Raw genomic sequence first — 355,000 nt, forward strand, 5'->3', positions numbered from 1 at the left:
TTTATGCTGTGGATAACTTTTTCCAGAGCTTGTAGAATGAGGAAGATTAATTACGATATATTTTACTGCCTATGTCTTCCCAGAGCTTGTCTGGAAGCTGCTTAAGTTTTTTCAAGGAACAGCTGCCCTTACAACAATATAACTCATGGATCAAACCGTTGATTTTCGAGATCGACGGAGAAAAACTCGTTCTGACAGCACCCAACAGCTTTACCCTTCGCATAGTTCAGGAGCGTTTTTTGCCTGAAATATCTAAGCGTGCACTGCCTTTTTTTTCGTCCCCACCAAAAATTGAGTTTAGGGTAGAAAAGCGAGGTTCCAAAGTTTCAATGGATCACACAAAAGACTCCACTTCCACTAAACCACCCTTACCAGCAGCCAAAACAGCCAAGAATCAAAACAAGCTCAATTCAGCTTTGGTATTTGACACATTCGTCACTGGCAAGGCAAATCAATTAGCCCATGCAGCAGCAATTCAAGTCGCCGAAACACCTGGAGTTGCCTACAACCCATTGTTTATCTATGGTGGTGTTGGTTTAGGAAAAACTCACCTTTTGCAGGCTATTGGTAATTTGGTCAGTAAGAAAAATCCGCAAGCCAGAATTTGCTATATACACGCAACCAACTATATATCCGGCGTAGTTCGAGCATTCCAGACAAAAAATTTTGATGAATTCAAACAATTCTATAATTCATTGGATTTATTATTGATTGATGACATTCAATTCATTGCAGACAAACCTGGTACACAACAAGAATTTTTCTACACGCTAAACTCTTTGATTGATACAAACAAACAAGTAGTTATAACCTGTGACACGTTTCCAAAAGAGATTACCGGAATTGAACCGAGACTCACCTCAAGATTTACTTGCGGACTGACTGTCGCTATTGAGCCACCAGGCTTGGAAATGAGGGTAGCAATCTTATTGCAAAAATCCGCAACAAACGGATCCCCTATTTCGGAAGACGTAGCATTCTTCATTGCAAAACACGTTCGCTCAAATATCCGTGAACTGGAGGGTGCTCTTAACCGCATTGAGGCTTATGCCCGATTCCACAAACGTATCATATCAATTGAATTAGCAAAGGAAGCGCTCAAGGATCTTCTGGCCGCACAAAATAAACAAGTATCTTTAGAAAATATCCAAAAGACTGTTGCTGATTTTTATCGTATTAAGATAGTCGATCTACTTTCAAAAAAACGTACTCGAATCATTGCCAGGCCACGACAAATAGCGATGTGCCTTGCCCGAGAACTTACACAATTGAGTTTGCCAGAAATCGGAAACGCGTTTGGAGGCAGAGATCATTCAACTGTGCTACATGCTTGCAAGACTATAGAATCTTTACGAAATTCTGATTCAGCATTGAATGCGGACTTTAATTTACTAAATCAAACATTACGTGGATAAGCATGAATTACCTGTGGGCAGTTTGTAGATGACATAACAAATACGGTGGAAGGAAATAGTTATACACAAACAATACAAGTGATTATTGAAAGTTTTGAGTATAGAAAATATTTATTAACTAATTAAAAAATAATAAGAAATTAAAATATCCACAAATTTCTTGCCTATTATTAAGATTGTTAAGAATTTAAAGAAAGAAACATATGTTTATCAAACAAATCGACAGAAACGAACTGCTTAAACCATTACAAGCTGTAGTTGGAATAGTTGAGCGCAAGCAACCATTGCCTATCCTTTCCAATGTACTAATTAAAAAAACAAAAGATAGTGTTAGATTCATCACTACAGATTTGGAAATACAAATTGAAGCACAACTGAGGGCAACATTCGACGCCACTGAAAGCTCAATTACCATCTCAGCCAAAAAACTTCAGGAGATTCTTCGCGCTATTCCAGATAACAGCATGGTTACACTTGATAACCAGGATAATAAATTACTGGTTAAAGCAAACAAAAGTCGTTTTAGTTTGCAAACGTTGCCCGCACAAGATTTCCCAATACTGTCGGAGCAATTGATTGGCGCATCAAAAATAGAGATCGAGCAAGGTGTATTACGCCGCCTGTTGAGTTCTGTGCAATATGCCATGGCCCAACAAGATATCCGTTATTATCTGAATGGAGTATTGCTGGTCATAGATGAAACAACGATTAAGCTTATTGCGACAGATGGTCATCGCTTGGCATTCATTAGTGAAGAACTGAAAGAAAAGCACCAAAAACAGGAAGTGATTCTTTCTCGTAAAACAGTAAATGAGCTTTTGAAGCTTCTGGCAGATTCTGAAGATAAAGTGCAACTGGAACTGGCAGAAAAGCAGGTTCGGATTTCCTTTGCGGATGTAATATTAACTTCCAAGGTTATTGATGGAAAATTCCCAGACTATAACCGCGTTATTCCAGCTCATACCAATCATTTGACCTTAGATCGCCTGACCATTCTGCAAGCATTACAACGAGCAGCTATTTTATCTAACGAAAAATTTCGAGGTGTGCGCTTGTTGTTAACAGAAAAAAACCTGCGCGTTATCAGCAGCAATAGCGAGCAAGAGGAAGCACAAGAAGATATCGAGAATGATTACTCCGGTGCGCCTTTGGATATTGGTTTTAATGTGAATTACCTTCTGGACGGAATTAATAACATAAACACCCAAACCGTCACCCTTTCTTTTGGGGATCAGAACAGTAGTCTGTTAATTACCATACCAGAGAAAAGCGATTATAAGTATGTAGTTATGCCGATGCGCATCTAACTTGTTCCACGTGAAACAGAAAGCAAAACAGACTCATGAGTGATAACTACGACGAATCAAGCATCCAGCAACTCGAAGGGCTGGAGGCAGTACGCAAGCGTCCGGGTATGTATATCGGCGATACCTCGGATGGTACCGGCCTGCATCATATGGTGTTCGAGGTGGTGGATAACGCCATCGACGAGGCTCTGGCTGGACATTGCGACGACATCAAAGTCATCATTCATGGCGATAATTCAATCTCTGTGTCCGACAATGGACGCGGGATTCCCATCGGTATCAAGTTTGACGATAAGCACGAACCTAAGCGCTCCGCCGCCGAGATCGTACTGACCGTGCTGCATGCGGGCGGCAAGTTCAACCAGAACAGCTACAAGGTATCCGGTGGCCTGCATGGTGTTGGTGTAAGTTGCGTCAACGGTCTATCCGAATGGTTAAAACTGACCACCTACCGCGACGGCAAAAAGTTTGGTTTGGAGTTTGTGCGTGGCGCAGTCAAGGATCGCCATGTAGAAGTTCAAAATGGCGTTGATGTATCCCCAGTGCGCGAACTGGGTGAAAGCAACAAGCGCGGTACCGAAGTCCACTTCCTGGCTGACAAGGAAATCTTCGGCCTAGTCGAGTTCCACTACGAGATCTTGGCTAAGCGCCTGCGCGAACTTTCCTTCCTCAATAACGGCGTCAAGATCGAGCTGATCGACCAGCGCACCGGCAAGAGCGAAAATTTCGCTTATTCCGGCGGTGTACGCGGCTTTGTCGAGTACATGAACAAGAGCAAAACGGTGCTGCATCCCAAGTGCTTCGAAGCGACTGGCGAAAAGGACAATATCACCGTCGACGTCGCCATGCAGTGGAACGACAGTTATTCCGAAGTGGTGCAGTGCTTTACCAACAACATCCCGCAGCGGGACGGCGGTACCCACATGACCGGCCTGCGTATGGCGATGACCCGCGTCATCAACAAATACATCGAAGATAACGAGCTGGCCAAGAAGGCCAAGGTAGATACCACCGGAGACGATATGCGCGAAGGGCTGACCTGCGTGCTGTCGGTCAAGGTGCCCGATCCCAAGTTCTCCTCCCAGACTAAGGACAAGCTGGTTTCCAGCGAAGTGCAGCCTGCGGTGAACGAAGTGGTTACCCAGAAGCTGACCGACTTTCTGCTGGAGAACCCGGTCGATGCCAAGATTATTTGCGGCAAGATCATCGAGGCCGCTCGAGCTCGCGACGCAGCCCGCAAGGCACGTGAACTGACCCGCCGCAAGGGTGTGCTGGACGGCATCGGCTTGCCCGGCAAACTGGCGGACTGCCAGGAAAAAGACCCTGCCCTATCCGAACTGTACCTGGTAGAGGGTGACTCCGCCGGCGGCTCCGCCAAGCAAGGCCGTGATCGCAAGTTCCAGGCTATCCTGCCGCTCAAGGGCAAGATCCTGAACGTCGAGCGTGCCCGCTTCGAAAAGCTGATCTCCTCGCAGGAGATCGCTACCCTCATCACCGTGCTGGGCACCGGCATCGGCAAGGAGGAATACAACGCCGACAAGCTGCGCTACCACCGCATCATCATCATGACCGACGCGGACGTCGACGGCGCGCACATCCGCACCCTGCTGCTCACCTTCTTCTATCGCCAGATGCCGGAACTGGTCGAACGCGGCCACGTCTACATTGCCCAGCCGCCGCTGTACAAGATCAAGCAAGGCCGCGACGAACGTTATTTGAAGGACGAGCATGAGCTGAAAACCTACATGCTTGGCTCCGCACTGAACAACGCCGCGTTCTTCCCCGCACTGGATGCCACACCGATCCAGGGCGAAGCACTGGGCGAAATTGCCAAGCAATATTTCCTGGCCGAAGCTGTCATCGACCGCCTCACCCACTTCATCGCGCCGGAAGCCAGCCACGCCCTGCTCGTCCTGCCCGCCCTGTCGCTGGAAGATGCAGAACAAGCCAAGAAGAGCGCCAAATTGCTGGAAGAAGCCTGCGGTAGTGTTATCCGGGCTCAAGTCGAAACGGACATCAATGGCGAACTGCGCCTGCGCCTGGAAAAGCTTTACCACGGCAACTACTCCGTCAGCTACCTGGATCGCGAATTCCTGCACAGCGGCGACTACGTGCAGATCCGCCAGACTGCCGACGCTCTGGACGGCTTGATCTCTCCCACCGCCTACGCCATGCGCGGCGAACAGAAACGCGGCGTCGGCAGCTTCAAGCAAGCCATCGAATGGCTGCTGGAAGAAGCCAAGAAGGGCGTTTCCATCCAGCGTTACAAAGGCCTGGGCGAGATGAACCCCGAGCAACTATGGGAAACCACCATGGACGTGAAGAACCGCATCCTGCTCAAGGTACGCATCGAGGACGCCGTTGGGGCGGACGAGATATTCACGACGCTGATGGGTGACGTAGTGGAGCCGCGCCGGGCATTCATCGAGAAGAATGCGCTAGGGGTGAAGAATCTTGATGTCTAATTATGTAGGGTTGCTGTTTATCACACTAGCCGAAATAAAAAACCCGAATAGGAAAATGGAAGAACGAGGAGAGTTGATGTTTGACCAATATCCTTCTGTAAAGCTGGGTGAAGGGACAATGACAATTAAAACAGGGAAAGATAAAAAGAAACAGTTTGGAAGGTTCAAAGAAGCAGAAGTGAATTGCAACTGAGCAGCTATAAACAATCAGCACGGTAGGATGGAGTACCTTGGTTCGGGGAAGAGAAAAGAAACCCATCACAGAACCCAAAGGTGTCAGCATCGCAATTTGTTCTGCATAGAGCAGCAGGCCAGTAAATACGGCCATCTACAGCCACCCATCCTGAAGTTTGCCATTCGACGCGCAATACAGGGCTAACATCGCTGGAAGGCAATACCTACGGACTTTCCAGCACAGATCGCGCAAAACGCCGCCATACGCGATTATTTTGGTACGGTAAGCCTGGGACAGAAAATCCCAAGCTTATTTCTTAGTGGTCTTCTTTGCGGCAGGTTTGGCAGCGACTTTCCTGACGGTTGTTTTTGCCGTAGCGGTTTTGACCGTTGCCTTCTTCACCGTCGTCTTGGGTTTCGCAGCCGCCTTCTCTTTGGTGGTCTTCGGTTTGGCTGCAGCCTTTTTCGCGGCAGGTTTCCTGGTTGTCTTCGCCTTGCCTGTTCCGCCCTTCGCCGCCTTGGCCGCAATCATTTCCAGCGCTTCTTCCAGCGTCACCGCTTCGGGTGTCACGTCCTTGGGCAACGTCGCATTGATCTTGCCGTGGCGCACGTAGGGGCCGTAGCGACCGCTGCAGACCTCGATGGGCGCCTTGTCGTCAGGGTGTTCACCCAGTGTGCGCAGCACGGTGGCGCCGCCGCTCCGGGCCTGCGCCAGCAGTTCCACGGAGCGATCCAGGCCGATGTCGAAGATGCTGTCGGTGCGCGGGATGGATTTGAATTTGCCATCATGGCCGATGTACGGACCGAAGCGGCCGATGTTGACGATGACCTTTTTGCCCGTCTCGGGGTGAGCGCCGACTTCTCTTGGTAGCGAGAGCAGCTTTAGCGCGCTGGGCAGATCGGCCTGCTCCAGCGGCAACTCCTTGGGCCAGGAAACGCGCTTGGGTTTGGTCTTTTCGCCTTCGATCATTTCGCCGAGTTGCACGTATGGACCATATGGGCCGCGCAGCAGCAATACCAGCTGGTTGGTATCCGGGTGCTGGCCGAGCTCCTTGCGTGACTCGCCGGCATCTTCTTCGCCGCCGAGACTACGCGTGTAGTCGCACTCTGGGTAGCCAGTACAGCCGATAAAGCTGCCGCGCTTGCCCAATCGCTTGGATAAAGGTTTGCCACATTTGGGGCAAGTCTCTTCCAGAATCTCGGTGCCGGGGCGATCGACATCCTTCTTCTCGCTGATGAGCTTGTTAAAGCCTTTCCAGAACTCGTTTAACACGGGTATCCAGTCGCGTTTGCCTTCGGAGATGTCGTCCAGCTCGTCCTCCAGATTCGCGGTGAAGCCGTAGTCCACGTAACGCGTAAAGTGCTCGTTGAGGAACTTGATGACCACGCGACCGACATCGGTTGGCATGAAACGTTTCTTGTCGAGCGTGGCGTACTCGCGCGCCTGCAGCGTAGAGATGATGGTGGCGTAAGTGGAAGGACGACCAATGCCGTACTCTTCCAAGGCTTTCACCAGGCTGGCTTCGGAAAAACGTGGCGGCGGCTGGGTGAAGTGTTGTTCGCCGTAGAGTTTGTCCACGGGCAGCACGTCGCCCTCAACCAGCGGCGGCAATTTGGCGCTGTCTTCTTCTTCGGCATCATCCACGTCTTCCATGTAAACGCCGATGAAACCGGGAAACACCAAAGTCTGACCGGAAGCGCGGAACAGCGTATCGTCGCTGCTCAGGCGGATGTCGACACTGACCGTATCGAAGCGAGCGGGCGACATTTGGCTAGCAAGCGTGCGTTTCCAGATCATTTCGTAAAGACGCATCTGGTCGATATTCAAATGATCACGCAGACTGTCGGGAGTGCGCAGGATAGAGGTCGGACGAATAGCCTCGTGCGCTTCCTGCGCGTTTTTCGATTTGCTCTTGTAGACAGGCTGCTTGACTGGCAGGTAGTCGCCGGCAAAGTTGTCCTTTATGTACTCACGCATTTCGGCGACAGCTTCATTTGCCAGGTTAACCGAGTCGGTACGCATATAGGTTATCAAACCGATGGTCTGGCCGCCGATATCCACGCCTTCATACAACGATTGCGCGGTACGCATGGTGCGGTCAGAAGTCATGCCAAGCTTGCGTACGGCTTCCTGTTGCAGTGTAGATGTAGTGAACGGTGCGGCCGGGCTGCGCTGTTTGCCCTTCTTCTCCACGCGCACCACTTTAGGAGGCAGTTTGGCGTCCACCAGCTTTGCATGAATGGCATCGTATTCAGCTTGGCTGCCGATGGTGAGTTGCTCCATCCTTTTGCCTTGGAACTGGTACAACTTGGCCTTGAAAGGGATGCTGTTTTTCTGGCTGTCCAGATGTACCGACCAGTATTCCTGGCTCTTGAATTTCTCGATCTCCAGTTCGCGCTCGACGATCAGGCGGAGTGCGGGGCTCTGCACGCGACCGGCGGATAGTCCGGGCCGTATCTTGCGCCACAGCAGCGGCGAAAGATTGAAGCCGACCAGATAGTCCAGTGCGCGCCGTGCTTGCTGTGCGTTCACCAACGGGATGGATATTTCGCGCGGATGCGCAACCGCTTCTCTCACGGCGGACTGGGTGATCTCATAGAATACTACGCGCTGCATCGTTTTGCCCTTGAGCGCCCGTTTGCCTTTCAGCAGTTCCGAGATGTGCCAGGCGATTGCTTCACCTTCCCGGTCTGGGTCAGGAGCGAGGAAAATATGGTCTGCTTCCGCTGCAGCCTTGGCGATGGCATCGACATGTTTGGCGTTGCGGGCGATGGTTTCATACTTCATCGCGAAATTGTCGTCAGGGTCGACGGCTCCAGTCTTGGGAATCAGGTCGCGCACGTGGCCATAAGAAGCAAGGACTTCAAAGTCTTTGCCAAGGTATTTTTTCAGGGTCTTGGCTTTGGCCGGAGACTCGACAATAAGAAGATTGGTGGCCATTAGTTTCAGTGTGCGTGTGCTGCATCGACAGGGGTAAGCAAATCCTCAATGATCATCGGATCGAGGTCTTCATGCTGACTCCACAAAACCATCAGCACAATAAGTTTGACTTTATCCAGCGAAAGGTTCTTGCGATCCAGGGCAAGCACTCGGTCGATTATCATCTCGCGTTCGATCGGTGTGATGATCTTGTTATGTTCCCAGAATGCAAGGAAACGCAAACCATCCGGGCTGATGCGCTGCTCTTCGAAATCAGTGTAAAGACGAATACCGCTGCGATTGATGTTCTCGGGATAGGCATCCCGAGTCAGTTGCTGCAAGCCTGACAGCCAAGCCAACGCCTGATTTATGTCGTCTTCTTCAAAACCAGCGGCACTCAGCTTTACAGTGAGTTTGTCATGGTCGGGATAACTACCAATATCAAAGTAACTTTCAAACAGGAAAAGCAGGATGTCGAACATGTATAGAGTAATGGTTATGCAATGCGTTGATATAACCCGCCGGGCAGAGAAGCAATGTGTCCGTCGAGTTCCAGTTGTAACAGGATGGCGGATAGCTCGGCTATCGTCAAGCCACTGAGTTGCATAAGGGCGTCAACGTCAAGCGGTTCAAAGCCCAGATGCATGAAAAGGGGATGTTCTGGTGCGTTATTTGAAATATCAGTCGAACGATAACCCAATTCTTCAAGTACGTCCTGAGCGCACTCTACCAGTTTTGCGCCTTGCTTGATGAGTGCGTGGCAGCCTTTAGATTGTGGTGAATGTATAGAGCCGGGGATGGCAAACACATCCCTTCCCTGCTCCAGAGCCATGCGGGCACTAATCAATGAGCCGCTTTGCATAGAGGCCTCAACAACCAGGCAACCAAGGCTCAAGCCGCTGATAATGCGATTGCGGCGCGGAAAGTTGGCAGCGATTGGAGGTGTGCCCAAGGGAAACTCGGAAATGATTGTTCCGTGGTGAGCCAGAGTATGTGCCAAATCTCGATTGGCAGCGGGATAAACCTTATCCAATCCGGTGCCGACAACAGCAATACTGGAAGCAGATCCCTTAAGCCCACCATAATGAGCGGCAGCGTCGATACCATGCGCCAATCCACTGACGATACATAGTCCGGAATTTGAAGCTGAACACGCGAATGCTTCGGCGTTGCGTAATCCCTGAGCAGTGGCATTACGGCTGCCAACCACTGCTAACGATCGGGTGTTCAATAAATCAAGCCGACCTTTGACATACAGCAGCAAAGGTGGGTCTGAGATGTTAAGCAAATGCTGGGGATAGTCTGAATCTGCAATAGTCAGAATACGATTAAGAGGATCATTAAGCCAAGATGCAACAGGAACAAGAACAGCGGGGTCAACGGCTTCCGCTATTGCACGTGCCACTGATGGTTTTACGTGCTCAGAAAGGGAGGAGACGGAAGCATTCAGGATGGAATCGGGTGAGCCGAAGATTTGCAGCAAATGGCGCAAACCTTCATTGCCCAAGCCAGGAGTCTGACTCAGGTAAATCCACGACGCGAGTGAAGCGTCGAGCGGCATTGCTTATTCAGGAGTGCTTGCGCGATCCAACAACTGCACGGGCAAACGAGTCTGCATAACAAGCGCATACGAAACCTTGTCGAAGACCCGAAACACGAACAACAGTCCATAGCGTACGTCTGGCAGCACGAGGTTAGGCTTGAATAAACTATGGCTAGGCAAAACTTCGCCTTTTTGATAAAGAGCCAAAACATTCCCGCTTTCCAGACCGTCACGGCTACCTTTATTGAGTGTCACTACGGCATTTTGCCCGGCCTGAACAACACCGCCATAAATGGAGATCACTTTGGCATTAATTTCCTTGTCAGGAGCATGAGGCAGGAAATTGCTGTTGAAACTTGTAGTAGCTTGGGCAAATCTATCGCCCTTGTTGATTTCACGAACAGCATTGGTGATTCTCAATGTGGTGAGTTTGCCAAACTTTTCGACATAGGCGTCGCCCAGATAAAACACTTCATGGCCCAGAATCTCACCTGTATCAGGATCCTTGAAAGTCTGATCTGGACGATAAATCTGCCAGCGCTCGCCCTTGTCGCTGGGCATGTTTTGCGCATATGCAATATCGTTGACTCCCAAAAGTTGCCGTTGTTCATAGGTTCCCGCCAGCACAGGAGCATTATCAAGTTCATCATCCTCAACGACCAAAGGGCGGACAAGGAAGGGACCGATGTCCTTAAGTGAAATCATCGGAATCGCCTGATCAGAGCCTTTGAATACACGTACCTTGGGAGAAAGCCTGACGACATTGGAGTCTGGAGATCCTCCTCCCTCGATGACGGGAGGAACGGCGGCAGTACCACCCGCTTCAGTTGGAGCCTCATTGACCTTCAAGGTATGCGTAGTTTTATCCAGATAAACCACATCACCCGGGTATATCCAGTGCGGATCCTTGATCGTGTCTTTGTTAAATCCCCAAATCTGTGGCCATTTCCAGGGGTCCTGAAAGAATTTGGAAGAAATGTCCCACAAGGTGTCGCCTTTGACAACGACATAACGGTCAGGAGCATTCTCCTGCAATTTAAGCTCGTCAGCGTAAACTGCGATCGGCAACAGGAGACAAATCAGCGATATAATCTTGCGCATGGAAAAACTCCAGCAAAGTAAGGGAAAGCGGTGTGATGTTTGCACAGCGGTTTAAATTCTGCATCTAGTCTCTTCAGTTGGCAAGCATTTATGGCAATTCTACCCATCATTCAATATCCTGACGAACGTTTGCACAAAGTCGCCAAGAAGGTCGAGCAGATCAATGAGGCGACCCGCAAGCTGGTACGCGACATGGCTGAAACCATGTATGCGGCACCAGGCATAGGCCTTGCGGCCACTCAGGTAGACAAACACATTCGGCTGATCGTGATCGACGTATCCGAAACGCATGACGATCTCAAGGTATTCATCAATCCGGAATTGGTGGATAGCATGGGAGACAAAGAGAATGAAGAAGGATGCCTGTCCGTTCCCGGAATCTATGAAAAGGTCACACGCGCCGAATTTGTTACCGTAAATGCCTTGGATGAGCATGGCAAGCCGTTCACACTAAATGCGGAAGGACTGCTGGCGGTGTGCATACAACATGAAATGGATCATCTTCAGGGGCGGGTGTTCGTTGAAAAGTTGTCTCACCTGAAACAAACACGCATTCGCGCCAAGTTGAAAAAGCAACGGCGAGAAACGCTATGAGCCTGATTCCGTGAAGATCATTTTTGCAGGGACTCCCCAGTTTGCGGCAACGGCTTTGGCCGCGTTGCTGCAGGAAAACCAGATCGTCGCAGTACTCACTCAGCCGGACCGGCCGTCAGGACGCGGGATGCATCTCGCAGCCAGTCCCGTGAAGCAGCTCGCATTACAACATGGATTGCCGGTTTTGCAGCCCGCGTCCCTGAAAGTGGAAGAAGTACAACGGACTATTGCGCAGTATGAAGCGGATCTGATGGTGGTAGCAGCGTATGGGCTGATTTTGCCCAAAGCTGTGTTGCAAACGCCGCGATATGGCTGCCTGAATATCCATGCATCGCTGCTTCCACGTTGGCGTGGTGCCGCGCCAATTCAACGCGCAATCCTGGCGGGAGATTCCGAGACTGGCATCACCATCATGCAAATGGATGAAGGCCTGGATACAGGCGATATGTTGCTGAAGAAAAGATGCAGTATTGCGGCCAGTGATACAGCGCAAACCCTGCATGACAAACTGGCTGAGTTGGGTGCCCAGTCCATCGTTGAGGCCGTCAGAGAGCTGCAGACCGGGAAGCTGATACCGGAAAAACAGGAGGAGTCGGCAGCTACCTACGCGGCCAAATTGACCAAGGGCGAAGCACGATTGGATTGGAATCAGGACGCAGTGCAACTTGAGCGAGCTGTACGCGGATACTTTCCATCTCCGACGGCATTTACTACATTCGGTGAAATACCGATCAAGATATTGCGCGCACGAACAGGTGAAGACGATAAAGCCGAACCCGGTACGATCATTGCTGTCGATAAAAGCCGCATTCTAGTCGCATGCAGCAATGGTACGCTTGCCTTGGAGCTGCTGCAGAAACCGGGCGGCAAAGCATTGACGGCAGCCCAATTCGTACAAAGTCTCCCCATCAAAGTCGGCGACCGCCTTGGCGCGAACTGACCATGCAACATATACAGATAGAAGCAGCGAAAGCAGTTCACAAGGTTGTTCACGGTGGTCGCAACCTCACACAGGTATTAAGCGAGACACTGCGAAAAGAAAGCAAACTAACAGCGCAAGAAAAAGGTGCATTGCAAGACCTTTGCTATGGCACATTGCGCTATTACTCACGATTGGCATACATGCTGGATAGCCTTTTGCAGCGCCCCGTGCGGGAGCCTCTGCTGGGCAGTCTGTTAATGGTTGCGATCTATCAGCTGGAGCATACCAAGGCAGGAAAGCATGTCATTGTCGATCAGGCGGTTCATGCCGCTAAAAACACCAACCCCGCTGCAAGCGGCTTGGTCAATGCGGTGTTACGCAACTACTTGCGCAGGCAGTCCGTCTTGAGGGAGGCTGCCAATCAGAAGGAAGAAAGCCATTACGCTTATAGACAATGGTGGATCAATGCACTTAAAGCCCAATACGGGGAGCAGGCAGCAGAGATAATGCAAGCCGGAAACCGGCATCCACCTATGACTTTGCGCGTCAATGCAAGACATACCACAGCACCAGGCTACCAGACGGTACTGGCAGCGCAGGATATCGCTGCACAAATAGTCGAACCAGATGCATTGATCCTTGAGTGTCCGGTGCCAGTGGAAAAGCTTCCCAAATTCAACGAAGGCTGGGTCTCGGTTCAGGATGCCGGAGCTCAATACGCGGCACATTTCCTGGATGTACATGACGGGATGCGGGTTTTGGATGCGTGCGCGGCTCCAGGCGGTAAAACTGCCCACTTGCTGGAATTGGCGGATATCGAACTGTTGGCGGTCGATAAGGACGAATTGCGGCTGGGGCGAGTCAGAGAAAACCTGCAACGTTTGAAGCTGGATGCCCAGGTTGTCTGTGGTGATGCGGCAAGTCCAGAAGATTGGTGGGATGGCAAAGCATTCGAACGGATATTGGCTGACGTACCCTGCTCTGCCTCGGGAGTGGTGCGCCGCCATCCTGATATCAAATGGTTGCGCAGGCAGGAAGATATAGCGAATTTTGCAGTACAGCAGGCTCAGGTATTGGAATCCCTGTGGTCGTTGCTGGCAAGTGATGGTAAATTGCTTTATGCGACCTGCTCGGTATTTGCGCGCGAGAACCAACAGGTGGTTGCAGAATTCCTTGCGCGGCACGACGATGCGTCAAAAATCGAGTTATCGGCAACGGGCATGATAGATGGACAGTTGCTGCCGGACAGAGAGCATGACGGGTTCTTTTATGCGCTGTTGCACAAACAAGCTTGAATGGTTCCACAGAACGGTCTTGGTGATCGGCCTGTGTCTTTGCTCGTCCATCGTTTGTGCGGAAGGAATTGTCATCAGTAAGGCAGAAGCACGCCTGACGGATGAGGGATATCAACTTTCCGCAGATTTCGACATTCAGTTGTCGCCAACAGTAGAGACGGCCCTCAAACATGGTGTCACTCTGTATTTCGTCAGCGAACTTGCCATCAACCGCTCTCGCTGGTACTGGATGGATACGGATGTCGCTCGTGACGAACAGTCAGCCAAACTGTCGTTCAATGCGCTTACCCAGCAATATCGGATCACACGCGGCTCCCTATTCCAAAGCTTCAATGACTTGAAAGATGCATTGACCGTACTGGGGCATCAGGTTGCGCCACCCGTACCGGTTGCCTTGCTTGACAAAAACGGCGGTGGATATTTCTCGAGATTGCTGAAAAAAGGGAGCGAGTGCTGCTCGGCCTTTGCCCAGATGGAGCTGGATGTGACGCAGCTACCCAAACCATTGCAAGTAAATGCCCTGACCAACGAAGACTGGAACCTGAAATCTGAACCATACCGGTGGGTCATCCAGCCAGGTGCAGTAGACAAAGAGACCCAGCCATGAAGTATCTGGTCATCATCAGCGGAATCGTTGGGGCAGCACTACTTTATCTGTTGTCCAGTGCAAGCGCCAATACCGATCTGTTCTCGCACAATTACTACGTGTTGCTGGTAATGACGGGAGTGCTCGCCCTTGCTTTGGCAGGGTTGGTTGCGTCGCAGATATGGCAGTTGCGTACCAAACTGAAAAAAAAGGTGTATGGCGCGAAACTGACTTTGCGCTTGGTAACGATCTTCTCAGTGATTGCGATCCTTCCGGGATTTCTGGTCTACGCTGTATCGGTGCAGTTCCTCAGCAAGAGCATCGAATCCTGGTTCGATGTGCGGGTGGAAAAAGCGCTGGAAGGAGGCCTGAACCTGGGACGTAGTTCTTTGGAAAACGGGCTGACAGAACTGGGCAAGAAAGGACATCTGGTGGCAATACTCCTTTCGGAGCAGGAGCCGCAGCGACACAGCAAAACCCTGGCGCGGTTAATCGAAGAAGGAGGGGCGCAAGAAGCTGCCGTGTTCGGGAACAAGGGGCAGCTGCTGGCTTTTGCAAGTAGCGGCAACCAGCAGGATACAGAGAAACCAACCAATGAGATGCTGCATCAGGCTTGGGAGAAAGATGGCTATAGCATGGTTGAGGTCTTGCCGGATGATCAACTTGCATTGCGCGTTCTGATTCCCATGAAATCCACGTTGTGGAAAGAGGGACAAAGGACGCTGCAATTCATGCAGCTTGTACCGAAGCAAATCGCTGCTGACGCAGAAACTGTGCAAGACGTGTACCGCGATTACCAGGAATTGTCCCTGTCCCGCCTTGGGCTGAAGCGGCTGTACGGCATCACACTAACATTGTCATTGTTGATTGTGCTATTGAGCGTCAGCTCGGCAGCCTTCTATCTGAGCGAACAGTTAAGTGCACCACTGGCGGCTCTGGCGTCAGGAACGCTTGCTGTGTCGCAGGGGGATTTCAGCGGCAATTATCCGGTACAGAGCCGCGACGAACTGGGCGCCCTGACGGGGCTGTTCAACCAGATGACCAGATATCTGGCTGATGCAAAAAGAACGGGAGAACAGCAGCAACTCCAGGTTGAAAACGCCAAGGTCTATTTGGAAAGCGTGCTGGCTCACTTGTCTTCCGGCGTAATGGTGGTAGACGAACAACATCGCCTGCGCTCCTCCAATCCCAGCGCAAATCAGATTCTTGGAGTGCCGCTGCAAATGGTGGAAGGCAAGACCTTGTCGGAGATCGCAGCAGAGCATGCATTGTTGAGGTCGTTCATAGAAGCGGTAACCCAGGGTTTTGAAGAATCGACCCAATATGAGTGGAGGCAGCAGATCGAGCGCATGAGCAAAAGCGGCGACCAGATTCTGCTGCTGCGCGGTACGCGACTTTCCACGATGCAGGAGGACAGCAGTTATGTGGTGGTTTTCGATGACATCACGCATTTGCTGCAAGCCGAGCGTCAGGCTGCTTGGGGCGAAGTGGCGCGCCGGCTAGCGCATGAGATAAAAAATCCGCTCACGCCGATTCAGCTTTCGGCGGAACGCTTGCAGCACAAACTGCTTGGCAAGCTGGATGAGCACGACTCGCAGCTGCTGCAACGTGCGACCCAAACCATCGTCAGCCAGGTTGCGGCGATGAAGAACATGGTCACCGAGTTTGCCAACTATGCGCGCGCCCCAGCTGCGCGCATGGTCGCACTCGACATACATCAGTTGCTGAATGAAGTGATGGGATTGTACGAAGCCAACAGTAGCCCGATTACTTTGCAACTTAACGCACATCGGACCTGGTTGAATGGCGATGCGACACGCTTGCGGCAGGTAATTCACAACTTGCTACAGAATGCGCACGATGCTTTGCAACAAACGGAACACCCCATGATCGTCCTGTCCACAGAGAACACGACTAACGGCACTCTCAAACTCATAGTGCGCGATAACGGCAGCGGCATCCCCGAGCACATGTTGGGCAGATTGTTCGAGCCGTACATGACGACGAAACAGAAGGGTACCGGACTGGGTTTGGCCATTGTGAAAAAGATCGTGGAAGAGCATGGCGGGAAGATAACGATTGAAAGCCAGCCGTTGGCTGGTACACGTATAAGCGTTGAATTACCCTTGGCTGTAACAGAAACGGAGATGTTGTAATGGCTACAAAAGACATTCTGGTGGTAGATGATGAAGTGGGTATCCGCGAACTGCTGTCGGAAATACTGTTCGACGAAGGCTACCGCATACATCTGGCAGAAAACGCATCCCAGGCACGAACATTCCGGGAAAACCATACCCCGGATCTGGTATTGCTGGATATCTGGATGCCGGATACGGATGGTCTGTCGCTGCTCAAGGAGTGGGTTGCGCAAGAAAGGTTGACCATGCCGGTGATCATGATGTCCGGGCACGGGACGATCGAGACGGCAATGGAGGCTATGCGTATAGGCGCTTCGGATTTTCTGGAGAAGCCCATTGCTTTGCAAAAGCTCTTGGCCACTGTAGCCAAAGCGATCCAGCAAGGAGTGCCGACGACCGTCGGGTCGTTTCAACAAGAAACACTTTCTGAGAAGCCGGAGCGAGAAAAGACCGATCAGATTCCTTTACCGTTAGATTTGCCACTGCGGGAAGCGCGCGAGCATTTTGATAATCTATATTTCAATTATCAGATGAAAAAAGAGAACGGTAATATTTCGCGGATAGCCGAGAAAGCCGGTATAGAACGTACTCATCTTTATCGAAAACTCAAACAACTGGGGATAAAACCCCTTAAAAAAGGCTCTGGAGAGACCCAATAGAATAAAAAGCCTGATTTGTCGAGCCGGCCGTTGTTGCCCAACGACGAGCCGTTAAGGCATAATCAGCGCCTTTCGTTGTAAAAATATATCAGTTATCCATAAGGGATGTTTTTAGGAGGCAGGAAAATGGCTGCGGCACGTAATGTAACCCCCCCAAAATTTAACGACACCACAGGTGCGATTCGCATGCTGGCAGTCGATGCGGTACAAAAGGCCAACTCCGGACACCCCGGTGCCCCGATGGGTATGGCAGAGATCGCCGAGGTGCTATGGAACCATCACCTTCGTCACAACCCGGCGAACCCGAAATGGGCAGACCGCGACCGTTTTGTACAGTCCAATGGCCATGGCTCGATGTTGATCTACGCGTTGTTACATCTGACCGGTTATGACCTGCCAATGGAAGAGCTGAAGCGTTTCCGCCAGATGCATTCCAAGACCCCCGGTCACCCCGAATATGGCTATACCGTCGGCGTCGAAACCACTACTGGACCACTGGGCCAGGGCATCACCAACGCCGTGGGTATGGCGATGGCCGAAAAACTGCTGGCCAACGAATTCAATAAGCCCGGGCACGAAATCGTTAACCACCACACTTATGTATTCATGGGCGACGGATGCATGATGGAAGGCATCTCGCATGAGGCCTGTGCTTTGGCTGGCACATGGGGCTTGGGCAAGCTGATTGCTTTCTGGGATGACAATAACATCTCTATCGACGGACATACCGACGGCTGGTTCACCGATGACACGCCAAAACGTTTCGAGGCATACGGCTGGCATGTCATTGCCGACGTCCAGGGGCATGTTCCGGAAGAGATCAATGCTGCGATCATTGCGGCCAAGGCCGTTACCGACAAGCCTACGCTGATTTGTTGCAAGACCATCATCGGCGCCGGTTCTCCCAACAAGGAAGGCACTCACGACGTACATGGAGCGGCGTTGGGCGATGCGGAAGTGACTGCTACTCGCGAACATATCGGCTGGAAATATCCTCCGTTCGAAATTCCTGCGCACGTTTATGATGCCTGGGATGCGCGCACCAAAGGCGAAGGGCTGGAGAAGCTGTGGAATAACAAGTTTGCAGAATACAAGAAAGCCTTCCCGAAAGAAGCTGCAGAATTCGAGCGTCGCATGAAAGGCGAACTGCCGGCAAACTGGGCAGACTTTGCTGCCAAGGCCATTGCCCAGGTTAACGAAAAAGCTGAGACCATTGCGACACGCAAGGCCTCGCAAAATTCGATCAATGCCCTGGTTCCTGCCCTGCCCGAGTTTTTGGGCGGATCCGCTGACCTGACCGGTTCCAACCTGACCAACTGGACCGGCGCACACCACGTTTCAGGCAAGAAACCCGGTAACTACATCAGCTACGGCGTACGCGAGTTTGGCATGTCCCACATCATGAACGGTATGGCCTTGCATGGTGGCTTGCTGCCTTTCGGCGGCACCTTCCTGATGTTTTCGGAATATGCCCGCAATGCTTTGCGCATGTCGGCATTGATGAAACAGCGCGTGATCTATGTGTACACCCACGACTCTATCGGTCTGGGCGAGGACGGCCCGACACACCAGCCAGTGGAACAAACCACCACCCTGCGCTATATCCCCAACATGGATACTTGGCGTCCGTGCGATACCGTCGAATCCATGGTGTCATGGGTATGCGCGGTCGAGCGCAAGACCGGGCCTTCCTCGCTGATCTTCAGCCGCCAGAATCTGGCTTTCCAGAAACGCGATGCGAAGCAGATCGAAAACATCCGCAAGGGCGCTTATGTGCTGTCCGAAGCCGCAGGCGGCAAGCCGCAGGCGGTCATCATCGCTACCGGTTCTGAAGTCGATCTGGCCATGAAGGCACAAGCGGCACTGGCGGCTGAAGGCGTCAACGTTCGTGTGGTATCGATGCCCTCGACCAACGTATTCGACCGTCAGGACCAGGCCTACAAGGACAGCGTATTGCCGAAGGGCATCAAGCGCGTGGCCGTAGAAGCAGGCGTAACCGGACTTTGGTATAAATATGTCGGTCTTGAAGGCGCAGTGGTTGGCATGGATTGCTTCGGCGAATCCGCACCGGCACCGGAGTTGTTCAAGCATTTTGGTTTCACCGTTGAGAACGTGGTTGCAACTGTGAAGAAGGTTATTGGCTAAGCGCTAAGAAGCAACCGGATTTGGCTGGGTCATAGGGAATGACTCCAGTAATTGCTGAATCCGGGAAAGACTGTCACGCGCACAAATGATTTTTAATAAGTGATAGGGAGATATTTATGACAATCAAAGTTGGTATCAATGGATTCGGGCGTATCGGTCGCATGGTGTTCCGTGCGGCAACGAAGGACTTCCCGGAAATCGAGGTCGTCGCCATCAACGATTTGCTGGAGCCGGATTATCTGGCCTACATGCTGAAGCACGATTCAGTACATGGTCGTTTCCAGGGTGATGTGTCTGTCAGCGGCAACAATCTGGTTGTCAACGGCAAGACCATCCGTTTGACCGCCGAAAAGGATCCTACCAATCTGAAGTGGAACGAAGTTGGTGCCGACATCGTGATCGAATGTACCGGCTTCTTCCTGGATGATGCGAGCTGCCAGAAACATATCGCTGCAGGCGCCAAGAAGGTGGTGATGTCTGCTCCTTGCAAGGATACAACCCCGATGTTCGTGTACGGTGTGAACCACGACACCTACAAGGGCGAGAAGATCGTTTCCGCTGCGTCTTGTACTACCAATGCATTGGCGCCGGTTGCCAAAGTGTTGAACGACACCTTCGGTATCAAGCGCGGCCTGATGACCACGGTGCATGCCGCAACTGCGACACAAAAGACTGTTGACGGCCCGTCCAACAAAGACTGGCGCGGTGGCCGCGGCATCCTGGAAAACATCATTCCCTCCTCCACTGGCGCAGCCAAGGCCGTGGGCGTGGTGATTCCCGCATTGAACAAGAAGCTGACCGGCATGGCATTCCGCGTGCCCACCTCCGATGTGTCCGTAGTTGATCTGACGGTCGAACTGAACAAGGAAGCGACCTACGACGACATCTGCAAGGCAATGAAGGCTGCTTCGGAGAGCGGTCCGCTGAAGGGCGTGCTGGGCTATACCAACGATAAGGTGGTTTCTACCGACTTCCGCGGTTGCGTCAATCCGTCGATATTCGATGCTGATGCCGGCATTGCGCTGGATCCGACCTTTGTCAAGGTTGTGGCATGGTACGACAACGAATACGGCTATACCTGCAACCTGATGCGCCTGGTTGGCCACATCGCCAAGTAATCTGCTCCGATGAAGGGCTGGCTGGTGCCAGCCCTTTTCGCTTTAGTCTGCAACAAAGGAAAAAACATGTCCGTTATCAAAATGACCGATCTGGCACTGAAAGGTAAACGTGTCCTGATCCGCTCCGATCTCAATGTGCCCGTCAAGGACGGCAAAGTGACTTCCGATGCGCGTATCACCGCTTCGATGGCAACGATCAACCATGCGCTGAAAGCCGGCGCAAAAGTGATGGTGACTTCCCACCTGGGCCGTCCTGAAGAAGGCGTCTTCTCGGAAGAGAATTCGCTCAAGCCTGTGGCCGACACCATCGCCAACAAGCTGGGAAAACCCGTACGCCTGATTCGTGACTGGATCGACGGCGGCTTCAACGTCGCCGAAGGCGAACTGGTGCTGCTGGAGAATTGCCGCTTTAACAAGGGCGAGAAGAAGAACAACGACGAACTGTCGGAGAAATACGCCGCTCTCTGCGACGTGTTCGTGATGGACGCATTCGGTACCGCGCACCGCGCCGAAGCTTCGACGCACGGCGTGGCGAAATTCGCTCCTGTGGCTGCGGCAGGCATCCTGTTGACCGAAGAACTGGAAGCCCTGAGCAAGGCGCTGCTGAGTCCCGCACGCCCTATGGTCGCCATCGTCGGCGGCTCCAAAGTCTCCACCAAACTGACCGTGCTGGAATCGCTGTCCGAGAAGTGCGAACAACTGGTGGTTGGTGGCGGTATCGCCAACACTTTCCTCAAGGCCGTTGGCAACAACGTCGGCAAATCCTTGTGCGAAGATGACCTGGTTCCGACCGCGCAGGCGCTGATCGAAAAAATGAAACAACGTGGCGCCAACATTCCCATCGCTGTGGACGTGGTGGTCGGCAAGAAATTTGATGCCAACGAACCCGCAGTTTTGAAAAATGCAGGCGATGTAGCCGACGACGACATGATCTTCGATATCGGTCCAAAATCAGCACAGGAACTGGCAGATATCATCATGAAGGCAGGCACGGTTGTCTGGAACGGCCCGGTCGGCGTGTTCGAATTCGACCAGTTCGGCGAAGGTACCAAGACCATCGCCAAGGCAATTGCCGAAACCAGTGCCTTTACCCTGGCTGGCGGCGGCGACACTATTGCGGCGATACAGAAGTACGACATCTATGACAAGGTGTCTTACATCTCCACTGCAGGCGGTGCGTTCCTGGAATTCCTCGAAGGCAAGACTTTGCCTGCAGTGGAGATTCTGGAGCAGCGTGCCAGACAATAACCAACTAGGAATTACATGCTGCGCAGAACAAAAATAGTAGCAACACTGGGGCCCGCATCCAGCGACCAAAAGGTACTGGAAAACATGATACGTGCGGGAGTGGATGTAGTACGAATGAACTTCTCGCACGGTACGGCCCAGGACCATATGGGGCGCGCCGAGAAGGTGCGCGCTGCAGCGAAGGCTGCAGGGCGTACCATCGGTATCCTGGCAGATCTGCAAGGCCCGAAGATCCGCGTGCGCAAATTCGAAAACGACAAGATCGTCTTGAACAAGGGCGACGCCTTCATTCTCGATGCTTCGCTCGATGGCTTGGGCAATCAGCAGCGTGTCGGGCTGGACTATAAAGAACTGCCCAATGATGTGGATATTGGCACGGTATTGCTGCTCAACGACGGCATGCTCGAATTCCACGTCACGGGAGTCAAGGGTCCGGAGGTGCATTGCGTGGTCGTGCGAGGCGGCGTTTTATCCAATAACAAGGGTATCAACCGCAAGGGCGGCGGACTTACTGCACCTGCACTGACAGACAAAGACAAGGAAGACATCAAGACTGCAGCGTTGATCAAGGCGGATTTCCTCGCTGTGTCTTTCCCACGCTCGGCCGACGATATGAAGCTGGCGCGTCAGCTGATGCATGATGCCGGCGGCAAGAGCCTGCTGGTGGCAAAGATCGAGCGAGCAGAAGCCATCCCCGTTTTGGGCGAGATCATCGAAGCTTCCGATGCCATCATGGTGGCGCGCGGCGACCTGTCGGTTGAGGTCGGCGATGCTGCCGTGCCGGGACTGCAGAAGAAGATGATCAAGATGGCACGCGCCAGGAACAAGCTGGTCATCACCGCTACCCAAATGATGGAATCCATGATTACCAATCCGATACCTACTCGTGCGGAAGTGTCGGATGTTGCGAATGCAGTACTGGATGGGACAGATGCTGTGATGCTGTCGGCGGAAACTGCGGTGGGCGACTATCCGGTGGAGACCATCGAGGCAATGGCGAGAATCTGTATCAACGCCGAAGTCGAAACGGAAGATGGCGCGTCGGATCGCCGTCTGGATCACAGCAAATTCTCGCGTATCGACCAGTCTATCGCCATGTCTGCCTTGTATGCTGCCTCGCATTTCAAGGTGAAGGCGATCGTTGCATTGACACAATCCGGCTCGACCGCATTGTGGATGTCGCGCATCAACGGGGATACGCCGATCTATGCGATGACGCCGGTGGAAGCAACCTTGAGCAAAGTCACCCTGTTCAGCGGCGTACATCCCATCGCATTCAGGATAGAATCCAAGGACTATTCCGTGACGTTGCATCAAGCGGAAGATGAATTGGTACGCTTGGGCATGGTGAAAGATGGTGACCTGATGGTAATGACTGTCGGCGAAGCGATAGGCAAGGCCGGACATACCAATACCATGAAGATCGTGCGCGTGGGCGACCACCGCAAGAGCTAAGCAGACTCAAGAACTGCGAACGTTTTCGAAATTATTATTAGGAGAATAAAATGGCACTCGTATCCTTACGTCAACTACTCGACCATGCGGCAGAGAACAGCTATGGCCTGCCCGCTTTCAACGTCAATAACCTGGAGCAAGTCAAAGCGATCATGGAAGCGGCTGACGAATGCAACAGCCCCGTGATCATGCAAGGCTCTGCCGGCGCACGAAAGTATGCGGGTGAACCGTTCCTGCGCCATCTGATCGAAGCGGCCGTGGAAATGTTTCCGCACATCCCTGTCGTCATGCACCAGGACCATGGCGCATCTCCGGCAATCTGCATCAACGCCATCAAGTCCGGTTTCTCCAGCGTAATGATGGACGGCTCGTTGATGACCGACGGCAAGACACCTGCGACCTTCGAGTACAACGTCAACGTTACCCGCAGCGTCGTTGAGATGTCGCATGCAGTTGGCGTTTCCGTTGAAGGCGAACTGGGCTGCCTGGGTTCTCTCGAATCCGGCCACGGCGAAAAGGAAGACGGTCACGGCGCGGAGGGCGTGCTGAGCCACGACCAATTGTTGACCGATCCGAACGAAGCTGCAGAATTCGTGAAACTGACCCAGGTGGACGCCTTGGCGATCGCCATCGGTACATCGCATGGTGCTTACAAGTTCACCAAGCCGCCCACAGGCGACACTCTGGCGATCAGCCGCATCAAGGAGATCCATGCCCGCATTCCCAACACCCACCTTGTGATGCACGGCTCTTCCAGCGTGCCGCAGGAGTGGCTGGAGATCATCAACCAGTTCGGTGGCGCGATGCCGCAGACCTACGGCGTTCCGGTCGAAGAGATCGTCGAAGGCATCCGGCACGGCGTACGCAAGGTGAACATCGACACCGACCTGCGCATGGCGTCCACCGGCGCGACTCGCCGTTATCTCGCGCAGAATCCCAAGGATTTCGATCCTCGCAAGTTCCTGGCCGAAACCACCAAGGCTATGAAGGCGATCTGCAAGGCACGCTATGAGGCCTTCGGTTCTGCCGGACAGGCCGGCAAGATCAAGCCGATCTCGCTGGACGCGATGGCAACCCGTTATTCCAAGGGTGAACTGAACGCGATCGTCAAATAATCCGCAGCAAGTGAAACTTTCAAAAGGCGGCCCTTGGGCCGCTTTTTGTTTGGCTGATGGCAGGCAATATTGCGCTTTGGGCAAACCAGGGCTGATCGATCAACGTGACAACCCACAAATTATTGACATTCGCTTGACCACTTCTTAACATTTTCTTGATGTTCTGGTACATTTGCAGTGCGGACTAGTTGTATGGACACAACGTGCCGTGCAATTTGAAGAAGAGCGGCCACTTAGCTATAGGTGGGAAGTTAGAGGGGAATATCCTTCACAATTAAATTAATGATTAGGGGAAACAATGAAATCGATTATCGTCAGCATGACAGCAGCAGCAGGTTTGATGGTTGCAGGTAGCACAATGGCAGCCGACATGCCGGAACTGGCCAAGAAAAACAACTGCATTGCCTGTCACGCAATGGACAAGAAGCTGGTCGGACCAGCATTCATGGACGTATCCAAGAAGTACAAGGGTGCTACCACCTACACATTCAAGGGCAAAGAATATCCACTGGTTGAAGGCCTGGTGATGAAGGTATCCCAAGGTGGTTCGGGAAATTGGGGTTCGATGGCCATGACTCCAAACGATCCTGCTGGCAAGAAACAAGACCAGATCAAGGAGTTGGTTGAGTTTGTAGTGGGTCTCGCCAAGTAAGTTAGTATCAGATTTAAAAAAGCCGGCAAACGCCGGCTTTTTTTCTTTATAGAGATTGCTTCGTTTTGTTGCGTTTGCTGGCAGCCCAACCCAGCAAGGACAGCAACGCCAAGCCTCCGCCAATAAGGAGGATGCCAGCCACTTCGCTGATTCTGAAATCCTCGCCCAAAGCCAGGCGGGAGGAAACGATCGCCACCACGGGAGTGCCAAGGACAGAGAGGCTGGCTTCCCAGGCAGGCACACGGTCAAGCAGGGTTATCCACAATAACCAGCACATTGCCGTGCTGATGATGGCCATGAAGGCAAGAATGCCGACATAAGCCAACGACCAGTCTGTGGCTTGCTCAGGGATAATCAACGCCAACAGCACCAGTGGCACGGCACCCAGTATCATTTGCCAGGCGGTAAGGGAGAACAGATCGACCTGCTGCGTGGAGCGAAGACGTTTGACGAGGATAGTACCGACAGCCCAGCACAGCGCGGCCAATAGCCCAAGCAGTTTGCTGAACAGGCTGCTGTGCATATTCCATGGCTCAATGATCAGCAGTAGCCCTGCCAATGTACTTATCGCTGCCAACCACTGAGTACCCCGGATGCGCTCACCCAGGATTGGCCAGGCCAATAGCAGCGTCCAGATCGGCATAGTGAAGATCAATACGGCGGTCTTGCCAGGGCCACCCTCCACCAGGGCCCAGGTCTGAAACAACATGAAACCGGTTACTTGCGCCAAACCAATAGCCAGCGTTTGCCTGGGAGCAACCAATTCAAGAGGCCGCCCAATGAATTTGATAGCGATGAACAGGGCCAGTGCGCCACCTACGCAACGCTCAGCCGCGAAAGCGAACGGAGGCGCGTAAGCCAATGCTTGCTTGGCTACTACCCACGTATATCCCCAGGTAACGGAAAGCACGAACAGACCCAAAGGGATCAACCAGCGTTCACGGGGAAAAGAGTAGGGCATTGACTGACAAAACAAGGAACACGATCGCGCATTCTACTCCACGTAGCGAAACCAATCGGGGCTGCGATCAGCGTAGAACAAAATGAAGCAAATTAAGAAACAGAAGAAATATATTGACGACTTGCAGAGTGTTTAAGGAGCCATTGGGGAGGCATTGTCCTGCGACATCATATTTTCAGATTCTTCCAGCAGGAAGCGTTTGAACTCCAGTGCCGAAGTGGAAAGCCTCTTGTTCTTGCGATGGACGATGTACCAGTGTCGTACGATGGGGAAGCGTTCGACATCAAGCACAACAAGACGTCTGGTTTCCAATTCCAGCTCGATACCGTGACGCGAGATAATCCCAATTCCCATGCCTGCCTGCACCGATTGCTTGATGGCTTCATTGGTGTCCATCTCCATATGTGCAGGCAGGGCAAGCTTGTGACTTGCAAAAAATCGCTCAACAACACCGCGCGTCCCAGAACCCTGTTCACGCAACAGAAAAACCTCATTTGCCAATTGTCTGGGTTTGATGTTGTGGGCTTGCGCAAGCGGATGGGCCGGTGCAGCAATCACTACCAATGGATTCAACATGAAAGCCTCGGCTCGCATGTCGGTGCCATCGGGAGGCTGGCCCATAATGGCAAGATCGGCAATGTTTTCAGAAAGCTGCCTGATAACGGCATCGCGGTTGGCAACCGAAAGGCCGACCTGGATCTTGGGGTGCGACTGAATGAACTTGGCCAGCAGTTGCGGCATGAAATAATTGGCCGTGCTGACCACTGAAATATTGAGGGTCCCCCGCTCAACCCCTTTCATCTCATCGAAAACGGACTCCATTTCCCCCATGATTTGCAATATGGAACGTGCATAGTGCAACAGTTCACGGCCTGCCTCAGTCAAGAACAGTTTTTTGCCTACTTGCTCGAACAGCGGAAGTCCGATGGCAGTTTCGGTTTGCTTGATCTGCATTGAAACAGCCGGTTGTGTAAGAAAAAGCTCAGCCGCAGCCCGAGAATGATTGAGATGACGGGCGACACTTTCAAAAACCTGCAATTGGCGAAGAGAAATTGGCAGCATGAGCTATATATACCATAAATTTTACTTATGATTCACATAAACATAATTGACTGTTATTTATGGTAGTCGAGGGTATAGTTCGCTTCGCTGCAATTTAAGACCGAATTCAAATCAAACAGGAGAAACAGATGGATCAGTCCAATCGTTATTCAAACCTTGATCTCAAGGAAGCAGACCTGATCAAGGGTGGCAAACATATTCTGGTTGCCTACAAGATGAAGCCCAAGGATGGGCATGGATACCTGGAAGCGGCAGCACACTTTGCAGCCGAGTCCTCTACCGGTACCAACGTGGAAGTTTCCACCACCGACGACTTCACCAAGGGAGTGGATGCGCTGGTGTACTACATCGACGAAGCCACCGAAGATATGCGCATCGCCTATCCGCTGGAACTGTTCGACCGCAACGTCACCGATGGTCGCTTCATGCTGGTTTCTTTCCTGACGCTGGCGATCGGTAACAACCAGGGCATGGGCGATATCGAACATGCCAAGATGGTCGACTTCTATATGCCGGAGCGCGCGATCCAGATGTTCGACGGCCCTGCTACCGACATTTCCAACCTGTGGCGTATCCTGGGTCGTCCGATCAAGGACGGCGGCTACATCTCCGGCACCATCATCAAGCCAAAGCTGGGTCTGCGTCCCGAGCCGTTCGCCAAGGCTGCCTACCAGTTCTGGCTGGGTGGCGACTTCATCAAGAACGATGAACCGCAGGGCAACCAGACATTCTGCCCGCTCAAGAAGGTGCTGCCGCTGGTGTACGACGCACTCAAGCGCGCCCAGGACGAAACCGGCCAGGCCAAGCTGTTCTCCATGAACATCACGGCTGACGACCACTATGAAATGTGTGCTCGCGCAGACTATGCGCTGGAAGTGTTCGGTCCGGATGCGGACAAGCTGGCTTTCCTGGTCGACGGCTATGTCGGCGGTCCCGGCATGGTGACCACCGCACGCCGCCAGTACCCCGGCCAATACCTGCACTATCACCGCGCAGGTCACGGCGCCGTGACATCGCCATCGGCAAAGCGCGGTTACACCGCGTTCGTGCTGGCCAAGATGAGCCGTCTGCAGGGTGCTTCCGGCATCCACGTCGGCACCATGGGCTACGGCAAGATGGAAGGCGAAGGCGACGACCGCAACATCGCCTACATGATCGAGCGCGATGAATGCCAAGGTCCGGTCTACTTCCAGAAGTGGTACGGCATGAAGCCGACCACCCCGATCATTTCCGGCGGCATGAACGCGCTGCGCCTGCCGGGCTTCTTCCAGAACCTGGGCCACGGCAACGTGATCAACACGGCTGGTGGCGGATCTTACGGCCACATCGACAGTCCCGCAGCAGGTGCGATCTCCCTGCGCCAGGCTTACGAGTGCTGGAAATCGGGCGCCGATCCGATCCAGTATGCGAAGCAGCACAAGGAATTCGCCCGTGCGTTCGAATCCTTCCCCAAGGATGCGGACAAGCTGTATCCGGGCTGGCGCGAAAAGCTGGGCGTACACAAGTAAGCTTGGCAGTAATGCAGTAAAAATGCGCCCCCACACGATGGGGGCGTTTTTTTCCAGAACCCGGTCCCGTTCGCACTGCACGGGACAGGCCCGAACGAAGGAGTCGCAATGGACAACAAGGAACAGTACAAGGTCCGCAAGGAACCGTTCTACCAGGCACAGCGCAACGAAGTCGCGCTGTATGAAGCGGCCTATGCTGCGCGCCTGCCGGTGATGGTGAAAGGCCCGACCGGTTGCGGCAAGTCGCGTTTCATCGAATACATGGCGTGGAAACTGAACAAGCCGCTGATCACGGTAGCTTGCAACGAGGACATGACTGCAAGCGATCTGGTGGGGAGATACCTGCTCGATGCCGGCGGCACGCGCTGGCTGGACGGCCCGCTGACCACCGCAGCGCGCATCGGCGCGATCTGCTACCTGGACGAGGTGGTCGAGGCACGCCAGGACACCACGGTGGTGATCCATCCGCTGACAGATCACCGCCGCACCCTGCCGCTCGACAAGAAAGGCGAGCTGATCAAGGCGCATCCCGATTTCCAGCTCGTGATCTCGTACAACCCGGGCTACCAGAGCCTGATGAAGGACCTGAAGCAATCCACCAAGCAGCGCTTCACCGCCTTCGAGTTCGATTATCCGGAGGCGAGTGTCGAGGCCGGCATATTGAGCAAGGAAGCGGATATCGACCCGGGCTTGGCCGGGCAACTGGTGAAGATCGGCCAGGCAGCGCGCAACCTCAAGGGGCACGGTCTGGACGAAGGCATCTCCACGCGCCTGCTGGTGTATGCGGCTACCCTGATCAAGGGCGGCGTCGAGCCAAGGGACGCCTGCCGCATGGCACTGGTGCGCCCGATCACCGACGACGCGGACATCCGCGACACGCTGGACCACGCCATCGACACGACCTTTGCATGATGCCATGAGCGTGCAAGCGACCGACATACCGGAAGAGTTGCAGCCCTACTGGAAGGAGCTTGCCTGCGGATTTCCGCGGGTGGCCGAAGTGTTTGCAGACCACATGCAGGCAGCGCTGGCGACACTTTCCGATGCGGGCGTGGAGGCCTATATCGAACAGGCGCGTTTTCTCGGCAGAATGGGACGCGGTGCCGAACCGATCCTGATCTTTCTGGAGGAATGGCCCGACATCGCCGCCATCGTTGGGGAAGAAGCGTTGCCCGACATCATCGCGTTCGTCCGCAAGATGTGGAAATCGCCGAACGGCACGGCCATCGTGCCGTTCCTGCAATCGTTGCCCGCGACCGCGCGGCGTTTGCAAACGCGCGAACTGCTGGCCGAATACCTGGCCATCGCGCTCGACCTGATGGAGCGCACCACCGGATCGGTACACGGCATCCACCAGACCTTTCCCAGCCCCGGCCTGCCGGAGATGTTCAAGCAGGTCCCGGCATTGCTGACGCAGCTGTCGCTGGCCGGCCTCAGGAACTGGGCAGACTACGGTATCCGCTATTACGACGACCATCCGGAACGGCAGAAAGACTATTTCAGCCTGCAATCGGCCGACAGCCGTGCAGTGCTGCAACGCGAGCGGCACGGCACGCTGCTGGTGGACAACGAACGCAAATTGAGCCTGTACCTGCGCGGGTTGTGGCAGGACGACGACATGCTGATCCCCTATTCCAGCATGTACGACGAGCTGCGCAAACCGGTTCCCTACTATGACAAACTGGGTATCCGCCTGCCCGATGTGTACGACGATGCGCAGGGTGTCAGCGGACTCGATCGGTATCGGGCCACGCTCGCCCACATCGCCGGACACCGGCGCTGGACCACCGCCATCATTGCGGACAACCTGAGTCCGTTCCAGCGCATGGCGGCGGAGTTCCTCGAAGACAGCCGGGTGGAATGCCTGGCGATGCGCGAATATCCGGGCTTGCGCCGCCTCTTCAAGGCCTTGCATCCGGTGCCGCAGGAGCAGGCGTGCGATGCGGAAAAGGAATCGACCGTGCGCCACCGCCTGGCGATGCTGTCGCGGGCCATCCTCGATCCGCAACACGAATACCGGAATGCCGCCACCATCGAATTCGTGCTGCGTTTCCATGCCTTGCTGGAAAACGGTGCGGCATCCACCCAGGAGATGGCCGACCTCGGTGTTGCCTTCATCGCGAAGACGCGCCTGAACAGCGATAACTTCGCCAACACGTACTTCAAGGACACGGTGATCGATTACCGCGACGATAACCGCCAGATGTGGAAATTCATTGAGGAAGGCGACGAGGAAGAGGCCTTTGACGAGCCGCGCAAGGTCGAGCCGGGCGAGGAATTGAAGGGCCTGCCGCCGCGCCACTACCACGAATGGGACTATCACAATCAGAGCTATCGCCCCGACTGGGTCAGCGTATACGAGGGACTGCATCCGCAAGGCAACGCTGCAGACATCGATCGCCTGCTCGAAAAGCATGCGGGGCTGGCCAAGCGCCTGAAGAAGATGCTCGACCTGCTGAAGCCCCAGGACAAGGTGCGCATCCGCTATCAGGAAGAAGGCAGCGAGCTCGACCTGGATGTCGCGATCCGCTCGCTCATCGATTACAAGAGCGGGGCGCAACCCGATCCGCGCATCAACATGAGTCACCGCAACGACGGGCGCAACATCGCGGTGATGCTGTTGCTCGACCTGTCGGAATCGCTGAACGAGAAAGCGGCCGGCAGCGACCAGACGATCCTGGAATTGAGCCAGGAAGCAGTGTCGCTGCTGGGCTGGGCGGTGGAAAAACTGGGCGACCCGTTCGCCATCGCGGGCTTCCATTCCAATACGCGGCACGATGTGCGCTTCCTGCACATCAAGGGCTATAGCGAAAAATGGGACGACCAGGTGAAGGGTCGCCTGGCCGCGATGGAGGCAAGCTATTCCACGCGCATGGGCGCCGCGATGCGGCATGCCGCGCATTATCTCGAAAAGCAGCAAGCGGACAAGAAGCTGATGCTGATCCTCACCGATGGGCAACCGTCGGATGTGGACAGCAAGGATGGCGAGTTGCTGATCGCCGATACCCGACAGGCTGTGAAGGAATTGGACCAGCAGGGAATTTACAGCTATTGCATCAATCTTGATCCAAAAGCCGATGAATATGTGGCGGATATATTCGGCAAGCAGTACACCATCATCGACAAGGTGGCACAGCTGCCGGAAAAATTGCCGGAGCTGTTCATTTCCTTGACCAAATAGCCGTAGAGCGCGCTGCGCAAAACCTGTAAAATCCGTTAGTTGAAAAATTTAATCAGAGGAGAGCAGTAATGAGCAAGAGTTTGATCCAGTTCATCATCGAAGAGCAGCGCCATATTCCCAATGCCAGCGGCGATTTCACCGGCCTGCTGAGCGACGTCATTTCCGCCTGCAAGCAGATCGCCCACGACGTGAACAAGGGTGCATTGATCGGTGTGCTGGGCAGCGCGGGCAGCGAGAACGTGCAAGGCGAGACCCAGAAGAAACTGGACATCATCACCAACGAAGTGTTCATCAAGGCCAACGAATGGAGCGGGCACCTGGCAGCGATGGCATCGGAAGAGATGGACGACATCTACCCGATCCCTGCCCAATACCCGCGCGGCAAGTACCTGATCACATTCGACCCGCTGGACGGCTCTTCCAACATCGACGTCAACATCTCCGTCGGCACCATCTTCTCTATCCTGCGCTGCCCGGAAGGCGTGACCAACCCGACCGCTGCAGATTTCATGCAGCCCGGTACCAAGCAAGTCTGCGCCGGCTACGCACTGTACGGCCCGAACACCATGATGGTGATCACCACCGGCCACGGCGTGAACGGCTTCACGCTGGACCGCGACGTCGGCGATTTCTTCCTGACCCATCCGAACATGACCATTCCGGAAGATACGGCGGAATTCGCCATCAACATGTCCAACCAGCGGTACTGGGAAAAGCCTGTGCAGCGCTATGTCGAAGAGTGCGTGAAGGGCAAGGACGGCGGTCGCGAGAAGAACTTCAACATGCGCTGGGTCGCTTCCATGGTGGCAGAAGTGCACCGCATCCTGACCCGCGGCGGCATCTTCATGTATCCGTTCGACACCAAGGATCCGACCAAACCCGGCAAGCTGCGCCTGATGTACGAAGCCAACCCCATGTCATTCATCGTCGAGCAGGCTGGCGGCGCAAGCTCCACAGGCCGCGAGCGCATCATGGAAGTGAAACCCACCGGCCTGCACCAACGCGTGCCGGTCATCCTCGGTTCGAAGAACGAAGTCGAACGCGTGGTGGGTTACCACAAAGGTGCATAAGTCATGACCAGGCCGCTCGTTTCCATCGTGATGGGCAGTTCGAATGACTGGGAGATCATGCAGCAGGCCGCACGTGCCCTGCAGGATTTCGGGGTGACATTCGATGCGCGCGTCATCTCTGCGCATCGTTCGCCCGACCTGTTGTTCGATTACATCAAGGACATGAGCGCGCAGGGTGTGCAATTCTTTATTGCCGGCGCGGGCGGTGCGGCACATCTGGCGGGCGTGATCGCCGGCAAGACCGCATTGCCCGTGCTGGGCGTGCCCATCCCATCCAAGTATCTGAAGGGCATGGACTCGTTGCTGTCCATCGTGCAGATGCCCAAGGGAATCCCGGTCGCCACCTTCGCCATCGGCGAAGCGGGCGCGGCGAATGCGGGTCTGTTTGCCGTCTCCATGCTGGCACTCAACGACAAAGCGTTGGCGCAAAAACTGGCCGACTACCGCAAGAAGCAAGCCGAACAGATCGCTGCAACGACACTGCCGACACTGAGTTGATATGAGCGCACTACACGAATCGAATCTGACCAGCCTGAAATTCCTGCACCGTGGCAAGGTGCGCGATCTGTATGAGGTCGATGCCGACCACTTGCTGATCGTGCAAACCGATCGCTTGTCCGCGTTCGATGTGATCCTGCCTACGCCGATCCCCGGCAAGGGAGAGGTGCTTACGGCGGTATCGAATTTCTGGTTCAAGAAACTTGGTCATATCATACCCAATCACCTGTCCGGCATCGACCCTGAGTCAGTGGTAAAGACCGAAGCGGAAAAGGCACAAGTGCGCGGCCGCGCTTTTGTCACTAAAAAACTCAAGCCATTGCCGATCGAGGCCATCGTGCGCGGCTATCTGGTGGGCTCGGGCTGGAAGGACTACAAAAAGACCGGTGCCGTATGCGGCATCCAGCTGCCGACTGGGCTGCAGGAAGCGCAAAAGTTGCCGCAACCACTGTTCACACCATCTACCAAGGCTGCGGTCGGCGAACATGACGAGAACATCTCGTTCGAAGAAGCCAGGAAATTGCTCGGCGCAGACATGGCCGAACAGGTGAAGAACGCCACCCTGGCGCTCTATATCGAGGCTGCGGATTACGCCTTGACCAAAGGCATCATCATTGCCGACACCAAATTCGAATTCGGTACCGATGCCGCAGGCAAGCTGTATCTGATCGACGAAGCGCTGACACCCGATTCTTCGCGCTTCTGGCCGGCCGACCAATACAAGGTCGGCAGCAATCCACCCAGCTTCGACAAGCAGTTCGTGCGTGACTGGCTGGAATCTTCCGGCTGGAACAAACAGCCGCCCGCACCGCAGGTCCCTGCGGACGTGTTGCATAAGACCGCGGAGAAATACCGCGAAGCACAACGCCTGCTGACGGGTACATGAATACGATCCCGAGCAAGCTGATCGAGGGCTTCCGCCGTTTCAGGGAGCGGCATTTCGAGCGCAACGACAGCCTTTACCAGCAACTGGTCGCGAAAGGCCAGACGCCGAAAACGCTGGTGGTGGCATGTTGCGATTCGCGCGTGGATCCTGCCCTGGTGCTGGATTGCGAACCTGGTGACCTGTTCGTCATCCGCAACGTCGCGAACCTCGTCCCGCCTGTCGAAAGCCGCGCCGGGCATCACGGTACCACGGCGGCCATCGAATACGGCGTGCGCACCCTGGGTGTCGGCCACATCATCGTGTTTGGGCATGCACACTGCGGCGGCATCAATGCCCTGGTGAAGAACGGCGGAGTAAGCAATCCAGACTCGTTCATCGACGACTGGATGTGCCTGGTGGAAAGCGCCCGCAGCGGCGTGATGGCAGAGATGCCCAACGCCACGCTGGAAGAACAAACGCGTGCCTGCGAACAGCGCGCCATCCTGGTCTCGCTGCATAACCTGATGACCTTTTCCTGGGTTAGGGAACGAGTCGAAGCTGGTCAACTCATCCTGCATGGGTGGTACTTCGATATCGAACACGGGCAGTTGCTGCGTTACGATGCAGCCACCCGCGGCTTTATAGCCCTGTGATCACTTGGCGTTCGGATCGACAGCGGGCAAACCCTTCAGTTCGCGGAAATGACGTTTGTCAGCATCGTAACGCGCCTTGACGGCCTCTCTTTCCTTTTGATTGTCCTCGAGACTCTTTTGCAGGTCGGCAACGCGAGCTTCGGCTGCAGTGATGTCATCTGTCAGGGACTGCGGGATCTTCCAGCCCTTCTTGGTTCGATTGTCGCTTTCCTGATGCAGGCTGGTCAGGGAATCCTGGGCAGACTTGATTAATACGGTGTAGCTGTTGATGCGGGCATCGATCTGCAGCAGGTTGCGGTCTCTTGCAAGATCGATCTCTTTATCGGTGGTGTAGCTGTTCAACAATGCTTCGTCATGGCGGCGCGCATCCATCGCGGCTTTATCTTCGGGTGTTTCTTTTTTTGTCGAATTCATTTTGTCCGAGTCGAAAGTCTCCTTGCGATCGGTCAGCCGGCCATGGTCGAGTTGTTTGGTATCCCGATTGGCATACTCAGGAGGGATGGTCTCGCCGTAATGGGTGACCCCCTGGGAATCCACCCACTTGTAGAGCTTGGCCTCGGCATTGAGGCAAAAAACCGCGCAAAATGCGGCACTGGCAAGCAGTAATCTGGATTTGATCATTCTTTGACTCCGTAACAGTCGCGATAGGATTGCACTGCGTGCAGATTCTGCACCAATTCCGCCTGTCCCTGCAAATAACCAAGCAAGTCATCGAGCGAAGCGATGGAAATGACCGGCAGGCCATAATCGCGCCTGACTTCCTGTACCGCGGACAAATCACCCAAACCACGCTCCATGCGATCCAGCGCGATGACGACACCGCAGGGTACGGCACCCGCAGCGCGGATAAGTTCGATGGATTCGCGCACGGAAGTGCCGGCCGAGATCACATCGTCGATGATCAGCACCCTGCCCTGGAGTTTGGCACCGACGGTGTTGCCGCCCTCGCCGTGGTCCTTCGCTTCCTTGCGGTTGAAACAGTAAGGTACGTTGCGGCCTGCTTCGGCCAGGGCGATGGATGTGCCGGCAACCAGTGGAATGCCCTTGTAGGCTGGGCCGAACAGCATGTCGAACTCGACGTTGGAAGCAAGGATGGCTTGGGCATAGAACTGGCAAAGTTCCCGTAACGCAGCGCCATCCTGGAATAGCCCTGAATTGAAGAAATAGGGCGACAGGCGCCCGGCTTTGGTCTGGAACTCGCCAAAACGCAATACCTTCTGGGCGACGGCGAAACGGATGAAACCCTGGCGAAAAGCGTGCATGAAAAGCATGGCAAACAGAATGAAGAGTGCCGCCATTATAATGCCCAGACTTATTCATAGAGAGAATTCATGCGCATCATCACCTTAAACCTCAATGGCATCCGGTCGGCATACAACAAAGGGCTGCTGGAATGGTTCTCCAGGCAGGATGCCGACATCCTGTGTGTGCAGGAGCTCAAGGCTCAAGCAGCCGACATGACAGCGGATATGCTCTCACCACTGGGTTATCACGGTTATTTCCACTATGCCGAAAAAAAGGGCTACAGCGGTGTCGGCATCTACAGCAAACGCAAACCTGACAGCGTGATCGTGGGTCTGGACATTCCCGAGTTCGATGCCGAAGGGCGCTATATCGAAGCGCAGTTCGGCAATCTGAGCGTGGTGTCCCTATACCTGCCTTCCGGATCCAGCGGAGAGGAGCGGCAGGCGGTCAAGTTCAAGTTCATGGAAGCCTTCATGCCTCACCTCCGACAGATGATGGAGAATTCAAAAGTCCCAGTTGTCGGTGAGTCGCGGCTGCTCCCGCAAACGGCTGGCTCCACCAGTAACGTGTCGCAGCCGCACATGGTCCAATTGCAGCGTAGTGGTCGCGACGTCATCGTCTGCGGCGACTGGAATATCGCCCATACCGAAAAAGACCTGAGGAACTGGCGCGGCAACAAGAAGAACTCCGGCTTCCTGCCGGAGGAACGCGCGTGGCTCACCGAACTGTTGGGCGAGGTCGGCTTCGTCGACGTGTTCCGCAAATTGCATCCGGAACTGGAGGCCTACACCTGGTGGTCGAATCGCGGCCAGGCGTGGGCCAAGGACGTCGGCTGGCGCATCGACTACCAGATCGCCACCCCCGGTATGGCCGCAAAGGCAGTATCGACGGGCATCTACAAGGAGCAGCGCTTTTCAGACCATGCCCCGCTGATGGTGGATTACAAAGATTAACAAGGAAAAAATTAGCCCGTCATTCCGGCGCAGGCCGGAATCCAGCGATTATATTTAACATGCCTTTGGTGTTTGTATCTGCTGCGCAGGGATTTCTTGTTTGACTGGATTCCGGCCTGCGCCGGAATGACGAGAAAAGAGATATGAAAAAGCTCAACGAACCGTTAATCCTGCTACTGACCGGCATCCTGCTTCTTGCCATCACCGCCATCCATCCGCACGACTACACCACCTGGTGGATGGAGACTGCTCCCATCTTCATCGCGGTACCCATCCTCGTCGCCACTTATAAGAACTACAGACTCACCCCGCTGGTCTATCACCTGTTGTTCATGCATGCACTCATCCTCATGGTCGGCGGTCACTACACCTATGCTGAGGTTCCGCTGGGCTACTGGATGGAACACTGGTTCGGTTTCATGCGCAACGACTACGACAAGATCGGCCACTTCGCGCAGGGCTTCGTACCAGCCCTGCTGTTCCGCGAACTGTTGCTGCGCAGCTCGCCGCTGCAACGCGGAAAACTGCTGTTCACGCTGGTGACCGCCAGTTGCCTTGCAGTCAGCGCCAGCTATGAGCTTATCGAATGGGCGGCGGCAGTGACGATGGGGCAAGGTGCGGATGCTTTCCTCGGCACACAGGGCGATCCGTGGGATACGCAGACGGATATGTTGATGGCGTTGATCGGGGCGGTGGTGGCGCAGATGGCGTTGGGGAGGTTGCAAGATAAGCAGCTTGAACGTCGTTCGTGATGAATTACCAGTCCGTTCGTGCTGAGCCTGTCGAAGCATGAATGTTCCGCAAACCAACACCGTCGGGGGTAGCCCGACAGCTAGTCACTTTCTTTTGCTTCGCCAAAAGAAAGTAACCCAAGAAAAGGCGACCCCAATTCGCCACCTCTTCGAGGTTCCCTGCGTTGCTCGACTGGTCAGGCGGCTGCGGAACTCGCGCTTCGCGCTCAAACAGTCCTCGCCGACTACCCCTGTCCAGTTTGCGCTACTCGGTGGCGAATGAGGGGAAAGAAAAGCAAAAAGAAGGGTGAGCACTTTGTGCCCACCTTAACGTGCAGCTAAGGGGCGCGCCGAAGGCGCGTCCCAGCGACCGGAGGGAGCGAACTTGAGCGCAGGGTTAGAACTTTTTGCATTACAACATGTAAGCATCGATTATCTCCTCACCATCAACCATGCAACGCTCTGCACTGAATTCAGTGCCACACACCTTGCATATGAGTTGCTCAGGGATAGGTGCTAGATTCCTGATGCCGCCTTCACGCTCAACCGCAGAAGAAAGCAATTGGTCTAGAGTTTTGCCCAAATAGTGAATCTGACCAAGATCAACCCTATAAATACTCTGTGTGCTCTGCCCTAAGTAAGTTGCAAAGTCACCACCGGGGCCACTCTCAAACATGCGGAATTCTGTTGGCAACCCACACTTAGTGCAATTCGCATGGCAAATCGAAATTGGCAGGCGATTGGGTTTCATAAGTTCTAACGTATAGCTAAGGGGCGCGCCGAAGGCGCGTCCCAGCGACCGGAGGGAGCGAACTTGAGCGTAAGGTTAGCCGACAGTAATGTAGTTTGCATCAAGTTCTTTCCACTCAACAAATGATGGGAACACTTGCCCTGCGGCAAATGCAAAGAATATCTCAGTGATTTGTCTGATAAGGAACCACTCGTTCTGGGCCAGTGCAATTTGGTTGCCAGTGAAACTGATGATTGTGCCGTCTGGGAATGGCACCACCGGTGAGTTTTGCTTTGCGCGAAAATGTTTGCCTTGAAGATTCTGGTACTCGAGCATGAAGAGCCCTGGCCCGCCACCAACTTGAACATATGACCCGTCCGAAGCCGTAATTGACGCAAAGGACGATTTGGTGAGCGACAGAGCGCGACTGATTTGCTTTTCAGTTGGAGAGTGAATTGGTTTACAACCTGATCGTTCGAGCTGCATGGCAAATGGCGGCTAACGTAAAGTAGACACCGACAAAGGTGTATATCCTGTAAAACTGTGGTGTATAAGCTGGCGCATTTTCGGTAATTCTCTGTATTGATTAAGCGTAAATTATTTAACACACCTAATGTAATAAACAGATACACCGCAAAATCACTGATGGGTATTGCGGAAATCAGTCCTGCGCAGTCTGATGCAATTGATTCCACGGCGCAACCTTAAGCAACAGCAACATCCCCGGCACCGCCAGCAGCGCACACAGAAAGAAGAAATTCGTCCACCCCATCGTCTCCACCAGCCACCCCGTTGCCGCATTGGCGAAGGTGCGCGGCATCGCCATCAGGCTGGTGAACAGGGCGAACTGCGTGGCGGTGTAAGCCGGGTGGGTGGTGTGCGCCATGAAGGCGACGTAAGCCACCGTGCCCAGCCCGACACCCAAGGCTTCGATGCCGATGACCAGCGCCAACTGGGCGCGCTCGATCGCGGTGATCTCGGTGTGATGACCGACCGAGGCCAGCCACGCAAAGCCGAAGATGGAGACGATCTGCACCACGCCGAACAGCCACAGCGCGCGGTTGATGCCGATCTTGATCATCCACAAACCGCCGAGCAGGCCGCCGATGATGGAGGGCCACAGCCCGGCATTCTTGGCGATGAGGCCGATGTCGGACTTGGAGAAACCCATGTCGAGATAGAACGGCGTCGCCAGCGCGGTGCACATGCTGTCGCCGAGCTTATAGAACAGCAGGAAGGCGAGGATGAGCAGCGCGCTCTTCCATCCCTGGCGCGTGATGAACTCGTGGAATGGCTCGACCACCGCTTCGCGCAAGGTCCGGGGTGGGGAGGCGCGATGCGGCTCGTTCACCATCAGGGTCATCGCCATGCCGGGCAGCATGAACAGTGCGGTGATGATGAACACCCAGTTCCAGGCCATGTGGTCAGCGAGGATGAGCGACAGCGAGCCGGGCACCAACCCGGCGATGCGATAGGCGTTGACGTGGATCGCATTGCCCAGCCCCAGCTCGGCATCGCTCAGCAGTTCGCGCCGGTAGGCATCGACCGCGATGTCCTGTGTGGCGGAAAGGAAGGCGAGCAAGGTACAGAACACGACGATGGAGGTCATCTCGGTCTGTGGTGAAAATCCGCCGAGCATGGCGATCACCAGCAACAGACCGACTTGCGACAGCAGCATCCAGCCACGCCTGCGGCCCAGCACCGGCAACACATAGCGATCCAGCAACGGCGACCAGACGAATTTCCAGGTGTAGGGAAACTGGATCAGCGCAAACAGGCCGATGGTCTTGAGATCGACCTGCTCGCTGCGCAGCCAGGCGGGAACGAGATTGAACAGCAGGAACAGCGGCAGGCCGGAAGCGAAACCCGTGAATACGCAAATGAGCATGCGCTTGGTGAAGAGCTGCTCCCAGACGGTCATGGATCAGGCGTCGCGCCGGAACCGATAGACTGCCGTGCTGCCCAGCAGGTTCGGTAACACATGCACATCGTTGCCGTTCACCATCACATGCCGGCCGAGGATGCGTATCTGCTGATGTGCGCAAAGTATCTCGAAATCGTCCAGTGTGCACAGGTGCACGTTCGGCGTGTCGTACCATTGATAAGGCAGCTCGTCCGACACCGGCATGTTGCCCGTCAGTACCTGCAGACGGTTCTTCCAGTAACCGAAGTTGGGAAAGCTGACGATGCCCTCGCGCCCGACGCGCACGATCTGGTTCATCAGGGCTTCGGTGTGGCGTGTCGCCTGCAGGGTCTGCGACAGGATGACGAAGTCGAAAGACCCGTCTTCAAAATCGGCGATGCCGGATTCCAGATCGCTCTGGATCACGTTCACATCGTTGGCGATACAGGCAGCGATGTTCGCGTCGCTGATCTCTACACCATAGCCGCGTACCTGCTTGGTTTCACGCAGATAACGCAAAAGGCTGCCGTCGCCGCAACCGAGGTCGAGCACGGAAGAGCCTTGCGGTATCCACGCCGCGATGGCGGCAAAGTCGGGACGCGACTGGATGATGGAATTGCTCATGCCGCACTTTCCCAGGCGACGTTATCGAGATAATTGCGCATGACCGCGAAATACTGCTCGTCCTGCATCAGGAAGGAATCGTGGCCGTGCTGCGAAGTGATCTCCGCGTAACTCACATCGCGCTTGTTGTGCAGCAGCGCATGCACGATCTCGCGCGAACGCTCCGGCGAGAAGCGCCAGTCGGTCGTGAAAGACACGACAAGGAATTTGGCCTTGGCAGCTGCGAAGGCATGATTCAGGTCACCGTCGAGTTCGCGCGCCGGGTCGAAATAATCCAGCGCCTTGGTCATCAGCAGGTAAGTGTTCGCGTCGAAATACGCGGCGAACTTGTCGCCCTGGTAGCGCAGGTAGGATTCGATCTGGAATTCGATGTCGTAGCTGAAATTTAATTTACCCGTGCGCAATTCGCGCCCGAACTTGTCCGCCATGGCATCGTCGGAAAGATAGGTGATGTGCCCAAGCATGCGCGCCAGGCGCAGGCCGCGTGTAGGCACCACGCCATGCTGGTAGAAATCGCCGTTATGGAAATCCGGGTCGGTGAGGATCGCATTGCGCGCCACGTCGTTGAATGCGATGTTCTGCGCCGTAAGATGCGGTGCGGTGGCGATGGCCAGCACATGTCGCACGCGATCCGGATAGGCCAGTGCCCATTGCATGGCCTGCATGCCACCCAGGCTGCCGCCGACCACTGCGGCGAACCGGTAGACGCCGAGATGGTCGGCGAGACGGGCCTGCGACTCCACCCAGTCTTCCACCGTGACCACCGGGAAACTCGCACCATATGGCTTGCCGGTCTGCGGATCGATACTGGAAGGACCGGTCGAGCCATGGCAGCCGCCAAGGTTGTTCAACCCGACGACAAAGAATTTGTTGGTGTCTATCGGTTTGCCGGGTCCCACCATGTTGTCCCACCAGCCGAGGCTCTTTTCATCGCCGGCGTAGTAGCCAGCGACATGGTGATTGCCGGACAAGGCGTGACAGATCAGGATGGCGTTGCTGCGCTCTGCGTTCAGCGTGCCATAGGTCTCATATACCAGTTCATAACGCGGCAATACTGCTCCGCTCCTGAAGGAGAGAGGTTTGTCAAAAACCGCGCGTTGCGCTGTAACGATGCCAACCGAGATGCTCAAGAAGACTCCAAAAGAAAAACCCGCACAGCTTGGGCTAGAGCGGGTCCTCTCGCTTTAGCTGGAATGTTTTACGTGCCCCGCAAGCTGATTCAAATCGGCACGAATCGAAGTGTCTGTGTTTTGGTGGGGCGTGTCAACCCTCGCGGCAATGCGGTGTTCGGGATGAAGGCTGCGCCAAATAAAACCTGTGACACCGATTGCGCGCTATTTTTTCAACCAGCGGGCCGCATCCAGCGCAAAGTAAGTGAGTATCCCGTCCGCCCCTGCGCGCTTGAATGCCAGCAGTGCTTCCAGTACGCAGGCTTCCTCGTTCAGCCAGCCGTTCTGTGCGGCGGCCTTGAGCATGGCGTATTCGCCGCTCACCTGATAGACGAAGGTCGGTGCCTTGAATTCGTCTTTCACGCGACGCACGATGTCGAGGTAAGGCATGCCGGGTTTCACCATCACCATATCGGCGCCTTCCTGCAGGTCGAGGCCGACTTCCCATAGTGCCTCGTCTGAATTGGCGGGATCCATCTGGTAGGTGTACTTGTTGCCCTTGCCCAGATTGCCGCTGGAGCCGACGGCATCGCGGAACGGGCCATAGAAGCTGGAAGCGTATTTGGCCGAGTAGGCCATGATGCGGGTATAGATGCGATCATGTTCATCCAGTGCTGCTCGCACTGCCCCGATGCGTCCATCCATCATGTCGGACGGAGCAACGATATCCGCTCCGGCAGCCGCATGGGTCTGTGCCTGTTTGCTCAGTACAGCCACCGTTGCGTCGTTGAGCACGTAGCCGCTGTCATCGATCAATCCATCCTGCCCATGGGTGGTGTAGGGATCGAGTGCGACATCGGTCATCACGCCCAATTCGGGAAAGTTCTTTTTCAGGGCGGCAACTACACGCGGCACAAGGCCGTCCGGGTTGTAGGCTTCGCAGGCATCAAGGCTTTTCAAGGGCGTGTCGATCACCGGGAAGATCGCCATGACCGGGATACCCAGTTTTACGCACTGTTCGGCATCCTTGAGCAGCAGATCCAGGGTCTTGCGTTGCACTCCCGGCATGGACTTCACGTCCTCGACCTTATTGTTGCCTTCCAGCACGAACACAGGATAGATGAAGTCGGACGGAGTGAGTATGTGCTCTCGCATCAGGTCGCGTGAAAATGCGTCGCGGCGCATACGGCGCATTCTGGATTGGGGGTATTGACCGAGTGTTTGCATGGATATTCCTAAAATTTTACATATCGCTGGAACTATTTTCGCATAGTCCCGTCTGAATCAGTGAGCGGCGTAAGTTGCTTCCCGTTTCTCCTCCCTGAGCGGGTGTCTTTACCCTGTAAAGACCTTCTGCCCCTGACCTCCCCCTTTGGTTCAGGGGCATTTTTTTACCCATAAAATCCAAATGGCGTCGCCATACGGCGTTGCCCTCGGAAAACCTTGCTTGCATACTTAATGTATGCGGCGCGGCGGTTTTCCTGCGGGCGCCTTGTCTGGCTTAGCCATTTGAATTTTCTGTATCAGCTGAGAACCAACCCGCGATCATCGCTTCCGCTTCATCCATGCCCGCCTTCTTCAAGCTGGAAAACAACTGCGCAGTGCACTGCGGGAAATGCTCTGCCAGGAATTCCTTCACATCGCGCAGGGTTTGCGTGGATTGCTGGCGGCTCAGCTTGTCGGATTTGGTCAGCAGGATGTGGATAGGTTTCCCGGTCGGAGCGAACCAGCCCAGCATGCCTTGATCGCGTTCGGTCAGGGGATGCCGCGCATCCATGATGACGACCAGACCGCACAACTCTTCGCGCGTTTGCAGGTACTCGCTGAGCAGGTGCTCCCAGTGTGCCTGCACATCGGGCGGCACTTTGGCGTAGCCATAGCCGGGCAGGTCGACCAGATAGTTGTTGTTACCTAGTGAAAAATAATTCAGGTGTTGCGTGCGTCCCGGTGTCTTGCTGGTGAAAGCCAGTCGCGTGTGGTTAGCCAGCGTGTTGATGGCACTCGACTTGCCCGCGTTGGAGCGGCCGACGAATGCGACTTCCTTGCCACCGTGCAGCGGCAAGTCTTTCATGTGATTGACGGTGGTGTAGAACGCCGCTTGCGAGAACAGTCCCATCACTTCCAGGCCGCGAAGATCTTGTCGGCAGCGGCAATGGTTGCCGCGATGTCGGCTTCCGTATGCGCCGCAGAGACGAAGCCCGCCTCGAACGCGGACGGCGCCAGATAAACACCTTCGGCCAACATGGCGTGGAAGAAGCGGTTGAATGCGGCCTTGTCGCTCGCCATCACCTCGGCATAAGAGGTCGGAACGTTGGCGCTGAAATACAGGCCGAACATGCTGCCGATGGATTGCGCGCTAAACGGTATGCCGTGTTTCTTTGCACTTGCGCTGATGCCTTCGGTCATCTGCTTGGCGAGTTGCGTGAGGCGTTCGTAGAAACCGGGCGCCTGCACCAGCTTCAGTGTGGTCAGGCCCGCGGCCACTGCCACCGGATTGCCGGACAGTGTACCGGCCTGATACACGGCGCCCAGCGGGGCGAGGCATTGCATGATGTCGCGGCGACCGCCGAATGCAGCGGCAGGCAGACCGCCGCCCATCACCTTGCCCAGCGTGATCAGATCCGGCTTGATGCCGTAATGGCCGTGCGCACCCTGCAGACCGACACGGAAACCGGACATCACCTCGTCCAGGATCAGCACCGTGCCGTGCTTGGTGCAAAGCCTGCGCATCGCATCGAGGAACTCGCGCTTCGGCAGGATCAGGTTCATGTTGCCGGCAACCGGCTCGACGATCACGGCAGCGATCTCATCGCCGTATTCGGCAAAGGCCTTTTCCAGACCCACTGCATCGTTGTAATCCAGTACCGTCGTTAGCGCTGCGATCTCGGCGGGTACGCCGGAAGAGCTCGGCTGTCCGAACGTCAGCGCGCCGGAACCGGCCTTGACCAGCAGGCCGTCGGAATGGCCGTGGTAGCAGCCTTCGAATTTGATGATGCGCGAACGCCCCGTGAAGCCGCGCGCCAGACGGATCGCGGTCATCGTCGCCTCGGTGCCGGAGCTGACCAGGCGCACCATTTCCAGGGATGGCAAGATCTTGCATAGCGTCTCGGCAATCTCGAGTTCGGCGGCAGTCGGTGCGCCGAAGCCAAGACCCTCTGCGGCAGCGGCCTGCACCGCTTTCACCACTTCGGGATGGCAGTGGCCGACGATCATCGGGCCCCACGAATTCACGTAATCGATATAACGCTTGTCGTCCGCATCCCATACATAGGCACCCTTGCCGCGCTTGAAGAACAGCGGCGTGCCGCCCACCGACTTGAACGCGCGCACCGGCGAATTCACGCCGCCGGGGATGATTTGCTGGGATTGTTCGAACAGTTCCTGATTATGCGATGTCATTGCCTATGTCCTGCTGAAAAGAGTTGAAAATCCATGTGCGCTGGCTTCGATGTCCGGTGCATTCCACAACGCGGAAATCACCGCCACCGCATCGGCCCCCGCTTCGATCAAGGTGGCCGCGTTCTGCTGCGTGATACCGCCAATGGCCACGATAGGAACATTGAGTTCCTTGCGCGCCGACCGCAGCAACGCTACGTCTGCTTGCACCGCCTCGGGTTTCACGCTGGACGAGAAAAATGCGCCGAACGCCACATAATCCGCGCCCAGCCGCACCGCTTCATGCGCCAGCGGGAAGCGATTATAGCAAGACACGCCCACAATCCTTGAGTCGCCCAGCAGCGCCCGTGCTGCAACCACGCTGCCGTCCTCGCCGCCCAGATGCACGCCGTCGGCATCCACCTGGGCCGCCAATCCAGCGTCGTCGTTGACGATGAAAATGGCACCGAATTCGCGTGTCAACTGGCGTAACGCATGCGCCTGAGCCAGTTTCAGCGCAGTATCGGCAGCCTTGTTGCGGTACTGCAGCACATGTGCGCCGCCGCGCAAGGCCAGTCGCACGCTCCGCAACAACTCGTCTGTATCCAGAATATCCGGCGTGATGGCGTACAAGCCGGTGATGTGTTGATGCTGCTTCAAACTGCTCTCCGAATAACACCCGTCACTGAGCGTGTGTTGTCGGGGCTTTAGCCCCATACAACCACGGCCTACCCCTTGCGGGCGCAATCCTGCTATTAGTGCCGGGTTTCGCTTTCTTCATCCGCTTCTTCGTCGCGCGCCCAGAACAGGCGGTCCGGAATATGTTGTCCCATGCCCGGGCGGAAGCCGTATTTCAAGGCCTCCCAGGTGTATTCCTGTGCTTCGCGCACCGCATCTTCCATGGACAATCCGTTTGCCAATAGCGCAGCGATGGCGGAGGCCAGGGTGCAGCCGGAACCGTGATAGATGCCGGGCAGGCGCGGCCAACTGTCGCTACGCAGCAAGCCGCGCTCGCCGTACAGATTGTTGACCACCTTGGGGGTGTGTTCATGCGTGCCGGTGATCAACACATATTCGCAGCCCAGTCTCAGGATGCGCTTGGCGCATTCCGACAGCTCGGGGTCGTCGCCTTCATTTTCTTCGTCCACGATCAGCCGGCGCGCTTCCATGCTGTTCGGTGTCAGGATGGTGGTCTGCGGCAACAACAGTTCGCGCATCGCGTCCAGCATGTCTTCGTTGGCCAGTTCGTCGCCGCGACCTGAGGCCAGCACTGGATCGAACACAAGCGGGATATCCGGGTAATCGGAGATCACTTCGGCGATGACAGCGATGTTCTCAATGCTTCCCAGCAAACCGATCTTGAATGCCGCAACCGGCATGTCCTCCAGCACCGCGCGCGCCTGATCGGCCACCCAGTCCGAATCCACCGGCTGAACATCGTCCACACCGCTGGTGTCCTGCACGGTGATGGCGGTGACCACGGACAGCGGATGGCAACCCATGCTGGCGATGGTCAGGATGTCGGCTTGCATGCCCGCTCCGCAACTGGGATCGGTGGCGGCGAAGGTGAGGACGATGGGTGGGATGTCGGACATGATAGGGCGCCGCTCGGCTTTGGTCTTGTGAGGTGTGATTCTAACCGAAACCAGGCTTATGCGTGCCCACTCAAGTGGTTGGCGATGAGGGCGAATTCCGGTACGCCAAGGTTTTCGGCGCGCAGTTGAGGGTCGATACCAAGTTGCAGTAAATCGGCTTCCGGCAGATAGTTCTTGAGCGTGTTGCGCAGGGTCTTGCGCCGTTGCCCGAACGCGGCCGACACCACTTTGGCGAACAATGCTTCATCTTTCACACAGATCTCGCCGGCAGGAATCGGAATCATGCGCACGATGGCCGAATCAACTTTGGGTGCTGGGCGGAACGATTGCGGCGGTACATCTATCAGCTTTTCCATATGGAAGCGGTATTGCAACATCACCGACAGTCGACCGTATTCCGGCGTGGAGGGAGCTGCCACCATGCGTTCGACCACTTCGTTCTGCAGCATGAAATGCATATCGGTGATGCGTGCCGCATAGTCGGCGAAGTGAAACAGCAGCGGGGAAGAGATGTTGTACGGCAAGTTGCCGACGATGCGCAGCGGCGCGGCCAGCGTCGCGAAATCGAACTTCAAGGCATCGCCTTCGTGGATCACGATCTTGTCCTGCGGATAGTCGGTCTTCAGGCGCGCGATGATGTCGCGGTCGATCTCCACTACATGCAGGATGTTCAAATGTTTCAGCAACGGGCGCGTCAACGCGCCCAGGCCGGGCCCGATCTCCACCATGTTGTCATCGGCCTCTGGGCGGATGGCACGGACGATGTCGGCGATGATGTTCTGATCGACGAGGAAATTTTGCCCAAAACGCTTTTTGGCTTCATGACCCATTTCAATGATCCAAAAAGGCATTAGCCTTATGTCCGTTCATTGCGCACCATTTCCATTGCGACCTTGATCGCTTCCAGCAGGCTGCCGACCTCGGCCTTGCCGGTCCCTGCCAGTTCCAGCGCCGTGCCGTGGTCGACCGAAGTGCGGATGATGGGCAGGCCCAGTGTGATGTTCACCCCTCCGCCGAAGCTGGCGTGTTTCAACACCGGTAGCCCCTGGTCGTGGTACATCGTCAGCACGGCATCGCAGTCGCGCAAACGATGTGCCGCGAACAGGGTGTCGGCAGGCAACGGGGGGCTCACGTTGAAACCCTCGGCACGCAGTTTATCAAGCACGGGAATCATCACGTCGATCTCTTCGCGCCCGAGATGGCCGCTTTCTCCGGCATGAGGGTTCAACCCTGCCACCAGGATGCGCGGCCTTGCGATACCGAAACGGCGCTGCAGGTCGCGCTGCATGATGCGCAACACGTTTTCCAGCAGCGGCGCAGTGATGGCGTCCGCCACTTCGCGCAACGGCAGGTGGGTCGTCGCCAAGGCCACGCGCATCACAAATTCATTTTCGGAGGAGGCTGCCAAGGCTGTGTCTGTGATGCGTTGCGCGGGCTCCCGCACCGAATGCTGCGCATCACCGTGTCGCCCGCGCATCCCTCTTCCGACCAGCATCATCACCACAAGAGGCGTATGTGTCTGCTCGGCGAGGAATTCGGTGTGTCCGGTGAAAGGAATGCCGGCATCGTTGATGATGCCCTTGTGCACGGGCGCAGTGACCATGCCGGAGAACTCACCCGACAGACAGCCCTGCACTGCACGCCGCAGTGTCTCCAGCACGTAAGGGCTGTTCGCGGAATCGAGTTTCCCGGCCTGCGCCGGACGATGTAAGGGGACATGCAGCACGCTCAGCTTGCCATTTTCAAGCGGCCTGTCAGCTGCGTAGTCATGCAGCCGAACGCCGGTGCCGAGCAGTGCGGCGCGATGCAGCAAGAGCGACTTGTCGGCGATCACCACCAGCGGCTGGTCATGTCCGGCCAGCTGCAGGCAAAGATCGGGGCCTATCCCTGCAGGTTCGCCAGCGGTTATAACGAGCGGTGCTAACACGGTCATTCCCCCATCCTAACCCTCCCCCAGAGGGAGAGGGGACGACCGTATCGCTTCGCGATGCTCATTTATTATCGTGATATTCGACGAATGCGCGGTCGCGCAATTGGCGCAACCAATCCTGGAAAGCCTCGTCCGATTTGACAGTGCGGATGGCATTGCGCGCGCGCTGGCGCTTCTGCTCGACACTGACATCGGTATTGCGGCGTTCCAGCACCTGGATCAGATGCCAGCCGAAGCCGGTCTGCACCAGGCCGCTGACTTGTCCCACCTTCAATGCATTCATTGCGCTTTCGAACTCAGGCACCGTCTCACCCGGGGAGAGCCACCCCAGATCGCCACCCTGGGGAGCGCTGCCGTCTTCGGAATATAGCCGCGCCTGTTCCGCAAAACTGGCACCCTTGTCGATGCGCTGCTTGATCTCCTGCAAGCGGCTCTTAGCTTCGCTGTCGGTAACCAGTTCGCTGGTCTTGATCAGGATATGGCGCGCATGGGTCTGGGTGATGACAACGGGCGCATCGTTGCTGCGGCGATCGAGCAGCTTGATGATGTGGAAGCCGCTCGGGCTGCGCAACACGTCACTGAGGTCGCCCGGTTTCATCTTTTGCAGCGCTTCGGCAAACAGTGGCGGCAAACGGTCGGCCGGACGCCAGCCCAACTCGCCACCCTTGAGCGCATCCTGGGCATCCGAGTAACCTGCAGCAACCTGTGCGAACGGCGCGCCTGCGCGCAATTTGGCCAGAGCCTGTTCGGCGCGATCGCGATAGCTCTGGATCTTGTCCGCAGTTGCCTGTTCCGGCACGACCACGAGGATGTGGGAGAGTTGCAACTCTTCGCCCTTGCCTTCCTGATGGGCCTGATTGTTCAGGTAGTTGTCGATGTCGTTCTCGCTGATGACCAGCTTGCTGTCCACTTCGCGTTCGCGCAAGCGAACTGCGATGATCTCGTTGCGTATCTCTTCGCGAAACTCGTTGTAGTCCGTTCCGTCCCGCGTCAACTTGGCCCGGAAAGCCGCAACATCCGGGAATTTGTTCTGCTGCGCGATGCGCAATATGGTCTTGTCCAGTTGCCCGTCGTCGATGCGCAAGCCGCTCTCCTTGGCATACTGGGCCAGCAACATTTCGGTGATCATGCGCTCGAGTACCTGCCTTTCCAGGATGCTTTTCTCAGGGAGCGCGGTCTTCTGGCGCTGCAGCATCTTCGTCACGCTGGCGACCCGGTTTTCCAGTTCGCGGTGGGTGATGACATCGTCGTTCACGATGACATCGATGCGGTCGAGTGAGGTGGCCTGCTTTTGTGATTCTGCTGCGGAGGCAACGGTTGCAAACACAATCAGGAAAAGGGCGAATATCTTTTTGCTTGGCATTTTCTCTTTCGGTTATCGGTCTAAATCAGCGCTGGCCTTGTGCAGGTTGCTCGGCGGGCAAACTGTTCATTTTTGTGTAACCGGGCACGCTGAGACGCAGGGCATCCAGCGGGTCTGAACCGATACGAACCAGATCGTTCAATTCCAGTTGCAGGAACATGCCGGTTGAACGCACGTTCGTGGCGGTGGTGATGCTTTGTGCCACGAACCGCATCGTCCAGCATGCCTGATTATACTCAACCCCCGCCAGCGACTCCACCGCGCGTTTGTCCTGCAGCGAATAACTCAGACGGGCTACGCCCTGCCAGCGGCCAAACAAGGGCCATTGAGAGGAGACGTCCGCCTGATGCAGGGTGTTGCGCGTGAAGCGGTAACCGAGATTCAATAGCTTGCCCGCTTCGGGCTTGTAGCGTGCAGTCACGTTATAGGCCTCGGTGTGTGTCTGATTGGGGTTGTACTGGACCAGGCTGTCCAGATTCCAGGCATTGCTCAGTTTACCGCCCAGGCCCAGCAGGATGTCTGAGCGGTTGGTATTGTCAGCCGGGGTGACCAGGTTCACCTGGGGGGCCTTGAAACTGAAGCGTTCCCCCAGCATCACCCGCAAACGTTCGGTGCCGCCTTCGTTGTCGATCATGCGCGAAGTCAAAGCCAGCGTCGCCATGTTGGCGTCGCCTATCCGGTCGCTGCCAAAGAAGCGGTTCTCGGAGAATATCTGGCCGAAGTTGAACGGAGCCTGTGCCGAATCGAACACAGGCAGCATGCTCTGGTCCTTATAAGGGATATACACGTAGTAAAGCCGGGGCTCCAGCGTTTGCACATAATCGCCGCCAAGGAAAGACGTCAAATCACGCTCAAAAGCCATGCCGCTGTCCACGCTGAAGATCGGCAGGGTTCGCGTGGCATCGGGAATGGCAGTCGTGTTGTTCGCTCCCATTCGATACTGGGTGTAATGCATGCCCAGCTTGGGCGTCAGGTAATAGCCGAGATCGTTCAGCAGCGGATAGCTCACCGAGGGGTTCAGCACCAGGCGCTGGCCGTTGACCAGGGTGTCATGGCGAAAATCGACATATTCGCTGGTGAAATTGACATTCGCGTCCGCCATGGTCTGCTGACCAGTCAGAAGAACCTGGGGTTGGCGCCGGTACGGGACCACCACGGGCGAGAGTGGATCCTGCAAGGTCTGGAAACGCTGGACTTTTGCCAGGGCCGTCCACGATCCTGCGCCATAAGAGAGGGTGCCATCCCGCAACAGATTGAGCTGCGAAGTGCCGCTCACCGTGGTAGCCAGATCGCGGAAATAGGCATCATCCGACACTCGATTGAGATTCAGGGCAAGCCCGAAACCGGCGCCCAGGTTCTGGGCGTGTTGCAACGCCAGATACGAGCGGGAAGTGTTGCTCACACGATCGCCCGATAGTATTTCATAGCGCGCTACCCCGGTGTAACTTGGTTCCAGATAGCGGAACTCGTTGTTGAATTGCGTTCCGCGTTTTGAAATCACTCGCGGCGAGATCGTCGCGTCGAAATTAGGAGAGATGTTCCAGTAGTATGGCAGGGTGAATTCAGAACCGCCTGTATTGGTGCTGCCGAAAGTGGGCCCAAGAAAACCGGAACGCCGGTCATCGTTCAGCGGGAAGTCCATCCACGGTGTATAGAGTATCGGCACGCCTTTGAAATCGATACGCGCATTATGTGCCACACCGACTTGCGTGGCACGATCGAGATCCAGGCGGCTTACCCGCAACAGCCAATCGTCATTTCCTGCCGGACAGGTGGTGTAGGTCGCATCGTCGAAGGTGTAATTCTTCTTGCCTTCGATGTGCAGGGTTTCTGCCGCGCCGCGCGAATGGTTTTCGCTGAAAGTGAATTGCGGCTGAACCATCTCGCCGACATCGGTATCCAGATTCAGTTTCAACACCGGCCCGGTGACTACGAACCCGGTCTGTTCGATGCGTACCGCCCCTTCGGCCAACACATCCTTGCTTTCCTGTCCGTAGACCAGGTGTGCGGCGTTGATCACCTGGCCGTTCTGGCGTAGTTCAACGTTGCCGCTTGCTTCGAGCTGCTCGCCCTTCTTGGCTTCGACGTGTTGCGCATTGATAAAGGCGGCGGTTCCTTCGGAAGCTCCCGTATGTCTTTTGATGGCAGGGTCCAGCTTCAACGGCAACCCTGCGTCTTCGGCATGGCTGAACAGCGGAAACGTTCCAAGCAGAAGGATCAAAACGGAGGGGAAGCGAAAAGGCATGGTGCGGGGGCGAATAAATTAAGGTGCTAAAATCGCACAAAACCATCATTAAGGCAATCAAATGCAACGTCAAAAACAGCTTACCGACTGGCTTTCCAGCTTGTATCCGAACGAAACCTTCACGATTGCCCCCGCTTCTGCCGACGCGAGTTTCCGCCGCTACTTTCGCGCCACCTTTGCCGATGGAAGCACTAAAGTCATCATGGACGCACCCCCGCAGCACGAAGACTGTCGGCCATTCCTGCATGTGGGGAAGCTGTTCGAAGAGGCGGGCACGCATGTGCCGCATGTCCACGCGCAGGATCTGGCGCAGGGTTTCCTTTTGCTGTCCGACCTTGGCAACACCACCTACCTGCAGGCTTTGGCGGCAGATGACGCTACCCGGCTCTATGGCGCCGCAACCGATGCTCTCATCAAGATCCAGCTAGCCTCGAAAGAGAAAGAACTTCCGCCCTATGACGAAGCGCTGCTGCGCCGTGAGTTGAACCTGTTCCCCGAGTGGTATGTCGCCAGACATCTGGGCGTGACGCTCAGCGACAAACAGCAAGCCAAACTGGAAGAAGTGTTCAAGCGCATCCTTGCCAACAACCTCGCCCAGCCTTGCGTCTACGTGCATCGCGACTATCATTCGCGCAACCTGATGTATATCGAATCCCCTCTCCCCAACCCTCTCCCGCAAGCGGGCGAAGGAGCGAACGAGAAAGGCAATTTTCAATCTTCGCCGGGAATATTGGATTTCCAGGACGCTGTCTACGGCCCGATCACCTACGATCTTGCCTCGCTGTTCAAGGATGCCTATATCCACTGGGAAGAGGAGCAGATCATGGACTGGCTCATCCGTTACTGGGAAAAAGCACGCAAAGCCGGATTGCCGGTACGCGAAGATTTCGGCGAGTTCTACCGCGACTACGAAATGATGGGCGTGCAGCGGCATATCAAAGTGCTGGGTATCTTTGCGCGGCTGTACCACCGCGACGGCAAGGACGGCTACCTGAAAGACATGCCGCTGGTGATGGACTATCTGCGCCGTGCCTGCGAGCGCTACATCGACCTCAAGCCGTTGCTGGTCCTGCTGATGGAACTTGAGATGCACGCGCAGCAAACGGGGGCATCCATTTGAGCATGCGGTGCACGCTCCCTCTCCCCAACCACACCCGCGAGAGGTACGCCGGTGGGTACCCCGTTGCTGCGCAGCGACCCCTCCGCAGTCTCCCACCGGCGGGCGAGGGGGCAATCGTGAAAGCCAATTTTAGATGCGTGCGATGATCCTGGCTGCCGGGCGCGGCGAGCGCATGCGCCCGCTCACCGACCGTATCCCCAAGCCCCTGCTGCAGGCAGGCGGCAAGCCGCTCATCGTGTGGCATATCGAACGGCTGGTGCGCGCAGGCATCACCGATCTGGTCATCAACCACGCCCACCTCGGTGCGCAGATCGAACAGGCATTGGGCGACGGCAACCGGTTCGGCGCCACGATCCGGTATTCTGATGAAGGCACCGCGCTGGAAACCGCTGGCGGCATTGCATACGCTTTGCCGTTGTTGGGCGACGAGCCCTTCGCCGTGGTCAATGGCGATATCTATTGCGATTACGATTTCACGCATCTGCCAGCCCGTGTTGCAGCGCTCGTCAACAGCGGCGACATGGCGCATCTGGTGCTGGTGGATAACCCCGAACACAATCTCAAGGGCGATTTTCTGCTGCATGACGATCGCGTGATCAGCTCGGCACTCAGTCCGCAGCATTCGGCACTGACTTTCAGCGGCATCGGCCTGTACCAGCCTGCACTCTTTGCCCATATTGCGCGCGGCACCAAGGCACCGCTCGCTCCGCTGCTGCGCGAGCAGATCGCATTGGGCAAGGTCAGCGGTGAATACCATGACGGCATGTGGGTCGATGTCGGCACGCCGCAGCGGCTGGAAGAACTCGACAAGCTGCTACGCGCAACGCAGAATATCCGGCATGTTTGATTCCGCCATCTACGCCGAACGCCGAAAACGCCTGCAAACCCAGATGCAATGCGGCATCGCTATCATTCCGACCGCGCCGGAGGTAGCGCGCAACGCGGATGCGCATTACGACTACCGTCATGACAGCCATTTCTATTACCTGACCGGCTTCACCGAGCCGGAGGCAGTGCTGGTGCTCGTTGCGGGCGAACAGATGCAAACCATCCTGTTTTGCCGCGAAAAGAATGCCGAGCGCGAGGTCTGGGACGGATTCCGTTACGGCCCCGATGCCGCGAGCGAGAAGTTCGGCCTCGACGCCGCTTACCCCATCTCGCAACTGGATGAAAAGCTGGCCGAACTGATGGGCAACCAGCCGTTGCTGTTCTATCCGCTGGGTGCGGATGCAATCTGGGATGCGCGCATCATCAAGTTGCGCGAAGCGGTGAAAGCAAAGGCGCGTACCGGCATACGTGCGCCGGGCGAGATTCGCGACGTGCGCGAACCGATCAACGAGATGCGCTTGTTCAAGGATGCCCACGAGCAGGACGTCATGCGCCGCGCCGCAAGGATCTCCGGCGACGCGCACCGCCGCGCCATGCGTTTCACCCGTCCCGGCAGTTTCGAATACGAGGTGGAAGCCGAGCTGCTGCACGAGTTCTGCCGCCACGGCGCCCGCCATCCGGCCTATACCAGCATCGTCGCCGGTGGCGCCAATGCCTGCACACTGCACTATGTCGGCAACAACGCGAGGCTCAACGATGGCGACCTGCTGCTCATTGACGCAGGCTGCGAGCTGGAGGGCTACGCAGCAGACATCACGCGCACTTTCCCGGTGAACGGCAAGTTCAGCGCCGCGCAGAAAGACGTATACGAGGTCGTGCTCGCAGCGCAGGCTGCCGCCATAGCTGCGGCCAAACCGGATATGCCGTGGAATTCGCCGCATGAAGCTGCGCTGCGCATATTGTCGCAGGGGTTCATCGATCTCAAGCTCTGCCAAGGCAGTGTAGAATCGGTGCTGGAGAGCGAAAGCTACAAGCAGTTCTACATGCACCGCACCGGCCACTGGCTGGGCATGGATGTGCACGATGTCGGCGAGTACAAGATCGGCGAGCGATGGCGTCCGCTGCAGCCCGGCATGGTGCTGACGGTCGAGCCCGGCTGCTATATCCGTCCCAGCGAAAGCGTGCCGCGCGCCTTGTGGAACATCGGCATCCGCATCGAGGACGATGTGTTGATCACTGCCAGGGGCAACGAAGTGATCACGCAGGATACGCCGAAGACGATCAACGAGATCGAGGAGACCATGCGCCATGAATAAGACCAGATGCGACGTCGCCATCATCGGCGGCGGCCCCGTCGGTGCGGCCCTGGCGATCGCTCTGCAGGGCAACGACCTGAATGTGGTGTTGCTCGAAGCGCGCGAATCGGAGATCAACACCACCGACCCGCGCGCACTGGCATTGTCATACGGGACTCGGCTCCTGCTGCAGCGCCTCGGCGCGTGGGACAAGATACGGAACGTCAGCGGCATCAAGACCATCGAAGTCACGCAGAAACATTCCCAAGGTCATACCGTCATGCGAGCAGAAGAGATGGGTGTGCCGGAAATGGGCTACGTGCTGCCTTACACCACCCTGCATGCCGCGCTGCAGCAGGCCTTGCACCAGACCGACATCACCTGCCTGTATGGTGCGGCGGTCAGCTACTTGCGCAGCTCGAATGAAGAGGCCACCCTTATCTATCAGTACCGGGGCGAAACGCACACGCTGAATGCGCGCCTTGCAGTCGTCGCCGAAGGCGGAAAATTGCTGGAAGCCTCGCATCCGCCGCAAGTGCAGGATTATGGCCAAAGCGGCATCATCGCCCATGTCACCAGCTCGCAACCCGCCACCGGCAAGGCCTATGAACATTTCACCGTCCAGGGACCGATGGCGTTGCTGCCGTACCTGGATGGCTACGAACTGGTCCTGACCGCCTCGCATGAAATGGCGCAGGAGATGCTGGCATGGGACGACGCGACTTTCCTGCGGAACCTGCAGGGACACTTCGGCGACCGCGTCGGCACCTTCACCGGCATCGGCAAGCGCAGCTGCTACCCGTTGCGTCTGCGGCGTGCGCCCGACATCACGTTCCCGCATACCGTGCTCATCGGCAATGCCGCACAGACCCTGCATCCGGTGGCCGGACAGGGTTTCAACATGGGCATCCGCGATGCCTGGGAACTGGCCCAGGCGATCCTCGACAGCGCACCTGACAACATCGGTTCGGCAGCGATGTGTGCGGCATACCGCAAGTCGCGCCGCATCGACCGCAATGCCGGCATTCGCTTCACCGACGGACTGGTGCGCCTTTTCTCGAACGACCTGCCGTTGCTCGGTCATTTGCGCTCTGCCGCGCTCACATTGCTTGACTGCATCCCGCCGGCGAAGAAGTTCGTGGCGAAGCGCATGATGTTCGGTGCGAACGGCTGATGACCCCGATCCAGAAGAACGCTGCGATCCTGTTTGCCGACATCAGCGGCAGTACCGCGCTGTATGACAAATTGGGCAACAAACTTGCGCTGCAACTGGTCACGCGCACGCTCGAGATACTCACCATGGAAGTGACGGCCCGCCAGGGTACGCTGATCAAGACCATAGGCGATGCGATCCTGTGCACTTTCCCCAATGCGGCAGATGCCGTGAATGCGGCATGTGCCATGCATTCGACGATCGAAGGACAGAGTCCCGGCGGTGAACTGCCCATCCATGTCCGGATCGGGTTGCATTACGGCGACATCATCTACGAGGGCGGCGATACATATGGGGACGCCGTGAATATCGCAGCTCGTGTCACGGCCCTGACCCGTGCCCGGCAGATCATGACCACGCGCGCCGTGGTGGACCGGCTTCCCGAAAAGATGCAAAAGCATGCGCGCTCGGTGATGCGTACCGGATTTCGCGGCAAGGAAGAGACTTTCGATGTGTACCAGATCGTCTGGGATCCGGAAGATACGATGAACACCCGCGTCGGCATGTCGGCATACCGCAAACCGGCCGAACCCAGGCATGAACTGATGCTGCAATACCACCAGAAACTCATTACCCTGAACGAGGACACGAAACAGGCTGTGCTGGGTCGTGGCCAGGGTTGCGACCTGATGATCAGGAATATCCTCGCTTCACGCCAGCATGCCACCATCGAATACAACTTCGGCAAGTTCCTGCTCATGGACCACAGCGTGAACGGCACCTATATCCGCTTCGGCGACGATCAAATCATCCAGCTCAATCATCAGCAGATCTTTTTGCACGGTGCGGGAACGATCAGTCTGGGACAATCCTTCTCGGAATCCCCGACAGACGTGATCGAATATATCCTGCAGTGATATCCCAAGATGGCCGGGGTTGGTGCTGCGCCCTTCCTCCGCTAGAATGCGTCCCCCGTCTTTACGGCGACGGGTATAAAAATTAGTCGCAATTACACGCTGGAAAAATCAATGAGTTTTATTTCTGCTATACGCTCGGTTTTCGGCATGAGTGAGGAAGTCCGTGAGGAAGTTCGCCGCGAGATCAATTTTTTTGAGGCCGTCGAAGCGCATGTGGCGTGGAAGCAACGTCTGGTGAGCTACCTGCAAGGGGCATCGCAGGAAAAGTTGGAGCCGCATGTTATTTGCGCCGACAACCGCTGCACCTTGGGAAAATGGATACACGGGTCGGGCAAGGCGCGCTTCAGCGAGATACCGCTGTTCCGGCAATTGACCGACGAGCACGCAAAATTCCACTACCACGCCGCGCAAGTCGTTGAAGCGCACCAAGCCGCAAACCCCGCACTGGCGGAAAAACTGCTTAGCGAGGATTTCGCCAGACAGTCCAAGAAAACCGTCGACTGCCTGACCAGGTTGCATGCGCAAGTATCAGGCAAAGAATAAGGCAGTATCCGTTTGGCCGAACAGCCCATGCGGAATTTACTGCAGCCGCTTCAGCAGCTTCTCGTGTATCCCGCCAAAGCCGCCGTTGCTCATCACCAGGATCTGGTCGCCTGACTTTGCTGCGGCCACGATAGATTCGATCAGGTCGTTCAGTTCGTCCTTCACTACCGCCTTGTCGCCCAGCGGCGCCAGCGCGCCGCGCGCATCCCAGCCCAGATTCCCGGCATAGCAGAAGGTCAGATCGGCATCTTTCAGGCTGCCGGGCAATGCGTCCTTCATGACCCCCAGCTTCATGGTGTTGGAACGCGGTTCCAGCACGGCGAGGATGCGCGCCCTGCCTACTTTTCTGCGTAAGCCGGCAACTGTCGTGTCGATGGCCGTCGGGTGGTGGGCGAAGTCGTCGTATACGGTGATGCCGTTGACCGTGCCGCGCACTTCCATGCGGCGCTTCACGTTCTTGAATTCCGATAATGCCGCCAAACCTTGTGCGACGGGCACGCCGGCGTGGCGGGCGGCAGCCAGCGCGGCCAGCGCGTTCAAGCGGTTGTGCTCGCCCAGCAAATCCCACTGCAGCTTGCCCTGTATCTTGCCGTTGAGCGATACCTGCTCGTTGGCGTCTATGTTCCATCCGTCATCCGAGCCGAACTTCTCCACCGGCGTCCAGCAGCCGCGCTGGATCACGCGCGCTAAAGAATCCTCGCGTCCGTTGCACACTACCAGCCCGTTGCCCGGCACCGTGCGCACCAGATGGTGGAACTGCGTTTCGATGGCCACCAGGTCGGGGAAGATGTCGGCATGGTCGAATTCGAGGTTGTTGAGGATCGCAGTGCGCGGATGGTAGTGCACGAACTTCGAGCGTTTGTCGAAGAAGGCGGTGTCGTATTCATCCGCCTCGATGACGAAGAATCCACCATGACCCCCTCGCCCACTGGGAGAGGGTTGGGGTGAGGGCAAGCGTGCCGAGATGCCGAAGTTCTGCGGCACGCCGCCGATCAGGAAGCCGGGGTTCAGCCCTGCATACTCCAGTATCCACGCCAGCATGGAAGTGGTGGTGGTCTTGCCGTGCGTGCCCGCCACACCCAGCACCCATTTGTCGCGCAACAGCGTATCCGCCAGCCATTGCGGGCCGGAGGCATAGGGCAGGTTGCGGTTGAGGATCTCCTCCATCAACGGGTTGCCGCGCGACACCACGTTGCCGATGACGAACACGTCCGGCTTGAGGTCGAGCTGTTCCGTGCCCCAGCCCTCGATCAGTTCGATGCCCTGCGCTTCCAGTTGCGTGCTCATCGGCGGGTAGACATTGGCATCGCAGCCGGTGACGCGGTAGCCCGATTGCTTGGCGATGGCGGCGATGCCGCCCATGAAGGTGCCGCAGATTCCCAAGATGTGGATGTGTTCTGGTTTGCTCATCGTCAATTCCAATAAGCCCTCTCCCCTTACCCTCTCCCGCGCGCGGGAGAGGGTAAGGGGAGAGGGAAGGTTCAAGTCCTGAAAATAAAATACACCGCGCCCATCAGGCACAGCCCTGCATACAGGTAATCCACCTTCAACGGCTGGTTCATGTAGATCACTGCGAACGGCACAAAGATCGTCAGCGTGATCACTTCCTGCAATATCTTCAACTGGCCGAGGCTGAGCTGGGTGTAGCCGATGCGGTTCGCTGGAACCTGGATCAGGTACTCGAACAGCGCGATGCCCCAGCTCACCAACGCCGCCACATACCATGGCGACGAGGCGAAATTCTTCAGGTGGCCGTACCAAGCGAAGGTCATGAACAGATTGGATACCGCGAGCATCAGCGCGGTGACCAGCAGCGGGTTGGAGATCAGGTTCATATCCTAGTGCGAGGAAGATTTCTTCTTGCTTACCTTTGCCAAACGCAAGAAATTCGCCAACTCTTCCACCCAACGCAGCCGTTGTTCCGGCGTGAGTGCCTTGAACGCGCGCAGCCGTTCGTCGCTCACATGGTAAGTGCGGTCGCCAGGGTTGAATGGCTGCTTCATGCGGACTTGATCCTTTGCAGATGCTCAACATCGGAAATATCTATCGGGCGTCCGACAGCACTTTTCAGCGCGATCAGGTCGTCGATTGAAGCAACCTTGATCACCGTCCCGGCAACATCGAACTCTACTGCACGCACCGTCATGCCTGCGAAATCGACTGGGGGAAACAACAGTACATCGATGGTCACTCCTGCCAGTTCCGGCGTGCGCAACGCGAAAGCTTCAAGGTGACGTTGCGCCTGCCAATCGCGCAGCAATTCGATATTGCTCAACGATTCCAGCGGAACTGGAAGCACCGGGGTGAGCTTCAATTCTTTTGCTGTCTCGATCAACGCCGCCAGATTGGCTGGATTCATCGCCACCGTGATGTCCACATCCATGGTGGCACGCTCCACGCCGTGCAGAGAAACCGCCAACCCGCCTATCAGCAGGTAATTCACTTTATGGCGATCCAGCGCAGCGAAGAGTTCGAGGTAAAACATAGCGGCGAATGGTAAAGGGATTTGGCCTATTGCACCAGCTACATGGCGTGCCCGACCTTTTGCACGCTTATCCCCCAGGAGATGCCGATGGCGTGAACTGTCTTTTCGATCTCCCCGGCCAGGGTCTGCCCGTTACCGGGATCGCTCGGGTGCAACGGCTGATCGACAGGCCTGGTTTCAAAGTGCAGTACGCCATCGCGCATGCCGATCTCCAGCAGGTAAGAAGGCTGCTTGCGTGTGGCGACATGCTTGTCGCGAACTTCGAAACATAACGACAAGTCATCGTGGCCGGCCTCATGCGGCGAAACCTGTTTGGCGATGGCTTCGATGAACGGCTGGGCAAGATTAAGGCCCGGCGCCAGCACCATGCGATATTGGCCCTTGCGCTCGATCACCAGCATCTTCTCGGATGGCAACAGCTTGCCTTTGCCGAAGATGATCAGGATGGCGATCAGCAAGATCCAGATCATCGCCTCGGTGGAGGCGAAGACGACCGGCAAGATGAATTCCATTATCCTGTGCATCATGCTGCTCCGGGCGCGGTCGACGGATCCTTAGTGGACGCCCAGCAACTCGACATCGAACACCAGCGCTGCATTCGGCGGGATCACACCGCCCGCGCCGCGTGCGCCGTAGCCGAGCTGCGGCGGGATGATCAGTGTGCGTTGCCCGCCCACCTTCATGCCCTCCACGCCCTGGTCCCAGCCTTTGATGACCTGACCTGCGCCGAGTGAAAATTCAAAAGGTTCGTTGCGGTCGCGTGAGCTGTCGAACTTCTTGCCTTTATGGTCAGGTGCAGCCTCGTCGTATAGCCAGCCGGTGTACTGCACAGTCACATTGTGGCCGGCAGTGGCCGGAGCACCATTGCCGGTCTTGACGTCGATGACGGTCATTTTCACGTTGCTCTGCTCCGTGGCTGGTGACGGTTGCGATGCCTGCTCGGAGCAGGCCGAGATGCCGAAAGCGGCCGACAACAACAGGGCGTACGATAATCTGGAAATCGGGTTCATATATGCCTCAAAGAAAATGGATCTGGCGGGAGCAGTTCTACTGCACGCCCAGCAGTTCAACCTCGAATACCAGCGTCGCATTCGGCGGGATCACGCCGCCCGCACCCTGCCTGCCGTAGCCCATTTCCGGCGGGATCACCAGCGTGCGCTGACCGCCCACCTTCATGCCCTGCACGCCTTCGTCCCAGCCCGTGATGACGTGGCCCATGCCGAGCGGGAAGTCGAACGGCTCGTCGCGGTCGCGCGAGCTGTCGAACTTGGTGCCCTTGTTCTCCGGCGCATTCTTGTCGAACAGCCAGCCAGTGTAATGCACCGTCACATGCTGCCCGGCCTGCGCCTCTGCGCCTTCGCCGACCCTGGTGTCCACCATGTCGGTCTTGATCACCTTGAGCAGCTTTACGTCAAACACCAGCGTCGCATTCGGCGGAATCACGCCGCCCGCGCCGCGCGGGCCGTAGCCCATCTCCGGCGGGATCACCAGCGTGCGCTCGCCGCCCTCCTTCATGCCCTGCACGCCCTGGTCCCAGCCCTTGATGACGCGTCCGCCGCCGAGAGGGAAGTCGAACGGCTCGTTGCGGTCGAGCGAGCTGTCGAACTTCTTGCCCTTGTTGTCGGGCGCGTTCGCGTCGAAGAGCCAGCCGGTGTAATGCACGATGACGGTCTGTCCGGCTTGCGCTTCAGAGCCTTCGCCCAGTTTGGTGTCGGTTTTGATGAGGGTGGTCACTTTGTTTTCCTTTTAACGGGTCGAGTTTGTTTCTTGGCGGGTTTTGAAACACTTGCTTTTTTCTTGTTAGAGGCTTTTCCAAATTTTTCCATTTTGGAATTTAAAAGGTCATTGGGAAATACACGAACCAGCAGTGCCTCAAGATCATCAATCATTCCATCTGCAACTTCATAGGCGCTAAAGTATGCCGCCAAATCATGCAATTTCAGATTCTTGTCGTGAGGTTGCTTGTTCTTTTCGACAGCGGGATTGAAAGTCGTGTCATTCACAGGGTGTCGCACAAGAGTAATAACTTGGGCGCTACGAGTTCGATTAAATGCGTTATGCAACTCTTTCCAGAGGTTTTGTTTTTTTGTTTGTCCTGCATATAACGCCTTGCCTCGTGTGTCATAGAAAATGTAAAGGCCTTTTGAATTTTCAAGGACCTTTTTTAAGCCATTTTCGTGTTGCCTCGCTTCTTTTCCTGTTTCAAAGATCTCCATCTTGCCTGCATTCCCAACCTCCACTGTGCTAATGGGAAAAAACTCAACAATGGGCTTAATAGCCAAATGGTGAGCCTCTTTTTTTGAAGCCGCTTTTGCCTTAACTATTGCGTTAGTAATTTGCAGCGGAGAAAGCGTTTTCTGACTCCTCCACGCCACAAGGGCAGGTTGGGTCATACCCAAATATGCAGCCAGTTTTTGGTCTGTTGAAATACCAACCTTGTTTTTTATTGCATCAAGTAATTCGGATGCCTTCATGAGTACTCCGTTTTTATCCAGAACCTAGTAGCTCAGTACCGGCGCCAGCCACTTCTCCGCCTCTTCCACCGTCCAGCTCTTGCGCTTGGCATAATCCGCAACCTGATCCTTGTCCACCTTGCCGGTGGCAAAATACTGCGCCTGCGGGTGCGAGAAATAGAAGCCGCTCACGGCTGCGGTGGGCAGCATCGCAAAGCTCTCGGTGATGGTGATGCCGGCGTTCTGCGGCGCCTGCAGCAATTCGAACAAGGGGCCTTTCTCGGTGTGCTCGGGGCACGCGGGATAGCCGGGTGCGGGGCGGATGCCGCGGTATTTCTCGGCGATGATGTCTTCGTTGCCCAGTTGTTCGTCCGCGGCATAGCCCCAGAATTCGCGGCGCACGCGCAGGTGCAGGTGCTCTGCAAACGCCTCTGCAAGGCGATCTGCGAGGGATTTCAGCATGATCGCATTATAGTCGTCGTTCTGCTTCTCGAACTCGGCCACGCGCGCATCGATGCCGATGCCGGTGGTGACGGCGAAGGCGCCGATATAATCCTTGACCTTGCTCTCTTTCGGCGCGATGTAATCGGCCAGACAGTAATTCGGGATGTCGTCCGGCTTCTTCGTCTGCTGGCGCAGGTTGTGCCAGGTCATCGCGATCTTGTTGCGCTTGTCGTCGGTGTAGATTTCGATGTCGTCGCTGTTCACGGTGTTGGCTGGGAACAGGCCGAACACGGCATTCGCGGTGAGCCATTTTTCCTTGACGATCTTCTTCAGCATTGCCTGAGCGTCGGCGAACAGTTTGCGCGCTTCGCTACCCACCACTTCGTCCTGCAGGATCTTGGGGTAGCGCCCTGCCAGTTCCCAAGCCTGGAAGAACGGAGTCCAATCGATGAAGTCGACGAGGATGTCGAGCGGGTAATTTTCGAGCTTCTGCACGCCAAGCAATTTGGGCTTGGGCGGCGTGTACTTCTTCCAGTCGGTCTTCACGCCATGCGCGCGTGCCTCGGCCAGCGTGACATAACTGGCCTTGCCCTTCTTGCCTTCGTGCTGCTCGCGCGCCGCAGCATAGTCGGCCTTGATCTCCGCCACATAGTCGTCGCGTAGCGTACTGCTCAGCAGGTTGCTGCACACGCCGACGGCGCGCGAGGCGTCGTTGACGTACACCGTGGTGCCGCTCGGGTAGTTGGGTTCGATCTTCACCGCGGTATGCACGCGCGAGGTGGTCGCACCGCCGATCAGCAGCGGAATCCTGAAGCCCTGGCGTTCCATCTCCTTCGCCACATGCGCCATCTCTTCCAGCGAGGGCGTGATCAAGCCGGAGAGGCCGATCACGTCGGCGTTGTGTTCGCGCGCAGTGTCGAGGATCTGCTGGCACGGCACCATCACGCCCATGTTCACCACCTCGAAGTTGTTGCACTGCAGCACCACGGTGACGATGTTCTTGCCAATGTCGTGCACGTCGCCCTTCACCGTCGCCATCACGATTTTGCCCTTGGTGCTGGTGTCGCCCGAGCGCAGCTTCTCTGCCTCAATGAATGGGATCAGGTGCGCCACGGCCTGCTTCATCACGCGCGCCGATTTCACCACTTGCGGCAGGAACATCTTGCCCGCGCCGAACAGGTCGCCGACCACGTTCATGCCGGTCATCAGCGGGCCTTCGATGACCTCGACCGGGAACCTGGCCTGCAGGCGCGCTTCTTCGGTGTCTTCGACGATAAAGGTGGTGATGCCGCGCACCAGCGCATGGGTCAGGCGTTCCTGCACCGTGCCTTTGCGCCATTCCAGGTCTTCTACCTGTTCCTTGCTGCCGCCCTTGACGGAATCAGCCAGCTTGACCAGCTTCTCGCCCGCGTCGGGATGGCGGTTGAGTACCACGTTTTCCACCGCATCGCGCAGTTCTCTCGGGATCTCCTCGTACACACCGAGCTGACCGGCGTTGACGATGCCCATGTTCATGCCGGCCTTGATGGCGTGGTACAGGAACACGGTGTGGATGGCCTCGCGCACGGGGTCGTTGCCGCGGAAGCTGAACGACACGTTGGATACGCCGCCTGAGATCTTGGCGAACGGCAGGTTCTTTCTGATCCAGGCAGTCGCCTCGATGAAGTCCACCGCGTAGTTGTTGTGTTCCTCTATGCCCGTCGCCACCGCGAAGATGTTCGGGTCGAAGATGATGTCCTCGGGCGGGAAGCCGACTTTGTCCACCAGGATATCGTAGCTGCGTTTGCAGATCTCGGTCTTGCGTTTATAGGTGTCGGCCTGGCCCTGCTCGTCGAAGGCCATCACCACCGCAGCCGCGCCGTAGCGGCGCACCAGCGTGGCGTGCCTGATGAAGTTCTCCTCGCCCTCTTTCAGCGAGATGGAGTTGACGATGGACTTGCCCTGCACGCACTTCAGCCCCGCTTCGATGATGCTCCATTTGGAGGAGTCGATCATCAGCGGCACTTTGGAGATGTCCGGCTCGGAAGCGATCAGGTTGAGGAATTTCACCATGGTGGCTTCACCGTCCAGCATGGCTTCGTCCATGTTGATGTCGATCACCTGCGCGCCGGTTTCCACCTGCTGCTTGGCGACTTCCAGTGCTTCGTCGTAGTTACCCTCGAGGATCAGGCGTTTGAACTTGGCCGAGCCGGTGACGTTGGCGCGCTCGCCGACGTTGACGAACAGCGAGTCGTCGCCGATGTTGAATGGCTCCAGCCCGGACAGGCGGCATTTGTGTTCGATGTCCGGCAGTTTGCGCGGCGGCACATCCCGCAGCGCCTCGGCGATGGCCTTGATGTGCGCGGGCGAGGTGCCGCAGCAGCCGCCCGCGATATTGAGAAAACCGCTGGTGGCGAATTCCTTTACCAGCCTGGCGGTCGTCTCCGGCACTTCGTCGTAGCCGGTCTCGGACAACGGATTGGGCAGGCCGGCATTGGGATGGGCGCTCACATAGCAGCCGGCCACACGCGCCAGTTCTTCCACATAGGGGCGCATCAGTTCGGCGCCCAGCGCACAGTTGAGGCCGATGGAAAGGGGCCTGGCATGCGCGAGCGAGTTGTAGAACGCTTCGGTGGTCTGGCCCGACAGCGTGCGCCCCGAAGCATCGGTGATCGTGCCGGAGATCAAGATGGGAACCCGCACGCCGTGCTGTTCGAAATGGCGTTCGATGGCGAACAGCGCTGCCTTGGCGTTCAGCGTGTCGAAGATGGTCTCGACCATCAGCATGTCCGCGCCGCCGTCGAGCAAGCCGCGCACGGCCTCGGCGTAGCTTTCCACCAGCTGGTCGAACGTGATGTTGCGCGCACCGGGATCGTTCACGTCCGGCGAGATGGAGGCGGTTTTCCCGGTTGGCCCCAGCACGCCGGCGACGAAGCGCGGTTTGTCCGCAGTGGAGAATTCGTCGCACAGTCCGCGCGCCAGCTTTGCACCGGCGACGTTCAGTTCGTACGCCAGCCGTTCAAGCTCGTAGTCCTCCATCGACACCGAGGTGGAATTGAAGGTGCAGGTCTCGAGGATGTCCGCCCCGGCTTCCAGATACTCACGATGGATACCGCCGATGATGTGCGGCTGGGTAAGCAGCAACAGGTCGTTGCAGCCCTTCAGGTCCACCGGGTGGTCGGCGAAGGTCCTGCGTTCGCCCTGGTAGTTGCCGAACAGCTCGGTGCCGCGATAGTGCGCCTCGGTCAGCTTGTAGCGCTGGATCATGGTGCCCATAGCCCCGTCCAGGATCAGGATGCGTCGTTGCAGGAGCTGTTCAATGGGGTGTGTTGCTTGGCTCATGGTGCGTAAGTCGATAAAAGGTCGCGGATTTTAGCATGTCGGCAATCCCCGCTTGATGCAGCCCGAATTAATCAATACTATTCGTGCGGTTATTGTATGTCCCGGAAATCAGCCGCATGAAGCAATGTACGACATGCAATCAGGTCAGGAGGATCAATGGCTAAGTTCATATGGACGTCGCAGCTCAATGTCGGTATCGAAGTGATCGATCAGCAACACCGCAGGATCGTGGAATACATCAATCAGTTGGACGATGCCCGCTCCAACGGTCATTCGAGGGAAGAGATCGGCTACTTGATCAACGATCTGGTGGATTACACGATCTCGCATTTCGGCTTCGAGGAAAGTTTGCAGGAAGAGGCGAACTATCCTTTTGCCAAGTCGCATAAGAAGGTACACGACCTGTTCACTCAGCGCGTGTCCGATTTTCAGGCCAGATACGACAAAGGCGAAGATGTTTCCAAAGGACTGAATAGCCTGCTGGTCACCTGGTTGTTCAATCACATCAAGCGCGACGATGCCGATTATGTCGAGGCGGTGAAGGCATACCTGCAGCACCAGAAGGATTTTGTAGAAAACAAAAAAGGGTTGTTCGCACGCCTGTTCGGTTGACGAGCAGAATGCTTAAAAACTCATGCGCCTGAATTGCACCGCCTCGGCGATGTGCCCGATCTGGATGCTTTCGCTGCCTGCCAGGTCGGCGATCGTACGTGCCACCTTGAGCACCCGATGATAGGCGCGTGCTGAAAGGTTCAAACGGGCGATGGACTGGCGCAGCAACGCCTCGCCTTGTGCATCTGGTGCACACCACGTCTCGATCTCGGTGACGGAGAGTTGCGCGTTGGGCTTCCCTTGCCGTGCAAGTTGCCGCTGGCGTGCCGTTTCCGCCCTTGCCTGTATCGCCATACTGTTTTCGCCATCGGCCTGTCTGAGTAGATCTTCCTGCGGCACGGCAGGCACTTCGATCTGGATATCGATGCGGTCCAGCAGCGGCCCGGATATCTTGCCGCGATAGCGCGACACCTGATCCGGCGTGCAACGGCACTTGCCGTTGTAGTGGCCAAGATAACCGCACGGGCACGGGTTCATGGCTGCGACGAGCTGGAACTGTGCCTTGAAATCGGCACGGCGTGCTGCGCGCGAGATGGTGATGCGTCCGCTTTCCAATGGTTCGCGCAATACTTCCAGCACGCCGCGGTCGAACTCCGGCAACTCGTCCAGGAACAGCACGCCGTGCATGGCGACGGAGATCTCGCCCGGGCGCGGATTGCTGCCGCCCCCGACTAATGCTACAGCGGAGGCCGTATGGTGCGGCGCGCGGTAAGGCCGCCGCTTCCAGTTCTCCACTTCGAACATGCCGCCCAGCGATTGCATGGCCGCGCTCTCCAGTGCTTCCTGTTGCGTCATCTGCGGCAGGATGCCGGGGAAACGCGCTGCCAGCATGCTCTTGCCCGTGCCGGGCGGGCCGGACATCAACACGCTATGTCCGCCTGCGGCGGCGATCTCCAGCGCGCGTTTGCACTGCGCTTGGCCTTTCACCTCGCGCATGTCCGGATAATGCGGAAGGACGGCTTGCGTATCGGGGATATATCGTTCCAGCGCCTCGCGCCCGGCCAGATGCGCGGCGACTTGCAGCAGCGATTGCGCGGGATAGACTGCGGCATCTTCCACCAGCGCGGCTTCCGCTGCGTTCACGGCAGGCAGGATGAAAGCGCGGCCCGAGTCCGAGGCGCGGTAGGTCATCGCCAGCGCACCGCGTATCGCGCGCAACTCGCCGGTCAGCGCCAGTTCGCCGGCATATTCGTACTCGGCCAGCTTGTCGGAAGGTATCTGCCCCGATGCAGCGAGTATGCCCAGCGCGATGGGCAGGTCGAAACGTCCGCTCTCTTTCGGCAGGTCGGCCGGGGCGAGATTGACGGTGATGCGGCGGCTGGGGAATTCGAACTGGCAGTTTTGCAAAGCGGCGCGCACGCGGTCTTTGCTCTCTTTCACCTCGGCTTCGGGCAGGCCGACGATGGTGAAGTTGGGCAGGCCGTTGGCGAGATGAACCTCGACGGTGACCAGCGCGGCATCCATGCCCGCAAGGCCGCGACTGTAGAGTACAGCCAGCCCCATGGCGGGTTATTTTGTCGTTTCCAGGGCGGCGATGCGTGCTTCCAGTTTCTCCAGGCGCTGTGCCAGTACGTCGTATTCTTCGCGCGTGACCAGATCGAGCCTGGAGAAGCCTTGCGCCAGCAAGGCGCGGGCATTCTTTTCGAAATCCCTGGCCGGGCTGTTGGCAACGGCCTCGTTCAATTTGGACGACATCTCTTCAAAGAATTTGGTGTTCAGCATGATGAATGACCCTGTGATGGATAGGGCGCTAGTGTAGCAAATTACGGGTGCACCGCCCGGGTGCGCCGCACCGTTTTTGTGCATGAACTTGGTGCGCCTGAGCTTCCTGAATAATTGCCATCATGGCGCAAACCGAGTATCGGCGCGGTTTTCGGTAATTGGCACAGTTTCTGCTGTAACAAATGCGTGGATACTGTCATCCCACTTAATCACTTAACGAAAGGAAACACCATGCTTAAGAAAAAACTGCTTGTCGCTGCTCTGGCCTCTTCTTTCGCGTTGCCGGTATTGGCAGCGGATGCTCCGTACACTGTCGCCAGCAACATCGGCATCGTAACTGACTATATCTTCCGCGGCATCACGCAAAACGTGGCCAAGCCTGCAGTGCAAGGCGGGATCGATCTTACGCTGAGCAATGGATTCTATGCAGGTGTATGGGGTTCCAACGTGGGCTGGATCACCGGTAGCGGTGCTACAGGCAATGCCAGCCTGGAAATGGATACCTACGGCGGATACAGAGGCGCGTTCGCAACTGACTATTCCTACGATGTGGGCCTGATCCGTTACAACTACCTGGGCGACTACACACCACCTGCAGGTTATGCAAAAGCCGATACCGCTGAGGCATATGGTTCCATCGGCTACAAATGGATCTCGGCCAAGTATTCCTACGCTTTGGGCGATTTCCTGACCGTTCCCAATGCAAAAGGCACCAGCTACATCGAAGTGAACGCGAACTACGCGGTTGGCGACAGCGGCTTCACCTTGCTGGCTCATTATGGCAAGCAAAAGTACAAAGGTTCTTCTGCTGACGCACTGGTCGCTGCTGGATTTGATCCTTCCTACTCCGATTACAAAGTGGGCGTGACCAAGGATTTCAGCGGATATGTATTGGGTGTGGCTTACACCAACACCAACGCCAAGTCCGGCGGCTACTACACCTACACCAGCGGAAATGGCGTGACGAAGGACTGGGGCAAGAGCGCTGTTGCAGTGTCATTGACTCACTCGTTCTAAATAAACAATGAGAGGCGGAATCTCGCCTCTCAATCCCAAGGAGAAGTGAATATGAAAATCGTCACTGCAATCATCAAGCCGTTCAAGCTCGACGAAGTGCGTGAAGCACTGTCCGCCATCGGCGTGCAGGGCATCACCGTCACCGAGGTCAAGGGCTTCGGGCGGCAAAAGGGCCATACCGAGCTGTATCGCGGTGCGGAATATGTCGTGGACTTTTTGCCCAAGATCAAGCTGGAAGCAGCGATCAAGGCCGATCAGCTGGACAGCGTGATCGAGGCCATCGAGAAGTCTGCACAGACCGGCAAGATCGGCGACGGCAAGATCTTCGTGCAGGACCTGGAACAAGTGATCCGCATCCGTACCGGCGAGACCGGTCCGGAAGCACTATAAGGAGCGATGAGATGAAAAAACTATTTGCGCTTTTCGCCTTGCTGGCCATGCTGTGCGGCCTGACAGGCGCGGCCTATGCTGACGAGGCTGCTCCGGCATCCGCGGCCGCTACAACAGCAGCTCCAGCAGCTGCCCCTGCTGCCGATGCCCCTGCCGCTGCGCCGAAATGCGGCGACAAAGGCTTCGATTGCAACAAAGGCGACGTCGCGTGGATGATGACTTCCACCGCATTCGTGCTGCTGATGACAGTTCCCGGCTTGGCATTGTTCTACGCCGGTATGGTGCGCAGGAAGAACTCGCTGTCGACAGTCATGCAAAGCTTCGCGATCTTCTGCGTCGTTGCGGTGCTCTGGGTGATTTACGGTTACAGCGGCGCATTTACTGCCGGACACGAGGGCAGTGCGCTGGCACCGTTCATCGGCTCGCTCGACAAGCTGTTCATGTCTGGTGACGATCCGACGACTGCCGTTGCAGCCACATTCAGCAAGGGACAGTACATACCTGACTTTGTATTTTGCATGTTCCAGCTGACCTTTGCTGCCATCACTGTTGCACTGATCACTGGCGGATTCGCAGAACGCTTCAAGTTCTCGTCGATGATCATCTTCTGCATCCTGTGGTTCACCTTCTCCTACCTGCCGATTGCTCACATGGTGTGGTACTGGGATGGTCCCGATGCGTATACTGACGCCAAGGCGGCCGAAGTCGCCACCAGCCATGCCGGCTTCCTGTTCCAGAAAGGTGCGATCGACTTCGCTGGCGGCACTGTGGTACACATCAATGCCGGTATCGCAGCGCTGGTTGCGGCTCTGATGCTTGGCCCACGCAAAGGCTACGGTAAGGTTCCAATGGCACCTCACAGCCTGATGATGACCGCAATCGGTACTGGCATGCTGTGGATGGGATGGTTCGGTTTCAACGCAGGTTCTGCGCTGGAAGCTAGCGGCTCGGCTGGTTTGGCGTTCTTCAATACCTTGTTCGGAACTGCTGTCGCGGGTGTCACCTGGACACTGGTCGAGTGGATCGTCAAAGGCAAGCCAAGCCTGCTGGGTATCTGTTCCGGTATCGTTGCTGGCCTGGTAGCCATCACTCCTGCAGCAGGTTTCGTAGGCGTGGGCGGTGCGATGATCATCTGTGCAGCCGCAGCTGTGATCTGCTTCTTCGCTGTAACGGTACTCAAGGCAAAACTGAAGTATGACGATGCACTTGATGCATTCGGCGTGCACTGCGTCGGCGGTATCATCGGTGCCCTCGGTACCGGCATCTTCGTGAATCCTGCTCTCGGCGGTACTGGCGTTTGGGACTATGTAGCCAACAAGGTCGGTGATTTCGACGCTACGGCACAGTTCGTTTCGCAAATGTGGGCTGTCGGTACTTCGCTGGTCTGGTCCGCTTTCGTTGCCTTCGTGATCCTGCTGATCCTGAAGCATACGATCGGTATCCGTGCAAGTGACGAAGCTCAGGAAGAGGGTCTGGATCTGGCCGATCATGGCGAGAATGCATACAACCTCTAAGCAACACTCAAGTTAAGCATATAAAAAGGGCATCTTCGGATGCCCTTTTCAATGGAACGATCAATACAAACAGGGAACCATCATGCCGGGCGAAATGGAAATAATGTTTTCTTTGGCGGGACGCATGCACGTGTTGTTGCGGCGAGAGATCAATCGCATCATCGATGTCGAGTGGATGTGCATCGATGCAGGATATGCAAAGGAGGTGATAAAACTGGCACGCAGTGCCGAAGCCGATGAATTGCACAAACTGGCTGACCGGATCGAGGCGGTGCATCCGCTATTGCCGCGCATCGAGTTTCCCGAGGAGCACGTGCCTGTGATGGTCGAATCGAAATATCTGAAAACCCTGCGCTAATTCTTCAGACAGGAATCGCTGAGCAGTTTTCCAAAAGTATCCATATGCAGGGGCTTGCTGAAATGGTAGCCCTGCATCTCATCGCAGCCGATGCCGAGCAGGAACGCCTTTTGGTAGGCTGTTTCCACTCCTTCGGCGATGACTTTCATGTTCAGGCTATGCCCTAGCGCAACGATCGCTTTGAGGATGGCGATATTGCTGGGTTCCGCTTCCAGGTTGCTGACGAACACCTGGTCAATCTTGAGACGATCGACAGGGAAGTCCTTGAGGTAGGCCATACTGGAATAGCCGGTACCGAAGTCATCGATCGCAAGACCTACTCCCAGGTTCTTCAACTCTTGCAGAGTCTTGATGAAGCTGCCCGTGTCATGCACCAGGCTGCTTTCGGTGATCTCAAGTTCCAGACAGGCCGGGTTCAGTCCGCTGTTCAGCAAGGCGGAACGGACCATGCTCACCAGATCCGATTGACGGAACTGGCGCGGCGATACGTTGACTGCGATCGGCAGTTCACGGCCATAAAGACGGTTCAACTTGACGGCCTGGCGGCAGGCTTCGTGCAGCACCCATAGCCCGATGTCTTCGATCAGCCCGGTCTCTTCCGCGATCGGGATGAAGCTCGCAGGAGAGATCATGCTTTCCCCCGCAGGTTGCCAGCGGATAAGAGCTTCCGCACCGCAGATAGCTCCACTGACAAGGGCGAGCTTGGGCTGATAATGCAGCAGGAACTCCTCGTTCTCCAGTGCCAGTCGCAGGCGATATTCCAGGTCCAGTCGTTCCATCAGGCGCTGATTCAGTTCGTCCGTATAGAACTGGAAATTGTTTCGACCGGATTGTTTCGATTTGTACATGGCTGAATCGGCGTACTTGAGCAGGGTCGTGGTATCCCGTGCATCGTCGGGATAGATGCTGATGCCGATGCTGCAGGAGACGACGAAATCCCTGTCCTCGATCGTGCATGGACCGGCTACGGACGAGAGTACCCGCTGCATGGATTCGGAAATATCTTCGATCTTGTGCAAGCCGGTCAGCAACAGCACAAACTCGTCGCCGCCCAGACGCACGACGGTATCGGATTCGCGTACGCAAGAAGCAAGGCGTGCTGCCATGATCTTCAACAACTCGTCACCGGCGTGGTGTCCCATGCTGTCGTTGATCAGCTTGAATTGATCCAGATCGACGAAAGCGACTGCCAGCTTGCTGGTGTAACGGTCTGCGATGCCGATGTATTGCTGCAGGCGGTCCGCCAGCAATGTCCGGTTGGGCAATCCGGTCAAGGCATCATGCGTGGCCTGGTATTCGATCTGCTGCTCGTAGTTCTTGCGCTCGGTGATATCTTCAACCGTGCCTTCGTAAAAAAGCAGTTTGCCATCGCGGTCTTTGACTTCGTGTGCGTTCTCCGAGATCCAGATGATCTCGCCGCCTTTGCGGTATACCTGAGCCTCGAAATTGCTTACCTGGCCATGCACGTTCATCAGCGTGATGAACTCCTGCCGCTTGTCCGGGTCGACATACAGCTGCTGCTGTATATCTGAGATGCTACACACCAGGTCAACTGCCGACTCATAGCCGTATATCCTGGCCAGTGCCGGATTGAAGTTGAGATAGTGTCCGTCCGGGGTAGTCTGGTAAATCCCTTCCAGGGCATTCTCGAATATCGAGCGGTAACGCTCCTCGGCATCGCGGGCGGCGACTTCGCTCAGCTTGCGCTGGGTGACGTCCTGCATGAAGCCTTCGATCGCCTCGACTTCGCCATTGTCGTCATACAGGGGACAGCCGCGTTCGGATACCCATCTGGTGCGGCCGTCTGCATGGATGATGCGGTACTCGACTGCAAAACGTTTGCCATTGGAGATCGCATCTCCGATCGCCTTGTTCACCGGTTCGCGGTCTTCCGGAATGGTGATCGCCTCCAGGCAGATCTCCGAGGACACGAATGCCTGGGCGTCGTATCCGGTCAATTGTTTGCAACCATCCCCAACGAACACCATCGTCCAGTCGGCATCGTAGAGACAGCAATACACCATGCCATCCAGATTGTTCAGCAGCGCCTTGAGCATACGCTCGCTGTTTTCGAGCTTGGCCTGCAGGCTGGGATTGATATACATGCGACTGGCGGCGATCTGCAAAAGCCCAGGTTGCCCGATCAAGGTGTGGAACCGCCGGCATATTGGCGTCCATGCATCTGGGAGACCTGGAACTGACCTGAAAGCTGCTGCAAGCGCAGCGAAGTCTGCCTTGCCCGGGCAACACTGAAATTGAGTTCGTCGAGTGCGCCACGCATCGACTCGGTGACTTTGGCTATGCCCTGCACATCCTTGCCATAACGGTGGGCGCTATCGGCGATGCCTTGTATCAGGCTGAACATGCGCTCCAGTATCTCCTGCATGCCGGTGTTATCGGATGCGGCGGCTTCGGCCAGACGCAAACCCTCCTCCATTCCGGCAGAACCGCTTTCCATTATCTGCACTGCCTCGCGCGCCTGATTCTGGACGGTACCGATCATCATTCTGATCTCCTGTGTGGCGGCAGCCGTACGTTCGGCAAGTTTGCGCACCTCGTCGGCAACGACCGAGAAGCCCCGGCCAGCCTCCCCGGCACGCGCTGCTTCGATCGCGGCATTCAGGGCCAGCAGATTGGTCTGGTCGGCGATGGCAGTGATCACCATGACGATCTTGCCGATCTCCTCGGTGCTGGCGCTGAGCCGCTTGATGGTTTGCGAGGACTGATCTATCGAACCGCGTATGCCTTGGGTTCGAAGTTGTACCAGCTTGAATTGCTGCTGCGAATTGTCTACGGCAAGCTGCATGGCAGCGCGTATCTCTGACGTAGTGTGCGTAGCAGTATCTATGTCGGCCATTTGCCGCTGCAGCGACAGCAGGATCTCCTGTATCGCAGCCAATACCTGGTGGACTGCCACGGTCGCTTCCTGATTGCGATCCATCATGTTTTGATGGTTCTCGTCGATCTCTCCGGTGGCGTGTATGACGCGGCTTACAGTGCCGTCGAGCGTGTCGATGAAACTGTTCACCCACTGCGACATGATCGCTGGCTCATCCACGGTTGCATGACTGCGTTCCATGCGTTGGGACAGGTTGCCGCCTCCTTCCGCCAGTACCCGGATCATGCGCGCCATGAGCCGCAGGCGCTCAGTCATCGGCTTGAGGCCGATCCGATAAAACAGCAGCGCACCCATTCCCGACAGAGCCAGGTTGAGCAATGCAGTCCAGGAAGCATCGAGCCGCAGCAGCTCGCTGGTGCCGAAGGTGATCAGCCAGGTCATGGACAGCAGCGCAAGGCTGGTGCGCATCATCAGAAAATTGACCGACCTGAAGCGGTTCGCCTCTTCAAGATCCGCTTCGCACATCATGCCCCAGGTATCGGGGGAGCCTGGCATCTGGAAAGTCACCCCCTTGCCTATGACCGGGATGTGGCGGTAATCGGAGTATCCTGGATAAGTCACGAAGAGGTTCTCGCCGTGCGCAATGGTCTCGCGCACGCCCGGATGCAGCCGCATCGTTGCGGGATCGTTGAATACCAGCTCGAGTTCGGTATGGCTCCTGATCTTTACGATGCCGAATTCCGTGTGTATGCCTTGCTTGAGGTTATCCCCGAGGCTGAATGTACTGTCCTCGAAGCGCGACCGGGAAAGTGCCGTTCCGGGCTGAATACCAGGGTCTGCAACCGATTTCACCATGAACAGGTAATTGTCCCCGGAGTCCACGAATATGTGGCCAGCCTCGCGCTGGATCAGATCGCCCAGCACATCGTTCGGCACGCGGCCGCACAGATAGCCGGCGACCTTGCCATCCAGATCGAGCGGCAGATAGAACATCACCGTCACGGCATCGTGGAATTTGGAACAGGAGGGCCCGACCGCCTGCGTCACCGGATCGATATAGGGGCCATATAGGAAGCGCTTATTTGGCGCGGTCTGCAATGCGGGCGGAATCTTGCCAGATGCACCCGAACGCGAGACAAGGCTGGAGGAGATCACTCGGCCATCTGTGCCCGCGATGAATATCTCCGAAAAGTCCGGCGCCCTCTCCAGCAGGCTTTGCATCAGGGCCGCGGTAGGGGCGGGCAATTCGCGACGCACTTCATCCGCCATTCCTTCAAGCAACGCCCATTGGTGATTCGCCCAGTTGATCAGGGTCTGGACGCGAGTGCTCGCGATGCTTTCAAAGGTCTGCTCCAGGATCGGGTAGCGGCGACGGTTGATGAAAGTCGCCCAGCGCATCGCAAATTTTCCCGTGGGCCCAAACCAGGGCAGCCAACGCTTCTCTTGCGGAGACAGATTCATCAATTCACTTTTCAACATGGGGTCAATTCCTGAATGGGGGACACGAATACAGGAGCAAGCTTTGGGCCACATCGGCTATCGCGGCGCACTGCGCATTGACAGGAGGGCGCAGTGATTTCTGCCCAAGAAGTGTGCACATCATCGCAATGGCGCACCAAAAACCATGCATATACTTCATCGCGCCGGGAGCGCGCGGTGTGAACAAGGTCGCACGGAACGATCGATGTGTCGAGGACATGGGAGGCGCGGCAAATGCCGGCCGGAAAAGAACAGGGCATCCGAAGATGCCCTGGTGTCAAATCAGAAAAACGCGATCAGCGGGAATAGGTCGTCGTCATCTTGGCCAGACCGATCCTGTTGCCCAGGATGTTGTACCCGATCAGTGCAGCACTGGCGTCTTCAGGCACGTTGATCTTTTCCACCTTCAGCGCATAGACGGTGAAGATGTAATGATGCGGTCTGTCGCCTGCCGGAGGACAGGCACCGCCGAAATTGCGCTCGCCGTAATCGTTGCGCCCCTGCTTTGCGCCGGCAGGCAATGAGGACTGGCTCATGATTCCGCCGGGCAAGCTGGTCGTGGTTGCAGGAATGTTGTACACGATCCAGTGCCACCAGCCGCTTCCGGTGGGTGCATTCGGATCGTAGACCGTGATGGCGAAACTGCGCGTGCCGGCCGGGGCGTCCTTCCATTCCAGCGCCGGTGAAAGATTGTCACCGGCGCAGCCGAATCCTTTGTATTCCTGCGCCTTGGTCATCGGATGGCCATTCTTCACGTCCGGATCAGGGCTGGTCAATTCGAACGCCGTTGCGTTGCCCGCAAGCAATGCGGCAACTGCAAACCACAGTACTCTTTTCATGTATCTCCTCCTTCTGTATGACGGTTAAAAATCCGGTTGAATCAGCGGAACACGATGGTCTTGTTGCCGCACACCAGCACGCGGTCTTCCACATGGTAGCGCAAGCCGCGTGACAATACGGTCTTCTCGATGTCGCGGCCGTAGCGCACCAGATCGTCCACCGTGTCGCCGTGGTCGATGCGCACCGTATCCTGTTCGATGATCGGCCCGGCATCCAGCTCTTCGGTTACATAGTGGCAGGTGGCACCGATGAGTTTGACGCCACGCAGATAGGCCTGGTGATACGGCTTGGCGCCGACGAAGGAAGGCAGGAAACTGTGATGGATGTTGATCACCCGTCCCGGGAAACGCCGACAAAGCGCAGGCGGCAGGATCTGCATGAAGCGGGCGAGCACCATGCAATCACCGCGATATTGCTCAAACCGGGCGGCGATCAGTTCGAAGGCGGCCGCCTTGTCCTGCATGTCGATATGGACAAACGGAATGCCGTGCCATTCGACGAAACTGCGCAGATCCTCGTGATTGGAGATCACACAGGGAATGTCCACTTGCAATTCCCCGCTGCGCCAGCGGTGCAGCAGGTCGTTCAGGCAATGATCCTGTTTGCTCACCAGTATGACCAGACGCTTCTTCTGTGCAGAATCGGCTAATTGCCAATCCATGCCGAACTCCTGCGCCAGCGGGGCAAAGCGATGGCGAAACTCGTTCGCATCGAACGGCAAGGAATCGGCCCGTATCTCCTGACGCATGAAGAAGCGGCTTGCTTCCTGCTCGGTGTGATAACTCGCCTCGACTATGAATCCGCCATGTTGTGCGATGAAGCCGCTCACTGCCGCGATGATGCCTGCGCGGTCGGGGCAGGAAATGGTCAGGGTGTAGCGATGAGTGCTGCTCATGCGGATGATCCTCAAATACAGTCAGCAGATTCTAACGGATAATGTCGCAAGACTTGTGACATGTGTTCTGCACCTGGGGAATTATTGTTGGACTGGGCAGTCGATAACATTCGGTAACCGGCTCATGCCACTGTCCGATCGTCCCGGCATGCCGATGACCATGAGATCCGCAAGACACCAACCAAAGGAAGAGGCCAATATGTTTACGCTCCCCACCATGTGGAACCTGATTATCTCCACAGCAGTATTTTTCATCGCCGCCTGGTATATCCATCGTTATCTGGATGAGAATGGGGTTCCCAAGGGTATGACCAGAGGCATACTGGTATTCACCCTTGCCTCGCTGGTGTCATGGGCCGCAGGAGAGGCGGTGGACTGGACTCAGGAAAAGATCGAAGGTCCGCAACAGACGGCCAAGACTACGGACGATCTGCAGCAGCTGATGAAAACCATCGGTCAGGTACAACAATGAAATGTTGTTGCAGGCATCGTTATAGACAGGATGTTTGAATGGTTGACGATGTGCCTGGCAAGCTGCAACCGTCATCATGTGGAGCCAAGCGTTGGTCGAAACCAGTCCTGATCGAAAACCTCACCACAGCCCTTCGGGCAGATGACGCAGGGCTCTTGCAGGACTGGCAGTTAGAGCAGGATGGTTTAATTCTTGCCAGTCAGCAGCACTGTCAATGCCAGAATAAAGAATGGCGAAAATACAAACATGAGTACCAATCCACTTTCCATAGTTCGACTCCCCTTTGGTTGTTGATGTTTTACTTGCGATGAAAGTAAAGTAATTTCATCGGGAATTATCTTACCTTGCGCAAAATTTTTTTGGAACCCAAAAAAGCTCTCAATCCCCAGTATCTGTAAGGTTTATGAGGGATTTTGCATCACGGATTTTTGACAATCGGAGATCCGATCCATGCAAGATAGGGTTGTGGATTTGACCCGGTGGAGTCGGAATGAGTGGATGGGCGATATTCAATCCAGGTGCGAACCACAGAATCGACCGATTCAGGCGCGCCTGTCAGCTTTTGCGATGGAGATTCCTGCCGGCCTTTGCAGGCGACTCTTGCAACTTGACTTGATCAAGGCGAACGAAAGTGAAACCCGCTTTGAGCAAATAGGCCAGTCCGACAGAAAGCCCTTTGGCCGAGTCGGATGCCGGTTTGTTCATGTGGGCGATGATGACGTCGCCAGCTTTTACCCGCGCAAGACGTTTTTCTATGGTGCGTTGTTTCGAAGTCGCACCATCATCGGCATTCACGGAAAAGCCGGCGATCTTGTAACCCAGCTTGTCTATCTCCGAAATTGCCTGGGCATCGTACTCGGCAGTGGCGCTCCTGTACCAATGCGGCGCGATCCCGGTTGCCTTTTCAACAGCCTTCCCGCCTTCGATGACTTCGCGTCGGAGATGGACGACATCGGGTTCGCCGGGAATTCCGTAGACGCTCTTGCCGGCACCGATAACCGCCGGGATATGTTTTTCTCCATGATTTTCGACGTCGAACAGATCCAGATGTGCCTTGATCACGGAAAGGCCGAGCGGATTCCTGTTCAGCCATTTTTTGGTGGCGAAGATCGTTGCCGGGATGCGGTTCTTGATCAGGAAATCGATCATGTTGCTGTCGAACTTGCCGGAACATGCGTCCAGAGTCAGGGCGATCTTTTTGCCGGGCTCCGCCTGCAGTGCCAGCTGATCATGGATCTCTACGGGGCGCAGCTCAACCCCTCCCGAATGAGGTGCAAAAGCGAGCGCCAAAATGGCTATGGGCAACAGTTTCATCATGAGTTGTGTATCCGCAGAAATCGTTCCTGAACCGATGCCTTGTTGAAGACAGACGACCTGAAGTGGCCGGCTTATTTCTTGCATCATCGGCGGGTTGGTCTCTGACCAGTATTTAGATAGTATGCCGGTTCGTTCGGATTCCGACCAGTAGACCAACTACATGACAGAAAGTTTGCATGAGAATAGCTATCCTGATTCTGGCCGCACTGGCTTCCCGCTATGCATTTGGCGCAGACATCGACACTCAGCCCATACCCGATCTGCCACTCAGCAATTCCCCATCGGGTCCTGCGATCGCCAAGGCCGAACCAGCTGGCAAGTGGCGTTTTTCCCTGGGCGGTGGGGCAAGCTATGCCCCAAGCTATGAAGGTGCAGCGAAAGACCGTCTGCGCTTCGTGCCGCTTCTGGAGGCCAGCTATAACGACGGTCATTTCTTTATCAGCGCGTTGCGGGGCGTCGGCTACAATTTTTCCGAAGAGAAAGACATGCAATACGGTGTGCGCCTGGCATTGAGCCATCGTCGCAAACAAAGCGCAGATCCGCACCTGAATGGCATGGGCGATATTGGATTTACGCCCGAAGCCGGTCTGTTCCTGAACCGGCGTTTCGCTCCCTGGTACGTTTCCAGCGGCATAACGACAGGCAATCATGGCTCCCATGCCGAACTGGGAGGTGGCATCGCCTTCCCATTGTCTGCCTCCGACCGGGTTCGTTTCGGCATCAACCTCAACTGGGGCGATGCCAGGTATAGCCAGACCTACTTCGGCGTGACCGCGGCCCAGGCAGCGGCTTCCAACAATGTGCTCACTGCCTACAACGCCAGTTCTGGCATCAAGGATTACGCCCTGACAGCCAACTGGCTGCATAACTACGACAAGGCATGGTTCAGCAATGCCGGCCTGTCATACAAATGGCTGTCCGGTTCAGCGCGACTGAGTCCGCTGACACAGCGCAGCGCTGCAGGCAGCATGAATTTCCTGGTGGGATACCGTTTTTGAGTGGGTCAAACATAGTGCTTTTGTTCCATTTGTGGAACAGCCTATCCCGGATTGCCACCTTTATCTTTTCAGGTGAGCTGCCTAACATGCAGACACTTTCTTTTCACCGAGTCACGAATTGAAAATTGGGGCAGCGCCACTCCGCTGCACACGAAGACAGTGCTCTGACGCCTGGAAGTAGCGTTGGAGACTGTGCCGCAACAGAGGAATAACCATGACTGAAAACAAAGCCCGCATTGCCCAGAAATCACCGTACGCCGTCGACGTCGAGGCCGGCAAGAGCTATTGGTATTGCACCTGCGGCAAGAGCGCCGGACAACCATTCTGCGATGGCAGCCACAAGGGGTCCGAGTTTGCGCCCAGGGAGTTCAAGGCAGAGAAATCTGAAACTGTCTATTTCTGCGGCTGCAAACACAGCGGCAACGGAATGACCTGCGACGGTAGCCACCAGAAGCTGTAATCGCAAATGGGGGCAGCGACTATCGCTGCCCCAGCAGCAGCAAGAAGATTCCTCAAGCACAGTAACCCGGGTGAAACGCGAATAGTATTCGCCCAGCTTTAGTGCATTCACGCACGAAACGGGTGCACCACAACACTGATGTCCTGTGCAAGCAAACCCCGCATCCAGCACACAACACTGATTCAATACATTGGCACGATTGCTGCTAAAATCTGACCGAGGGTGCCGGTCTGACAGATCGGCCACTTACAGATGAACTAGGGTTCCGGCAGTCGATCAATACAACTGCGTCTGGTCCAAGAGTTCTCGGTCTTGTTGCATTTAACAAGACTCCACGGAGGGATAAAAGCCCGGGAGGTTGTGCCAATTCGATTGGTACCCTTCCGGGCTATTTCATTTAAGGAGTCGCGTTATGTCGCCAGAAAATTCATTTGCCAGGTTTGCCGAGGCAAGCAATACCCAACATGTTATTTATCGTGTGCGAAACGGAAAAGGTGATCTGACCGGATTCGAAGATCGCCGCTGCACCCCACACGGACGTCCGGGATCCATCGGGCTGCAGGGACATTCGCAACTGAAAACAAGACAGTAAGGAAGAAGACAATGACCGAACCGATATCCAAACAGCACTTGTTGTGGGAAGAGACGATCCCCGGTGGGGCACACTGGTCCTTCCAGATGAAACGCGGTACCGCATTGCGCATCACGGACATAGCAGGCGGGGCCAACCTGGCAACGTTGCTCTACAACCAGGAAGAGAAGCTGGAACGCTACAACATGGCCGATACGCTGAAGGCGCAGCATACCGCGCACCTGAGCAAAGGTTTCGTCTGTTATTCCGACATGGGGCGCGTGCTGGCCTCGATCATCGACGACAGCTGCGGCTGGCACGACACGATCTGCGGCATGGGCAATGCGGCACTGGTGGAAAGGAAGTACGGCAATGCCGATTACCAGCAGTACCGCAACGACATGCACCGCAATGCGCGCGACAGCATGCTGATCGAATTGGGCAAGTGGGGATTGGGCAAGCGCGACATCGTTCCCAACATCAATTTCTTCAGCAAGGTGAATGCCGACGAAACCGGCGCGCTGCATTATCAGGCTGAACATTCCAGGGCAGGCGACTTCATCGAGCTGCGTTTCGAGATGAATGTGCTTGTTGTCGTATCGGCTAGCCAGCATCCGCTCGATCCCAATCCCGAATACGCCCCCAGGCCGGTATTGCTGCAGGCATGGCGCTGCGGTGCGCCAGACGAGAACGATTACTGCCGCAACTTCCGCCCGGAGAATGCGCGCGGCTTCTACAACACCGAACTGTTGTTCCGCTGAACGCAGGAGAGAACGATGAGCATCATTGAAAGCAATCTGCAATCCCAACAAGCGAGCTACGATCTCGTACTGCCTGCCGGCGAATCCTGGCTGCATGAGGTCAAGCGCGGTCAGGTGTTCCGCATCCTCGACCTGGAAGGCAATCAGGCCGTCGATACGCTGTTCTATAACGCGCACGATCCGGAAGAACGCTACAGCGCGGTGGACACGATCCGCGAGCAGAACAATCTGTACCTGACTGCCGGCACACGCCTGCTGTCGACCGAAGGCAACGTGCTGATGACCATCGTTGCCGATACCTGCGGCCGACATGACACGCTGGGGGGTGCCTGTGCGGCAGAGAGCAACTCGGTGCGCTATGCCATCGACAAGAAATTCATGCACAGCTGCCGCGACAGTTTCCTGCATGCGCTCGGTCATTGTGATTGCGGCATGGACAAACGCGACCTTACCGCCAATGTGAACTTTTTCATGAACGTGCCGGTGACGCCAGAGGGCGAGCTGACCTTCGCCGACGGCATCTCTGCGTCCGGCAAGTATGTGGAGATGCGCGCCGAGATGGATGTGATGGTGCTGATCTCGAACTGTCCCCAGCTGAACAACCCGTGCAACGCCTACAACCCGACGCCGGTGCAGCTGCTGATCTGGGATGCAGTCGCTTAATAGAACCGCGCATCCGGACGGCCGGATGCCTGACCAACACGCAGGACGACCTGCAACACAGGTGAAGAACCATGTTCGATAAAGTCTTGATAGCCAATCGCGGTGCGATCGCCTGCCGCATCATCCGCACCCTGAACAAGATGGGTGTCCGTTCCGTGGCGGTTTACTCCGAGGCAGATGCGCGCTCGTTGCATGTGCAGTTGGCGGATGAAGCCGTGTGCATCGGTGCTGCCGCAGCGGCAGACAGCTATCTGCGCGGCGAGCGTATCCTCGAAGTTGCCCGCAGTACGGGTGCCCAGGCCATCCATCCCGGGTATGGCTTTCTATCCGAGAACGCTGCGTTTGCCGAGCAGTGCGCAGAGGCGGGTGTGGTATTCATCGGCCCCACGCCGGATCAAATGCGCCGTTTCGGTCTCAAGCACACCGCGCGTGAAATAGCCGAAAAGAATGGTGTGCCCTTGCTACCCGGCAGCGGACTGCTGGTTGATGCCGGTCATGCGCACGCCGAGGCCTCACGCATCGGCTATCCGGTGATGATCAAGAGTACCGCAGGTGGCGGCGGCATCGGCATGCGTCTGTGCTGGAGCGCGGACGAACTGAACGAGGCGTTCCAGTCGGTAGAACGTCTCGCGCGCGCCAACTTCAAGGATGCCGGCATCTATCTGGAGAAATACGTCGAGCAGGCGCGCCACATCGAGGTGCAATTGTTCGGCGACGGCAAGGGTACCGTGATCGCACTGGGTGAGCGCGACTGCTCGGTGCAGCGCCGCAACCAGAAAGTGATCGAAGAGACGCCCGCACCCAACATCACACCCGAGGTCAGACAGCATCTGCTGGAGACTGCCGTGCGCCTGGGCAAGGCCGTGGGTTACCAATCCGCAGGCACGGTGGAGTTCGTGTTCGATGCACTCAGCGGCGAATTCTATTTCCTCGAAGTGAACACGCGGCTGCAAGTCGAACACGGGGTCACCGAAGAAGTCACCGGTGTCGATCTGGTCGAATGGATGGTGCTGCAGGCCGCGGGTGAATTACATGCGCTGGATACCGTGCAGGTCAAACCCAAGGGCGCATCGATCCAGGTGCGCCTGTACGCGGAAGACCCCAACAAGAACTTCCAGCCATCCAGCGGCGTGCTGACTGGCGTCGAATTCTCTGCCGACGCGCGCAACGAGACTTGGGTGGAGCGTGGCAGCGACATCCCGCCCTACTACGATCCGATGATCGCCAAGATCATCGTCAAGGCGATGAATCGGGAAGCGGCACTGGAAAAGATGCGCGATGCGTTGGCCGACACGCGAGTGGATGGAATCGAGACCAATCTGGAATACCTGCGCCAGATCGTGTTTGACCGCGTATTTGCCGAAGGCCGCCAGACGACGCGCTACCTGAACGGTTTCCATTACCGGCCGAACACCATCGACGTGCTGGAACCCGGCGTGCAAAGCACCATACAGGATTATCCCGGCCGCCTCGGTTACTGGAATATCGGCGTGCCTCCATCGGGGCCGATGGATGCATTGGCGTTCCGGCTGGGCAACCAGCTGCTGGGCAATGCCGAAGATGCGGCAGGACTGGAACTGACCGTTTCCGGCCCGACGCTGAAATTCAATCGCGACACGGCCATCGCACTGACCGGCGCCGCGATGAAGGCCGAACTGGATGGCAAGCCGCTGAAGTTCTGGCGCAGTCATGAGGTCAAGGCTGGCAGCGTGTTGCGCCTCGGCGCAGTGCAGGGCGGCGGATGCCGTACTTATCTTGCCGTCGCGGGCGGCTTCGATGTGCCGGATTACCTCGGCAGCAAATCCACCTTCACGCTGGGTCTGTTCGGCGGTCACGGCGGGCGCACGTTGCGTACCGGCGACGTGCTGCACCTTGGGGTCGAATCCGCACCCCGCGCGCACCGTGCATTGCCGTCAAACCTGATCCCTGCGTACAGCAAGGAATGGGAGATCGGCGTGTTGTATGGTCCGCACGGCGCGCCGGATTTCTTCACGCCATCCGACATCCAGACTTTTTTTTCCACCGAATGGGAAGTGCATTACAACTCCAGCCGCACCGGTGTCCGCCTGATCGGCCCCAAGCCGGAATGGGCGCGGCAGGATGGCGGCGAGGCCGGGCTGCATCCCTCCAACATCCATGACAATGCCTATGCGATCGGTGCGGTGGACTTCACCGGCGACATGCCGGTCATCCTCGGCCCGGATGGCCCCAGCCTCGGCGGGTTCGTGTGTCCGGTGACTATCGCCCATGGCGAATTGTGGAAGATGGGCCAGTTGCGGCCGGGCGACACGGTGCATTTTCGCTGGATGTCGCTGGAGCAGGCGAATCATCTGGAGCAATTGCAAGACCGGACCATCTCCGCTTTGAGTTTGCCGCAGACGCAACCCGCATTTCCCGCTGCCAGAACGATGGGCAGTCCCGTTGTCCACAGCATTCCTGCCAAAGGTGAACAGGTACAGGTCGTGTATCGCCAGTCGGGCGACCGCAACCTGCTGATCGAATATGGCCCGCTGGTGCTCGACATCAATTTGCGTTTCCGCGTGCATGCGCTGATGCAGTGGGTACAGCAGGCGATGCACGAGGGCAAGCTGAAAGGCATCCTCGACCTGACCCCCGGCATCCGTTCGTTGCAGATCCATTTCGACAGCCGCGTGTTGTCGCGCGAGGACCTGGTGAAGCAACTCATCAAGGCGGAAAAGAAACTGCCGCCTATCGCAGACATGGAGGTGCCGACACGCATCGTGCATCTGCCGCTGTCGTGGGACGACCCTTCTACAAAACTGGCGATCGAAAAATACATGCAATCGGTGCGTAAGGATGCGCCCTGGTGTCCGAGCAATATTGAATTCATCCGCCGCATCAACGGCATTGCCGACATCGAGCAGGTGAAGCGCATCGTGTTCGACGCGAGCTATCTGGTGCTGGGTCTGGGCGATGTCTACCTCGGTGCACCGGTGGCGACACCGCTCGATCCGCGCCACCGCCTGGTCACTACCAAATACAACCCGGCGCGCACCTGGACGCCGGAGAACGCGGTCGGCATCGGCGGTGCCTATATGTGCGTGTACGGCATGGAAGGTCCCGGCGGCTACCAGTTCGTCGGACGCACGGTGCAAATGTGGAACCGCTACAAGCAGACGCAAGATTTCGAGCAGGGCAAGCCATGGTTGCTGCGCTTTTTCGACCAGATACGCTTCTATCCCGTGTCGGAACAGGAGCTGCTCAAGATGCGCGAGGACTTCGTGGCCGGACGCTTCCAGCTCAAGATCGAGGAAACCACCTTCAGCCTGAAGGAATACAACCTGTACCTGGAAACCAACGACAAAGAGATCAGCGCATTCCGCAACACGCAGCGTGCTGCATTTGCTGCAGAACGCGAGATGTGGAAAGCCAACGGCCAAGCGGAGTACGCCACGGACAACATGGTGGCGGAAGCCGGAACCGACAGTGAACTTGACCTGCCGCCCGGCAGCCGCGCCGTCGCCGCCCATGTGGCCGGCAATGTATGGGCGATTCCGGCCGAGGTCGGCAGCAAGGTCAAGGCGGGCGATACGCTGGTGGTCATCGAATCGATGAAGATGGAGATCGCCGTGGTCGCGCCGTGTGACGGCGAAATCATCCAGTTGAACTGTCGCATCGGCGGCCAGGTCTCGGCCGGACAGGACCTGCTGGTCATTCAAGGCGAGGTGAGTTGAGATGAACCCAAATTATCCATTAGCCCGTCATTCCGGCGAAGGCCGGAATCCAGCGATCAAGACGAGCTGCGAAGCAGACAAAACCCATGATGCTGTCCCACTTACGGGGGATTTGTTAATCACCTGGATTCCGGCCTTCGCCTGAATGACGGCTTTATTTCTAATGGACAATCCGCGATGAAACCTGATCTGAACATTGCAACCTTGCGCAGCCGTTATCTGGCAGGCGAAATTCATCCGCGCGACGTGATGCGGGACATCGTCTCCCTCATTGGCGACGATCCGCATCACGTCTGGATCTATCGCCTGCCGCTGGAAGAGATAGAAAAATATGTTTCGGCCCTGCTGGACAAAAATCCGCTGGAGCTGCCGCTCTATGGCATTCCGTTCGCCATCAAGGACAACATCGATCTGGCCGGCGCGCCGACCACGGCGGGCTGTCCCGAGTACGCCTATCATCCGCAACACCATGCCACTGTGGTGCGCGAGCTGATCAATGCCGGCGCCATCCCGATCGGCAAGACCAATCTCGACCAGTTCGCCACCGGTCTGAACGGCACACGTTCACCGTATGGCGCATGCCGCAATGCCTTCGATCCCGAGTACATCTCCGGCGGTTCCAGCTCCGGCTCGGCAGTGGCGGTCGCGCTGGGATATGCCAGTTTCAGTCTGGGTACCGACACGGCCGGTTCCGGTCGCGTGCCGGCCGCGTTCAACAATCTGGTCGGGGTCAAGCCCACGCGCGGCTGGCTTTCCACGCGCGGCGTGGTGCCGGCCTGTCGCTCGCTGGACTGCGTTTCCATCTTTGCGCTGAACACGGCGGATGCCGCCACCGTACTGTCGGTCGCGACCGCACTGGACGAACTGGACGCCTATTCGCGTCAGGCGCTCACGCATGGACTCGATTTCGGGCGCACGGCAACCTTCCGCTTTGGTGTACCGCGTGAGGATCAATTGCAGTTCTTCGGCAATCAGGATGCGGCGGAATTGTTCCGGAAAAGTTGTGCCGCATTGGAGGCGATCGGCGGGCAGAAAGTGGAGATCAATTTCCTGCCGTTCCTGAAAGCGGCCCGTTTGCTGTACGAAGGCCCGTGGGTCGCAGAACGTTACGCGGCCATTCGCGAAATCTTCGATGCACATTCCGATGCGATCAACCCCGTGGTGCGCGAGATCATCGCCGGGGCAAAGAAATTTTCTGCCACCGACACGTTTGAAGGCATGTACAAACTGGAAGCGCTGCGCGGAGAAGCGGCATTGGTGTGGGGCAAGATCGATTGCCTGGTGACACCCACCGCCGGCACAATTTATCGCATCGCCGAGATGGAAGCCGACCCGATCAAGCTGAATGCGAACCTGGGCTATTACACCAACTTCATGAACCTGCTGGATTGCGCGGCGGTCGCCGTGCCCGCCGGTTTCCAGCAGGACGGCCTGCCGTTCGGCATCACGCTGGCCGCACCCGCGCATCAGGATGTGCCGCTGCTGCATCTGGCCGCGCGCTTCTGCAACGATGACCTGGCTGACGTGCAGGTGCCTGAAGCGCAAGGCGGTCGTGTGCGTGTCGCGGTATGCGGTGCGCACCTCGCAGGCTTGCCGCTCAATCACCAGCTCACCAGTCGCGGTGCGCATCTGGTCGCACGCACGCACAGCAGCCCGGATTACAAATTCTATGCCCTGCCCGGCGGCCCGCCGTACCGGCCCGGCATGGTGCGCGTGGCGCAGGGAGGCAGCGCCATCGAGATGGAAGTTTGGGAAATGGCCGCGCGCGAGTTCGGCTCGTTCGTCGCCGGCATACCCGCACCGCTCGGCATTGGCACGCTGACGCTGGCGGATGGTTCATCCGTGCTGGGTTTTGTGTGCGAACAATATGCGGTGCAAGACGCGGAAGACATCTCCCGCTTTGGCGGCTGGCGCGCCTACCTGAAACAAAAAGCCTGAGCACCATGGAACTGCAACTATTCAAGACGCTGTGGGGACACAGCGGTTCGATGGATGAGGCCGCCGATCAGGCCGTCGCAGCAGGCTTTGCCGGACTTGAAGGCAATGCCGATATACCGCAGGCGCGGCGCGATGAATTGCAATCCGCATTGCAGACACGAGGCCTGCGTTACATACAGGAGATCGTGACGGCAGGCGGCTATGTACCGCGACGTGATGTCTCGGTGGAAGAGCATGTCGCCGATGTCGAGCGTCAGCTGCAGCTTGGACAGTCACTGGCACCGCAATGGGTGACCATCATCGGCGGTTGCGATGCGTGGTCGCTGGAACAAAGTGTGCGGTTTTTCAGCGAGGCACAGGAAGTCGCTGCACGCATGAACATCGCATGCAGCTTCGAGACCCACCGCAGCCGTTCCCTGTTCAATCCGTGGACTACGCTGACCATTCTGCAACGAATGCCGGAATTGAAACTCACTTGCGATTTCAGTCACTGGGTGGTGGTGATGGAACGCCAACTGGATGCCGACTGGGATGTGGTAACTGAAGTTGCGCGCCATGCCCATCATATTCATGCCCGTGTCGGTTATGACCAGGGGCCGCAAGTGCCCCATCCGGCCGCACCGGAATACGCCGGTGCACTGGCATCGCACCAGCGCTATTGGGAAGCGATCTGGTCGGCGCAACGCGACAAGGGGAATTTCGTTACCACCATGACTCCCGAGTTCGGTCCGGATGGCTATTTGCATTGCGCACCCTTCACACAACAACCCGTTGCCGATCTGTGGGAAATCAATGCATGGATGGGGCAGACCGAGCGCGAACATTTCCAGGCATGGTGCAATCACGCCCAATCATCCCCAACAAAATGTTCGGGCTAAGCTTGCAGCCGCAGCAGAAGGCGGTCTCGGCCTTGCTGGTGGGCTCGATCTTCTGGGGGCTGTTCTGGTGGCCGCTCAAATCGCTGGGCCTGGTCGGCATCCACGGCAGCATCGTGCAGGTTTACGCATTCGGTCTATCGGTGCTGTTGATGCTGCCGTTCGTGTGGCGCAATCTCGCGCAATTGCGCGGACAGATCGGTTTGATCCTGATCATTGCCGCACTCGGCGGATGGGCGACGGCGGCGTTGGCTACTTCGCTGGCGGCAGGCAGCGTGGTGCGCGTCATGTTGCTGTTTTACCTGGCACCGGTATGGACGATTCTTGCGGCAAGAATATTTCTGGGCGAAGCCTTTACCCGCCTGCGGTTCCTGGCGCTGGGAATCGCGCTGGCAGGATTGGCCGCGACACTGGGAGGCCCGGAAATATTTACCACACCGCTGTCGGCAATCGACCTGTTGGCGCTGTCGTCCGGGCTGGCCTTTGCCTGCAACAATGTCGCTGTGCGGTTTGGCCATGGCTTACCCGACACGGTGCGCGCAATCGCCATCAATGCCGGTTGCGCCGTGCTTTCGCTCGGCTTCCTGTATTGGGATGAGGCCCCCATGCTGACATTGACGGCGAAACAAGTCGGCATATTGTCCGCATTCAGTTTGCTGTGGGTGGTGCCCGGTACCCTTGCGACTTTTTACGGTGTCGCGCGTCTGGATGCCGGAAAGGCAGCCATCCTACTGTTGGCCGAACTGGTGGTGGCAGTGTTCTCCGCCGTATTGATCGGGGGAGAACACCTTTCGGCGCAAGAAATCGTTGGCGGAATTCTCATACTCTCGGCAGCGGTGATCGAAGCACGATCCGAAACCGCGGCAGTTAAATGACCTCCGGCACAGCACTCACCCTGAACGAGGGAGGGAATAATGCTGCGGAATCCCGACGTTGGTTTATATGTACTAACCCGGACTTCATCTGACACATGTGGTCTGATGTTCGGCCAAAGCGGTCATCGAGAGCCAAGGTGAATTACTTCCGCTTTCGATATATTGTGGATCTTCAAATTTCCCCCAAACTACAGTGAACAAGAGCTTGCACCCCGCACATCATTCGCTAATAGCGAAATATATCTTGACATCGGCGAATATTATTTGCTAGTATGCGCACGTGGTAAAGAGATAATCTCGTTGCAGTATTGATCCGGCTCATTGGATTGTGGGGCGAAAGCCCTAACATTATCGCGGCTCCCATGCCCACGTAGTCCATCACGTAGCATGCCGACGCGAGAGACCACTGGCGAGCAGTGGTCTCTTATGTAAAGTAAGGGGAACAACCCGCCGTTTGCTCATCTTTAGTTACAGGCGAGAGTCGTCGCAATAGTGTGACGACGTAACTGAAGGAGACAAAACATGCGTCTGAAACCCACCAAACGGCGGGGGTTAGTAGCTAGGTTTGTATCCGTGCTTCTGCGGCCACAGACTATACGGATTGCCGTATTGGTTCTGCGTCTTGTGGCTTTGATAGCACGGATTATTGACCGGGTTATCTAACCCCCTTCTTTTCTTATTTCATAGAGGTAAAAAATGCTTAATCGTGCGCTTAAGCTACTGAGGACTTTCCATCAATTGTCACAAGTTGAATTGGCAAGGCGTTTAGAAATATCAAATTCCTACCTGAGCGAACTTGAGACTGGAGCCAAGACACCAAGCGTGGAGATATTAGAGCAGTATTCAGTTGTTTTTAAACTCCCAGCATCTTCGATATTGCTGTTTTCAGAACAGCTTGAGAGTACATCACTTGGTAATAAGTTAAAGATCAAAGCAGCGGATAAGGTATTAAAGTTGCTGGAGTGGGTGGCTGAAAAAGAGGCCATCGTGAATGACTAAAAGAATTCAGTACTCTGTTAATCAGTCCCCGTTTTATCGGTTGAACTCAAAACGAAAGTTAGCAGAGTTGCTTGGATTTGAAATGGCAGATTTCGCCAAACTTGTTGATGACTCAAATTATCATCTCTTTCTAAATAAACAGGGAAGAGAAATCCAGCATCCAATAAAAGAACTTGATCCTGTCCATAGTCGAATTGCAAAGCTCTTAGCAAGACTAGATCTCCCTGGCTACCTCCACTCACGCAAGGGGCGTTCCTATGTTTCAAATGCAGCCGCACACAAGTCTGATGTGCCTTTAATCAAAACAGATATTTCGAAGTTCTATCCCAGCACATCCTTCAGTTCCGTATTCAATTTATTTCGCGAAAGTTTCGATTGCTCTCCTGATGTGGCGTGGCACCTCGCGCGCCTCTGTTGCTATAAGGGCATACACCTTCCGACTGGTAGTTATTTGAGCGGGATAATCGCCTTTCTTGCACACAGATCTATGTTTGACGAAATCTTCGAACTCTCTCGTCGTGCAGGTTGCACCATGACCTGTTACGTTGATGACATTGTTTTGTCAGGGAGCAAGGCAACGAAGAAATTGCTTTATGAGGTCCGAGGAATCATTGCTCGACATGGGTTGGCAGCAAAGTGTGAAAAGTCAAAAACATTTCCTGCGAATAAGCCCAAAATCGTGACCGGGGTAGTGATTCGTACCGATGGCCTTGCTGTCCCCAATAATCGTCTGAAAGATGCCCGACGGGTTCGTGATCTGATCATGAAAACAAGTGACTTGAGAGAAAGGGATCGGCTGCGTTTGTCCCTTAAGGGAAAGTTGCAGGCAGCAAAACAAATTCACGCCTTTTGTCTGGCCAAGGAAGAATAGGCGGTAATTTAGGTTGGTTGGCTAGCAGCGGTTATTTCACCGGACTGTCGCGAAATTGCGCCAAGCATTCGTCAAATTAAAGCGGAGTTGTGGACATGGAATTTGACGTAAACGACATGCGACAGATTATGGTCGACGCTTTCCAACTTCGCCGCACCGATGATAAATTTACGTTCTACTACGACGAGACTAACAACATCCGCAAATTCTATTTAACGGACGATGGTACGAACGTTTCGGAACATAATAATTTTGTCTTGGGCGGCATCGTCCTGTCGGAGGGGCAACCCCTTCCTGATATTTATACTCTTCGCTCCAAACTGGGGATGCAGAGCAGCGCTCCCGAAATCAAGTTCGCTCATGTCGCCAAGGGAAACTTCGAACAAGTTCTGACCTCCAAAAGGTTGGAAATCTTCCTGTTTTGGATCCTAGAACATGGTATTTCGATCCATTATTCCAGCGTCAACATCATCTACTGGGCCATCATCGACATAATCGATTCCATCTTGGCCGATGACATGTTCGAGCACTACCGGCCACACCACCAGCTCATGAAAAATGAACTGTATAGGCTGGTCAACCTCGACAAGCCGACGTTCTTGGCATTGATGAAGCAGCATCGCTACCCAGACATCCGGCGTGGCGAGACGGCCAATTTCATTGCCGATGTCGACACGTACCTCGATGCCCATAGTCCTAAGGATGACAACCTTCCGTCGCTCATGCTTAAGGCCTTGATTGAAAAATCAGCATCTTTACCTGAACTCGCTTTCTTGGTCGACGAAGAGGCGGATATGCTCATCGAAAGCTTCCAAGGCTTCTACACGCGCCCAATCATGCTTTTCAAAAACGCCCTCCACATCTTTGACCGCGAAATCCAAATTGAAAGAAGTTTGAACGGTGCCAAGTTCAGGGATGGTTCACAACACGTCAATTTTTCATTTTCTGATTCAAAAAGCGAGCCAGGCATCCAAATCGCCGACGTGGTGACTGGATTCCTTGGGAAATATCAAAGCTTCGTGGAGGAGCATTCGCTGCAGGAGCTCATGAAGCGGAAAAACTCATGGAATGAAATTCAAACTGCCAATTTTAACTTGCTGCGCCGATTGATCGACCTTTCGGACGAGGTCAGCAATGCATTCATTCATCGCACGACGGCGATGGATACCGAATGGAAGGATGAAGCATTCATGCATGATCGTCCGCCGATGCCTCATTTACTGCGTTGATATTGCTTAGACCGTTTCAAACTATAGCGCCAAATAGCCAGACGACTAGATTGGTGCGCTCCGCAACCATCAATGGTCTGCTTTGCTGCACATCACAATCTTTTCGCGCCGCAGCATTAGAAGTCCGCTCAGGCCGAGAAGTAGACCTAGCCAGCAATTCGGCTATATCAGCTAAATCTTCTCACGTTGGAATCCGTCAGCTTAGCTGACCAAAGCAGATATCAACGTTTGAGATCAAGTCGCGCGTCGCGCCTGCAGCGAATGGTTAGACGCCCCTCACAATGCATTGCCGACCATTACATACCTATTTAGCAGGCTATCCCGCATGACCGCTAGCTCATCAAGTGCCTCTATCTTTGAGTGACCCGTTTCGTAGTTTCTAGGATCAAGATAGAGGAACGACTTCTTTTCATGCGGCATCTCAACCTCAATGTGCAAAGGAGTCCTATGCCGGTGGGCCACCTGATTCCTGTAAAGGATAGCCCGGTAAATATAAGCCGACTCTGTATAAGGATCTGTCGGGAATGGATCCCTTCTCGGATCAACGACCATTTCACGAACCATCGAATATATTGAATCATCGGCCCCGAGTGATTTGAAGACTTGGCCGATTGAAACCTTTTCTGGATCGTGCTTCAGGCCACGCTTCTCATTAATAAGCAACGCAAGAACTTCTCTAGCACCTACCAGATGAAAGAAAAATTCTTGCATTAGTTGTAGTCGCAGTCCGATCCGGTCTCTTGCCAAGTTGGCGCCCATCACTCCTTTTAAGTCCTCCAAGCGCCACGATGCGAACCTTACCCGTAGACCAACTTCATCAAATGTTATTGGGACTTCTGCCACGCTTGAACTCCAGGGCGTCAAACAGTTATTAGACGGACACGCCGGTGCCTGTCCGTATATGCATATTAGTACGGGCGGGCGGAAATGTCTGCTACTGGGCGTGAAGCGGTCCTTTCAGAACGTGTTGCTAGATGTCTCTAATGGCCGATCAGCAGTCAACGACTGACTGATCATCAGTACCAAAGGTGCCGGAGTCGATTTCTTTTAAGCTCCATCAAAAACAATTTCACTCCGGTAGCGGTCATATGTTAGGCGGCGATAAAACCCGGCAAATGAGAAGCCTTTATGTCGAAGGTTGCCGTCGATCGACATCCCAGACGTCGGTTTTTTGCGCAGATCAGGCAATCAGCAAAGCCGGCAGTTGTATCTTTCCACATGAAAAGAGCCTCCTCAATGGCCGGCTCATCTTCAAATTGAATATCGGTTGCATTCAGTAAGCCGGAAATAGCTTCGATGATCTGGCTTTTAGGTACGGCATATCGGCTACGTAACACCCATTCAGTTTCCATGAGAACCATTTGGTTTACGAAAACGCTGCGACCAGCTGCAACTTCCCGCCTGATCAGCTTGCGAGCCTTTTCGAACTGGGCTTCGTCGTCCCGAACCAAAAAGCGAACGAGGACGTTAGTGTCAATTCCAAGCATTAGCGTGACAATTGCTCTACAGGAACAGGCTTCCGCCCCTTCTTGTGCAGCATGCCAGCCAGATCGGCAGCGCTCTTGCTTTTCACTCGCATGACGACGGTAGAATCAGGCATCAACGTGAAGGTCATTCGGTCTCCAGCCTTCATGTGAAGGCTATCCCGGATTTCCTTTGGAATTGTCGTTTGCCCCTTGCTGGTAAGTGTTGCATCGGTTGTCATCTCAAGCTCCTTGTAATCCTTACATATCGCATTCTAGTAAGGATGATATAAAAACGCAATGTGCGGATCGGCAGGACTTGGGGGACGTCGAAGCGTATTGGGCACAGCTTTAGCTTGGTGAACTGACACAGGCGCTCAGAGATGCCTACCCAAACGTCCATGAGAACGGTACAAGTTTGAAATGCACTGCTTTTGGTGCGTCCGGCGTTCCATGTTGGTGCAATTGTGCGGCGCGCAGTTGCAACCGCCAATCAAGATATTCCCTGCAAACTCCATTTAAACAAGGCTAAAGCATCGAGGCGGAGCTTTGGCATTGTTGTTGCTCTATATTCCATGAATATTACGAATATTCACTTTAGTAATACCTTCGACCAATATGGAGACGACCATGAATGTAAATAAACTCGGTAAGACAATGAAGCACTGGATGGCGGGTGTGCTGGTATCGATTGCGGCCATTTGTTCCATTCCTGCGCACGCAGCCCAGCCGCTGACCATAGGTTATAGCGACTGGCCAGGTTGGGTGGCATGGCAAGTGGCAATCGAAAAAGGCTGGCTCAAGGAAGCGGGCGTCGACGCGAAATTTCAATGGTTCGACTATTCGGCATCCATGGATGCATTTGCTGCCGGCAAGATTGATTCGGTATTGATGACCAACGGCGATACGCTGGTAACGGGCTCGGGTGGCGGCAAGGGCATCATGATGCTGATCACCGACTATTCCAATGGCAACGACATGATCGTGGCCAAGCCCGGCATCAAATCGCTGACCGATCTGAAAGGCAAAAAAGTGTCCGTGGAACCGGGCCTGGTTGAGCATCTGCTGTTGCTGAATGGCCTGAAGAAACTCGGCATGAAAGAGTCCGATGTCACACTGGTAAATGCCAAGACGAATGAAATGCCGCAAATGCTGGCCTCTGCCGACATCTCGGCCGTGGGTGCCTGGCAACCTGTCTCCGGTCAGGCGATGGCTGCAATGCCTGGCTCCAAGCCAATTTACACCTCGGCCGACGAACCCGGCCTGATCTATGACGTACTGGCAGTCAACCCCGCCAGCCTGAAGTCGCGTCGTGCCGATTGGGCAAAAGTGGTCAAGGTATGGGGTCGTGTCGTCAAATACATCAACGATCCAAAGACTCAGCCCGACGCAGTCAAGATCATGTCTGCTCGTGTGGGTCTGACACCGGAAGCTTATCTGCCATTGCTCAAGGGTACCAAGCTGCTGAATCTGAGCGAAGGCAAGAAGGCCATGGTCAAGGGCACCGGTTTCAATTCCCTGTACGGTTCGTCGGAGATTGCAAACAAATTCAATGTGGCCAACGACGTCTACAAGACTTCGCAAGACGTGGATAGCTACATCGACCCATCTTTTTATCACGCTAAATAATCGGGGATCACAGTGATGTTCGGCACAAGAATGAGTGATGTTTCGCAATTGCTGACCAGACATATTTGGGCGCGCAAACACGCGTTGCAAGTTGTCGGCTCGTTCTTGCTGCCGCTATTGCTCTGGTGCGCGGTAAGTTATCTGCCCTTCATCTGGCATCCCAAGATGCTCATCGAAGAGCCGGGCGGTGTCGATTATTTCCGTGCAGGCATGCTGGTGGACAAAAGTGTCTTCAAGGATGAACTCGCCAATATGCAAACGCAGAAACTTGCGTTGCCGCAGGGAAAGCCGGCCAACCCGATCTATCTGCCTGCGCCACATGAAGTGGCCAAGGCTTTTTACACGGCATTTACCAAAGAGCCTGAACAGAAGGACATGCCCTGGTTGCATGAAAGTTTGTGGCACAGCATCCAGATCATTTTCTGGGGTTTTGTGATCTCTTCAATAATTGGTGTACCGCTGGGCATACTGTCCGGCACCTATTCCACAATGGCTCGATTGAACGAGCCATTCATCGAATTCTTTCGCTACCTGCCCGCGCCTGCTTTCGGCGCCCTGGCAGTTGCGGTACTCGGCATTTACGATGCGCCGAAGATATCCATCATCGTGATCGGCACCTTGTTCCAGCAGATCCTGATCGTGGCAAACACCACGCGCAAGCTGGATCCCACCATCGTCGAGGCTGCATTGACCCTGGGAACAAACCGCCTGCGGATGCTGACCCGCGTGGTGGTGCCGGGGATTCTGCCCGATCTCTATCGTGACCAGCGCATCTTGCTGGGTTGGGCATGGACATACCTGATCGTGGCAGAGCTGATCGGTACCAGTTCCGGCATCACCTGGTTCATTACGCAACAAGCCCGCTACCAGCATTTCGACAACGTGTACGCCGCCATCATGATGATCGGCATCATCGGTTTTGGAACGGACATCCTGCTGGGAAAACTGGGACGTCGATTGTTCCCGTGGGACAGAAGCCAGAAGAAAGAATGAGCCATGAAAAATAGAACATATCTGGAACAATCCGATGCTGTGCGCGCACGCTTCGACACGATCAAGCAGCGCAATGTCATTCTCGAAGCGCGTCATCTGGGCAAGACCTTCGCTTCTGCACAAGGCGAGGTGGAAGCGCTGCGCGATATCAATTTCAAGATACACCGGCGCGAGATTATTTGCGTGGTCGGGCCTTCTGGCTGCGGAAAATCGACCCTGGCCAGGACGCTGGCCGGACTGGAGAAGCAGAGTTCCGGCGAAATGCTGATAGACGGCAAGCCGGTAAACGGCCCGGGTCAGGATCGCGGCATGGTGTTCCAGGGTTACTCGCTGTTTCCATGGCTGACGGTGAAAAAGAATGTGATGTTCGGCCCGGAAATGAATGGAGCCGGCCGCGACGATGCCGAGCGCGACGCGATGCTATGGATCGACCTGGTGGGCCTGAGCAGATTTGCCAACGCATATCCCCATCAGCTCTCAGGCGGCATGCGCCAGCGCGTGGCGATCGCACGTGCGTTGGTGAACCAGCCGCGCATATTGCTGATGGACGAGCCCTTCGGCGCACTGGATGCGCAGACACGTATCAAGATGCAGACCCACTTGCTGGACATCTGGCGCAACGTGGATATCACCATCGTGTTCATCACGCACGATCTGGACGAAGCCATTTTCCTGGCCGACCGCATCCTGGTATTGAAGGCACATCCAGGCGAGGTGCAGGAGATGATCGAAGTGCCGGTCCCGCGTCCCCGCTCCACGGCCCAATTCGGAGGAGCAGAGTTTCGCGCCACCAAGCAGCGTCTGGAAGAGCTGATCCATCCGCCTGTACAGCCGGAAGAGAATGAAGACGAGAGCGCGATCAAGCCGCACCTGATCCGCTTCACGCATGTGACCGACAACGTGGAGTAAGGAATATGCGCTGGTCAGAACTAACCTGGTCCGAAATTCCTGCGGCACTGGCTGCAGTGAACCATGCAGCCATCCTGCCGGTGGGCGCCACCGAGCAGCACGGTCCGCATCTGGGTTGCGGCGTCGACTTCGTGATCGCCGAGGAGCTGTGTCTGGCTGTCTCCGAAAAAACCCGGGTGCCGGTGCTGCCCACGCTGCCCTACGGCAGTTCACTGGGTCACAGCAAGCGCTGGCCCGGCACCATTTCATTGCAACCCATCACGCTGATCGAGGTGGTCAAACAGATTGGCGACTGGGCGTATCACAGCGGCGTACGCCGATTGTTCATCGTGAATGCACATGTCACCAACGTCGCGCCGCTGCGCTGCGCACTGGAGATGCTGCGCGCCGAACACGACGACATGATGGTGGCATCCATCGGCAGCGCCACGCTCAGCGACCGGGTGCGCAAGTTTCATTTTGCCGATGCAGCCGACTGGCATGCCAACGATGCCGAGACTTCGCTGATGCTGGCGATTGCACCTGCCTTGGTGCGCCCCGAGCTGTGTGCCGAGGCAGATGATATGGACCGCACCGGGGGCTGCATTTTTCCGCACCCGGTCAACCGCACCAGCCTGAACGGCGTCACCGGCAAACCGAGCCAGGCCAGTGCCGACAAAGGACGCAGCGGTTTCGACTGGATGGTGGAGGACCTGAGCGCGCTGATTGCGAAGGGCCTCACCGAAAAGCCGCCGCTGGATTTTGAATACAACTCACATTACGACGATGCCGCCTGAGCGGTGCGTCACTGACTTCAACACCAACCAACACAAAGGAATTGCAATGAGCACCAACGAGAAGGTCACCAAACTGCAGAAGGAATTATCCGACAAGGGCGTCAAGTACTGCATCGGTGCATATGTCGATATTCATGGCGTGCCCAAGGCCAAGGTGGTGCCCATAGATCATCTCGGTCACATGGCCAAAGGTTCGGAGCGCTACACCGGCTATGCGCTGGACGGTCTCGGCCAGGCGCCCAACGACGACGAGCTGACCTCGGTACCGGATCTCGACAGCGTGATCCAGCTGCCGTGGGAACCGAAGATCGCCTGGATGGCGGCAGACAATCATTTCCAGGGCAAGCCTTACCCGCTCAACACGCGCGTGGCGCTGAAGAACCAGATGGCCAAGGCGGCCGAGCTGGGTTACGGCATGAACCTCGGCATCGAGTGCGAGATCTTTCTGCTCAAGCAGGATGCAGAGGGCAAGCTGTCGGTGCCGGATGCAGAAGATAAACTGACCAAGCCTTGCTACGACGTGCGCGGTTTCACCAACAGCTTCAGCTGGCTGGACAAGATGGCTAGCGCCATCAACGGGCTGGGCTGGGACTTGTATTCGTTCGACCATGAAGACGCCAACGGCCAGTTCGAATTCGATTTCAACTATGCCGATGCGCTCACCACCTGCGACCGGCTGATCTTCTTCCGCTACATGGCCAAGCACTACGCAAAGGAGGAGGGCCTGCTCGCCACCATGATGCCCAAGCCCTTCGCCGACAAAACGGGGAACGCGGCGCACTTCAACATGTCGCTCTACGACCTGAAGAGCGGCAAGAACCTGTTCGCCTGCGACCCCAAGGATGACCCGCGCGGGATCGGTTTGACTCCGCTGGGCTACATGTTCATCGGCGGCATACTCAAGCACGGGCGCGCACTGTGTGCGGTGTTCGCCCCGACGGTCAACAGTTACAAGCGCCTGGTGCGCAGGGGTGCCATGAGTTATTTCACCTGGGCGCCGGTGTTCAATTCCTACGGCTCCAACAACCGCACCAATTCGGTCCGGGTTCCTTCCGGCGGTGGCCGTTGCGAATCGCGCAATGCCGACGGCGCTGTGAACCCTTATCTGGCTGCGGCGCTGGTGCTGGCCGCCGGACTGGAAGGAATACGCGAAGGACTCGACCCCGGCAATCCAAACGAAGATAATCTGTACGACATCTCGGAAAGCGAACGCAGCAAGCGCGGCATCGAATTCCTGCCGCAGACGCTGCAGGAAGCCGTGGCAGCCTTCGCAGCAGACCCGCTGGTCGAGCAGGCGCTGGGCAAAGAGTTGAAGGAAGAGTTCATCCGCTACAAGACGGAAGAGTGGCAGGCCTATCACCTCACCGTGAGCAAATGGGAAGTGGAGCGTTACAGCTATATGTTCTGAAAGAGGGGCGATGAAAGCCAGCAGCCAGAAAAAGATTTCCACATTGGTCAGCCGCGTCAGCATCTCGTTGCCGCCGCCGCTGTTGAACGAGCTCGACAGCATGGTGGAAAGCCGGGGCTATGAGAGCCGTTCGCAAGCGATAGGCGAGATGGTGAATTACCAGCTCAGCGAGCACAAACGCACGCTCGGCAACGAGGTGATGGTGGGAACGATCACTTTGCTCTATGACCGCCTGACCCGCGACTTGCAGAAGAAGCTTGCCGATATGCAGTACAAGCATATCAATGAGGTGATCAGTTCGCTGCACGTCCATCTTACCGAGGACCAGATGATGGAAGTCATTCTGGTGCAGGGGCCTGCCGCAGAACTGCAGGCGGTCGCGAATGAAATGATCACGCTTCGGGGGATCATCACCGGACGTTTGCAATTGCTGGCAGCAGTCATTCCGCCTGTGCATCCCTTGTCTGCCAACGAGAACAGGGTATCTTCGCCGCGCAACGCGCGAAAAGCCAAAGGTTGATGAGAGAGAAAGAGGTGGTGTGCAGGCCGTTGAATCTGCTGGCCTGCGCTACAGGAACTCGCCGGGAAGTTGCTCTGCGACAACATCTTTCTGCCACAGCATCGACATGATGCGCGAAGCTTGTTCGGGATCGCCGCTGGTAAAGAAACGTTCCGAAGCTTCGCCGACGATTCGAGGCGGCAATTCGGCCTTGACGCGATGTTGCAAATGGCGCGCGACAGCGGCACCGGTGTCGATCAACGTGATGTTGTCGCCCACTATTTCGCGAATCAGCGGTGCCAGAAACGGGTAGTGGGTGCAACCCAGGATCAGGGTGTCCGCCCCTTTTCTGAGCAGCGGCGCCGTATAACGTTCGACCAGCTCGCGCGTGCGGGCACTGTGCAGTTCGCCGCGTTCGACCTGCTCGACCAGGCCGGGACATCCTTGGGTCTCTATCTTTACTTTCCAGCCGCCGTATTTTTCCAGCAGTGCCGCGAAGCGCGCGCTTTCCAGCGTGCCGACGGTTGCCAACACCCCGACCACACGGCTTTGCGTCACAGCGATGGCGGGCTTCACGGCGGGCTCCATGGCCAGGATAGGCATCTTGTTGAATTTGACGCGCAAGGTGTGCGCGGCGGCGGCGGTGGCGGTGTTGCAGGCGATCACGATGGCCTCCGCGCCCTGGCTGATCAGAAAACGCGTGATCGCCAGCGCGCGTGCCTCGATGAAAGCGGGCGACTTGTCGCCGTAGGGTACGTGGCCGGAATCGGCGACGTAGATCAGGCGCTCGTGCGGCAGCGTGTGGCGGATGTGCTGCAGGACGGACAATCCGCCCACGCCAGAATCGAACACGCCGATCGCCCCCGCAGGTTGCATGATTGATTATTCCGCCATCTGGTCGCGCAGGAATTCTTCGTACGTGCCGTGGTAGTCGTTCACGCCCTTGGCCGAGATCTCGATGATGCGCGTCGCCAATGACGACACGAACTCGCGGTCATGGCTGACGAACACCAGCGTGCCCTTGTACAGGTCGAGAGCGGTGTTGAGCGACTCGATGGCTTCCATGTCCATGTGGTTGGTCGGTTCGTCCATCAGCAGTACATTCGGCTTGGCCAGCATGAGCTTGCCGAACAGCATGCGGCCCTTTTCGCCGCCGGACAGCACTTTCACCTTCTTTTTCACGTCGTCGCCGGAGAACAGCAAGCGGCCCAGCGTGCCGCGCACCACCTGGTCGTCGTCGGAAGGCCCGCGCCAATCGGTCATCCAGGACATCATGTCTTTGTCTTCGGCGAAATCGGCGGCGTGATCCTGCGCGTAGTAGCCGAGCTTGGCCTTCTCCGCCCACTTGATGGTGCCGGTGTCGGGCTGCAGATCGCCCGCCAGACAACGCAGCAAGGTCGTTTTACCGATACCGTTGGGGCCGATGATGGCGACCTTCTCGCCCGCGTCGATGCGGAAGTTGACGTTGGAGAACAGCATGCGGTCGAAACCCTTGGCCATCTTCTGCACTTCCACCGCAACGCGGTGCAGCTTCTCGCGCTCGTCGTATTCGAAGCGGATGAACGGATACTGGCGGCTGGAAGGCTTGATGTCCTCGATCTTGATCTTGTCGATCTGGCGCGCGCGCGAGGTGGCCTGCTTGGCCTTGGAGGCGTTGGCCGAGAAGCGCGCCACGAAAGCCTTCAGTTCGGCGACCTTTTCCTTGGCTTTGGCGTTGTCGGCGGACTGCTGTTCGCGCGCCTGCGTGGAAGCCAGCATGTAATCGTTGTAGTTGCCCGGATACACGGTGATCTTGCCGTAGTCGAGGTCGGCCATGTGCGTGCACACGCTGTTCAAGAAATGGCGGTCGTGCGAGATGATGACCATCGTCGAGTTGCGCGCGTTGAGGATATCCTCCAGCCAGCGGATGGTGTTGATGTCCAGGTTGTTGGTCGGCTCGTCCAGCAGCAGGATGTCCGGATTGGAGAACAGCGCCTGCGCCAGCAGCACGCGCAGTTTGAAACCCGGAGCCACGGCACTCATCGGCCCCTGATGCAGTTCGATGGCGATGCCGACGCCAAGCAGCAATTCGCCCGCGCGGGCTTCGGCAGTGTACCCGTCGTATTCGGCGAAGGTCGCTTCCAGGTCGGCGGCGCGCATGTAGTCTTCTTCCGAAGCATCGGGGTTGGCGTAGATCGCGTCGCGTTCCGACATCGCTTCCCACATCTCGGCATGGCCCATCATCACCACATCCAGCACGCGCCTGTCTTCATAAGCGAACTGATCCTGGCGCAATTTGCCCAGGCGCTCGCTCCTGTCCAGCATCACCTCGCCCGAGGTCTGCTCCAGATCGCCGCCGAGGATCTTCATGAAAGTGGACTTGCCGCAGCCGTTGGCGCCGATGAGGCCGTAGCGGTTGCCGTCGCCGAACTTGACGGAGACGTTCTCGAACAACGGCTTGGCGCCGAACTGCATGGTGATATTTGCTGTGGATAACATGACACTGCCTTATTTTCGAAGGCGCGCATTCTACCACTGACGGCGGGGAAGCTGACCTTTGGGTTTATGCCGGGATAAAGTGCGCACGCATCACCAAGCAAAGAATTTGAATCCAATACCTACCATGCGTTCGAAGAGGGAGATATGCCTTCAAGCCGGTTTCGCCTTGCTCGACTCAAACGTTGAAGTTAAAGGCACAGGCTTGAAATGCTCCTTGGTTTAAACTGTTGCCTCCCTGAAATCGAATACCAGCAATCGCATGAATGAAAATATCCCCGGCATCACCCCGCTGATCAAACACGCTGACAATGGCCCTTCAGCGGCAGAGCAAGCCGACCTGAAGCGCCATCTCGCCGAAAAGCTCCAGCAACTGAGCGCACTGGCAGACACAACTTCGTTGCAGCGCGCACGGCTGCAAATGGACATCGCCGAGCTGCTGAATGCGCTGGGGCGCAAGCAGGAGGCGTGGGACATCGCGCGCGAGGCATTCTGGATCTCCATGCAGATGGAATCCTGGCAGGACGCGGTGGAGGCGTGCGATGTGCTGTTCCAGGCCGGGCAGGAAGATTCGATGGCGGCGCTGGGCATGGGGATCTGGCTGGCGGTGACTTTCCCGGTCGATCCGCAAGTGACGGTGGCGATGCTGATCCATCTGGTGGAGGAGACGCCCGACGCTGCGGAAGCGGGACCGCTGGCGGCAATCGCGGCGCGTTATGTGGTTGACCTGCGCGCCGACGATGACCGGCACGAAAGCCAGTGTTTCCTCGTCGATAATCTCATCTCCATGGTGGCCAAGCGCCACAGCAACGTGCAGGACCAGGCCGCGATGGATAAATGGCTGGACAGGCTGGCATTACGCGATCCGCAGGTGTTCCTGCCGCGCCTGTCGCGTGAGGTGGATGCGATTGTGGGCGGCAAATGGTGGTTCGACCGCGACCAGTTGCGCAGCAGGCTGCCCGATTGACGGCGCACGCAGGCAACGCTTGATATAACGCCATGTCCGCACCCGTCCTCATTCTCCCCGGCATCGGCAATTCGGGCCCGCTGCACTGGCAATCCCTGTGGGAACGGGTGCACCCCGAATTCGTGCGCGTGCAACAGCGCGACTGGGACAGGCCGGTTTGCGAGGAGTGGGTGGCAACGCTGGAAGCCGCCGTGAAGCAGGCCGGACCTCAGGCCATCCTGGTGGCCCACAGCCTCGGCTGTCTGACCGTCGCGCATTGGGCGTCGGGGCCGCACTCACCTGCGGCGGCAGCTTTGCTGGTGGCCGTGCCTGACCCGAACGGGCCGAACTGCCCCAAAGGCATAACGGGTTATTCGCTTACGCCAACTCAGCTGTTGCCCTTCCCTAGCACCGTGGTGATCAGCGCCGATGATCCGTACGGTTCCGCGGAGCATGCAGAGCGTCTGGCGCGAGCCTGGGGAAGCCGTGTCGTTCACATCGGCGAGTGCGGTCACATCAATGCGGACAGCGGTCTGGGCGAGTGGCGGGAAGGCTACGATCTGCTCGAGCAGCTTCGCGCCTGAGTGCGCTTTTCACCCCGGAGCCCCCTTCCGTATCACATGCATGCTGGCCTGCAAGCCAGTAAATACGGGCATCTTCAGGCGATGTCCCGGTTCGGATTGTGCATTCGCGGTCGCCCTGAATCCATCGCTGTCGCATGCCCGCGCATGAGGCCGTGCCAATCGGCTAGAATGCCGATATCGTTTTTCGCCGGCACAACATGGTTCCTCGTTTAACTACCGCCCTCAAGGGCCCGCTGCTCGATCTGGAGCAGCGCATCCTCACCGCGCAGCCAACCATAGAACATTGGTTCCGCACGCAATGGCAGGAGCACACGCCGCCGTTCTATTCCTCCGTGGACCTGCGCAACAGCGGCTTCAAGCTGGCCCCCGTGGATACCAATCTGTTCCCCGGCGGTTTCAACAACCTCAATCCGGAATTCATTCCGCTGTGCGTGCATGCCGTGCAAAGCGCGGTAGAAAAGATCTGCCCGGAAGCGCGCGGTTTGCTGCTGGTTCCGGAGAACCACACGCGCAACCAGTTCTATCTGCAGAACCTGGAACAGCTCGCGCGCATCCTGCGCCAGGCCGGGCTGAATGTGCGCATCGGCTCGCTGTTGCCGGAGATCACGCAGCCCACGACGCTGGAGCTGGCTAACGGCGGCTCGATCACGCTGGAGCCGCTGGTGCGCAAGGGCAACCGCCTCGGTGTGGCGGATTTCGATCCCTGCGTGGTGTTGCTCAACAACGACCTGTCTTCCGGCGCGCCGGACATCCTCAAGGATCTGGAGCAGACCGTGCTGCCGCCGTTGCTGGCCGGCTGGTACAACCGGCGCAAGTCCGGGCATTTCGCGGCTTACCGTGAGGTGAGCAGGCAATTCGCCGAACTGCTCGGCATCGACCCGTGGATGATCGACCCGTATTTTGCGGTGTGCAACCAGGTCAATTTCCATGAAAAGGTCGGCGAAGAATGTCTCTCGTCGCAAGTGGATCTTGTCTTGACGCAGATCCGTGCGAAATACGCCGAATACGGTGTGAAGCAGGACCCGTTCGTGATCGTCAAAGCCGATGCGGGAACCTACGGCATGGGCATCATGACGGTGAAGGACGCAAGCGAGGTGCGCGATCTCAACCGCAAGCAGCGTAACAAGATGGCCGTGGTCAAGGAAGGGTTGCAGGTCTCGGACGTACTGGTGCAGGAGGGTGTCTATTCTTTCGAAGACCTGAACGAGGCGGTGGCCGAGCCGGTGGTGTACATGATCGATCGCTATGTGGTCGGCGGTTTCTACCGCGTGCACACGGATCGCGGCGTGGACGAGAATCTCAACGCGCCCGGCATGCGCTTCTCGCCGCTGGCGTTCGATTCCTGCTGCGCCTTCCCCAATCCCGATTGTGCGCCGGATGACACGCCCAACCGCTTCTATGCCTACGGCGTGGTGGGCAGGCTTGCGATGCTGGCGGCGTCGGTGGAACTCGAAGAGATGCATCAGTGAGGTTTTCGTACCTCTTTCTTCTTCTGGCCTTTGCGTTGCTGTTGAGCGCTTGCGGCAAGGAGCCGCTCTACGAAGAGCAGGCCTATGTCTTCGGCACCCAGGTCGATGTGAGCATCTACGGCGAGGATGAGGCCAAGGCGCGCAAGTCGGTTGTTCTGGTGATGCATGAGTTCCAGCGTTTGCACGACATGCTGCACGCCTGGAAACCGTCCGAACTGAGCGAGCTGAATACCGCCATCGCGCAGGGCAAAAGCAGGCAGGTCTCACCCGAGCTTGCCGCGATGTTGCAGGATGCCGCACGAGTCTCTGCCCAATCCGGAGGGTTGTTCGATCCGGCCATCGGCGGACTCATACAGGCCTGGGGTTTTCAGGCGGACGATTTCAAGGCGGTGTTGCCCGACGAGAAAAAGGTGGCGGCGCTGGTGAAAGCGAATCCGCAGATGAGCGATCTGGTTTTCGACGCCTTGAATGTGAGGAGCAGCAACAGGGCGGTGAAGATCGACCTGGGCGGTTATGCCAAAGGTTATGCGCTGGATCGCGCAGCCGACATTCTGAAGCAGCAGGGCATCCACAACGCGCTCATCAACATAGGCGGCAATATCCTGGCTCTGGGCACGCATGGGTCGCGCGCCTGGCGGGTGGGCATCCAGCATCCCCGCAAGCCAGGTCCGATCGCGACGCTGGAGCTTCACGATGGCGAGGCCATCGGCACTTCAGGCGACTATCAGCGCTACTTCGAGCTTGGCGGCAAACGTTATTGTCATCTGATCGATCCGCGCACCGGATACCCGGTACAGGGGGTGGAAGCGGTCACCATCCTGACCCACGGTGAGCATGCTGGCTTGCTATCCGATGCCTCATCCAAACCGCTTTTCATTTCCGGTGCGCATGGCTGGACAGCCGCTGCTAAGACGATGCACCTGGATGAGGCTCTGCTGATCGATGCGGAGGGGGTGGTGCACCTTACCGCTTCGATGCAGAAACGGCTAGAATTCACCGACAACAAGACGATACGCGAGGTCGAGTGATGGATGCCGATGACCGGTTGCAGAAGAACATCCGCCGCACTGCGGGATCGCATGCGCTCAGGCGGATCGCGGCCATCGTGGATGAGGAGAACAGAAGCGATGCGGCGACCGCGAATCTGCTGCGCGGGCTGTTGCGTTACGGCTGGGTGGTTTTGCTGATCATCATCGTTCTGGCAGCATATTTAACAGGAGTGTATTGATTGGCCGGTATCTTATTGGTGACCCACAACGGTTTGGGCGATAGCCTGCTCGATTGCGTGCGGCATGTTCTGGGCGATGTACCGCCACATGTAAAAAGTCTTTCGGTGCTGGCGAGCGACGACCCGCAACAAAAGGAGGCCGAAGGCAGTGCGCTCATTTCGCAATTGAATGGCGGCGACGGGGTGCTGGTGTTGTCGGACATCTACGGTGCCACACCGAGCAACATCGCGCGGCGCCTTTGCCTGCAGCCCAATGTGCGTGGCGTGGCGGGCGTGAATCTGCCGATGCTGTTGCGCGTGGCCTGCTGCAAAGGCAAGACACTGGAGGACATGGTGCAGCGCGCGATCGAGGGAGGGCGCGAGTGCATCGTTGACATGAATTCGGATATGGAAGGTTTCAATGCAACAGCAGGATGTTCAGATCATTAACAAACTCGGGCTGCATGCGCGTGCATCAGCCAAACTGACGCAGCTTGCCTCGCAATATCCGTGTGAGGTATGGCTGTCCCGTAACGGACGGCGCGTGAATGCGAAGAGCATCATGGGGGTGATGATGCTGGCGGCCGCCAAGGGTACGCAAATCAATGTCGAGACCAGCGGCGAACAGGAACAGCTGGCGATGAATGCCATCGTTGCATTGATCAATGACTATTTTGGAGAAGGTGAATGAGTTTCACGCTGCACGGTCTCCCGGTTTCCAGCGGCATCGCCATCGGCCATGCGCACCTGGTATCGCACACTTCGCTGGAAGTCGCACACTATGTGTTGCCCAAACATCTGGTGGATGAAGAAGTCGCTCGTCTGGATGCTGCGCTGGACGCGACGCGCACGGAACTGACCGACCTGCGCAGCTATCGTCCGCAACAGGCAGCTGCGGAGTTCGATGCGTTCCTCGATCTTCATCTGATGATCCTCGGCGATGTGCATATCAGCCAGGCCGCACGCGAAATGGTATTGCGCGAGCATTGCAATGCGGAGTGGGCACTGAAGTCCCAGATGGATGAACTGGTCACGCAGTTCGAGGCCTTCGAGGATGTCTATCTGCGTGAACGCAAGACCGATGTGGTGCAGGTGGTCGAGCGCGTACTCAAGGCCCTGAACGGCGAATCCGGGCATGTCCCGCCCAGTACCAAGCATGATGTGGAGATGATCCTTGTCGCGCACGATGTCAGTCCGGCTGATCTCATCCAGCTCAAACCGCACCAGTTTTCCGGCATCCTCACCGATCTGGGTGGCGCGACCTCGCACACGTCCATCGTCGCGCGTAGCCTGAACACGCCTTGCGTGGTCGGCCTGCATCACGCGCGTGAGCTGATCAAGGATCACGATATGCTCATCGTCGACGGCGAACAGGGCGTGGTGATCGTCGATCCCGACAAGCATCTGCTCGCCGATTACAAGCTGCGCAAAAGCCAATGGGAGCTGGAAAGACAGAAGCTGAAACGGCTGAAGACCGCCCATGCGGACACGCTGGACGGTACCCATATCGAGCTGCACGCCAACATAGAGATGCCGCACGACCTGGCCGATGTGAAGGAGAACGGTGCCACCGGCATAGGGTTGTTCCGCAGCGAATTCCTGTTCCTGAATCGCGACAATCTGCCCGACGAGGAAGAGCAGTTCAGCGCATACCGCGAAGTGATAGAAGGCATGGAAGGCCTGCCGGTCACCATCCGCACATTCGATCTCGGGGCGGATAAACAGATCAAGGGCGCAGTGCGCGTCGCGAGCAATCCGGCGCTTGGTTTGCGTGCGATCCGGCTGTGCCTGGCCGAACCGCAATTGTTCCGCACCCAGTTGCGGGCACTGTTGCGCGCTTCAGCTTACGGCAATCTGAAGATACTCGTGCCGATGCTGTCCGGTATCGCCGAGATCAACCAGACCCTGCAATTCATCGAGGGTGCAAAACACAGTCTGGCGAACGAAGGCATTGCCTACGATCCCAATGTACAGGTCGGCGGCATGATCGAGATCCCCGCGGCAGCATTGGCGCTCAACGCCTTCATAAAGAAACTGGATTTCCTCTCCATTGGCACGAACGACCTGATCCAGTACACGCTGGCCATCGACCGCACCGACGATGAGGTAGCACACCTTTACGACCCGCTGCACCCCGCCGTGCTGCAATTGCTGGCGCAAGTGATCGGCGGGGCGAACAAGGCCGGAGTCCCGATCTCGGTTTGCGGTGAGATGGCTGGCGAACTGGCTTACACACGCTTGCTGCTTGGCCTGGGTCTGCGTCAATTCTCCATGCATCCGGCGCAGTTGCTGGGTACCAAGCAGCGTGTGCTGACCACCAGTTTGCCGGAGATGGCGCCGCTGGTTCAAAAGATCCTGCGAGCCGACGACCCGCTGAAGATACGCGACTTGCTGGATCGGCTGAACGCAGCCTGATCACTGGATCGATTCGTGCGGGAAGTGCGCCATATGAAGCCGGTATGAATGCCGGCCGATCGATATTTTAATCAGCCAGCAAGGCTTCGACTGCCGCGATATCGGCATGTGTTTCCGGATGGCGGCTGCCGCTGTGTAGGGAGTTTTCTGGCAAAACGATGATGTGTGTCTGGGTGCCGTACTCGCCGGACAGCGTGTAGCTGGGAACGCTTTTCTCGTGTCCGCCTATCCGGGCGATCCATTCGCCATCTTCAAATTCGATGTTGTGCTTGAGCAGGAACAGCAGGACGGCCTTTTCGTCGTCGCTGAACAACATCAGGTTGATGTCCGAATGCGCACCCGCAGTGCCGCTCAGCACCGAGCCGGTAAGGTAAGGATGGAACGACGCCAACAATCGCATGGTGTCGAGAGCCTCGGTGCGCAATTGATACAGGATATCCGGGTGGCTCTCCGGCTGGAAAAGCGTGCGATAACTGTGCAGGGCGTCGTCAACCTCCTGATTGCTGGGCAGGTGCTGAGTGTCCGAAGCGCCGAGCTGACGTGCTGCTTTGCGTTTAGCGAAGGCGTGGTCGGTGATGCCGTCTTCAGCCATCAGTTTGGCGGCTTGCTGCGCGAGTTGTTCGCGCATCAGGTCGCGGCGCTGCGGGTGCGGTTTGCTCATCGGTCTGTCAGAAGAGTTGGTCGTTCGTTTCTGCCGGTTTGGCTCCTTCCGGCGGGGCCTCACCTTGCTCTGCCGGGAGGTTCTCTTCGTAGAAATATTCGGTGCGCGAGCCATTCGGGTCGCGCAGGCCCTTATCGTTGATGCGCGCGGTCACGATATGGTCTGGAACGGTGTATTCGATCTCGGGCACATCTTTCAGCATCTTGCCCATGTAGCTCATCCAGATAGGCAATGCAGCGCCGCCCCCGGTCTCTTTTTCACCAAGGCTTTGCGGATTGTCATAACCGATCCAGGTGATTGCGACGAGAGTCGGATGGAAGCCGGCGAACCAGGCATCCATCGAGTCGCTGGTGGTGCCGGTCTTGCCGGCCAGATCCTGTCTTCCCAGTTCCATGGCGCGCATGGCAGTGCCGTGTTTCACCACATCCTGCATCATGTTGACCATGGTGAATGCATTGCGTACATCGATAACCCGTTCTGCGCCCTCGCCAGCAACGACCGGGGCCGCCTGTGCCACGACCTTACCCTGTCCATCCTCGATGCGCTGGATGAAATAGGGCAAGACGCGGTAACCGCCGTTCGCAAAGACCGAATATCCACCCAGCAATTGCATGGGTGTGACCGATCCTGCACCCAGCGCCATGGTCAGGAATGGTTTGATCTTGTCCTTGTCGAATCCGAACTTGGTCACATAGTCTTGTGCATATCCGACACCGATCGCCTGCAGGATGCGGATGGATACGAGGTTCTTGGAACGGATCAACCCCTGGCGCATGCTCATCGGGCCATCGAATCCGCCTTCATAGTTCTTCGGCTGCCATAGTTCTTCGCCTGTTTGCGACAGATCGATGACCAGAGGCGCGTCGTTGATGATGGATGCAGGTGTGAAGCCTTTTTCCAATGCGGCAGAATAAATGAAGGGTTTGAAACTGGATCCGGGTTGCCGCCACGCCTGAGTGACATGGTTGAATTGATTGTTGTAGAAGTCGAACCCGCCGACCAGGGCATAGATGGCGCCGTCGCGCGGATTGGCCGAAACGAAAGCAGACTCAATCTGGGGCAATTGAGTGATCTCCCAGAAATCATTCTCGTTCTTGTACACGCGAATGAGCGAGCCGACACGGATGCGGTGGTTCAAAGCCAGCTTGGTGCCCAAAGTCTGCTGTGCAAAACGCAATCCTTCCCCGCGAATTTCCACAACCTGTCCGCCTTTGCAATGTACGCGGATGCCTTTGGGATTGATCGATAGCACTACGGCGGGAATGATGTCGTCACTGTCCGGGACATCTTCCAGGGCTTCGTCCAGCAGCTCGTCGGTGTTGTTCTTTTTCAGATCGACATAACCTTCCGGCCCGCGATAACCGTGACGATGGTCGTAATCCATCACACCTTTGCGTACCGCTGCATAAGCGGCCGCCTGATCTTTTACGCGGATGGTGGTGTAAACACTGAACCCTTGGGTATAGGCATCTTCCTGATAGCGGTCATACATTTCCTGGCGCACCATTTCAGCCACATAGCCCGCATGCACCGCAAACTCTTGCCGGTGATTCGACTGCTTGGTCACGATGGGTTCGTTTTCAGCTTGCTCGAACTGCTGGTTGGTGATGTAGCCAAGGTCGTGCATGCGCCGCAGGACATACATCTGGCGAACTTTTGCACGTTCCGGGTTTACCACCGGATTGAATGTGGCGGGAGCTTTGGGGAGCCCTGCCAGCATCGCCATCTCCGCCAGGCTGAGCTGGTTGAGCGACTTGGCGAAATATATTTGCGCCGCCGAAGCGAAACCGTAGGAGCGTTGCCCCAGATAAATGTGATTGACGTAAAGCTGAAGAATTTCGTCCTTGGTCAGGTTGTGCTCGATCTTGAACGAAAGCAGCATTTCATTGAATTTACGCGAAAGAGTCTTTTCCTTGGACAGGAAAAAATTTCGTGCCACCTGCATGGTGATTGTGCTGGCGCCTTGTCTGACCCCGCCCGAGGTGAAGTTGGAATATGCGGCGCGCAAAACGCCGATGTAGTCCACCCCGCCGTGTTCATAGAAGCGGTCATCCTCAGCCGCGAGGATGGCCTTCTTCATCATTTCTGGCACATCCTCGATCTTGACCAGTTCGCGGCGTTCTTCGCCGAATTCACCGATCAGCGTACCTTCAGCGCTGAATACTCTCAGCGGCATTTTGGGCCGATAGTCGGTCAGTGTTTCCAGGGAGGGCAATGTCGGGTATGTGACTATCGACGCAAAGACGAGCAGCAAAATCGGCAACAGCGGCAGGACTAGTACGACAAGGGCAGGGTAAAACCACCAGCGAGAGGTCATGAGCAAGTGTTCGAGATTTAAATATCGTGAGATTATAACTTCTTGGATATGAAAAACGAGCTTGTAAAAAAAACTTTACACCCGCGAGAGTTATTGCTAGGATTTAAACCACTTTAGTACGGAAAAGCGCTAACCAGTCTATGATCAAAGGAAATTTTGATATCCCATTAGACTTTCTGAGTACCTCAACGCCGCCCTTGATAGGGGTGGATATCAGTTCGTCCTCAGTCAAGATGGTGGAGCTTAGTCAGGCTCCCAAAAAGGGTGGCTATATTGTCGAGCGCTATGCCATCGAGCCGCTTCCAGTCGATGCGGTAAGCGACGGCAACATCAATAATCTGGATGCTGTATCGGATACGGTAAAACGGGCCTGGAAACGCCTGGGGTCGCGAATCAAGAATGTCAGCTTGGCGCTGCCCGCGGCTGCGGTGATCAGCAAGAAGATATTGCTCCCCGCCGGTTTGCGTGAAGACGATCTGGAATACCAGGTCGAGAGCGAGGCGAATCAATATATCCCATTCGCGCTGGAAGAGGTGAATCTGGATTTTCAGGTGATTGGGCCGGCACCAAACAATCCTGATGAAGTGGAAGTTTTGCTTGCGGCATCGCGCAAGGCCAATGTCGAAGACCGGGTTGCCGCAGCACAATCTGCCGGGTTAAAGGCCATTGTAGTGGATGTTGAGGCATATGCCTCAGAGGCTGCATTCGACATGATAAGGACCCAACTTCCCGGTGGGGCGGCAGACCAGTGTGTTGCGCTGGTAGATGTGGGCGCTTACGTTATGAATGTGAATGTACTGCGCAACGGGCAATCGGTATATACACGCGATCAACAGGTAGGCGGCGCCCAGCTCACGCAACAGATACAAAGTGTATTCGGCTTGTCGGCTGAAGAAGCGGAGTCGGCCAAGCGCAGCGGCGGGCTGCCGGAAAATTACGAAAGCGACGTGTTGTCGCCATTCCGTGAAAATATCGCCATGGAAGTATCGCGTGCGCTTCAATTCTTTTTCACATCGACGCAATACAACGAGGTCAACTATGTCGTGCTAGCCGGCGGTTGCGCTGCGCTTCCGGGTCTGGACGAGGCGGTGGCTACGCGTACGCAAGTAAGCACGCTGGTGGCGAATCCGTTTGAATTGATGACGTTGTCCAGTCGTGTCAAGCCGCGTCAGCTGCAAATGGATGCACCTGCGCTGATGATTGCATGTGGATTGGCTATGCGGAGGTTCGATCCATCATGATACGTGTAAACCTTCTGCCGCACCGTGCAGAGAAACGAAAAGCCCGCCAATTACAATTCATTATATTGAGTGTCATTTCGCTGGTTCTTGGGGCGGTGATCGTCGGACTCGTGCATGCTGCCATCAGCACGGAGATCGCCTATCAGGAACGCCGCAATACTTTTTTGAAGCAAGAAATATCCCTGCTCGACAAGCAGATCCAGGAGATCAGAAAGCTGCGCGAGCAAACCCAGGCATTGCTGGCCCGGAAGACTGTGGTTGAAAATCTGCAAAGCACCCGTTCAGATGTGGTTCACTTGCTCGATCAGATGCTGCGAATCCTGCCGGATGGCGTATATCTGAAAAGCCTCAAGCAAACAGGATACAGGATCAGCCTGGTTGGATATGCGCAGTCGAGCGCTCGAGTCTCTACGCTGATGCGGTCGATCGAGGACTCGCCGTGGCTCGATTCGCCCACGTTGATAGAAGTGCATGCAACGACCGTTGGAGGCACGCGCCTGAGCGAGTTTTCCCTCAACTTTAACCTGACCAAGCAAGCGGCTCCGGCTGCGGGCGGGAAAGGTTAAGGAGGAAACATGAATATCATCGAAGAACTCAAGAACATCGATCCCAAAACACCGGGAAGCTGGCCGTGGCTGATCAAGATATTGGCTTTCGTCGCAATGTTTGTCGTTATAGTTGCTGCAGGTGCGGTATTCGACTGGCAGGATGAATGGGCGAACCTGCAGTCTTCCAGACAAGAAGAGCAAAAACTGCGGGACACTTTCCTTGCGAAAAAGCGCGAAGCAATCAACCTTGATATCATCAAGAAGCAATTGATCGATACCCAGCAATCTTTCGGGGCTTTGCTTAAACAACTGCCGAGCAAATCCGAAATGGATGCATTGCTGACTGATATCAATCAGGCTGGTTTGGGGCGCGGGCTGCAATTTGATTTATTCAGGCCGGGACCGGAAGTGGCGACCGGGGTGTTTACCGAGCAACCGATCACGATCAAGGTGACCGGCAACTACGATGACTTGGGAAAGTTTGCCAGCGACATCTCGCAGTTGCCACGTATTGTCACGTTGAATGACATCAGCGTGAATCCAACGTCTGGCGGCGTACTGTCATTGGATGCTACGGCAAAGACTTATCGTTATCTGGACGAAGATGAGTTGGCAGCACAAAAACGCACCGCCAAGGCTGGAGCCAGAAAATGAAGATCTCGCGATTTATATATACTTTTCTGATTTCCGTGACGCTGGCTGGTTGCGGCGGGGAAGAATTTCAGGATCTGCGCGATTTCGTGAAGAACGCCGGGGCGGATATGCGCGGTAAGGTTGCGCCACCGCCAGACATAAAGCCGTATGAGCCTTTTACCTATGATAACGACACGAATTTGCCGGACCCATTCAAGCCGCGCAAGCAGAATGCAAGAAGTTCGGGTCATGGCGGACTGAATCAACCCAATTTGAATCGCCCCAAGGAAGAGTTGGAAGACTTCCCGTTGGAGAGTCTCAAAATGGTTGGCTATCTATCCCAGAAGGGGGTAGGCCAAGCGGTGATACGGTCTGCGGAAGGCAAGATCTATCGCGTAAAAGTAGGGAATTACATCGGGTTAAACTTCGGGCAGGTCACTTCGGTGACAGAAACAGAAGTGAAAATCAAAGAGATGGTGCAAGACAGTGTTGGCGACTGGTCGGAACGTGAAAGCAGTCTGGAACTGGTTGAGTGATTAGGAGTATAAATTTATGAAACAATTTCGTAATCCGGTTCTTGGGGCCATTCGTTTGATGGCGGCAACTCTTTTCTTGGGCGTATCCGTTGCACATGCACAGGACGCAACGAGTGCCGATTCCTTGAATAGTATCCAGTCCATCGCCGCAAACAACGAACCTGGCGGCAAGGTGGTAATTACCGTGGCATTGAAAAGCGCACCGGCAGGTCAGCCTGCAGCGTTCGCAATCAACACGCCTCCGCGCATCGTATTCGATTTTCCCAATACAGAAAACGGAATGGGGAAATCGACGCAGGAGTTCGGCGAAGGGGACTTGCGCAGCGCCAACATAGTTCAAGCAGGAAACCGCACGCGTTTGGTGGTAAACCTGGCCCAGATGCTGGGTTATGAATCGCGAGTGGACGGTAATAACCTCCTGATCACCTTGCAACGTAAAGAGGCCGGCAATGTGGCTGCGCCAGCTCATTTTGCAGAGATGAAGTCTGGCGTGCAGCAGAAACACAGTTTGCGGGATATCGACTTCCATCGGGGAAAAAACGGTGAAGGACGCGTGCAGATAGACCTGTCGGATACGGATATTGGCATCGATATCAAACAACAAGGCAGATTGCTTTTGGTTGATTTCCTGCATACAAGTCTGCCGCGCAATCTGCAACGCAAGCTGGATGTGACGGACTTCGGCACGCCAGTACAGCTGGTAGATGCATACGCTCAGGGGGAGAATGTGCACCTGTCGATCGAACCCAAAGGCGACTGGGAATACTCAGCCTATCAAGCTGATAATAAATTCATCATAGATGTTAAAACGGTAGTAGAAGACCCGAACAAGCTGGTGAAGGGCAATCAGCCGGGCTATGCGGGAGAAAAACTCACGCTGAATTTCCAGAATATCTCGACACGCGAGGCGTTGAGCGTGATAGCCGACTTCACTGGATTGAACATGGTGATCAGCGATACCGTTTCCGGTAATCTGACATTGCGATTGAAGGATGTTCCATGGGATCAGGCGCTTGACATCATCCTGCAGAGCAAGGGGCTGGATATGCGGAAGAACGGCAATGTGATCCAGGTTGCGCCGCGTGAAGAAATCGCCAGCAAGGAGAAGCTCGATTTTGCATCACGACAGGAAATCGGCGATCTGGAGCCGCTGCGCACGGAAAGTTTCCAGCTAAGCTATGCCAAAGCGCTTGATATAGCTAATCTGTTAAAGAATAAGGATACCGGCTTGCTTTCGAAGCGTGGCTCTTCGGTATCCGATCTGCGTACCAACACTCTGTTCGTGCAGGATACTCCGACGCGACTTGAGGAGGTGCGGACTTTCGTTAAGCAACTTGATGTTCCTGTGCGGCAGGTGATGATAGAGGCGCGTTTCGTTGAGGCGGGAGAGACTTTCAACCAGACATTGGGCGGTCGATTGAGTTACACCGGTCCCGGTTCTACCGTTGCAGGTGGAGGATTTGCAGGGCCAGCAGGAAACAGGGCGGCCTTGTCTACGACTTCGCTTTTGCCCGGAGCCGGTTCGGTAACTGGCGGTATGACGCTGAATCTGTTTAATGCGGCGGCTACCAAGGTGCTGACTTTGGAGCTGAATGCGTCGGAACTTGATGGTACGACAAAAAATATTGCCAGCCCTCGTGTGGTCACGGGCGACAAGACACCGGCAACTATTGAATCCGGCGTCGAGGTGCCTTATTTGCAGGCGACCAGCAGCGGGGCGACCAGCGTTGCCTTCAAGAAGGCGGTGTTGGGGCTGACAGTTACACCGCAGATCACGCCGGACGATCACGTCGGCATGAAACTCAGTGTCAGCCAGGACACGGTTGGAAACATTTATTCCGGGGTGCCCAGCATCAATACCAAAAAGGTCGACACCCAGGTGCTGGTTGACAACGGTGGTACGGTAGTAATTGGTGGTGTCTATACTCAAGATGCAACGGACTCGAAAGAACAAATCCCGCTGCTTGGTGATATTCCGATACTCGGCTGGCTGTTCAAAACAGACACGATTGTAAAAGCCAAGAAGGAACTGCTGGTGTTCATCACGCCCAAGATAGTCAAAGAATCCATGGGGATGAACTAAAAGCTGAATGTTCACAGGGAAAAGCCCGGCGTTGCCGGGCTTTTCTTTTTGGCGAAAGCGCCAAACCGAGTTTTCGATACAATCACGAGTATGAATAGTACAACCGACAAGCGAACCTGCAACATCATCCTGGTCGGAATGATGGGTGCGGGCAAAACCACAGTAGGAAAGTTGCTTGCCAAGCAACTTGGCAAGACCTTCATCGACAGCGACGAAGAGATCCAGCGACGAACCGGCGTGACTATCCCGCATATATTCGATGTCGAGGGAGAGGCCGGATTTCGTGTTCGGGAGAGCGGCGTCATCCAGGAATTGCTCAAGCAGGACGACATCGTATTGGCAACAGGCGGCGGAGCGATACTCAGTGCTCAGAATCGCCCCCTAATGAAGCAGAATGGTGTGGTGGTGTACCTGAAAAGCAGCGTGCATGATTTATGGCAGCGCACACGCCATGACCATAATCGACCGTTGCTGCAAACGAGCAATCCCCGCGCCAAGCTGCAAGAACTGCATGATCAGCGCGATCCCCTGTACACCGAGACCGCGGATATAATCATCCACACAGGAAAGCAAAGTGTGCAGATACTGCTGGAACGCCTACAGCATAAACTTGAAGAACTGAAACAAATGACCGGAAGTGAAAAGATGATACAGACTCTGCACGTGGGATTGGCAGAGCGCAGCTATCCAATCCATATAGGAAGCAGCTTGCTCAGCCGCGCAGATTTACTGATGGCGCATATCCCGCAAAAGCGCGCTGTCGTTATAAGCAATACCACTGTTGCACCTTTGTATATGCAGCAACTGGTAGAGAGCCTTAAGTCCATCGGCGTGCAATCGCAAACCATTATCCTTCCGGATGGGGAGCAATACAAAAACGGCGAATCCCTGAATACGATCTACGATGCACTCCTGTCGGCACACAGCGAGCGCAGCACACCGCTGATCGCGCTGGGAGGAGGGGTCATCGGGGATATCACCGGATATGCCGCAGCGACCTACCTGCGTGGCGTTCCATTCATCCAGATACCCACTACCGTGTTGTCACAGGTGGATTCCTCTGTGGGCGGAAAAACCGGCATCAATCACCCGCTCGGCAAGAACATGATCGGAGCATTCTATCAACCGCTGGTGGTGCTGGCAGATACCTTCACGCTCGATACTCTTCCAGACAAGGAGCTGCGTGCGGGGATCGCCGAAGTCATCAAATACGGACTGATCCGCGATTTGCCCTTCCTCGAATGGCTGGAAGCCAATATCGAAAAGCTTCTGGCTCGCGATACGGCGGCACTGCAATATGCAATAAGCCGCAGTTGCCAGAACAAGGCCGAGGTAGTTGGTGCCGATGAACGCGAAAGCGGCGAACGTGCCCTGCTGAATCTGGGGCACACCTTCGGCCACGCCATTGAGAATGGGATGGGGTACGGAGTCTGGCTGCATGGCGAGGCTGTGGCCGCCGGCACGATCATGGCTGCCGACTTGTCCCATCGCATGGGATGGTTGGGGGCGGACGAGGTGGCGCGGGTGCGCAAACTATTTGAGCGCACAGGGCTGCCCGTAGCTGGACCAAAGCTTGGTGCGGAGAAATATCAGCAGCTGATGGGGCTGGATAAAAAAGTATCCAATGGCAAGATACGATTCGTATTGCTGAAATCACTAGGAAACGCCGTGATTACCGGCGACGTGCCGCAAACGCTATTGGCCCAGACGATCGAGGCTTGCAGTGCCTGAACTGCAGCTCGCCTCCTACGCAGTCGGCGTCAGCGCACACGGCAGAAAGATCGCCGAACCGGCTCCGCCCGGGCGCAGCGAGTTCCAGCGGGACCGGGATCGCATCATCCACTCCGGCGCGTTCCGCCGCCTTGAGTACAAGACGCAGGTCTTTGTGAACCATGAAGGCGACCTGTTCCGTACCCGCCTCACTCACAGCATCGAGGTCGCGCAGATCGCCCGTTCCATCGCGCGGCGCATGGCGCTGAATGAAGACCTGGTTGAAGCAATATCGCTGGCGCATGACCTGGGCCACACTCCCTTCGGTCATGCGGGGCAGGAAGCCTTGAATGTCTGCATGAAGGACCACGGCGGCTTCGAACACAATTTGCAATCCTTGCGCGTCGTGGATGTGCTGGAAGAACGCTATGCGGCCTTCGACGGCCTGAATCTGTGCTTCGAGACGCGCGAAGGGATCCTGAAGCACTGCTCCATGCAACATGCCGCCCAATTGGGCGAAGTGGGCAAAAGATTCATAAACGACAAACGTCCATCGCTGGAAGCGCAGGTAGCCAACCTGGCCGATGAGATCGCATATAACAACCATGATGTGGATGACGGCCTGCGCTCAGGCCTGCTGACACTGGACCAGCTGGCGTCGGTACGCTTGTTCGCCCAGCACCTGAACGAGGTGCGCATAGCCTATCCGGCTCTGGCCGAACGCCGTGTGGTACACGAAACAGTCCGTCGCATGATCAATGCCCTGGTCACCGACCTGATCACGCAGACCGAACTCAATATCCGTGCGCACGCCCCCTTGGTAATTGACGATGTGCGCAGTGCGCCGCCGATAGCGGCATTCAGCCCCGAGATGCACGAACTCAACCGCGAACTCAAGGCCTTCCTGCGCACCCATTTATACCGGCATTACCGCGTCATGCGCATGACTGCCAAGGCGCGCCGCATCATCGAAGATCTCTTCGGCATTTTTATGGAAGACCCCAGATTATTGCCGCCGCAATTCAATCCGCAAACAGATTCCGAGCGTCCCCGGGCAGTAGCGGATTACATAGCCGGAATGACCGATCGTTACGCGATACGGGAGCACCGCCGCATCTTTGCCATAGAAGAAATCTAACAGTCGGTTGCCCAATACCCCCGGATTAAGGTAGCATTCCCGCCCTTTCGCAAAAATTTTTGGAAGGCGGCTAATGCCGCCGATTTGTCGGATGATCGAGTTGAGGAGCAAGGTGAATAATTCTTCGTTGCCAGCGCAACAGGGTCTTTACGATCCGCGCAATGAGCATGATGCATGTGGTGTCGGTTTCGTTGCACATATCAAGGGTCTGGCAAGTCACGAGCGTGTCAGCCAGGGACTGCAAATTCTGGAAAACCTGACGCACCGCGGAGCGGTTGGCGCAGACCCGTTAGCGGGTGATGGTGCCGGTATACTGGTGCAGATTCCCGATGCATTCCTGCGCAAAGTGCTTGTAAAAGAAAAGATCGAATTGCCTTCTGCAGGGGATTACGGTGTCGGCATGCTGTTCCTGCCGCGCGAGGCGAAGGCCCGTGCCGCCTGCGAAAAGATCATTGCCGACAAGATCAAGGCGGAAGGTCAGACCCTGCTGGGCTGGCGCGATGTGCCGGTCGATAACAGCGGTCTTGGCGAGAGCGTAAAGGCAGTCGAACCTGCGGTGCGCCAGGTATTCATCGCTCGCGGCAAGAAGACCTCCGACCAGGACGCATTCGAGCGCAAACTGTTCGTCATTCGCAAGACTGCCGAACACGCTGTATCCAATCTGCCCAAAGGACAAGGCAAGGGATTTTATGTTCCCTCCATGTCGTCACGTACCCTGGTTTACAAGGGTATGTTGCTGGCCGACCAGGTCGGCAAGTATTTCCTCGACCTGCAGGATAATGAGTTGGTCAGCGCGTTTGCGCTGGTGCACCAGCGCTTCTCCACCAACACCTTCCCCACTTGGGATCTGGCGCATCCATTTCGCATGATCGCGCACAACGGCGAGATCAATACCCTGCGCGGCAACGTCAACTGGATGGCGGCGCGCCATGCCGCGATGTCGTCCAGATTCCTCGGCAAGGACCTCGACAAACTGTGGCCGCTGATCGTCGAAGGCCAGTCCGATTCCGCCTGCTTCGACAACGCGCTGGAACTGCTGGTGGCAGGCGGTTACTCGCTGCCGCACGCCATGATGCTGCTGATTCCCGAAGCCTGGGCCGGCAATCCGCTGATGGATGAAGAACGCCGCGCATTCTACGAATACCATGCCGCGCTGATGGAGCCGTGGGACGGCCCCGCTGCGGTGGCGTTCACCGATGGACGCCAGATCGGCGCGACGCTGGACCGCAACGGCCTGCGCCCTGCGCGCTACCTGATCACCGACGATGACGTGGTATTGATGGCGTCCGAAATGGGCGTGCTGGATATACCGCAGCACAAGATCGTAAAAAAATGGCGCTTGCAGCCTGGCAAGATGTTCCTGATCGACATGCAGGCCGGACGCATCGTGGACGACGGCGAGCTGAAACAGCAGATCTCCACGGCGAAACCATATCGCAAATGGATCGAGCAATCGCGCTTCATCCTCGACGACTTGCCCAAGGTCAAGGAGCAGGGCGAATCGCAGCTCAGCCTGCTGGATGCGCAACAAGCCTTCGGTTACACGCAGGAAGACCTCAAGTTCATCATGCTGCCGATGGCGAGCGCAGGCGAGGAAGCGACCGGTTCCATGGGCAACGATGCCGCATTGCCGGTGCTGTCGAGCAAGAGCAAGGTGTTCTACAACTACTTCAAGCAATTGTTCGCGCAAGTGACCAATCCGCCGATCGATCCGATCCGCGAAGAGATCGTGATGTCTCTCACCTCGTTCATCGGCTCCAAGCCCAATTTGCTCGGTGTCGACGAAACCACGCCTGCACCTCGTCTCGAGGTGCACCAGCCCGTGCTGTCACACGAAGACGCGGCCAAGTTGCACAATATCGAAAAGCTGACCAAGGGCAAATACAAATCCAGGACGCTGGATATCAGCTACCCGGTGAAGAACGGTGCGGCGGGCTGCGAAGCCGCCATCAAGGCCTTGTGCAAAGAGGCAGACAAGGCAGTGGCTGGCGGCTTCAACGTGCTGATCCTGTCCGACCGCGCAGTCTCCGACAAGCGCGTGGCGATCCCGGCATTGCTGGCAACTGCGGCGGTGCACCACCACCTGGTTCAAGCCGGCCTGCGCACCAGCACCGGTCTGGTGGTAGAGACCGGTTCGGTGCGCGAAGTGCACCATTTTGCACTGCTCGCCGGCTATGGCGCCGAGGCGGTATATCCGTGGCTCGCCTACGACAGTCTCGCGGCACTTGAGCTGCCACCCGGCCTGGCAGTGAAGGATGCGCAGAAACGCTTCGTCAAGGCGATCAACAAAGGCTTGCTCAAAGTGATGTCCAAGATGGGCATCTCCACTTACCAATCGTATTGCGGTTCGCAGATCTTCGAGGCCATCGGCCTGAACAGCGACTTCATCGGAAAATATTTCCCCGGCACTGCAACGCAGATCGAGGGTATCGGCTTGAAGGAAGTGGCCGAAGAAGCGATACGCATGCACGCTGCCGCATTCGGCAATGACCCGGTGCTCGTGAACATGCTGGATGCAGGCGGCGAATATGCCTGGCGCACACGCGGTGAAGAGCACACCTGGACACCCGATTCCATCGCCAAGCTGCAGCACTCGACGCGTTCCAACAATTACGCGACCTACAAGGAATACGCCAAGCTGATCAACGACCAGACCCAGCGCCAGATGACGCTGCGCGGCCTGTTCGAGATCAAGCCGCTCGGCAAAGCCGTGCCGCTGGAAGAAGTCGAGCCGGCAAAAGAGATCGTCAAGCGCTTTGTCACCGGCGCGATGTCGCTCGGCTCCATCTCCACCGAAGCGCATACCACGCTGGCGATCGCGATGAACCGCATCGGCGGCAAATCCAATACCGGCGAAGGCGGCGAAGACGCCAATCGCTTCAAGGTGCTGCACGGCGGCGAGAGGCTGTCCGATATCATCGGCAAGCATCGCATCGAAGCCGACCACACCATGAAACCGGGAGACTCGCTGCGTTCGCGCATCAAGCAGGTCGCCTCCGGCCGTTTCGGTGTCACAGCCGAATACCTGGCCAGCGCCGATCAGATCCAGATCAAGATGGCGCAGGGCGCGAAGCCCGGCGAAGGCGGCCAGTTGCCGGGCGGCAAAGTGTCCGAATACATCGGCAAGCTGCGTCACTCGGTTCCCGGCGTCGGCCTGATCTCGCCACCGCCGCACCACGACATCTATTCCATCGAGGACCTGGCGCAGCTGATCCATGACCTGAAGAACTCCAACCCGGCTGCGTCGATCTCGGTGAAGCTGGTATCGGAAGTCGGCGTGGGTACCGTGGCCGCGGGCGTGTCCAAGGCCAAGGCTGACCACATCGTGATCTCCGGTTTCGACGGCGGCACCGGCGCTTCGCCGCTGTCATCGATCAAGCATGCCGGTACACCGTGGGAACTGGGGCTGGCTGAAGCGCAGCAGACCCTGGTGCTCAATCAGCTGCGCGGCCGCATCGGCCTGCAAGTGGACGGTCAGCTGAAGACCGGACGCGATGTGCTGATCGGCGCGCTGCTCGGCGCGGACGAATTCGGCTTCTCCACCGCACCGCTGGTGGTCGAAGGTTGCATCATGATGCGCAAGTGCCACCTCAACACCTGCCCGGTCGGTGTAGCCACGCAGGATCCGGCGCTGCGCAAGAAATTCACCGGCCAGCCCGAACACGTGGTGAACTACTTCTTCTTCGTTGCCGAAGAAGTGCGCGAACTGATGGCACAGATGGGTATCCGCAAGTTCGACGACCTGATCGGACGCAGCGACCTGCTCGACATGCGCAAAGGCATCACACACTGGAAGGCCAAGGGTCTGGATTTCTCCAAAGTGTTCCATCAGCCGGACATGCCGAAGAGCGTGGCGCGCCGCCATGCCGAAGAACAGGATCACGGCCTGGCACAGGCACTGGACAACGACCTCATTGCGGAAGCCAAGGAAGCCCTGGACGCGATGCGCGTGGTGACCATTGAAACCACCATCCGCAACGTCAACCGCACTGTCGGCACCATGCTGTCGCACGAAGTGGCCAAGCGCCATGGTAATGCAGGGCTGCCCGACGACACCATCCGGGTGAAGTTCCTAGGCACTGCCGGACAAAGTTTCGGCGCTTTCCTGGCGCACGGCATCACCTTCCAGCTGGAAGGCGAAGGCAACGACTACGTGGGCAAAGGCTTGTGCGGCGGGCGCATCATCGTCAAGCCGTCCGACGACAGCAAGCTGGTGGCGGAAGACAACATCGTCGTCGGCAACACCGTGTTGTACGGTGCGACTGCGGGTGAAGTGTTCTTCCGCGGCGTGGCAGGCGAACGTTTTGCCGTGCGCAACTCGGGCGCCATCGCCGTGGTGGAAGGCGTGGGCGACCACGGCTGCGAATACATGACCGGCGGCATGGTGGTGGTGCTGGGACAGACCGGCCGCAACTTCGCGGCGGGCATGTCCGGCGGCGTCGCCTACGTGCTCGACGAGGACGGCACCTTCCCACAGCGCTGCAACATGTCGATGGTGCAGCTCGAAGCCGTACCGGAAGAAGTTGCCGCCAGCGAGACCGGCGAAGTGGAGGCGCATGGCCGTGTGCATTTCAATCACCTGAACAAGGCAGATGAAGCGGCCCTGCGCGGCAAGATCGAGAAGCACCTGCGCTTCACCGGCAGCGCGCGTGCCAGACAGATACTGGATAACTGGGCGACTTACCTGCCCAAATTCGTGAAGGTCATGCCGACCGAATACCGTCGTGCGTTGCTCGAGATCGCGGCGCAGCAGCAAAAGGAGGCCGCATAATGGGCAAGCCAACCGGCTTCATGGAGTTTCAGCGCGTCAACGAAGGCTATGAACCTGTCGAACTGCGTGTCAAAGACTACCGCGAATTTGTAGCGCACCTGAGCGATAGCGGTGCCAAGCAGCAGGGTGCGCGCTGCATGGATTGCGGCATCCCGTTCTGCAACAGCGGCTGTCCGGTCAACAACATCATCCCCGACTGGAACGACCTGGTGTATCGCGGTAACTGGAAACAGGCGCTGGATGTGTTGCATTCCACCAACAACTTCCCCGAAGTGACCGGGCGCATCTGCCCCGCTCCATGCGAAGCGGCGTGCACGCTGAACATCAACAACGATGCAGTCGGCATCAAGTCCATCGAGCACGCCATCATCGACAAGGGCGGCGAGAACGGCTGGGTGGTGCCGCAACCTGCGAAGAAGAAGACCGGCAAGAAGGTCGCCGTGGTCGGTTCCGGCCCTGCAGGTCTGGCTGCCGCACAGCAGCTGGCGCGTGTCGGGCACAGCGTCACCGTGTTCGAGAAGAACAGCCGCATTGGCGGTCTGTTGCGCTATGGCATCCCCGACTTCAAGCTGGACAAACGCCTGATCGACTGGCGCATGGCACAGCTCGCCGCCGAGGGCGTGAAGTTCCAGACCAACACCTTCGTCGGCAAGGATGCGTCGGGCAAGGGCATCGTCAACGACGCGAAGAAAACGATCAGCCCGAAAGAATTGCAGAAGCAGTTCGACGCGGTGATCCTCGCAGGTGGTGCAGAGCAGCCGCGCGACCTGCCGGCTCCGGGGCGCAATCTGCAGGGCGTGCATTACGCGCTGGAATTCCTCATACCGCAAAACAAGCAAGTGGCGGGCGAAGGCAACAATCCGATCAACGTGCATGGCAAGCATGTCGTCGTCATCGGCGGCGGCGATACCGGCTCCGACTGCGTGGGCACCTCGAATCGCCACGGCGCAGCATCCATCACGCAGATCGAAGTGATGCCGCGCGCGCCGGATCAGGAGAACGGCCCCCTGACTTGGCCCTATTGGCCGCTCAAACTGCGCACCTCCAGTTCGCATGAAGAGGGCTGCGAACGCGACTGGGCGATCTCCACCAAGGAATTCATCGGCGAGAACGGCGTGCTCAAGGCGATCAAGGCCGTGCGCGTCGAGTTCAAGGACGGCAAGATGGTCGAGATCGCGGGCAGCGAATTCGAGCTCAAGGCCGACTTCGTGTTCCTCGCCATGGGCTTCACCAATCCGCTGGCGCAGGTGCTGGATGCCTTCGGCGTGGAGAAGGATGCACGCGGCAATGCCAAGGCAACGACCGATGGTCCCGGCTGCTACCAGACCAGCGTGAAGAAGGTGTTCGCCGCGGGCGACATGCGCCGCGGCCAGTCGCTGGTGGTGTGGGCCATCCGCGAAGGCCGCCAGGCAGCGCGTGCAGTAGATGAATACCTGATGGGCAGCAGCGTCCTGCCCCGATAAGAAAAGAGCAAAATGAACTTCAAAGTAAAGAACGACACCTTCCTACGCGCCCTGCTGCGTGAGCCGACCGAATACACGCCGTTGTGGATGATGCGCCAGGCTGGCCGTTACTTGCCGGAATACTGCGCCACGCGCAAACGTGCCGGCAGTTTCCTCAACCTGTGCAAGAGCCCGGACATGGCGACGGAAGTCACCCTGCAGCCGCTGGATCGTTTCCCGCTGGATGCCGCGATCCTGTTCTCCGATATCCTGACCGTGCCGGACGCGATGGGCCTGGGCCTGTATTTCTCCGAAGGCGAAGGTCCCAAGTTCGAGCGTCCGCTGACCACCGAAGCGGCGATCAAGGCGTTGCGCGTGCCGGACATCGGCAAGGACCTGAAATATGTGACCGATGCCGTGTCGCAGATCCGCAAGGCACTGGACGGTCGCGTGCCGCTGATCGGCTTCACCGGCAGCCCGTGGACCCTGTCCTGCTACATGGTCGAAGGCGGCAGCAGCGACGACTATGCCAAGGTGAAGACCTTGATGTACAAGGAGCCGAAGCTGATGCACCACATCCTCAGCGTGACTGCGGATGCCGTGACGGAGTATCTCAATGCGCAGATCGAAGCCGGCGCTCAGGCCGTGATGATCTTCGACTCCTGGGGCGGTGCACTGTCGCATGCGGCCTATCATGAATTCTCGCTGCCCTACATGCAGCGCATCGTGCAGGGCCTGAAGCGCGAGCACGACGGCGTCAAGATCCCCAGCATCGTGTTCACCAAGGGCGGCGGCCTGTGGATCGAGAGCATCGCCGACATCGGTTGCGATGCGGTCGGTCTGGACTGGACCATGGACATCGGCGTGGCGAGGCAGAAGGTCGGCCACAAGGTCGCGCTGCAAGGCAACCTCGATCCGACCATCCTGTTTGCGACACCGGAAGTCATCCACAACGAAGTGGAAAAGATCCTCAGCAGCTATGGTTATGGCAGCGGCCATGTGTTCAACCTCGGGCATGGGATCTCGCAATTCACCAACCCCGACAACGCGGCTGCGCTGGTGCAGGCAGTGCATGAGTTGAGCAAAAAATATCATTAAGAATCAAGCGCGGTTCAAAATCTTATAAACAGCGCTTGCTCGGCAACAGGCCACGGATGGCATCACCCGTGGCCTTTTTCTGTTCTGAATATAACCTGTTGTTTATTAATGGCCTATAGACCTGAGCAGAATTTGGGCTACAGCAGAAAACCGTATATACGATTAGCAGTTAGCGCATCTATCGGGTAATTGCCCACACAGTTATCCACAGGATATGTGCATAAGAAAAAATCCCCATTCGGCTCAAGCCGATTAGCTAAACTTCGCAGAAATCACCAGAGAAATTATCCATAACATGCCCATCATTCGCGTCGCGCTGGACGTGCCCTTGTCAACACTTTTCGACTACGTCGTGAGTGAAGAAATGCGGCTCGAGATCGGGCAGCGTGTGGTCGTGCCGTTCAGGCGCAAACAGGCGCTCGGGGTGGCGATGGAATGGGTGCAAGAAACGGCATTGGCGGTGGATCGCATCAAGCCCGTCACGCAAGTGCTGGACGATGTGCCGCCGCTGCCGCAAGAGCTGCTGGCCCTATTGCGCTTCTGCAGCGACTACTACCATTACCCGCTGGGCATGACCGTGCTGGCTGCGTTGCCTACGCGGCTGCGCGCCGTGGAGCCCATCACCGTGAAACAAGCGCTGGATTACACGCTGAGTGCCGCAGGCCGTGCACTGGACATCGCAACCCTGCCAAAGCGCCGCGTGGTGCAGCAGCGCATCCTGCAGGCGCTGCGGCTCGCGCCCCTGAGTGGTGCACAGATGCGCACCCTGTCGCCCTCGGCACCCGCCGCCTTGAAGTCGCTGCTTGAGGCAGGCTGGGTCGAATGTGTGGCTCGCAAAGCAGGCCCTCTCTCTAACTCTCTCCCGCAAGCGGGAGAAAGGACAAATGAGAAAGGCAATCTTCTTCTTGGGGCGCATGCACTCACTGACGAGCAACAACAGGCCGTGGATGCCGTCACACAACAAAAGGGCTACGGCTGCTTCCTGCTGCACGGCATCACAGGCAGCGGCAAGACCGAGATCTATGTGCACCTCATGCACGAGATGCTGCAACGAAGTGGGCAGATACTTCTGCTGGTGCCCGAGATCAACCTCACCCCGCAACTGGAGAACTATTTCCGCAGCCGCTTTCCCGACGTCGACCTGGTCAGCCTGCACAGCGGCCTGGCCGACGGCGAGCGCGCGCAGAACTGGCTCAAGGCGCAGTCAGGCGATGCGCGCATCGTGCTGGGCACGCGCCTCTCAGTTTTTGCGCCGTTGCCGAAGCTGAGCCTGATTCTGGTGGATGAGGAACACGACCCGTCCTTCAAGCAACAGGACGGCCTGCGTTATTCGGCGCGTGACGTGGCGATCTTCCGCGCCAACCAGCGCGGCGTGCCCATCGTGCTCGGCTCCGCCACGCCCTCGCTGGAGAGCTGGTTCAACGCGCAAAGCGGGCGCTACAAATTATTGAAGCTCACGCAGCGTGCCGTGCAACCGGCCACCCTGCCCGTCGTGCGCTGCATGGACATCACCAAACTGCCGCTGCAGGACGGACTGAGCGAGCCCCTGCTCACCGCGATCGAGACACGCCTGCAGCGCAAGGAACAAAGCCTCATCTTCATCAACCGCCGCGGCTATGCGCCGGTGCTGATGTGCACTTCCTGCGGCTGGTTGTCCGAATGCAAGCACTGTGCGGGCAAGCTGGTGCTGCATCAGAAAGACCGCAGCCTGCGCTGCCACCATTGCGGCGCACAGCAGCGCGTACCTAATGCCTGCCCCACCTGCGGCGATGCCGACCTCAAGCCGGTCGGTATCGGCACGCAGCGCCTGGAAGAAACGTTGCAGACCCGCTTTCCCAATGCGCGCATCCTGCGCGTGGACCGCGACAGCACGCGCAACAAGGGCGCATGGAGCGCGATGCGCAAACAGATCCACGACGGCGAGGCCGACATCCTCATCGGCACGCAGATGCTGGCCAAAGGCCACGACTTTCCCAACCTCACCCTGGTCGGCGTCATCAGCCCCGACGGCGCGCTCTACAGCGCCGACTTTCGCGCCTCGGAAAAACTCTTCGCCCAGCTCACGCAAGTCGGCGGCCGCGCCGGGCGCGCCGACAAGGCCGGCGAAGTCATCATGCAGACCGCCTTCCCCAACCATCCGCTGTTCCAGGCCCTGCGCGCGCACAACTACGAGATCTGGGCGCAGACCCTGCTTGCTGAGCGCCAGATGGCGGGTTTCCCGCCGTTCGTCTATCAGGCGCTGCTGAGCGCGGAAGGCAAACAGGAAAGCGACGCCTACAATTTCCTGAAGCAGGCGCGCAGTGCGGCAATGGAATTGCACATGCCCGTCGAAGTCTACGGCGTCGTCCCCGCCGCCATGCCCAAACGCGCCAACCACCACCGCGCGCAACTGCTGGTGCAGAGCGACAAGCGCAAAGCGCTGGGGGAATTCTTGCGGGCGTGGAAGCCGATACTGGATGCGCTGCCGGCGGGCAAGTTGCGCTGGGTGCTGGATGTTGATCCGATGGAGTTTTAAGGGATAAGAAGTGCCGAGCCCCGCTTTGGAAAAGTGAAACGCCATGTTATGGTTTGCACAACACAACAGACTAGGGAGATGAGTATGCGACATCTGGATCTATGGCAGGTCGATCAAGACTATCCGGCATATTTGCCACCTACTTTATGTTGGGGATATTGATATGTATTCCGAAATCACCGCCGCCATCCAGAGCACCAAGACCGCAATTGAACTCGTCAAGGCTGCCCATGGGCTTTCCAACTATAGCGAACTCCTCACCGCGGTCACTGCTGTTCAGATAAAGCTCACCGACGCCATCGCTTCTGAGTTGGCGAGCCAAGAGAAGCAGGCGGCGCTCGCCGAACGGGTGCGCGAACTTGAAAAGCAAATAGCAGAAATCGAGGACTGGAAGAGCCAAATTCAACGCTATGCGCTATTTCAGTTCCCAACCGGAGCTCTCGCCTACGCGCTGAAGCCAGGAATGGAGAACAGCGAGCCGATGCACTATCTTTGTACGGCCTGCGTGGATAAGAAAAAGAAAACCACATTGCAACCTAAAGGTCGCCTTCTTCATTGCCCTGAGTGCGATTCCAACATCGCCATGCGAGATGCGCAGCCAATAAATGTTAATCGCAGCGGTGGGTCGTGGATGTCGCGGTGAACCCAATCCCTCCTTCTTGAATTAAAGCGAGCATAGGACGCAATAACCAACGGGCATTGCGCCGCATTTATACTTCCGCGGGTAATTAAAGGGGCCGTGGTCGAATTACCTTTTCAAACCAAGTTTGTTGGTTGTTACCGAATAACTTTAAAAGGTACCGGAGTCGAATTGTTTTGAGAGCGAATCGTGTCTATCACCGGACGCGAACATACCTATCCCGCAAAGCCCGTCGTTAGGCGTCCTGCAGGCAACATGGCTGAAGTAGACCGTCTTTTCTTGGCTTACAAGCCGCATGCCTGAACATGCCTGTTCTGCGCGGCTTCACGGGCAGATGGCAAAAGTATCTCCACAGCCACGCTGTCGTCCTGCAGGGCTACAATGCCATCCTGACAGGAGCCTGGACACCATGACGATAGAACCGCAACTACTGGAATCCTTCACCGCGATCGTGGGCAGCGACGGCGTGCTGACTGGCGCAGATGCCGTGCCGTACGGCAAGGATTGGCGCGGCCGTTATGCCAACGAGGCGCTGGCGGTGGTGTTCCCTGCTGATACGCAGCAAGTCAGCGCGGTGGTGAAGTTGTGTGCGGGCAACAAGATTTCCATCGTGCCGCAGGGCGGCAACACCAGTCTGTGCGGCGGCTCGGTGCCGCTGGCGGGGCCGCTGCCGCAGGTCATCATCAACCTGTCGCGCATGAACCGCATCCGCAACGTGGATGCCACCAACTACACCATGACCGTCGAAGCGGGCTGCAAACTGGCGTCGCTGTACGATGCGCCAGAACAGGCGGATCGCCTGTTCCCGCTCGGCCTGACCGCCATCGCGCCGCATTGCGAGATCGGCGGCAACCTGTCCACCAACGCGGGCGGCATCAACGTGCTGCGCTACGGCACGGCGCGCAACCTGGTGCTCGGGCTGGAAGTGGTGCTGCCGGACGGGCGCATCTGGAACGGCCTGCGCAGCCTGCGCAAGGACAATACCGGCTACGACCTGAAGCAGCTGTTCATTGGCGCCGAAGGCACGTTGGGCATCATCACCGCCGCCGTGCTGAAACTTTTTCCGCGCCCGAAGTCGGTGGCGACGGCTTGCATTGCGGTGCGCGACCCGGCGGTGGCGGTGGAGTTGCTGGCGCACCTGCGCGCCAACTGCGGCGACACGATCGACGCCTTCGAATTCATCTCGCGCTCCTGCCTCGACCTGGTTTTCAAACATATTCCAGACTCTAGTGAGCCGTTCGCCACCCGGCACGAATGGATCGTCATCACGCGCCTGGCTGACGTGCTGCCCGCGCCGCTGGATGCGGCCTTGCGCTATGCGCTCAATTCGTTCGGCGATGGTATCGTCGAATTCGAGGTCACCACCAACAAGGACGATGCCGAGCGCTGGTGGAAGCTGCGCAAGAACATCGCCGAGGCGCAGAAGCGGGAAGGCCTCAGCATCAAGCACGATATCTCGGTGCCGATCAGTCGCGTGGCGGAATTCATCGAACAGGCGAGCGACTCATTGCGCAAGGCCTACCCCGGCGTGCGCATCGTCGCTTTCGGCCACATGGGCGACGGCAACATCCATTACAACGCTTCCATGCCGGATGCGGCACAGAACAAGGCGTTCATCGAACAACAGGAGACCGGAGTGCACCACCTCGTGTATGAGATCGCAGCGAAGCTCGAAGGCAGCATCGCCGCCGAGCACGGCCTGGGCCAGCTCAAGCGCGAGGAGGTCACTCACTACAAGAGCGAGCTGGAGCTGGAATTGATGCGCAGCATCAAGAACACCCTGGATCCGCACGGGCTGATGAATCCGGGGAAAGTGATATAGAACACCAGGTCACATCAAGGTATCGCAATTCAACTCAAGGAGATGTGCAATGGCAAACCAACCCGAGATCACCAACATGGCATTGTTCTGCGACTTCGAGAACGTGGCGCTGGGTGTGCGCGATGCCAAGTACGCGCAGTTCGACATCAAGAAAGTGCTGGAACGCCTGCTGCTCAAGGGCAGCATCGTGGTGAAGAAGGCCTATTGCGACTGGGACCGCTACAAGGAATTCAAGGCCACCATGCACGAGGCCGCCTTCGAGCTGATCGAGATCCCGCATGTGAGGCAAAGCGGCAAGAACTCCGCCGACATCCGCATGGTCGTCGATGCGCTCGACCTCTGCTACACCAAGGCCCATGTCGATACCTTCGTCATCATCAGCGGAGATTCGGATTTTTCGCCGCTGGTGTCCAAGCTGCGCGAGAACAACAAATACGTGATCGGCATCGGCGTGAAGGATTCCACTTCCGATTTGTTGAGCGCCAATTGCGACGAGTTCATCTTCTACGACGACCTCGTGCGGGTGCAGGAAGCGAAGAAGAAGCAGGCCGCAAAGAAGACGCCGCCGAAGGCGAAAGCAGAAGCCGCAAAACCGGCTGAGGCGAAAGGCGAAGAAGACAAGAAGCAGGAAGCGATGGATTTTCTGGTTGAGACGGTCGAGGGCCTGATCTCCGAACGCGGTTCGGACGAGAAGCTCTGGGGCTCCATGGTCAAGACCACCATGCAGCGGCGCCGGCCGGGTTTCAATGAGTCGTTCTACGGTTACCGCTCGTTCCGCGAGCTGATGGAAGATGCGCAAAAGCACAAGCTGGTGATGCTGGTGAAGGACGAGAAATCGGGGCAGTACACGATCCGGTTGCCGGCGGCAGATTGAAGAGTCGCCAGTGCCGGGCCGACAGGAGTCATTGACCCCGAAGATCTGTGCCAGAATGATGCCAAGTCACAGATCGGCGATTTATTGAATTTCGTAATCCCGATTGATTCGGAATAACGTATTAGCAAAGGGGTAGAGAAATGCCAGATCCAGATATTGCTGAAATCGACGACTCAGCGATCTATAAGGCAGTGCTCCTGAGTTCGGAGCGCATCACGCCGGAGTCTTCGCGCGAAGAGATCAGGCAACTGGTCTTTCGTACCGACGACCTGGACTTCGACGGCAAGGTGGGTAGTTGTGTGCGTGTCCTTGCGCCCGGCCAGTATGGCAATCGCTATCACAAACGGTTCTACCTGATCGCCGACCACGATCACCAGTCTCCCGATGCGGCCGAGTTCGCGTTGTGCGTGCGGCGCTGCTTCTATACCGACGAGGTAAATGGCGAAGAATATGAGGGTATCGCCTCCAACTACCTGTGCGATCTGAAGCCGGGAAGTAGCATCGAGTTTTCCGGTCCGGTCGGCTACCCGTTCGTCATCCCTGCAAACCAGAGTGCGAGCCTGCTGATGATCGGCATGGGCACGGGCATCGCACCGTTCAGGGGATTGATACGCATGCTCTATGAGCAGCATGGGGGCTGGAAAGGCAAGGTACGTCTGTTTCACGGCGCACGCACAGGCCTGGAGATGCCGTACTTGAACGATGCGAACAACGATCTGGGCAACTATTTCGACCAGCCGACGTTCAAGGCTTTTCAGGCTGTCAGCCCGCGCCCGATGTTCGATGCTCCGGTGGCCCTGGACAATGCGCTCGAACAGAATGCGGCAGAGGTTTGGGAGATCATCAACAGTCCGGACAGCCGCATCTATGTGGCGGGCCAGTCGCAGATGCACACCCTGATAGACAAGGCGATGACCAGCATCGCCGGATCGTCGGATGCCTGGCTATCGAAACGAAACGAGCTGGTCGCTGCTGGCCGCTGGCAGGAAGTGCTCTATTAGCCAGCGCAGACTAGATGACTGGCGGAGCCGGGTCAACCACCGGCAACCGCAGTAGCTTCCGGATAGCGACAAGCACCAGCAACACCACCGCCAGGCTGGAAACAAATCCCGCCAGCACGTCAGCCGGGAAATGCGCCCCCAGGTTCACCCTGGAGATTCCGACCCATGCCACGAAACACACCCCTGCTACTCGCCACTTGCGCTTCAGCACCGGCCACAGGCTGGCGGTCACCAGCATGGCAAAAGACGAGTGTCCGCTGGGCAGACTGTGGTGATATTCCGGAATGCCGATGACATTCACCGTTCCCGGCAACAACGCCAGCGGTGGTCGTGAGAAATCGAGCATGGGTTTTATATATCCCAGTAACAGCCCGTCCAGCAAATAGGCGATGGTGAACACCGCGACTACCGACATCCAGCGCGTTGCTTGCAATTGATAGTGCCGATGATCCTGGTCGGGCCTGTTGACCGCGACCAGCGCAAACAACGTCAGCAATGCAAGGTAGGGGATGAACAGGTTATGGTCTCCCAGCGCGGTGCCGAGCAACATGACTTTATCCAGCCATTCGAACCTGATGTCGTTGATCGCGTGGAACAGCCAGACGTTGGCACCGCCCCAGTCGTAAAAGATCTCCTTCATTTCGATCCCGGCTTAAGCGGCAAGCGCCAGGCCCCACATCACCAGGCCGCCTGCGGCCGATACGCCCGCCAAAGCAAACAGCCATTTCTTGCGCGTCAAAACCGTGATGGATGCCAGCGAGATGGCGATCTGGATCAGCGTCATGGCTTGCGCCAATTTATGATGCGGATGCATCAGATGATCGCTTTCCTCGTTGGCTTTTTCCGATTCTGCCTCCAGTGCTTCGGCCTTGGCCTTGATCTCTTTCTTGTCGTTCTCGTATTTCTCGATCTGGGTCTTGTAATAGTCACGCTTGCTCGCCGGCGCCAGATCGGAAGCGAGTTCCATCAAGTGCCCCTTGTTGCTTTTGGCCTGATAGAAGCTCCATTGGTCGGAGGCCTGGGTCTTTTTCAGTACGGCCTCGTTCTTGAACAACATGGCCTGATTCTGGGTATCGCCGCCCTGATAGCTGACGATCGCGCCAACCGAGGCCAGGATCGCGGTAAAGATCGCGACCTGGCCGCTGAGCTTGTCGCCGCTATGCGCGCCGTGCTCCACCGCATGGTCGTGGGCACCGTGAACATGAAATCCTTCTGACATGGTATTTCCTTGAAAGTGGGTATGAAAACAGGCGCGCATTCTATACCCGGAAACATGGATGTGTAGCGAGGGTAAACCGCGATGACAGCCATGGTATTCAACCGATCGAGCGATGCTGCAGGAGTCGTACAGCAGTAGAATGAATCCTGCATTTTTGCAGGCCCCCGACAGGCTGCCGCAATACATGTAACTTGAATCGGCGTTCACCGGATCTTCACAGGAGTCACAGCCATGCGATATCGATTACTTGGTAACACCGGCCTCTATGTTTCCGAGTTGTGTCTGGGAACCATGACTTTCGGGGCAAAGGGTTTTTGGGAAGTGATGGGCGGCCTGCAGCAGGCCGATGTCGACCAACTGGTGAGTGCCTCCTTCGACCACGGCGTCAATTTTTTCGATACCGCCAATGTCTATTCGCTGGGTGAATCGGAGAAACTGCTTGGCCAGTCGATCAGGAATCTGGGGCTGCGGCGGGACGAGATCGTGGTTGCCACAAAATCCACGGGCATCATGAATGAGCTTCCCAACGGCCGCGGGCAATCGCGTTTCCATCTCTTCAACGAAGTCGATGCGAGTCTGAAGCGCCTGCAGCTGGACCATATCGATCTTTACCAGCTTCACGGATTCGACCCGCTCACCCCGTTCGAAGAGTCGTTGTCCGCGCTCAACGATCTGGTGCGATCGGGGAAGGTCCGCTACATCGGCCTGTGCAATATGGCGGCATGGCAGATCATGAAGGCGTTGGGGGTATCCAGGCTCAATGGCTGGAGCGAGTTTGCGAGTGTGCAGGCTTATTACTCGATCGCCGGGCGGGATCTTGAACGCGAGATATTCCCTCTGTTGCAGGACCAGAGACTGGGCCTGATGGTCTGGAGTCCGCTTGCGGGCGGGTTCCTGTCCGGAAAATTCAAACGCGGCAAAACGGCGCCTGCAGGCTCGCGCCGTACGGATTTCGATTTCCCGCCATTGGACAAAGAGAAAGCATTCGATTGCGTAGCGGCGATGGAGCCTGTCGCCAAGGCGCATGGCGTATCTGTCGCCCAGGTTGCCCTGGCATGGATACTGAGCAAACAACAGGTGTCGAGCATCATCATCGGCGCTCGCCGCATGGAGCAACTGAAAGACAATCTCGCATCCACGAAACTGGTGCTCACCGAAGAGGAGCTGAAGTCACTCGATGAGGCAAGCAAGCTGACCCAGGAATATCCAGGGTGGATGCTTGCGTTCCAGGGACAATACCGCGCGAAGCCGCCGGTGAAGGAATGATATAGGGTGAATGCATTTCACCGGCAATGCAGCCAGCAGCTGATGCAGGGTCGAACGGCGGTTTCCAAATGCTATAATCCGCGCCTCTTTTGAAGGTGCTGAGCAATGTCCGCTGTCCTGAATTTCAAATCCCATTTATCCGAATTGTTCGCGCAGGCCCTGCGCGAAGTCGCGCCCGACCATAGCGGAGCGACCGTGCTGATCGAACGCCCCAAGCAGGCATCGCATGGCGATTACGCCTGCAACCTGGCGATGCAACTGGCCAAGCCGCTGCGCAAATCGCCGCGCGACATCGCCAATGCGCTGATCGCGGCGCTGCCTAAATCCGACGTGATCGAAAAGGTGGAGATCGCGGGTGCAGGCTTCATCAATGTATTCATCACCACTGCCGCGAAGCAGGACGTAGTGCACGGCGTGCTGCAGGCAGGTGCGGGCTACGGCCATGTGCATGTCGGCGGCGGACGCAAGGTCGGCGTGGAGTTTGTCTCCGCCAATCCGACCGGGCCGCTGCATGTAGGCCATGGTCGCGGGGCTGCGGTGGGCGATTGCCTGTGCAACGTGCTGCATGCGGCCGGCTGGAATGTGACGCGCGAGTTCTACTACAACGATGCGGGCGTGCAGATCGACAACCTGACTCTCTCGGTGCAGTTGCGCTGCAAGGGCATCACTCCGGACGATCCGTCCTGGCCTGAATCGGGTTATCGCGGCGATTACATCGTCGATGTGGCCAAGTCCTACATGGCGAAGGAAACGGTCGAGGCCGACGATCAGCACATCACCGGCAAGGGCGACGTGAACGATGCCGAAGCGATCCGTCATTTCGCTGTGGCCTATCTGCGACGCGAGCAGGATCTGGATCTGCGTGCCTTCGAGGTGGAGTTCGACGTGTTCTCGCTGGAGTCCGCGCTGTATACCGACGGCAAGGTGGAAGAGACGGTGCAGAAGCTCATCGCCAGCGGCCATACTTACGAGCAGGACGATGCACTGTGGCTGCGCACTACCGATTTCGGCGATGACAAGGACCGCGTGATGCGCAAGAGCGACGGCGGCTATACCTACTTCGTGCCGGACGTGGCCTACCATCTGGACAAGTGGCGGCGCGGCTTCGAGCGCGTCATCAACGAGCAGGGTTCCGACCACCACAGCACGATCACGCGGGTGCGTGCCGGACTGCAAGCCCTGGATGCGGGTATCCCCAAAGGCTGGCCAGACTATGTGCTGCACCAGATGGTGACGGTGCTGAAGAACGGCGAAGAGGTGAAGATCTCCAAACGCGCCGGCAGCTATGTGACGCTGCGCGACCTGATCGACGAAGTGGGCTGCGACGCCACGCGTTACTTCCTGGCTGCGCGCCATCCCGATTCGCAGCTGGTGTTCGACATCGACCTGGCCAAATCGCAAAGCAACGATAACCCGGTGTACTACATCCAGTATGCCCATGCCCGCATCAGTACGGTGCTGGCGCAATGGAATGGCGACCGCCTTGCGCTGTTGCACGCCGATGTCGGCGTGCTGGACAGCGAGTACGAGACGCAGTTGCTGCAGCGCATGATCGACTTCCCGCAGGTGATCGAAACCGCCGCCGAAGACCTGGCGCCGCACCTGGTTGCGTTCTACCTGAAAGAATTGGCGGCCGATTTTCACAGCTACTATAATGCTTCGCGCTTTCTGGTCGAGGACGAGAAGCTGAAGCTGGCGCGCCTGGCATTGATTGCCGCGGTGGCGCAAGTACTGAAGAACGGGCTGGCCTTATTGGGCGTCTCGGCACCCGAAAAGATGTAAGCAGCAAAGACAAAAGGAAAGATCATGAGCGGGGATAAAGGCAAGGTAGTCGCAGGCGTGTTCATCGGCATGGTGCTTGGCATCACCGCTGCGGGCGCCGTTGCGTGGTATATGGTGAACAAGAACCCGACGGCGTTCGTCAACAAGGATCAGGCCAAGCCTGCTCCGCAAGTGCCTCCGCCGCTGGCGACTGCACCGACGATCATTCCGCCTCTTGCGACATCCGGTGTCGCCGCACCCCAACAGCATTTTGAATTCTACAAAGAGCTGACCGACAAATCGGACAATACGGCGCGTGGCAGCAATGCCAAATCCGTACAGAAACCAAAACAGCCCGCGGCGACAAAGCCGGCATCGGTCCCATCAGCTGCGAAAACGTATTTCTTGCAAGCAGGGTCATTCCAGAATGTCGATGATGCCGAGAAACTAAAAGCCAAGCTGGCACTCTCAGGTTTCGAGGCCAGCCTGCAAACGGTGAACATCCCGGACAAGGGTGTCTGGCATCGCGTGCGCCTCGGTCCGTATAACAACGACGAGGCGGGCAAAACCATTTCGGCGTTGAAACAGAACGGCATTATCGCCACCCAACTACACGCCCAGTGAAAGGGCAATGTGATTCGATAAGGAGACGAGCATGAGATTCTTGAAGCAGATCGTGACAGTGTTGACATTGCTATGCGCGACCTATGCGCATGCCGAAGTGGTGGCAGGCAGGGATTACAAGTTGTTGAATCCGCCGCAGCCGACCAGCAGCGGCAAGAAGGTCGAAGTGCTGGAGTTCTTTTTCTACGGCTGCCCACACTGTTATCACCTGCACCCGCTGATCAGCGCGTGGGAAAAGAAGATGCCCAAGGATGTCGATTTCCAGTACGTCCCGACCATATTCAACGAAGGCTGGGAGCCTATGGCGCATACTTATTATGCGCTGGAAGCGATGGGCAAGATCAGGCAGCTGCACGATGCGCTGTTCCAGGCATGGAATGAGAATGTCGATCTGAGCGACGAAGCGCATATCTCCGAGTTCGTGGGTAAGCACGGTGTGGATCGGAACAGGTTCGACGCCGACTACAATTCCTTTACGGTATCGAGCAAGATCGCGCGCAGCAATCAACTGGTACAGAGCTTCAACATACGCGGTACGCCTACCATTGCGGTGGATGGGAAATACATCATCAGCGGTCTGCAGCCGGAGGAAACCATCCGTGTGCTGGATGAAGTGATCAAGATCGCGCGCAAGGAACGCAACAGGCACTGATGAATGTTGCAAGGGGCGCCATCCCCAACAGCAGGCTGGTCATCAGCGGCGCGTCGAGCGGCATCGGTCTGGCCCTCGCGCGCCATTATCTTGAGCGCGGTGCAACCATTGCCACTTTCGCAAGGCGCGGCGAATTGCTGCAATCCCTTGCCGCACAGTTCCCCGGCAAAGTCTACTGCTATGTACTTGACGTGCGGGATGCTCCCGCGATCCAGCAGGCAGCGAAACACTTCATGTCGCATGTCGGCGTGCCTGACATCGTCATTGCCAATGCCGGAGTAAGTCGCGGCACACTCACCGAATATGCTGAAGACGAAGAGGTGTTCCAGAACATCATGGACATCAACGTGCTTGGCATGGTGAAGACCTTTCAGCCGTTTCTGATCCCGATGCGTGAAGCACGGCAGGGCACGCTGGTCGGCATCGCCAGCGTCGCTGGATTTCGCGGCCTTCCCGGCTCGGGTGCATATTCGGCATCCAAAGCGGCAGCGATCTCCTATCTGGAAAGTCTGCGAGTGGAATTGCGGGGCAGCGGCTTGAAGGTCGTTACGCTCTGTCCCGGATATATCAAGACGCCAATGACCGACATAAATACTTATCCAATGCCTTTCATACTGGAAGCGGATGAAGCGGCCCGACGCATGGCGCGAGATATTGAACGCGGTACGTCATTTGCGGTCGTACCGTGGCGGATGGGGATCGTGGGTTGGATTTTGAAGTGCCTGCCGAATTGGTTGTATGACCTGGTTTTCAGCAAAGCGCCGCGCAAGACTCGTCGAACTGGATAGGCTTCACCGCCTATATCACTGGGTTATTTTCCGGCTGAATGATTCTAGGGGGTTACATCATTCATAGCCATAAAGGTAATCAACGCCTACCCATTTGACCCATTGCATGTGAGGTTATGCGAGCGTAGTATTCACAAGTTTTTTACAATCGGCAATATTCTCAAGGAGCGCAATGATGGAGAACGAGGCTTTGAGCAGCAATGACCGAAGAGATTTTTTGGTCAAACTGACTTCAGTGGTTGGCGGTGCAGGAGTGGCAGCAGCCTGTGTGCCGTTCGTGGCAAGTATGAACCCCAGTTCCGATGTTTTGGCCAAGGGCGTGACTGAAGTCGATCTGACCGGCATTCCACCAGGCGGTTTGCGCACCGTGGCGTGGCAGGGGAAGCCGGTATTCATTTTGCGCCGTACACCGGATGAGGTCAAAGCATCTGAAGCCACCGATGGAACGATCGATCCGGAAGCGGATAGCAAACGCGTAAAGAATCCCGAATGGCTGGTCGTGATCGGCGTCTGTACACACATGGGTTGTGTGCCGAACAAGGAGGGCGAGGGCTTCGTCTGCCACTGCCACGGCAGCCAATACGACGATAGCGGTCGCGTTGTGCGTGGCCCGGCACCGAAGAATCTTGAAGTACCGCCGTATCACTTCATTGCGGAAAACAAGATACTCATCGGCAAAGCAGCTTAGGAGACCAACCCATGAAAACAAAAGTTATGAAATGGATAGACCGGCGTTTCCCGCTCACCAGCTTCATCGAGCATGACCTGACGGGTTATCCGACACCGCGCAACCTCAGCTATTGGTGGAACTTCGGCTTTCTCGCCGGCATCGTGCTGGTGCTGCAAGTCGCTACCGGCATCTTCCTGGCGTTCCAGTACAAACCCGATACCAGCCTCGCATTCGACTCCATCCAGCACATCATGCGCGACGTGAACTTCGGTTGGCTGTTGCGCTACATGCATGCGATGGGCGCTTCGGCATTCTTCTTCGTCATCTTCGTCCACATGGCGCGTACCCTGTACTACGGTTCGTATCGCGCACCGCGCGAATTGCTGTGGTGGACAGGTCAGGGGCTGCTGCTGTTGCTGATGGCGACGGCCTTCATGGGTTATCTGTTGCCGTGGGGACAAATGTCCTATTGGGGTGCGACGGTCATCACCAATCTGTTCCGCGCAACTCCCTTTATCGGAGAACAAGTGGTTGTCTGGTTACGCGGTGATTTCACTGTAGGCGACGACACGCTGACGCGTTTCTTTGCTTTGCACTATCTGTTCCCGTTCATCATCATCGGCGCGGTAGTGATACATCTGGTAGCCCTGCATACGGTGAAGAGCAGCAACCCCAGCGGTATCGACCTTGCTGACAAGGACAACATCCCGTTCCATCCCTATTTCACTGCCAAGGATCTCTATGGTCTGGGATTGTTCCTGATCGTTTATAGCGTGTTCGTGTTCTTCATACCGAACAGCCTGATCGAACCGGCCAACAATATTCCGGCCAATCCGATGATGACACCGAACCACATCGTGCCCGAATGGTATTTCCTGCCGTTCTACGCGATTCTGCGATCGGTTCCCAGTCTGGTCGGCGGCGTGGTGGCGATGGGATTGTCGGTGATGATCTTTGCCTTCATGCCGTACCTGGACCGTTCGCGCATACCCGGCGGCGCGCGCTATCGCCCCTTCTACCGGATTCAGTTCTACCTCTTCCTGGTGGATATGCTGGTGCTGGGCTATGTCGGATATGTTCCTCCGACCAGCCAGACCATCCTGCTCGGCCAGGTGGCGACGGTATGGTACTTCTGCTCATTCTTCTTCCTGCCGTTCTTGTCCAAGGTCGAAGAACGCAAGTTGATGCAAAAAGGCTTGCCCCAGGAGGTGAAGGCGCTGATCGAGAGCGAAAAACTTCAGAAAAGCATTCAAGGAGACATGCAGTGAAAAAGCTCATAACAATATTGGCTTCGTGCTGTATCGCTACGTCGGTGATGGCTTCGGAAGCAGAACTGGAAACAGTCAAGGTGGGCAATGATGCGCAGACGCTGGAACGGGGCATTGACGGCTTCATGACCAACTGTCATTCATGCCATAGTCTGAAGTATGTCAAATTCCGGAATCTGGTCGAGATCGGCATAGACAAGGCGAAAGTGGACGCATGGCGCGCAGACCAGCCGCTGGAATCGCCCATAATGTCGCAGATGTCGGAAAGCGATGCTGCGCAGGCTTTCGGCAAGGCACCGCCGGACCTGAGCCTGATGACCAGTGCGCGCGAGGGTGGGGTGAACTATGTCTATTCCTATCTGCTGGGCTACTACGTTACGCCTGAGGGTTTGACTGGCAACCACTATTATCCGCCGACCAAGATGCCCGACATACTCGGCATGAGCATGACCACCGATGCGGCCAAGCGTACCGAGATACAAGGTACGGCGCGCAACATCGTATCGTTCCTGAATTGGGCGGCAGATCCGCATGCAGGAGAGCGTATTCGTCTGGGTTACTATGTGATCGCGTACTTGATCGTGTTGACGACGTTGCTCTACTTCGTCAAGAAACAGGTCTGGTCAAAGTTGAAATAAGCCTTCGATGACTGACTGATTCGGAGATTCAAACAGGATCGGTGCAGGAAACAACAACTGGCGGGCGATCAGCCCGCCAGTTTCTTTTTCAGGATATCGTTCAGCTGCGCGGGGTTCGCCTTGCCCTTGCTGGCCTTCATGGCGAGACCGACGAAGAAGCCGAACAGCTTGTCCTTGCCGCTACGGTATTCGGCGACCTTGTCCGCATTGGCGGCGATGATCTCGTCCACCAGGGCTTCAATGGCGCCGCTGTCGGAGACCTGCTTCAACCCCTTGGCTTCGATGATCGCATCTGCCTCACCGCCTTCTGCCCACATGGTGCGGAACACTTCCTTTGCGCCGGAATTGGAGATGGTGCCGTCGGCGATGCGTTGCAGCATGCCGCCGAGTTGCTGTGCTGTGATCGGACATTGCGCCATATCCAGGCCGTCGCGGTTCAGCTGCGCGCTGACTTCACCTATGATCCAGTTGGCGCAGATCTTCGCCTGCCCTGTCGCATCGCCGAGTGCGGCTTCGAAAAAATCCGCCATCTCGCGCGAACTGGTCAGCACGCTGGCATCGTAAGCCGATAGCCCGAGGTCGTTCACATAACGTATTTGCTTGGCCTGCGGCAACTCCGGCAAGGTACCGCGCACCTGCTCGATCCAGTCGGAAGAAATCTCCAGCGGCAACAGGTCGGGATCGGGGAAGTAACGGTAGTCGTGCGCGTCTTCCTTGCTGCGCATGGCGCGCGTCTCGCCGGTATCCGGATTGAACAGCACTGTGGCCTGCTGCACCTTGCCGCCGTTCTCGATGGTGTCGATCTGCCATTGCACTTCGTAGTCGATGGCCTGCTGCATGAACTTGAACGAGTTCAGGTTCTTGATCTCACGGCGCGTGCCCAGCGGCTGGCCCGGTTTGCGCACCGACACGTTCACGTCGCAGCGGAACGAACCTTCCTGCATGTTGCCGTCGCAGATGCCGATCCAGCGCACCAGCGAGTGCAGCGCCTTGGCATAGGCCACGGCCTCGGCGGCGGAACACATATCGGGTTCCGAGACGATCTCCAGCAGCGGCGTGCCCGCGCGGTTGAGGTCGATGCCAGTGACATTATCGCGAGGGAAGAAGATTCTGCTTCCATCTTCAGCGATAAGGGTATCGTCACTTTCAGAGTTCATCTCAAAGCCGTGGACCGATTTGCCCGCGTCTTCTTCGAGGTGGGCGCGCGTGATGCGCACCGTCTTTGCGTAGGGCTTGGCGTTACCGGACAGCGGCTCGACCTGGATGGTCAGCGCGCCCTGTCCCACCACCGGCAGGTCGAACTGGCTGATCTGGTAGCCCTTGGGCAGATCGGGATAGAAATAATTCTTGCGTGCGAACACCGAGCGTTGCGCAATGTGTGCACCGGTGGCGAGGCCGAACTTGATCGCGCGCTCCACTGCGCCCTTGTTCAGTACCGGCAGTACACCGGGCAGCGCAATGCTCACCGCATCCGCCTGAGTGTTAGGTTCCGCGCCGAACGCAGTGGATGCGCCGGAGAATATCTTTGTATTGGTGGAGAGCTGGGTATGCACTTCCAGTCCGATGACGATTTCCCAGGTCATGTCTTTTCCTTACAGCGCCTTGGGCGCACGCGTGTGCCAATCGGTCGCCAGTTGGTATTGGTGCGCCACGTTCAGCATGCGCGCTTCGTCGAAATAGTTGCCGATGATCTGCAGGCCTACCGGCATGTCGTTGGCACCGAAGCCGCAGGGGATGGACATGCCGGGCAGTCCGGCCAGGTTCACCGCGATGGTGTAGATATCAGAAAGGTACATCTGCACCGGATCGTCGCCCTTCTCGCCCAGCTTGAAGGCGGTCGAAGGCGAGGTTGGACCCATGATCACGTCGCACTGCTTGTAGGCCTCGGTGAAATCCTGCGCGATCAGGCGGCGGATCTTCTGCGCCTGCAAATAGTAGGCGTCGTAATAGCCGTGGCTCAGCACGTAGGTGCCGATCATGATGCGGCGCTTCACTTCGGCACCGAAGCCCTGCGCGCGGCTCTTCTCGTACATGTCGGCAAGGTCGCTGTATTCCGGCGTGCGATAGCCGTAGCGTACGCCGTCGAAACGCGACAGGTTGCTCGACGCTTCTGCCGGGGCCAGCACGTAGTACACCGGCACCGACAGCTTCGAGTTAGGAAGACTGATGTCGACGATGGTGGCGCCGAGTTTCCTGTATTCGGCGATGGCGGCCTCGACCGCCTTGGCTACGTCAGCGCCCATGCCTGCCGCAAAGAACTCCTTCGGCAGGCCGATGCGCAGGCCGGTCAGCGGTTTGTTCAAGTCGCGGGTGTAATCTTCCTTGTCGCGTTGCAGCGAGGTCGAATCACGCTCGTCGAATCCAGCCATCACGTTCATCATCAAAGCCAGGTCTTCCGCGCTGCGGCCCATCGGGCCGGCCTGGTCGAGGCTGGAAGCGAAGGCGATCATGCCGTAACGCGAGCATACGCCGTAGGTCGGTTTCAAGCCGGAGATGCCGCACAGCGCGGCCGGCTGGCGGATGGAACCGCCAGTGTCGGTGCCGGTTGCGGCCGCGCACAAACGGGCCGCGACGGCCGCTGCGGTACCGCCGGACGAGCCGCCGGGCACGCGCGCCGTGTCCCACGGGTTCTTCACCGGGCCGTAGTGCGAGGTCTCGTTCGACGAGCCCATGGCGAACTCATCCATGTTGGTCTTGCCGAGGTTGATCGCGCCTGCGTTATTGAACTGCGAGATGACATGCGCGTCGTAGGGCGAGACGAAATTGTGCAGCATCTTCGAGCCGCAGGTGGTGAGCCAGCCCTTGGCGCAGAAGATGTCCTTCTGTGCGATGGGGATGCCGGTCAGCGCTTCGGCCTTGCCTGCAGCGAGCCTTGCATCGGCGGCGCGCGCCTGCGCCAGAGAGACCTCCGGGTTCAGGGTGATGTAGGCGTTAAGCTGCGGGTTCAGCTGGGCGATGCGGTCGAGGTAGGCCTGCGTCAGTTCAACGCTGGAAATCTTCTTGGCGCGCAAGGCGGCGCCCAGTTGGGTGAGGCTGGAATGGATCATGGCGGTTACTCGATGACCTGCGGAACCAGGTACAAACCCTGCTCCACTTGCGGGGCGACAGCCTGGAAAGCCGCTCGCTGATCGGCTTCGGTGACCACATCTTCGCGCAGGCGCTGAGCCAGGTCCTGGCTGTGCGACATGGGCTCAACGCCTTTAGTATCAACGGCCTGCATCTCGGCGATGAGGCCGAAGATGTTGTTCAGTTGGGCTTGGGCAGCCAGGATTTCCTGCTCGTTCATCGCCAGCCGGGCAAGGCGGGCGACTTTTTCGACATCGGCTAAACTTAAGGACATAAACTGGTTTAAATCTTTATCAAATCAGGCGCGATAGGGTATCATAAACCGCTTTGCAGGCGCATACCTTCTACCATTCAGGACCTGACATGTTAAGTTATTTCAACGGCTATTTTTCCAATGACCTCGCCATCGACCTCGGTACGGCGAACACGCTGATCTGGTTGCGCGGACAGGGGATCGTGCTGAACGAGCCGTCCGTTGTGGCGATCCGCCAGGAAGGCGGCCCCAACGGCAAAAAAGTTATCCAGCAAGTCGGCCTTGCAGCCAAGCAGATGCTGGGGCGCACCCCGGGCAACATTACGGCCATCCGCCCAATGAAGGACGGCGTGATCGCCGACTTCACCGTCACCGAACAGATGCTCAAACAATTCATCCGTCGCGTGCACAAATCCAGCATCTTTACTCCCAGCCCGCGCATCGTCATCTGCGTGCCGTGCGGCTCTACTCAAGTTGAGCGCCGTGCCATCCGCGAATCCGCGTATGGTGCAGGCGCGCGCCGCGTGGAGCTGATTGAAGAGCCGATGGCAGCAGCGATCGGCGCCGATCTGCCGATCGAAGATGCGACCGGCTCAATGGTGGTCGATATCGGCGGTGGCACCACCGAGGTCGGCGTTATCTCGCTGGGCGGCGCGGTGTATTCCGGCTCGGTGCGCGTCGGCGGCGACAAGTTCGACGAAGCCATCATCAATTACATCCGCCGCAACTACGGCATGCTGATCGGCGAGAGCACCGCCGAGATGATCAAGAAGGAAATCGGTTCCGCTTTCCCCGGCAGCGAAGTGCGCGAGATGGAAGTGAACGGCCGCAACCTGGCCGAAGGTGTGCCACGCAGCTTCACCATCTCCAGCAACGAGATCCTTGAAGCCCTGACCGATCCGCTCAACAACATCGTCAGCGCGGTGAAGACCGCGCTGGAGCAGACCCCGCCGGAACTGGGCGCAGACATCGCCAGCAAGGGCATGGTACTGACCGGCGGCGGCGCATTGCTGCGCGATCTGGACCGTCTGTTGATGGAAGAGACCGGCTTGCCGGTGGTGATCGCCGACGATCCGTTGACCTGCGTGGTGCGCGGCTCAGGCAAGGCGCTCGAGCGCATGGACAAATTCAGCAATATCTTCGCCAGCGATTGATCTCGGGGCGGAGCATTGGACGATACCCGTACCCTACGATTCTTCAATCGCGGTCCCAGCCCGGTCGTCCGTCTGGTCTTCTTTTGCGTCCTCTCCCTGCTGCTGCTGTTCGTGGACGCGCGCTACCAGTATCTGGAATCCACGCGCCAGGTCCTGGCCGTGATGATCTATCCGTTTCAGCGTCTGACCGCCCTTCCCGGCGAGACCATGGGGCAGATCGCCATCTATTTCGAGACTCAACAACATCTGTTGGCCGAGAATGCGCAGCTGCGCCAGCAACATGATGTGGATGCCGCACAGCTGACCGAATTACGCGCGATCCAGGCCGAGGACACCCAACTGCGCACCTTGCAGGAGCTCAAACAGCGCGTCGATTATCCGATGCAGATGGCCGAGATCGCCTATGTCGAGCGCGACATCTTCAAGCGCAAACTGTTTGTGGATAAAGGGTCGCAGGCCAACGTACAGGCCGGGCAGGTGGTAGTCGACGACAAGGGTGTGGTGGGCCAGATTACCCGCGTTTATCCGTGGCTGTCAGAAGTGACGCTGGTCACCGACAAGGACCATGCGGTGCCGATACAGATCTTGCGCAACGGTCTGCGCGCAGTGGTGTTCGGATCGGGCGACATCAGCGAGATGGCGCTGCGCTACATGCCGGTGAGCTCGGACATCGCTGTGGGCGACGTGCTGGTCACCTCGGGCATCGATGGCACCTATCCCCCTAATCTGCCGGTGGCACAAGTCATCCGGATAGAGCGCGACCCGGCCTATCCATTCGCGCGCGTCATCTGCGCCCCGCTTGCCGGAGTTGACCGGCATCGCGCCTTATTGATCGTCTCGGGACTGCCAAAACTGCCGGAACATCCGGCGACGGCCGAAACGAACGCCGAACCTGATCAAACCAAAAAAAGACTCAAGCGGAGGAAACCGTGATTTCCGGCACGTCCAAAGACCAGGAATTCCTGCTGCCGGCGAGCACCAGCTTCATCATATTCAGCCTGTTCGTGGCGGTGATGCTCAACTGGTTGCCATGGCACGGCTGGGCGCTGGCGCTGCGCCCGGATTTCGTTGCGCTGGTACTGCTGTACTGGTGCACGCACAAACCGCATCGCGTCGGTATCGGCATCGCCTGGGTGGTCGGCATCTTCTCCGATGTGGCGGATGCCAGCCTGTTCGGTCAGCATGCGCTGGCCTATACGGTGCTGGCATTCGGCGGTATCGTGCTGCATCGCCGCGTGCAGATGTTCGACCTGCGCCAGCAGGCCATGCACGTGTTCCCCATGCTGCTGCTGAGTTACGCGGCCTATGCTGCCGTGCACTGGCAGGTGCGCGGCTATGTAGCATGGGAGTATTTCCTCGGTAGCGGCGTGTCCGCGCTGCTGTGGATCCCGATGACCCTGTTGTTGCAAGCCCTGCGCCGTCCGCGCCGCGACCCGAACGAACTTTGATCCTGGATACCGCCATTGGCTACTCCCATGAAGACGCAAAAAAGTGAACAAAAAATGACTTTGCGCTTCTCCCTCGCTCAAGCTAAAGGTGGGGCGTTGCGAGGTGCATTGCACGTCCCTCGCAACGCATGGCGGTGTTGCTCCTCCTCGGCATGGAGCGACCATTCCTCGTTGTCGCGCCTTGCCCTGCGTTGCGATGAACGTACACTCCACCTCGCCCAATTGCGGAATCCAGGATGAATCGTTACGTCGAGCTGAAGAACCATCAGCGCGAAATCTATTACTTCCGTCTGCGACTGGTGTTGAGCTTGGGCTTCGTGGCGGTGATGCTGCTCATCCTGCTGTTGCGTTTCTTCTACCTGCAAGTCATTCGCCACGACTACTTCCACACCATGGCGGACAGCAACCGCATCTACGTCGTTCCGATCGTGCCGAACCGCGGCCTGATCCTGGACCGCAACGGCGTGGTGATGGCGAAGAACTATTCCGGCTACACACTGGAGATCGCGCCGACCAAGGTCAAGGACATGGATGGGCTGATCGCCGAACTGTCCAGGCTGGTCGAGATCACACCCAAGGACATCAAGCGCTTCAAGAAACTGCTGACCGAACGGCAGACGCTGGAGACCATGCCGCTGCTGAGCCAGCTCACCGATGAAGAAGTGGCACGCATCTCCGCACAACAGTATCGCTTCCCCGGCGTAGAGATCAAGGCACGGCTGTTCCGCGAATATCCCTATACCGATGTGACATCCCACCTCATCGGCTATGTCGGCCGCATCAACCAGAAAGACATCGACCAGCTGGAAGAGGACGATGCTGCGTCCAACTATCTCGGCTCCGACTACATCGGCAAGACCGGCATCGAGCAGAGCTATGAGAAGGACCTGCACGGCAAGACCGGCTTCGAGCAGGTCGAGGTGGATGCCAGCGGGCGCGCAGTGCGCGTGCTGTCGCGCACCGCACCGAAATCCGGCAACAACCTGATGCTGACGCTGGACGCGAAATTGCAGGAAGTGGCGGAGAAGGCTTTCGGTGATTATCGCGGTGCGCTGGTGGCGCTCGACCCCACCAATGGCGAAGTGCTGGCTTTCGTCAGCAAGCCGGGTTACGACCCCAGCCTGTTCATCGACGGCATCGATACCGATACCTGGGACGAACTGAACAATTCGCCCGATACACCGCTCAACAATCGCGCCCTGCGCGGGCAATATCCGCCCGGCTCGACCATCAAGCCGTTCATGGCACTGGCCGGGTTGTATTACGGCACACGCTCTCCCACTCATGGCATCAGCGATCCCGGTTATTACATGCTGCCCGGCAGCAGGCACCAGTACCGCGACTGGAAGGTGGGTGGCCACGGCAGCGTCGACATGTTCAAATCCATCGTCGTCTCCTGCGACACTTATTACTACGGTCTTGCCAACGAACTGGGCATCGATAACATGCACAGTTACCTGTCGCGTTTCGGCTTCGGCCAGAAGACCGGCCTGGACATGGAAGGCGAAGTCTCCGGGCTGCTGCCTTCGCCCGAATGGAAAGCCAAACGCTACAACCAGATCTGGTATCCCGGCGACACCGTCTCGGCTGGCATCGGCCAGGGATACAACCTGGTCACACCGGTGCAACTGGCGTTCGCCACCGCCATTCTGGCCAACGACGGCGTGGCCTTCCAGCCGCATCTGGTGAAAGAGGTACAGCCGCCCAGTGGCGGCGGTGTGCCAACCGTGATCAAACGGCTGTTCGACCTGAAGATCGATCCCGCCAACCTCAAGCTGGTGAAGAGTGCGATGGAGGCGGTCACCAAGCCGGGAGGTACCGCGTCGGTAGCCAGCTACGGCGCCCCTTACCGCATCGCGGGCAAGACCGGTACGGCACAGGTGATCGCGATCAAGCAGGGCGAGAAATACGATGCCAAGAAGATCTCCGAATACAACCGCGACCATGCCTGGTTCATCGCCTTCGCTCCGGCAGACAAGCCGCGCATCGCGATGGCGGTGCTGGTAGAGAACGGCGGCCACGGCGGCACCACCGCAGCACCGATCGCGCGCAAGGTGATGGATTATTATCTGCTCGGCAAGATACCCCAGCCGCTGCAGAAAGTGACTGACAAGACCGGGGATGCCAGCGACTGATGATGAACGCGAGACTACTCAAACAACGTTTCATGCAGCATCTCGATCCTGTGCTGTTGATCGCCCTCGGGGGGTTCGCACTGGTCAGTCTGGTGCTGCTGTACAGTGCCAGCGACGGCAGCTGGATGCGCGTGTTGTCCCAGGCCGGCAATATCGTGGTGGCCTTCGGCGCGATGTGGATCGTCGCCAACATGCCGCTGCACTGGCTGATGCGCCTCGCGGTACCGATGTATGTACTCGGCATGATCCTGCTGCTGCTGGTGATGACGCCGCTTGGTGTGACCAGCCACGGCGCGACGCGCTGGCTCAACATCGGTCTGGCCACCATCCAGCCTTCCGAGCTGATGAAGATCGCCGTGCCGCTGATGATGGCCTGGTATTTCGAAAAGCACGAGGCGACGCTGAAACTGCGCAATTATTTCATCGCCACCATCCTGTTGCTGGTGCCGGTGGCACTGATCGCAAAGCAGCCGGATCTGGGTACGTCCATCCTCATCGGCGCGAGCGGATTCTATGTGCTGTTCCTCGCCGGCCTGTCCTGGCGCATCATGATCGGCTCCGCCTTGGCCGCCGCGGCCAGCGCGCCGTTCCTGTGGTCGATGCTGCACGACTACCAGCGCCACCGCATCATGATGCTGTTCGACCCCTCGCAGGACGCACTGGGCAAGGGCTACCACACCATCCAGGGGATGATCGCGGTGGGCTCCGGCGGCATCCTCGGCAAGGGCTACCTGAACGGCACGCAGACGCACCTCGATTTCCTGCCCGAGCGCACCACCGATTTCATCTTTGCAGTCTGGTCCGAAGAGTTCGGCCTGATCGGCAACATGCTGCTGCTGGGCCTGTATATCTTTGTCATCGGGCGCGGCTTCATCATCACCGCCAATGCCTCCACCTATTTCACCCGCCTGATGGCGGGCAGCATCACGCTCACCTTCTTCACCTATACCTTCGTCAACATGGGCATGGTCAGCGGCATCCTGCCGGTGGTGGGCGTGCCGCTGCCGCTGATCAGCTACGGCGGCACATCCATGCTCACGCTGATGCTCGGTTTTGGTATCCTGATGAGCATCCATACGCACAAGAAACTCGTTAAAACCTGAGGGGAGTCGATAATGAAAACAAGATCGCTGTTGGTATTGTTAGCCGCATTTGCTGTGACCGCCTGTTCCACCACGCAAAAGCCGGGCGACATCCAGGGCGCAGCGCCGGTAGTGGATGCCGTCTCCGGACCCAGCGGACAGTCCGCGCGCGCTCCGTCAGCCGCGCCGGCTACATCCGGCGGTGGCTACCTGCCCGGCGACGGCCCCGGCACAGACATCCCGGCCAATATCGCTTCGATCCCCGATGCCGTGCCCAAGGCCGAACCGCTGCACCGTTATGCCAACCGCCCCTACTCCGCACTGGGCAAGACTTACACACCGATGCAGGTGCCGGGCAACTACAAGCAGCGCGGCATCGCCTCCTGGTACGGCAAGAAGTTCAATGGTCAGCGCACTTCCATCGGCGAGATCTACGACATGTACGGCATGACCGCGGCCCATCCCACGCTGCCGATCCCCAGCTATGCGCGCGTCACCAATATCGCGAACGGCAAATCCGTCGTCGTGCGCATCAACGACCGTGGCCCGTTCCTGCATGACCGCATCATGGATCTCTCCTATGCCGCTGCGTACAAGCTGGGCTTCATCAACAGCGGCAGCGCCGAAGTCGAAGTCGAGAGCATCGCCGTCGACGGCAACGCGCCAGTCGTAGCTTCTGTCGAGCCACCCGCGGTCAACGTAGCGCCCATCGCCGCGACTCCCGCGGCGATGGAAACGACCAGCCTGCCGGTCGAGACCGCAGGCGCGGGCAATGGCAAGGTCTACCTGCAGCTCGGCGCGTTCAAGTCTGCAGAAGGTGCGGCCAGCTTTCTGGCCAAGATGCGCGCCGAACTGGGCGATGGCAGCAAGGCGCTGACCCTGTATCGAAAAGGCGGGCTGACGCGCATACATCTCGGCCCCTATGCGAATGCAGACGAGGCCCATAAAGCTGCCACCAGCGTCGCATCGACACTGGGCTTCAAGCCTTTCGTCAGCATGCACTGATGCATACCGTCGCCAGCATCGCGGTTGGCATCGTTGCACTCATCCACGTGTACATTCTCGTGCTGGAGATGTTCCTGTGGGAGAAACACACTGGCATGCGCGCCTTCGGCCTGACCAGGGAATTCGCCTCCGCCACGCGGATACTCGCGGCGAACCAGGGTTTGTATAACGGTTTTCTTGCGGCGGGATTGTTCTGGAGCCTGTACACGGGCGATGTCCAGGTGCAGCGGTTCTTCCTGGGTTGTGTGGTGACGGCGGGTTTCTACGGTGCGATCACCGCGAATGCCAAGATACTCTGGGTGCAGGCGGCACCGGCGGCGGTGGCATTGGTGTTGTTGGGGTTCGTGCCGGGCTACTGAGAATTGGAGACCGTTCGCGGTTTGTCCCCTCTCCTTCTGGGGGGTAGGGTGGGGGAACACTCGTTCCATTTCCTCTGCCCTTTAAAACCAACCACGTCGGGGGTAGCCCGACAGCTAGTCACTTTCTTTTGCTTCGCCAAAAAGAAAGTAACCAAAGAAAAGGCGACCCCGGTTTGCCGCTCCTTCGGGGTACCCTCGATAATTCGCCAACAAGCGGGGCTGCGCAACTCGCCCTAGTGAGGCACACACCCCGTGCCTCACCGCGGAGCTCGGACAGTGCTCGCCTAAATCCCCGCTTGTTGGCGAATTATCGAGGCGGCGCTCAGGGGGTAGAAAAGCAGAAACCTGAAACCTGAAACCCCAAACCAGTGAGGCGGGCAACGCCCACCTCACTCAAATCAGAAAAGAAACGTGCGCGAAGCGCATTCTTTGGGTCACTTTTCTTGGCAAGACAAGAAAAGTGACTAGCTGTCCGGCTACCCCCGACGGTGTTGGTTTGCTTTTCCCTCCAAACTAGATGCTAACCCCTATGTCCATTAGGTTTGCTAGAATATTAGATTATGCTAATATACAAACATTGCTAACCAAGGAGCCACAACCATGTTTGGAATGAACGTTAAGGAAATCGACGCAACCCAGCTCGCGCAATGGGTGGAAGACGACGGCCACAAACTGCGCGTGATCGACGTGCGCCAGTTGGAAGAGATCGCACATGGCACCGTGCCCAAGGCCGAGGCGTTGCCTTTGCATGTCCTGCCTGCCAAAGTGCACGAACTGGACAAGAGCGAGAAGCTGATCATGATCTGCCGCAGCGGCGCACGCTCGGCGCAAGCCTGCATGTTCCTGCAGCAACAGGGGTTCTCCAATGTGTACAACCTGCGCGGTGGGATGATGGGCTGGGTGCAGAGCGGTTTTCCTGCCTATCGGCTGGGTTGAATCCCTCCATTTAACGATCGGAGTACAGCATGAAATTGAAAAAGATATTCTGGACGCTGGCAATCATAGTGGGCGCGGCCCTGGTTGTGCAGCAATTGCAGGCGGCGGACGGCATAGATGCGAAGCAGGCGCTGAGCATGGAAAAACAGGGCGCATTGCTGCTGGATGTGCGCGAGCCTGAAGAATACAAAGCCGTACATGCACCGAATGCGAAACTGATCCCGCTGGGGCAGTTGGGCTCGCGCTTGCCGGAGATCGCGGCCTACAAGGACAAACCCATCGTGGTGATGTGCCGATCCGGGCGGCGTTCGGCAATGGCAGTTTCGCAATTGCGCGATGCAGGTTACACGCAGGTAAGCAATGTGAAGGGCGGCATCCAGGCGTGGGAACACGATGGGCTGGAAGTCGTGAAAATGTAACGATGCAGCATCGCCCTGGCCTCGGCCAGGGCAGCAATTCCTTTATCCGACCACCCGCAACACCAAACCCTTCAGATAAGCTCCCTCAGGAAAAGTCAGCAGCACCGGATGATCCGCTGCCGCATGCAGCTTCTTCACGATCTGCGCATCCACGCCCGCATCCAGCGCCGCACCGGCGATGATCTTCTGGAACAGGTCGTCGCTGATGCCGCCCGAGCAGGAGTAGGTGAACAGCAGGCCGCCCGGCCGCAACAACTTGAATCCGAGCAGATTGATGTCCTTGTAGGCGCGCGAGGCCTTTTCGGCGAAGGCGGCGGTGGGTGCGAACTTGGGCGGGTCGAGCACGATGAGGTCGAACTTGCGGTTCTGGTCGCGCAGTTTGCGCAGCGCGTCGAACACGTCGGCGCATTGCCATTCCGCCTTGGCGGCATCGAGTGCATTCAATTGCACATTGGTTTGCGCCAGCTGCAGCGCTTCCTGCGACGAATCGATGGACAGCACCGATTTCGCGCCGCCGCGTAAGGCGTAGAGCGAGAAGCCGCCGGTGTAGCAGAAACAGTTGAGCACGTCGCGGCCGGCAGCCAGCGTGCCGGTCAACGCGCGGTTGTCGCGCTGGTCGAGGTAGAAACCGGTCTTCTGTCCGGCGGCCACATCCACCGCAAAGCGGATGCCGTGTTCGGTTACTTCGACTTTATCCGGCAATGCGCCGCGCAGCACGCCGCTGCGCACAGGCAAGCCTTCCAGCTCGCGGCCGTCGGAATCCGAGCGTTCGTAGATGCAGACGGGTGCGCACAGCTCCTGCAGGATATCGGCCAAGGTGTCGCGCCAATGTTCGGGGCCCGCGCTGCCGAGCTGCATTACCAGCACATCGCCGTAGCGGTCCACGATGAGGCCGGGCAGCCCGTCCGATTCGCCGTGGATCATGCGCATGCCGTTGCTGTCGCGCTCGAGCCCGAGAGCTTTGCGTGCGGCCAGTGCATCGGCGATGCGGCTGCGGAAGAAGTTCGCATCGATGACGTCCTTTTCGCGCCACGACCACACTCTGGCGGTGATCTGCGAATCGGCGTTGTAGGCCGCCCAGGCGAGGAAATCTCCGGAGAAATCACGTACGGCCACGGTATCGCCGCTGGCAGGCGTGCCGTCGACGCACTCGATCGCACCGGAGAATATCCACGGATGACGGCGCTGCAGGGATTTTTCGCGGCCCGCCTTGAGCGTGATGCAGGGTTTGGCAGCGGGGTTCCCGAGCCTGGGTTTTGAAGCAGCTTGAGGAGCAGTTGTCGCAGCTGGATGTTTGCTGCTGCGTTGCACGCGCTTGCGGAAATCCTTGCCGCCCTGCGATTGGCGGTGCGGTGTGGAAGGCGATCTTGGTTTTGTCTGGCTCATGTTTTCTTTTTGGCACGCGGATGCGCACCGTCGTAGATCTTGGCGAGGTACTGGAAGTCGAGATGGGTGTAGACCTGCGTGGTGGAGATGCTGGCGTGGCCCAGCATCTCCTGCACCGCGCGCAGGTCGCCCGAGGATTGCAGCACATGGGTTGCGAAGGAGTGGCGCAGCAAGTGCGGGTGCACCCCGCTGGCGATACCCTGGGTGATGCCGCGCTGGCGCAATTGCAACTGCACGGTGCGTGGGCTGATGCGCGCGCCGTTCTTGCCGACGAACAGCGCGGTCTCGCCCGGTTTGGCGATCTGGTCGCGCACCGCCAGCCACGCCTTCAGTGCATCGATCGCATGGCTGCCCAGCGGCACGATGCGCGTCTTGTTGCCCTTGCCGGTGACACGCACCGAAGCGTCGGCAAAGTCCATATCGATGGGATCGAGGCTCACCAGCTCGGCCAGACGCAGGCCGGAAGAATAGAGCAGTTCGAACATCGCCTTGTCGCGCGCATCCAGCGGCGTCGCCACCAGCATCTCCACCAGTTTCACGGCTTCGTCGGGCGAGAGCGCATGCGGTAGGGTCTTGGGCGCCTTCGGCGCGCGCAGGCCGACGCAGGGATTGCTCTTGCAGCCGTGGTCGCGCATCAGGTAACCATAGAATCCGCGCCATGCCGACAGCACACGCGCCAGCGAGCGGCCGCCGAGTCCGCTGCCGTGCAACTGTGCGATATAGCGGCGGATATGGTGGCTTTTGAGGTCGGGAAGCGGGGTCGCTCCTGCAAGTTCGAACAGGCGGCGGATGTCGCGCGCATAATTTTCAGCCGTCAGCGGCGAATAATTACGCTCGTTGTTCAGGTAGGCGAGGTAGCCTTGCAGTGTGGCAGGGACTTGTTCAGCGGCGGGCATCACACATGCAGGTTGAACGCGCTGCCCAGCGTTTCGGCGATGCGTTGCAGGAACAGCGTGCCCATCTCGGGATAGAAACGCTCCTTGTCTTCGCTGGCGAGGATGAGCAGGCCGATGGTTTGGCCATGGGCGCGCAAGGGCAGATAGGCGAACGAGCGCAGGTGTTCGGCCGATTCGCCGAACCAGGGCAGGGTGTCGTGCACCGCGTGGTGGGCGCAGACCGGCAGCTGGTGCTCATCGGCAAAAGCCAGCACTTCCGCGCTGGGGGGTTCGTCTTTCCACAGATGCAATGCGACATGGGGAACGGCAAAAATATCGCGCAGGTTATGTGTGATCAGGCTTTGCAGCGTTGAACGGTCATGCGGGCCAAACAGGGCGCAATTGAACTGATGCACTTTGAGCTGCAGCGCGTCGTTCTCCTTGGCGAACTCCAGCAATTCATGCAGTTTCTTTTCCAGCTCCTTCACGCGTTCGCGCAGGGTCAGCAACTGACGCTCGCTCAATGAGATGGTGCGCCCCCCGTGCGGATGGGGCAGATTGATCTGCGACAGCATCTCGGCGTGGTCTTCGAAAAACAGGGGGTTGTCCTGCAAGTATTGTGCTACATCTTCTGCTTTCATCTTCATATCGCCTCTTACAAGTTGATCTCGCCCTCGAACACTGTGATGGCCGGACCGGTCATCATCACGGGCGAGCGTTCGCCGGCCCAAGTGATGCTGAGCGTGCCACCACGCGTGGCGACATGCACCGTGTTGTCAAGCAGCTTGCGGCGGATGCCAGCGACCACGGCGGCGCAAGCGCCGGTGCCGCAAGACAGCGTCTCGCCAGCGCCCCGCTCGTAGACGCGCAGCCGTATATGTTCGCGATCGACGACCTGCATGTAGCCGACATTCACGCGCTTGGGGAAACGCGGATGGATCTCGATGAACGGTCCCTGGGTAGCTACGGGCGCGGTCTCCACATCGTCCACCACCTGCACGGCATGCGGGTTTCCCATGGACACGACAGTGATCTGCACGGATTCGTTGCCGACCTGCAGGGGCTGGATGACCTCGGTGCTGTCGCTCACGAAGGGGATCTGGGCCGGATCGAAGATCGGTAAACCCATGTTCACGGTGATGCGTCCGTCCTCCTCAAGGCGCGGCGAGATCAGGCCGCTTTTGGTTTCGACCACGATCTCGCGCTTGCTGGTGAGGTTCTGGTCGTGCACGAAGCGCACGAAGCAACGCGCCCCGTTACCGCACTGCTCCACTTCGCCGCCGTCGGCGTTGAAGATGCGATAGCGGAAATCAGCCTCGTCGCGCTGGGTCTTTTCCACCAGCAAGACCTGGTCGCAACCGATGCCGAAATGGCGGTCGGCGATATAACGGATCTGCTCGGGCGATAGCGCGACCGATTGGCGCACACCGTCGAGCACCACGAAATCGTTGCCAGCGCCGTGCATTTTGGTGAATTTGAGGGACATGATTCTGCCGTTTCAGTTAGTACAGCGATTATACGTGCTTGCGCTCAAGGGTTGCACAGCTGGGTGTGGTCGCGGAACATGCACCTGTCCATCACCACGATGATGCCTGCCTGCTGCGCCCGCAGCGCAGCTTCCTCGTGTACCACGCCGTCCTGCAACCACAGCCTTTTGATCCCCAGCTCGATACAGCTATCCACGATAGCTGGCACATGCTCAGGTGCACGGAAGACATCCACGATGTCCGGCAATTCGGGCAGGCTTTCAAGATCGGGGTAAGCCTTTTCGCCCAGAACTTCAGTCACCAAAGGGCGAACCGGGATAATACGGTGGCCAAAGCTTTGCAATGCCTGCGCCACGCGGAAACTGGGCCGGGCAGTATTGGGGGAAAGCCCCACTACGGCGACGCTATGCACCTCGCGCAACAGTTTGCAGATGTCTTCGGGGCTGGGATTGGCAAAATTCATGGTGCACACGATAGCATTTTTTATGCTGTCCGGCGCGGCAGGACGCGCGTGCTGTTTTTCGCAGGAATGCGTAGCAACCCGCAAAAAACGCTATACTGCGCGCCGTTCAAAGCGCTCGTAGCTCAGCTGGATAGAGTATCGGTTTCCGAAGCCGAGGGTCGTGGGTTCGACTCCCGCCGAGCGCACCAACATCATTATGTAATATGGACATTTCCATGTTTGCCATGTTTATCCAGGCGATGTTGTTTAGCAAGCCGGAGGAACTCGCCAAATCAGCCAAGCTGATGCATTGGGACTGACGATAACCTTATGTCGGTATTCGCAAGCAAATTGATTCAGCTATCTTTGATTTTGTCCGTGATAGTGAATCCCGCGTGCGGCATCGGTGAAGGAGCGTCCGCTCCAGCAAGGCACGGGAGGTTATCGCGTGCTCAATAATCTCAGCGGACAGGCTATGACTCGCTACAAGTGGCTTCCTTCTTTTGCGCCAGTGACCATCATCACTATTTCGGCGATATTGACAGTAAGTTTAGCTGTGTTGTCTACAGAGCTTGCCATGCGCGAGCCGTGGTTGGGCGTCGTCTTTGATCCAACCTACGACGGAGAAGGGGTGCGTGTCGAGCAGGTTGTGCACGACAGCCCGGCATCCGGAAAATTAAGTGCTGGCGATATTATCGTTGCATTTGAGACACCGCCGCATGAAAGAGTAGCTGTTCGCTCGCTGGCTACACAGGAAGACCCTGACTATTTAGGCAGCTACGCAGAATACAATGAGTTTATGGACCTTCAGCAACGGGTTTGGGAGGCCATTTCATCTTCATCATTCACCGTTATTCTGGACGATGGCCGGAGAGCCAAAATCAACCCGCTCGCCATCCCGGGACCGACAGCGCTGCCTGCTGTGTTCTGGTGGCTGGTAATCTTCGGCGGAACTTCTTTTCTCCTCGGTATAAGCGCATGGAGCCTGCGGCGCAAAGACCCGGTTGCAAGGGCTCTGGCGATATCGGGCATGGGGTTTATGGTGGCATCCTACTGCTGCGGTATCTATGTGGCACGCGAACTTGTGATGCCGTCAAACCTCTTTTATGCCATGGTGTCTGCCAGTCACCTCGGCTTCGTCGTATTCGCCTATGCTGCGATTTCCACCTTCTGGTACTGCCCGCGAAAATTGGGTAGTGGCCCCGCGGTCTGGATATTAGCTATTTGGGGTGCTGGAACATGGCTCAACGAGACGATGCAGTGGAGTTGGCCGATCCACCCCTTTTATGCGCCGCTTGTCGTGGCCTTCCTCATACTGGTGCTATTCACGTTCCTGCAGTGGCGCAAATCCCTGGGCGCACCACTGGAACGCGCAATGCTCAAGTGGATGCTGACAACCATGTTGATCACACTGGGGCTTAACGTTGTACTGTTTTGCATTCCCATCATATTAACGGGCAAACCCATTACCTCCACCGTGCTTACTTTTGGTTCGGTGTTTGTGTTTTATCTAGGACTTTCCATTGGCAACATTCGCTACCAGCAATTTGATCTGCAGCACTGGTGGTTTAAGGCGTGGCAATGGCTGATCTTCATAACAATTGCCCTGATTGCCGATGCGCTTTTTGTCTATTGGTGGCACCTGACAGAAATTACATCGGGCGGCTTAGCGATGGTTGTCGGAGGATTTTATCTTCTGGCACGCCAGTGGTTCTGGGGGCGCTTCTCGGGAAACAGCAGCAGAGCGTTGGATCATGCCCTGCCACATCTGGTGGACGCACTCATGCTGCAGCGACAAAGAGTAACGCCGGATCAGCAGTGGCGGCAGATCATCGAGCGCATATTCGATCCACTCACGGTGAAAGTGAGCCCGGACAGACGCGAGGCCGCAATCATCGAACAGGGTGGGCTGGTGCTGCAACTTCCCAGCCTTGACGGCCTTGGAGCGATGGAGCTTTTCTGTTGCGGCCAGGGGAAACGGTTGTTTGTTTCCACGGATGTAAAGTTGGCAAACCGATTGCTGGAACTCATGCGTTATTCGCGGGACATAATCGCGGCGCGCGAGCAGGGGGCGCAGGAAGAGCGTCATCGCATCCAACGAGATCTGCACGATGATGTTGCAGCACGATTGTTATCACTGATCCACCAAACGCGTGAACCCACAATCAGCAAGGTCGCGCGCAATGCATTGCGCGGCTTGCGTGATGTCATCTACGTCCTCGGTGCAGAGGAGGCGCAGCTTGCCGATGTGATTACCGACATCGAAGCCGGTGCGCGTGAACAGCTGGCAGGGTTGGGGGTCCATTTTGAGTGGCGTTCTCCAGAGAGATGGCCTGCAGTCATGCTCAATTCGCAGCAACACATCAACTTGCGCCGAATTTCGCGAGAGGCGATCACCAATGCGATCAGGCATGCTCAGGCAGAAAATATAATCATGGAAGTTGGCCTGAATAGCGGGGGGCTCTTCCTGCGAATCAGCAGTGATGGTGCACTGACCGAGCCATCCAGTTGGGTGCCGGGCAGAGGATTGCATAATATCAAGTCTCGCGTTGCAGAAATGAACGGCTCCCACGAATGGGGGATTGAGCGCCAGGCAGCAGACAAGCAATATTGCTATCTTGCCGTACAAATGCCATACCATAAGTGAAGACCTTGAACAGCATACTGCTGATAGAAGACTTTGAAGATATCCGCCACTGGCTCGCTGGTTTGTTGCGTCAGGCATTCGGGGAGGTGAATGTCACAGAGGCTGCCACCGTGGCCCAAGGCTATTCTGCGTTAGATTCGAAATCGTTCGATCTGATAGTGGTTGATCTCAATCTCCCAGATGGAACAGGCGTGGATATACTCCGGCGGGCCAAAATGCAAGGGTTGGCGGGGTACTGCGTCGTTGCTACAGCATATGACGACGATGCTCATCTGCTACCTGCACTAAACGCTGGTGCCGATGGCTATTTGCTAAAGGATCAAACGGACGAGCAGTTGATCCGTGATCTCCACGGGATTCTGAATGGCGCTCCACCACTCTCGCCACCAGTGGCCCGACGCATCATGCAGTTGGCCAAACAAACCCCTGCGACATCGTTGTTGCTGGTACCACTCACTGCGCGCGAAGAAGAGGTATTGACCTATATCGCCAAGGGATTAAGCCGCACAGAGATTGCACAACTGCTCAGCGTGAGTGCCCATACCATTATCGCGCACGTGCGCTCGATTTACTCCAAGCTTGATATCTCCTCTCGCGCAGAAGCCACTGTTGAAGCAATACGGCGAGGCTTGATCAGTACTTAATCTATTTACCTCTCGTCCGGCTCCCTCGTTCGTGGGATAGACGAAACACACCATACAAAATAATGTTCCACGCGGCTTCACCTCCATGCATGCGCATTAGGAGTCTAAATAATGTTTAGTAGTTCTTAACTTAACAGGGGGATTAGATGAAGAAGTTTCTATTGGTAGCAGCATCAGTGTTGTCATTAGGATTAGCGTCGGCATCGAAGGCTGAGCAGGACGATTGCCAAACATGGACTCACAGAGCATATCCGGTAGAAATGTCAGTATGCTCTCGTGCTGGCGGCGGATCCGGTTATGTCAAAGTAACCAATAATGGAAATAGAAGTGCAAGCATTTGCTGGACTATCGTGGCCAATAACGGCAATAGAGAAAGAATGTGCCATTCGTCAATGGGTCCCGGTGAGACTGATGACGCATCCGCATATCAATGTGGCGTGAATACAAAATACGGTGGCTGTAATCAAATTTTGTTGGAGAGCTACAAAGTGGACGATTATTAACGGCTACTAATTAGCCGACCGCCTGTCTTCTCCGGTGTGGTTAGGTGTCCAGATCGAGGCTAACTTACAAGATGAAGCCACACAGCGTTCAGGTCAGAGTATTCAGCAAACTGAGAATATTTGATCTGGATGCTGAAATTTCTTGGAAAGAATCTTCTTTCCTCAGTTCCCAATTTATCTCTCTAGGCGTACCACATCAAATTGGGCCTATATTTCATGTGACGTACGCTTTTTTCATTCGCGACCGGGAATATAAATGCGGGCACATCAGACGGGTCTTGGCAGATTGCTAAATGTGCCATTTGTGATTATTGATTAACGTTTGCATAACAAATTGATTTGCCTGCAAGGAATATCTCGTTGATAGCGTTTATCCAAGAATGTTGCATGGCCAATTGAAGAACTTTGGTTGTAAGTTTTCAATTTATTAAGAGGAGATGTATTAATGAATCGCATATTTATGTTTGTAATGGCAGCAGCCTCCCTATTTTTATTAAGCGGCTGTCAAACATACTATGACGCATCTTATAAATATAGTTGGGATGAGCAACAGAACTTGGCTAGACCAAAAATAATGCCAGGACAAAAAGCTTATGTATGGGCGGGAACGAATGTTTTGCACGCTTTAGAGGAAACCGGACTCTTTTCTTCAGTTGAAGAGGCGCCTAGTCGACAACCGGTCCCGAACGGGATTTATATCTCAATGGTGACAGTTGACAACAAGTGGGAATCTGGAAGCTTCTTGGGAGCTTTGCTTACCTTGGGGTCGCTTGGATTAATTCCAAACTACAACGGAGGCGAGACCACGCAAACTGTCGAAATTGAAGTTTATCAAAATGGAGCGCTCTTAATGAAAACCGAAGCGACTATCCTATTAACGACAATGTCAGGGTTCACAGCCCCGCTGATTGCCGACGAGGATAAGGCGTATAAGAAAGAATCCAAACTATTAGTTAGGAAAATGATATCCGAACTAAATAGAACAACTAAATAGCAAAGTAGAGTAAAGAAAATTCCAATCCCCTGTAATGCATGCGTCTCAAACGCGCCACTAGTCAAACGTCATATGAATCTTAATGGCTAAGGTGAATAAAAAATGGACAATATGAAAACATTAATTTTGATCGTCTCAATTTACTTACTGGCTGGTTGTGCTGAGGTAGAGGTGCCGCATTACGCATCTATTTCCGCCCCGGTCGCTTTGGCCGACAAGGAGGGGTGGTATCACTTTGCGGGTTTAGACTTTAAGGGAGTGCTGAGTAATGGAAGGCCGGATGGTATTGGTACTTGTCGGAGCTACTATAATCTAGAGGGGTATAACGAAAAGAAAGAGTCTCCGTGTGAGTTTAAAAACGGCGGGCGTATAGACGAACTGCATCGGATGCGCATGGAACAGGTTGCGATTAATCTGAAGAAGACCCAGCAACGGGAGGATCAAGAAAGAGCAGAACAAGAAGCAGAGCGTATTCGGCAAAATAACGAATCGGTTCGCGCCACTGATGGAGCAATGAGGGCGGGTTTTCAGCAATTCCAGAGCCAACTTAATGATTATGCGCAGCAAGACCAGGCTAATGCGCGTCAAATAAAGCAACTTCAAGATAGGGCTATCCAGCAGAAGCAGGCCGATATTGATGCAGAGGAGAGAAGTCGAGCGCAACGTGCAGAACGAGAGGCCAAGGAAAAGCGTGCTGCCGATGAGTTGATGGACAGAGCACGCAACTCGTCATCTATGCAGTCCAATTCGGGTGGCTCTACCAATGTCTATGGGGGAGGGGTAACGCCTGCTGTAATTGGAGCTACAGTGCAGGGCGAGCATTCCACCAACCAAACACGCAGGAAAAAATATGTTCATGATGGCTTCAATGACAATGGGGCCAGGGCTGCCAGGCCCGAACTTGCGATTGAGCAAGATATCGCCCAACTTAAGAGAGAAGCGGAAAAATGGGTTGCAGAAAGAAGGCATAACGGGAGTGTGCCTATACATGGCGTGATTACGGACATGCGGGTAAGAGAAGGTTGTACTGCTTATAAACAACTTGATGATGCCGGCGGTTACTGGGCGAAGTGTATCCTTGACATCACGTACGAGGGGGACGATTTGTAGAACGTATATATAATAATATTGGGTCGAACTGCATTGTTTACAAACTCAGGCATCGGTTTCTCTGTTATTGCACCATGCTCGAGATATTGACGCAGATTATTTTTATTAAGGGATAGGCAACTGCACTTCCCAGTGCCCAGATTCACTTCTTCCGGCGCACCACCTCAAAGCTCCCTCATTCCGTAAGGGAGTTTTCATTTTTCCTTAGCGTTCATATCCGATGAATATGGACATTTTCAGTTGCTGGCAAGGGCACGGTCAGTGAGTTATCGGAAAACGCTTAGGGCATATCTGATTTGATGGCACATGGTTTGCTTATGATTGAACATCATTCAGTCATAAGCAAACCATGAAATTGTCAGCGGAAAAGATCGTCCTGCTTGCCAAACAACTCCAGATCGAGGAGTTAAAGCACTTGGCCGCAATGTCGCAGTTCGTCGGCGTAGTCGGCCACTTGATTCACAATCTGCAGGCCGAACGCGGTGCATCAGGCATCTTCCTCGCCTCGGCTGGAGATCGCTTTGCCGACATACGCCTGGAATTGGCCGCGGAATCCGAGTCAGTGGAGCGCGAATTGCGGACTGCGTTCGAGCCGCAGTTGAAGCGAGCCATCTATGGCAACGCAAGGCTTCTGCACCTGATGGCCTGGGTTCTGCTCGGTCTGGATGAACTTCCCGAACTCAGAATACGAATCAGTGAACAGAAGCTGACTGCGGATGACTCTATCGCAGCATTCAGCCGCCTGATCGCCGGCCTGGTTTCCCTGATCTTCGAGGTGGCTGATTCCACGGTCGATCCGCGCATATCCAGCTTGTTGGTCGCGTTCTTCAATCTGGTTCAGGGCAAGGAGCTGGCAGGCAGAGAGCGTGCGGTCGGGGCGTTGTCCTTCGCCTCAGGCATCTGCGACGATGTCCACCAGCAAAGAATCTTGCATCTCATCGACGCCCAGGAACGCCACTTCCAGGTATTTGGTGAATTCATAGAAGAGCAGCTGATGGCCCAGTGGCAGGAAGTCCAGGATGCATCCTGCATCGCGCAGCTGGAGCGCATGCGGCGGATGTTGTGCAATGCCAGGCAGACCACCGCCCTCGACGCAAATCTGAGCGATAAGTGGTTCGAAACATGCAGCGAGCGCCTGACAGCAATCTGGTCTATACAGTGCACGCTGGTGGACCGCCTTGAAGAACTCTGCGCTTCGCTTGTCAACGAGGCTGAGTCCGATTTGCAGGATTCGGAAGGACTGCTCAAGGCGCTTCGCGAGCACCCGCCCGCGAGCGCCGAGTTGGCCGACAAATTCTTTAACCCCGCCATACCAGTCGAGAATGCACTGAGCTTTGTGGCACATGCCGGTGGTGAAGCCGGTCAGAGACGGTCGATAGTCGACGTGCTGCAGGCTCAGTCCCAGCGGCTGGCCGGCATGGAGACCGAGCTGGTTGCGGCACGGCGCGCGCTGGACGAGAGGAAAACCATCGAGCGTGCCAAAGGTATCCTGATGGCGCGCTTCAATCTCAGCGAGGATGCTGCTTACAAAAGATTGCGCAATGCATCCATGGAGCAGAACCGGCGACTGGCGGATGTGGCCGAAGCGGTTCTGACGCTCGCAGCGGTTTCCTGAATTCCGCACAAACTCGGGGCAGTGCCGATCTCAAACGCACCATACAGGAGCTGAAAACTCCCATTGAGTATTTCAATGATCCGGGAATCTGCCCTATGGCGCAGACTCCCGGATCGGCACGAAAACTACAAATATCCAGCAACAGGCCAAGTTAATGATGGTTTTGACCCGGGCGGCGATGTCATCCTGTCCGTATCGTGCCAACGGATATACAAAGAATTCAGTTTGAATATACGCGCATAAGGGGTGCACATTTGTGGCCACCAAATAAAGTCATGCACCAATTCAGTTCGTTAAATCATGCTAATGAAACTCAAAGAAAAACGGAGAATCATTCTATCTTGCTGATTGCATAGGCAATAGACGTACCCGCCAAGTTGTGGCACGACTGTTGCATCGCAATTGTCAGTAGCGAACCAATGGCGGTTCGGAAAATGAGTACAAGGACAAAGGCGTCCCACTGCGCAAATGCGTAGTCGGACGCTTTTTTATTAGATCGTTTAAAGATGTTGTCTTTTATATATGGCGGTTAATTCAAGGAGAACGCAACATGAAAAGTGAAACTACAAATGGAACGGCCGTTTCCGTAAACGGCAACTGTAAACCTCGTCGCGGATTTCTTAAAAGTACGGCAATCGTTGCGTGTGTGCTCGCACTGAATTGTGTTGCGCCGCTAGGCCTGTCCGACGCTAAAGCCGCAGTCGGCAAAGCCGAACAGACTTCCTTGAAATTCGGTTTTATCAAGCTCACCGATATGGTGCCGCTGGCAGTCGCCTACGAGAAAGGCTACTTCGAGGACGAGGGGCTGTCAGTCACGCTGGAAGCGCAGGCAAACTGGAAAGTGTTGCTCGATCGAGTAGTCACCGGCGAACTGGATGGCGCGCATATGCTTGCCGGTCAGCCGATTGGGGCCACCATCGGCATAGGCACCAAAGCCGACATCATCACTCCGTTCAGCATGGACATGAATGGCAATGCCATCACTGTTTCCAATGCCGTGTGGACCGAGCTCAAGAAAAAGCTGCCTATGAAGGATGGCAAGCCGGTACATCCGGTCGATCCGAAGTACCTCAAGGAAGTTGTCGACGAATACAAGGCACAGGGCAAGGCATTCAAGATGGGGATGGTGTTCCCGGTATCCACACATAATTACGAATTGCGCTACTGGCTTGCGGCAGGCGGAATGAATCCCGGCTACTACGCGCCGACCAAGGGCGATACCAGTGGGACCCTCAAGGCGGACGTGCTGCTGTCGGTCACTCCGCCGCCTCAGATGCCGTCAACTATGGAAGCCGGCACGATTGACGGTTATTGCGTCGGGGAACCGTGGAACCAACAGGCAGTGTTCAAGGGGATAGGCGTGCCGGTCGCAACCGATTACGACGTGCAGAAAAACAATCCGGAAAAGGTTTTCGGCGTATCCAAGAAGTGGGCGGATGCGCACCCCAATACGCTTGTGCACATCGTGAAGGCGCTGATCCGTGCCGGATACTGGCTTGACGCGCAGAACGACGGGAACCGTATGGAAGCGGTCAAAATGATCTCGAAACCGAACTACGTTGGTGCCGACGAAAAGGTGATCGCCAACAGCATGACCGGTACCTTTGAATATGAAAAAGGCGACAAGCGTCCCGCACCTGACTTCAACGTATTCTTCCGCCACAACGCAACCTATCCCTACTACAGCGATGCGGTCTGGTACCTGACGCAGATGCGCCGCTGGGGCCAGATTGCGGAAGCCAAACCGGACAGCTGGTACATCAAGATTGCCAAAGAGGTCTACCGTCCGGACATATATGCCACTGCAGCAAAGGAGTTGATAGCTGAAGGCAAGATGAAGGCGTCCGACTTCCCCGATTTTTCCAGGGAGACCGGCTTCAAGGGACGGGAAGACGGTTTCATCGACGGCATTGTTTACGATGGGCGCAAGCCGAATGCGTATATCGACAAGTTCAAGATTGGCTTGAAGGGCAACGAACAGCCGTAAATATAGTGAATGCGTCCCGGCAGTTGCCGGGATGCAAATGACTGCGTGGAGTACTCATGAACACAATACAACCAACACCATCCATCAGGCGACGTGTGTCCGCATTGTTGCAACCCGACTCCAGCGGCGAGCCGGTGTTGCGGGTGATATTTCGCACAGTGCTGCCGCCTTTGCTGGGTATTTTCATCTTCCTGGTCTTGTGGGATGTCGGAGCCAGCCATGTCCACACGTCGCTGGGCACATTACCGGGACCGGTTGCGGTGATGAAACAGGCTGGCAACCTGTATCAGGAATATCAAGACGAGCAGGGACGCAAAGCTGCGTTCGAAGAACGCCAGAAGGAACGCAAGGCTGAATTCCAGGCCACGAACCCGGGGCAGCAATTCGATGAGATAAAGTACACCGGCCAGCCGACCTACCTGGATCAGATCTTCACCAGCCTCTACACGGTGTTCGTCGGGTTCTTCCTGGGGACGATCATCGCCGTGCCGCTCGGTATCCTGTGCGGTTTGAACAAGACGATACAGGCTGCACTCAATCCACTGATCCAGATATTCCGTCCGGTGTCGCCGCTCGCCTGGTTGCCCATTGTCACACTGGTGGTCAGCGCACTCTATGTCAGCGCCGATCCGATGTTCGCGAAATCATTCCTCATCTCGGCGATCACCGTGACGCTGTGTTCGATGTGGCCGACGCTGGTCAACACCGCACTGGGTGTCGCTTCAATCGACAAGGATCTGCTCAATGTCTCCAAAGTGCTGCGCTTGTCCACCAGCACCAAGGTGATGAAGATCGTTATCCCCTCATCTCTCAAGCTGATCTTCACCGGCATGCGCCTGTCGCTCGGTGTGGCGTGGATGGTGCTGATCGCTGCCGAAATGTTGGCGCAAAACCCCGGTTTGGGCAAATTCGTCTGGGACGAATTCCAGAACGGCAGCTCACAGTCGCTGGAACGCATCATGGTGGCGGTATTCACCATCGGATTCGTCGGTTTCCTGCTCGACCGGACCATGCATACGCTGCAGCAGATGGCCAGTTTCGGTCAGCGCACCAACTAAGTGACTACTCAGGAAAATCGAATGAAATCCAGCGCACAACTTATAGAGGCTGATCACGCCGAGATCGCGTCACCACCGGTGACATCCTCCCCTATCCTGGAATTCAAAGGGGTTAGCAAGTCGTATGGCACAGGCACACAGCGCACGGTTGTGCTTGACGACATCAACCTGCGCATCAACGAGGGCGAGTTCGTTGCCATCGTTGGCTTTTCCGGCAGCGGCAAGTCGACCTTGATTTCGTTGATCGCCGGGCTTCAGCAGGCAGATGCAGGTGCGATTTTGTTAAGAGGAAAAGCGATAGCGGGGCCGGGGCCTGATCGCGGTGTGGTATTCCAGAATTACTCACTGATGCCGTGGATGACGGTAGGCCAGAACGTCGCTCTCGCGGTCGATCAGGTATTCAAGGACGCGCCCAAGGGGGAACGTATGTTGCGCGTCGAAAAATATATCCACATGGTGAACCTGACCCATGCCATGGACAAGCGGCCTGCCGAACTATCCGGCGGTATGCGCCAGCGGGTGTCGGTGGCGCGTGCGCTGGCAGCTTCCCCGGACATCCTGTTGCTCGACGAGCCGTTGAGTGCGTTGGATGCCCTCACCCGTTCCAAGTTGCAGGACGAGATCATCCGCATCTGGAGCAAGGAGAAAAAGACCGTCGTATTGATTACCAACGACGTGGACGAAGGCATCATCATGGCCGACCGCATCATCCCGCTGAACCCTGGTCCGAATGCGACACTGGGGCCAGAGTTCCCCGTCATGCTGCCGCGTCCGCGCGACCGTGCAGCCATCAATCATGCGCCTGAGTTCAAACGCATCCGCCGTGATGTGACACAGTATCTCATGCAGATTGGTGCGGAAAAAAGTGCGGCTGTCGACAGCAAGATCGTCAACCTTCCTTCAGTGTTGCCAAACACATCGCGTGAACACCAATCAAACGTCAGCCAGAAATCTCGAGACGTCACTGAAGCAAATCCGGACCGCTATGTCGACTTCTCGCAGGTATCGAAGATTTATCCGTCAAGGAAGGGGCCGATCAAAGTGGTCGACGGTTTCGACCTCAAGATACGCAAGGGTGAGTTCATATCCATCATTGGCCATTCCGGCTGCGGCAAATCAACCGTGCTATCCATGATGGCCGGCCTCAACGACATCAGCGAAGGTGTCATCGTTCTTGATGGACGCGAGATCGCCGCTGCAGGGCCGGATCGAGGTATCGTATTCCAGGCTCCCAGTCTCGTGCCATGGCTGACCGCCCATGAGAATGTCGCGCTGGGAGTGGAACAGGTATACCCGCATGTGACGGCACAGAACCGCAAGGACATCGTCGAAAATTATCTCGGTCGCGTCGGCTTGGCCGACGTGAAGGACAAGAGAGCCTCCGAGCTTTCCAACGGCATGAAGCAGCGTGTCGGCATCGCACGCGCGTTTGCGCTCTCGCCCAAGATGCTATTGCTCGATGAGCCGTTCGGCATGCTGGATTCGCTGACGCGCTGGGACCTGCAGGAAGTGCTGATGGAAGTCTGGACGCGAACCAGGGTCACGGCCATGATGGTCACTCATGATGTTGATGAGGCGATCCTTCTTGCCGACCGTGTTGTGATGATGACCAACGGTCCGAACGCAAGGGTTGGCAAGATCCTGGAGATCAATTTGCCACGCCCGCGCACACGCAAGATGTTGCTCGAGCACCCTGATTACTATGAATTGCGAGAACAGCTGCTTACGTTTCTTGAGCAATGCGATCATGGCTGACAAGGCGGGCAGCTTCTCCGGCAATAATCTGCCGGAACTCAAAGAGGCTCGGGTTCGTTGTCAATTGCATTGATGCACCAGAAGAAGGTCTTGTGCACCAATTAAATGCACATTTTGTCCGGCATCACCAGTATCTATGCGGCCATTGCAATGGCACAGGAATTGCACTACCAGGCTATAGAAATCTTCCCAACCCAATGGCGGGCGGAAGGTCGATCAGAAACACCGACAAAGACGTCGTTACGGCTGAGGGCCGGACGGCGTCTTTTTATTTTGAGGAGTAAACGATGAGGAAAGAAAGTGTACGACTGGTAGTGATCGGCAACGGTATGGCGGGTATGCGCACCATCGAGGAATTGCTCAAGATGTCGGCGGACGAATTCGACATAACAGTATTTGGTGCGGAACCGCAGCCAAACTACAACCGCATCCTGCTGTCTCCCGTGTTGTCCGGCGAAATGTCGTTCCAGGACACGATCCTGAACGACTGGGACTGGTACGAGAAAAACCGTATCACCCTGCACGCCGGGAAAACAGTGACGAAGATCGATCGCACCCGCTGTGTGGTCGAAACCGATGATGGAATCATTGTTCCCTACGATCGCCTGCTTATCGCAACGGGTTCCAATCCCATCATGCTGCCCATACCCGGAATTGATTTGCCCGGCGTATTAAGCTATCGCAGCATCGCCGATGTCGGGAGCATGCTGAGCAAGGCCACCGCAGGCAGTCGCGCCGTGGTGATAGGCGGCGGCTTGCTCGGACTGGAAGCGGCCAACGGCTTGTCGCTGCGCGGCATGGACGTATCCGTGGTGCATTTGTGCGACTGGCCGATGGAACGCCAGTTGGACAAGGTCGGCGGTGGCTTGTTGAAAGACGCGCTGGAAAAACGCGGACTGAAGTTCTATCTGTCGCGACAGACGGAAGCCATACTGGGTGAAACGATCGTCACCGGCTTGCGCTTCAAGGATGGGGAGGAAATACCAGCCGACCTGATCGTGATGTCGGCCGGTATCCGCCCCAACATCGCGTTGGCCAAGTCGGCAGGTATTCATTGCGAGCGCGGCATCGTGGTCAGCGACACCATGCAGACTTACGATCCGAAGATATATTCGGTGGGTGAATGCGTGCAGCATCGCGGGCAAACTTACGGCCTGGTCGCACCCTTGTTCGAGCAGGCCAAGGTGGCGGCGAATCATCTCGCCCGTTACGGGGCGATGCGCTATGAGGGTTCTTCCGTTTCGACCAAGTTAAAGGTAACGGGCATCGACCTGTTTTCTGCGGGGGATTTCAATTCGGGCGGATTGGACGAAGAGTTGCTGCTGCAGGATTCGGCGCGCGGCGTGTACAAGAAACTGGTGTTGCGCGACAACAAATTGCGCGGTGCAGTGATGTACGGCGATACCGTGGACGGCCCGTGGTATTTCCAGATGATGCGCGATGGAACGGACGTTTCCGAATTGCGCGAGCATCTGCTGTTCGGGCAGATGCATATCGGGGATTCCGGCCTCGGGGGCGTATCGAGCGTGGTGAGCATGTCCGACACGGCGGAGATTTGCGGCTGCAACGGCGTATGCAAGGGAGCGATCGTCAATGCCATCGTCGACAAGAAACTGTTCACGCTGGAAGAAGTGCGTGCCCATACCAAGGCATCCTCTTCCTGTGGGTCCTGTACCGGTCTGGTGGAAGCGCTGCTGGCGAACACATTGGGCGGCGATTATTCCGCCAAGCCGAGCAAGAAACCGCTCTGCGCCTGTACTGAATTTTCGCACCAGGATGTGCAACAGGCGATTCGCGCTCGTGCGCTGAAAACCATTCCCGACCTGATGCAGACCCTGCAATGGAAAACCCCGGATGGTTGCCATATCTGTCGTCCCGCGCTGAACTACTATTTGCTGGCAGCATGGCCTGGCGAATATCAGGACGACAGCCGTTCGCGCTTCATCAATGAACGCGTGCATGCCAACATTCAGAAGGACGGCACCTATTCGGTCATCCCGCGCATCTGGGGCGGCGTCACTTCGCCGGCCGAGTTGCGTTCGATCGCCGAGATCGCCGAACGCTATGAAGTGCCTACCGTCCACATCACCGGCGGCCAGCGCATCGGTCTATATGGAATCACCAAGGACAATCTGCCCAAGATGTGGGCCGAGATGGTCGATGCGGGATTCGTTTCAGGCCACGCTTATGGCAAAGCGTTGCGCACGGTAAAAACCTGCGTTGGATCGGAATGGTGCCGGTTCGGCACACAGGATTCCACCTCGCTGGGCATCAAGGTCGAAAAGATGACCTGGGGTTCGTGGACTCCGCACAAATTCAAGATCGCCGTCTCCGGCTGTCCACGCAATTGCGCCGAGGCCACCATCAAGGATTTCGGTGTGGTGTGCGTGGACTCCGGTTACGAGATCCATGTGGGCGGAAACGGCGGCGTCAAGGTTCGCGTCACCGACTTTCTGTGCAAGGTCGAGACCGAGGCCGAGGTATTGGAGTATTGCGGTGCATTCATGCAGCTCTATCGCGAGGAAGCTCATTACATGGAGCGTACGGCCCCATGGATAGAGCGTGTCGGGCTGGTCTATGTCAAGCGGCACATCGTTGAGGATGCTGCCGGGCGTACACAGCTATATGGGCGATTCCTGGAATCGCAACGCGACTCACAGGAAGACCCGTGGAAAGAACGCGCCGAAGGGAAGGATGCACATGAATACGCCGCTCTTGCCACCATTGAATAAGGAGAATGCCATGAACTGGATACAAGTCGGCACGCTGGAGGATATTCCGCGCCAGGGTTCGCGCGTGATCAATACTGCACATGGCGAGATCGCCCTGTTTCGCAGCAAGGACGATCAGGTATTCGCACTCAACAACCGCTGCCCGCACAAAGGCGGGCCACTGGCGCAGGGTATCGTGCACGGCAAACGCGTCACCTGCCCGTTGCACAACTGGGTGATCGACCTGGAATCGGGCTCCGCCATCGCGCCCGATGTAGGGTGTGCACATCGGCATGAAGTGCGCGTCGCACATGAAGTGCTGTTCCTTGCGCTAGAAGCAGGAGCATGCAAAGCATGAATGCAGCACAAGTCGCCCGCAGCACCTGTCCTTATTGCGGGGTCGGCTGCGGAGTGACAGCGAACGTCAGTGCAGATGCTGTCACGCTCGCGGGCGATATAACGCATCCGGCCAATTTCGGCAGGTTGTGTTCCAAGGGCGCTGCGCTGGCCGACACACTGGATCACGAAGGCCGATTGCTGTATCCGCTAGCCAACGGCGTGCGCATATCCTGGGATGAGGCACTCGACCGGGTTGCGCATGGATTTGAAAAGATCATCGCCGAACATGGCACGGATGCCGTTGCGTTCTATGTCTCCGGGCAACTGCTGACCGAAGATTATTACGTTGCCAACAAGCTGATGAAGGGATTCATCGGCAGCGCGAACATCGATACCAATTCACGGCTGTGCATGTCGTCGGCGGTGGCCGCGCAGAAACGCGCATTCGGCGCGGATGCGGTGCCTGTGTGCTACGAGGATGTCGAGATGGCGGACCTCGTGGTGCTGGCCGGTTCCAACTATGCCTGGGCGCATCCGGTGTTATACCAGCGCCTCGCGGCGGCGAAGAAAGCGCGTCCCGAGATGCGGGTAGTGGTGATCGACCCGCGGCGCACTGCGACTTGCGACATCGCCGATCTGCATCTGGCGATCGCGCCGGGTGCAGATGCGTTCTTGTTCAACGGGCTGCTGCACCATCTGCGCCGCGAGGATGCGATCGATCTCGGTTACGTCGAGGCACATGTGGAAAGTTTTGCCGGTGCCTTCGAGGCGGCACGTGCGGCTGGCTCGATCCCCAAGGTAGCGCAGGTGTGCGGGCTGGCGGAATCGGACTTGAGCGAATTCTTCCGTCTGTTCGCGAAGACAGAACGCACCGTGACGGTGTTCTCGCAGGGCATCAACCAGTCTTCCAGCGGTGTGGACAAGGGCAACGCAATCATCAATGTACATCTGGCTACGGGTCGGGTCGGGAAAGCCGGCATGGGGCCTTTCTCGGTGACCGGACAGCCGAACGCGATGGGCGGACGCGAGGTTGGCGGATTGGCCAATCAACTGGCGGCGCATCTGGATTTTTCCGATGCAGCGAGTATCGATTTGGTTGGGCGGTTCTGGAAAGCAGCCGGCATCGCGCGCAAACCCGGTCTGAAAGCTGTAGAGATGTTTCATGCCATCGCTTCGGGCAAGATCAAGGCGGTGTGGATCATGGGCACCAATCCGGTGGTCAGCATGCCGGATGCGGACAGTGTGCGTGCCGCATTGATGGATTGCGAACTGGTTGTTGTGTCCGATTGCATGCGACACACCGATACGACGGCATGCGCCGACATCCTGCTTCCTGCCACAGGCTGGGGCGAAAAGGACGGCACGGTGACCAACTCCGAGCGGCGCATCTCACGGCAGCGCGCGTTCATGCCGGCAGCGGGTGAAGCCAGGCCTGATTGGTGGATCATCACCCAGATTGCGCAGCGCATGGGATTTGCCGAGGCGTTCCCCTATACCCAGCCTGCGCAAATATTCCGCGAGCATGCACGCCTGTCTGGTTTTGAGAATGCGGGAACGCGTGCTTTCGACATCAGTGCATTGGCTGATCTGGGCGATGCGGATTACGATGCACTGCAGCCTGTGCAGTGGCCGGTCAACAGTCAGGCACCGCAGGGGACTCAGCGTTTGTTCGTGGATGGAAGATTTTATACGCCCAGCGGCAAGGCACGCATGACCACAGTTTCGCCTCATCTGCCCGCAGTGGCGGTAGATGATAATTTTCCGCTGGTGCTGAATACCGGCCGGATCCGCGATCAATGGCACACCATGACCCGAACCGGGAAGGTGCCGCGTCTCAATGCGCATCAAATTGAGCCGTTTGTGCAAGTGCAGGCATCCGATGCTCAACTGTGTCGGTTGCAGGACGGTGCGCTGGCGCGCTTGACGAGCCGCGACGGGACCATGTTGGCACGGGTTCAGGTGAGCGACGATCAGCGACCCGGCTCGGTGTTCGTACCCATGCACTGGAATGATGGCTTTGCCAAATTGGCACGTGTGGATGCCCTGGTCGCACCGATCACCGACCCTATCTCGGGACAGCCTGAATCCAAACATACACCGGTTCGAGTCGAAACTTATCAGCCTGCCTGGCAGGGTTTTGTTCTGAGCCGGACCCGTCTTGACTTTGCCGATACCAGTTATTGCGTTTGCTCACGTGGCGCAAACTATTGGAGGCATGAAATTGCCGGTGACGTCACGCCTGAAGATTGGCGTAGCTGGGTACAAACTACTTTGCATGGCCCTGGTGACTGGATCGAATATCGCGATATGGGAATGAGGCGTTATCGCGCTGCCTGCCTTCGAGATGGCAGATTGGAAACGGTGTTCTTTATTGCGGCAGACCACCTCTTGCCGGAACGCGAATGGCTGGGCAGTCTGTTCAGCCAAGAGCGACTTGAAGCAGTCGACTTGGCTGGATTGCTGGCTGCACGCCCGCCCAAAGGCGCCGCGACCGACGCAGGACGTAATGTGTGCGCATGTTTCAGCGTGGGCGAAAAAACCATCCTGAACGCCATTCAGACACAAGACCTGAATAGTATCGAAGCCATCGGGCTATGCTTAAGGGCAGGCACCGGCTGCGGTTCATGTGTACCTGAAATTCGGCGCATTCTTGACCAAAGCTGAACCATTTGATCACCCTCAACATAATTGGGAAGAAGGTGTTCGTTTGCGTTGGGACATTCACCCATCCGGCACGATGAGTGTGGGCACTCCAGTTGCGTCAGTCTATTTAACCCGATCAGAAGCCAAAATGCCGGAAGACACGTATCTTTATGAAATCCACTGCGATGAGGTAAGTCAGCACCAAAGCCATCAATCCGGAGACTAGCCCCAGCGGAATGGCGGCCATGAATATCCCCTGGGTGGAGAAAAAACCGACGATCACGATATCCAGCAAGGAGGCCAGCAGCAGCCATTTGCTCGGCAGCGAATGCCAGAAATGACGGCGCTCGCGCACCAGATACACGTTGCCCTGGCCGGAAAAAACCAGCATCACGAAGATCAGCGTCTGCAACTCGGTCAACGGCAAATGGAGCCAGTCGCGCCCGGCAAAAAACACAGCGAACGACAGTATCAGCACCAGCACAGCCAGGATGCCGGATGTCAGCATCAGGTTTGGAATATTCCAGCGCTCGGGTGCGCGCGCATAGGAGACGTTATCGGTGGCGATGGACATCGTAACGAAATCATTGGTGAACAGCAGCAGTACGATGAGCAGGGGCGTTATCACGAATACGCCCGTCAGCATTACGCCGACACTCAGGAAGACGGCGATCTCCAGCGTCTTGATGATTTTGTTCATCGTGTAGGTGAGCATGCGCTGGTTGATGCGCCTGCTGGTTTCTACTGCTGCCTTGACGTCTCTCAGGCCGGGGTTAGTCAGTACCAGGCTGGCGGCAGCCTTGGCGACATCCGTGGCGCTGGCCACGGCAATGCCGACCTCAGCCTGCTTGAGCGCCGGGGCATCGTTGACGCCATCGCCGCTCATGCCGACCACATGCCCGCTTTGCTGCAATGCCTGTACCAGACGGAATTTGTCTTCCGGCAACACACGGGCGAACACGTCGTAGTCCAGCACGCCGTGCTCAATCGCAGCATTCAGGTTTTCCGGTGCGCACACGCGTCCACCAATGCCCACCTGTTCGGCGACCGCGCGGGACGTGGCCGGACCATCGCCGGAAACCATCAGCACACGCACCCCAAGGTCCTGCAGGTCCTGGATCAGCAACCGCGAATCATCCCTTGGCGGATCTTGCAGCGCCACCAGCCCGGCCAATTGCAGGCCGTCGTTGCCGTTTTCGGCGGCAACCGCCAGGACACGGGAGCCGTCTGCAGCCATGCGCTCCACGTCCGTACCGATGTCGAGCCCGCCCGCAACGAGTGCAGCAATCACGCGCGGTGCACCCTTGAGCACTCTCAACTTGCCGCCATTCTGGACGTAACTGGCTTCCGACCGTTTGGTTTCGGGGTCGAACGGAATGAAGCTTAAGCGCGAAGTGATTCCGGCAAGCAGGCCGCGCGACTGGGCGGCGTCCAGAATGGCGAGGTCTATCGGATCCTGTGTCGCATGGTCGCAGGCGAGCGCGGCCAATCGCAGCAGGTCGTTGTCGGCATAAGGCGCGCGTGCCTGTAACGCAGAAAGTGCCAGGCGGTTTTGCGTGATGGTGCCGGTCTTGTCGCTTGCCAGCACATCCATGGCCGCTGCTTCCTCGATGGCCGATAGCCGTGTAACCAGCACACCGTTCCTGGCCAGCTCCAGCGCGCCCAGCGCCGTAGCGAGGGTGTAGGTTGCCGGAAGCGCAATGGGGACTGAGGCCACCAGCAGGATCAGCGCGAAAGGAAGAACTTCGGTGATGGCGATACCGTACATCCAGCTATAGAGCAACAAAGCGGCAACCAGGATTGCGTCGAGTGCCACCAGATACTTCACGATGGTCACGATGAGGGTTTCAAGGTGGCTCGCCGTCCTGGCGGTACGCACCAGCTCGGCAGTCTTGCCGAAATAGGTGCGCCCCCCCGTCTCGATGACTTCGCCCGAGGCTTCGCCTCGTTTAACGATGGCACCGGCATGCACAGTCGCTTCGGCGCCGGTTTCAACAGGGAGGGCTTCGCCGGTAAGTGCCGATTGATCCAGCAGCAGCTGCCCGTCAAGCAGGCGGATGTCGGCAGGTGCAAGATCGCCCATGCGCAGATGCACCACATCTCCCGGCACCAGGTCTTGCGCTTCAGCCTGTCTCCAGGCCCCGTCGCGCAGAACGCGCACCTGGATAGCCAGGCGTTTTCTCAGCAACGCCAGTGCGTTGTTGGCGCGATTCTCCTGGGCGAACCCCAGCACGGCGTTGAAGACCAGCAAGAGGGCAATAATGGCGGCCTCATCAGTCTTGCCTAAAGCGAACTGCAATGCGATCGTTGCTTCCAGCATCCAGGGTACGGGAGCCCAGAATTTACCCAGGAATAGCAGCCAGGGATGAGGGTGGTCTTCCGCCACCATGTTTGGGCCAAACTTTGCGAGCCGTTGTTTGGCCTCGGCAGTGGTGAGGCCTTGAAGTGCAGTTACTTCTGACATGGTGCTCTCCTCGCTTGGACAGGAAAGGGCGGGCGGCGTGGACTGAAATAATCACATTGGTTGCTGCGCTGCAAATCAGCATGATGGGAGAGCGACTGATGCGCATTAAGTTCCGGAGCAGGGAAGTGCAAGGCGAAATATTCCCGAATAATCTGCGTCAAGGCGGTTTCCAGTATTGCTTGCCGGCAAATGGAAGAAATTCGTATCCTGCGCTTCCGGTATTCGGATCGGCTCCAGGCCCGGATTTGGCGCGTTGGTTCAGGATGCTCTCATCGATTGCTTCTCAGCAAGTCGCGAATCTCCATCAGCAGGGCTTCTTGCGCAGAAGGTGGCGGAACTGCAGATGGGGCTTCGGCAGCTTTTTTCTTCATCGAGTTGATGCCTTTGATGACCAGGAAGATGACCGCGGCAACGATCGTGAAATCCACCACTGTTTGAATGAATCTGCCGTAGCTGATCAGGACGGCTGGCGCAGTGGCGGTGGATTCCTGCAGGGTGAAGGCCAGTTTCGAGAAGTCGACACCGCCTACCAGAACTCCGATAGGGGGCATGACGACATCGGTCACCAATGAAGAAACGATCTTTCCGAACGCGGCACCGATGATCACGCCCACAGCCATATCGACCACGTTGCCCTTGACTGCAAATTCCCTGAATTCCTGCATCATGCTCATGATGTTCTCCTTGTTGGATATTGAACTACTGCATGGTTCAGACTCTGTCACCGCGAAGAGGATACCCCGTCCTTGCCAGGTGTCCAGATTCTGCCTCTTCTGGCGAGTCAGGCTGACATACTAAACTTTATCACCGGGGGGCCGATACATCACATACAGGGGCGATCTTCAGGGCCCTGCGTTGAGGAGGTGTGACATGGCCATCGTGATGAACATGAGCGGGTATGAGGTCGAACGCGAGGCGGTCGCGCCCGGCGAATATGACGATGAGGTGTTGTGCGCGGGCTGGAATCCGCAGCTGGCATCGATCGGAAACGAACCTGTCGGGAGGATGGAAAGACATACCGCTTTTCCTGCCGAATTGGCGAACGTGGATGCCGATGCTTTTCTGCAGAAAATGTACCGATACCAGTGTTGAAAATACGCAGACCCGGGCGGCTTCGCTACTGAGGCCGTCCATTGCCGAATATGAACGCCAGTCATCCGGCCGGGCTGCAATTCCGCCAAGTGGCTGATTATCCGAAAGCCTTATTCAGCGCCTTATTCGGGGGAGTTTGAGTAACTTGATGCAAGTGGCTCTGTGATATTCTTCACATAGTCGATCCCGAGTCCTCCCATGAAATTCGTATTGCTCCTGCTGCTGGCGCTGCCCGCATGTGCGCTGGCCGACCAAGAAAGCGATTTTCGCGCTGCGCGCGAAGCATTGCGCGTCGGTAATGCGGAACGTCTGGACCAGCTGGCGGAGCGTCTCAAGGACAGTCCGCTGGAGCCGTATGTGACGTATTACCAGCTGCGCATGCACTGGGGCAGCAAAGCCACCGAGCCGATCAAGGCATTCCTGGCGCGCAGCAACGAGTCGCCGGTGGTCGATCAGTTCCGCAGCGAATGGCTCAAATATCTCGGCGAACACGGAAGCTGGGCAGAGTTTGCCGAAGAATATGCACATCTGGTCAACACGGACGACGAGCTGACCTGCTATGCCCTGCAATTGCGTGAACAGACCGTCGCAGCGGGCGCGCTGGCTCAGGCGCGCAAGATGTGGTTCAGCGGCGACGATACGCCGGATAGCTGTACACCGTTGTTCGATGAGGGCCTGAAGCAGGGCGTCATCGGCGAAGACGATGTGTGGCAGCGCATGCGCCTGGCGCTGGAGAACAACAACACTGCGCTGGCCAGGGAACTGATCAGGAAATTGCCCAAGGCACAGGTTTTTCCGGCGGCGGAGCTGACCATGGCGGCAAGATACCCGCGGCACTATCTGGAAAGGACCAAATTCGACAAGGCAGGCAAAGGCCGGCGTTTGGCGGCCCTGTTCGCCTTGCAGCGGCTGGCCAGGCAATCGCCGCAGATCGCCTTTGCGCACTGGGAACATATCGCCAACTATTTTACCGAAGAAGAGCAGCGCTACTTCTTTGGCTGGCAAGGCTACGCCGGGGCGCTGGCGCACGACGAACGCGCATTGCAATGGTTCTCGGTGGCGGGCGATGCAGCGTTGAATTCCAAGGAGTTGGCATGGCGAACCCGCGCTGCGCTACGCGCGCAGAATTGGCACGAAGTGTGGGAAAGCATCAATGCCATGTCTCCGCAACAGCAGAGCGAAGGCGCGTGGCGCTACTGGAAGGGCCGGGCGCTCAAGATACTGGGACGCCCGGATGAGGCGAACGCGCTGTTTACCCAGCTGAGCCGCGAATACAATTTCTACGGCCAGCTCGCTTCCGAGGAATTGGGCGCAGCGCCGGGCGCAGGCATGAGCTCGGCGCATTACCTGCCGACCGATGCCGAGATCGAAGCGATGCAGGCGCAGCCGGCGATTCAGCGCACATTGCTGCTGTATCGCATGGACATGCGCACCGAGGCAGCCAAGGAATGGGCGTGGGCGACGCGCAATTTCACCGACCAGCAACTGCTGGTCGCTGCCGCAGTGGCGCAGCACAACGAGATGTACGACCGCTCCATCAACGCGGCGGACCGCACGGTGCAATTGCATGACTTCAATCTGCGCTATCCTGCGCCATACCGTGATGCCATGCAGGAGAACCTGCACAAGCACGGACTGGAAGAGGCATGGGTGTACGGCCTGATGCGGCAGGAGAGCCGCTTTGCGACCAAGGCCAAATCCGACGTCGGCGCAGCCGGCCTGATGCAGATCATGCCCGACACAGCGCGCTGGGTGGCCAGGCAGATCGGCATGAAAGGCTACCGCAAAGGCCTGATCCACCAACTGGATGTGAACATCAAACTGGGCACGTTCTACATGAAGACGGTATCGCACCAGTTCGACGACAACCCGGTGCTGGCTTCCGCTGCCTACAATGCCGGTCCGACCCGGGCGCGGCAATGGTGCGGCACGCAGCCGATGGAAGGCGCGATCTATGTCGAGACCATCCCGTTCGACGAGACGCGCGATTACGTGAGAAAGGTGCTGAGCAACACCATGTATTATTCCAAGCTGTTCGGCCAGACCTCGCAATCGCTCAAGCAGCGGCTCGGCACCATCGAGGCGGTGAATGAAAAGAACCAGAGATCAGATCGCAATGAACGTTAACGACCTGAAAACATATTGCGTCGGCGGTGCGGTGCGCGACCGTCTGCTCGGCCTGCCGGTGCAGGACCACGACTGGGTGGTGGTGGGCAGCACGCCGGAGCAGATGGTCGCGCGCGGCTTCAGACCGGTGGGTGCCGATTTCCCGGTTTTCCTGCATCCCGACACACACGAGGAATACGCGCTGGCGCGCACCGAGCGCAAGGTGGCGCAGGGCTACAAAGGCTTCACCGTCTATACCTCGCCTGATGTCACGCTGGAACAGGACCTGCTGCGCCGCGACTTCACCATCAATGCCATCGCGGAAGATGCCGACGGCAACCTGATCGATCCCTACGGCGGACAAACCGACCTGAAGGCGGGCATCCTGCGCCACGTCAGCGACGCCTTCGCCGAAGACCCGGTGCGTATCCTGCGCGGTGCACGCTTCGCCGCACGTTTCGGTTTCACCTTTGCGCCGGAGACGCTCGCGCTGATGCGCAAGATGGTGGACAACGGCGAAGTGGATGCGCTGGTGGCCGAGCGCGTATGGCAGGAACTGGCGCGCGGCCTGATGGAAAAGCAGCCGTCGCGCTTCTTCACCACGCTGCGCGAGTGCGGTGCGCTGAAGAAGATATTGCCGGAGATGGACGCGCTGTTCGGCGTGCCGCAGCCCGCGCACTACCACCCGGAGATCGACTGCGGCATCCACGTCCTGATGGTGATCGACGATACGGCGAAATGCGGTCACCCGCTGGAAGTGCGCTTTGCCGCACTCGGACACGACCTCGGCAAGGCGACCACGCCCGAAGATACGCTGCCGCGCCATATCGGCCACGAACAGCGCAGCGTCGATCTGCTCAAGGGTCTATGCGAACGGCTGCGGGTGCCCGCCGATTGTCGCGATCTGGCGATGCTGGTCGCGCGCTACCACAGCCATGTGCACAAAGCGCGCGAGTTGCGCGCCGATACCATCGTCAAGGTGTTCGATGCCTGCGACCTGTGGCGCAAACCGGAACGCTTCGCTCAGATATTGCTGGCCTGCGAATCCGATGCGCACGGCCGCACCGGGCATGAGCATGATGCCTATCCGCAAGCTCCTTACCTGCTGGATTGTGGCCGCGCCGCGCAGGCAGTGAAGGCGGGCGAGATCGCACGTGCCTGTCCGGACAAGAACCTGATCGCCGACAAGGTGCGCGAAGCGCGCATCGTGGCGGTGGAAGCAGTCATCAAGTCCGCGTAACAACCTGCCATGCCTGCAGCTTGTCTGCATAGTGCATACCGGCATGCGCAGGGCTGGTCGAAGGCAGGCGCGCAAATTCCAGCGCGGGCAATTTCTGTTTTCCCAGCACGAACCGTTTGAAACTCTGCTCAGCCTTGGCCCCGTTGAAATACACGTGCGTGATGCACGGGTGCTGGACGAAGAAGGCGGTGAAGTCGTTGCCTATCTCTTCGCGGATATGCGTATCCAGGCTGCTCTCGCGTACGCACGAGGCCAGCACATCCCATAATGCGATGCCTGAAGACTTCAGTAGGCCCAGCCTTTGTGCATAGGGTAGAGATGGATGCGCACCGACCAGTTCACCCATGATCTTCCAGAAGGCATTCTGTGGGTGGGCATAGTACTGGTGCTGCCGCAGCGATTCCTTGCCGGGCATGCTGCCCAGGATCAGCACACGGGCTTCAGCATTGCTTACCGCTTTAAAACTGTGGATGTGCGGCATGCTTCAGAAAAACTACAGCAGGCGCGACAGATCGCCGCGCAGGAATCCTGCCAGCGGCTGGTCAATGCCCTTGCCCAGCGCGATCACCTTGAACAGTTCGCCCATTTCCGCCGGACTGGTGAGTTTCTGCAGTTGCGCGGAAAGCGGCGCATAAGCCTTCACGTCTTCCGGCGAGACCTTGCCCAGATGGTCGGTGATCCCGTTGTTGAACAGGAAGTGCGCTTGCGAGGTGTAGCCAAGGAAACTTGCGCCGTGATCGATGGCCGCTTCCGCCACCGCGGTGAAGTCCACATGAGAGGTGATGTCCTGTAGGCCGGGCAGGTAGAACGGGTCATCATGAGAGTGGTGGCGGTAGTGGCACATCAACGTACCCCGTGACCGTTGCGGGTGGTAATACTCCCCCGCGCCGAAGCCGTAGTCGATGAAGATCAATGCGCCCTTGTCCATGCGCTCGCACAGGCTGGCGATGAGACCGCGTGTGGTGAGCGAGACCTCGCTCAGGTAATCGTCCGGCACCTTGAGGTTCTTGGCGAAGTCAAGCAACGCTGGAACGTCCAGTTCCCTATCCACCCATAAAAAACGAGTAGCCTTGCTGGTCACGCCGCGCTCCAGGATGCGGCGATTCGACCAATACAGCAGGTGTACCGGCAATGCATCCAGTACCTCGTTGCCGATGACTGCGCCGGAGATCTTTTCCGGCAGCGTATCCAGCCAGCGCACCCGTTCGACCAGATGCGGCAGGTGCTTGCCCAACAAGGCTTGCTGGCGTTCGCGCAGGTCGGCGCTCACTTCGAGGATCGAATAGCTTTCCGGCAATTCGCCCAGACGTTCCAGTTCGCCGAGGATGTCCACTGCCAGCTTGCCGCTGCCCGCACCGAGTTCGAAGATGTGCGGCGCGCTGGCATGCATCACCTCGACCAATTGCCGGGCCAGGGTGTGGCCGAACAGGGAAGACAACTCCGGCGCGGTGATGAAATCGCCTGCCTCCCCGAACTTGAGCGCCCCTGCTGTGTAGTAACCCAGGCCGGGCGCATACAGGGCCAGTTCCATGAAGCGCGAGAAGGGTATCCAGCCGCTTTGCGCAGCGATATCGCCGCGAATGAGTTCACACAGCTTCGCGCTGTGTACTAGGGCATCCGGGGTCGGGGCAGGCAGGGATATGGACATGGTCGGGTATAATTCGGCAGTTGCGCGAGTTTAGTGGGGAATGCGATGCAAGGCAAAACGGTTTTGGTGACAGGCGGGGCGAAGCGCGTCGGCGCGGCTATCGTTCGCCGTTTGCATGCGGCGGGCGCGAACGTTTCGATCCATTACCGGGATTCGCTGCACGAAGCGATGGCCTTGTGCGACGAGCTGAACGAGAAACGCGCAGACTCGGCTTGCACCGTGCAAGCCGACCTGCTCGACATCGCCAGCCTGCCGCGCGTGGTCGAAGAGACCTTGCGTGAGTTCGGTCAGCTGGATGCGCTGGTGAACAACGCCTCCAGTTTCTACCATACGCCGCTGCACGAGATAGACGAACAGCAATGGAACGACCTGCTGGGCACCAACCTCAAGGCGCCGCTGTTCCTGGCGCAGGCAGCGGCACCGGAATTGCGCCGTCGCCACGGTTGCATCGTCAACATCGTCGACATCCATGCCGAACTGCCGATGCACGGGCACCTGCTGTACAACATCGCCAAGTCCGGCCTGGCCGGGCTGACCCGCGCCCTGGCGCAGGAGATGGCCCCGCAAGTGCGGGTGAACGGCGTCGCGCCGGGCGTGAACATCTGGCCGGAAAGTGCGGCCTGGCAAGACGAGGAACAGCGGCGCAAACTCGTTGCGCACACCTTGCTCAAGCGCGAGGGCGAGCCTGACGATATCGCCAAAACCGTGCAGTTCCTGATCGCCGACGCACCTTACATCACCGGGCAGATCATCGCTGTGGACGGCGGGCGATCCATCAATATCTGAACACCATGAACGACATCATCCAGCCAGTACACTTCGAGCATCACTCGACCAACTTCAACCGCCTCAAGGGCCGGCTGGAACACATGGTCGGCAAGGCCATCGCCGACTTCAACATGATCGAGGAGGGCGACGTGGTGATGGTGTGCCTTTCCGGCGGCAAGGACTCCTACACGCTGCTCGATATCCTGCGCACCCTGCAGAAACGCGCGCCGGTCGATTTCAAGCTCATTGCGATGAACCTCGACCAGAAGCAGCCGGGCTTTCCGGCCGATGTGCTGCCGAACTATCTGAAATCCATCGGGGTGGATTTCCACATCGAGACGCAGGACACCTATTCCATCGTCAAGGAGAAGATCCCCGAGGGCAAGACCACCTGTTCGCTGTGCTCGCGCCTGCGCCGCGGCATCATCTACAAGGTGGCGGGCGAACTGGGGGCGAACAAGATCGCGCTGGGACACCACCGCGACGACATGGTGGAGACGCTGTTCCTCAACATGTTCTTCGGCGGCAAACTGAAGGCCATGCCGCCCAAGCTGGTCACCGACAAGGGCGACCACATCGTGATCCGGCCGCTGGCCTATTGCGCCGAGAAGGATATCGCCCGCTACGCGCGCGGCATGGAATTTCCCATCATCCCGTGCAACCTGTGCGGCTCGCAGGAGAACCTGCAACGGCAGAACATCAAGCAGATGTTGCATGAGTGGGAGCGGCAATATCCTGGGCGCAGCCAGACCATCTTCACCGCGATGCAGAACGTCAAGCCTTCGCACCTGCTCGACACCAGCCTGTTCGATTTCAGAAACATCCAGCTGGGGGCGGCGGTGGATGAAGGCGATGTTGCCTTCGATCAGGAAATTTGACGTAAAATTCACAGATTGGCTGATCTAGCCTTTCAACCTAACCTCGATTTGGAGTGAAAAGATGCAATCCTGGCAAATCCGTATCTCTGGCGCGCTGATCGCGCTCTTCCTGGCTGGCTGTGCCACGCCAGTGAGCACCAACATCAAACCTTCCGCAGCGAACGTCGCAAAGTTCAACGACCTGTCCGAACTCAATGTAGTGGCCACGCTGGAAAAGAACGTCAACGAAGCCAGGAACGCCGACATGCCTTTCCTGGCACCGAACTATTTCCGCGAAGCCGCGCAAGTCCTGAGCGAATGCCAGAGCGCACTGGGCAACAAACCCAAGGATGTGCTGGTGAACAACGCGGCCAAGGGCGATGCCATCCTGGAAAAGGGACGCGCAGTGATGGACATCGTTAAATATCGCTTCGCCAAGGAGCTGGAGTACAGGGCGCAATTGCTGGAGCATGATGCGCCGAAGCTGCTGCCCAAGGAATACGAAAAAGTGATCGGCGAGCTGTCCGGATTGATCGAAAAAGTGGAACGTGAGCAACCGGCCAGCATCGACAAGGAAAAAGAAGCCTTGCTCAAATCGATGCTGGATCTGGTGATCAAGTCGGTGCAGGCAGGCGCGCTGCACGAAAGCGAACTCATCAATGCCGACAGCAAGGCGAAGAATGCCGACAAGCAGGCGCCGCTGACTTATGCCGAGGCATTGCGCGTGTACCAGGAATCGAAGAGCCAGATCGCAGCAGCACATCACGACAAGGAGCTGGTCCAGCGCCTGGGTGCCGAAGCCACGTTCGCTGCGCGCCATGCACAACAGGTCAACGAGCGCGTCGCGTTGTTGCAAGCCCAGCTGAAAGTGAGCGCCGCGGGCAGCGCAATGACAGGCGGGGTGATGGTCGGCGGAGCGATGGCCGGGGGCAGCAGCGGAGCCCAGGTAGGCGCTCAGCTGGACGGCAAGACGGCAGGGTCAGCTACCGAACGAGTCTCCCTGGAAAAGATCGTGCTGCAGGAAGAGGACCGCCTGCGCAGCATCTCGACGGCATTGGGGATGAAGGACCTGCGCGACCTGCCATTGGAGAAGCAGGTGGAGGAGATCAAGCGCGCCGCTGCCGAAGCCGCACAACAACCCAATGGCGCAGTAGCTGCCAAAGACTTTGAAGCGCGCCTCGAGGCTGCCAACAGCGGCATCCAACAAGGTGTGGCGGAGCTGGCGAAGAAAGACAAGCTGTTGGCTGAGAAAGACCAGAAGCTCGAGTCGCAGGCCACCCAGCTGGCAGAGAAGGATGCTCAGATCAAAACCTTGACAGACAAGGTCATGAAACTGGAAGCGGCACCGAAGCCAGCCAAAAAATCCAGGACAGTTAAACCCAAGGTTTCACAGCCCGTGAAGAAATAACCGGACCCGTCTTTCCTGGCTCAAGGTTGCGCAGGACTCACCGCAACCTTGAAGATCACCTTGCGTATCAAACCGCCGCCCCCGCCAATCAGCGGCGCATGAGCATCCTCGGGGAAGAAGATGCAGAAATGATCTGGCGGCACCGGCACGTATGAGGCAGGTGCATCATGGAAGAAACGGATGTCCTTCTCCGTGCTGTGCTCGCTCACCGGGTTCAGACAATCCGCCAGTGGCTTCCATCCCATCGTCTCGTCTCCTTCCAGCACGAGCTGGATGTCGATGTAACGCCGGTGCGCCTCCAGCTTTGCCATCTCCTTGGTCTTCGCCGGTACTCGTTCCACGATGGCGATCAGGTCGTCGCCGACGATGTGGTAACGCCCCGGTGCGAGGTTGAACAGGTCGGTGTCGCGGATGTAGTCGAAGGCGCGCTGGAACAGCGGATGCAGCTCGGCGTAGCGGCCGGATTGGGTGAGGGAGGAGAAGATCATGTGCGTATTATCCTGCAAAGGGCTGCATCGCTTCATCCACGACCGGGCAGCATCCTGGTCAATGTGTTGTCGCGCTTGATATAGTGATGATACAGGGCAGCGATCGTATGCAGGCCGATGAGGTAGTACCCGGCCGTGCCGACGAATTCATGCACCTCCTTGATCTGCGACGCGAGTTCCTTGTTCTGGCCGATCAGGGCCGGCAGCTGCAGGCCGAAGAACGGGATCGGCTTGCCCGAGGCGCTGAGCAAAAGCCAGCCTGTTATCGGCATGCCTATCATCAGCGCATACAGCGCCAGATGCAGCAGCTTGGAGGAGATCTCTTGCGAACGCGGGAGCGCTGGCTGAATAAGGGGGGTGGGGCCGGAGAAGCGAGCCGCCAGGCGTAGCCAGACCAGCCCGAATGCCAGCATGCCGAGCATGAAGTGCCAAGTCTTCAACGCTTCGCGCGGATCGCTGCCTTTGGGGTACAACTCGCGCAGATTGATGGTGGCATACACTGCGATGAACAACAGCAACATCAGCCAGTGAATCCCGATGGAAACAGAACCGTAACGGCTTGCAGTATTTTTCCAGTTCATTGCAGGTCTCCTTTTAGTGACTGCGCGAGCTGCGGATATTGTCGAATGCGTGCGGGCACAGATGGAACAAGACGGCGGGAAGCATAGCGAGCACTCCTTAAATCCTGCTTAATTCAGAAGAAGGTTCCATTTTGCAAACTATGGCAGAAACGGTTGCTTGGTGAAACCGGAAAATCATGGCGCCTGTCTGGGGACCTAGATAAACCGTGCAATCATCCCTTTGGCCAGTTCGCCCGTTAGCGGTATCCGCACATGATGCCCGCTGCCGGGCGCAACGCTGAGTGCTTCGCCTTCCAGGCTGCGCATCTCTTTCAATTCGACGATGCTGTTGCCGGAGGGGTGGATGATCTCGAGCTTGTCGCCGACCTGGAACTTGTTCTTCACGTCGATCTCGGCCATGCCGTTCGCGCAGGCGACGATGTCGCCGACATATTGCTGGCGGAAGCTTTCGGAGTGGCCGCGCATGTAGTTCTGCTGTTCATGGGTGTGGTGGCGCTCGTAGAAGCCGTCGGTATAGCCGCGGTTGGCCAGTGCATCCAGTGCACCAAGCAGTTCCAGATTGAACGGTCGTCCCTTGACGGCATCGTCGATGGCCTGGCGATACACCTGTGCGGTACGCGCCACGTAGTAGATGGATTTGGTGCGCCCCTCTACCTTGAGCGAATCGATGCCGATCTTGACCAGCCGCTCGACATGTTCGACCGCGCGCAGGTCTTTCGAATTCATGATGTAGGTGCCGTGCTCGTCTTCCAGCACCGGCATCAGTTCGCCCGGATGGTCCTTGCGCGAGATGACGTAGACCTTGTCGGCCAGCGGATGGCGCGGTTGCGAACCGCAATCGGACAGCGGGCTTTCGCTTAGCGCCTTGTCGAAATCGAAGTCGATCTTCTGGATGTCGCCGGTGCCGTCCTCGACGGCACTGTCCACCTTGTAATCCCAGCGGCAGGAGTTGGTGCAGGTGCCCTGGTTGGCGTCGCGGTGGTTGAAGTAGCCCGACAGCAGGCAGCGACCAGAATAAGCGATGCACAGCGCGCCATGGATGAACACTTCGAGTTCGATGTCAGGACATTGCTGTCTGATTTCTTCTATTTCGTCCAGCGACAGTTCGCGCGACAGGATCACGCGCGACAGGCCAAGCGACTTCCAGAACTTCACCGCTGCATAGTTGACGGTGTTGGCCTGCACCGAGAGGTGGATGGGCATCTCCGGCCAGCGTTCGCGCACCATGGCGATCAAGCCTGGATCGGCCATGATCAGTGCGTCCGGCTGCATCTCGATCACCGGCTGCATGTCGGCCATGTAGGTCTTCACCTTGGCGTTGTGTGGCATCAGGTTGCTGGCAACGAACAGTTTCCTGCCTAGCGTGTGTGCTTCCTGGATGCCGGTGCGCAACTCCTCCAGCTTGAATTCGTTGTTGCGCGCACGCAAGCTGTAGCGCGGCTGGCCGGCATAGACCGCGTCCGCACCGTAGGCGTAGGCGGTACGCATCTTGTCGAGCGTGCCGGCGGGCAATAGCAATTCAGGTGCGCGCAAGGTGCTCATCGGTAACCCAGACGTTTCAGGATCTCCAGCGAAGCATTGGCCTGGTTCAAGGTATAGAAGTGCAGGCTCGGCGCACCGCCAGCGATGAGTTTTTCGCACAGCTGTGTGACCACATCGAGGCCGAAGGCCTGCACCGACTCGCTGTCGTCGCCGTAACCCTCCATGGTCTTGCGCATCCAGCGCGGGATCTCTGCGCCGCAGTTGTCGGAGAAACGCGCGAGCTGGGAAAATCGCCCGATGGGCATGATGCCCGGCACGATGGGCGCGGTGACGCCGAGTTTGCGTGTCTCTTCGACGAAGCGGAAGTAGGCATCCGCATTGTAGAAATATTGCGTGATGGCTGAGTTGGCGCCTGCATTCATCTTGCGCTTGAAATTGAGCATATCTTCGCGCGCAGACTTCGCCTGCGGATGGAATTCAGGATAGGCTGCCACTTCGATATGGAAGTGCTCGCCGGTCTGCGCACGGATGAACGATACCAGCTCGTTGGCATACTGGAATTCACCGATGCTGTGCATGCCCGAAGGCAGGTCGCCGCGCAGTGCGACGATGCGCTTGATGCCCATGTCCTTGTAGGCGAACAGCAGCGCGCGGACGTTGTCGCGCGTGGAGCCGACGCAAGACAGGTGTGGGGCAGCGCTGTGGCCTTCGGCATGGATATGCCGGATGGTTTCCAGCGTGCGGTCCTGGGTGGAACCGCCGGCGCCGAAGGTGACGGAGAAGAATTCCGGCTTGACCGCGGCCAGGCGCTGGCGTACGCCAGTCAGCTTCTCGACGCCTTCCGGCGTCTGCGGCGGATAGAACTCAAAACTGATCGGTGTCTTTGTGTTGTTGATCATTTTTTCTCGCAAGTAGTTGTGCGGCGGCTGAACTCAGCGCCCAGGAAAATATGCTGTACAGGACCGCGCCGAATACGCCGGACCAGAAATCCTCGACCACGAATCCGCGCAGGATGGAACCTGCGAACCAGAACATCAGTCCGTTGATGACGAAGATGAACAATCCCAGCGTGATGACGGTGACCGGCAGCGTCAGCACCAGAAAGATCGGGCGAATCAGTGTATTGACCAGACCCAGAACCAGCGCGGCTATGAACGCTGCCGTGAACCCGTCCACATGGATGCCGGGGACGAAGTTCGCCACGGCGATCAATGCCATCGAGTTCAGGGTCCAGATCAAGAGCAGTCTTAGCAACATTTTCCGTTCAGCAAGTTAAGAGGGGCGAACCTGAAGTCCGCCCCTCGACATCATACCCGCAACCGGCAGCTTAGTAGCGGTAGTGGTCGGCCTTGTACGGGCCCTGTTTGGGAACGTTGATATAGGCAGCCTGCTGGTCGGTCAGTTCCGTCAGCTGCGCGTTCAGCGTCTTCAATTGCAGGCGCGCGACCTTTTCGTCCAGATGCTTGGGCAGGGTATACACGCCCACCGGATACTTGTTGCTGCCTTTCACCGCTTCCGTCCACAGCTCGATCTGGGCGATGGTCTGGTTGGCGAACGAGGACGACATCACGTAGGACGGATGGCCGGTACCGCAACCGAGGTTCACCAGACGCCCCTTGGCCAGCAGGATGATGCGCTTGCCGTCCGGGAAAATGACGTGGTCGACTTGCGGCTTGATCTCTTCCCACTGGTACTTCTCCAGCGAGGCGACGTCGATCTCGTTGTCGAAGTGGCCGATGTTGCAGACGATGGCGTTGTTCTTCATCTTCGCCATGTGGTCATGGGTGATGACATGGAAGTTGCCGGTGGTGGTGACGAAGATGTCGGCCTTGTCGGCAGCGTACTCCATGGTCACGACGCGATAGCCTTCCATGGCGGCCTGCAGCGCGCAGATCGGGTCGATCTCGGTGACCCACACTTGCGCCGACAGCGCGCGCATCGCTTGCGCCGAGCCCTTGCCCACATCGCCGTAGCCGCAGATCACCGCGATCTTGCCCGCGATCATCACGTCGGTCGCGCGCTTGATGCCGTCCACCAGCGATTCGCGGCAGCCGTACAGGTTGTCGAACTTGGACTTGGTGACGGAGTCGTTCACGTTGATGCCGGGGAACTTCAGTTCGCCACGCTGGTGCATCTGGTACAGACGATGCACACCGGTGGTGGTCTCTTCGGTCACGCCCTTGATCTCGGCGAGACGCTTGGAGTACCAGGTCTTGTCTTGCGCCAGCTTGGCCTTGATCGACGCGAACAAACAGGTCTCTTCTTCCGAAGTCGGCTTGCTGATCAGCGATGCATCCTTCTCGGCGCGCGCGCCCAGGTGCAGCAGCAAGGTCGCATCGCCGCCGTCGTCCAGGATCATGTTGGAATAACCGCCGTCCGCCCATTCGAAGATGCGGTGGGTGTAGTCCCAGTATTCGGTCAGCGTCTCGCCTTTGACAGCGAACACCGGGGTGCCGCCCGCAGCGATCGCAGCTGCCGCGTGGTCTTGCGTGGAGAAGATGTTGCACGAAGCCCAGCGCACTTCCGCACCGAGCGCCTTAAGCGTCTCGATCAGCACGGCAGTCTGGATGGTCATATGCAGGCTGCCAGTGATGCGCGCGCCTTTCAGCGGTTGCGTCTTGGCGAACTCGGCACGAATGGCCATCAGGCCGGGCATTTCGGTTTCGGCGATGGCGATCTCTTTGCGGCCCCATGAGGCCAGGTTGATGTCGGCGATGACGTAGTCTTTAGACATGATGCACTCCATTCATTTGATAAGTTAATGAATGGGCGCCGTTGCAACATTGTTGAGCCACCTCCGCCGAGCCTGACAGGTTCACCTTGCGGTGACTGCTGCAGCGCCCCTCGGCGGGATGGGTGTTACGAAATTACAGTCCTGCGTCAGCCCTCAGAGCGGCTGCCTTGTCAGTAGCTTCCCATTTGAATTCGGGTTCTTCGCGGCCGAAGTGGCCGTAGGCAGCCGTCTTCTGGTAGATCGGACGCAGCAGGTCGAGCATTTGCACGATGCCTTTCGGGCGCAGGTCGAAATGTTTTTGCACCAGTTCGGCGATCTTTTCGTCGGAGACCTTGCCGGTGCCGTAAGTGGTCACCATCACGCTGGTGGGGCGTGCCACGCCGATCGCGTAGGAGATCTGGATCAGGCACTTGTCGGCCAGGCCGGCGGCGACGATGTTCTTCGCCACATAGCGTCCGGCATAAGCTGCAGAACGGTCGACTTTGGAAGGATCCTTGCCGGAGAACGCGCCGCCGCCGTGCGGGGCTGCGCCGCCGTAGGTGTCGACGATGATCTTGCGTCCGGTCAGGCCGCAGTCGCCTTGCGGGCCGCCGACGACGAAACGTCCGGTCGGATTGACCAGGTACTTGATCTCGCCCTTGATCAGCTCCTTGGGCAATATCGGCTTGATGATCTCTTCGATGGCGGCTTCGCGGATCTGCTCCAGCGTCATCTCGGGCGCGTGCTGGGTGGACAGCACCACGGTGTCGATGCAATACGGTTTGCCGTCGACATACTTGATGGTGACCTGCGATTTCGCATCCGGACGCAGCCACTTCAGGCGGCCGTCGTGGCGCAATTGCGCCTGACGCTCGACGATGCGGTGCGACAGGTAGATCGGCAACGGCATCAGCACGTCGGTCTCGGTACAGGCATAGCCGAACATCAGGCCCTGGTCGCCGGCGCCCTGATCGAGGCCGTCGTCGTAGGCCTTGTTCACGCCTTGCGCGATATCGGGGCTCTGCTTGTCATAGGCCACCAGCACGGCGCAACCCTTGTAGTCGATGCCGTATTCGGTGTTGTCGTAGCCGATGCGCTTGATGGTGTCGCGCGCCACCTGGATGTAATCGACATTGGCGGCCGTGGTGATCTCACCGGCCAGAACCACCAGTCCGGTGTTGCACAATGTCTCGGCAGCGATGCGTGAATGCTTGTCCTGAGCTAGAATCGCGTCCACGATGGCATCGGAAATCTGGTCTGCTACCTTGTCCGGATGGCCCTCGGACACGGATTCGGATGTAAAGAAATATTCGCTCATGGCTCTCCGTTTGCTGCTTCATTGGTTAAATGGGCGCGCAGTATATCAAATCCCGGCTATATTGATTTAATGGATTTTTCTTGAATGGTTATCGTATTTGATGTGTTGGCGCGTCTGCCGCTGTGGCTATTGCACCGTATCGGCACGCTGCTCGGCTGGGTGGTCTATCTGTCTTCGGGGCGTTATGCCAGGCGTTTGCGGGCAAACCTGCAAAGCGCCGGCCTGGCAGATTCGCGGGACGGGTATCGCAAGCTGGTTCGGGCCAATGTAAGCGAGGCGGGCAAAGGGATAATGGAGCTGCCCTGGGTATGGCGCCGTCCGCTGGAGAAAGTGCTCACCGGCGTCAAGCAATACCACGGTTGGGAACATATCGAAGCGGCAGTCGCGCAGGGCAAGGGGGTGATCGCACTGACGCCGCATCTCGGCTGCTTCGAGATCATCAGCCTGTTCATCGCTGCCCGCCTGCCGATCACCACCATGTATCGCCCGCCGCGCTGGGCCTTCCTCGACAAATTGATGTATGAAGGCCGTGCGCGCGGGCAGACCAAACTGGCCCCGACCGACCTGGGCGGCGTGCGCCAGCTGATCAAGACGCTCAAGCACGGCGGGATCATCGGCGTATTGCCGGATCAGGTGCCGGGCAATGGCGAGGGCGAATGGGTGCCGTTCTTCGGGCGTCCCGCCTATACCATGACGCTGATCGGAAAGCTGATCAAATCCAGCGGGGCGGCGGTGGTGATGTGCAGCAGCGAGCGTTTGCCGCACGGCGAAGGTTATGCGTTGCATTTCACGCCCCTGGCCATCGATCCCGCCATTTCCATTCCGGCGCAGATCAACGCGGTACTGGAAAAGACGATACGTACCTGCCCCGAGCAGTACCTGTGGAGTTATAACCGTTACAAAGTGCCGCGCGGTGCATTGCCGCCAGACACAGTCAAGGAGCAGTGATGCTGGTGCGCATCGGCGTTTTCGTCTTCTGGCTGATCCATTTTTTGCCGTTCCGCGTCATCGTTGCCATCGGTAATGGACTCGGGTTAGTGCTCTATCCGTTGGCGTCAGAGCGCCGCCGGGTGGGCATGATCAACTTGGGGCTGTGTTTCCCCGGGATGAGCGAAGTGGATCGCGAGCAACTCGTACGTGCGCATTTCAAGATGTTCTGTCGCGGTCTGATCGAGCGCAGCATCCTGTGGTGGTCGAGTGCCGAACGCATCCGCAGTCTCATCCGCGTCGAGGGTGTGGAGCATTTCGAGGCGGTCAAGGACAAGCCAGCCATCTTTCTCACACCGCATTTCGTCGGCATGGATGCGGGCGGCCAATGGATCGCGCAGCACACTGACACGGTATGCATGTATGCGAACCAGAAGAACCGCTACTTGACCGAGTTGTTGCTGGAAAAGCGGGCACGCTTCCGCAACCAGCATCTCTATTCCAGACAGGAAGGTTTGCGCCCCATCCTCAAGGGGATGCGCAAAGGCATGCCCTTCATCTATCCGCCCGATCAGGATCAGGGGGTCAAGGATGGTGCGTTCATCCCTTTCTTCGGCGTGCCTGCCGCGACTATGACTTCGCTGCCGCGCATCGCGCAGATGACCGGTGCGAAAGTCGTGCCCAGCATCACGCGCGTGCTGCCCGGCGGCGAGGGGTATGTGCTGACGTTCTATCCGGCGTGGGAGAATTATCCGAGCGGGGACGATATCGCCGATGCGCGGCGCATGAATGCCTTCATCGAGGATCGCATCCGCGAGATGCCGGAACAGTATTTCTGGCTGCACAAGCGGTTCAAGACGCGGCCCGAGGGCGAGGCAAGGTTTTATTAGGTATCCCCTCTCCCGCTAGCGGGAGAGGGGTAGGGGAGAGGGTGTTGTGGCTGAAAAAGAAATCTTAGACAACGCCAAAACTTTACGCACCCAACAAACAGAAGCCGAGCAGCGGCTGTGGTTCCACCTGTGGGCGCACCGCTTCATGAAGCTGAAATTCAAGCGGCAAAAACCAATTGGTTGCTATATCGTCGATTTTGTATCCGTGGAGCGGAAGTTGATTATTGAAATTGACGGTGGACAGCATTCCGAGCAGGTTGAATACGACCAACGGCGCGATTTCTGGCTGAGAAGCCAAGGCTACACTGTGTTACGGTTTTGGAACAATGATGTCATGCAACAGTTGGACGGAGTGTTGGAACAAATACGATTGACGGTTATAGCCCTCTCCCCCCAGCCCCTCTCCCGCTAGCGGGAGAGGGGAGATAAATGCCTGAAGGGACACTGAAATGAAATACAAAGATCTGCGCGACTTCATCTCCCAACTGGAAAAGCTCGGTGAGCTAAAACGCGTTACCGCGCCAGTCTCCACACACCTGGAAATGACCGAGATCTGCGATCGTGTGCTGCGCGTGCAAGGCCCCGCGCTGCTGTTCGAGAACGTGGCCGGGCACAAGATGCCGGTGCTGGCCAACCTGTTCGGCACGCCGCGCCGCGTGGCACTGGGCATGGGCGAAGATTCAATTACGGCCTTGCGCGAAGTCGGCAAGCTGCTCGCCTACCTGAAAGAACCGGAGCCGCCCAAGGGTCTGAAGGATGCGTGGGAGAAATGGCCGATACTCAAACAAGTCCTCACCATGTCGCCCAAGGTGCTGTCTTCCGCCCCGTGCCAGGAAGTGGTGTGGGAGGGCAACGACGTCGATCTGTCGAAACTGCCGATCCAGCATTGCTGGCCGGGCGATGTTGCGCCGCTGATCACCTGGGGGCTGGTGGTCACGCGCGGTCCGAACAAGCCGCGCCAGAACCTCGGCATCTACCGCCAGCAGGTCATCGCGCCGAACAAGGTCATCATGCGCTGGCTGGCGCACCGCGGCGGCGCGCTGGATTTTCGCGACCACTGCGAGAAGAACCCGGGGCAGCCGTTCCCGGTGGCGGTGGTGATCGGTGCCGATCCCGCGACCATCCTCGGTGCGGTGACCCCCGTTCCCGACTCATTGTCCGAATACCAGTTCGCGGGATTGTTGCGCGGCAGCAAGACCGAACTGGTGAAATGCATCGGCAGCGACTTGCAAGTGCCCGCTTCCGCCGAAATCGTGCTGGAAGGCGTGATCCATCCGGGCGAAACCGCGCTGGAAGGACCGTACGGCGACCACACCGGTTACTACAACGAGCAGGACAAGTTTCCGGTCTTTACCATCCAGCGCATCACCATGCGCCGCGATCCCATTTACCACTCCACCTACACCGGCAAGCCGCCCGACGAACCGGCCATGCTAGGCGTCGCGCTGAACGAGGTGTTCGTGCCGCTGCTGCAAAAGCAATTCCCGGAGATCGCCGATTTCTACCTGCCGCCTGAAGGTTGCTCCTATCGCATGGCGGTGGTGAGCATCAGGAAGCAATACGCCGGGCATGCCAAGCGCGTGATGTTCGGCATCTGGAGCTTCCTGCGCCAGTTCATGTACACCAAGTTCATCGTGGTGGTGGATGACGACATCGACGTGCGCGACTGGAAGGAAGTGATCTGGGCGATCACCACGCGCATGGACCCGGTGCGCGACACGCTGCTGGTGGAGAACACGCCGATCGACTACCTCGACTTCGCCAGTCCGGTTTCAGGATTGGGCGGCAAGATGGGACTGGATGCGACCAATAAATGGCCGGGCGAGACGCAACGCGAATGGGGCACACCTATCGTGATGGATGCTGTTGTGAAAGCGAAGGTGGATGCGATGTGGAGCGAACTGGGTTTGTAGTCGGCAAAAAAACAAAAAAGCCGGGTCTCCCCGGCTTTTCATTAGGCTAACTTCAAATTAGAAGTTGTACACACCACCTACCGAGAATACCTGCACGCCAATATTGGGTGCGTTCACCCCTCCGAAGAACAATCCGGGCAATTGGACTTTGCCGAAATCTTGATACTGCAGACGAATGCCGAATCGCTTGTTGATGTTGAACTGACCTCCGATACCGAACATCAAGTTGGTCTTGCTGGCACTTGCGGTTTGGGCAACACTGGGTACGAAAGTGCCGCCGAAGGCAGTAGCTGTGTAATCAATTTTGGTGTTTGCTAACCCCAATTTGCCGAACAGATCAAATTTGTCGTTGATCGGAAAAGTACCGACTGCAGCAAGCTGCAGGGAAGAGGTCTTCAATTTTTCCGTTGTGCTAGCGCCACCACCAGCACTGGTAGTAATGGTCGAATCTCCGATGATGGAATAGCCAGCTTCTACACCCACATTTTGGTTAAAGTGATAACCGCCGCCAATGGTGATAGATCCTGGATTGCCGAATTTGGTAGTGGAAAATTGACTTGTGGCATTGCTGAAGTTTGCTTGACCCAAATCAGCGTTAACGTAAGCACCCTGATCCGCAGCGAAAGCGGAAGCAGAAACTGTTGCCGAGAGAAATAGTACAGAAGCGATTTTCTTCATTTTTGTTCCTTATGAATTAACAAATACAGTTTGCGCATTGCAAATTGCAGCGCGGATTCTCTTTTATTATCCTCAATGCAGTAAAGGACAAAAAAGTACTAGATAGTTTTGTGGAAAGTACTAGATATTTTTCGCAAAAGTATCTAGATACATTTTAAAGTTGATTGGGGTAAGCCGAGCTTGATCAGAGAGTTATTTGCGCGCCACCCACTCGATCAGCGCATCCTGCGCACCCTGTCCGGCCTTGGCATAAGGGTGGTTGATATAGAACACGACGATCCATTCGCGGCCGCTCTTCGAACGTACATAGCCAGCGATGGTCTTGACGCCTTCCAGCGTGCCGGTCTTGAGGTGGGCGTGGCTGGCGGCGGGGCTGTCCTTGAGGCGTCTTCTGACCGAGCCGTCCACGCCAAGTATGGGCAGCGAGGCCTGCAGCTCGGCGCTCAGCGGATCATCGTAGGCAAGCTGTAACAACTTATCCATGCTGGCCACACTGATGCGCTCATTGCGCGAGAGCCCGGCGCCGTTCTCCAACACCAGTTCCGGGAAATGCAGGTGGTTGCGCGCCAGCCAGAGTTGCATCGCCAACACGCTGCGCTCGATGCTCATGCGCCCTGTCCATTCTTCATTTTCGGGGAAGCTGGCTTGGGTTGCGGCCACGCCCGAGGCCGGTTCGTTTTCTGTCGGCGGCTCATTGTCTTTTGCGACAGGCACGGTCTCGCCTAACGTCAGGAACAGTTGGCGGGCCATGACATTGTTGCTGTACTTGTTGATGTCCCGAATGATCGAGCTCAAGGGTTCGGAGCGATGGGTGGAGAAGAGCTTTGCGCCAGTGCCGACCACGCCATCCCGCTCCTTGCCTTGCAAAGTGCCGCCGAGTTCTTTCCAAACAGCGCTGAAGACCGCACCCACATATCTTGTGTGCGGCATCACGCTGAGGTTCTGTTCGCGTTCGCCGCACCCCATGGGATAGTCGCCTTGCAGCACGACGCTGTCGCCCTGCGGTTGCACCTGGAACAAGTCGTCCCAGTTGTCGCAGTTCACTTTTTCGTTATTGGGCGTCAGCTGGTTGTGCAGCGTCATGCCGTCCAGCGGCGGTTCGGTGACGACCTTGAGGCCGATACCGTCGGGCATGTAGCGCAGGCGCAGGGTGTTGAAATTGAGCAACAGCGCATCGGGGCCGACGTTGTACGCGCGCACCGGATCGGCGTCGAATGCGCCGGGATCGTAGGGTGGCAGGTCGAAGTAACTGCGATCCAGGATGAGGTCGCCACGGATCTCGCGCAGGCCGCGCGCTCGCAGCTCGCTCAGCCACAACCAGAATTGCTCGATGGTGAATTTCGGGTCGCCGTAACCCTTGAGGATCAGATTGCCGTCGAGTACTCCGTCCTTCAGCTCGCCGTCGATCCAGGCTTCGGTCTTCCAGGTGTATGCAGGTCCGAGCAGGTCGAGCGAGGAATAGGTGGTGAGCAGCTTCATGGTGGAAGCCGGATTCATCGGGCGCTGTGCGTTGATGCTGATGAGCGGGGCGTGTTTGCCCACCTCGCGAACCTCGACGGCGATACCGGAGCGCGGGATATGCGCGTTCTTCAATTCCTGGACGACCGTTGCCGGCAGCGAGGCGGCATGGACATTGACAGCGAGGCACAGCAGGAGTGCGGCGTACGGGCGTTTCATATCAAACGATCGATCACTTTCAGCGTGTGCGTCACGAGCAATCTCATCTCGTCTTCGCCAATGACATAGGGTGGCATGAAATATACCGTGTTGCCCATGGGGCGCAACAATAATTCGTGCTGCAGACCAAGGCTGAAACAGCGCTGGGCGAAATCTGCATGCGGCGTATCCACTTCGAACGCCCAGACCATGCCGGTATTGCGGAAGTTCCTTACCCTAGGGTGTTCGCGCAGTGGTTGTGCGATGCGGTTGAAAAAGGCCGCCTTGCTGCGGTTGGCATTGAGTACATCGTCCTGGGCGAAGATGTCCAGGGTCGCCAGTGCGGCGCGGCAGGCCAGCGGGTTGCCAGTGTAGGAATGCGAATGCAGGAATCCGCGCGCAGTCTCGTCGGCATAGAAGGCTTGATAGATGTCGTCGGTCGTCATCACGATGGAAAGCGGCAGGTAGCCACCGGTGATGCCTTTAGACAGCAGCAGGAAGTCGGGTGAAATCCCCCTCTCCCCCTGGGGGAGGGCAAGGGGTGGGGGCGCCTGCTCACAGGCGAACATGGTGCCGGTCCTGCCCATGCCGACCGCGATCTCGTCCGCGATCAGGTGCACACCAAAGCGCGAACACAATTCGCGCGCACGCAGCAAATAGACCGGGTGGTACATCGCCATGCCTGCCGCGCCCTGGATCAGCGGTTCGACGATGAAGGCGGCGATGTTGCCGTGATGTGCATGCAGATGTGTTTCGAGTGCATCGGCGCAACGCAAGGCAAAAGCATCCGGGCTTTCTCCAGCTTCTGCTTCGCGGCTATCCGGGCTGGGCACGGTGGCGTTTTGCCTGATCAATGCGCCATAGGCGTCGCGGAACAAGGCGACATCGGTCACCGACAATGCGCCCAGCGTTTCGCCGTGGTAGCTGTTCTGCATGCTGATGAACTGAGTCTTTTCCGGCTTGCCATTGTTGCGCCAATAGTGGGCACTCATTTTCAGCGCGATCTCGGTGGCGGATGCACCGTCGGAACCGTAGAAGCAGTGTCCCAGTCCGGCGGGGGCGAGTGCGCGCAGCCTCTCCGATAACTGGACCACCGGCTCGTGGGTGAAACCGGCCAGCATCACATGCTCCAGTTTGCCGAGCTGGTCGGTGAGGGCAGCGTTGATGCGCGGGTTGCAATGGCCGAACAGGTTGACCCACCACGAACTCACCGCATCCAGATAACGCTTGCCCTCCGGGTCGTATAACCATACGCCATCGCCGCGCGCGATGGGAACCAGCGGCAGGTTTTCGTGCCGTTTCATCTGGGTGCAGGGATGCCACACGGCAGAAAGGCTGCGTTCGAGGAGGTTGCTGTTGGCTGACATACGCGGAATCATAGCGGAGTTTGCCGGTGGCGTAAGATACTGGCGTCGAAATCGTCTCTGGAGGCTGTCATGCGAATCTTGATCACTGGCGGGACAGGCCTGATCGGGCGGCATCTTTGCAAGGCGCTGCAGGCAGAAGGGCATCTGCTGACCGTGCTGAGCCGCCGCCCGGCAACGGTAGCTGTCAAATGCTGCGCATCGGCTCAGGCAATGGCGACGCTGGAAGAATGGCGACCAGACCGGACGTTCGACGCGGTCATCAACCTGGCAGGCCAGCCGATCGTGGATGAGGCGTGGACGGAAAAGCGCAAACAGGCGTTGCGCGACAGCCGCATTGCATTGACTGAAGAGCTGGTGCGATGCATCGCCGCCGCCAGACAAAAACCTGCGGTGCTGCTGAGCGGCTCGGCTGTCGGATATTACGGCAATCGCGGCGATACTGAACTGGATGAAAACGCCGGTGCAGGCGATGATTTTGCCGCGGGCCTGTGCCGGGATTGGGAAACTGCGGCATTGGCCGCGGAAGCTTCTGGCGTGCGCGTCTGTCTGCTACGCACTGGTCTGGTATTGAGCGAGCGCGGAGGCTTGCTCGGGCGCATGTTGTTGCCATTCAGGCTGGGCTTGGGCGCGCGCCTGGGCAGCGGTACACAATGGATGAGCTGGGTGCACGTCGACGATTATGTGGCGATGGTACTGCGCCTGTTGCGCGACGAGCAGATGTGCGGCCCATTCAACATGACCGCACCGCAACCGGTCACCAACACCGAGTTCACCCTGACGCTGGCATCCATGCTGCGCCGTCCGGCGTTCTTCATTGCTCCAGCCTTGATGTTGCGACTGGCCATGGGTGAGCGCGCGGCGCTGCTGCTGGAGGGGCAACGTGTTCTGCCGACGAGGCTGATGAAGGCGGGTTGCCAGTTCAAATTTCCCGACCTGGCCAGTGCGCTGAACAGTGTGCTAAACCGCTAGTGCCCTGTTTTCCAGATAAATTTCTTCAACGCCCTTGAAAAGAGGAGCTTGAGTCCCTATCATTAGCAGTCGCTGGCGGGGAGTGCTAACCGGCAATTTGGCCGGCTTGGTCAAAAGATCTATAACGCCCGACCCGCTCACGTATTTTTCAACTCAATGTTTTCAGGAGATAAAGCATGAAGATTCGTCCCTTAGGCGACCGCGTGATCGTTAAGCGCATGGAAGCAGAAACCAAGACTGCATCCGGAATCATTATTCCCGATGCTGCTACCGAGAAGCCCGATCAAGGTGTCGTTGTTGCGGTAGGTAATGGCAAAATGGGTGATGACGGCAAGCTGCGCCCGATGAACGTGAAGGTTGGTGACAAGGTGATGTTCGCTAAAACATATGGTCAGGACTTCAAGATGGACGGGGTCGAACTTCTGCAGATGCGCGAAGAGGACATTATCGGGGTGATTGAGGCCTAATCTAAATTTACGAACATTCAGGAGAAAACAAACATGGCAGCTAAAGACGTGAAATTCCATGATGCAGCACGTGCCAAGATGGTCGTGGGCGTCAACATTCTGGCCGATGCGGTCAAGGTGACTCTGGGTCCGAAAGGCCGTAACGTGGTGCTGGACCGTTCCTACGGTTCTCCCACCATCACCAAGGACGGAGTATCCGTCGCCAAGGAGATCGAACTGAAGGACAAGTTCGAGAACATGGGCGCGCAAATGGTCAAGGAAGTCGCTTCCAAGACCTCCGACGTGGCCGGTGACGGTACAACTACTGCGACTGTGCTGGCACAGTCCATCGTGCAGGAAGGCATGAAGTTCGTTGCCGCCGGCATGAACCCGATGGACCTGAAGCGCGGTATCGACCAGGCCGTGATCGCCGCTGTGGCAGAACTGAAGAAGATCTCCAAGCCTTGCACCACCACCAAGGAAATCGCGCAAGTGGGCAGCATCTCCGCCAACTCCGATACCGTGATCGGCGAGAAGATCGCTGCTGCGATGGAAAAAGTGGGCAAGGAAGGTGTCATCACCATTGAAGACGGTCAGGGTCTGGAAGACGAACTGGACATCGTGGAAGGTATGCAATTCGACCGCGGCTACCTGTCTCCCTACTTCATCAACAACGCCGACAAGCAGATCGCCGCGATGGAGAACCCCTTCATCCTGTTGCATGACAAGAAGATCTCCAACATTCGTGACCTGCTGCCCCTGCTGGAACAGGTCGCCAAGGCCGGTCGTCCGTTGCTGATCATCGCCGAAGATGTGGACGGCGAAGCACTGGCAACCCTGGTGGTGAACAACATCCGCGGCATCCTGAAGACGGTTGCCGTCAAGGCGCCCGGCTTCGGTGATCGTCGCAAGGCGATGCTGGAAGACATCGCCGTCCTGACCGGCGGTACCGTGATCGCTGAAGAAGTCGGCCTGTCTCTGGAAAAGGCGACACTGGCTGAAATGGGTCAAGCCAAGCGCATCGAAGTGGGCAAGGAAAACACCACCATCATCGACGGTGCAGGCAAGCACGAAGCGATCCTGGGTCGCGTTGGCGAGATCAAGAAGCTGGCTGAAGAATCCACCAGCGACTACGACAAGGAAAAACTGCAAGAACGTCTCGCCAAGCTGTCTGGCGGTGTGGCAGTGATCAAGGTCGGTGCTGCGACCGAAGTCGAAATGAAGGAAAAGAAGGCGCGCGTGGAAGATGCATTGCACGCGACCCGTGCTGCGGTTGAAGAAGGCATCGTCCCCGGCGGCGGCGTAGCTTTGCTGCGTGCCAAGGCAGCGGTTGCCGGCCTGAAGGGTGCCAACCACGACCAGGACGCCGGTATCACCATCGTGCTGCGCGCCATGGAATCGCCTATCCGTGCTATCACCATGAACGCAGGCGACGAGCCCAGCGTTGTGGTGAACAAGGTGCTGGAAGGCAAGGGCAGCTTCGGTTACAACGCGTCCTCCAGCGAGTATGGCGACATGCTGGTCATGGGCGTGGTTGATCCGACCAAGGTAACGCGCGTTGCACTGCAAAATGCAGCTTCCATCGCCGGCCTGATGCTGACAACTGCTTGCATGGTGGCTGAATTGCCGGAAGACAAGCCAGCCGGCGGTATGGGTGGCGGGGATATGGGCGGCATGGGTGGTATGGGCGGCATGATGTAATTGAACCTACTGGTGGAGCAACTAGCCATCTGACTAGGTTGGCAAACCACGCCAACCAAGTCATTGGTTATGCGCGGCTCGATAGCGGCGTTGCACCAAAGGTACGCAATCCGCTAACTGGCAAGCCAGTTGCGAAATTGTCAGCGCGGTGCTCGAAATCCTCATGTACTTTGAGTACATTCCGGTTTCTGTGCTCCGTGCGCCTAGCCCTCGAACCGCTCGCTACGGTCCACTTAGTCTTGCATCCGACGAACCCCGCTTTGAGCGGGGTTCGTTTTTTGTGTTGCCCGCCGCTCGGCTTGCCGCTACAATGCGCGCCTTCGTTTTACCCAACCCGCCAGGGAAGGGTGCAAAATGGCCTGGTAGCTCAGTCGGTAGAGCAGAGGATTGAAAATCCTTGTGTCGGTGGTTCGATTCCGCCCCGGGCCACCAATACAAAAGGGCTTGCGAGGATGCGGGCGCCAATCGAATTTCCACGATAATGTGGGGGAGTGACTGTTATGGGACATGAAGAGAACCAAAACAAAAACTCCAAAACCCAAGCAACACGCGGCTTTCGATACAATTAAGGCCAGAAAAAGCAGGCCGTGAAAAATGCGCAAAAACGAACGCCGATTAACGGTATTTGCGCGGCTTTTGGTACAAAGAGCGCGCCGAGTGCATCAATCTGACATACACCAATCAAATCTTAAACCGGCCGAACTTGAAGGGGATCACAATCCCCACCACAAAGAAGCGTTGAGCCTCGTCAGCGCTGTAGGTCTCGGTATTTAACGACCCATCACTCTTCACCACAATCGAGCCGTCCAGCTTGAGCTGGATGCGCTTGAAGCGCAGATGGCCGTCCTGCTGGATGGCATAGATCGCATCGTCAATGAACCGACTGCAGGAAGTATCGACCAACACCTGGTCTCCATGCGACAGCGTTGGCTCCATGCTATCGCCAGACACCGAGGCGATCTTGATCTTGCCAAAGTTGTTGCCGATGCGTTCGCGCAGCAGGCGTAGGTCGACGCGGACTTTAACGATGGCCTCTTCGTGCACCTCCGCACCAGGCCCGGCAGAGCCGTTCACGTTGACGTACTTGTCGATGGCGACGTAATTCCCATCAGGCTCACCAGCAGTCAGGACGGTTGGTGCGCGCCCCAGATCGTATGGCCGGTGCTGATCCTGGTCGGATAGCAACATCTCCCCCTCACCAGACAACAACCAATTGATGTTCAACCCCGCCTTCCTGAGCTTTTCCAGCGACTCGCTCTTCGGTTTGTCGCCCGCTTCCAAGCGCTTGTAGGTGCCATACGCTATCTCAATTTCGAGCGCGAAAACATCCTGAGCCTTCCCAGTTCTGAGCCTGAAAGCACGCAGGCGACTGGCGATATCGTCAGGAATATCGCTTCCGGACGCTTCCACGGTCAAAGCGTCCGGTGAAAGCGTCCGGCAACACCCAGCCGGACACTTTCATTAATAAATTGATTTATATAAATAATCATAGTTTTTATGTGTCCTCCGCGAAACAAGAAAGCGTCAGGCTCAAAATTAGGCTGTCAGAGGGGTTGACATAGCTCATAACTGAGCCTCAGAATGCGAACCATCGAACAACAGCCCAGAAGTGAGCAACATGACAAAGAGCGCGGCAAAAAAACCAGTCGACCAAGACTGGCACCCAGCGGACATCAAAGCCGCACTCCATAAAAACGGGATCACGCTGGCATCAATAGCCGAAGTCTATGGGATGAGAAGCTCTTCCTCGCTTTCATCCACCTTCACCCGTAGTTACCCACTCAACGAAAAACGCATCGCCGACGCCATCGGCGTACACCCAATGGTGATATGGCCGTCCCGCTACAACAAGGACGGATCAATCAAGCCACGCGGCTTCCGTGCGGTGCAGTTTAACGCAACGGCACTGGCGCGCAATAGCAAGACAACCGCCGCCGACAGCAGAATTTTGAAGGCTGTCTGACATGAGCCGCCGCCCTTATGACACCCTGACCGGAGACCTGTTCTCCAGCATCCCCCAGGCGCACCCGATGACGCCCGGATCGTGGAATTTCCGCAGGGAAATTGCGGCTGTCATGGGCGAAGCAATCAAGGCATGTCACAAGGACCGCTGGCAGATCGCCGCCGACATGAGCCGCCTGCTTGGCCGCGAAATCTCGGTCAACACGCTGGACAAATACACCTCCGAAGCCTCGGAAGATCACATCCCCAATCTTGAAACAGCCATCGTCTTTGATGCAGCCACCGAGCAAACGGCGCTGGCGAACTTCTACGCCAGCAAGCTCGGATGCAGCGTGCTGCCGGGCAAAGACTCCATGTTGGCCGAGCTGGGCCGGATCGAGCAGATGCGGGGAGACCTGGCAAAGCAAGAGAAGGCAATCAAGCGAATCCTGGGAGAGCAGCAATGACAGATCGCGTGGACATCAAAACCATCGCCGTCGCACTAGGCGTGGCTAAATCAAGCGCATGTGATCGCGCCAACCGTGAAGTATGGCCCTTTGTAGAGCAAGCCGCCCGTGGCGGCCAAAAGCGCCTCTACCCCCTGTCCACCCTACCCATGCCTGTGCGCGAAGCCATCCTGCGCCACACCCTAAAACAGAACCAGCCCGCTGGCGTTTCTACCATTTCACCAGCGGTTTCCAGTGCCGTGGCCCCCAATACCACGGCACCTTTTTATCCCGTCGCTCTGCCGGTTTCGCATGAGCTGAAAGACTGGCAGCGCAAAACAGCCGAGGCGCGCAGCGCCATCATCGCCGAGATCAAGCGCCTGTCCAAGGCTGCCGGTATGGAGAAAGCCATACAGGCTGTGATCGCACTGGCCGCCAACAACGAGCTACCCGAGCAGCTGCAGCGTCTGGTGCCGGTGGCCAACGCCAAGGCCGGATCGGAAGGCAAACGCCACCTGTCCCGCACCTCCATCTACCGCTGGATGAAGGAAGCCGAGCAAGGCTTTGCCGCGCTGGCACCGAAGGCCCACGAAGCGCAGATGAAGGTTCCCGCATGGGCACCCGAGCTGCTCCGCCTCTACCAGCAGCCGCAGAAGCCCACCCTCAAGAAATGCCTGGACGATCTGGTGCTGCCGGAAGGCATGTCCGCCCCGTCATACTGGGCCGCGCAGCGCTTCCTGGAAAAGATGAGCAAGCTGGATCTGGCCCAAGGCCGCATGCTGCCGCGCGAGATCAAGTCGGTGCGCGCCTTTGTGCGCCGCGATACCAGCCAGATGTGGCCCGGCGATGCGTACACCGCAGACGGGCACACCTTCGATGCCGAAGTCGCGCACCCGCGCCACGGCAAACCCTTCCGCCCAGAGATCACCAGCGTGATCGACATCGCCACTCGTAAATCGGTGGGATGGAGCGTGGATCTCGCAGAGTCCACCTGGGCGGTCCTCGACGCGCTGCGCTGCTCGGTTGAGCAATGCGGCATCCCCTCAATCTTCTACGTGGACAACGGCTCCGGATACAAGAACGCCCTTATGGGCGACGACGCCACCGGCTTCATGGCCCGCCTCGGCATCAGCATCACCCACAGCCTGCCGTACAACTCCCAGGCGCGCGGCATCATCGAGCGCAGCCACCAGACCATCTGGGTGCGCGGAGCCAAGGAACTGCCCACCTACATGGGCGAACCGATGGACCGCGAAGCCAAGCAGGCCGCCTTCAAGATCACCCGCAAAGACATCAACGCAGTCGGCACCTCGCGCCTGCTCATGCCGTTCAGCGAGTTCGTTAAATGGTGCGAAGCCAAGGCCGACGCCTACAACAACCGCCCGCACCGCAGCCTGCCCAAGATCGCCGACCCTGTCACAGGCCGGTCGCGTCATCAAACCCCCAACGAGGCATGGGCCGCTGCGATGGCAGAAGGCTGGGAGCCGGTGAAGGTCGAAGCCTCCGAGGCCGCCGACCTGTTCCGCCCCTACAAGATCGGCAAGACACACCGCGCCGAAGTGCGCCTGTTCGGCAACATCTACTTCAACCGCGCCCTGGAGCACTACCACGCCGAGCAAGTCCGCATCGGCTACGACATCCATGACGGCAGCCGCGTATGGGTGCGCGATATGGAAGGCCGCCTCATCTGCGTGGCCGAGTTCGAAGCCAACAAAACCGCCTACTTCCCCATGTCGCAGCAGCGTGCCGCCGATGAAAAGCGCGCCGCAGGTCGCATCAAGCGCGCCGAGGCCAAGATCGCCGAAGCCGAAGAAGAACTCAACCCGCCATTGGTCATCGAGCACCAGCAGGCCAAAACCGTGCCGCTGTTCGACTTCCACGCAGAGCCTGTGCTGGAGCGGCAGGACATCGCCATCGGTGTGGCCCCTATCCAGGCAGAACCGCTGCCCGATAACGCCGCCTACCTGCCGGTACCGCGCCCTGTATTCACAACAGACGCAGCCAAGTATCGCTGGCTGCGAGCCAACCCCAGCCAGAAGATCCCGCAGGACGAACACTGGCTCGATTGGTATTGCAACACCGACGAATGGGATGACCTGTTTGGCGAGGGTTTTGAGGTGGCTGCTGGCTAGGTAGCACTACCCAGCAGCCGATGAAGCAGTAGCAACGTGAAGTAACTACGAAAAGGAGTATGGAAGTGAAAAAAGTCTTTGTAAAGAACATCAGCAACTACGAGCGGTTCCGCACCGGCATCAGCGCGGTTGAGACACGCGGTGCATCGGAAGCCAGCCTCATGCTGGTATCCGGCCCCGCAGGCTACGGCAAGAGCCAGACGGTTGACCAGTGGGCCGTTGCCAACGGAGCGGCCTATCTGCGCGCCAAGGTCGAGTGGACGCCCAGCTACTTCATGCGTGAACTGGCCGAGACCCTCAAGCTCGACAGTCGTGGCCGCGCCAAGGATGTGTTCGGCCGCATCGCTGGTGTTCTTGGCGGGCAGCAGATCCCGCTGGTGATCGACGAGGTCGAACACTGCCTGCGCAATGGTGCCGAAGTGCTGGAAGCCATCCGCGACCTGTCAGACCTGACCGAAGTGATGGTGATCCTGGTGGGCATGGACGAAGTGCAAGCCAAGATCGCCCGCCACCTGCAGATCAGCAGCCGCATCGCCAAGGTGGTCGAGTTCCACCCCGCCACACCGGAAGATGTCACCGAGTTCTGCAAGCAGCTCAGCGAAGTCTCCATCGCCACCGACCTGGTCACCGAGATCCACCGCCAATCCAGCGGCCGCGTGCGCGAGATCATGAACGCCATCGCCACCGTCGAACAGACCGCCAAGCGCAACGGCAACAGCGCCGTCAGCCTGCAAGACATGGCCGGACAAGTGCTGACCCACGACTGGCAGGCGCGCCGCCCGCGCATGGTGTCGGTGAAAGGTGGCCGTTAAATGGCCTGGATCGCTGAACAGGTCTTAACGGCCATCAAGGATTCGGACATGCGCGAGTGCATAACCGAAGAGCGCCTGGTCGACCTTACCCAACTGACCAAGCGCAAGGTGCAGGAATCCTGCCGCAAGCTGTGCCACAGCGGCCTGCTGGAGAAGACCGGCCAAGGCTGCCACACCATCACCAAGGCGGGGCTGGAAGCCCTCAAGGCCGGTGCGCAGTACCGCTCCGGCCCCAAGGACAAGCAGCAGAACGGCAAGCGCGTCTGGAAGAACACCACCCGCATCCGCATCTGGCGCGCCATCCGCCTGCGTCGCAAGTTCACCGTGCCCGAGATCATCACCCTGGTGGCCGATGACGACGCGCGCGGCGACATCACCAGCAACGTGCAGAAGTACGTGCGTGCGTTGGCTGCGGCGGGATACCTGATCGAGCTTCCCAAGCGCGAGCAAGGAACCTCCCTCACCAGCAACGGCTACAAGCGCTGGTGGCTCACTGACGAGAAGGACAGCGGCCCGGATGCCCCCATCTGGCGGATCGGTCGCGGCACCGTCTACGACCCCAACACCAAGACCGAGGTGGCGATATGACCCAGACTGTGGATTGGCTAACCATCCTGCGCGCCAAGGTGGCGGCATCGAGCAATCAGGCCGTGGCGGACGAACTGGCCGTATCGCGCACCACGATCTCCCTGGTGCTGGCCGACAAGTATCCGGCCAAGACCGACAAGATCGCCGCCAAGGTGATGGACATGTATGCCCGCGTCACCTGCCCGCATACCGGCACCGAGATCACCCACGCCGAATGCCGCACCACATCCACCGCCAGCACACCAACCAGCAGCCCGCAGGCCATGCGCCAGTGGCGTGCCTGCCAAAGCTGCCCATTCAAGGGAGGTAAATGATGATCGACCACGCACCGCGCATCAATGCGCAAAGGCAGGCAGCGCAGGAAAACGCCGAGATGGCGGACATGGAAAAGCGCGCAGCGCCCCTGCACTGGGCGCTGATCATCGCCCTGGTGGTGGTGATCTCATCCAGCCTGTGGGACGGCTGGAAGCACTACGCCGACGTGGCCGCGCAGAGCGAGGCGCTGGTGCAATGTCTCAACGGTCGCACCATCGGTATCGGCGGCGCGGTTGTGCGTTGCGAAGTGCGTGAGCTGGTCGCACTGGGCGAGGTGCAGCCATGAATGCCGTCGAACGTCTCCAGCTCGCCCAGGTGGCCGACTACTGCGTGAAGTTTCTGAAAGCAAGTGGCATCAAGGTGCTGCGCGTGGAAGGCGACACCGAACAGCCACGCATCATCGTCAAGCACAACGCCATGTGCGACCGCTTCGAGGGAATCATCCTGGCATACGAGCGCAGCCAGCACGGCGAACGCCGCTACGGTTGGGTGTACCGCTTCGGTTGCCAGATCAAGTGGGCGGTACCGGCAGAGAACCCGCACAAAGTCGGGAGGGCAGCATGAGCCGCCTTGTCCAATACGAGCAGTACGACGTCATGCTCACCCTGCGCAACGGAATCAGCCAGGCTGTGGCCTCCGGCAGCGAGGCGGAAGCCCACGCAGCGGTCGGACGCCTGCAGGGCTACCTGATCGGCCTGCACACGGCTGGCGAGATCGAGAAGAGCGACGTGGCTGTGCTTGAGGCCGACATGATGTCCGGCATCGCCTTCCTCTACAACGCAAGGAAGGCTGGCCATGCTCATTGATCTTAAATCGGCGATCCGCACTGCGTTGGTCGGTTCGTCCGCTCTGAATCCGGTCGACACCGAGGTGCTCGTCAAAGGCCATCACCGAAGCCGCGTCGAAGCCACGCTGATGGAGCTGTACCAGGCGCGTGAGATCGGCTGCTGCAAGATCATCAAGGGTAGCCATGAAAGCATCGTGTGGTGGATCTCCGGCGTAATCGCCGGGCAGGACTGTTACTACGGCAAGAAGAACACGCCAACTGCGCCAAAAGCCTCGAAGCGTGCCATCCCCAAGATGCCGAAGGCCAAGGTGCGCCGTATGTCCGGCATTTCTGCCGAAGTGAAAGACCTGGTCTCTGCGCAGCCCGGCCTGACCACGTCAGAGATATGCGAGAAGCTCAATAAGGAATCCGCCGAATACCATCGGATACGTGTCGCCATTGCGTCCCTGTTCAAGCTCGGCCACCTCCGCGTCGAGGGCGTTGAACGGCACTATCGCTACTACCTTGAGGTTCAGGCATGAAGACCTCCTGCCCAGCCTGCGGCGCTGCCTTCTCGCTCGATGTACTCATCGGCAACGAAGGCGCGCGCGAGGCCGTCATGGCCGCGCTGGCCATCCCTGCGCCCCTTGGCAAGCTGCTCGTGCAATACCTCGGCCTCTTCCGCCCCGCGCAGCGCCAACTCTCGTTCGACCGCGTGGCGAACCTGCTGGGCGAGCTGCTGCCGCTGATCGCCGAAGCAAAGATAGAGCGCAACGGCCGCATCTGGTCCGCCCCGCAGGACTACTGGGCGGCTGCGCTGAACGAGATGCTGGCAAAGCGAGACGCACTCACCCTGCCGTTAAAAAGCCACGGTTACCTGCTGGCGATCATCGAAGGCTACAGCAGCAAGGCCGAAGCCAAGCAGGAGGCAGGCACTGAGGCGCGGCGCGGTGGATACACGCAGGTGGGCAGTGCAGCGATCCAGCCCGTCGACCTGGTGCTAGGACCAGCAACAAGCAAGCAGCGCAGCACCCCGCCTGATCTAAGAGCAGCACTACGCAGCAGTAGCAATTAACCACAAAGGAGAATCAGATGAACCAAGCAACCGTACAAACCCGCTTCCCCCTCCCGCAGCTCAACAAAGGCGAGACCTACGCCGGAGCCATCATCAACCCGGACGGCACTGGCAACCACACCATCCTGCTGCCCGGCGACAACGACGATGCCGACTGGCAGACCCAGATGGATTGGGCCAAATCCATCGGTGGAACCCTGCCTGACCGCGTCCAGCAAGCCATGCTCTACAAGCACCTTCCTGAGCATTTCCAGAAGGACTGGTACTGGTCTTGCGAGAAGCGTTCGGCAGGTTCCGCCTGGTATCAGACCTTCCTCAGTGGAGGCCAGGACTGGAGCAACACCAGCAGCAAGTGCCGTGCTGTGGCCGTCCGCAGCGTAGCCATTTAACGATTCAGCATTCATCAATTAGGAGGTTTCAATGAGCAACGCAAAGAAAGAATTTCTGGAAACCCTGCTCCAAGCGGGAGAACAGTACGCCGGGCTGCTGCTCGGCAAGAACGGTGATCCCGATCAGCACATCATCCTGCGTCCCGGCGAAGCGCAAGCCGTGAACTGGGACGATGCCCGCAAATTCGCCACTGACACAGGCGGCGAGCTGCCGACGCGCCGTGAACAGGCCCTGCTGTTCGCCAATTCGCCGGAGGCATTCACACCGAACTGGTACTGGTCTGGCGAACAGCGTTCGGCAGGTTCCGCCTGGTTTCAGGGCTTCGACGATGGAACCCAGTACTGGGTCTTCACCGACGGCAAGTGCCGTGCTGTGGCCGTCCGCAGATCTGTAGCCATTTAACGATTCAATAATTCATTTATTCAGCATGGCAATCACCTCAGAACTGCCCATCTACAAAGTGGCCTACGACCTGCTCGACGCCATCACCGACCTTGCACGCAATATGCCGCGCGACTTCAAGCAAAGCATAGGCGGCAAGCTGCGGGATGAGTGCGTAGAGATCGTGACGCTCATCTTCCGCGCCAACTGCGCGAGAGAGAAGACGCCGCATCTCGACGCATTGATCGAGCGGTTGCAGGTTGCCGAGCTGCTGTTGCGCCTGTCGCGCGACAAAGTGCTCATCTCGACGGGCCAGTACGCCAAGGCCATCGCGTTGACCGACAAGGTCGGCAAGCAGGCTGGGGGATGGCGCAAATACGCAATGTCGCCCGCTTCGTCAGGGTCAAGGCCATGACGACTGTGCGAAAAGTTGATCTGGTCGTGCCGCTGGCCAAACAGGCCACCGCCATGCGCATCGCAGATACCGCCGGGCTAGATACCCAGGGCAGGTCTGGCGCAGTTTCCCTGCTGACTGATCGCGACAGTCGGCGGGGCGACGTAGATAGCACGATAAACCGCAGCGTTCGGCAGGTTCCGCCTGGTATCAGAACTTCAACAATGGAAACCAGAACTGGAACAACACCAACAACAAGTGCCGTGCTGTGGCCGTCCGCAGCTCAACCATCGCGCCACCATGCTGACTTTTCTTTCGAAGATTTGGTGCAAGCCTATCTGGACTGCCGCCGCACCAAGCGCAACAGCGCCAGCGCGCTTGCCTTCGAGACAAATCTGGAACGCAACCTGTGCCGCTTGAACGATGAGCTGCGCAACGGCACATACCAGCCCGGCAAGAGCATCTGCTTCGTCATCACACGGCCAAAGCCACGTGAGGTGTGGGCTGCTGAGTTCCGCGACCGCATCGTCCACCACCTGCTCTACAACCGAATCTCGCCCCGCTTTTATGCCGGATTCATCGCCGATAGCTGCGCCTGCATCCCTGGGCGCGGCACCTTGTACGGTGCCCAGCGTCTGGAAGCGAAGATCCGCAGCATTACCCAGAACTGGAGCAAGCCAGCGCACTATCTAAAGCTGGATCTCGCCAACTTCTTCGTCAGCATCGACAAGCACGTCGTGCGCGGCCTGCTGGCCAAGCGTATCGACGGCTGGTGGATGGAACTGGCCGAGCTGGTGCTGTTCCACGATCCGCGCCAAGACTTTGAGCTGCGCGGCGATCCATATCTGCTGCGGCGCGTTCCGCCACACAAGCGCCTTACCAGCCAGCCCGGACACATCGGCCTGCCCATCGGCAACCTGTCATCCCAGTTCTTCGCCAACGTCCTGCTGGACGCGCTGGACCAGCACATCAAGCACGACCTGCGCTGCCGCCACTATGTGCGCTATGTGGACGACATGGTGTTGCTGCATGAATCGCCCATGTGGCTGTGCGCCGCCCGTTCCGACATCGAGACGTGGCTGCCGCTGCACCTCGGCCTGCGCCTGAACCCCGTTAAAACAATCCTGCAGCCTGTGGATCGCGGTGTGGACTTCGTCGGCCAGGTGATCAAGCCGTGGCATAGAACAACCCGCCGCCGCACCTACAACGAGGCGCTGAGCCGCGTGAAGCAGGTCCCAGCCAACGAACTGTTCGAGACCGCCAACAGCTACTTCGGCCTGCTGCGCCAAGCTAGCCACAGCCACCACGACCGCGCGCTGCTGGGCAGCGTGCTGATGTATCGCGGGCACAGCATCAACAAGGCTTTCACCAAGACGTTCAGGCATTCAACCAGCCACGGAGGCAACTATGGCAACCAGTGATCAGCTTCTCAACCTGCTCAGCCGCCACATCGGCAAGGGCAACGGCATCGGCGTCAAGCAGCTCGCAGAGCAGCTCGGCACACCAGAGCGCCACGTCCGCACCCTGGTGAGCGATCTGCGCGACGAAGGCCACGCCATCTGCGGCACGCCGAAGCACGGCTACTACATCGCCGCCACGTCGGAAGAGCTGACGCAGACCTGCGAATTCCTGCGCAACCGCGCCATGCTCAGCCTCGGCCTCGAAGCCAAGCTGCGCCGTATCCCGCTGCCCGATCTGCTCGGACAGCTTCATCTACCCACTTAACCAAGGAGACACACATGGCAACCATGCAAGAGATCGAAACCAAAGCCAAGGCACACGCCGCAGCGCGCTTGGCCCTGACCAACCACGTGACACTGCTCAACGCCGAGATCGAGGCCGTCAAGCAGAAGCGCCTGAAGAAGCTGCGCGAAGCCGTGGCCACTGCCACCGAGACCGGCGACGAGCTGCTGGCGCTGGTGAGCGAATCTTCTGAGCTGTTCAAAAAGCCCAAGTCGGCAGTGCTGCACGGCATCAAGCTGGGCTTCAAGAAAGAGAAAGGCCGCATCAGCTTCGCCGACGAAGACCAGGTGCTCAAGCTCATCCGCAAGCACCTGCCGGATCTGGCCGACGTGCTGATCGTGACCACCGAGAAGCCATCCAAGGAAGCCATGAACAACCTGGAAGCCGGGCAGCTCAAGAAGATCGGCGTCACCGTCACCGCAGACAGCGACATGGCCTTCATCAGCGATCCGACCAGCGACGTGGACAAGATCGTCAGCGCCCTGCTCAAGGGCGCAAGCGAAGCGGAGGCAGCATGAACATCTTCACCGCAATAGGGCTGGCCGCCGTGTTCGCCATCTGCCTGGTCGTGGTCTTTTGGGCGTTGGGCCTGATCGAGATCGGCTGCGAGATCGTAGAGGGGGAAGAGCAATGAACGAGCCGATGAAATTTGTCGTCCAGGAGCTGCGCCCCGAGGTATTGGCCTTCGCCCTGCTGATGGAATCCCGCCTGCGCGCAAAGGACGCGGACAAGGGGCAAGGCTGGAAGAAAAAGACCGACATCGATCTGACCGTGAACGTGTGCACCGCCGCGCGCCACATTGAGCAATCGCTGTTCCCTCACAAGGGAGAGAACTCCATCAAGGCGCTGGTTGATATGTCCAACCACTGCATGATGCTGGCGGACGTGCTGGGTGCGCTTGACACAGAAACAGGTGAGCTGCCGGACGCACCAGCGTTCCTGCGCGTTCATCGGGACGAGTAAGCCATGAAAGCGCTCAGCATCCGCCAGCCCTGGGTGTTCCACATCCTCAATAGCGGAAAGGACATCGAGAACCGCTGCTGGCCAACAAAAGTGCGTGGGCGAGTGTTGATCCACGCAGCCAAGGGTATGACGCGCGACGATTACGACAATGGCTACGACCCTCTGTGGGCAAGCCAAGGCCGTGTGATCGAACTACCGCCCCACAATCTGCTGGCGCGAGGTGGAATCGTCGGGTCTGTCGAGATTGTGGACTGTGTGACCACTTCGGACTCACCGTGGTTTAACGGGCAATTCGGCTTCGTGCTGCGCGATCCTCAGCCTCTTCCGTTCGTGCCGATGAAGGGGCGGCTGGGATTCTTTGAAGTCGATGAATCGTTGTTAAAGAGCCACGGCTAAGGGGCGCGCCGTGGTTCGTATTACCCGCCCATGTTTCAGACTTACCGTTAACTACAAGGAGTATCAAATGAACCAAGCTGAACTGATCAACGCAATCGCAGCAAACGCCCCGAACAACAGCACCAGCAAGACCACGGTCAAGGCTGTTCTGGACGAACTGGCAAAAGTGGCGTCGGCAGAGCTGAAGGCTGGCAACGAAGTCACGCTGCCGGGTCTCGGCAAGCTGACCGTGAAGAAGAGCGCAGCACGCAAAGGCCGCAACCCGGCGACCGGCGCTGAGATGGATATCCCAGCCAAGACTAAGCCGCACTTCTCCGCCGCCAAGGCACTGAAGGACGCGGTGGCTTAAAACTTCGCCCGCAGCCCGTTAGAGATAGCGGGTTGCGAGAGACGGTTTAACGGAGACGAACATGCTTAAGACGATTGTGAAGACTGCCCAGCTGGAGCTGCACGATACCAACAGCAATCACGTTTGGAGATTCGAGATTGACTACCTTGAACCCAGCATCGTGGTGAGCAAGAACGGCGTCCGGAAGGCCACTGTCGGGCATGTTGAATACCCGATCACAGACGAATTTCTAATGAGCCTGACCGAGGGGGTTTAACGACATGGCAGTGAGCAAAGAACAGTGGGAAGAGATCGAGAAGCAACTCAGCGGTTCGTGGGGGCGCGTTGAGCTGGTGTGTGATGGCTACAAGATCAATGCGGCTATCGTGAACGTCAGCCCGCTGAAGCTGGGGATCGCCGTCTATGTGGACGGAGTCACCTTGGGTGAATGGATTTTCAACGAAGAGAAGAGCGAGATCCCGCTGAAGTTCCACCAGGAGAAAAAACGGTTCGCCTTCAAAGGAAAGTACCGAGACTGGTTGCTCAAAGCGAGTAAGAACAGGGTTTGGACGAAGGAGGAGCGCGCTAAATATGCAGCTGATGCAGCACGGACGCACTCGCACTGGCTGCCCTACTGGACGAACCCAACATCCTTCTGCCGCCACATCCGCAAAACCTGCACCAGCATCGAGCTGGTGAAGATCGGCTACTGACATGGCCAAACGCTACCCCACCGACCAGCGCCGCCGAGACCTCGCCGCGATCCACGCCGCGAAGCGCGACCTCGCCATGTCGGATGACACCTACCGCGACATCCTGTGGGCTGTTGCGCGCGTGAAGTCATCCGCCGATCTGGACCAGGCGGGCCGCAGCAAGGTGCTGGACCACCTCCGCGCCTGCGGCTGGAAGCCGGTGAAGAAGGCCAATGAGTGGAAGTTCATCGACGCCGCCGCCCCGGATCGCCAGCCGCTGCTGCGCAAGATCTGCATGGTGTGCAAGAGCATGGGCGTGGGCAAGGCATATGCCGAGGGCGCAGCGCATCGCCAGACAGGCATAGAGCGCAAGCTGGAGATGATGGACGAAGGCCAGCTGTGGCTGCTGGCCGGGGTGCTGGAGCGCACCAGGAAGAGCAAGGAGCAGGCAAAGTGAACCTGACCGACGACGACCTGCATCTGCTGCCAACCTCCATGCAGTGGCTGGCGAAGACCATCGGTCTGCCTGCTGTGCTGGCGATGGTGAAAACGCATGGCGGCCTTGCGCCAGTGTATGTGCCGGTAAAAGTCACGCCAGACCACTACCTGAACCGTCTGATCGGCATCCAAGCCTTCACCGACCTTGTGGCCGAATATGGCGGAGATACTATCGAGATCGCCAAGTGCGAGCGCGCCGTCAAGGATCTGCTATACCGCCAGATCCGCAAGGAAATCCTCGACACCACACAAGAGGTGCTGGCAAGCAGATACGGCTACACCGTGCGCCACATCCGCAACATCGTGGGCGACGTGGTGGATGACAGGCAGGCCGGGTTGTTTTAGAGTGCATCCGTTAAAACGAAGGGAGAGCAACATGAAGAAGCTGATCGTGGTGGTGCTGGTGATGTTTGTTGGTAGCGCATGGGCTGAAGAAACCCGCACGCAGCAGCTGGAGCGTGAGTTTGCTGAAGAGCAAGCCGTGCTGAAGAAACGGCAGGACGCGGCCCTGAAAGAGCAGGACCGTGAAGAAGCAGCCCAGAAGCGCAAGTGCGGCAAAGACTTCGGCGCGATCCGCGTCGGCATGACCATCGCCCGCCTGCAAGAATGCAGCGGTGCGGCCTATGTCACCGAGACCGTCAGCAAGGACGGCGTGATCGAGACCTACCAGACCATGTTCGACATGGTCGACGTGAAGAACGGCAAGGTGGTCAGCTACACGAAGCGGAGATACTGAGATGAGGCGCGCCCTCGCTACGGTAATTCTGTTATTGAGCCTTCCAGCGCTGGCGCTTGATGTAGATGCGCTGCGTGAAAAGGCCATGAAAGGCGATTACCAGGCGCAGCGCAATCTGGCCTACACCTTGGCTACTGGCTCCGGCGCGGCCAGCAGCCAGAACCCAACGCTGGGCTGTGCCTGGTACAAACTGATCCTGCTGTCCGGCAGCGAGAAGATCCACGATGGCGACATCGGCAACGTCAAAGTCTACTGCGGCCAGCTGACTACGGATCAACAAAGCGTGGCCGACAAACAGGCACGCAGATTGGCAAAGCAGATCTACGGCGACTAGCGACAGTCAAACACCAATCACACAAGGGCGGCTTCGGTCGCCCTTTTCTTTTGCGGAAACGCTTCCGCCTTAGTTGGCTTCGCGCGCGCGCGTAACCTGCGCGACTGTGAACACCAATAACACCTGCGGCAGTTGTGCCGAGTGGACACGCCATACCGACTCGCGCATGAACTACTACGGCTCATGCACCAAGCGTCCGGTGGGGCATTACACCGTCGAGCAATCTGCGTGCGTTCTACAACCGATCAAATGGAGGAAGGCGTGAAGAACTTACCCCGCATGACAGACTGGATCGTCATCACGATCCTGTTGACCATCATCATCTACGTGCTGGCACCGCAGCAACTGCCCGTCAGCCTCTACAAGCTGTCGCTCATCACCACGGCCGCCGTGCTGGGCTACTGGATCGACCGCTCGCTGTTTCCGTATGCCCGCCCGGACAATCAGAGCTTCATCGACACGAAGGCGCACCAGTTGATCGCCGCCGCCATGCAGCGCCGCGCCATCATCATCGGCTGCGCCATGCTGGCCATGAGCCTGGGTGTTTGATGCGCCTCTCGCGTAAACATGCCCGCATCGCACTGGTCGCCGTCGTGGCGCTGATGCTGTTGCCTATGCTGGCGCTGGCCGACGTGCCGCGCGATGCAGCACGCCACCAGCGCGATCTGACGCGCCATGCCCGCGCCGTGTGGGGCATGGATGCGCCCGTCGCCATGTTCGGCGCGCAGATCCACCAGGAGAGCCGCTGGCGCGCCAACGCGCAGAGCGTGGTGGGTGCCCAGGGAATCGCCCAGTTCATGCCGCAAACGGCCACGTGGATCTCCGGCGCGTACAAGCTGGGTGAGCCGCAGCCGTACAACACTGGCTGGGCGCTGCGCGCGATGGTCACCTACGACCGGCACCTGTGGCAGCAGATCGATGCCGCCACGCCCTGCGACCGCGCCGCCATGACGCTCTCCGCCTACAACGGCGGGCTGGGCTGGGTGTACCGCGATCAATCTCTGGCCGCCAAGAACGGCCACGACCGCAGGCGCTGGTTCAGCATGGTCGAGCTTTTTAACGCTGGCCGCTCTGCTGCCAACTTCGCCGAGAACCGGGGCTATCCCCGCGTGATCCTCATCAAGTGGCAGCCCACCTATGCGAGCTGGGGAGGCGAGATCGTATGCAATTGAACCCCATCCCCTGGCAAGGACGCGCGCTAGCCTTACTGCTGCTGGTGATCGCGTGCATCGCTTTCGGTGTGGTCGCCGGTCTGAAATACGAATCCAACCGCCGAGACGCGCTGGAGCTGAAGCAGAAGCGCGTCGATGACAAGCTGTTCCTCGAAGCTGTGGCGCTAGGACATCAGGCCGCAGCAAACGCTATCGAATGGAAACGCCGCGCGCGCATCTACTACCGCAACTGGCAAGAAAGGCTGAACCATGAACAAGACTCGAATCTCGCGCAGTGCCAGCAGGCTGGCGATGTGCTGCTTAGTGGCACTTTTGTCGGCATGTACAACGCCGCCTGGAGGATCGAAAGCGATCAAGGCGATTCCGCAGGAGCTGCTGCAGAAGTCGTCGCAGCCGGTTCCGTTACGCCTCGACACGTCCTTGAGAACGTCCGCGAAAACGCCGACCTCTGCGGGGAAGACCGAAAGCGACACGACGAACTAGTCGACCTGTTGATTGGCATGGGGGCTGGTAAGTGAGACCGGAAGATAGAGCGCAAGAACTGGAGCTGAACGAGTGGGAGGCGCGGCAGCAGGCGGCCATCCAGCCCGAGCCGACGCGCGAGTCGGCAAAGTGGTGCAAGGCAGCGGGCTGCGGAGAGCGCATCCCGGAAGATCGACGCAATGCGGTACCGGGCGTGCAGTTCTGCATCGAGTGCCAGGAGCGGAACGAATTTATGGGTAAGGAGCGATAAATGTTGCAAATTGAATTCTGGCAGTTGATTAGTGCGTTGGCGGCGATTGTTGTCACCTTCGCCACCATGATCTGGGCGTTTGGAAAGCTGCTGGCCAAGCAATTCAAAGATAGCCTGGATGCGCGCTTTGCCACTCAGGACGAGCTGCGCAAACAGCGCGAGCAGACGATGGATGCACGCTTCAAGCGGATGGAAGAAGACCTCGAAGGTAAAGCGCCGCACTACAACGAGCGCATTTCCTATCTGGAAGCCAACGCCAAGAAATCCCCAACCCATGACGATCTGGCCGACCTCCATGAAAAGATAAACGGTGTCAGCAACGACATCAGCGAATTAACTGGCCAGTTTTCTGGCGTGCGCACACTGCTCGAAACCTTGCATCGATACCTGCTGAATGGAGGTAAACAGTGACCTACGCCGAAGAGATCGCCGCCTCACGCCGCCTCGCTATCCTGCTGGCGCTGTACTTCGCGCCCGGCTACACCCTCAACCGCGCTGCCCTGCGACACCAGGTCGAAATGACCGGCTACGTCACCAGCGCGGACAAGATGGCCTCCGAGATCGCCTGGCTGGCCGAGATGGAGCTGGTCGAGCCGCTGGAGCTGGATGCCGTGCGGCTGACCGCACGCGGTGAGGATGTGGCGCTGGGCCGCAGCCAAACGCCGGGCGTGCGCCGCCCATCGCCGGGAGAAACCAATGGCACACGGTGATGATGCCCGCCGCGCCGTTCGCGCGGCTTATGTCTTTGATCAGCTCGCACTTGAGGCTGCCGCAGCCAAGGAAGGCGTGCCCTATGCGACCGTGCGCAACTGGAAGCGCGCAGGCAAAGATATGGGCGACGACTGGGACAAGGCACGCGCCGCGCAGATGATCGCTGGCGGAGGCATCGAAGACGTGGTGCGCCAGACGCTGGGCATCGTTGTGCAGCAGGTGCAGGCCACCGTGCAGGCTATTCAGGATGCGGATGACATGTCGCCCGCCACCAAGGTGGACATGCTGGCCAGCCTCGCCGATGCCTACAACAAGCTGATGGCCGCCAGCCGCAAGATGATGCCGGAGACGGACAAGCTGGCGGTGGCGACGGATGTCGTTAAACGGCTGGCCGAATTCACGCGCACTAAACACCCCAAGCACGCATCGGCATTGATCGAGGTGCTGGAGCCGTTCGCGGACGAACTGGCAAAGGCGTATGGCTAGCCTATCGCGCAAAGCCTTTTTAGACGAGATCGGCAAGCTCGCCCAGGAGTTCCGCATCCAGATCGAGGCCGAGGTTGACGGCTTCGATCCCGATCCGGCTGCGCTGACTGAGCGCCGTGCGCGGGCATTGAATGACTTCCGCTTCTTTGCCCGCACCTACTTTCCGCACTACATCAAGTCAGCAGACGCGGAGCTGCACACCTACCTGTACGCCCGCCTGCCCGAGATCGTAGACAACGGCGAAGGAGATCACGAAGCCATCGCGGCCCCGCGCGGTAACGCCAAGTCCACCATCGTCACGCAGATCTTCGTGCTGTGGTGCATCGTCACCGGGCGCAAGCACTACCCGGTGATCGTGATGGACGCACTGGACCAGGCGGCCACGATGCTGGAGGCGATCAAGGCGGAGCTGGCATTCAATCCGCGCCTGGCGATGGATTTTCCCGAAGCCAGCGGCGGCGGGCGTGTGTGGCAGGTCGGCACCATCGTCACAGCCAACGATGCCAAGGTGCAGGCGTTCGGCAGCGGCAAGCGTATGCGCGGCCTGCGCCACGGCCCGCACCGTCCCGATCTGGTGATCGGCGACGATCTGGAGAACGATGAGAACGTGCGCAGCCCGGACCAGCGCGACAAGCTGGAGAACTGGCTGAAGAAGACTGTGCTGTCCCTGGGCGCTGCTGACGATTCGATGGATGTGATCATCATCGGCACCATCCTGCATTACGACTCGGTGCTGTCGCGCCTGCTCAAGAACCCGCTGTGGACATCGAAGAAGTTCAAGTCCATCGAGCGCTGGCCGGACAACATGCACCTGTGGGAAAAGTGGGAAGAGGCGCTGTTGAACCTCGGCCCCGAAGTCGCCCTGGCGTTCTACCAGGCGAACAAGCTGGAGATGGATGCCGGTGCCGTGGTGTGCTGGCCGGAAGGCCAACCGCTGTACAAGCTGATGGTGAAGCGCGCCCGCGATGGCCGCGCAGCCTTCGACAGCGAACAGCAGAACGATCCTGTGTCCGGTGATGATGCGCCGTTTGCCAACAGCATCAACTTCTGGGTGAACCGCCTGAAGGAGTGGGTGTTCTACGGCGCGTGCGACCCTTCCCTGGGCAAGGCCGGTGCATCGCGTGACCCGTCTGCCATCGGCATCGGCGGCTTCAATCGCCACACCGGCGTACTGGACATCGTCGAGGCCGCGATCAAGAAACGCCTGCCGGACAGGATCATCGAAGACATCATCGCCATGCAGGCCGAGTATCACTGCGTGCTGTGGGTTATCGAGACGGTGCAATTCCAGGAGTTCCTGAAGACAGAGCTGGTGAAACGCAGCGCAGCGCGCGGCATCCCAGTACCGGCGCGAGGCATCCAGCCGCACACCGACAAGCTGCTGCGCATCGAGACGCTGCAGCCGCACATGGCAAACAGCCTGATCCGGCTGCACCCGAGCCAGACCACACTGATCGATCAGTTCCGCCACTTCCCCAAGGCTGACCACGACGACGGCCCGGACATGGTTCATATGCTGTGGATGGCGGCCATATCGGGCAGCAACAGGATCGAATATCAAGGCGCAGGCGAAAGCCGCCGCGACAACGACGGAGGAAGGAAAGCATGGTAACCACATCAAGAATCCTCGACGCATCGGGCAACCCTATCAAGCGGGCGGAGCTGGTCGAGCCGCAGACCTCGAAGCTGGCGCAGCTGCACCGTGAATTCGCCAGCCACCCGTCACGCGGTTTAACGCCACTCAAGCTGGCGCGCATCCTCGATGCCGCAGAGCAAGGCGACACACGGGCGCAGCACGATCTGTTCCTGGACATGGAAGAGAAGGACACCCACATCTTCGCCGAGATGGGCAAGCGCAAGCGCGCTCTGCTCACGGTGGATTGGGATATCGTGCCGCCACGCAATGCCAGCGCAACCGAGCGCAAGCTGGCCGGTTACGCCAAGGAGCTGCTGCAGGACGTGCCTAACTTCGAGGATGTGATCCTGGATGCGTTGGACGGCATAGGCCACGGCTTCAGTTGCCAGGAGATCGAGTGGGAGCTGCTCGGCAGCGAGTGGCTGCCGAAGGAGATCACCCATCGCCCGCAAAGCTGGTTCCAGACCGACATGGAGACCAGAACCGAGATCCGCCTGCGCGACAATTCGTTGGGCGGCCAGGCGCTGCAGCCGTTCGGCTGGATCACCCACACGCACAAGGCCAAGAGCGGCTATATCGCCCGCTGCGGCCTGCACCGCACGCTGTCATGGCCTTACCTGTTCAAGAACTACTCGGTGGGCGATCTGGCCGAGTTTCTGGAGATCTACGGCCTGCCTCTGCGCCTGGGCAAGTATCAGTCTGGCGCGTCCGACGATGAGAAGTCCACGCTGTTGCGCGCAGTGATGAGCATCGGCCACGATGCCGCTGGCATCATCCCGGAGGGCATGGCGATTGAATTCACGGAAGCGGCCAAGGGCAGCGAAGGTCCGTTCATGGCGATGGTCGAGTGGTGCGAGAAGAGCCAGAGCAAGGCCATTCTGGGCGGCACCCTCACCAGCCAAGCGGACGGCAAGAGCAGCACCAATGCCCTGGGCAACGTGCACAACGAGGTGCGCCACGATCTGATGGTGTCGGACGCGATCCAGCTGGCCGGTACGCTCACGCGCGATCTGGTCTATCCGCTGCTATCGCTGAACAAGGGCGGCGTGGACGACCGCCGCCGCCTGCCGCGCTTCAAGTTCATGTTCGACGATTCCGAGGATCTCGGCGTGCTGGCAGAGTCACTGCCCAAGCTGGCCAGTATCGGCATGCGCATCCCGGTTGAGTGGGCACACGAGCGTGCTGGTATTCCACAGGCCGAGGAAGGCGCAGCGGTGCTGGGAGTGGCAAAGCCAGAACCCATCAAGGGTGCGCTCAAATTTGCCGCGCTCAAAGCTGGCGGTGCGGACGATGCTTTCCCCGACCAGACCGCGCTCGATGCGATGATTGACTCCATCGCGCCGGATCTGCTGCAGGGGCAAGCAGCCGCCGCCCTTAAGCCGGTGATAGAGATGATCGCCGCCTCTGCCGACTACGCCGAGGTGCATGACGCGCTGTCCGGGATCTTCCCCAGCATGAACACGCAGCAGCTGGAAGAGACGCTGGCGCGCGCCATGTTCGTGGCCGAAGTCTGGGGGCGGTTGAGCGTGCAAGATGAGCAAGCCTGACCTCTCCCTGGTATTCGGCCTGCCTCCTGAAAAAGCCGTCGAGTACTTCGAGTCCAAGGGTTACGTGCTCACCTGGGATTGGCGCGAGCTGTGGCAGGAGGCGCAGGCGAAGTCTTTCACCGTCGCCAAGGTGATGCGCACCGATATCCTGCTCGACATCCGCAGCGCGGTGGACGATGCGTTAAACAACGGCACCACCTTCCAGGAATTCAAGAAGAATTTAACGCCCATCCTGCAGGCCAAGGGCTGGTGGGGCAAGACGGAACACGTCAACACCAGCACCGGCGAGGCCAGCATCGTGCAGCTGGGCAGCCCGCGCCGCCTGCGCACCATCTACCAGACCAACCTGCAGACCGCCTACATGGCCGGGCGTTATAACCAGATGATGGCCAGCACCGGCAGCCACCCGTACTGGCAGTACGTCGCCGTGCTGGATGGCCGCACCCGACCCACGCATCGCGCCATGAATGGCCGCGTGTTCCGCTACGACGACGCACTGTGGGGTTCGCACTTCCCGCCCAACGGCTTCAATTGCCGTTGCCGCGTCAGCCCGCTCACCGCTGCTGCGGTCGAAGGCCAAGGCCGCACGGTCGAGTCTTCCGCCGACCGGCTGATCGATCACGAGATCCAGATGAAGGACGGCACCACCGCCCAGGTGAAGGCGCTGCGCATCAAGGTGGACGGCAAGGATAAGCTGTTCGCGCCGGACGCAGGCTGGAGCTACAACCCTGCGCAGCAAGCCCAGCAGCTGGACAAGCTGGCGGCAGATGCGGCGAAGAAGCTGGGTGAGTGATGTTTGAGCTGGAGTTCAAAAGCAAGTCGGTGATGGATATGCTGGCGCAGGCTGAGCATGCGATGGTGGACGCCTCGCCCTTGATGGCTTCGATCTCCAACGAGTTTGCGACGCAGACCGAGGATAACTTCGCGGCAGAGGGGCGGCCGAAGTGGATGGGGCTGAAGCCGTCCACCATTGCGATGCGCACCAAGCGCGGAACGTGGCCCGGTAGAATGCTGCAAATCAGCGCAGGCGGATTGGTCGCATCGATCAGCGCTAGCAGCGATGCCACCAGCGCCACAGTGGGCAGCAACAAGAAATATGCGGCCATGCAGCAGCTCGGTGGAACAACCAGTCCGCGCAGCATGATCCCAAACAAGGTGATCGAGCCGCGCCCATACCTGCCGATGGACACCCAGGGCAATCTGCAACCCGAAGCCGAACAAGCCGTCCTCGGGCTGGCCAACGATTACCTGTCCAGGATCATCGGCAACTGACCCCATTTTTCCCGCTTCCAGAAAAACGCCGCTGTGGCGTTTTTCGCCCCGCAGGGCGTCCCGATATAGCCAAAAATCAAGCGCGCCGTTTTTAACGGGGGTCTAACGGCCTCGGTGGGCGTTTTTTTGGCCGACTTCGGATGCACTTTCCGGCTTGCGTCGATTCTTTGCAATTTTCGGGCGGGGGTGGTAGTTTAAAAAAGCCCCCTGAGAATCTCTGCCGGAAGCTCTTCCGCCTAAACTCACATGGCTGCCATCTCCAGAATGGCAACCATGAAACGCAAACCCAAATCCCCTGCTCTTGGTTTCGCCGTCGCCGCCTGTTCGGTGGCGATGAATGCTGCAGGCGAGATCCAGCTCACACCCGCAGGCGTCTTCCGTGGCAACGATGGCCGCCCGAAGGATGCGCCGCACTGGGTGATGGATGCGCAGGCTGCCCAGGATGTGATCGCATTCTGCTCTGCGCGCCAGAATGAATTCGTCATCGACTACGAACACCAGACCCTGCTCGCCGAAAAGAACGGCCAGCCTGCTCCTGCTGCTGGCTGGTTCTCCGGTGCTGCACTGCGCTGGGAAGAAGGTGTCGGTCTGTTCGTTAAATCCCGTTGGACGCCTCGCGCCCAGGGCTTCATCGACGCCGACGAATACAAGTACATCTCGCCGGTGATCCTCTACGAGAAGGTCACCGGTCGCATCAAAGGCATCATCAGTGCCGCCCTCACCAATACCGCTTGCATCGACGGCATGGACGAAGTGCTGTCCCGTGCCGCCGCCAGTTTCATGTTGGACGAATCAACCTCAAAGGAGAATGGAATGGATGAACTGCTCGAACAGCTGCGCTGGTTTTTCAACATGCCGACGCTGGCAACCGCCGAAGAGATCCTCGCGGAACTGAAGAAAGCCGTCGACAAGATCAAGACAGCCGCGCCGGAAGCAACTGCCGCTGCCGGCTTCCGTGTCGACAACCTGGTCGCCTCGCTCGGCACCGAAGTCGCCGCGCTGAAGTCTGCATCGCCAGATCCTGCCAAGTTTGTACCGGTGGACACCATGCAGGCGCTTCAGACCGAACTGGCAGCGCTGCGCAGCGAGAAGACCGAGCGTGAAGTCGGCGAGGTGGTCACCGCCGCGCTGTCGACCGGCAAGCTGCTGCCGCCGCAAGAAAAGTGGGCGCGCGATCTGGGCATGAAGGATCTGGATGCACTGAAAGGCTACATCGATACCGCGCAGGGTGTGGCGGCACTGACATCCACCCAGACCAAAGGCCTGAAGCCACAAGGCACGGCTAATGCAAACGGCCTCGACGAAACCCAGCTCGCAGCATGCAAGTTGCTGGGCGTCGATCCGGCCGATTACGCCAAGACTTTGTCCGGCGAAGACGACTAACCAACCAACCAAGGAGAACGACATGGCTTTAGTAGCTGAACGCGATACACACATGCAGGATGGCGAGGTGATCTCGGCACCCATCGCTGCCAACGTCAAGGCATTCGCTGGCGGTCTGGCCGCTGCAAATGCAACTGGCTACGCCACGCCCGGCGCAGTCGCCGCCACGCTGACCTACCTGGGACGCTTTGAAGAGACCGTGGACAACACGGGCGGTGCTGCCGGTGCGAAGAACGTCCAGATCCGTCGCGGCAAGGCGTTCAAGTTCAAGAACTCCGGCGCGGATGCGGTGACTCAGGCCAGTCTCGGCAAGGCCTGCTACATCGTGGACGACGAAACCGTTGCTGCCACCAACGGCGCTGGTGCGCGCTCTGCTGCGGGCATCGTCGTGGGCTTGGACGCTGACGGCGTCTGGGTGCAGTAAACCTACCTTAACCAGGAGATACACAAATGCTCATCAACAAAGATACGCTGGCCAGCATCTTCACCGGCCTGAAAACCATCTTCAACAACACGCTGAAAGCAGCGCCGGGCAACTGGCAGGCCACCGCGATGGAAGTGCAGTCCGATGCCGAGGGCGAAGATTACATGTGGCTCAGCCGCTTCCCGAAGCTGCGCAAGTGGCTCGGCGACAAGGTGGTCAAGAACCTCAAGGCTGGCAAGTACTACAAGGTTAACGAGGATTGGGAGACCACCATCGCGGTCAAGCGCAACCACATCGACGACGACCGCCTGGGCATCTACAACACGCAGGCTCAGCAGGCTGGCGAAGCGGCCTCCGAACTGCATGACATCATCGTCGACGATCTGAAGAACAAAGCGTTCACCGAAACTTGCTTCGACGGTCAGTTCTACTACGACACCGATCACCCGGTGAAAGATGCCAGCGTGAGCAACAAGGGCACGATGGCGCTGTCTTGCGCAACCAAGGCTGCCGCAGTGGCAAGCTATGGCGCAGCCCGCACCGCGATCATGAGCTTCAAGGACGAAGAAGGCATGCCGCTGCGTCTGATCCCGGACACGCTGGAAGTTCCGCCTGCCCTGGAAGCTACTGCCCGCACGCTGTGCGAAGCGGACAAGCTGGATGACAACTCGCCCAACCCGTACAAGGGTTCCGCAACGGTGCTGGTCAACCCGGCGCTGACCAGTGCCACCGGCTGGATGCTGCATGTCACCAAGAAAGCATCGGTGAAGCCGTTCATCGTCCAGATGCGCAAGAAACCGACCTTCGTTTCGCAGACTAGCGAAGACAACGACGACGTGTTCAACCGTGCCGAGTACAAGTTCGGTGCCGAAGCACGCGCCACCGGACTGTATGGTTACTGGCAGTTGTCTTACGGCAGCACCGGTGCGGCTTAAGGAATACACCCCGCGAGCGTAGGGCCACGCTAACCGCCCAGCCGTGAGTGCTGGGCGGGGCGTGCCAGAAGACGATCAAGGAGATACATATGTCGAACAAGAACAAACCCAAGGCTGGTGCAGCGACACCCGCTGCCGAAGCCAAAGCAGCCGCCGCAAAGAAGGCTGCCGGGGAAGCCGCTGCAGCAGAAGCGGCGAAGAAAAGCCAAGGAGGCGACGATGCCAACACACGGAATGACGGTGCGGGAAAATCTCCCGAAGGGGCCGCAACCCAGCAGGGTTCTGCTGAGGCTGCTGCACAGTCTGAACCGGCCAAGAAACCCAGCTCAGCCCGGAAGGTCCCGGCGCTGAGTGTGATATCGAGCGTGGAAGGCTTCCGCCGTGGCGGGCGTGCCTGGGGCAAATCGGTATCGACGGTCAAGCTGTCCGAACTGAGCGAGGGGCAGATCGAGCAGATCAAGGGCGAGTCCATGCTGGAAGTCGAAGAGGTCGAGGTCGACGAAGAGGTGGCCGAGTAATGAATCGCGACCAGATCGAGCATGAGATCCAGGACAAGGGTCTCACCGCGCCGCGCATCACACCTGCGGACATCGAGGCGAACATCGCCAGCGAACATTATTTCACTGCTGCCGACGGCGTTTCCGGCGCTCACGTCAATGTGGACGGCGGGAAATGCGTGGTTGCCGTGCACGAATGCCCGCACGAGCTGGAGCTGCTGACCTTCTGCGTCCTGATCCTGCGTAACGGCTTTACCGTGGATGGTGTATCTGCCTGCGCCAGCCCGAAGAACTTCGACGCGGAGCTGGGCCGCAAGATCGCCCGCAAGAATGCGGTCGAGAAGATCTGGCCGCTGATGGGTTATGAACTTCGCAGCAAGCTGAGCGCACGATGACCTACGCCGCCAAAGCCAACATGCTCGCCCGCTTCGGTGAACCCGAAGTGATCGCGCTCACCGACCGCGAGAATCTTGGCGTGGTCGATGATGTTGTGCTCGATGGCGCGTTGGCCGAGGCGGATGCCGAGATCGACCCGTACCTGGCACCTCGCCACCAGTTGCCGCTGGCCAGCGTGCCGCGAATCCTCAGCGGCTTCGCCTGCGATATCGCCCGCTACCGCCTTTGCGGGGCGGGCGTGACGGAGACTGAAGAGATCCGCAACCGCTACAAGGATGCGATCAAGTTTCTGGAGAACGTAGCCAGCGGGAAGATCGGCCTCGGGCTGGACGCGGCGAACAATGTGGCGAAACCGGCCAACACGGTGCAGTTCGCCGAAGCGACCGGGCGGGTGTTCGGCAGGGGTGAGCGCGGATGATCTCCGAGATCGAAGACGCCATCATCGCCCGCATTGAAGCCGCCGCTTCCGCGACGCCGGGGCTGGGCTATAAGTTGCCGTTCGTGGAAAGCTACGGCGGCGAGCTGGATGGTGATCTGGGCACGGTGATCCGCAAGTTCCCCGGTGTGTGGGTGACCTTCGGCGGCTGCCGCGCCTCTACCAAGATGGCGACGGCGGGCGGCAAGTGGAAGACCCCGGCCACCTTCGTGACGATGTGCGGATCTCGCAACGTGCGCGGCGAGCGTGCCACGCGCAAGGGGTTGACGGTGGGCGGCGTGATCAAGGAGGTCGGCGTCTACCAGATCCTGAACGATGTGAGCCTACTGCTTGCGGGTAGCGATCTCGGTCTGGCGATCACCCCGTTAAAGCCGGGTGCGATCCGCACGCTGTTTAACACCAAGCTGAACGGCCAAGGGTTGGCGGTGTTCGCCAGGGAATGGCACTGCGAGTTCATCGAGACCAAGCCGCGCGAGCCGATAGACCCGACCGACCCGATGTGGCTGAAGCTCGGGATCAACTATTACTTGAAGCCCGGTGACGCCGTTGCCGATGCTTCTGATGTTTTAACGCTGACATAGGGGAAGCCATGAAAGTGCTCGCTGTAAAAGGCATCAAGGTGCCGAAAGAAGACAAGCCGCGCGAATACATCACCGAGACGCCGCCCGAGGGTGAGCAGGCGTTCGAGGTGCCGGAATCCGCCTACTACCTGCGTCGCGTGTCTGACGGCGACCTGGTGATCGTTAAACCGAAGAAAGGAGCCTAACCGTGGCCAGCAAGAACATCAGCTTCGAAACCATTCCGTCCAGCATCCGCAAGCCGGGCAAATATTTTGAGTTCAACACCAAGCTGGCGGTGCGCACGCTGCCGGGCAACCTGCAGAAGGTGCTGGTCATCGGTCAGCGCATCGCCGCCGGTACCGTGGCTGCCAATGTGCTGACGGACGTGTTCTCGGATGCGGAAGCCGCCACCTATTTCGGCAACGGCTCGCAGCTGCACATGATGTGCCGTGCCGCGATCAAGGCCAACCCCTATCTGTCGCTGCAAGCCATTGCGATGGACGATGCGGGCGCGGGCGTGCTGGCAGCCGGAACGGTCACCCTGACTGGCCCTGCAACCAAGGCGGGCGTGCTGACCGTGAAGGTGGCAGGCAAGCCGGTGCAGATCGCCGTCGCCGCGACCGACACCGCCACGGCGATGGCTGCTGCGGTCGCGGCACAAGTCGCCCTGCAGCCGGATCTGCCGGTGACGGCTGCGGCCGCGCTGGGCGTCGTTACCCTGACTGCCAAGAACAAGGGCACCCAGGGCAACAACATCAAGATCGAGGCGGCTGTGACTGCAGAGGGTGTGACCACTGCTGTCGTGGCGATGGCGAACGGTGCAACCGACCCGACGCTGGCCACCGCTCTGGCGACGGTATTTGCCGCCGGTCACAACATCATCATCAGCGCGTGGAACGATCAGACCAGCCTGACCGCCCTGCGCACGCACCTGGACAGCGTATCCGGCTCGCTGGAGCAACGTGGCTGCATCGGTATCTATGGCCACACCGGCACGCTGGCCGCCGCCACCACGCTGGCCGGGCAGATCAACGCCGGGCGTATCTCCGGCCCCAACCTCAAGGTGCCTGAGCAACCCTGCGAGCTGGCCGCTGCCTACGGCGCGGTCGTGGCTGGCGAGGAAGATCCGGCGCGTCCGCTCAACACGCTGGAGCTGGTGGGCATCACCGCCCCGGCGCTGGCCGACCAGCTGAGCCGCACCGAACAGGAGAGCGCACTGAACAACGGCGTGACCCCGCTTGAAGTCGGCCCCGGCGAGAAGGTGCAGATCGTGCGCGCCGTGACCACCTACACGCTGGACGCGCAGAGCGTGCCGGACATCAGCCTGCTTGATCTGACCACCATCCGCACGCTGGATTACGTGCGCAAGGCGTGCCGCGAGCGGATCGCGCTGCGCTTCCCGCGCGAGAAGCTGTCCGAGCGCACCGCGCCCAAGGTCAGGGACCAGCTGCTGGACGTGCTCTACAAGCTGGAGGATCTGGAGATCGTCGAGCTGGTGGACGACAACGCGGATGGCGTGATCGTCGAGCGCGATCTGCAGGACCCGAATCGCCTGGATGCGAAGATCCCGGTGGACGTGGTGAACGGCCTGCATGTGTTCGCTGGCCGCATCGATCTGTTGCTGTAACCCAACGAGGAGTTAGAACATGGGAATTGAATATGATGGCGAGGTAGTCGTCGAGATCAACGGCGTGGAAGTGGATGTCGTTTCCTTCGACGATACCGTTACCACCGGGCGTCGTCCGGTCAAGACGATGAACCGCACCAAACGCGCAAAAGGCAGCGTGAACGGCAGCGAGTCCGTCGAGATGAAGATCACCGCACCGGCTCCGGCCACCGGCGAATTCAACTGGCGCACGATGAAGGACGCGCAGATCGTGATCTACCCGGTCGAAAACCCGACCAAGCGCACCACGTACCAGGACAGCAACGTGACCAGCGTCGGCTCGCGTTACCAGCTCGAAGGTGAGATGGTGCGTGATGTGAGCCTGTATTGCCTGCGTAAGGTCGATCCGAAATGACCGACCTGACCGTTAAAAGCAAGCTGCCCATCGGCATCCTGGTGGATGGAAAGCGCTTCAAGGACTTCTCCATCCGTCCCGGTACGCTGCGCGACTCGATCAACGCCGCCCAGTCTTTGGGTGGTGATGCAGCGACCGCCAACGGCAACACGCTGCGCTATGCCACGATGGCGCAGCGGGTGAGCTTTGAGGGGCTGGATCAGGAGCTGGTCACCTACGATTTGCTGTTGGGCCTGCTCGACCGCGATGCGATGGTGCTGGAGGCCGCTTCGGATGAGGTTGAAAAAAAGCTCGACGCGCTGAGCAGCAGCTAAGCACCGTTCGCAAGGCACAGGTGCTGCTCGCCCGTGCCGGGTTCGATCCTCACAAGGTGCTTGATATGACCGAGGCAGAGATCGAATCGCATCTGTCCACCATCGCGGTGGTCTCCGGTGCCAAGCCTCCGCAAGGCACTACTACCCGGCGGTTCAAGGGCCACAGAAAGACCAAAAAGCCATGAGCGGCAAGAACTACGAACTTTCCCTGGTGATGAGACTGCGCGACATGGCGTCGCGCGGTTTCAACCTCGCCCAGCGCGACATCCAGTCTGGCATCGATAAGACCAACAAGGCCACCGCCAGCCTCACCAAGACGGTCTCCCAGTACCACAAGACGCGCGATGCGGGTGCCAAGCTCGGCATCCGCTCCGAGCATGACATCCAGCGCGAAATCCAGCGCACGCAGGCCGCCTACGAACGCCTGGCTAAATCCGGCACGATGTCGATGCGGGACCAGGCGCGCGCCGCCGATGCGGCCCGCAGCAAGATCCGCGAACTCAACAACGAGATGGGCAAGTATTCGCTGGGCCAGCGCGCTATGCGTGGCCTGCAGACCGGCGCGAGCGTTGCGGCCGGGGTGATGGCTGGCGGCTATGTGATGTCCAAGCCGATCAACCAGACGATGGATTACGGCATGCGCCTGGCGCAGATGTCCAACACCGCCTTCAGCGAGCGCAACACGCTGGGCCGCATCATGGGCAAGCGCGAACTGGACGCGGCTGTCGTCGCCTCTGTGCGCCACGGCGGTGGCACGCGCGAGAGCGCAGCCGGTGCGCTGGATACGCTGATCGCCTCGGGCGCGATGTCGGCCAAGGATTCGATGGGCATGCTGCCGTCGTTGATGCGCGCCTCGACCGCGTCTGGTGCCGATGCCGGGGAGCTGGCGCAGATCGGCATCCGTGGCATGCAGACGATGGGTATCAAGCCGGGCGAGATGGGCAAGATCCTGGACATGGCGATCACTGCCGGTCAACAGGGCGGCTTCGAGCTGAAAGACATGGCGAAGTGGCTGCCGCAGCAGATGGCGGCGGCGAAGCTGTCCGGGATCTCAGGTACCTCGGGTATGGCGAAGCTGCTCGCGGCCAACCAGGCGTCGGCGATCACTGCCGGCACAAAGGATGAGGCAGGCAACAACCTGGTCAACCTGCTGGCCAAGATCAACAGCCGCGACACTGCCGTGGACGCGCAGCGCATGGGCATCAACCTGTCCGGCACGCTGGCGGCAGCGCGTGGCAAGGGTATGGATTCGCTCGATGCCTTTGTGGGCGTGGTGGATAGTGTAGTCGCCAAGAATGCGGAATTTCAGGCGCTGCAGGCGAAGCTGAAGACGACCACCGGCGCGGATCGGCGTGGCGTGCTGGAATCGCAGGCGGACATTTTGCAGGGTTCGGCCATCGGCCAGATGGTGCAGGATCGCCAGGCGCTGATGGCGCTGGTCGGCATCATGGGCAATCGCGGCTACATGTCCGACGTGCAGAAGAAGACGCTGGCCGGTGAAGGCGCTGCGGAAAAGAACTACGCTGTGATCGCCGAAGAGGCGGGCTTCAAGGTGCAGCAGGCCGCGAACGAAAAGGATATCGCTTCTCAAAACGCTTTCGAGAAATTAACGCCGCTGGTCGGGGCGGTGGCGGATGGATTTACCACGATGGCGCAGCAGTATCCGATGCTCACCGCTGCCACGGTAGCGGCCACGACCGCGCTGACTGCGCTGGCCGTCGCCAGCGGCGCGGCCAGCCTGACCAGCATGTTGGGCGGGAAAGGCGGCGGTTTGACGGGGTTGCTCTCGAAAGGTCGCGGACTGGCTGCCGGTGCGGGCAGCCTGGCGATGCGCGGCGGCGCAATGGCGCTTTCCGGCGCGGGTGCTGCTGTGGCGGGTGCTGGAGCGGCTGGCTACGGGCTGGGCACGCTGCTGTACAACGCCATCGATGAGACCGAGTTCGCCAACAACCTGGGCGGTGCGATTGCGACTGTGCTGGCCAGCCTGGGCAACAAAGAGGCGCAGGATGCGCTCAACGTCACATTGAACCTGGACGGCGAGCAGATCGCCCAGGCAGTCAACATGCGCAACGCCAGAACCTCATCCCGCTATTGATGGCGGAAACGCTTCCGCCTTAACTGCCCCCGCGCGCGCGCGTAAATTCCGCGCATGGCTTGGGAAGACAAATTACTGGACGCATCCTTTCGGGGTATCAAATTCGAGGTCGTGAAGACTGACGATGATGCCCCGCGATCCATTGTCGAACACGCTTACCCGTATGTGAATGGCTCGGATGTCGAGGATATGGGGCGCGGTGCGCGCCGCATTAGTCTTGAGGCGGTGTTCTATGGTGATGATTACGAAACGCGCCTGCAGGAGTTCCTGGACGCGATGGATCAGCCTGGCGCTGGCGAGTTCATTCATCCTGTGTTCGGTTCTATCAAGAACGCCCAGCCGGTACGCTACCCGGTGCATCACGACGCCGAGAATCCAGACTACGCCACTGTCGCTATCGAGTTCATCGAATCGACGCCGGGCGGATCGTTCTTCGAGAAAGCCCTCCCCGCACAAAAGGCGGAAGCCATCACCCAGCAGGGTGCTGCTGCGACTGTTTCGGCATCTGAGGCTGCGGCAAAGCTGATCGAGCGCCTGCAAGCCTACAGCCCGCTGGCCCCATTGGATACGTTGCGCGAGGCGATGACCGGGCCGCTGTTGTATGGCATGGATTTCATCAACACGTTGCTGTCCGGCATGGATGTGCTGGCGTATCCGCGCGCATGGGGTAACGATATCTCGGCGCTGGTGAACGGCGCACTCGATGTGCGTTTGTGGGGTGACCAGCTCGAAGCGGACTGGGCCAGCATCCAGAGCGACCTTCATGCCTTCTCGATCTTCAGTTCGCCGCCTGCAGTCGCCCCCGCACAAGTTACATCGACCACGCTCCCATCCGAAACTCAGGCTGTGGCAGCTATCGCGCTGACGGTGCAGGTCAACACCGCTGTCGGGCTGGCGAATGCGGCCAGCTTTGTGTTGGCCAGCGAATCCGTTACGCCTACCCTGCAACCCGACGAGATTGAGGCGATCAGCAACACGGCCCGCACGAGCATCCAGAACGCCATCGAGCAGGCGCGCATCACTTACGGCATCGAGCAGAGCCGAACGATCACAGAACCGCTGAAAGGCCAAGGGCTGGCGGTTCAGGAGGCGGCGCGGGCGGTCATCGCTGCGCGTCCGCCGCTTATTCAGCGTGCAGCAGATGCGCCGGGCAACATGCGTCTGCTGGCGCACTTGTGGTACGGCGACAACACTCGCGCGCCGGAGCTGTATCGCCTGAACGGCGCACGCAGCCCGTTCGTCAACACCGGAGACAGCGTCAATGCCTACGCCCGATGACACCGTTGAGCTGCTGATCGGCGGCAAGGTGCACGGCGATTGGTCGAGTTACGAGATTGACTCGGACTTGCTGACGCCTGCCGATGGATGGTCTGTCTCGATGGGTATGGTCAACGGCAAGATACCGGCTGATGTGGCGGCTGGTGCGCCCGTTAAAGTGCTGGTCGGCGGCGAGGTGGTGATGACCGGCTATGTGGACGATCCGGACCATCCTGTTAGCAAAACGGGCCATTCTTTTAGCCTTTCTGGCCGGGATATGGCCGCCGACCTGGTTGACTGCTCCGCGCCGATCTTCACGGCCAAGCTGGTGAGCCTGAAACAAATTGCCGCAAAAATCACCAGCCTGTTCGGCATCAAGGCGATTCGCATCGATGCCGATGCAACCCGCACCCGCGAGAAAGTCAGCGTTGAGCCGGGCGACACCGCTTGGGATGCATTGGCCCGTGCGGCAGAGGCGAACGGGCTGTGGCCTTGGTTCGAGCCGGACGGCACGCTGGTGATCGGCGGCCCGGATTATTCGACTCCCATCGTCGCGACGCTGATCCTGCGCAAGTCTGGCGATGGAAACAATCTGATCAGCCTGAATAAGCACGAGTCCATGCACGGTCGGTATTCCAAGGTGACGGTGTACGGCCAGGCGGCAGGCACCGAAACTGAACAAGGGCGGAACGCGCTGCAGGGATCATGGGTTGATGAAGGCGTGCCGCGCTATCGCCCCAAGATCGTGATCGATCACGACTGCGAAAGCGTGGCGATGTGCCGCGACCGCGCGCGCAAGATCATCACCGATAGCCGCTTGAGCGGCCTCACCCTTTCTGCCTTGGTGAAAGGGCACCGCATCGTCGCCCCTGGCCAGCCCTCCGACGGCCAGTTATGGAAGCCGATGCAGCGCGTCCATGTGATCTCTGAGCCGCACGAGATCGACGGTGTGTTCTTCATGATGGCCCGCAAGTTCAACCGTAACCGCCAAGACGGCACGCGCACTGCGCTGACGCTGAAGGAAGACGGCATGTGGCTGATCAACGCCCGCCCGCATAAAAAGGCGCACCGCCGTGGCAAGAACGCCATGCCCGGCGAGATCATCGACGTGAGCGGAGCTGCGACATGATGAACCCTATCAAGGTGATCGACGAGCGCATCAGCCGCAAGCTGGCCAGCATCCGCCAAGCCTTCCGTGGCGTGGTGACGCTGGTGAAGGCGGCGGGTGCGGTGCAGCTTGTCCAGGGCGAAGGCGTCAAGGGCGAACAGGTGCAAGGTGCCGAGATGTTCCAGCAGTTCGGTTACACCAGCAATCCGCCTGAAGATTCGATGTTCATCCTGCTGCCACTTGGTGGCAAGACGGGGCACGGCATCATCATCGCAACCGAGCACGGCACCTATCGCCTGAAAAACCTCGAAAGTGGCGAGACGGCGATCTACAACCAGTGGGGCGATCAAGTGCTGCTCAAGGCGAACCGCCGCATGCAGCTGGTTTCGTCGGTCGGTGTTGATATCGACAGCCCGCAAACGACTATGAGCGGAAACCTTGCGGTTCAGGGAAACATCGTCGCCCAGGGCGACATCAGCGACCACAACGACAAGAGCATGGCCGGAATGCGCGAGGTGTTCAACACGCATGAGCAGGCCGTTTCTGGCAGCACTGCTGCTGCGCCGATAGGACATATGTGATGGATGCCCTGATCGATCCATTGACCCGCGATTACGTGCTGCTTGACGGCGCGATCAAGCGAGACCCGGCCAACGGCCTGCTTAACTCGATCTATTTGCGGCTGACTGTCCCCCTGGGAAGCTACTGGGAAGCGCCAACGCTGGGCAGCAGGCTGTACACCTTGGAGCGCGAAAAGGATAAGGTGCGCGTGGCGAAGCTCGCCACTCAATACGCCAAACAAGCGCTTGACCCGATCCTTGAATCAGGTCGGGCGACCAGCATCACGGTGACATCAGAGCAGCCGAATGACGGACATCTGTACCTGTTGTTCGAGGTCGTTGCGGCCAGCGGCGAAACGTTAACTTTCAAGCATCCAGTCAAGGTGGTTTAACGATGACTTTTCCTACACAGGACTACAGGCAGGTACGCGATCAGATCCTGCGCGATATCGCCAACCAGAACCACGCCGCATACGTCGGCGAGGATTCCGACTTCTACGTTCGCGCGAATGCATCTGGCAACGCAGTCGAAGGGCTGTACGAGCACCAGAAATGGATCATGCGGCAGGTATTCGCAGACACCGCCGATGTGGATATCCTGGAGGCGCGACACGCCAATCCGCGCGGTATCACGCGCAAGGCAGCATCGTTTTCGACCGGCACTGTACTTTTCTCCGGTGTGGTCGGCAGCGCTGTTCCGCTTGGAACGGAAGCCAAAACCGTGAACGGTACCGCCTTCGTTACAACCGCCGGCGGCGTGATTGGCGCAGGCGGTACGGCGGTGGTCGCCGCCAAGGCATCGCTTGCCGGGGCGGCGGGTAACCAGATCGTTGATACCGCGTTGACGCTGAGCGCTGCACCGTCTGGTGTGCAATCCCAGGCGGCCATCGTCAGCATGACGGGCGGCACCGAGATCGAAACCCCGCAGGCACTGCTGGCGCGGGTGTTGTTCGATATGCAGATGCCGCCGATGGGCGGCGCACCGCATGATTATTTCCGTTGGGCAATGGAGGTGTCGGGCGTGACCGATGCCTACGTATTTACCCAGCGGCGCGTCCCGAACGGCGTTGATGTTGTTGTCGAGACATCTGGTGGTTTGCCATCGGCGCAGCTGCTCGCTGATGTGCTGGCTTATATCGAAACGCAGCGCCCGGCGTGTGTGGACCTGATAACGATGGCTCCGACGCTGGTGCCGGTAAACATCGCCGGGGCGCTGGCTCTGGATGGTGTGACGTTGGTCGATGCCACCGCCAGCATCACAGCGGTGCTGCAAGCCTATTTCGCCACACTGGATGTCGGCGAGACCGTCCGTAAGGTGAAGATCGAGGCGCTCATCACCAGCATAAAGGGCGTGGTGGACGTGAGCCTGACCAGCCCGAACGCGAACGTATTGATCCTGGCTGACTCAGCTCATTCTGAGCTTGGTACATTGGGTTCGATTGCGCTGACATGAACCACGCCGAACTTCTAAAGCGTTCACTCCCATCCGTCGCCTATGACCCGAATGGGCCGGTGATTTCTGCCGAGTTGGTGGCAGAGGGAAATGCGCTCGATGAAGCCCTGCGCTCTGCCGATTCGATATTGAACGAGATCGACCCGCGCACGGCGGCGGCGACATTGGACGACTGGGAGCGGGTGCTCGGCTTGTCTGCCTTGGGATTGAGTGTTGAGCAGCGCCGGGTGGCGGCAGGAGCGAAGTATTACTCGCACGGCAGCCAGTCACGGCCCTACTTCATCGGCATCGCCGAAAAGCTCGGATTCCCCGGTACCACCATCACCGAGTACAAGCGAGCCAACTGCAACGGCAACTGCAATGACGCGCTGTATAGCGAGGCGGACCTGTTCGTGTGGACGATGAACGTGCCAGCCCTGGGCGGGTATTTCGCGGCCAACTGCAACAGCAACTGCAACTCGGCACTGGGTTCTTGGGGGTACAGCAATCTTGAGATGGCGATCAATAAAGACCGGCCAGCGCACACGCGCGTGATGTTCAACTACGTATAACAGGAGAGACATATGCAACGAATTTCGACGCTAACCAAAGTCCTGAACCTTTTTGGCATAGGGAAGCATGGATTCCAGAACGGCGACATGGCCACAAGTACACCGCCGACCGACTTCAACGCGGACTGGTGCAACCATGTCCAGGAAGAGATCGCCAACGTGATCGAGGGGGCGGGTATGGCTCTCGATGCCGGGAGCTATGCGCAAATGAGGGAAGCCATCAAACGCATGATCGACATCCAGGCGGGCAACTACGCCCTGGACACCGGCGTCGCCAACGCCTACGTCATCGCCCTCGACCCGCCGATCTCGGCCTATGTCGACGGCATGACCGTGCGCTTCCGCATCGTCAACTCCGTCACCGGCGCGTCGACGCTGGATGCCGGTGCGGGTGCTGTTGGGCTGGTGAACGACGTGGGCGGCGCGCTGGCCAACGGCGACGGTCCTGCGGAAACCATCATCGCCGCGACCTATGTGCAGGCGCTGAACAAGTTCATGATCAACGAGCTGGTCACTTCTCAGGCGCTGAGCCAGGCAGCGGCGGATTCGCTCTATTACCCCCGAGCTATGGCTGATTCCATATTTTCTCCGCCTGTTCGTCAGACCGTCTTATCCGGCAACGTCGACACTAGCGGCTATTCAAGCTTCGGCGGTGCTACTGGCGGAACAACAGTAACAGCGGCCAGCACACTCAAAGCCACGGCTGCATTTGCCGCCGCCAACCGAACTGGTTCAATTGTGAACCCGCAATGGACCGGGCTATCGACCAATGGCACCATGTATCTTGGCTTGACTATCAATGCAGACGGCACCTGCACACCGTTCGCAACCGCGCTTGCCCCTGTGTATCAGTGGGGTGGCGCTTATTCCACCACGAACGGGCAGCGCACCTTCAATGTTCAGGAAATGACAATGAAGGTTGGAAACGGAGCGACCGCCGCCCAGGCATACGATGTATTTGTGGGCGAAGTGACGGTGGCGGGTGGAGTGGTTACGGCGCTCGTGTGGTATGCGCTGATGGGCAGATACGATTCCGGCTGGTTCGCAATTGCAACCACGACCACATACTCAAAAGCGGCAAATCTCGGCGTAGTGGCAAATGCTGTCGATGGGTTTGTATCTAAAAACGCAAACGGGTTGCCTGCCTTTAAGGCCGCATGGAACCCTGACGGCGATGGTGCCCGTGGCCACGGATGCCTTATCGAACAAACCGACAGGAACACGGTAAAGATGAAGACCGAATACACATCTGTGACTGTGAATGCAAATACGAACTACGCAGCTGATTTGCCTACGGCATCTGGTTATGGACGACTTGTTGCGTCGAGGGGGTGGTGATCATGGGGTTCTATATCGGGAATGGGAAATACTACGAAGGCGATAAAGCGGCCGGGGAAGATATTGAAGTCGCTCAAAGACCATCGCCACAGCATGTTTTTGTTGGCAATAGCTGGGTTTTGGATTTGATGGAAAGCAAGCGTTCGTCATGGGAGAAGATCAAAGCCAGGCGCATCGTGGTGATGGGCGGAGGCGTGCAGGTCGGCGCGAGCTGGTTCCACTCCGACGAAACCAGCCGCATCCAGCAGCTCGGCCTGAAGGATGAGGCGCGCGATATGCTGGCGGCGGGCGCGGCAGCAACAGACCAGCTCGTGATCGACGGCTCGCCGGTTATCTGGAAGACCATGTCCGGCTCGTTCGTGCCGATGACGGTGCAGCTTGCGCTGGATATCGTGGCGGCGGTGAAGGTGCTGGACAAGCGCGCGCACACGGCGGCCGAAGGCCACCGAATCGCGATGGAGGCGGCGGCAGATCCGGCGGCATACAACTTCTCGGCCAGCTGGCCCGCTGTCTTCCCGCAGGGGGTGTGATGGTTAAGCTCGGCATCATCATCAATGGTGACAAGCCATCGGGCCGCCTGACGAAGTTCTTCACCGGATGTGCGGCTTACCACGTGGTGTGGGTGGATGAGGAAGGCGGGCGAATGTATGACATGAACCTGCTGCGCCGCCGCCGCAAGTGGCCTTATTACCCGCAGGACCAGGTTGCCCTGTTTGATGCGCCCGGCAAGGTCACCGTTGAGTATCTGGAAGAGAAGCTCACCAGCGATGAGAATGTGTACGGATTCGTCGATTATCTGCTGTTCTCGCTGCGATGGTTGTATCACCTGGTGGGCAAGAGCACGCGCAACGCGGGTGGGAAGATCTGCTCGGAGACGATCAACGACGATATATGGGAGTGCGGCGGCGAAACGCCGTGGAAACCCGGCGATGCACCGCCTTCGCCGTGTGATTTGTTGCGGTGGTTGATGGGCTGGCATTCCATATAAAAAGACGGTGCGACCGCTGGAGGTGCGCTAACACCACCAGTGGCCACCTCCCGCAGATGTAGCCTGCGTTAAGCCAAGGCACCGCACTGCTCGCGAGCAGCGTGCTGAGGCTACCACGCGAGGCATGGCTTGATGGAAACGGTTAGATGTGGCAAGTGCAATAGAAAGCTGGCCGAGGGGGAATACACCCGGTTGGCAATAAAGTGTCCGCGCTGCGGCACTTTGAACCAGGTGAGCGCCGAGAGCGCCAAACCCGAACGCCTTGGAGCGTCTATCCGAAAGGAAGCGCACCATGAGCAAGCAGACCCCGATCTTTAACAATCAGCACACGCCCATCATCCCTTGGGTTGGCGGCAAGCGCAGGCTGGCCAAGCACATCATCCCGATGTTCCCGGCGCATACCTGTTACGTCGAGCCGTTCTGCGGCGCGGCGGCGCTGTACTTCCTGAAGGGGCAAGCCAAGGTCGAGGTGTTGAACGACGTTAACGGCGAACTCGTGAACCTGTACCGGGTGGTGAAGCACCACATGGACGAGTTCGTGCGGCAGTTCCGCTGGTCGCTGACCAGCCGCCAGATGTTCAAGTGGCTGCAAGATACGCCGGTGGACCCGCTTACCGACATTCAGCGGGCCGCACGCTTCTTCTACCTGCAAAAGAGCAGCTTCGGCGGAAAGGTCAGCGGCCAGACGCTAGGCACGGCCACCACCACCCCGCCAAGGCTCAACCTGCTGCGGCTTGAGGAAGACCTAAGCCAAGCCCACCTGCGCCTGTCCCAGACCTACATCGAGCACCTGGACTGGGCAGCCTGCATCGCCAAGTACGACCGCCCCCATACCCTGTTCTACTGCGATCCGCCCTATTGGGGAACGGAGGGTTACGGCGTAGGCTTCGGCATCGAGCAGTATGACCGCATGGCCGAACTGGCTAGATCGATCAAGGGCAAGATGATCATCAGCGTCAACGATATCCCAGAGATGCGTAAAGCCTTCGCCGGGCTGCACATGGAGAGCCTGCCGATCAGCTACACGGTGGGTGGTGGTAAGGGGAGTAAAGCGGCGGAGTTGGTGATCAGAAGCTGGTAGGGGCGCTGGGCCTGTTAAAGTTGCCCCCGTTTGCTACTTTTTAACGGGGCGCGGCTGTTTTGCTTGTCCCAAATGCATCGCAAATCAGTACCAAACGCGTCGCGCGCTTACAGATAATCAACTTGGTACTCAAGGACTGAAGTGAAAAAGGCAGCATGGATCGTGTCGCTGGCTTCGCTTTTGTTGAGCGCGTGTACCACTGTTTTGTGGAATAACGATCCGCATCAGGATCTGGTTGTCGGCATAAAGAGCTTTGAAGAAGGCGATTTTGCGACCGCAACGCTGGTAATGAACCATTTATTGAACCACTCTCCCTATGACGGTCTGGCCACAAAGACCGAACAGGTGACAGCGCATAAATATCTGGCTTTCATACATTGCATCAACGACGAATTGGTACAGTGCAGGAGCGAATTCAGGAAGGCGCTCGAAGTCGACCCACAGTTCAAGCTGAAACCCGAAGAGGCAGGACATCCCAAATGGGGGCCGGTGTTCCGTGAAGAGAAGGCCAGGTTTGCCAAATAGACCTGCGGATGCGGGCCGATATTCTTGAGGTAAAGATTCAGTTCCATCCTGAACGCCGTAAACTGGCCGACTTTATTAGTCGGTCTTTTCATTTCTGCCCTCTGTTAAAACCGACTATGGCATGATGATGGCATAAGCTGATCCAGGATCGTAGTCAGGGGGGTAGAGCATGGGCGCAATGCCGAGTTGGAAAAAACTGCTGGTACGCGGAAATACCGCTGCGTTTTCTTTCGTGCTTGCGCTCCTTTCCATCTCCGTCGTATTGATACTCTACTACACGCAGAACTCCTTCCTCGAGGCCTTCGAAGCCAAGACCTATGACCTGCGCTTCAAGATCATGCGCGGGCCGATCCAGCCCAGTCCGAACATCGGCATCATTGCCATCGACGACAAAAGTATCGCCGAGCTGGGGCGTTTTCCGTGGAGTCGCGATCACTATGCGCGCTTGATCGACAGATTGGCTGCAGCACAAGCCAAGGCAGTGATGTTCGATGTGTTCTTTCCCGAGCCGGAAAGCGCGGAGCATGACCGGCAATTTGCCGCGGCAACGAAGCGGGCGGGCAATGTGGTTCTGGCCGTGGCTTTCGATTTCGACAAGGATGGCCAGGTGAAATCCATCACACGCAGTTTGCCGGAGATCGAGCGCGGCGCGGTCGGGGTCGGGCATATCAACCAGCTGCCGGATGACGATGGCGTGATCCGGCGCAATCCGCTGTTGCTCGAAAAAGACGGCAAGCAGATCCCGTCACTGGGGCTGATGGCGGCGATGCTGGCATTGGGCGAGACAAAATTCGCCGCGGAGGACTTCGACATCGCCCTGGGAGATCGCCGGATTCCCGTGGATGGCGAAAACAGGATGTGGATCAATTATGTGGGCGGACCGGGCGTCTATCCGCGCTATTCGTTCGCCGACGTACTCAAGGGACGCATCCCCGCCAGTGAGTTGAAGGGCAAGATCCTGTTTGTCGGGGCGACCGCACTGGGTATCTACGACATGCGTGTGACACCCTTCAATGGCAATACACCGGGAGTGGAATTGCATGCCACCGTTGCCGACGACATCATCAGCGAACGTTTCATTCGTCAGGGCGGCATTGAAGCACTGATCGACATGACCTTCATCATCGTGCTTGGAGCGCTGGCATATTTCCTGACGACGCGACTGAACTTGTATGGGGCGATTCCGGCCATGATCGTGCTGGTGTCGGGATACATCTGGTTCACCAATTACATGTTCAGCGCCGGCCAATGGATCAACATCATCTACCCGGTGATGTCTGCGATCGTTGCGCTGCTGGTCGGCGGCAGTTTCCGCTATCTCGTGCTGGAGCGCAGTGCGCGCGAGATGCGCTCGATGTTCTCCAGCTATCTGTCGCCCAAGCTGGTGGCACGCCTGGAAAAGGATCCGGAGGCGGCCAGGATCGGTGGCGACAATAAGGAAGTCACCGTATTGTTCACCGATATAAAGAGTTTCACGACGTTCAGCGAAGCGCACCCTCCGCAGGAGGTGGTGTCGCGCCTCAACGAATATCTGGGGGCGATGGTCCAGGTGATCGAACAGCATGACGGCACCATCGACAAGTTCATCGGCGACGGCATCATGGCTTACTGGGGAGCACCGTTGTCGCAGCCTGACCATGCCAGGCTGGCTATCGACTGTATCAAGGCGATCAACCAGCGGATGAATGAGTTGCGCGCGAAATGGCTGGCGATAGGGATGGAGCCCTTCACGATCCGCGGCGGACTCCAGTCCGGCGAGGTGGTGGCAGGCAATATCGGACTGGCCGGGAAAAAGATGGAATACACCGTGATCGGGGACACGGTCAATCAGGCTGCTCGTCTCGAGGGGACGGCAAAATACTATGGCATAAATTATCTGGTGGGCGAGGAGACCTACAAAAAAACCCGCGATATCTGCCGATACAGGGAACTGGACAAGATACGCGTGGTGGGCAAACAAATGCCTGTTACCATTTACGAGCCGCTGGAAGGACTATCCAAGCTGGATGTCGAAACGGCCAAACATTTCGAGGAAGCTCTGCTGCTGTATCGCGCGAAAACCTGGGCAAAGGCGCGCTCTGTTTTTAACGCGGTACTAGAAACCGTGCCGGACGACAAACCCAGTAAAATATTCATTGAGCGATGCGAGTATTTCATGAAGAATCCACCGGAAGAACACTGGGATGGGGTGTTCAACCGTGCAGAGAAGTAACCACAGATTGCCTGGCGCCCTGACGCCGGAAATGTCGAAAACACAGAAATCACTTTGATGGAATGGGCAGGAACATGCGAAACGTACTCTTTGTAATTTCATTGCTGCTATTCAGCGCCGCGGCCAATGCCGCCGATGCAGGCGCAGGCACTACCAATGGTTTTTCCAGGGCCGATTTCCGGAACGAACTGGCTGCGCCCAAATTGCACAAGCTGCTCGGGGTATATGACGGCAACCTTTACATCGCCAGACAGGACGGCTCAGTCGATGTGATGGACAAGGATGGCAAGTCAGTGATGAAGCTGACGGCAAAAAGTGGCGATACCGACCTGATCAAGAGGCCGGAAGCTGTCGCAGTCGCCAGCGACACCATCTATGTGGTGGACAGCAAGACGAACCAGGTGGTCATGTACAGTCTGGCTACCGGAAAATATCAGGGGCGTTTTGGCAGCAAATCCGGCGGGACTCTCGACAGCGATTTCGCACTTGACGAGCCGCAGGGGATCGCAGTCCACGAAGGTGTTGTGTATGTCGCAGATACCGGCAATGAACGCATACAGATGTTCGGGATCAATGGCGTCTTTCTGTCCACTCTGGCATTGAGTGCAACTCCGTCCAGCGCGGCGGAGAAAGAAAAGACCTACAAGCTGGGCGAGCCAACGGATATCGCACTGGATGTGGAGGGGCGCGTCTATGTGCGCGATGCAGACGACAGGTCGATCAAGGTCTATGGGCCGAATGGTTTGTATCTCCGCTCCATGCCCAAGACCGGCAAGCCGGTGGCGATGCGGGTGGCAGAGGACGGCATCTATGTCGCGGATGAAACAGGTTCCGACATATTGAAATACGATTTTGACGGCAATCTGGCCTATAGCTTCGGTTCCGGAGGCGAAGGCAAGGCGCAATTCAAGAGTCTGTCAGGCCTGGCCGTAGACAAGGCGCAGCAAGTCTATGTTGGCGATGCCAAGAAATCGCTGGTGGATGCCTATGTCGTCGAGGCGGGCAAGCCGCTTCCACTTCTTCCCAGGGCGGCAGGGCGAACCTCGGTGAAATGGCTGGAGAGCATTCCGGCGGAGGTGGAACAGCTGGCCTGGGATGGCAAGGAAACGCTTTATGCAATAAGTAAAGACAAAAAGAGCCTGCTGGTCATCCGCAAGGGTGTGGTTGCGAGCGAGATCAAACTGGATAACGTGCAGCTCTCTGCAGTGACCGTGGACAAGAGCGGCGCGATCTGGGTGCTGGACAAAAAGAAATACCAGGGCGCGAAGCTGGATGAAACCGGCAAGGTGCTCATGCGTTTCGGCAGCGAAGGCAGCGGTGCCGGACAGTTCGACAACCCGTCGGCGATCGCCGTATCGGCTTCCGGCATGGTGTTTGTCGCGGACCGCTCGAACCATAACGTGCAGATATTCAGGGAAGACGGCGTATTCCTGAATGCCCTGAACGGGGACAACGCAAAAAAACTCAGCGCGCCGGTGGCCATGTCATTCGACCAGCAGGGTAACCTGTACATCCTCGATGCTTCGCGCGGAAGCGTACTGGCGTATTCCTCAACCGGACAATCGTTGGGCGAATTTGGCGGCAAGAACAAGGAAGGCGACAGGCAGCTGTCCAGGCCGGTATCGCTGATCGCCATCAACGATGAGGTGATGGTGCTGGATGCCAACCAGGTAAAGGTGTTCACCCCCAAGGGACAACTGGTGCGCTCGTTCGGTGCCAAAGGTTCGGGCGTGGGCGCGTTTGACGACCCCGTGTCCATCGCTTACGGAGGCGGCTCCAGTTTCCTGGTTTCGGACTGTGGCAACAAGCGGGTACAAGTGCTGGCGACCTTGTATAAACCCGAAGCTCCACAGCAAGTCGTGGCGCAGGGCAAGGTACATTCCATCGAACTGCATTGGGCGGAAGCGACTGCGTCCTATATCAGGCAATACCGCATCTATCGTTCAAAAAATGAGAGCGGCGGGTTCGTGCAAGTCGGTACGACCCAGAACAACCAGTTCATCGACCAGGACCTGGATGCGGATACGCATTATTACTATCGAGTCAGCGGAGAGACCTATTTTGGCTTTGAAGGAGCGACCAGCCCGATAGCGGGCGCACTGCCAACGAAGTTCGTTCCGCCGACGCTTGCGGCTGTCCAGGTGGCGACCACGCCCTGGCAGGTGAAGCTGGACTGGGCGGCTGCCGATGCCAAATATTTCGGTGGTTACCGCATCTACCAGAAGGAGGGAGATGTTTTCACCAAGATCGGTGAGGTCACTCAGCCGGAATTCATCAAGGATGCATTGACCCCGGAGACCAAATATACCTACTACGTCTCGACCTTCAGCACCGATGGCACGGAGTCCGAGAAGTTTCCGGTCGAGGCGACCACGCAGGTATTCAACCGCCCGCCGCTGGAAATCGAGGTGGTCCAGTTGCGCGACGTGTTCTCCAATTCATACAAGATATATGAGCGTGACGGCATCGGGCGGGTCAAATTGACCAACAACACCAACAAGAGCATGGAGCGGGTCAAGGTCACCTTCCAGTTGCGCGATTTCATGGATTTCCCGACGGAAACCAAACTGGACAAGTTGCTGCCCGGAGAGAGCGAAGAAGTTCCTCTCAAGGCGGTTTTCAACAACAGCATCCTCACGCTCACCGAGGACAGTGCGGTGCAGGCGATGATCGAAGCCAGTTATTTCGAGAACGGCAAGCGCATTACTTTCAGCAAGAATCCGACGGTCAACGTCTACGACAAGCACCGTTTGACCTGGGACGATCGTGACCGTTATGCCGCTTTCGTCACGCCCAAGGATACGCCGGTACTGAACATAGTGCGTTCGGTGGTGACGCAATTCAAGGAAACCAAGGACCAGGCACAGCTGTCGGCGGCGGTGTTCGACATGCTGGGCGTATACGGCATGACCTATATCCCTGACCCGACCAATCCTTACCAGATCACTTCGGGCAAGGCGGATACCGTCGACTACGTCCAGTTCCCGCGCGAGACGCTGGAACGCAAATCGGGTGACTGCGATGACCTGGTGGCGCTCTATTCCTCAGCACTGGAGAGCATGGGGATCAATACCCGCGTGCTGGAGGTGCCGGGACATATGTTCATGATGTTCTCCACCGGGATCGCTGCGGATGACGATGGTTACACCATGGACAATATGTACGCGATCTACCAGAACCAGTTATGGATACCGGTAGAGACCACGCTGCTTGGCAATGCCTTCATCAAGGCATGGGAGAATGGCGCGGCGACTTATTACAAGTGGAAGGACAAAGGCCTGACCGTGCTCGATGTACATACGTCGTGGGAAACCTACAAGCCCGCAAGCCTGCCTGCCTCGAACCTGAAGCAGGGCGACATAACCCGTGCCGAGATCGAGAAAAGATTCCCCGCCGACCACATGTCTGTGCTGAAGATCAGCTCGCAGACCAAGACACGGCGCTATCTCGGCGCAATCAAGAAGAACCCGTCCGATGTCGACGCACACCTGCAGATCGGTATCATCCTGGCCAAGGCTGGAGATCGCGCCGAGGCGATGAAGTATTTCGACAAGGTGCTCAGTCTGGAGCCCAAGAATGCCGCGGCGATGAACAACCGCGGCAACATCTTCATGATCGAAGACAAGCATCAGGAAGCACAAAAAGCCTATCTGGAAGCGACGAAAATGTCGCCCAAGGATGCAAACATCTGGGTGAACCTGGCAAAGGCCTACAAAGCCACCAATGACATCAAGAAAGCCAAGGCCGCATTCATCAAGGCAAAATCGCTGGATCCTGCAGTCAAGGAAGAACATCGTGCGCTGGAACTGGAGCTATTGAATGCACTTTGAGTCGGATGTATCGTTATGAAGCTTGGCGGGATAATCAAGGAGATTCACATGAAGAAACTGGTCGCATTGTTCGTTTTGCTGGGAGTGGTGCTTGCCCATCCGGCGTATAGCGCCGACGACAATCAGGGTGGCTCGCTATGGGAGCGTCTGCGCAGGAAGATCGAAATGTTCACCCCCAAGAAAAAGATCAGCACCACCACCGCGGTGGGAGGCGTGCGCGGTGCCTTGGCCGATGCGGATGATATTTACTGGAAAGGGGAGACCAATGCCCCATCCATCGACGCCGATGAGCTGGGGGCTTTCAAAAAGGCCGTTTCCCTGCACGATGCGGGAGATGTGGAAGGGGCCAAGGCCGGGTTTGAGGACTTCCTGAAGAAGCATCCCAACAGCCAGCTGCGCGAAGATGCCGAAATGGCCTTGGCACAGCTGCAGCCGAAGAAATGACCCCGGCAGGGCGCTAGTCCGGGGCTGGCTGGTGTTCGGCACGCCCAGCCTCTATAATCCGCATCCTTGCGAAACCGGATAGTCGTTCATTACCATGCAGTTATTCACTTTCGGCATCAACCATCAGACCGCGCCACTCGCTGTGCGCGAGCAGATCGCGTTCAATGCCGAGACGCTGGATAGCGCGTTGCGCGACCTGGTCGACAATGGCGCCGCCAAGGAAGCGACCATCCTTTCCACCTGCAACCGCACCGAGATCTATTGCAGCACCAGCGCGCCGACCCAGGCGGTCGGCTGGCTGGCTGATTACCATCATCTGCCGGAAGCGGAGATCGAACCGTATATCTATCGCCTGCCGCAACAGGAAGCGGTCAAGCACGCTTTCCGCGTGGCCAGCGGACTGGATTCCATGGTGCTGGGCGAACCGCAGATACTTGGCCAGATGAAGCAGGCTGTGCGCCAGGCCGAACAGGCGGGCACGCTGGGTTTTCTGCTGCACAAGCTATTCCAGCGCACTTTCTCCGTCGCCAAAGACGTGCGCACGCAGACCGAGATCGGCGCCAATCTGGTTTCCATGGCTGCCGCTGCGGTGAAGCTTGCCGAGCGTATCTATCCCAGCATCGCCGAACAGCGCATCCTGTTCGTCGGTGCGGGCGAGATGATCGAATTGAACGCGGTACATTTTGCCGCCCGCAATCCGCTGCAGATCACGGTCGCCAACCGCACGCTGGATCGTGCGCAAGTGCTGGCGCGCCGTATCAATGGACATGCCATCACGCTGAACGAATTGCCGGAGCAACTGGCGCATCACGACATCATCGTCACCTGTACCGCCAGCCCCTTGCCGATCCTGGGCAAGGGGCTGGTCGAGCGAGCACTCAAGACACGCAAGCACCGGCCGCTGTTTATCGTCGATCTGGCGGTGCCGCGGGATGTGGAAAAGGAAGTCGCGGAATTGAGCGACGTGTTCCTTTACACCGTGGATGACCTGTCCGACGTGGTGCGCGATGGCCTGGATGCGCGCCAGGGTGCGGTGAAGGAAGCTGAAGTCATCATCGATTCCGGCGTCAACGATTTCATCCACTGGATGCAATCGCGCGAGATGGTCCCGACCATCCGCGCACTGCGCGATCATGCCGAACGCCAACGCCGCAGCGAGATGGAAAAAGCCCTGCGTCTGCTGGCCAAGGGGGAAAGCCCGGAGAAGGTGCTGGAGTCGCTGAGCGCCTCATTGACCAACAAATTCCTGCATGCCCCCACCCATGCCCTGAACCAGGCACAGGCGAACGAACGCGAAGCGATCCTGGAAGCAGTCCACCGTATCTACCGCCTGCACTCCCCCGAATGAAATCGAACATCTCATCCAAACTCGCCCAACTCAGCGAGCGGTTGGACGAGGTCACCCGTTTGTTGAGTAGCGAGGAGGCGACGCGGGATATGGATGCGTTCCGCCGGCTCAACCGGGAGCGCGCCGAGATCGAGCCGGTGGTCGATCTCTATCATGCCTGGCAGGCCTGCGAGGCTGATATCGCCACCGCGCAGGAAATGGCGGGCGATCCCGACATGCGCGAATTTGCCGAAGCCGAGATCAAGGCCGGACGCGAGCGCCTGGAGCAGCTCGAAGTCGACCTGCAAAAGCAGTTACTGCCGAAAGACCCCAACGACGAGCGCAATGTGTTCCTTGAAGTCCGTGCCGGCACGGGCGGCGACGAGGCGGCGATCTTTGCCGGCGATATCTTCCGCATGTATGTGCGTTTCGCGGAACGGCGCCGCTGGCAGGTCGAGATCATCTCCGAAAGCCCCGGCGAGATGGGCGGATACAAGGAAGTCATCGCCCGCATCATCGGCCAGGGTGCCTATTCCGTGCTGAAGTTCGAATCCGGTGCGCATCGCGTGCAGCGCGTGCCCGCCACCGAAACGCAGGGCCGTATCCACACCTCCGCCTGCACCGTTGCCATCCTGCCGGAAGCGGACGAAGTGGGCGAAGTGGAACTCAACCCCGCGGAACTGCGCATCGACACCTTCCGTGCGTCCGGTGCCGGCGGACAGCACATTAACAAGACCGACTCGGCCGTGCGCATCACCCACCTGCCTACCGGTACCGTGGTCGAATGCCAGGACGGGCGCTCGCAGCACCAGAACAAGGCTCAGGCAATGCGCGTGCTGGCGGCGCGCATCAAGGACAAACAGGAGCAGGAAGCGCACAGCAAGATCGCCGCCGAGCGCAAATCGCTGGTGGGCAGCGGCGACCGCTCCGAACGCATCCGCACTTACAATTTCCCGCAAGGCCGCGTCACCGACCACCGCATCAACCTCACGCTGTACAAGATGGACCAGATCATGGACGGCGACATCAGCGAACTCACCAATGCCCTGATGGCGGAGCATCAAGCCGAACAACTGGCGGCATTGTCAGAAGAGGGCTGATGTCTTGCGCGACATCGGGAACATATTGCGGGCAGACGCTGCGCGCCTGGATGCCGCACTCACGCTCGGCACAGCGACAGCGCGCATCGAAGTGCAGTGCCTGTTGCAGAACGCACTGAAAGTACCACGCTCCTATTTGCTGGCACACCCCGAGCAAGTGCTGGATGCAACGCAGCAGGCGTCTTATGCAAATCTGTTGCAGCGGCGTCTGCAGGGCGAACCTGTCGCGCATATCCTGGGCGAGCGCGAATTCTTCGGACTGAATTTCAAAGTCACGCCAGCCACCCTCATACCGCGCCCCGAGACTGAGTTGCTGGTGGAGTTGGCCTTGCAACGCATACCGGCGCATGGGCATTTCCGCGTGCTGGATATGGGAACGGGTAGCGGCGCGATCGCACTGTCCATCGCCCATGCCAGGCCGGAGGCCGAAGTGGTTGCGGTAGATGCCTCAGGGGCTGCACTGGAGGTTGCGCGTGAAAATGCTGTGCGGCTGGGGATTCGCAATGCGACCTTCATCCGGAGCGATTGGTACGCCGCACTCGACGACAAGCGCTATGGTTTGATCGTCTCCAATCCGCCCTATATCGAGACGGGCGATGCGCACCTGACGCAGGGCGATCTGCGTTTCGAGCCGCCATCCGCATTGGCGTCTGGCGCTGACGGCATGGACGACATTCGCCGCATCGTCGGCCAGGCGCATCGATTTCTCGAACTCGGCTCCTGGCTGTTGCTCGAGCATGGCTATGAACAGGCAGAGACGGTGCGGCTTTTGTTAGGCCAGAATGGCTTTGCCAACGTCTTCTCGGTCAAGGATATAGCCGGTATAGAACGGGTCAGCGGCGGGATGTTGGAACAATCCTGTTAAGATTCAAATGGTTTGATGCAGGAATGAAAGAAGGAAATGCGAAAGGTATAGGCCGCTATCTAGACCGTTTGGCATATATGCAAGCCTGAGGGCGGCACTTACAATCTGCTTCGAGTTGTTAGAGTTTTGAGTTGAAACCGACTCAATCTTTCATACTCTCCTCCTATTCAGGGCTATCGCAAGGTGGCCCGTTTTTTTTGCCTGTAGTCTGGTTTTCTGGCCGGACGGCTTGTGATCCCTGCCGGCAGTTCTATCAGAGCAGTTTGCGCGCACGCGCTATGGCCGCTTCCACCTGCTGCGGGGCGGTACCGCCCGTGTGGTTGCGCGCCGCGAGCGATCCTTCCAGTGTCAGCACGCCATAGATGTCGTCCGCGATCAGGTTCGAGAACTGTTGCAGCTCGTCCAGCTTGAGTTCGGCCAGGTCGCGGCCTTTCTGCTCGGCATGGCGCACGGCCAAAGCTACCGCCTCGTGCGCATCGCGGAACGGCAAACCCTTCTTCACCAGATAATCGGCCAGGTCGGTTGCCGTGGCGTAGCCCTGCAAAGCAGCACTGCGCATGGCCTCCTGCTTGACCGTGATGCCGCTCATCATGTCGGCATAGATGCGCAAAGTCTGGGTGAGCGTATCCACTGTATCGAACAGCGGCTCCTTGTCTTCCTGATTGTCCTTGTTGTAGGCCAGCGGCTGGCCTTTCATCAGGGTGAGCAGCGCGACCAGATGGCCGTTCACGCGTCCGGTCTTGCCGCGCACCAGTTCGGGCACATCGGGATTCTTCTTCTGCGGCATGATCGAAGACCCGGTACAGAAGCGGTCGGCGATATCGATGAAGCCGAAACGCGGGCTCATCCACAGGATCAGCTCTTCCGACAAACGAGACAGGTGCGTCATGGTCAGGGCGGCGGCGGCGGTGAATTCGATGGCGAAATCGCGGTCGGACACCGCATCCAGCGAGTTCTGGCACACCGACTCGAAGCCCAGCAGTTCGGCCACCATCTCGCGCTTGATCGGATAACTGGTTCCAGCCAGCGCGGCGGACCCGAGCGGCAAGCGATTGACGCGGCGGCGCGCATCGCCGAATCGCTCCACGTCGCGCTGGCACATCTCGAAATAGGCCATCAGGTGATGGGCGAAGCTGACCGGTTGCGCCACCTGCAGATGGGTGAAGCCCGGCATGATGGTGTGCGTGTGATGTTGTGCCAGATCGAGCAGGGCTTTTTGCAGGTTCTTCAGCAGTGCAATGATGTCGTCGATGGCGCTGCGCAGATACAGGCGGATGTCGGTCGCCACCTGGTCGTTGCGCGAGCGTCCCGTATGCAGGCGCTTGCCGGCATCGCCCACCAGCGCGGTAAGCCGTTTCTCGATGTTCAGGTGCACATCTTCCAGGTCGAGTTGCCAGACGAAGTCGCCGTCGGCGATCTCTTTCTCGATCTGCGCCAGGCCGCGCTGGATGTCGTTCAGGTCCTGCACGCTGATGATGCTGCAGGCAGCGAGCATCTGCGCATGCGCCAATGACCCGCGGATATCGAACAGTGCCAGGCGCTGGTCGAAATCCACCGAAGCGGTATAGCGCTTCACCAACTCCGCCACGGGTTCATTGAAACGTCCCGACCATGCCTGTTTGTCTTGCATCGTTGCCATGTCTTGTCCAGAATGTGCGGCACTTGAAAGGTCAAAATGCCGGAGACACGCAGTATAAATCAAAACATTGCGTCCAAGCTGTTGCCCGACTTCCGCAATCTGGGTACCGCGATGCGCATCATCCTGCTGGCCAACGCCATCGCACTGCTCGGTGCCGCCTCGCAGGCCGTTTCGTTCGATGACTTGCAGGGCGGCCTGCTGCAAGGCTCGGCATTGCTGCAGCCGGTCCTGCTAAGCAGCTTGCTGATGTTGTATGCGCTCAATCCGGTATTGGCAAAACTGCCATACCGGCAGGGTGTGGCGGCTGTGGTGGCCGTAGTGGCCGTACTTACCTTGTTGATCGACTTGTCCGGCGGCGAACTGTTCGCCGCGTCCGGAGGCTATGGAGCGTTTCGCTACATGCGCCATGCATTCGTCGGCATCGCATTGTCGCTGCTGCTGCTGTCATACTTCCGCCTGCGCGCGCTGGCACTGTCGCCCGCAAAACAGGAAGCGCGCCTGCAAGCGCTGCAAGCGCGCATCCGCCCCCACTTCCTGTTCAACACCATCAACGCCGTATTGAGCATCGTGCGGGCCGACCCCAAGCGCGCAGAGAACGCACTGGAGGACATGGCTGACCTGTTCCGCGTGGCGATGACCGAGCAGCACGAACTGGTTGCGTTGGGTAAAGAGGTCGAACTGGCCAGGCAATATCTGGCCATCGAAGAATTGCGTCTGGGCGAACGGCTCAAGGTGAGCTGGAATATCCGCAACATGCCGTCCGATGCGCTCATCCCGCCGCTGGTCCTGCAACCGCTGCTGGAGAATGCCGTCTATCACGGGATCGAGCCGCTGCCGGAAGGCGGCACCATCGACGTCCGGCTGTACCTGGATGACAACGAATTGAATCTGGAAGTGAGCAACCCGGCGCCGGCCCAGGCCGTGCCGCACGCGAATGGCAACAAGATGGCACTCTCCAACATCCGCGAACGCTTAGCCCTGCTGTTCGATGTGGAAGCGCATTACCAGGTGGAACGCGATGCGGACCGTTACAACGTACACATCCTCATTCCCTATGTGAAAGGGTAGCCAGCATGAACGACACAGTCACCCTGCCGCTCACTGTCTTCATCGTCGATGACGAAGCGCCCGCGCGCAACCGCCTCAAGGAGCTGCTGGCCGATTGCGATGCACAGTTCCCCTTGCAGCTGGTGGGCGAAGCAGCCAACGGACGGGATGCGCTGGACAAGCTTGCCGAGACGCCTGCCGAAGTCGTGCTGATGGATATACGCATGCCGCAAATGGACGGCATCGAACTGGCGCGCCATCTGAACAAGCTCGATCACCCCCCGGTGATCATCTTCACCACCGCATATGACAGCTATGCCATCCAGGCATTCGAACAACGCGCCATCGATTACTTGCTCAAGCCGATCCGCCTGGGACGCCTGTTCGACGCCCTTTCCAGGGCGCGCGACATGGTGCCGATACGCACCGAAGTGCTGCGCGAACTCACGCCCGAACCGCGCAGCAACCTTTCTGCGCACGAGCGCGGCAAGGTGCTGCTCATCCCCATCGACCAGGTACTCTACCTGCGTGCCGAATTGAAATACGTTACAGTACGGACTTTGGAGCGGGAGTATCTCATCGAAGAATCGCTCACCGCGCTGGAAAAGGAGTACAGCGCACGCTTCGTGCGCATCCATCGCAACTGCCTGGTGGCAAAGAAGGCTATTGCAGGTTTTGAAAAGGGTGGTGAGGAAGGCGAAAGTGGCTGGTTGATGATCCTGGAAGGGCTGGATGAGCGGTTGCCGATCAGTCGTAGACAAATGAGTGTCGTTAAGGAATATGGGAAATAAACTATGCGTGTACTGATCATTGAAGACAATCGAGACCTTGCTTCCAACATGTTCGATTTCCTGGAAGCCAAAGGACATGTCGTGGATGCGGCAGGGGATGGCATATCCGGCATGCATTTGGCGCTGGTCAATCAATATGATGCGATCGTGCTCGACCTGATGCTGCCGGGCATGGACGGCATCACGCTGTGCCGCAAATTGCGGGAAGAGGGGGGCAAGGACACGCCGATCCTGATGATCACCGCGCGCGATTCGCTGGAAGACAAGATCGCCGGCCTGGAAGCGGGTGCGGACGACTACCTGGTCAAACCCGCCGAGTTGCGCGAAGTCGAGTTGCGCTTGCGCGTGCTGTTCCGGCGCGGCGGAGACCACACGCAGAAGCAGAAGAAGATGACCGTGGACGACCTCAGCATGGACCCGTTCACCTGTTCGGTGAAGCGCGGCAACAAGTCCATCGACCTGCCGCCGATCCCGTACAAGATACTGGAGATACTGATGGCGCGTTCTCCCCAAGTGGTCAACCGCGAAGACATCGAGCATGTCGTGTGGGGCGAAGGACGCCCGGACAGCGATTCGCTGCGGGCGCATGTGCATCTGCTGCGGGAACTCATCGACAAGCCGTTCGAGCGCAAGCTGTTGCGCACCATGCGCGGATTCGGATACCAGCTGGTCAGCCCGGATGTTCCGGACCAGTAGCCTGCGTTTCCGTGTCGCATATTTCTATGCGATTTTCGGGGCGGGGCTCAGCATCCTGCTTTCCATGGCGGTCTTCTTCTCGGTGCAGGAGATCGGGCACCGGCTCATGGACGACACCCTGCGCCTGGAGCTGGACGATCACATCATCGACGGCAAGTTCATACCGCCGAACACCATCGCCATCAAAGGATACGATCTTTCCGATGGCGAATCCGAAAACATTCCCCCCGAGGTGAAAGATCTGTCCCCGGGCAGTTTCAACACGACGGTCGGGCTCACCGACTACCGGGCGCTGGTCGTCGACCGGCGGGGCAAACGTTACGTCATGCTGTTCGATACGGATAGCGAACATCTGCGCGAATCGAGATTCTTCGTGTTCGTGGTGTTCTTCAGCATATTCATGAGCGTCAGTTCGGCGGCGGGCGGCTTCTGGCTGGCCAGCCGCGTCACTTCATCGGTCACCCGTCTGGCCAGGCAGGTCAGCCGAGCCGAGCCGGGGGACACCGAGCTCTCCCTGATCAAGCTCACCAGCAACGACGAAGTGGGAGACCTGGCCCGCGCCTTCGATCGCTACTTGCGCCGCCTGCGCGAATTCGTCGAACGCGAGAATTTCTTCACTGCGGATGTGAGTCATGAATTGCGCACGCCGCTCGCCATCATGCTCGGCACGGTCGAGGTGCTGGAGCAGGATGGAACGCTGACTGCAAAACAGGCAGAGCGTGTCGCGCGCATCCGCCGCGCCGCGCAAGACATGATCGAGCTGACCTCGGCCTTGCTGCTGATGGCGCGCGAACACCGCAATACCGCGGATGAACAGCCGTGCAACGTGGCCGAAGTGACGCTGGCCTGCGTCGAAAAGCACCGCCACCTGATCGGTGACAGGCCGATCCGCATGGATGTGATATTGACCGCTCAGCCGAGCCTGGTCGTCGAGCGGCCCCTGCTTGAGATCGTGATCGGCAACCTGATCCGCAATGCCTTGTTCCACACCGAAGCGGGCGTCGTTTCGCTGAAGCTTGAAGACAAGCGGCTGGTCGTGCAGGACACCGGCGCCGGGATGCGGCCGGAAGAACTGGAGCGCGCGCTGGAACGCTATTACAAAGGTACATCGAGCGCGGGGGCCGGCGTCGGACTGTCGCTGGTCAAGCGCATCTGCGACCGCTACGGCTGGCGCATCTCCCTCGACAGCAAGGAAGGGCAGGGCACTGCGGCGGAGATCGGTTTCTCGGCCTGATCGAAAAGCGAGTTTATAATCGCGTAAACCGCCAAATCACTGATCTGTTGCAATAAACACAAATTCACCCATCTTTTACGCTGCGTTAACGGTGTCTTTACGGGGCCGTTGCTAGTATTTGGCCATCCTGTGCAAGTAATTGGTTTTGATCGCACATGGTGAAGTATCTGGCTCGGGGGGGGTCTGTTCCCTGAATTTAAATCTCTGGAGGAGAAACGCAATGAAGAAAATCGTACTGTCTCTGGCAGGCGTGTTGGCAGCAACCGCATTCGCACCTGAAGCATCCGCACTTCCATTGTTCGCACGTCAAACCGGCATGGCATGTTCCGCATGTCACTTCCAACATTTCCCGATGCTGAACAGCTTCGGCCGCGCATTCAAGGCAGCCGGCTTCACCATGGTAGGCGCACAAGGCAAGATCGAGGGCGACAACCTGTCGATCCCTGACACGCTGAACGCAGCCGTGTTGACCACCATGGGTTATGTGAAGACCAATAACAACGGAGCAAATGCTGCGGGCGTAACTGCTCAAACAGCAAACTCCACATTGAATACGCCCCAAGACGGCACGATCTATGTGCCGGGTACCAATGGCGAGTTCTCCCTGTTCCTCGGCGGCCGTACCAGCGATTTCTCCGGTGCGCTGGCTGAAGTCGGCTTGACACAATCTGGCGGTATCGGCGCCGGTCTGGCTTCTGCCAAGTTTCCGTTCATGGTGCCGGTGGGTGACATGCACATTGGTATCGTTCCGTTCACAACAGACGGTCAGGGCGCATCCTACGGCTTCGAATACCTGAACACCGGTGCCAACGCCGTGCATACCATGCTGTTCGCCGGCGGCGACGTCAACGGTTCTATCGGGACAACGGTTTCTGCTCAGCAATACCTTGGTACTGCTACAGCTGCAACCGGTGCGGCCCTGGTTGCCAATAGCGACCTGGGCTTCATCAACATCACCAAGTTCCATGGCGTTGGTACCAACAATCTGGGCTTTGCGAACGGTGGAAAGCTGGGTTCTACCTACATCCGCGTAGCTGGTACGTTCGACGTGGCTGGCTGGGATTCCGCTGTGGGCGTACAGAGCTGGAGCGGTGTTTCCAGCGACGTTACCGCATTGTTAGCGCAAGAAACCAAGGCAACGGCGATCGACGGCCAGATGCAAGGCACGGTAGGCGAGATGCCATTGGGCGTGTATGCCAGCTATGCGACGGCACCTGTGGCCAGCACTGGTATGACTAACCTGTACAACGCAAATGTTGCTGCAGGCGCAACTGCACGTAAGGCAATCGTAGTTGCTGCAGAACTGGGCTTCATGCCGGAAGTGGCAACCGTTGGCGTCGCTTACCGCAGGGGTACTACTGGTGCGGGCAATGGTGTCGATGGCGACAATTCCATCCTGCTGTCGGCCAGCTACAAGATCCAGCAAAACCTGTTGTCGCAGATCGTCTACACCAAGCAATCCGGTTCCGCATGGAACGGCATTGTTGATGGTGGCGACAAGCAGCTCGCGATCAACCTGGCAGTGCTCTGGTAATAGATCACTCGTTCCGCTGCGCACGCAAGTGTGCAGCGGGTGAGGCAAGATCCGTTACCAAGGTTCAGGAATCACAGAAAACAAACCACAAAAACTACCAAGCCATGTGGTTGGGTCGTTGCTAGGTTCGTGATTCTCTGCAAGGCGGGGAGCTGCGGAGGGTCACACCAGAGGGGGCCAGCGCCAAGGCCCAGCACACGACGGCGAGTAGTGGCAACATAATTGGGGAGACTTCGGTCTCCCCTATTTTTTGGCCTTTATTTTTGAATTCACCAAGCTTGGCGCTTGCGTCGAGCGCCTTTGCATCTGCCATCAAGGCGAAGATCCTGCAGCATCAAAACCCATGCGCTGCCTGCCTATCGGGCTATTCGAGCCCTGCGCATCGATGCTATTAACGTATTAATGACGTATGAATAACTAATTCTTGATTTTCAGTGTCTCGAAAACACCAAATTAACGTGTTCTTGACGTTGTCTTGACTTTTGTTTGACAAAGCGATTGCTAGGATGCCCCTCCTACCGGATGCACTTTAGGGTTATACCCCATAGCGCAAGGGAGTCAGGTAGAGGTAAGCAGTTCATTATTTCATAAGAGGAGAAACGTAATGAAGAAAATCGTTCTGTCCCTGGCAGGCGTTTTGGCAGCAGCCGCATTTGCACCAGAAGCATCTGCCGTTCCGGCATTTGCGCGTCAAACCGGTATGGCATGTTCCGCATGTCACTACCAGCATTTTCCCTTGTTGAACGGTTTCGGCCGTTCGTTCAAGTCCGCGGCGTACTCGATGATGGGCGCACAGGGCAAGATCGAGGGCGAGAACCTTTCCATTCCCGATGTGGTTAACTTCGGTGGCTTCACGACCACGTTTGTCCAATCCCAGTCCGCTGGCCAAACTGCCGGTGTGGGCAATGCTGTGGCAGTACCCAAGTGGGGCGTTCCGGGAACAGGCGGCGAACTGTCGCTGTTCCTCGGTGGACGCATCTCCGACTTCGCCGGCTTCCTGGGTGAAGCAGGTCTGGGCGGTGGCGGTGCGGCCAACACTGGCGGTATCGTCGGCGCCGCCAAGCTGGCCATGTTGTTCCCGGTGGGCGATGCCCGCGTGGGTACCGTGATCTACTCGAGCAATGGTCAAGGCGCTGCATACAGCTTCGAATTGCTGAATACCGGCGCAGCCAATACCCACAAGCTGATGGGCAACAACGGTCCGTCCAGCCAGCACGTCAAGGCGACTTCGGCTTCCCAGTACTTCGGTACCAACACGGCTGCGACTGGTGTCAACGTGGTGGCGAACAGCACCATGGGCTTCATCAACGTCGGTGCCTACGAAATGGCAGGTAACAGCCTGGTTGGCGGTGCCAACAACCTGAACCTGACCTATATCCGCGCAGCAGCGACCATCGACTTGGCCGGCTGGGATGCAGGCTTCGGTATCCAGAACTTCGGCGGCAAGAGCTATGTGACCGGCGGTAACAACGTGGCTGCAGTTGCCGGTACGGCCAACGCACCGAAGGCAACCATCATTGACGCACAGATGCAGGGTGATCTGGCCGAGATGCCGGTCGGCTTCTATGCTTCCTATGGTACGGCAGCTGCAGGTACCGCGACAGAAACCAACATCTTCAATCCGATGGCTCCCAACGGTGGTGCAGGCACCACTGCAGCAACTTCGTTCAACGTGGCGGCTGAGTTCGGCATCATCCCGCATGTGTCGACCATTCAGGTGGCGATGCGTTTGGCAAAGAACGGTGCGGCAGTCAACAACACCGACAATGCTTTGATGTTGGGTGTGACTTACGAGCTGGCGCAGAACGTGGCACTCAGCTTAACCCGCACGCAACAGTCGGGCAGTGCATGGAACACCGATGCCGCAGGCAACCAGGCTGTGGGCAAGACTGCCAACACACTGTTGCTGGAAGCGCTGTTCTAATCACAGCGTTCAGGCTGAGACTGGTTGACGGCGGGCCATTTTCCAGGAAACGGGATGCACGGAAAATGGGCTGAGCTGAAAGCAGGATAAAGAAATCAAAAAGCTGCAAATTTGGGAGGCCTGGGCCTCCCATTTTTTTCGCAAAACAAAAATGTTGCACAAAAGATACAGCATGCTTATGTCGGCAACATCATCAGCAGTGATTCATACAGAAATAAAAGCAAATAGAATCATCATTCTGAGCAGCATAAATGCGATTCCGCAAAAGGCAAACAGGAGTATTAACCCTTAATTGACGCTTTCTTTACTCTTTCTTGACATTGGAAAGGCGCCATTGTTAGGATGCCGCCCCTGACTGATACACCTAAGGATTATGTCCGTATAACTCAAAGGGATTAGTCGGTAGTTCAAAATCAAATCTACTGGGGAGAAACGCTATGAAGAAAATCGTACTGTCGATGACAGGCGTACTAGCAGCAGTTGCATTTGCACCAGAAGCATCCGCATTACCGGCATTCGCCAGGCAAACAGGCATGGCATGTAACGCTTGCCATGCACAACACTTTCCCGTTCTGAATGGCTTCGGTCGCTCGTTCAAGGCGTCCGGCTACACCATGATGGGTGCGCAGGGCAAGGTCGAGGGCGAGAATCTGTCGCTACCCGACACATTGAACGGCGCTGTGCTGTTGAAATATCGTTACCAGAAGGACAACACAACCGGAGTTGCGGGCGCAGGCGTGACTGCACCGACCACAAACTCGAACGGTATGTGGCAGATGGGCGATGAATTCAGCCTGTTCTTCGGCGGTCGCATCGCCGAGGCAGAAAATCTCAGGATCGGTTTCCTGATGGAAAACAATGTGGCCAACGTGGGCGGTGCCGGCAACCTGGTTGCAGGTCTGCGCGTGCCTATCGTCTACGATGCGGGTCCTGTGAAGATCTCCGCGATCCCGTTCACCACCGACACATTGGGCGTGACTTACAGCTTCGAATTGTCCAGTGGCGGATTGGCCCGCGCGAACCGCTGGTCGGAACATCGTCGTGAAACCTCCGCTGTGCAATACAACGCAGATCAGGGCGGCGGATCGGCCATTCTGGGTGGTGCCGGAGTTGGTGCGGCTGCTTCCGGATACGGTGCCGGTGCCGCTTCAGGCCACGCATTCGTGGTGCAGCATGAGTTGTTCTTCGTGAACTACAGCTTGTGGTCGTCTTCGTTCGCACCCGGTGCGAACGGTGGTGCAGTAGGTTCCACCAACTATGGTCAGCGTTACATCCGTGTTGCGGCAACACCGAGCTTCGCCGGGTTCGACTTCGTGGCTGGTGCAGGCAAGGAGAGCGGCACTTCCTACGGCAATCTGGCTGGCGCGCAAGTCGAGGCCAACCAGACATTCGTTGACGTGCAGGCACAAGGCGAGATCGCAGGTCTGGAAACCGGCTTCTGGTTCCAGAATGCCAATGCGCCAGTATGCGGTGCAGCTATCCTGGCAGCAAACTGCGTGCATAACACAGGCCTGTTCACCCGCAAAGCAACGACGCTGGGCGCAGAAGTGGGCGTGATCCCGCATGCTTTGTCGGTTGGCCTGGCATATCGCAAGGCGGATAACGGCGGTGCTCGCGGTACAGAAGGCGACAATGCCATCAACGTGTCTGCCGTGTATGAGCTGTTCCAGAACGTAGGCCTGCATGCAGACTACGCGAAGTACAGCGGCAGTGCGCACACCGGTGTGAATGCACTGACCAATCAGTACACGCTGATGCTGGAAGCAGCCTGGTAATCAGCTGCTGATGTTTGCGCAGGACGGTTTGACTCAATCAAAACCGTCCTGCAAAGCAGACGAGCTGAAACAAGAAGGGGAGATGTGAATCTCCCCTTTATTATTTGCCCCGAACTGAAAGAGCGGCAGGAATCAGCAGGATAAGATCAACCGCTGTTACGCAACCCGGTGGCGATACCATTGATGGTGAGGTGAATCGCACGCTTTACCTTCTCGTCGTTATCCCCGGCGCGATGGCGATGCAACAGCGCGACCTGCAAGTGATTGAGCGGATCGATGTAGGGAGTACGGGTCAGCAGGCTGCGAGCAAAGGCAGGATTGTCCTGCAGCAGCGTCGTGGCGCCGGTCACTGCAAAAAGCATCTCGATGGTGGCTTCCCATTCGTTATTGATCGCACCGAAAATACGGTCGCGCAATTCAATGTCCTGAACCAGTTCGGCATAGCGCCAGGCGATACCCATGTCGCTCTTGGAAAGCACCATGTCCATATTGGACATCATGCCGCGGAAGAACGCCCAATTCTTGTACATGGCTTGCAATTGCTTGAGTCCGGCATCGCCTTCGCGCTGGATGAATTGCTTCACGGCGCTGCCGAAACCGAACCAGCCCGGCAGCATCACGCGATTCAGGCCCCAGCTGAACACCCAGGGGATGGCACGCAGATCTTCGATGCGGTCGGAAGCCTTGCGTGATGATGGACGGCTGCCGATGTTGAGTTCGGCGATCTCGCGGATGGGCGTGGCCGTGAAAAAATAATCGGTGAAACCCGGTGTTTCGTACACGAGTTTGCGATAAGCCGCGAACGCATCGAGACTCAGCGCTTCCATGATGCGCATGTATTCCGGATCGCCGTCGGCATTATGGGGATGATCGAGCAGCGTGGCTTCTATCGTGGCGGCGATCAGCGTTTCCAGATTGCGGCGTCCGATCTCCGGGTTGGAGTATTTGCTGGAGATGACTTCGCCCTGTTCGGTGATGCGGATCTGCCCGTTCACGCTTCCGGGAGGCTGCGCCAGAATGGCGTCATAGCTGGGGCCGCCGCCACGGCCCACGGTGCCGCCGCGCCCATGGAACAAGCGCAGTTCGATGCCGTGCTTCGCGAATACTTTGACCAGTTCGACCTCGGCCTTGTACAGCTCCCAGTTGGCAGTCAAATAGCCGCCGTCCTTGTTGCTGTCGGAATAGCCCAGCATCACTTCCTGGGTGTTGCCGCGGCTGGACAGCAACTTGCGATACCAGGGAATGGAAAACAATTCATCCATGATGGAGGCACCACCACGCAGGTCTTCAATGGTTTCGAACAACGGGATGATATTGACGTGAAGCGTATCGCCATCCTGCAACAAGCCAAACTGTTGCAGCATCAGTGCGACTTCAAGCATGTCGCTCACGGCATCGGTCTTGGAGATGATGTGGTTGGGCAGGGCGCCATGGCCGAAACGGCGATGGATCTCGGCTGCAGCCTGCATGATGCGCAATTCGCTTTGCGGGACATCGGAATAGCGTTTGATATCGGCCAGAAGGATCTTGCCGGACTGCAATGCCTCCAGTAGCACCGAGCGCTTGCCCGCTTCATCCAGGTCGCTGTAATTGGCTTTGCCGGAGCTATGCGAGAACAGCTCGCTGACGGTTTGTTCCAGGATCGCACTGTGCTGGCGCATATCCAGCGGCGCAAGGTAGAAGCCGAAGACTTCCACGGCACGGCGCAGGTTGGCAAGTCTTCCCCGAGCGAGATAGACCGCGCCGTGCTTGAACAGCGAGTCGATCATCACATCCAGGTCGGCAATGAAATCCTGCGCGGTCGCATAAGGTTGCGCATGCGCATCGACCGGGCGCAGATGGGAAGTGTCGTGGCCAAGATGCTTGGCGGTGGCAGTCAGGCGCGAATAGATCAGAATCAATGCGCGGCGATAGGGCTCATCGAGCCGGACAAATACATTGTCCGGCGAAGCATCGGACAGTTTGCGCAATTCGGGTGTGACCTCGACCAGCCGGTCGGTCAGGCTCAAACGTGTGCCGAGCAGATGGGTCTCGTTCAGATAGTACTCAAGCGCGAGTATGGAGTGTTCGCGCACGGCATCGGTCATCACATCGTGGGTGACAAAAGGATTGCCGTCACGATCGCCGCCTATCCAGCTGCCGACGCGAAGCAGCGGCGGCACCTTGATATCCTTGTCAAAGCGCGATTCCAGCTGCTTCTCCAGGTTGGCGTACAGTTTGGGGATCTCGGCTAGGAAGGTGTAGTGGTAGTACTCCAGGCCATTGCGTATCTCGTCGCGCACGTTCAGCTTGGCAGTGCGCATCATGCGCGTCTGCCACAGGATCAACACAAAACGGTGCAACGCCTCCTCGTTCTCGGCAAGGTCGTCTGGTGTCATATCGACGCGATCGCGATTGGCAAGCAGGCTGGATATGATGAGGTGACAATCAAGTATGCTCTTGCGCTGCACTTCAGTCGGATGTGCGGTCAGAACCGGCGAGACCAGTGCGCTGTTCAGGAAGGATTGCAAAGTATCCTTGTCGATCTTTTTCTCTTCGAGTCGATCCAGTGCAAGTTGCAGCGTGCCGTCCTTGGGCGGGCTTCCCGCCTTGAGATGGGCGCGGTGGCGGCGGTTGTGATGCAGGTCTTCGGCGATATTGGTCAGTTGCGAGAAATAGCTGAATGCGCGGACGACGACCAGCGTCTCGGTAGGGGACAATTGATCCAACATCTGCTCGAGCAATTCGCCATCCTGCTCATCCTGGGTCTTGCGAAAACGAACGGCAGCCCTGCGCACGCTCTCGATCAACTTGTAGGTTTCCTCGCCTTCCTGTTCGCGCAAGGTATCGCCAAGGATGCGGCCCAACAGGCGCACATCGTCGCGCAGCGGAATGTCTTTACTGGAAATGTCGGCTGGTGCAGAGATCAGGTTCATTTTTCTGTATGTGTCGTCGGCGCAAAAGCGCGGCGCACCTGTTAGAATGCGCCGCGTATCAACCGCAAATAATTAGCCACAAATATTTAGGAAACCCCGATGAGTCAGGCTTCACTTATTCCCCCAGCCCGTCTGGTGATCGCTTCGCGCGAAAGCGCATTGGCCATGTGGCAAGCAGAACATATCAGAGACAGGCTGCGCGCATTATACCCGCAAACTTCCGTCAGCATATTGGGCATGACCACCCAGGGTGACCAGATTCTGGATGTGACCCTGTCCAAGATCGGTGGCAAAGGCCTGTTCGTGAAAGAGCTGGAAACCGCGCTGGAAAATGGGAGCGCCGATATCGCCGTGCATTCACTGAAAGACGTCCCGATGAATCTGCCGGAAGGCTTTGCCCTGGCCTGCATCGGCGAGCGCGAGGATCCGCGCGATGCCTTCGTTTCCAACAGATTCGATAATCTGGCCGCTTTGCCCGCAGGCAGCGTGGTCGGAACCTCCAGTCTGCGCCGTGAAAGCCAGTTGCGCGCGCGTTTCCCGCACCTGAAGATCGAGCCGCTGCGCGGCAATGTGCAGACGCGGCTGCGCAAGCTGGACGAAGGGCAGTATGCAGCCATCATCCTGGCGGCGGCAGGCTTGAAGCGCCTTGGGTTGGGCGAGCGCATCCGCGCCGTCATTTCCTCGGACGAAAGCTTGCCTGCGGTAGGACAGGGTGCTCTGGGCATCGAGACGCGCGCCGACCGGCCCGACCTGAAAGCGGTACTTGCTCCGTTGCACCATGCAGATACAGCCGCCTGTGTGCTGGCGGAGCGTGCGATGAGCCGGGCGCTGGCTGGCAGCTGCCAGGTCCCTCTGGGCGGTTTCGCGGAAGTGCAGAACGGCAAACTGCGCATGCGCGGTTTCGTCGCAACGCCCGACGGAACGCGCTTGCTACGTGCCGAACATGTTGGCGACATCGCACAACCGGAAGCGTTGGGCGACCTGGTCGCGCAGGATCTGCTCAGGCAGGGCGCGGGCGAGATACTCGCGGCGCTGAATGGCTGAGAGCCAGCTGGGAGGCCGGACTATCGTAGTCACGCGACCGCGTGAACAGGCGGCCGGGCTGGTGCGGCGCATCGAACAGCTGGGAGGCAAGCCAATACTGTTCCCTTTGCTGGAGATCGAATCGGTGCCCGACGATCAGGGATTGTGCGAGCAGGTAGCGCGTCTGGATCAAGTGGATATGGCGATCTTCATCAGTCCGAATGCCGTGCGTTTTGGCATGGCGGCAATCAAGGCGTCGGGCAGGTTGCCGGCCTCCCTGAAGATCGCTGCCGTCGGGCAGTCCACTGCGGAGGCATTGCAAGAACAGGGTGTCCCGCGCGTCATCGTCCCGTCCGAACGATTTGACAGCGAAGGCCTGTTGGCGCAGCCGGAGCTGCACGATATCGCCGGAAAGCGAGTGATGATCTTCCGCGGCGACGGCGGACGGGAGTTATTGGGAGATACGCTCAAGGCGCGGGGGGCGGATGTGGAATATGTCACCTGTTACTTGCGCAGCAAGCCAGGGTTCGATGCCGGCGCGTTGCGGGCTGCCTTGCCGGATGCGATCATCGTGACCAGCAGCGAGGCGCTCAGACACTTGTGGGAGATGCTCAAAGAGCAAGACAGGGCAGGCCTTGCCGAAGTGTCGTTGGTCGTGCCCCATGAGCGTATAGCAGAGGCGGCAAGGCAACAGGGATGGCGGCATGTCGTTGCAACAAGCCCGGGAGATGACGGCCTGATATCCGGTTTGATAGCATGGGCGCAAGCCAACAGGAAATCGATGCCATGAACGATCCAACACAAATATCGCCCGCCTCTGATTCCGGGAAATCCAATATCGAGTCCGGCAAGACGTCAGTGCCGCACGGCAACCGCCTTGGCGCCATGCTCGCGCGCGTGACACTGACACAGCTCACTTTGCTGGTGCTGGCGGCAGTCTTCGTCTGGCAATGGCTGGATGCCCATTCCCAGCTAAACCAGACGCAGCAGGAGGTGGCGCGCCGGTTATCCGAGGTGGAAGCCTCGAACAAGGCCAACCAGATGCTGGGGGCACAAACCCAGGAAATGGTGCGCGAACTGGGCGGCAAGCTTGGTCTGCTGGAAAGCAAATATGCCGAAACACAGAATCAGCGCGCTGCGCTGGAAGCCTTGTACCAGGAGATGTCGAGCAGCCGCGACCAGACGGCACTGGCAGACGTGGAACAGCTGTTGCTCATCGCGGAACAGCAATTGCAACTTTCTGCCAACGTGAAAGCGGCCCTGATCGCCCTGCAACAGGCCGAAAGTCGTTTGCAACGACCTGCATTGGCGGGCCTGAAAAAACATATCGGCCAGGATATCGAGAAGCTGCGTGCGTTGCCCAACGTCGATGTCGCTGCCATCAACCTGCGTCTGGATGCCGTGATCGGAGCGGTGGATGGTTTGGTGCTGGAGCAGGATGCTCACATCACTGCACAACAGCCGGCACCGGTTGCCGATCAGGGAGCGGGGGCATGGAGGCGATTCTGGAACGAAGTCAGGCAAGAGGCGAGGCAATTGCTGCGGATCGAAAATACGGAGCGTCAGGAATTGCCCTTGTTGTCCCCGACACAATCTTTCTTCCTGCGCGAGAACCTGAAATTGCGCCTGCTCTCTGCACACATGGCGTTGCTCACCCGGGATGAGGCGAGTTTCCGCCGCGACCTCAAGACCTCACAGGAATGGATCAAACGATATTTCGAGACCAAATCCGGCGCGAGCGTGCAGGCGCTTGCTACCCTGCAGCAACTTGCTGCAAGCAACATCGCAGTCGATCTGCCTGATCTTGGCGGCAGCCTGGAAGCAGTGAGGAATTACCGGATCTCGCATGAGCGGAGTGCGCGATGAGATGGCTGTTCTGGTTTCTTGGCCTGTTCGCGGCAGCGGTTGCGGTGATGCTGGTTGCCCGTAATCCCGGCTATGTGCAGTTCGTCTATCCCCCTTACAGGCTGGAAGTGTCTCTGACCTTTTTCGCCCTGATCCTGCTGGCAGCTTTTGGATTGGGATATATACTGCTCCGCCTGACTTTCGTGACCCTGAATCTGCCTGCATACGTGCGCAATTTCCGCGCGGAACGTGCCGCCAATAAAGGGCGTACCGCGATGATCGAGGCGCTCAGGGCATATTTCGAGGGGCGTTTCGCAGCAGCGGAGAAGGCCGCAGTACGCGCGATGGAGCTAGGCGAAAAATCGGGACTCAATTCCATTGTCGCAGCCAGGGCGGCCCATGAATTGCGCCAATTCGACCGGCGTGATGCCTATCTGGCAGATGCCGAGGGCAAAACGGTGGGTGAGACCACAATGCGGCTGATGGCGAAGACCGAATTCCTGCTCGACCAGAAACAGCCTCAATCGGCGCTCAATTCCCTGAAAGAATTGAGCGACTCCGGCATGCATAAACATATCGGTGCACTCAGTCTGGAATTGAAAGCGCAGCAGCAAGCCCGCAACTGGGATGCCGTGCTGGAAGTGATGGCGCAACTGGAAAAGCGCAATGCCATCGACAAGGCCGTTGCCTCGCAATTGCGCCAGCAGGCCTGGCTGGAGAAACTTCGGAGCCAGGCGACCGACATCAATGCGCTGCGTTCCATGTGGAAATCCATCCCCGGGGAATTCAAACGCCGTAGCAAGATCGCGGCAGCCGCAGCGGAGTCATTCAGCAAGCTGGGCGATTGCAAGAGTGCGCAGCAATTGCTGGCCGAAAGCCTCAATGCGAACTGGGATAGCGAACTGGTCGCGCTCTACGGCGAATGCCATAACGAGAACAACACCGCCCAGATCGAGCAGGCCGAAAGCTGGCTGAAACAGCACACCGACGACCCCGGCCTGTTGCTTGCCTTGGGCAAGCTCTGTATGCATCAACAGTTGTGGGGAAAGGCGCAGAGTTATCTTGATGCCAGCCTCAGTCTGGAAGCCAGCCGTGAAGCTTATGCAACCCTGGGGCAACTTGCCGAGAAGATGGGCAAGCATGAGGAGGCGCTGGTCTATTTTCAGAAAGCGATGTGACCAGCGGTATGGCGGCAGGCGGCCCTTGCGATCCTTGAGATTCCGGCAAAGGTATACATGAAGTTCTATATCTTTTGGCCTATAGCCCATCCCGAATACTGCTGTTAGAGTTCATCCGATAGTTCAAGCAGGATGTCGCATGTCGGATCGTATCCAGAATCGTGCATCGACGCTGTTTCAAGGAGTGGGGATGAGGTCTGGAGCGCACTTGGTTCTTATGGGTTCGATCGTTGCCGCCATGGCAATGGTTTCGGCGTGCAGTGTAGTTCGGGCGGCCGGGTCGGCAACGGAACAACAAGAACTGTCTCAATCCGAACAACAGCCGCGGGTGCCAAATGAATATCTCGTGAAACTGGCTCCCGATACGAATGAGGGCGTCATTGCCGAATATTACGGACGCTTCGGCATAAAATACATCCACGAACTGGAAGACAACGAGACCTTCCTGCTGGTTCTTGCCAACGACCCCGGTCCGCAGGAGATGGGGCATCTGATCCGGGGCGAATCCCGCATCAAGACGATACAGCCCAATCTCATCCAATGGGATTACCGCTGATCCTCGAAAACTGTCCGCATGGGAATGTCGAGCCGGTACGCCATCGGCGGGACGATAAAGGAGGGGTATGAAAAACACGATGTTGCTGTTGACGGCCGCGATCCTGTCTGCGGCGAGCGTGTGTGCGGCGGCCGGTACGATCTTCAAATGCAAGAACGCGGCTGGAGAGATGCTCTACCAGGAAAAGCCGTGCGAGAAGGAGGTGCAGGCAGTCTCCTCCTGGGCATCGTCCTCGGCGTCGGTTGAAAGCGATCCGGATTCTCCGGCGGCGGAAGGCAAGCCGCTGGTCATCGGCCAGGGGCGCGGCGGGCATTATTTCATCGACGGATCGGTGAATGATAACTATCTGAACTTCGTTGTCGATACCGGCGCGACGTTTGTCGCGTTGCCGCTTGCCACTGCAGCCAACGCAGGGCTGACGTGCCAGGGCAAGGGGCTGATGAAAACCGGGAACGGCGTGGCCCAGGTCTGTACGACGACCATCGAGAAGCTCAAGTTCGGGAATTTCACGCTGAGATACGTCCAGGCGGTAGTCATGCCCAACCTGAGCCAGCCGCTGCTCGGCATGAACGTGCTCAAGCAGTTTCGCGTCGAGCAGGACAACGGCGAGATGCGCCTGTCGAAGAAGTATTAGGGAAAATCCCTAGGTCTTGGGCACGAAGGTGAAGGCGTCGGAGTAGAACGCATCATTCGGCAAGCCGCGCTGGGTGGTGAACTCGCGGTGTGCGGCTTCCACCACCACCGGTGCGCCGCAGGCGTATACCGCATAGCCGGACAGATCCTTGAAATCGTCCAGTACCGCCTGGTGCACGAAACCCATGCGGCCATTCCACTGTTCATCCGAAACGACGGGCGTGAACTTGATGCCGAGCGCTTCCCACTCTTTCACCTTGTCCAGCATGTAGAAGTCGGCTTGCTTGCGCACCCCCCAGTAAAAATGCATCTCGCGCTTAAGGCCGATATGCAGCGCGTGTTCGATGATGGCCTTCACCGGCGCGAAGCCGGTGCCGCTGGCGACGAAGATGATGGGCCTGGGAGAATCCTCGTGCAGGAAGAAATTGCCAAGCGGGCCCTTGATGCGCAGGATGTCGCGCTCCTTCATCTTGGTGAACACATGATTGGTGAATTCCCCGCCGGCGATATTGCGCACATGCAATTCGAGCAACTCGTCGTCGTGCGGCGCATTGGCAAGAGAAAAGCTGCGCGGCTTGCCTTCCTTCTGCAGGATGTCGATGTATTGACCCGAAAGGAATTGCAGGCGCTCGTTGGTGGGCAGCTTGAGATACAGGGCCATCACGTCGTCGGCCAGCTTGACCATCTTTTCGACGCGGCAAGGCAGCGTCTTCACGGTGATTTCCTGCTCGGTGGTCACCTCATGGCTTTCGACCACCAGATCGGTAAGCGGTTTTGCACAGCAGAACAATGCCAGGCCGGCTGCCTTTTCCTCTTCGCTGAGTACGAACGCCTGCGCCTTGCCGTAATCCACCGAGCCTTGCAGAATCTTGCCCTTGCATACCCCGCACGCGCCGTTGCGGCAACTGTAAGGCAGGTTGTAACCATGCTCCAGGGCGGCCTCGAGGATGGTTTCATCCTTGCCGACCGGGAACGTGTGGTTGCTCGGCTGTATGGTGGTCTTGAAGCTCATGGGACTGTCCGCTGAATCAAAGGCCGCGATTTTAACGCATAATCACCTTATGGAACGACTGCTCATCATTGGTTGCGGCGATATCGCGCGCCGCACGATACCGCTGCTCAGGCAGCATTACCGCATCTATGCGTTGACAAGGAGCGGTAAGGATTCCGGTGTGCCGGGGGTCACGCCTGTCCACGGCGACCTGGATGAACGGGCGAGTCTGTCGCGCCTGGCCGGCTTGGCGGATATCGTGCTGCATCTGGCGCCGCCTCCCAATACGGGGGTTACGGATGTCCGCACCCGCCACCTGCTTGCCGCGCTGTCGAAGGGCGGCTTGCCCAGGCGTTTCATCTACATCAGCACCAGCGGCGTATATGGAGACTGCGGCGGCGCATATGTGGACGAGACCAGACATGCCCATCCGCAAACCGCCAGAGCGCAACGCCGCGTCGATGCCGAGAAGCAGATCCGCCGCTGGGCCAGACGCAACGGCGTGCAAGCCACAATCTTGCGCGTGCCCGGCATTTACGCCGCTGAGCGCCTGCCGCTGGAGCGCATCCGTTCCGGCACCCCCGCCCTCGTTGCAGCTGAAGACGGCTACACCAACCACATCCACGCCGACGACCTCGCGCGCATCATCGTCGCAGCGTTGCAGCGCGGCAAACCGAACCGCGTGTATCACGCCAGCGACGATGGCGAGATGAAGATGGGCGACTACTTCGATGTCGTGGCGGATGCATACCAACTGCCGCGACCGCCGCGCATCAGCCGCGCCGAAGCGCAGCGGGTGTTGCCGGAATCATTGCTATCGTTCGTGAATGAATCGCGCAGGCTGGGGAATGGGAGGATGAAGCGGGAGTTGGGGGTGAGGTTGCAGTATTCGACGGTGATGGATTTGTTGAAGTACCTTTACCGTTCGCCCTGAGCCTGTCGAAGGGTCGCCGCGAAGCGGCGTGCTGTATGTTCAATCAAAACCACCCCCGACGGTTTTGCCTTACAGCCAGCGAGCGATCAAGCCTTCTTCCCCGCCCACGCCGCCTCCAGTAATCGGTCTCGTTTGTCCTGCGGCACGCGCTGCACGAAGCTGCAATCTTCCCGGTGCAGGGTGATGCCGAGGCGTGTGGTGTAACCGACGATGCGGTCGGGCGGTTCGGGTTTGCAGCATTTCGCCATGCGCACGGTGAGACCGCCTACGCCTTCGATGAGTACGCCGCTGGATGAGGTGCGCGGGGCGGCGGTTCTTTGTGCGGCCACCTTGGCGGGGATGACGACCTTGGTCGGGACTTCCTGCTGCACGGCGTTGGCGATGCGATTCTGTTTGAACTCGTCGCGGCCGATGGCGGCGAGCAGTTCGTCCAGTTTGTTGAAACGCAGGCGCTGGGCGAGCTTCTCCTGGTTGATGTCGGTGATGCCGAGACGATGCAGTTCGCGGTCGAGGATGGTGCGGCCTTCGGCGATACTCGCGTCGAGGTTCTGGGTGGAGAACCAGTGGCGCACCTTGGCACGCGCGCGCGAACTCTTCAGGAAGCCGAGCTGCGGCGACAGCCAGTCACGGCTGGGCGCACCCATCTTGGTGGTGAGTATCTCCACGCGCTGGCCGGTCTGCAGTTTGTAGTTGAGCGGAACGATGCTGCCGTCCACCTTGGCGCCGCGCGTGCGGTGGCCGAGGTCGGTGTGCAGCACGTAGGCGAAATCCACCGGCGTTGCTCCGCGCGGCAAGTCGATCACCTTGCCTTGCGGTGTCAGCACATAGACGCGGTCGTTGAGCAGTTCATTGCGAAACTGCTCCTGCAACTCGCCGCTATCCGCCAGCTCCGCTTTCCACGCCAGCACCTGGCGCAACCAGGCGATCTTTTCATCCAGCCCGCTCTCGGATTTCCGGTTTTCCTTGTAGCGCCAGTGTGCCGCTACGCCGAGCTCGGAATCGTGGTGCATCTGCTGCGTGCGTATCTGAACTTCCACCGGCAGATCGCGCGGGCCCAGCACGGCGGTATGCAGCGACTTGTAGCCGTTGGGCTTGGGGCGCGCGATGTAGTCGTCGAACTCCTTCTGGATCGGCGTCCATAGCTCATGCACGATGGATAGCGCGGCATAGCACTGTTCGATGGTGTCCACGAGTATGCGCACGGCGCGTACATCGTAGAGTTGGTCGAAGTCCAGGTTCTTGCGCTTCATCTTGTTGATGATGCTGTAGATGTGTTTGGGTCTTCCGGTCACTTCCGCCTTGATGCCGGCCTGGGCCAGTTCCCGCTGCAGATGGCTGATGATGTCGGCGATATAGCGCTCGCGGTCGATGCGGCGCTCGTCCAGCAGCTTGGCGATCTTCTTGTAAAGGCCGGGTTCCAGATAGCGCGTGGACAGGTCTTCCAGTTCCCACTTGATCTGCCATACGCCGAGGCGATTGGCCAGCGGGGCGAAGATGCTTTGCGTCTCCTGTGCGATCAGCTTTTGCTGTTCGGGCGGTGCGCCCGGAAGCGTGCGCAGCGTCTGCGTGCGCTCGGCCAGCTTGATCAGCACCACGCGGATGTCTTCCACCATGGCCAGCAACATCTGACGCAATCCTTCCAGTTGCTGTGCGGCGGCTTCCTTGTCGTCCGCAGCTGCAGTGCGTATCTCGCTGAACTGGCGCACATGTTCCATGCGCGAGATACCGTCGACCATCAGCGGGATGTTGTGCCCGAAACGTTCTTCCAGCACAGACTTCCAGTCGTCGAGGAAATCCGGTATGGCATGCAAGGCGGTAGCCGCGATGGTCTCGTGATCCATATGCAAGCCGATCAGGATGGAGGCGGAGCCTAGCGCATGCTGCAGCAGCGGCGTGCCGGTGATCTCGCTATGGCCGTGGTAGAGCGGTGCGGCGAACTCGCATGCGCAGCGTATCAGGTCGATCTCGGCGGGGGCGTAGACATCGGACAACGCAGCCAGCCAGCGCTGGATGTCGGCGCTGTCCTGTCCTTCAAGAGGGGGGAATTGATGCTGGACCGAGACCACGATTGCGGAGTAAAACGGTTAGGCGTTGCTGATCTTGATCAGCTGGGCCAGCTTGTCTTTTGCTGCGCCGGAAGAGATGGTTGCGGAGGCTTTGCTCACACCGTTGGCCAGCGTATCGGCCAGGCCTGCCACATAGATTGCTGCGCCGGCGTTGAGCAGCACGATGTCTCGCGCCGGGCCTGGTTTGTTGTCCAGTACGCCGAGCAGCATGTCTTTTGCCTCTGCCGCGTTGGCAACGCGGATGGTGTCCAGCGGGGCGCTTTGCAGGCCGAACTGTTCCGGAGTGACGGTGTATTCGTTCACCTGGCCACCCTTCAGTTCGGCGACATTGGTCGGGCCGCTGATGGTGATCTCATCCAGGCCATCCGCCCCGTTCACCACCAGCACATGACGGCTGCCCAGACGCTGCAGCACGCGCGCCTGGATGCCGACGAGATCAGGATGGAACACGCCCATCACCTGGTTCTCGGCACCTGCCGGATTGGTGAGCGGCCCCAGCACGTTGAACATCGTGCGTACGCCCAGTTCCTTGCGCACCGGTGCGGCATATTTCATCGCGCCGTGAAAGTTGGGCGCGAACATGAAGCCGATGCCGATCTGGTCGATGCTGTGGCCCACCTGTTCCGGTGTCAGGCTGAGGTTGACGCCCAGCGCTTCCAGCACGTCCGCCGAGCCGCAGGTGGAAGACACCGAACGTCCGCCGTGCTTGGCCACCCGCGCACCGGCTGCAGATGCAACGAGCGCGCTGGCCGTCGAGATGTTGAACGTGTGCGCCGCATCCCCGCCGGTGCCGCAAGTGTCCACCAGATGGTCGCGTTTGGTCACCGGCACCTTGCTGGCGAACTCGCGCATCACGAATGCGGCGGCCGAGATCTCGCCGATGGTCTCTTTCTTCACGCGCAATCCCACCAGTATTGCCGCGATCATGGTGGGGCTGACCTCGCCGCTCATGATCTGGCGCATCAGCGACAGCATCTCGTCGTAAAAGATCTCGCGCTGCTCGATCAAACGCACCAGTGCCTGTTGTGGAGTGATCATGGTTATGGTTTCCCTTCCAGAAAATTCTTCAACATGTCGTGGCCGTGTTCGGTGAGGATGGATTCGGGGTGGAACTGCACACCATGCACGGCGAGTGTCTTGTGGCGCACGCCCATGATCTCGCCGTCGTCGGTCCACGCAGTGATCTCCAGGCAGTCCGGCAGCGTCTCGCGCTCGATCACCAGCGAGTGGTAGCGCGTTGCGGTGAACGGGTCGGGCAAGCCGGTGAACACGCTGTTGTTGTGATGGTGGATGAACGAGGTCTTGCCGTGCATCAGCGTCTTGGCGTGGATGATCCTGCCGCCGAAGGCCTGGCCGATGCTCTGGTGGCCGAGGCACACGCCGAGCAGCGGTATCTTGCCGGAGAAATGTTTGATCGCCGCGACCGAGATGCCGGCTTCGTTCGGGGTGCAGGGGCCGGGCGAGACCACGAGGTGCTGCGGATTCAGCTTCTCGATCTGCTCCAAGGTGATCTCGTCGTTGCGATGCACGACGACATCCGCCCCAAGCTCGGCGAAGTACTGCACCAGGTTATAGGTGAAGGAATCGTAGTTGTCGATCATCAATAGCATGCTGTTCTCCTAGCGGTGCGCCGGGGCGTCAAGGCCATCCAGCACCATTTCGGCCGCGCGCAGCACGGCCCGCGCCTTGTTCTGCGTCTCCAGCCATTCGCTGTCGGGGACCGAATCGGCGACGATGCCGGCACCCGCTTGCACATAGAGCGTCTTGTCCTTCACCACGGCGGTGCGCAGCGCGATGGCGACATCCATGTCGCCGTTGAATGCGAGGTAGCCGACCGCGCCGGCGTAGATGCCGCGCTTGGAAGGCTCAAGTTCGTCGATGATCTCCATCGCACGCACCTTGGCGGCACCGCTGACCGTACCGGCAGGAAAAGTCGCCTTGAGCACGTCCATTGCGCTCAATCCTTCTTTCAGCTTGGCTTCGACGTTGGAGACGATGTGCATCACGTGCGAGTAGCGCTCGATCACCATCTTGTCGGTGAGTTTCACCGTGCCGTATTCTGCCACGCGACCGATGTCGTTGCGGCCGAGGTCGATCAGCATCAGGTGCTCGGCCAGTTCCTTCGGGTCGGCCAGCAACTCGTCCGCGAGCTCGGCGTCCTTCTGTGGCGTCTTGCCGCGCGGACGCGTCCCGGCGATGGGGCGCACGGTGACGGTGTCGCCTTCCAGTCGCGCCAGGATCTCCGGCGAGGAGCCGACCACATGGTGGTCACCCATGTCGTAATAGAACATGTAGGGCGACGGGTTGATGCTGCGCAGCGCGCGATACAGCGACAGCGGCGATGCGGGGAAGGGCTGCGACATACGCTGCGACAGCACCACCTGCATGATGTCGCCGTCGAAGATGTATCGTTTGGAGCGCTCCACCGCAGCCTTGAAGGCGGCCTCGCCGAATTCCGATCTGGCCTCGTAGCGGCGCATCTGTGGTGCATCGGGAATCTCTACCGGCTGGCGCAGGGAGCGTTGCAATTCGTCCAAACGCTGCTGGGCGTTGCGATAGGCATCGGCATGTGCCGGGTCGGCATACACGATGAAAGTGAGTTTGCCGGAAAGGTTGTCGATCACCGCCAGTTGCTCGGTGAGCATGAGCAGGATGTCCGGCGTGCCGATGACATCCTTCTTTGCCGCCTGGCTCAGACGCGGTTCGATGTAGCGTACCGTGTCGTAGCCGAAGTAGCCGGCCAGCCCGCCGGTGAAGCGCGGCAGGCCCGACAACGGAGCGACTTTGAAGCGCGCCTGGTATTGCTCGATGTAATCCAGCGGATTGGCGACCTCTTGCGTGGTCTCACCGGTGGCAGTGGTCAGCGTGACCTGGTTGCCGCGGACCGAGATGCGCGTTGCGGCAGGCAGGCCGATGAAGGAGTAGCGCCCGAAACGCTCGCCGCCCTGCACCGATTCCAGCAGGTAGGAAAAAGGCTTGTTGGCGAGCTTGAGATACAACGACAGCGGCGTATCGAGATCGGCGAAAGTCTCTGCGGCCAGCGGGATGCGGTTGTAGCCTTGTTTGGCAAGATCGTGGAATTCTTGTTCGGTAATAGGGGACAGCATAAGAACCTCTCTAATGATTTTCGGTGACGACAGGAAGACGCAGCATCGGGCGATGCGGAATCACCATCGCCAACTAGTCGTCTTCGAAGAGAGGTCGTTATATGTCATGTGTCAGATGCGCTTGATCAGTTTCAATGCGGCGGGGAGATCGGCGATGACTGCATCCAGATCCAACCCGTCCACCGGTTCGCCGTGATTATAACCATAAGGCACGCAGAACACCGGGCATCCGGCAGCCCGGGCGGCGACGGCGTCGTTCAGCGAGTCGCCGATCAGCAGCAGCCTGTCGATCGGCACACCGAAGAATTCGGCGCTGTGCAGCAAGGGCAGGGGATGCGGTTTCTTTTCCGGCAGGGTGTCGCCGGACAGCACGATGTCGAAGTAATGCGCGAGACCGATGCCCTGCAGCAGCGGTTCGGTATAGCGCGCCACCTTGTTGGTGATACAACCCAGCCTGAATCCGGCCGCCTTCATCGCGTCCAGTCCTTGCACCACGCCTGCGAACGGTTTGCTCTGCAGCAGCAGTTCGGTGTATTGCTTCTCGAAGATCGGCAGCGCCCTGTCGTACAAGGCTGCATCCGGTTCGGCATGCATGTCGCCGGTCAGCGCGCGTTTCACCAGCCACGAGATGCCGTTGCCGATGTAGCTCATCAGCAGGTCTTGCGATACAGGCGGGCGGCCCATGTCGCGCAACATGCGATTCGCTGCCTCGGCCAGCTCCGGCGCGGTATGCAGCAAGGTCCCGTCAAGATCGATGACGATGGCCGAGATGGCCAGCGGGAAATCCTTGAACCCCATTACTTCTTGGCCTTTGCCAGCTCCGCGCGCAATTCGCCGATGATGGTGTCATAACGGTTCTTGTCGTTGGCGTTGTATTTGCTGAACACTGCCGAGCCGGCCACAAAGGTGTCCACTCCCGCCTCCGCCACTTCCTTGATGTTGGCCGGGCCCACACCGCCGTCGATCTCCAGCCGGCAGTTGTACTTGCCCGCATCGATCATCTTGCGCACGGCGCGCGCCTTGTCCAGCACGTAAGGGATGAACTTCTGGCCGCCGAAGCCGGGGTTGACGGACATCAGCAACACCATGTCCAGCTTGGGCAGGGTGTATTCCAGCACGTCCAGCGGGGTGGCTGGGTTGAATACCAGGCCAGCCTTGCAGCCGCTTTCCTTGATCAGGCCGATGGTGCGGTCGATGTGTTCGGAGGCTTCCGGGTGGAAGGTGATGTAGGTCGCACCGGCCTTGGCGAAGTCGGGGATGATGCGGTCCACGGGCTTGACCATCAGGTGCACGTCGATTGGCGCGGTCACACCATGCTTGCGCAATGCTTCGCAGACCAGCGGTCCGATGGTCAGGTTGGGGACGTAATGGTTGTCCATCACATCGAAGTGCACGATGTCTGCGCCCGAAGCGAGCACGTTGTCGACCTCCTCGCCGAGCTTGGCAAAATTGGCGGAGAGGATGCTGGGTGCGATCTGGTACATGGTTAGTCCTTAGGGAATTGAATGCAAGACGGACATTTTACCCGAAACTTTCCCGTGCATATCAGCCCCTTTCGCTTTGGATGTGGGCGACAGCCCTGCCTGCATGGCTTGCAAGCGATAACTCTGTCATCAAACCGCTTATCAGAAACCGGTGCATGTCTTGTCGCAAGACTCGTTTTGCAGCATGCCATCAATGGATGCCCGGCCTGCTTGCAAGCGCCATTTTTAACCATGTGCACATCAGGGTTTGGTGAATTTAGGCAGAATTACGGTATATAGGCTGATATATAGGTCTTTTGGTGTATGTGAATTCCCCTATATTGGGTATAAGATATAGGCAGTTGTTGGGGGCACGTCCGCACAATGTCACCAAGCGGTGCAAAAAAGCCGACTAGCATGATTGGCAACGGTAGATTGGATGCGGAATATCAAGATGAAAATTCCCAAATGCGTCCGACAAGCGGGCGCTGAGATCTCTTCTGACAAAAAGCCGGAGGAGCGCATTCTTGTGTGCTCCGCTTCGAGCAGTACAACGGCCAGCGAATCGAGATAGCTTGCTATGAAAACAACATCAAAGAATCAAGCAGGGGCAAGTATGAACAGGTCCGAGATAGAGCAGGACATCTTGATGGGACTTGTTGTTGCGATGATGCTGGGTGCCTTATGGTTCCTCTACAACAAAACTCAGGCAGTCGATCTGCGCGAGCAGAACGAAGTGCTGAACCTGCTGAACGAAGTAAAGGAGATCGATAGCCGCTGGGATACGGAAGTACAACGCGCGCGCATCGATCTTTTCAACCGGGAAATGCCGACGAGCAGTGCCGATTCCGGCGAGAAGGCGCTACGTGACATCACGCATTTTGCTTCGCTGACTTCCAGTCAGGCTCTCAGGACGGGCCTTCCCATACTCAGGAGCGAGATACAACTCAAATCGGAATTGGTGCAGAAATTCCTGTCCGAAAATCAAACCAACAAGGCGGCATTGCAAGAGCTGATCAATGCGGCGACAGAGTTAAGCGTTCGATTCAGGGAAAATAAATCTTCGTCTCCAGTCTTGCTGGTGTTGAACCAGCTGGATACGGCGGCGCCGCAATATTTCCTGCACGGCGGGGAGACTCAGCGGGTCGGTCTGCAGGCAATAATCGCCCAACTGGGTTCGCTGGTTGCAGAAGAGAGTGACCGGGCCCGGGTCGAGAAGGCGGCGCAGGCCCTGCTGGAACAGGTTCCTGCCGAACTGGATGATTTTGCGCGGCTGGAAAGATTGAGCACGGGGCCGCGGTTGATCAATCTGACGCTGTCGTTCAATAGCGAACTGGAAGACCTGCTCCAGCAGAAAGAGCGCTACCGGATATATCTGGTCTACTACGCATCGGCCATGTTGATCTTGCTGATCTATTTCGGGGCCAAAGTGAAAACAGCAAACCAGACCCTGGAACATCGAGTCGAGGAGCGTACTCGCGAATTGTCGGATGCGCTGAAACATCTCAAGGAATCCGAAACGCAACTGATCCAGTCTGAAAAGATGTCATCGCTGGGCCAGATGGTGGCGGGTGTCGCGCACGAGATCAACACACCGCTGGCATATGTGAAGAACAGCCTGGGGCAGGTGTCCGAGCAGTTGCCGGCTATTAGCGAAACACTGGAGCATTGCGACAGACTGCTGGATTTTCTCAGGGCGGGAAACGACCCGGAAGGACTGTCTCGCGAGTTTCAACAAGTCACGACTCATATCGGTGCGCTCAAACAGCAGCATGTGATCGAGGAGCTGAGCAAGCTGGTCAAGGATGGACTGTTCGGCACCGGACAGGTATCCGAGATCGTCGGCAACCTGAAGAATTTCAGCCGGCTGGATCGCAGCAAGGTCGCCCACACCAATTTGAACGACAGCCTGAATAGCACTTTGCTGCTGGCCAAACATCAGCTCAAATCGGTGAACGTGGTCAAGAATTTCGGCGAGATCCCGGAGATCACTTGCGCGCCTTCGCAGATCAACCAGGTGTTCCTGAATCTCGTGACCAATGCGGTACAGGCCATGCCGGGCGAAAGCGGAACGCTCACCCTGACATCGCGCAAGGATGGCGAAGGCGTCGCGGTCGACGTGGCGGATGATGGGTCGGGCATCCCTCCGGATGTGATGTCGAGGATATTCGACCCGTTCTTCACGACCAAGGAGATCGGCAAGGGCACGGGGCTGGGATTGTCGATCTCATACAAGATCGTCCAGCAGCATGGCGGCAAGATCGGTGTCGAATCAACGCCCAATGTGGGGACGAAGTTCACTGTGTGGTTGCCGATCACGCCACCCGATGAGTCTCAATTGGAAGGTTAGTCTGCACATGAGCGATCCAGTGAAGCAAATCGGCAAATACCATATCCAGGGAGAACTCGGCAGCGGGGGCATGGGTGTCGTCTACAAGGGATGGGATCCCACCATCAATCGCGCCGTGGCGATCAAAGGCGTAAACAAGAATCTCCTGCCGGAAGGCGACCGCGAAAGCGTACTGAGCCGGTTTCGTCAGGAGGCCCAAGCCGTGGGCCGGCTGGTGCATCCGCGTATCGTGCAGATCTATGACTATATTGAAGATGAGCATGCGGCTTATATCATCATGGAGCTGGTCAATGGCAAGACGCTGGCACATCACCTGGCGAGCAAGGAGAACTTCGGTCTGCAGGAGATAGCCCAGATCGTCACGCAGACGCTGGACGGGATAGGCTATGCCCATTCTCAGGGCGTCATCCATCGCGACATGAAATCGGCGAACATCATGATCAACAGCGACGGGCGCATCAAGATCAATGACTTCGGCATTGCGCACATCGATTCGTCCGAACTGACCAGGGCCGGCGAGCTGGTCGGAACTCCATCGTACATGTCGCCCGAACAGTTCACCGGCATCAAGATCAACGGGACTTCGGACCTGTACTCGATCGGGGTCATCGCATATGAACTGTTGACCGGCAAGAAACCTTTTTCGGGGAGTGTTGCAGCCATCATGCAGCAGGTGGTCAATGTGATGCCGGAAAAGCCATCGGCACTGAATCCCAATCTCTCGCCCGAGGTCGACGAGGTACTGGCCAAGGCCATGGCAAAGAAACAATCCGATCGCTACCAGACGGCAAGCGAATTTGCCGAGGCATTCAAGAAGGCGATCCGCGCTTCGCTTAATATAGATGAGCCCCAGCCTGACGTTGGTTTTCCGGATGCGGCAAAACTGTTTGACGCTGCACGCGGTTTGAAGAGCACTGCAGTCGGCGGCAGCAATGCAAGCTTGCCGGAAGAGTTGTACGGGGACAGCCCGATCAGTCTTAATCCCGGCCTTAAAAAGGCGAACCTGTTGATCGTTGACGATGAGGAGCGCATTCTTACCGCGCTGAAATCCTTGTTCCGGCAGCGTTACCATGTATTCACGACCACCGATGGCAACAAGGCTCTCGATTTCATCACCCGCTATCCCATGCACGTCATCATCAGCGACCAGCGCATGCCGATCATGCTGGGGGTGGAGTTGCTGCGCCGATCCCGCGAGATCTCGCCGAACAGCGTGCGCATCTTGCTGACAGGCTATTCCGACCTGGCCTCCATCGTGGGCTCGATCAACGACGGGGAAGTGTATCGATTCATCAACAAGCCATGGGACAACCAGTCCTTGCAGACGATCGTGGGCGAGGCAGCCACGATCGCGCTTGAACTGGCCAATACCAAATCGGCGCCGGTGGACCTGCCCCAAAGGATGAAAGCAGGAGTGCTGGTCATCGACAAGGACGAAGAGGTCTTCCGCGTCGTCAGGGAGATCGTCGGCAGGCTATGTCCGGTCGTCTATGCCGAAGGTATCGACGCAGCACTGACCATGTTGAAAAAACACGAGATCGCAGTGGTCATAGCGGACATCGAATCGGGTCAGGATCAGTTGACCTCCATGCTCAAGCTGCTGAAACAGGAATACCCGCAGATACTTTCCATCGTTGCGACCAAAGCCAAGGATGCAGAGTTGGTGATCGAGCTCATTAACCAGGCCCAGGTGTTCCGGATACTCCACAAGCCGATCAATGTCGGGACCCTGAAGGGGCAAGTGCATGCCGCATTGCAACGCTATCTGACCTATGAACAGGCGCCGGAACTGATGCGGGCGCACAAGGTCGAGACCGAAGAGACCTTCCGCGCTTCCAGCACCGCCATCAACATCCTGAGAAAACTGGGGTGGCTGCACGGGCATTAGAAGCGTGAAACGCGTAATTCCTGCGGCATGCAAAACGTCGCTTGTCATACTTCTCAAAATACGGTGAAATGCGGTGATGGAAGACTCCTCACACTATCGCATCCAGGTCTCGGTACAAGTACGCTACCTCGCTGACCAGTCCGACGAAGCCGATAACCGCCACGTATTCGCCTACACCATCACCCTTACCAATGAAGGCGAACAGGCGGTGCAGCTGCTGAGCCGTCACTGGATCATCAACGATGCGAACGATCACGTGCAGGAAGTCAAAGGCAAAGGTGTGGTGGGTGAACAGCCGGTCATCAAGCCGGGCCAGAGTTTTGAATACACCAGCGGTACAGTGCTGGCGACGCAGGTGGGCACCATGTCAGGCAGCTACCTGATGCAAGTCGTGGATGGCGGAGAATTCACCGTGCCCATCCCTCAATTCGTGCTGAGCGTTCCGCGCGTACTCCATTAAGCAATGAAAGTGACAATGATCAGGAGCAAGTCGATCTGGCTGATATTGGCATTGAGCGTTTGGCTCGCGGCCTGTCAGACACCGCCACCGCCAATAGAAGTCAAGATTCCAGTCGGCAAACCATCGCCCGATTTCATGGTCAGCAAATGGGCAATGCTGCCGGACTGGACCATGCAAGACCTGGCTGCCTCATGGCCGGCGATGCAGCAAAGCTGCCGTGCGCTCAAATTCAAGCCGGTCTGGCTCCCCATATGTGCGGCAGCAACCAAGGTAGGCGCCGATGATGTCGCTGCGCAGCGTTCCTTCTACGAGACCTGGTTCACACCCTACCAGGTGTTCAATCCGGACGGTACCGACACCGGGCTCATCACCGGTTATTACGAACCGTTGCTGAAAGGCAGCCGCACGCGCAGCAAGCGTTTCGCCTATCCCATCTATTCACCGCCGGATGACATGCTCGAAGTCGATATGGGCGATCTTTATCCGCAGTTCAGGGGGCAGCGTGTGCGCGGCCGCCTGGAAGGCAAGCGCGTCGTGCCCTATTTCAACCGGGCCGAGATCGATGCAGGTCTCGATCCGGCGCTGAAAGGACATGAACTGTTCTGGGTGGAAAACCCGGTCGAACTGTTCTTCCTGCAGATACAGGGTTCCGGTCGCATCGAACTGGAAGACGGCACCCGCGTAATGATCGGCTATGCCGACCAGAATGGACACGGCTATGCCTCGATCGGCAAAAAGCTTATCGAGATGGGGGAGTTGAAGCCGGAAGAAGCATCCATGCAAGGCATCAAGAACTGGGCGGAAAAGAATCCTGAACGGTTGTTCGTGCTGCTGGGGCAGAATCCAAGCTACGTCTTCTTCCGTGTGTTGCCGGACTCCATTTCTGCGCCGCTGGGGGCATTGGGCGTGCCGCTCACCAACGAATACAGCATTGCCGTCGACCAGCGCACCATTCCGCTCGGTGTGCCAGTGTTTCTTGCCACAACACAACCGAACAGCACTGAGCCGCTCAACCGACTGGTGTTTGCACAGGATACGGGCGGAGCGATCAAGGGGGCGGTACGGGCGGATTTCTTCTGGGGATTCGGCGACTATGCCGCAGTGCGGGCCGGGAGCATGAAACAATCCGGGAAGATGTGGGTGCTGTTTCCCCGCGGCGGAGAACCGGTGTTGAATTAGATTGGCAATCGTTTTTTGCAGCACTAGCATAGCGGCTGGATTCGACACTGTTGCACAAGCATTCAACCATTTCATCGATATTGGAGAACAAGCATGTATGACACCTTCAAACCCCAACAGCCCATGGGCCTGATGGACTTTGTCCGTTCCGCCAAAGCCTGCATCAAGGAGATCACCCCGAAAGAGCTTCTCGACAAACTCAATAGCAAGGAAGATCTGCTGTTGATCGACGTGCGCGAGCATGGCGAATATGAGAACGGCCACATCAAGGGTGCCCACCTGGTGCCGCGCGGCATTCTCGAAGCGGCCGCCGATCCGGCTTATCCCAAGCACCTGCCCGAATTGACGGCTGCACGCGACCGCCAGGTCGTGGTGTATTGCGCGACCAGCGGGCGCTCGGCCATGGCGGCTGCCGTGCTGCAGATGATGGGTTTCAAGAATGTGCTGAATATGGCGGGCGGCTATACCAAGTGGGTGGCCGATGGCATGCCGGAGATCCACGAAGCGACGTTCTGATTCTCGTTTCGCTTGTGTTGGCAGGGCGCAATATCCGAAGGGTATTGCGCCCCTGTTTTTTGGTGGGCATCCTCGGCCGTTCGTCCTGAGCTTGCCAAAGGATAGGTGCAGCCCGCTGGTTTTGATTGCGGCCGTTCATGGTTCGACAAGCTCACCACGAACGGCCTTGGCCGTGGGCCAGTAACTTCAAATATTTTTCAACGACGCCGGCTTTCCAAACAACCATCCCTGCCCATAGTCGCAGCCCAGTTCCAGCAGGGCGAGGCGTTCATCTTCGCTCTCGATGCCCTCTGCGACCACGTCCATCTTGAGCGAGTGCGCCAATTCGATCGAGGCCTGCACGATCTTTGCGCTGTGCGGTGAAGTAAGCATCTGGCTGACGAAGGCGCGGTCTATCTTCATGGTTCCGATGGGATAGCGGTGCAGCGCATCGAGACCGGAATGGCCGGTGCCGAAGTCGTCCAGCGCGAGGGTGCTGCCTGCCTCGATGAGCTTGCTGAGCAGCTGCAGCGCGAGGTCGGGGTTGTTGATGATGACGGTCTCGGTCAGTTCCAGTTTGAGTTCCCGTGGCGGCATCTGAAGATCGCTGACGATGGTCTTGACCTCGCCAACGAATCCGTCGCCGGTGAGTTGCGACGGCGACAGGTTGACGCTGACGAAGGGTTTATGATGGTTGATGCGAGTGCGCAGAACCGGCCAATCGAGACACGCGCGCTGCAAGGTCCAGAGGCCGATTTCCCTTATCTGTCCGGTCTGCTCCGCTACCCACAAAAAGTCCATCGGCGAGACCATGCCTTCGACCGGATGATGCCAGCGTATCAAAGCCTCGAATCCGGCCAGGCGCCCGCTGGAGAGGTCGCAGATGGGCTGGTAGAACATCTCGAACTGTTCTTCCCGCAACGCCTCGGCGATGTCGTGAGCCAAACGCAGTTGCTGCGTGGCGACGCCGCGCGTCGTGTCGCGCCTGAAGATGGTGGATTGCGAAGGATCGAACGCTGGCTGGCTGCGCGTGGAGCGGTAGCGTTCAAGAATGGTCAGCAGCAAATGGCGCACCACCGGATCGGTCTTCTCCAGCAGTTCCTTCACCAGCTGGCGCGGGATGGGGATGAGTACTGTGCTTTCGAGGGCACGCACCGTGGCGGTGCGCGGCTGCTGGTCGATCAACGCGATCTCGCCGAACAGTTCGCCTCTGCCGATGCACGATTGCTGCGTGCTGCTGACGCTGACTTCGACACTGCCTTCCTCGATGAGATACGCGCTGTCCCCGGAATCGCCTTCCCTGAAAATGATCTCCCCGGCAGGATAGATCTCCCGATGCAGGTTCTTTAGCACATTGCCCCCTTGAGTGTTCAGTTTATACCCTCAGGCCGCCAGCCACTTGCGACCTTGTTTGCCCAGTCGTTCTCAAAAGCGTTTTCCTGCAACTGTATCCTGTTCTTGCATTCGAGTGCATGCAGTGCAGTTGTCGGATGCATGCAATCGCTGGGCAGGTGTGCTTGTGCCATCCAATGTTGCCAGGCCCGATCTTTCGCACTTTGCCAGATGACGGCACGCTGTGCGGCGAAATGCTTCTCTAAGGGAGCGGCCACCTTGTCATATTGCGCAGCAAACAAATCCGGCCTGGTTACCCATGTGATCAGTCCGAGCATCACGGCAAACATCAAAGTAACCAGGAACAGGTATCGCATTTGCATATCCTCCTGTTGGTGCGCGACCTGATTGGTTCGTGCGGATGGAGGGACACTAAATTAGTTGCCTGGCCCGGTCAATATGCCAAACGGCCTATAACCAACCACTTGGCAACCGTTTACTGCTTCCTGGAATCGATCACGAGTGCGATGCCAAGCAGGCTCTGGATCAGGAAAAGAATACCGGAGATGCCGTGCCAGGTCCGGAATTGGGAGGCGAAAGCGCTCTGCATCACATCCAGCGGCAATGCCTGCTGCTTAAGGTCGGCAAGGATGGGCTGCAGGACGAATTGCCCGACGAGGACGAGCGACAGCATCACGGCAGTGATGCGAAAGAGGCGGCGACGTATCGCCGTGCGCCCGAATTGCTGCACCTGGTAGACGAGCAGATAGAGCGCACAGGCGATGCCGATGTAGGCCAGCAGGGTGAACAGATGTCCGGCCACGATGCCCGCAAGCTGCCGGTCCGGCAGTAACTTGAACAGGGTGGGCACGACCACATAGCCGAGCATCCACATGCCGCCTACCCATAAGGCGACGCTCAGCGCGGCGAGGTGTCGGGGCAGGTTGTGCACGGCTGATCGTCGCTTCGGCTTATTTGTTGTTGGCGTCCAGCGCCTTGTTCAGATCGGCGGCAGGCATATAGCCGGGGTTGATCACGCCATTGGCAAAGATCAATGCGGGCGTGCCATTCACTCTGAGGCTTTTGCCCAGCGCGAGAACCTGGGCAATGGGGGCGTCGCACTTGGCTGCCTTGGGCTGCACGCCGTTCAGCATCAGGTCATCCCAGGTCTTGGCCTTGTCGGCGCTGCACCAGATATCCTGGACCTTTTCCGCCGACCCCTGGAAGATGGGGTAGAGGAACAGGTACAAGGTGACATCGTTCACGTTCTGCAATTCATGCTCCAGCTTCTTGCAGAAGCCGCAGTTCGGATCGGCGAAATATGCCATCTTGCGGCTGCCGTTGCCCTTGACCTTTTTCACGGCGAGTTCGAGCGGCAGTTTGCTGAAGTCGATGGCGAACAGTTTTTGCGAGCGCGCCTGGGTGATGTTCTGTCTTCCCTTCAGATCGAACATCTGGCCGTCGATGAGGTATTGCGCGGTCTTGTCGGTATAGAAGATATGGTCTCCGGTGACCACTTCGTACAGGCCGGGGATCGGAGATTTGTTGACCTGGTCGACCGGGCCGATGAGTTGCTCGTAGTTCTTGATCAGCGTGTCCTTGATGGCGGCGGCTGTCTTGTCGGTTTCGGCTGCATGGGCGAGCGAGATGGAGAGCAGGAGTAACAGCAGGGTCTTGAACATTTACAGGGTCCTTGTGGGGAATAATCAGTTGAGTGCGTGACGCACCAGCATCTTCTTCAGCGGTACGATCTTGTTGGTCGCGTCGAGACCAATATTGCGCAGCGTGCGCAGCAGCGGATTGTCGTTGACGAACAGGTTCTTCAGCGTATCCGTGGTGAGTTGCATGGACATTATGTCACTCTGCCGTGCTTGCTCATAGCGGCGCAACAAACGCAGGTCGCCGCAATCCAGTTCGCCCCGTTGCTGCAGGACTTTCGCCAGTTCGCGTACATCGCGCAGGCCGAGATTGACGCCTTGTCCGGAAAGCGGATGCACATTGTGCGCCGCATCGCCGACCAGCGCCAGGCGATGCTTGGTCAGGTGCGCAAGGTTCAGCACACGCAGCGCAAAAGCGGCAGGCGGGGTGATGACCTGCAATTCGCCCAAAGTATGGTTCGAGGCGGCCGATACGCGTGCGCAGAATTCCTCGTGAGTAAGTGCCAACAGCTCGGCTGAATGCTCGGGGCTGACCGACCAGACGATGGAGATGTGTTTCCCTGGCAGGGGGAGCAGCGCCAGTATGCCTTCCGGCGTGAACCACTGGTAAGCGATGCCGCGATGGGCTTTGCCGACGCTGAAGTTGGCGACCACTCCGTGTTGGTGGTACGGAGTGGGGACTTCGGGCATCAGGGTCTGGTGGCGTGCCCAGGAATCGCGCCCGTCTGCGCCGACGATGAGCTTGGCGCGTATCTCGCGACCGTCCTTCAGTTTGAGCCGGGCGGCATCATCCTGTAACGACATCTCCGCGCATTGGGCAGGTTGTATCAGGGTCAGGTTTTCCTGTTCGCGCAAACCTTGCCACAGTGCATGCTGTAACAAACGGCTTTCCATGATGAATGCCAATTCGGGTGCGCCGATCTCATAGGCGCTGAAATTCAGCCTGGCTCCGGTGTCGCCGAACACGCGCATCTCTTCCACCTGCTGCACGCGTGCCAGATCCAGTCGCTGCCAAGCCCCGCATTCTTTTAGAAAATCCGCGTTGCCGGGGGTGAAGGCATATATACGGCTATCCCACCCGGAATCGGGCTCAGGCAAGGGCTGGCCTTCTATCAAGGCGAGTCGAAGTCCAGTGTTTCTGAGCGCGGAGGCGAGGCTGGCACCTACCAACCCGCCGCCGATGATCACGATATCGAATTCCATGCTGAAACTATGCTTCTCGCAGAAAAATCTGCGAGCATCATAGCATGGGCGAGTTGATTAATTTATAATCGCCGCCCCCTTCGGAAATCACCATGCAGATCGGACGCTACAAGCTGAAAAACAACCTCATCGTCGCACCCATGGCGGGCGTGACGGACAGGCCTTTCCGCATGCTGTGCAAGCGCATGGGCGCCGGCATGGCGGTGTCCGAGATGGTGGCTTCCAATTCGCTGCTGTACGGCTCCGAGAAGACCAAGCGCCGCGCCAACCATGAAGGCGAGGTCGATCCGATCTCGGTGCAGATCGTCGGTGCCGACCCGAAGATGCTGGCGCAGGCCGCCCGCTACAACGTGGACAACGGTGCGCAGATCATCGATATCAACATGGGCTGCCCGGCCAAGAAGATCTGCAACGTCATGGCGGGCTCCGCCTTGATGCAGAACGAAAAGCTGGTGGCCGAGATCCTGGAAGAGGTGGTCGGCGCTGTGGAAGTGCCTGTCACCCTGAAGATACGCACCGGCTGGGACAAGAACAACCGCAATGCGGTCAACATCGCGCGCATCGCCGAAGCCAGCGGCATCCAGGCGCTGGCCATCCATGGCCGCACCCGCGCCTGCGCCTACACCGGCGACGCCGAGTACGACACCATCCGCGCGGTGAAGGCGGAAGTGAACATCCCGGTCATCGCCAACGGCGACATCACCACGCCGGAAAAAGCCCGTTTTGTGCTGCAACATACCGGTGCCGATGCGGTCATGATCGGGCGCGCCGCACAGGGCCGCCCCTGGCTGTTCCGCGAGATCGAGCATTTCCTGCAGACCGGCACGCACCTGCTTGCGCCGCATGTCGGCGAGATACAGGACGTGCTGATCGCGCATATGCACGACCTGTACGACTTCTATGGCGAGCACACCGGGCTGCGCGTGGCGCGCAAGCACATCTCCTGGTACACCAAGGGGCTGACGGGATCTGCCGTGTTCCGCCATCGCATGAACCAGCTGGAGAGCGTGGACGAACAGATGTGCGCAGTGACGGATTTCTTTGAAGAACAGAAAACAGGCAGCGAAAGACTGCTTTACAAGGGGGAGTTGGCTGCATAAGCAGCAAGCAGGGGCCCCGTTAGTCGGGGTAACGCGCGTCCGTTTGCTCGCGGACACGACACGATGCGCGCAGGGTCAGGGCAGGGAACAACAAGGGGGCAGCATGACTGAAGATTGTGCAATCAACGAGAACGATATCGCCAAGCATGTGCGCAAGGCGGTGAACGACTATTTCAAGGACCTCGACGGCGAAGAGCCGTCGTGCGGGATATACGACATGGTGATCTGTTGCGCGGAAAAGCCGCTGATCGAGACCGTGTTGCACCATGCAGGCGGCAACCAGACGCGTGCCGCAGAATTGCTCGGCATCAACCGCAATACGTTGCGCAAGAAGATGCAGGATCACCGCATCAAATAAAACCTGTTTTCGGCGCGATTCTTTCGCGCCCTGTCCGGTTTGGCAATTTGAATTTCCACAGATTCCATCATTAAAGAAAGAATCCAGATGACCATCACACAAGCACTCATCAGCGTGTCGGATAAATCCGGCATCCTTGAATTCGCCAGGGGGCTGAACGAGCTCGGCGTGAAGATACTTTCCACCGGCGGCACCGCCAAGCTGCTCGCCGACAACGGTGTGCCCTGCACGGAAGTGGCCGACTACACCGGCTTCCCCGAGATGCTGGACGGGCGCGTGAAGACGCTGCAGCCGAAAGTGCACGCCGGCATCCTGGCGCGGCGCGACCTGCCCAAGCATGTCGCCACGCTGAAGAAGCACGACATCCCGACCATCGACCTGGTGGTGGTGAACCTGTACCCGTTCGCGGCGACCATCGCCAAGCCCGGCTGCACGCTGGAAGATGCCATCGAGAACATCGATATCGGCGGGCCTACGATGGTGCGTTCCGCGGCCAAGAACCACGCGCATGTCGCTATCGTCACCGACCCTGCCGATTACGCCGACGTGCTGGCCGAGATGCAGACCAACAAGGGCGAAGTCTCGGCCGCCACCAAGTTCGACCTGGCCAAGAAAGCGTTCTCGCACACCGCCGCCTACGACAGCATGATCAGCAACTACCTCACCGCGATCAACAGCGACGGCAGCAAGAGCGACTTCCCGGCGCAGATCAACTTCAACTTCGCCAAGGTGCAGGAGATGCGCTACGGCGAGAACCCGCATCAGCAGGCGGCGTTCTACCGCGACCTCGTGCCGCTGGTGGGCGGCATCTCCGGCTACACCCAGCTGCAGGGCAAGGAGCTTTCCTACAACAACATCGGCGATGCCGATGCGGCGTGGGAACTGGTCAAAACCTTCGATCAGCCCGCTTGCGTCATCGTCAAGCACGCCAACCCCTGCGGCGTTGCCATCGCCGACACGCCGTTGAATGCCTACAAGCTGGCCTACGCCACCGACAGCACTTCCGCATTCGGCGGCATCATCGCCTTCAACCGCGAACTGGATGAGGCTTCCGCTGCGCAGATCACCGCCAACCAGTTCGTCGAGCTCATCATCGCGCCAAGCGCCACCGAAGCCGCGCTGAAAGTGACTGCTGCCAAGCAGAACGTGCGCGTGCTCACCGTGCCGCTGTCCAATGCGCACAACCAATATGACGTGAAGCGCGTGGGTGGCGGCCTGCTGGTGCAGACGCCGGATGCGCTCAACGTGCAGGCGTCGCAACTCAAAGTCGTAACCAAGGTGCAGCCGACCAAGGAACAACTGACCGACCTGCTGTTCGCCTGGCGCGTGGCAAAGTATGTGAAGTCGAACGCCATCGTGTTCTGCAAGGACGGCCAGACGCTGGGCGTCGGCGCCGGTCAGATGAGCCGCGTGGATTCCACCCGCATCGCCAGTATCAAGGCGCAGAACGCCGGCCTGAGCCTGACTGGTTCCGTCGTCGCTTCCGATGCGTTCTTCCCGTTCCGCGACGGCGTGGACGTGCTGGCGACAGCCGGTGCCAAGGCCGTCATCCAGCCGGGCGGCTCGATGCGCGACGAGGAAGTCATTGCCGCGGCGGACGAGCATGGGTTGGCGATGGTGTTTACCGGTTACCGCCACTTCAGGCATTAATCAGACTCCCCTCTCCCGCAAGCGGGAGAGGGGGCGGGGGAGAGGGAACGCACCATATCACCCTCTCCCCAACCCTCCCCCTCCAGGGGGAGGGGGTTGCAGCGATATTCTTTGAGGTAAGCATGAAAATATTAGTCATCGGTAACGGTGGTCGCGAACACGCATTGGCATGGCGTCTGGCACAGGGCGCCAAGGTGCAGAAGGTGTACGTTGCGCCGGGCAATGCTGGTACGGCGCTGGAAGAGGGCGTCGAGAACGTCGCCATCACTGCCATCCCCGAGCTCATCGAGTTCGTTAAGCGCGAGAACATCGAGCTCACCGTGGTCGGCCCCGAGGCGCCACTGGCGGCGGGCGTGGTGGATGCGTTCCGCGCGGCCGGGCTGAAGATCTTCGGCCCGACCAAGGCGGCAGCGCAACTCGAATCCTCCAAGGACTTCGCCAAGCGCTTCATGACGCGCCACAACATCCCCACGGCGTTCTTCGAGACCTTCAGCGACATCGCCGCTGCCAAGGCCTACGTCGAGAAGCACGGCGCCCCCATCGTCATCAAGGCCGATGGTCTGGCAGCGGGCAAGGGCGTGGTGGTGGCGATGAGCAAGGACGAGGCGTTCGCTGCCATCGACATGATGTTGTCCGACAACAAGCTCGGCGATGCCGGTGCGCGCGTGGTGATCGAAGAATTCCTCGCGGGCGAAGAGGCCAGTTTCATCGTCATGGTCGACGGCAAGAACGTGCTGGCCATGGCGACCAGCCAGGACCATAAGCGACTGCTGGACGGCGATAATGGCCCCAACACCGGCGGCATGGGGGCTTATTCTCCCGCACCGGTGGTCACGCCGACCATATACGCAAAAGTATTGCGCGAAGTGATCCTGCCCGTGGTGCGCGGCATGGAAAGCGAAGGCATCATATATACCGGTTTCCTTTATGCGGGCCTGATGATCTCGCCAGATGGTGGCCTCAAGGTGCTGGAATTCAACTGCCGCATGGGTGACCCCGAGACACAGCCGATCATGCTGCGCCTGAAGAGCGATTTCGCCGCCATCGTCGAGCACGCCATCAATGGCACGCTCGACAAGGTGGAAGCCGAATGGGATAAACGCACCGCGCTCGGTATCGTGATGGCCGCGGCCAACTATCCCGAGACACCGCGCAAGGGCGATGTCATCACAGGGCTGCCGAAGAAGCTGGAGGATGCGCATGTATTCCATGCCGGCACCACCATGCAGGACGGCAAGGTGATCACCAACGGCGGGCGTGTGCTGTGCGTGGTGGCTCTCGGCGACATGGTGAAGCGTGCACAGCAACGTGCCTACGAGATTGCCGATACCATCCATTTCGATGGGCAGCAGATGCGCCGCGATATCGGCTACCGCGCCATCGGGCGGAAATAGGCTCCAGACCTGTCGGTCTCGAGCATTGGGGCAGCAAGTGCAACGCGAAACCTACTCATCCCGTCAACTTGCTGCCTACCTCAAGCGCGGCGGCCTCATCGCCTACCCGACCGAATCCTGCTACGGACTCGGATGCGATCCCGCCAACCGTGCAGCAGTATTGCGCCTGCTCAAGCTCAAGCGGCGCCCGCAACGCAAAGGCCTCATTCTCATTGCATCGCACTATCGCCAGGTCGCACGCTATCTGCAGCCTCTGGCTCCTGCCGATCAAGCAAGATTGCAACACGAGGGGGCGCAAGCCGTCACGTACCTGATGCCGGTTCGCTCTTCGGCACCGCGCTGGTTGCGCGGCACGCACGACACGCTGGCGGTGCGGCTCACTGCCCATCCTTTTGCCAGACAGCTATGCCGCAGTGCAGACAGTGCCCTGGTATCCACCAGCGCCAACCGCAGCGGGCAACGTCCGGCGAAGACCTATGCCGACTGCCGGCGTCTGTTTGGAAACAAGGTATGGGTACTGCGCGGGCGGGTGGGGAAGCGCAAACAACCTTCCACGATACGCGCGTGGTCGGATGGTAAAATCATCCGCAAATAGAACAATTACGATTCAATCAGGAGAGAACATGGATAGCGCAGCCGTAAAGGAATACCTGCTCGAATTGCAGGAACTCATCGTCGATCGTCTGGAGCAAGTGGACGGCAAGAAATTCCTGCGCGACAAGTGGGAGCGGGCAACAGGCAGCGGCGGCATCGGCAAGGGCGAAGGCATCAGCTGCATCATCGAGGAAGGCAATGTGCTGGAACGCGGCGGCGTGGCGTTCTCGCATGTGCAGGGCGACAAGATGCCGGCTTCCGCCACGGCGCACCGCCCGGAACTGGCCGGCTGCAGCTGGGAGGCGATGGGCGTGTCGCTGGTGATGCATCCGCGCAACCCGTATGCGCCGACCTCGCACGCCAACGTGCGCATGTTCATGGCGCACAAGCCAGACGGCGACAAGGTGTTCTGGTTCGGCGGCGGCATGGACCTCACGCCCTATTACGGTTTCGAGGAAGACGCGGTGCATTTCCACCAGATCTGCAAGAATTCGCTGGCTCCGTTCGATCCCAAGCTGCACCCGAAATTCAAGAAGTGGTGCGACGACTATTTCTTCCTCAAGCACCGCAGCGAACCGCGCGGCGTGGGCGGCATCTTCTTCGACGACATGAGCGAGCCTGACTTCGACACCGCCTTCGCCATCCAGCAGAGCGTCGGCGACCACTACCTGTCTGCCTACGTGCCGCTGCTGGAAAAGCGCAAGGACACACCCTATGGCGAACGCGAGCGCGACTTCCAGCTCTATCGCCGCGGCCGCTATGTCGAGTTCAACCTGGTCATCGACCGCGGCACCATCTTCGGCCTGCAGTCGAACGGGCGCACCGAATCCATCCTGCTGTCCATGCCGCCGCTGGTGAAATGGCGCTACGACTGGCACCCGGAAAAAGGCACGCCGGAAGCCGAGCTGTACGACAAGTATCTGGTGCCCAAGGATTGGGTGTAAGTTTCCATTCCCTCTCCCCATGGGAGAGGGCTAGGGTGAGGGAGTAACCGTTGCGGCGAAAGCCCTCACCCCAACCCCTCTCCCGGAAAGAGAGGGGCATTGATAGGGAGGTCGCCATGCAACCTGGTAAAGAACATTGGGAAGCCGTCTATACGACGAAAGCCACCGACGAGGTGAGCTGGTTCCAGCCGCATGCGCAGCTATCGCTGGATCTGATCAAGGCAGCCACTGCTGACAAAGACGCAGGCATCATCGATGTCGGCGGAGGCGCCTCCACGCTGGTGGACGACCTGCTGGCAGAGGGGTACCGCGACCTGACGGTGCTCGATCTTTCCGCCGCCGCGCTGCACGCGGCGCGCCAGCGTCTCGGCGCGCAGGAAAGCATGGTGCGCTGGATCGAGGCGGACATCACCGAAGTCGACCTGCCTGCCAAGCGTTACGATATCTGGCACGACCGCGCCGTGTTCCACTTCCTGACCACCCAGCAGCAACGCGATGCTTACGTGCGCACCGTGTTCAACGCGGTCAAGCCAGGCGGACATGTCATCGTCGCCACCTTCGCCGAGGACGGCCCGCTGCAATGCAGCGGCCTGCCGGTGATGCGCTACCGTGCGGACGAGTTGCACGACGAGTTCGGCGATGCGTTCACCCTGTTGAAGCACCAGAAGGAAGAGCATCACACGCCGTCCGGCAAGGTGCAGCAGTTCGTGTATTGCTACTGCCGGCGCATCAGCTGGAGCGGCAATTCCTGATGTCGAACTGATCGTTCGTTTCGTTTGGATCCGCAAATGACCGTACAGAAAAAAGACCTGGAACTGCGGCTTGAATCCTTGCTGACCTGCCCGGAGTGCGGTCATGCGGAGTTGTTGACCATGCCCACCGATGCCTGCCAGTGGTTCTACCAATGCCCCAGCTGCAATGCCTTGCTCAAGCCCAAGCCGGGCGACTGCTGCGTGTTCTGTTCCTATGGCGATGTGCCCTGTCCGCCGATTCAAGCGGGCCGCGAAGATTGCTGCAAGTCGGATGGCCGCAAATAGACTGATCAACCGCATGGTTGTGCATGGCGATTGCTGAACTATTTGCCGCTGCCAAAATCGAACCGGTAAAGCTGATCTGAATCGTACGCGGCGCCGCATGCCTGTTTGCGGTTTGATGGCAGCGGAGGTCACCATGCAAAAAAATCTTTCTGCAACGTCGGAGGCCGACAGTTTCGTTACCGCCTGCGAAGAGTGCGGGACTGCGTCACACGAGCGCCAGTATGTCCGCATCCTCAATCGTCACACCTGCGAACATTGCCTGCTGGATTCGCGCAAGCGCAGCGGCGGACTGGAAACGGAGCCCTATGAGAAGTTCGTCGAGTCCCTTGCCGAAGCGCTGGACCTGAGGGAGAAAGAGACCGGGCTGCATTCCAAGCGGGTCGCGACGCACACCTTGCTGCTGGCGACGCATCACTACAAGAAAGTGACCGATCTGCGCGAAGTCTATTGGGGCAGCCTGCTCCACGACATCGGCAAGATCGGTGTGCCGGACGCGATACTCCTCAAGCCAGGCAAGCTGTCGGATGAGGAATGGAAGATCATGCAGGAACACCCGCGCAATGGACATCGCATCCTGCAGAACCTGCCTTTCCTGTCCATGGCATCCAATATCGTGCTGTGCCACGAGGAGCGTTTCGACGGCTCGGGCTATCCGGCTGGTCTCAAGGGCGAAGAGATCCCGCTGGCAGCCAGGCTGTTCGCGGTCATCGATACCCTCGATGCCATGACATTCGATCGTCCCTACCGCAAAGGCCTTCCTTTCGATACCGCCAAGGCCGAGATCATCCGCATGGCCGGGAGCCAGTTCGATCCCAGGGCGGTGGAGAGCTTCCTGCGCGAGGAGCAAGCGCTGCGGGAAATGACCGACATGGAATACCCGGCAGCGCACTTCGGCAAATGAGGTAACGGCAGAAGCGTTTTCAGCTTCACCTGGTCTTTTGCAGCTCGATCCGCCGAAACCATCCGTTCGCCAGCATCGGCTCATCGCTGAGCACCTGCAGTTCGGGCGCAGCGGTCAACACCTCCTCGAACACCACATCCATGCGCGTGGCGAAACGGCGGGTGATCACGTTGAACAAGCGGCGCAGCGGGGCACGCTGTCGCGGTTGCAGGAATTTGTCGAACAGGATGATGGTGCCGCCGGGTTTCAGCACCCGTACGGCTTCGCTCAGGCAGCGCTGCGGTTCCGGCACGACGGCGAGGATGAGGTGCAGCACGACGTGGTCGAAGTGCGAGCCGGCGAAAGGCAATGCCATGCTGTCGCCCAGCACGAAACCCACATCCAGGTCCTTGCCGCGCGGCCTGGCGTGCGCCAGCATCGCCAGGTTGAAATCGAGTGCAGTGTAACGGTGCAATGCCGGCAGCAAGGGCAGATCCAGACCGGTGCCCACTCCACTGATCAGGATGCGTCTGCTTGCATCGGTCGGCAAGGTGCGCAGCGAATGCCTGCGTGCATCCCGCATCGGGCGATCGATGATGGCATCGTATAACGGTGCGATGAGGCTGTAGCTCAGACGCAGCAACGGATTCTGGCGATAGGGTTGTTGTTCGCGCAGGGTCATGGCAGATGCTGGATGCCGGTGATTTTGGCCTGCCCGACTGCTTGCGCCAGTGCTTCGATGGCTTGCGTGCGCGCAAAACTCTTGCGCCAGGCCAGCGCGATGCGTCGCGATGGAATGGGTTTGGCGAAAGGAATGACGTCCAGCAGCTTGCTGCGGTAGCGCGCGCTGTTCGCCGAAGCGGGCAGCACGGTGATGCCCAGGCCGGAGGCAACCATGTTGCGGATGGTTTCCAGTGAGGTGCCTTGCTGTATCTCCGCCCCTTTGCGATTCAGGTCGGGGCAGGCTTCGGCGACCTGGTTGCTGAAACAGTGACCGGAATTCAGCAGCAGCACCTTTTCCTCCGCCAGCTCGGGAGCCTTGATGCTGCGCCGGTCCGCCCAGCGATGATCGGAATTGACGACCACTTCGAACGGTTCGTCGTACAAGGCATGCGTGAGGATGCTCGAATCGCCGAATGGCAATGCGATGACGATGACATCCAGCTTGCCGTTGCGCAGCAGGGTCTCCAGATTCTCGGTGATGTTCTCTTCCACCTCCAGCGGCATCTGCGGTGCGACTTTCTTCAGTGCGGGGATCAGGTCGGGCAACAGATAGGGGCCGACGCTGTGGATGACACCGACACGCAGCGATGCGGCAAGCTGGTTCTTGCCCTGCGCAGCGATCTCGCGGATGCGCTCGGCCTCTTCCAGCACGCGCTGTGCCTGTTCCACGATGGCCGTGCCGACCGGGGTGAGCGTGACGTCGTTCTTGCCGCGCTCGAATATCTTCAGCCCCAGTTCTTCTTCCAGCTTCTGTATCGCCAGCGACAGCGCCGGCTGGCTGATGAAAGCCTTCTCGGCCGCGCGGCGGAAGTTGCGTTCCTGCGCGACGGCGACGATATAGCGGAATTCGTTCAGGGTCATGCTCGTACTCCATCTTGTATGATTTGTATAATAAATCACTGTGTTTGAATAAATCAATTGGTTTTATCGGCCTGACAGGCCTACATTGCGTCCGTGGAGCAACAGCCACCACCGAAGTCTTTCCGTATTCAACTCTCATGAAGGAGAACGACCATGCAACTCAAAGGATCGAAAACCGAGAAACACCTGAAGGACGCCTTTGCCGGCGAGTCCCAGGCCAACCGCCGCTATCTGTATTTCGCAAACAAGGCCGATATCGAAGGCTATGCCGATGTCGCGGCACTGTTCCGCTCGACTGCGGAAGGCGAGACCGGCCACGCCCATGGCCACCTGGAGTATCTGGAACAATGCGGCGATCCGGCTACCGGCCTGCCATTCGGCAGCACCAAGGACAACCTGAAATCCGCCGTTGCCGGCGAGACTCACGAGTACACTGACATGTATCCCGGCATGGCCAAGGATGCGCGCGCCGAAGGCTTCGACGAAGTCGCCGACTGGTTCGAGACGCTGGCCAAGGCAGAGCGCTCGCACGCCAACCGCTACCAGAAAGCCCTGGGCGAACTGGGCTGATCTGCAGCACCGGCACGCACCGCGTATTGCGATGCGTGCCGGATTTACCGAATGATGAACACGAGGTACGAGACATGGCCGAAACACCACGCGAAGGTAATCTGAAAGCTCCCATCCGCCATCCGCTGGATTGGCAGAACCCCGATTTCTATAACGAGGAGTCGTTGTTCAACGAGATGGAGCGGGTGTTCGACATCTGTCACGGTTGCCGCCGTTGCGTCAGCCTGTGCCAGTCGTTCCCGACCCTGTTCGACCTGATCGATTCATCGGAGTCGATGGAGGTGGATGGCGTCAGGAAGGAGGCATACTGGAACGTCGTCGACCACTGCTATCTGTGCGACCTCTGTTACATGACCAAATGCCCCTACGTGCCGCCGCACGAGTGGAACCTGGATTTCCCGCACCTGATGTTGCGCGCCAAGGCGTTCCACTACAAGAACCACGATACCAAATTGCGCGACCGCATACTCACCAGCACCGACACGGTCGGCAGCCTGGCGGGCATCCCGGTGGTGGCGCAGGTGGTCAATGCCGTGAACAAGGTCGGCCTCGCACGCAAGGCGCTGGAAGCCGTGGCCGAAGTGCACAGCGAAGCCTGGCTGCCGGAATTCACCAGCAGGCCGTTGCGCAGCCGTTTGCAGAAACTGCCTGCGGATACTGTCGGCGAACCCGCCGGACGCACCCGCGGCAAGGTCGCGCTGTTCGCCACCTGCTACATGAACCGCAACGAGCCCGGCCCCGGCGAAGACCTGGTCGCGGTGTTCGAGCACAACGGCATCCCGGTGACCATGGCCGAAAAAGAGCGCTGCTGCGGCATGCCCAAGCTGGAACTGGGCAATCTCGATGCAGTGCGCGAGGCCAAGGAAGCTAATATCCCGCAACTGGCCAAACTGGTCGATGCCGGCTGGGACCTGACCGCGCTCGTGCCTTCCTGCGTGCTGATGTTCAAGCAGGAACTGCCGTTGATGTTCCCGGACGACCCGGACGTGATCAAGGTGAAGAATGCCTTTTACGATCCGTTCGAATACCTGATCCTGCGCCACAAGGAAGGCAAACTGAACACCGACTTCAAGGCCGGACTGGGCAAGGTGTCCTACCACGCCGCCTGCCACCAGCGCGTGCAGAACATCGGCCCGAAGACACGCGAGATGCTCTCGCTGATCCCCGGTACCGAGGTCGACATCATCGAGCGCTGCTCCGGCCACGACGGCACCTACGCGGTGAAAAAGGAATTCCACCAATCCGCGATGAAGATCGTCAAGCCGGTGGTGAGCCGGGTCAACCAGAACCAGCCCGACCACTACGGCAGCGATTGCGCCATGGCCGGGCACCACATCGCCCATGCCCGCGCCGACGGAACATCGCCGGAGCATCCGATCACACTGATCCGCAAAGCCTACGACATATAAGGAGAAACGACATGCTGACCCACGACAAACTCTACAGCCTGGAACAATACGCCCGCGTCCGTCCGGAGTTCCGCGCCAGGGTCATGGCGCACAAGAAGAACCGCCAGGTCCGGTTGGGCGAGCATGTCACCCTGCTGTTCGAGGATGCGCTGACCATGCAATACCAGGTGCAGGAGATGCTGCGGCTCGAACGCATGTTCGAACCCGAGCCGATCCAGGAAGAACTCGATGTCTACAATCCGCTGATCCCGGACGGTCACAACTGGAAAGCGACCATGATGATCGAATACTCCGACGTCGCCGAACGCCAGCGCAAGCTGGCCGAGTTGATCGGCATCGAAGATCGCGTATGGGTACAGGTCGATGGTTGCGAGCGGGTCCATGCCATCGCCGACGAAGACCTGGAGCGCGCTACGGCGGACAAGACCTCGGCGGTCCATTTCCTGCGCTTCGAACTGAGTGCCGAAATGATCCAGTCTTTGCAGCGGGGAGCGGGGCTAGGCATGGGTGTTGACCATCCGAATTACCAGACCGCGAACAATGCGATCCCTGCCGTGGTTCGCACTGCATTGCTGCATGACCTGCATGGAGAGTGACTGCTGAATTCCCCTGAAATCTTGACTGAGCAAAGGAGGGCATCATGAGCAAATCGACACCCATCAACATCGGCATCGCCGAAAAAGACCGCAAGAATATCGCCCAGGGATTGGAGCGCATGCTGGCCGACACCTACACGCTCTACCTCAAGACGCACAACTTCCACTGGAACGTCACCGGCCCCATGTTCCAGACCCTGCACCTGATGTTCATGACCCAGTACACCGAGACCTGGAATGCGGTGGATCTGGTGGCCGAGCGCATCCGTTCGCTGGGTTATCCTGCCCCGGGCAGCTACAAGGAGTTCGCCGCGCTCACCAGCATCAAGGAAAGCAGCAGCGTACCGAATGCCAGGGAAATGATCAGGCAGCTGGTGGATGGACAGGAAGCCGTGGTGCGCACTGCACGCGAAGTGCTGCCCATCGCCGAAAAGGCAGGCGACCAGCCGACGGTCGACCTACTCTCCGCCCGCATGGAAGTGCATGAAAAAAATGCATGGATGCTACGCAGCCTATTGGAGGAGTAGCTGTAATGAAGATCGGTGCCGCTCTCATGCATTTTTTCGGTGGAGACTCATGCGGGGTTTTTGCCGCGTGATGTCGGAGCCAAAAGAACGCCTGGATGCTAAGAAGCTTGTTAGAGGAATAAGGGCGTTGTGCTCCGTGGCGCTGGCATTCTTTTGGCGTAGACTCATGCGTGTTGCAGATGATGTCGGAAGCGGAAATATGCCGGTGCATCCGATCATCAGTAAACATTCGGTCAATGGCAACTGGTCTTGGAAACCCGCCTTGCCATTCGGCAGGAATGAATGGTTTGAACTCTGCCTGTGCTTCAACCATGGAGACGTGACGCAATGGCCCTGATGCAACTGGACGACCCGACGCGACGCACGCCTCCCGATGGTTTTGCCCTGTGGGCGCTGGGATTCCGGCCGTTCTATCTGCTGGCAGCACTGTTTGCTGCGTTGGCTATCCCGCTGTGGGTGATGGTATTCAGCGGTGCCATCGCGCTACCGATGCAAGCTGTGTGGTGGCATGCGCACGAGATGTTGTACGGCTTTGTCTCTGCGGTCATCGTCGGATTTCTGTTTACGGCGGGGCGCAACTGGACCGGCCGGCCGACACCTGCCGGTGCTGCGCTGGCCTTCCTCGCACTGGTCTGGCTGGCGGGGCGCCTGGCGATGGCGTTCGGCGCTGGGGTGTGGGGCGCGATTATCGACCTGGCTTTCTTGCCGATGGCGGCGAGCGCCATTGCGCGCGTGCTGTGGTTGTCAAAGAGCCGAAAACAATATTTTGTGGTGGCGATCCTCGCGCTGCTCACGCTGTGCAATGCGGCCTTTCATCTGGGGCGGCTCGGAATATTGTCGCTTGATCCGCTGGCGGCACTGCACGCAGCACTCGCTGTCATCATCATGCTGGAAACCGTCATCGCCGGCCGTGTCGTGCCGTCCTTCACCTCGGCCGCCATCCGGGGTGTAGCTCAATGGCAGCGCGGCTGGCTGAACATCGCCGCCATCGTCGCCACCGCCATTGCGCTATTTGGCTGGGCGCTATTGCCAGATGCGCGTTGGGCTCCCGTGCTGTCGCTGCTGGCGGCGCTATTGCAGTTCGTGCGCCTTGCCGGATGGAACCCGTTAGCCACCCGGCGCGTTCCCATGCTGTGGATACTGCATGCGTCCTATCTGTGGATCCCCATCGGACTCACGCTGCTGGCGGCGGCAGAATGGGGTTGGCTGCCGCGCTCTGCAGGCATTCACGCGCTGACCATCGGTGCCACTGCCGGACTCATCCTCGGCATGATGACTCGCACCGCATTGGGTCACACCGGGCGGGCACCGATGGCAAGCCGCATCGAAACGACAGCCTTCGCGCTGATCCAGCTCGCCGCTACCGTACGTGTGTTCACCATCGTGTTCATACCCGCCGCTGTCACCGCAGGCATCCATGTCGCTGCCACAGCGTGGACAGTCGCATTCGCACTTTATCTTTGGCGCTACACCCCGTTCCTCATGCGTGCGCGCATGGACGGGCTGTCCGGCTGATTGCGCCAGTGCGATACCTTGTAGATCGCCAATTGACGGGCATCTTCACGGGGTTGTGTTTAGAGATGGCAGCGGAGAAGCAGGTTGAAGTGAGAGCGGTTGCGATCGGCCCGTGGATATTAAACTTCTCAAACTCGGCCTTAGCGGACAGTGTTGAAGGTCAACGAAAACGACTGCAACGTGTTCGACAACTGCCATTTATGGCATTGAGAAGCTAGTCGGTGTGATGCGCGTCAAAACGTTGTGTCTTTCTTGATCGCGGTTATTTTGTTTTTGCCGTTGTAAACAAAAAATAAGCCTATTACGAATAGTATGACGGCGAGGATGGCAGAGACCATGGAAATAATGCTCCATAGGCTGATAATCTTGTCGGGTAACCCAGTGGTGAGCGATAGGGTAACCAGTATGCTTACGAAAGCGTTTCCTAGCCATGCAGATGCAGAAAATAATATAGTTGCCGCTACGCCGGTTTTGAAAAGGTCCTCTAGCTCCGGTTCTTGTATGGGATATTGCTTCACGGTGCGCTGCCCGTGTACTTGTTGAATAGTGCTGCCTTTTGGTTTGCGCGCTTTTGGGTTTGGTGTTCCGGCACTACCTGCTGTGACTGGCGTGAGTGGAGGCTGGGCTTGAGCGAAGCTACCAGCACCAGTGGGTGGCATGGGGTTGGCGGGCGGGGCTATATTGCCGACGCCTTGCACATGTCTGGGGTCAGGCATTGTCGCTTGGTTCTGCAGGTTCATCGGGCGTGGTCGGCTGTTGAGCCCGCGCAATTAATACCTGAATTAAATTGACCAATGCCACGGCGTCGGATGTCGACAGGACTACGGCTGAATGAAAGTGTGGGGCGTGCTGTATATTTGCTTGCTCCGCGAATGCTAGGCGCAGCCCTGTCAATGTATTGTGACCAATGAACCTATTGGCGAGGACTGCGGGGACTGTGTAAGCCGCCTCTAAGTGTTCTGGTGTCACATCGTCGATTTTGGGTGAGTCGTTTTGCGCCATAATTTTGCTCCACTTAGGAAAAACCGTAAATATTATAATAACATGGCACTTAAGTTTTATTGCGTTAGGGTGATACTTGCTTATTACCAAATCAGAAGTAAAGGTTGGTTTTGGGCACGTTACAGAAGTTCACGGTCGTGCGTAATTGACCGGTGTCGCGTACAGGTTAATAACGGGCGTATGAATTTCACTTGATCAGGTAATCCCCCACCACGCCCGCAAACACCGCCGCCCCGAACCAGTTGTTGTGCAGGAACGCGGCAAAACATTTCTTGCGATCCCTGTCCCTGATGAGTCTGTAGTGATGGAATGCGATGAATTCAGCAACGATCAGGCCCAAGAAGTAGAACAGTCCCAGTCCTGCCATCAATCCCGCAATCGCCAGCAATAGCAGTGTGGTCAGGTAACAGATCATCACGGCCACCACGTCGTACTTGCCGAAGAACAATGCCGAGGAATGGATGCCGAGGTGGATGTCGTCGTCCCTGTCCACCATCGCGTATTCGGTGTCGTAGGCGACGGCCCAGAAGATGTTGGCGAGCAGCAGCACCCATGCAACCGGCGGCACGCTGCCCAGCGTCGCTGCAAAGGCCATGGGGATGCCGAAGCCGAAGGCGATGCCGAGGTAGGCTTGCGGGATGGCGAAGAAGCGTTTGGTGAACGGGTAGCTGGCAGCGAGGAAGACGGCAGGAAAGGCGAGCAGCCAGGTGAGCGGGTTCAGCGGCAGGATGAGCGCGAAGGATGCGAGCGCCAGTACGATGGCGACCCACAACGCTTCGCGTTCGCTGATCTTGCCGCTGGTGAGTGGGCGATCCTGAGTGCGCTTCACATGCTTGTCGATGTGACGGTCGGCGTAGTCGTTCACTGCACAGCCGGAGGAGCGCATCAGCACGGTGCCGAGCGTGAAGATGAACACGATGAGCCAGGATGGATGTCCGTTGCCGGCGATCCATACGGCCCACAGCGTCGGCCACAGCAGCAGCAGGATGCCGATGGGGCGGTGCAGGCGGGTGAGCTGGATGTAGAGGTGCAGGCGTTCGGTGATTTTCATATAGTGGATTTTAACCCGCTGCGTCATTCCGGCGTAGGCCGGAATCCAGCGTTTTATTCAACATGCAGTTGGTTTTGTCTTTGCTGCGCAAAGGATTAATTTTCTCAACTGGATTCCGGCCTGCGCCGGAATGACGGGCGTTAGGTGCGCAGGTAATCCGGTTCGTTCGCCATCCACCGTTGCAGGTGCGCCTGCGCTTCTTGCGGAAAATCGCGCAGCATCTCGTCGGCGATGTCGCGCGCCTTATCCAATAGTTTGTCATCCTCGGCCAGGTCGGCGAAGCGCAGCATGGGTACGCCGCTCTGTCTTGCGCCGAGCAGTTCGCCGGGGCCGCGCAGGCGCAGGTCTTGCTGGGCGATCTCGAAACCGTCGGTGTTCTCAAAAATGATTTTCAATCGTGCACGGGCAAGTTCGGACAGCGGTTGCTGGAACAGCAGTACGCATAGGCTTTCCGCTGCGCCGCGGCCGACGCGGCCGCGCAGCTGGTGCAGTTGCGCCAGCCCCATGCGTTCGGCATGGTCGATCACCATCAGGCTGGCATTGGGCACATCCACGCCGACCTCGATGACGGTAGTGGCGACCAGCAGCTGCAGTTCGCCTGCCTTGAACGCGGCCATGGTCTCGGCTTTTTCAGTACTACTTAATTTGCCGTGGGCGAGGCCGATGCGCAGGTCGGGAAAGATCTGCGTGAGCGTGGCAAAGGTCTCCAGCGCGGTCTGCAGTTGCAGTGCCTCGGATTCGTCGATCAGCGGGCATACCCAATAGGCCTGGCGGCCCTCCAGGCAGGCGGCGCGCACGCGTTCGAACACTTCCTCGCGCCGCGCGTCGCTCACCAGCTTGGTGACGATGGGTGTGCGGCCGGGCGGCAGTTCGTCGATCACCGATACGTCGAGGTCGGCGTAATAGCTCATCGCCAAGGTTCTGGGGATGGGCGTGGCGCTCATCATGAGCTGATGCGGTTCGGCACCTTTGCCGCGCAAGGCCAAGCGCTGCTGCACGCCGAACTTGTGCTGCTCATCCACGATGACCAGCCCCAGCTTGTGGAATTCGACCGAATTCTGGAACAGCGCGTGGGTGCCGATGGCGAGCATGGTGTCGCCTTGCGCGATGCGTTCGGCAGCGGCGGTCTTGTCCTTCTTTTTCAGGCTGCCGGAGAGCCATACCGGTGTTATGCCGAGCGGTACAAGCCAGTCGCGCAGCTTGAGGTAATGCTGTTCCGCCAGGATCTCGGTCGGCGCCATGAAGGCGACCTGGTAGCCGTTCTCGATGGCCTGCAGCGCGGCCAGTGCAGCGACCACAGTCTTGCCGCTGCCGACATCGCCTTGCAGCAGGCGTTGCATCGGATGCGGACGCGCGAGGTCGGTGCTGATCTCGTGCCAGACTTTCTTCTGCGCGCCGGTAAGGGCAAAGGGCAGATCCTGCAGTAACGCATCGGTGAGCCTGTTGTGTGCCGCAAGTCCGGGTGCGACACGCCGGCTGCGTTCGCGGTAATGCACGCGCATGGACAATTGCTGCGCCAGCAGTTCGTCGAACTTGATGCGCATCCAGGCAGGATGCGCCCGTTCGAGCAATGCGTCTTCGTCGATGTCGGGCGGCGGCTGGTGCAGCAATCTCACGCTGGCGGCGAACTCCGGCAGATGCAACCGCTGCAATATCTTTTGCGGCAGCGTGTCGTCGAGTGGCAGTTCGTTCAGCGCAGCGTGGATGTGTTTGGTCAGCGTGGCTTGCGGCAAGCCGGCAGTGGTCGGGTAGACCGGTGTGAGCGCCTGTTTCAGCGGCACGGATTCACCCGCCACACGGCACTTGGGATGCACCATCTCGTCGCCGAAGAAGCCCATGCGCGGTTCGCCCAGTGCGCGGATGCGTTTGCCGACGGCGAGCTGTTTCTGCTGGCTGGGATAGAAATTCAGGAAGCGCAGGTAGAGGATGCCGCTGTCGTCCTGCAACTGGCACACCAGGCTGCGTCGCGGCCGATACATCACTTCGCTATGGATGATCTCGCCTTCCACTTGCGCAGACTCTCCCGGTTTCAGGTCGGCGATGCGGGTGATCCGCGTCTCGTCTTCATAACGCAGCGGCAGGTGCAGTACCAGATCGAACGGAGTGTGGATGCCGAGCTTGGTGAATTTGCTTTGTGTGGCGGGAGCGATCTTCAGCGGCACTTATCCGGCATTCTGCGTGGTGTTGGACATCATCTGGGCGACCCGCTCGTCCGATACGCGCAGCCGGTCGGCGAGCGTGGACAGGAACACCTGGTTGAAATGCAATTGGCAGCGGTCGGAGAGTTGGTCGAGCTGGCTGGGCAATATCTTCATCACGGTGATCTCGGTGGTGGCCGTGATGCTGGCGGAACGGGGCATCTGCTTGCGGCTGGTGTAGGACATCTCGCCGATGATGGAGCCGCTGTTGAGTGTGTTGAGCAGACGGTTGTTGCGCGATACGGTGACGCCGCCGTTGGTCAGGACATAGAACGCATCACCCAGTTCACCTTCGCGCAGCAGTATGGTCTTGGCAGGCTGTTTTTGCCATTCTCCCACGCGCAACAGTTCCCACAGTTCGATATCGGAGAAATCCTGGAACATTTTCAGCTTGCGCAGTGCGGTGAACTTCTCGTTCTCGCCGATCTCCAGGTCGCTCTTCTCGAAATGGCCGAGTGCCGCCAGTTCGTTGCCGAAGTCGCGCCAGGTGGCGAATCGCTTGGCCGGATCCTTTTCCAGCGCGATCATCACGATGCGCTCCAGCTGCGGCGGCAGGTCTTTGCGCAGCTTGGTCGGGAGGGGCGGCTTCTCGTTCAGTATCAGCTGATAAAGATGGGCCAGACTCTTCGGCCTGTACGGCGAGCGTCCGGTGAGCAGGCGATACATCACCACGCCCAGCGAATAGATGTCGGTGGAGTGGGTGATCTCGTCGCCGCGCACTTGCTCCGGCGACATGTAGTTGGGCGATCCCACGCTGTTCTGCGTCTCTTCGAGGTCCACCCGCACGGCGGCGCCCAGGTCGGCGATCTTGATCTCGTCGGGATTGCACAGCAGCAGGTTGGCGGGCTTGATGTCGCGGTGGATGACGCCGTTGAATTGCGCGTAGTTGAGCGCGCGGCAGCACTTGAACATGTATTCGACCACACGATCGAGCGGCAGCAGGTTGTCCGGCTGGATGTGCTTCTCCAGCGTGCCGCCCGGCACGTATTCCATCACGATGTAACTCTTGCTGTCGCTGATGAAGGCCTCGTAAGTGGTGACGATGTTCGGGTGCGCCAGCTTGCCGGCCAGGCCGGCTTCTATCTCCAGTTGGCGGCGGTTCTGCTTGCCGTTCTTGGGGTCGTCGAGGAACGACTGCTTGAACACCTTGATGACGACCTCGCGGTCGAACAGCGGGTCATGTCCCAGATAGACCATGCTGGTACCGCCGTCCCCCAGTTTCCTGATCAGGCGGTACCTGCCGAGATGCGATCCATGGCTCAATGTGTGGCTCAAGTCCTACTCCTGCAGGCACAACACGCCATCGGCCTCCACCAGTGCGTCGCGCGGCAGCGAAGCGACTCCCACGGCGGCACGGGCCGGATAGGGCTGGTGGAAATAGGTCGCCATGATCTCGTTCACCTTGGCGAAATGCTTGAGGTCGGTGAGGTAGATGTTGAGTTTCACCATGTCGTTCAGGCTGCCGCCCGCGGCATCGGCGACGGCACGCAGGTTCTGGAACACGCGGTGGACTTGCGCTTCGATGCCATCGACCATGGTCATGGTGTTGGGGTCCAGGCCGATCTGGCCGGAAAGGTAGACGGTGCCGTCCACGCGCACGGCCTGGGAATAAGTGCCGATGGCAGCGGGTGCGTCGGGTGTCTGGATCACGTATTTGTTCAGCATGAGATTCTCCCTTCGAATTTGTTCTAGTTGGCCAGTTTGGCGAACCTGTCGTCGGCCATTCTGAGGCGGTCCGCCATGACGCGCAAGAAGGCCTGGTTGAAATGCAGCTGGCAATGGTCGGAAAGCGTCGCCAGTTGCATAGGCGAAATTTTCAGCACCGTGACGTCGGTGCCGGCAGTGACGGTCGCGGAGCGTGCGACGGCCCTGCCGCTGATATAGGCCATCTCGCCGAAGCAGTCGTCGCTGCGGATCACGTTGAGCAGGCGGCCGTTCTTGGTCACGCTCACGCTGCCGTCGATGATGATGTAGAAAGCGTCGCCCATCTCGTCTTCGCGCATCAGTACGGTCTGCGGCGGCTGCTTCTGCCATTCGCCGACGCGCAGTATCTCCCATAGCTCGGTATCGGTGAAGTCCTTGAACAGCGACATCTCGCGCAGGGTGGTGAATTTCTCGGTCTGGTTGATATCGAGCGGCCTTTGTTCGAAACGACCAAGCGCGGCAAGGTCGGCGCCGAAATCCTTCCAGTTCTGATAACGCTCCTTCAGATCCTTGTGCATGGCGCCCAGCACGACGCGTTCGAGTTGCGGCGGGATGTCCGGGCGCAGGCTGCGCAAGGTCGGTGGTGTGGTGTGCAATATCTGCTGGCACAGTGCGGCCAGGTTGTCCGCCTTGAACGGGAGGTGGCCGGTAAGCAATCGATACATCACCACCCCCAGCGAATAGATGTCGGTCTGGTGGGTCAGCACCTCGCCGCGCAGCTGTTCCGGCGACATGTAGCCGGGCGAACCGACGTTGCTGATCTGCGTCTGTTCGATGTTCAGCAGCAGGGCCGCGCCCATGTCGGAGATCTTGATATCGCCGTCCGCGGTGAGCAGCATGTTGGCGGGCTTGATGTCGCGGTGGATGACGCCGTTGAATTGCGCGTAGTTGAGTGCGCGGCAGCACTTGAACATGTATTCCACCACGCGGTCGATGGGCAGCAGATTATCCGGGTCGGAATGTTTCTCCAGCGTGCCGCCGTTGACATACTCCATCACGATATGGCTGGCATCGTCGCTGATCATTGCATCGTAGATCGCCACGATGTGCGGATGCGACAGCTTTCCGGCCAGCGAGGCTTCGTTGTCCAGTTGACGCTGGTACAGCTTGCCCATCCTGGGGTCGTTCAATATCTCCTGCTTCAGCACCTTGATGGCCACCTCGCGCTTTGCGAAAGGGTCGAAACCGAGATACACGGTGCTGCTTGCGCCCTGTCCGAGCTTCTTTCTGAGGATGTATTTGCCCAGGGTTTCTGGAGGTTGCATGTTGGCAGTTGCCTGTGAGGAAGTTCACGGAATCTACACGAACAGGCACTAGTTCCACAACTGCCGGATGACGGCATGAATGGCGGCTGGCTTGTTGAAAGAGCGGCTTTCGCCGATAATGCCGCGGCCTTGCCAGAGTCCCAAACCTTACTACCGGACACTCTCCATTGAATATTAATTTCCAACGTGCAGTCGACCATTGGGCCGGGATGCCCATTTGCCGGGTTCTTTCATTGTTCGAGCGGGTTCGGCGCATGTTCTTCGGACAGCCTGCCGCTGCACGGCCCAGGCGCATCCTGATCGTATTGCTTTCCGAGATGGGCAGCCTGGTGCTGGCGCAACCGATGTTCGCCGATCTGCGCAAGCGTTATCCCGATGCCTCATTGCATATCCTGATGTTCGCCAAGAATCGCGAGGTGCTCGACCTGCTGGGCGTGATGCCGCCGGAGAACGTCATCACCATCCGCGACAAGTCGCTGGGCGGTTTCATTGCGGACTGCTTCGGCGCACTGCTGGCGATGCGCCGTATCGGTTTCGATGTCGTGATCGACTGCGAACTGTTCTCGCGCGTGAGCAGCATCTTCTCCTATCTGTCCGGCGCACCCCTTCACGTCGGTTTCCATCCGCATACGCAGGAAGGGTTGTATCGCGGTTCGTTCATCAATCGTCCGGTCCTCTACAACCCCTACCGGCATCTGTCGCAGCAGTTCCTGACCATGGTCGCGGCCATCGGATCGGACACGCATCCAAAAGCCAAGGCACAGGCTGCGGAACTGTCTGCGCCGCCGCTGCTGCAGTTCGCCGATGGCGAGTTGCAGCAGGTCGAAACGGTCCTGCATGAGGATTTTCCGGTGCTGCCGGGCAAGAAGCTGGTGCTGGTCTATCCGGGCGGCGGCATCCTGCCGATCCGCGCGTGGCCCGCGGAGAACTACAAACGCTTGTGTACCGAACTGCTGAACGACGGTTACGTGGTGGCGGTGATCGGGCTCAAGGAAGACAAGCCGCTGGCGCAGGAGGTGGTGGCTGCATGCAACCATGCCAACTGCATAGACCTGACCGGATACACCAGGTCGGTGCGCCATCTGCTGGCCATCTTCCATCGCGCGTCGCTGCTGGTGACCAACGATGGCGGTCCCGGCCAGTTCGCCGCGCTGACGCCGCTGCAGACGCTGGTGTTCTTCGGCCCGGAGACGCCGGCGCTGTACAGCCCGCTGGCGCCCAACATCCATTGCCTCTATGCAGGTCTCTCATGCTCGCCTTGCCTGACTGCCTACAACCACCGCAAGTCGCCCTGTGACGGCGACAACCAGTGCCTGAAACAGATCGGCATCGAACAGGTGTTGCTGCAGGCGCGTGGATTGCTGCAAGCGGAAGGGCGCGCATGAGCACGTTGCTGAATCTGCACCTGTCGCTGGCTTCATTGTTCCGCCGGATATTTTCCCGGCGTTTCCTGAAATTCGGCACGGTGGGCGCATCGGGTACGGTGGTCAATCTCGGTATCCTGTATCTGGGGCAGGAACATCTGTTTCGCGACATACAGCCGACCCAGCTCAAGCTCAACCTGTCGCTGGCGCTGGCCATCTTCCTGGCCACAGTGAACAATTTCTTCTGGAACCGCTTGTGGACCTGGGCTGACCGCAAGGAGCACCACCACAAACCTTGGCTCGCGCAGTTCTGGCAATACACGCTGGCGTGCTGGCTGAGCATCGCCCTGCAGATCGTGTTCACCAATCTGCTGGCGCCGCATTTCTTCTACCAGATCGCCAATCTCATCGCCATCGGGCTGACCAGTGTGCTGAATTTCGTGCTCAACGACATCTGGACGTTCGGTCGCCTGAAACTGATCCGGCACGCCGAGCCGCCGCGCGGCGATTGACCATGTTCAGGCGGCTGGGTGGTGCAGGTCTGCTGTGGAACGTCCTGGCGATATCGCTCGCCGTATTCACTTATTTCTATGGCCTCGACAGCCAGCAGATCCCCAAGAACGGCGACGAATATCCATACGAGCACATCACACGGCTGACCGCGGCGAGCGGACAGCTGTTGCCGTTGCAGTCCGAACTCGATGGCATGCGCAACACCAAACCGCCGCTGCTGTTCTGGCAGGGCATCGCTTCGACGCACTGGGGGCAGGACTGGGACCTGTGGCACCTGCGCTACCCCAGCGTGATCTATACGCTGCTCACTGCACTACTGGTTTTTCTGCTGGCCCGGAAACTGTCGGGGCAATTGCAGAGCGGCTTCATCGCAGCACTGACATTCCTCGCCTTCTTCAGCACCTACCGGTTCGGCAGGCCGTTCCTGGTCAATCCGCCCGAGGTGTTCTGGTTGTTCCTGCCGTTCTTCACGCTGCTGTATTGGCGGCCGGCCGGTTTCGGATCCAGGCTGATCGTTCCGTTGTTGCTGGGCATCGAGATCGGTATCGGATTGTTGTATAAGTCCTTCGCTTTGCTGGCGCCGATCGGTCTGGCACTGGCCTGGTGGTATCTGCACCAGCGCCGTTACCAATGGCGCGAGTTTCTGGTCAAGGATGCCGCCAAACCGGTATTGGCGGGCGTCGTGGCGCTCTCGCTGTTTGCACTGTGGTTCGTGGTCGATCCCGATCCGCAGTCGGTATGGCGCGAATTCGTGATCGGCGAGAACGCGGGCAAGTTCGAGGCGCACAGCGGCAGTTACCTGTCGCAATTGCTGTGGGGCGGAAGCAGCATCTGGGCGCTGCTGCTTGGATACCCGATGGATGCGGGGCTGCTGGCATTCCCGGTGGCGGCGCTGTTCTTTGTGGCATACCGGCAGCGCCACCGGCTCGGCGACGACGAGAAGCTGCTGTGGATATGGATGGCCGTGCTGTTCATGGTGTTCGCCGTCCCCAGCCAGCGTTCCGCGCGTTACCTGCTGGAGGCGATGCCGGGTGTCGCGGTGCTGTGCGCGTTGAACTGGCAGCGCATCCCGCGCTGGGTATTCATGTTCACGCTGGTCGCTGCCGGCGCGGTGCTCATGCTGCTGGCGTTCCTTGCCATGAGTCTGCAGCGCGAGATCGCCGGGATGTATGCCTGGGGCTACTGGCTGTTGCTGGCTGTGTCCCTGTTGCTGGTTCTGATCGCCCTGTTCGTTCCCGGATTCACGCGCAACGCAACCAACGTGGTGGCGCTGCTCACCCTGCTTTCCCTGGCCGCTTTCCTGCGGCCGTTCGATGGTGCATTGGGTAACTATAGCGAGACAGCCCGGCAGTTTGTGCAGCACAAGGATGTGTGGGTGCCGTGCAACTTCCGCGCGCATGACGAAGGGGATCGATTCATGCTTCCAAGCGCGCGCGTGCATGGTTATGATGAGCGCTGGAATCTGAAACCCGCCGAGCTGGCCGCGCGCTACCGCTGGTTCACGCTGCAACTGCCGCTCGCAGCAGAAGGCTGCGCGGGCTGCCGGGTGATAGGACAAAGACTTGAGATACGCGGACGGCAAAGTTCGCAGGAACTGCAAGCGATGCTCAAGGGGGATGTGTTGCAATATCTATTCGTGAAAGAACTGCTGGTGGAATCGTCAAATGTGGATCCGGCTCTGCAAGCCACGAACAAGGAAGGGTGTCGTTGATGCTGGATCTTAAGCGCGCCGTTTCGCTTGGTATCGTGTTGCTGGCTTTCGGTTTCGGCTTGCACAAGGCATGGCAACGGCCCGAACCGGCCTTCGGATTCAGGCTGCCGGTCATCGATCCTCCCGTTGCACAGCCCGTCGCGCAAAAGAAACCGCCGTTGCGCAAAAGGGGTCGGCATCGCTATCGGCGCGACGATGAACCGAATGTCGTGATCGGCCGTTTCGAAAGCCATTTCGCTTCCTCACGCCAACACGTGCAGGTGCATGCGTCTTCGCTCATCGAGCTCAAGGACGGGCGCATCCGTGCCTTCTGGTTCTCCGGCAGCCGCGAAGGCGCATCGGATGTGACCATCAATACGGCGGTGTTCGATCCGGCCAGAGATGAATGGGGCGCCGAGCAGATCGTGGCCAGCCGCTCCAGCACGCAGCGGGCCTTGCACCGCTATGTGTCCAAGTTGGGCAATCCAGTGGCGGGGCGTGCCGCGGACGGCACGCTGCGCTTGTTCTATGTGACGGTGTCGCTGGGCGGCTGGGCAGGCAGCTCGATCACCGAGATGACCTCGGCCGATGACGGCGAGACTTGGAGCGCGCCGCGCCGGCTGATCACGTCCCCGTTCATCAATATCAGCACGCTGGTGAAAGGCACGCCATTCCTGTATGCCGACGGCTCCATGGGATTGCCGGTGTATCACGAGTCTTTCAGCAAGTTCGCCGAGATACTGCACCTGGATGCGGACGGCGACGTGATGGACAAGCAACGCCTGGCAAGGGCCGGGCAAGGTACTTTGCAGCCGGTGGTGCTGGTGAAGAGTTCGAACGATGCGCTGGTGCTGACGCGCTATGCAGGCAGGGACAATCCGCATCTTGCGCGCAGCCTGACTACCGCAGACGGCGGGCGCGACTGGGGTGCGGTGGAAAAATCGCCTTTCCCCAATCCCGATGCGGCGCTTTCGGCCACGGCATTGCCGGATGGCCGCCTGCTGGCGGTGCTGAACCATCAGGAACAGGGGCGCGACAGCCTGTCACTGATGCTGTCGGCGGATGGCGGCCACAGCTGGAAGGAATTGCATCGCCTGGAAGAGATGCGCGTGTTGCGCGACAAGAAGCTGGATGAGACGCAATGCCTGCATATCGTGCGCGGGCTGCTGGTGAATTCCGAAACGCGCTTGGCCAAGGCGCCGGCTGCAACGCTGGATGAGTATGTCGATTCCGCCAAGGCCAGGGTGCGCGCGGACGGCGGCTGCAACTTCGAATTTTCCTATCCTTACCTGATCCAGGCGCGTAACGGCGATTTCCATCTTTCTTATACCTGGAACCGGGTGTTCATCAAACATGTCACCTTCGATCAGCTGTGGTTGAACCGTCTTTTGAAAAAGGGTCCCGATGCAACTCGACACTGATCTGACCGGACTATTCGGCATCACACTGGCCATCGTCGCGCTGTTCGTCCGCTTGCCGCAAATCAAAGCCTTGCCGCCGCTCAAGCGTGCCGGGGCGCTGCTGGCAGCGGTGATCGTGGTCTCGATCCCGTTATGGGGCGTCTCCATGGCGGGCTTCGTGCGCGGCATGACGGGCGACCTGAGCATCGCCACGCTGGTGTTGCTGGCCTTGGCCTTGGCACGTTCGTTCTTCGACCGGGCTGCACTTGAAGAGCAGAACAGGAACGCGATGCTGAGAGCCATCCTGATCGCGGCGATCCTGTTCTACCCTCTCGCACTCGGGCTAGGCATGTTCGATCCTTACCGCCTGGGTTACGGCAACCTGTGGTTCATGGTGTTGCTGCTGGGCCTGACGATATGGGCGAGCCTGCGCTACTCCACGTTGCTGGCGATCTGCATCGCGCTGGCAGTCGCGGCCTGGAGTGCCGGCTGGTATGAATCGCACAACCTGTGGGACTATCTGCTCGATCCGTGGCTGGCGGTATATGCATTCGCAGTACCGGTGAAGCGCTGGTGGGCGCGATGGAGAGGGGCAGATGCCAAGCTTGAAGCGTAGCGATTACCGGACCCTGGCATTGGCCGCTTTGGGCGGCACGCTGGAGTTCTACGATTTCATCATCTTCGTGTTCTTCGCCGGGGCGATCTCGAAACTGTTCTTCCCGCATGACATGCCGGACTGGCTGAGCCAGACGCAGACCTTCGGCATCTTCGCGGCGGGTTATCTGGCGCGTCCATTGGGCGGGATCATCATGGCCCACTTCGGCGACCTGTTCGGCCGCAAGCGCATGTTCATGCTGAGCATCCTGCTGATGGCGCTGCCGACGCTGGCGATCGGCCTGTTGCCGACCTATGCGGCGATCGGCATCTGGGCGCCGTTGTTGCTGCTGGCGTTGCGCGTGTTCCAGGGGGCGGCCATCGGCGGCGAAGTGCCGGGTGCCTGGGTGTTCGTCGCCGAACATGTGCCGCAACGCCATGTCGGTTTCGCCTGCGGCACGCTTACCGCGGGATTGACGGGTGGCATCCTGCTCGGTTCCCTGGTGGCTACTGCCGTCATCCGTTCCTACACACCTGCCGAACTGCTGGCCGACGGCTGGCGCATGCCGTTCATCCTGGGCGGCGCGTTCGGCCTGGTGTCGGTATGGTTGCGCCAGTACCTGCACGAGACGCCGGTGTTCAAGGAGATGCAGGCGCGGCAGCAACTGGCCAGCGAGTTGCCGCTGAAGACGGTGGTGCGCGCGCATCGCCCGGCAGTGGTGCTCACCATGCTGATGACCTGGCTGCTTTCCGCCGCCATCGTGGTGATGATCCTGATGACGCCGACGCTGGTGCAGAAATTGTTCGCCATACCGGCTGCGGTCGCGCTGCAGTCGAACAGCATCGCGACCCTGTTCCTGAGCATCGGCTGCATCGCGTTCGGTGCGCTGGCGGACCGCTTTGGTGCCGGACGCGTGCTGGCGGCAGGCTGCATGGCGTTGGGCGCGTCCTCGTGGCTGCTTTACAGCCAGTTGAGTGCGGCCCCGGAACATATCTATGTCCTGTATGCATTGAATGGTTTCTTCGTCGGCGTGATCGGCGTCGTTCCCAGTACGGCAGTGCGGCTGTTTCCCCCGGCCGTGCGTTTCTCCGGCCTGTCCTTTGCCTATAACGTGGCTTACGCGGTGTTCGGCGGTCTGACCCCGGTGCTGGTGAGCCTGATGCTGGGTTTCGACAGCTTTGCACCGGTGCATTATGTGGTTGCCCTCAGTGTGGTCGGCATAGGCCTGGGCGTCTATCTGCGACGGCGCGAGGTGGTTATCAGATAGCGCGGCTTTATGCGACAATGCGCCCTCTCGATAAGAGCGCTAGCATGCGCCAGCAACAGCCCGAATAACGAATAGGAAGTGTCTTTGGAAAACCTCAAGCGATTGCTCGCATCGGATATGGCAGCGGTGGATGCGGTGATCCGTGCCCGTCTGCACTCGGAAGTGGCATTGGTCAATCAGGTCGGCGAATACATCATCAACAGCGGCGGCAAGCGCCTGCGCCCGGCGCTGGTGCTGCTTTCCGCGCAGGCGTTCGGCTACGGCGGCAAACACCATCACGACCTGGCGGCAGTGGTCGAGTTCATCCACACCGCGACCTTGCTGCACGACGATGTGGTGGACGAGTCCGAATTGCGCCGCGGGCGCGAGACCGCCAACGCGTTGTTCGGCAACGCGGCCAGCGTGCTGGTCGGCGATTTCCTGTATTCGCGCTCGTTCCAGATGATGGTGGATGTGGGCGAGATGCGCGTGATGCAGACCTTGGCAGACGCCACCAACGTGATCGCCGAGGGCGAGGTGCTGCAGCTGCTCAACTGCCACGATGCGAGTGTCGACATTCCCAACTACATGCGCGTCATCCATTGCAAGACCGCCAAACTGTTCGAGGCGGCGATGCGTCTCGGCGCGATCCTCGGCAAGGCGTCCACCGCCGACGAAGAAGCGGCGGCGAAATACGGCATGCATCTCGGCACCGCGTTCCAGCTGATCGATGACGTGCTGGATTATTCCGCCGACGAAGCCCAGACCGGCAAGCATCTGGGCGACGACCTGGCCGAGGGCAAACCTACGCTGCCGCTGATCTATGCCATGCAACACGGCACCGGCGCACAGGCTGCCGTGGTGCGCGATGCCATCGAGCAGGGTGATGTGGGCAAGTTCACGGAGGTGCTGACGGTCATCCGCGATACGGGGGCGCTGGAATTCACGCGCCAGCAGGCTTTGCGTGAGACCGAGACCGCCTGTGCCGCGATCGCGGCGATGGCCGATTCTAAATACAAGCAGTGTCTGTTAGAATTGGCACACTTTGCCGCAACGCGGCAATTTTAGTTTCACCGCAGGCCATCCGGCCTGCATGAGCGGGGTGTAGCTCAGCCTGGTAGAGTACTGCGTTCGGGACGCAGGAGTCGGAGGTTCGAATCCTCTCACCCCGACCAACCTAAGTTGGTCTTCGTTATCCAAAACTCCCATCCATGCGCATATCCAGGGGCATTGGTTATCCTGCAGGGATCGCTGCGAAAGTGATCGAGCCAGAACCCAAGTGTGTGCTTGCAGGCGATTGATATAAACTGGCGATGACTGATTCATTGGAGGGGAATTTCTGAAAAACTGGTGGAGATCACTCGGGATCGGTACCAAGCTCAGCATCCTTATTCAGGGGATGCTGGTCGTTGTATTGTTCATTGCCCATTTCTGGGTGATCAATCTTTTCAACCAGGCGATCCTGGACGAGGCCGAAAGGCGCGCCGAGATCTCCGCCGACGGGGTGATCAACGGCATGAACATGCTGATGGTCACCGGCATGATCTCGAACCCGGACAATCGCCGGTTGTTCATCAGGAAGATGGGTGCATCGGAGAACGTCAGCGAGCTGCGCATCATCCGCGCCAAGCAGGTGCAGGATCAGTTCGGTCCGGGCTTGCCGGAAGAACAGGCCAGGGATGACATGGATCGCCGCGCGATCGAATCGAAGAAACCGCAGTTCCAGCTGAGCGAGGATCACGGCATGCTGAAATTGCGGGCCGTGGTGCCGTTCATTGCCAGCAACTACTTCCGCGGTACCAATTGCCTGCTATGCCATCATGTGCAACCCGGTTCGGTCAACGGGGCCGCCAGCATCACCATCGACCTCACCAATGAGTTGAACAAGATCAAGCACACCAAGGATCTGCTGATCCTTGGGCACATCATGCTGCAGATACTGCTGTTCTTCGCCATCAACTGGCTTATCAACAGGTTCACGCGGCCGATCGTGAAGTTGCAATCCACCATGGAGTCGATGCAGCTCAGCGGCAGCATGGAGCAATTTGTCCCGGTCAAACTGGAGCAAGGCGAGCAGGATGAGATCGGCAAGCTCGGCCTGGCATTCAACCAGATGTCGGAGGCGTTATCCAACTCCGAAAGATCGATGAAGCTGGCCGCTTCGATCTACCAATCGAATGCCGACGCGATCATGGTCACGGACGAGAACAACCTGATCGTGGATGTGAATCCGGCCTTTACCCGCATCACCGGCTATACGCTGGACGAGGTGAGGGGCAAGAACCCCAGGATCATGCAGTCCGGCAAGCATGACAATGAATTCTATCGGCACATGTGGCAGGCGATCCTGAACGAGGGGCACTGGCAGGGAGAGATATGGGACAAGCGCAAGACCGGCGAGATCTACGCCAAGCTGGCGCATATCAGCATCCTGCGCCGCTCTGATGGCGGCGTATACCGCCATGTGGCGCAATTCTCCGACATCACCGAGAAGAAGCAGAAGGACGAGCTCATTTTCTGGCAGGCCAATTACGATGCCCTGACCTGCCTGCCCAACCGCCGTCTGCTGAACGACCGGCTCGCGCATGCGCTTGCCGCCAACAAGCGCAATGAGGATTGCGGCGCACTGATGTTCCTCGATCTGGACAAGTTCAAGACGCTGAACGATACCCTGGGCCATGCCTATGGAGACATGTTGCTGGTCGAAGTGGCCAGGCGCATCAAGTCCTGCGTGCGCGAAGTCGACACGGTCGCGCGTATCGGCGGCGATGAGTTCGTGGTGCTGCTGGAGAATCTCGGTGCCGACATCAAGGATGCCACCCAGGCAGCGGCGCACATCGCCGAGAAGATACGCGCAAGCCTGTCCACCCCCTACCAGCTGCACGACAAGATGCATCACAGTTCGCCCAGCATCGGCGTCAGTCTCATACACTGCAACGGCGAATCGGCGGAAGAGCTGATCAAGCAGGCCGACATGGCGATGTATCAGGCCAAGGAGGCTGGGCGCAATGCGGTACGGTTCTTCGATCCGCAGATGCAGCAATCGGTGGAAACGATCGCTGCGCTGGAGTCCGATCTGCGCCATGCCGTGCACGAGCGGCAGTTGCAACTGTTCTACCAGATCCAGCTTGACCACACTCACCATCCCGTCGGTGCCGAGGCATTGCTGCGCTGGATACATCCCGTGCGCGGCATGGTGTCGCCGGCGCAATTCATCCCCTTCGCCGAGGAAAGTTCGCTGATACTCGATATCGGGCATTGGGTGCTGGATGAGGCCTGCCGGCAGATCGCTGCCTGGAGCCACCAGGAACGGACGCGCGATCTGGTGCTGGCGGTCAACATCAGTGCGCGGCAATTCAAGCAGCCCGATTTTGTGGAGCAGGTCGGGGCGATGATCCGGAAACATGCCATCCAGCCAGCACGACTCAAGCTGGAGCTGACCGAGAGCATCGCGCTGGAAGAGCTCGACGTCATCATTACGAAGATGCATGCGTTGAGAAACGGGCTCGGCATCTCGCTGTCGCTGGATGATTTCGGCACGGGCTATTCGTCCCTGTCCTACCTGAAGCGCCTGCCGCTCGACCAGATCAAGATCGACCAGAGTTTTGTGCGCGACATGACGGTCGATAGCGGCGATGCCGTGATGGTCAAGACGATCATCGACATGGCGCACAACTTCGGTATCGAGGTGATCGCCGAAGGCGTCGAGACTGCCGGACAGTTTTTCCTGCTCAAGCAGTATGGCTGCCTGTTATTCCAGGGTTACCTGTTTGGCAGGCCGGTGCCGCTGCGAGAGTTCGAGGCGCTGCTGCAGCAAACTGGATCGTCCGCAACCTGAATATAATGGCACTACCAGTGTGACCAGCCCAGGGCCTAACCATGTTCAGTCTGTTTGAAGGAAAACCGGATCATCCCCTGTTCGATCTGGCGGAAGCCCGGCGCCTGATCGCCGAGCTGCCCGAAGACGACCATTACAAGGCGCTGGAAGACATCACCTTCTGGCTGGATTCGATCAAGACCGTCAAAGGTTTCCATCCCGAGGTGCGTGCCGCCATCATCCTGTTGCTGGATGAAACCGCCTTGCCGCTGCACAACGAGTTGCTGAACCAGTATATGAGCGCGCCGCACCTGCAGGACTTCAAGGGGGTGCATCAATGGCAGGGCATCCATGCCTATGCCAGGGCGCTGGCCGAAGCATATGCCGCAAGCATGGAGGAATACCGTGGCGCAAAGAGCAGGCCGCTTGAACTCAGGCAGCAATTGCCGTTGCTGTGCGTCAGGTGGGCACGCGCCATCGGCGAGCAGGTGAAGCTGGAGCTGATGCGCTATCTCGATGTCGCGCCCGAAGTGTGGCGGCAGGCGGGGGCATGCCAGCGTTTCATCGAGGCCGAACAGATCGCCGAGAGCATGGTGCTTCCGTATGCGGGCCATGTCATCCACAGCAGCCCGCAACGCGAACTGTTGCGCGTGTTGCTGCTGTATGTGTCGGCGCCGGACGAGCTGGCGCCGGACCAGATCGAGGTGACTTACCGCATCGCCGGGCGCCTGTGCAGCTTCTTCGATCTGAAGAACGCGGCGGATGACGATTGCCCTTACCGCTTCGACATTGCCGCAGGCGATGCCCCGCACCGGGTGGACGGAACGGCCACGCCGGACTCGCGCTACTTTGGCGCGGTACGCGCCCTGCCGGCGGTGGACAAGATCGAAAGACAGAACGAGGACGATCCGGTCTGGCAGGAACGGCGCTTCGGCAGCGAGTTCACCCCGGCCGGCAAGCTCACCGTGCTCAAGCATCTGCTGACCTGGTGGGCGCCGCAACCGCCGCTGCGGCATCAGGACCATCGCGGTATCGATAGCAAAGTCGATGTGGTACACGGCTTCAAACTGATCAGCCAGCTGGTGACGCGCATCGAGCTGGCCGGCGTCGATGATGCCGACGGCCAGGCGCACAAGATCGGGCTGGCTGCCGACTCGGAGATCGACTATACCGCCGAGATATGGACCGTGACCGATATCAGCCTCGATGAGATCGGCATCAAGCTGGCCAAGAGTGCGGGCGCATGGGTCAAGATCGGCGACCTGTGCGGTATCAAGACCCAGAACAACCCGCTGTGGTGGGTCGGTGCGATCCGCCGCATCCACACCGACGCGGACAACACCGTACACCTGGTCATCGGCATCATCGCCAAGAAACCGCTTTCCATCTGGCTGCGCGCGCTGGGCAAGGGGGCAGAGAAGGCATCCAACTGGGAGACCAGTTCCGGCTCGTTCCAATACACCTACCTGCCGACCATCGTCTTGCCCGATGTGCACAATAGTTTCCTCAGTGCCACCTTGCTCATGCAATCCGGCGCTTTCGTGCCGGGCAACTACTATCAGGCGCTGATGGGCGAGAACAGTCGCGAGGTCAAACTGACTAAGCTGCTCGCCGAGGGTGAAGACTTCGAGCAGGTCGGTATCGAGTGGATGACATGAAATTCGCGTAGCGATTCATTTGCTCCCTCTCCCGCTTGCGGGAGAGGGTTGAGGAGAGGGAAGCGAGCATGGCAGGTTTTATCATCAGGTGCGGCATCAGGCTCGCTGGAGTGACCGGCAAAACAGGCTGGAAGCAAATGGAAAAGGCGGCTAACATTCGTCCCGGCGGTCCGCGCCCGATGCGACTAACCGGCCGCCGACAACTATGACTACAATTTCGCCCCCTTTTCTGCTTCGGCTTTGCCTTATCCCATGCGTATCCTGATCAGCAACGACGACGGCTATTTCGCGCCGGGACTGGCCTGTCTGGCGCAACATCTTTCCGCCATCGCCGAAGTGACGGTCGTCGCGCCGGAGCGCGACCGCAGCGGTGCGAGCAATTCGCTCACCCTGAACCGTCCACTCAACCTGCGCCGGGCGGCCAGCGGCTTCTATTATGTCGATGGCACGCCGACCGATTGCGTGCACCTGGCGGTGACCGGCATGCTGGATACCCAGCCCGACATCGTGGTGTCCGGCATCAACTCCGGTGCCAACATGGGCGACGACACCATCTATTCCGGCACGGTGGCGGCTGCGACCGAGGGGTTCCTGCTCGGCATTCCCGCCATCGCCATCTCGATGGCGAAGCATGAGCCGGTGCACTACGACACGGCGGGCAAGGTGGCCGTGGAGCTGGTGCAGCGCTTCATGACCCAGACGAATTCGCATCCCTGGCTGCTCAATGTGAATGTGCCGGATGTGCCGCACGAACAGTTGCAGGGCATGGAGGTCACGCGTCTGGGCAAGCGCCACAAGGCAGAGCCGGTGATCAAGAGCAGCAATCCGCACGGCCAGCCGGTGTACTGGGTCGGTGCGGCGGGCAAGGCGCAGGACGCTGGCGAGGGCACCGATTTCTTTGCCACTGCACAACGCCGTGTATCCATCACACCGCTGCAGATCGACCTCACGCAATACAGCCAGCTGGATGCGGTGCGATCCTGGTTGGCTGCGGAAGGGTCGCCGCGGAGCGGCGGGGTTCCCACCGGTGTATCCCTTGCGGGTGGGAGGGCGCAGTGAACTTGCGTCACGCCGGCATAGGCATGACCTCGGCACGCACGCGCGGCCGGCTGATCGAACGGCTGCGCGCCGACGGCATCAAGGACGAGACGGTGCTGGCGGCGATGTACGAAGTGCCGCGGCACATCTTCATCGACGAGGCGCTGGCGACCCGCGCTTACGACGATGTGTCGCTGCCTATCGGGCACGGGCAAACGATTTCTCAGCCTCATAGCGTGGCGCGCATGACCGAGGTGCTGCGCAATGGCAAACAGCTCAACCGCGTGCTCGAGATTGGCACCGGTTGCGGCTACCAGGCGGCGGTGCTGGCGAAGGTGGCGAAGGAGGTCTATTCCGTCGAGCGCATCCAGCCCCTGTATGAACGGGCCAGGAAGACGCTGCGCGAGCTGAAGATATTCAACGTCAATCTGCGTTATACGGATGGCACGGCGGGTTTGCCGGATGCTGCCCCGTACGACGGCATCATCATGACCTGTGCGGCACCTGCGCTGTCAGCCGCACTGCGGGAGCAGCTGGCGGTCGGTGGTAGAATGGTTTTGCCGATGGGGACGCAGGAGCAATTCCTGTATCTGATCGAGCGCGACGAGAACGGCTTCCGCGAAAGCCGTCTGGAGGCCGTGAAATTCGTACCGCTGGTGATGGGGAAAGCATGAACAGACAGATTCTGCAGTGGACAATCCTGGCGTTAGCCGCATTCGTAACGGCGGGTTGCGGGATGCAGGCACCGAATGGCCGCCGCGCGCCTGTCATGGAATACGGTGCAGGCTCAAGGCCTGTTGCTCCAGCGCAGATACCTGCTGCAAAGAGACCGGTGATGGATTCCGATTACGAGACCGTCACGCGCACCTATGTCGTGCACAAGGGCGACACGCTCTACAGCATCGCTTTCTTCCATGGCGTGGATTATCGCGATGTGGCGAACTGGAACCACCTGGACAATCCGGCGGCAATCAAGATCGGACAGCAGTTGCAACTGCATATCCCGGTCGCAGGTTCGCTACCCAGGGACGTGCCCAGGCCGGTGATGGATTCGCAAGTGGCCGAGTCGAATGAAACGAAGAGCTATCCCAGAGTAGGCAAACTGGCCTATACCGAACAGGCGCTGGCACAGGCCGAACGACTGCAGAGCGGATCCAATGTGGCAGCGACGCCGACGGTTGCGGCTGCACCGGTCGCAACGTCGAACAAATATATCCCTGCCTCGGCCCGTGAAGTGGACAATGAAAAGCCGCTGCAATGGGGCATGCCAACCAACGGCAAGCTGATCGCCGGATTCTCCGAGAGCGACAACCGCAAAGGCGTGGATATCGTCGGCCAGCGCGGTCAGCCGGTGGTGGCCAGTGCAGCCGGCAAGGTGGTGTACAGCGGCAGCGGCCTGCGCGGCTACGGCAAGCTCATCATCATCAAGCACAACAAGACCTTCCTCAGCGCCTATGCCCATAACGACCGGATACTGGTGAAGGAAGGCCAGAGCGTCAGCAGCGGACAGAAGATCGCCGAGATGGGCAGTACCGATACCAGCCAGGTCGAACTGCATTTCGAGATTCGCAAGTTCGGCAAACCGGTGGATCCGGCGCAATACCTGCCTTTGGTCAAATCTTGAGTGAAGACCGCCTGAGCGTTACCGACCACAGCCGCGACAGCGCCGGGTTGCGCTATGTCTATCCGGTCGTCTCGCGCCGCGCGGGCGGGGTTTCCATCGGCATCAACCTCAATCCCAACAATGCCTGCAACTGGCGCTGCATCTATTGCCAGGTGCCTGAACTCATTCGCGGTACTGCGCCGCCCGTCGATCTGGCTTTGCTGGAAAAGGAGCTGGACGGTTTCCTGCATGAGCTGCAGCACGGCGATTTCATGCGACGCGTGCCGCCCGAAGCTCGCCGCATCAATGACATCGCCCTGTCCGGCAACGGCGAGCCGACCAGCGCGCAGGAATTCGCCGAGGTCATCGAGCTCATCGCCCGGTACAAACCGGCCGGTCTCAAACTGGTACTCATCACCAACGGCAGCCTGATGCAGCGCGACAGCGTACAGCAAGGTCTGCGCCGCATGGCGCAACTCGACGGCGAGGTCTGGTTCAAACTGGATCGCGCCAGCGAGGCTGGCATGGCGCTGGTCAACGATACCAGGCTGACCATGGACAGGGTGAGCCAGAACCTCACCACTGCGATCTCCTGCTGCCCCAACACCTGGTTGCAGACCTGCTGGTTCGCGCTGGATGGCGCAGCGCCCGGCGCACAGGACGAAGACGACTACGTGGATTTCCTCAAGGGACTGTTGCGCGGCGGCATCAGGCCGCAGGGTGTGCTGCTGTATGGCCTGGCGCGACCGTCCATGCAGCCGGAGGCGGCGCGCCTGAGCGCATTGCCGGCAGAGTGGCTGGAAGCCTTCGGCGCGCGTATCCGCGCGTTGGGAATTGAAGTCAGGGTCAGTGCATAAATGAGAGCGTGGAATGTATCGATGAGCAGTGCCATCAGGGTGCTCTTGTTGAGCATGCTGTGTTTCCCGTTGGCAGGATTCGGAGCGGATGGCAGCGGGACAGTACCTCCTGTTATGGAGTTGCGTTCCATGCCCCTGCTGGCATCGGATGAGCCCAACCTGCTGGGCTTGACCAGGGACAGCTATGAGCACCAGGCATTCATGGACTTCACCCTGTCCATGCGCTACCCGCTGCTGTTCAATACCTTGCAGCAGGGATACAAGTTCGACATGTTGCCGTTCATCTCGTTTACCGGAAGGCTGGGTCAGTATTTCGGACGTCATTCTTCCCCCGTGTTGGCAAAACGGCTCAACCCGAAATTATTCCTGCGTTTTTATGAATCGCGTACGAAGGGAAAGAACCTGTGGTCGGACGATAATGGCCTGGACTACTTCGATGTCGGCTATGCGCATGAATCGAACGGCCAGCATGTCGATACGCCTGCATTGTTCAGCAGCGCAGTGGCCAGCTACGGATCGCCCGAGATCGCACAGGATTACATCAGCCGCGGCTGGGACTATCTGGCATACAAGCGCCATTTGCAGATGCATCGTTATGGACTCGATTCGCTGGACGCAGAAATGAAGTACTTTTTGCACCACGGTCTGCTGCAGAGGACCAGCGAAGAATACAACGCCTGGGAAGGACCGCGCTCGATCACCAGGATCGGACAGGTGGATGGCTTACGGCTCAAGTTGAACTTCGGATTCCATCGGGACTGGTTCAAGGGGGCATCACTGTCCTATGCGACTGGCTACATCGATGTCGCCAGATGGAACACGCTGAGGGCCGAGTTCGGGTTCACCCCGCTCAGCGATTTCTTCGGTGTGCCCATCGTTCTGTGGGGACAGACCGGCTACAACAACAATGTCGCCCAGTATTACCGCAAGACCTGGGCGTTCGGCCTGGCCGCTTCATTCGAGACATTCAAGTAAGCGGCAGGGATCGTTTCACCCGCCTTGGTTTCATGCGGAGCGCCGCCAAGTGGTCTTTTCGTTTCGGGGAACACTGCTAGAATAATCGCTATTGCTCGATCGCGGGATATTCACATGCTGTTATGGTTCGTCATTGCCTATTGGGTCATATCGGTCGGTATCGGCCTGTATGCAGCCACACGCGTTCACAACACGCGCGATTTCGCCATCGCCGGACGCCACCTGCCGTTCTATATGGTCACCGCGACGGTGTTTGCCACCTGGTTCGGTTCCGAAACGGTGCTTGGCATCCCGGCGACTTTCCTGAAAGAAGGACTGCATGGCATCGTGGCCGATCCGTTCGGCGCATCCATGTGCCTGATCCTGGTCGGGCTGTTCTTTGCGGCGCCGCTGTACCGCATGAACCTGCTGACCATAGGCGACTTCTACAAGAAAAAGTTCGGCCGCAGCGTCGAAGTGCTGACCACCATTGCCATCGTGATCTCCTATCTCGGCTGGGTGGGGGCACAGATCACGGCGCTCGGGCTGGTGTTCAATGTGGTGTCGGGCGGCGAGATCAGCAAGGTCGCGGGGATGTGGATAGGTTCCGGCACCATCCTGATCTACACCTATTTCGGCGGCATGTGGGCGGTGGCGATCACCGACTTCATCCAGATGATCATCATCGTCGTCGGCATGCTGTTCATCGGTTACGAGATCAGCGGTGAGGTCGGGGGCGTGGGCACGGTGATCGAGCATGCGGCGCAGGCGGGCAAATTCGAGTTCTGGCCTGTGCTGGATGCCAAGGAGATCATCGGATTCGTTGCCGCCTGGATCACCATGATGTTCGGTTCGATCCCGCAGCAGGATGTGTTCCAGCGCGTGCAGTCGGCCAGGACGGAAAATATCGCCATCTGGGGCTCGGTATTGGGCGGCGTGCTGTATTTCATGTTCGCCTTCGTGCCGATGTTCCTGGCCTATTCGGCCACGCTGATCGACCCGAAGATGGTGAGCGAGCTGGTCGACAGCGATCCGCAGATGATCCTGCCGCGCCTGATCCTGCGTCCCGAGGTGCACCTGTTCGCACAGGTGATGTTCTTCGGCGCATTGCTTTCCGCCATCAAGAGTTGCGCGTCAGCGACCTTGCTGGCGCCTTCGGTCACGTTCAGCGAGAACATCCTCAAGCCGATGCTGGGGCACAAATTGTCCGACCGCGGGATGCTGCATACCATGCGCGGCGTGACGCTGGCGTTCACCGTGATTGTCACGCTCTACGCGATGAACTCGAAAGCCAGCATCTTCAAGATGGTCGAGAACGCCTACCAGATCACTCTGGTCATGGCCTTTGTGCCGCTGGTCGCGGGACTGTTCTGGAAGCGTTCCAACACCCAGGGCGCGCTGGTCGCCATCTTCTGCGGCCTGTCGGTGTGGCTGTCCATCCTGATCTTCGGTTCCGATGACCCGTTCTTTCCGGCGCAATTCGCAGGCGTCATCGCCAGCGCCGTCGGGATGGTGATCGGCTCCTTGCTGCCCAACGTCATGGCCAAGCCACTGCCGCATGAACCTGAACATGCCGGATTGCACCATCTTGCCGCCAGCCATACCGAGCATGTGGCAGGACACCCGCATCACCATCCGACGCACCGTAGCGAATAATCAGGAAGAGTGTCATATTACTGTCATAATTCTTTCATACCATCGCAAGCCAAGTGAAATCAAACCGATGGAGAAATGATGACGACTGCGAACATTCTGCTGGTGGAAGACGAGCCGGCGATCCAGGAACTGCTGGCATTCAATGTGGCGCAATGCGGCTTCCGCGCCATCCAGGCATATGACGTACCCAGCGCCCTGGTCGAGATCAACCGGGCCTTGCCGGATCTCATCCTGCTCGACTGGATGCTGCCCGGCACTTCCGGTGTCGAACTGGCGCGGCGATTGCGCGCAGATGCGCGCACGCGCGATATCCCCATCATCATGCTCACTGCGCGCATCGACGAGCGCGACAAGATACTGGGCCTGGAGTCCGGAGCGGACGACTACATCACCAAGCCCTTTTCGCCGCGCGAACTGATGGCGCGCATCCGTGCCGTGCTGCGCCGTCGCGCGCCGCAGATGAGCGACGAGACGGTGCGCGTCGAAGGGGTGGAGCTTTCGCCGACCACTCACCGGGTCAGCGCCAACGGCCAGAACGTCGACCTGGGGCCGACCGAGTTTCGCCTGCTGCACTTCTTCATGACCCACGTCGAGCGCGTATACAGCCGCGCACAGCTGTTGGATCAGGTGTGGGGCGACCATGTGTTCGTCGAGGAGCGCACCGTGGATGTCCACATCCGTCGCCTGCGCCAGGCACTGGAACCTTCCGGGCTGGATGGCCTGGTACAGACGGTGCGCGGCAGCGGCTACCGTTTTTCCAAAGAAGAATAATCCGGCAAACTTACAACCGGCATCGAACAGTATAATGCGGCCAGTCAATTGTTGAGGTTACGCTGTGGGCGATTTCTGGCAGCGCGCATTCATATATCCATTCTTTCTGTTGCTGGCCTCCCTGTTCGTCTGGGTGGCAGCGGGGGCATTGCCCGCCGCACTGCTCTTCGGTGCCGGAATATCGCTGCGCCTGTTCTCCCATCTGCGCAATATCGCGGCATTCGACCGATGGCTGTCGGATCCTGACAAGCTGGGGGTGCCGGACGGATCCGGTCTGTGGGAAGACATCTTCTTCAAGCTCAACAAGCTGACCAAGGAGCGCCGCAACGAGCGGCAACAGTATGCCGCCGCCTTGCAGCAAATGGAGCAGGCCACATCTGCGCTGCCTGAAGGTGTGGTGATCCTTGATGAGGCGGACCGCATCGAGTGGTGTAATTTGCAGGCAGAACAGCATTTCGGGCTCGATGGCAAACGCGACATCGGGCAGCAGATCACCTATCTCGCGCGCCAGCCGGAGTTTGTGCAATACCTCGCGAATGACGATTTCGCCAAACCCCTGGTGTTGCGCGGTTCGCGCCAGGAAGATCTGGTGCTCTCCATAAAACTCATCGCCTACGGCAGCAGCAAGCGACTGATGATCAGTCGCGACATCACTCATTTCGAACGCATCGAAACCATGCGTCGCGATTTCGTCGCCAATGTCTCGCATGAATTGCGCACACCGCTCACCGTGGTCAACGGCTTCGTCGAAACGATGCAGGATATGCCGAACCTGGAGAACGACATGGCACGTCGTGCCTTGCAATTGATGGGCAACCAGACCTCGCGCATGAAAAGCCTGGTGGATGACCTGCTTACCCTGTCGCGTCTGGAGAACGAGCAGAATGCCTTGAGCGAAGAGGATATCGATGTGCAAAAACTATTGCACATCCTGCATGAAGAAGGGCGGTCACTGAGCAACGGGCAACACCAGATCAGGCTGGAGATCGAAAGCGAAGCCGGAATCTGCGGGAGCGCCAGCGAATTGCACAGCGCTTTCGGCAACCTTGTCACCAATGCCGTTCGCTACACTCCAGCGGGCGGCGATATCGCGATCCGCTGGTCTGAGCAGCCCGATGGATGCATGGTGTTCAGTGTCAAGGACAGCGGCATCGGCATCGAACCGCAGCATATATCGCGTCTCACCGAACGTTTTTACCGCGTGGATCGCAGCCGCTCGCGCGAGACGGGTGGCACCGGGCTGGGTTTGGCCATCGTCAAACACATCGTCATGCGCCATCAGGCGCAGCTCAATATCGTCAGTGAAGAGGGAAAGGGCAGCACCTTCAGTATCGTCTTTCCCGCCAGGCGGCGGTTACTGAAGTCCGGTTCGGCAAGTGCCGATTAATGCGCGGGCGCGAAGCTTACGCGTTCGAAGTCATTGCCCAATTCCACACTGATGCCCATCGTCACGTTCAATTTGGCATTGTCCTGCGAGATGAGTGCCAGAGGGCGCCCCGTGTGGAACCAGTCGCGCGGCATGACGATACTGCCTGGAATGCGCAGATTCGCCATCTCCGGCAGGATCAGGGCAGGTGTTGTGCCGGAATGCAGATTGCCGCTCGCGCCGGCCTGTGCGGATACGGCTTTCGGAGCGCCCGGCAGATAGCGCACGCCGATATACAGATTGCCGCTGCGCGTGACGCTGACCAGCGTCACCACGCCGAGTTTGTAGGCTTTTGAATCGGGCAGGTACAGGCAGATGATCTGGTTCAGCCCCAGGCGCTCGCCGGTGGTCAGCTTGCGCAACAGACGGGCATGCAACAATCCATTCTCTTCCACCAGCCAATCCTCGACCAGAAAACCGACTTCTTTCAGATTGTGCCGGTCGGTCTGGTCCAGCACACGCCCGAAGGTCTCGATCTGCTTCTGCTCTTCCTTGTCTGCGAAGCTGGACAGGGGGGTTACCTTGAACGGTTTGCGCGCGATATGTGCGTAGATGTTCTCCAGATTGACGGAAAGCTGCGCGAGGGGCGCATCGCGCGGTTCGTCAACCATAGACTCCGTGCGTGGTTCGCACCAGCAGGCATGGAGCTTGTTGAGCAGGTTGACGCTGTCCTTGCTGTCGATATCGTCGCCCAGTCCGTTCTGCTGCGGAGATTGCCCCTGCTGCAACAGAATGGTCTTGACCCGGATCAGCTTGGACAGCGGAACCATGGCCAGGAAACGCATGGTGGCTGCATTAGTGGCGCGCTGTATCGGGACAAGGCCGCGCGTGCTGGCAAGGTCGACCGCGAGCGGCGGAGCATCACCCTTGCTGACGCTGCAGCGCGGCTCGACCGTGATGGTCTCCCCCCATGCTTCCAGCCAGCGGTCCGCGATCTGCCATTGGTTGCGCCGCAGGCCGAGCAAACGTGCACGGTGCAGCAACAGCGTCTTGGCATAGAGCGTGAGGCAGGAGGTGTCGCGGCCCGAACGGTTCAATTGATCGGCCATGACTACCTGTTGCAATCCTTGCTGCTCGATATGCGCGTAAATGGTGTGGAAATTCTGCCAGGATTTTCCGTCAGGCTCGCATCCGGCGCGCAAAAAGTCCGTGATCAGCAGGCCGCTGTACAGCAGGCATCGGTGTGACAACAGCGCCTCGTCGGAGGCAACCGACGAATCGCCGAATTCGCGCGACTGCAGGCAACGCAAGTAACCGTTAAGCATGCTCTGCCAGAGGTTGGAAATGGCGACGAGCGAGGTGAATTCCTCGTCGGAGAGCGGCAGTTTCTTGCCCAGCAAGCGTTTTGCGTAATCTGCCTGCATCGAATTCACGGGCTCGCGCATGGCTTCAAGCGTGTGCAAGCGATCCTTGCCGCGCATGGGATAGCGGTTGAGCTCATCCAGCTGGGCGCGTAGCGTACCGTGCGCCAGACTCAGGTTGGTCAGCTGCAATTGGCTCAACCACTTCTTGCCCGAAGCCGCATCGGTGAAAGCGGGTTTGGCAAGATCGTCGGTAGGTTCCAGGGGGAGCATTTACTATCCTATAACAGCACGCGCTCGATACCGCCATCGTTGGCTTTTGCCACATAGTCTTCAAGCCAGGACGATCCCAACAGGTGTTTCGCCATCTCCACCACGATGTAATCGGTGGTCGTGCCGGCATCGTCGGTATAACGGCTCAGGCCCTGCTGGCAGGCGGGGCAGGAGGTGAGTATCTTCACCTCGCCCTGGAAGCCGTCGGCGCGCAAGGCATCCGCGCCTTTGCGCACCTCCTCTTCCTTGCGGAAGCGGACCTGGGTGGCGATCTGCGGCACGCTCAGGCCGAAAGTGCCCGCCTCACCGCAGCAGCGGTCGTTCAGTGCGACAGGCATGGCCATCAACTCGTTCACCACCTTCAGCGGCTGGTATGTTTTCATCGGCGAGTGGCACGGGTCGTGATACATGTAGCGGGTACCCTGCACTCCCTGCAATTTGACGCCCTTCTCCAGCAGGTATTCGTGGATGTCGAGCAGGCGGCAGCCGGGGAAGATCTTCTCGAACTGGTATTTCAGCAACTGGTCCATGCAGGTGCCGCAGGATACGATCACGGTCTTGATGTCGAGATAGTTCAGCGTGTTTGCCACGCGGTGGAACAGCACGCGGTTGTCGGTGGTGATCTGGCTGCCCTTGTCTTCGAAACCCGCCGCGGTCTGCGGATAGCCGCAGCACAGGTATCCCGGCGGCAGTACGGTGATCGCACCGATCTCGTACAGCATCGCCTGCGTCGCCAGACCTACCTGGCCGAACAGGCGCTCCGAGCCGCAGCCGGGGAAATAGAACACCGCCTCGGATTCCTCGTTCACTTTATGCGGGTTGCGGATCACCGGCACGATGGTGTTGTCCTCGATGTCGAGCAGGGCGCGCGAGGTCTTCTTCGGCAAACCACCCGGCATCGGCTTGTTGATGAAGTGGATCACCTTGGCCTGGATCGGCGGCTTGCCCACGCTGGCAGGCGGATGTGCCACCTGCTGGCGGAACAATCCCAGATGCTTGGCGATACGGTAGCCGAAGCGTTGCGCCTTGTAGGACCACTCGATCATCACCTTGCGCAGCAGCTTGATGGTGACCGGGTCGGTGCTGTTCAGGTACAGCATCGATGTTGCGGTGACCGGACTGAATTTCTTCTGTCCCTGTTTGCGCAGGAAGTTGCGCATCGCCACTGACACATCGCCGAAATCGATGTCCACCGGGCAAGGCTTGAGACACTTGTGACACACGGTGCAGTGATCGGCCACATCGTTGAACTCGTCGAAGTGCGCGATGGAAACGCCGCGCCGGGTCTGCTCTTCGTACAGGAACGCCTCGATCAGCAATGAAGTGGCGAGGATCTTGTTGCGCGGCGAATAGAGCAGGTTGGCACGCGGCACGTGCGTGGTGCAGACCGGCTTGCACTTGCCGCAGCGCAGGCAATCCTTGATCGAATCGGAGATCTCGCCCAGTTCGCTCTTTTCCAGGATCAGGCTCTCCAGCTCCATCAGGTTGAAGCTGGGCGTGTAGGCGTGTTCCAGGTTGCTGCCCGGCAACAGCTTGCCCTTGTTGAAATGGCCGTCCGGATCGACCTTCTGCTTGTAGGCGACGAAGGGCGCCACCTCCTGCTGTTCGAGGAAATCGAATTTGGTGATGCCGATGCCATGCTCGCCCGAGATCACGCCGCCCAGGTCCTTCGCCAGTTTCATGATGCGGTCCACGGCGCCATAGGCCTGTTGCAGCATGGCGTAGTCATCCGAGTTCACCGGGATGTTGGTGTGCACGTTGCCGTCGCCCGCGTGCATATGCAGCGCCACGAACACGCGGCTCTTCAGCACGCGCTGGTGGGTGGCGTCGCATTGTTCGAGGATGGGCAGGTAGGTGCTGCCGCTGAAGATATGGCGCAACGGATCGCGCAGCTCGCGCTTCCATGAGGCGCGCATGCGGTGATCCTGCAGGGCTTGGAAGACGGTCGAGTGCTGGGTGCTGGGTGCTGAGTGCTGAGCCGCCCACTCGGCGTTCAGCACTTGGAACTCAGTACTGTCGACGCTCGCGTCGAGATTTTCCAGCAGCCATGTCCAGCGGCTACGCACTTCGGCAAGCAACTGGCGTGCTGCCTGCGGGCGGTTGCCCAGCAGTTCCTCATCGCCCAGTTGCGCATCGTCCTGGTAGCGCAGCGGCAGTTCGCCGGTGAAGAACTCGTCCAGCGCGTCCAGCAGCTTGATCTTGTTGCCGAGCGACAGTTCGATGTTGATGCGCTCCACGCCGTCGCAGTAATCGCCCATGCGCGGTAGCGGGATCACCACGTCCTCGTTGATCTTGAAGGCATTGGTGTGTTTCGCGATGGCGGCGGTGCGGGCGCGGTCCAGCCAGAACTTCTTGCGCGCTTCGGCGGACACGGCGATGAAACCCTCGCCGTGGCGCAGGTTGGCCAGGCGCACGATCTCGGACGCCGCTTCGCCTGCCGCACGCTCGTCGTCGCTCACCACGTCGGCGACCAGCACCATCTTCGGGCGCGTGCCGCGCTTCGATTTGGTGGCATAACCCACTGCCTTCAGATAGCGCTCGTCCAGATGTTCCAGACCCGCCAGCAGGGCCGGCGCGGCAGACGCGCCGCGGTTGTTGAACATCGAGGTGATCTCGACGATGGCAGGCACCGCCTCGTGCACCTGGCCGAAGAATTCCAGGCAGACGGTGCGCGTGAACTGGTGTTCGCGGTGCAGGATGAAGCGGGCCGAAGTGATGATGCCGTCGCAGCCCTCTTTCTGGATGCCCGGCAGGCCGGAAAGGAATTTGTCGGTGACGTCCTTGCCCAGGCCGGTCTTGCGGAAAGCGCTGCCGGCGATGGTCAGTATCTCCGGTTCGCCGCGCGGTGTCCTGCCGTCCGCCTCGAAACGGGAGACGCGGAAACGGGCGGCTGGTACGTCATGGATCTTGCCGAGATTGTGGTCGAGCCGTTCGACGAACATCCACAATCCGTCCGGGGTGACCATTTTCCACGAGACCAGGTTGTCCAGCGCCGTACCCCACAGCACAGCCTTCTTGCCGCCTGCATTCATCGCCACGTTGCCGCCGATGCACGAGGCATCGGCCGAGGTCGGGTCGACCGCGAACACCAGCTTGCCGGCTTCCGCCGCCTCCATCACGCGGCGAGTAACTACGCCGGCGCCGCAGTGGATGGTGGCATACGGGGTGCTCAGGCCGGGCAGCGTCAGATATTCGATCGGGGAAAGCTTGTCCAGCTTCTCGGTATTGATGACGGCGGAGTATCTGGTGAGCGGGATCGCGCCGCCGGTATAGCCGGTGCCGCCGCCGCGCGGGATCAGCGTCAGGCCGAGCTCGATGCAGGCACGCACCAGTGGCGCGATCTCATCTTCGGTGTCCGGGTTCAGCACCACGAAAGGATATTCCACGCGCCAGTCGGTGGCATCGGTCACATGCGAGACGCGCGCCAGGCCGTCGAACTGGATATTGTCCCTGCGGGTGATGCGGCTCAAGCTGCGCAATGCGCGTTTGCGCAATTGCAGGGTATGCTCGAATTCGGCCGCGAACTGGTCGACTGCCGTGTGGGTGAGGTCGAGCAGGCGCTTGACCTTGGTATTCTCCTGGCGCCGCGCTTCGATGGCGTTCAGGCGGTGGCGCAGCGCCCCGATCAGCGCTTCGCGACGCTTGCGGTTGGCGAGCAGGTCGTCTTCCAGATAAGGGTTGCGCATGAGCACCCAGATGTCGCCGAGCACTTCGTACAGCATCCTTGCCGAGCGGCCGGTGCGGCGTTCCTCACGCAGGGTGTCGATGATGTCCCACGCCTCGCTGCCCAGAATGCGCAGCACGATCTCGCGATCGGAGAAAGAGGTGTAGTTGTAGGGGATTTCGCGCAAACGTGCAGTCATGGTTTTTTGCAGTTCAACAAGTTGCGCATTCTACAGTATCCCGCGTCTTTGCTCGACACTGACGAACCAGAAGCGAGCTGTTAAGCTGGGAACATGGAAAGCAAGGAAAAAGAAACGGTCCTGCGGCTGTTCTTTGCGCTCTGGCCGAACACGGTCGAACGTACCGCTTTGGCCGCGTGGCAGCCGCCGTTGCGCGAATCGTGCGGGGGGCGGGCGATGCTGCCCGACACCTTGCACACGACGCTGGTATTCGTCGGCAATGTGGCCGAACACCGACTGGAAACGTTGCGGTTGGCAGCACAGGAGGTGAGCGGCCGGGGATTCGGACTGGACCTGACGGAGGCGCATTACTGGGGGCATAACCATATCGTCTATGCGGCTCCGCAGACGGTCCCGGTACAGCTGGCCGATCTGGTCATCGACCTTGAGCACAGCCTTCGCAAACATCGTTTTCATTTCGAGCAACGCCCGTACAAACCGCATGTCACCTTGCTGCGCAACGCGCAATGGAGCGAGGCGAGCCTGCCAGCCATGCGCACGGTACGCTGGCGAATCGAGGACTTCGTGCTGGTGCACTCGCTGAGTGACGAGCAGGGGGCACGCTACGAGGTGCTGGCACGGTTTCCTTTGCAGGGTGGCGACTGATGCGGATCTGGTCTGTGCACCCCCGCTACCTGGATGCCAAAGGACTGGTGGCGCTGTGGCGCGAGGCGTTGCTGGCACAAAAGGTCCTGTCCGGCGAGACCAGGGGCTATCGCCACCACCCGCAGCTAAAGCGCTTCAGGAAACATGAACAGCCGCTGGAGGCCATCGCTGCCTACCTGCATGAAGTGCAGCGCGAAGCCGAACGCCGCGGCTACAACTTCGATGCAACAAAGATACTGCGGCAGGGTACCGCCGTCCGGATACCGGTCACCGACGGACAGATAGCCTACGAACTGTCCCATCTCCGGGCAAAGCTGGAGGTGCGCGACAGGGCGGCCCTTGAAAGACTGCCCAATGGCGAGCCGCCATCCATTCATCCGTTGTTCAAGGTGATCAGCGGCGATGTGGAGGATTGGGAAGTGGTTTGATCATTCTTCCAGCAGCCGCTTGAGCACTGCCCCCGCCAGCATGAAGCCGAACAGCGGCGGCATGTAGCTGATGGTGCCGTTCACCGCGCGCGGACGCCCGCGGCTGGTCGGTTCCGGCGGCAACGGTGCGCTCGGATGCTCGTCCGAGAACACCGTCAATACGCCCTTGCGTATGCCGTGGTGCCTGCGCAGCCGGTGGCGCATCTGTTTGGCCAGCGGGCACATCTCGGTCTTGCTGATGTCCGCCACCTTGATATGCGTCGGGTCGAGACGGTTGCCCGCCCCCATGCTGGAAGCGACCTTCAGTCCGCGCTTGAAGCTTTCCGCCACCAGCGCCTCCTTGCACGCCAGCGAGTCGATGCAGTCGATCACGTAGTCGCAATCGGGGGGCACCAGTTCGTTCACGTTCTCGGTGCTGAGGAAAGTGCGCAGCAGCGTGACCTGGCATTCCGGGTTGATGTCGGCGATGCGCGCGTGCATCAGCTCGGCCTTGGACTGGCCGACCGTGGAAAGCAGCGCCGGCAGCTGGCGGTTGATGTTGCTCTCGACCACCACGTCGTGGTCGAGCAGCGTCAGCCTGCCGATCCCGGCGCGCGCCAGCGCCTCGGTACAGTAGGAGCCGACGCCGCCCATGCCGGCGACGAAGACGTGCTTGCCGCGCAGTTTTGCGATGCCTGCGTCACCGAGCAGGATGTGGGTGCGGGTGAATTGGGGGGGAGTGGTGTTTTGCATGGCGCGCATTATAAAGGGCACTTCGAAAAACCTACTACGCGACTTGATTGCGGCGTTGCGCGGTACTCGCAATCCTCATGTACAACAACGTACATTGCGGTTGCTGCGTTCCGTGCGCCTTGCACTCAAGCCGCTCGCTACGGTTTTTCGAGGTGCCCTAAATGCGTTGGGATTAATGCAGGCAGCACGGCCAGCGAATTCTCCGTCGTCGCCCGCGCAGTCTCCTCCAGCGACATGCCGCGCAACTCGGCCAGCGTCTGCGCGATGCGCGGCAGGTATTTCGGCTCGTTCGGCAGTCCGCGTTCGAGAAAGTCCGGCGGGATATCAGGCGCATCGGTCTCCAGCACGATGCTGTCCAGCGGCAGGGTGGCGGCGAGCTCGCGCAGTTTGGTGGCGCGGGAATAGGTCATCGCACCGCCGAAACCCAGCTTGAAACCGAGCTTGATGAATTCATCCGCCTGCTGGTGGCTGCCGTTGAAGGCATGGGCGATGCCGCCGCGCACCCTGATCTGGCGCAGGTGCTTGAGAATGGTGTCCTGTGCGCGGCGGATATGCAGCAGCACGGGCAGATCGAAATCGCGCGCCAGCTTCAATTGCTCGACGAGGAAATGTTCCTGCCGCACCTGGTCGTAGTGCGGGATGAAGAAATCCAGTCCGATCTCCCCAACGGCGATGGCGGAATGTTGTTTAAGGTGGTCGCGCAATACTTCCAAATCTCTCGGGATTGCGTTGTCCGTGTACATGGGGTGGATACCGTAAGCGGGGGCGCAATTCGGGTATTGCTCGCACAGCTCGCGCACCGTCTCGAAGTTGCTGCAGGCTACCGAGGGGATGATGAGGCGGTTCACGCCAACGGCAGCGGCATTGCGCACGACTTCGGTTTGCGTGCCGCCGAATTCGGCAGCGTCCAAATGGCAGTGTGTATCGACGAACACGTTAGCCCATCGTCAGCACGATCTTGCCGACCGTGCCGCCCGCTTCAAGCATGCGGTGCGCCTCGGCTGCCTGTTCCATTGGCAGCCTGTGCGAGACGTGCACCGTCAGTTTGCCGGCATCCACCAGCGCTGCGGCCTGTTCCAGTATCTTGCGCTGGCGGATGCGGTCGTCATGCAGGCCCATCGCCTGGGGCGCGAGCATGAGGTCGTAGCACAGCGACAGGTTGCGCACCCGCGCCAGTTGCGTGTCCGCCAGCGAAAGTGGCGTGGAGAGCAGGCTCACCACCTTGCCGTACACCCGGGCCGCGGGCAGCGAACGCAGGAAAGTCTCGCCGCCAACCGTGTCGAACACCACGTCGGCACCCTGCCCATTGGTCCAGCTCAATGTCTCCTGCACAAAATCCTGCGTCTTGTAGTTGATGGTCTTTTCCGCGCCGTAGCCGCGGGCAAGTGCGGCCTTGTGATCGTCACTCACCGTCACGGCGACGCGCGCACCCAGGTGGCGAGCCAGTTGCACCGCGACATGGCCGACGCCACCGGCACCGGCATGGATGAGCACGGTCTGCCCGGCTTGCAGGCCGACACGCTCGACCAGCGATTCCCATGCGGTGATGAACACCAGCGGCAGTGCGGCACTGTCCTGCAAGCCGGATTTGACGGGCTTCTTCGCGCAGTAGTCCTCGTGCAGCGTGGTGTATTCGGCGTAGTTGCCGGGCTCGTCGCCGATGCCGCCGTTACAGAAGAACACCTGGTCGCCGACCTTGAAGCGCGTCACCGCGCTGCCAACCGCTTCCACGGTGCCGGCTCCGTCGCAGCCGAGGATGGCGGGCAGCTTGTCGGGGAAATACACCGGCTTCGCGCGCAACTTGGTGTCCACCGGGTTCACGCCGGCGGCGGCCAGCTTCACCAGCAGGTGATGCGCTGAGGGTAGTTCGGGTTTGGGGATGTCGCGCAGTTGCAGGACGTCGGTGCTTCCGGGGGCGGTGGCGAGGATGGCTTTCATGGGTGCGTCTCTCTCAAAAGGTTTGTCAGCGGCTGCAAAGAGTTTGTCGCGATGCGAAGAGCCGTGAGCAGCCGCTTGCGACTCCTCCCGCACCGGAGGGCTTCGCCCCACCGCGTCGGAGTCGCTATGTTAAACTTCATGAACTCTTTTAGCGAGATAACGTCATGTCTGGAAACACATTCGGCACCCTCTTCACGGTCACATCCTTCGGCGAATCGCACGGCGCGGCCATCGGCTGCATCGTCGACGGTTGCCCGCCGGGAATGGAACTGAGCGCCGCCTACATCCAGACTGACCTCGACCGGCGCAAGCCCGGCACCTCGCGCCATGTCACCCAGCGCCGCGAATCGGACACGGTGGAGATCCTTTCCGGCGTGTTCGAAGGCAAGACCACCGGCACGCCCATCGCGCTGCTGATCCGCAACGAAGACCAGCGCAGCAAGGACTATGGCAGCATCGCCGAGACCTTCCGCCCCGGCCACGCCGATTACACCTACTGGCAGAAATACGGCATCCGCGACTATCGCGGCGGCGGCCGTGCCTCGGCGCGGGAGACGGCGGCACGCGTGGCGGCGGGCGCCATCGCCAAGAAATGGCTGCATGAGACCTACGGCGTCTCCGTGCGCGGCTACCTCATGCAGCTCGGCGAGATCGAGATCCCGTTCAAGACCTGGGCCGATGTGCACGAGGAAGGCAACAGTTTCTTCGTCGCCGATGCGACCTACGTCGCGCAACTGGAAGACTACATGGACGCCCTGCGCAAGTCCGGCGACTCCATCGGCGCCAAGCTCGCCGTGGTGGCGCACAACGTGCCGGTGGGCTGGGGCGAGCCGGTGTTCGACCGGCTCGATGCCGACATCGCCCATGCGCTGATGGGCATCAATGCGGTGAAAGGCGTGGAGATCGGCGCGGGCTTCAATTGTGTGACCCAGCGCGGCAGCGAACACGGCGACGAACTCACACCCAATGGATTCGCTTCGAACAATGCCGGCGGCATCCTCGGCGGCATCTCCACCGGGCAGGATATCGTCGCGCACTATGCGATCAAGCCGACTTCCAGCATTCGCATCGAACGCAACTCGATCAACAAGGCGGGGGAGGTGGTGAAGGTTTCCACCGAGGGGCGGCATGATCCTTGTGTGGGGATTCGGGCTACGCCGATTGCGGAGGCGATGTTGGCGCTGGTGTTGATTGATCATGCTCTGCGCAATCGGGCGCAGAATGGGGATGTGGTTTGTGAGACGCCGAAGTTGCGTTAAGCCATAGAGGATCGAATACATGGAGACACACAAAAAATCGTTTGGAGCTTGGATTTGGGATGTGGTCTTCAATATTTTTAAAGGGGCGCTTTGGCTTTTTGAGACAGTCCCTTTGACCTCCATTATTATCCTTCCTCTAGGTTTTTTTCTCTTGATTTCGGATTGGCAGACCCATGTGCCATCCGGGCAGTTGATTTGGCTGGCCGTCATAATGTTAATCGATGGCTACATCGGCCATCTCCGTGCTGATCGCGAAGAACAACGTGTAATGAATGAATTTTATGACTGGCACTACAAAGAGATAGAGAAGAGTAAAAGAGTTGCTGAACAATAGGATGCGAAATGGCCATTACTGAATCTTTGATTACTTGCAGTACTTGCGGTGCTACATATCGACTTACGATGACACGCCTTACCTTCCGCGACAAAGATTCTATTAACTGTGAAGTGTGTGGAGCCCTACTGAAGAATTGGAATGAAGCTAAGTCGTGGTCAGCCACGCTCACAATGCGCGGGACTCCACCGAATAAAACCAAGTAGCAAGCGTAGGGCGCAATAACCAACGGGTATTGCGCCGTATGGATTCAAAGCAACACCGTCGGGGGTAGCCCGACAGCTAGTCACTTTTCTTGTCTTGCCAAGAAAAGTAACCAAAAGAAGGCGCCCCCGGTTTGCCGCCCTTCGGGTTCCCTCGATATTTCGCCAACAAGCGGGGCTGCGCAACTCGCCCTAGTGAGGCACACACCCCGTGCCTCACCGCGGAACTCGGACAGTGCTCGCCTAAAACTCCGCTTGTTGGTGAAATATCGAGGCGGCGCACAGGGGAAGAAAGTCAAAAGCGGTTTTGTGTGGGCACAGCCCACGCTTTTGTATGTGAGTAGGTGGGCGCTTTGCGCCCACCTATGGTTTGGAGGTTTTGTTTTTTGAATTTGGTGTTCGCTTTTTTCTCCCCTGTGCACCGCCGAGTAGCGCAGGCCAGACAGGGGTAGTCCGACGAATATGTTTGAGCACGTGGACGCGCAGCGGATCGTGCGAGTTTATGAGGAGGCCTGTTTGGTTGAGCAACGCAGGGAACCCCGAAGGGGCGGTGCACCGGGGTCGCCTTTTCTTTGGTTACTTTCTTTTTGGCGAAGCAAAAGAAAGTGACTAGCTGTCGGGCTACCCCCGACGATGTTGGTGTTAAAAGGGGAGGGAATGCAACAAGTGTTCCCCCACCCTAACCCTCCCCCGGTGGGAGAGGGAACCAGCCGCGAACGGGGAGTTTGGCAGAAGCAAATAAAAAGGTAGCATTGCAACAATGAACATCACCCACCAAGCCAAATGGCTAATCTTAATTACCCTGCTGATCAACGCAGCCGCCATGCTCTCCCCCATCATCAACGGCGGCGATTCCATCACCTACGCGGCCTTGTCCCAGCACATCGCGCTCAACAACGACTGGGCCAACCTGGTGCTGGACGGCAACGACTGGCTGGACAAGCCGCACATGCCGTTCTGGATCACGGCGCTGTTCTTCAAGCTCGGCGGTGTGAGCGCGTTCACCTACATCCTACCGGGTTTCCTGTTCCACCTGGTCGGCGCTTACTACACCTGGCGCATCGCGCGCCTGTTCTACGGCCGCGAAACGGCATGGCTGTCGGTGCTGGTGTATGTGTCGGTGTATCACCTGATGGATTCTTCCATCGAGGTGAAGGCGGAGACCTACCTCACCGGTTTTATCATGGGTGCATGCTATTACTGGCTGCGCTATGACGCGCAAGCCAAATTGAAATACCTGCTGCTGGGCGCGCTGTTCAGCGCCTGCGCGGTGATGACCAAGGGCGTGTTCACGCTGATCACCATCACCAGCGGGCTGGTGTGCATGTGGATGTACCGCAGGCAGTGGCACAAGCTGTGGAGCGGGAAATGGCTGCTGGCGCTCGCGCTGTCGCTGCTGTTCACCGCGCCGGAAGTGATCGCGCTGTACCGGCAATTCGATCTGCATCCGGAGAAGGTGGTGTTCGGCCAGACGCATGTCTCCGGCATCAAGTTCTTCCTGTGGGACAGCCAGTTCGGGCGTTTCTTCAATACAGGGCCGATCAAGAACACCAACGGCAACCCGTTCTATTTCGTGCTGGTGTTCCTGTGGGCGTTCCTGCCGTGGGTGGCGGTGTTCGTGGCGGCAATGGTTGCCGGCGCGCGCCAGTTCTTCGCGCCCGATGCCGAAGGGCGCGCGCGTTTTGTGTTCCTGTGCGGAGCGTTCTTCGTCACCTTCCTGCTGTTCAGTGCCACCAGTTTCCAGCTCGACCACTACACGGTGATCCTGTTTCCGTTCGCCGCCATCCTGTGCGGCAAGTTCCTGCGTGACTGGCTGGCACGGCAGGGTGATAGCCGTGTACTTTTCATTGTGCAGTTGGCAGTTGCGGTCTTGCTGGCCGGGCTTGCCGTAGGATTGAGCGTGTATGTCGCCAACCGCATCGTGATGACCGTGGTGCTGGGGATGTTCGTTGTCTTGCTGGCATATGGCTATGTCATGCGCAGGCAGCTGCGTGCTGGTGCGGTGCTGGCCTATCCGGTGTTCGGCATCGCGATGGTGTATACCTTCCTGGTGCTGACCAATGCGCTGACCTTTACTGCCTGCAGCGTTGCGCACAATGCGGCGGTGCAGCTGGCAGGCAAGCCGGATGCGCCGGTGTATGTGTATCAGATGGATATCGTGGCGCGCGAATTGGGGTTGTACGACAGCTCACCGTGTTATGCGGTCGACGACCCGGGGCAATTGCCCAAGACCGGGCGCTTTTATTTCCTGGTCAGGCAGTCACAGCTCGAACAGCTGAGAGCACATCTGGGGCGGTTTGAACAGATGGGGCAGGGCGAATGGGTGGTGCACAAGACTGGCACTTTCCCGCGCTTCCTGCGTCTGGCGAAAGGCACGGAGCCGCTGGAGGACATCCGCATCCTTCAGGTCGAAGGCGTGAAGTGATTATTTTGCAGTTGCGTGCTGTTAATTCCTGACGCGACGGTAAAGCCGGAAGCGCTCGTTCTGGTCGCCCTTGCGACCGCCTTCCCATATCTTCTCCCAGCCGATCTCGTCCTCGATGGGTTTGGCGATGCGGTTGCCCTGCACCAGCAGCAGGTCGCATACATGCGTCGCCCGGCGGCGCGGATCCAGGTCGCCAAAGTACAGCAGCATGGCGCGCTGGCTGTCGCCGATGCGCACGCCGGCGATGCAGTGGTATTTCTGCGGCAGGTTCGTTACGAGGTCTTCGATCATGTGGCGATAGCTTTTGCCGCTATCCAGCCACGGCAACCACAGCGTCATGACGAGTATCCACAGCAGGGTGACGCCCGAAGCCCAGTTGATGAGCGAGCGGCGCACCGAACGTCCGACGCGCCACACCAGTACGATCCATAACACGGTGATCGAGACGGCGATCCAGAACGGGATCGCCTCGAAGGACGGGACGAAGCCGGGCTGGTAGTCCTTCAGCCAATGGGTGATCTTGGCATTGTTGTCGAGCAGCAGGCCGGCCCAGCCCCACCACAGTCCGATGGCGAGCAGGGCGAAAGTCATGATGCCGAACCAGTCCAGCGCATTCGCCGCACCGCGGCGCACGGTGGAAAGAGCCGCGGTGGCGAGCAGCGCGACCGGCAACAGCATGGGCATGCCGTTCTGGTCGTTGATGTCCGGCACGAAACTCAAGGTGACGAGCATGACGACGAAGCTGGTCAGCAACAGCTGGAACTCGGGTTCCTGCACGATGCGCTTGCGTGCCTCCCATACGGTCCATGCCGCCAGTGGGGCAGCTGGCCATGCCATCCAGGGCAGGGCTTTCAGGTAATAGAAGGCTTCGCGGAAATTGCCGTTACGGGCAAAGTTGAACCAGCGGCCGATGTTGCGCGTCCATATCCATTCGATGAACAGATGCGGTGAATGCTGGAACAGCAGCCAGGGCCAGATCGCGAACCAGGGAAGCGCGCACAGCAATGCGATGGCCAGCGTGGCGAAGTAGTTGCGCGTGCGCCAGTGGCGGAACAACAGCAGGCCGATGCTGATCAACAGGAACAGCATCGGTGCGATGAAGCCCTTGCTCATGAAGCCGATACCCAGGCCGACACCGATGAATATGCCGGCCAGTTTTGCGCGCCGCAGGCTGAGTGCATAGCCGTACAGCATCATGGCGCAGCCGCTGAGCAATGCATTGTCGGTGAGGATCTCGTGCGCGCGCACCAGCATGCCGAGGCAGCCGATGAGGATGATGGCTGCGGGCCAGCCGCGATTGTTGCCGAACAGCTCGCGCCCGCTGAGGCCGACGAACAGCAGCGTGAGTCCGGTATAGAAACCGGTCGCCAGTCGCGCGCCATCGTGCAGCGGCAGGACGGGCGAGAGCGCCTTGGCAAACACGGCAGCGGTCCAGTAATACAGCGGCGGTTTGTCCAGGTAAGGTTCGCCGGAAAGTGTCGGAACGATCCAGTCGCTGTTCTGGATGAAGTGGTAGATCAGACCGAAGCCATAGGCCTCGTCCGGCTTCCACGGATCGTGCCCGACCAGTCCGGTAAGCGTCCAGGCAGCGCACAGCAGGAACAGGAAGCCCGCCTTGATCGGCGTGATGTCAGGCTCTTTTAGCTTGGTGTAATAGGCGTACATCTGGTTTCTATTCGATGACCTTGAGCGTTTGTCCTGTGGCAGGTTCGCCTTGCGGGTATTGTGCGTTGATGAGGCGCAGGTAACTTTCCGCATTCTTACCCAACGGCGAGTGTTGTGCCAGCTTGGCGTAAGTGTCGCCCTTTCTGGCAGTGATGAGTTTGATCTCCAGCGGCTTGATCTGTTTGCGCTCGGCTGCGCTCAGTACATGGAAGCTGCGGATGGTGGTTTTCATCGCAGTCCGTTCTGCGTCGATGGCCGCACTCGTCTTGGCATCGCACTGGACCAGGAAGGCTTTGCGGTCGTAATAGATGATGCCGAGCACAGTGTTGTTGGCGCTGCCGATGGCGGCATGCAGTTTTTCTATCTCCAGCGTCTCGACCGGCGTGCCGTTGCCGATGGTGCGGTGCACATACTCCGCCACTGTGCCGGAGGGCTTGTCGTCGATCTTCAGCTGGATGGTGGCATCGCTCTTGGGGCTGAGCGCGATGAGTTGTGTAGGAGTGTTCTTCACGCTCCACTCCGGTGGGAAGGTGAGCGCGATGCCGAGGGCGGGGTGCATGAACTTGTTGTTGCGCACCACGCCTTCGTCGACGCTGTCTTCAAAAGCTAGTCCGTCAGTCTCCTTCAGGAACTCGCTTTTGTTCTCGACGGGGTTGACGACGGTCAGGTGGCTGGCCTCGCCCACTACTTGCTGCAGGCGCGTGTCGTTATCGGGGTGAGTGGCGAAGGTGCCGTGATAGTGGCTCGGCTCGCGGCCTTCCTGCCTGGCGACCACTGCGTCGAATGCTTCCTGATTTTTCAGCACGCCGATTACGCGGATCATCGCCTGTGGGTCGTAATCGGTGCGCGCCAGGTACTGTGCACCCAGGCGGTCGGCTTCGAGTTCATGTTCGCGTCCATAGCCGGAGAGCAGGGCACCACCGAACAGGTTGGTCAGATTCTGTCCGATCTGGGTGTTCAGTTCCGGCACGAAGATGGAGGCGAGCGAGATGCCGATATTGGCAGCCTGGGCTGCGCTCTGCTGGCGCACGCCGTGGCGCGCGGTGACGTGGCCGATCTCGTGCCCGAGTACTGCCGCCAGTTCGGCCTCCGAATTCAGGTAAGCCATGATGCCGCGCGTGATGTACACGTAACCGCCAGGCAATGCGAAGGCATTGACCTCCGGCGAATCGAGCACGGTGAAGTGGTAATTCAGGTTCGGCCGGTGGCTGTGCCTGGCGATATTTTGCCCCACACGGTTGACGTAACTCTGCAGGGCCGGGTTGTCATATACCTTGTATTGCTTGCGCACCTGGGCATCGGCGGAACGGCCCAGGGCGATCTCCTGTTGTTCCGACATCATCACGAAATCCTGTTGGCCGCTGACCGGGTTGGTCGCGCATCCGCTCGACAGCAGGGCGGCAGTGACGATCAGGAATGTGATGAAGGTACGCATGATGTCGATTCTGAAAAGAAAAAGGCAGCGAAGGCTGCCTTTTGATCTTTGCACTTAACGAAGTTCAATCAAGCGGCGGTCTTGGCGCCGGTATTGTACTTGCTGCGGAACTTCTCGATGCGGCCGGCTGTGTCGACGATCTTCTGTGTGCCGGTGTAGAACGGATGGCACTCGGAACATACTTCGACGTGCAGCTCCGATTTGCTCATGGTGGAGCGGGTGTTGAACTTGTTGCCGCAGCTGCATGTCACTGCGATCTCTTTGTATTCAGGGTGAATGGCGGCTTTCATTTTGTCTTCCTTGCTAAAGTTGGGCGCGGCTTTGGTACGCGCACGGATACCGTTAAGGGGGCGCATTATCCATAAAAAGAGAGGGTTGGGCAAATTGTTCTTGGCGGCGGCTAGCGCACCTGCCCGCGCTCGATGCAGATGCCGACCTGTTTGCAGTTGCGGATGGCCTGCAACTTGGCCACGCTGACCTTGACCCAGGGGGCATTGAAGTCCTTGAGGATGATCTGGGCGATGTGCTCGGCCAAGGTCTCGAGCAGGGAAAAATGGCCGTCGCTCAGTACGGT

General features: G+C 58.2%; 343 protein-coding genes, 3 tRNA genes, 2 pseudogenes and 2 riboswitches (1 of these 350 cut by a window edge). Of the genes and pseudogenes, 247 read left to right on the top strand and 101 right to left on the bottom strand.

The genetic code is table 11. From position 1 onward, the window contains the following. The first annotated feature begins 71 nt into the window (after positions 1-71). From dnaA to SLIT_RS00020, 4 genes are all read left to right on the top strand, one after another. The gene (dnaA, locus tag SLIT_RS00005; protein WP_013028142.1) at positions 72-1,415 is read left to right on the top strand and encodes a chromosomal replication initiator protein DnaA; all 1,344 of its coding nucleotides are present in this window, start codon (positions 72-74) and stop codon (positions 1,413-1,415) included. Between the two features lie 203 nt (positions 1,416-1,618). Further along, a complete protein-coding gene (gene dnaN / locus SLIT_RS00010; protein WP_013028143.1) occupies positions 1,619-2,722 on the top strand; it encodes a DNA polymerase III subunit beta in 1,104 nt (367 codons plus the stop codon). Between the two features lie 35 nt (positions 2,723-2,757). Continuing rightward, positions 2,758-5,187, top strand: coding sequence for a DNA topoisomerase (ATP-hydrolyzing) subunit B (gyrB, locus tag SLIT_RS00015; protein ID WP_013028144.1), 2,430 nt, complete (start codon positions 2,758-2,760; stop codon positions 5,185-5,187). After that, positions 5,180-5,380, top strand: coding sequence for a hypothetical protein (locus SLIT_RS00020; protein WP_041420704.1), 201 nt, complete (start codon positions 5,180-5,182; stop codon positions 5,378-5,380). The genes gyrB and SLIT_RS00020 overlap by 8 nt, the downstream gene beginning before the upstream one ends. A gap of 291 nt (positions 5,381-5,671) precedes the next feature. On the opposite strand, the gene topA is transcribed toward SLIT_RS00020, so the two are convergent. The 4 genes from topA to SLIT_RS00040 are packed head-to-tail and all read right to left on the bottom strand — an operon-like array spanning position 5,672 to position 10,925. Next, positions 5,672-8,302 carry a type I DNA topoisomerase gene (topA, locus tag SLIT_RS00025; protein ID WP_013028145.1) on the bottom strand — a complete coding sequence of 877 codons (2,631 nt, stop codon included), beginning with the start codon at positions 8,300-8,302 and terminating at the stop codon, positions 5,672-5,674. 5 nt (positions 8,303-8,307) lie between these two features. Continuing rightward, positions 8,308-8,763, bottom strand: coding sequence for a Smg family protein (locus SLIT_RS00030; protein WP_013028146.1), 456 nt, complete (start codon positions 8,761-8,763; stop codon positions 8,308-8,310). 14 nt (positions 8,764-8,777) lie between these two features. Then, complete coding sequence (dprA, locus tag SLIT_RS00035) at positions 8,778-9,842, bottom strand: DNA-processing protein DprA (RefSeq protein ID WP_013028147.1); 1,065 nt, start codon at positions 9,840-9,842, stop codon at positions 8,778-8,780. Positions 9,843-9,845: 3 nt separating this feature from the next. Further along, on the bottom strand, positions 9,846-10,925 hold the full coding sequence (locus SLIT_RS00040) for a LysM peptidoglycan-binding domain-containing protein (RefSeq protein ID WP_013028148.1): 1,080 nt from the start codon (positions 10,923-10,925) through the stop codon (positions 9,846-9,848). A gap of 90 nt (positions 10,926-11,015) precedes the next feature. On the opposite strand from SLIT_RS00040, the gene def reads away from it, so the two are divergent. The 13 genes and pseudogenes from def to SLIT_RS00100 all read left to right on the top strand — a co-directional run bounded on the left by def (position 11,016) and on the right by SLIT_RS00100 (position 24,852). Continuing rightward, the gene (gene def / locus SLIT_RS00045; protein ID WP_013028149.1) at positions 11,016-11,519 is read left to right on the top strand and encodes a peptide deformylase; all 504 of its coding nucleotides are present in this window, start codon (positions 11,016-11,018) and stop codon (positions 11,517-11,519) included. A gap of 10 nt (positions 11,520-11,529) precedes the next feature. Next, positions 11,530-12,459, top strand: a complete 930-nt coding sequence (fmt, locus tag SLIT_RS00050) for a methionyl-tRNA formyltransferase (RefSeq protein WP_013028150.1) — start codon at positions 11,530-11,532, stop codon at positions 12,457-12,459. A gap of 2 nt (positions 12,460-12,461) precedes the next feature. Further along, on the top strand, positions 12,462-13,736 hold the full coding sequence (gene rsmB, locus SLIT_RS00055) for a 16S rRNA (cytosine(967)-C(5))-methyltransferase RsmB (protein WP_013028151.1): 1,275 nt from the start codon (positions 12,462-12,464) through the stop codon (positions 13,734-13,736). Between the two features lie 22 nt (positions 13,737-13,758). Beyond that, positions 13,759-14,343, top strand: coding sequence for a DUF4390 domain-containing protein (locus tag SLIT_RS00060; RefSeq protein WP_223293872.1), 585 nt, complete (start codon positions 13,759-13,761; stop codon positions 14,341-14,343). Then, positions 14,340-16,478 (top strand): sensor histidine kinase, encoded by a 2,139-nt coding sequence (locus SLIT_RS00065; RefSeq protein WP_013028153.1) that lies wholly within the window; start codon positions 14,340-14,342, stop codon positions 16,476-16,478. Before SLIT_RS00060 ends, SLIT_RS00065 begins: the two co-directional genes overlap by 4 nt. Then, positions 16,478-16,846 (top strand): annotated as a pseudogene (locus tag SLIT_RS16360) (response regulator); the annotation flags it as partial. The gene SLIT_RS00065 and the pseudogene SLIT_RS16360, both read left to right, overlap by 1 nt. A gap of 144 nt (positions 16,847-16,990) precedes the next feature. Further along, positions 16,991-17,119, top strand: coding sequence for a helix-turn-helix domain-containing protein (locus tag SLIT_RS16365; protein WP_398349103.1), 129 nt, complete (start codon positions 16,991-16,993; stop codon positions 17,117-17,119). A 126-nt stretch (positions 17,120-17,245) separates the two neighbouring features. After that, positions 17,246-19,264, top strand: coding sequence for a transketolase (gene tkt, locus SLIT_RS00075; protein WP_013028155.1), 2,019 nt, complete (start codon positions 17,246-17,248; stop codon positions 19,262-19,264). A gap of 116 nt (positions 19,265-19,380) precedes the next feature. Further along, complete coding sequence (gene gap, locus SLIT_RS00080; protein WP_013028156.1) at positions 19,381-20,382, top strand: type I glyceraldehyde-3-phosphate dehydrogenase; 1,002 nt, start codon at positions 19,381-19,383, stop codon at positions 20,380-20,382. A gap of 66 nt (positions 20,383-20,448) precedes the next feature. Continuing rightward, a complete protein-coding gene (locus SLIT_RS00085) occupies positions 20,449-21,630 on the top strand; it encodes a phosphoglycerate kinase (protein ID WP_013028157.1) in 1,182 nt (393 codons plus the stop codon). Positions 21,631-21,645: 15 nt separating this feature from the next. Further along, positions 21,646-23,085 carry a pyruvate kinase gene (gene pyk, locus SLIT_RS00090; RefSeq protein WP_013028158.1) on the top strand — a complete coding sequence of 480 codons (1,440 nt, stop codon included), beginning with the start codon at positions 21,646-21,648 and terminating at the stop codon, positions 23,083-23,085. A 50-nt stretch (positions 23,086-23,135) separates the two neighbouring features. Further along, the gene (fba, locus tag SLIT_RS00095; protein WP_013028159.1) at positions 23,136-24,200 is read left to right on the top strand and encodes a class II fructose-bisphosphate aldolase; all 1,065 of its coding nucleotides are present in this window, start codon (positions 23,136-23,138) and stop codon (positions 24,198-24,200) included. Between the two features lie 298 nt (positions 24,201-24,498). Continuing rightward, positions 24,499-24,852 (top strand): c-type cytochrome, encoded by a 354-nt coding sequence (locus SLIT_RS00100; RefSeq protein WP_013028160.1) that lies wholly within the window; start codon positions 24,499-24,501, stop codon positions 24,850-24,852. A 46-nt stretch (positions 24,853-24,898) separates the two neighbouring features. Here SLIT_RS00100 and SLIT_RS00105 read toward each other — a convergent pair whose 3' ends face one another. Continuing rightward, complete coding sequence (locus SLIT_RS00105) at positions 24,899-25,774, bottom strand: DMT family transporter (protein ID WP_223293806.1); 876 nt, start codon at positions 25,772-25,774, stop codon at positions 24,899-24,901. A gap of 171 nt (positions 25,775-25,945) precedes the next feature. Then, positions 25,946-26,875 (bottom strand): LysR family transcriptional regulator, encoded by a 930-nt coding sequence (locus tag SLIT_RS00110; RefSeq protein ID WP_013028162.1) that lies wholly within the window; start codon positions 26,873-26,875, stop codon positions 25,946-25,948. A gap of 128 nt (positions 26,876-27,003) precedes the next feature. Here SLIT_RS00110 and SLIT_RS00115 point away from each other — a divergent pair, with 128 nt between their 5' ends. From SLIT_RS00115 to SLIT_RS00145, 7 genes are all read left to right on the top strand, one after another. Next, the gene (locus SLIT_RS00115) at positions 27,004-28,383 is read left to right on the top strand and encodes a ribulose-bisphosphate carboxylase (protein ID WP_013028163.1); all 1,380 of its coding nucleotides are present in this window, start codon (positions 27,004-27,006) and stop codon (positions 28,381-28,383) included. 108 nt (positions 28,384-28,491) lie between these two features. Continuing rightward, positions 28,492-29,295, top strand: coding sequence for a CbbQ/NirQ/NorQ/GpvN family protein (locus tag SLIT_RS00120; RefSeq protein WP_013028164.1), 804 nt, complete (start codon positions 28,492-28,494; stop codon positions 29,293-29,295). Between the two features lie 4 nt (positions 29,296-29,299). Next, positions 29,300-31,564: a nitric oxide reductase activation protein NorD gene (locus tag SLIT_RS00125; RefSeq protein ID WP_013028165.1), complete on the top strand. Its 2,265-nt coding sequence runs from the start codon at positions 29,300-29,302 to the stop codon at positions 31,562-31,564. A gap of 68 nt (positions 31,565-31,632) precedes the next feature. Then, entirely contained in the window at positions 31,633-32,634 is a 1,002-nt protein-coding gene (locus SLIT_RS00130) for a class 1 fructose-bisphosphatase (RefSeq protein ID WP_013028166.1), read from the top strand. 3 nt (positions 32,635-32,637) lie between these two features. Further along, complete coding sequence (gene purE, locus SLIT_RS00135; RefSeq protein WP_013028167.1) at positions 32,638-33,132, top strand: 5-(carboxyamino)imidazole ribonucleotide mutase; 495 nt, start codon at positions 32,638-32,640, stop codon at positions 33,130-33,132. Between the two features lies 1 nt (position 33,133). Continuing rightward, positions 33,134-34,018, top strand: coding sequence for a phosphoribosylaminoimidazolesuccinocarboxamide synthase (locus tag SLIT_RS00140; protein WP_013028168.1), 885 nt, complete (start codon positions 33,134-33,136; stop codon positions 34,016-34,018). Next, positions 34,015-34,650 (top strand): carbonic anhydrase, encoded by a 636-nt coding sequence (locus SLIT_RS00145; protein ID WP_013028169.1) that lies wholly within the window; start codon positions 34,015-34,017, stop codon positions 34,648-34,650. The genes SLIT_RS00140 and SLIT_RS00145 overlap by 4 nt, the downstream gene beginning before the upstream one ends. Here the strand turns inward: SLIT_RS00145 and SLIT_RS00150 are convergent, their stop codons facing one another. Then, positions 34,651-35,271 (bottom strand): DUF4124 domain-containing protein, encoded by a 621-nt coding sequence (locus SLIT_RS00150; RefSeq protein WP_013028170.1) that lies wholly within the window; start codon positions 35,269-35,271, stop codon positions 34,651-34,653. It abuts the gene before it with no gap. Continuing rightward, a complete protein-coding gene (gene pyrE, locus SLIT_RS00155; RefSeq protein WP_013028171.1) occupies positions 35,268-35,912 on the bottom strand; it encodes an orotate phosphoribosyltransferase in 645 nt (214 codons plus the stop codon). The genes SLIT_RS00150 and pyrE overlap by 4 nt, the downstream gene beginning before the upstream one ends. Before the next feature lie 69 nt (positions 35,913-35,981). Between pyrE and SLIT_RS00160 the strand changes: the two genes are divergently transcribed. Both SLIT_RS00160 and SLIT_RS00165 read left to right on the top strand, forming a co-directional pair. Next, positions 35,982-36,848 carry an exodeoxyribonuclease III gene (locus SLIT_RS00160; protein WP_013028172.1) on the top strand — a complete coding sequence of 289 codons (867 nt, stop codon included), beginning with the start codon at positions 35,982-35,984 and terminating at the stop codon, positions 36,846-36,848. A gap of 143 nt (positions 36,849-36,991) precedes the next feature. After that, complete coding sequence (locus SLIT_RS00165) at positions 36,992-37,600, top strand: DUF2238 domain-containing protein (RefSeq protein WP_013028173.1); 609 nt, start codon at positions 36,992-36,994, stop codon at positions 37,598-37,600. An 805-nt stretch (positions 37,601-38,405) separates the two neighbouring features. On the opposite strand, the gene SLIT_RS15735 is transcribed toward SLIT_RS00165, so the two are convergent. From SLIT_RS15735 to SLIT_RS00235, 13 genes are all read right to left on the bottom strand, one after another. Continuing rightward, positions 38,406-38,795: a hypothetical protein gene (locus SLIT_RS15735; protein ID WP_013028174.1), complete on the bottom strand. Its 390-nt coding sequence runs from the start codon at positions 38,793-38,795 to the stop codon at positions 38,406-38,408. Between the two features lie 175 nt (positions 38,796-38,970). Next, complete coding sequence (locus tag SLIT_RS00180) at positions 38,971-40,230, bottom strand: AmpG family muropeptide MFS transporter (RefSeq protein WP_013028175.1); 1,260 nt, start codon at positions 40,228-40,230, stop codon at positions 38,971-38,973. Positions 40,231-40,233: 3 nt separating this feature from the next. Continuing rightward, positions 40,234-40,836 (bottom strand): methionine biosynthesis protein MetW, encoded by a 603-nt coding sequence (metW, locus tag SLIT_RS00185; RefSeq protein ID WP_013028176.1) that lies wholly within the window; start codon positions 40,834-40,836, stop codon positions 40,234-40,236. Next, a complete protein-coding gene (gene metX, locus SLIT_RS00190; protein WP_013028177.1) occupies positions 40,833-41,966 on the bottom strand; it encodes a homoserine O-succinyltransferase MetX in 1,134 nt (377 codons plus the stop codon). The genes metW and metX overlap by 4 nt, the downstream gene beginning before the upstream one ends. Before the next feature lie 204 nt (positions 41,967-42,170). Then, the gene (gene hemB / locus SLIT_RS00195) at positions 42,171-43,172 is read right to left on the bottom strand and encodes a porphobilinogen synthase (RefSeq protein ID WP_013028178.1); all 1,002 of its coding nucleotides are present in this window, start codon (positions 43,170-43,172) and stop codon (positions 42,171-42,173) included. 274 nt (positions 43,173-43,446) lie between these two features. Continuing rightward, entirely contained in the window at positions 43,447-44,061 is a 615-nt protein-coding gene (gene yihA / locus SLIT_RS00200) for a ribosome biogenesis GTP-binding protein YihA/YsxC (protein WP_013028179.1), read from the bottom strand. Then, positions 44,061-45,344 carry a glutamate-1-semialdehyde 2,1-aminomutase gene (gene hemL / locus SLIT_RS00205; RefSeq protein WP_013028180.1) on the bottom strand — a complete coding sequence of 428 codons (1,284 nt, stop codon included), beginning with the start codon at positions 45,342-45,344 and terminating at the stop codon, positions 44,061-44,063. The genes yihA and hemL overlap by 1 nt, the downstream gene beginning before the upstream one ends. A gap of 3 nt (positions 45,345-45,347) precedes the next feature. Then, on the bottom strand, positions 45,348-45,980 hold the full coding sequence (thiE, locus tag SLIT_RS00210) for a thiamine phosphate synthase (RefSeq protein ID WP_013028181.1): 633 nt from the start codon (positions 45,978-45,980) through the stop codon (positions 45,348-45,350). Between the two features lie 95 nt (positions 45,981-46,075). Then, complete coding sequence (gene thiD, locus SLIT_RS00215) at positions 46,076-46,915, bottom strand: bifunctional hydroxymethylpyrimidine kinase/phosphomethylpyrimidine kinase (RefSeq protein WP_013028182.1); 840 nt, start codon at positions 46,913-46,915, stop codon at positions 46,076-46,078. Between the two features lie 56 nt (positions 46,916-46,971). Next, positions 46,972-47,745 carry a 16S rRNA (adenine(1518)-N(6)/adenine(1519)-N(6))-dimethyltransferase RsmA gene (gene rsmA, locus SLIT_RS00220; RefSeq protein ID WP_150102905.1) on the bottom strand — a complete coding sequence of 258 codons (774 nt, stop codon included), beginning with the start codon at positions 47,743-47,745 and terminating at the stop codon, positions 46,972-46,974. A gap of 26 nt (positions 47,746-47,771) precedes the next feature. Beyond that, positions 47,772-48,848, bottom strand: a complete 1,077-nt coding sequence (gene pdxA / locus SLIT_RS00225; RefSeq protein WP_013028184.1) for a 4-hydroxythreonine-4-phosphate dehydrogenase PdxA — start codon at positions 48,846-48,848, stop codon at positions 47,772-47,774. 58 nt (positions 48,849-48,906) lie between these two features. Next, the gene (locus SLIT_RS00230; protein ID WP_013028185.1) at positions 48,907-50,208 is read right to left on the bottom strand and encodes a peptidylprolyl isomerase; all 1,302 of its coding nucleotides are present in this window, start codon (positions 50,206-50,208) and stop codon (positions 48,907-48,909) included. Positions 50,209-50,233: 25 nt separating this feature from the next. After that, complete coding sequence (locus SLIT_RS00235; protein ID WP_013028186.1) at positions 50,234-52,453, bottom strand: LPS-assembly protein LptD; 2,220 nt, start codon at positions 52,451-52,453, stop codon at positions 50,234-50,236. Positions 52,454-52,514: 61 nt separating this feature from the next. On the opposite strand from SLIT_RS00235, the gene SLIT_RS00240 reads away from it, so the two are divergent. From SLIT_RS00240 to SLIT_RS00265, 6 genes are all read left to right on the top strand, one after another. Continuing rightward, the gene (locus tag SLIT_RS00240; protein WP_013028187.1) at positions 52,515-53,573 is read left to right on the top strand and encodes an aminoglycoside phosphotransferase family protein; all 1,059 of its coding nucleotides are present in this window, start codon (positions 52,515-52,517) and stop codon (positions 53,571-53,573) included. Positions 53,574-53,706: 133 nt separating this feature from the next. Next, the gene (gene murU / locus SLIT_RS00245) at positions 53,707-54,420 is read left to right on the top strand and encodes an N-acetylmuramate alpha-1-phosphate uridylyltransferase MurU (RefSeq protein WP_041420706.1); all 714 of its coding nucleotides are present in this window, start codon (positions 53,707-53,709) and stop codon (positions 54,418-54,420) included. Further along, a complete protein-coding gene (gene pepP, locus SLIT_RS00250; RefSeq protein ID WP_013028189.1) occupies positions 54,413-55,717 on the top strand; it encodes a Xaa-Pro aminopeptidase in 1,305 nt (434 codons plus the stop codon). Before murU ends, pepP begins: the two co-directional genes overlap by 8 nt. Continuing rightward, complete coding sequence (locus SLIT_RS00255) at positions 55,710-56,870, top strand: FAD-dependent monooxygenase (RefSeq protein ID WP_013028190.1); 1,161 nt, start codon at positions 55,710-55,712, stop codon at positions 56,868-56,870. The genes pepP and SLIT_RS00255 overlap by 8 nt, the downstream gene beginning before the upstream one ends. Next, positions 56,870-57,766 carry an adenylate/guanylate cyclase domain-containing protein gene (locus SLIT_RS00260; RefSeq protein WP_013028191.1) on the top strand — a complete coding sequence of 299 codons (897 nt, stop codon included), beginning with the start codon at positions 56,870-56,872 and terminating at the stop codon, positions 57,764-57,766. Before SLIT_RS00255 ends, SLIT_RS00260 begins: the two co-directional genes overlap by 1 nt. 111 nt (positions 57,767-57,877) lie before the next feature. Next, the gene (locus SLIT_RS00265) at positions 57,878-58,309 is read left to right on the top strand and encodes a CZB domain-containing protein (RefSeq protein WP_013028192.1); all 432 of its coding nucleotides are present in this window, start codon (positions 57,878-57,880) and stop codon (positions 58,307-58,309) included. Between the two features lie 36 nt (positions 58,310-58,345). Here the strand turns inward: SLIT_RS00265 and mpl are convergent, their stop codons facing one another. From mpl to metH, 9 genes are all read right to left on the bottom strand, one after another. Then, positions 58,346-59,719, bottom strand: coding sequence for a UDP-N-acetylmuramate:L-alanyl-gamma-D-glutamyl-meso-diaminopimelate ligase (gene mpl, locus SLIT_RS00270; RefSeq protein WP_013028193.1), 1,374 nt, complete (start codon positions 59,717-59,719; stop codon positions 58,346-58,348). A 71-nt stretch (positions 59,720-59,790) separates the two neighbouring features. Then, a complete protein-coding gene (locus tag SLIT_RS00275) occupies positions 59,791-60,144 on the bottom strand; it encodes a DMT family protein (RefSeq protein ID WP_013028194.1) in 354 nt (117 codons plus the stop codon). Between the two features lie 3 nt (positions 60,145-60,147). Next, a complete protein-coding gene (locus SLIT_RS16015) occupies positions 60,148-60,312 on the bottom strand; it encodes a hypothetical protein (RefSeq protein WP_013028195.1) in 165 nt (54 codons plus the stop codon). After that, positions 60,309-60,794, bottom strand: coding sequence for a DUF6036 family nucleotidyltransferase (locus SLIT_RS00280; RefSeq protein ID WP_013028196.1), 486 nt, complete (start codon positions 60,792-60,794; stop codon positions 60,309-60,311). The genes SLIT_RS16015 and SLIT_RS00280 overlap by 4 nt, the downstream gene beginning before the upstream one ends. A 38-nt stretch (positions 60,795-60,832) precedes the next feature. Continuing rightward, positions 60,833-61,321, bottom strand: a complete 489-nt coding sequence (locus SLIT_RS00285) for a hypothetical protein (protein ID WP_150102906.1) — start codon at positions 61,319-61,321, stop codon at positions 60,833-60,835. A 27-nt stretch (positions 61,322-61,348) separates the two neighbouring features. Next, positions 61,349-61,804 carry an FKBP-type peptidyl-prolyl cis-trans isomerase gene (locus tag SLIT_RS00290; RefSeq protein WP_013028198.1) on the bottom strand — a complete coding sequence of 152 codons (456 nt, stop codon included), beginning with the start codon at positions 61,802-61,804 and terminating at the stop codon, positions 61,349-61,351. A 37-nt stretch (positions 61,805-61,841) separates the two neighbouring features. Further along, a complete protein-coding gene (locus SLIT_RS00295) occupies positions 61,842-62,528 on the bottom strand; it encodes an FKBP-type peptidyl-prolyl cis-trans isomerase (RefSeq protein ID WP_013028199.1) in 687 nt (228 codons plus the stop codon). Beyond that, on the bottom strand, positions 62,525-63,268 hold the full coding sequence (locus SLIT_RS00300) for a hypothetical protein (protein WP_013028200.1): 744 nt from the start codon (positions 63,266-63,268) through the stop codon (positions 62,525-62,527). Before SLIT_RS00300 ends, SLIT_RS00295 begins: the two co-directional genes overlap by 4 nt. Positions 63,269-63,292: 24 nt before the next feature. After that, positions 63,293-67,012: a methionine synthase gene (metH, locus tag SLIT_RS00305; RefSeq protein WP_013028201.1), complete on the bottom strand. Its 3,720-nt coding sequence runs from the start codon at positions 67,010-67,012 to the stop codon at positions 63,293-63,295. A 156-nt stretch (positions 67,013-67,168) separates the two neighbouring features. On the opposite strand from metH, the gene SLIT_RS00310 reads away from it, so the two are divergent. After that, the gene (locus SLIT_RS00310) at positions 67,169-67,624 is read left to right on the top strand and encodes a bacteriohemerythrin (RefSeq protein ID WP_013028202.1); all 456 of its coding nucleotides are present in this window, start codon (positions 67,169-67,171) and stop codon (positions 67,622-67,624) included. A gap of 12 nt (positions 67,625-67,636) precedes the next feature. Here SLIT_RS00310 and SLIT_RS00315 read toward each other — a convergent pair whose 3' ends face one another. Together SLIT_RS00315 and SLIT_RS00320 are read right to left on the bottom strand one after the other, a co-directional pair. Continuing rightward, positions 67,637-69,127, bottom strand: a complete 1,491-nt coding sequence (locus SLIT_RS00315; RefSeq protein WP_013028203.1) for a YifB family Mg chelatase-like AAA ATPase — start codon at positions 69,125-69,127, stop codon at positions 67,637-67,639. Positions 69,128-69,133: 6 nt separating this feature from the next. Next, complete coding sequence (locus SLIT_RS00320) at positions 69,134-69,346, bottom strand: accessory factor UbiK family protein (RefSeq protein ID WP_013028204.1); 213 nt, start codon at positions 69,344-69,346, stop codon at positions 69,134-69,136. 231 nt (positions 69,347-69,577) lie between these two features. Between SLIT_RS00320 and SLIT_RS00325 the strand changes: the two genes are divergently transcribed. The 4 genes from SLIT_RS00325 (at position 69,578) to SLIT_RS00340 (ending at position 72,625) form a co-directional block, all read left to right on the top strand. Then, on the top strand, positions 69,578-70,363 hold the full coding sequence (locus SLIT_RS00325; RefSeq protein WP_013028205.1) for a TorF family putative porin: 786 nt from the start codon (positions 69,578-69,580) through the stop codon (positions 70,361-70,363). A gap of 51 nt (positions 70,364-70,414) precedes the next feature. Next, a complete protein-coding gene (glnK, locus tag SLIT_RS00330; RefSeq protein ID WP_013028206.1) occupies positions 70,415-70,753 on the top strand; it encodes a P-II family nitrogen regulator in 339 nt (112 codons plus the stop codon). An 11-nt stretch (positions 70,754-70,764) separates the two neighbouring features. Then, a complete protein-coding gene (locus SLIT_RS00335; RefSeq protein WP_013028207.1) occupies positions 70,765-72,267 on the top strand; it encodes an ammonium transporter in 1,503 nt (500 codons plus the stop codon). Between the two features lie 94 nt (positions 72,268-72,361). After that, a complete protein-coding gene (locus tag SLIT_RS00340) occupies positions 72,362-72,625 on the top strand; it encodes a hypothetical protein (protein WP_150102907.1) in 264 nt (87 codons plus the stop codon). On the opposite strand, the gene SLIT_RS00345 is transcribed toward SLIT_RS00340, so the two are convergent. From SLIT_RS00345 to purU, 4 genes are all read right to left on the bottom strand, one after another. Then, on the bottom strand, positions 72,622-74,730 hold the full coding sequence (locus tag SLIT_RS00345) for a putative bifunctional diguanylate cyclase/phosphodiesterase (protein ID WP_041420917.1): 2,109 nt from the start codon (positions 74,728-74,730) through the stop codon (positions 72,622-72,624). The genes SLIT_RS00340 and SLIT_RS00345 overlap by 4 nt on opposite strands. A 38-nt stretch (positions 74,731-74,768) precedes the next feature. Continuing rightward, complete coding sequence (locus SLIT_RS00350) at positions 74,769-76,943, bottom strand: methyl-accepting chemotaxis protein (RefSeq protein ID WP_013028210.1); 2,175 nt, start codon at positions 76,941-76,943, stop codon at positions 74,769-74,771. Positions 76,944-77,239: 296 nt separating this feature from the next. Continuing rightward, entirely contained in the window at positions 77,240-77,782 is a 543-nt protein-coding gene (locus SLIT_RS00355) for a YbhB/YbcL family Raf kinase inhibitor-like protein (protein ID WP_013028211.1), read from the bottom strand. Between the two features lie 41 nt (positions 77,783-77,823). Continuing rightward, positions 77,824-78,678, bottom strand: a complete 855-nt coding sequence (gene purU / locus SLIT_RS00360; protein WP_013028212.1) for a formyltetrahydrofolate deformylase — start codon at positions 78,676-78,678, stop codon at positions 77,824-77,826. A gap of 199 nt (positions 78,679-78,877) precedes the next feature. On the opposite strand from purU, the gene SLIT_RS00365 reads away from it, so the two are divergent. Both SLIT_RS00365 and SLIT_RS15740 read left to right on the top strand, forming a co-directional pair. Continuing rightward, on the top strand, positions 78,878-79,150 hold the full coding sequence (locus tag SLIT_RS00365) for a hypothetical protein (protein WP_013028213.1): 273 nt from the start codon (positions 78,878-78,880) through the stop codon (positions 79,148-79,150). 38 nt (positions 79,151-79,188) lie between these two features. Then, entirely contained in the window at positions 79,189-79,461 is a 273-nt protein-coding gene (locus SLIT_RS15740; RefSeq protein ID WP_013028214.1) for a hypothetical protein, read from the top strand. Positions 79,462-79,705: 244 nt separating this feature from the next. Here the strand turns inward: SLIT_RS15740 and SLIT_RS00370 are convergent, their stop codons facing one another. After that, on the bottom strand, positions 79,706-80,467 hold the full coding sequence (locus tag SLIT_RS00370) for a polysaccharide deacetylase family protein (RefSeq protein ID WP_013028215.1): 762 nt from the start codon (positions 80,465-80,467) through the stop codon (positions 79,706-79,708). A gap of 176 nt (positions 80,468-80,643) precedes the next feature. Between SLIT_RS00370 and SLIT_RS00375 the strand changes: the two genes are divergently transcribed. From SLIT_RS00375 to SLIT_RS00425, 11 genes are all read left to right on the top strand, one after another. After that, on the top strand, positions 80,644-81,465 hold the full coding sequence (locus SLIT_RS00375) for a MipA/OmpV family protein (RefSeq protein WP_013028216.1): 822 nt from the start codon (positions 80,644-80,646) through the stop codon (positions 81,463-81,465). A gap of 214 nt (positions 81,466-81,679) precedes the next feature. Then, on the top strand, positions 81,680-81,925 hold the full coding sequence (locus tag SLIT_RS00380; RefSeq protein ID WP_013028217.1) for a CDGSH iron-sulfur domain-containing protein: 246 nt from the start codon (positions 81,680-81,682) through the stop codon (positions 81,923-81,925). Between the two features lie 246 nt (positions 81,926-82,171). Further along, positions 82,172-82,284, top strand: a riboswitch (guanidine-I (ykkC/yxkD leader). 244 nt (positions 82,285-82,528) lie between these two features. Beyond that, positions 82,529-83,257, top strand: a complete 729-nt coding sequence (locus SLIT_RS00385; protein WP_013028219.1) for an urea amidolyase associated protein UAAP1 — start codon at positions 82,529-82,531, stop codon at positions 83,255-83,257. A gap of 15 nt (positions 83,258-83,272) precedes the next feature. Next, positions 83,273-83,920, top strand: a complete 648-nt coding sequence (locus SLIT_RS00390) for an urea amidolyase associated protein UAAP2 (protein WP_013028220.1) — start codon at positions 83,273-83,275, stop codon at positions 83,918-83,920. Between the two features lie 71 nt (positions 83,921-83,991). Next, the gene (uca, locus tag SLIT_RS00395; RefSeq protein WP_013028221.1) at positions 83,992-87,615 is read left to right on the top strand and encodes an urea carboxylase; all 3,624 of its coding nucleotides are present in this window, start codon (positions 83,992-83,994) and stop codon (positions 87,613-87,615) included. A gap of 177 nt (positions 87,616-87,792) precedes the next feature. Then, the gene (gene atzF / locus SLIT_RS00400; protein ID WP_013028222.1) at positions 87,793-89,553 is read left to right on the top strand and encodes an allophanate hydrolase; all 1,761 of its coding nucleotides are present in this window, start codon (positions 87,793-87,795) and stop codon (positions 89,551-89,553) included. 5 nt (positions 89,554-89,558) lie between these two features. Continuing rightward, the gene (locus tag SLIT_RS00405; RefSeq protein ID WP_013028223.1) at positions 89,559-90,431 is read left to right on the top strand and encodes a sugar phosphate isomerase/epimerase family protein; all 873 of its coding nucleotides are present in this window, start codon (positions 89,559-89,561) and stop codon (positions 90,429-90,431) included. After that, positions 90,419-91,303 (top strand): DMT family transporter, encoded by an 885-nt coding sequence (locus SLIT_RS00410; protein ID WP_013028224.1) that lies wholly within the window; start codon positions 90,419-90,421, stop codon positions 91,301-91,303. The genes SLIT_RS00405 and SLIT_RS00410 overlap by 13 nt, the downstream gene beginning before the upstream one ends. A gap of 696 nt (positions 91,304-91,999) precedes the next feature. Next, positions 92,000-92,302: a helix-turn-helix domain-containing protein gene (locus SLIT_RS00415; RefSeq protein WP_013028225.1), complete on the top strand. Its 303-nt coding sequence runs from the start codon at positions 92,000-92,002 to the stop codon at positions 92,300-92,302. After that, the gene (locus SLIT_RS15480; protein WP_013028226.1) at positions 92,295-93,173 is read left to right on the top strand and encodes a reverse transcriptase family protein; all 879 of its coding nucleotides are present in this window, start codon (positions 92,295-92,297) and stop codon (positions 93,171-93,173) included. Before SLIT_RS00415 ends, SLIT_RS15480 begins: the two co-directional genes overlap by 8 nt. Positions 93,174-93,268: 95 nt before the next feature. Further along, a complete protein-coding gene (locus SLIT_RS00425; RefSeq protein ID WP_013028227.1) occupies positions 93,269-94,402 on the top strand; it encodes a DUF3800 domain-containing protein in 1,134 nt (377 codons plus the stop codon). A 276-nt stretch (positions 94,403-94,678) separates the two neighbouring features. Here the strand turns inward: SLIT_RS00425 and SLIT_RS00430 are convergent, their stop codons facing one another. The 3 genes from SLIT_RS00430 to SLIT_RS00440 all read right to left on the bottom strand — a co-directional run bounded on the left by SLIT_RS00430 (position 94,679) and on the right by SLIT_RS00440 (position 96,107). After that, positions 94,679-95,245 (bottom strand): hypothetical protein, encoded by a 567-nt coding sequence (locus tag SLIT_RS00430; protein ID WP_013028228.1) that lies wholly within the window; start codon positions 95,243-95,245, stop codon positions 94,679-94,681. Positions 95,246-95,493: 248 nt separating this feature from the next. After that, a complete protein-coding gene (locus tag SLIT_RS00435; protein ID WP_013028229.1) occupies positions 95,494-95,889 on the bottom strand; it encodes a type II toxin-antitoxin system VapC family toxin in 396 nt (131 codons plus the stop codon). Then, complete coding sequence (locus SLIT_RS00440) at positions 95,889-96,107, bottom strand: AbrB/MazE/SpoVT family DNA-binding domain-containing protein (protein ID WP_013028230.1); 219 nt, start codon at positions 96,105-96,107, stop codon at positions 95,889-95,891. Before SLIT_RS00440 ends, SLIT_RS00435 begins: the two co-directional genes overlap by 1 nt. A 388-nt stretch (positions 96,108-96,495) precedes the next feature. Between SLIT_RS00440 and SLIT_RS00445 the strand changes: the two genes are divergently transcribed. Genes SLIT_RS00445 through nikR form a run of 6 tightly spaced genes read left to right on the top strand, consistent with a single transcriptional unit; the run spans position 96,496 to position 102,100 of the window. Next, entirely contained in the window at positions 96,496-97,494 is a 999-nt protein-coding gene (locus tag SLIT_RS00445; protein WP_013028231.1) for an ABC transporter substrate-binding protein, read from the top strand. 30 nt (positions 97,495-97,524) lie between these two features. Beyond that, on the top strand, positions 97,525-98,487 hold the full coding sequence (locus tag SLIT_RS00450) for an ABC transporter permease (RefSeq protein ID WP_041420709.1): 963 nt from the start codon (positions 97,525-97,527) through the stop codon (positions 98,485-98,487). A gap of 3 nt (positions 98,488-98,490) precedes the next feature. Then, positions 98,491-99,396 (top strand): ABC transporter ATP-binding protein, encoded by a 906-nt coding sequence (locus SLIT_RS00455; RefSeq protein ID WP_013028233.1) that lies wholly within the window; start codon positions 98,491-98,493, stop codon positions 99,394-99,396. A gap of 5 nt (positions 99,397-99,401) precedes the next feature. Beyond that, complete coding sequence (locus SLIT_RS00460) at positions 99,402-100,172, top strand: creatininase family protein (protein ID WP_013028234.1); 771 nt, start codon at positions 99,402-99,404, stop codon at positions 100,170-100,172. 46 nt (positions 100,173-100,218) lie between these two features. Then, positions 100,219-101,580 carry a type III glutamate--ammonia ligase gene (glnT, locus tag SLIT_RS00465; protein ID WP_013028235.1) on the top strand — a complete coding sequence of 454 codons (1,362 nt, stop codon included), beginning with the start codon at positions 100,219-100,221 and terminating at the stop codon, positions 101,578-101,580. A 10-nt stretch (positions 101,581-101,590) separates the two neighbouring features. Next, complete coding sequence (gene nikR, locus SLIT_RS00470; protein ID WP_013028236.1) at positions 101,591-102,100, top strand: nickel-responsive transcriptional regulator NikR; 510 nt, start codon at positions 101,591-101,593, stop codon at positions 102,098-102,100. 48 nt (positions 102,101-102,148) lie between these two features. On the opposite strand, the gene murI is transcribed toward nikR, so the two are convergent. Together murI and SLIT_RS00480 are read right to left on the bottom strand one after the other, a co-directional pair. Continuing rightward, positions 102,149-102,955, bottom strand: a complete 807-nt coding sequence (murI, locus tag SLIT_RS00475; protein WP_013028237.1) for a glutamate racemase — start codon at positions 102,953-102,955, stop codon at positions 102,149-102,151. Between the two features lie 6 nt (positions 102,956-102,961). Further along, positions 102,962-104,557, bottom strand: a complete 1,596-nt coding sequence (locus SLIT_RS00480; protein WP_013028238.1) for an ABC-F family ATPase — start codon at positions 104,555-104,557, stop codon at positions 102,962-102,964. Between the two features lie 259 nt (positions 104,558-104,816). Between SLIT_RS00480 and SLIT_RS00485 the strand changes: the two genes are divergently transcribed. From SLIT_RS00485 to ptsP, 8 genes are all read left to right on the top strand, one after another. Beyond that, a complete protein-coding gene (locus SLIT_RS00485) occupies positions 104,817-105,521 on the top strand; it encodes a hypothetical protein (RefSeq protein WP_013028239.1) in 705 nt (234 codons plus the stop codon). Between the two features lie 32 nt (positions 105,522-105,553). Beyond that, complete coding sequence (locus SLIT_RS00490) at positions 105,554-106,084, top strand: RBBP9/YdeN family alpha/beta hydrolase (RefSeq protein ID WP_013028240.1); 531 nt, start codon at positions 105,554-105,556, stop codon at positions 106,082-106,084. A gap of 197 nt (positions 106,085-106,281) precedes the next feature. Next, positions 106,282-107,553, top strand: a complete 1,272-nt coding sequence (gshA, locus tag SLIT_RS00495) for a glutamate--cysteine ligase (RefSeq protein WP_013028241.1) — start codon at positions 106,282-106,284, stop codon at positions 107,551-107,553. Continuing rightward, positions 107,550-108,581: an FAD:protein FMN transferase gene (locus tag SLIT_RS00500; protein ID WP_013028242.1), complete on the top strand. Its 1,032-nt coding sequence runs from the start codon at positions 107,550-107,552 to the stop codon at positions 108,579-108,581. The genes gshA and SLIT_RS00500 overlap by 4 nt, the downstream gene beginning before the upstream one ends. Next, on the top strand, positions 108,581-108,781 hold the full coding sequence (locus SLIT_RS00505) for a hypothetical protein (protein ID WP_013028243.1): 201 nt from the start codon (positions 108,581-108,583) through the stop codon (positions 108,779-108,781). The genes SLIT_RS00500 and SLIT_RS00505 overlap by 1 nt, the downstream gene beginning before the upstream one ends. Continuing rightward, positions 108,782-109,210: a PTS sugar transporter subunit IIA gene (locus SLIT_RS00510; RefSeq protein WP_013028244.1), complete on the top strand. Its 429-nt coding sequence runs from the start codon at positions 108,782-108,784 to the stop codon at positions 109,208-109,210. Then, on the top strand, positions 109,182-109,451 hold the full coding sequence (locus SLIT_RS00515) for an HPr family phosphocarrier protein (RefSeq protein ID WP_013028245.1): 270 nt from the start codon (positions 109,182-109,184) through the stop codon (positions 109,449-109,451). The genes SLIT_RS00510 and SLIT_RS00515 overlap by 29 nt, the downstream gene beginning before the upstream one ends. After that, on the top strand, positions 109,448-111,175 hold the full coding sequence (gene ptsP, locus SLIT_RS00520; RefSeq protein WP_013028246.1) for a phosphoenolpyruvate--protein phosphotransferase: 1,728 nt from the start codon (positions 109,448-109,450) through the stop codon (positions 111,173-111,175). Before SLIT_RS00515 ends, ptsP begins: the two co-directional genes overlap by 4 nt. Positions 111,176-111,242: 67 nt before the next feature. Here ptsP and SLIT_RS00525 read toward each other — a convergent pair whose 3' ends face one another. After that, the gene (locus tag SLIT_RS00525) at positions 111,243-111,836 is read right to left on the bottom strand and encodes a nucleotidyltransferase family protein (RefSeq protein WP_013028247.1); all 594 of its coding nucleotides are present in this window, start codon (positions 111,834-111,836) and stop codon (positions 111,243-111,245) included. 7 nt (positions 111,837-111,843) lie between these two features. Further along, the gene (locus tag SLIT_RS00530; protein ID WP_013028248.1) at positions 111,844-114,153 is read right to left on the bottom strand and encodes a penicillin-binding protein 1A; all 2,310 of its coding nucleotides are present in this window, start codon (positions 114,151-114,153) and stop codon (positions 111,844-111,846) included. 140 nt (positions 114,154-114,293) lie between these two features. Between SLIT_RS00530 and SLIT_RS00535 the strand changes: the two genes are divergently transcribed. The 16 genes and pseudogenes from SLIT_RS00535 to SLIT_RS00605 all read left to right on the top strand — a co-directional run bounded on the left by SLIT_RS00535 (position 114,294) and on the right by SLIT_RS00605 (position 136,205). Next, on the top strand, positions 114,294-115,394 hold the full coding sequence (locus SLIT_RS00535) for a pilus assembly protein PilM (RefSeq protein WP_013028249.1): 1,101 nt from the start codon (positions 114,294-114,296) through the stop codon (positions 115,392-115,394). Beyond that, positions 115,391-115,960 (top strand): PilN domain-containing protein, encoded by a 570-nt coding sequence (locus SLIT_RS00540; RefSeq protein ID WP_013028250.1) that lies wholly within the window; start codon positions 115,391-115,393, stop codon positions 115,958-115,960. Before SLIT_RS00535 ends, SLIT_RS00540 begins: the two co-directional genes overlap by 4 nt. Before the next feature lie 9 nt (positions 115,961-115,969). Beyond that, entirely contained in the window at positions 115,970-116,596 is a 627-nt protein-coding gene (locus SLIT_RS00545) for a type IV pilus inner membrane component PilO (RefSeq protein ID WP_013028251.1), read from the top strand. Further along, positions 116,593-117,111, top strand: coding sequence for a pilus assembly protein PilP (locus tag SLIT_RS00550; protein ID WP_013028252.1), 519 nt, complete (start codon positions 116,593-116,595; stop codon positions 117,109-117,111). The genes SLIT_RS00545 and SLIT_RS00550 overlap by 4 nt, the downstream gene beginning before the upstream one ends. A gap of 16 nt (positions 117,112-117,127) precedes the next feature. Beyond that, positions 117,128-119,194 carry a type IV pilus secretin PilQ gene (locus tag SLIT_RS00555; protein WP_013028253.1) on the top strand — a complete coding sequence of 689 codons (2,067 nt, stop codon included), beginning with the start codon at positions 117,128-117,130 and terminating at the stop codon, positions 119,192-119,194. A 141-nt stretch (positions 119,195-119,335) separates the two neighbouring features. After that, positions 119,336-119,782, top strand: a pseudogene (locus SLIT_RS16320) (shikimate kinase); the annotation flags it as partial. Between the two features lie 60 nt (positions 119,783-119,842). Beyond that, the gene (gene aroB, locus SLIT_RS00560; RefSeq protein WP_317623670.1) at positions 119,843-120,925 is read left to right on the top strand and encodes a 3-dehydroquinate synthase; all 1,083 of its coding nucleotides are present in this window, start codon (positions 119,843-119,845) and stop codon (positions 120,923-120,925) included. Next, the gene (locus tag SLIT_RS00565; protein ID WP_013028255.1) at positions 120,918-122,042 is read left to right on the top strand and encodes a deoxyguanosinetriphosphate triphosphohydrolase; all 1,125 of its coding nucleotides are present in this window, start codon (positions 120,918-120,920) and stop codon (positions 122,040-122,042) included. The genes aroB and SLIT_RS00565 overlap by 8 nt, the downstream gene beginning before the upstream one ends. A 73-nt stretch (positions 122,043-122,115) precedes the next feature. Next, a complete protein-coding gene (locus SLIT_RS00570) occupies positions 122,116-126,813 on the top strand; it encodes a glutamate synthase-related protein (RefSeq protein WP_013028256.1) in 4,698 nt (1,565 codons plus the stop codon). Next, positions 126,813-128,276 (top strand): glutamate synthase subunit beta, encoded by a 1,464-nt coding sequence (locus SLIT_RS00575; protein ID WP_013028257.1) that lies wholly within the window; start codon positions 126,813-126,815, stop codon positions 128,274-128,276. Before SLIT_RS00570 ends, SLIT_RS00575 begins: the two co-directional genes overlap by 1 nt. 12 nt (positions 128,277-128,288) lie before the next feature. Next, positions 128,289-129,353, top strand: a complete 1,065-nt coding sequence (hemE, locus tag SLIT_RS00580; protein ID WP_013028258.1) for a uroporphyrinogen decarboxylase — start codon at positions 128,289-128,291, stop codon at positions 129,351-129,353. 295 nt (positions 129,354-129,648) lie between these two features. Beyond that, positions 129,649-131,868 carry a primosomal protein N' gene (locus SLIT_RS00585; RefSeq protein WP_013028259.1) on the top strand — a complete coding sequence of 740 codons (2,220 nt, stop codon included), beginning with the start codon at positions 129,649-129,651 and terminating at the stop codon, positions 131,866-131,868. 163 nt (positions 131,869-132,031) lie between these two features. After that, entirely contained in the window at positions 132,032-132,511 is a 480-nt protein-coding gene (locus tag SLIT_RS00590; RefSeq protein WP_013028260.1) for a hypothetical protein, read from the top strand. 406 nt (positions 132,512-132,917) lie between these two features. Next, the gene (locus SLIT_RS00595) at positions 132,918-134,330 is read left to right on the top strand and encodes an FAD-binding oxidoreductase (protein ID WP_013028261.1); all 1,413 of its coding nucleotides are present in this window, start codon (positions 132,918-132,920) and stop codon (positions 134,328-134,330) included. A 49-nt stretch (positions 134,331-134,379) separates the two neighbouring features. After that, positions 134,380-135,204: an NYN domain-containing protein gene (locus tag SLIT_RS00600; protein ID WP_013028262.1), complete on the top strand. Its 825-nt coding sequence runs from the start codon at positions 134,380-134,382 to the stop codon at positions 135,202-135,204. A 140-nt stretch (positions 135,205-135,344) separates the two neighbouring features. After that, the gene (locus tag SLIT_RS00605; RefSeq protein WP_013028263.1) at positions 135,345-136,205 is read left to right on the top strand and encodes a ferredoxin reductase domain-containing protein; all 861 of its coding nucleotides are present in this window, start codon (positions 135,345-135,347) and stop codon (positions 136,203-136,205) included. Between the two features lie 10 nt (positions 136,206-136,215). On the opposite strand, the gene SLIT_RS00610 is transcribed toward SLIT_RS00605, so the two are convergent. Together SLIT_RS00610 and SLIT_RS00615 are read right to left on the bottom strand one after the other, a co-directional pair. Then, complete coding sequence (locus SLIT_RS00610) at positions 136,216-136,845, bottom strand: phosphatase PAP2 family protein (protein WP_013028264.1); 630 nt, start codon at positions 136,843-136,845, stop codon at positions 136,216-136,218. Between the two features lie 12 nt (positions 136,846-136,857). Then, a complete protein-coding gene (locus SLIT_RS00615; RefSeq protein ID WP_013028265.1) occupies positions 136,858-137,424 on the bottom strand; it encodes a DUF4337 domain-containing protein in 567 nt (188 codons plus the stop codon). A gap of 231 nt (positions 137,425-137,655) precedes the next feature. Between SLIT_RS00615 and SLIT_RS00620 the strand changes: the two genes are divergently transcribed. The 8 genes from SLIT_RS00620 (at position 137,656) to SLIT_RS00655 (ending at position 145,091) form a co-directional block, all read left to right on the top strand. Then, positions 137,656-138,690 (top strand): aldo/keto reductase, encoded by a 1,035-nt coding sequence (locus tag SLIT_RS00620; RefSeq protein WP_013028266.1) that lies wholly within the window; start codon positions 137,656-137,658, stop codon positions 138,688-138,690. 105 nt (positions 138,691-138,795) lie between these two features. Further along, positions 138,796-140,472, top strand: coding sequence for an arginine--tRNA ligase (gene argS / locus SLIT_RS00625; protein WP_013028267.1), 1,677 nt, complete (start codon positions 138,796-138,798; stop codon positions 140,470-140,472). Positions 140,473-140,496: 24 nt separating this feature from the next. Continuing rightward, positions 140,497-141,075 carry an SPOR domain-containing protein gene (locus SLIT_RS00630; protein ID WP_013028268.1) on the top strand — a complete coding sequence of 193 codons (579 nt, stop codon included), beginning with the start codon at positions 140,497-140,499 and terminating at the stop codon, positions 141,073-141,075. A 31-nt stretch (positions 141,076-141,106) separates the two neighbouring features. Beyond that, entirely contained in the window at positions 141,107-141,727 is a 621-nt protein-coding gene (locus tag SLIT_RS00635; RefSeq protein ID WP_013028269.1) for a thiol:disulfide interchange protein DsbA/DsbL, read from the top strand. Further along, entirely contained in the window at positions 141,727-142,515 is a 789-nt protein-coding gene (locus tag SLIT_RS00640) for an SDR family oxidoreductase (protein ID WP_013028270.1), read from the top strand. Before SLIT_RS00635 ends, SLIT_RS00640 begins: the two co-directional genes overlap by 1 nt. A 172-nt stretch (positions 142,516-142,687) precedes the next feature. After that, positions 142,688-143,203: a ubiquinol-cytochrome c reductase iron-sulfur subunit gene (gene petA / locus SLIT_RS00645; RefSeq protein ID WP_041420710.1), complete on the top strand. Its 516-nt coding sequence runs from the start codon at positions 142,688-142,690 to the stop codon at positions 143,201-143,203. Between the two features lie 11 nt (positions 143,204-143,214). Beyond that, on the top strand, positions 143,215-144,453 hold the full coding sequence (locus SLIT_RS00650; RefSeq protein WP_013028272.1) for a cytochrome b: 1,239 nt from the start codon (positions 143,215-143,217) through the stop codon (positions 144,451-144,453). Then, entirely contained in the window at positions 144,450-145,091 is a 642-nt protein-coding gene (locus tag SLIT_RS00655) for a cytochrome c1 (protein ID WP_013028273.1), read from the top strand. The genes SLIT_RS00650 and SLIT_RS00655 overlap by 4 nt, the downstream gene beginning before the upstream one ends. Before the next feature lie 68 nt (positions 145,092-145,159). Here the strand turns inward: SLIT_RS00655 and gatB are convergent, their stop codons facing one another. Genes gatB through gatC form a run of 3 tightly spaced genes read right to left on the bottom strand, consistent with a single transcriptional unit; the run spans position 145,160 to position 148,431 of the window. Beyond that, positions 145,160-146,674, bottom strand: coding sequence for an Asp-tRNA(Asn)/Glu-tRNA(Gln) amidotransferase subunit GatB (gene gatB, locus SLIT_RS00660; protein WP_013028274.1), 1,515 nt, complete (start codon positions 146,672-146,674; stop codon positions 145,160-145,162). A gap of 9 nt (positions 146,675-146,683) precedes the next feature. Beyond that, positions 146,684-148,138, bottom strand: coding sequence for an Asp-tRNA(Asn)/Glu-tRNA(Gln) amidotransferase subunit GatA (gene gatA, locus SLIT_RS00665; protein ID WP_013028275.1), 1,455 nt, complete (start codon positions 148,136-148,138; stop codon positions 146,684-146,686). Between the two features lie 5 nt (positions 148,139-148,143). Beyond that, positions 148,144-148,431, bottom strand: coding sequence for an Asp-tRNA(Asn)/Glu-tRNA(Gln) amidotransferase subunit GatC (gene gatC, locus SLIT_RS00670; protein WP_013028276.1), 288 nt, complete (start codon positions 148,429-148,431; stop codon positions 148,144-148,146). 89 nt (positions 148,432-148,520) lie between these two features. Here gatC and SLIT_RS00675 point away from each other — a divergent pair, with 89 nt between their 5' ends. The 9 genes from SLIT_RS00675 to SLIT_RS00715 all read left to right on the top strand — a co-directional run bounded on the left by SLIT_RS00675 (position 148,521) and on the right by SLIT_RS00715 (position 156,948). Then, on the top strand, positions 148,521-149,564 hold the full coding sequence (locus SLIT_RS00675) for a rod shape-determining protein (RefSeq protein WP_013028277.1): 1,044 nt from the start codon (positions 148,521-148,523) through the stop codon (positions 149,562-149,564). 15 nt (positions 149,565-149,579) lie between these two features. Continuing rightward, positions 149,580-150,497, top strand: coding sequence for a rod shape-determining protein MreC (gene mreC, locus SLIT_RS00680; protein WP_013028278.1), 918 nt, complete (start codon positions 149,580-149,582; stop codon positions 150,495-150,497). Further along, positions 150,494-151,012 carry a rod shape-determining protein MreD gene (gene mreD / locus SLIT_RS00685; RefSeq protein WP_013028279.1) on the top strand — a complete coding sequence of 173 codons (519 nt, stop codon included), beginning with the start codon at positions 150,494-150,496 and terminating at the stop codon, positions 151,010-151,012. Before mreC ends, mreD begins: the two co-directional genes overlap by 4 nt. Before the next feature lie 236 nt (positions 151,013-151,248). After that, entirely contained in the window at positions 151,249-153,147 is a 1,899-nt protein-coding gene (gene mrdA, locus SLIT_RS00690) for a penicillin-binding protein 2 (RefSeq protein ID WP_013028280.1), read from the top strand. Further along, the gene (rodA, locus tag SLIT_RS00695; protein WP_013028281.1) at positions 153,147-154,250 is read left to right on the top strand and encodes a rod shape-determining protein RodA; all 1,104 of its coding nucleotides are present in this window, start codon (positions 153,147-153,149) and stop codon (positions 154,248-154,250) included. Before mrdA ends, rodA begins: the two co-directional genes overlap by 1 nt. A gap of 12 nt (positions 154,251-154,262) precedes the next feature. Beyond that, positions 154,263-155,234 carry a septal ring lytic transglycosylase RlpA family protein gene (locus SLIT_RS00700; RefSeq protein ID WP_013028282.1) on the top strand — a complete coding sequence of 324 codons (972 nt, stop codon included), beginning with the start codon at positions 154,263-154,265 and terminating at the stop codon, positions 155,232-155,234. Next, positions 155,234-155,593 carry a DUF1304 domain-containing protein gene (locus SLIT_RS00705; RefSeq protein WP_013028283.1) on the top strand — a complete coding sequence of 120 codons (360 nt, stop codon included), beginning with the start codon at positions 155,234-155,236 and terminating at the stop codon, positions 155,591-155,593. Before SLIT_RS00700 ends, SLIT_RS00705 begins: the two co-directional genes overlap by 1 nt. Positions 155,594-156,193: 600 nt before the next feature. Beyond that, positions 156,194-156,529, top strand: a complete 336-nt coding sequence (locus SLIT_RS00710; RefSeq protein WP_013028284.1) for a rhodanese-like domain-containing protein — start codon at positions 156,194-156,196, stop codon at positions 156,527-156,529. A gap of 29 nt (positions 156,530-156,558) precedes the next feature. After that, positions 156,559-156,948: a rhodanese-like domain-containing protein gene (locus SLIT_RS00715; RefSeq protein ID WP_013028285.1), complete on the top strand. Its 390-nt coding sequence runs from the start codon at positions 156,559-156,561 to the stop codon at positions 156,946-156,948. Between the two features lie 42 nt (positions 156,949-156,990). On the opposite strand, the gene SLIT_RS00720 is transcribed toward SLIT_RS00715, so the two are convergent. Genes SLIT_RS00720 through SLIT_RS00740 form a run of 5 tightly spaced genes read right to left on the bottom strand, consistent with a single transcriptional unit; the run spans position 156,991 to position 161,159 of the window. Then, entirely contained in the window at positions 156,991-158,334 is a 1,344-nt protein-coding gene (locus SLIT_RS00720; protein ID WP_013028286.1) for a class I SAM-dependent rRNA methyltransferase, read from the bottom strand. Then, entirely contained in the window at positions 158,331-159,230 is a 900-nt protein-coding gene (gene xerC, locus SLIT_RS00725; protein ID WP_013028287.1) for a tyrosine recombinase XerC, read from the bottom strand. Before xerC ends, SLIT_RS00720 begins: the two co-directional genes overlap by 4 nt. Further along, positions 159,230-159,856, bottom strand: a complete 627-nt coding sequence (locus SLIT_RS00730; RefSeq protein ID WP_223293807.1) for a DUF484 family protein — start codon at positions 159,854-159,856, stop codon at positions 159,230-159,232. The genes xerC and SLIT_RS00730 overlap by 1 nt, the downstream gene beginning before the upstream one ends. An 8-nt stretch (positions 159,857-159,864) precedes the next feature. Beyond that, positions 159,865-160,695 (bottom strand): diaminopimelate epimerase, encoded by an 831-nt coding sequence (dapF, locus tag SLIT_RS00735; protein ID WP_013028289.1) that lies wholly within the window; start codon positions 160,693-160,695, stop codon positions 159,865-159,867. A 44-nt stretch (positions 160,696-160,739) separates the two neighbouring features. Then, positions 160,740-161,159 carry a CoA-binding protein gene (locus tag SLIT_RS00740; protein ID WP_013028290.1) on the bottom strand — a complete coding sequence of 140 codons (420 nt, stop codon included), beginning with the start codon at positions 161,157-161,159 and terminating at the stop codon, positions 160,740-160,742. A 111-nt stretch (positions 161,160-161,270) separates the two neighbouring features. Here SLIT_RS00740 and SLIT_RS00745 point away from each other — a divergent pair. The 13 genes from SLIT_RS00745 (at position 161,271) to SLIT_RS00800 (ending at position 179,165) form a co-directional block, all read left to right on the top strand. Continuing rightward, a tRNA-Arg gene (locus tag SLIT_RS00745) sits at positions 161,271-161,347 on the top strand. A gap of 239 nt (positions 161,348-161,586) precedes the next feature. After that, positions 161,587-163,785, top strand: a complete 2,199-nt coding sequence (locus SLIT_RS00750) for a sensor histidine kinase (protein WP_150102909.1) — start codon at positions 161,587-161,589, stop codon at positions 163,783-163,785. A gap of 5 nt (positions 163,786-163,790) precedes the next feature. Further along, positions 163,791-164,429, top strand: coding sequence for a response regulator (locus SLIT_RS00755; RefSeq protein WP_041420924.1), 639 nt, complete (start codon positions 163,791-163,793; stop codon positions 164,427-164,429). A gap of 146 nt (positions 164,430-164,575) precedes the next feature. Next, positions 164,576-164,932 carry a hypothetical protein gene (locus tag SLIT_RS15745; protein ID WP_150102910.1) on the top strand — a complete coding sequence of 119 codons (357 nt, stop codon included), beginning with the start codon at positions 164,576-164,578 and terminating at the stop codon, positions 164,930-164,932. 445 nt (positions 164,933-165,377) lie between these two features. Further along, the gene (locus SLIT_RS00760; RefSeq protein ID WP_013028293.1) at positions 165,378-165,926 is read left to right on the top strand and encodes a hypothetical protein; all 549 of its coding nucleotides are present in this window, start codon (positions 165,378-165,380) and stop codon (positions 165,924-165,926) included. A gap of 102 nt (positions 165,927-166,028) precedes the next feature. Further along, positions 166,029-167,036 carry a hypothetical protein gene (locus SLIT_RS00765; RefSeq protein WP_013028294.1) on the top strand — a complete coding sequence of 336 codons (1,008 nt, stop codon included), beginning with the start codon at positions 166,029-166,031 and terminating at the stop codon, positions 167,034-167,036. Positions 167,037-167,385: 349 nt separating this feature from the next. Further along, positions 167,386-168,651 carry a nitrate- and nitrite sensing domain-containing protein gene (locus SLIT_RS00770; RefSeq protein ID WP_013028295.1) on the top strand — a complete coding sequence of 422 codons (1,266 nt, stop codon included), beginning with the start codon at positions 167,386-167,388 and terminating at the stop codon, positions 168,649-168,651. A gap of 550 nt (positions 168,652-169,201) precedes the next feature. Further along, entirely contained in the window at positions 169,202-170,638 is a 1,437-nt protein-coding gene (locus SLIT_RS00775) for a CmpA/NrtA family ABC transporter substrate-binding protein (protein WP_013028296.1), read from the top strand. Between the two features lie 56 nt (positions 170,639-170,694). Next, positions 170,695-171,696 (top strand): ABC transporter permease, encoded by a 1,002-nt coding sequence (locus SLIT_RS00780; RefSeq protein WP_013028297.1) that lies wholly within the window; start codon positions 170,695-170,697, stop codon positions 171,694-171,696. 21 nt (positions 171,697-171,717) lie between these two features. Further along, a complete protein-coding gene (locus SLIT_RS00785; protein ID WP_013028298.1) occupies positions 171,718-173,451 on the top strand; it encodes an ABC transporter ATP-binding protein in 1,734 nt (577 codons plus the stop codon). Positions 173,452-173,738: 287 nt separating this feature from the next. Next, a complete protein-coding gene (gene nirB / locus SLIT_RS00790) occupies positions 173,739-176,183 on the top strand; it encodes a nitrite reductase large subunit NirB (RefSeq protein ID WP_013028299.1) in 2,445 nt (814 codons plus the stop codon). A gap of 10 nt (positions 176,184-176,193) precedes the next feature. Further along, a complete protein-coding gene (nirD, locus tag SLIT_RS00795; RefSeq protein WP_013028300.1) occupies positions 176,194-176,520 on the top strand; it encodes a nitrite reductase small subunit NirD in 327 nt (108 codons plus the stop codon). Beyond that, positions 176,517-179,165 (top strand): nitrate reductase, encoded by a 2,649-nt coding sequence (locus SLIT_RS00800; RefSeq protein ID WP_013028301.1) that lies wholly within the window; start codon positions 176,517-176,519, stop codon positions 179,163-179,165. Before nirD ends, SLIT_RS00800 begins: the two co-directional genes overlap by 4 nt. A 115-nt stretch (positions 179,166-179,280) precedes the next feature. Here SLIT_RS00800 and SLIT_RS00805 read toward each other — a convergent pair whose 3' ends face one another. Both SLIT_RS00805 and mscL read right to left on the bottom strand, forming a co-directional pair. Next, positions 179,281-181,608 carry a plasma-membrane proton-efflux P-type ATPase gene (locus SLIT_RS00805; protein WP_013028302.1) on the bottom strand — a complete coding sequence of 776 codons (2,328 nt, stop codon included), beginning with the start codon at positions 181,606-181,608 and terminating at the stop codon, positions 179,281-179,283. Between the two features lie 269 nt (positions 181,609-181,877). Continuing rightward, positions 181,878-182,282 (bottom strand): large-conductance mechanosensitive channel protein MscL, encoded by a 405-nt coding sequence (mscL, locus tag SLIT_RS00810; protein WP_013028303.1) that lies wholly within the window; start codon positions 182,280-182,282, stop codon positions 181,878-181,880. Positions 182,283-182,478: 196 nt separating this feature from the next. Here mscL and SLIT_RS00815 point away from each other — a divergent pair, with 196 nt between their 5' ends. From SLIT_RS00815 to SLIT_RS00825, 3 genes are all read left to right on the top strand, one after another. Then, positions 182,479-182,700: a hypothetical protein gene (locus SLIT_RS00815; protein ID WP_013028304.1), complete on the top strand. Its 222-nt coding sequence runs from the start codon at positions 182,479-182,481 to the stop codon at positions 182,698-182,700. A 198-nt stretch (positions 182,701-182,898) separates the two neighbouring features. Next, positions 182,899-184,827, top strand: a complete 1,929-nt coding sequence (locus SLIT_RS00820; RefSeq protein ID WP_013028305.1) for a lytic transglycosylase domain-containing protein — start codon at positions 182,899-182,901, stop codon at positions 184,825-184,827. A gap of 4 nt (positions 184,828-184,831) precedes the next feature. Beyond that, entirely contained in the window at positions 184,832-186,046 is a 1,215-nt protein-coding gene (locus SLIT_RS00825) for a multifunctional CCA addition/repair protein (protein ID WP_150103029.1), read from the top strand. Here SLIT_RS00825 and SLIT_RS00830 read toward each other — a convergent pair. Together SLIT_RS00830 and SLIT_RS00835 are read right to left on the bottom strand one after the other, a co-directional pair. Next, entirely contained in the window at positions 186,033-186,527 is a 495-nt protein-coding gene (locus SLIT_RS00830; RefSeq protein ID WP_013028307.1) for a DNA-deoxyinosine glycosylase, read from the bottom strand. The genes SLIT_RS00825 and SLIT_RS00830 overlap by 14 nt on opposite strands. A 12-nt stretch (positions 186,528-186,539) precedes the next feature. Next, positions 186,540-187,694, bottom strand: a complete 1,155-nt coding sequence (locus tag SLIT_RS00835) for a class I SAM-dependent methyltransferase (protein ID WP_013028308.1) — start codon at positions 187,692-187,694, stop codon at positions 186,540-186,542. Between the two features lie 45 nt (positions 187,695-187,739). On the opposite strand from SLIT_RS00835, the gene SLIT_RS00840 reads away from it, so the two are divergent. The 3 genes from SLIT_RS00840 (at position 187,740) to SLIT_RS00850 (ending at position 190,727) form a co-directional block, all read left to right on the top strand. Further along, complete coding sequence (locus SLIT_RS00840; RefSeq protein WP_013028309.1) at positions 187,740-188,480, top strand: pteridine reductase; 741 nt, start codon at positions 187,740-187,742, stop codon at positions 188,478-188,480. A 5-nt stretch (positions 188,481-188,485) separates the two neighbouring features. Next, entirely contained in the window at positions 188,486-189,340 is an 855-nt protein-coding gene (gene ttcA, locus SLIT_RS00845) for a tRNA 2-thiocytidine(32) synthetase TtcA (RefSeq protein WP_013028310.1), read from the top strand. A 61-nt stretch (positions 189,341-189,401) separates the two neighbouring features. Beyond that, complete coding sequence (locus tag SLIT_RS00850; RefSeq protein ID WP_013028311.1) at positions 189,402-190,727, top strand: hypothetical protein; 1,326 nt, start codon at positions 189,402-189,404, stop codon at positions 190,725-190,727. 20 nt (positions 190,728-190,747) lie between these two features. Here the strand turns inward: SLIT_RS00850 and SLIT_RS00855 are convergent, their stop codons facing one another. The 7 genes from SLIT_RS00855 to metK all read right to left on the bottom strand — a co-directional run bounded on the left by SLIT_RS00855 (position 190,748) and on the right by metK (position 197,309). Further along, entirely contained in the window at positions 190,748-191,215 is a 468-nt protein-coding gene (locus tag SLIT_RS00855; RefSeq protein ID WP_013028312.1) for a NanQ anomerase/TabA/YiaL family protein, read from the bottom strand. Between the two features lie 32 nt (positions 191,216-191,247). Then, complete coding sequence (locus tag SLIT_RS00860) at positions 191,248-191,796, bottom strand: cytochrome b (protein WP_013028313.1); 549 nt, start codon at positions 191,794-191,796, stop codon at positions 191,248-191,250. Positions 191,797-191,991: 195 nt separating this feature from the next. Beyond that, complete coding sequence (gene trhP, locus SLIT_RS00865; protein ID WP_013028314.1) at positions 191,992-193,338, bottom strand: prephenate-dependent tRNA uridine(34) hydroxylase TrhP; 1,347 nt, start codon at positions 193,336-193,338, stop codon at positions 191,992-191,994. Next, positions 193,335-194,177: a methylenetetrahydrofolate reductase [NAD(P)H] gene (gene metF / locus SLIT_RS00870; protein WP_013028315.1), complete on the bottom strand. Its 843-nt coding sequence runs from the start codon at positions 194,175-194,177 to the stop codon at positions 193,335-193,337. Before metF ends, trhP begins: the two co-directional genes overlap by 4 nt. After that, positions 194,143-194,535, bottom strand: a complete 393-nt coding sequence (locus SLIT_RS00875) for a phage holin family protein (RefSeq protein ID WP_013028316.1) — start codon at positions 194,533-194,535, stop codon at positions 194,143-194,145. The genes metF and SLIT_RS00875 overlap by 35 nt, the downstream gene beginning before the upstream one ends. A gap of 70 nt (positions 194,536-194,605) precedes the next feature. Beyond that, the gene (gene ahcY / locus SLIT_RS00880; protein ID WP_223293808.1) at positions 194,606-196,012 is read right to left on the bottom strand and encodes an adenosylhomocysteinase; all 1,407 of its coding nucleotides are present in this window, start codon (positions 196,010-196,012) and stop codon (positions 194,606-194,608) included. A 26-nt stretch (positions 196,013-196,038) separates the two neighbouring features. Then, positions 196,039-196,130, bottom strand: a riboswitch (S-adenosyl-L-homocysteine riboswitch). Positions 196,131-196,145: 15 nt separating this feature from the next. After that, a complete protein-coding gene (metK, locus tag SLIT_RS00885; RefSeq protein ID WP_013028318.1) occupies positions 196,146-197,309 on the bottom strand; it encodes a methionine adenosyltransferase in 1,164 nt (387 codons plus the stop codon). A gap of 84 nt (positions 197,310-197,393) precedes the next feature. Between metK and SLIT_RS00890 the strand changes: the two genes are divergently transcribed. From SLIT_RS00890 to ubiD, 4 genes are read left to right on the top strand one after another with little or no spacing between them, the layout of a single operon-like run. Next, positions 197,394-198,257: a lysophospholipid acyltransferase family protein gene (locus SLIT_RS00890; RefSeq protein WP_013028319.1), complete on the top strand. Its 864-nt coding sequence runs from the start codon at positions 197,394-197,396 to the stop codon at positions 198,255-198,257. Next, positions 198,257-199,126: an LpxL/LpxP family acyltransferase gene (locus SLIT_RS00895; protein ID WP_013028320.1), complete on the top strand. Its 870-nt coding sequence runs from the start codon at positions 198,257-198,259 to the stop codon at positions 199,124-199,126. Before SLIT_RS00890 ends, SLIT_RS00895 begins: the two co-directional genes overlap by 1 nt. A gap of 46 nt (positions 199,127-199,172) precedes the next feature. Further along, positions 199,173-199,538: an endonuclease domain-containing protein gene (locus SLIT_RS00900; protein ID WP_013028321.1), complete on the top strand. Its 366-nt coding sequence runs from the start codon at positions 199,173-199,175 to the stop codon at positions 199,536-199,538. 37 nt (positions 199,539-199,575) lie between these two features. Continuing rightward, a complete protein-coding gene (gene ubiD / locus SLIT_RS00905) occupies positions 199,576-201,039 on the top strand; it encodes a 4-hydroxy-3-polyprenylbenzoate decarboxylase (RefSeq protein WP_013028322.1) in 1,464 nt (487 codons plus the stop codon). A 57-nt stretch (positions 201,040-201,096) separates the two neighbouring features. Here the strand turns inward: ubiD and SLIT_RS14960 are convergent, their stop codons facing one another. The 3 genes from SLIT_RS14960 to bioA form a co-directional block, all read right to left on the bottom strand. Then, positions 201,097-201,717, bottom strand: a complete 621-nt coding sequence (locus tag SLIT_RS14960) for a porin family protein (RefSeq protein WP_013028323.1) — start codon at positions 201,715-201,717, stop codon at positions 201,097-201,099. A gap of 192 nt (positions 201,718-201,909) precedes the next feature. Continuing rightward, positions 201,910-203,394, bottom strand: coding sequence for a D-alanyl-D-alanine carboxypeptidase/D-alanyl-D-alanine endopeptidase (gene dacB, locus SLIT_RS00915; protein ID WP_013028324.1), 1,485 nt, complete (start codon positions 203,392-203,394; stop codon positions 201,910-201,912). Continuing rightward, the gene (bioA, locus tag SLIT_RS00920) at positions 203,391-204,740 is read right to left on the bottom strand and encodes an adenosylmethionine--8-amino-7-oxononanoate transaminase (protein ID WP_041420930.1); all 1,350 of its coding nucleotides are present in this window, start codon (positions 204,738-204,740) and stop codon (positions 203,391-203,393) included. Before bioA ends, dacB begins: the two co-directional genes overlap by 4 nt. Before the next feature lie 69 nt (positions 204,741-204,809). Here bioA and SLIT_RS00925 point away from each other — a divergent pair, with 69 nt between their 5' ends. The 4 genes from SLIT_RS00925 to SLIT_RS00940 all read left to right on the top strand — a co-directional run bounded on the left by SLIT_RS00925 (position 204,810) and on the right by SLIT_RS00940 (position 208,288). Next, the gene (locus SLIT_RS00925) at positions 204,810-205,709 is read left to right on the top strand and encodes a TIGR01777 family oxidoreductase (protein ID WP_013028326.1); all 900 of its coding nucleotides are present in this window, start codon (positions 204,810-204,812) and stop codon (positions 205,707-205,709) included. Between the two features lie 176 nt (positions 205,710-205,885). Further along, a complete protein-coding gene (locus SLIT_RS00930; protein WP_013028327.1) occupies positions 205,886-206,176 on the top strand; it encodes a co-chaperone GroES in 291 nt (96 codons plus the stop codon). A gap of 33 nt (positions 206,177-206,209) precedes the next feature. Continuing rightward, complete coding sequence (groL, locus tag SLIT_RS00935) at positions 206,210-207,856, top strand: chaperonin GroEL (protein ID WP_013028328.1); 1,647 nt, start codon at positions 206,210-206,212, stop codon at positions 207,854-207,856. A gap of 356 nt (positions 207,857-208,212) precedes the next feature. After that, positions 208,213-208,288: transfer RNA gene (locus tag SLIT_RS00940), tRNA-Phe, on the top strand. Between the two features lie 249 nt (positions 208,289-208,537). Here SLIT_RS00940 and SLIT_RS14965 read toward each other — a convergent pair. Continuing rightward, positions 208,538-209,266, bottom strand: coding sequence for an XRE family transcriptional regulator (locus tag SLIT_RS14965; RefSeq protein ID WP_013028329.1), 729 nt, complete (start codon positions 209,264-209,266; stop codon positions 208,538-208,540). Positions 209,267-209,474: 208 nt separating this feature from the next. Between SLIT_RS14965 and SLIT_RS00950 the strand changes: the two genes are divergently transcribed. From SLIT_RS00950 to prmC, 67 genes are all read left to right on the top strand, one after another. Then, positions 209,475-209,819, top strand: coding sequence for a helix-turn-helix domain-containing protein (locus SLIT_RS00950; RefSeq protein WP_013028330.1), 345 nt, complete (start codon positions 209,475-209,477; stop codon positions 209,817-209,819). 1 nt (position 209,820) lies between these two features. Next, positions 209,821-210,264 carry a hypothetical protein gene (locus SLIT_RS16020; protein ID WP_013028331.1) on the top strand — a complete coding sequence of 148 codons (444 nt, stop codon included), beginning with the start codon at positions 209,821-209,823 and terminating at the stop codon, positions 210,262-210,264. Beyond that, entirely contained in the window at positions 210,261-212,375 is a 2,115-nt protein-coding gene (locus SLIT_RS00960) for a Mu transposase C-terminal domain-containing protein (RefSeq protein WP_013028332.1), read from the top strand. The genes SLIT_RS16020 and SLIT_RS00960 overlap by 4 nt, the downstream gene beginning before the upstream one ends. Positions 212,376-212,434: 59 nt before the next feature. Further along, complete coding sequence (locus tag SLIT_RS00965) at positions 212,435-213,187, top strand: AAA family ATPase (protein ID WP_398348522.1); 753 nt, start codon at positions 212,435-212,437, stop codon at positions 213,185-213,187. After that, positions 213,188-213,775 (top strand): hypothetical protein, encoded by a 588-nt coding sequence (locus SLIT_RS00970; RefSeq protein WP_013028334.1) that lies wholly within the window; start codon positions 213,188-213,190, stop codon positions 213,773-213,775. It begins immediately after the preceding gene. After that, positions 213,772-214,089 carry a hypothetical protein gene (locus SLIT_RS00975; protein ID WP_013028335.1) on the top strand — a complete coding sequence of 106 codons (318 nt, stop codon included), beginning with the start codon at positions 213,772-213,774 and terminating at the stop codon, positions 214,087-214,089. Before SLIT_RS00970 ends, SLIT_RS00975 begins: the two co-directional genes overlap by 4 nt. Further along, positions 214,086-214,376, top strand: coding sequence for a hypothetical protein (locus SLIT_RS00980; RefSeq protein ID WP_150102912.1), 291 nt, complete (start codon positions 214,086-214,088; stop codon positions 214,374-214,376). Before SLIT_RS00975 ends, SLIT_RS00980 begins: the two co-directional genes overlap by 4 nt. After that, entirely contained in the window at positions 214,373-214,654 is a 282-nt protein-coding gene (locus SLIT_RS14970) for a hypothetical protein (protein ID WP_013028337.1), read from the top strand. The genes SLIT_RS00980 and SLIT_RS14970 overlap by 4 nt, the downstream gene beginning before the upstream one ends. Continuing rightward, positions 214,651-214,896: a hypothetical protein gene (locus SLIT_RS14975; RefSeq protein ID WP_013028338.1), complete on the top strand. Its 246-nt coding sequence runs from the start codon at positions 214,651-214,653 to the stop codon at positions 214,894-214,896. The genes SLIT_RS14970 and SLIT_RS14975 overlap by 4 nt, the downstream gene beginning before the upstream one ends. Then, positions 214,886-215,398 carry a hypothetical protein gene (locus SLIT_RS00990; RefSeq protein WP_013028339.1) on the top strand — a complete coding sequence of 171 codons (513 nt, stop codon included), beginning with the start codon at positions 214,886-214,888 and terminating at the stop codon, positions 215,396-215,398. Before SLIT_RS14975 ends, SLIT_RS00990 begins: the two co-directional genes overlap by 11 nt. Beyond that, entirely contained in the window at positions 215,395-215,931 is a 537-nt protein-coding gene (locus SLIT_RS00995) for an HI_1489 N-terminal domain-containing protein (RefSeq protein ID WP_013028340.1), read from the top strand. Before SLIT_RS00990 ends, SLIT_RS00995 begins: the two co-directional genes overlap by 4 nt. A 17-nt stretch (positions 215,932-215,948) precedes the next feature. Then, the gene (locus tag SLIT_RS01000; protein ID WP_013028341.1) at positions 215,949-216,320 is read left to right on the top strand and encodes a hypothetical protein; all 372 of its coding nucleotides are present in this window, start codon (positions 215,949-215,951) and stop codon (positions 216,318-216,320) included. A 31-nt stretch (positions 216,321-216,351) separates the two neighbouring features. Further along, positions 216,352-216,723 (top strand): Lcl C-terminal domain-containing protein, encoded by a 372-nt coding sequence (locus SLIT_RS01005; protein ID WP_013028342.1) that lies wholly within the window; start codon positions 216,352-216,354, stop codon positions 216,721-216,723. A gap of 25 nt (positions 216,724-216,748) precedes the next feature. Next, a complete protein-coding gene (locus SLIT_RS01010; protein WP_013028343.1) occupies positions 216,749-217,117 on the top strand; it encodes a four helix bundle protein in 369 nt (122 codons plus the stop codon). Then, on the top strand, positions 217,069-218,517 hold the full coding sequence (locus SLIT_RS01015; protein ID WP_223293809.1) for an RNA-directed DNA polymerase: 1,449 nt from the start codon (positions 217,069-217,071) through the stop codon (positions 218,515-218,517). The genes SLIT_RS01010 and SLIT_RS01015 overlap by 49 nt, the downstream gene beginning before the upstream one ends. Next, positions 218,504-218,821, top strand: coding sequence for a hypothetical protein (locus SLIT_RS01020; protein WP_013028345.1), 318 nt, complete (start codon positions 218,504-218,506; stop codon positions 218,819-218,821). The genes SLIT_RS01015 and SLIT_RS01020 overlap by 14 nt, the downstream gene beginning before the upstream one ends. Positions 218,822-218,835: 14 nt before the next feature. Next, on the top strand, positions 218,836-219,357 hold the full coding sequence (locus SLIT_RS14980) for a host-nuclease inhibitor Gam family protein (protein WP_013028346.1): 522 nt from the start codon (positions 218,836-218,838) through the stop codon (positions 219,355-219,357). A 112-nt stretch (positions 219,358-219,469) separates the two neighbouring features. After that, positions 219,470-219,802 (top strand): hypothetical protein, encoded by a 333-nt coding sequence (locus tag SLIT_RS01030; RefSeq protein WP_013028348.1) that lies wholly within the window; start codon positions 219,470-219,472, stop codon positions 219,800-219,802. A gap of 3 nt (positions 219,803-219,805) precedes the next feature. Continuing rightward, the gene (locus tag SLIT_RS01035) at positions 219,806-220,198 is read left to right on the top strand and encodes an ASCH domain-containing protein (RefSeq protein ID WP_013028349.1); all 393 of its coding nucleotides are present in this window, start codon (positions 219,806-219,808) and stop codon (positions 220,196-220,198) included. Between the two features lie 67 nt (positions 220,199-220,265). Then, entirely contained in the window at positions 220,266-220,547 is a 282-nt protein-coding gene (locus SLIT_RS01040; protein ID WP_013028350.1) for an HU family DNA-binding protein, read from the top strand. Positions 220,548-220,608: 61 nt separating this feature from the next. Beyond that, positions 220,609-220,803, top strand: coding sequence for a hypothetical protein (locus SLIT_RS01045; RefSeq protein ID WP_013028351.1), 195 nt, complete (start codon positions 220,609-220,611; stop codon positions 220,801-220,803). Between the two features lie 4 nt (positions 220,804-220,807). Then, entirely contained in the window at positions 220,808-221,239 is a 432-nt protein-coding gene (locus SLIT_RS01050) for a hypothetical protein (protein WP_013028352.1), read from the top strand. A gap of 1 nt (position 221,240) precedes the next feature. Next, a complete protein-coding gene (locus tag SLIT_RS14985; RefSeq protein WP_013028353.1) occupies positions 221,241-221,675 on the top strand; it encodes a regulatory protein GemA in 435 nt (144 codons plus the stop codon). Beyond that, positions 221,672-222,061 carry a Mor transcription activator family protein gene (locus tag SLIT_RS14990; RefSeq protein ID WP_013028354.1) on the top strand — a complete coding sequence of 130 codons (390 nt, stop codon included), beginning with the start codon at positions 221,672-221,674 and terminating at the stop codon, positions 222,059-222,061. Before SLIT_RS14985 ends, SLIT_RS14990 begins: the two co-directional genes overlap by 4 nt. 31 nt (positions 222,062-222,092) lie before the next feature. After that, the gene (locus SLIT_RS01060) at positions 222,093-222,452 is read left to right on the top strand and encodes a hypothetical protein (RefSeq protein WP_013028355.1); all 360 of its coding nucleotides are present in this window, start codon (positions 222,093-222,095) and stop codon (positions 222,450-222,452) included. 1 nt (position 222,453) lies between these two features. After that, the gene (locus SLIT_RS01065) at positions 222,454-222,786 is read left to right on the top strand and encodes a hypothetical protein (protein ID WP_013028356.1); all 333 of its coding nucleotides are present in this window, start codon (positions 222,454-222,456) and stop codon (positions 222,784-222,786) included. Positions 222,787-223,047: 261 nt separating this feature from the next. Next, on the top strand, positions 223,048-223,335 hold the full coding sequence (locus SLIT_RS01070; RefSeq protein WP_013028357.1) for a putative holin: 288 nt from the start codon (positions 223,048-223,050) through the stop codon (positions 223,333-223,335). Then, entirely contained in the window at positions 223,335-223,958 is a 624-nt protein-coding gene (locus SLIT_RS01075; RefSeq protein WP_013028358.1) for a transglycosylase SLT domain-containing protein, read from the top strand. The genes SLIT_RS01070 and SLIT_RS01075 overlap by 1 nt, the downstream gene beginning before the upstream one ends. Further along, positions 223,949-224,476: a hypothetical protein gene (locus SLIT_RS01080; RefSeq protein WP_013028359.1), complete on the top strand. Its 528-nt coding sequence runs from the start codon at positions 223,949-223,951 to the stop codon at positions 224,474-224,476. The genes SLIT_RS01075 and SLIT_RS01080 overlap by 10 nt, the downstream gene beginning before the upstream one ends. After that, entirely contained in the window at positions 224,473-224,691 is a 219-nt protein-coding gene (locus SLIT_RS01085; RefSeq protein WP_013028360.1) for a TraR/DksA C4-type zinc finger protein, read from the top strand. The genes SLIT_RS01080 and SLIT_RS01085 overlap by 4 nt, the downstream gene beginning before the upstream one ends. Further along, on the top strand, positions 224,692-225,102 hold the full coding sequence (locus SLIT_RS01090; protein WP_013028361.1) for a DUF2730 family protein: 411 nt from the start codon (positions 224,692-224,694) through the stop codon (positions 225,100-225,102). It begins immediately after the preceding gene. Then, positions 225,099-225,401, top strand: coding sequence for a VpaChn25_0724 family phage protein (locus SLIT_RS01095; RefSeq protein ID WP_013028362.1), 303 nt, complete (start codon positions 225,099-225,101; stop codon positions 225,399-225,401). Before SLIT_RS01090 ends, SLIT_RS01095 begins: the two co-directional genes overlap by 4 nt. Next, positions 225,388-225,888 carry a DUF1804 family protein gene (locus tag SLIT_RS01100; RefSeq protein WP_013028363.1) on the top strand — a complete coding sequence of 167 codons (501 nt, stop codon included), beginning with the start codon at positions 225,388-225,390 and terminating at the stop codon, positions 225,886-225,888. Before SLIT_RS01095 ends, SLIT_RS01100 begins: the two co-directional genes overlap by 14 nt. Beyond that, entirely contained in the window at positions 225,881-227,500 is a 1,620-nt protein-coding gene (terL, locus tag SLIT_RS01105; RefSeq protein ID WP_013028364.1) for a phage terminase large subunit, read from the top strand. Before SLIT_RS01100 ends, terL begins: the two co-directional genes overlap by 8 nt. Beyond that, positions 227,494-229,071, top strand: coding sequence for a DUF935 domain-containing protein (locus SLIT_RS01110; protein WP_013028365.1), 1,578 nt, complete (start codon positions 227,494-227,496; stop codon positions 229,069-229,071). Before terL ends, SLIT_RS01110 begins: the two co-directional genes overlap by 7 nt. Continuing rightward, on the top strand, positions 229,058-229,864 hold the full coding sequence (locus tag SLIT_RS01115; protein ID WP_013028366.1) for a phage head morphogenesis protein: 807 nt from the start codon (positions 229,058-229,060) through the stop codon (positions 229,862-229,864). Before SLIT_RS01110 ends, SLIT_RS01115 begins: the two co-directional genes overlap by 14 nt. Further along, a complete protein-coding gene (locus SLIT_RS01120; protein ID WP_013028367.1) occupies positions 229,864-230,343 on the top strand; it encodes a phage virion morphogenesis protein in 480 nt (159 codons plus the stop codon). The genes SLIT_RS01115 and SLIT_RS01120 overlap by 1 nt, the downstream gene beginning before the upstream one ends. A 273-nt stretch (positions 230,344-230,616) precedes the next feature. Beyond that, positions 230,617-231,726, top strand: coding sequence for a phage protease (locus SLIT_RS01125; RefSeq protein ID WP_190272142.1), 1,110 nt, complete (start codon positions 230,617-230,619; stop codon positions 231,724-231,726). Between the two features lie 22 nt (positions 231,727-231,748). Further along, positions 231,749-232,150, top strand: coding sequence for a hypothetical protein (locus SLIT_RS01130; RefSeq protein ID WP_013028369.1), 402 nt, complete (start codon positions 231,749-231,751; stop codon positions 232,148-232,150). Positions 232,151-232,176: 26 nt separating this feature from the next. Continuing rightward, positions 232,177-233,085 (top strand): Mu-like prophage major head subunit gpT family protein, encoded by a 909-nt coding sequence (locus SLIT_RS01135; protein WP_013028370.1) that lies wholly within the window; start codon positions 232,177-232,179, stop codon positions 233,083-233,085. Between the two features lie 89 nt (positions 233,086-233,174). Further along, positions 233,175-233,603, top strand: a complete 429-nt coding sequence (locus SLIT_RS01140) for an HI1506-related protein (protein WP_013028371.1) — start codon at positions 233,175-233,177, stop codon at positions 233,601-233,603. Then, positions 233,603-233,977, top strand: coding sequence for a Gp49 family protein (locus tag SLIT_RS01145; protein ID WP_013028372.1), 375 nt, complete (start codon positions 233,603-233,605; stop codon positions 233,975-233,977). The genes SLIT_RS01140 and SLIT_RS01145 overlap by 1 nt, the downstream gene beginning before the upstream one ends. Beyond that, positions 233,974-234,396 carry a gp436 family protein gene (locus SLIT_RS01150; protein WP_013028373.1) on the top strand — a complete coding sequence of 141 codons (423 nt, stop codon included), beginning with the start codon at positions 233,974-233,976 and terminating at the stop codon, positions 234,394-234,396. Before SLIT_RS01145 ends, SLIT_RS01150 begins: the two co-directional genes overlap by 4 nt. Beyond that, the gene (locus tag SLIT_RS01155) at positions 234,393-234,995 is read left to right on the top strand and encodes a DUF1834 family protein (RefSeq protein ID WP_013028374.1); all 603 of its coding nucleotides are present in this window, start codon (positions 234,393-234,395) and stop codon (positions 234,993-234,995) included. Before SLIT_RS01150 ends, SLIT_RS01155 begins: the two co-directional genes overlap by 4 nt. Before the next feature lie 8 nt (positions 234,996-235,003). After that, entirely contained in the window at positions 235,004-235,180 is a 177-nt protein-coding gene (locus SLIT_RS15485) for a DUF2635 domain-containing protein (RefSeq protein ID WP_013028375.1), read from the top strand. A gap of 2 nt (positions 235,181-235,182) precedes the next feature. Beyond that, positions 235,183-236,601: a phage tail sheath subtilisin-like domain-containing protein gene (locus tag SLIT_RS01160; RefSeq protein WP_013028376.1), complete on the top strand. Its 1,419-nt coding sequence runs from the start codon at positions 235,183-235,185 to the stop codon at positions 236,599-236,601. A gap of 19 nt (positions 236,602-236,620) precedes the next feature. After that, on the top strand, positions 236,621-236,995 hold the full coding sequence (locus tag SLIT_RS01165) for a hypothetical protein (protein WP_013028377.1): 375 nt from the start codon (positions 236,621-236,623) through the stop codon (positions 236,993-236,995). Beyond that, positions 236,992-237,309 carry a hypothetical protein gene (locus SLIT_RS01170; protein WP_013028378.1) on the top strand — a complete coding sequence of 106 codons (318 nt, stop codon included), beginning with the start codon at positions 236,992-236,994 and terminating at the stop codon, positions 237,307-237,309. The genes SLIT_RS01165 and SLIT_RS01170 overlap by 4 nt, the downstream gene beginning before the upstream one ends. A gap of 181 nt (positions 237,310-237,490) precedes the next feature. After that, positions 237,491-239,404, top strand: a complete 1,914-nt coding sequence (locus SLIT_RS01175) for a phage tail tape measure protein (RefSeq protein ID WP_013028380.1) — start codon at positions 237,491-237,493, stop codon at positions 239,402-239,404. A 54-nt stretch (positions 239,405-239,458) separates the two neighbouring features. After that, positions 239,459-240,682: a DNA circularization protein gene (locus SLIT_RS01180; RefSeq protein WP_013028381.1), complete on the top strand. Its 1,224-nt coding sequence runs from the start codon at positions 239,459-239,461 to the stop codon at positions 240,680-240,682. Further along, entirely contained in the window at positions 240,666-241,790 is a 1,125-nt protein-coding gene (locus SLIT_RS01185; protein WP_013028382.1) for a phage baseplate assembly protein, read from the top strand. The genes SLIT_RS01180 and SLIT_RS01185 overlap by 17 nt, the downstream gene beginning before the upstream one ends. Next, the gene (locus SLIT_RS01190; RefSeq protein ID WP_013028383.1) at positions 241,787-242,350 is read left to right on the top strand and encodes a phage baseplate assembly protein V; all 564 of its coding nucleotides are present in this window, start codon (positions 241,787-241,789) and stop codon (positions 242,348-242,350) included. The genes SLIT_RS01185 and SLIT_RS01190 overlap by 4 nt, the downstream gene beginning before the upstream one ends. Then, positions 242,350-242,721 carry a phage GP46 family protein gene (locus SLIT_RS01195; protein ID WP_013028384.1) on the top strand — a complete coding sequence of 124 codons (372 nt, stop codon included), beginning with the start codon at positions 242,350-242,352 and terminating at the stop codon, positions 242,719-242,721. The genes SLIT_RS01190 and SLIT_RS01195 overlap by 1 nt, the downstream gene beginning before the upstream one ends. A gap of 2 nt (positions 242,722-242,723) precedes the next feature. After that, complete coding sequence (locus SLIT_RS01200) at positions 242,724-243,782, top strand: baseplate J/gp47 family protein (RefSeq protein WP_013028385.1); 1,059 nt, start codon at positions 242,724-242,726, stop codon at positions 243,780-243,782. Continuing rightward, entirely contained in the window at positions 243,779-244,333 is a 555-nt protein-coding gene (locus tag SLIT_RS01205) for a YmfQ family protein (RefSeq protein ID WP_013028386.1), read from the top strand. The genes SLIT_RS01200 and SLIT_RS01205 overlap by 4 nt, the downstream gene beginning before the upstream one ends. A 12-nt stretch (positions 244,334-244,345) precedes the next feature. Then, positions 244,346-245,671 (top strand): hypothetical protein, encoded by a 1,326-nt coding sequence (locus SLIT_RS14995; protein WP_013028387.1) that lies wholly within the window; start codon positions 244,346-244,348, stop codon positions 245,669-245,671. A 2-nt stretch (positions 245,672-245,673) separates the two neighbouring features. Next, complete coding sequence (locus tag SLIT_RS01215; RefSeq protein WP_013028388.1) at positions 245,674-246,201, top strand: DUF4376 domain-containing protein; 528 nt, start codon at positions 245,674-245,676, stop codon at positions 246,199-246,201. Beyond that, positions 246,201-246,659: a hypothetical protein gene (locus tag SLIT_RS01220; RefSeq protein WP_013028389.1), complete on the top strand. Its 459-nt coding sequence runs from the start codon at positions 246,201-246,203 to the stop codon at positions 246,657-246,659. Before SLIT_RS01215 ends, SLIT_RS01220 begins: the two co-directional genes overlap by 1 nt. A gap of 132 nt (positions 246,660-246,791) precedes the next feature. Next, entirely contained in the window at positions 246,792-246,977 is a 186-nt protein-coding gene (locus SLIT_RS16370) for a Com family DNA-binding transcriptional regulator (protein ID WP_013028390.1), read from the top strand. Next, positions 246,952-247,740, top strand: coding sequence for a DNA adenine methylase (locus SLIT_RS01225; protein ID WP_013028391.1), 789 nt, complete (start codon positions 246,952-246,954; stop codon positions 247,738-247,740). The genes SLIT_RS16370 and SLIT_RS01225 overlap by 26 nt, the downstream gene beginning before the upstream one ends. Positions 247,741-247,881: 141 nt before the next feature. Beyond that, the gene (locus SLIT_RS01230) at positions 247,882-248,265 is read left to right on the top strand and encodes a TssQ family T6SS-associated lipoprotein (protein ID WP_013028392.1); all 384 of its coding nucleotides are present in this window, start codon (positions 247,882-247,884) and stop codon (positions 248,263-248,265) included. A gap of 169 nt (positions 248,266-248,434) precedes the next feature. Further along, entirely contained in the window at positions 248,435-250,477 is a 2,043-nt protein-coding gene (locus SLIT_RS01235; RefSeq protein ID WP_013028393.1) for a CHASE2 domain-containing protein, read from the top strand. A gap of 74 nt (positions 250,478-250,551) precedes the next feature. Continuing rightward, positions 250,552-254,307, top strand: coding sequence for a tetratricopeptide repeat protein (locus SLIT_RS01240; RefSeq protein WP_013028394.1), 3,756 nt, complete (start codon positions 250,552-250,554; stop codon positions 254,305-254,307). Positions 254,308-254,355: 48 nt separating this feature from the next. Next, on the top strand, positions 254,356-254,751 hold the full coding sequence (locus SLIT_RS01245; RefSeq protein ID WP_013028395.1) for a tetratricopeptide repeat protein: 396 nt from the start codon (positions 254,356-254,358) through the stop codon (positions 254,749-254,751). A gap of 94 nt (positions 254,752-254,845) precedes the next feature. Next, positions 254,846-256,099, top strand: a complete 1,254-nt coding sequence (hemA, locus tag SLIT_RS01250) for a glutamyl-tRNA reductase (RefSeq protein WP_013028396.1) — start codon at positions 254,846-254,848, stop codon at positions 256,097-256,099. Next, the gene (gene prfA / locus SLIT_RS01255; RefSeq protein ID WP_013028397.1) at positions 256,096-257,178 is read left to right on the top strand and encodes a peptide chain release factor 1; all 1,083 of its coding nucleotides are present in this window, start codon (positions 256,096-256,098) and stop codon (positions 257,176-257,178) included. The genes hemA and prfA overlap by 4 nt, the downstream gene beginning before the upstream one ends. A gap of 4 nt (positions 257,179-257,182) precedes the next feature. After that, on the top strand, positions 257,183-258,043 hold the full coding sequence (gene prmC, locus SLIT_RS01260; RefSeq protein WP_013028398.1) for a peptide chain release factor N(5)-glutamine methyltransferase: 861 nt from the start codon (positions 257,183-257,185) through the stop codon (positions 258,041-258,043). Between the two features lie 253 nt (positions 258,044-258,296). Here the strand turns inward: prmC and argH are convergent, their stop codons facing one another. After that, positions 258,297-259,682, bottom strand: coding sequence for an argininosuccinate lyase (argH, locus tag SLIT_RS01265; RefSeq protein ID WP_013028399.1), 1,386 nt, complete (start codon positions 259,680-259,682; stop codon positions 258,297-258,299). Between the two features lie 36 nt (positions 259,683-259,718). On the opposite strand from argH, the gene SLIT_RS01270 reads away from it, so the two are divergent. The 7 genes from SLIT_RS01270 to SLIT_RS01300 all read left to right on the top strand — a co-directional run bounded on the left by SLIT_RS01270 (position 259,719) and on the right by SLIT_RS01300 (position 268,683). Further along, positions 259,719-260,750, top strand: a complete 1,032-nt coding sequence (locus SLIT_RS01270; protein WP_013028400.1) for a sensor histidine kinase — start codon at positions 259,719-259,721, stop codon at positions 260,748-260,750. A gap of 5 nt (positions 260,751-260,755) precedes the next feature. Beyond that, a complete protein-coding gene (locus SLIT_RS01275; protein ID WP_013028401.1) occupies positions 260,756-261,520 on the top strand; it encodes a LytR/AlgR family response regulator transcription factor in 765 nt (254 codons plus the stop codon). A 3-nt stretch (positions 261,521-261,523) separates the two neighbouring features. Further along, positions 261,524-262,216: a response regulator transcription factor gene (locus tag SLIT_RS01280; protein WP_013028402.1), complete on the top strand. Its 693-nt coding sequence runs from the start codon at positions 261,524-261,526 to the stop codon at positions 262,214-262,216. Beyond that, positions 262,200-263,450, top strand: coding sequence for a sensor histidine kinase (locus tag SLIT_RS01285; RefSeq protein ID WP_013028403.1), 1,251 nt, complete (start codon positions 262,200-262,202; stop codon positions 263,448-263,450). Before SLIT_RS01280 ends, SLIT_RS01285 begins: the two co-directional genes overlap by 17 nt. Before the next feature lie 220 nt (positions 263,451-263,670). Then, positions 263,671-264,984, top strand: a complete 1,314-nt coding sequence (locus SLIT_RS01290; RefSeq protein ID WP_013028404.1) for a hypothetical protein — start codon at positions 263,671-263,673, stop codon at positions 264,982-264,984. Between the two features lie 604 nt (positions 264,985-265,588). Then, positions 265,589-266,908 (top strand): hypothetical protein, encoded by a 1,320-nt coding sequence (locus SLIT_RS01295; protein WP_013028405.1) that lies wholly within the window; start codon positions 265,589-265,591, stop codon positions 266,906-266,908. Positions 266,909-267,345: 437 nt separating this feature from the next. Then, positions 267,346-268,683, top strand: a complete 1,338-nt coding sequence (locus SLIT_RS01300; protein WP_013028406.1) for a hypothetical protein — start codon at positions 267,346-267,348, stop codon at positions 268,681-268,683. A gap of 146 nt (positions 268,684-268,829) precedes the next feature. On the opposite strand, the gene ppc is transcribed toward SLIT_RS01300, so the two are convergent. After that, a complete protein-coding gene (gene ppc, locus SLIT_RS01305) occupies positions 268,830-271,598 on the bottom strand; it encodes a phosphoenolpyruvate carboxylase (RefSeq protein ID WP_013028407.1) in 2,769 nt (922 codons plus the stop codon). Positions 271,599-271,697: 99 nt separating this feature from the next. Between ppc and hemC the strand changes: the two genes are divergently transcribed. From hemC to SLIT_RS01335, 6 genes are all read left to right on the top strand, one after another. Then, positions 271,698-272,642 carry a hydroxymethylbilane synthase gene (gene hemC, locus SLIT_RS01310; RefSeq protein WP_013028408.1) on the top strand — a complete coding sequence of 315 codons (945 nt, stop codon included), beginning with the start codon at positions 271,698-271,700 and terminating at the stop codon, positions 272,640-272,642. Then, complete coding sequence (locus SLIT_RS01315) at positions 272,635-273,411, top strand: uroporphyrinogen-III synthase (RefSeq protein WP_013028409.1); 777 nt, start codon at positions 272,635-272,637, stop codon at positions 273,409-273,411. The genes hemC and SLIT_RS01315 overlap by 8 nt, the downstream gene beginning before the upstream one ends. Then, positions 273,408-274,487, top strand: coding sequence for a uroporphyrinogen-III C-methyltransferase (locus SLIT_RS01320; protein ID WP_013028410.1), 1,080 nt, complete (start codon positions 273,408-273,410; stop codon positions 274,485-274,487). Before SLIT_RS01315 ends, SLIT_RS01320 begins: the two co-directional genes overlap by 4 nt. Next, the gene (locus SLIT_RS01325; RefSeq protein WP_013028411.1) at positions 274,484-275,644 is read left to right on the top strand and encodes a heme biosynthesis protein HemY; all 1,161 of its coding nucleotides are present in this window, start codon (positions 274,484-274,486) and stop codon (positions 275,642-275,644) included. Before SLIT_RS01320 ends, SLIT_RS01325 begins: the two co-directional genes overlap by 4 nt. 139 nt (positions 275,645-275,783) lie before the next feature. Then, a complete protein-coding gene (locus SLIT_RS01330; protein WP_150102914.1) occupies positions 275,784-276,200 on the top strand; it encodes a hypothetical protein in 417 nt (138 codons plus the stop codon). A 67-nt stretch (positions 276,201-276,267) separates the two neighbouring features. Then, a complete protein-coding gene (locus tag SLIT_RS01335; protein ID WP_013028413.1) occupies positions 276,268-276,834 on the top strand; it encodes a TIGR02281 family clan AA aspartic protease in 567 nt (188 codons plus the stop codon). Between the two features lie 9 nt (positions 276,835-276,843). Here SLIT_RS01335 and SLIT_RS01340 read toward each other — a convergent pair whose 3' ends face one another. Beyond that, positions 276,844-277,845, bottom strand: coding sequence for a CDP-6-deoxy-delta-3,4-glucoseen reductase (locus SLIT_RS01340; protein ID WP_013028414.1), 1,002 nt, complete (start codon positions 277,843-277,845; stop codon positions 276,844-276,846). Positions 277,846-277,894: 49 nt separating this feature from the next. Between SLIT_RS01340 and SLIT_RS01345 the strand changes: the two genes are divergently transcribed. After that, positions 277,895-278,758, top strand: a complete 864-nt coding sequence (locus SLIT_RS01345; RefSeq protein WP_013028415.1) for an SDR family oxidoreductase — start codon at positions 277,895-277,897, stop codon at positions 278,756-278,758. A gap of 86 nt (positions 278,759-278,844) precedes the next feature. On the opposite strand, the gene SLIT_RS01350 is transcribed toward SLIT_RS01345, so the two are convergent. The 6 genes from SLIT_RS01350 to rpe form a co-directional block, all read right to left on the bottom strand. Beyond that, positions 278,845-280,824, bottom strand: a complete 1,980-nt coding sequence (locus tag SLIT_RS01350) for a RelA/SpoT family protein (protein WP_013028416.1) — start codon at positions 280,822-280,824, stop codon at positions 278,845-278,847. A gap of 18 nt (positions 280,825-280,842) precedes the next feature. Next, positions 280,843-281,862 (bottom strand): anthranilate phosphoribosyltransferase, encoded by a 1,020-nt coding sequence (trpD, locus tag SLIT_RS01355; protein WP_013028417.1) that lies wholly within the window; start codon positions 281,860-281,862, stop codon positions 280,843-280,845. A gap of 2 nt (positions 281,863-281,864) precedes the next feature. Next, the gene (locus tag SLIT_RS01360; protein ID WP_013028418.1) at positions 281,865-282,434 is read right to left on the bottom strand and encodes an anthranilate synthase component II; all 570 of its coding nucleotides are present in this window, start codon (positions 282,432-282,434) and stop codon (positions 281,865-281,867) included. A 9-nt stretch (positions 282,435-282,443) separates the two neighbouring features. Further along, positions 282,444-283,931, bottom strand: a complete 1,488-nt coding sequence (trpE, locus tag SLIT_RS01365; RefSeq protein ID WP_013028419.1) for an anthranilate synthase component I — start codon at positions 283,929-283,931, stop codon at positions 282,444-282,446. A 111-nt stretch (positions 283,932-284,042) separates the two neighbouring features. Further along, positions 284,043-284,729 (bottom strand): phosphoglycolate phosphatase, encoded by a 687-nt coding sequence (locus SLIT_RS01370; protein ID WP_013028420.1) that lies wholly within the window; start codon positions 284,727-284,729, stop codon positions 284,043-284,045. Then, positions 284,729-285,415 (bottom strand): ribulose-phosphate 3-epimerase, encoded by a 687-nt coding sequence (gene rpe / locus SLIT_RS01375; RefSeq protein WP_013028421.1) that lies wholly within the window; start codon positions 285,413-285,415, stop codon positions 284,729-284,731. Before rpe ends, SLIT_RS01370 begins: the two co-directional genes overlap by 1 nt. 595 nt (positions 285,416-286,010) lie before the next feature. Between rpe and SLIT_RS15000 the strand changes: the two genes are divergently transcribed. The 5 genes from SLIT_RS15000 (at position 286,011) to SLIT_RS01400 (ending at position 291,787) form a co-directional block, all read left to right on the top strand. Further along, positions 286,011-287,744: a DAHL domain-containing sensor histidine kinase gene (locus tag SLIT_RS15000; RefSeq protein WP_013028422.1), complete on the top strand. Its 1,734-nt coding sequence runs from the start codon at positions 286,011-286,013 to the stop codon at positions 287,742-287,744. Between the two features lie 7 nt (positions 287,745-287,751). Beyond that, positions 287,752-289,632 carry a protein kinase domain-containing protein gene (locus SLIT_RS15005; protein WP_013028423.1) on the top strand — a complete coding sequence of 627 codons (1,881 nt, stop codon included), beginning with the start codon at positions 287,752-287,754 and terminating at the stop codon, positions 289,630-289,632. 76 nt (positions 289,633-289,708) lie between these two features. Beyond that, entirely contained in the window at positions 289,709-290,092 is a 384-nt protein-coding gene (apaG, locus tag SLIT_RS01390) for a Co2+/Mg2+ efflux facilitator ApaG/CorD (RefSeq protein ID WP_013028424.1), read from the top strand. 15 nt (positions 290,093-290,107) lie between these two features. Then, positions 290,108-291,271: a murein transglycosylase A gene (gene mltA, locus SLIT_RS01395; protein WP_013028425.1), complete on the top strand. Its 1,164-nt coding sequence runs from the start codon at positions 290,108-290,110 to the stop codon at positions 291,269-291,271. 93 nt (positions 291,272-291,364) lie between these two features. Then, positions 291,365-291,787, top strand: coding sequence for a rhodanese-like domain-containing protein (locus tag SLIT_RS01400; protein WP_013028426.1), 423 nt, complete (start codon positions 291,365-291,367; stop codon positions 291,785-291,787). Between the two features lie 186 nt (positions 291,788-291,973). Here the strand turns inward: SLIT_RS01400 and SLIT_RS01405 are convergent, their stop codons facing one another. The 5 genes from SLIT_RS01405 to SLIT_RS01425 all read right to left on the bottom strand — a co-directional run bounded on the left by SLIT_RS01405 (position 291,974) and on the right by SLIT_RS01425 (position 295,959). Next, positions 291,974-293,119, bottom strand: a complete 1,146-nt coding sequence (locus tag SLIT_RS01405) for an EAL domain-containing protein (RefSeq protein ID WP_013028427.1) — start codon at positions 293,117-293,119, stop codon at positions 291,974-291,976. Positions 293,120-293,136: 17 nt separating this feature from the next. Next, entirely contained in the window at positions 293,137-293,475 is a 339-nt protein-coding gene (locus SLIT_RS01410) for a hypothetical protein (protein WP_013028428.1), read from the bottom strand. A 119-nt stretch (positions 293,476-293,594) separates the two neighbouring features. Then, positions 293,595-294,050 (bottom strand): DUF4149 domain-containing protein, encoded by a 456-nt coding sequence (locus tag SLIT_RS01415; protein ID WP_013028429.1) that lies wholly within the window; start codon positions 294,048-294,050, stop codon positions 293,595-293,597. Positions 294,051-294,069: 19 nt separating this feature from the next. Beyond that, a complete protein-coding gene (locus SLIT_RS01420) occupies positions 294,070-294,780 on the bottom strand; it encodes a DsbC family protein (RefSeq protein WP_013028430.1) in 711 nt (236 codons plus the stop codon). Positions 294,781-294,804: 24 nt separating this feature from the next. Continuing rightward, positions 294,805-295,959: a UbiH/UbiF family hydroxylase gene (locus SLIT_RS01425; protein WP_013028431.1), complete on the bottom strand. Its 1,155-nt coding sequence runs from the start codon at positions 295,957-295,959 to the stop codon at positions 294,805-294,807. A 92-nt stretch (positions 295,960-296,051) separates the two neighbouring features. Between SLIT_RS01425 and dusB the strand changes: the two genes are divergently transcribed. The 9 genes from dusB (at position 296,052) to SLIT_RS01470 (ending at position 303,937) form a co-directional block, all read left to right on the top strand. Next, entirely contained in the window at positions 296,052-297,059 is a 1,008-nt protein-coding gene (dusB, locus tag SLIT_RS01430) for a tRNA dihydrouridine synthase DusB (RefSeq protein ID WP_013028432.1), read from the top strand. 103 nt (positions 297,060-297,162) lie between these two features. Beyond that, complete coding sequence (locus SLIT_RS01435; RefSeq protein ID WP_013028433.1) at positions 297,163-297,417, top strand: helix-turn-helix domain-containing protein; 255 nt, start codon at positions 297,163-297,165, stop codon at positions 297,415-297,417. Positions 297,418-297,504: 87 nt separating this feature from the next. Next, positions 297,505-299,067, top strand: coding sequence for a bifunctional phosphoribosylaminoimidazolecarboxamide formyltransferase/IMP cyclohydrolase (gene purH, locus SLIT_RS01440; protein ID WP_013028434.1), 1,563 nt, complete (start codon positions 297,505-297,507; stop codon positions 299,065-299,067). Between the two features lie 122 nt (positions 299,068-299,189). Continuing rightward, positions 299,190-300,461: a phosphoribosylamine--glycine ligase gene (gene purD / locus SLIT_RS01445; protein ID WP_013028435.1), complete on the top strand. Its 1,272-nt coding sequence runs from the start codon at positions 299,190-299,192 to the stop codon at positions 300,459-300,461. 37 nt (positions 300,462-300,498) lie between these two features. Continuing rightward, the gene (gene tsaC, locus SLIT_RS01450; RefSeq protein WP_013028436.1) at positions 300,499-301,056 is read left to right on the top strand and encodes an L-threonylcarbamoyladenylate synthase type 1 TsaC; all 558 of its coding nucleotides are present in this window, start codon (positions 300,499-300,501) and stop codon (positions 301,054-301,056) included. A gap of 28 nt (positions 301,057-301,084) precedes the next feature. Then, a complete protein-coding gene (gene hemF / locus SLIT_RS01455) occupies positions 301,085-301,999 on the top strand; it encodes an oxygen-dependent coproporphyrinogen oxidase (RefSeq protein WP_013028437.1) in 915 nt (304 codons plus the stop codon). Positions 302,000-302,115: 116 nt separating this feature from the next. Continuing rightward, positions 302,116-302,751 carry a class I SAM-dependent methyltransferase gene (locus SLIT_RS01460; RefSeq protein ID WP_013028438.1) on the top strand — a complete coding sequence of 212 codons (636 nt, stop codon included), beginning with the start codon at positions 302,116-302,118 and terminating at the stop codon, positions 302,749-302,751. Between the two features lie 36 nt (positions 302,752-302,787). Beyond that, positions 302,788-303,036 (top strand): GDCCVxC domain-containing (seleno)protein, encoded by a 249-nt coding sequence (locus SLIT_RS01465; RefSeq protein ID WP_013028439.1) that lies wholly within the window; start codon positions 302,788-302,790, stop codon positions 303,034-303,036. 133 nt (positions 303,037-303,169) lie between these two features. Further along, positions 303,170-303,937, top strand: coding sequence for an HD-GYP domain-containing protein (locus SLIT_RS01470; protein WP_013028440.1), 768 nt, complete (start codon positions 303,170-303,172; stop codon positions 303,935-303,937). A gap of 25 nt (positions 303,938-303,962) precedes the next feature. Here the strand turns inward: SLIT_RS01470 and SLIT_RS01475 are convergent, their stop codons facing one another. Together SLIT_RS01475 and SLIT_RS01480 are read right to left on the bottom strand one after the other, a co-directional pair. Beyond that, a complete protein-coding gene (locus tag SLIT_RS01475; RefSeq protein WP_013028441.1) occupies positions 303,963-304,598 on the bottom strand; it encodes a class I SAM-dependent methyltransferase in 636 nt (211 codons plus the stop codon). Further along, entirely contained in the window at positions 304,595-305,500 is a 906-nt protein-coding gene (locus tag SLIT_RS01480) for a hydrogen peroxide-inducible genes activator (protein ID WP_013028442.1), read from the bottom strand. The genes SLIT_RS01475 and SLIT_RS01480 overlap by 4 nt, the downstream gene beginning before the upstream one ends. Before the next feature lie 153 nt (positions 305,501-305,653). Between SLIT_RS01480 and SLIT_RS01485 the strand changes: the two genes are divergently transcribed. From SLIT_RS01485 to SLIT_RS01505, 5 genes are all read left to right on the top strand, one after another. Beyond that, positions 305,654-306,070 (top strand): rubrerythrin family protein, encoded by a 417-nt coding sequence (locus tag SLIT_RS01485; protein WP_013028443.1) that lies wholly within the window; start codon positions 305,654-305,656, stop codon positions 306,068-306,070. Between the two features lie 74 nt (positions 306,071-306,144). Then, positions 306,145-307,479 (top strand): (Fe-S)-binding protein, encoded by a 1,335-nt coding sequence (locus tag SLIT_RS01490; RefSeq protein ID WP_013028444.1) that lies wholly within the window; start codon positions 306,145-306,147, stop codon positions 307,477-307,479. An 11-nt stretch (positions 307,480-307,490) separates the two neighbouring features. Beyond that, positions 307,491-308,075 (top strand): DUF3501 family protein, encoded by a 585-nt coding sequence (locus SLIT_RS01495; RefSeq protein ID WP_013028445.1) that lies wholly within the window; start codon positions 307,491-307,493, stop codon positions 308,073-308,075. A 44-nt stretch (positions 308,076-308,119) separates the two neighbouring features. Next, positions 308,120-308,602 (top strand): Dps family protein, encoded by a 483-nt coding sequence (locus tag SLIT_RS01500; RefSeq protein WP_013028446.1) that lies wholly within the window; start codon positions 308,120-308,122, stop codon positions 308,600-308,602. A 327-nt stretch (positions 308,603-308,929) separates the two neighbouring features. After that, positions 308,930-310,117, top strand: coding sequence for an NnrS family protein (locus SLIT_RS01505; protein WP_013028448.1), 1,188 nt, complete (start codon positions 308,930-308,932; stop codon positions 310,115-310,117). A 233-nt stretch (positions 310,118-310,350) separates the two neighbouring features. Here the strand turns inward: SLIT_RS01505 and SLIT_RS01510 are convergent, their stop codons facing one another. The 7 genes from SLIT_RS01510 to SLIT_RS01540 all read right to left on the bottom strand — a co-directional run bounded on the left by SLIT_RS01510 (position 310,351) and on the right by SLIT_RS01540 (position 317,337). Continuing rightward, a complete protein-coding gene (locus SLIT_RS01510) occupies positions 310,351-310,857 on the bottom strand; it encodes a hypothetical protein (RefSeq protein WP_150102915.1) in 507 nt (168 codons plus the stop codon). Then, entirely contained in the window at positions 310,826-311,119 is a 294-nt protein-coding gene (locus SLIT_RS16025; protein WP_013028450.1) for a hypothetical protein, read from the bottom strand. The genes SLIT_RS01510 and SLIT_RS16025 overlap by 32 nt, the downstream gene beginning before the upstream one ends. A gap of 187 nt (positions 311,120-311,306) precedes the next feature. Next, positions 311,307-312,170: a 4-hydroxybenzoate octaprenyltransferase gene (ubiA, locus tag SLIT_RS01520; RefSeq protein WP_041420719.1), complete on the bottom strand. Its 864-nt coding sequence runs from the start codon at positions 312,168-312,170 to the stop codon at positions 311,307-311,309. A gap of 140 nt (positions 312,171-312,310) precedes the next feature. After that, a complete protein-coding gene (gene recG / locus SLIT_RS01525; RefSeq protein ID WP_013028452.1) occupies positions 312,311-314,332 on the bottom strand; it encodes an ATP-dependent DNA helicase RecG in 2,022 nt (673 codons plus the stop codon). After that, positions 314,333-315,643, bottom strand: a complete 1,311-nt coding sequence (locus SLIT_RS01530) for a serine/threonine-protein kinase (protein WP_013028453.1) — start codon at positions 315,641-315,643, stop codon at positions 314,333-314,335. Positions 315,644-315,646: 3 nt separating this feature from the next. Then, on the bottom strand, positions 315,647-316,033 hold the full coding sequence (ridA, locus tag SLIT_RS01535) for a deaminase RidA (protein ID WP_013028454.1): 387 nt from the start codon (positions 316,031-316,033) through the stop codon (positions 315,647-315,649). 23 nt (positions 316,034-316,056) lie between these two features. Further along, a complete protein-coding gene (locus SLIT_RS01540) occupies positions 316,057-317,337 on the bottom strand; it encodes a protein kinase domain-containing protein (RefSeq protein WP_013028455.1) in 1,281 nt (426 codons plus the stop codon). Positions 317,338-317,591: 254 nt separating this feature from the next. Between SLIT_RS01540 and SLIT_RS01545 the strand changes: the two genes are divergently transcribed. From SLIT_RS01545 to phoR, 18 genes are all read left to right on the top strand, one after another. After that, on the top strand, positions 317,592-318,722 hold the full coding sequence (locus SLIT_RS01545) for a glycosyltransferase family 9 protein (RefSeq protein WP_013028456.1): 1,131 nt from the start codon (positions 317,592-317,594) through the stop codon (positions 318,720-318,722). Then, complete coding sequence (locus tag SLIT_RS01550) at positions 318,719-319,213, top strand: GtrA family protein (protein ID WP_013028457.1); 495 nt, start codon at positions 318,719-318,721, stop codon at positions 319,211-319,213. Before SLIT_RS01545 ends, SLIT_RS01550 begins: the two co-directional genes overlap by 4 nt. Positions 319,214-319,215: 2 nt before the next feature. Then, positions 319,216-320,925 (top strand): ArnT family glycosyltransferase, encoded by a 1,710-nt coding sequence (locus SLIT_RS01555; RefSeq protein ID WP_013028458.1) that lies wholly within the window; start codon positions 319,216-319,218, stop codon positions 320,923-320,925. Then, complete coding sequence (locus SLIT_RS01560; protein WP_013028459.1) at positions 320,925-322,325, top strand: sialidase family protein; 1,401 nt, start codon at positions 320,925-320,927, stop codon at positions 322,323-322,325. The genes SLIT_RS01555 and SLIT_RS01560 overlap by 1 nt, the downstream gene beginning before the upstream one ends. Further along, positions 322,309-322,920, top strand: coding sequence for a hypothetical protein (locus SLIT_RS15750; protein ID WP_013028460.1), 612 nt, complete (start codon positions 322,309-322,311; stop codon positions 322,918-322,920). The genes SLIT_RS01560 and SLIT_RS15750 overlap by 17 nt, the downstream gene beginning before the upstream one ends. Beyond that, positions 322,901-324,166, top strand: coding sequence for an MFS transporter (locus SLIT_RS01570; RefSeq protein WP_013028461.1), 1,266 nt, complete (start codon positions 322,901-322,903; stop codon positions 324,164-324,166). Before SLIT_RS15750 ends, SLIT_RS01570 begins: the two co-directional genes overlap by 20 nt. Positions 324,167-324,244: 78 nt before the next feature. Beyond that, a complete protein-coding gene (ispB, locus tag SLIT_RS01575) occupies positions 324,245-325,213 on the top strand; it encodes an octaprenyl diphosphate synthase (RefSeq protein ID WP_041420721.1) in 969 nt (322 codons plus the stop codon). Positions 325,214-325,243: 30 nt separating this feature from the next. Continuing rightward, positions 325,244-325,320, top strand: a tRNA-Pro gene (locus SLIT_RS01580). Between the two features lie 224 nt (positions 325,321-325,544). After that, a complete protein-coding gene (locus tag SLIT_RS01585) occupies positions 325,545-327,983 on the top strand; it encodes an EAL domain-containing protein (protein ID WP_013028463.1) in 2,439 nt (812 codons plus the stop codon). Positions 327,984-328,024: 41 nt separating this feature from the next. Continuing rightward, positions 328,025-329,620 (top strand): cyclic-di-GMP receptor FimW-related protein, encoded by a 1,596-nt coding sequence (locus SLIT_RS01590; protein WP_013028464.1) that lies wholly within the window; start codon positions 328,025-328,027, stop codon positions 329,618-329,620. A gap of 252 nt (positions 329,621-329,872) precedes the next feature. Then, entirely contained in the window at positions 329,873-330,679 is an 807-nt protein-coding gene (gene surE / locus SLIT_RS01595) for a 5'/3'-nucleotidase SurE (protein WP_013028465.1), read from the top strand. After that, positions 330,676-331,332, top strand: a complete 657-nt coding sequence (locus SLIT_RS01600; RefSeq protein WP_013028466.1) for a protein-L-isoaspartate(D-aspartate) O-methyltransferase — start codon at positions 330,676-330,678, stop codon at positions 331,330-331,332. The genes surE and SLIT_RS01600 overlap by 4 nt, the downstream gene beginning before the upstream one ends. After that, positions 331,329-332,282, top strand: a complete 954-nt coding sequence (locus SLIT_RS01605) for a peptidoglycan DD-metalloendopeptidase family protein (RefSeq protein WP_013028467.1) — start codon at positions 331,329-331,331, stop codon at positions 332,280-332,282. Before SLIT_RS01600 ends, SLIT_RS01605 begins: the two co-directional genes overlap by 4 nt. Further along, complete coding sequence (locus SLIT_RS01610; RefSeq protein ID WP_013028468.1) at positions 332,279-333,118, top strand: radical SAM protein; 840 nt, start codon at positions 332,279-332,281, stop codon at positions 333,116-333,118. The genes SLIT_RS01605 and SLIT_RS01610 overlap by 4 nt, the downstream gene beginning before the upstream one ends. Positions 333,119-333,139: 21 nt before the next feature. After that, positions 333,140-334,093: a hypothetical protein gene (locus SLIT_RS01615; protein WP_013028469.1), complete on the top strand. Its 954-nt coding sequence runs from the start codon at positions 333,140-333,142 to the stop codon at positions 334,091-334,093. A 114-nt stretch (positions 334,094-334,207) separates the two neighbouring features. Next, positions 334,208-335,728, top strand: coding sequence for a high affinity choline transporter 1 (locus tag SLIT_RS01620; RefSeq protein WP_013028470.1), 1,521 nt, complete (start codon positions 334,208-334,210; stop codon positions 335,726-335,728). 78 nt (positions 335,729-335,806) lie between these two features. Continuing rightward, positions 335,807-336,499 (top strand): phosphate regulon transcriptional regulator PhoB, encoded by a 693-nt coding sequence (gene phoB / locus SLIT_RS01625; protein ID WP_013028471.1) that lies wholly within the window; start codon positions 335,807-335,809, stop codon positions 336,497-336,499. A gap of 64 nt (positions 336,500-336,563) precedes the next feature. Further along, positions 336,564-337,886, top strand: a complete 1,323-nt coding sequence (gene phoR, locus SLIT_RS01630; protein WP_013028472.1) for a phosphate regulon sensor histidine kinase PhoR — start codon at positions 336,564-336,566, stop codon at positions 337,884-337,886. Here the strand turns inward: phoR and SLIT_RS01635 are convergent. Together SLIT_RS01635 and SLIT_RS01640 are read right to left on the bottom strand one after the other, a co-directional pair. Continuing rightward, positions 337,883-339,499 carry a cyclic-di-GMP receptor FimW-related protein gene (locus tag SLIT_RS01635; RefSeq protein ID WP_013028473.1) on the bottom strand — a complete coding sequence of 539 codons (1,617 nt, stop codon included), beginning with the start codon at positions 339,497-339,499 and terminating at the stop codon, positions 337,883-337,885. The genes phoR and SLIT_RS01635 overlap by 4 nt on opposite strands. 8 nt (positions 339,500-339,507) lie before the next feature. Then, complete coding sequence (locus tag SLIT_RS01640) at positions 339,508-343,362, bottom strand: DUF3683 domain-containing protein (protein WP_013028474.1); 3,855 nt, start codon at positions 343,360-343,362, stop codon at positions 339,508-339,510. A gap of 93 nt (positions 343,363-343,455) precedes the next feature. Here SLIT_RS01640 and thpR point away from each other — a divergent pair, with 93 nt between their 5' ends. Together thpR and SLIT_RS01650 are read left to right on the top strand one after the other, a co-directional pair. Beyond that, the gene (gene thpR / locus SLIT_RS01645) at positions 343,456-344,007 is read left to right on the top strand and encodes an RNA 2',3'-cyclic phosphodiesterase (protein ID WP_013028475.1); all 552 of its coding nucleotides are present in this window, start codon (positions 343,456-343,458) and stop codon (positions 344,005-344,007) included. Further along, entirely contained in the window at positions 344,007-344,435 is a 429-nt protein-coding gene (locus SLIT_RS01650) for a pyrimidine dimer DNA glycosylase/endonuclease V (RefSeq protein ID WP_013028476.1), read from the top strand. The genes thpR and SLIT_RS01650 overlap by 1 nt, the downstream gene beginning before the upstream one ends. On the opposite strand, the gene SLIT_RS01655 is transcribed toward SLIT_RS01650, so the two are convergent. The 3 genes from SLIT_RS01655 to SLIT_RS01665 form a co-directional block, all read right to left on the bottom strand. Continuing rightward, a complete protein-coding gene (locus tag SLIT_RS01655; protein WP_013028477.1) occupies positions 344,436-345,176 on the bottom strand; it encodes a tRNA threonylcarbamoyladenosine dehydratase in 741 nt (246 codons plus the stop codon). It abuts the gene before it with no gap. 128 nt (positions 345,177-345,304) lie between these two features. Continuing rightward, the gene (locus SLIT_RS01660; RefSeq protein WP_013028478.1) at positions 345,305-346,102 is read right to left on the bottom strand and encodes a TatD family hydrolase; all 798 of its coding nucleotides are present in this window, start codon (positions 346,100-346,102) and stop codon (positions 345,305-345,307) included. A gap of 1 nt (position 346,103) precedes the next feature. Then, a complete protein-coding gene (locus tag SLIT_RS01665) occupies positions 346,104-347,105 on the bottom strand; it encodes a zinc-dependent alcohol dehydrogenase family protein (protein ID WP_013028479.1) in 1,002 nt (333 codons plus the stop codon). 164 nt (positions 347,106-347,269) lie between these two features. Between SLIT_RS01665 and aroC the strand changes: the two genes are divergently transcribed. The 3 genes from aroC (at position 347,270) to SLIT_RS15010 (ending at position 351,326) form a co-directional block, all read left to right on the top strand. Further along, the gene (gene aroC, locus SLIT_RS01670) at positions 347,270-348,364 is read left to right on the top strand and encodes a chorismate synthase (protein ID WP_013028480.1); all 1,095 of its coding nucleotides are present in this window, start codon (positions 347,270-347,272) and stop codon (positions 348,362-348,364) included. Positions 348,365-348,383: 19 nt separating this feature from the next. Further along, positions 348,384-348,698 (top strand): hypothetical protein, encoded by a 315-nt coding sequence (locus tag SLIT_RS01675; protein WP_013028481.1) that lies wholly within the window; start codon positions 348,384-348,386, stop codon positions 348,696-348,698. Between the two features lie 963 nt (positions 348,699-349,661). Further along, positions 349,662-351,326 carry an ArnT family glycosyltransferase gene (locus tag SLIT_RS15010; protein WP_013028483.1) on the top strand — a complete coding sequence of 555 codons (1,665 nt, stop codon included), beginning with the start codon at positions 349,662-349,664 and terminating at the stop codon, positions 351,324-351,326. A gap of 21 nt (positions 351,327-351,347) precedes the next feature. Here the strand turns inward: SLIT_RS15010 and SLIT_RS01685 are convergent, their stop codons facing one another. The 4 genes from SLIT_RS01685 to folB form a co-directional block, all read right to left on the bottom strand. Further along, entirely contained in the window at positions 351,348-352,991 is a 1,644-nt protein-coding gene (locus SLIT_RS01685) for an ArnT family glycosyltransferase (RefSeq protein WP_013028484.1), read from the bottom strand. A gap of 7 nt (positions 352,992-352,998) precedes the next feature. Further along, complete coding sequence (locus tag SLIT_RS01690; RefSeq protein ID WP_013028485.1) at positions 352,999-354,426, bottom strand: M48 family metalloprotease; 1,428 nt, start codon at positions 354,424-354,426, stop codon at positions 352,999-353,001. Between the two features lie 68 nt (positions 354,427-354,494). Then, complete coding sequence (gene rpmE / locus SLIT_RS01695; protein WP_013028486.1) at positions 354,495-354,716, bottom strand: 50S ribosomal protein L31; 222 nt, start codon at positions 354,714-354,716, stop codon at positions 354,495-354,497. A gap of 110 nt (positions 354,717-354,826) precedes the next feature. Next, positions 354,827-355,000: the 3' end of a dihydroneopterin aldolase gene (folB, locus tag SLIT_RS01700; RefSeq protein WP_013028487.1), read on the bottom strand. Its footprint extends 183 nt past the window's final position; the window shows 174 of its 357 coding nt (coding positions 184-357); its start codon lies beyond the right edge, outside the window; it ends in the stop codon at positions 354,827-354,829.

Origin of the sequence: Sideroxydans lithotrophicus ES-1 (genome assembly GCF_000025705.1) — a bacterium.
Classification (GTDB): domain Bacteria; phylum Pseudomonadota; class Gammaproteobacteria; order Burkholderiales; family Gallionellaceae; genus Sideroxyarcus; species Sideroxyarcus lithotrophicus.

Excerpts from the sequence above, each read along its gene's own strand:
- dnaA (WP_013028142.1), top strand. The coding sequence starts at position 72 with ATGTCTTCCCAGAGCTTGTCTGGAAGCTGCTTAAGTTTTTTCAAGGAA.
- dnaN (WP_013028143.1), top strand. The coding sequence starts at position 1,619 with ATGTTTATCAAACAAATCGACAGAAACGAACTGCTTAAACCATTACAA.
- gyrB (WP_013028144.1), top strand. The coding sequence starts at position 2,758 with ATGAGTGATAACTACGACGAATCAAGCATCCAGCAACTCGAAGGGCTG.
- SLIT_RS00020 (WP_041420704.1), top strand. The coding sequence starts at position 5,180 with ATGTCTAATTATGTAGGGTTGCTGTTTATCACACTAGCCGAAATAAAA.
- topA (WP_013028145.1), bottom strand. The coding sequence starts at position 8,302 with ATGGCCACCAATCTTCTTATTGTCGAGTCTCCGGCCAAAGCCAAGACC.
- SLIT_RS00030 (WP_013028146.1), bottom strand. The coding sequence starts at position 8,763 with ATGTTCGACATCCTGCTTTTCCTGTTTGAAAGTTACTTTGATATTGGT.
- dprA (WP_013028147.1), bottom strand. The coding sequence starts at position 9,842 with ATGCCGCTCGACGCTTCACTCGCGTCGTGGATTTACCTGAGTCAGACT.
- SLIT_RS00040 (WP_013028148.1), bottom strand. The coding sequence starts at position 10,925 with ATGCGCAAGATTATATCGCTGATTTGTCTCCTGTTGCCGATCGCAGTT.
- def (WP_013028149.1), top strand. The coding sequence starts at position 11,016 with ATGGCAATTCTACCCATCATTCAATATCCTGACGAACGTTTGCACAAA.
- rsmB (WP_013028151.1), top strand. The coding sequence starts at position 12,462 with ATGCAACATATACAGATAGAAGCAGCGAAAGCAGTTCACAAGGTTGTT.
- SLIT_RS00065 (WP_013028153.1), top strand. The coding sequence starts at position 14,340 with ATGAAGTATCTGGTCATCATCAGCGGAATCGTTGGGGCAGCACTACTT.
- SLIT_RS16365 (WP_398349103.1), top strand. The coding sequence starts at position 16,991 with ATGAAAAAAGAGAACGGTAATATTTCGCGGATAGCCGAGAAAGCCGGT.
- tkt (WP_013028155.1), top strand. The coding sequence starts at position 17,246 with ATGGCTGCGGCACGTAATGTAACCCCCCCAAAATTTAACGACACCACA.
- gap (WP_013028156.1), top strand. The coding sequence starts at position 19,381 with ATGACAATCAAAGTTGGTATCAATGGATTCGGGCGTATCGGTCGCATG.
- SLIT_RS00085 (WP_013028157.1), top strand. The coding sequence starts at position 20,449 with ATGTCCGTTATCAAAATGACCGATCTGGCACTGAAAGGTAAACGTGTC.
- pyk (WP_013028158.1), top strand. The coding sequence starts at position 21,646 with ATGCTGCGCAGAACAAAAATAGTAGCAACACTGGGGCCCGCATCCAGC.
- fba (WP_013028159.1), top strand. The coding sequence starts at position 23,136 with ATGGCACTCGTATCCTTACGTCAACTACTCGACCATGCGGCAGAGAAC.
- SLIT_RS00100 (WP_013028160.1), top strand. The coding sequence starts at position 24,499 with ATGAAATCGATTATCGTCAGCATGACAGCAGCAGCAGGTTTGATGGTT.
- SLIT_RS00110 (WP_013028162.1), bottom strand. The coding sequence starts at position 26,875 with ATGCTGCCAATTTCTCTTCGCCAATTGCAGGTTTTTGAAAGTGTCGCC.
- SLIT_RS00115 (WP_013028163.1), top strand. The coding sequence starts at position 27,004 with ATGGATCAGTCCAATCGTTATTCAAACCTTGATCTCAAGGAAGCAGAC.
- SLIT_RS00120 (WP_013028164.1), top strand. The coding sequence starts at position 28,492 with ATGGACAACAAGGAACAGTACAAGGTCCGCAAGGAACCGTTCTACCAG.
- SLIT_RS00125 (WP_013028165.1), top strand. The coding sequence starts at position 29,300 with ATGAGCGTGCAAGCGACCGACATACCGGAAGAGTTGCAGCCCTACTGG.
- SLIT_RS00130 (WP_013028166.1), top strand. The coding sequence starts at position 31,633 with ATGAGCAAGAGTTTGATCCAGTTCATCATCGAAGAGCAGCGCCATATT.
- purE (WP_013028167.1), top strand. The coding sequence starts at position 32,638 with ATGACCAGGCCGCTCGTTTCCATCGTGATGGGCAGTTCGAATGACTGG.
- SLIT_RS00140 (WP_013028168.1), top strand. The coding sequence starts at position 33,134 with ATGAGCGCACTACACGAATCGAATCTGACCAGCCTGAAATTCCTGCAC.
- SLIT_RS00145 (WP_013028169.1), top strand. The coding sequence starts at position 34,015 with ATGAATACGATCCCGAGCAAGCTGATCGAGGGCTTCCGCCGTTTCAGG.
- SLIT_RS00150 (WP_013028170.1), bottom strand. The coding sequence starts at position 35,271 with ATGATCAAATCCAGATTACTGCTTGCCAGTGCCGCATTTTGCGCGGTT.
- pyrE (WP_013028171.1), bottom strand. The coding sequence starts at position 35,912 with ATGCACGCTTTTCGCCAGGGTTTCATCCGTTTCGCCGTCGCCCAGAAG.
- SLIT_RS00160 (WP_013028172.1), top strand. The coding sequence starts at position 35,982 with ATGCGCATCATCACCTTAAACCTCAATGGCATCCGGTCGGCATACAAC.
- SLIT_RS00165 (WP_013028173.1), top strand. The coding sequence starts at position 36,992 with ATGAAAAAGCTCAACGAACCGTTAATCCTGCTACTGACCGGCATCCTG.
- SLIT_RS15735 (WP_013028174.1), bottom strand. The coding sequence starts at position 38,795 with ATGCAGCTCGAACGATCAGGTTGTAAACCAATTCACTCTCCAACTGAA.
- SLIT_RS00180 (WP_013028175.1), bottom strand. The coding sequence starts at position 40,230 with ATGACCGTCTGGGAGCAGCTCTTCACCAAGCGCATGCTCATTTGCGTA.
- metW (WP_013028176.1), bottom strand. The coding sequence starts at position 40,836 with ATGAGCAATTCCATCATCCAGTCGCGTCCCGACTTTGCCGCCATCGCG.
- hemB (WP_013028178.1), bottom strand. The coding sequence starts at position 43,172 with ATGCAAACACTCGGTCAATACCCCCAATCCAGAATGCGCCGTATGCGC.
- yihA (WP_013028179.1), bottom strand. The coding sequence starts at position 44,061 with ATGGGACTGTTCTCGCAAGCGGCGTTCTACACCACCGTCAATCACATG.
- hemL (WP_013028180.1), bottom strand. The coding sequence starts at position 45,344 with ATGACATCGCATAATCAGGAACTGTTCGAACAATCCCAGCAAATCATC.
- thiD (WP_013028182.1), bottom strand. The coding sequence starts at position 46,915 with ATGTCCGACATCCCACCCATCGTCCTCACCTTCGCCGCCACCGATCCC.
- rsmA (WP_150102905.1), bottom strand. The coding sequence starts at position 47,745 with ATGGGTCATGAAGCCAAAAAGCGTTTTGGGCAAAATTTCCTCGTCGAT.
- pdxA (WP_013028184.1), bottom strand. The coding sequence starts at position 48,848 with ATGACCGTGTTAGCACCGCTCGTTATAACCGCTGGCGAACCTGCAGGG.
- SLIT_RS00230 (WP_013028185.1), bottom strand. The coding sequence starts at position 50,208 with ATGCCAAGCAAAAAGATATTCGCCCTTTTCCTGATTGTGTTTGCAACC.
- SLIT_RS00235 (WP_013028186.1), bottom strand. The coding sequence starts at position 52,453 with ATGCCTTTTCGCTTCCCCTCCGTTTTGATCCTTCTGCTTGGAACGTTT.
- SLIT_RS00240 (WP_013028187.1), top strand. The coding sequence starts at position 52,515 with ATGCAACGTCAAAAACAGCTTACCGACTGGCTTTCCAGCTTGTATCCG.
- murU (WP_041420706.1), top strand. The coding sequence starts at position 53,707 with ATGCGTGCGATGATCCTGGCTGCCGGGCGCGGCGAGCGCATGCGCCCG.
- pepP (WP_013028189.1), top strand. The coding sequence starts at position 54,413 with ATGTTTGATTCCGCCATCTACGCCGAACGCCGAAAACGCCTGCAAACC.
- SLIT_RS00255 (WP_013028190.1), top strand. The coding sequence starts at position 55,710 with ATGAATAAGACCAGATGCGACGTCGCCATCATCGGCGGCGGCCCCGTC.
- SLIT_RS00260 (WP_013028191.1), top strand. The coding sequence starts at position 56,870 with ATGACCCCGATCCAGAAGAACGCTGCGATCCTGTTTGCCGACATCAGC.
- SLIT_RS00265 (WP_013028192.1), top strand. The coding sequence starts at position 57,878 with ATGAGTTTTATTTCTGCTATACGCTCGGTTTTCGGCATGAGTGAGGAA.
- mpl (WP_013028193.1), bottom strand. The coding sequence starts at position 59,719 with ATGAGCAAACCAGAACACATCCACATCTTGGGAATCTGCGGCACCTTC.
- SLIT_RS00275 (WP_013028194.1), bottom strand. The coding sequence starts at position 60,144 with ATGAACCTGATCTCCAACCCGCTGCTGGTCACCGCGCTGATGCTCGCG.
- SLIT_RS16015 (WP_013028195.1), bottom strand. The coding sequence starts at position 60,312 with ATGAAGCAGCCATTCAACCCTGGCGACCGCACTTACCATGTGAGCGAC.
- SLIT_RS00280 (WP_013028196.1), bottom strand. The coding sequence starts at position 60,794 with ATGTTTTACCTCGAACTCTTCGCTGCGCTGGATCGCCATAAAGTGAAT.
- SLIT_RS00285 (WP_150102906.1), bottom strand. The coding sequence starts at position 61,321 with ATGATGCACAGGATAATGGAATTCATCTTGCCGGTCGTCTTCGCCTCC.
- SLIT_RS00290 (WP_013028198.1), bottom strand. The coding sequence starts at position 61,804 with ATGAACCCGATTTCCAGATTATCGTACGCCCTGTTGTTGTCGGCCGCT.
- SLIT_RS00300 (WP_013028200.1), bottom strand. The coding sequence starts at position 63,268 with ATGAAGGCATCCGAATTACTTGATGCAATAAAAAACAAGGTTGGTATT.
- metH (WP_013028201.1), bottom strand. The coding sequence starts at position 67,012 with ATGAGCCAAGCAACACACCCCATTGAACAGCTCCTGCAACGACGCATC.
- SLIT_RS00310 (WP_013028202.1), top strand. The coding sequence starts at position 67,169 with ATGGCTAAGTTCATATGGACGTCGCAGCTCAATGTCGGTATCGAAGTG.
- SLIT_RS00315 (WP_013028203.1), bottom strand. The coding sequence starts at position 69,127 with ATGGGGCTGGCTGTACTCTACAGTCGCGGCCTTGCGGGCATGGATGCC.
- SLIT_RS00320 (WP_013028204.1), bottom strand. The coding sequence starts at position 69,346 with ATGCTGAACACCAAATTCTTTGAAGAGATGTCGTCCAAATTGAACGAG.
- SLIT_RS00325 (WP_013028205.1), top strand. The coding sequence starts at position 69,578 with ATGCTTAAGAAAAAACTGCTTGTCGCTGCTCTGGCCTCTTCTTTCGCG.
- glnK (WP_013028206.1), top strand. The coding sequence starts at position 70,415 with ATGAAAATCGTCACTGCAATCATCAAGCCGTTCAAGCTCGACGAAGTG.
- SLIT_RS00335 (WP_013028207.1), top strand. The coding sequence starts at position 70,765 with ATGAAAAAACTATTTGCGCTTTTCGCCTTGCTGGCCATGCTGTGCGGC.
- SLIT_RS00340 (WP_150102907.1), top strand. The coding sequence starts at position 72,362 with ATGGAAATAATGTTTTCTTTGGCGGGACGCATGCACGTGTTGTTGCGG.
- SLIT_RS00345 (WP_041420917.1), bottom strand. The coding sequence starts at position 74,730 with ATGTATATCAATCCCAGCCTGCAGGCCAAGCTCGAAAACAGCGAGCGT.
- SLIT_RS00350 (WP_013028210.1), bottom strand. The coding sequence starts at position 76,943 with ATGTTGAAAAGTGAATTGATGAATCTGTCTCCGCAAGAGAAGCGTTGG.
- SLIT_RS00355 (WP_013028211.1), bottom strand. The coding sequence starts at position 77,782 with ATGAAAAGAGTACTGTGGTTTGCAGTTGCCGCATTGCTTGCGGGCAAC.
- purU (WP_013028212.1), bottom strand. The coding sequence starts at position 78,678 with ATGAGCAGCACTCATCGCTACACCCTGACCATTTCCTGCCCCGACCGC.
- SLIT_RS00365 (WP_013028213.1), top strand. The coding sequence starts at position 78,878 with ATGTTTACGCTCCCCACCATGTGGAACCTGATTATCTCCACAGCAGTA.
- SLIT_RS15740 (WP_013028214.1), top strand. The coding sequence starts at position 79,189 with ATGGTTGACGATGTGCCTGGCAAGCTGCAACCGTCATCATGTGGAGCC.
- SLIT_RS00370 (WP_013028215.1), bottom strand. The coding sequence starts at position 80,467 with ATGATGAAACTGTTGCCCATAGCCATTTTGGCGCTCGCTTTTGCACCT.
- SLIT_RS00375 (WP_013028216.1), top strand. The coding sequence starts at position 80,644 with ATGAGAATAGCTATCCTGATTCTGGCCGCACTGGCTTCCCGCTATGCA.
- SLIT_RS00380 (WP_013028217.1), top strand. The coding sequence starts at position 81,680 with ATGACTGAAAACAAAGCCCGCATTGCCCAGAAATCACCGTACGCCGTC.
- SLIT_RS00385 (WP_013028219.1), top strand. The coding sequence starts at position 82,529 with ATGACCGAACCGATATCCAAACAGCACTTGTTGTGGGAAGAGACGATC.
- SLIT_RS00390 (WP_013028220.1), top strand. The coding sequence starts at position 83,273 with ATGAGCATCATTGAAAGCAATCTGCAATCCCAACAAGCGAGCTACGAT.
- uca (WP_013028221.1), top strand. The coding sequence starts at position 83,992 with ATGTTCGATAAAGTCTTGATAGCCAATCGCGGTGCGATCGCCTGCCGC.
- atzF (WP_013028222.1), top strand. The coding sequence starts at position 87,793 with ATGAAACCTGATCTGAACATTGCAACCTTGCGCAGCCGTTATCTGGCA.
- SLIT_RS00405 (WP_013028223.1), top strand. The coding sequence starts at position 89,559 with ATGGAACTGCAACTATTCAAGACGCTGTGGGGACACAGCGGTTCGATG.
- SLIT_RS00410 (WP_013028224.1), top strand. The coding sequence starts at position 90,419 with ATGTTCGGGCTAAGCTTGCAGCCGCAGCAGAAGGCGGTCTCGGCCTTG.
- SLIT_RS00415 (WP_013028225.1), top strand. The coding sequence starts at position 92,000 with ATGCTTAATCGTGCGCTTAAGCTACTGAGGACTTTCCATCAATTGTCA.
- SLIT_RS15480 (WP_013028226.1), top strand. The coding sequence starts at position 92,295 with ATGACTAAAAGAATTCAGTACTCTGTTAATCAGTCCCCGTTTTATCGG.
- SLIT_RS00425 (WP_013028227.1), top strand. The coding sequence starts at position 93,269 with ATGGAATTTGACGTAAACGACATGCGACAGATTATGGTCGACGCTTTC.
- SLIT_RS00435 (WP_013028229.1), bottom strand. The coding sequence starts at position 95,889 with ATGCTTGGAATTGACACTAACGTCCTCGTTCGCTTTTTGGTTCGGGAC.
- SLIT_RS00440 (WP_013028230.1), bottom strand. The coding sequence starts at position 96,107 with ATGACAACCGATGCAACACTTACCAGCAAGGGGCAAACGACAATTCCA.
- SLIT_RS00445 (WP_013028231.1), top strand. The coding sequence starts at position 96,496 with ATGAATGTAAATAAACTCGGTAAGACAATGAAGCACTGGATGGCGGGT.
- SLIT_RS00450 (WP_041420709.1), top strand. The coding sequence starts at position 97,525 with ATGAGTGATGTTTCGCAATTGCTGACCAGACATATTTGGGCGCGCAAA.
- SLIT_RS00455 (WP_013028233.1), top strand. The coding sequence starts at position 98,491 with ATGAAAAATAGAACATATCTGGAACAATCCGATGCTGTGCGCGCACGC.
- SLIT_RS00460 (WP_013028234.1), top strand. The coding sequence starts at position 99,402 with ATGCGCTGGTCAGAACTAACCTGGTCCGAAATTCCTGCGGCACTGGCT.
- glnT (WP_013028235.1), top strand. The coding sequence starts at position 100,219 with ATGAGCACCAACGAGAAGGTCACCAAACTGCAGAAGGAATTATCCGAC.
- nikR (WP_013028236.1), top strand. The coding sequence starts at position 101,591 with ATGAAAGCCAGCAGCCAGAAAAAGATTTCCACATTGGTCAGCCGCGTC.
- murI (WP_013028237.1), bottom strand. The coding sequence starts at position 102,955 with ATGCAACCTGCGGGGGCGATCGGCGTGTTCGATTCTGGCGTGGGCGGA.
- SLIT_RS00480 (WP_013028238.1), bottom strand. The coding sequence starts at position 104,557 with ATGTTATCCACAGCAAATATCACCATGCAGTTCGGCGCCAAGCCGTTG.
- SLIT_RS00485 (WP_013028239.1), top strand. The coding sequence starts at position 104,817 with ATGAATGAAAATATCCCCGGCATCACCCCGCTGATCAAACACGCTGAC.
- SLIT_RS00490 (WP_013028240.1), top strand. The coding sequence starts at position 105,554 with ATGTCCGCACCCGTCCTCATTCTCCCCGGCATCGGCAATTCGGGCCCG.
- gshA (WP_013028241.1), top strand. The coding sequence starts at position 106,282 with ATGGTTCCTCGTTTAACTACCGCCCTCAAGGGCCCGCTGCTCGATCTG.
- SLIT_RS00505 (WP_013028243.1), top strand. The coding sequence starts at position 108,581 with ATGGATGCCGATGACCGGTTGCAGAAGAACATCCGCCGCACTGCGGGA.
- SLIT_RS00515 (WP_013028245.1), top strand. The coding sequence starts at position 109,182 with ATGCAACAGCAGGATGTTCAGATCATTAACAAACTCGGGCTGCATGCG.
- ptsP (WP_013028246.1), top strand. The coding sequence starts at position 109,448 with ATGAGTTTCACGCTGCACGGTCTCCCGGTTTCCAGCGGCATCGCCATC.
- SLIT_RS00525 (WP_013028247.1), bottom strand. The coding sequence starts at position 111,836 with ATGAGCAAACCGCACCCGCAGCGCCGCGACCTGATGCGCGAACAACTC.
- SLIT_RS00530 (WP_013028248.1), bottom strand. The coding sequence starts at position 114,153 with ATGACCTCTCGCTGGTGGTTTTACCCTGCCCTTGTCGTACTAGTCCTG.
- SLIT_RS00535 (WP_013028249.1), top strand. The coding sequence starts at position 114,294 with ATGATCAAAGGAAATTTTGATATCCCATTAGACTTTCTGAGTACCTCA.
- SLIT_RS00540 (WP_013028250.1), top strand. The coding sequence starts at position 115,391 with ATGATACGTGTAAACCTTCTGCCGCACCGTGCAGAGAAACGAAAAGCC.
- SLIT_RS00545 (WP_013028251.1), top strand. The coding sequence starts at position 115,970 with ATGAATATCATCGAAGAACTCAAGAACATCGATCCCAAAACACCGGGA.
- SLIT_RS00550 (WP_013028252.1), top strand. The coding sequence starts at position 116,593 with ATGAAGATCTCGCGATTTATATATACTTTTCTGATTTCCGTGACGCTG.
- SLIT_RS00555 (WP_013028253.1), top strand. The coding sequence starts at position 117,128 with ATGAAACAATTTCGTAATCCGGTTCTTGGGGCCATTCGTTTGATGGCG.
- SLIT_RS00570 (WP_013028256.1), top strand. The coding sequence starts at position 122,116 with ATGCCGCCGATTTGTCGGATGATCGAGTTGAGGAGCAAGGTGAATAAT.
- SLIT_RS00575 (WP_013028257.1), top strand. The coding sequence starts at position 126,813 with ATGGGCAAGCCAACCGGCTTCATGGAGTTTCAGCGCGTCAACGAAGGC.
- hemE (WP_013028258.1), top strand. The coding sequence starts at position 128,289 with ATGAACTTCAAAGTAAAGAACGACACCTTCCTACGCGCCCTGCTGCGT.
- SLIT_RS00585 (WP_013028259.1), top strand. The coding sequence starts at position 129,649 with ATGCCCATCATTCGCGTCGCGCTGGACGTGCCCTTGTCAACACTTTTC.
- SLIT_RS00590 (WP_013028260.1), top strand. The coding sequence starts at position 132,032 with ATGTATTCCGAAATCACCGCCGCCATCCAGAGCACCAAGACCGCAATT.
- SLIT_RS00595 (WP_013028261.1), top strand. The coding sequence starts at position 132,918 with ATGACGATAGAACCGCAACTACTGGAATCCTTCACCGCGATCGTGGGC.
- SLIT_RS00600 (WP_013028262.1), top strand. The coding sequence starts at position 134,380 with ATGGCAAACCAACCCGAGATCACCAACATGGCATTGTTCTGCGACTTC.
- SLIT_RS00605 (WP_013028263.1), top strand. The coding sequence starts at position 135,345 with ATGCCAGATCCAGATATTGCTGAAATCGACGACTCAGCGATCTATAAG.
- SLIT_RS00610 (WP_013028264.1), bottom strand. The coding sequence starts at position 136,845 with ATGAAGGAGATCTTTTACGACTGGGGCGGTGCCAACGTCTGGCTGTTC.
- SLIT_RS00615 (WP_013028265.1), bottom strand. The coding sequence starts at position 137,424 with ATGTCAGAAGGATTTCATGTTCACGGTGCCCACGACCATGCGGTGGAG.
- SLIT_RS00620 (WP_013028266.1), top strand. The coding sequence starts at position 137,656 with ATGCGATATCGATTACTTGGTAACACCGGCCTCTATGTTTCCGAGTTG.
- argS (WP_013028267.1), top strand. The coding sequence starts at position 138,796 with ATGTCCGCTGTCCTGAATTTCAAATCCCATTTATCCGAATTGTTCGCG.
- SLIT_RS00630 (WP_013028268.1), top strand. The coding sequence starts at position 140,497 with ATGAGCGGGGATAAAGGCAAGGTAGTCGCAGGCGTGTTCATCGGCATG.
- SLIT_RS00635 (WP_013028269.1), top strand. The coding sequence starts at position 141,107 with ATGAGATTCTTGAAGCAGATCGTGACAGTGTTGACATTGCTATGCGCG.
- SLIT_RS00640 (WP_013028270.1), top strand. The coding sequence starts at position 141,727 with ATGAATGTTGCAAGGGGCGCCATCCCCAACAGCAGGCTGGTCATCAGC.
- petA (WP_041420710.1), top strand. The coding sequence starts at position 142,688 with ATGATGGAGAACGAGGCTTTGAGCAGCAATGACCGAAGAGATTTTTTG.
- SLIT_RS00650 (WP_013028272.1), top strand. The coding sequence starts at position 143,215 with ATGAAAACAAAAGTTATGAAATGGATAGACCGGCGTTTCCCGCTCACC.
- gatB (WP_013028274.1), bottom strand. The coding sequence starts at position 146,674 with ATGACCTGGGAAATCGTCATCGGACTGGAAGTGCATACCCAGCTCTCC.
- gatA (WP_013028275.1), bottom strand. The coding sequence starts at position 148,138 with ATGATCCATTCCAGCCTCACCCAACTGGGCGCCGCCTTGCGCGCCAAG.
- gatC (WP_013028276.1), bottom strand. The coding sequence starts at position 148,431 with ATGTCCTTAAGTTTAGCCGATGTCGAAAAAGTCGCCCGCCTTGCCCGG.
- SLIT_RS00675 (WP_013028277.1), top strand. The coding sequence starts at position 148,521 with ATGTTAAGTTATTTCAACGGCTATTTTTCCAATGACCTCGCCATCGAC.
- mrdA (WP_013028280.1), top strand. The coding sequence starts at position 151,249 with ATGAATCGTTACGTCGAGCTGAAGAACCATCAGCGCGAAATCTATTAC.
- rodA (WP_013028281.1), top strand. The coding sequence starts at position 153,147 with ATGATGAACGCGAGACTACTCAAACAACGTTTCATGCAGCATCTCGAT.
- SLIT_RS00700 (WP_013028282.1), top strand. The coding sequence starts at position 154,263 with ATGAAAACAAGATCGCTGTTGGTATTGTTAGCCGCATTTGCTGTGACC.
- SLIT_RS00705 (WP_013028283.1), top strand. The coding sequence starts at position 155,234 with ATGCATACCGTCGCCAGCATCGCGGTTGGCATCGTTGCACTCATCCAC.
- SLIT_RS00710 (WP_013028284.1), top strand. The coding sequence starts at position 156,194 with ATGTTTGGAATGAACGTTAAGGAAATCGACGCAACCCAGCTCGCGCAA.
- SLIT_RS00715 (WP_013028285.1), top strand. The coding sequence starts at position 156,559 with ATGAAATTGAAAAAGATATTCTGGACGCTGGCAATCATAGTGGGCGCG.
- SLIT_RS00720 (WP_013028286.1), bottom strand. The coding sequence starts at position 158,334 with ATGAGCCAGACAAAACCAAGATCGCCTTCCACACCGCACCGCCAATCG.
- xerC (WP_013028287.1), bottom strand. The coding sequence starts at position 159,230 with ATGCCCGCCGCTGAACAAGTCCCTGCCACACTGCAAGGCTACCTCGCC.
- SLIT_RS00730 (WP_223293807.1), bottom strand. The coding sequence starts at position 159,856 with ATGAAGATGAAAGCAGAAGATGTAGCACAATACTTGCAGGACAACCCC.
- dapF (WP_013028289.1), bottom strand. The coding sequence starts at position 160,695 with ATGTCCCTCAAATTCACCAAAATGCACGGCGCTGGCAACGATTTCGTG.
- SLIT_RS00740 (WP_013028290.1), bottom strand. The coding sequence starts at position 161,159 with ATGAATTTTGCCAATCCCAGCCCCGAAGACATCTGCAAACTGTTGCGC.
- SLIT_RS15745 (WP_150102910.1), top strand. The coding sequence starts at position 164,576 with ATGAAGAAGTTTCTATTGGTAGCAGCATCAGTGTTGTCATTAGGATTA.
- SLIT_RS00760 (WP_013028293.1), top strand. The coding sequence starts at position 165,378 with ATGAATCGCATATTTATGTTTGTAATGGCAGCAGCCTCCCTATTTTTA.
- SLIT_RS00765 (WP_013028294.1), top strand. The coding sequence starts at position 166,029 with ATGGACAATATGAAAACATTAATTTTGATCGTCTCAATTTACTTACTG.
- SLIT_RS00770 (WP_013028295.1), top strand. The coding sequence starts at position 167,386 with ATGAAATTGTCAGCGGAAAAGATCGTCCTGCTTGCCAAACAACTCCAG.
- SLIT_RS00775 (WP_013028296.1), top strand. The coding sequence starts at position 169,202 with ATGAAAAGTGAAACTACAAATGGAACGGCCGTTTCCGTAAACGGCAAC.
- SLIT_RS00780 (WP_013028297.1), top strand. The coding sequence starts at position 170,695 with ATGAACACAATACAACCAACACCATCCATCAGGCGACGTGTGTCCGCA.
- SLIT_RS00785 (WP_013028298.1), top strand. The coding sequence starts at position 171,718 with ATGAAATCCAGCGCACAACTTATAGAGGCTGATCACGCCGAGATCGCG.
- nirB (WP_013028299.1), top strand. The coding sequence starts at position 173,739 with ATGAGGAAAGAAAGTGTACGACTGGTAGTGATCGGCAACGGTATGGCG.
- nirD (WP_013028300.1), top strand. The coding sequence starts at position 176,194 with ATGAACTGGATACAAGTCGGCACGCTGGAGGATATTCCGCGCCAGGGT.
- SLIT_RS00800 (WP_013028301.1), top strand. The coding sequence starts at position 176,517 with ATGAATGCAGCACAAGTCGCCCGCAGCACCTGTCCTTATTGCGGGGTC.
- SLIT_RS00805 (WP_013028302.1), bottom strand. The coding sequence starts at position 181,608 with ATGTCAGAAGTAACTGCACTTCAAGGCCTCACCACTGCCGAGGCCAAA.
- mscL (WP_013028303.1), bottom strand. The coding sequence starts at position 182,282 with ATGAGCATGATGCAGGAATTCAGGGAATTTGCAGTCAAGGGCAACGTG.
- SLIT_RS00815 (WP_013028304.1), top strand. The coding sequence starts at position 182,479 with ATGGCCATCGTGATGAACATGAGCGGGTATGAGGTCGAACGCGAGGCG.
- SLIT_RS00820 (WP_013028305.1), top strand. The coding sequence starts at position 182,899 with ATGAAATTCGTATTGCTCCTGCTGCTGGCGCTGCCCGCATGTGCGCTG.
- SLIT_RS00830 (WP_013028307.1), bottom strand. The coding sequence starts at position 186,527 with ATGCCGCACATCCACAGTTTTAAAGCGGTAAGCAATGCTGAAGCCCGT.
- SLIT_RS00835 (WP_013028308.1), bottom strand. The coding sequence starts at position 187,694 with ATGTCCATATCCCTGCCTGCCCCGACCCCGGATGCCCTAGTACACAGC.
- SLIT_RS00840 (WP_013028309.1), top strand. The coding sequence starts at position 187,740 with ATGCAAGGCAAAACGGTTTTGGTGACAGGCGGGGCGAAGCGCGTCGGC.
- ttcA (WP_013028310.1), top strand. The coding sequence starts at position 188,486 with ATGAACGACATCATCCAGCCAGTACACTTCGAGCATCACTCGACCAAC.
- SLIT_RS00850 (WP_013028311.1), top strand. The coding sequence starts at position 189,402 with ATGCAATCCTGGCAAATCCGTATCTCTGGCGCGCTGATCGCGCTCTTC.
- SLIT_RS00855 (WP_013028312.1), bottom strand. The coding sequence starts at position 191,215 with ATGATCTTCTCCTCCCTCACCCAATCCGGCCGCTACGCCGAGCTGCAT.
- SLIT_RS00860 (WP_013028313.1), bottom strand. The coding sequence starts at position 191,796 with ATGAACTGGAAAAATACTGCAAGCCGTTACGGTTCTGTTTCCATCGGG.
- trhP (WP_013028314.1), bottom strand. The coding sequence starts at position 193,338 with ATGAGCACCTTGCGCGCACCTGAATTGCTATTGCCCGCCGGCACGCTC.
- metF (WP_013028315.1), bottom strand. The coding sequence starts at position 194,177 with ATGATCAACAACACAAAGACACCGATCAGTTTTGAGTTCTATCCGCCG.
- SLIT_RS00875 (WP_013028316.1), bottom strand. The coding sequence starts at position 194,535 with ATGTTGCTAAGACTGCTCTTGATCTGGACCCTGAACTCGATGGCATTG.
- ahcY (WP_223293808.1), bottom strand. The coding sequence starts at position 196,012 with ATGTCTAAAGACTACGTCATCGCCGACATCAACCTGGCCTCATGGGGC.
- metK (WP_013028318.1), bottom strand. The coding sequence starts at position 197,309 with ATGAGCGAATATTTCTTTACATCCGAATCCGTGTCCGAGGGCCATCCG.
- SLIT_RS00890 (WP_013028319.1), top strand. The coding sequence starts at position 197,394 with ATGGTTATCGTATTTGATGTGTTGGCGCGTCTGCCGCTGTGGCTATTG.
- SLIT_RS00895 (WP_013028320.1), top strand. The coding sequence starts at position 198,257 with ATGCTGGTGCGCATCGGCGTTTTCGTCTTCTGGCTGATCCATTTTTTG.
- ubiD (WP_013028322.1), top strand. The coding sequence starts at position 199,576 with ATGAAATACAAAGATCTGCGCGACTTCATCTCCCAACTGGAAAAGCTC.
- SLIT_RS14960 (WP_013028323.1), bottom strand. The coding sequence starts at position 201,717 with ATGAAGAAAATCGCTTCTGTACTATTTCTCTCGGCAACAGTTTCTGCT.
- dacB (WP_013028324.1), bottom strand. The coding sequence starts at position 203,394 with ATGAAACGCCCGTACGCCGCACTCCTGCTGTGCCTCGCTGTCAATGTC.
- bioA (WP_041420930.1), bottom strand. The coding sequence starts at position 204,740 with ATGTCAGCCAACAGCAACCTCCTCGAACGCAGCCTTTCTGCCGTGTGG.
- SLIT_RS00925 (WP_013028326.1), top strand. The coding sequence starts at position 204,810 with ATGCGAATCTTGATCACTGGCGGGACAGGCCTGATCGGGCGGCATCTT.
- SLIT_RS00930 (WP_013028327.1), top strand. The coding sequence starts at position 205,886 with ATGAAGATTCGTCCCTTAGGCGACCGCGTGATCGTTAAGCGCATGGAA.
- groL (WP_013028328.1), top strand. The coding sequence starts at position 206,210 with ATGGCAGCTAAAGACGTGAAATTCCATGATGCAGCACGTGCCAAGATG.
- SLIT_RS00950 (WP_013028330.1), top strand. The coding sequence starts at position 209,475 with ATGACAAAGAGCGCGGCAAAAAAACCAGTCGACCAAGACTGGCACCCA.
- SLIT_RS16020 (WP_013028331.1), top strand. The coding sequence starts at position 209,821 with ATGAGCCGCCGCCCTTATGACACCCTGACCGGAGACCTGTTCTCCAGC.
- SLIT_RS00960 (WP_013028332.1), top strand. The coding sequence starts at position 210,261 with ATGACAGATCGCGTGGACATCAAAACCATCGCCGTCGCACTAGGCGTG.
- SLIT_RS00965 (WP_398348522.1), top strand. The coding sequence starts at position 212,435 with ATGGAAGTGAAAAAAGTCTTTGTAAAGAACATCAGCAACTACGAGCGG.
- SLIT_RS00970 (WP_013028334.1), top strand. The coding sequence starts at position 213,188 with ATGGCCTGGATCGCTGAACAGGTCTTAACGGCCATCAAGGATTCGGAC.
- SLIT_RS00975 (WP_013028335.1), top strand. The coding sequence starts at position 213,772 with ATGACCCAGACTGTGGATTGGCTAACCATCCTGCGCGCCAAGGTGGCG.
- SLIT_RS00980 (WP_150102912.1), top strand. The coding sequence starts at position 214,086 with ATGATGATCGACCACGCACCGCGCATCAATGCGCAAAGGCAGGCAGCG.
- SLIT_RS14970 (WP_013028337.1), top strand. The coding sequence starts at position 214,373 with ATGAATGCCGTCGAACGTCTCCAGCTCGCCCAGGTGGCCGACTACTGC.
- SLIT_RS14975 (WP_013028338.1), top strand. The coding sequence starts at position 214,651 with ATGAGCCGCCTTGTCCAATACGAGCAGTACGACGTCATGCTCACCCTG.
- SLIT_RS00990 (WP_013028339.1), top strand. The coding sequence starts at position 214,886 with ATGCTCATTGATCTTAAATCGGCGATCCGCACTGCGTTGGTCGGTTCG.
- SLIT_RS00995 (WP_013028340.1), top strand. The coding sequence starts at position 215,395 with ATGAAGACCTCCTGCCCAGCCTGCGGCGCTGCCTTCTCGCTCGATGTA.
- SLIT_RS01000 (WP_013028341.1), top strand. The coding sequence starts at position 215,949 with ATGAACCAAGCAACCGTACAAACCCGCTTCCCCCTCCCGCAGCTCAAC.
- SLIT_RS01005 (WP_013028342.1), top strand. The coding sequence starts at position 216,352 with ATGAGCAACGCAAAGAAAGAATTTCTGGAAACCCTGCTCCAAGCGGGA.
- SLIT_RS01010 (WP_013028343.1), top strand. The coding sequence starts at position 216,749 with ATGGCAATCACCTCAGAACTGCCCATCTACAAAGTGGCCTACGACCTG.
- SLIT_RS01015 (WP_223293809.1), top strand. The coding sequence starts at position 217,069 with ATGGCGCAAATACGCAATGTCGCCCGCTTCGTCAGGGTCAAGGCCATG.
- SLIT_RS01020 (WP_013028345.1), top strand. The coding sequence starts at position 218,504 with ATGGCAACCAGTGATCAGCTTCTCAACCTGCTCAGCCGCCACATCGGC.
- SLIT_RS14980 (WP_013028346.1), top strand. The coding sequence starts at position 218,836 with ATGGCAACCATGCAAGAGATCGAAACCAAAGCCAAGGCACACGCCGCA.
- SLIT_RS01030 (WP_013028348.1), top strand. The coding sequence starts at position 219,470 with ATGAACGAGCCGATGAAATTTGTCGTCCAGGAGCTGCGCCCCGAGGTA.
- SLIT_RS01035 (WP_013028349.1), top strand. The coding sequence starts at position 219,806 with ATGAAAGCGCTCAGCATCCGCCAGCCCTGGGTGTTCCACATCCTCAAT.
- SLIT_RS01040 (WP_013028350.1), top strand. The coding sequence starts at position 220,266 with ATGAACCAAGCTGAACTGATCAACGCAATCGCAGCAAACGCCCCGAAC.
- SLIT_RS01045 (WP_013028351.1), top strand. The coding sequence starts at position 220,609 with ATGCTTAAGACGATTGTGAAGACTGCCCAGCTGGAGCTGCACGATACC.
- SLIT_RS01050 (WP_013028352.1), top strand. The coding sequence starts at position 220,808 with ATGGCAGTGAGCAAAGAACAGTGGGAAGAGATCGAGAAGCAACTCAGC.
- SLIT_RS14985 (WP_013028353.1), top strand. The coding sequence starts at position 221,241 with ATGGCCAAACGCTACCCCACCGACCAGCGCCGCCGAGACCTCGCCGCG.
- SLIT_RS01060 (WP_013028355.1), top strand. The coding sequence starts at position 222,093 with ATGAAGAAGCTGATCGTGGTGGTGCTGGTGATGTTTGTTGGTAGCGCA.
- SLIT_RS01065 (WP_013028356.1), top strand. The coding sequence starts at position 222,454 with ATGAGGCGCGCCCTCGCTACGGTAATTCTGTTATTGAGCCTTCCAGCG.
- SLIT_RS01075 (WP_013028358.1), top strand. The coding sequence starts at position 223,335 with ATGCGCCTCTCGCGTAAACATGCCCGCATCGCACTGGTCGCCGTCGTG.
- SLIT_RS01080 (WP_013028359.1), top strand. The coding sequence starts at position 223,949 with ATGCAATTGAACCCCATCCCCTGGCAAGGACGCGCGCTAGCCTTACTG.
- SLIT_RS01090 (WP_013028361.1), top strand. The coding sequence starts at position 224,692 with ATGTTGCAAATTGAATTCTGGCAGTTGATTAGTGCGTTGGCGGCGATT.
- SLIT_RS01100 (WP_013028363.1), top strand. The coding sequence starts at position 225,388 with ATGGCACACGGTGATGATGCCCGCCGCGCCGTTCGCGCGGCTTATGTC.
- terL (WP_013028364.1), top strand. The coding sequence starts at position 225,881 with ATGGCTAGCCTATCGCGCAAAGCCTTTTTAGACGAGATCGGCAAGCTC.
- SLIT_RS01110 (WP_013028365.1), top strand. The coding sequence starts at position 227,494 with ATGGTAACCACATCAAGAATCCTCGACGCATCGGGCAACCCTATCAAG.
- SLIT_RS01115 (WP_013028366.1), top strand. The coding sequence starts at position 229,058 with ATGAGCAAGCCTGACCTCTCCCTGGTATTCGGCCTGCCTCCTGAAAAA.
- SLIT_RS01120 (WP_013028367.1), top strand. The coding sequence starts at position 229,864 with ATGTTTGAGCTGGAGTTCAAAAGCAAGTCGGTGATGGATATGCTGGCG.
- SLIT_RS01125 (WP_190272142.1), top strand. The coding sequence starts at position 230,617 with ATGAAACGCAAACCCAAATCCCCTGCTCTTGGTTTCGCCGTCGCCGCC.
- SLIT_RS01130 (WP_013028369.1), top strand. The coding sequence starts at position 231,749 with ATGGCTTTAGTAGCTGAACGCGATACACACATGCAGGATGGCGAGGTG.
- SLIT_RS01135 (WP_013028370.1), top strand. The coding sequence starts at position 232,177 with ATGCTCATCAACAAAGATACGCTGGCCAGCATCTTCACCGGCCTGAAA.
- SLIT_RS01140 (WP_013028371.1), top strand. The coding sequence starts at position 233,175 with ATGTCGAACAAGAACAAACCCAAGGCTGGTGCAGCGACACCCGCTGCC.
- SLIT_RS01145 (WP_013028372.1), top strand. The coding sequence starts at position 233,603 with ATGAATCGCGACCAGATCGAGCATGAGATCCAGGACAAGGGTCTCACC.
- SLIT_RS01150 (WP_013028373.1), top strand. The coding sequence starts at position 233,974 with ATGACCTACGCCGCCAAAGCCAACATGCTCGCCCGCTTCGGTGAACCC.
- SLIT_RS01155 (WP_013028374.1), top strand. The coding sequence starts at position 234,393 with ATGATCTCCGAGATCGAAGACGCCATCATCGCCCGCATTGAAGCCGCC.
- SLIT_RS15485 (WP_013028375.1), top strand. The coding sequence starts at position 235,004 with ATGAAAGTGCTCGCTGTAAAAGGCATCAAGGTGCCGAAAGAAGACAAG.
- SLIT_RS01165 (WP_013028377.1), top strand. The coding sequence starts at position 236,621 with ATGGGAATTGAATATGATGGCGAGGTAGTCGTCGAGATCAACGGCGTG.
- SLIT_RS01170 (WP_013028378.1), top strand. The coding sequence starts at position 236,992 with ATGACCGACCTGACCGTTAAAAGCAAGCTGCCCATCGGCATCCTGGTG.
- SLIT_RS01175 (WP_013028380.1), top strand. The coding sequence starts at position 237,491 with ATGAGCGGCAAGAACTACGAACTTTCCCTGGTGATGAGACTGCGCGAC.
- SLIT_RS01180 (WP_013028381.1), top strand. The coding sequence starts at position 239,459 with ATGGCTTGGGAAGACAAATTACTGGACGCATCCTTTCGGGGTATCAAA.
- SLIT_RS01185 (WP_013028382.1), top strand. The coding sequence starts at position 240,666 with ATGCCTACGCCCGATGACACCGTTGAGCTGCTGATCGGCGGCAAGGTG.
- SLIT_RS01190 (WP_013028383.1), top strand. The coding sequence starts at position 241,787 with ATGATGAACCCTATCAAGGTGATCGACGAGCGCATCAGCCGCAAGCTG.
- SLIT_RS01195 (WP_013028384.1), top strand. The coding sequence starts at position 242,350 with ATGGATGCCCTGATCGATCCATTGACCCGCGATTACGTGCTGCTTGAC.
- SLIT_RS01200 (WP_013028385.1), top strand. The coding sequence starts at position 242,724 with ATGACTTTTCCTACACAGGACTACAGGCAGGTACGCGATCAGATCCTG.
- SLIT_RS01205 (WP_013028386.1), top strand. The coding sequence starts at position 243,779 with ATGAACCACGCCGAACTTCTAAAGCGTTCACTCCCATCCGTCGCCTAT.
- SLIT_RS14995 (WP_013028387.1), top strand. The coding sequence starts at position 244,346 with ATGCAACGAATTTCGACGCTAACCAAAGTCCTGAACCTTTTTGGCATA.
- SLIT_RS01215 (WP_013028388.1), top strand. The coding sequence starts at position 245,674 with ATGGGGTTCTATATCGGGAATGGGAAATACTACGAAGGCGATAAAGCG.
- SLIT_RS01220 (WP_013028389.1), top strand. The coding sequence starts at position 246,201 with ATGGTTAAGCTCGGCATCATCATCAATGGTGACAAGCCATCGGGCCGC.
- SLIT_RS16370 (WP_013028390.1), top strand. The coding sequence starts at position 246,792 with ATGGAAACGGTTAGATGTGGCAAGTGCAATAGAAAGCTGGCCGAGGGG.
- SLIT_RS01225 (WP_013028391.1), top strand. The coding sequence starts at position 246,952 with ATGAGCAAGCAGACCCCGATCTTTAACAATCAGCACACGCCCATCATC.
- SLIT_RS01235 (WP_013028393.1), top strand. The coding sequence starts at position 248,435 with ATGGGCGCAATGCCGAGTTGGAAAAAACTGCTGGTACGCGGAAATACC.
- SLIT_RS01240 (WP_013028394.1), top strand. The coding sequence starts at position 250,552 with ATGCGAAACGTACTCTTTGTAATTTCATTGCTGCTATTCAGCGCCGCG.
- SLIT_RS01245 (WP_013028395.1), top strand. The coding sequence starts at position 254,356 with ATGAAGAAACTGGTCGCATTGTTCGTTTTGCTGGGAGTGGTGCTTGCC.
- hemA (WP_013028396.1), top strand. The coding sequence starts at position 254,846 with ATGCAGTTATTCACTTTCGGCATCAACCATCAGACCGCGCCACTCGCT.
- prfA (WP_013028397.1), top strand. The coding sequence starts at position 256,096 with ATGAAATCGAACATCTCATCCAAACTCGCCCAACTCAGCGAGCGGTTG.
- argH (WP_013028399.1), bottom strand. The coding sequence starts at position 259,682 with ATGGCAACGATGCAAGACAAACAGGCATGGTCGGGACGTTTCAATGAA.
- SLIT_RS01270 (WP_013028400.1), top strand. The coding sequence starts at position 259,719 with ATGCCGGAGACACGCAGTATAAATCAAAACATTGCGTCCAAGCTGTTG.
- SLIT_RS01275 (WP_013028401.1), top strand. The coding sequence starts at position 260,756 with ATGAACGACACAGTCACCCTGCCGCTCACTGTCTTCATCGTCGATGAC.
- SLIT_RS01280 (WP_013028402.1), top strand. The coding sequence starts at position 261,524 with ATGCGTGTACTGATCATTGAAGACAATCGAGACCTTGCTTCCAACATG.
- SLIT_RS01285 (WP_013028403.1), top strand. The coding sequence starts at position 262,200 with ATGTTCCGGACCAGTAGCCTGCGTTTCCGTGTCGCATATTTCTATGCG.
- SLIT_RS01290 (WP_013028404.1), top strand. The coding sequence starts at position 263,671 with ATGAAGAAAATCGTACTGTCTCTGGCAGGCGTGTTGGCAGCAACCGCA.
- SLIT_RS01295 (WP_013028405.1), top strand. The coding sequence starts at position 265,589 with ATGAAGAAAATCGTTCTGTCCCTGGCAGGCGTTTTGGCAGCAGCCGCA.
- SLIT_RS01300 (WP_013028406.1), top strand. The coding sequence starts at position 267,346 with ATGAAGAAAATCGTACTGTCGATGACAGGCGTACTAGCAGCAGTTGCA.
- ppc (WP_013028407.1), bottom strand. The coding sequence starts at position 271,598 with ATGAACCTGATCTCTGCACCAGCCGACATTTCCAGTAAAGACATTCCG.
- hemC (WP_013028408.1), top strand. The coding sequence starts at position 271,698 with ATGAGTCAGGCTTCACTTATTCCCCCAGCCCGTCTGGTGATCGCTTCG.
- SLIT_RS01315 (WP_013028409.1), top strand. The coding sequence starts at position 272,635 with ATGGCTGAGAGCCAGCTGGGAGGCCGGACTATCGTAGTCACGCGACCG.
- SLIT_RS01320 (WP_013028410.1), top strand. The coding sequence starts at position 273,408 with ATGAACGATCCAACACAAATATCGCCCGCCTCTGATTCCGGGAAATCC.
- SLIT_RS01325 (WP_013028411.1), top strand. The coding sequence starts at position 274,484 with ATGAGATGGCTGTTCTGGTTTCTTGGCCTGTTCGCGGCAGCGGTTGCG.
- SLIT_RS01330 (WP_150102914.1), top strand. The coding sequence starts at position 275,784 with ATGTCGGATCGTATCCAGAATCGTGCATCGACGCTGTTTCAAGGAGTG.
- SLIT_RS01335 (WP_013028413.1), top strand. The coding sequence starts at position 276,268 with ATGAAAAACACGATGTTGCTGTTGACGGCCGCGATCCTGTCTGCGGCG.
- SLIT_RS01340 (WP_013028414.1), bottom strand. The coding sequence starts at position 277,845 with ATGAGCTTCAAGACCACCATACAGCCGAGCAACCACACGTTCCCGGTC.
- SLIT_RS01345 (WP_013028415.1), top strand. The coding sequence starts at position 277,895 with ATGGAACGACTGCTCATCATTGGTTGCGGCGATATCGCGCGCCGCACG.
- trpD (WP_013028417.1), bottom strand. The coding sequence starts at position 281,862 with ATGATCACTCCACAACAGGCACTGGTGCGTTTGATCGAGCAGCGCGAG.
- SLIT_RS01360 (WP_013028418.1), bottom strand. The coding sequence starts at position 282,434 with ATGCTATTGATGATCGACAACTACGATTCCTTCACCTATAACCTGGTG.
- trpE (WP_013028419.1), bottom strand. The coding sequence starts at position 283,931 with ATGCTGTCCCCTATTACCGAACAAGAATTCCACGATCTTGCCAAACAA.
- SLIT_RS01370 (WP_013028420.1), bottom strand. The coding sequence starts at position 284,729 with ATGGGGTTCAAGGATTTCCCGCTGGCCATCTCGGCCATCGTCATCGAT.
- rpe (WP_013028421.1), bottom strand. The coding sequence starts at position 285,415 with ATGTACCAGATCGCACCCAGCATCCTCTCCGCCAATTTTGCCAAGCTC.
- SLIT_RS15000 (WP_013028422.1), top strand. The coding sequence starts at position 286,011 with ATGAACAGGTCCGAGATAGAGCAGGACATCTTGATGGGACTTGTTGTT.
- SLIT_RS15005 (WP_013028423.1), top strand. The coding sequence starts at position 287,752 with ATGAGCGATCCAGTGAAGCAAATCGGCAAATACCATATCCAGGGAGAA.
- apaG (WP_013028424.1), top strand. The coding sequence starts at position 289,709 with ATGGAAGACTCCTCACACTATCGCATCCAGGTCTCGGTACAAGTACGC.
- mltA (WP_013028425.1), top strand. The coding sequence starts at position 290,108 with ATGATCAGGAGCAAGTCGATCTGGCTGATATTGGCATTGAGCGTTTGG.
- SLIT_RS01400 (WP_013028426.1), top strand. The coding sequence starts at position 291,365 with ATGTATGACACCTTCAAACCCCAACAGCCCATGGGCCTGATGGACTTT.
- SLIT_RS01410 (WP_013028428.1), bottom strand. The coding sequence starts at position 293,475 with ATGCGATACCTGTTCCTGGTTACTTTGATGTTTGCCGTGATGCTCGGA.
- SLIT_RS01420 (WP_013028430.1), bottom strand. The coding sequence starts at position 294,780 with ATGTTCAAGACCCTGCTGTTACTCCTGCTCTCCATCTCGCTCGCCCAT.
- SLIT_RS01425 (WP_013028431.1), bottom strand. The coding sequence starts at position 295,959 with ATGGAATTCGATATCGTGATCATCGGCGGCGGGTTGGTAGGTGCCAGC.
- dusB (WP_013028432.1), top strand. The coding sequence starts at position 296,052 with ATGCAGATCGGACGCTACAAGCTGAAAAACAACCTCATCGTCGCACCC.
- SLIT_RS01435 (WP_013028433.1), top strand. The coding sequence starts at position 297,163 with ATGACTGAAGATTGTGCAATCAACGAGAACGATATCGCCAAGCATGTG.
- purH (WP_013028434.1), top strand. The coding sequence starts at position 297,505 with ATGACCATCACACAAGCACTCATCAGCGTGTCGGATAAATCCGGCATC.
- purD (WP_013028435.1), top strand. The coding sequence starts at position 299,190 with ATGAAAATATTAGTCATCGGTAACGGTGGTCGCGAACACGCATTGGCA.
- hemF (WP_013028437.1), top strand. The coding sequence starts at position 301,085 with ATGGATAGCGCAGCCGTAAAGGAATACCTGCTCGAATTGCAGGAACTC.
- SLIT_RS01460 (WP_013028438.1), top strand. The coding sequence starts at position 302,116 with ATGCAACCTGGTAAAGAACATTGGGAAGCCGTCTATACGACGAAAGCC.
- SLIT_RS01465 (WP_013028439.1), top strand. The coding sequence starts at position 302,788 with ATGACCGTACAGAAAAAAGACCTGGAACTGCGGCTTGAATCCTTGCTG.
- SLIT_RS01470 (WP_013028440.1), top strand. The coding sequence starts at position 303,170 with ATGCAAAAAAATCTTTCTGCAACGTCGGAGGCCGACAGTTTCGTTACC.
- SLIT_RS01475 (WP_013028441.1), bottom strand. The coding sequence starts at position 304,598 with ATGACCCTGCGCGAACAACAACCCTATCGCCAGAATCCGTTGCTGCGT.
- SLIT_RS01480 (WP_013028442.1), bottom strand. The coding sequence starts at position 305,500 with ATGACCCTGAACGAATTCCGCTATATCGTCGCCGTCGCGCAGGAACGC.
- SLIT_RS01485 (WP_013028443.1), top strand. The coding sequence starts at position 305,654 with ATGCAACTCAAAGGATCGAAAACCGAGAAACACCTGAAGGACGCCTTT.
- SLIT_RS01490 (WP_013028444.1), top strand. The coding sequence starts at position 306,145 with ATGGCCGAAACACCACGCGAAGGTAATCTGAAAGCTCCCATCCGCCAT.
- SLIT_RS01495 (WP_013028445.1), top strand. The coding sequence starts at position 307,491 with ATGCTGACCCACGACAAACTCTACAGCCTGGAACAATACGCCCGCGTC.
- SLIT_RS01500 (WP_013028446.1), top strand. The coding sequence starts at position 308,120 with ATGAGCAAATCGACACCCATCAACATCGGCATCGCCGAAAAAGACCGC.
- SLIT_RS01505 (WP_013028448.1), top strand. The coding sequence starts at position 308,930 with ATGGCCCTGATGCAACTGGACGACCCGACGCGACGCACGCCTCCCGAT.
- SLIT_RS01510 (WP_150102915.1), bottom strand. The coding sequence starts at position 310,857 with ATGAACCTGCAGAACCAAGCGACAATGCCTGACCCCAGACATGTGCAA.
- SLIT_RS16025 (WP_013028450.1), bottom strand. The coding sequence starts at position 311,119 with ATGGCGCAAAACGACTCACCCAAAATCGACGATGTGACACCAGAACAC.
- ubiA (WP_041420719.1), bottom strand. The coding sequence starts at position 312,170 with ATGAAAATCACCGAACGCCTGCACCTCTACATCCAGCTCACCCGCCTG.
- ridA (WP_013028454.1), bottom strand. The coding sequence starts at position 316,033 with ATGCTGAACAAATACGTGATCCAGACACCCGACGCACCCGCTGCCATC.
- SLIT_RS01540 (WP_013028455.1), bottom strand. The coding sequence starts at position 317,337 with ATGCAACCTCCAGAAACCCTGGGCAAATACATCCTCAGAAAGAAGCTC.
- SLIT_RS01545 (WP_013028456.1), top strand. The coding sequence starts at position 317,592 with ATGTTCTTCGGACAGCCTGCCGCTGCACGGCCCAGGCGCATCCTGATC.
- SLIT_RS01550 (WP_013028457.1), top strand. The coding sequence starts at position 318,719 with ATGAGCACGTTGCTGAATCTGCACCTGTCGCTGGCTTCATTGTTCCGC.
- SLIT_RS01555 (WP_013028458.1), top strand. The coding sequence starts at position 319,216 with ATGTTCAGGCGGCTGGGTGGTGCAGGTCTGCTGTGGAACGTCCTGGCG.
- SLIT_RS01560 (WP_013028459.1), top strand. The coding sequence starts at position 320,925 with ATGCTGGATCTTAAGCGCGCCGTTTCGCTTGGTATCGTGTTGCTGGCT.
- SLIT_RS15750 (WP_013028460.1), top strand. The coding sequence starts at position 322,309 with ATGCAACTCGACACTGATCTGACCGGACTATTCGGCATCACACTGGCC.
- SLIT_RS01570 (WP_013028461.1), top strand. The coding sequence starts at position 322,901 with ATGCCAAGCTTGAAGCGTAGCGATTACCGGACCCTGGCATTGGCCGCT.
- SLIT_RS01585 (WP_013028463.1), top strand. The coding sequence starts at position 325,545 with ATGCTGGTCGTTGTATTGTTCATTGCCCATTTCTGGGTGATCAATCTT.
- SLIT_RS01590 (WP_013028464.1), top strand. The coding sequence starts at position 328,025 with ATGTTCAGTCTGTTTGAAGGAAAACCGGATCATCCCCTGTTCGATCTG.
- surE (WP_013028465.1), top strand. The coding sequence starts at position 329,873 with ATGCGTATCCTGATCAGCAACGACGACGGCTATTTCGCGCCGGGACTG.
- SLIT_RS01605 (WP_013028467.1), top strand. The coding sequence starts at position 331,329 with ATGAACAGACAGATTCTGCAGTGGACAATCCTGGCGTTAGCCGCATTC.
- SLIT_RS01615 (WP_013028469.1), top strand. The coding sequence starts at position 333,140 with ATGAGCAGTGCCATCAGGGTGCTCTTGTTGAGCATGCTGTGTTTCCCG.
- SLIT_RS01620 (WP_013028470.1), top strand. The coding sequence starts at position 334,208 with ATGCTGTTATGGTTCGTCATTGCCTATTGGGTCATATCGGTCGGTATC.
- phoB (WP_013028471.1), top strand. The coding sequence starts at position 335,807 with ATGACGACTGCGAACATTCTGCTGGTGGAAGACGAGCCGGCGATCCAG.
- SLIT_RS01635 (WP_013028473.1), bottom strand. The coding sequence starts at position 339,499 with ATGCTCCCCCTGGAACCTACCGACGATCTTGCCAAACCCGCTTTCACC.
- SLIT_RS01640 (WP_013028474.1), bottom strand. The coding sequence starts at position 343,362 with ATGACTGCACGTTTGCGCGAAATCCCCTACAACTACACCTCTTTCTCC.
- thpR (WP_013028475.1), top strand. The coding sequence starts at position 343,456 with ATGGAAAGCAAGGAAAAAGAAACGGTCCTGCGGCTGTTCTTTGCGCTC.
- SLIT_RS01650 (WP_013028476.1), top strand. The coding sequence starts at position 344,007 with ATGCGGATCTGGTCTGTGCACCCCCGCTACCTGGATGCCAAAGGACTG.
- SLIT_RS01655 (WP_013028477.1), bottom strand. The coding sequence starts at position 345,176 with ATGCGCGCCATGCAAAACACCACTCCCCCCCAATTCACCCGCACCCAC.
- SLIT_RS01665 (WP_013028479.1), bottom strand. The coding sequence starts at position 347,105 with ATGAAAGCCATCCTCGCCACCGCCCCCGGAAGCACCGACGTCCTGCAA.
- aroC (WP_013028480.1), top strand. The coding sequence starts at position 347,270 with ATGTCTGGAAACACATTCGGCACCCTCTTCACGGTCACATCCTTCGGC.
- SLIT_RS01675 (WP_013028481.1), top strand. The coding sequence starts at position 348,384 with ATGGAGACACACAAAAAATCGTTTGGAGCTTGGATTTGGGATGTGGTC.
- SLIT_RS15010 (WP_013028483.1), top strand. The coding sequence starts at position 349,662 with ATGAACATCACCCACCAAGCCAAATGGCTAATCTTAATTACCCTGCTG.
- SLIT_RS01685 (WP_013028484.1), bottom strand. The coding sequence starts at position 352,991 with ATGTACGCCTATTACACCAAGCTAAAAGAGCCTGACATCACGCCGATC.
- SLIT_RS01690 (WP_013028485.1), bottom strand. The coding sequence starts at position 354,426 with ATGCGTACCTTCATCACATTCCTGATCGTCACTGCCGCCCTGCTGTCG.
- rpmE (WP_013028486.1), bottom strand. The coding sequence starts at position 354,716 with ATGAAAGCCGCCATTCACCCTGAATACAAAGAGATCGCAGTGACATGC.